Source organism: Actinoplanes sp. NPDC000266 (assembly GCF_042899005.1).
Classification (GTDB): domain Bacteria; phylum Actinomycetota; class Actinomycetes; order Mycobacteriales; family Micromonosporaceae; genus Actinoplanes.
In genome coordinates this window covers 629,795-1,091,167 of record NZ_JBIAZI010000001.1, presented here as the reverse complement: position 1 = coordinate 1,091,167, position 461,373 = coordinate 629,795, and the positions used below count along the sequence as shown (strand labels likewise).

Annotated in this window: 380 protein-coding genes and 6 pseudogenes (2 of these 386 only partly in view); 176 read left to right on the top strand and 210 right to left on the bottom strand. The window is 70.7% G+C overall.

The window, feature by feature from the left end:
- From ACFY36_RS04470 to ACFY36_RS04440, 7 genes are all read left to right on the top strand, one after another.
- Positions 1 to 555, top strand: partial view of an amidohydrolase gene (locus ACFY36_RS04470; RefSeq protein WP_499744473.1) — the end only. The gene continues 1,122 nt to the left of window position 1, outside the view; 555 of the gene's 1,677 nt are visible here — the last part of the coding sequence; its start codon lies off the left edge, out of view; the stop codon is at positions 553 to 555.
- 9 nt (positions 556 to 564) lie between these two features.
- A complete protein-coding gene (locus tag ACFY36_RS04465; RefSeq protein WP_499744472.1) occupies positions 565 to 2,067 on the top strand; it encodes an APC family permease in 1,503 nt (500 codons plus the stop codon).
- A 359-nt stretch (positions 2,068 to 2,426) separates the two neighbouring features.
- Positions 2,427 to 4,337, top strand: a complete 1,911-nt coding sequence (locus tag ACFY36_RS04460; protein WP_499744858.1) for a primary-amine oxidase — start codon at positions 2,427 to 2,429, stop codon at positions 4,335 to 4,337.
- A gap of 85 nt (positions 4,338 to 4,422) precedes the next feature.
- The gene (locus tag ACFY36_RS04455) at positions 4,423 to 5,658 is read left to right on the top strand and encodes a flavin-containing monooxygenase (protein WP_499744471.1); all 1,236 of its coding nucleotides are present in this window, start codon (positions 4,423 to 4,425) and stop codon (positions 5,656 to 5,658) included.
- Positions 5,655 to 6,086 carry a RidA family protein gene (locus ACFY36_RS04450; RefSeq protein WP_499744470.1) on the top strand — a complete coding sequence of 144 codons (432 nt, stop codon included), beginning with the start codon at positions 5,655 to 5,657 and terminating at the stop codon, positions 6,084 to 6,086. Before ACFY36_RS04455 ends, ACFY36_RS04450 begins: the two co-directional genes overlap by 4 nt.
- Positions 6,083 to 6,772: a DUF1028 domain-containing protein gene (locus ACFY36_RS04445; RefSeq protein ID WP_499744469.1), complete on the top strand. Its 690-nt coding sequence runs from the start codon at positions 6,083 to 6,085 to the stop codon at positions 6,770 to 6,772. Before ACFY36_RS04450 ends, ACFY36_RS04445 begins: the two co-directional genes overlap by 4 nt.
- The gene (locus ACFY36_RS04440) at positions 6,765 to 7,907 is read left to right on the top strand and encodes an amidohydrolase (RefSeq protein ID WP_499744468.1); all 1,143 of its coding nucleotides are present in this window, start codon (positions 6,765 to 6,767) and stop codon (positions 7,905 to 7,907) included. The genes ACFY36_RS04445 and ACFY36_RS04440 overlap by 8 nt, the downstream gene beginning before the upstream one ends.
- Here the strand turns inward: ACFY36_RS04440 and ACFY36_RS04435 are convergent.
- The 4 genes from ACFY36_RS04435 to ACFY36_RS04420 form a co-directional block, all read right to left on the bottom strand.
- A complete protein-coding gene (locus tag ACFY36_RS04435) occupies positions 7,889 to 8,338 on the bottom strand; it encodes a SitI3 family protein (protein ID WP_499744467.1) in 450 nt (149 codons plus the stop codon). The genes ACFY36_RS04440 and ACFY36_RS04435 overlap by 19 nt on opposite strands.
- Positions 8,339 to 9,001: 663 nt before the next feature.
- The gene (locus ACFY36_RS04430) at positions 9,002 to 9,412 is read right to left on the bottom strand and encodes a type II toxin-antitoxin system VapC family toxin (protein WP_499744466.1); all 411 of its coding nucleotides are present in this window, start codon (positions 9,410 to 9,412) and stop codon (positions 9,002 to 9,004) included.
- Positions 9,409 to 9,687, bottom strand: coding sequence for a type II toxin-antitoxin system Phd/YefM family antitoxin (locus ACFY36_RS04425; RefSeq protein WP_499744465.1), 279 nt, complete (start codon positions 9,685 to 9,687; stop codon positions 9,409 to 9,411). Before ACFY36_RS04425 ends, ACFY36_RS04430 begins: the two co-directional genes overlap by 4 nt.
- 32 nt (positions 9,688 to 9,719) lie before the next feature.
- A complete protein-coding gene (locus ACFY36_RS04420; protein ID WP_499744464.1) occupies positions 9,720 to 11,660 on the bottom strand; it encodes a galactose oxidase-like domain-containing protein in 1,941 nt (646 codons plus the stop codon).
- A gap of 387 nt (positions 11,661 to 12,047) precedes the next feature.
- Here ACFY36_RS04420 and ACFY36_RS04415 point away from each other — a divergent pair, with 387 nt between their 5' ends.
- On the top strand, positions 12,048 to 14,984 hold the full coding sequence (locus ACFY36_RS04415; RefSeq protein ID WP_499744463.1) for a 3-keto-alpha-glucoside-1,2-lyase-like domain-containing protein: 2,937 nt from the start codon (positions 12,048 to 12,050) through the stop codon (positions 14,982 to 14,984).
- A 336-nt stretch (positions 14,985 to 15,320) separates the two neighbouring features.
- Entirely contained in the window at positions 15,321 to 16,307 is a 987-nt protein-coding gene (locus ACFY36_RS04410) for a TerC/Alx family metal homeostasis membrane protein (RefSeq protein ID WP_499744462.1), read from the top strand.
- Here the strand turns inward: ACFY36_RS04410 and ACFY36_RS04405 are convergent.
- The 10 genes from ACFY36_RS04405 to ACFY36_RS04360 all read right to left on the bottom strand — a co-directional run bounded on the left by ACFY36_RS04405 (position 16,300) and on the right by ACFY36_RS04360 (position 32,751).
- Entirely contained in the window at positions 16,300 to 17,778 is a 1,479-nt protein-coding gene (locus ACFY36_RS04405; RefSeq protein WP_499744461.1) for a right-handed parallel beta-helix repeat-containing protein, read from the bottom strand. The two genes, ACFY36_RS04410 and ACFY36_RS04405, sit on opposite strands and share 8 nt — an antisense overlap.
- Before the next feature lie 4 nt (positions 17,779 to 17,782).
- A complete protein-coding gene (locus ACFY36_RS04400) occupies positions 17,783 to 20,476 on the bottom strand; it encodes a glycoside hydrolase family 2 TIM barrel-domain containing protein (protein WP_499744460.1) in 2,694 nt (897 codons plus the stop codon).
- Complete coding sequence (locus ACFY36_RS04395; protein WP_499744459.1) at positions 20,473 to 22,683, bottom strand: glycosyl hydrolase family 95 catalytic domain-containing protein; 2,211 nt, start codon at positions 22,681 to 22,683, stop codon at positions 20,473 to 20,475. Before ACFY36_RS04395 ends, ACFY36_RS04400 begins: the two co-directional genes overlap by 4 nt.
- Before the next feature lie 9 nt (positions 22,684 to 22,692).
- Positions 22,693 to 25,536 (bottom strand): glycoside hydrolase family 38 N-terminal domain-containing protein, encoded by a 2,844-nt coding sequence (locus ACFY36_RS04390; RefSeq protein ID WP_499744458.1) that lies wholly within the window; start codon positions 25,534 to 25,536, stop codon positions 22,693 to 22,695.
- Entirely contained in the window at positions 25,533 to 27,221 is a 1,689-nt protein-coding gene (locus ACFY36_RS04385; protein ID WP_499744457.1) for a glycoside hydrolase family 36 protein, read from the bottom strand. The genes ACFY36_RS04390 and ACFY36_RS04385 overlap by 4 nt, the downstream gene beginning before the upstream one ends.
- Positions 27,218 to 28,054, bottom strand: a complete 837-nt coding sequence (locus tag ACFY36_RS04380) for a carbohydrate ABC transporter permease (protein ID WP_499744456.1) — start codon at positions 28,052 to 28,054, stop codon at positions 27,218 to 27,220. Before ACFY36_RS04380 ends, ACFY36_RS04385 begins: the two co-directional genes overlap by 4 nt.
- A complete protein-coding gene (locus ACFY36_RS04375) occupies positions 28,035 to 29,102 on the bottom strand; it encodes a carbohydrate ABC transporter permease (RefSeq protein WP_499744455.1) in 1,068 nt (355 codons plus the stop codon). Before ACFY36_RS04375 ends, ACFY36_RS04380 begins: the two co-directional genes overlap by 20 nt.
- A gap of 7 nt (positions 29,103 to 29,109) precedes the next feature.
- Entirely contained in the window at positions 29,110 to 30,345 is a 1,236-nt protein-coding gene (locus ACFY36_RS04370; RefSeq protein WP_499744454.1) for an ABC transporter substrate-binding protein, read from the bottom strand.
- Entirely contained in the window at positions 30,342 to 31,610 is a 1,269-nt protein-coding gene (locus tag ACFY36_RS04365; RefSeq protein WP_499744453.1) for a hypothetical protein, read from the bottom strand. The genes ACFY36_RS04370 and ACFY36_RS04365 overlap by 4 nt, the downstream gene beginning before the upstream one ends.
- A 145-nt stretch (positions 31,611 to 31,755) precedes the next feature.
- On the bottom strand, positions 31,756 to 32,751 hold the full coding sequence (locus tag ACFY36_RS04360; protein ID WP_499744452.1) for a LacI family DNA-binding transcriptional regulator: 996 nt from the start codon (positions 32,749 to 32,751) through the stop codon (positions 31,756 to 31,758).
- 67 nt (positions 32,752 to 32,818) lie between these two features.
- Between ACFY36_RS04360 and ACFY36_RS04355 the strand changes: the two genes are divergently transcribed.
- On the top strand, positions 32,819 to 34,417 hold the full coding sequence (locus tag ACFY36_RS04355; protein WP_499744451.1) for a CocE/NonD family hydrolase: 1,599 nt from the start codon (positions 32,819 to 32,821) through the stop codon (positions 34,415 to 34,417).
- A gap of 5 nt (positions 34,418 to 34,422) precedes the next feature.
- On the top strand, positions 34,423 to 34,950 hold the full coding sequence (locus ACFY36_RS04350; RefSeq protein ID WP_499744450.1) for a GNAT family N-acetyltransferase: 528 nt from the start codon (positions 34,423 to 34,425) through the stop codon (positions 34,948 to 34,950).
- Between the two features lie 155 nt (positions 34,951 to 35,105).
- Here the strand turns inward: ACFY36_RS04350 and ACFY36_RS04345 are convergent, their stop codons facing one another.
- Together ACFY36_RS04345 and ACFY36_RS04340 are read right to left on the bottom strand one after the other, a co-directional pair.
- The gene (locus tag ACFY36_RS04345) at positions 35,106 to 35,717 is read right to left on the bottom strand and encodes a hypothetical protein (RefSeq protein WP_499744449.1); all 612 of its coding nucleotides are present in this window, start codon (positions 35,715 to 35,717) and stop codon (positions 35,106 to 35,108) included.
- 272 nt (positions 35,718 to 35,989) lie between these two features.
- Positions 35,990 to 37,057, bottom strand: a complete 1,068-nt coding sequence (locus tag ACFY36_RS04340) for a DUF2855 family protein (RefSeq protein ID WP_499744448.1) — start codon at positions 37,055 to 37,057, stop codon at positions 35,990 to 35,992.
- Between the two features lie 134 nt (positions 37,058 to 37,191).
- Between ACFY36_RS04340 and ACFY36_RS04335 the strand changes: the two genes are divergently transcribed.
- Both ACFY36_RS04335 and ACFY36_RS04330 read left to right on the top strand, forming a co-directional pair.
- Positions 37,192 to 38,604, top strand: a complete 1,413-nt coding sequence (locus ACFY36_RS04335; RefSeq protein ID WP_499744447.1) for a lipase/acyltransferase domain-containing protein — start codon at positions 37,192 to 37,194, stop codon at positions 38,602 to 38,604.
- Entirely contained in the window at positions 38,591 to 40,426 is a 1,836-nt protein-coding gene (locus tag ACFY36_RS04330; protein ID WP_499744446.1) for an AAA family ATPase, read from the top strand. Before ACFY36_RS04335 ends, ACFY36_RS04330 begins: the two co-directional genes overlap by 14 nt.
- Before the next feature lie 10 nt (positions 40,427 to 40,436).
- Here the strand turns inward: ACFY36_RS04330 and ACFY36_RS04325 are convergent, their stop codons facing one another.
- From ACFY36_RS04325 to ACFY36_RS04310, 4 genes are all read right to left on the bottom strand, one after another.
- Positions 40,437 to 43,040, bottom strand: a complete 2,604-nt coding sequence (locus tag ACFY36_RS04325) for a hypothetical protein (protein WP_499744445.1) — start codon at positions 43,038 to 43,040, stop codon at positions 40,437 to 40,439.
- Positions 43,041 to 43,048: 8 nt separating this feature from the next.
- Entirely contained in the window at positions 43,049 to 43,783 is a 735-nt protein-coding gene (locus ACFY36_RS04320; protein WP_499744444.1) for a hypothetical protein, read from the bottom strand.
- Positions 43,780 to 44,481, bottom strand: a complete 702-nt coding sequence (locus ACFY36_RS04315) for a hypothetical protein (RefSeq protein ID WP_499744443.1) — start codon at positions 44,479 to 44,481, stop codon at positions 43,780 to 43,782. The genes ACFY36_RS04320 and ACFY36_RS04315 overlap by 4 nt, the downstream gene beginning before the upstream one ends.
- Before the next feature lie 146 nt (positions 44,482 to 44,627).
- A complete protein-coding gene (locus ACFY36_RS04310; protein ID WP_499744442.1) occupies positions 44,628 to 45,731 on the bottom strand; it encodes a glycoside hydrolase family 12 protein in 1,104 nt (367 codons plus the stop codon).
- A gap of 145 nt (positions 45,732 to 45,876) precedes the next feature.
- Between ACFY36_RS04310 and ACFY36_RS04305 the strand changes: the two genes are divergently transcribed.
- The 3 genes from ACFY36_RS04305 to ACFY36_RS04295 all read left to right on the top strand — a co-directional run bounded on the left by ACFY36_RS04305 (position 45,877) and on the right by ACFY36_RS04295 (position 52,015).
- Positions 45,877 to 46,704: a phytanoyl-CoA dioxygenase family protein gene (locus tag ACFY36_RS04305; protein WP_499744441.1), complete on the top strand. Its 828-nt coding sequence runs from the start codon at positions 45,877 to 45,879 to the stop codon at positions 46,702 to 46,704.
- Between the two features lie 134 nt (positions 46,705 to 46,838).
- Positions 46,839 to 50,705, top strand: a complete 3,867-nt coding sequence (locus tag ACFY36_RS04300; RefSeq protein WP_499744440.1) for a Pls/PosA family non-ribosomal peptide synthetase — start codon at positions 46,839 to 46,841, stop codon at positions 50,703 to 50,705.
- A complete protein-coding gene (locus tag ACFY36_RS04295) occupies positions 50,702 to 52,015 on the top strand; it encodes a M1 family metallopeptidase (protein WP_499744439.1) in 1,314 nt (437 codons plus the stop codon). Before ACFY36_RS04300 ends, ACFY36_RS04295 begins: the two co-directional genes overlap by 4 nt.
- A gap of 47 nt (positions 52,016 to 52,062) precedes the next feature.
- Here ACFY36_RS04295 and ACFY36_RS04290 read toward each other — a convergent pair whose 3' ends face one another.
- The 6 genes from ACFY36_RS04290 to ACFY36_RS04265 form a co-directional block, all read right to left on the bottom strand.
- Positions 52,063 to 52,404: an 8-oxoguanine DNA glycosylase OGG fold protein gene (locus ACFY36_RS04290; protein WP_499744857.1), complete on the bottom strand. Its 342-nt coding sequence runs from the start codon at positions 52,402 to 52,404 to the stop codon at positions 52,063 to 52,065.
- A gap of 151 nt (positions 52,405 to 52,555) precedes the next feature.
- Positions 52,556 to 53,497, bottom strand: a complete 942-nt coding sequence (locus ACFY36_RS04285) for a hypothetical protein (protein WP_499744438.1) — start codon at positions 53,495 to 53,497, stop codon at positions 52,556 to 52,558.
- A 364-nt stretch (positions 53,498 to 53,861) separates the two neighbouring features.
- A complete protein-coding gene (locus tag ACFY36_RS04280; RefSeq protein ID WP_499744437.1) occupies positions 53,862 to 55,379 on the bottom strand; it encodes a flotillin family protein in 1,518 nt (505 codons plus the stop codon).
- Positions 55,380 to 55,910 carry an NfeD C-terminal domain-containing protein gene (locus tag ACFY36_RS04275; RefSeq protein ID WP_499744436.1) on the bottom strand — a complete coding sequence of 177 codons (531 nt, stop codon included), beginning with the start codon at positions 55,908 to 55,910 and terminating at the stop codon, positions 55,380 to 55,382. It abuts the gene before it with no gap.
- A gap of 51 nt (positions 55,911 to 55,961) precedes the next feature.
- Positions 55,962 to 56,183: a hypothetical protein gene (locus ACFY36_RS04270; RefSeq protein ID WP_499744435.1), complete on the bottom strand. Its 222-nt coding sequence runs from the start codon at positions 56,181 to 56,183 to the stop codon at positions 55,962 to 55,964.
- 40 nt (positions 56,184 to 56,223) lie between these two features.
- Positions 56,224 to 57,000, bottom strand: a complete 777-nt coding sequence (locus ACFY36_RS04265; protein WP_499744434.1) for a hypothetical protein — start codon at positions 56,998 to 57,000, stop codon at positions 56,224 to 56,226.
- Positions 57,001 to 57,115: 115 nt separating this feature from the next.
- On the opposite strand from ACFY36_RS04265, the gene ACFY36_RS04260 reads away from it, so the two are divergent.
- Entirely contained in the window at positions 57,116 to 58,852 is a 1,737-nt protein-coding gene (locus ACFY36_RS04260) for a hypothetical protein (RefSeq protein WP_499744433.1), read from the top strand.
- Positions 58,853 to 58,856: 4 nt separating this feature from the next.
- Here ACFY36_RS04260 and ACFY36_RS04255 read toward each other — a convergent pair whose 3' ends face one another.
- Both ACFY36_RS04255 and ACFY36_RS04250 read right to left on the bottom strand, forming a co-directional pair.
- On the bottom strand, positions 58,857 to 60,176 hold the full coding sequence (locus ACFY36_RS04255) for a radical SAM protein (protein WP_499744432.1): 1,320 nt from the start codon (positions 60,174 to 60,176) through the stop codon (positions 58,857 to 58,859).
- Positions 60,177 to 60,217: 41 nt separating this feature from the next.
- Positions 60,218 to 60,625 carry a DUF488 domain-containing protein gene (locus ACFY36_RS04250; RefSeq protein ID WP_499744431.1) on the bottom strand — a complete coding sequence of 136 codons (408 nt, stop codon included), beginning with the start codon at positions 60,623 to 60,625 and terminating at the stop codon, positions 60,218 to 60,220.
- A 69-nt stretch (positions 60,626 to 60,694) separates the two neighbouring features.
- On the opposite strand from ACFY36_RS04250, the gene ACFY36_RS04245 reads away from it, so the two are divergent.
- Positions 60,695 to 61,270 (top strand): TetR/AcrR family transcriptional regulator, encoded by a 576-nt coding sequence (locus ACFY36_RS04245; RefSeq protein WP_499744430.1) that lies wholly within the window; start codon positions 60,695 to 60,697, stop codon positions 61,268 to 61,270.
- Positions 61,257 to 62,033 carry an alpha/beta fold hydrolase gene (locus ACFY36_RS04240; protein ID WP_499744429.1) on the top strand — a complete coding sequence of 259 codons (777 nt, stop codon included), beginning with the start codon at positions 61,257 to 61,259 and terminating at the stop codon, positions 62,031 to 62,033. The genes ACFY36_RS04245 and ACFY36_RS04240 overlap by 14 nt, the downstream gene beginning before the upstream one ends.
- A 220-nt stretch (positions 62,034 to 62,253) precedes the next feature.
- On the opposite strand, the pseudogene ACFY36_RS04235 reads toward ACFY36_RS04240, so the two are convergent.
- From ACFY36_RS04235 to ACFY36_RS04220, 4 genes and pseudogenes are all read right to left on the bottom strand, one after another.
- Positions 62,254 to 63,377, bottom strand: a pseudogene (locus ACFY36_RS04235) (IS256 family transposase).
- A gap of 311 nt (positions 63,378 to 63,688) precedes the next feature.
- On the bottom strand, positions 63,689 to 65,182 hold the full coding sequence (locus tag ACFY36_RS04230; RefSeq protein ID WP_499744428.1) for an amidohydrolase family protein: 1,494 nt from the start codon (positions 65,180 to 65,182) through the stop codon (positions 63,689 to 63,691).
- 135 nt (positions 65,183 to 65,317) lie between these two features.
- Complete coding sequence (locus ACFY36_RS04225) at positions 65,318 to 66,310, bottom strand: molybdopterin-dependent oxidoreductase (RefSeq protein WP_499744427.1); 993 nt, start codon at positions 66,308 to 66,310, stop codon at positions 65,318 to 65,320.
- 32 nt (positions 66,311 to 66,342) lie between these two features.
- A complete protein-coding gene (locus tag ACFY36_RS04220) occupies positions 66,343 to 66,924 on the bottom strand; it encodes a biotin transporter BioY (protein ID WP_499744426.1) in 582 nt (193 codons plus the stop codon).
- Between the two features lie 48 nt (positions 66,925 to 66,972).
- Here ACFY36_RS04220 and ACFY36_RS04215 point away from each other — a divergent pair, with 48 nt between their 5' ends.
- Entirely contained in the window at positions 66,973 to 67,374 is a 402-nt protein-coding gene (locus ACFY36_RS04215) for a DUF6314 family protein (protein WP_499744425.1), read from the top strand.
- Here the strand turns inward: ACFY36_RS04215 and ACFY36_RS04210 are convergent.
- From ACFY36_RS04210 to ACFY36_RS04195, 4 genes are read right to left on the bottom strand one after another with little or no spacing between them, the layout of a single operon-like run.
- The gene (locus ACFY36_RS04210; RefSeq protein WP_499744424.1) at positions 67,356 to 68,099 is read right to left on the bottom strand and encodes a hypothetical protein; all 744 of its coding nucleotides are present in this window, start codon (positions 68,097 to 68,099) and stop codon (positions 67,356 to 67,358) included. The two genes, ACFY36_RS04215 and ACFY36_RS04210, sit on opposite strands and share 19 nt — an antisense overlap.
- Positions 68,096 to 68,725, bottom strand: coding sequence for an SDR family NAD(P)-dependent oxidoreductase (locus ACFY36_RS04205; protein WP_499744423.1), 630 nt, complete (start codon positions 68,723 to 68,725; stop codon positions 68,096 to 68,098). The genes ACFY36_RS04210 and ACFY36_RS04205 overlap by 4 nt, the downstream gene beginning before the upstream one ends.
- The gene (locus ACFY36_RS04200) at positions 68,722 to 69,768 is read right to left on the bottom strand and encodes an NAD(P)-dependent alcohol dehydrogenase (protein WP_499744856.1); all 1,047 of its coding nucleotides are present in this window, start codon (positions 69,766 to 69,768) and stop codon (positions 68,722 to 68,724) included. Before ACFY36_RS04200 ends, ACFY36_RS04205 begins: the two co-directional genes overlap by 4 nt.
- A gap of 42 nt (positions 69,769 to 69,810) precedes the next feature.
- Positions 69,811 to 70,833: a zinc-dependent alcohol dehydrogenase family protein gene (locus ACFY36_RS04195; protein ID WP_499744422.1), complete on the bottom strand. Its 1,023-nt coding sequence runs from the start codon at positions 70,831 to 70,833 to the stop codon at positions 69,811 to 69,813.
- Positions 70,834 to 70,933: 100 nt separating this feature from the next.
- Here ACFY36_RS04195 and ACFY36_RS04190 point away from each other — a divergent pair, with 100 nt between their 5' ends.
- From ACFY36_RS04190 to ACFY36_RS04175, 4 genes are all read left to right on the top strand, one after another.
- Positions 70,934 to 71,797: a helix-turn-helix transcriptional regulator gene (locus ACFY36_RS04190; RefSeq protein WP_499744421.1), complete on the top strand. Its 864-nt coding sequence runs from the start codon at positions 70,934 to 70,936 to the stop codon at positions 71,795 to 71,797.
- Positions 71,798 to 72,082: 285 nt separating this feature from the next.
- The gene (locus tag ACFY36_RS04185) at positions 72,083 to 73,270 is read left to right on the top strand and encodes a chymotrypsin family serine protease (RefSeq protein ID WP_499744420.1); all 1,188 of its coding nucleotides are present in this window, start codon (positions 72,083 to 72,085) and stop codon (positions 73,268 to 73,270) included.
- 64 nt (positions 73,271 to 73,334) lie between these two features.
- On the top strand, positions 73,335 to 73,721 hold the full coding sequence (locus tag ACFY36_RS04180; RefSeq protein WP_499744419.1) for a hypothetical protein: 387 nt from the start codon (positions 73,335 to 73,337) through the stop codon (positions 73,719 to 73,721).
- 524 nt (positions 73,722 to 74,245) lie between these two features.
- On the top strand, positions 74,246 to 75,166 hold the full coding sequence (locus ACFY36_RS04175; protein ID WP_499744418.1) for a hypothetical protein: 921 nt from the start codon (positions 74,246 to 74,248) through the stop codon (positions 75,164 to 75,166).
- Between the two features lie 555 nt (positions 75,167 to 75,721).
- Here the strand turns inward: ACFY36_RS04175 and ACFY36_RS04170 are convergent.
- Complete coding sequence (locus ACFY36_RS04170) at positions 75,722 to 76,573, bottom strand: RNA polymerase sigma factor SigF (protein ID WP_499744417.1); 852 nt, start codon at positions 76,571 to 76,573, stop codon at positions 75,722 to 75,724.
- Positions 76,574 to 76,775: 202 nt separating this feature from the next.
- Between ACFY36_RS04170 and ACFY36_RS04165 the strand changes: the two genes are divergently transcribed.
- Complete coding sequence (locus ACFY36_RS04165; RefSeq protein WP_499744416.1) at positions 76,776 to 80,783, top strand: SpoIIE family protein phosphatase; 4,008 nt, start codon at positions 76,776 to 76,778, stop codon at positions 80,781 to 80,783.
- A complete protein-coding gene (locus tag ACFY36_RS04160) occupies positions 80,780 to 81,079 on the top strand; it encodes an STAS domain-containing protein (protein ID WP_499744415.1) in 300 nt (99 codons plus the stop codon). Before ACFY36_RS04165 ends, ACFY36_RS04160 begins: the two co-directional genes overlap by 4 nt.
- Here ACFY36_RS04160 and ACFY36_RS04155 read toward each other — a convergent pair.
- Together ACFY36_RS04155 and ACFY36_RS04150 are read right to left on the bottom strand one after the other, a co-directional pair.
- A complete protein-coding gene (locus tag ACFY36_RS04155) occupies positions 81,060 to 81,437 on the bottom strand; it encodes an ATP-binding protein (protein ID WP_499744414.1) in 378 nt (125 codons plus the stop codon). The two genes, ACFY36_RS04160 and ACFY36_RS04155, sit on opposite strands and share 20 nt — an antisense overlap.
- A gap of 58 nt (positions 81,438 to 81,495) precedes the next feature.
- The gene (locus ACFY36_RS04150) at positions 81,496 to 81,843 is read right to left on the bottom strand and encodes an STAS domain-containing protein (RefSeq protein ID WP_499744413.1); all 348 of its coding nucleotides are present in this window, start codon (positions 81,841 to 81,843) and stop codon (positions 81,496 to 81,498) included.
- Between the two features lie 232 nt (positions 81,844 to 82,075).
- Here ACFY36_RS04150 and ACFY36_RS04145 point away from each other — a divergent pair, with 232 nt between their 5' ends.
- Together ACFY36_RS04145 and ACFY36_RS04140 are read left to right on the top strand one after the other, a co-directional pair.
- The gene (locus ACFY36_RS04145) at positions 82,076 to 83,014 is read left to right on the top strand and encodes a DUF808 domain-containing protein (RefSeq protein ID WP_499744412.1); all 939 of its coding nucleotides are present in this window, start codon (positions 82,076 to 82,078) and stop codon (positions 83,012 to 83,014) included.
- Positions 83,015 to 83,031: 17 nt separating this feature from the next.
- Complete coding sequence (locus ACFY36_RS04140) at positions 83,032 to 83,835, top strand: SAM-dependent methyltransferase (RefSeq protein ID WP_499744411.1); 804 nt, start codon at positions 83,032 to 83,034, stop codon at positions 83,833 to 83,835.
- Here the strand turns inward: ACFY36_RS04140 and ACFY36_RS04135 are convergent.
- Positions 83,828 to 84,466, bottom strand: coding sequence for an HAD family hydrolase (locus ACFY36_RS04135; RefSeq protein ID WP_499744410.1), 639 nt, complete (start codon positions 84,464 to 84,466; stop codon positions 83,828 to 83,830). The genes ACFY36_RS04140 and ACFY36_RS04135 overlap by 8 nt on opposite strands.
- Positions 84,467 to 86,374 (bottom strand): potassium transporter Kup, encoded by a 1,908-nt coding sequence (locus tag ACFY36_RS04130; RefSeq protein WP_499744409.1) that lies wholly within the window; start codon positions 86,372 to 86,374, stop codon positions 84,467 to 84,469.
- A gap of 173 nt (positions 86,375 to 86,547) precedes the next feature.
- On the opposite strand from ACFY36_RS04130, the pseudogene ACFY36_RS04125 reads away from it, so the two are divergent.
- Together ACFY36_RS04125 and ACFY36_RS04120 are read left to right on the top strand one after the other, a co-directional pair.
- Positions 86,548 to 86,868, top strand: a pseudogene (locus ACFY36_RS04125) (DNA topoisomerase IB-related protein); the annotation flags it as partial.
- Complete coding sequence (locus tag ACFY36_RS04120; protein ID WP_499744855.1) at positions 86,869 to 87,726, top strand: DNA topoisomerase IB; 858 nt, start codon at positions 86,869 to 86,871, stop codon at positions 87,724 to 87,726.
- 37 nt (positions 87,727 to 87,763) lie between these two features.
- Here the strand turns inward: ACFY36_RS04120 and ACFY36_RS04115 are convergent, their stop codons facing one another.
- Complete coding sequence (locus ACFY36_RS04115) at positions 87,764 to 88,273, bottom strand: DUF6114 domain-containing protein (RefSeq protein WP_499744408.1); 510 nt, start codon at positions 88,271 to 88,273, stop codon at positions 87,764 to 87,766.
- A 2-nt stretch (positions 88,274 to 88,275) separates the two neighbouring features.
- A complete protein-coding gene (locus tag ACFY36_RS04110; protein ID WP_499744407.1) occupies positions 88,276 to 88,893 on the bottom strand; it encodes a DUF6230 family protein in 618 nt (205 codons plus the stop codon).
- A gap of 230 nt (positions 88,894 to 89,123) precedes the next feature.
- Here ACFY36_RS04110 and ACFY36_RS04105 point away from each other — a divergent pair, with 230 nt between their 5' ends.
- Complete coding sequence (locus tag ACFY36_RS04105; RefSeq protein WP_499744406.1) at positions 89,124 to 89,792, top strand: Tat pathway signal sequence domain protein; 669 nt, start codon at positions 89,124 to 89,126, stop codon at positions 89,790 to 89,792.
- A gap of 60 nt (positions 89,793 to 89,852) precedes the next feature.
- Positions 89,853 to 90,647: a hypothetical protein gene (locus tag ACFY36_RS04100; protein ID WP_499744405.1), complete on the top strand. Its 795-nt coding sequence runs from the start codon at positions 89,853 to 89,855 to the stop codon at positions 90,645 to 90,647.
- Here ACFY36_RS04100 and ACFY36_RS04095 read toward each other — a convergent pair.
- From ACFY36_RS04095 to ACFY36_RS04070, 6 genes are read right to left on the bottom strand one after another with little or no spacing between them, the layout of a single operon-like run.
- On the bottom strand, positions 90,632 to 92,782 hold the full coding sequence (locus ACFY36_RS04095; protein ID WP_499744404.1) for a helix-turn-helix domain-containing protein: 2,151 nt from the start codon (positions 92,780 to 92,782) through the stop codon (positions 90,632 to 90,634). The two genes, ACFY36_RS04100 and ACFY36_RS04095, sit on opposite strands and share 16 nt — an antisense overlap.
- A 9-nt stretch (positions 92,783 to 92,791) precedes the next feature.
- Positions 92,792 to 95,005, bottom strand: coding sequence for a transglycosylase domain-containing protein (locus ACFY36_RS04090; RefSeq protein ID WP_499744403.1), 2,214 nt, complete (start codon positions 95,003 to 95,005; stop codon positions 92,792 to 92,794).
- Positions 95,006 to 95,046: 41 nt separating this feature from the next.
- Positions 95,047 to 95,877 (bottom strand): hypothetical protein, encoded by an 831-nt coding sequence (locus ACFY36_RS04085; RefSeq protein WP_499744402.1) that lies wholly within the window; start codon positions 95,875 to 95,877, stop codon positions 95,047 to 95,049.
- On the bottom strand, positions 95,874 to 96,335 hold the full coding sequence (locus tag ACFY36_RS04080) for a sigma factor-like helix-turn-helix DNA-binding protein (RefSeq protein ID WP_499744401.1): 462 nt from the start codon (positions 96,333 to 96,335) through the stop codon (positions 95,874 to 95,876). Before ACFY36_RS04080 ends, ACFY36_RS04085 begins: the two co-directional genes overlap by 4 nt.
- Before the next feature lie 40 nt (positions 96,336 to 96,375).
- Complete coding sequence (locus ACFY36_RS04075) at positions 96,376 to 97,371, bottom strand: WxL protein peptidoglycan domain-containing protein (RefSeq protein WP_499744400.1); 996 nt, start codon at positions 97,369 to 97,371, stop codon at positions 96,376 to 96,378.
- Between the two features lies 1 nt (position 97,372).
- The gene (locus ACFY36_RS04070; RefSeq protein ID WP_499744399.1) at positions 97,373 to 100,222 is read right to left on the bottom strand and encodes a hypothetical protein; all 2,850 of its coding nucleotides are present in this window, start codon (positions 100,220 to 100,222) and stop codon (positions 97,373 to 97,375) included.
- A gap of 217 nt (positions 100,223 to 100,439) precedes the next feature.
- Here ACFY36_RS04070 and ACFY36_RS04065 point away from each other — a divergent pair, with 217 nt between their 5' ends.
- Positions 100,440 to 103,490, top strand: a complete 3,051-nt coding sequence (locus tag ACFY36_RS04065) for an NACHT domain-containing protein (RefSeq protein ID WP_499744398.1) — start codon at positions 100,440 to 100,442, stop codon at positions 103,488 to 103,490.
- Entirely contained in the window at positions 103,487 to 103,930 is a 444-nt protein-coding gene (locus ACFY36_RS04060; RefSeq protein WP_499744397.1) for a hypothetical protein, read from the top strand. Before ACFY36_RS04065 ends, ACFY36_RS04060 begins: the two co-directional genes overlap by 4 nt.
- A gap of 9 nt (positions 103,931 to 103,939) precedes the next feature.
- Here ACFY36_RS04060 and ACFY36_RS04055 read toward each other — a convergent pair whose 3' ends face one another.
- Genes ACFY36_RS04055 through ACFY36_RS04025 form a run of 7 tightly spaced genes read right to left on the bottom strand, consistent with a single transcriptional unit; the run spans position 103,940 to position 109,345 of the window.
- Complete coding sequence (locus tag ACFY36_RS04055) at positions 103,940 to 104,962, bottom strand: sensor histidine kinase (RefSeq protein WP_499744396.1); 1,023 nt, start codon at positions 104,960 to 104,962, stop codon at positions 103,940 to 103,942.
- On the bottom strand, positions 104,955 to 105,650 hold the full coding sequence (locus ACFY36_RS04050; protein WP_499744395.1) for a response regulator transcription factor: 696 nt from the start codon (positions 105,648 to 105,650) through the stop codon (positions 104,955 to 104,957). Before ACFY36_RS04050 ends, ACFY36_RS04055 begins: the two co-directional genes overlap by 8 nt.
- 9 nt (positions 105,651 to 105,659) lie before the next feature.
- Positions 105,660 to 106,034 carry a hypothetical protein gene (locus ACFY36_RS04045; RefSeq protein ID WP_499744394.1) on the bottom strand — a complete coding sequence of 125 codons (375 nt, stop codon included), beginning with the start codon at positions 106,032 to 106,034 and terminating at the stop codon, positions 105,660 to 105,662.
- Positions 106,031 to 107,254, bottom strand: coding sequence for a molybdopterin-dependent oxidoreductase (locus tag ACFY36_RS04040; protein ID WP_499744393.1), 1,224 nt, complete (start codon positions 107,252 to 107,254; stop codon positions 106,031 to 106,033). The genes ACFY36_RS04045 and ACFY36_RS04040 overlap by 4 nt, the downstream gene beginning before the upstream one ends.
- A complete protein-coding gene (locus ACFY36_RS04035) occupies positions 107,227 to 107,907 on the bottom strand; it encodes a class I SAM-dependent methyltransferase (RefSeq protein ID WP_499744392.1) in 681 nt (226 codons plus the stop codon). The genes ACFY36_RS04040 and ACFY36_RS04035 overlap by 28 nt, the downstream gene beginning before the upstream one ends.
- Positions 107,904 to 108,689: a TIGR04282 family arsenosugar biosynthesis glycosyltransferase gene (locus tag ACFY36_RS04030; protein ID WP_499744391.1), complete on the bottom strand. Its 786-nt coding sequence runs from the start codon at positions 108,687 to 108,689 to the stop codon at positions 107,904 to 107,906. The genes ACFY36_RS04035 and ACFY36_RS04030 overlap by 4 nt, the downstream gene beginning before the upstream one ends.
- A complete protein-coding gene (locus ACFY36_RS04025; protein ID WP_499744390.1) occupies positions 108,686 to 109,345 on the bottom strand; it encodes a glycosyltransferase family 2 protein in 660 nt (219 codons plus the stop codon). The genes ACFY36_RS04030 and ACFY36_RS04025 overlap by 4 nt, the downstream gene beginning before the upstream one ends.
- Positions 109,346 to 109,477: 132 nt before the next feature.
- Between ACFY36_RS04025 and ACFY36_RS04020 the strand changes: the two genes are divergently transcribed.
- The gene (locus ACFY36_RS04020) at positions 109,478 to 110,521 is read left to right on the top strand and encodes an NAD-dependent epimerase/dehydratase family protein (RefSeq protein WP_499744389.1); all 1,044 of its coding nucleotides are present in this window, start codon (positions 109,478 to 109,480) and stop codon (positions 110,519 to 110,521) included.
- A gap of 71 nt (positions 110,522 to 110,592) precedes the next feature.
- Positions 110,593 to 111,819 (top strand): hypothetical protein, encoded by a 1,227-nt coding sequence (locus tag ACFY36_RS04015; protein ID WP_499744854.1) that lies wholly within the window; start codon positions 110,593 to 110,595, stop codon positions 111,817 to 111,819.
- 4 nt (positions 111,820 to 111,823) lie between these two features.
- Here the strand turns inward: ACFY36_RS04015 and ACFY36_RS04010 are convergent, their stop codons facing one another.
- Complete coding sequence (locus ACFY36_RS04010; RefSeq protein WP_499744388.1) at positions 111,824 to 113,077, bottom strand: YbiU family protein; 1,254 nt, start codon at positions 113,075 to 113,077, stop codon at positions 111,824 to 111,826.
- Between the two features lie 89 nt (positions 113,078 to 113,166).
- Between ACFY36_RS04010 and ACFY36_RS04005 the strand changes: the two genes are divergently transcribed.
- Positions 113,167 to 114,228 carry an ROK family transcriptional regulator gene (locus tag ACFY36_RS04005; RefSeq protein WP_499744387.1) on the top strand — a complete coding sequence of 354 codons (1,062 nt, stop codon included), beginning with the start codon at positions 113,167 to 113,169 and terminating at the stop codon, positions 114,226 to 114,228.
- 6 nt (positions 114,229 to 114,234) lie between these two features.
- On the opposite strand, the gene ACFY36_RS04000 is transcribed toward ACFY36_RS04005, so the two are convergent.
- From ACFY36_RS04000 to ACFY36_RS03990, 3 genes are read right to left on the bottom strand one after another with little or no spacing between them, the layout of a single operon-like run.
- Positions 114,235 to 115,578 (bottom strand): flavin monoamine oxidase family protein, encoded by a 1,344-nt coding sequence (locus ACFY36_RS04000; protein WP_499744386.1) that lies wholly within the window; start codon positions 115,576 to 115,578, stop codon positions 114,235 to 114,237.
- Positions 115,575 to 116,576: an agmatine deiminase family protein gene (locus ACFY36_RS03995; protein ID WP_499744385.1), complete on the bottom strand. Its 1,002-nt coding sequence runs from the start codon at positions 116,574 to 116,576 to the stop codon at positions 115,575 to 115,577. Before ACFY36_RS03995 ends, ACFY36_RS04000 begins: the two co-directional genes overlap by 4 nt.
- Complete coding sequence (locus ACFY36_RS03990) at positions 116,573 to 117,484, bottom strand: nitrilase-related carbon-nitrogen hydrolase (RefSeq protein WP_499744384.1); 912 nt, start codon at positions 117,482 to 117,484, stop codon at positions 116,573 to 116,575. The genes ACFY36_RS03995 and ACFY36_RS03990 overlap by 4 nt, the downstream gene beginning before the upstream one ends.
- A gap of 81 nt (positions 117,485 to 117,565) precedes the next feature.
- Between ACFY36_RS03990 and ACFY36_RS03985 the strand changes: the two genes are divergently transcribed.
- Positions 117,566 to 118,165, top strand: coding sequence for a TetR/AcrR family transcriptional regulator (locus tag ACFY36_RS03985; RefSeq protein ID WP_499744383.1), 600 nt, complete (start codon positions 117,566 to 117,568; stop codon positions 118,163 to 118,165).
- Here ACFY36_RS03985 and ACFY36_RS03980 read toward each other — a convergent pair.
- On the bottom strand, positions 118,146 to 121,886 hold the full coding sequence (locus tag ACFY36_RS03980) for a hypothetical protein (protein ID WP_499744382.1): 3,741 nt from the start codon (positions 121,884 to 121,886) through the stop codon (positions 118,146 to 118,148). The genes ACFY36_RS03985 and ACFY36_RS03980 overlap by 20 nt on opposite strands.
- A gap of 171 nt (positions 121,887 to 122,057) precedes the next feature.
- On the opposite strand from ACFY36_RS03980, the gene ACFY36_RS03975 reads away from it, so the two are divergent.
- A complete protein-coding gene (locus ACFY36_RS03975; RefSeq protein WP_499744381.1) occupies positions 122,058 to 122,234 on the top strand; it encodes a hypothetical protein in 177 nt (58 codons plus the stop codon).
- Positions 122,235 to 122,308: 74 nt separating this feature from the next.
- The gene (locus tag ACFY36_RS03970) at positions 122,309 to 123,103 is read left to right on the top strand and encodes a phosphotransferase (protein ID WP_499744380.1); all 795 of its coding nucleotides are present in this window, start codon (positions 122,309 to 122,311) and stop codon (positions 123,101 to 123,103) included.
- Between the two features lie 15 nt (positions 123,104 to 123,118).
- Here the strand turns inward: ACFY36_RS03970 and ACFY36_RS03965 are convergent, their stop codons facing one another.
- From ACFY36_RS03965 to ACFY36_RS03955, 3 genes are all read right to left on the bottom strand, one after another.
- The gene (locus ACFY36_RS03965) at positions 123,119 to 123,589 is read right to left on the bottom strand and encodes a TetR/AcrR family transcriptional regulator C-terminal domain-containing protein (protein ID WP_499744379.1); all 471 of its coding nucleotides are present in this window, start codon (positions 123,587 to 123,589) and stop codon (positions 123,119 to 123,121) included.
- Between the two features lie 110 nt (positions 123,590 to 123,699).
- Positions 123,700 to 125,274 carry an amidohydrolase gene (locus tag ACFY36_RS03960; RefSeq protein WP_499744378.1) on the bottom strand — a complete coding sequence of 525 codons (1,575 nt, stop codon included), beginning with the start codon at positions 125,272 to 125,274 and terminating at the stop codon, positions 123,700 to 123,702.
- Between the two features lie 292 nt (positions 125,275 to 125,566).
- On the bottom strand, positions 125,567 to 126,361 hold the full coding sequence (locus ACFY36_RS03955; RefSeq protein ID WP_499744377.1) for a hypothetical protein: 795 nt from the start codon (positions 126,359 to 126,361) through the stop codon (positions 125,567 to 125,569).
- A gap of 799 nt (positions 126,362 to 127,160) precedes the next feature.
- Here ACFY36_RS03955 and ACFY36_RS03950 point away from each other — a divergent pair.
- On the top strand, positions 127,161 to 127,673 hold the full coding sequence (locus ACFY36_RS03950; RefSeq protein ID WP_499744376.1) for an Ltp family lipoprotein: 513 nt from the start codon (positions 127,161 to 127,163) through the stop codon (positions 127,671 to 127,673).
- A 231-nt stretch (positions 127,674 to 127,904) separates the two neighbouring features.
- Positions 127,905 to 131,261, top strand: coding sequence for a 3-keto-alpha-glucoside-1,2-lyase-like domain-containing protein (locus ACFY36_RS03945; protein WP_499744375.1), 3,357 nt, complete (start codon positions 127,905 to 127,907; stop codon positions 131,259 to 131,261).
- On the opposite strand, the gene ACFY36_RS03940 is transcribed toward ACFY36_RS03945, so the two are convergent.
- The 3 genes from ACFY36_RS03940 to ACFY36_RS03930 are packed head-to-tail and all read right to left on the bottom strand — an operon-like array spanning position 131,231 to position 133,100.
- On the bottom strand, positions 131,231 to 132,199 hold the full coding sequence (locus ACFY36_RS03940; protein WP_499744374.1) for an endonuclease/exonuclease/phosphatase family protein: 969 nt from the start codon (positions 132,197 to 132,199) through the stop codon (positions 131,231 to 131,233). The genes ACFY36_RS03945 and ACFY36_RS03940 overlap by 31 nt on opposite strands.
- 22 nt (positions 132,200 to 132,221) lie before the next feature.
- Complete coding sequence (locus ACFY36_RS03935; RefSeq protein WP_499744373.1) at positions 132,222 to 132,581, bottom strand: hypothetical protein; 360 nt, start codon at positions 132,579 to 132,581, stop codon at positions 132,222 to 132,224.
- 42 nt (positions 132,582 to 132,623) lie between these two features.
- Positions 132,624 to 133,100: a MarR family winged helix-turn-helix transcriptional regulator gene (locus tag ACFY36_RS03930; protein ID WP_499744372.1), complete on the bottom strand. Its 477-nt coding sequence runs from the start codon at positions 133,098 to 133,100 to the stop codon at positions 132,624 to 132,626.
- Positions 133,101 to 133,185: 85 nt separating this feature from the next.
- Between ACFY36_RS03930 and ACFY36_RS03925 the strand changes: the two genes are divergently transcribed.
- From ACFY36_RS03925 to ACFY36_RS03915, 3 genes are read left to right on the top strand one after another with little or no spacing between them, the layout of a single operon-like run.
- Positions 133,186 to 134,040: an alpha/beta fold hydrolase gene (locus tag ACFY36_RS03925; RefSeq protein WP_499744371.1), complete on the top strand. Its 855-nt coding sequence runs from the start codon at positions 133,186 to 133,188 to the stop codon at positions 134,038 to 134,040.
- Between the two features lie 11 nt (positions 134,041 to 134,051).
- A complete protein-coding gene (locus tag ACFY36_RS03920) occupies positions 134,052 to 134,591 on the top strand; it encodes a TetR/AcrR family transcriptional regulator (RefSeq protein WP_499744370.1) in 540 nt (179 codons plus the stop codon).
- A gap of 39 nt (positions 134,592 to 134,630) precedes the next feature.
- The gene (locus tag ACFY36_RS03915; protein WP_499744369.1) at positions 134,631 to 135,620 is read left to right on the top strand and encodes an SDR family oxidoreductase; all 990 of its coding nucleotides are present in this window, start codon (positions 134,631 to 134,633) and stop codon (positions 135,618 to 135,620) included.
- Here the strand turns inward: ACFY36_RS03915 and ACFY36_RS03910 are convergent.
- Both ACFY36_RS03910 and ACFY36_RS03905 read right to left on the bottom strand, forming a co-directional pair.
- Entirely contained in the window at positions 135,610 to 135,921 is a 312-nt protein-coding gene (locus ACFY36_RS03910; protein ID WP_499744368.1) for a hypothetical protein, read from the bottom strand. The genes ACFY36_RS03915 and ACFY36_RS03910 overlap by 11 nt on opposite strands.
- A 2-nt stretch (positions 135,922 to 135,923) precedes the next feature.
- Entirely contained in the window at positions 135,924 to 136,589 is a 666-nt protein-coding gene (locus ACFY36_RS03905) for a TetR/AcrR family transcriptional regulator (RefSeq protein ID WP_499744367.1), read from the bottom strand.
- Positions 136,590 to 136,681: 92 nt separating this feature from the next.
- Between ACFY36_RS03905 and ACFY36_RS03900 the strand changes: the two genes are divergently transcribed.
- From ACFY36_RS03900 to ACFY36_RS03890, 3 genes are all read left to right on the top strand, one after another.
- Complete coding sequence (locus ACFY36_RS03900; RefSeq protein WP_499744366.1) at positions 136,682 to 137,542, top strand: NmrA/HSCARG family protein; 861 nt, start codon at positions 136,682 to 136,684, stop codon at positions 137,540 to 137,542.
- A gap of 119 nt (positions 137,543 to 137,661) precedes the next feature.
- Positions 137,662 to 138,699 (top strand): FAD-dependent oxidoreductase, encoded by a 1,038-nt coding sequence (locus tag ACFY36_RS03895; protein ID WP_499744365.1) that lies wholly within the window; start codon positions 137,662 to 137,664, stop codon positions 138,697 to 138,699.
- Positions 138,692 to 139,117 (top strand): PPOX class F420-dependent oxidoreductase, encoded by a 426-nt coding sequence (locus tag ACFY36_RS03890; RefSeq protein WP_499744364.1) that lies wholly within the window; start codon positions 138,692 to 138,694, stop codon positions 139,115 to 139,117. The genes ACFY36_RS03895 and ACFY36_RS03890 overlap by 8 nt, the downstream gene beginning before the upstream one ends.
- On the opposite strand, the gene ACFY36_RS03885 is transcribed toward ACFY36_RS03890, so the two are convergent.
- From ACFY36_RS03885 to ACFY36_RS03870, 4 genes are all read right to left on the bottom strand, one after another.
- Complete coding sequence (locus ACFY36_RS03885) at positions 139,080 to 140,879, bottom strand: diguanylate cyclase (protein ID WP_499744363.1); 1,800 nt, start codon at positions 140,877 to 140,879, stop codon at positions 139,080 to 139,082. The two genes, ACFY36_RS03890 and ACFY36_RS03885, sit on opposite strands and share 38 nt — an antisense overlap.
- Positions 140,880 to 140,933: 54 nt before the next feature.
- The gene (locus ACFY36_RS03880; protein WP_499744362.1) at positions 140,934 to 141,170 is read right to left on the bottom strand and encodes a hypothetical protein; all 237 of its coding nucleotides are present in this window, start codon (positions 141,168 to 141,170) and stop codon (positions 140,934 to 140,936) included.
- Between the two features lie 24 nt (positions 141,171 to 141,194).
- On the bottom strand, positions 141,195 to 142,370 hold the full coding sequence (locus tag ACFY36_RS03875) for a sigma-54-dependent transcriptional regulator family protein (protein ID WP_499744361.1): 1,176 nt from the start codon (positions 142,368 to 142,370) through the stop codon (positions 141,195 to 141,197).
- A gap of 94 nt (positions 142,371 to 142,464) precedes the next feature.
- Positions 142,465 to 143,307, bottom strand: coding sequence for an RpnC/YadD family protein (locus tag ACFY36_RS03870; protein WP_499744360.1), 843 nt, complete (start codon positions 143,305 to 143,307; stop codon positions 142,465 to 142,467).
- A gap of 155 nt (positions 143,308 to 143,462) precedes the next feature.
- Between ACFY36_RS03870 and ACFY36_RS03865 the strand changes: the two genes are divergently transcribed.
- Positions 143,463 to 145,220: an NAD(P)-binding domain-containing protein gene (locus tag ACFY36_RS03865; protein WP_499744359.1), complete on the top strand. Its 1,758-nt coding sequence runs from the start codon at positions 143,463 to 143,465 to the stop codon at positions 145,218 to 145,220.
- On the opposite strand, the gene ACFY36_RS03860 is transcribed toward ACFY36_RS03865, so the two are convergent.
- On the bottom strand, positions 145,203 to 145,907 hold the full coding sequence (locus tag ACFY36_RS03860; RefSeq protein WP_499744358.1) for an alpha/beta fold hydrolase: 705 nt from the start codon (positions 145,905 to 145,907) through the stop codon (positions 145,203 to 145,205). The genes ACFY36_RS03865 and ACFY36_RS03860 overlap by 18 nt on opposite strands.
- A gap of 140 nt (positions 145,908 to 146,047) precedes the next feature.
- On the opposite strand from ACFY36_RS03860, the gene ACFY36_RS03855 reads away from it, so the two are divergent.
- Complete coding sequence (locus tag ACFY36_RS03855) at positions 146,048 to 146,902, top strand: substrate-binding domain-containing protein (protein ID WP_499744357.1); 855 nt, start codon at positions 146,048 to 146,050, stop codon at positions 146,900 to 146,902.
- On the opposite strand, the gene araA is transcribed toward ACFY36_RS03855, so the two are convergent.
- From araA to ACFY36_RS03820, 7 genes are read right to left on the bottom strand one after another with little or no spacing between them, the layout of a single operon-like run.
- Positions 146,850 to 148,331, bottom strand: coding sequence for an L-arabinose isomerase (araA, locus tag ACFY36_RS03850; RefSeq protein ID WP_499744356.1), 1,482 nt, complete (start codon positions 148,329 to 148,331; stop codon positions 146,850 to 146,852). The two genes, ACFY36_RS03855 and araA, sit on opposite strands and share 53 nt — an antisense overlap.
- A 15-nt stretch (positions 148,332 to 148,346) precedes the next feature.
- Positions 148,347 to 149,003: an L-ribulose-5-phosphate 4-epimerase gene (locus ACFY36_RS03845; protein ID WP_499744355.1), complete on the bottom strand. Its 657-nt coding sequence runs from the start codon at positions 149,001 to 149,003 to the stop codon at positions 148,347 to 148,349.
- A complete protein-coding gene (gene araB / locus ACFY36_RS03840; protein WP_499744354.1) occupies positions 149,000 to 150,646 on the bottom strand; it encodes a ribulokinase in 1,647 nt (548 codons plus the stop codon). Before araB ends, ACFY36_RS03845 begins: the two co-directional genes overlap by 4 nt.
- Positions 150,646 to 151,659 carry an ABC transporter permease family protein gene (gene yjfF, locus ACFY36_RS03835; RefSeq protein ID WP_498697494.1) on the bottom strand — a complete coding sequence of 338 codons (1,014 nt, stop codon included), beginning with the start codon at positions 151,657 to 151,659 and terminating at the stop codon, positions 150,646 to 150,648. Before yjfF ends, araB begins: the two co-directional genes overlap by 1 nt.
- A complete protein-coding gene (locus tag ACFY36_RS03830) occupies positions 151,656 to 152,681 on the bottom strand; it encodes an ABC transporter permease (RefSeq protein WP_499744353.1) in 1,026 nt (341 codons plus the stop codon). Before ACFY36_RS03830 ends, yjfF begins: the two co-directional genes overlap by 4 nt.
- Entirely contained in the window at positions 152,678 to 154,204 is a 1,527-nt protein-coding gene (locus ACFY36_RS03825; protein ID WP_499744352.1) for a sugar ABC transporter ATP-binding protein, read from the bottom strand. The genes ACFY36_RS03830 and ACFY36_RS03825 overlap by 4 nt, the downstream gene beginning before the upstream one ends.
- Positions 154,205 to 154,261: 57 nt before the next feature.
- Positions 154,262 to 155,221: an ABC transporter substrate-binding protein gene (locus tag ACFY36_RS03820; RefSeq protein WP_499744853.1), complete on the bottom strand. Its 960-nt coding sequence runs from the start codon at positions 155,219 to 155,221 to the stop codon at positions 154,262 to 154,264.
- A gap of 336 nt (positions 155,222 to 155,557) precedes the next feature.
- Here ACFY36_RS03820 and ACFY36_RS03815 point away from each other — a divergent pair, with 336 nt between their 5' ends.
- A complete protein-coding gene (locus ACFY36_RS03815; protein WP_499744852.1) occupies positions 155,558 to 156,547 on the top strand; it encodes a LacI family DNA-binding transcriptional regulator in 990 nt (329 codons plus the stop codon).
- Positions 156,548 to 157,458: 911 nt separating this feature from the next.
- The gene (locus tag ACFY36_RS03810) at positions 157,459 to 158,466 is read left to right on the top strand and encodes a LacI family DNA-binding transcriptional regulator (protein ID WP_499744851.1); all 1,008 of its coding nucleotides are present in this window, start codon (positions 157,459 to 157,461) and stop codon (positions 158,464 to 158,466) included.
- A 1,308-nt stretch (positions 158,467 to 159,774) separates the two neighbouring features.
- Here the strand turns inward: ACFY36_RS03810 and ACFY36_RS03805 are convergent.
- Positions 159,775 to 160,323 carry a GNAT family N-acetyltransferase gene (locus ACFY36_RS03805; RefSeq protein WP_499744351.1) on the bottom strand — a complete coding sequence of 183 codons (549 nt, stop codon included), beginning with the start codon at positions 160,321 to 160,323 and terminating at the stop codon, positions 159,775 to 159,777.
- Positions 160,324 to 160,364: 41 nt separating this feature from the next.
- Positions 160,365 to 160,718, bottom strand: coding sequence for a DUF4267 domain-containing protein (locus ACFY36_RS03800; protein WP_499744350.1), 354 nt, complete (start codon positions 160,716 to 160,718; stop codon positions 160,365 to 160,367).
- A 91-nt stretch (positions 160,719 to 160,809) separates the two neighbouring features.
- Between ACFY36_RS03800 and ACFY36_RS03795 the strand changes: the two genes are divergently transcribed.
- From ACFY36_RS03795 to ACFY36_RS03780, 4 genes are all read left to right on the top strand, one after another.
- Entirely contained in the window at positions 160,810 to 161,373 is a 564-nt protein-coding gene (locus ACFY36_RS03795; protein ID WP_499744349.1) for a TetR/AcrR family transcriptional regulator, read from the top strand.
- A 95-nt stretch (positions 161,374 to 161,468) separates the two neighbouring features.
- Positions 161,469 to 161,810 carry a hypothetical protein gene (locus ACFY36_RS03790; protein WP_499744348.1) on the top strand — a complete coding sequence of 114 codons (342 nt, stop codon included), beginning with the start codon at positions 161,469 to 161,471 and terminating at the stop codon, positions 161,808 to 161,810.
- Positions 161,807 to 166,177, top strand: coding sequence for a hypothetical protein (locus ACFY36_RS03785; protein WP_499744347.1), 4,371 nt, complete (start codon positions 161,807 to 161,809; stop codon positions 166,175 to 166,177). The genes ACFY36_RS03790 and ACFY36_RS03785 overlap by 4 nt, the downstream gene beginning before the upstream one ends.
- 2 nt (positions 166,178 to 166,179) lie before the next feature.
- Positions 166,180 to 166,689, top strand: coding sequence for a peptidoglycan-binding domain-containing protein (locus ACFY36_RS03780; RefSeq protein ID WP_499744346.1), 510 nt, complete (start codon positions 166,180 to 166,182; stop codon positions 166,687 to 166,689).
- A 40-nt stretch (positions 166,690 to 166,729) separates the two neighbouring features.
- On the opposite strand, the gene ACFY36_RS03775 is transcribed toward ACFY36_RS03780, so the two are convergent.
- Positions 166,730 to 167,938, bottom strand: coding sequence for a fatty acid desaturase family protein (locus ACFY36_RS03775; RefSeq protein ID WP_499744345.1), 1,209 nt, complete (start codon positions 167,936 to 167,938; stop codon positions 166,730 to 166,732).
- A gap of 11 nt (positions 167,939 to 167,949) precedes the next feature.
- Positions 167,950 to 169,014 (bottom strand): ferredoxin reductase, encoded by a 1,065-nt coding sequence (locus tag ACFY36_RS03770; protein ID WP_499744344.1) that lies wholly within the window; start codon positions 169,012 to 169,014, stop codon positions 167,950 to 167,952.
- Between the two features lie 105 nt (positions 169,015 to 169,119).
- Between ACFY36_RS03770 and ACFY36_RS03765 the strand changes: the two genes are divergently transcribed.
- Genes ACFY36_RS03765 through ACFY36_RS03755 form a run of 3 tightly spaced genes read left to right on the top strand, consistent with a single transcriptional unit; the run spans position 169,120 to position 171,890 of the window.
- Positions 169,120 to 170,268, top strand: coding sequence for a PucR family transcriptional regulator (locus ACFY36_RS03765; RefSeq protein ID WP_499744343.1), 1,149 nt, complete (start codon positions 169,120 to 169,122; stop codon positions 170,266 to 170,268).
- A 49-nt stretch (positions 170,269 to 170,317) separates the two neighbouring features.
- Entirely contained in the window at positions 170,318 to 171,163 is an 846-nt protein-coding gene (locus ACFY36_RS03760; RefSeq protein WP_499744342.1) for a helix-turn-helix transcriptional regulator, read from the top strand.
- A 10-nt stretch (positions 171,164 to 171,173) separates the two neighbouring features.
- Positions 171,174 to 171,890, top strand: a complete 717-nt coding sequence (locus ACFY36_RS03755) for a maleylpyruvate isomerase family mycothiol-dependent enzyme (RefSeq protein WP_499744341.1) — start codon at positions 171,174 to 171,176, stop codon at positions 171,888 to 171,890.
- 229 nt (positions 171,891 to 172,119) lie between these two features.
- Here ACFY36_RS03755 and ACFY36_RS03750 read toward each other — a convergent pair whose 3' ends face one another.
- Entirely contained in the window at positions 172,120 to 172,782 is a 663-nt protein-coding gene (locus ACFY36_RS03750) for a helix-turn-helix transcriptional regulator (protein WP_499744340.1), read from the bottom strand.
- Between the two features lie 91 nt (positions 172,783 to 172,873).
- Between ACFY36_RS03750 and ACFY36_RS03745 the strand changes: the two genes are divergently transcribed.
- Positions 172,874 to 173,248 carry a DoxX family membrane protein gene (locus tag ACFY36_RS03745; protein ID WP_499744339.1) on the top strand — a complete coding sequence of 125 codons (375 nt, stop codon included), beginning with the start codon at positions 172,874 to 172,876 and terminating at the stop codon, positions 173,246 to 173,248.
- 138 nt (positions 173,249 to 173,386) lie between these two features.
- Here ACFY36_RS03745 and ACFY36_RS03740 read toward each other — a convergent pair whose 3' ends face one another.
- Positions 173,387 to 174,139 carry a hypothetical protein gene (locus ACFY36_RS03740; RefSeq protein WP_499744338.1) on the bottom strand — a complete coding sequence of 251 codons (753 nt, stop codon included), beginning with the start codon at positions 174,137 to 174,139 and terminating at the stop codon, positions 173,387 to 173,389.
- 167 nt (positions 174,140 to 174,306) lie between these two features.
- On the opposite strand from ACFY36_RS03740, the gene ACFY36_RS03735 reads away from it, so the two are divergent.
- Both ACFY36_RS03735 and ACFY36_RS03730 read left to right on the top strand, forming a co-directional pair.
- On the top strand, positions 174,307 to 174,642 hold the full coding sequence (locus ACFY36_RS03735) for a Pepco domain-containing protein (protein WP_499744337.1): 336 nt from the start codon (positions 174,307 to 174,309) through the stop codon (positions 174,640 to 174,642).
- A gap of 6 nt (positions 174,643 to 174,648) precedes the next feature.
- Complete coding sequence (locus ACFY36_RS03730; protein WP_499744336.1) at positions 174,649 to 179,868, top strand: wHTH domain-containing protein; 5,220 nt, start codon at positions 174,649 to 174,651, stop codon at positions 179,866 to 179,868.
- Here ACFY36_RS03730 and ACFY36_RS03725 read toward each other — a convergent pair whose 3' ends face one another.
- Genes ACFY36_RS03725 through ACFY36_RS03710 form a run of 4 tightly spaced genes read right to left on the bottom strand, consistent with a single transcriptional unit; the run spans position 179,869 to position 182,387 of the window.
- Entirely contained in the window at positions 179,869 to 180,492 is a 624-nt protein-coding gene (locus ACFY36_RS03725) for a pyridoxine/pyridoxamine 5'-phosphate oxidase (protein ID WP_499744335.1), read from the bottom strand.
- Positions 180,489 to 181,247: a class I SAM-dependent methyltransferase gene (locus ACFY36_RS03720; RefSeq protein WP_499744334.1), complete on the bottom strand. Its 759-nt coding sequence runs from the start codon at positions 181,245 to 181,247 to the stop codon at positions 180,489 to 180,491. The genes ACFY36_RS03725 and ACFY36_RS03720 overlap by 4 nt, the downstream gene beginning before the upstream one ends.
- Positions 181,248 to 181,282: 35 nt before the next feature.
- On the bottom strand, positions 181,283 to 182,155 hold the full coding sequence (locus ACFY36_RS03715) for a MerR family transcriptional regulator (protein ID WP_499744333.1): 873 nt from the start codon (positions 182,153 to 182,155) through the stop codon (positions 181,283 to 181,285).
- Positions 182,156 to 182,189: 34 nt separating this feature from the next.
- On the bottom strand, positions 182,190 to 182,387 hold the full coding sequence (locus tag ACFY36_RS03710) for a hypothetical protein (RefSeq protein WP_499744332.1): 198 nt from the start codon (positions 182,385 to 182,387) through the stop codon (positions 182,190 to 182,192).
- A gap of 108 nt (positions 182,388 to 182,495) precedes the next feature.
- Between ACFY36_RS03710 and ACFY36_RS03705 the strand changes: the two genes are divergently transcribed.
- On the top strand, positions 182,496 to 183,092 hold the full coding sequence (locus tag ACFY36_RS03705) for a TetR/AcrR family transcriptional regulator (protein ID WP_499744331.1): 597 nt from the start codon (positions 182,496 to 182,498) through the stop codon (positions 183,090 to 183,092).
- Here the strand turns inward: ACFY36_RS03705 and ACFY36_RS03700 are convergent.
- Positions 183,059 to 184,531: a CocE/NonD family hydrolase gene (locus tag ACFY36_RS03700; RefSeq protein WP_499744330.1), complete on the bottom strand. Its 1,473-nt coding sequence runs from the start codon at positions 184,529 to 184,531 to the stop codon at positions 183,059 to 183,061. The two genes, ACFY36_RS03705 and ACFY36_RS03700, sit on opposite strands and share 34 nt — an antisense overlap.
- A gap of 154 nt (positions 184,532 to 184,685) precedes the next feature.
- Between ACFY36_RS03700 and ACFY36_RS03695 the strand changes: the two genes are divergently transcribed.
- The gene (locus tag ACFY36_RS03695) at positions 184,686 to 185,504 is read left to right on the top strand and encodes a CPBP family intramembrane glutamic endopeptidase (protein ID WP_499744329.1); all 819 of its coding nucleotides are present in this window, start codon (positions 184,686 to 184,688) and stop codon (positions 185,502 to 185,504) included.
- Between the two features lie 111 nt (positions 185,505 to 185,615).
- On the opposite strand, the gene ACFY36_RS03690 is transcribed toward ACFY36_RS03695, so the two are convergent.
- Positions 185,616 to 186,656, bottom strand: a complete 1,041-nt coding sequence (locus tag ACFY36_RS03690; RefSeq protein WP_499744328.1) for a hypothetical protein — start codon at positions 186,654 to 186,656, stop codon at positions 185,616 to 185,618.
- Positions 186,657 to 186,830: 174 nt separating this feature from the next.
- Here ACFY36_RS03690 and ACFY36_RS03685 point away from each other — a divergent pair, with 174 nt between their 5' ends.
- The 3 genes and pseudogenes from ACFY36_RS03685 to rpoD form a co-directional block, all read left to right on the top strand.
- Positions 186,831 to 187,964 (top strand): sensor histidine kinase, encoded by a 1,134-nt coding sequence (locus ACFY36_RS03685; RefSeq protein WP_499744327.1) that lies wholly within the window; start codon positions 186,831 to 186,833, stop codon positions 187,962 to 187,964.
- Complete coding sequence (locus ACFY36_RS03680) at positions 187,961 to 188,623, top strand: response regulator (protein ID WP_499744326.1); 663 nt, start codon at positions 187,961 to 187,963, stop codon at positions 188,621 to 188,623. The genes ACFY36_RS03685 and ACFY36_RS03680 overlap by 4 nt, the downstream gene beginning before the upstream one ends.
- Before the next feature lie 92 nt (positions 188,624 to 188,715).
- Positions 188,716 to 189,963: pseudogene (rpoD, locus tag ACFY36_RS03675) on the top strand (RNA polymerase sigma factor RpoD); the annotation flags it as partial.
- On the opposite strand, the gene ACFY36_RS03670 reads toward rpoD, so the two are convergent.
- A complete protein-coding gene (locus ACFY36_RS03670) occupies positions 189,951 to 192,212 on the bottom strand; it encodes an FdhF/YdeP family oxidoreductase (protein WP_499744325.1) in 2,262 nt (753 codons plus the stop codon). The pseudogene rpoD and the gene ACFY36_RS03670 overlap by 13 nt on opposite strands.
- 34 nt (positions 192,213 to 192,246) lie before the next feature.
- Between ACFY36_RS03670 and ACFY36_RS03665 the strand changes: the two genes are divergently transcribed.
- The 3 genes from ACFY36_RS03665 to ACFY36_RS03655 are packed head-to-tail and all read left to right on the top strand — an operon-like array spanning position 192,247 to position 193,657.
- Positions 192,247 to 192,576 carry an ArsR/SmtB family transcription factor gene (locus ACFY36_RS03665; RefSeq protein ID WP_499744324.1) on the top strand — a complete coding sequence of 110 codons (330 nt, stop codon included), beginning with the start codon at positions 192,247 to 192,249 and terminating at the stop codon, positions 192,574 to 192,576.
- On the top strand, positions 192,573 to 193,037 hold the full coding sequence (locus tag ACFY36_RS03660) for an SRPBCC domain-containing protein (RefSeq protein ID WP_499744323.1): 465 nt from the start codon (positions 192,573 to 192,575) through the stop codon (positions 193,035 to 193,037). The genes ACFY36_RS03665 and ACFY36_RS03660 overlap by 4 nt, the downstream gene beginning before the upstream one ends.
- On the top strand, positions 193,034 to 193,657 hold the full coding sequence (locus ACFY36_RS03655) for a dihydrofolate reductase family protein (RefSeq protein ID WP_499744322.1): 624 nt from the start codon (positions 193,034 to 193,036) through the stop codon (positions 193,655 to 193,657). The genes ACFY36_RS03660 and ACFY36_RS03655 overlap by 4 nt, the downstream gene beginning before the upstream one ends.
- Here ACFY36_RS03655 and ACFY36_RS03650 read toward each other — a convergent pair.
- On the bottom strand, positions 193,654 to 194,268 hold the full coding sequence (locus ACFY36_RS03650) for a tetratricopeptide repeat protein (RefSeq protein ID WP_499744321.1): 615 nt from the start codon (positions 194,266 to 194,268) through the stop codon (positions 193,654 to 193,656). The genes ACFY36_RS03655 and ACFY36_RS03650 overlap by 4 nt on opposite strands.
- A gap of 170 nt (positions 194,269 to 194,438) precedes the next feature.
- On the opposite strand from ACFY36_RS03650, the gene ACFY36_RS03645 reads away from it, so the two are divergent.
- The 3 genes from ACFY36_RS03645 to ACFY36_RS03635 are packed head-to-tail and all read left to right on the top strand — an operon-like array spanning position 194,439 to position 197,058.
- On the top strand, positions 194,439 to 195,008 hold the full coding sequence (locus ACFY36_RS03645) for a TetR family transcriptional regulator (RefSeq protein ID WP_499744320.1): 570 nt from the start codon (positions 194,439 to 194,441) through the stop codon (positions 195,006 to 195,008).
- A gap of 14 nt (positions 195,009 to 195,022) precedes the next feature.
- Positions 195,023 to 196,093: an oxidoreductase gene (locus tag ACFY36_RS03640; protein WP_499744319.1), complete on the top strand. Its 1,071-nt coding sequence runs from the start codon at positions 195,023 to 195,025 to the stop codon at positions 196,091 to 196,093.
- The gene (locus tag ACFY36_RS03635; protein ID WP_499744318.1) at positions 196,090 to 197,058 is read left to right on the top strand and encodes a quinone oxidoreductase family protein; all 969 of its coding nucleotides are present in this window, start codon (positions 196,090 to 196,092) and stop codon (positions 197,056 to 197,058) included. Before ACFY36_RS03640 ends, ACFY36_RS03635 begins: the two co-directional genes overlap by 4 nt.
- Here ACFY36_RS03635 and ACFY36_RS03630 read toward each other — a convergent pair.
- Positions 197,048 to 197,257, bottom strand: a complete 210-nt coding sequence (locus tag ACFY36_RS03630) for a hypothetical protein (RefSeq protein ID WP_499744317.1) — start codon at positions 197,255 to 197,257, stop codon at positions 197,048 to 197,050. The genes ACFY36_RS03635 and ACFY36_RS03630 overlap by 11 nt on opposite strands.
- 237 nt (positions 197,258 to 197,494) lie before the next feature.
- Between ACFY36_RS03630 and ACFY36_RS03625 the strand changes: the two genes are divergently transcribed.
- From ACFY36_RS03625 to ACFY36_RS03605, 5 genes are read left to right on the top strand one after another with little or no spacing between them, the layout of a single operon-like run.
- Positions 197,495 to 198,115: a TetR/AcrR family transcriptional regulator gene (locus ACFY36_RS03625; RefSeq protein WP_499744316.1), complete on the top strand. Its 621-nt coding sequence runs from the start codon at positions 197,495 to 197,497 to the stop codon at positions 198,113 to 198,115.
- A 20-nt stretch (positions 198,116 to 198,135) separates the two neighbouring features.
- Positions 198,136 to 200,511 (top strand): MMPL family transporter, encoded by a 2,376-nt coding sequence (locus ACFY36_RS03620; RefSeq protein WP_499744315.1) that lies wholly within the window; start codon positions 198,136 to 198,138, stop codon positions 200,509 to 200,511.
- Positions 200,508 to 201,230, top strand: a complete 723-nt coding sequence (locus tag ACFY36_RS03615) for an enoyl-CoA hydratase/isomerase family protein (RefSeq protein ID WP_499744314.1) — start codon at positions 200,508 to 200,510, stop codon at positions 201,228 to 201,230. The genes ACFY36_RS03620 and ACFY36_RS03615 overlap by 4 nt, the downstream gene beginning before the upstream one ends.
- A gap of 22 nt (positions 201,231 to 201,252) precedes the next feature.
- Positions 201,253 to 201,555, top strand: a complete 303-nt coding sequence (locus tag ACFY36_RS03610) for a PadR family transcriptional regulator (RefSeq protein WP_499744313.1) — start codon at positions 201,253 to 201,255, stop codon at positions 201,553 to 201,555.
- Positions 201,552 to 202,301 carry a hypothetical protein gene (locus ACFY36_RS03605; protein ID WP_499744312.1) on the top strand — a complete coding sequence of 250 codons (750 nt, stop codon included), beginning with the start codon at positions 201,552 to 201,554 and terminating at the stop codon, positions 202,299 to 202,301. Before ACFY36_RS03610 ends, ACFY36_RS03605 begins: the two co-directional genes overlap by 4 nt.
- A gap of 498 nt (positions 202,302 to 202,799) precedes the next feature.
- Here ACFY36_RS03605 and ACFY36_RS03600 read toward each other — a convergent pair whose 3' ends face one another.
- Entirely contained in the window at positions 202,800 to 205,835 is a 3,036-nt protein-coding gene (locus tag ACFY36_RS03600; RefSeq protein ID WP_499744311.1) for a PAS domain S-box protein, read from the bottom strand.
- Between the two features lie 4 nt (positions 205,836 to 205,839).
- On the bottom strand, positions 205,840 to 207,288 hold the full coding sequence (locus ACFY36_RS03595; protein WP_499744310.1) for a GGDEF domain-containing protein: 1,449 nt from the start codon (positions 207,286 to 207,288) through the stop codon (positions 205,840 to 205,842).
- Positions 207,289 to 207,451: 163 nt separating this feature from the next.
- On the opposite strand from ACFY36_RS03595, the gene ACFY36_RS03590 reads away from it, so the two are divergent.
- On the top strand, positions 207,452 to 207,658 hold the full coding sequence (locus ACFY36_RS03590; protein WP_499744309.1) for a hypothetical protein: 207 nt from the start codon (positions 207,452 to 207,454) through the stop codon (positions 207,656 to 207,658).
- A 4-nt stretch (positions 207,659 to 207,662) separates the two neighbouring features.
- Here ACFY36_RS03590 and ACFY36_RS03585 read toward each other — a convergent pair whose 3' ends face one another.
- Positions 207,663 to 208,466: a LysR family transcriptional regulator gene (locus ACFY36_RS03585; protein WP_499744850.1), complete on the bottom strand. Its 804-nt coding sequence runs from the start codon at positions 208,464 to 208,466 to the stop codon at positions 207,663 to 207,665.
- 91 nt (positions 208,467 to 208,557) lie between these two features.
- Here ACFY36_RS03585 and ACFY36_RS03580 point away from each other — a divergent pair, with 91 nt between their 5' ends.
- Complete coding sequence (locus ACFY36_RS03580) at positions 208,558 to 209,259, top strand: SDR family oxidoreductase (RefSeq protein ID WP_499744308.1); 702 nt, start codon at positions 208,558 to 208,560, stop codon at positions 209,257 to 209,259.
- Here the strand turns inward: ACFY36_RS03580 and ACFY36_RS03575 are convergent.
- Positions 209,256 to 210,632 (bottom strand): alkaline phosphatase PhoX, encoded by a 1,377-nt coding sequence (locus tag ACFY36_RS03575; RefSeq protein ID WP_499744307.1) that lies wholly within the window; start codon positions 210,630 to 210,632, stop codon positions 209,256 to 209,258. The two genes, ACFY36_RS03580 and ACFY36_RS03575, sit on opposite strands and share 4 nt — an antisense overlap.
- Positions 210,633 to 210,738: 106 nt before the next feature.
- Here ACFY36_RS03575 and ACFY36_RS03570 point away from each other — a divergent pair, with 106 nt between their 5' ends.
- Complete coding sequence (locus ACFY36_RS03570) at positions 210,739 to 211,830, top strand: FAD-dependent oxidoreductase (RefSeq protein ID WP_499744306.1); 1,092 nt, start codon at positions 210,739 to 210,741, stop codon at positions 211,828 to 211,830.
- On the opposite strand, the gene ACFY36_RS03565 is transcribed toward ACFY36_RS03570, so the two are convergent.
- Positions 211,785 to 212,198 carry an AraC family transcriptional regulator N-terminal domain-containing protein gene (locus ACFY36_RS03565; RefSeq protein ID WP_499744305.1) on the bottom strand — a complete coding sequence of 138 codons (414 nt, stop codon included), beginning with the start codon at positions 212,196 to 212,198 and terminating at the stop codon, positions 211,785 to 211,787. The two genes, ACFY36_RS03570 and ACFY36_RS03565, sit on opposite strands and share 46 nt — an antisense overlap.
- Before the next feature lie 380 nt (positions 212,199 to 212,578).
- Here ACFY36_RS03565 and ACFY36_RS03560 point away from each other — a divergent pair.
- Positions 212,579 to 212,922: pseudogene (locus ACFY36_RS03560) on the top strand (alpha/beta hydrolase fold domain-containing protein).
- Between the two features lie 106 nt (positions 212,923 to 213,028).
- On the opposite strand, the gene ACFY36_RS03555 reads toward ACFY36_RS03560, so the two are convergent.
- On the bottom strand, positions 213,029 to 214,693 hold the full coding sequence (locus ACFY36_RS03555) for a DEAD/DEAH box helicase (protein WP_499744304.1): 1,665 nt from the start codon (positions 214,691 to 214,693) through the stop codon (positions 213,029 to 213,031).
- Positions 214,694 to 214,771: 78 nt separating this feature from the next.
- On the opposite strand from ACFY36_RS03555, the gene ACFY36_RS03550 reads away from it, so the two are divergent.
- The 4 genes from ACFY36_RS03550 (at position 214,772) to ACFY36_RS03535 (ending at position 218,789) form a co-directional block, all read left to right on the top strand.
- Positions 214,772 to 216,139 carry an APC family permease gene (locus ACFY36_RS03550; protein ID WP_499744303.1) on the top strand — a complete coding sequence of 456 codons (1,368 nt, stop codon included), beginning with the start codon at positions 214,772 to 214,774 and terminating at the stop codon, positions 216,137 to 216,139.
- Positions 216,136 to 217,125 (top strand): acetamidase/formamidase family protein, encoded by a 990-nt coding sequence (locus tag ACFY36_RS03545; RefSeq protein ID WP_499744302.1) that lies wholly within the window; start codon positions 216,136 to 216,138, stop codon positions 217,123 to 217,125. Before ACFY36_RS03550 ends, ACFY36_RS03545 begins: the two co-directional genes overlap by 4 nt.
- Positions 217,122 to 217,862 carry an SDR family NAD(P)-dependent oxidoreductase gene (locus ACFY36_RS03540; RefSeq protein ID WP_499744301.1) on the top strand — a complete coding sequence of 247 codons (741 nt, stop codon included), beginning with the start codon at positions 217,122 to 217,124 and terminating at the stop codon, positions 217,860 to 217,862. The genes ACFY36_RS03545 and ACFY36_RS03540 overlap by 4 nt, the downstream gene beginning before the upstream one ends.
- Positions 217,863 to 218,072: 210 nt before the next feature.
- The gene (locus ACFY36_RS03535; protein WP_499744300.1) at positions 218,073 to 218,789 is read left to right on the top strand and encodes a serine/threonine protein phosphatase; all 717 of its coding nucleotides are present in this window, start codon (positions 218,073 to 218,075) and stop codon (positions 218,787 to 218,789) included.
- 49 nt (positions 218,790 to 218,838) lie between these two features.
- Here the strand turns inward: ACFY36_RS03535 and ACFY36_RS03530 are convergent, their stop codons facing one another.
- Positions 218,839 to 219,978: a hypothetical protein gene (locus tag ACFY36_RS03530; protein WP_499744299.1), complete on the bottom strand. Its 1,140-nt coding sequence runs from the start codon at positions 219,976 to 219,978 to the stop codon at positions 218,839 to 218,841.
- Between the two features lie 68 nt (positions 219,979 to 220,046).
- Here ACFY36_RS03530 and ACFY36_RS03525 point away from each other — a divergent pair, with 68 nt between their 5' ends.
- Positions 220,047 to 220,949, top strand: a complete 903-nt coding sequence (locus ACFY36_RS03525) for an S-4TM family putative pore-forming effector (RefSeq protein ID WP_499744298.1) — start codon at positions 220,047 to 220,049, stop codon at positions 220,947 to 220,949.
- Positions 220,950 to 221,139: 190 nt separating this feature from the next.
- A complete protein-coding gene (locus ACFY36_RS03520; protein WP_499744297.1) occupies positions 221,140 to 221,865 on the top strand; it encodes an Ltp family lipoprotein in 726 nt (241 codons plus the stop codon).
- Here the strand turns inward: ACFY36_RS03520 and ACFY36_RS03515 are convergent.
- The gene (locus tag ACFY36_RS03515; RefSeq protein WP_499744296.1) at positions 221,862 to 222,497 is read right to left on the bottom strand and encodes a hypothetical protein; all 636 of its coding nucleotides are present in this window, start codon (positions 222,495 to 222,497) and stop codon (positions 221,862 to 221,864) included. The genes ACFY36_RS03520 and ACFY36_RS03515 overlap by 4 nt on opposite strands.
- 11 nt (positions 222,498 to 222,508) lie before the next feature.
- Positions 222,509 to 223,324, bottom strand: a complete 816-nt coding sequence (locus ACFY36_RS03510) for a DMT family transporter (RefSeq protein ID WP_499744295.1) — start codon at positions 223,322 to 223,324, stop codon at positions 222,509 to 222,511.
- A 146-nt stretch (positions 223,325 to 223,470) separates the two neighbouring features.
- On the opposite strand from ACFY36_RS03510, the gene ACFY36_RS03505 reads away from it, so the two are divergent.
- Positions 223,471 to 224,409, top strand: a complete 939-nt coding sequence (locus ACFY36_RS03505; protein WP_499744294.1) for a quinone oxidoreductase family protein — start codon at positions 223,471 to 223,473, stop codon at positions 224,407 to 224,409.
- Here ACFY36_RS03505 and ACFY36_RS03500 read toward each other — a convergent pair.
- From ACFY36_RS03500 to ACFY36_RS03475, 6 genes are all read right to left on the bottom strand, one after another.
- The gene (locus tag ACFY36_RS03500; protein WP_499744293.1) at positions 224,406 to 224,987 is read right to left on the bottom strand and encodes a dihydrofolate reductase family protein; all 582 of its coding nucleotides are present in this window, start codon (positions 224,985 to 224,987) and stop codon (positions 224,406 to 224,408) included. The genes ACFY36_RS03505 and ACFY36_RS03500 overlap by 4 nt on opposite strands.
- Positions 224,988 to 225,004: 17 nt before the next feature.
- Positions 225,005 to 225,457, bottom strand: a complete 453-nt coding sequence (locus tag ACFY36_RS03495; protein WP_499744292.1) for a MarR family winged helix-turn-helix transcriptional regulator — start codon at positions 225,455 to 225,457, stop codon at positions 225,005 to 225,007.
- The gene (locus ACFY36_RS03490; protein ID WP_499744291.1) at positions 225,450 to 226,484 is read right to left on the bottom strand and encodes an alpha/beta hydrolase; all 1,035 of its coding nucleotides are present in this window, start codon (positions 226,482 to 226,484) and stop codon (positions 225,450 to 225,452) included. Before ACFY36_RS03490 ends, ACFY36_RS03495 begins: the two co-directional genes overlap by 8 nt.
- A 26-nt stretch (positions 226,485 to 226,510) precedes the next feature.
- Positions 226,511 to 228,043 (bottom strand): peroxidase family protein, encoded by a 1,533-nt coding sequence (locus tag ACFY36_RS03485; protein ID WP_499744290.1) that lies wholly within the window; start codon positions 228,041 to 228,043, stop codon positions 226,511 to 226,513.
- A 128-nt stretch (positions 228,044 to 228,171) separates the two neighbouring features.
- Complete coding sequence (locus ACFY36_RS03480; protein ID WP_499744289.1) at positions 228,172 to 228,696, bottom strand: DUF6985 domain-containing protein; 525 nt, start codon at positions 228,694 to 228,696, stop codon at positions 228,172 to 228,174.
- 18 nt (positions 228,697 to 228,714) lie between these two features.
- Positions 228,715 to 232,005, bottom strand: a complete 3,291-nt coding sequence (locus ACFY36_RS03475; protein ID WP_499744288.1) for a beta-L-arabinofuranosidase domain-containing protein — start codon at positions 232,003 to 232,005, stop codon at positions 228,715 to 228,717.
- Positions 232,006 to 232,168: 163 nt separating this feature from the next.
- On the opposite strand from ACFY36_RS03475, the gene ACFY36_RS03470 reads away from it, so the two are divergent.
- Both ACFY36_RS03470 and ACFY36_RS03465 read left to right on the top strand, forming a co-directional pair.
- Positions 232,169 to 233,392, top strand: a complete 1,224-nt coding sequence (locus ACFY36_RS03470) for a VWA domain-containing protein (RefSeq protein ID WP_499744287.1) — start codon at positions 232,169 to 232,171, stop codon at positions 233,390 to 233,392.
- Positions 233,392 to 234,120 (top strand): peptidase, encoded by a 729-nt coding sequence (locus ACFY36_RS03465; protein ID WP_499744286.1) that lies wholly within the window; start codon positions 233,392 to 233,394, stop codon positions 234,118 to 234,120. Before ACFY36_RS03470 ends, ACFY36_RS03465 begins: the two co-directional genes overlap by 1 nt.
- 25 nt (positions 234,121 to 234,145) lie before the next feature.
- Here ACFY36_RS03465 and ACFY36_RS03460 read toward each other — a convergent pair whose 3' ends face one another.
- From ACFY36_RS03460 to ACFY36_RS03425, 8 genes are all read right to left on the bottom strand, one after another.
- Positions 234,146 to 236,878 (bottom strand): helix-turn-helix transcriptional regulator, encoded by a 2,733-nt coding sequence (locus ACFY36_RS03460; protein ID WP_499744285.1) that lies wholly within the window; start codon positions 236,876 to 236,878, stop codon positions 234,146 to 234,148.
- 734 nt (positions 236,879 to 237,612) lie between these two features.
- Complete coding sequence (locus tag ACFY36_RS03455; protein ID WP_499744284.1) at positions 237,613 to 237,981, bottom strand: hypothetical protein; 369 nt, start codon at positions 237,979 to 237,981, stop codon at positions 237,613 to 237,615.
- A gap of 717 nt (positions 237,982 to 238,698) precedes the next feature.
- On the bottom strand, positions 238,699 to 239,697 hold the full coding sequence (locus ACFY36_RS03450; protein WP_499744283.1) for a maleylpyruvate isomerase family mycothiol-dependent enzyme: 999 nt from the start codon (positions 239,695 to 239,697) through the stop codon (positions 238,699 to 238,701).
- The gene (locus ACFY36_RS03445) at positions 239,694 to 240,278 is read right to left on the bottom strand and encodes an RNA polymerase sigma factor (protein ID WP_499744282.1); all 585 of its coding nucleotides are present in this window, start codon (positions 240,276 to 240,278) and stop codon (positions 239,694 to 239,696) included. Before ACFY36_RS03445 ends, ACFY36_RS03450 begins: the two co-directional genes overlap by 4 nt.
- A gap of 23 nt (positions 240,279 to 240,301) precedes the next feature.
- Positions 240,302 to 243,124 (bottom strand): beta-galactosidase, encoded by a 2,823-nt coding sequence (locus tag ACFY36_RS03440; RefSeq protein WP_499744281.1) that lies wholly within the window; start codon positions 243,122 to 243,124, stop codon positions 240,302 to 240,304.
- A gap of 267 nt (positions 243,125 to 243,391) precedes the next feature.
- Positions 243,392 to 244,873: a HoxN/HupN/NixA family nickel/cobalt transporter gene (locus tag ACFY36_RS03435; protein WP_499744280.1), complete on the bottom strand. Its 1,482-nt coding sequence runs from the start codon at positions 244,871 to 244,873 to the stop codon at positions 243,392 to 243,394.
- On the bottom strand, positions 244,870 to 246,159 hold the full coding sequence (locus tag ACFY36_RS03430) for a tetratricopeptide repeat protein (protein ID WP_499744279.1): 1,290 nt from the start codon (positions 246,157 to 246,159) through the stop codon (positions 244,870 to 244,872). The genes ACFY36_RS03435 and ACFY36_RS03430 overlap by 4 nt, the downstream gene beginning before the upstream one ends.
- 17 nt (positions 246,160 to 246,176) lie before the next feature.
- Positions 246,177 to 247,826, bottom strand: a complete 1,650-nt coding sequence (locus ACFY36_RS03425) for a DUF4331 domain-containing protein (RefSeq protein ID WP_499744278.1) — start codon at positions 247,824 to 247,826, stop codon at positions 246,177 to 246,179.
- A 94-nt stretch (positions 247,827 to 247,920) separates the two neighbouring features.
- Between ACFY36_RS03425 and ACFY36_RS03420 the strand changes: the two genes are divergently transcribed.
- Positions 247,921 to 249,558: a methyl-accepting chemotaxis protein gene (locus ACFY36_RS03420; protein WP_499744277.1), complete on the top strand. Its 1,638-nt coding sequence runs from the start codon at positions 247,921 to 247,923 to the stop codon at positions 249,556 to 249,558.
- Here the strand turns inward: ACFY36_RS03420 and ACFY36_RS03415 are convergent.
- Positions 249,496 to 250,107, bottom strand: a complete 612-nt coding sequence (locus ACFY36_RS03415) for a TetR/AcrR family transcriptional regulator (RefSeq protein ID WP_499744276.1) — start codon at positions 250,105 to 250,107, stop codon at positions 249,496 to 249,498. The genes ACFY36_RS03420 and ACFY36_RS03415 overlap by 63 nt on opposite strands.
- 60 nt (positions 250,108 to 250,167) lie before the next feature.
- Between ACFY36_RS03415 and ACFY36_RS03410 the strand changes: the two genes are divergently transcribed.
- Positions 250,168 to 251,319, top strand: coding sequence for an FAD-dependent oxidoreductase (locus tag ACFY36_RS03410; protein WP_499744275.1), 1,152 nt, complete (start codon positions 250,168 to 250,170; stop codon positions 251,317 to 251,319).
- Positions 251,320 to 251,903: 584 nt separating this feature from the next.
- On the opposite strand, the gene ACFY36_RS03405 is transcribed toward ACFY36_RS03410, so the two are convergent.
- From ACFY36_RS03405 to ACFY36_RS03385, 5 genes are all read right to left on the bottom strand, one after another.
- Positions 251,904 to 252,302 carry a hypothetical protein gene (locus tag ACFY36_RS03405; protein WP_499744274.1) on the bottom strand — a complete coding sequence of 133 codons (399 nt, stop codon included), beginning with the start codon at positions 252,300 to 252,302 and terminating at the stop codon, positions 251,904 to 251,906.
- A 129-nt stretch (positions 252,303 to 252,431) separates the two neighbouring features.
- Entirely contained in the window at positions 252,432 to 254,507 is a 2,076-nt protein-coding gene (locus ACFY36_RS03400) for a M1 family metallopeptidase (RefSeq protein ID WP_499744273.1), read from the bottom strand.
- 64 nt (positions 254,508 to 254,571) lie between these two features.
- On the bottom strand, positions 254,572 to 255,282 hold the full coding sequence (locus ACFY36_RS03395; protein ID WP_499744272.1) for an ABC transporter permease: 711 nt from the start codon (positions 255,280 to 255,282) through the stop codon (positions 254,572 to 254,574).
- On the bottom strand, positions 255,279 to 256,763 hold the full coding sequence (locus ACFY36_RS03390; RefSeq protein WP_499744271.1) for a hypothetical protein: 1,485 nt from the start codon (positions 256,761 to 256,763) through the stop codon (positions 255,279 to 255,281). Before ACFY36_RS03390 ends, ACFY36_RS03395 begins: the two co-directional genes overlap by 4 nt.
- Positions 256,760 to 257,476, bottom strand: coding sequence for an ABC transporter ATP-binding protein (locus ACFY36_RS03385; RefSeq protein ID WP_499744270.1), 717 nt, complete (start codon positions 257,474 to 257,476; stop codon positions 256,760 to 256,762). Before ACFY36_RS03385 ends, ACFY36_RS03390 begins: the two co-directional genes overlap by 4 nt.
- 87 nt (positions 257,477 to 257,563) lie before the next feature.
- On the opposite strand from ACFY36_RS03385, the gene ACFY36_RS03380 reads away from it, so the two are divergent.
- Both ACFY36_RS03380 and ACFY36_RS03375 read left to right on the top strand, forming a co-directional pair.
- On the top strand, positions 257,564 to 258,589 hold the full coding sequence (locus ACFY36_RS03380) for a sensor histidine kinase (protein ID WP_499744269.1): 1,026 nt from the start codon (positions 257,564 to 257,566) through the stop codon (positions 258,587 to 258,589).
- Complete coding sequence (locus ACFY36_RS03375; protein ID WP_499744268.1) at positions 258,586 to 259,248, top strand: response regulator transcription factor; 663 nt, start codon at positions 258,586 to 258,588, stop codon at positions 259,246 to 259,248. The genes ACFY36_RS03380 and ACFY36_RS03375 overlap by 4 nt, the downstream gene beginning before the upstream one ends.
- Positions 259,249 to 259,272: 24 nt before the next feature.
- Here ACFY36_RS03375 and ACFY36_RS03370 read toward each other — a convergent pair whose 3' ends face one another.
- Both ACFY36_RS03370 and ACFY36_RS03365 read right to left on the bottom strand, forming a co-directional pair.
- Positions 259,273 to 259,635 (bottom strand): response regulator, encoded by a 363-nt coding sequence (locus tag ACFY36_RS03370; RefSeq protein WP_499744267.1) that lies wholly within the window; start codon positions 259,633 to 259,635, stop codon positions 259,273 to 259,275.
- Between the two features lies 1 nt (position 259,636).
- A complete protein-coding gene (locus ACFY36_RS03365) occupies positions 259,637 to 261,250 on the bottom strand; it encodes a sensor histidine kinase (RefSeq protein ID WP_499744266.1) in 1,614 nt (537 codons plus the stop codon).
- Between the two features lie 102 nt (positions 261,251 to 261,352).
- On the opposite strand from ACFY36_RS03365, the gene ACFY36_RS03360 reads away from it, so the two are divergent.
- Positions 261,353 to 262,393: an alcohol dehydrogenase catalytic domain-containing protein gene (locus tag ACFY36_RS03360; RefSeq protein ID WP_499744265.1), complete on the top strand. Its 1,041-nt coding sequence runs from the start codon at positions 261,353 to 261,355 to the stop codon at positions 262,391 to 262,393.
- Here the strand turns inward: ACFY36_RS03360 and ACFY36_RS03355 are convergent.
- Both ACFY36_RS03355 and ACFY36_RS03350 read right to left on the bottom strand, forming a co-directional pair.
- Positions 262,380 to 263,012, bottom strand: a complete 633-nt coding sequence (locus ACFY36_RS03355) for a phosphate signaling complex PhoU family protein (RefSeq protein WP_499744264.1) — start codon at positions 263,010 to 263,012, stop codon at positions 262,380 to 262,382. The genes ACFY36_RS03360 and ACFY36_RS03355 overlap by 14 nt on opposite strands.
- Before the next feature lie 52 nt (positions 263,013 to 263,064).
- Entirely contained in the window at positions 263,065 to 264,249 is a 1,185-nt protein-coding gene (locus ACFY36_RS03350) for a helix-turn-helix domain-containing protein (protein WP_499744263.1), read from the bottom strand.
- A gap of 110 nt (positions 264,250 to 264,359) precedes the next feature.
- Between ACFY36_RS03350 and ACFY36_RS03345 the strand changes: the two genes are divergently transcribed.
- The gene (locus ACFY36_RS03345; protein WP_499744262.1) at positions 264,360 to 265,673 is read left to right on the top strand and encodes an SGNH/GDSL hydrolase family protein; all 1,314 of its coding nucleotides are present in this window, start codon (positions 264,360 to 264,362) and stop codon (positions 265,671 to 265,673) included.
- Here the strand turns inward: ACFY36_RS03345 and ACFY36_RS03340 are convergent.
- Entirely contained in the window at positions 265,652 to 266,056 is a 405-nt protein-coding gene (locus ACFY36_RS03340) for a hypothetical protein (RefSeq protein WP_499744261.1), read from the bottom strand. The genes ACFY36_RS03345 and ACFY36_RS03340 overlap by 22 nt on opposite strands.
- Before the next feature lie 5 nt (positions 266,057 to 266,061).
- Positions 266,062 to 266,493 (bottom strand): hypothetical protein, encoded by a 432-nt coding sequence (locus tag ACFY36_RS03335; RefSeq protein WP_499744260.1) that lies wholly within the window; start codon positions 266,491 to 266,493, stop codon positions 266,062 to 266,064.
- Positions 266,494 to 266,619: 126 nt separating this feature from the next.
- Here ACFY36_RS03335 and ACFY36_RS03330 point away from each other — a divergent pair, with 126 nt between their 5' ends.
- From ACFY36_RS03330 to ACFY36_RS03315, 4 genes and pseudogenes are all read left to right on the top strand, one after another.
- Positions 266,620 to 268,023 (top strand): serine/threonine-protein kinase, encoded by a 1,404-nt coding sequence (locus tag ACFY36_RS03330; RefSeq protein WP_499744259.1) that lies wholly within the window; start codon positions 266,620 to 266,622, stop codon positions 268,021 to 268,023.
- Positions 267,915 to 268,292 (top strand): annotated as a pseudogene (locus ACFY36_RS03325) (FHA domain-containing protein); the annotation flags it as partial. The gene ACFY36_RS03330 and the pseudogene ACFY36_RS03325, both read left to right, overlap by 109 nt.
- Before the next feature lie 40 nt (positions 268,293 to 268,332).
- On the top strand, positions 268,333 to 268,617 hold the full coding sequence (locus ACFY36_RS03320) for a LexA family protein (RefSeq protein WP_499744258.1): 285 nt from the start codon (positions 268,333 to 268,335) through the stop codon (positions 268,615 to 268,617).
- 5 nt (positions 268,618 to 268,622) lie between these two features.
- Positions 268,623 to 269,075 (top strand): hypothetical protein, encoded by a 453-nt coding sequence (locus ACFY36_RS03315; protein WP_499744257.1) that lies wholly within the window; start codon positions 268,623 to 268,625, stop codon positions 269,073 to 269,075.
- On the opposite strand, the gene ACFY36_RS03310 is transcribed toward ACFY36_RS03315, so the two are convergent.
- On the bottom strand, positions 269,072 to 269,380 hold the full coding sequence (locus ACFY36_RS03310) for a LysR family transcriptional regulator (RefSeq protein WP_499744256.1): 309 nt from the start codon (positions 269,378 to 269,380) through the stop codon (positions 269,072 to 269,074). The two genes, ACFY36_RS03315 and ACFY36_RS03310, sit on opposite strands and share 4 nt — an antisense overlap.
- 178 nt (positions 269,381 to 269,558) lie before the next feature.
- Between ACFY36_RS03310 and ACFY36_RS03305 the strand changes: the two genes are divergently transcribed.
- Complete coding sequence (locus tag ACFY36_RS03305; RefSeq protein ID WP_499744255.1) at positions 269,559 to 272,327, top strand: glycosyl hydrolase; 2,769 nt, start codon at positions 269,559 to 269,561, stop codon at positions 272,325 to 272,327.
- Here ACFY36_RS03305 and ACFY36_RS03300 read toward each other — a convergent pair whose 3' ends face one another.
- On the bottom strand, positions 272,328 to 273,002 hold the full coding sequence (locus ACFY36_RS03300) for a type 1 glutamine amidotransferase domain-containing protein (RefSeq protein ID WP_499744254.1): 675 nt from the start codon (positions 273,000 to 273,002) through the stop codon (positions 272,328 to 272,330).
- 260 nt (positions 273,003 to 273,262) lie between these two features.
- Here ACFY36_RS03300 and ACFY36_RS03295 point away from each other — a divergent pair, with 260 nt between their 5' ends.
- Positions 273,263 to 275,053: a hypothetical protein gene (locus tag ACFY36_RS03295; protein WP_499744253.1), complete on the top strand. Its 1,791-nt coding sequence runs from the start codon at positions 273,263 to 273,265 to the stop codon at positions 275,051 to 275,053.
- A 482-nt stretch (positions 275,054 to 275,535) separates the two neighbouring features.
- On the top strand, positions 275,536 to 276,213 hold the full coding sequence (locus ACFY36_RS03290) for a hypothetical protein (RefSeq protein WP_499744252.1): 678 nt from the start codon (positions 275,536 to 275,538) through the stop codon (positions 276,211 to 276,213).
- Here ACFY36_RS03290 and ACFY36_RS03285 read toward each other — a convergent pair.
- Complete coding sequence (locus ACFY36_RS03285; RefSeq protein ID WP_499744251.1) at positions 276,210 to 277,451, bottom strand: peptidoglycan DD-metalloendopeptidase family protein; 1,242 nt, start codon at positions 277,449 to 277,451, stop codon at positions 276,210 to 276,212. The genes ACFY36_RS03290 and ACFY36_RS03285 overlap by 4 nt on opposite strands.
- 170 nt (positions 277,452 to 277,621) lie before the next feature.
- On the opposite strand from ACFY36_RS03285, the gene ACFY36_RS03280 reads away from it, so the two are divergent.
- Positions 277,622 to 278,812, top strand: coding sequence for a PP2C family protein-serine/threonine phosphatase (locus ACFY36_RS03280; protein WP_499744250.1), 1,191 nt, complete (start codon positions 277,622 to 277,624; stop codon positions 278,810 to 278,812).
- Between the two features lie 225 nt (positions 278,813 to 279,037).
- Here the strand turns inward: ACFY36_RS03280 and ACFY36_RS03275 are convergent, their stop codons facing one another.
- Entirely contained in the window at positions 279,038 to 280,333 is a 1,296-nt protein-coding gene (locus tag ACFY36_RS03275; protein ID WP_499744249.1) for a hemolysin family protein, read from the bottom strand.
- Positions 280,334 to 280,450: 117 nt separating this feature from the next.
- Between ACFY36_RS03275 and ACFY36_RS03270 the strand changes: the two genes are divergently transcribed.
- The gene (locus tag ACFY36_RS03270) at positions 280,451 to 280,714 is read left to right on the top strand and encodes a GlsB/YeaQ/YmgE family stress response membrane protein (protein ID WP_499744248.1); all 264 of its coding nucleotides are present in this window, start codon (positions 280,451 to 280,453) and stop codon (positions 280,712 to 280,714) included.
- Here ACFY36_RS03270 and ACFY36_RS03265 read toward each other — a convergent pair.
- Together ACFY36_RS03265 and ACFY36_RS03260 are read right to left on the bottom strand one after the other, a co-directional pair.
- Positions 280,680 to 281,999: a sensor histidine kinase gene (locus ACFY36_RS03265; RefSeq protein WP_499744247.1), complete on the bottom strand. Its 1,320-nt coding sequence runs from the start codon at positions 281,997 to 281,999 to the stop codon at positions 280,680 to 280,682. The two genes, ACFY36_RS03270 and ACFY36_RS03265, sit on opposite strands and share 35 nt — an antisense overlap.
- On the bottom strand, positions 281,996 to 282,658 hold the full coding sequence (locus ACFY36_RS03260; RefSeq protein ID WP_499744246.1) for a response regulator transcription factor: 663 nt from the start codon (positions 282,656 to 282,658) through the stop codon (positions 281,996 to 281,998). Before ACFY36_RS03260 ends, ACFY36_RS03265 begins: the two co-directional genes overlap by 4 nt.
- Before the next feature lie 141 nt (positions 282,659 to 282,799).
- Here ACFY36_RS03260 and ACFY36_RS03255 point away from each other — a divergent pair, with 141 nt between their 5' ends.
- From ACFY36_RS03255 to ACFY36_RS03245, 3 genes are read left to right on the top strand one after another with little or no spacing between them, the layout of a single operon-like run.
- Positions 282,800 to 284,137, top strand: a complete 1,338-nt coding sequence (locus ACFY36_RS03255; RefSeq protein ID WP_499744245.1) for a TrkH family potassium uptake protein — start codon at positions 282,800 to 282,802, stop codon at positions 284,135 to 284,137.
- Positions 284,130 to 284,792: a potassium channel family protein gene (locus ACFY36_RS03250; RefSeq protein WP_499744244.1), complete on the top strand. Its 663-nt coding sequence runs from the start codon at positions 284,130 to 284,132 to the stop codon at positions 284,790 to 284,792. The genes ACFY36_RS03255 and ACFY36_RS03250 overlap by 8 nt, the downstream gene beginning before the upstream one ends.
- A gap of 50 nt (positions 284,793 to 284,842) precedes the next feature.
- On the top strand, positions 284,843 to 285,499 hold the full coding sequence (locus tag ACFY36_RS03245; protein WP_499744243.1) for a DUF4386 domain-containing protein: 657 nt from the start codon (positions 284,843 to 284,845) through the stop codon (positions 285,497 to 285,499).
- On the opposite strand, the gene ACFY36_RS03240 is transcribed toward ACFY36_RS03245, so the two are convergent.
- Positions 285,462 to 285,920, bottom strand: coding sequence for a VOC family protein (locus ACFY36_RS03240; protein ID WP_499744242.1), 459 nt, complete (start codon positions 285,918 to 285,920; stop codon positions 285,462 to 285,464). The genes ACFY36_RS03245 and ACFY36_RS03240 overlap by 38 nt on opposite strands.
- A 42-nt stretch (positions 285,921 to 285,962) precedes the next feature.
- Between ACFY36_RS03240 and ACFY36_RS03235 the strand changes: the two genes are divergently transcribed.
- Entirely contained in the window at positions 285,963 to 286,877 is a 915-nt protein-coding gene (locus ACFY36_RS03235; protein WP_499744241.1) for a helix-turn-helix transcriptional regulator, read from the top strand.
- Here ACFY36_RS03235 and ACFY36_RS03230 read toward each other — a convergent pair.
- Entirely contained in the window at positions 286,864 to 287,400 is a 537-nt protein-coding gene (locus ACFY36_RS03230) for a TetR/AcrR family transcriptional regulator (RefSeq protein WP_499744240.1), read from the bottom strand. The two genes, ACFY36_RS03235 and ACFY36_RS03230, sit on opposite strands and share 14 nt — an antisense overlap.
- A gap of 84 nt (positions 287,401 to 287,484) precedes the next feature.
- Here ACFY36_RS03230 and ACFY36_RS03225 point away from each other — a divergent pair, with 84 nt between their 5' ends.
- Entirely contained in the window at positions 287,485 to 288,420 is a 936-nt protein-coding gene (locus ACFY36_RS03225; RefSeq protein ID WP_499744239.1) for an NAD(P)-dependent alcohol dehydrogenase, read from the top strand.
- Here ACFY36_RS03225 and ACFY36_RS03220 read toward each other — a convergent pair.
- From ACFY36_RS03220 to ACFY36_RS03190, 7 genes are all read right to left on the bottom strand, one after another.
- Positions 288,417 to 289,754, bottom strand: coding sequence for a BNR repeat-containing protein (locus ACFY36_RS03220; protein WP_499744238.1), 1,338 nt, complete (start codon positions 289,752 to 289,754; stop codon positions 288,417 to 288,419). The genes ACFY36_RS03225 and ACFY36_RS03220 overlap by 4 nt on opposite strands.
- Positions 289,755 to 289,787: 33 nt before the next feature.
- Entirely contained in the window at positions 289,788 to 290,894 is a 1,107-nt protein-coding gene (gene menC / locus ACFY36_RS03215) for an o-succinylbenzoate synthase (RefSeq protein ID WP_499744237.1), read from the bottom strand.
- On the bottom strand, positions 290,891 to 291,727 hold the full coding sequence (locus ACFY36_RS03210; RefSeq protein ID WP_499744236.1) for a GNAT family N-acetyltransferase: 837 nt from the start codon (positions 291,725 to 291,727) through the stop codon (positions 290,891 to 290,893). The genes menC and ACFY36_RS03210 overlap by 4 nt, the downstream gene beginning before the upstream one ends.
- Positions 291,724 to 292,809 carry a M20 family metallopeptidase gene (locus ACFY36_RS03205; protein ID WP_499744235.1) on the bottom strand — a complete coding sequence of 362 codons (1,086 nt, stop codon included), beginning with the start codon at positions 292,807 to 292,809 and terminating at the stop codon, positions 291,724 to 291,726. Before ACFY36_RS03205 ends, ACFY36_RS03210 begins: the two co-directional genes overlap by 4 nt.
- Positions 292,809 to 296,063 (bottom strand): serine hydrolase, encoded by a 3,255-nt coding sequence (locus tag ACFY36_RS03200; protein WP_499744234.1) that lies wholly within the window; start codon positions 296,061 to 296,063, stop codon positions 292,809 to 292,811. Before ACFY36_RS03200 ends, ACFY36_RS03205 begins: the two co-directional genes overlap by 1 nt.
- 112 nt (positions 296,064 to 296,175) lie before the next feature.
- The gene (locus tag ACFY36_RS03195) at positions 296,176 to 296,895 is read right to left on the bottom strand and encodes a hypothetical protein (protein ID WP_499744233.1); all 720 of its coding nucleotides are present in this window, start codon (positions 296,893 to 296,895) and stop codon (positions 296,176 to 296,178) included.
- A gap of 10 nt (positions 296,896 to 296,905) precedes the next feature.
- Positions 296,906 to 297,787, bottom strand: a complete 882-nt coding sequence (locus ACFY36_RS03190) for an ABC transporter ATP-binding protein (protein ID WP_499744232.1) — start codon at positions 297,785 to 297,787, stop codon at positions 296,906 to 296,908.
- Positions 297,788 to 297,897: 110 nt separating this feature from the next.
- On the opposite strand from ACFY36_RS03190, the gene ACFY36_RS03185 reads away from it, so the two are divergent.
- From ACFY36_RS03185 to ACFY36_RS03175, 3 genes are read left to right on the top strand one after another with little or no spacing between them, the layout of a single operon-like run.
- Complete coding sequence (locus ACFY36_RS03185; RefSeq protein WP_499744231.1) at positions 297,898 to 299,013, top strand: sensor histidine kinase; 1,116 nt, start codon at positions 297,898 to 297,900, stop codon at positions 299,011 to 299,013.
- Entirely contained in the window at positions 299,010 to 299,612 is a 603-nt protein-coding gene (locus ACFY36_RS03180; RefSeq protein WP_499744230.1) for a response regulator, read from the top strand. Before ACFY36_RS03185 ends, ACFY36_RS03180 begins: the two co-directional genes overlap by 4 nt.
- A 3-nt stretch (positions 299,613 to 299,615) precedes the next feature.
- Positions 299,616 to 300,269 carry a GOLPH3/VPS74 family protein gene (locus tag ACFY36_RS03175; protein WP_499744229.1) on the top strand — a complete coding sequence of 218 codons (654 nt, stop codon included), beginning with the start codon at positions 299,616 to 299,618 and terminating at the stop codon, positions 300,267 to 300,269.
- Here ACFY36_RS03175 and ACFY36_RS03170 read toward each other — a convergent pair.
- Positions 300,253 to 300,786: a YbhB/YbcL family Raf kinase inhibitor-like protein gene (locus ACFY36_RS03170; protein ID WP_499744228.1), complete on the bottom strand. Its 534-nt coding sequence runs from the start codon at positions 300,784 to 300,786 to the stop codon at positions 300,253 to 300,255. The genes ACFY36_RS03175 and ACFY36_RS03170 overlap by 17 nt on opposite strands.
- A 113-nt stretch (positions 300,787 to 300,899) precedes the next feature.
- On the opposite strand from ACFY36_RS03170, the gene ACFY36_RS03165 reads away from it, so the two are divergent.
- Entirely contained in the window at positions 300,900 to 301,733 is an 834-nt protein-coding gene (locus tag ACFY36_RS03165; protein ID WP_499744227.1) for a helix-turn-helix transcriptional regulator, read from the top strand.
- On the opposite strand, the gene ACFY36_RS03160 is transcribed toward ACFY36_RS03165, so the two are convergent.
- Entirely contained in the window at positions 301,692 to 305,096 is a 3,405-nt protein-coding gene (locus tag ACFY36_RS03160; RefSeq protein ID WP_499744226.1) for a tetratricopeptide repeat protein, read from the bottom strand. The two genes, ACFY36_RS03165 and ACFY36_RS03160, sit on opposite strands and share 42 nt — an antisense overlap.
- An 18-nt stretch (positions 305,097 to 305,114) precedes the next feature.
- On the bottom strand, positions 305,115 to 305,501 hold the full coding sequence (locus tag ACFY36_RS03155; protein ID WP_499744225.1) for a Het-E N-terminal domain-containing protein: 387 nt from the start codon (positions 305,499 to 305,501) through the stop codon (positions 305,115 to 305,117).
- Positions 305,502 to 305,756: 255 nt separating this feature from the next.
- Here ACFY36_RS03155 and ACFY36_RS03150 point away from each other — a divergent pair, with 255 nt between their 5' ends.
- The 4 genes from ACFY36_RS03150 (at position 305,757) to ACFY36_RS03135 (ending at position 309,719) form a co-directional block, all read left to right on the top strand.
- Positions 305,757 to 306,047, top strand: a complete 291-nt coding sequence (locus tag ACFY36_RS03150) for a hypothetical protein (RefSeq protein WP_499744224.1) — start codon at positions 305,757 to 305,759, stop codon at positions 306,045 to 306,047.
- 152 nt (positions 306,048 to 306,199) lie between these two features.
- The gene (locus ACFY36_RS03145) at positions 306,200 to 306,592 is read left to right on the top strand and encodes an HIT family protein (RefSeq protein ID WP_499744223.1); all 393 of its coding nucleotides are present in this window, start codon (positions 306,200 to 306,202) and stop codon (positions 306,590 to 306,592) included.
- A gap of 79 nt (positions 306,593 to 306,671) precedes the next feature.
- The gene (locus ACFY36_RS03140; RefSeq protein WP_499744222.1) at positions 306,672 to 309,254 is read left to right on the top strand and encodes a penicillin acylase family protein; all 2,583 of its coding nucleotides are present in this window, start codon (positions 306,672 to 306,674) and stop codon (positions 309,252 to 309,254) included.
- A 15-nt stretch (positions 309,255 to 309,269) separates the two neighbouring features.
- Positions 309,270 to 309,719: a hypothetical protein gene (locus tag ACFY36_RS03135; protein WP_499744221.1), complete on the top strand. Its 450-nt coding sequence runs from the start codon at positions 309,270 to 309,272 to the stop codon at positions 309,717 to 309,719.
- Here ACFY36_RS03135 and ACFY36_RS03130 read toward each other — a convergent pair.
- The 5 genes from ACFY36_RS03130 to ACFY36_RS03110 form a co-directional block, all read right to left on the bottom strand.
- Positions 309,706 to 311,181, bottom strand: coding sequence for a molybdopterin-dependent oxidoreductase (locus tag ACFY36_RS03130; RefSeq protein WP_499744220.1), 1,476 nt, complete (start codon positions 311,179 to 311,181; stop codon positions 309,706 to 309,708). The genes ACFY36_RS03135 and ACFY36_RS03130 overlap by 14 nt on opposite strands.
- Positions 311,181 to 311,789, bottom strand: coding sequence for a fasciclin domain-containing protein (locus tag ACFY36_RS03125; protein WP_499744219.1), 609 nt, complete (start codon positions 311,787 to 311,789; stop codon positions 311,181 to 311,183). Before ACFY36_RS03125 ends, ACFY36_RS03130 begins: the two co-directional genes overlap by 1 nt.
- A 72-nt stretch (positions 311,790 to 311,861) precedes the next feature.
- A complete protein-coding gene (locus ACFY36_RS03120) occupies positions 311,862 to 312,578 on the bottom strand; it encodes an anti-sigma factor (RefSeq protein WP_499744218.1) in 717 nt (238 codons plus the stop codon).
- Positions 312,575 to 313,189 (bottom strand): ECF RNA polymerase sigma factor SigK, encoded by a 615-nt coding sequence (gene sigK, locus ACFY36_RS03115; RefSeq protein WP_499744217.1) that lies wholly within the window; start codon positions 313,187 to 313,189, stop codon positions 312,575 to 312,577. Before sigK ends, ACFY36_RS03120 begins: the two co-directional genes overlap by 4 nt.
- A 70-nt stretch (positions 313,190 to 313,259) precedes the next feature.
- The gene (locus tag ACFY36_RS03110; protein WP_499744216.1) at positions 313,260 to 314,450 is read right to left on the bottom strand and encodes an EAL domain-containing protein; all 1,191 of its coding nucleotides are present in this window, start codon (positions 314,448 to 314,450) and stop codon (positions 313,260 to 313,262) included.
- Positions 314,451 to 314,597: 147 nt separating this feature from the next.
- Between ACFY36_RS03110 and ACFY36_RS03105 the strand changes: the two genes are divergently transcribed.
- The 6 genes from ACFY36_RS03105 to ACFY36_RS03080 are packed head-to-tail and all read left to right on the top strand — an operon-like array spanning position 314,598 to position 322,489.
- Positions 314,598 to 316,112, top strand: a complete 1,515-nt coding sequence (locus ACFY36_RS03105; RefSeq protein WP_499744215.1) for an ABC transporter substrate-binding protein — start codon at positions 314,598 to 314,600, stop codon at positions 316,110 to 316,112.
- Positions 316,113 to 316,116: 4 nt separating this feature from the next.
- A complete protein-coding gene (locus ACFY36_RS03100) occupies positions 316,117 to 317,061 on the top strand; it encodes an ABC transporter permease (RefSeq protein WP_499744214.1) in 945 nt (314 codons plus the stop codon).
- Positions 317,061 to 318,884, top strand: coding sequence for a dipeptide/oligopeptide/nickel ABC transporter permease/ATP-binding protein (locus ACFY36_RS03095; protein ID WP_499744213.1), 1,824 nt, complete (start codon positions 317,061 to 317,063; stop codon positions 318,882 to 318,884). Before ACFY36_RS03100 ends, ACFY36_RS03095 begins: the two co-directional genes overlap by 1 nt.
- The gene (locus tag ACFY36_RS03090) at positions 318,881 to 320,179 is read left to right on the top strand and encodes a serine hydrolase domain-containing protein (protein WP_499744212.1); all 1,299 of its coding nucleotides are present in this window, start codon (positions 318,881 to 318,883) and stop codon (positions 320,177 to 320,179) included. Before ACFY36_RS03095 ends, ACFY36_RS03090 begins: the two co-directional genes overlap by 4 nt.
- Positions 320,167 to 320,862, top strand: coding sequence for an ABC transporter ATP-binding protein (locus tag ACFY36_RS03085; protein ID WP_499744211.1), 696 nt, complete (start codon positions 320,167 to 320,169; stop codon positions 320,860 to 320,862). Before ACFY36_RS03090 ends, ACFY36_RS03085 begins: the two co-directional genes overlap by 13 nt.
- A gap of 10 nt (positions 320,863 to 320,872) precedes the next feature.
- Positions 320,873 to 322,489, top strand: a complete 1,617-nt coding sequence (locus ACFY36_RS03080) for a PucR family transcriptional regulator (protein WP_499744210.1) — start codon at positions 320,873 to 320,875, stop codon at positions 322,487 to 322,489.
- Positions 322,490 to 322,671: 182 nt separating this feature from the next.
- Here ACFY36_RS03080 and ACFY36_RS03075 read toward each other — a convergent pair whose 3' ends face one another.
- From ACFY36_RS03075 to ACFY36_RS03040, 8 genes are all read right to left on the bottom strand, one after another.
- The gene (locus ACFY36_RS03075; protein ID WP_499744209.1) at positions 322,672 to 322,941 is read right to left on the bottom strand and encodes a hypothetical protein; all 270 of its coding nucleotides are present in this window, start codon (positions 322,939 to 322,941) and stop codon (positions 322,672 to 322,674) included.
- 113 nt (positions 322,942 to 323,054) lie between these two features.
- Positions 323,055 to 323,336: a hypothetical protein gene (locus ACFY36_RS03070; RefSeq protein ID WP_499744208.1), complete on the bottom strand. Its 282-nt coding sequence runs from the start codon at positions 323,334 to 323,336 to the stop codon at positions 323,055 to 323,057.
- 143 nt (positions 323,337 to 323,479) lie between these two features.
- The gene (locus ACFY36_RS03065; RefSeq protein WP_499744207.1) at positions 323,480 to 324,256 is read right to left on the bottom strand and encodes an amino acid ABC transporter ATP-binding protein; all 777 of its coding nucleotides are present in this window, start codon (positions 324,254 to 324,256) and stop codon (positions 323,480 to 323,482) included.
- Positions 324,257 to 324,262: 6 nt separating this feature from the next.
- Positions 324,263 to 325,057: an amino acid ABC transporter permease gene (locus ACFY36_RS03060; RefSeq protein WP_498697195.1), complete on the bottom strand. Its 795-nt coding sequence runs from the start codon at positions 325,055 to 325,057 to the stop codon at positions 324,263 to 324,265.
- Positions 325,057 to 325,875 (bottom strand): basic amino acid ABC transporter substrate-binding protein, encoded by an 819-nt coding sequence (locus ACFY36_RS03055; protein ID WP_499744206.1) that lies wholly within the window; start codon positions 325,873 to 325,875, stop codon positions 325,057 to 325,059. The genes ACFY36_RS03060 and ACFY36_RS03055 overlap by 1 nt, the downstream gene beginning before the upstream one ends.
- Before the next feature lie 88 nt (positions 325,876 to 325,963).
- A complete protein-coding gene (locus tag ACFY36_RS03050; RefSeq protein WP_499744205.1) occupies positions 325,964 to 326,935 on the bottom strand; it encodes an AfsR/SARP family transcriptional regulator in 972 nt (323 codons plus the stop codon).
- A gap of 10 nt (positions 326,936 to 326,945) precedes the next feature.
- Positions 326,946 to 328,298 carry an MFS transporter gene (locus ACFY36_RS03045; RefSeq protein WP_499744204.1) on the bottom strand — a complete coding sequence of 451 codons (1,353 nt, stop codon included), beginning with the start codon at positions 328,296 to 328,298 and terminating at the stop codon, positions 326,946 to 326,948.
- A 33-nt stretch (positions 328,299 to 328,331) separates the two neighbouring features.
- Positions 328,332 to 329,471: a PP2C family protein-serine/threonine phosphatase gene (locus ACFY36_RS03040; protein ID WP_499744203.1), complete on the bottom strand. Its 1,140-nt coding sequence runs from the start codon at positions 329,469 to 329,471 to the stop codon at positions 328,332 to 328,334.
- Between the two features lie 91 nt (positions 329,472 to 329,562).
- Here ACFY36_RS03040 and ACFY36_RS03035 point away from each other — a divergent pair, with 91 nt between their 5' ends.
- The 6 genes and pseudogenes from ACFY36_RS03035 (at position 329,563) to dhaK (ending at position 333,815) form a co-directional block, all read left to right on the top strand.
- Positions 329,563 to 330,285, top strand: a complete 723-nt coding sequence (locus tag ACFY36_RS03035; protein ID WP_499744202.1) for a helix-turn-helix transcriptional regulator — start codon at positions 329,563 to 329,565, stop codon at positions 330,283 to 330,285.
- Positions 330,286 to 330,305: 20 nt separating this feature from the next.
- Positions 330,306 to 331,166, top strand: coding sequence for a class II fructose-bisphosphate aldolase (locus ACFY36_RS03030; protein ID WP_499744201.1), 861 nt, complete (start codon positions 330,306 to 330,308; stop codon positions 331,164 to 331,166).
- A complete protein-coding gene (locus ACFY36_RS03025) occupies positions 331,160 to 331,930 on the top strand; it encodes an HAD-IA family hydrolase (protein WP_499744200.1) in 771 nt (256 codons plus the stop codon). Before ACFY36_RS03030 ends, ACFY36_RS03025 begins: the two co-directional genes overlap by 7 nt.
- A pseudogene (locus ACFY36_RS03020) lies at positions 331,927 to 332,226 on the top strand (dihydroxyacetone kinase family protein); the annotation flags it as partial. The gene ACFY36_RS03025 and the pseudogene ACFY36_RS03020, both read left to right, overlap by 4 nt.
- Before the next feature lie 252 nt (positions 332,227 to 332,478).
- Positions 332,479 to 332,823 (top strand): DAK2 domain-containing protein, encoded by a 345-nt coding sequence (locus ACFY36_RS03015; protein WP_499744849.1) that lies wholly within the window; start codon positions 332,479 to 332,481, stop codon positions 332,821 to 332,823.
- Positions 332,820 to 333,815, top strand: coding sequence for a dihydroxyacetone kinase subunit DhaK (gene dhaK / locus ACFY36_RS03010; protein WP_499744199.1), 996 nt, complete (start codon positions 332,820 to 332,822; stop codon positions 333,813 to 333,815). The genes ACFY36_RS03015 and dhaK overlap by 4 nt, the downstream gene beginning before the upstream one ends.
- Before the next feature lie 209 nt (positions 333,816 to 334,024).
- Here the strand turns inward: dhaK and ACFY36_RS03005 are convergent, their stop codons facing one another.
- Positions 334,025 to 334,627 carry a LuxR C-terminal-related transcriptional regulator gene (locus ACFY36_RS03005; RefSeq protein ID WP_499744848.1) on the bottom strand — a complete coding sequence of 201 codons (603 nt, stop codon included), beginning with the start codon at positions 334,625 to 334,627 and terminating at the stop codon, positions 334,025 to 334,027.
- Between the two features lie 47 nt (positions 334,628 to 334,674).
- Complete coding sequence (locus tag ACFY36_RS03000) at positions 334,675 to 336,009, bottom strand: sensor histidine kinase (protein ID WP_499744198.1); 1,335 nt, start codon at positions 336,007 to 336,009, stop codon at positions 334,675 to 334,677.
- A gap of 109 nt (positions 336,010 to 336,118) precedes the next feature.
- On the opposite strand from ACFY36_RS03000, the gene ACFY36_RS02995 reads away from it, so the two are divergent.
- The 4 genes from ACFY36_RS02995 (at position 336,119) to ACFY36_RS02980 (ending at position 340,931) form a co-directional block, all read left to right on the top strand.
- Positions 336,119 to 336,844 carry a hypothetical protein gene (locus ACFY36_RS02995; protein WP_499744197.1) on the top strand — a complete coding sequence of 242 codons (726 nt, stop codon included), beginning with the start codon at positions 336,119 to 336,121 and terminating at the stop codon, positions 336,842 to 336,844.
- The gene (locus ACFY36_RS02990; RefSeq protein ID WP_499744196.1) at positions 336,844 to 337,722 is read left to right on the top strand and encodes an ABC transporter ATP-binding protein; all 879 of its coding nucleotides are present in this window, start codon (positions 336,844 to 336,846) and stop codon (positions 337,720 to 337,722) included. The genes ACFY36_RS02995 and ACFY36_RS02990 overlap by 1 nt, the downstream gene beginning before the upstream one ends.
- A gap of 8 nt (positions 337,723 to 337,730) precedes the next feature.
- Positions 337,731 to 339,335 (top strand): hypothetical protein, encoded by a 1,605-nt coding sequence (locus ACFY36_RS02985; RefSeq protein ID WP_499744195.1) that lies wholly within the window; start codon positions 337,731 to 337,733, stop codon positions 339,333 to 339,335.
- Between the two features lie 204 nt (positions 339,336 to 339,539).
- A complete protein-coding gene (locus tag ACFY36_RS02980; protein ID WP_499744194.1) occupies positions 339,540 to 340,931 on the top strand; it encodes a glycoside hydrolase family 43 protein in 1,392 nt (463 codons plus the stop codon).
- A 342-nt stretch (positions 340,932 to 341,273) separates the two neighbouring features.
- On the opposite strand, the gene ACFY36_RS02975 is transcribed toward ACFY36_RS02980, so the two are convergent.
- Together ACFY36_RS02975 and ACFY36_RS02970 are read right to left on the bottom strand one after the other, a co-directional pair.
- Positions 341,274 to 342,062 carry a maleylpyruvate isomerase N-terminal domain-containing protein gene (locus ACFY36_RS02975; RefSeq protein WP_499744193.1) on the bottom strand — a complete coding sequence of 263 codons (789 nt, stop codon included), beginning with the start codon at positions 342,060 to 342,062 and terminating at the stop codon, positions 341,274 to 341,276.
- 82 nt (positions 342,063 to 342,144) lie between these two features.
- Positions 342,145 to 342,825, bottom strand: coding sequence for a hypothetical protein (locus ACFY36_RS02970; RefSeq protein WP_499744192.1), 681 nt, complete (start codon positions 342,823 to 342,825; stop codon positions 342,145 to 342,147).
- 170 nt (positions 342,826 to 342,995) lie between these two features.
- On the opposite strand from ACFY36_RS02970, the gene ACFY36_RS02965 reads away from it, so the two are divergent.
- From ACFY36_RS02965 to pepN, 3 genes are read left to right on the top strand one after another with little or no spacing between them, the layout of a single operon-like run.
- Complete coding sequence (locus ACFY36_RS02965; protein WP_499744191.1) at positions 342,996 to 344,018, top strand: anti-sigma factor RsbA family regulatory protein; 1,023 nt, start codon at positions 342,996 to 342,998, stop codon at positions 344,016 to 344,018.
- Between the two features lie 19 nt (positions 344,019 to 344,037).
- Positions 344,038 to 344,844, top strand: a complete 807-nt coding sequence (locus ACFY36_RS02960; RefSeq protein WP_499744190.1) for an MEDS domain-containing protein — start codon at positions 344,038 to 344,040, stop codon at positions 344,842 to 344,844.
- A gap of 44 nt (positions 344,845 to 344,888) precedes the next feature.
- Positions 344,889 to 347,318 carry an aminopeptidase N gene (gene pepN / locus ACFY36_RS02955; RefSeq protein ID WP_499744189.1) on the top strand — a complete coding sequence of 810 codons (2,430 nt, stop codon included), beginning with the start codon at positions 344,889 to 344,891 and terminating at the stop codon, positions 347,316 to 347,318.
- Here the strand turns inward: pepN and ACFY36_RS02950 are convergent.
- Complete coding sequence (locus ACFY36_RS02950; protein WP_499744847.1) at positions 347,303 to 347,623, bottom strand: ArsR/SmtB family transcription factor; 321 nt, start codon at positions 347,621 to 347,623, stop codon at positions 347,303 to 347,305. The two genes, pepN and ACFY36_RS02950, sit on opposite strands and share 16 nt — an antisense overlap.
- 214 nt (positions 347,624 to 347,837) lie before the next feature.
- On the opposite strand from ACFY36_RS02950, the gene ACFY36_RS02945 reads away from it, so the two are divergent.
- Together ACFY36_RS02945 and ACFY36_RS02940 are read left to right on the top strand one after the other, a co-directional pair.
- Complete coding sequence (locus ACFY36_RS02945) at positions 347,838 to 350,963, top strand: N,N-dimethylformamidase beta subunit family domain-containing protein (protein WP_499744188.1); 3,126 nt, start codon at positions 347,838 to 347,840, stop codon at positions 350,961 to 350,963.
- 3 nt (positions 350,964 to 350,966) lie between these two features.
- Positions 350,967 to 355,088, top strand: coding sequence for a DUF4082 domain-containing protein (locus tag ACFY36_RS02940; RefSeq protein WP_499744187.1), 4,122 nt, complete (start codon positions 350,967 to 350,969; stop codon positions 355,086 to 355,088).
- On the opposite strand, the gene ACFY36_RS02935 is transcribed toward ACFY36_RS02940, so the two are convergent.
- Positions 355,039 to 355,911 (bottom strand): DUF1295 domain-containing protein, encoded by an 873-nt coding sequence (locus ACFY36_RS02935; RefSeq protein WP_499744186.1) that lies wholly within the window; start codon positions 355,909 to 355,911, stop codon positions 355,039 to 355,041. The genes ACFY36_RS02940 and ACFY36_RS02935 overlap by 50 nt on opposite strands.
- 44 nt (positions 355,912 to 355,955) lie before the next feature.
- Complete coding sequence (locus ACFY36_RS02930) at positions 355,956 to 356,480, bottom strand: adenylyl-sulfate kinase (protein WP_499744185.1); 525 nt, start codon at positions 356,478 to 356,480, stop codon at positions 355,956 to 355,958.
- 107 nt (positions 356,481 to 356,587) lie between these two features.
- On the opposite strand from ACFY36_RS02930, the gene ACFY36_RS02925 reads away from it, so the two are divergent.
- The 3 genes from ACFY36_RS02925 to gad are packed head-to-tail and all read left to right on the top strand — an operon-like array spanning position 356,588 to position 358,959.
- Entirely contained in the window at positions 356,588 to 356,944 is a 357-nt protein-coding gene (locus tag ACFY36_RS02925) for a nuclear transport factor 2 family protein (protein ID WP_499744184.1), read from the top strand.
- Positions 356,945 to 357,002: 58 nt separating this feature from the next.
- The gene (locus ACFY36_RS02920; protein WP_499744183.1) at positions 357,003 to 357,740 is read left to right on the top strand and encodes a hypothetical protein; all 738 of its coding nucleotides are present in this window, start codon (positions 357,003 to 357,005) and stop codon (positions 357,738 to 357,740) included.
- Complete coding sequence (gad, locus tag ACFY36_RS02915; protein ID WP_499744846.1) at positions 357,655 to 358,959, top strand: glutamate decarboxylase; 1,305 nt, start codon at positions 357,655 to 357,657, stop codon at positions 358,957 to 358,959. The genes ACFY36_RS02920 and gad overlap by 86 nt, the downstream gene beginning before the upstream one ends.
- Here gad and ACFY36_RS02910 read toward each other — a convergent pair whose 3' ends face one another.
- Positions 358,960 to 359,601, bottom strand: a complete 642-nt coding sequence (locus tag ACFY36_RS02910; protein ID WP_499744182.1) for a hypothetical protein — start codon at positions 359,599 to 359,601, stop codon at positions 358,960 to 358,962.
- Positions 359,602 to 359,616: 15 nt separating this feature from the next.
- Positions 359,617 to 371,499 carry a hemopexin repeat-containing protein gene (locus tag ACFY36_RS02905; protein ID WP_499744181.1) on the bottom strand — a complete coding sequence of 3,961 codons (11,883 nt, stop codon included), beginning with the start codon at positions 371,497 to 371,499 and terminating at the stop codon, positions 359,617 to 359,619.
- A gap of 315 nt (positions 371,500 to 371,814) precedes the next feature.
- On the opposite strand from ACFY36_RS02905, the gene ACFY36_RS02900 reads away from it, so the two are divergent.
- Positions 371,815 to 372,807 carry a carboxypeptidase-like regulatory domain-containing protein gene (locus ACFY36_RS02900; protein WP_499744180.1) on the top strand — a complete coding sequence of 331 codons (993 nt, stop codon included), beginning with the start codon at positions 371,815 to 371,817 and terminating at the stop codon, positions 372,805 to 372,807.
- Position 372,808: 1 nt separating this feature from the next.
- Here ACFY36_RS02900 and ACFY36_RS02895 read toward each other — a convergent pair whose 3' ends face one another.
- Genes ACFY36_RS02895 through tnpB form a run of 3 tightly spaced genes read right to left on the bottom strand, consistent with a single transcriptional unit; the run spans position 372,809 to position 377,792 of the window.
- Complete coding sequence (locus ACFY36_RS02895) at positions 372,809 to 374,329, bottom strand: hypothetical protein (RefSeq protein ID WP_499744179.1); 1,521 nt, start codon at positions 374,327 to 374,329, stop codon at positions 372,809 to 372,811.
- Between the two features lies 1 nt (position 374,330).
- A complete protein-coding gene (locus ACFY36_RS02890; protein WP_499744178.1) occupies positions 374,331 to 376,400 on the bottom strand; it encodes a hypothetical protein in 2,070 nt (689 codons plus the stop codon).
- A 12-nt stretch (positions 376,401 to 376,412) separates the two neighbouring features.
- Positions 376,413 to 377,792 (bottom strand): IS607 family element RNA-guided endonuclease TnpB, encoded by a 1,380-nt coding sequence (tnpB, locus tag ACFY36_RS02885; RefSeq protein WP_499744177.1) that lies wholly within the window; start codon positions 377,790 to 377,792, stop codon positions 376,413 to 376,415.
- Positions 377,793 to 378,433: 641 nt separating this feature from the next.
- Between tnpB and ligD the strand changes: the two genes are divergently transcribed.
- A complete protein-coding gene (gene ligD / locus ACFY36_RS02880; RefSeq protein ID WP_499744176.1) occupies positions 378,434 to 379,363 on the top strand; it encodes a non-homologous end-joining DNA ligase in 930 nt (309 codons plus the stop codon).
- 4 nt (positions 379,364 to 379,367) lie between these two features.
- Here ligD and ACFY36_RS02875 read toward each other — a convergent pair whose 3' ends face one another.
- From ACFY36_RS02875 to ACFY36_RS02850, 6 genes are all read right to left on the bottom strand, one after another.
- The gene (locus tag ACFY36_RS02875; protein ID WP_499744175.1) at positions 379,368 to 380,669 is read right to left on the bottom strand and encodes a lipase family protein; all 1,302 of its coding nucleotides are present in this window, start codon (positions 380,667 to 380,669) and stop codon (positions 379,368 to 379,370) included.
- Positions 380,670 to 380,747: 78 nt separating this feature from the next.
- On the bottom strand, positions 380,748 to 381,902 hold the full coding sequence (locus ACFY36_RS02870) for a cellulose-binding domain-containing protein (RefSeq protein ID WP_499744174.1): 1,155 nt from the start codon (positions 381,900 to 381,902) through the stop codon (positions 380,748 to 380,750).
- A 77-nt stretch (positions 381,903 to 381,979) separates the two neighbouring features.
- Positions 381,980 to 382,870 carry an alpha/beta fold hydrolase gene (locus ACFY36_RS02865; RefSeq protein WP_499744173.1) on the bottom strand — a complete coding sequence of 297 codons (891 nt, stop codon included), beginning with the start codon at positions 382,868 to 382,870 and terminating at the stop codon, positions 381,980 to 381,982.
- Positions 382,871 to 383,016: 146 nt separating this feature from the next.
- Positions 383,017 to 383,973 carry an ABC transporter substrate-binding protein gene (locus ACFY36_RS02860; RefSeq protein WP_499744172.1) on the bottom strand — a complete coding sequence of 319 codons (957 nt, stop codon included), beginning with the start codon at positions 383,971 to 383,973 and terminating at the stop codon, positions 383,017 to 383,019.
- Positions 383,974 to 384,023: 50 nt separating this feature from the next.
- Positions 384,024 to 384,929, bottom strand: coding sequence for an N-acetylmuramic acid 6-phosphate etherase (murQ, locus tag ACFY36_RS02855; protein ID WP_499744171.1), 906 nt, complete (start codon positions 384,927 to 384,929; stop codon positions 384,024 to 384,026).
- Complete coding sequence (locus ACFY36_RS02850) at positions 384,926 to 385,822, bottom strand: MurR/RpiR family transcriptional regulator (RefSeq protein ID WP_499744170.1); 897 nt, start codon at positions 385,820 to 385,822, stop codon at positions 384,926 to 384,928. The genes murQ and ACFY36_RS02850 overlap by 4 nt, the downstream gene beginning before the upstream one ends.
- A 69-nt stretch (positions 385,823 to 385,891) precedes the next feature.
- On the opposite strand from ACFY36_RS02850, the gene ACFY36_RS02845 reads away from it, so the two are divergent.
- Positions 385,892 to 386,890 carry a BadF/BadG/BcrA/BcrD ATPase family protein gene (locus tag ACFY36_RS02845; protein ID WP_499744169.1) on the top strand — a complete coding sequence of 333 codons (999 nt, stop codon included), beginning with the start codon at positions 385,892 to 385,894 and terminating at the stop codon, positions 386,888 to 386,890.
- On the opposite strand, the gene ACFY36_RS02840 is transcribed toward ACFY36_RS02845, so the two are convergent.
- Together ACFY36_RS02840 and ACFY36_RS02835 are read right to left on the bottom strand one after the other, a co-directional pair.
- Positions 386,860 to 388,116 (bottom strand): exo-beta-N-acetylmuramidase NamZ family protein, encoded by a 1,257-nt coding sequence (locus ACFY36_RS02840; protein WP_499744168.1) that lies wholly within the window; start codon positions 388,114 to 388,116, stop codon positions 386,860 to 386,862. The two genes, ACFY36_RS02845 and ACFY36_RS02840, sit on opposite strands and share 31 nt — an antisense overlap.
- Positions 388,113 to 389,834 carry a glycoside hydrolase family 3 protein gene (locus ACFY36_RS02835; protein ID WP_499744167.1) on the bottom strand — a complete coding sequence of 574 codons (1,722 nt, stop codon included), beginning with the start codon at positions 389,832 to 389,834 and terminating at the stop codon, positions 388,113 to 388,115. Before ACFY36_RS02835 ends, ACFY36_RS02840 begins: the two co-directional genes overlap by 4 nt.
- 109 nt (positions 389,835 to 389,943) lie before the next feature.
- On the opposite strand from ACFY36_RS02835, the gene ACFY36_RS02830 reads away from it, so the two are divergent.
- The 5 genes from ACFY36_RS02830 to ACFY36_RS02810 all read left to right on the top strand — a co-directional run bounded on the left by ACFY36_RS02830 (position 389,944) and on the right by ACFY36_RS02810 (position 397,163).
- Positions 389,944 to 391,575, top strand: a complete 1,632-nt coding sequence (locus tag ACFY36_RS02830; protein WP_499744166.1) for a serine hydrolase domain-containing protein — start codon at positions 389,944 to 389,946, stop codon at positions 391,573 to 391,575.
- A gap of 9 nt (positions 391,576 to 391,584) precedes the next feature.
- The gene (gene ngcE, locus ACFY36_RS02825; RefSeq protein ID WP_499744165.1) at positions 391,585 to 392,988 is read left to right on the top strand and encodes an N-acetylglucosamine/diacetylchitobiose ABC transporter substrate-binding protein; all 1,404 of its coding nucleotides are present in this window, start codon (positions 391,585 to 391,587) and stop codon (positions 392,986 to 392,988) included.
- 1 nt (position 392,989) lies between these two features.
- The gene (locus ACFY36_RS02820; protein WP_499744164.1) at positions 392,990 to 393,895 is read left to right on the top strand and encodes a carbohydrate ABC transporter permease; all 906 of its coding nucleotides are present in this window, start codon (positions 392,990 to 392,992) and stop codon (positions 393,893 to 393,895) included.
- Complete coding sequence (locus tag ACFY36_RS02815) at positions 393,896 to 394,732, top strand: carbohydrate ABC transporter permease (protein ID WP_499744163.1); 837 nt, start codon at positions 393,896 to 393,898, stop codon at positions 394,730 to 394,732. It abuts the gene before it with no gap.
- Positions 394,733 to 394,868: 136 nt separating this feature from the next.
- The gene (locus ACFY36_RS02810; RefSeq protein WP_499744162.1) at positions 394,869 to 397,163 is read left to right on the top strand and encodes a hypothetical protein; all 2,295 of its coding nucleotides are present in this window, start codon (positions 394,869 to 394,871) and stop codon (positions 397,161 to 397,163) included.
- Here ACFY36_RS02810 and ACFY36_RS02805 read toward each other — a convergent pair.
- Together ACFY36_RS02805 and ACFY36_RS02800 are read right to left on the bottom strand one after the other, a co-directional pair.
- Positions 397,160 to 397,855, bottom strand: coding sequence for a DDE-type integrase/transposase/recombinase (locus ACFY36_RS02805; RefSeq protein WP_499744161.1), 696 nt, complete (start codon positions 397,853 to 397,855; stop codon positions 397,160 to 397,162). The two genes, ACFY36_RS02810 and ACFY36_RS02805, sit on opposite strands and share 4 nt — an antisense overlap.
- A 72-nt stretch (positions 397,856 to 397,927) precedes the next feature.
- Entirely contained in the window at positions 397,928 to 398,248 is a 321-nt protein-coding gene (locus tag ACFY36_RS02800; protein WP_499744160.1) for a nuclear transport factor 2 family protein, read from the bottom strand.
- A gap of 54 nt (positions 398,249 to 398,302) precedes the next feature.
- On the opposite strand from ACFY36_RS02800, the gene ACFY36_RS02795 reads away from it, so the two are divergent.
- Positions 398,303 to 399,115, top strand: coding sequence for a MerR family transcriptional regulator (locus ACFY36_RS02795; protein WP_499744159.1), 813 nt, complete (start codon positions 398,303 to 398,305; stop codon positions 399,113 to 399,115).
- Here ACFY36_RS02795 and ACFY36_RS02790 read toward each other — a convergent pair.
- On the bottom strand, positions 399,093 to 399,968 hold the full coding sequence (locus ACFY36_RS02790; RefSeq protein WP_499744158.1) for a pyridoxamine 5'-phosphate oxidase family protein: 876 nt from the start codon (positions 399,966 to 399,968) through the stop codon (positions 399,093 to 399,095). The two genes, ACFY36_RS02795 and ACFY36_RS02790, sit on opposite strands and share 23 nt — an antisense overlap.
- A gap of 100 nt (positions 399,969 to 400,068) precedes the next feature.
- Here ACFY36_RS02790 and ACFY36_RS02785 point away from each other — a divergent pair, with 100 nt between their 5' ends.
- A complete protein-coding gene (locus ACFY36_RS02785) occupies positions 400,069 to 400,581 on the top strand; it encodes a CGNR zinc finger domain-containing protein (RefSeq protein WP_499744157.1) in 513 nt (170 codons plus the stop codon).
- On the opposite strand, the gene ACFY36_RS02780 is transcribed toward ACFY36_RS02785, so the two are convergent.
- From ACFY36_RS02780 to ACFY36_RS02770, 3 genes are read right to left on the bottom strand one after another with little or no spacing between them, the layout of a single operon-like run.
- The gene (locus ACFY36_RS02780) at positions 400,572 to 402,335 is read right to left on the bottom strand and encodes a flavin-containing monooxygenase (RefSeq protein WP_499744156.1); all 1,764 of its coding nucleotides are present in this window, start codon (positions 402,333 to 402,335) and stop codon (positions 400,572 to 400,574) included. The genes ACFY36_RS02785 and ACFY36_RS02780 overlap by 10 nt on opposite strands.
- Positions 402,336 to 402,388: 53 nt before the next feature.
- The gene (locus ACFY36_RS02775; RefSeq protein ID WP_499744155.1) at positions 402,389 to 403,003 is read right to left on the bottom strand and encodes a TetR/AcrR family transcriptional regulator; all 615 of its coding nucleotides are present in this window, start codon (positions 403,001 to 403,003) and stop codon (positions 402,389 to 402,391) included.
- A gap of 3 nt (positions 403,004 to 403,006) precedes the next feature.
- Positions 403,007 to 404,194: an FAD-dependent monooxygenase gene (locus tag ACFY36_RS02770; protein ID WP_499744154.1), complete on the bottom strand. Its 1,188-nt coding sequence runs from the start codon at positions 404,192 to 404,194 to the stop codon at positions 403,007 to 403,009.
- Between the two features lie 71 nt (positions 404,195 to 404,265).
- Between ACFY36_RS02770 and ACFY36_RS02765 the strand changes: the two genes are divergently transcribed.
- Together ACFY36_RS02765 and ACFY36_RS02760 are read left to right on the top strand one after the other, a co-directional pair.
- A complete protein-coding gene (locus ACFY36_RS02765; protein ID WP_499744153.1) occupies positions 404,266 to 404,643 on the top strand; it encodes a hypothetical protein in 378 nt (125 codons plus the stop codon).
- Between the two features lie 84 nt (positions 404,644 to 404,727).
- The gene (locus tag ACFY36_RS02760) at positions 404,728 to 406,308 is read left to right on the top strand and encodes a peptide chain release factor 3 (RefSeq protein ID WP_499744152.1); all 1,581 of its coding nucleotides are present in this window, start codon (positions 404,728 to 404,730) and stop codon (positions 406,306 to 406,308) included.
- Here the strand turns inward: ACFY36_RS02760 and ACFY36_RS02755 are convergent.
- Together ACFY36_RS02755 and ACFY36_RS02750 are read right to left on the bottom strand one after the other, a co-directional pair.
- A complete protein-coding gene (locus tag ACFY36_RS02755; protein WP_499744151.1) occupies positions 406,295 to 407,488 on the bottom strand; it encodes a cytochrome P450 in 1,194 nt (397 codons plus the stop codon). The genes ACFY36_RS02760 and ACFY36_RS02755 overlap by 14 nt on opposite strands.
- A 154-nt stretch (positions 407,489 to 407,642) precedes the next feature.
- A complete protein-coding gene (locus ACFY36_RS02750) occupies positions 407,643 to 410,261 on the bottom strand; it encodes a PQQ-dependent sugar dehydrogenase (RefSeq protein ID WP_499744150.1) in 2,619 nt (872 codons plus the stop codon).
- Positions 410,262 to 410,636: 375 nt separating this feature from the next.
- Here ACFY36_RS02750 and ACFY36_RS02745 point away from each other — a divergent pair, with 375 nt between their 5' ends.
- Positions 410,637 to 411,788, top strand: a complete 1,152-nt coding sequence (locus ACFY36_RS02745) for an amidohydrolase family protein (protein WP_499744149.1) — start codon at positions 410,637 to 410,639, stop codon at positions 411,786 to 411,788.
- Positions 411,789 to 411,849: 61 nt separating this feature from the next.
- Here ACFY36_RS02745 and ACFY36_RS02740 read toward each other — a convergent pair whose 3' ends face one another.
- From ACFY36_RS02740 to ACFY36_RS02715, 6 genes are all read right to left on the bottom strand, one after another.
- Positions 411,850 to 417,894 (bottom strand): S8 family serine peptidase, encoded by a 6,045-nt coding sequence (locus ACFY36_RS02740; RefSeq protein ID WP_499744148.1) that lies wholly within the window; start codon positions 417,892 to 417,894, stop codon positions 411,850 to 411,852.
- A gap of 191 nt (positions 417,895 to 418,085) precedes the next feature.
- A complete protein-coding gene (locus tag ACFY36_RS02735; protein WP_499744147.1) occupies positions 418,086 to 420,983 on the bottom strand; it encodes a helix-turn-helix transcriptional regulator in 2,898 nt (965 codons plus the stop codon).
- 40 nt (positions 420,984 to 421,023) lie between these two features.
- Positions 421,024 to 421,500, bottom strand: a complete 477-nt coding sequence (locus tag ACFY36_RS02730; protein ID WP_499744146.1) for a MarR family transcriptional regulator — start codon at positions 421,498 to 421,500, stop codon at positions 421,024 to 421,026.
- 8 nt (positions 421,501 to 421,508) lie between these two features.
- Entirely contained in the window at positions 421,509 to 422,756 is a 1,248-nt protein-coding gene (locus ACFY36_RS02725) for an FAD-dependent oxidoreductase (protein ID WP_499744145.1), read from the bottom strand.
- A 16-nt stretch (positions 422,757 to 422,772) separates the two neighbouring features.
- Complete coding sequence (locus ACFY36_RS02720; RefSeq protein WP_499744144.1) at positions 422,773 to 423,435, bottom strand: response regulator; 663 nt, start codon at positions 423,433 to 423,435, stop codon at positions 422,773 to 422,775.
- Complete coding sequence (locus ACFY36_RS02715; protein WP_499744143.1) at positions 423,432 to 424,490, bottom strand: sensor histidine kinase; 1,059 nt, start codon at positions 424,488 to 424,490, stop codon at positions 423,432 to 423,434. Before ACFY36_RS02715 ends, ACFY36_RS02720 begins: the two co-directional genes overlap by 4 nt.
- Positions 424,491 to 424,601: 111 nt before the next feature.
- On the opposite strand from ACFY36_RS02715, the gene ACFY36_RS02710 reads away from it, so the two are divergent.
- Positions 424,602 to 425,024 (top strand): DUF6326 family protein, encoded by a 423-nt coding sequence (locus ACFY36_RS02710; RefSeq protein ID WP_499744142.1) that lies wholly within the window; start codon positions 424,602 to 424,604, stop codon positions 425,022 to 425,024.
- On the opposite strand, the gene ACFY36_RS02705 is transcribed toward ACFY36_RS02710, so the two are convergent.
- Positions 425,015 to 425,236 carry a DUF7662 domain-containing protein gene (locus tag ACFY36_RS02705; RefSeq protein ID WP_499744845.1) on the bottom strand — a complete coding sequence of 74 codons (222 nt, stop codon included), beginning with the start codon at positions 425,234 to 425,236 and terminating at the stop codon, positions 425,015 to 425,017. The genes ACFY36_RS02710 and ACFY36_RS02705 overlap by 10 nt on opposite strands.
- Before the next feature lie 273 nt (positions 425,237 to 425,509).
- Entirely contained in the window at positions 425,510 to 425,908 is a 399-nt protein-coding gene (locus ACFY36_RS02700) for a PIN-like domain-containing protein (protein WP_499744141.1), read from the bottom strand.
- A 330-nt stretch (positions 425,909 to 426,238) separates the two neighbouring features.
- Here ACFY36_RS02700 and ACFY36_RS02695 point away from each other — a divergent pair, with 330 nt between their 5' ends.
- The gene (locus ACFY36_RS02695; RefSeq protein ID WP_499744140.1) at positions 426,239 to 430,057 is read left to right on the top strand and encodes a P-loop NTPase fold protein; all 3,819 of its coding nucleotides are present in this window, start codon (positions 426,239 to 426,241) and stop codon (positions 430,055 to 430,057) included.
- On the opposite strand, the gene ACFY36_RS02690 is transcribed toward ACFY36_RS02695, so the two are convergent.
- Positions 430,058 to 430,357 (bottom strand): hypothetical protein, encoded by a 300-nt coding sequence (locus ACFY36_RS02690; protein WP_499744139.1) that lies wholly within the window; start codon positions 430,355 to 430,357, stop codon positions 430,058 to 430,060.
- Positions 430,350 to 431,180, bottom strand: a complete 831-nt coding sequence (locus tag ACFY36_RS02685) for a GAF domain-containing protein (protein ID WP_499744138.1) — start codon at positions 431,178 to 431,180, stop codon at positions 430,350 to 430,352. The genes ACFY36_RS02690 and ACFY36_RS02685 overlap by 8 nt, the downstream gene beginning before the upstream one ends.
- Positions 431,181 to 431,378: 198 nt before the next feature.
- Between ACFY36_RS02685 and ACFY36_RS02680 the strand changes: the two genes are divergently transcribed.
- A complete protein-coding gene (locus ACFY36_RS02680) occupies positions 431,379 to 432,287 on the top strand; it encodes a TIGR03619 family F420-dependent LLM class oxidoreductase (protein WP_499744137.1) in 909 nt (302 codons plus the stop codon).
- Between the two features lie 10 nt (positions 432,288 to 432,297).
- Here the strand turns inward: ACFY36_RS02680 and ACFY36_RS02675 are convergent, their stop codons facing one another.
- The 3 genes from ACFY36_RS02675 to ACFY36_RS02665 are packed head-to-tail and all read right to left on the bottom strand — an operon-like array spanning position 432,298 to position 433,927.
- Positions 432,298 to 432,723: a type II toxin-antitoxin system VapC family toxin gene (locus ACFY36_RS02675; protein ID WP_499744136.1), complete on the bottom strand. Its 426-nt coding sequence runs from the start codon at positions 432,721 to 432,723 to the stop codon at positions 432,298 to 432,300.
- On the bottom strand, positions 432,723 to 432,971 hold the full coding sequence (locus ACFY36_RS02670; RefSeq protein ID WP_499744135.1) for a FitA-like ribbon-helix-helix domain-containing protein: 249 nt from the start codon (positions 432,969 to 432,971) through the stop codon (positions 432,723 to 432,725). Before ACFY36_RS02670 ends, ACFY36_RS02675 begins: the two co-directional genes overlap by 1 nt.
- A 56-nt stretch (positions 432,972 to 433,027) precedes the next feature.
- Positions 433,028 to 433,927: an N-acetylglucosamine kinase gene (locus tag ACFY36_RS02665; protein WP_499744134.1), complete on the bottom strand. Its 900-nt coding sequence runs from the start codon at positions 433,925 to 433,927 to the stop codon at positions 433,028 to 433,030.
- An 86-nt stretch (positions 433,928 to 434,013) separates the two neighbouring features.
- Here ACFY36_RS02665 and ACFY36_RS02660 point away from each other — a divergent pair, with 86 nt between their 5' ends.
- From ACFY36_RS02660 to ACFY36_RS02620, 9 genes are all read left to right on the top strand, one after another.
- On the top strand, positions 434,014 to 434,934 hold the full coding sequence (locus ACFY36_RS02660) for a MurR/RpiR family transcriptional regulator (RefSeq protein WP_498697036.1): 921 nt from the start codon (positions 434,014 to 434,016) through the stop codon (positions 434,932 to 434,934).
- A 14-nt stretch (positions 434,935 to 434,948) separates the two neighbouring features.
- Entirely contained in the window at positions 434,949 to 436,280 is a 1,332-nt protein-coding gene (locus ACFY36_RS02655) for an extracellular solute-binding protein (RefSeq protein WP_499744133.1), read from the top strand.
- Positions 436,277 to 437,242, top strand: a complete 966-nt coding sequence (locus ACFY36_RS02650; protein ID WP_499744132.1) for a carbohydrate ABC transporter permease — start codon at positions 436,277 to 436,279, stop codon at positions 437,240 to 437,242. The genes ACFY36_RS02655 and ACFY36_RS02650 overlap by 4 nt, the downstream gene beginning before the upstream one ends.
- Positions 437,239 to 438,057 (top strand): carbohydrate ABC transporter permease, encoded by an 819-nt coding sequence (locus ACFY36_RS02645; protein WP_499744131.1) that lies wholly within the window; start codon positions 437,239 to 437,241, stop codon positions 438,055 to 438,057. Before ACFY36_RS02650 ends, ACFY36_RS02645 begins: the two co-directional genes overlap by 4 nt.
- Before the next feature lie 3 nt (positions 438,058 to 438,060).
- Positions 438,061 to 439,659 carry a beta-N-acetylhexosaminidase gene (locus ACFY36_RS02640; protein ID WP_499744130.1) on the top strand — a complete coding sequence of 533 codons (1,599 nt, stop codon included), beginning with the start codon at positions 438,061 to 438,063 and terminating at the stop codon, positions 439,657 to 439,659.
- 9 nt (positions 439,660 to 439,668) lie between these two features.
- Positions 439,669 to 440,862 carry a hypothetical protein gene (locus ACFY36_RS02635; RefSeq protein WP_499744129.1) on the top strand — a complete coding sequence of 398 codons (1,194 nt, stop codon included), beginning with the start codon at positions 439,669 to 439,671 and terminating at the stop codon, positions 440,860 to 440,862.
- A 61-nt stretch (positions 440,863 to 440,923) separates the two neighbouring features.
- A complete protein-coding gene (locus ACFY36_RS02630; RefSeq protein WP_499744128.1) occupies positions 440,924 to 441,187 on the top strand; it encodes a hypothetical protein in 264 nt (87 codons plus the stop codon).
- Positions 441,188 to 441,342: 155 nt separating this feature from the next.
- A complete protein-coding gene (locus ACFY36_RS02625; RefSeq protein WP_499744127.1) occupies positions 441,343 to 442,236 on the top strand; it encodes a plasmid pRiA4b ORF-3 family protein in 894 nt (297 codons plus the stop codon).
- A 44-nt stretch (positions 442,237 to 442,280) separates the two neighbouring features.
- Positions 442,281 to 443,732, top strand: a complete 1,452-nt coding sequence (locus tag ACFY36_RS02620; RefSeq protein WP_499744126.1) for an ATP-binding protein — start codon at positions 442,281 to 442,283, stop codon at positions 443,730 to 443,732.
- Positions 443,733 to 443,742: 10 nt separating this feature from the next.
- Here ACFY36_RS02620 and gntF read toward each other — a convergent pair whose 3' ends face one another.
- The gene (gntF, locus tag ACFY36_RS02615) at positions 443,743 to 445,068 is read right to left on the bottom strand and encodes a guanitoxin biosynthesis pre-guanitoxin forming N-methyltransferase GntF (RefSeq protein ID WP_499744125.1); all 1,326 of its coding nucleotides are present in this window, start codon (positions 445,066 to 445,068) and stop codon (positions 443,743 to 443,745) included.
- A 366-nt stretch (positions 445,069 to 445,434) separates the two neighbouring features.
- Between gntF and ACFY36_RS02610 the strand changes: the two genes are divergently transcribed.
- Complete coding sequence (locus ACFY36_RS02610; RefSeq protein ID WP_499744124.1) at positions 445,435 to 445,632, top strand: DUF397 domain-containing protein; 198 nt, start codon at positions 445,435 to 445,437, stop codon at positions 445,630 to 445,632.
- On the opposite strand, the gene ACFY36_RS02605 is transcribed toward ACFY36_RS02610, so the two are convergent.
- Complete coding sequence (locus ACFY36_RS02605) at positions 445,604 to 446,371, bottom strand: DUF6082 family protein (protein WP_499744123.1); 768 nt, start codon at positions 446,369 to 446,371, stop codon at positions 445,604 to 445,606. The two genes, ACFY36_RS02610 and ACFY36_RS02605, sit on opposite strands and share 29 nt — an antisense overlap.
- A gap of 300 nt (positions 446,372 to 446,671) precedes the next feature.
- Positions 446,672 to 447,835 carry a spore photoproduct lyase family protein gene (locus ACFY36_RS02600; RefSeq protein WP_499744122.1) on the bottom strand — a complete coding sequence of 388 codons (1,164 nt, stop codon included), beginning with the start codon at positions 447,833 to 447,835 and terminating at the stop codon, positions 446,672 to 446,674.
- A gap of 231 nt (positions 447,836 to 448,066) precedes the next feature.
- Between ACFY36_RS02600 and ACFY36_RS02595 the strand changes: the two genes are divergently transcribed.
- Entirely contained in the window at positions 448,067 to 450,910 is a 2,844-nt protein-coding gene (locus tag ACFY36_RS02595) for an AfsR/SARP family transcriptional regulator (protein WP_499744121.1), read from the top strand.
- Here ACFY36_RS02595 and ACFY36_RS02590 read toward each other — a convergent pair whose 3' ends face one another.
- Positions 450,911 to 451,384, bottom strand: a complete 474-nt coding sequence (locus tag ACFY36_RS02590; RefSeq protein ID WP_499744120.1) for a hypothetical protein — start codon at positions 451,382 to 451,384, stop codon at positions 450,911 to 450,913.
- A gap of 122 nt (positions 451,385 to 451,506) precedes the next feature.
- Here ACFY36_RS02590 and ACFY36_RS02585 point away from each other — a divergent pair, with 122 nt between their 5' ends.
- Together ACFY36_RS02585 and ACFY36_RS02580 are read left to right on the top strand one after the other, a co-directional pair.
- On the top strand, positions 451,507 to 454,803 hold the full coding sequence (locus ACFY36_RS02585) for a TIR domain-containing protein (protein WP_499744119.1): 3,297 nt from the start codon (positions 451,507 to 451,509) through the stop codon (positions 454,801 to 454,803).
- Positions 454,804 to 454,866: 63 nt separating this feature from the next.
- Positions 454,867 to 455,100, top strand: a complete 234-nt coding sequence (locus ACFY36_RS02580) for a sigma factor-like helix-turn-helix DNA-binding protein (RefSeq protein WP_499744118.1) — start codon at positions 454,867 to 454,869, stop codon at positions 455,098 to 455,100.
- On the opposite strand, the gene ACFY36_RS02575 is transcribed toward ACFY36_RS02580, so the two are convergent.
- The gene (locus ACFY36_RS02575) at positions 455,078 to 455,395 is read right to left on the bottom strand and encodes a hypothetical protein (RefSeq protein WP_499744117.1); all 318 of its coding nucleotides are present in this window, start codon (positions 455,393 to 455,395) and stop codon (positions 455,078 to 455,080) included. The two genes, ACFY36_RS02580 and ACFY36_RS02575, sit on opposite strands and share 23 nt — an antisense overlap.
- Before the next feature lie 186 nt (positions 455,396 to 455,581).
- On the opposite strand from ACFY36_RS02575, the gene ACFY36_RS02570 reads away from it, so the two are divergent.
- The 3 genes from ACFY36_RS02570 (at position 455,582) to ACFY36_RS02560 (ending at position 457,453) form a co-directional block, all read left to right on the top strand.
- The gene (locus ACFY36_RS02570) at positions 455,582 to 456,700 is read left to right on the top strand and encodes an endonuclease (protein WP_499744116.1); all 1,119 of its coding nucleotides are present in this window, start codon (positions 455,582 to 455,584) and stop codon (positions 456,698 to 456,700) included.
- 23 nt (positions 456,701 to 456,723) lie between these two features.
- Positions 456,724 to 456,951 (top strand): hypothetical protein, encoded by a 228-nt coding sequence (locus ACFY36_RS02565; protein WP_499744115.1) that lies wholly within the window; start codon positions 456,724 to 456,726, stop codon positions 456,949 to 456,951.
- 250 nt (positions 456,952 to 457,201) lie between these two features.
- Positions 457,202 to 457,453, top strand: coding sequence for a hypothetical protein (locus ACFY36_RS02560; protein ID WP_499744114.1), 252 nt, complete (start codon positions 457,202 to 457,204; stop codon positions 457,451 to 457,453).
- 9 nt (positions 457,454 to 457,462) lie between these two features.
- Here ACFY36_RS02560 and ACFY36_RS02555 read toward each other — a convergent pair whose 3' ends face one another.
- A complete protein-coding gene (locus tag ACFY36_RS02555; RefSeq protein ID WP_499744113.1) occupies positions 457,463 to 457,780 on the bottom strand; it encodes a MerR family transcriptional regulator in 318 nt (105 codons plus the stop codon).
- 722 nt (positions 457,781 to 458,502) lie between these two features.
- Positions 458,503 to 459,876, bottom strand: coding sequence for an alpha/beta hydrolase family protein (locus ACFY36_RS02550; RefSeq protein ID WP_499744112.1), 1,374 nt, complete (start codon positions 459,874 to 459,876; stop codon positions 458,503 to 458,505).
- Positions 459,877 to 460,002: 126 nt separating this feature from the next.
- On the opposite strand from ACFY36_RS02550, the gene ACFY36_RS02545 reads away from it, so the two are divergent.
- Positions 460,003 to 461,373: the 5' portion of a long-chain-fatty-acid--CoA ligase gene (locus tag ACFY36_RS02545; RefSeq protein ID WP_499744111.1), read on the top strand. The gene runs 321 nt beyond the window's last position; 1,371 of the gene's 1,692 nt are visible here — the first part of the coding sequence; the start codon lies at positions 460,003 to 460,005; its stop codon lies beyond the right edge, outside the window.

Sequence of the window (461,373 nt, the reverse complement as noted above, 5' to 3'; positions counted from 1 at the left end):
GACCACCGGCACCAGATCGCGCACATCGACCTCATCGACCCGGCCGATGTAGTCCGTTTCAGCCTCCTGAAAGTGATCGCCAACCTTCAGCCGCTGTGGGCCCGGCGCGATCCGGTGCTGGTCGAGACGAAGCTGCCCTACCTGACAGCGGCCCAGCAGGAGATGCACTTCGCTTTCGGCACCCTGGCCGCGGCCGGCGCGCCGATCGCGCTGGGCTCGGACTGGCCCGTCTCCAGCCCCGACCCGCTGTGGGGCCTGCACACCGCGGTCAACCGGACCGCGCCGGCGGCCGACCCGCACGCCCAGGACGTACGGGCTCAGACCGAACCGCTCCTGTCCGGCGAACGCCTTGCTCTTTCAGCGGCCTTGCAGGCGTACACGATCGGCGCGGCCCGGGCGAGTCGCCGCGACGACACCACCGGCTCCATCGAGTTCGGCAAGGCCGCCGACCTCGTCGTGCTCGACGCCGACCCGTACGCGGTCCCGGCGTCGTCCCTCTCCGCGATCCGCGTCCGCAGCACCTTCGCCGACGGCGTTGCCGTCCACCACATATAGGGGCCACTCATGGACACGTCCACCAGCCTGGCGCGGGAGCAGACCAGTCTGCTGCACCGCAGCCTCGGCACCTTCGACATCATCTTCCTGATGATCGCCGCGGTCGTCGGCCTGGAAACCCTCGGGCAGGTCTCGACGTACGGGGCGGAGGCGTTCACCTGGGCGCTCGTGCTCGCGGTGACGTTCCTGATCCCGTACGGCCTGATCTTCGCCGAGGTCGGCTCGACCTTCCGGGAGGAGGGCGGGGCGTACATCTGGGTCCGTATGGCCTTCGGGCGTGGCGCCGCCGCGATCGCGGCCCTGCTCACCTGGGTCACCCAGCCGGTCTGGGTGGGCGGGTCGATGGCGTTCCTGGCCGCCGAGACGTTCAGCGGGCACCTGGCCGAACTGAAGTCCGGATCGTTCGCGGACTACGCCTTCAAGCTGATCTTCATCTGGATCACGGTGGCGGCCGCGATCATCAGCCTCCGGCGCGGCAAGTGGCTGCCGACGATCGGGGCCATCGCCAAGGTGGCGCTGCTGGTCTTCTTCGTCTTCACGACGATCGTCTACGCGGTGAAGAACGGCGTCGCCGGCCTCTCGGCCGGCGACTTCAACCCCACGCTGGCCGGCCTGTTCGGCTCGGTGCCGGTGCTGTTGTTCGCGTTCCTGGGCTTCGAATCGTCGAGCAGCGCGGCCGGCGAGATGAAGAACCCGGCCCGCGACGTCCCGATCTCGATCTTCCGCTCGTCCGCGATCGCCGCCGCCTGCTACCTGATCCCGATCCTGGCCATCCTGCTGGTCATCCCGGCCGACCAGATCACCGGCATCGGCGGCCTGCTCGACGCGGTGGGCACGGTCTACTCGGTGTACGGCGGCGCCGCCGACACCATGCTCACCCTGACGTCGATCGTGCTCATCTTCATCCTGGCCAGCCAGGGCGCCGCCTGGATGATCGTCTCCGACCGCATGCAGGCAATGGCGGCCGCCGACGGGTCATTCTTCGGCGGCTTCTTCGGCAAGTTCTCCGCTTCATTGGGTACGCCGGTACGCGTCAACATGCTCTCCGGCGTGGTGGCCACGGTCTTCCTGCTGGCCTCGATGCAGATCACCGGCGACAACGCGGCCGTCTTCGGCGTGGTCCTGACCATCTCGATCTCGACGTTCCTGCTGAGCTACCTGTTGGTCATTCCCGCCGCCATCAAGCTCCGCAAGGTGGACGCCCCACGCCCGTACCGCGTCCCGGTCTCCGACCGCGGCTTCGCCGTGCTGGGCGCCCTGTGCTTCGCCTGGATCCTGCTCGGCTCGTGGGTGGCGGTCTTCCCGGGCACCTTGGAGTCCCTCTTCAACATCGACTATTCGTTCACCGACATCTGGGGCGTGAGCCAGACCCGCTTCGAGGTCTTCACCTTGGGCACCCTGATCGTCCTCCTGATCCTCGGCGTAGTCGGCTACCTGCGAGGCGCCCGCGTCCGCTCCGCCTCCTCAGCCGCCGCACCCACCCCGGCCGACAAAGAAGGAACCCCCGCATGACCTCCCTCCCCTCGACTTCACCGTCCCCCGACCGCCCGGCCTCACCCGCCCCGGCCCCGCAACCACCCTTCCCACCCGCCTCACAATCCGCCGGCTCCCCCACTCCCGGAACGCAATCCGAAGCGCCAGCCGCTTCACATTGCGCCAGCTCCCCCATTCCCAGAACGCAATCCTCGGCGCCACCCGCCCCGGCCCCACGCTCGCCCGCGAGCGCCTCGCCATCTCTGCAGCCTTTGGCGGCCCCCACCCTCTCGCCTCACCTCCGAACGGCGGCAGGAACGGGAGCGGGGAGAGGAGTGGAACCGGCGACCGGGACAGCAACGAGAACCGGAACGGCGGCGGAGCCGGATTCGGCGCGGATCGCCGCGCCGGCGAGCGCCACCCACCCGCTTGATCGGCTCACCGCTGAGGAGATCTCCCTCAACCGCGCCATCCTCGACAAAAACGGATTTGTCACGGCGAGCACCCGCTTTCCTCTTGTCATGCTGGCGGAGCCGTCCAAGAGCGCGGTGCTGGCCGGGACGGTTGACGACCGGCGGGTCAGCACGGTTCTGCTCGACCGGGCCACCGGTGAAGTGCGGGACGTTCTCGTCTCCCTTGTCAGTGAGAGCGTTCTCAGCGAGCGCGTCGTCGACGTCGTCGCCGAGGGGCAGCCGCCGATCATGGGTGAGGAGTTCCAACTCGTCGAGGAGATCCTCTGGAGGAACGCTCTGTGGAACTCGGCCATGGCCCGGCGCGGGCTCACCGAGCCACGGCGGGTGCGGATCTCCGCGCTCAGCGCCGGCGTCTTCGACATCCCCGGCGAACAGGGGCGGCGCCTTGTCCGGTGCCTGGCCTTCCAACAACTCGACGACGACGACAATGTCTGGGCTCATCCCATCGACGGCGTCGTCGCCTACGTCGATCTGATCACCGGTGAGGTGGTCGAGCTCATCGACGACGGCGTCTTCCCGATCCCCTCCGAGGCCGCCGACTTCCACCTGCCCCAGGCCGAGCGCACCACCCAGAAACCCTTGCACATCACGCAGCCCGACGGCGCCAGCTTCACCGTCGACGGCAACGTCGTCACCTGGGAGAAGTGGCAGTTCCGGATCGGCTTCGACCAGGTCGAAGGCCTTACTCTGCACCAGATCGGCTTCGAGGACGGCGGCCGCGTCCGGCCCATCATCTACCGGGCTTCCGTGGCCGAGATGGTCGTTCCCTACGGCGATCCCTCGCCCGTCCGGTTCTGGCAGAACTACTTCGACGCCGGCGAGTACTCCCTCGGCAAGGAGGCCAACGCTCTCACGCTCGGCTGCGACTGCCTCGGCGAGATCTTCTACTTCGACGCCACGATCGCGGACGACCACGGGCATCCCCGGCGGCTGCCGAACGCGATCTGCATGCACGAGGAGGACTACGGCCTGCTCTGGAAGCACACCGACATGTACAACCGGTCGTCGTCGGTGCGCCGCCAGCGGCGGCTGGTCATCTCGTTCTTCATCACTGTCGGCAACTATGACTACGGCTTCTACTGGTACCTCTACCTCGACGGCACGATCGAGCTGGAGTGCAAGGCGACCGGCGTGGTCTTCGCCTCGGCGTACCCGGGTGAGGGCTATCCGTGGGCCAGCGAGGTCGCCCCGGGGGTCGGCGCGCCGTACCACCAGCATCTTTTCTCGGCCCGGCTGGACATGATGGTCGACGGGGCCGGCAACGCGGTCGACGAGGTGGATGCCGTCCGTGTGCCCGTGTCGGACGTCAACCCGTACGGCAATGCCTTCACCCGCCGCTCGACCAGGCTGACCACCGAGCGCACCGCCGCCCGGCTGGCCGACGGGAGTGTGGGCCGCACCTGGCACATATCCAATCCGTCGGTCCGCAACGGGCTGGGGCAGCCGGTCGCCTACGCGCTGCATCCGGAGGGGCAGCCGACGCTGCTCGCCGATCCCTCGTCGTCGATCGCGCGCCGTGCCGCCTTCACGACCAAGCATCTGTGGGTGACGGCGCAGGACGACACCGAGCGTTATCCGTCGGGCCGCTTCGTCAACCAGAACGCGGGCACGACCGGCATCGACACGTGGATGAAGCAGGATCGCGACATCGACGGCCGGGACATCGTCGTGTGGCACACGTTCGGGCTGACGCACTTCCCGCGGCCCGAGGACTGGCCGATCATGCCGGTCGACTATGCCGGGTTCGTACTGAAGCCCGCAGGATTTTTCGACCGCAATCCCGCCCTCGACACGCCGGCGCCGCGCGCCGCCCAGGACTCCTGCTGCCATAACTAAATCAGATGCAATGGAGCAACAACATCTGTTGGACAGAATCAGCGACGCGGGCGACGATTTCCGCAGCACGAAATGGGGAGGTCGGATGCAAGAGGTAGAAGTCCTCGTCGTCGGGGCGGGGCAGGCCGGCGTGGCGATCAGCGAGCACCTGGGCGACCGCGGCGTGCCGCACCTCGTCCTCGAGCGGCACCGCATCGCCGAGCGCTGGCGCTCGGAGCGGTGGGACTCGCTGGTGGCCAACGGCCCGGCCTGGCACGACCGCTTCCCCGGCCTCGAGTTCGCCGACATCTCGCCCGACGGATTCGCCGGCAAGGATCAGGTCGCCGACTACTTCACGGCATACGCGGAGAAGATCAACGCCCCGATCAAAACCGGGGTGGAAGTTCTTTCAGTACGCCGTCACGCCAACCGCCCGGGTTTCCGTGTCGACACGTCCGACGGCCCCGTCGACGCGCGCTATGTCGTCGCCGCCACCGGGCCGTTCCAGCGCCCGGTGATCCCGCCGATCGTGCCCGACGCGGCCGGGCCGGTGCAGATCCACTCGAACGCCTACCGCAACCCGGCCCAGCTGCCGGAGGGCGCCGTGCTCGTGGTCGGCGCCGGCTCGTCGGGCGTGCAGATCGCCGACGAGCTGCGCCGTTCGGGCCGCGCCGTCCACCTCTCGGTCGGCCCGCACGACCGGCCGCCGCGCAGCTACCGCGGCCGCGATTTCTGCTGGTGGCTCGGCGTGTTGCAGAAGTGGGACGCCGAAACGCCGCCGCAGGGCGCCGAGCACGTCACCATCGCGGTGAGCGGGGCCCGGGGCGGGCACACCGTCGACTTCCGCGAGCTCGCCGCGAGCGGCATCACCCTCGTGGGCATGACGCAGTCGTACGCCGACGGGAAGTTGACTTTCGCGGACGACCTCGAGCGGAACATCGCCCACGGCGACGCGAACTATCTGGCGCTTCTGGACGAGGCCGACGCGTACGTCGTACGCAATGGTCTCGATCTGCCGGAAGAGCCGGAGGCCCGGGTCCTGGGGCCGGCGCCCGAGGCCACAGTGGACGAACTCGATCTGACCGGAATCGCCGCCATCGTCTGGGCGACCGGCTACGCCGCCGACTACGGCTGGCTCCAGGTCGGCGCCTTCGACGAGAACGGCAAACCGCGGCACCGGCGCGGCGTGTCGTCCGAGCCGGGGGTGTACTTCCTCGGCCTGCCGTGGCTGTCGCGGCGCGGCTCCAGCTTCATCTGGGGCGTCTGGCACGACGCCCGGCACGTGGCCGACCACATCATGACCCAGCGCGGTTACCTCGCCTATTCGGAGACAGCACAGTGAATCCTCCTATCGTCGCCGGCGGGCACACCCGGATCCGCCCGTTCAACACGCGCGACACGTACCCGGAGCAGAAGCTCGACAACGACCTGTGCCAGGCCGTCGTCGCCGGCAACACGGTCTACGTGCGCGGCCAGATCGGCCAGAACCTCGACACGAGCGAGTCGGTCGGCGTCGGCGACGTCGAAGCACAGACCGAGCAGGCCATGACGAACATCGCCATGCTCCTGCAAGAATCCGGCGCGAAAATGGAACACCTGGTCAAGCTGACGATCTACATCGTGGACCCGCGCTACCGGGAGACGGTGTACCGGACGATCGGCCGCTGGACCAGGGGCGTGCACCCCATCTCCACCGGCCTGGTCGTCTCCGGCCTGGCCCGCCCCGAGTGGCTGGTCGAGATCGACGCGATCGCGGTCATCCCGTCATGACGTTCTCGATCCTGGCCACCGACGGCGCCGGCGCGATCGGCATGGCCGTCACGTCGTCGAGCCCCGCCGTGGCCGCGCGGTGTGTCCACCTGCGCCCCGGCGTCGGCGGCGCCGCGTCCCAGAACGTGACCGATCCGCGCCTGGGCGCCGCGCTGCTCGATGCCTTGTCAGCTGGTTCCAGCGCTTGCGAAGCCCTGAACAAGATCACGCGCCCGCGCGTGTCGCCCTCGGGCCCGGCCGACCTGATCGAGTTCCGTCAGCTCACGGTCCTCACACCCGACGGTAAGGGAGCGGCCTTCTCCGGCGCCGACACGCTCGGCGTTCATCACCACCGCGTCGGCCCCGGCGTCGTGGCCGCGGGCAACATGCTCGCCGGCACCGACGTCATCGACGCGGTGGTCGAGGGCTTCGCCGCCGCGCCGGGCCAGCTGGAGGAGCGCCTCCTGGCGGCACTGAAGGCCGGCCTGTCGGCCGGAGGCGAGGCCGGGCCGCTGCATTCGGCCGGGCTCGCGGTGGTACGCCAGGTGGCGTGGCGCGAGACGGACCTGCGGGTCGACTGGTCCGGCTCCCCCGTCGACGACCTGGCCGCGCTCCTCGATCTGTGGCTCCCGCAGCGCGACGACTACGTGACGCGCGGCCTCGATCCGACCGCGGCTCCCTCGTACGGCGTACCCGGCGATGAGTAAGCAAACGGCGGCCGCGACCATCGCGGACCTGGCGCCCACCCTCATCGACCTGTCGGAGCGCCTGCACGCCAACCCGGAGACCGCCTGGGAGGAGCATCGGGCGGCCCGCTGGGTGCCGGCCCCGTTGGAGGAGCACGGTTTCACCGTCACCCCCGCCTACCTCGGCCTGGAGACGGCTTTTCTGGCGACGTACGGAAATGGCCCGTTCCGCCTTGGCCTGTGCGCCGAATACGACGCCCTGCCCGGCTTGGGCCACGCCTGCGGCCACAACCTCATCTCGGCCATCACGGTGGGCGCCGCGCTGGCCCTGGCCCCGCTGGCCGACGAGTACGGCCTCACGATCGAGGTCTACGGCACCCCGGCCGAGGAGGGCGGCGGCGGCAAGATCGAGCTTCTGGAGCGGGGCGCCTTCGCCGGCCTGGACCTGGCGATGATGGCCCATCCCGCTCCGGTCGACGTGGCCGAGGCCGAGCCGTTCGCCGTGTCCCACTCCCACGTGGCGTACCACGGCAAAGCAGCACACGCCGCCGCCTACCCCGCGCAGGGCGTGAACGCGGCCGACGCTTTCACCATCGCCCAGGTGGCGATCGGCCTGCTACGCCAGCAACTTCCCCACTCGGTCCGGGTCCACGGCATCATGACGAACGGCGGCGAGGCCCCCAACGCCATTCCCGCCAAGACCGAGGGCCGGTGGTACGTCCGAGCCTCCACCCTGGCCGAGTTGGCCGACACCGAGGAGAAGGTCTGGCGCTGCTTCGAGGCGGGTGCCTTGGCCACCGGCGCCACTTTGGACATCACCCCGGAGAGCAAGCCGTACGCGGAGTTCCGCACTTTCGAGCCCGCGCTGGCCGCCTACCGCCGGAACGCCACCGCCGTGGGCCGCGTCTTCGATACGAATTCCCCGGCCCGCCACATGAACCGGGCCTCCACCGACATGGGCAACGTCTCGCAGGTGGTTCCGGCCATTCACCCCTACATAGGAATCAACTCCCTGCCGGCCCTCAACCACCAGCCGGAGTTTGCCGCCGCCTGCACAGGCCCCCACGCCGAGAAGGCCTTGCTCGACGCGGCCACCGCCCTCGCCTGGACCGCCCTCGACACCGTTGGAGGTCGCGGTCAAGCTGAGATCAGTTGATCGGCGGCCGGATAGCGCTTCCACCACGAGTCGCGGCGGTGTTTCACGATTTCGCCGTCGCGGCGGGCGAACAGGAGGACGTCGCCGTTGAAGTCGAATGTCGCGTCTTCGGTCCCGGTCTCCAGCAGTCGGCGCACCACGATCAGCACTTTGGTCACCGTGTCACGGGAGTCCGCGAACTTGTCCATGCGGAAGCTCACGCGGACGTACGAATCCGGCTCCCACTCCCACGACCCGTCGTCGGTCTGGAGGTCGAGGTAGCCGTGTCGGCCGGCGAGGATCGATACCCCAAATCCGTACTTCTCCAGGTGATCCCTGGCCAGTAGCGGAGCAACCCCGGTGGGGCGCTCGTCTGCCTCAGGGAAGGCGCGAGCCGCCACCTGATTGACGGGCGTATCCCCAGCGAGGGTCAGTCGGTATTCGAGGGCCATGGCAGCACTTCCATAGGTCGGTAGGGCGGAAGATCGACCTGCACTCGGTCCAGATGCCGCGCACGGCCTTGTCGGGATTGACGGGCGAATAGCAGTCGAACACGCGCCCCTCGACGAGGTAATCCGGATCCTTGTTGGAGTTTCCGACGTCGCCGGTCTCGCGACGGGACAGTGCGACGTCGGCCTTCGACGGGTTCTGGCGAATTCGGTAACCCCGATCGGCGAGGATCACGGCCGCCGAATTCTCCATCTCCAGAGACCGGCGAACCGTGGCGTCCTGATCCGGATCGATCGGAGTGCGGTTGCCCTCGGGAACGCCGTGCCGCAAGCCGGCCTGAGCGGTGCGCAGATCTTCGGTCAGCGACCCAGGTGCGGCGGCCCCTTCCTCGGGGCGACGTCCGCCCGTGCCGCCATCGGCTGTCGAGCGACCCGCCAGCAAGATCTCCGCGACAAGGTCTTCCTCACCGAGAACGCTATCGGTGTGCGACCCGCCGTGCGGCCTCGCCCGCGCTTCATCCGGCCGGCCGCCGTCTCGGCCGTGTCCTCTGCTCCTGGGGGGCATCCCACCCGACCGCCCATCACTGGTCCGCCGTCTGCTGCCCGACGGCCGCCATCGTACGAAGCGGTCACCACGCCACCCTGGAAGCCGCTTGGGGACGAAGGTCAGTCCTGCCCGGGGCTGGCCACAGGCAGGCCGGCAGTCTTGGCGCTGTCAAGAAGCCGCCGGTCATACGACACGAAGGCCGTGAGCGTCACCCCAGCCTCGTTGGTGAGAATTTGAGCCGTTGCCAGGTGGATCGCATCGAGACTGCGCAGCATGGGCTCCGCAAACGCCGCAGCGGTGGCACGGACAGTGCTGTCGATCTCCATGCGGAAGAGCCGCCCGACAGCGGCGGGCACGCCGATCAGGGCCTGCGGGGCCGACCGGCGGAGAGCTCTCGGCACCTCGACTTCAACCAGGGCGGAAGAGACCAGTGGGACATCCTGATGCTCGTTGAGCCAAGAAACCAGGTCGGCGCTGCATGCCTCCTGCCGTACCAACTTGACCACGGCAGCGGAGTCGAGGTAGATCACCAGCGCTCCTCGTCGCGCATCGAAGCCAGGTCTGCCGCCACGTCCACGTCGGCGTCGCCGAGCTGGGGCGGAAGCGGAACAGGCCCTGTGCTCACCGGCGCCGTAGCTCTTCCCGCCGAGACCAGCTTGGCCAGCGTCGACATCTCGTCGCTCACAGGGACCAGCCGGGCGACCGGGCGACCACGATCGGTGATTTCGATGCTCTCACCACCGCTTACCCGGGCCAGGACCTGGCTCGTGTTCTGATTCAGTTCGCGAACGCCGATGCTGTCCATGCGACGATTGTAGAACATAGTGTTCTACCTAGCTACCACGTCCACTTCTGCAGGGTGGCTCCCGTGCACGTGACTATCTGGATCTGGGCTCGCTCGGCCGATGAGCCCGCGGCCAGGCACAGGGTGGTCTTGGCGACCGGGCGGATCGTCTTGTCGGCGTTGAACTGCCAGGTCTGGGCCGGGGTGCCGTTGCAGGTGTAGATGAAGATGCGCTGGCCCGTCACGAACTGCTGGCCGGGTACGTCCAGGCAGTTGCCCAGGACCCTCAGGGACCTGTCGTTCGGGAGGCGGGTCATCGCCTGTGCCCTGGTGCCGTTGCAGGTGTAGGTCTGCATGTACGTCTTGAGGGTCAGCGATGAGCCCGGCAGGTCGAGGCAGCGGCCGGTGTCGTTCTTCACCTGGCTCATCAACGGGTTGGGGCCCTTGGCCACCTGGACCATCTTCGCCACCGACGGGACGCCGTTGGCGTCGACTATGAAGAGCATGTAGTAGCCGGGTGGGGCCACGCCTCCGTTCGGTGGACCGGTCACCGTCAAGGACGTACCGGAAACCGTGTATTTCAACGGGATGTAGCGCTGGCCCTGGTCGACGCTGTGGGTCACGTCGCCCAGGCCGACCAGGCCCACCTTGCGGATGGCGGCCGCCTGCGGGGTCGTGACCGTGAAGGCGGCGCCGATGCCCACGGTGGCCGGCGCGGCCGAGATGGCCGGGCGTGATGCCAGCTCGCCGGAGCCGTCCTTCTTGTAGAGGTAGGGCGGCGTGAAGTATTCGATGTTCTTCTCGAGATATCCGGCGGCCATGCAGGCTCCGCAGACGCCGCCGCCGCCCGTCATGACACGGCCGTCGGGGAGCAGGGCGGCCGTCGAGTGGTACTGGCGGATGCGGCTCGCGGCGGCCAGCACCGACCACTGGCCGGTCGCCGGGTCCCAGCGTTCGGCCGTCGTCACCGCGTTGGGCAGGTCGACGTTGAGGTTCGTCCCGGCGCTCGTCATGCCGCCCGTGGCCAGGACCGAGCCGTCGGCGAGCAGGGTGGCGTTCAGCTGGCGGCGGCCGGTGGACAGGGAACCGGTCGGCGTGGTCGCCGGGAACATGGTAGCGCCGGTGCTCATCACCACCGCCGTCTTCGTGGGGACGTTGGCCTGGCCGCCCTCGGTCATGTTGCCGCCGCCGACGACGACGGTCTTGCCGATGTCGTACGTCGCGAAGCTCGCGTAGTCGCGGAACATGCCGTCGCGGTTGCCGGTGGCCGTGACGATGCCGATGCCGGCCGTGTTGACCGTCCAGCCCGTCGTGTATGGGCCGATGATCCCGAGTTGTGTGTCGGGGCGTGAACCCATGAAGGGGTAGAGACGGGAACTGTACTTGGTGAATCCGGAAAGGGCGCGAATGGTGCCGTTCGCCTGATAGACCTCACTCACCGTGGGGCCGCCTCCGACGATGACGTGCTCACCGTTGGCGGTCTCGGCCAGTGACGGGTACCACCGGGCCCCGGCCATGTCTTTGCCGCGGGTCCACGTTTCGTTCTGCCAGTCGAAGACATAGGTGTGCACGGTGCCGTCCAACTGCGCGTTCGCATTTCCGCCGGCGACGAGGATATTGCCGTTCGCGAGATGGGCGAAACCGGCGCAGAAGATGTTCGAGCCCTGCAGATCGACGCGTTTGTACGTGTCGTCGGCCGGATTCCAGACCATCGCGCGGGTGAAGCTGTGGTCGGGGTACGACTCGCTCGAGTTGTCGCCGACCGAGTCCCAGACCAGCAACTTCCCGTTCGGCAGCACGGCCGTGAACACCGGCACGACGGCCGTCTCGAGCACCGCGCCCCACGACCCGGACAGTCCGGGGTCGGCCGCGACGTTCGCCTTTCTGGTCGCCGTTCCGGGCCGCACCCCGGTCGACCGCTGGATGCGGGCCGCGTTTTCGGCGGTCTGCCGCTCGATGACGCTCATCGGCGTTCCGGCCAGATCCTCGGCCATATGTTCCGTCGAATCGTCATGGGCGTGCGCATGCGAATGCACATCGGCACGGACGTGTCCAGAAGCGGGTGTCACGTGAAATGTGAATGTACCCAAGAGGACCAACACGGAGAAAACAGCGAGACGCCCACGCATGACATAAGCCCCTTCCCCGAAGAGTGGCTCACCTTAACCCCCCGTTAAGACACTCTTCAATGTCTCAGCCCCCGAGATTTGGTTGCATCGCACAGCCTGTCCGGCTATCGCGCGCCAGCCGATCATCCGAGGAGGGGCTTTTGGCTCGAACGAGGAAAGTTCGGGCAGGATCTTCGAAAGCTATGGACGTCCCGGCGAAAGTGACCCACGATATTCACCATCCTGAATCACGGCCGTAATCGGGGAGCGCCGATGAAACGACTGCTCGTGGGTGCCCTGCTAGTTGGAACTTTCGCCGCCGCGCCGGCCTACGCCGCCGCCGATCCGCCGCAAGAACCCGGGGTCACGCTCCGGACGTACGACATCGGCACGGCGATGAGCCGGGTCTGTGAGCTCAAGCCGGGCCAGACCCCCAACGTGGACAAGCTGATGCCCACAGTGGACTGGTCGAGCACCGACCAGTTCGGGCTGAACGACAACTTCGTCACCCACGCGCTGGCCAACCTCACGGTGCCGGCCACCGGGCCGTACACGTTCCGGCTCGTCAGCGACGACGGCTCGAAGCTGTTCATCGGCGACACGCTGCTGATCGACCACGACGGCCTGCATGACGTCGAGCCGCCCGGCGAGGGCACGATCGAGCTGACCGCCGGCGTCTACCCGATCCGCGTCGAGCACTTCGACCGCGAGGGCGGCCAGCGCCTCACCCTTTCGTGGAAGACGCCCGGCGCCAACGACTTCGCCGTGGTGCCGACGAGCGCGCTCAGCACCGACGCCGGCGTGGTGCGGGTGACCGCGCCCGGCCGCAAGGAGTGCACCTCCGGCACCGACACGCCGGGTGACGGCCTGCCGCTGACCGCCGTGAACCCCGGATACGACCTCACGAACCTGCGCCCGCCGGGCTTCGAGCCGCAAGTGACGGGCATCGCCTGGCGGCCGGACGGCAAGATGGTCCTGTCCACCTGGGGCGGGTCGGACAAGGTGGCCGGCGAGGTCTATCTGGTCACCGGCGCGACCGGGCCGGGCCCGGTGACGTACAAGAAAATCGCCGAAGGCCTGAAAGAGCCGATGGGCATCGCCGTCGTCGATGGCCTCGTCTACGTCACGCAGAAGCACGAGCTGACCGAGCTGCGCGACACGAACGGCGACCAGGTGCTCGACACGCGGCGCACGGTGGCGGTCTGGCCGTTCGGCGGCAACTTCCACGAGTTCGCGTTCGGCTTGCTTTACAAAGACGGCAACTTCTTTCTGAACCTCTCCGTATCGATCAACCTGGGCGGCGCCACCACCGACCCGCAGCCGGTCGGCGGGCGCGGCACGAGCATCGTCGTGAACCGCAAGACGGGCAAGGTCACCACGGTCGCCGGCGGCCTGCGCACGCCGAACGGCATCGGCTGGGGCGACAACGGCAGCATCTACGTCACCGACAACCAGGGCGGCTGGCTGCCGTCGTCCAAGCTCGTCAAGATCGAGCAGGGCGCGTTCTACAACCACTACACCAACCCGGACGGGCCGTACGACGCTCAGCCCGTGACCCGCCCCGTGCTGTGGCTGCCGCAGAACCAGATCGCCAACTCGCCCAGCACGCCCGTCCTGCTCAAGTCGGGGCCGTACAAGGGCCAGTTCGTCATCGGCGACGTGACCTACGGCGGACTGCAGCGGGCGTACCTGGAGAAGGTGAACGGCCAGGAGCAGGGCGCGGTCTTCCGGCACACGCAGGGCCTCGAGGCCGGCGTCAACCGCGTGTCGCTCGGCCCGGACGGCTCGCTCTACGTGGGCGGTCTCGGCGCCGACGGCAACTGGGGCCAGGAGGGCAAGCTCCGGTTCGGCTTGCAGAAGCTGACGCCGAACGGCAAGAACGTCTTCGACATGAAGACCCTGAAGGCGACGCCGACCGGGTTCGCCATCGAGTACACCAAGCCGCTGTCGGACGAGACGATCGCGAAACTGCCGACGGCGTACGGCATCGAGCAGTGGCGCTACGTCCCGACCGCGCAGTACGGCGGTCCGGAGGTCGACAAGGAGACGCTGAAGGTGACCGGGGCCAAGGTCTCGGGCGACCGCAGGACGGTCACGCTGACCGTGGAGGGACTGCGCCGCGACCGCGTCGTGCACCTGCGCTCGCCGCGCCCGTTCGCGGCCCGCGACGGTGAGACGCTGTGGAGCACCGAGGCCTGGTACACGATGAACGAGAAGCCCGGCCCGCAACAGCAGGAGGTCTTCTACGAGGCCGAGGAGGGATATCGCGAGGGCAGCGCGTCGCTCGCGACCGACCACCGCGGCTACTCCGGCGTCGGCTTCGTGGCCGGCTTCGGCAACCTGAACGCCTCGACCACCACCCACGTCACGGTCGGGAAGAGCGGCGATTACGCGGTCGGGTTGCGCTACTCCAACGGCCCCAACCCGTTCAGCGGCGCCAAGACGATCAGCGTGCACGTCAACGACCGCAAGGTGAAGCAGATCTCGCTGCCGTCCACGGTCACCTGGGACGAGTGGGCGACCGCCGTCGAGACGCTGCGGCTGAACAAGGGCGTCAACAAGATCCAATATCGGGTCGACGCCCTCGACACCGGGCACGTCAACCTCGATCTGATCAGCGTGCGCGAGCCCGGCAAGCGGATCGTCCTGTTCGACGGCAACGGCCTCGACAACTGGCAGCACACCGACGGGCGGCGGCCGCAATGGCCGATCCTCGACAAGACCACCGAGGTCTGCTGCGGCGACCTGCGCACCAAGGAGGCCTTCGGCGACTACAAGCTGCACGTCGAGTTCAAGGTGCCGCTGCTCCCGCCGGACGTGACCGGGCAGAACCGCGGCAACAGCGGCGTCTACCAGCAGGAGCGTTACGAGATTCAGATCCTCGACTCGTACGGCGACACGACGCTCGACAACAACGAGGCCGGCGCGATCTACACGGTCAAGGCGCCGGACGTGAACATGGCGACGGCTCCCGAGACCTGGCAGAAGTACGACATCACGTTCCGGGCCGCCCGCTACGACGCGTCCGGCGCCAAGACGGAGAACGCCCGCGTCACCCTGGTCTGGAACGGCCGGACGGTGCACAACAACGTCGAGATCCCCAACGGCACCGGCGGCAACATCCCCGAGGGCCCGGCCACCGGCTCGATCCGGCTGCAGGACCACGGGAACAAGGTCCAGTACCGCAACGTCTGGATCGAGCCTCAGTGACGGTGATGGTGGTGACCGGAGCCTGACAACGCCAGCATGGAGATGAGAGCGCTCGCGACCAGGAGCACGCCCAACAGGATGTCGATCAGCACGGCGACCTCCTCACGGTCGGCTGACCTGGGAAAACGGGCCTCTCATCACCATGCGGCGGCCCGGGCGGATCGTCAAGCCGTTCGGGCTTTCAGTTTCGTACGCTATGGTGCGCGGCGAGGGGAGTACCTCGCTCAGAGCGTTGCGGTCATCACGGACGTCCCGGTACGTCCCCGTGCGTTCGCCCGTGCCGTCGCGGGTGAGGGAGACCTCGGACGATGACTCATGTCCGAGGAGGTTTCCCCGATGCTCGAATCCATCGCGTCGCCCCAGCTGTGGGCGATCAGCATTCTGGTGCTGCTCGCTTTGCTGGCGGCCGATTTCTTCGTCACCCGGCGACCGCATGACGTGCCGATGCGCGAGGCGGTCGGCTGGTCGGTCTTCTACCTGACCCTGCCGGCCGTGTTCGGCCTGGTCCTGTGGTGGGTGTACGGCAGCCGGCCGGCGATCGAGTTCTACACCGGCTTCGTCGTCGAGAAATCCCTGTCGGTCGACAACCTGTTCGTCTTCATGCTGCTGCTCGGCGCCTTCGCGGTGCCGCCGGCCCTGGCCCAGCGGGTGCTGCTGTACGGCATCGCCGGCGCCCTGGTCCTGCGCGGCGTCTTCATCGCGGCCGGCGCGGCCGTGCTCCAGGCCGGCACGTGGGCGTTCCTGCTGTTCGGGGCGGTGCTGCTGCTGACCGCGGTGAAGGTGATGCGCGACGCGGCGCGCGGCGAGGAACATCAGATCGACATCGATCAGATGCGCAGCGTACGGCTGATGCGCCGCTTCTTCCCGGTGACGAAGGAGTACCACGGGGCCAAGATGGTCGTCCGGCAGGCCGGCCGCCGGGCCCTGACCCCGCTCGCCGTGGTGGTGGTCGCGGTCTTCATGACCGACATCGTGTTCGCTGTCGACTCGGTCCCGGCCGTGTACGGCGTGACCGAGGACCCGTACCTGGTCTTCGCCACCAACGCGTTCGCCCTGATGGGCCTGCGGGCGCTGTACTTCGTGCTCCGCAACGTCCTCGACAAGCTGCGCCACCTCGACTACGGCCTGGCCATCATCCTGGCCTTCATCGGGGTGAAGCTGGTGCTGCACTGGGCCCACGGCATCTGGCCGTCGCTGCCCGAGGTGCCGACCCTGGCCTCGCTCGGCGTCATCGCCCTCACCTTGATCACGGTCACCATCACCAGCCTGGTGGCGAACCGCCGCGACGCCGCCGCGGTGGCCGAGAAGGAGCTCGTCAGATAACCGCGTTCTCCTCGATGACGATCCCGCTGTGCACCGGCTCGCCGGGGCGCGGGTCGAAGAGCACGGCCGGGCCGCCGGGCTCGACGAACTCGTTGCCCCGGATCGTGAGGTCGCGGACCGGGCCGGACTCCCACCACTCCCGCGCGTCGCCGGACACGTAGATCGCGGCCATTCCGGTGCGCTCGAACCGGTTTCCCTCGATGAGCGCCGGGCGCCGGGTGGTCACGAGCACGGCCCGGGTCGGCGTGTTGCGGAAGACGTTTCGCACGATCTCGACTTCGGGCGTACGGGTGGTGTTCTCCACCGCCGCAACGCCGGCGAGGCCGCCGGGGAGCGGGCCGTCGGCCGTCAGCAGGATGCTGGTGAGCGGCCCGTCGTGGTCGCGGCCGCTGGGCTGGAGCACGTGCCGTACGCGGGCTCCAGCCAGCGGCAGCAGCGTCTCCCGGTCGACGATCTCGATCTCGTCGCCGGGCCCGAACAGGGGCAGGCCGGCGGTCTCCGGGTGCGCGAACTGGAGGAGCAGGGTGTCCGGTCGCGGCTGGGCGGCGACGCGCAGATAGGTGCCGTGGACGTTGATCGGGTCGTCGTGCGAGCCGTCGAAGTGGCAGCCCCGCACGGCGACGCGGCCCCAGCAGCCGGAGACCTGGAGGAAGTCGGCGAAGCCGGCCGTGTGCCGCCCGGCGCCGGGCGGGGTGCGGAACTCGCAGTCCTCGACCGTGAGGCCGGAGCTGTTCTGCGCGACCACTCCGAAGCCGTGCAGATAGCGGAAGCGCAGCGCGGAGAGGGTGATGTCGGCGCTGCCGTCGATCAGGGCGCCGGGGTGGTCACGCGTGGTCCGGCGCATCGCGTAGACCAGCCCCGTGTCTGAAGGGCGCATGTCATGGACGTACTCGATCCGAATCTCTCGTGGTCCCACCCGGCGCATGGCCCGGACGCCCTCGAACAGCGGGTTGGGACCGCGCCAGGTGCGGCCGGTGGCGGGGTCGAAGATCTGGGTGTAGTCGAGCCCGTCCCGGCCCCACCAGGTGTAGCCACCGGCCGGAGTGCGCTCGCCGTGCCAGTGCACGGATGTGCCGGCGATGGTGAAGGGGGTGACCGCGGGAACCTGGATCACCCGGTGGCCGGGGCCGGCCTCGATCACCGTGGCGTCGACGACGGTCGGCACCGCGAAGTCGAATTCGAGGCCCTCCACCCGGACGCGCTTCGAGTCGAGGACGGCGAACGTCGTCTGGAGCCCGTGCAGGACGATCCGCGCGCCCTCCCCCGCGATGACGAGGTCGTCGGCCCCCTCGACGAGCAGGCCGATCGTCTTGGTGCGATAGCGCGGATCGGCGCCCACGGTGTTGGAGACGTACAACTCCCGCCGGTTCTCCTCCCGCGGCCACAGGTGGTGCTCCCCCGGCGGGATCCGCACCGTCACCGGTCCCCGGGTCGCCGCCGCCGCCCGCACCGCCGCCTGGATGTCCTCCACCCGGTCAGCCCGTGAAGGTGAAGGCCAGGCGGGCCCGGGCGGCCCGGTACTCAGCGGCCGAGCGCACGGCCGGTCCGCAGCTGGCCGAGCCCAGGCCGGTCACGCCGGCCGCCAGGTGGACCCAGAGCAGATCGCTCTCGACCAGGTCGGACGCGTGCCGGGCCTCTTCGAGCCGGCGGGTCGGCCACGGGCGTACGGCCAGCTCGAACGGCTGATCGCCGGCGATGCTCACGCCACCGTCGGGATTGGACAGTGTCAACCGGCTCACCGCCGAACGATTGCCGTTCTCCTGCGGCACCACGTACGGCGTCTGGAACTCCCGGACCGTCATGCCGTACTGCCCGTGCCGCACGGCGGCGCGGGAGTCGGGATAGCTCTCGCCGGGGCCCAGGCCGAGCCAGTCGATCCAGGCCGAGCCCGGCTCGGCGGTCCGCAGGGCGAGAGCCACCCCGAGCCGCGGCAGGGGCAGCCGCCACTCGCCGCGCCGGTCGATGTCCACCTCGAGCCGCCACGCCTCACCCATGGCGGCCCAGCGATATTCCACCTCGAAACCGCTGTCCAGTCCTGGTGCGCCGTAGTGGACCCGGCGGCGCCACCACGTCTCGTCCTGTCCCTCCTCCACGGTCCGCTCGACGAGCTGGTGCAGCCCGGCCGCGCGCCACCGCTCCTCCAGCGAGAACCGGTCGTTCTCGGTCGGCGCCCGCCAGGCGTCCAGCGTGAGCGCCGCGATCGGGAACGGGCCCAGCTTCGCCGGCCGTCCGGGGCGCAACGGCCCGGTGGCGGCGGGCGCCTTGGCCGTGGCCCGGCGCTGGACGAAGGACACGGGACCGCCGTCGACGGTCGCCGTGACGGTCAGGTCGGCGCCCTCCGGCAGCGGGATCCGCTCGGAGGAGAGCGGGGCGACGGCCGGCACGTCGAGCACACCCTCGTCGACGACCATGTCGTCGGCCTCGGCCGTCCAGCTGAAGGTCACCTTGTCGGTGGTGGTGAAACTCCACCGGTTCTCCACGACGAGGTCGCCGCCGTCGATCCGCAGGCGCACGGGAGCGATCACCGCCGCGAACTCGGCCAGGCCGGGCGACGGCGTCCGGTCGGGCAGGACGAGCCCGTCGATGACGAAGGACCCGTCGTGCACGGTCTCACCGAAGTCGCCGCCGTACAGGCCCTCCTCGCCGAGGCCGTGGTCGATCCACTCCCAGATGAAGCCGCCGGCCAGCCGCGGATGGGCGTCGATGACGGTCTCGTAGTCGGCCAGCCCGCCCGGCCCGTTGCCCATCGCGTGCCCGTACTCGCACATGATCATCGGCAGGCCGCGGCGGCGCCGGTCCCGGTCGGGGTCGGCCAGGGCCGGCTCCTCGCCCCGGCCGATCGCCTCCAGTTCGTCGTAGTCCGGGTACATCCGGCTGTAGACGTCGACGCTCTCGCACTCGGCGTCCTGCTCGTAGTGGATCGGCCGGCCCGGGTCACGCTCGGCCGTCCAGCGGGCGTTGGCGGCCAGGTTGCGGCCCCAGCCCGCCTCGTTGCCGAGCGACCACATGACCACGCTCGTCGCGTTCTTGTCACGCTCCACCATGCGCCGCATCCGGTCGAGGTAGACGCCGGCCCAGGCCGGGTCGTCGGACGGGTTGCCGCGCCAGTCGACCAGCGAGAAGCCGTGCGTCTCGATGTCGCACTCGTCGATCACGTAGAGGCCGTGCCGGCCGCACAGTTCCAGGAAGTACGGGTCGGGCGGGTAGTGGCTCGTGCGTACGGCGTTGATGTGGTGTTGCTTCATCAGCGCGACGTCGCGCTCCATCACCTCGCGTGAGACCGCCCGCCCGCAGTGCGGGTCGAAGTCGTGCCGGTTGACGCCGCGGAACACCAGCGGCGCGCCGTTGAGCAGCAGGCGGCCACCCTCGACGCTCACGGTCCGGAAGCCGACGTCGAGCGTGACGGTCTCGGCGCCGGTGCTCACCACCAGCCGGTACAGCTGCGGATTCTCGGCCGACCACGGTTGAACGTCGGCCAGGGGCGAGGACAGCTCCCACCGCACGGGCCGGGTGCTCGTCGCCTCGACCGTCAGCGTGCCGCTGCCCTCGATGTGGTCGTAGCCGGCGACGACCCGTACATCGTCGATGCCTCCCTCGGGCCGATGCAGCAGCGCCACCGACCGGAAGATGCCGGACAGCCACCACTGGTCCTGGTCCTCGACGTAGCTGCCGAAGCTCCACTGGTGCACCCGCACCGCGAGAACGTCGTCGCCACCGGTCAGCGCCTCGGTCACGTCGAACTCGACGGTCAGCCGGCTGCCCGAGGAGCTCCCGATGGAGACGCCGTTCAGCCACACCTCGAACCACGAGTCGACCCCGTCGAACCGCAGCAGCACGCGCCCGCCGTCCCAGTCCTCCGGCCGGTGCACGATCCGCCGATATTCGCCGGTCGGGTTCGCCTCCGGCACCCGGGGCGGGTCGATGGGAAAGGGATAACGCACATTGGTGTACGCCGGTGAGCCGTACCCGTAGAGCTGCCAATGCCCGGGAACCGGGATCTCGTCCCAGTCCTCCCCCGGATCGCCCGGCCGCTTCCCGGTCTCCGCCGTCGGCGACCACGCGAACCGCCAGAGCCCGTCGAGCGACAGGACACCGGCGTCGGTGGCCACCCGGGCCCGCGGGGGCGCCGCGCCGGTGGGTGGCGCGATGGTCTCGTACGCAGCGGTCATAGCAACCTCACACGCTCACCGGAGGACAGGTCCACCTTCGTTTGTACGCCGTCCACGGCGACGATGACGGTCGTGCGCCCGGCCTTGTTCTTCCCTTGCAGGCTCACCTCGGTGGGCCGGACCCGGCCGTCGGCCGTTTCCCAGGCCAGATCGACCGCGACACCGGGCCGCGCGACCAGCCCGGTCACCCGCCCCCGCGGCCACTGGGCGGGCACGGCCGGCAGCAGGTCGATGACCCCGGTGTGGCTCTGCACGAGCATCTCGGCCACCGCGGCGACGTAGCCGAGGTTGCCGTCGATCTGGAACGGCGGGTGCGCCGAGAACAGGTTCGGATAGAGACCGCCGCGCTCACCCGTGCGCTCCGCCGGCGCCGGCCGCAGCACCAGGTCGAGCAGCCGTGACACGTTCTCCGGCTGGCGGAGCCTTGCCCGCAGGGCCAGTTTCCAGGCGAGGGACCAGCCGGTGGACTCGTCACCCCGCGCGTCCAGGCTGCGGGACACCGCCGCCCGGATCGCGGGATCGTCCGGGGTGTCACCGGGGTAGGCGAAGACCAGGTGACTGACATGCCGGTGACCGGGCTCGGCCTGCGGTGGATCGCTGAGCCACTCGGAGATCAGCCCGTCGGCGCCGACCGCCGGGGCCGGCATCCGCTTCCGTGCCGCGATCACCTCGGCCACGAGCGGGTCCCCCTCATCACCGCGCGCGATGACCGTGTCGAACAGCCCGGCGATCAGCGTCAGATCCATCGTGGACGACTGGCCGGCCGCTACCGGCCGCCCGCCGGCGCTCAGGTAGTGGTTCTCGGGCGACGTGGAGGGCGAGGTGCCCAGGGTGCCGTCCGGGTTCGACACCAGCCAGTCGAGGCAGAACTCGGCGGCGCCGCGCAGCACCGGCCAGGCGCGGGGTTCGTCCCGCAGCAGCCAGCACAGCCACACCCCGCCCATCGGCCAGAACGCCCACGACGGGTCCGCCCGGCCCCGGCCGGCCGGCGACGTGAAGGCCCACGCGTCGGTGTTGTGGTGCGTCACCCAGCCGCGCGCCCGGTAGAGGTCGCGGGCGGTGGCGCGGCCCCTGTCGGCCAGGGCTTCCAGCAGATCCACCACCGGGTCCAGGCAGTCGTCGAGATCGGCCGTCCGCGCCGCCCAGTAGTTCATCTGGGTGTTGACGTTGACGGTGTAGTTGGAGCTCCACGGCGGCCGCATCTCGTTGTTCCACAGGCCTTGCAGCGTCGAGGGCAGCCCGCCCGGAGCGGACGAGCAGAGGGCCAGATAGCGGCCGTACTGGAAGAGCAGGGCCGCCGTCTTCTGCTCCACCGCCAGCGTGGTGCGGCCGAAACGCTTGGCGTACGCCGCCACGTGCCGCGCCTTGTCTCCGGCCCGGGACACCCGGTCCTCGGCCTTCGTCTTCGCCGACGCCTCATCGCCCTCCGGCCGCCGACCGATGCCGGCGAAGGTCGTCGCGGTCGCCAGCACCAGCTCCAGCCGCCGGATCCCGTGCGCGCCACCGGCCCGCGCCCGGCCGTCGTGCACCGCACGCAGCACCACGGCCCCGCGCAGCGCCGCCTCACCCCAGACCGGCTCCCGGTCGGGCTCATGCGGCGGCGGCATGTCACTGGGCATCCGCACCGTGAGCCAACCGCCGCCGCGGCCGAGCACCATCAGCGGGGAGTCGAGCGCCCACTCGACGTCGACGGCTTCGGCCGCGTCCAGCGTCAGCACGAGCACACCATCAGCGTGCGAGACGAAACATTCCCAGACCAGCTCGACCCCACCGAGCCGATAGCTCACCCGGTGCGTCGCCGTCAGAAGATCGAGTTCCCGGCGGTACGCCTCGACGCCCTCCCCGGTTCCGGCCGGCGTCACGGTGACGTACAGGTCGGCGAAGGGCAGGTAGGCCTGTGACCAGCCGCCCTGAAGGTCCTTGAGGTGCCGCTCGGCCTCGGCCGGTTCGCCCCGGTCGAGAGCCGCGCGGGCGGCTTCCAGAGCCGCCGCGGCCCGGTCCGGGTCGATGTGGCTGTTGGCCGGCTCGTTGGCGGGGCTGCCGGACCAGGCCGTACCGTCGTTGATCTGCAGGTGCTCCCGGCCCGGGGTGCCGTAGACCATGGCGCCCAGGCGGCCGTCGCCCAGCGGATAGGCCTCCAGCCACTCGGCGGCCGGTGTGGCCGACCAGAGCAGCCGCTCGGGCTCGAGGGTGTTCTTCTCCGGCATCGGCTTCTCCTATTTCAGGCGCAACGTGCGGATCTCCCACGGCCGCATCGGCAGTTCACCGGCGTCCACCGGCGAATCGACCGGACGCCCAAGAAGATCGACTTCAACGGCCGCTCGCGTCACCGAGGCCACGGTGTCGACCGGCGTCATGGCAACGAGGCGCAGCTCCACGCCGTCGCTGGTACGGCGCACCGCGGACACGGACACACCGCTCCCGCCAACCTCGATACCGGTGACCTCCGCGGGAAGCGGCCCACCGGCCGCTGCCCCACCCCGCTGCCAGAGCCCGGGCGACCGGAACGCCTCACCTTGGCGCACCGCGTCCCCGGCCTCCCAGGCCGCCGGCAGCACGGCAAGGTGGACGGTGAAGTCGTTGCCGAGCTCCTGACCCCCGGGGATGGGAATCTCGGAAGCGGCCGGCTCGTCACGCAGCGGGTGAAGGTTGACGCTGATGGACCCGACGGTGCGCACCAGGGTCAGGGCCAGCTCGGTGCCGTCGGCGACCACCTCGTACTCGGTGGGACCGGCCAGCAGAACCGTGGCGTCACCGGCCGAGACGAAGCCCGAGGCGGGATAGGTGGGAAGGGGGAACTCGCCCCAGCCGCCCTCAGCGTCGAGACCACGTGTGGTCACCGAGAACTGGCCCTCGGCGGCTGACCCGGTCACGGACCGTCCCAGCGGGACGTGGAAGCGCAGCCGATGATCGGCGACGACGTTGACAAAGGAGAGGGCCAACCGGACAAATGGCTCACCGGACCGAAGCTCGACCCGCGTCCTGATTGTCATCTCGAGCGTCTCGTGACGACGCCGATCGGGAGTGTTGCCGCTCAACGCGGCGGGCAAGTGATAGACCCGCTCGATCTCGACGGCGGCACGAACGGGGCCGGTCTCCACGACACGCACATCAACCGACGAAGGAACCTCGACCAAGGTGTCAGCGGCCGGCGGTCCGTAGTTGTAGCTGTCGCCACGGTCGCCGCCGTCGACGAGCCGCCCGACGCCGTGCAGGACGGTGTCGTCAGCGCCACGGACCGACAGTGTGCCGTCGGGCAGCACTTCCACCGCGATCAGCCCGTTGCCCAGCGAGGACGTGGTCGCGAAGAGCGCCGGCTTGTCCACAGGGCTCGCGGTTGTCCACAGCCCCGCACTTGATGTTGGCCGATTTTGAGATAATGGGCCAGGACGGGGGCCCCCTTGGGAGGGCGGGGTCGGCGTCGGCTCGGCCGGGGCCGGAGCTTTCGGCACGGTCGGCGCGGTCGGCGCGCTCGGGCTCGGGCTCGGTGACGCGACCGCCGGAACGAAGCGAACGGCCACACGCCCGGACGGCCCGACCGGCACGGCCGTCAAGACGTGCCGGCGGGGCTCGGCAAACGTCCGCACCCGCCACGACCCGCCATGCTCGGCCACCGCCCGCCTCAACCCGCCCCGCAACGCCATCAGGTCGAACTCGGTCGCGCCCGGCACCTCCGCCACCCGGAACGTCAGACGACCCGGCTCGATCTCATAACCGTCGATCTCCTGCCCGAACAACTCGCGGCGGTGGATGCGGCGCAACACCCGCTCCACCTCCTCCGCCTTCCACGTCTCGTCGGCCAGCAGTTCCGGCGTACGACCCAATTCCTGCACCGGCAACCGCCGCCCGTCGGCCGTCACCGCCTCCAGCGGGCCCTCCCCCGCCGCCACCGTCGCCTCCACCACGACCGTGCTCGCGGTCGTTCGCGTGTTGACCGCCAGGTACGCGTCGGACGGGACCTCCTTCGCGAGCGCCACCAGCGCGCTGTCCCGCACCGCGCGGGCCAGCTGGGCCGCCTCCGCGAGCCGGGCCGCCACCTGCTCCACCGTCTCGTCTGTTCCCGAGCCGACCACGGAGTCGTGGGCCGACGACTCGATGACGCGCCGCCAGCCCCGTTCGAGGAAGGGTTCCGTCCGGTCGAGCGGCTCGTCCAGCGACACCCTTTCCGCCTCGTCCAGCAGACGTTCCGCCGTGGCCATCGCGTCCTTCAGGCCTCGCCGGATCGACAGCACGCCGGGCAGGATGTTGGCGCGGGCGTGGCTTCGGAGTTCTCCTCGCACCTCGGGCAGGCCGGCGTCCGGCGGGAGCCGTTCGACGTATTCGGCCAGCGTGGCCACGGCTATCGGCAGCACCGGCGAGTCGAAGCGGCGCACCAGGTCCATCAGGTCGGGCCGGGGCGCCGAGTGGTCGGTGCCGACCATGCCCAGGATCGGGTCGTCACCCCAGCGGTCCGCCGTCAGGGTCCGGTATTCGCGCAGCGCCTGCGGGATCCGGTCCCGCACGAGCAGCACGTCCAGGCCGTTGCCGTAGCCGTCGAAGAGATATTCCGTGCGCACGCTCGACCCGTCGGGCGCGACCCAGCGGAACGCGTGCCCGCCCACCGAAGCCGGCACACCCCGCCAGAGTGCGGCGTGCCTGATCCCGGCCCGGGCCAGGATCTGCGGCATCTGGGCCACGTGACCGAACATGTCGGGCAGATAGCCGATCGGCATGGCCGCGCCGAGTTTGCGCGCGCCGGTCCAGCCGAGCTGGAGGTTGCGCACGATCGTCTCGCCGGAGCAGAGGAACTCGTCGAGCAGGATCAGCCACGGGCCGAGCGCGAGCTGCCCTCGGCTCACGGCGGCCCGCACGCGTTCGGTGTTCTCGGGCCGGATCTCCAGGTAGTCCTCGATGGCGGCGGTCTGGCCGTCCAGAGTGAACCGGAATCCGGGTTCGCTCTCGGCCATGTCCAGCACCCGGTCGAGCGCGTCGACGAGGCGGTGCCGGAACACCTGGAACGGCTCGTACCATTCGCGGTCCCAGTGGGTGTGCGGGACGAGCACGATGCCGGCGTCGGTCATCGCGGTTCCTCCTGTCGCAGCCGGGCCAGCCCACCGGCAGGCACGTCGATGACGACCGGCCCGGCGGCCAGCCGGCGATGTTCGTCGAGGATCAGCCGTCCGCGCGCGTCGCGAATCTCCAGTATGACCTCACGTTCGACGGCGTTGAGAACGACCGCGGGGCTGTCGTCGGCGTTGGCTATCAACAGTTCCCGGCAATCGGCGAGATTGATGGGGTACGGCGCGTATCGCGCCACAAGATGAACCTCGCCGGCCGACACTGTCACTTGTGGATAGAGCAGATCGGGCCGGTGCGGCGTCAACCGGCCGTGCAGCAACAGATCGCGATGCTCCCGCCAGAAACCGAGCCAGAAAGCGAGTGCCTCCGCCTGCGGAGCGGGCAGGTGCAAAAGGTCAACGGACACTTGCGGTACGCCCAGGAGCGCGTTGATGAGGTGATAAGCGACCCGTTCCGCGGTGTCGTCCGGCGCCCACATGATGGGGTCGCTGTGGATCGGCACGCCGGGGCGGGCCAGGCGCAGGTCGAGGATGCCGACCCGGTTCTGCGCCGCGCTCAACGGGCAGTCACCGACCCTGATCATCGAGGCGTAGCGGCCGACCGCGGGGTGGATGTAGGGCTCGCGGAACTCGATCAGCGGTTCCGGGCCGAGTTCCCGCAGCGACGTGACCACGTCGTCCATCAGCTGGACGACGGCGTCGGTGTGCGTGCCGAAGCGCTCGAAGAAGTCGAGCTTGACGCCGTCGGCGCCCGTCCCGGCCACCAGGTCCCGGATCCGGGAGACCAGATGGGCGCGCGCGGCGGCGTCGCGGGGGTCCAGGATTTGGGCCTCCAGCGCGGGATCGTCGGCCAGGACGGCGAGGCCGAGATCGCGAGCCTGCGAGCGATGGCCGATGAACGGCGTGCCGATCCACCACATCGTGCGCAGGCCGGCCTCGCGCAGCTTGGTGACCAGCCCGGCCGGGTCGGGGAACTTCTCCTCGGCCACGGTCCAGTCGCCGGCCGAGGAGTAGCCGCGGCCGTGGTCGGTGGTCTGCCAGCCGTCGTCGATGATGACGGTGCCGAAGCCTAGTTCGGCGGCCCGGGTGGCCGGGTCGAGCACGGCGTCGGCCGTCACGTGCTGATGGGCGAAGTACCAGGTGCACAGGACCGGGTCCTCGGCGCCGGGCGCCCCGAGATGACCGGCCGCGCCTTGGAGCCATCGACCGGCGCCGGTCACCGCCTCGGAGAATGAAGCCGAGGACGAGTCCAGGTAGAGCCGCACCTCGTCGGCGCCGGTGGCCGTCACCATGATGACGAACTCGGCCGTCTCCTCGACCAGGCCGGCCCGCACGTGGACCGAGCCGGTGCCGGCGTCCACGGCGTAGGCGAGCAGGGCGCGGTCGCGACCGGCCAGCAGGGCGCCCAAAGGCAGACCCTGCAACGGCGACGAGTCGACGGCATCAGCCCACGACGGCGGGATGGTCGCGTGCGGCAGCGTGCTTCCGGGCCGCCACCACGCGACCGCGTCGGTCGCCGGGACCGTGACGGTGAACGTGAGTTCGTCGCGGCCGGGGCGGAAGGTCGCCTCAGTGATCGCCGGCCCCACATGACGTACCTCGGCCGGGGTGTTGGCGCGCAAGCCCGGCGCGACCGGAGTCTCCCGCCGGGGTGTGGTTTCGCCGGGCACCCATACGACGTCGGTCATTTGCTTCCCGTAAATGAGATGCCCCCGATGATCTGGCGCTGAGCAAGGAAGAACAGCACGACGCAGGGGATGGTGACCACGAGCGTGGTGGCCATCAGCAGCGGCGTGTCGGTGCCGTTGACGGACTGGAAGCCGGCCAGGGCGAGCGGCAGCGTCTTCCACTTGTCGGTGGTCAGGAAGATCGCCGCCTGGAAGAAGTTGTTCCAGTACGACATGAACTGGAGCACGCCGACCGCGACCAGGATCGGGCGCGACAGCGGAAGGTAGATGGAGTACCAGATCCGGAACCAGCCGGCGCCGTCGATGAGGGCGGCGTCGGTGAGCGACTCGGGCAGCCGCAGGTAGAACTGGCGGAACAGGAAGATGAAGAACGCCGACCCGAAGAACGTGGGCAGGATGATGGGATAGAGCGTGTTCAGCATGTCCAGGTTCTTGAACAGGATGAACTGCGGCACGATCGTCACCTCCTGCGGCAGGAGCAGGGTCGACAGCACGAGCGCGAACAGGATGCCCGCGCCGCGCGCCTTGATGCGCGCGAAGGCGAAGCCGATCAGCGACGACGACAGGGCGACCGCCACGACCGGGATCAGCGTGCTCAGCAACGAATTGGTGAGGTAGCGCCAGAACGGGAACGAGCCCAGCGCGTCCGAGAAGTTCGACCACTGCCACTGGATCGGCCAGATGGCGATGCCCGCGTCCGAGACGCCGGCGGGAGTGCGCAGGGCGGTCGCGATCATCCACAGGAACGGGTAGATGAAGATGACCGAGCCGACCAGGAGGAGCGCGACCGTGGCGATCCGACCGCCCTTGCTGTCACGACTGGTGGCTGACACGACGCCTCCTTCGTTTCTGTGGGCGCTGTGATTCGTAGTAGACCCAGAACGCGCTGCCGCGGAACACCAGCGCCGTGAGCAGCATGATCATCACGAAGAGGATCCAGGCCAGGGCCGAGGCGTATCCGGTGCGGAAGAACGAGAACGCGTTCTGGTAGAGGTAGAGGACGTAGAAGAGCAGTGAGTCCTTGGGGCCGCCGCCGTTCTGCGTGACGACGTACCCCTGGGTGAAGGTCTGCATGGCGTAGATGAGCCCGGTCACCGCGTTGAAGAAGATGACGGGACTCAGCTGCGGCACGGTGATGTTCCAGAGCTTGCGCCACCGGCCGGCCCCGTCGAGTTCGGCCGCCTCGTAGAGCTCGGTCGGGATGTCCTGTAGGCCGGCCAGATAGATGACCATGTTGCCGCCGACGGTCCACAGGCTGGTCAGGATGACCGCGGGCAGCGCCCAGTGTGTGTCGAAGAGCCAGTTCGGCCCGTCGATGCCCACCAGGCCCAGCACGCCGTTGACGAGGCCGTGGTTGGGGTTGAACACCCAGATGAAGAGCACCGTCTGCGCCACCCCGGTGACCAGGGACGGCAGATACCAGACGGTACGCAGGAGGTGGATGCCCCGCACCTTCACGTTCATCAGCAGCGCGACGGCCAGCGACAGCACCGTCTGCAGCGGGACGCTGACCACGGCGTACACCAGAGTGACCTTGATGGCCTGGCCGAGGCGCGGGTCGCTGACCGCCTCGCGGTAGTTGTCGAGCCCGACGAACTTCGCCGGATCGATGAGATCCCAGTCCAGAAAGGACAGGATCAGCGAGTACACCATGGGGCCGGCCGTGAAGAGCAGGAAGCCGACCACCCAGGGCGACACGAAGGCCCAGAACGCCGCCGTGGTGCGGCTCATCCAGCGCGCACGCACGGCGACCCACAATCCCGCTCCCACGACCGCGAAGACCGCGGCGAGCAAGATGACGAACGAGAGAATCGGCCGCAGCTCCTCGACGACATTCAGCCGGGCCAGGAACTCCTCGAGCGCCGTCACGATCTGCGACATGCGTGGCCTACTTCGAGGCGTCCAGCTGCTTCTGGCACTCGGCCTGAAGCTGCGGGAGGACGACCGCCGGGTCCTCCTTGCCGGTGCCGATGGCGGTCCGGGAGTTCAGCGCGGTCGAGAAGGTGCTCTCGATCTTCACCTTGTCCTTGACGTACGGCGTCTTGACCGCGTTCTTCACCGCGTCCACGAAGGCCTGGAGGTTCACCTTGGGGGCGACGCCCTTGAAGGACTCGATCGAGCCCTCGATGACCGGCACGCCGAGCGCCGAGGTCGTCGACGCCAGCAGGCTCTGCGCCTCGGGGTTCGAGCTCATGTAGGTGGTGAACGTCTTGGCCGCGGCCGCCTCGTCGTCGGTCGCGTCGCGTGAGACGCCCAGGCTGTCGACCTCCATGGGCTCGCCCTTGCCGGGCATCGGCACGATCTGGAACTTGGCCGGGTCGAGGGCGGCGATCTTCGCGATGTTCCACGGGCCGAAGTCGGGCAGCATGGCCACCTTGCCGTCGGCGAACCACTGGAACATGTCCTGGCCCTGCGCCTCGATCGGGTTCGGGGCGAAGCCGCCGGGCTTGACCGAGTCGACCACGACCTGGGCCGCCCGGATGCCGTCGGCGTTGCCCATGGTGCAGCTCTGGCCGTCGGCGCTGTAGTAGGAGCCGCCCTCGGCGATGAGCCAGCCGTCGTACCAGAGCGGCGCCGACCCGTACACCTTCTTGCCGTTCGTCAGTTTCTTGGCGTCGGTGACGAAGTCGGCGGTCGAGGTGGGCGCGGCCTTGACGCCGGCCGCGTCGAGCAGCGCCTTGTTGACCGCCATCACCTTGCTCTTGGCCACGAACGGGACGGCCCGGTCGGAGCCGTTCACGGTGCCGGCCTCGGCCACCGCGTCCGAGTAGTAGATGCCCTTGTCGACCTTCACCTCGCGGAAGGCGTTGGCGAAGCTGGGCAGGGCGGTGTTGGAGATCTGGGCGACCGTGGGCGCGTCACCGCCGGCGATGGAGGTCTGGAGCTTCTGCTCGTAATCGCTCTGGATCCAGTTCGGCTCCACCTTGATGGTGGGGTTCGCCGCCTCGAACTTGGCGATCATCGCCTTGATCGTGGCCGCCTCGTCGTTGCTGCCCCAGAAGGCGTACGAGATGGTGGCGTTCTTCGTCTCGCCATCGGCGGAGGAGCCGCTGCTGCTGCACCCGGTGAGGGCCAGCGATCCGGCGACGGCGGCGGCTATGAGGACTCTTCTGCGCACAGTCACTTGCCTTTCTTGACGCGGCCGTCGGCGTACGCGCGGGCGCGCGAGCCGCTCGGCACGTGGACGGTGGTTCCTTCGAATGCGGTCCAGGTGACTCCGGGGCCGTCGGTGACCCAGAGTTCGGAGCTCTCCCGGCCCTCATGGCGTACGCCCAGCACGGACCCGGCGAGCGGGATGCCGTTGGCCTCCAGCCAGTCGCCGCCGGGAAGGTGCGAACGGGTGCGCACCTCGCCCGCGGCGTCGCCGGGCTCGAGCCCGGTGAGACCGACGGCCACGTGGGCGACGTGGGTGAACGAGACCTCGGGATAGTCGGAGCGGGAGGCGGCCAGGTGGCGGATCCAGCGCAGCGCCTGGGCGTCCCAGCCGTAGCGGAGAAAGGCTTCGGGCAGATAGGTGTACGCCTCGATGTTGTGCGGCGGGTCGTCGCGAAGGCCGTCGCTGAGGAACTCGAGGTGCGCGTCGGCGTTCTCGCGGATCAGGCCCTTCACCGCGGGGAACCAGGAGCTCTCCTTGCGGAAACCGGTGACCGGGCCGTCGGCGGTGAAGCCGGCCGCGTAGTGGCGCTCGGCGGGCAGCCACCAGTCGCGCTCGAACTGCTCGCTGAGGTCGTTCTTGATGCCGAGGGCCTCGTACGCGGCCCACTGGCTGGCGATGCCGTCCCCGGCCACCTGGAGGTAGGGCGGCTCCTCGACCTCGTTGTAGGTGGCGATCCCGGCGAAGAAGTCCTTGTTCGAGGCGGTTCCGGCGACGCCGGTGCCGAGCGGGTCGTGCGTCTCGACGAAAACGGTGGTGGTGCTGCGGATGAAGGCGGCGATCTCCGGCGTACGGAGGAAGCGGTCGTCGCCCGTCCAGCGGAACTGCTCGACGGCCTTCTCGACCAGTTCGAAAGGAGCGGGGGTCTCCCGTACGAAGTCGTCGTCCGAGCGGTAGTCGATGGCGGCCGGTTCGCCGGTGAACTCGAAGGCCCACAGCGGGTACCAGCCCCGGCGCTCGGTGGCCGAGGCGGCGAAGTGGCGCAGCATCGCGAGGTTCTCGGTGTCGAGGCCGAGCAGGTGGGCGCCGAGCATCTGGTGGGCCAGGTCGCGGGAGTAGAACATCGGCCGCTCGGGCAGGCCGGCCCAGTAGCTCGGCAGGTACGCGGCGTCGCGGCCGGTCTGCACCCAGGACCGGGCCCGCGATGACGCCCAAATGAAAGACTCGACAAGGTCTTTCATGCTGCTGTTCACGGTGAGACCGGCGTTGCCGCCGCCGCGTAACGTGCTCGACATGAAAGTCACTGTTGCATGTACGTCATGGACCCGTCAATGGGCGTCACGCCATAAGATCATGATGTCGCTTCCGAGGGGATGTTCGCGCCCGTGACTCACCCTGGGTACGACACTGGTCGTACCCCTTTCGGGGAGTTGCCGCAGGTCAGGCGCGCGGCGCGGAGGTGGAGCTGCGGATGATCAGCTCCGGGTCGAACAGCAGCTCGCCCGGGGGCACCGGACGGCGGTTGACCAGATGGACCATGGCGGTCGAGATCGACTGCGCGATGCGCTCGATCGGCTGGCGCACGGTGGTCAGCGGCGGATCGACGAACTCCATCACCTGCGAGTCGTCGTAGCCGACCACCGACAGGTCACCCGGCACGCTCAGGCCGCGCCGGCCCGCCGCGCGGATCGCACCCAGCGCCATGTAGTCGCTGGCCGCCACGATGGCGCTCACGCCCTGGTCGAGCAGGGCCTCGGCGGCCGACATGCCGCCCTCGATGGTGTAGACCTGATGGGCCACGAGACGCTTCGGATCGCCCGCGCCGCGCGCGCTCATGGCCTCGAGGAAGCCCTCGAGGCGGCGCTCGCTCGGCCGGTTGCCGACCGGGCCGACGATCATGCCGATGTCGCGGTGGCCAAGGCCCCACAGATGGTCGACGGCGACCTCGGCCGCCACCTTGTCGTTCGTCGAGAAGCTCGGCGCCGGGAAGCCGTCGACGGTGCCGTTCATCGTGACGAATGGGATCTGCCGCTCGTGCAGCAGCCGGTAGGCCGCCGTGTCGACCCCGATCAGGGTGTTGCTGGCCGAGGCGAAGACGGCCCCGGCAATGCCCAGATCCATGGTCGAGCTGATGAAGTCGGTCTCCTGGAGCCCGCCCACGGTCGTCGAGCAGACGATCGCCTTGAAGCCCTGCGGCGCCAGGGCCGACTCGACGAGCTCGCACAGCCGCCCGAAGAACGGCGTGGCCAGCCCCGGGGTCAGGACGATGACGAGCTGGCTCTGCGCGCCCCGGTCGTAGCCGAGGTCACGAATTGCCTCCTCCACGGCCATACGGGTGCGGGGCGCGACGACACCGCGCTTGTTCAGCACCCGGCTCACGGTCGCCTCACTGACGCCCGCCCGAGCGGCGACGTCACTGATACCGACCCTGGCCATGGCGCCACCATACGGGAGCGGCGGTTCGGCGATGACGGCACCTTGCCGGATGTGCGACATTGCAGTGATGGGAAGACTCACGCGGGTGGCTGGGCTTGCTGCGGACGTCGCGCTCGGACTGCCGATCAGAGCGGTGCCGTACGACGTACGCCGCGACGTTGCGGTGCCGATGCCGGACGGCGTCACGCTGCTGGCCGACCACTACCGGCCGGCCGGGCGTGCCGGGCCCATGCCGGTGGTTCTGATCCGGCTGCCGTACGGCCGGGCGGGCGCGTTCGGCCAGCTGTTCCCGGCGCCGCTGGCCCGTCGCGGCTTCCAGGTGTTCGTGCAGGCGACACGCGGAACGTTCGGCTCGGGCGGCCAGTTCCGCCCGTTCACCACCGAACGCGACGACGGCCTGGCCACTGTGGACTGGCTCCGCGAGCAGCCGTGGTGCGACGGGCGGATCGCGATGGTCGGCGGAAGCTACTTCGGGCACACGCAGTGGGCGGTGGCACCGTACGCAGAACCGCCGCTTACGTGCGTGTCGCCCCATATCACCTCGGCGAACGTGACGAACCGACTCTTCTACGTCGACGGCGCGCCGCAGATCCACACGGCGCTGACCTGGTCGGCGCAGATCGGGCGGCAGGAGCGGTCGTTCCCGTTCCCCGACCCGCGGGTCAAGGGCCGGGTCCACCGTGCTTTGCAGCGGTTGCCGTTGCAGGCGGTGGACGTGCCGGTGGCCGGCGCGCCGGTGCCGTTCTGGCGCGACTTCGTGGCCGGTTCCTGGTCCCAGGCCGACCACGACAAGGCCGACCTGAGCCGGATGCCGCCGGTCAGCATGGTCACCGGCTGGTGGGACCTGTTCCTGGGCGGCAACCTGGCCGACTACACCGCCCTGCGCGCGGCCGGCGTCCCGGCCCGCCTGGTCGTCGGCCCCTGGCTGCACGGCGAGCCCGGAGAGTGGCGCACCATGGTCCGTACGGACGTGGCCTGGCTCGAACACCATCTCCACGGCGGCCCGGCCCCGTCGGGCCCGCCGGTCCGGGTCTATCTCCAGCAGGCCCGCAAATGGCTCTCGTTCGAGGAGTGGCCACCGCCCGCCTCCGTGGAAAACCTCTATCTGCAAGGTTCAGGCGGGCTGGGCCCCCTTCCAACGGGCGACGGGCCGAGCCGTTTCACCTACGATCCGGCCGACCCCACCCCCACCGTAGGCGGCCCACTGTTGCAGCCGCCCGGCAAGCAGGCCGACAACGCCTCCGTCGAGTCCCGCCCCGACGTGCTCGTCTTCACCGGCCTGGTCCTGTCGACACCTCTCGACGTCGTGGGCCCGGTCAACGCCACCATTCACGTGCGCACGTCACTCCCGTACGCCGACGTGTTCGTCCGCCTGTGCGACGTCGACGAGAAGGGCGTCTCCCGCAACGTCGTCGACGGCATCCGCCGCCTGCGCCCACCTTCTGCCGGCCCGGTCGAGGTCGAGCTGTTCCCCACCGCCTACCGGTTCCACGCCGGCCATCGCCTGCGCGTCCAGGTCAGCGGCGGCGCGTTCCCCCGATACGCCCGTAACATGGGCACGGACGAGCCGTTCGGCACCGCCGTCGAAGGTCGCGCCAACCACTTCGAGGTCTTCCACGACGAAGCACACCCGTCCCACATCACCCTGCCCACCTTGACCCGGTGATAGCGATGGAGCTGAAGCGGTTACCCGAGGCCGAGATCGGCCCCGAGCTGCACCTCGCTCTGCAAGGCCTGCTCGAAGCCTGCTTCCCGGGCTATCCGGAGCGAAGCTACTTCAAAATCCCACCCCATTTCCGGTACGTCGTCACGGACGGCCCCACGGTGCAAGCGCAACTCGGCGTCGAGCTCCGCGTGATCCGAGTAGGCGACCAGGTACTCCGCACGTTCGGAGTGGTCGACCTGTGCGTCCGCGAGGACAGCCGCGGTCAGGGACTGGCGAGCCGCCTGCTGGATGAGCTGAACGGCTACGCCGCCGACTGCGGAATGAACTTCGTCATCCTCTTCGCCGACGACGACAGCCTTTATCACCGCAACGGTTTCGTGCGGGTGGACAACCCACTGACCTGGGTGAAGATCAACGACCATCGCGTGATCGGCCTGGCGCAGGCGGTAGCACCGCACGAGCTGATGGTCCGGTCAGTGACCGGCGCAATCTGGCCGACCGGCGATATCGACCTGCTCGGTCACGTCTTCTGAACCCCGAACCGCGAATCTATGTAAGCCGGTACTCCTCCTGGGTACGGTCCTGTTCGGTGCGGACCATGGCGAGATGCCAGACGCGGATGTGGTCATCGGTGGCCTCCTGCGCCCGGACCAGATCGGCCACATCTTTCTGAGCTGCCCGCTCCGGATCACGCCTTCTTCTCGATCTCGGCACGCAGCTGCGGGAACTCGCCTGCCGCCGCGGATGCGGTCTTGGCGTAGAAGACGATCAGGCCGATGCTGCCCTCGTCGGCCCAGGCGCAGACCGCGGCCTTCTGTCCCTCGACGAGGGTGTTGCCACAGGTGGCGTCGCCGCCCAGGGAACCGGTGGCGGCGTTGGTGATGCCTGAGACGCCGACGGTGCTGTTGCCGAAGCTCGAGAGCGTGCTGGCGACGTGCCGTTGGGGAAAGGCGATGGATGATGTGGTGGCCGCCATCAACACGGTGTTCTTTGTACCGGGCTTGCCGTAGACGCCGCTGATGAAGTTCGGGTCGGCGGAATCCGCGATTCGCGTTCTCAGCAGGTCAGCGGTTGCTTGGAGATCGGCGTCGCGGACCTGGGAGCGGCCGCCCAGCGTCCGTGGTTTCACGATCTTCACGGTCTTGGTGGGTGCCGGGGCCGGTTCGGTCGTCGGGCCGGGAACCGTCTCGGTGGTGATGGGCTCAGCGTCCTGGTTCCGCAGAAGGAGAGCGACGGCGGCGGTGCCACCACCCACACAGAGCACCAGGAGCACCGCGACCGCCGAAAGCACCAACGGCATGGTCCGGTCCTTCTTCCGGGGCGGCTCGGCCGGAGGTGGAAAGCCGGGCATGGGCGCGCCGAAGCGGGGTTCTCCCGAAGACGGCGGCTGAGGGGGTAGGGACATTCACGCTCCATCGATCAATTGCCGATGAAGACTAACGAGCCGCCGTGGAGTGGGTGGAACGCGACGTGCAACGGCGCCGGATTCAGAGCCGCTGGGAGCACACGCCGGAGCAGACCTTCCCCATGGCCGAGGCAGAGCTCGACCCGCCCAGAGCTTGGACGGGCGAGCTAGAACCGGATGATGTGGCCGGCGCGCGGCGGCGTACGGCCGTGGTAGACGTCCAGCCAGAAACTCTGGAGGTCATCCCGGCCGTCACCGGCACGCACCTCCAGCCACGCACCCACCACGTCGGCAAATCGACGCCAAGCATCGGCGAAGCGCTGGTCCAGGCCGTCACGGCCCCAGTCCTGGCGCCGCTTGCGCATCTGCACCGGAGCGAAGAAGACCTCGCCCGCCGCGTCCGCGTTCGGGATCTGGTTGGTCAGGCCGACGGCGATGTCGCGCACGAGGAGGTCGCCGAGGATCTCCCGCAGCGCACCGCGTGTCGCCGGCGCACCGGACAGGTCGAGATAGGCCGTCGGCACTGCCGGCAGTCCGGCGGTCTCGTCGTACGACAGGACTTCGTCGTAGCAGCCGAGGGACCGGGTGAAGGCCACGTTGCCCGGCGACGTGAGGCCGATCAGCCGGGGTCCGCGGCCATGCAGCTCGAAGGCGGCAGCGTAGGCGGTCTTGCTGGAAGCCGACGAGACGACCATCTGCCGCGCCCCGTAGAAGTCGTTGTCGGCAACCTGGTCGGCCAGCATGAAGGACGTGAAGAACAACGGCCGGTACAGGACCAGCAGGTCTTCCTGGTCCTCGCGGTACGCGGCGTCGTCCGCGGTCGAGCGGTAGGCGTTGTACGGCGACGGCAGGGCGGCTCGATGGGCGCTGCCATCGCGGAACCCGGACGAGCCGGCCCGCTCCGGCCGCACCACCAGATGACCGGCCGGCGGAAGGTAGCCGTAGACCCGCGTTCCCACCTCGACGCCGGCCACCGTTGATTCGACCACCTCGGCGAAGCCCCACAGCGGCGGAAGGCCCCATTCCGGGCCGAGGCCACGGGGCTCGGCGGGAAAGAACTGCCAGTACCGCATCGACTCACCGAGAACCGCGTACGTCACGTTGTTGCTGGTCAGGCCCACCCGATCCACACGCAGCAGCGCCTCACCGGATCGGATCGACGGTATCGCGCCGCTGACGACGGCAGTCCGGCCGAGATCCTCACGGGCAACGGCGAACGTCCATGAATCAGCCATGGCGTGACGCTAGATTCCCCGGCCCACACCACACAAGTGCACTGACAGTGCAAAATCCCACTGCGCTCAGCGGTGTCGTGTCCGGGTTCCGACTGAGGCACGCCGGTCCGGCGGCGCCGCGGAACCATGGCGGGATGGCGAAGAAGCCGCTGCGTGATCTCGTCGTGGTGCTGCCGGGCATCACCGGCAGCGTGCTGAGCGCGGGCGGGAGCGAGGTGTGGGCGCCGAGCGGGCGGGCGCTGCTGTCGTACGCGATGAGCCGCGGCGCTTCACTGGACGGCCTCCGCCTGCACGGCGGTGATCCCGGCAATGTCGTGGCCGACCGGCTGGTGCCCACGGTCCACCTGGTTCCGGGCCTGGTCAAGATCGACGGTTACACCGGTCTCGTGCGGCTGATCAGCGAGACCTTCGAGATCGTTCCCCAGGGCAACTTCATCGAGTTCCCGTACGACTGGCGTCTCGACAACCGCATCGCGGCCCGGCGGCTGACACAGGTCGTCCGGCGGGCGCTGCACGACTGGCGCCGGCGCACCGGCAACCCCGCCGCCAAGACGGTCTTCCTGGCGCACAGCATGGGCGGCCTGGTCGCGCGGTACCACCTCGAGGTCCTCGAAGGCTGGCGGGACTGCCGGGCCCTGGTCACCTTCGGCACGCCGTACCGAGGTTCCCTCGACGCGCTCGGCTATCTGGCCAACGGCTACAAGAAGGCGTTCCTCGACCTCACCGAGGTGATGCGGTCGTTCCCGTCGGTGCACCAGCTGCTGCCGATCTACCGGGCGCTGCGGTCCGGCGCCGACTACGTGCGGGTGGCCGAGGCCGGCGCCCTGCCCGGTGTCGATCCGGCCCTGGCCGCCGACGCGCTGGCGTTCCACCGCGAGATCGAGGCCAAGGTGGACGAGCATCGGGACGACGACGACTACCGTCGCGCCGGTTACACGATCGTCCCGATCGTCGGCACCCGTCAGCCGACGAGCCAGTCGGCGGTCCTGGCCGGCGGCCGGGTGGTGGTCGGCCGTGACCTGCCGGACTGGATCGACCCGCTGCTGGCCGACGGCGACGGCACCGTGCCGCGCGCGTCGGCGATCCCGATCGAGCTCTCCGGCGCCTACCGGGACACCTTCGTCCCCGAGCGGCACGGCTCCCTGCAATGCAACGCCTCCGTCCTCGCCGATCTGCGGGGACGGCTGGAACAGTCCCAGGTTCGCGGCCTCGGCGCGATCCGGGGGCCGGGAGAAAGCCCGGTCGCCGCCGACCGGCCCGCCGTGGCGCTCGACGTCGACGACCTTTATCTGCCCGGTGAGCCGGTGACGATCCACGCCGAACTGCTCAACATCACCTCGGCCGTGGCGTTGCGGGCCCGGGTGGAACCGGCCGAGCCCGCTACCGGCCCGGCAACGACCACCGCCGAGGTGACACCCGGCAAACCGCTGGAGCTGACCGGTCTGCCCGCCGGCGTCTACCGGCTGACCGTCGAGCCGCTCCTGGCCGGACCCGGGGCGCCGCCACCGGTCCACGACTTTTTTGCCGTCGCTGATGAACCCGGATAGCGCCGCCCTCGCCTGGCCGGCCTGGCCGCGCGCCGACGAGCGGGGGCTGGTCCGCTTCATCACGCCACGGGCGAGCCGTTGGCAGCCACTCGAGGTCAGCCGTTTCGACCTGTCCGGCGGGGCGGACCGCTACCGGCCGGTTGCCGCCGCGATCTACGACGCCCTCCGCGAGCGGCAGATCCGGTACGCGCTGGAGGAGTACCACCCGTCGAGCGCCCTCCAGACGACCCGTACACCGGCCGAGGTTCTCGTCGCGCCGCGCGAGGGCACCTGCCTGGACCTGGCGGCCCTGTTCTGCGGCCTGTGCCTGGCCTACGAGCTGCTGCCGGTCGTGGTCGTGATCGACGGGCATGCCCTGGCCCTGTTCTGCGCCACCCACGGCCTGCGGGAGTGGAACGGCTACGACCGGCCCGGACGGGAGCTGTTCGCGGCCGGCCCGGTCGAGGACGCGGCGCGGCTGGCCGAGCTGGTGGACAGCGGCGCCTATCTGGCCGTCGAGTGCACCGGATTCGCCCACAGCGAGGCCGCCGGCGGCCCGCTCACCTTCGATCAGGCGGTCGCGGCCGGACGGGAGCAACTGAACCGCCCGCTGCGCTTCGCCCTCGACGTGGCGATCGCCCACTACGAGTGGCGGATCGAACCGCTCCCGGTCGAGGCGCTGCCCGGCGCCCACGCCACCGACATCTTCCGCCTGCTCGCCGAGGCGCCCGCGGCTCTCACCGGCGGCCTGGAGGTCCTCGGCATCGAGAAGACCGTCGCCGAGCGCACCCGCGACTTCGTCGGCCGCGAGTTCGCCTTCCGGGCTATCGACCGCACGATCGCCGACCCGGGCTTCCCGTCCGGATACGTCCTCGTGCGGGGCGAGCCCGGCATCGGCAAGACCTCGCTGATGAGCATGCTGGTCAAGACCCGCGGCTACGTCCACCACTTCAACGTCGCGCAGACGAACGTCACCAGCGCCCGCCGGTTCCTCGCCAACGTCTGCTCCCAGCTGATCGTCCGCTACCGGCTCGGCCACACCACGCTGCCCGCGGACGCCACCACTGACAGTGCTTTCCTGAGCCGCCTGCTCGAGGAGGCCGCCGAGAAGGCGGACGGCGAGCCGGTCGTCGTGGTGGTCGACGCGCTCGACGAGGCCGAGGACTACGGCCCGTCCTCCGCGGCGAACCGGCTCCTCCTGCCCCGGGTGCTGCCGCCGGGGGTGTTCTTCGTGGTCAGCTCGCGCGAGGAGTTCGACTACCGGCTGGTCGTCGACCGGCGCGAGGACGTCCATCTGGAAGACTCCGGAGCGGAGAACATGGCGGATGTACACACGTACGTCGCGGCCCGGCTGCCGGAGCACCCGGAGCTCATCGAGACCCTCACCACCAAGAGCCAGGGCAATTTCATGTACGTCGTCTACGTGCTCGCCGACATCGCGGCCGGAAAGATCTCGGTGGACACGATGGACGACGTCAACCGGCTTCCGCTCGGCCTGCGCGCCTACTACGAGCAGCACTGGAAGGCCATGAAGGCCCGCGACCGGGACCGTTTCGAGCGCTTCTACGAGCCGGTGCTGCGCATCCTGGCCACCGTGCGGGAGCCGGTCGAGCCCGCGCAGATCGAGGAGTGGACAGGGGTCGCGCCGCGGCGGATCCGGGAGGTGATCCGTGAGTGGCGGCAGTTCCTGAACGAGACGCCGTCGGACACCGGTGAGCCGCTGTACCGCGTCTACCACACCAGCTTCCAGGACTTCCTGGCCGTGGAGGGCGTCGGGCTGCGGCCGTCGCACAACCGGATCGCCACGACCGCGCTTTCCAAGATCACCGGCTTCCTGGACTGAGGCCTCGCCCTCAGGGCCACCACCGGACCACGCGGAGCAGTTCGGCGGCGAGATCACCAGGGGCGTCCTCGCCGGCCACCCGGCGGATCAGCGGGCTCAGCGAGGCCAGGCCGCCGGCCAGGTCATCGCGGCTCCCCCGGGTCAGGACGTCGAGACCGGCGGTGAGATGGTCGCGAACGGCCGGCCGGGGCAGTTCCTCGATGTAGGCGAGGAGGCCGTCGAGCTCGATCCACCGGCCGGTCACGGCCCGCCGCAACGACTCGTCCGGGCCGGCTGCCGGCGGTGGCGGTGGCGGTCCGGCGCCTTCCGCCGTCGCGGGGAGGGTGGCGGCGCCCTCGATCATCTCCTCGCTCAGGAACGGGGCCAGCCTCTCCAGCAGCGAGCCGCGCCAGCCGGGCGGGAAGTCACCGGCCCGCCCGAGCACGTAGGCGGCGAGGCGGTCGCGTTCGGCGACGCCGTCGAGCAGGCCGAGCACGCCGATGTGCAGATCGATCCACGGCCCCACCTCGTCGATCATGCCGGCGACCTCCCAGAAGCGGTCGGCGCCGGCGACCGGGCGCTTCTCGGCGAAGGCGAGCAGGGCGCGGGCGCGGTCCTGGTGCCGGCGGACCTCGGCGATGAGGTCGAACGCCGCGGCCGCGTGCTCTCGTGCCAGGTAGCCGTAGAGCGGATCCAGCGCCCGATCGGGATGGAACTCCGACGGCGCCCACCCGAACGGCTCGGGCGGGTTCGCCTTCAGCCACTCCCGGAACGGCTGCTGTTCCTTCACGGCCCGGGCCGCCAGCGCGAGCACGGCCTCGACGAGGCTTTGCGGATCCGGGTGCACCGGCAGCAGGCAAGCGTAGGCCGCGGCCTGCCGTTGCGCGTCGCTCACCGCGGCCAGCGCCTCCTCGATGACGTCGGTCCCGCAGGCGGTGATCGGCACGCCCGTCGCGGCCACGGCAGCGGCCCAGTGGATCCGCGCGGCTGGATCGGGCACCGTCCAGGCGAGCGCCAGGACCCCGGCGTCGAGGCCGGTGGGAGTGAGCGCCAGCCGGGCTGCGACCCGGCTCGCCGGGTCGGCGACCTGGTCGAGAAGAACGAGCCGATCACTCGTCACCCGGTCGGCCAGGGCCCGCCAGACGTCGCGGGCGTCCTCCTGATCCTCGAAACCCACAGCCGCGCGGGCCACGCGGGCGAACTGGTCGTCGTTGAAGACCTCGGCCAGCAGCGTGAGGTACGACGCCCGGCCGGACTCCAGGGCCAGCCGCAGGGCGTCCTCAACCACGTCCGGGCGGGCACCGCCGGCGGCCAGGAGCTTCACGGTGGCGCCGAGAACCCCGTAGAGATCGTCGATCCGCTCGGATTCGCGGATCGCCGTGACGGTCTGTTCCCGGGACAGCCGGGGAGCGAGGGCCGCCATCGCCCGGCCCCACTCCGAACCGCTCAACGTCCCCGCCTGGCGCAGGGCCGGTTCGACACAGTCGTCCGGCAGGACGGGACCGAGGAACCGCAGAAGGTACGACTTCGCCTCGTCACCGGCGCCGTCCGCCGCCGCCAGTGCGTCCCGGAGGGCGCCGGCCTCGTCGGGCAGCAAGGGGGCGAGCGCCGTCAGCGCGCGGCTGCGCTCGACCGGGTCCTCCGCTACGGCGAGCGCCGTCTCCCGCACCCGGGTCCGGCGCTCCGGCCCGGGCAGGTGAGGAGCGAGAATCGCCAGAGCCTCGGCCCGTACGGGCACGTCCGGCACCGTTTCCAGAGCCTGCCGGGCCTCGTCGGTGAGCTCGGGCCGGCGACCACAGCAGCCGGCCAGGAGGATGGCCCGGTGCGCCGGCTCGCCGGCCGACCGCGCCGCCTCGACCATGGCGTCCAGCAGCCGGTCCGGCGCGGCCGGGGCCAGGGCGGCCATCCGCCGGGCGCCGTGGGTCCACGGCTGGAGCCGCTGCCCCAGGTTGTCGCTTCCCGGCCGGACCGGTTTGTCAGCGGTCAGCCCGGCCGGGTCCGGCCAGCGCGCCGACGGGATCGCCTGGAGAAGGGCGGCGAGGTTCTCGTCGGCCTCCCATCGGCCGATCTCCGCGAGAGTCGCGGTCGCGCCGGCGAGAACGGCTTCCCGCAGATCGTCCGGCGCGGCCGGGTAGATCTGCGCGTACGCCCGCAGCCGCCAGTCGGGGCGCGCCTCGATGGACTCGGCCGCCTCCACGGCCCGGTGGACGGCATCGCGGCGGTTCCGGCCGTCCACACGGCCGGCCAGCAGGGCGAACGCTTCGGCGCGCAGCGGGCCGTACGGAATCTGCGCGGCGTAGCGGAGGGCCTGGGCCGCCGGCCACAGGCCGTGGTCGACGGCCCGGGCCAGCAACGCGGGCGGCAGGTTGCGCGCGAGGCTGTTCAGCGAGGCGGTCATGAGGCCGTAGCGAACCTCGTGGGCCAGGCCCGACGGGTCGGCGACGGCCACCCGCCGGGCGGCGCCGAGGTCGTCGGCGTAGTCGCCGATCGCGCCGGCTTCCCGTTTCGCCGCGAACCACGCGTTGCCGGCGCCGTCCGGCAGGCTGAGCAGACGGTGGAGGTGGTCCTCGTCCCCACCGGCGACGAGGTGCCCGACCAGGTGCCGGAGCTCGTAGTCGGTCAGGGCCGCGAACATCCCGGCCGTCAGGTGATCAGCAGGCTGGTGAGCACCGCGGCCAGGAACGCGACCACGCCGGCCACCAGGATCATGGTCTTCAGAGCGCGGTCCGAGGACCTGATCTCCTGTAGGGCCGCCGCCACCTCCCGATCGCCGCGCTCGCGTGCGGCGTCCATCCGGGCAAGCCTGTCTTGCACTTCCCGGTCGATCTCCGTCAGGCGTGCCGTCACCTGTCCGTCGAGCTCGGCCAGCCGGCCGTTCCCGGCTGCGGCGATCTGGTCGACCGCCGACCGGGCGGCGCCGGCGAACTCGGCCAGGGCCGCCGACGAGCGCTGCCGGTTGCCGTCCAGCTCCGTCCGCAGACGGGCCAGGCCCGCGTCGGACTTCGCCGTGAACTCCGCGGTGGCGTCGTCGAACGAGAGGGCCACCTCCTTCAGGGCCAGTCCGAGGGCGTACACCTCGGCCTTGGTCGCCGTGGCGCCTGACGCCTCCTCGAGCACCATGTCGTACTCCTTCTTCATCACGGTCAGATAGTGGTCGCACGCCCGGCGGAGCTTCCGGCGGCCGGCCTTCGCGTCGATCACCACGCCCAGGTGGGCGTCGCAGATGAGCGTGGCCACCTCGAACCGCTTCAGGCCTTCGTAGTGCGCGACCGCGGGTGTCTCACCGAGCCTGGTGAGCTCCTCGATCCTCGATTCGATCTGCTTCTTCTGGTGCACTCCGCGGACCAGCCGGACCCCGGCGCCGAGACCCGGGATCATGCGGCGGCCCTCATCTCGGAGACCGCGCCGGGCACCAGCGGAAGCTGCTCCCGGACCGCCTTGGGCAACGCACCGGCGGCCAGCATCACGTGCAGCGCCTGCACGGGCCGAGTTCGGGACTCCAGCTCCTGGAGCCGCCGCCGCGGTTCCGCGTTCAGCCACTTCACGAAGCCCCAGGCCAGCACGGAGAAGCCGATGCTGAGGCCGCCGGTGATCAGGGCGTCGGCCAGGTCGGCCTTGACCGCCGCGAGCTCGGCCCCGACGCCGAGGGCGTTGGCCAGGCCCTGCATCTCCTCGGAGTGCTCAAGGAGGAAGGCGGCGATCGGGATGCTGTGTGTCGCCGTGACGATGACCAGGTCGGCGGTCGTGTCCCAGCCGATCGTGTCGGCCACGGAGTAGGCGAGCTTGATGGCGTCCCAGTTCTCGACGATCAGCGACAGCCCGGACAGCGTCTGCTGATATCGGTGCACCGCCAAGCCGAACGCCACCACGTTGGCGGTCTGGAAGACGGCGGCCGAGGCGATCAGGCCGACCCGGTGTTTCCGGACGGACCGGTCGATCCGGTCGAGCTGCTCCGGCGTGAAACCGAGCGCGGTCAGGGCCTCGTCGCAGCGCCTGCCGGGTGGGCTGTGCGCGCCGAGGCGCTCGTCGTCGCAACCGGCCTGTGCGAGGTAGTAGCGGAGCCGGTTGTTGTTCATGAGCTGTCGCCGGCAGCGCGTGTGCGAGATGGCCGGTTGGCGTCGTGATTTGTCATGTCGGTCAGTGTCCGCCCGCACCGGGTCCGCAGCCATCGACGTGTCCCCGTTCGGACAGGCGGGGCCGCCGGGGCGGCCCCGCCCAGGGGTCAGCTGTAGCTGAGCGAGAAGCTGTTGGTGGTGAAGGCGGACTGGCCGGCCGTGCCGGTCACCTCGAAGCCGAACTGGAGCTCGCCGACGGTGACGTCGCCCCACCAGTTGTTCGTGCGCAGCCAGTTCATGATGGCCAGGACGTCGATCGTGCCGGCGTTGGTGTTGGTGCGCACGAAGGAGAAGACGGCGTTGGCGCCGTTCGAGCCGCGGTAGACGTTCCACGTGTGGCCGCCGACCGACAGGTTGCGGACAGTGGGCACGGCGCCGTTGGCGTCGTACGACTCGGCGATCGGGCCGACCGCGCCGTGCTGGTTGGTCCAGAGCATGACCTCGTAGGCGTGGTTGTTGGCCCAGATGTCGTACGCCGTCGTGTAGTCGCCGTCGGACGGCACCGAGACGTTGAACGAGCTGGTCACCGAGGACAGCGAACTCAGCGTGCGGTTCAGGGTCTTGCCGGTGTTCGGGTACGACTTGACGCCGCTCGTGCGCGGGTGGTTGGCCAGGACACCCCAGTTGGTGCCGCTGCGGGCCCAGATCGTCTGCGAGCCGGCGCCGGAGCCCCAGATGTTGTTGTAGAGCGTGTAGCCGTTGTTGGTCCACGACGCCCACTGACCCGAGTCGACCCAGGCCGCGTCGGCGGGCACGCCGGTGGTGGGCGGCGGCGTGGTCGTGGGCGGGGTGGTGGTCGGCGTGGTCGGGGTGACGCTGCCCGTGCAGGACGTGCCGTTGAGGGTGAACGCCGTCGGCACCGAGTTGGTGCCGGTCGCGGAGCCGTTGAAGCCGAACGACACGGTCCCGTTCGTGGCGACGCTGCCGTTGTAGCCGGCGTTGCGCGCGGTCACCTGCGAGCCCGACTGGGTCAGGGCGGTGTTCCAGGCCTGGGTGACGGTCTGCCCGTTGGCGTACGACCACACGAGCGCCCACGAGGTGAGCGGGTCGCCGAGGTTGGTGATCGTGACGTTGGCCCCGAAGCCGCCGGGCCACTGGCTGCTGACGGCGTACGAGACCCGGCATCCGGCCGCGGCCGAGGCGGGCAGCGCGACCGCGGCGGTGATCGCCGTGGCCGCCGCCAGGGAGAGCGCGAGTGTGCGTTTCCGCATGTCAATCCAATCCGCACATCGTCGAAGCGCTTCGACCGGTGGCGGCGAGTACTTCGACAGTTATCGATGGGTTGAGGGGATGGTAGGCCGTTGGGAGCGCTCCCGTCGAGTTGCAACGTTGGAAACGCGGCGGTAAGCACGAGGAATGACGACTTCTATCGATGCGACAGCCGGCGAGCGGGCCCGGGCCGCGATCTACGACGAGGGCATCACGGCGCTGCGCGGCGCGTTCGGCGTGGCCTGGACCGACGTCATGCGCGAGGACATCGAGACAGCGTTCGCCGAGGCCCGGTCCCGGGAGGGCGGCGCCGTCGGCCGCGGCCCCAAGCGCTGGTACGTGGAGATCCACCCGGAGCAGCTGCGCGGCTTCGTCGAGCTGGTCAGCCACCCGTGGGTCGACGCCGTGTGCACCGCCGTGCTCGGCCCGGACTACCGGATCGTGGAGCTCGGCTTCGACATCCCGTTCCCGGGCGCGGTCAACCAGCCGTGGCACCGTGACTTCCCGATGCCCGAGGTGACCCGCCGGGAGGGCCGCCTGGACTCGCTGGCCTTCAACCTCACCGCCGTGGACACCACCGACGAGATGGGGCCGTTCGAGATCGCGCCCGGCACCCAGTTCGACGACGAGCCCGCCTTCGGCCACGGGATGTTCCCGCCGAAGTCCCACTACGCCCGCTACGACGAGCGGGCCGTCCGCAAGTATCCCCAGCGTGGCGACATCTCGGCCCGGTCGGCGCTGACCATCCACCGGGGCACGAAGAACCGCTCGCGGCTGTCGCGCCCGGTGCTGGTGCTCGGCGTGGACGCGCCGGACGCCACCAACAGCGACAAGCACGATCTGGCCGTGACGGAGGGCTACTGGGCGGGGCTGCCCGAAGGCGTACGAAGGCATCTGCACTGCCCGGTCGTCGACCGGCTCACGCCCATCACGCAGAAGCACACCATCGAAGGGCTGGTCATGGGCGACGCCTGAGCAGCGCCTGTCACGTTGGACACATCGCCGTCACTTCCCGTTTCCCGCCTGTAACGTTGAATGTCGCCCCGGGCGGGTGTCGTGCGCCTGGCCGACAAACAAGCCCGATGTGGTGGAGATGGAGCACACGCCCGGTGACTGTGACGACCGATCTGCGTCTGATCGACCTTCCCGAGATCGAGTTCGCGCCGGAGGCTCCGGCGCTGTTCCACTCCCGCTCCACCCCGGTGCGGCGCACTCTCATCGACATCTTCGACGCGACCGTGCAGGCGCACGGCGGGGCTGACGCGATCGACGCCGACGGCTCGGTGCTCACCTATCGTGAGCTGGCCGAATTGGTCGAGGCGGTGCGGATCGACCTCGAGGGGCACGGGATCGGGGCCGGCGACCGGGTCGGCATCCGGGTCTCCTCCGGCACGGCGGAGCTCTACCTCGCCATCCTGGGCGTGCTGGCCGCCGGTGCGGCCTACGTGCCGGTCGACGCCGACGACCCCGACGAGCGGGCCGAGCTGGTCTGGGCCGAGGCGGGCGTGGCCGCGGTGCTCGGCGACGGGTTGAGCGTCTCGATGAGGCGTACCCCCAAGCAAGCCGTCGCCCGACGGCCCGGGCCGAACGACGACGCCTGGATCATCTTCACCTCCGGCTCCACCGGCACGCCGAAAGGCGTCGCCGTCTCGCACGCCTCGGCCGCCGCGTTCGTCGACGCCGAGGCCCAGCTGTTCCTGGCCGGCGACGACGCTGAGGCGATCGGCCCGCACGACCGCGTCCTGGCCGGGCTGTCGGTGGCCTTCGACGCCTCCTGCGAGGAGATGTGGCTCGCCTGGCGCCACGGCGCCTGCCTGGTGCCGGCCGCCCGCTCGCTCGTGCGCAGCGGCGTCGACCTCGGCCCGTGGCTGGCCGAGCAGCGCATCACCATCGTCTCCACCGTGCCCACCCTGGCCGCGCTCTGGCCGGCCGAGGCGCTCGACGAGGTCCGGCTGCTGATCTTCGGTGGCGAGGCGTGCCCGCCCGAGCTGGCCGAGCGGCTGGCCGTCGAGGGGCGCGAGGTCTGGAACACGTACGGCCCGACCGAGGCCACCGTCGTCGCCTGCGCGGCGCCGCTGACCGGCGAGGGCCCGGTGCGCATCGGGCTGCCGCTCGACGGCTGGGAGCTGGCCGTCGTCGACGCCGAGGGCCGGCCGGTCGAGATGGGCGAGACCGGCGAGCTGGTCATCGGCGGTGTGGGCCTGGCCCGCTATCTCGACGAGGCCAAGGACGCCGAGAAGTTCGCGCCGCTGCTGTCGCTGGGCTGGTCCCGGGCCTATCGCAGCGGTGACATCGTGCGGGCCGAGCCCGAGGGCCTGATCTTCCTGGGCCGCGGCGACGAGCAGGTCAAGCTCGGCGGCCGCCGGATCGAGCTGGGCGAGGTCGACGCGGCCCTGCAGGCGCTGCCCGCCGTGGCCGGCGCGGCCGCCGCGATCAAGAAGACCGCCGCCGGCAACCAGCTGCTGGTCGGCTACGTGGTGCCGCGCGAGGGCTTCGACCTCGCGGCCGCGACCGCGCGCATCCGTGAGCAGCTGCCGGCCGCGCTCGTGCCGCTGCTCGCCGTCGTCGAGGACCTGCCCACCCGTACCTCCGGAAAGGTCGACCGCGCCGCCCTGCCGTGGCCGTTGGCCGGCTCCTCGGCCGACGACGTCTCGCTGTCGCCCACCGAGACGTGGCTGGCCGAGGGCTGGGAGCAGATTCTCGGACTGCGGCCCACCGCGGCCGACGCCGACTTCTTCAGCAGCGGCGGCAGCAGCCTCGGCGCGGCCCAGCTGGTGGCCTGGATCCGGCTCCGGCACCCGCGGATCGCGGTGGCCGACGTCTATCAGAACCCGCGCCTGTCGGAGATGGCGGCGGTGCTCGACGCGCTCGTCGCCACCCAGACCGTGCGCCGCGACGTCAAGCCGACCCCGCGCCGGACCGGGCTGTTCCAGGCCCTGCTGATGGTGCCGATGCTGGCCCTGGTCGGCCTGCGCTGGCTCACCGTGGCGGCCACCCTGCTCGCGCTGACCTCGTGGGGCCCGGCGATCCACTGGTGGTGGATCGCGGCCGGGTGGCTGCTGCTGTTCAGCCCGGGCGGGCGCATCGCCATCGCGGCCGGCGGGGCGCGGCTGCTGCTGCGCGGCGTCGGCAAGGGCACCTATCCGCGCGGCGGCGGCGTTCACCTGCGGCTGTGGGCGGCCGAGCGGCTGGCCGAGCTCACCGGGGCGACCGGTGTGGCCGGGGCGGGCTGGATGATCACGTACGCCAAGGCGCTCGGCAACCAGATCGGCCGCGACGTCGACCTGCACTCGGCGCCGCCCGTGACCGGCCTGCTCAAGCTGGGCCGGGGCGCGGCCGTGGAGCCCGAGGTCGACCTGTCCGGCTATTGGGTCGACGGCGACGTCGTACGCGTCGGCAAGGTCCGCATCGGCGCCGGCGCCCGCGTCGGCGGCCGCAGCACCCTGATGCCGGGCGCCCGGATCGGCAAGGGCGCGCACATCGAGGCCGGTTCGACCGTCACCGGCGCCGTGCCGGCGAACAAGCGCTGGGCCGGATCGCCCGCCGCGCCCGCCCCGGCCAAGGACGGCGCGTCCTGGCCGTCGCAGCGTCCCCCGCGCCGTTCGCGGATGTGGGTCGGCGTGTACAGCGTGACCGCCCAGCTGCTCGGCCTGCTCCCGGTGGTCGCGGTGCTGCCCGCGCTGGCGCTGCTCGGCTGGACCGTCCGGGACGGGTTCGACCTGGGCCCGGCGTTGCTGATGGCCCCCGTGGCGGCGGTGGCGTACTTCTTGACGTACGCCATCCTCGTGCTCTTGACCGTCCGGGTCCTGAGCGTGGGGATCCGGGAGGGATATCACCCGGTGCGGGGCCGCGTGGCCTGGCAGGTGTGGACGACCGAGCGGCTCATGGGCATGGCCCGGATCGCGCTGTTCCCGATCTACGCGAGCCTGTTCACGCCGGTGTGGCTGCGGCTGCTCGGCGCGAAGATCGGCCGCAACGCGGAGCTGTCCACGGTGCTGGCGCTGCCGAAGATGACGACCGTCGAGGACGGGGCGTTCCTGGCCGACGACACGATGGTGGCGACGTACGAGCTGAGCCACGGCTGGCTGCGGGTGGCGCCGGCCCGCATCGGCAAGCAGGCGTTCCTCGGCAACTCGGGCATGGCCGCGCCGGGACGGTCCGTGCCCAAGCGCGGCCTGGTCGGTGTGCTGTCGTCGGCGCCGCGCAAGGCGAAGAAGGGCTCGTCGTGGCTCGGGGCCCCGCCGATGCCGCTGCGCCGCACGGTCGAGTCGGGTGATTCGAGCCGGACGTACGCCCCGCCGCTGCGCCTGAAGGTGGCCCGCGCGACGATCGAGCTGTGCCGCGTCATCCCGGTCATGCTGGCCGGTGTGCTGGCCGTGCTGGTGCTGGCCGGCCTCGATGAGATCTGGCGCGCCACGAACGGCTGGGTGACGGCGGCCGCCGCCGGCCCGGTGCTGTTCGCCGCGGTGATCACCGGTGCGCTGATCGCGACCCTGGCCAAGTGGCTGCTGGTCGGCCGGTTCAAGGTCACCGAGCACGCGCTGTGGACGTCGTTCGTCTGGCGCAACGAGCTGGCCGACACGTTCGTCGAGGTGCTGGTCGCGCCGTGGCTGTTCCGTTTCGGCGCCGGAACCCCGCTGCTGAACATCTGGCTGCGCACCGTCGGCGCCAAGATCGGCCGGGGTTCGTGGCTCGAGACGTACTGGCTTCCGGAGTACGATCTGGTGCGCCTGGGCGAGGGTGCGACGGTCAACCGGGGGTGCGTCGTGCAGACCCACCTGTTCCATGATCGGATCATGGCCATGGACGAGGTCACTCTGGACGCGGGCGCCACACTCGGCCCGCACGGCATCGTGCTGCCCGGCGCGAGCATCGGCGCGCGCACCACGGTCGGTCCCGGCTCGCTGGTCACCCGCGGCGACGCGGTGCCCGACGACAGCCGCTGGCTGGGCAACCCGATCGCGACCTGGGCATGACGCCTCCGGGCGCTGATCGTTCGACCGACTCGTACCTTCCCGGGCACGGCAACGGCGGTTACCGGGTGCTGCACTACGACCTGGAGCTCGATTACCGGGTCGTCTCGAACCGTCTCGCCGGGAAGGCGACGATCACGGCGCAGGCCGTGCAGTCGCTTTCCCGGTTCAGCCTCGACCTGGGCGTGTTCCGGGTTTCCGACGTCCGCGTGGACGGTCACCGGGTCGGTTATACGCACCGTGCGGGAAAACTCCGCATCAAACCGGATAAAACGGTCGGATACGGCGCGGTTTTCAAGATCGAGGTCAGGTACGCCGGTTCGCCCGTCCCGATCTCGGGACGCTGGGGCGACATCGGCTGGGACGAGCTCACCGACGGCGCCCTGGTGGCCAGCCAGCCCAACGGGGCGCCGTCGTGGTTCCCGTGCAACGACCGCCTCGAGAAGGCCACCTTCCTGGTCACGTTGACCGCGCCGACCCCGTACACGGTGGTGGCGACCGGCGACCTGGTCTCCCGCCGCCGGGGCGCCGGCAACACCACGTGGGTGTACGAGCGGACCGAGCCCACGGCGCCGTACCTGATGAGCGTGCAGGTGGGCCGCTACGAGCTGCTGGAGATGGCCGCGGGCGAGGTGGTGCAGAGGGCAGCGATCCCGCCGCGTCTGCGCAACGTCTTCCGGCACGACTTCGGCCGCCACGGCGAGATCATGAACGTGCTCACCGACCTGTTCGGCCCGTACCCCTTCCGCGAGTACGTCGTGGTGGTGGCCGACGACGACCTGGACGACCCGATCGAGGCCCAGGGCATGGCGGTCTTCGGCCGCAACCACGTCGACGGCTGGCGCACGCACGAGCGACTGGTGGCCCACGAACTGGCCCACCAGTGGTTCGGCAACAGCTTGACGGTGGCGGACTGGAAGCACATCTGGCTGAACGAGGGCTTCGCGACATACGCCGAATGGCTGTGGTCGGACGTCTCGGGCGGCCCGTCGGTGGAGGCGCTGGCCGCCCAATGGCACGCGACGCTGGCCGCCCGCCCCTTCGACGTGCTGGTATCGGACCCGGGAGTGACCCGAATGTTCGACCCGATCGTCTACAAGCGCGGCGCCCTCACCTTGCACGCCCTGCGCTTGAAGGCCGGCGATGCCGCTTTCTTCGGCCTGCTGCGCTCGTGGGTCGCCGAGCACCGCCACGGGACGGTGTCGACGGCCCAGTTCCGCTCCCACGCCCAGCGCTTCACGACCGAGCCCCTGGGCCCGCTGTTCACGGCGTGGCTGGATCAGCGCCCGCTGCCCCCGCTACCCACCCGCTGAGCACTCCGTTCACGCCGGAGAGGTGCTTCGGCGAACGGCGTGAACGTCTACGCGCTTCGGGTAAACAAGATCCGTTTCAGTTGCCGGATGCCTCGCTCGAAGTCGTCCACATCGACGGGGCTGACATCGGTCAGGGCGGCGAAGGCTGCCGCGGCGTCCTCGATGGCCTCCAGGACCGAGGCGGTTCCGTCGTTGTCTGCCGCCCATGTGCTGACCATATGGAGGTAACGGGTGTAGTCGCCGGCATGCCAGTCGAGTCGGAGGTGACAGTCCGTGTGCTGGCGTAGCCACCGCTGCACCAGACTGTCGAGGATCAGTGCCGGCGCCGATCCCGGCGCGTTGCAGAAGTACAGGTACTTGGTGGCGAAGGCGACCCCGAGGTGCCGCAGGCGGTCCCTGCTGCCTCGCCGTCCACAGCGCCGGATGCTTGTTCCGCTACGGCCGCCCGGTCGACGTGGTCCGGTAACGAAGCCAGTAGGTCATGATGCTCTGGCAGCGTTGCCTGCCAGGTGGACCTCTTCCACCTCATGGCCGGCTGGCTCAGCCGCCCACGGTCTTCCCACCGAGACCGCGCGTACCGCAGCCGATGAGGGACCTCCGGTATCGCGTCGCTCGACATGGACGCCATGCTGCCATCTCACGAACCTCACCGCCGGTCACTTCATGTACCCAAGATCCCGGTATTCCGTTGAGCCGCGGGGGCTGCAAAGTGCGCATCAGCGGCACGAGAATGCATTCCTCACTGGCCGGGAATTGTGTTGTCACGCTCGCCTTGCTTGGGATGGTCAAGCCATTTGCAATTGGCATGATCCATCCTTTGTTTTCGATCTTCGGGGTGCGGAATAATGGTGCATGACGCAGCTGGGGTTCTTTTCGAGGTCGGTAATAGCGGCGATTCGGGATTGGAGTGGCGTGCCTTCTCATTCGCCGGAGATGCTGGAGTTCCGGCGTGATGGTGATGAGCGGCGGCGGTGGGGACTTCAGCGGCGCCACGCGTTGAAACTGTGCCGGTTGCATGGCTGTTCGCGTGTGTGCGGGGAGCTCGGGTTGCATGATCCGGTCGAGCGGATACCCCCACTCATCTGGGATGACGACGTCGAGTGGGTGCGGCAGCGGCCGGGTTCGGGTGGGCCTGCGGCCGGATCGGCAGCCGCTGGTCGGCGTCAAGGCGTGCCGCAGGCTGCGCCTTCTCGTGGTGCGGATGAGCCCGTTGAGGTCGAGACGGCGGTGCGCGTCGATATGACGGCGCGGGCTGAGGCGTCGACGAAGGTCGAGCCGGCGGTCCAGGCTGAGGCGGTGATCCAGCTTGAGGCGGTAGTGCAGCCCGAGCCGGCGGTGGCCGAGGCGGTAGTGCGAGCGGAGCCGGCGGTCCAGGCTGAGATGGTGGTGCAGGCTGAGCTGGCGGTCCAGGCGAAGGTCGCCGCACGGGTCGAGTCCACCGGGCAGCGTGCAACCCGGCGGCCCGGCTTGGATCTCGGCCATGGCGGGCGGCCGGACCTTTCAGGATCTACCAGTTCCGTGTGGCCCAGGTCGACCGGGCGCGCTTTTCGTGTCACGTGTGCCGGCGGCATGACGGAATCATCGGCGACTCCAGAAATGCGACCGCGGCGATCTCAACCCCGCCTGAAACGAGCCGTAAGGCGCTTCAACAGAAGAACGCCATTGGAGGAGTCTCTGGATCATTCGAGAAGGCCGGCAGTAGCGACGGAGGATCCGCTTCTGGGCGAAGGGGTGGATTCTGTCAACGCTTTCTCATCGGCATGACAGTAAGAGTGGCGTTTCGGCGTAGTCGATCCGCGCCGCACCGCGCCCGTGAGGGGCCGCGTGTGCGGCCCCTCAGCGGACATCAGCGGTCGGCTTCGAGTTCGGCCGGCTTGCCGTTTGCGGCCGAGGGGGTGCTGTGGGTGGCGCCCAGCTTGGACAGCAGGCCGGCCAGGTCGATGCCGGTCAGGTCGGTGCCCAGCTGGAGGCCCTGAGCGACGTTGTTGGCGACCGACTTGGTCAGCGACGAGGCGCCGTCGGTGGAGATGACGGTCATCTTGTCGATCGAGCCCATCGGGGCCGCGGCCGCCTCGACGACCTGGGGCAGGACACGGACGAGCAGGTCGAGGACGGCCGCCTCGCCGTACGCCGCGAACGCCTCGGCCTTTTTCGCCATGGCCTCGGCCTCGGCGCCGCCCTTGGCCAGAATGGCCGCCGCCTCGGCGGCGCCCTCACGCTCGATGGCCTCTGCGATCGCGGAGCGCCGGCGCTGTTCCGCCTCACCCTCCTTGGCGCCCTCGATCGCGTTCGCCTCGGCCAGCGCGGCCCGGCGGGCCCGCTCGCCCTCACCGGTCAGGCGGGCCTGCTCGGCCGACGCCTGCGCGGCCGCGATGACCGACTGCCGCTGCGCGTCGGCGTGCAGCACGGCCGCGGCCCGGTTGGCCTCGGCCTCCTGCTCCACCTTGTAGCGCTGGGCGTCGGCCGGCTTGCGGACCTCGGTGTCGAGCTGGCGCTGCTTGAGCTCGGCGTTGCGCTCGGCCACCTTCTGCTGCTCGGCCAGCACCGCCTGGTCGCGCTCGGCCTGGGCCAGCGGGCCGGCCGCGGCCGACTTGGCCTTGGCCGCGTCGATCTCGGCCTGGATGCCGGCCTGCTTGAGCGACAGGTTGCGCTGCGCCTCGGCGATGGCCTCCTCGGCCAGCAGGCGCTCCTGCTCGGCCTGCTGCCGGGCGCGGGCCTCGGCGATGGCGGCGTCCTTGAGCACGCGGGCCGCCTCGGGACGGCCCAGGTCCTGCAGGTACGAGCCCTCGGCCAGGATGTCCTGGAGCTGGAACGTGTCGAGCACCAGACCCTGGTTGGTCATCGAGTGCTCGGCCTCCTCGGCCACGGCGCTGGCGAACGCGGCCCGGTCGCGGATGATCTCCTCGACCGTGAGCCGGCCGACGATCGAGCGCAGCGCGCCCGCGAGCACCTCGCGGGTGAACTCCTCGATCTCGGCCTGCTGGTGCAGGAAGCGCTGCGCGGCGGCCCGGATGGCGCCCTCGTTGCCGCCCACCTTGACGATCGCCACGCCGTGCAGGTCGGCCCGGATGCCCTGCTTGGAGACGGCGCCCTTGATGCCGACGTCGATGCGGCGGCTGGACAGGTCGAGCGACTGGAGTTTCTGCACGACCGGCAGGACGAACACCGAGGCGCCCATGACGACCTTCTGCCCGGACAGGTCGGTGGTGTTGGTGCCGTCCGCGGACTGGGTCACGCGGCCCTTGCGGCCGGTGATGATGAACGCCTCGTTCGGCCCGGCCACCTTGATCCGTGACAGCACGAACAGAATCACGAGGATGATGAGCAGCACGGCACCGCCGATGGCGATGAGCAGAGGTGACATCTAGGCCTTTCCAGGGGTGTGAGGGTCGATCTGAAGGGTCTGTTCCACGACGACGCTGGTGTCGGACGGCGCCTCGACCACGAAGACCTGGGCGCCGGCGGCGATCGGGTGCTCCGCGCGGGCGTACAGCTTGACGGGTTGCCCGCCCAGCAGGATCCGCACCTCGCCGTAACCGCTCCCGCTGGGCACGGCCGTGACGATCACGCCGAGCGTGCCCACCAGGTCCTGCCGGCGCGGTGTGGCGTCGGTCGGCATGGTGCGGGCGGCGCGGCCGAGGCGAAGGGCCAGCCAGGCGGTGGGCACGGCGGCGACGAGGCCGATGAGCGGGGCCAGCACAGCCGTACCGGAAAGCTCCGCGGTGATCGCGCTCGCGAAGCCGAACGCACCGACGAAACCGGCGACGACCTCGAGTGACACCGGGCCGTCGCCGACATGAAGGAAGCTGAGCAACTCGCCGCCGAGCAGGGACAGCGCCAGCACGCCGACGCCGACAGCACCGATCACCAGATAGATCGCCGTGGCCGTCGCCATGTTGCCGCCTCCCCCACCGAACGCCAGGTCAGGGTAGTGCAACCCCGCCAGTCACGCCGTGGCGCCTCCGTCGATCCACCGGCGCAGCAGCAGCGTCTGCTCCTCGGCCCAGGCGCCGTCGCACGGCATGCGGCCGCGGACCACGGCGCCGTAGATGCTCTCCGCGTGCTCGCGCACGTCGTCGGCCGACCACAGGTCGAACATGAAGAGCATGGAGTTGCGGTCCTTCTCGCGGAACAGGGGACGGATGTCGGTCTCGAAAGTGGGTTCCATGCCTGCTAGGACCGCACGGCCGAGTCGATCGTGACACCGCTCAGATGTCGGTGATGCCGCTGACGTAGTCGGTCATGTAGGCCCGCACCTTCTTGCGGATGTCGGGTCCGAGGTCCTCGATGGCGCCGAGGTTGATCGAGGCCTTGGCGCTGTTACCGAGGAAGCGGGCCCGCTCGGCCCGATATTTGAAGAACAGCACCTGGGTGACCGATTTCTCGCCCTCGATCAGGCAGGCCAGCATCGTCACGAAGACCTCGTCGGCCGCGCCCGGCTCGACCAGGCCGACCTGGAAGCGGGCGATGCGCGCGTGTTGCGTCTCGCGGCTGAAGATGGTCAGCCACGACGTGTCGGGCTCCATGTTCTTCAGCACGTCGATCGCCGACTGGATCAGCTTGAGCGCGGTCACCGACGGGCCGAGCGCCACCGACAGCACCTCGATGATCTTCTCGTGCACCTCGGCCGCCTTGCCCTCGGCCGTGTAGTCGGCCCAGCCCCGGTCCTGCACGACCCAGCCGATGTTCTGCAGCACCTGGGAGTACTCGGCGTACCAGGCGGTGGGGTCCTGGTCGGCCGAGGCGCGCTTGTTGGCCACGAGCTGGGCCAGCAGCGCCGAGTTGGAGATCGCCTCGCGGACCTCCGGGGTGACGCCGTGCGCGAACGACAGCAGGCCGGAGCCGACGACCTGGGCCTGGTCCTTGGCGGCGTCGAAGACCTCCTGCGCCTCGCCGGCCGCGCCCTGTGCGACGATGCCGCGAGGGGTGCCGGACAAGTCGATCGATCTGACGTATTCCCGTTCCTTTTCGCGGTCCGCCAACATCAATTTCTCCCAGCATCGAGGCCCCGGAAATTTGAGTCTTCCGCGCATTTCCGAAGCGCTTCATCGGCCGAACGGTGGAATGCCTCCGGTATCGCCGGCGCGGGATCCTGATGCCATGTCTGCACGACGGGCGGCCGTCGCCATCGGGGTGAGCGAAGCGCCCCCGCTGCCATATCTGGGCGGCGCCGTGAACGGCGCCCGCGAGTTCGACGCCTGGGCCCGGGGCTTCGGCTACGAGTCACGGCTGGTCACCGACGACGGCGAGCCGGTGACGGCGGCCCGGCTGCGCGGCGAGTTCGAGGCGCTGCTGTCCGGCGGCCCCTTCCATCGCCTGATCATCTATTTCGCCGGGCACGGCGTCATCCGCGAGCTCGATCAGGGCCTGTGGCTGCTCTCCGACTGGAACGCCGAGCTGCGGGCGGTGGCGGTCGAGGTGCTACGGCGCCGGCTGGCCCTCTACCGCGTCAACCAGGTCGCCATCTTCGCCGACGCCTGCCGCTCGCTGCCGGCCGATGTGGACACCGCCGACCTGACCCCGGACGGGCTCCTCGGCCGCGGCCCGGGTCCCCGCTCGGCCACGATGTCGGTCGACAAATTCATCGCGGCCCAGGACGGCACCGAGGCTTTCATGATCCCCGGCGCCGATCCCGATGACGATCGTTGCCTTTTCTCCGGGGTGGCGCTTTCCGCGTTGTGGGGCACGCAGCAGGACGCCTTTTCCAAAGTCGTGCCGGGAATGGTGACCAGCCGCAGCCTGGGCGCCTATCTCCAGGCCGAGGTGCCGCGCCTGGCCGAGACCTATCGGCTGAAACTCGTGCCGAGCGTCAGCCCGACGTTCCCCGACCTCGACGACGTCTACTACGGCGACGGCCCGGCCGTCGAGGCGCCGGTCTTCCCGCCGTGGCCACCGGCCGAGGCGCTGCGGATCGGCGGCCGCGTGACACGGCAGCTCGAGGACGACGGCTACGAAACCGTCGCCGACGACGCTCTCGAACGCCGCATGCGGACGCAGAACCGGCCCGATCATTTCGAGACCGGTGCCGGGTTCGCGGTCGACGGAGGCCAGGTCACCGGGGTCTGGACGGCGGACGGCGTGCACGCGGGCGCGGCCGGACGTCCCGACTGGTGGCATGTCGGCCTGCCAGGGGTGGTGCCGCTGCGGCATCCGGCGCCGGCCCTCATCCACCTGGCCGCCGGCTGTTTCGTGGCGGTCACCGCTCTTCCCGGCTTCATCGGCTCGGTGGTGGCGACCAGCACCGGCGCGGCGGCGCTCATCTACCACGACATCTACGCCCCGCCCGGCGAGGCCCGGGCCACCGAGGCCGCGATCGGCGAGCTCGAACGCGGGGGCCTGCGCGCCGGCGACGCCCTCGACCTCGCCGCCGAGCTGCGCCTCGGCAAACACATGGACCCCGTCCGGGGTGTGCTCGGCGCCTATCTCTACGACTCGGTGGCCGACGTGGAGAGCATCCGCCGGATGGCGTACGGCTACATCGCCCATGACCAGCCGATTCCGTACGACATCGCCCTGCTGGCCGATCTGCCGGCCGCGCCGGACGATCGCGGACTGCTGCGGGTCACCGTCCCCGCCGTGGCCGCACGCTCAGCCCGTACGGAAAGGGAAAGCTCTTTGCCCTGGACCCACGCCGCCACGCCGGAGGCCGCCGGTGTCGTGGCCGGCCACTGGCCGATGTTGCGCCAGGGCTGGGCCTATCTCGACGACGACCCCGGATCGGCGCTCGTGCGCCCCGGCCTGGCCGAGCTGGCGCCGGAGCTGACGGCGGCGAGATTTTCCACGTTCCCGCAGGCCGCCGGGCTCCGGCTGGCCAAACTCTTCGCGCTGAGGCCTTAGCGCCTCACTCCTCGATGGGCGTCTCGGCCGGCAGCGTGTCCATGAACGAGCTCACCGAGAAGACGGCGTTGCCGGCTCCGGGCGGACCGTATCCGGGCGGGCTCGACAGGCCGTTCGACTCCATGGTCGCGCGGTACGCCTCGAGCAGCCGGATGTGGTACTCCAACGGCGCACCCTGCGGGTTCGTCTTGCCGAGCGGCGTGGTCGGCTCGGGGCACCAGGTGGTGAAGCGCGGCGTGATGCCCCTGGACATGAAGTATTGGAGGCCTTCGGTGGTCGACTCGATCGCCTCGTCGACGGTCGTGAAGCCGAACGGCTCGGCCATCTCGACGCCGGCCACGAAGTTCGGGATGACGTTGCGCGGGCCGAACACCTCGGCCGACTCCAGGATCCGCTTGTGCCACTCGGCGCGGCCCACGTAGCGCTCCTTGCCCGGGCAGTACAGCTCGAACAGGCGCTTGTCCCACACCTCGTAGTTGGGGTGGTAGATCTGGATGCCGTAGTCCTTGAAGCGCTGCACGTCGGCGCGCGGCAGCGCCTGGGCGACGACCTTGCCGATCCAGCGGCCCGGGAAACGCTCCTCGATCGCCTGGGCGTATTGGCCGTAGAAGTCGGCCTCGGCCAGCCCGGCGACCTGCCGCGTGATGCTGCCGCCGGTCAGCGTGTACGCGGTCGACGTCTGCGCGGTGTCGTACTTGTTGATGATCTCGAGCGCCTCGAGGATCTCCTCGACCGGCTTCACACCCGTGTACGGCCGCCCGGCCGCCTTGTGCTGGCGGAAGTTGTGGTTGATGTCGCAGTACTGACATTCCTCGGTCGCGCCGAAGTACTGACAGAGGCGATAGGCGGTCAGATAGATCAGGTAGCCCCACTGGATCGTCGGCGCCACCTCCATGACCTGCTTGCCGTTGGCCAGCGTGTGCCGGTAGTAGTCCGGCATGGGCGGCACACCGACGTCGGCGATCGGCTTGCCGTCGAGGAAGAGCTGAAGCTTCCCGTCCTCGCCGGCCCGCACTTTGTACGGCGAGTCGGGATTGGTGCGGACCGAAACAACAGTGCGGCGAAGCCCGTACGGCCCACCGGTCAGCACGATCTCCTCAGGAGGCCGCCGCAGGGCCGCGGTGCCGAGCTCCGGCAGCGTCCGGTGGTCGAACGAGAAGATGAAGTACGACTTCGGCTTGACGTCGCCGCCCTCGTTGTCGGTCAGCGCGGAGTCGTCGAAGGCGAGCCCGCCACGCAGCAGGTCTTCCTTGATGACCGCTTCGCGCGGGATGTGCGGGAAACGGCCCATCAGATCTTCGACGAGATCCGTCCGTGACGACATGCGCCCTCCTGCCATTGCTGAGTTGACCTCATTCCATGTCATCACGTCTGAGCGCCGCCGCCGGGTCCCGGGACAGAGACGTTTGCGACACCTCGCCCGCCTCCCAGCAGTTTTTCGAGCACGGCGGCCTCGCTGATCGCGACGTCCTTGCTGGCGGTGAGCAGCAGCAGGGGCCTACTCTGCGCGAGCTCACGGAGATGCGCCAGGGCCTGAGCCTGCTCGCCGCCGGCCAGCTCGGCCTCGTAGCGCCGCCGGAATTCGGGGAACTTCGCGGGGTCGTGGCCGTACCACTTGCGCAGCTCAGGGGTGGGCGCGACCTGCTTGCACCACTCGTCGAGGGCGGCCCGTTCCTTGCTGACCCCACGCGGCCAGAGCCGGTCGACGAGCACGCGCGCCGCCCCCTGACCGGCGGCCACGTCGTCGTAGACGCGCCCGACATCCGTTTTCATCGTTCCCATTCTTACTCGCCCGCGTATCCTAGGGGTCCTAGGTTTATCCGATGCACCCAAGGATGACTGATGCCACGGCAGGGCTTGACCACCGAGCGCGTCGCCACGGCGGCGGCCGAGCTGGCCGACACGCTCGGCCTGGACCGCTTGACGGTCGCGGCGGTGGCGAGGCATTTCGGGGTGGCCGACGCCAGCCTGTACGGCCACGTCCGCAACCGGGAGGCGCTGCTGCATCAGGTGGCCGTCCGGGCCGCGGCCCTGTTCGCCGACGGTTTGTCGCTGGCGGTGGCCGGCCGGTCGGGCCGAGAGGCTTTGGCCGGTCTCGCGGGCGCGTACCGGGCGTTCGCGGTGAATCATCCGGGCCAGTACGCGGCGACAAACCTGCAGCTGCCGCCGGACATCGGCCTAAACTCGCCCGGCCACATCCGCCTGATCGAGCTCAGCTACGCCACGCTGCGCGGCTACGGCCTGACCGAGCCGGCCTTGACCGACAGGATCCGCCTGGTCCGAAGCACCCTGCACGGCTTCGCCACGCTGGAGGCCTCAGGCGGTTTCGGCCACCCACGAGACCTGGACACGTCGTTCCGAAGCATCGTCGACGACTTGCACGCCTTGCTGGAGAGGAAAACCCATGACCCTTCTTGACGTACGGTCGTCCGACGGCACCCGCTTGACCGTCCGCCACGAGGGTGCGGGCGCCCCGATAGTCCTCCTGCACGGCTCAGGCGGCGGCCTGCACAGCTGGAACCCGCTGGTGACCGAGCTGACCGGCGCGTACGAGCTGTGGATCCCGGCCCGGCGGGGCTACGCCCCGAGCGACGCCCCACAGTCCCGCAAGTCTTTCAAGGACGAGGTAGCCGACGTGGCAGCGCTGCTGACCGCGGTAGGCCGCCCAGCCCACCTGGTCGGCGCTTCCTACGGCGCCATCCTCGCCTTGCACACGGCAGCCGCAACGCCCGAGCTGCGCTCGCTGACCGTTTTCGAGCCGCCGCTGTTCGCCACCGGCCCGCGGCTCGCTCCGCTGCTCGACCGCTACCGGAACTGCTTCGAACGCGACGACCACGCCGGCATGTTCGCCGTGCTGAACGAGGTGACCCAGGTGCCGCGCCGGATCGCCGCCGCGTTCGGCCCGCCGTCGCGAAACCCGGCCGCCGAGATCGGCTGGCTGCACGACCTGGAGGCCCTGACCGACGACGACCCGCACTTCCCGGACCTGACCGTGCCCACCCTGATCCTTCAGGGCGCCGACACCTGGGACCCGATGCCGGCCTCCATGGACGCCCTGGCCGCCGAGCTCCCCCACGCCCACCGGATCAGCTGGCCCGGCCAGTCCCACTTCGCCCCAAGCCTGGCCCCCGAACTGATGGCCGCCGCCCTCCACGACTTCTTCCAGGCCCAGGAGATGTAGGCGCAAGCAGCTGGCGGCCGTGGTGCCCCGAGCCTGCATGACAGCGGCCGTGCCCGGGAGCAGGACACGGGCCGCAGGCCGTCGCCTTCTCGCAGAATGGCCTCCGCCTGCCTTCCGCCACCTCGAGCTGGAGCCTTTGAAGCCGTGGACGCGAGCGTTCGGCACGAGCACATCGCGAAGGGCCGGGTCCTTACCAAGATCGGCGTTTCCGGCTCTTCGGTCAGTGGGTTTCGGCGGCCGGCCAACGGTCACCGAAGGTGATGGCGAAGGCGTTCAGCACGGGCTTCCAGCGCATCGTCCATCGGGCCCGGCCTGCTCCGGTCGGGTCCAGGCTGCGGGTCACAAGGTACAGGCATTTCAGCGCGGCCTGCTCACTCGGGAAATGCCCACGGGCCCGAATAGCACGCCGGTAACGGGCGCTCAACGACTCGATCGCGTTGGTCGAGCAGATCACCCGGCGGATTTCGACGTCGTAGTCGAGGAACGGGATGAACTCATTCCACGCATTGCGCCACAGCCGGATCATAGCCCGGTATTTACCACCCCATTTCTCGTCGAGCTCGTCCAAAGCGGCGAGGGCGGCGTCGGCGTTGACCGAACCACGAAGAACACATCACGCACCCAACGGTTCTTCAGCTTGATCAGGACACTCATCCAGAACTTGGCGCCCTCGCCGCCGGAGCCCACCCACAAGCCCAGACCGTCCTTGCGGCCGTCCACGGTGATCCCGATGGTCGCGTAGACCGGCCGGTTGGCGACCTGCCCCTCACGAACCTTGACCATGATCGCGTCGATGAACACGGCCACGTAAACGCTGTCGAGGGGCCGGGTCGACCATTCGGTCATCTCCGCGACGACTTTGCCGGTGATCCGGGAGATCGTTTCTTCCGACACCGACGCCCCGTAGATTTCCGCGAAATGCGCGGAGATCTCCCCGGTCGTCATCCCTTTCGCATACAACGACAAAACAATCTCGTCGACCTCGATCAGCCGGCGTTACCGTTTCTTCACGATCTGCGGCTCGAACGTCGCATCCCGATCCCGCGGCACGTCAATGCGCACCTCGCCCGCCGCATCGGAGATCACCGTCTTACCCCGGCTGCCGTTACGCACATTCGTCGACTCGCGAGCCGGCTCGGCCTGGTTCTTCTCGTGACCGAGATGCTCGGTCATCTCCTCGTTCAACGCGGTCTCGAGAACATTCTTGGTGAACAGCTTCAACAGCCCGTTCGGGCCGGTCAGTTCCAGTCCGCGGGCCTTGACCTCGGCCACCATCGCCGCCGCGACGGCCTGCTCAGGCGACAGCTGCCGCCCGTCACCCTCGGTCTTCTTCCGTGGACTCATAACGTTCGATGTCATCACTCACGGTGCCCATCCCGCCAGGTCTTCAGCCCGGCGTGTCGGGCCGGAAACACCACTCCAGGCACAGTCCCGAAGCGCCCGGGTCAACGCGCTCTGGGCGGTCGCGGTTTCCGATCGTGTCACGTCTCGGCGTCCTCGCGGTGTGGTTCGCGCAGGGGCAGGGCGAGGCAAGAGTGCGGCAGGAACCGGGCGGCAAAAGCGCGGCGAGGACCGGGCGGCACGAAAGAAGGGCATGGCGACCTGCGGCTCGACGAGATGGCGGGCGCGGCGCCCGAGGCCGGCCAGGACGGGACTCAGCAGGGGCATGGCCGGTGGGCTACGGTGACGGGCTCCTTGGGCTGTTTCACGGCTGCTTCTATGGCGGTCAGCATCTGGTGGCGGCGGGGTGGGCCGATGAGGTCGCCTCGGAGGATGACGCTGTGGATGCGGGTCGTGTTGCGGATGTCGTGCAGCGGGTCGGCGTCGAGGAGCACCAGGTCGGCTACCGCGCCGGCGGTGACTACGCCGAGGTCGCGGCGGCCCAGGTAGCGGGCCGGGTTCAGGGTGGCCGCGGCCAGGGCCTGCATCGGTTTCAGGCCGGCTCGGACCAGCAGTTCCAGTTCGTCGTGGAGGCTGAAGCCTGGCATGAGGTACGTGGTGCCCAGGTCGGTGCCGGCCATCAACGGCACCCCGGCCGCGGCCAGGGCAGTGGTCAGGCGCAAGCGGCGGCGGAACAGCTCGGCCGACTCGGTCACCCGCTGGGGTGTGCGGCCCGGCAGGTAGTGGGTTTCCAAGGTCCAGTCCCAGTAGCCGATCGTGTCGGCGCTGACGTAGCGGAAACGCGGGTCGTGCCGGTCGATCGCCTCCGGCATGTCGTTGGTCTCGTGCAGCACCAGCGTCGGGGTGACATACGTGCCGTTGGTGGCCAAGCGGTGGAACACCCGCGCCGCCTTGCCGCGGTCGTAGGTGTGCGCGGCCGCGTACTCCCACGGGTGCATGCGGTTGAACCAGCCGTTGTAGTCGCCGGGGCCGATCGGCACGGCGGCCACCGCCCGGCGCAGCCGCTCCTCGTCGGATGATGTGTCGTACCAGATCGTGAACAGATGCTCGACGGTCCGCAGGCCGCGGTCGCTGGCCTCGGAGAGCGGCACGACGTCGGGCACATGGCCGAGGAACGGCAGGCCGAGCTTGCGGCACTCGTCGGCGACGGCCAGGAACGACTCGCGGGACAGCCGGGAGTACGTCTTGATGAACGCCGCCCCGGCCGCGTGCTCCCGCCGGACGGCGGCCCGCGCCTGATCGGGGGTGGCGACCGTGACGTGCACGCCGCCGTCGGGGTCCAGGCCGTCCCACAGCGACGGCGACCCGTCGACGATGCGGCTGCCGATCACCCAGCGCGGGCCGAGGCGCTCGCCGTCGGCGATCTGCCGCCGCCAGACGCGCGCCTGCTCACCGCCCGACATCTGCCGTGTCGTCGTGATGCCGTTGACCACGTACAGCTCGGGGTCGGTGTCGTCGATGCCCGTGGCGTGGGTGTGCATGTCGGCCAGCCCGGGGATGAGGAACTTGCCCCGCCCGTCGACGACCGTGGCCCCGGCCGGCACGGGCACCCGCTCGGCCGGCGCGACGTCGAGGATGCGGTCGCCCCGGATGAGCACGGTATGGCCTCGCCGCGCGCCCCCACGCGCGTCGATCACCGTCACGTTCTTCACGGCCAGCAAGGCCCGGGGCCGGGCTTGGGCCGGCTGGGGAAGACCGAGAGCGGCCACGCCGAGTGCCGTTCCGGTGAGAATGGTCCGCCGCTGCATCGTCGTCTCCTTCACGGATCCGCTGCTGCTGTCGGGGACAAGCCTTCCGGTTGGGGCCGGGCGGGGCACTGGTGTTAGGCCCCGTTCAAAGGTAGGGCTAGGCATACCCCGGGACCCGGAAAGGAAGGGGAGGGCTCAGCTGACGGGGAAGACCGGCTGGGTCCAGGGTGGGCGGGACGACGGCTGGATCGAGGTCACCCACTTCACCCACCAGAAGCCCCGGCGGCTGGGGGCCACGATCCGGGCGGGAAAGCCATGCCCGTACGACAAAGGCCGTCCTCCGACCGCCGTCACCAGCCAGACCTCGTCCAGCGTGTCGGCGCCGAACCATCGCGAGAAACCGGTGGTGGAAAGCACCTCGATGCTGCGCCAGGCACCCCCGGTGACGCCGGCCCGGTCGAGGAGGGTGCTGAGGCGGACGCCCTCCCACTCCTGGGTGCTGTACCAGCCGCTCGTGCAGTCCAAGGTTGCCGTGAAACGCTCGTGGGGCAGGGCCAGGACATCGGCCAGGGTCAGCGAGGAGTCACCCACCCGCAGACGCCACCGCTCCGGGTCGACGCGCTGGATGCCGTCGTTGATCCACGACGTGACCAGCAGCGACGAGCGGGGCACCGAACCCGTGAAACGGCGCGCCGTGGCTCCCCACGCGTCCCAGGCCGCCGTCGCCACCGCGGCGCCCGCGCCCAGGGCGGCCAGCCGCAGGAGGGCTCGGCGGTCGACGTCGGCGCGCCGCGGGCGTACCCAATGACCGAAGAAATGCGCCACCACCGCGAGCACCGCACCGACCGCGGCGCCCACGTGGATCTGCATCAGGGTGAGCGGGCCGACGTCCTCGACCCGGCCCGTCGAGTGCAGCAGGCCGCTGCCGATCGTGACCAGCACGAAGAACAGCAGGGCCAGGGACAGTGCCTTGGTGGGCCGCCGCTGCCGCGGGTTGCGCAGGCCGCGGCGGATCACCACGTACTTCCAGGGCGCCAGGAGCAGGATGGCCAGGGCCCCGGCGGCGTGCAGCTGGATCAGGTTCAGCGGCCATCTCACGCCGATGGTGTTGGCCGCGATCCCGGTCAGCACGCCGGCGATCAGGAGCAGGCCGAGGACGAGATCGACCCGCCGCCCACCCTGTCTCATGCCTATCTTCTACGCGCCGAAGGGCCGCGGGTTCAACGCCGGACGAGCTTCCAGACGGCCGGGAGCAGGCCCGCCGCCAGCGCCGCCTTGATGGCGTCGCCCAGCAGGAACGGGGTCAGGCCCTGGCTGATCGTCTGGCTCAGGGTCAGGTCGGCCGCCACGGCCAGCCACGCCATGCCGATGCCGTAGATGAGCACCTCGCCGGCGAGCATGGCCGGGATCGCGCGCCACACCGAGCGGTCCGCTCCGCGCTCGGCGAGGAAGCCGCACAGCGTCGCGGCGGCCAGGAAGCCGACGACGTAGCCGAACGACGCCGTCGAGTAGCCGCTGCTGTGGTCGGCGAACCACGGCACGCCGAGGACGCCGGCCACCGCGTACAGGGCGATCGTGGCCGCGGCCCGGCGCATGCCGAACGCGGTGCCCACCAGCAGGACGCCGAGGGTCTGCCCGGTGATCGGGACCGGGGTGCCCGGAATGTGCACGGCGATCTGGGCCAGCACGCCGATGAGGCCGGCGCCGCCGGCGACCAGCGCGACGTCGCGGGCCAGGGCGCCCGGGACCAGGTCGGCCAGGACGAGCGGCCGGGGCCGGGTGAGCGCGACGGACTGCGTCATGAGAACCTCCGAGGGGTGACGGATCCTGAAGATCATAGGGACGGCCCGGTGGCGTCGTTCCTCCGCGGCCACTGGCGGGTGCGCCGGCGCATCGTCGATCACCGGGCGGGCGTCGAGGGCGCGTTCGTGGGCACGGCCGAGTTCAGTGACGATCTGTCATATTTCGAGCAGGGCGAGCTGTCGTACGGGGATCATCGCGGCCCGGCCACGAGGTCGCTCCGCTACCACGACCGCGGCGGCCACCGCCTCGACGTCACCTTCGCCGACGGCCGCCCCTTCTACCTGCTCGACCTCAGCGAGGACGCCTGGTCGGCCGAGCATCCGTGCGCGGCCGACACGTACGTCGTGGCCGGCCGCATCACCGGCCCGGACAGCTACACCGAGCATTGGCACGCGACCGGCCCCGCCAAGGACTACGAGCTCCTGACGTCCTACGAGAGATCCGGGTGAATCATCCAGACGTTCGGTTCCCAGTACGACCCGTGATCCTCGCCAAGGTCGACACGAAGTAGAGCCAACCCTTCCGGGAACACATAGTCACCGCTGTCCGGAAACACCAGCCCGGTCCAGCTCTCCCACTCCCCGACCGTGCCGGTGATCAGCATCGACTCGGGCAGCGGCGCTCCCACCCGCGCCCCGAGCCGCTCGTGCACCCGCATCCACGGGTCGAGCAGCTGCCCGTCGGCCCGCCGCCACCCGACGTACCTCTCGATCGGGGTCAGCGGATAGCGCTCCTTCCACGAGGGCCGCACCGGCGCGACGAGGTGCGTGAGCCCTTGCCGCCCGGCGATCACCCGCATGGCTCCGAGCAACTCCGCGGCCATGCCGCGCCGCCGCCCGTCACGCGGAGTCTCGGCGGCCAGCGCACAGAGCGTGTTCACCGGCTGGCCGGCCCGGGTCCGTACGAAGCTCTGCTCGATCGCCGCGTCGATCCCGCCCGGCAGGGTCGCGTCGTCACCGTCCCACCACAGCGGCCCGGTGTGCCCCTCCGCGACGACGTCGTCGTTCTCGTCGACCAGGAAGAACTGGTAGTCGGCCAGCTCGGGGTCGAGGTGCCCCCACCACTGGTTGAGCCGGTCGCCGTGCAGGTTGTACTCCGGCCACACCTCGGCCGACGGAATGCCCTTCTCGGCCAGCTCGGGCCGTTCGGCCACGGTGTAGATCTCGTACGTCATGACGCGAAAACCCGGAACTCGCCGCGGTCGGTGTGCATCCGCCAAAGCTTGTCCGCGAGCCCGTCCGCCTGGCCCGGCTCGATCGCCCCCGGGATGATCAGCTGCCCGACGTGCACGCCTTCGGCGCTGAGGGTCTCATGGAGCATTTGCCCGTACGCCCCCTCGCCCGCGAATGCGATCGACGTGCCGCCGACCCTCGGGTTGGGGCGGGCGCCGCTGCCGCCGTTGACGAACAGGATCGAGCCGCGGCCCAGCTCCCGCATCCCCGGCAGCACCTGGTTCACCGCGGTCATCGGGCCGGCGACGGAGAACTCGACCGCCTCCCGCATCTCCTCCACGGATGTCTCCAGCACCGGTTTCAGGAACTGCCGCTGCGGCAGCGGGCTGTACTGCAGCACCTCGATCGGCCCGAGGTCGGTGGCCGCCCGTTCCAGAGCCCAGGCCAGCGCTTCCGCGTTGAGCACGTCGGCTGCGTACCCCCGGGAACCTGGCAGTTCCGCCGTCAGCTTGTCGAGCCGGTCCTGGCGGCGGGCGAGGAGCGCGACGCTGAAGCCCTCGGCGCCGAAGCGCCGGGCGACGGCCGCGCCGAGCCCCTCCCCCGCGCCGACGATGGCAAGTGTGGTCATGCCCTAAGAGTGTCGATGTCGATGACGAAGCGGTAGCGCACGTCGGACTTCAGCACCCGCTCGTACGCCTCGTTGACGTCGTCGGCTCCGATGATCTCCACCTCGGGCGCGATGCCGTGCTCGGCGCAGAAGTCGAGCATCTCCTGCGTCTCGGCGATGCTGCCGATGCTGGATCCGGCGAACGAACGCCGGTTGTTGAACAGGCTGAACACCTGCACCGGCAAAGGCTCCGGCGGGGCGCCGACGCTGACCAGCGTGCCGCCCAGGCGCAGCAGGCCCAGGTGGGCGGCCATGTCGATCGGGGCGCTGACCGTGTTCACGATCAGGTCGAAGCTGTTGGCCAGGGCCTCGAACGTGGCCGGGTCGCTGGTCGCGTGATACGCGGTGGCGCCGAACGCGAGCCCGTCGTCCTTCTTGCTCAGGGTCTGCGACAGCACGGTGACGTCGGCGCCCATCGCGGCCGCGATCTTCACGGCCATGTGGCCCAGGCCGCCGAGGCCGACCACGGCGACCTTCTTGCCGGGCCCGGCGTTCCAGTGCGCCAGCGGCGAGTACGTGGTGATGCCGGCGCAGAGCAGGGGCGCGGCCTTCTCGTACGGAATCGACTCGGGGACCCGCAGCACGAAGTCCTCGTCGACCACGACGTGCGTCGAGTATCCGCCCTGGGTGATCGTGCCGTCGCGGTCGACGCTGGCGTACGTGCCGGTGTTGCCGCCGAGGCAGTACTGCTCCTGCCCGGCCCGGCAGTTGTCGCAGTCCCGGCACGAGTTGACCATGCAGCCGACGCCGACGCGGTCGCCCTCCTGGAAGCGCGTCACTTCGGCCCCGGCCCGGGCCACGACACCGACGATCTCGTGGCCGACGGTCAGCGGGTACGCCACCTCGCCCCACTCGCCGCGCACGGTGTGGATGTCCGAGTGGCAGATGCCGGCGTACCGGATCTCGATCAGAATGTCCTTCGGCCCCAGGTCACGCCGTTCGATGATGGTGCGCACGAGCGGCTCGGTGGCGGACGGGGCGGCGATGGCGTTGACGGTGAGGATGACGTACTCCTTAATATTTTTTTGCTTCTGCAAGCAATCTTGTCAGGGACGCAGCAGAGCCTTGACGGCCCGGCGTTCGTCCATGGCCTGATACCCCTCCGAGGCCCGCTCCAACGGAAGATCGAGGTCGAAAACCTTGCCCGGGTCGATGGTGCGGTCGCCGATCAGCTCCATCAGGTGGGGCAGGAAGCGGCGTACGGGCGCCGGCCCACCCTGAAGCTTCACCAGCGACCAGAACATCTCCATGCCGTCGAGGCTCACGTCGTGGCTGACCCCGACGAAGCCGACGTTGCCGCCGGGCCGGGTGGAGTGGATCGCCTGCGTCATCGACTCCTGCGTGCCGACCGCCTCGACCACCGAGTGCGCCCCCAGCCCGCCGGTCATCTCCTTGATCCGCGCGATGCCCTCGTCCCCGCGCTCGGCCACGATGTCGGTCGCCCCGAACTCCAGCGCCAGCTTCTGCCGGTCCGCGTGCCGGCTCATCGCGATGATCCGCTCCGCCCCGAGCTGCTTGGCCGCGAGCACGGCCAGCAGCCCGACCGCGCCGTCACCGACGACAGCGACGGTCTTACCCGGCCCGGCTTCGGCCGCCACCGCCGCGAACCAGCCGGTCCCCAGCACATCGGAAGCCGCCAGATAGCTCGGGATCAGATCATCCGACGGCATCTCCGGCGTCGCCACGAGCGTCCCGTCGGCCAGCGGCACCCGCAGGTATTCGGCCTGCGCGCCCAGCGACCCCATCGGCACGCGGTGCACGCAGGCGCTCTGATAACCGGCCCGGCAGATCTCGCAGGTGTTGTCCGAGGCCCAGAACGACCCGACCACGAACTGCCCCTTCTTGAGGCTGGTCACCGCGCCGCCGACCTCTTCGACGACGCCCACATATTCGTGTCCCATCGGCGACGGTCCGCCGACCGGCTGAATTCCCCGGTACGGCCACAGATCCGACCCACAGACGCAGGCCGCGCCGACCCGGATGACCGCGTCGGTCGGCAGCTCGATCCGCGGATCGGGCCGCTGCTCCACCCGGACGTCGCCCGGGGCGTACAAAATCGCTCCTCGCATGTTTCCAGGCAACCAGCCCAGCCGGGCGCGCGGGAGTTCCTGACAAAGGGTGTACCGCCAGTACATCCCACCCGGGCACGTCTCGCCCTACCGTCGAGGTGTGAACAACCGAGTCGAAGTGCACGAGTTCCTCACCTCGCGCCGCGCGAACATCACGCCGGAGGCGGCGGGCATCCCCTCGGCCGGCCGGCGGCGCGTGCCGGGCCTGCGGCGCAGCGAGGTGGCGGCGCTGGCCGGGATGAGCGTCGAGTACTACGCGAAACTCGAACGCGGTTCACTGGCCGGCGTCTCGGCCGGCGTGCTCGAGGCGATAGCCCGCGCGCTGCGCCTGGACGACGCCGAGCGCGCCCACCTGATGCACCTGGCCCAGGAGGCCAACGGCAGCGGCGCCCTGCTGCGCCCGAGCCGCCGCCCTCGCCCAGCGACGGTCCGCCCCAGCCTGCAGTGGTCGCTCGACACCATCAACGCCCCGGCGATCGTCGTCAACCACCGCTCCGACCTGATCGCCGCCAACCACTTGGGCAAGGCCATGCACAGCGACCTGTACGCCGACGCGTCCGCCCCACCGAACTTCGCCCGCTTCACGTTCCTGGACAGCGCGGCCCGCCGTTTCTACCCCGACTGGGCGTTGTTCGCCGACATGACGGTCGCGAACCTGCGCACCGCCGCCGGCGTGGACCCCCACGACAAGGGCATGCACGACCTGGTGGGCGAGCTGTCCACCCGAAGCGACGAGTTCCGCCGCCGCTGGGGCTCCCACAACGTCCGCCTGCACGGCACCGGCGTCAAACACTTCCACCACCACGTCGTCGGCGACCTGGACCTGGCCTACGAGACCATGGCCCTGGTAGCCGACCCCACGCTGCGCATGACCATCTACGCCGCCGAGCCCGACTCCCCCACAGCACACGCCTTGACACTGCTGGCGTCATGGGCCGCCACCACGTCCCTGCAGCCCCGCTAGCTCGCGTTTTTCGGGCATTCACCGCCGTAAGTCCACATCGGACACGTTCCGTGACCATCGGCCGGACTTAGCGGCCTTGTCGGTTGTCCCGCTGGACGGCGACGGAATGTCGAGGGAGTAGCGAAGCGTCACCGCGCCACGTTTACTCCTAGGCAATTGAGGTCGGTCAATGCCTTTGATCTGGCGATACAGACGGCCTCGCACCCATGGACATTATTTACGGGAGGAGTGTCTGTGGAGAATCGTCGGACTTTTGGACGTCCCACCTTCGTAGCCGCCGTCGGCATGACGATGACGCTTTTCGTCACGTCGGCACCGGCCTCGGCCGTACCGAACACGCCGGTCAAGGGTACTTCGTGCGCGTCGAGCAAAATCGTCATGCCATCGGCGAGCTGGAATTCGCAACGCGCGTCTCTGCCCTCATCCGCCACCGAGGACATCACGCAGCTGGCCACGCAGAAAGGCATCTCCGTAGCGCAGGCCATCGATGATTACGGCTGGCATGAGTCGCTCTCACAGGTAGTGGGCCAAGTGCAGGAAGCGTTCCCCGGCGAGTACGGCGGAGCACGGATAGTCGACGACGGCCAGAGCCGGGCCTGGGTCGCATTCGCCGACGACGCTCCGGCATCGGCGCTCGACATGCTCCGCGCCTCTCCGGTTCCGGTCGCGGTTCGCACGGGCTGCGGGTTCAGCGAGGCGGAACTGAAGCAGCGCTTGGAACAGGTCCATTACTCGGTACTCGGCCGCACCGACGTGGTGGCCGACGCGTCCTCGGGTTACGACATCGAGACCGGCGCGATAACCGTGATGGTGCAGCCCTCGGCAGTGGCCCGGGGCCGCCTGGCCGACCTCCGCTCGAACCTCACGGCGGGCCTGCCCGCCGGGAACACCGATCTTCCGGTCGAGGTCCAGATCGTGAGCGACGTCGTCGGCGGCGACGACATCACGGTGTACGGCGGCCGAGGGCTCAGCGGAGGATGCACAACCGGGTTCAACGTGATCTGGTCGATGTATCGCGGCACCACGACGGCCGCGCACTGCGGCAACGCCCAGTCATATGCCGGCGTCGCTCTCACCTTCGTCAGCGAACACTCGGGCAACTACGGCGACGTCCAGGTTCACCGGGCCGTCGGGCACAGCTTTCCCAACCAGTTCTACGCCAACACCGGTTATCGCGCGGTCACCGGCACCGGAGCGGCGATCACGGGCCAGCAGATGTGCCTGCAGGGCAACGCGTCCGGCTATCACTGCGACACGGTTTATCAACTCGCCCACTGCAACGGCAGCCGGTGCGGCCTGGTCGCGATGAACACCCGGTCGGCGGCCGGCGGAGACAGCGGAGGCGCGTGGTTCTCCAACAATCGCGCCTACGGCATCCACCAAGGTTACAAATACTGGTTCGGCAACCGCGATCTCTACACCCCGGTCGTATACTTGCCGACGTCGCTAGGAGTGACAGTTGCCCTTTATTAGGACGCGGACGGTCGGCGTCGTTCTCGCGGCCCTGGCGTGCGCGAGCTGCGGGTCGGGATCAGACGTGTCGGTCGCACAGACCGATCCCACACTGTTCGTCCACGACGTGCGGGATCGCTCCGACGACGCCAAGGTCGACGGCTACGTGCGCTACCTCGGCGACGCCGACTGTTTCGTTCTCGACGCGACCGCCGACGGCGCCAGCGGCACCCGCAACGTCGCCGTCTGGCCACCGGGCACCAAGGTCTGGAAGAAAGGCACGGAGGTCGCCGGCGTCGAGGTGCCGGACCGCGACCCCATAGCGGTCGGCAGCCGGGTCACCGGCGCCGGCGGCTACGCGAACCCCACAACCAGCGACACGGAACTGCCCAAGGTCGCCGCGGACTGCCTCAGCACCGGCGGCGAGTTCGCCATGATCCACGTGATCTCGGCCGTCGCCCCACCGCCCTGACCAGCCAAGCAACCACAGGATCGCCCACCCTGCCCCCGCCGTAGATCGTCTCCGGCAGCAGGGTGGGCATCTCTGTGGCCAGCGCCGCAGCCGACATGTGCTCGATGCACGATCTGGCCGTCACCACGACACCAGTACCGAACGCCGGCCCGATCGACGTCATCTGGGTCCGCCCACAGCCCGGCCGACGACCCTGGCACTCAGGACGTGCTCATCGAGCATTGGGCTCCGACCGGGTGGGATGAACGGATCGTGCGGCCCGCTCCCGCAGCCGTGTCACTTTTCTGGCGTTTCGCTCGTGAGAAGTGGGGCATCACGCCCTGACCCGCGTAGGCCCGCTGCAGTCGCAGGGATCCTTGGCGTAAGTGCGCACCGAACGTAGGGTGTCGGTCCAAGCGGATGCCGCACACGATCAGCGGCGTGAGAATGCGCATCTCGCGGGCTGGAAACGTGCTTCCCCACATTATTTTGGTTGGCGTGATCGTTTCTTTGCTGTCGATCTTCGGGGTGCGGGATAATGGTTCATGGCGCAGCTGGGGTTCTTTTCCAGGTCGGGTATTGCGGCGATGCGGGATTGGTCGGGGGTGCCGAGTCATTCGCCGGAGATGGTGGAGTTCCGGCGCGGTCAGGACGAGCGGCGGAAATGGGGTCTTCAACGACGCCACGCGTTGAAGCTGTGCCGGTTGCATGGGTGTTCGCGGTTGTGCGGTGAGTTGGGTCTGCATGATTCGACCGAGCGGATACCGCCGTTGATCTGGGATGACGAGGTCAGCTGGGTGCGGCGCCCGTGTCGGCCCGTTGAGCAGGCGGTGGCCGCTTCCGTCCCCGACGGTGTGCCGGTCAGTTGTACAGAGAGGCCGGCGGTGGCCGACCCGGTAGTGCGGGCCGAACCGGCCACCCCAGCCGAGCAGGCAGCCCGGGACGAATCGGTTATCGAGGCAGAGCAGGCAGTCCGGGCCGAGTCGACCGCCAGTGCTGAGCAGGCAGCCCGGGCCGAGTCGACCGCCAAGGCTGAGCAGGCAGCCCGGGCCGAGTCGACCGCCAAGGCTGAGCAGGCAGTCGGAGTCGAGTCGGCCGCCGACACCGAGCGAGCAGTCCGGGCCGAGCAGGCAGCGCGGGCCGAGCCGACTGTCCATGCCGAGGCGGATGCGCGGGCCGAGCCGGCCGTTGCAGCCGAGACGGCAACGCGGCCCGGATCGACGGCTCGGGCTGAGGTGGTGGAGCGGGTTGAGGCGGTGACGCCGGACCGGCCCGAGGACCAAGCGAAAGCCACCGCCCGGGCCGAGCCCACCCACCCGGGCGGATCCTCACGCACCGCGCGTAGGCGCCGGCCGGGCCATCTGAAAATCAAAAGCTCGCATGACTCTGGCCGGCGGCCCGCAATTGCGGCAATACACGTAGGCGACACCAGAATGGCGACCGGGGCGATCTCCGCAGTCGGCTGAAGAGTGCCGCTGACGCTACATCGGCGAGCGCCTTCGAAGGGCATGCAAAACGATTACTTCTATAAGCCTTCATCGGCAGATCCGCTGCTGTAGGCAAGCGTGGCGAGCCGCCCTCGCCGTGCCGTTGCCACCAAATTGCTGGCCGAGAGACTCGGCACGAGACCCGGCGACGGCTTCTCTGGAGGAGCACTCCAACGGCGTTATGTGCCCTGTTCCCACCCACCCGCGCGACCGGCCTGGAATTGCCGACCAGCCCACCACCCAGCCGGGCCCGCCCGACCTACTCCCTCACCCGGACCACAGCGCGGCAGCGAACCCCGGCCCACGCCTCCGCAAGGTGACCGCCCAGCCCTCGTACACCCAAGCGACCCCCGACCCCCACCTGGCCGTCACCGGCCCCCACGCGAGGTGGAGGGCCGGGTGTGGCCGACCATGGCGTAAAGCGCTCCTCAGCCAGCCGTGGTCGGCCACACCCGGCCCTCCACCGTCCCAGCGCAAGCAAGCCAAGCAAATGGCCCGCACCCACCAACCGGGGGCGCGGGCCATCAAGAAACCTCAGAGAACGTCAGCCGACAACTGCTTACGGAGCTTGGCCAGCGCCTTCGTCAGCAGCCGCGAAACGTGCATCTGGGAAATACCCACCTGGTCCGCGATCTGCGACTGGGTCAGGTTTCCGTAGAAGCGCAGCGTCAGGATCTTCTGCTCCCTCGCGTCCAGCGTGGCCAGCGCTGGCCCCAGGGCCGCCCTCGTCTCGGCCAGCTCGAACTCGCTGTCCTCGCCGCCCAGCGTGTCGCCCAGCTCCGTCGTGCCGTCGGCCGAGACCGGGGTCGACAGCGACGTCGCGTTGTACGCCCGTGCCCCTTCCAGGCCTTCGAGCACGTCCTCCTCGGTCACCCCCAGGTGCACCGCGATGTCCGCCACCGTCGGCGCGCGGCCCAGCGAGTGGGTCAGCGTGTTGTTCGCCTCCGTGATGGCCAGGCGCAGCTCCTGCAGGCGGCGCGGCACCCGCACCGACCACGTGCGGTCGCGGAAGTGGCGCTTGATCTCGCCGATGATGGTCGGGATCGCGTAGCCGGCGAAGTCGACGCCGCGGTCGGCGTCGAAACGGTCGACCGCCTTGATCAGGCCGACCGTCGCCGTCTGGATCAGGTCGTCGGTGGGCTCGCCGCGGCCGCTGTAGCGCTGCGCGAGGTGGCGGGCCAGCGGCAGCCAGGCCTCGATCGCCCGGTCGCGCATGGCCGCGCGGGACGGGTGGCCGGCCGGCATCGCGGCCATCGCCGTGATCAGCTCGCTGGCGCCGTCCGCGTTGGGCTCCGACACCGTGCCGGCGTCGACAGGGGCCGTGCCGGCGTCGACAGGGGCCGTGCCGGCGTCGGTGGTGCGGGCCGATGCGGTGATGACTGCCATGAACCGAGCTCCTCTCCTGCGTGGCCGGCCCTTCCTCGAACCGGCGCCGGCCCACCAATTCCCTCGATCACCATTCGGCCAAACTCATCTTTTCAGGTGACAACCGCCGACGAACGGGTAGGACGGGTCGGCCGGACGGTGGATAAGACGGCGTGGGTATCTTTGCTGAGCTGCAAGTACGGACCGGGGAGACTTCGAGGCGATGAGCAACGCGTCGGCGGCGGAGGTGTTCGCCGGTGGGGGTGAGGTCGGCCACGACCTGGCCGCCGTGGAGTGGGAGTCGACTCCGCTGGGCGCGCCGGGGCAGTGGCCGCAGAGTCTGCGCACCGCGGTCAGCATCCTGCTGTCCTCGCGTTTTCCGATGTGGATGGCGTGGGGTCCCGAGCTGACCTTCTTCTGCAACGCCGCCTATCGGCGCGACACGCTGGGGCGTAAGTATCCGTGGGCGCTCGGCCGCCCGGCCGGCGAGGTGTGGGCCGAGATCTGGGACGACATCGGCCCGCGCATCGAGACCGTGCTCTCCACCGGCCAGGCGACCTGGGACGAGGCGCTGCTGCTGCTCGTGGAGCGCTCCGGATATCCGGAGGAGAGCTACCACACCTTCTCCTACAGCCCGCTGCGCGACGACGACGGCGCCCGGGTAGGCATGCTCTGCGTGGTCAGCGAGGAGACCGAGCGGGTCCTGGGCGAGCGCCGGATGGCGACGCTGCGCGACCTCGGCTCCGACCCGAGCGCGATCCGCACCGAGCAGCAGATGCTGACCTTCGCGGCGGCTCAGCTCGACCGCAACCGGCTGGATCTGCCGTTCACGCTGACCTACCTCTTCGATGAGCACGGCAGCGCGCGGCTTGTCGCCTCGACGGGTGAACTTCCGACGGACACCACGGTGTGGCCGACCGAAGCCGTGTCCCGCGGCGAGACCGAGCAGGTCGGCCAGGCCCTGCTCGTGCCGCTGCTGCAACAGGGCGGTTCGCCGTACGGCTTCATGGTCGCCGGACTCAACCAGTTCCGCGCCCTCGACGACAGCTACCGCGGCTTCATCGAGCTCGCGGCCGGCCACGTGGCGGCGGGGATCGCCAGCGCCCGCAGCTACGAGGCGCAGCAGCGCCGGGCCGAGGAGCTGGCCGAGCTCGACCGGGCCAAGACGGCCTTCTTCTCCAACATCAGCCACGAGTTCCGGACCCCGCTCACGCTGATCATGGGACCGGTCGAGGATCTGCTCGACCGGTCGGGCCCGGGCGAGGAGATCCGAGCCGAGCTCGACGTCATCCAGCGCAACGCGCTGCGCCTGGGCAAACTGGTCAACACGCTGCTCGACTTCTCGCGCATCGAGGCCGGCCGCATGCAGGCCCGCTTCGAGCCGGTCGACCTGGCCACGGCCACGGCCGAGCTGGCCAGCGTCTTCCAGTCGGCGGTGGAGCGGGCCGGGCTGGCCTACCGGGTGGACTGCCCGCCGCTGTCCCAGCCGGTCTACCTCGACCGGGGCATGTGGGAGAAGGTCGTCCTCAACCTGCTCAGCAACGCCCTGAAGTTCACCTTCACCGGCGGCATCAGCGTCGCCGTGCGCGCCGAGGGCCGCGCGGCCGTCGTCACCGTCGCCGACACCGGCGCCGGGGTGCCCGAGGCCGAGATCCCGCGGCTGTTCGAGCGTTTCCACCGCATCGAGAACGCGCAGTCGCGCTCCAACGAGGGCAGCGGCATCGGCCTGGCCCTGGTCAAGGAGCTGGTCGAGCAGCACGGCGGCACGATCACCGCGGACAGCGTCCTGGGCCGGGGCACCACGTTCACCATCCGGCTGCGTTTCGGCGCCGAGCATCTGCCGGCCGACGCCCTCGTGCCCGCCGGCACGAACGCCGGCGTCTCGGCCGCCACCACCGACCCGTACGTGCGGGAGGCGCTGCGCTGGCTGCCCGGCGAGAAGGCCGAGGCCGTCCCGGCGAAGCAGGCCGGGTCGAATCTGCTGGTCGCCGACGACAACGCGGACATGCGCGACTATCTGACCCGGTTGCTGCGCTCGGCCGGGCACGCGGTGCAGGCCGTCGGCGACGGGCAGGCCGCGCTCGAGGCGGCCCGGGTGCGCCAGCCCGACCTGATCGTCAGCGACGTCATGATGCCGCGGCTGGACGGTCTTCAGCTTGTGGCGGCCCTGCGGTCCGATCCGCGGACGGCCGGCACCCCCGTCCTGCTGCTGTCGGCCCGGGCCGGCCAGGAGGCCTCGATCGAGGGTCTGGAGGCCGGCGCCGACGACTATCTCGTGAAGCCTTTCTCGTCGGCGGAGCTGCTCGCCCGCGTACGGGCGAATGTCGAACTGGCCCGTCTGCGTAACCATCACGCCCGCTGGCGCACCGCACTGATCGACTCGTTGCAGGAGGCGTTCTTCGTCTGCGACGAGGACGGCGCCGTCATCGAGATCAACTCCACGTTCACCGACATTCTGGGGTACGGCCCGGAGGGGCTGCCCTATCCGCCGGTGCACCCGTGGTGGCCCGACCGGGAGTCCGATCCCGACGGCTACCAGCTGGTGGAGGACGCGTTCGCCCTGCTGGTGGATCAGACGCGCGGCTCGTACACGATCCCGGTCTCGCACCGCGACGGGCACGTGCTGTGGGTGGCGGCCTCGTTCAACCAGGTCCGCGACCCGGATTCGGGCCGGCGTGTCATCGTCGGCACGTTCCGCGACGTCACGGCCGAGCACTACGCGGTGCAGCGGGAGAACGCCCTGGCCGCGCTCAGCGTGCGCCTCACCCAGGCCGAGAGCCTGCCCGGCGCGCTGCGCAGCGTGCTTCAGGAACTGCGTGAGCTGTGGCAGGCGACGGAGGTCTACGCGGCCGTCTTCACCGGCGACAGCGTGCCGGCGGTGACCACCACCGGCGCCGGCCCGCGCTGGGACGAACTGCCGGAGAGCCAACGTCAAATTCTTGCTTCCGTACGGGACAAAGCGCTGCTCACACCCGTCGCGGAGCGCACCGGGGGCGCCGGCATCTCCCTGGAGCACCCGAACGGCACGATGGCCCTGTGGGTGGAGCTGGCCGAGAACCGGCCGTTCACCGAACAGGACCAGACCCTGCTGGCCCTGCTGGCCGGCCACCTCGGCCAGGGCCTGCACCGGCTGCACCAGATCGACCAGCAGCGCGAGACCGCCCTCGCCCTGCAACGGGCCATCCTCGGCCCGGCCCAGCTGCCCGCCGGTTTCGCCGTGCGCTACTCCCCCGCCACGCGGCCGCTGAAGGTCGGCGGCGACTGGTACGACACCATCGCCCTGCCCGGCGAGCGGATCGGCATCGTGGTCGGCGACTGCGTCGGTCACGGCCTGGGGGCGGCCACCGTCATGGGGCAGCTGCGCAGCGCCTGCCGCGCGCTGCTGCTGCAGAACACCGATCCCGCGCAGACGCTGACGGCCCTCGACCGTTTCGCCGTGCAGCTGCCCGGCGCCATGTGCGCCACAGTCTTCTGCGGGGTTCTCGACCCCGTCACCGGCGATTTGGCGTACGCCAGCGCGGGGCACCCGCCCGCGGTGGTCACCCACCCGGACGGCACGATCGACCTGCTCGACCAGGGCCGCTCCCGGCCGCTCGGGGTGCACAACCCGTCCGGGCGCCCCGAGGCGCACTACACCGTGCCCAGCCGGGCCACCCTGCTGCTCTACACCGACGGCCTGGTCGAGCGCCGCCGCCGGCCGCTGACCGAGGGCATCGACCAGGTCGCCGGCACCGTCCAGCGGGGACGCGGGGCCTCGATCGAGGACCTGGCCACCGAGGTGATGGAGAGCATGGCCCCCGAAGGCGGATACGACGACGACGTGGCCCTGCTGCTCTACCGCCAGCCCGGCCCGCTGGAGCTGGACTTCCCGGCCGAGTCGGCCCGTCTGGCCCCGGTGCGCTCGGCGCTGCGGGGCTGGCTGTCCCGGGCCGGCATCGACCCCACCACCGCCCAGAACGTCCTGGTGGCGGCGGGTGAGGCCTGCGCCAACGCGATCGAGCACGGCCACCGGCACGGCCCGGCCGGCCGGATCCGGCTGATCGCCACCGCGACCGCCGACTATCTGCGGCTGACCGTCACCGACAGCGGCCGCTGGAAGACACCGCAGCCCGCCGAGAACCCGCACCGGGGACGAGGCCTGAGCCTGATGCGGGCGCTGATGACCGAAGTGACCGTCACGACCGGCGCGGCCGGCACCGTGGTCGGACTGCGAGCGAGGATCCCGCGATGAGCACCGTACTGAGCTTCGCCACCGCGCCGGGCCCGGACGGCGCGACCGTCCTGACCGCCGCCGGCGAGATCGACATGAGCAACGCCGCCGAGTTCGCGGCCGCGCTGGACGCCGCCCTGGCCCAGGCCGCCGGCGGCACGGTGGTCGTCGACCTGACGAAGATCGACTACATCGACAGCGCCGGCCTGGCCGTGGTCTTCCCGCACGTCGAACGGGTCCGCCTGATCGCCTCGGAGCTGCTGGCCCCGGTCCTGACCGTGGTCGGCCTGGACGACGTCACGACGGTCCGGGCTTGACCGGCAGCCGGGCCCAGACCACCGTGCCGCCGTCGGTGAGCCGGCTGCCCCAGTCGTCGCTGACCGCGTCGACCAGCAGCATCCCCCGCCCACCGAGGCGCCGCGGGTCGGGCCCGAGCAGCCGGGGCAGTTCACGGCTGCTGTCGAAGACCTCCACGAGCACGTCGCCGTTGCGGGTCAACGCCACCTCCCCACCGTCACCGGTGTGCTGCACGACGTTCTGCACCAGCTCGGTCATCACCAGCAGGGTGTCCTCGACCAGCTCGTCCGCCTGCCGCGAGGCCAGCCACCCGGACGCGGCGAGCCGCAGTGTCGCGCTGTCGGTCCGGTGATCAAACGGTAACCGCAACGCCTGCATGACCGCCTTCTGTACCCCTTGTATCTCGGGGCACACCAGCGGGAGCCGTCGAAAGCCGCTACACCGCCATGTTGAACATGTCGGTGATGCCGCAGATCTCGAGAACGTGGCGGACCTGGGGGCGGGCGTGGTGGATCTCCACGCGGCTGCCGAGCCGGTCGGCGTCGGTGTGGCAGTGCACCAGGGCGTGAATGCCGGCCGAGCCGAGGAAGGTCACCTCACCCATGTCGATGACCAGGTTGCGCGGCCGCTCGCGCTCGAGCACACCGTCGAGGAACTGCCGCACCTGAGCGGAGTTGTCCATGTCGATATCGCCGGCGAGCGCGACGACGGTGTCGACGCTGTCGCCGCCCCGCACCGTCATCACCAGCTGGGACAAGTTGTCCTGGGCATGGATGAAAGACATGGCTGACCTTCCGCTGGGCTCTCGGTTCGCTTCGTGCTGACCGTCATCGAACGACGGTGCCGAGAGGAGAGCCTGGCGAAACGGCCGCAGAACCCGACGCGGTGCTGAAGGCTGACTCTACTCCCCGCCGGTGCCCGGAACCATCACCTCGAGGGCCGTGACATGACTCGCAGCTTTCTGGGGAACAATGAGCGCGCACTCACTCAGCCCTCGTTGTGGAAGGACTGTTTCCTTGGCCGGAGGACTCGTAGCCCTGCTGGACGACGTGGCGGTGCTGGCCCGTGCCGCCGCCGCCTCCATCGACGACGTCGGCGCCGCCGCCGCGAAAGCCGGCGCCAAGGCGGCCGGTGTCGTCATCGACGACGCCGCCGTCACCCCGCAATACGTGCGGGGCCTGGCCGCCGAACGCGAGATCCCGATCATCAAGCGGATCGCGCTGGGATCGCTGCGCAACAAGTTCCTCTTCATCCTGCCCGCCATCCTGGTGCTCAGCCAGTTCGTGCCGTGGCTGCTCACCCCGATCCTCATGCTCGGCGGGGCCTACCTCTGCTTCGAGGGCGCCGAAAAGGTCTGGGCGAAACTGGCCCACCACGGCGCCCACGGCGACGACGAGGGGGCCAAGGACGAGAAGTCGCTGATCTCCGGGGCCGTGCGCACCGACCTGATCCTGTCGGCCGAGATCATGGTCATCACCCTGAACGAGGTCATCGACGAGCCGTTCTGGAGCCGCCTGGCCATCCTGGCCGTGGTCGCCCTGGTCATGACCGTGCTCGTGTACGGCGCGGTCGGCCTCATCGTGAAGATGGACGACGCCGGCCTGCGCCTCTCGCAGCTGCCCGGCGCCATCGCCGGCTTCGGCCGCGGCCTGGTGAACGCCATGCCCAAGGTCCTCACCGCGCTCACCGTCATCGGCACGGCCGCCATGCTCTGGGTCGGCGGCCACATCATCCTGGTCGGCACCGACGAGCTCGGCATGCACTTCCTCTACGAGTGGGTCCACCACCTCGAGGAGGCGGCGCACGACGCCACCGGCGCCCTCGGCGGCGTCGTCGGCTGGCTCGTCAACACCGTGGCCAGCGCGATCCTCGGCCTCATCGTCGGCGCCCTGATCGTGGTGGTGGTCACCTTCACCCTGCACCGCCGCAAGCGGGGCACCGCGGCGGCACATTGACCACTTAAGGTGTGTCCATGTCGGAGACGCCGGATATCGCCGGACTCAACACCTCACGGCGCTACAACGAGTGGGTCGGCGGCAAGGACCACACCGCCGTCGAGCGCGAGTCCACCCGGACCGTCCTGACCGTGCTGCCGAACATGATCGACGCAGCCCGCGAGGGACGGTCCGTGATCATGCGGGCCGTCGCCCACCTGGTCGCCGACCGCGGCATCCGGCAGATCCTCGACATCGGCGCCGGGCAGCCCCTGTCCCCCAACGTCCACGAGGTCGCCCAGCGCATCGACCCGGCGTGCCGGGTGGTCTATGTCGACAACGACCCGATAGTGGCCGTCCACCACCGGGGCACGGTGATGAGCACCCCGCAGGGCCGCGCCGACTTCCAGCCCGGCGACCTGCTCGACGCCGAGAAGATCCTGACCGGCGACGTGGTCACCGGCACGCTCGACCTGAACCGCCCGGTCGCGGTGCTGCTGGCCAGCGTGCTCCACCTCGTCGAGGACGACGAGCAGGCGTACGAGTCCGTGCGCCGCCTGCGGCAGTCCCTCGCCCCCGGCAGCTACATGGTGATCGTCCACGGCACCTTCGACACCCTGCCCGAGCAGACCCGCCGCCAGGTGACGGAGATGCTCGCCACCGGAAAACACGGCACCTACCGGGCCCGGTCACGGCCCGAGGTCGTACGTCTCCTCGAAGATCTGGAAATCGAGGACCCGGGCGTGGTCTCCAGCGTCGAATGGCGCCCCGACCCCGGCCATCCGCCGAAGACCAGCGTGGCCGACGCGATGTGCTACGCCGCCGTCGCCAGGATCACCTGAGGGATCTCCGGGAAAGCGTCCACCGCCGCCGTGACGTACCGGAATCGAACTCGTCGAGACGCCGCACCCCACTCTGCAGACAGGCGACGAACCGGATCCCCGCCCCGCCGGCGGCCACCGCGTCCCCCGGCGAGTCACCGACGTAGACACACTCCCCCGGCCGGAAGCCCGTCTCGGCCAGGAGCTCGTCGAACACCCGCGGATCCGGCTTACGAAACCGCGTGTTCCCCTGGTGGTAGGCCCCGGTGACCCGCCCCGCGAGCACATGGTCGGGCTCCAGCAGATGGCGCACCTCGACCTCCGTACGAGAGGTCAGAAGCAGAACCGTACGCCCGGCCTCGACCAGCCGGTCCAGAGCGGCCAGGTTCTCGGCCGGAATGACATCGAGCCGCCCCTCGGCCAGATAACGCTGATGCAGCACATGGAAAAGCTCCGCGAACCGCCCCAGATCAACCCCCGGCGACCGCCGCGGCATGGCGTCCAGCAGCGTCTCCCCCCAGGTGGCCAGATGAACCGCCCGCGACATGGGCGCCCGCCCCATCGCCGCCAGGGCTTCGTTCTCCAACTCGAACGACGCCGCCTCGGTCAGGCACAGCGTGTCGTCCACGTCCACGATCACCGCTCTGATCATTCACACCTCGATGTGGGAGCCCATGATGACCGTGCGGTCGCGGGGCAGGCTGAAATACTCGGCCGCGTCGGCCGTGATGTACGACGTGGCCACGAACAGGCGCTTACGCCACGTCGCCATCGTCGGGGTGCGGCCTATGCGCAGCTCGATCTTCGACAGGAAGTACGAGGCCTGGTCGAGCTGGAGGTCACCCTCGGTGGTGCCGGGCTCCAGCAGGCGCAGCGCGGCCGGCACGTCCGGGGTCTCCATGTAGCCGAAGCGGGCGATCACGTGCACGATGCCGTCGTCGGCGTAGCCGAGGTCGTCGATGGTGATCCGGTTCTCCGGGGCCACCCGCGGGATCGGCTGGGTCTCCAGCGACATGATGATGACGTGCTCGTGGCGTACGTGGTTGTGCTCGACGTTCGCCCGCATGGCCAGCGGCGCGGTCAGCTTGCCCCGGTTGAGGAAGACCGCCGTGCCGGGAACCCGCTGCGTGTTCGAGCGGTTCTCGTGCAGGTCGGCGATGAACTCCCGCAGCGAACCCTCACGCCGGTTGCGCTCGGCCGTGACGATGCGGCGGCCGGCCTGCCAGGTGGTCATCAGCGTGAACGCGGTCAGCGCGATCAGCAGCGGCAGCCACGCGCCGTGCGCCAGCTTGGTCAGGTTCGCCGCCACGAAGAGCAGATCCACGGCCAGCAGTACGCCGGCGCCGGCGCCGATCAGCCACAGTGGGGCCGCCCGCCGGGTGCCGGCCACGTAGAAGAACAGCAGCGTCGTGATGGTGATCGTGCCGGTGGCGGCCATGCCGTACGCGTAGGCCAGAGCCGCCGAGCTGCGGAACGCGAAGACCAGGGTGAGCACGGTGACCATCAGCAGCCAGTTGATCCACGGCACGTAGATCTGGCCGACCGACGACTCCGACGTGTGCGCGATCCGCAGCCGCGGCAGATAGCCGAGCTGCGCCGCCTGCGAGGCCACCGAATACGCCCCGGTGATCACCGCCTGCGAGGCGATGACGGTCGCCGCCGTGGCCAGCAGCACCAGGGGAAGCCGGCCCCACTCGGGCACGAGCAGGAAGAACGGGCTGCTGATGTTCGCCTGGTCCTTCAGCACCAGGGCGCCCTGCCCGAGGTAGCTGAGGGTGAGGGCGGGCAGCACGAGGAACAGCCAGCCCCGCGTGATGGCCTTGCGCCCGAAGTGGCCCATGTCCGCGTACAGGGCCTCGGCCCCGGTCACCGCGAGCACGATCGCGGCCAGCGCGAAGAAGGCGATGTGGAAATGCCCGGAGAGAAAGCCCATGGCGTACGTCGGTGACAGCGCCTTGAGGATCTCGGGGTTCTCGACGACGCCGCTCACCCCGAACCCGCCGATCACGGTGAACCAGATGATCATGACGGGCCCGAACACGCGGCCGACCGCGGCCGTGCCCCGCCGCTGCACCAGAAAGAGCGCGACGATGATGACCGCGGTGATCGGGACGACGGCCTCCCCCAGCGAAGGCTCGACGGTCTTGAGCCCCTCGACCGCGGACAGCACCGAGATAGCGGGCGTGATCATGCTGTCGCCGAAGAACAGGGAAGCACCGAAGACACCCAGCCCGGCCAGGATCAGAGCGGCCTTGCCGCCCCGCTGCGCGCCGCCGCGGCGCAGCAACGCGATGAGGGCCAGGATGCCGCCCTCGCCGTCGTTGTCGACGCGCAGCGCCAGCAGCACGTAGGTGACGGTCACGATGATCATCACCGACCAGAAGATCAGCGACACCACGCCGTACACGTTGTCCGGGCTCACCGGCACCGGATGCGGATCCTCGGGATTGAAGACGGTCTGCAGGGTGTAGATCGGGCTCGTGCCGATGTCGCCGAAAACCACGCCGAGCGCCCCGACCACGATGGCGAGCCGCGCGCTGTCATGGGACTTAGCGGACAAGGGTCGCTCCTCAGGACCGGTGATACCGAGCGCGACGATACCGGTCGCCACCGCCCGCCCGACCCGAATCGTGATCGCCCTCGCACCCCGTTGGGCATCCTAGGAACCTGGGTTACTTGGGATCAGTCAATCGCCGTAAGCGGCTCGGTGCCGGCGCGAGCAACACTTCCCGGGTGAGTGACGACCATCCCCGCCCGCCCGGCTACCGCCGCGTCCCATCCGCGACGGCCGAGGAAGGCGGCTCGGCGCGAGCAGAAGGCACGGCGCGGGCAGAAGGCACGGCGCGGGCAGAAGGCACGGCGCGGGCAGAAGGCACGGCGCGGGCAGAAGGCACGGCGCGGGCAGAAGGCACGGCGCGAGCGGCTGGATATGTGGACGACGCGGGGCGGCCGGTGACAGATCGCGACACGCTGGCGCGGATCCGGGCTCTGAAGCTGCCTCCCGGGTGGCGCGACGTATGGGTCGACGCCGATCCCGGAGCCAAGGTTCAAGCCGTGGGTGTCGACGCCGCCGGCCGCACCCAGTACCGCTACAGCACGGCCTGGACCGAGGCCCGCTCCACCGACAAGTTCGCCCACCTGCCGGATTTCGCCGGCGCCCTGCCCCAGCTGCGCGACCATGTCGGCGCCGAGCTGGGCGCGGGCCCACACGGCCGGCGGGCGCTCGACCGCGACCGGGTGCTGAGCATCGCCGCGCGGCTGCTCGACCTCGGCTTCTTCCGGGTCGGTTCGGAGCGCTACGCCCGCGACAACGAGACGTACGGCCTGACGACCCTGCACCGCGACCACGTCCGGGTCACGAGGGACGCCGTGCACTTCGACTACATCGCCAAGGAACACCGGCACCGCGTCGTCGAAGTCACCGATCCCGCCGTCGCCGCCTGGGTGCGCCGCCTGATCGCCCGCGACGACAGCGGCGCCGCGTTCCTGGCCTGGCGGCGCGCCGACGGCGCCTGGCAGCCGGTGCACAGCACGCACGTCAACGCCTACATCCACACGCACACCGGCATCGACGCCACCGCCAAGCAATTCCGCACGTGGGCCGGCACCGTCCTCGCCGCGGCGGCCCTGGGCGGCGCCCACCACGACCAAAAGGCAACATCGACGACCTTGGCTGCCGTACGGGCTGCGAGCGCCCTTCTCGGCAACACCCCGGCCGTGGCCCGTGCCTCGTACATCCATCCAGCGGTGCTGACCGCCTACGAGCAGGGCCGCACCATCGCCCCCGCCATCGCCGAGGCCGCCGCCCGCCTGAACGACGACCGCCTCCCGGTGGTGTGGCGCGACCCGGCCGTGCAGACTGCGGCCGCCCGGCTGATCAGCGACGAGACCCGCCACCGCGGCCTTCCCTGATCGGCGGCGACCCCCGCGGCCTCCCCTGATCGGCGGGTCAGCGGGCCGACGCCTCGGGCGGCCGGGTCGAGGAGCCTTCGGCCGGGACTTGGAATGGCGAGGGTTCAGCCTCGGATGGCGAGACCCGGGCTTCGGCTGGCGGGTTCTGGGCTTCGGCTGGCGGGCCCTGGGCTTCGGAGGGCGGGTCCTGGGCTTCGGCTGGCGGGTCCTGGGCTTCGGAGGGTGGATGCCAGGCGAAGGCCAGGGCGCTGCCGACCAGGCCCAGGAGCATTCCCACGATGAAGCCGCCCAGGTTCGAGGTCAGCCAGGAACCCAGGCTCAAGCCGGCGGCCACCAGCGAGTAGAACAGGCGCTGGGCCGGGCTGAAGAGCAGCAGCAGGCCGCAGAGCAGCAGGACCATCGGCACCAGGAAGCCGGCCAGGCCCTGCATGCCGACGTGGATGATCACCGGCAGCGGGGCCTTGACCGACACCAGGATCTCGGCGCCGGCCAAGGTGACCAGCAACCCGCCCCAGAAGGGGCGGGTGTGCCGCCATCGGGAGAACATCGTCAGCAGCCGTCGCCGGTGAAGGCCATCCGCAGATGCGGCAGCGTGAACCGGGCCGCCGTGGTGGCGTAGTTGTTCTGCCGCAGGTTCGCGATGGACACGGTGTCGGCCTGTTGTCCGAAAACGCCCTCGCCGCCGGTGATCTTTCCGCCGTTGCGCCGGTCGTTCACCTTGTCGAAGGTGCTCGCGTCCTGACCGATATCGATGTTCTTGAAGTCGGCCTCGCCGGAGATCTGGTCGGAGTCGACGACCAGACTGTCGGCCTTGACCGGTGTGCCGTTGTCGCCGGCGGTGATTTTCAGATGCATGCCGCCGAGCGAGACGCTCTGGCACAGTTTCGTCAGTTCGGCCTTGTCGATGGCCGAGACGATGACGACGACCTGGCCGCCGGTGTCACCGGCGTTGGGGCTGTCCTCGATCATGTTGTCCAGCGCCGCGAACTGCTCGAACCCGGTCCCCTGGAGCTGGGTGGCGGTGACCGTGAACGGCATTCCGGAGATCGAGAAGTTCGCCGCCAGCACGCCCTGCGCGGTCATCGCCACCAGACCGGCGGCCATCGCCGCGGTGATGCCGAACATCGCGCCGAAACGCTTCCAGTTTGTTTCTCTCCTGCTTCTCATCGGCAACTCCTAGATCGACAAATCGCGATTTAACATCGTCGAGCGTCAATGTCGATTGGCCGAAGTTACTCCCGGGTAGCGGACCGGTCAAGTCGTACGGCCGCGGATCGCAGGTCGTGCTTTGTTACGTCCCGGTTGCCTTGACGTCACGTACGCCCGGGTCTATAAACCGACAAGTCGAGCGTCAACGTCGGTACCTGCGCCAATCCGAATCTTTGAGGAGAGAAGCCATGCGCGCGTACCGGACCATCATCGTGATCACCGCGGTCGCGGCCTCGGTCGGGCTGGGCGTCACCCCGGCCCTGGCCGACGCCTCCGCCGTGCTCACCGTCGGGGAGGCCGGCGGCACCGCGGTCGCCGTCGGTGACGTACTGACCGCCTCGGTCGCCACCGGCACCACGGCCGACTTCACCACGACCGCCGGCGGGACCACCGGCATCAAGTGCGCCGAGTCGGCCTTCACGGCAACGGTCGTTGACAACCCGGAGGCGCCCGGCGTCGCCACCGAGTCGGTCACGTCGCACACGTTCGCCACCTGCACGGCGAACATCTTCGGCGTCACGCGGGTGAACAGCGTGACGGTGAACAACACGCCGTTCGCCACCACCGTCGACAGCGCCACCGGCGCCGTCACCGTGAGCGGCGGCGACACCGCCCCGATCCAGACGACGCTGAGCCTGGGCACCATCCTCGGCTCGGTCACCTGCGTCTACCGCGCCGACGGGAACGCCATCACCGGCGTGTCGGCCAACGAGGACAACTCGATCACGTTCACCCAGCAGGCCTTCACGAAGTCGTCGGGCCCGGTCACCTGCCCCGGCGCCGGCTTCTTCACCGCCCGCTACGCCCCGGTCCTGGACAGCACCGTCGAGGGCACCCCGGCCGTCTTCACCAACTGACGACGGGAGCTCGCCGGGCACCCGAAATGCGCCCGGCGAGCCGCCGTCTACTGTGACCGCGTGTCAACGCGAGATCACCTCAGACCGTCCCGCGCCGCCTGGCTCGCCGCCGCCCTGGCGGCGGCCACGATCGCCGGCTGCAGCGGCCCCGAAGCCACCGCCGCTCCGGCGCCGGCCTCCTCCCCCGCGGCCGCCGCGCCCTCGCCGACCGAGCTGCCGCCGGCCGACGCGGTGAAGACCGGTTTGCAACGCCTCGCCGCCTCGGCCCACACCTATACGGTGGCCGGGACCTACTGGGACAAGCAGAAGTACCGCGCCTCCGGCACGTACGACCCCAAGGCCCACAAGGACAGCCGGACGTCCGTCATCTCGGGCGGCGACAAACCGAAGACCCGCAAGATCATCGTCATCGCCGGCAAGAGCTACGTGCAGGCCACCGGCATGCAGGGCTGGCGAAGGGCCGATCTGAGCCGCCTGACGCCGGCCAGCGACTACTGGGTGGCCGACCCGAAGGACCCCGGCGGCCTGACCCGTTTCATCGCCGCCATCCACTCGGCGCGGCGGATCGGCCCGAACAAGTACGAGGGCGAGGCGAACCTCGACGACAAGTCCGGGGCGCTCACCTACCTCCCGCTGGGCGCACCCGTCCTCCGCTTCGGCGGCGGCGGTTCGCTGGTGAGCTATCAGGTGACCACCACCGTGAAGGGCGATGTCACCTCGATCAGAACGGTCTTCGACACCGTCGAGGGCACCATGGACCACACCACCACCTACGGCAACCTCGGCCGGCCGGTGAAGATCACCGCGCCTTCGCCGGTGGTCGACGTGCCGTCCTCCGCCTACAGCGCCCGGTAGACCTCGTCGATGCGGTCGCGGACCGGGCCGGGCTCGGTCACCTGCTCGCCCGCGCGGTCGCGGAGCTTCTCGAAGGCTGCCATGTCGGCCCGGGCCGCTTCGAGGTCGCCCAGCTCCACGTGGATGGCGGCGCGGCGGGTCAGGGCCCGGACCATGGCGCCCACGTTCTCCACCTGTCCGGCGCGGAGCTCGATCTCACGGGTGGCCGCCCGCAGGGCCTGGGGCCAGCGCCGGGCGGACGCCTCGATGTCCGACAGGACCTGCTGGGCGGTGGCCTCGGCGAAGCCGGCGATGGGGGCCGGCGGGGCGGTGGCCGGGTCGGCCACCGTGGTGATGATCTCGCGGTAGATGGCCGCCGCTTCCGCGGGGCGGCCCATGTCGGCCAGGACGTTCGCCCACATGAGCAGGCCGTTCGGAACGCCCTCGCGGTCACCGGCGGCGCGGAAGTCGGCCACCGCCTGGCTGATCAGCTCGACTGCCTCCGGACGGCGCTTGTGGAGCTGGAGTGACCAGGCCACGTAGTACCGGGCCCACGCGGTCTGCCGGAGGTCGCCCGCCCGAAGGGCCGCTTCCAGGCCGCGCCGCGCGTGCTCGAGCGCCTCGTCGATCCGGTGCTGCACGACGACGTACACCCAGACCAGATAGCCCTCGTGGATGGCGCGCAGGCGGTCGTCGCCGAGCCTCTCGGCGGCCGCGCACGACAGGCTGAAGACGTCCTCCCAGCCGGGCCAGGCGAACCAGCTGTCGGAGTACCAGTGCAGGGACCCGGCCACCTCGATGACCCGCTCGCCGGCGGCCGTACGCAGGGCGGCCAGCCAGTTCTCCGCCTCGGCCCGCAGCCAGTCGCTCGCGCTCGCCGCCGAGGTGAACGTGACGATCTCGGCCGTCCCGGCCCGGTCCGGGCCGAAGTCGGGCTCGAAGTGCCGCCCGGCCACCACCGCGGTGGTCAGCAGCCATTCGTCGCGGCGCGCGACCAGGGCCGCCCGGGCGGCCGGGCCCTCCTCGCGGTCGAGGGCCTGGAAGGCGTACGACCGGAGAAGGTCGTGGAACTCCAAGCGCCCGTCGGGACGCTGTTGCAGCAGGCTGAGGTCGACCAGGTCGTCGAGGGCGTCCTCGGTGTCGAGCAGCGGCTCCCCGGCCAGCACGGCGGCCAGCTCCGGGCCGGTCGACGCCCCTGGCACGAGGGCGAGCCGACGGAACAGGCGCCGGGCTCCGGCCGACAGCTGCTGGTACGACAGGTCGATCGCGGCCGTGACCTGCGGATCGGCGGTGGCGAGGCGGGCGATCAGGTCGTCCGCGGTCCAGTCGGGGCGGCTGGCGAGCCGGTTGCCGGCGATGCGCAGTGCCAGTGGGAAGTGCACACAGAGCTCGGCGATGCGCCCGAGTTGATTTTGTGACGCGGCGATGATGCCGCCGAGCAGAGCCACCGACTCGGCCGACGGCAGGGGGCCGAGCCGGATCCGGTGAACGTCCTCGAGGCCGCCCAGCGATCGGCGGCTGGTCACCAGGACGGCCGCCGGGCCGTCGTGCGACGGCAGCACCGGGCGCACCTGGCCCTCGCTGATGGCGTTGTCGAGCACGACGACCAGGCTCCGGCCCCGGATCAGCGTCTGCCACAGGGCCGCGGCTTCGTCGGCGTCGGACGGGATCGACCGCCGGCCGGGGTCGAGCGCCCGGATCAGCTGGCCCAGCACGGCCGCGGCGGTCAGCGGCTCGGCGTCGAGGCCGCGCAGGTCGGCGAAGAGGCGCTGATCGGCCGGGCGGGCGGCGGCGGCCCGGACCGCGAACGTCGTCTTGCCGACCCCGGCCTCGCCGCTGACGACCACGACCGGCCGGCCCTCGATCTGGGCGAGCTCACGGGCGCGCCCCGTGAAGTCGGCCACCGGCGGCGGGAACTGGCCCACGGCCCCGCCGCGACCGGCCCGGGCCGCGGCCAGCAGCGTCTCGAGCTCGTCGCCGGCCAGGCCGAGCCCGTCGGCCAGGGCGCTGACCGTGCGGGCCCGGGGACGCAGGCTGACCCCGCGTTCCATGTCGCTGATGGCCCGGTCGGTGACCCCGGACGCCTCGGCCAGCTGCTCCAGGGTCAGGCCGGCGCCGGTGCGCAGCCGGCGTAGCAGCGCACCGAACGACTCCATGATCCATTTCTACCGGGCCGGCACCGGTTTCGTGCCCGGCGGGACCGAAGGAGCCTTCTTCGGGGCGACCGGGCGCTGCACACCGATGACCTTGCGGCTGACCGGGGTCTTGAACTGGACCTTCGGCTTGCCCTTCATGTAGTCGCGCATCGTGTCGATGACGGCGGCGTTGACCAGGGCGTGCGACATCCGGTCGCTGTGGTTCTGCCAGTCCGGGTCGACCATGTATCCGGCCACCACCATCGACGTGGTGCCGACGATCAGCGAGGCCGTCTTGTCGGCGTCGGTGGTGCCGGTCTTGCCGAAGATCGGGTGGCCGATCTCGGAGCGGGCGCCCGGCGCCGTGCCCGAGGTGTCGCACCGTCCCATCTGGGCCGAGTCGCCGACCGGGCAGCGGGCCGCGTCGAGCGCCGCCCGGGCCACGTCGGGCGTGGTGGCGCGGGTGCACGACGGCTTGCCGACGTCGAGCTTCTCGTTGTGCCGGGTGGTGATCTGCTCGACCGGGGTCGGCGCGCAGTACATGCCGTCGCCGGCCAGGGTGGCGTACGCGTTGGCCATGTCCAGCGGCGTGGACGACGAGACGCCCAGCGTGAAGGCGCCCCAGGTGCGGGCCGAGGAGGGCTGGGCGTACGAGGCGTCCTGCGCGTTGCGGAACTGCACGCCGAAGCGCTTGGCCGCCGCGACCACCTTGTCCGCGCCGACCCGCTCCTCCAGCGGCACGAAGTACGTGTTCACCGACTTGCCGAAGCCGGACCACATGTCGAACACGCCCTTCTCGCTGGCCGAGGCGTTACGCGGGCACCAGTCGCTGGTGCCGGCGCAGGCCGACGGCGAACCCTTGGCGACCGGGTAGTGCGAGTGATATTGCGCCGGCGAGTTGATCGGATAGCTGAGCGTGTAGCCCCGCTCCAGGGCGGCCACCATGGTGAACATCTTGAAGACCGAGCCCGCCTGGTAGCCCTCGATGTCGCCGCCGCCGCTGATCAGCGGGTTGGTGGTGTTCGGGTAGGAGGCGTGCACGCCCTTGGCCCGCAGCGCCGGGTTCGGCGACAGCGGGTTGGCGCCGGTCGTGTCCAGCTTGTAGCGGCGGTTGGCGGCCAGCACGCGCACCTCGCCGGTGCCGGGCTGGACGCCGGCCAGCAGGATCGCGTTGCGGCTGTTGTCGGCGACGTTCTGGCCGACCCGGCGGCGGGCGGCGTCCTGCGCCTTGACGTCGAGGGAAGTGACGACGCGGTAGCCGCCGCTCTTGAGGCGCCGCTCCCGTTCGTACGTCGTCGCCCCGAACGCCTGCTGCTCCATCCACCAGCGGTAGAAGTAGTCGCAGAAGAAGCCCCAGCTGTTCTTCGCGACCGAGACGCAGCCGTTGCCGACCGGCTTGATCGTACGCGGGATGGCCTCCTTGACCGCCTTGGCCGCCTCGGCCGCGGTGATCGAGCCGAGCGACACCATGCCGGGCAGGATGTAGTTGTTCCGGCGGTCCTTGATCTGCGTGTAGCCGCTCGGTACGGCCGGGTTGAAGCTGGTCGGCGCCTTGACCATGCCGGCCAGCATCGCGGCCTGGCCGATCGTCAGGTCCTTGGGCCGCTTGTTGAAGTAGATCTGGCTGGCCGCGTAGATGCCGTACGCCTGGTTGCCGAACGGCGCGATGTTCAGGTAGCGCTCCAGGATCTGGTCCTTGGTGAGCTCTTTCTCCACCTCGAGCGCGTACTTCATCTCGGTCAGCTTGCGCTTCGGGGTGTCCTTGGTCGCGTCGACGACCTCCTGCGGGCTGGTCGCCGAGTAGGCCAGCGACAGCCGGACGTACTGCATGGTCAGGGTCGAGGCGCCCTGCTGGGAGTTGCCGCCGGAGTTGCTGACGGCGGCCCGGGCCACGCCTTTGAGGTCGACGCCGTGGTGGTGGTAGAAGTTCCGGTCCTCGGCGGCGACGATCGCGTCGAGCATGTGCTTCGAGATGTCCTTGATCGGCACATCGCTGCGGAACTCGTCGTAGAACTGCGCGATCGCGGTCTTGCCGTCGTTCGCGTAGATGCGGGTGATCTGCGGGGAGCTGAAGTCGCGAAGCTCACTGGGCAGGCTGGCGAAGGTCTCCTCGCCGGCCTTGGCGGCCAGGCCCGACACGGCCGCGGCGGGGAAAGCCGCCGCGGCCAGCACCAGGCCACCGAGCAGGCCGCAGATGAGCAGGGTCGCGGCATTCGCGACAGGATGGTGGTCGCGTTTGCGCACGGGGTGTCTCCTTGCTGCGCCCAGGGGCGGTCTCGCTCGAACTAGAGGGCCGGCAGGGTTTCTCCGGCCAGCAGCTTCTTGCCGGCTGCGATCTTGGCATCGTACGGGGTCTTCAAATGCCACAGCTCGGCGAGCTTGGCCGCGTCCTCGCCGTCGTAGCCCTTCTTGAAGAAGGCCTCGACCTGAGCGATCTCGGCCTTCTGCTTCTGCGCGGCCTTGACGTTGGCCGGCTTCGGCGTGACCGGCACGTCCTGCCCGGCCAGCAGCCGCTTGCCGGCCTCCAGCTTCGCGGCCGGCGCGTCCTTGAGGTTCCAGAGGCCGGCCAGCTTCTCGGCGTCGGCCCACACGTAGCCGGCGTCGAAGAACGCCTGGAACTGCTTGGCCTGCTCGGGCGTGGTGTCGTCCTCGGGGACCACGTCCGGGTGCGGCGTGACCGGGAGGGTCTCGCCGAGCAGCAGGCGACGGCCGGCCTCGGCCTTGACCGCGCCCGGGTTGTTGACGTTCAGGTGCCAGAGCTTGGCCAGCTTCTCGGCGTCGCCGAGGCCGTAGCCGGCGTTCGCGTAAGCCTCCCAGCGCTGCTGGAGCTCGGCGTCGGTGGGCCCGGTCGAGGCCGAGGCGACCGGGGCGGCGGCGGCCGGGATGCCGGCCGCGGTGCCGCTGGAGCTGCCGGGCAGGAAGGCGGGCAGGTTCACCGCGCCGGCGATCAGGCCGGCGCCGAGGACGCCGCCCGCCGCGATCTGGGCGCCCCGCCGGCGGCGCTTGTAGCGGCCGGAGAGCTCGACCACACGGGCGTAGACGGCGGAGGGGTCGGGGGTGTTGTGCTCGTGCTCCGCGAATACCTCACGCAGCTGGTCGGGGTGCTGCTCAGTCACGACTTCTCCTCGGCGGGAATGCGTTCCACAAGCTCCGGCTCCAGCCGGAGCGTCTTCAGCGACTTCGACGCGAGTCCCCGCACGGCCGGCCGGGTGCTGCCCAGCCAGTCGGCGATCTGGCCGTCGTCCAGCTGCTCGTAGTAGCGCAGCACCAGCACGGCCCGCTGCTTACGGCCGAGGCCGGCCAGGCGCTCCCAGAGGCCGTCGGGCACACCGCCCTGGATGTCACGGAGGCGGCGGACCGCCCAGAAGCGCCGCCAGGACAGGTACTCGTTGAGCACCATGCGCCGGACGTGCGCCTCCAGGTCTTCCGACTCGCTGATCCGTCGCCAGCGGGCCTGCACCCGGGCCAGAACCTCCTGGACTATGTCCTGGGCGAGATCGCGGTCGCCGGTGAGGACGACCGCGAAACGCAGGAGGCTGGGCAGCCGGGCCATCGCGAATTGCTCGAAGGTCACGCCACTAGGACGGGCCTCGTGGCGCCGCTGTGCAGTCCGATCAAGAAGTTTTTTCGAGCAGCGCGGCCCGCACCGCCTCCTCGATCTGCCGGTCCACCGACGAACGCCGGCTGCGCCGTCGCCACAGGACGAAGACCAGGGTGAGTACGCCGATGAGCACCACCGCCAGCTGCGGGAACGGCAATGTCCAGGCGCTGGCGTCCACGGCCACCACGGGCACGTCGAAGACATCACCCTGTCTGGTCGGCACCATTTTCAAGCGGACTTCGGCTTTTGTACGGAAGGTGGGCCACACCCCGTCGACGTCGGCGCTGAACGTCAGCTTGTCGCCGGGGAGCAGCTCCGGCATCGGCGGCAACGAGGTCTCCCCGCCCGGGAAGGACGTGGCGACGACCTGCTCGGCCCCCATGCGGACGTTGCCGGTGTTGGTGACCGTGTAGGTGACATGCAGCTTGCCCGGCCCGAACGGGTTGAGGTTCCCGGCATAGGACAGCTTCGGGGCGGAGACGTCCAGCTGCGGCATCAGCGGGCCGCTGACCCGGACGTACATCCTCGTGCCCAGCCGGCGATCGACGGTGACGGCCCGGTCGTGGTTGTCGAGCGAGACGTACGAGGTGACGAGGCCGCCGGTGTGGTCGCCGCTCTCCGCCTTGTCCGGCACGGTCATCGTGAACGGGACGTCGACGAACTTCTGGGCGGGCACCTCGATCTTCTGCTGCTTCAGGACGACCCATTTACCGACGTCGGTGGGCTTCGTCCCGGCCGGCAGCAGGTCGAGCGCGCCGCTTGAGGTGGTGAGCGCGTCACTGGCGTACACACTCAGGGAAAGGGGTTTGTCGCCGTAGTTGCGGACCCGGATGCTGTCGCTGATCGTCTGGCCGGGCTTCAGGTCGTAGACGAAGTTGGGCCGATCGGGTTTGCCGGTGGCCGGCGTCGGGCGCACCGACCAGGTCAGCGTGTCGGCGGACGCCGCCGCGCCCGGCACGAGACCGGACGCGACGGCGAGCACCACTACCAAGATGCGGAACAGGCGCATGTCAGGACAGCGCGGTCAGGGTGAGCGTGGTCGCGTACGTGCCGGGCGCGGTGGTCACGGGCAGCCGCAGATCGACGCCGGCGCCCAGCACCGCTGTGCCCTTCGAGTGCCCGTCCGAGGCGTACCCCAAAGTCGCCGAAGCACCCAGGCCGTCGCCGTCGGCGGCCGTGACCGGCGCGCCGGCCTGCGCCCCGGCGCCCGCGGTGACCACCGACGGGCTCCAGCCGAGGTAACTCGCCGGCAGGCCGCCGGTGAACGCGCCCGCCACGCCGGAGACCGACCAGGCCGGGCCGCCGGCGCGGGTGTCGGTCACCTTGACCGGCTTGAGCTCGCCGGTCGACTGGAGATAGTCGCCCCTGTTCTGCGCGGTCGATAGGGTGACGGTGCGGTCACTGGCGTCGATGGTCCAGATGAACTCGCCCGGCTCCCCGGTCTGCTCCGGGACGTCGACGATGATCTCCTGCGAGCCGTCGGGCTGCGCGCCGGTCAGCTTCACCGGCGCCCACGCGTCGAGCGAGCGGTTGTCGAACGTGTCGGTCCAGGACGAGATGTCGGTGAGGCGCAGGAACGAGCCGACGCCGTACGAGTGACCGGCCTGGAGCTTCCCGGCCGGCACCTTGAGGCCGACCGTGAAGGTGCCGCCGCTGGTGACCATCGGGTCGTGGTAGATCTGGCCGCTGGACGTGTCCGGCGACGTGGCGATCCAGCTCCGGGTGCCGGTCTTTCCGGGCTGCCAGGTCCCGGCGTCGAAAAGACCCAGGTCCAGCGAGTACGTCAAGGTCGCGCCGGCCCAGTCGGGTACGGCGAAGCCGGCGCCGACGATGGTCAGGGTGGTGTCCTTGCCGGGGTCGATCGGGGCCTCGGGCAGGACCACCAGCTGCGGCTTGCCGGTCGAGGCGACCACGCGGAAGGTGAACGCCTCGGACGCTGATCTGGCGCCCTCGACGTTGACCGCGACGACACGGCCCTTCACCCCGTTGGCGTCGGCGGGGACGGCGGGGACGGTGATGCCACTGGAGGTGGCGGACACGCCCGGCCACGCCTTCCAGGTGGCGCCCCCGTCGTCGCTGCGCTCCAGCGTGATGGTGTCGACGGCCGGGTTGCCGGTGACCTCGTACGAGACGAAGGCCTGGTTGCCGGCCACGGCGGCGACGTTGCCGGGCTGCCGGGTGAAGGTGGGCACGGTGTACGGGGCGGTGGTGAGCCGCAGCGCGGTCGAGACGGCCTGGCCGTCGCCGTTGGTGGCCACGACGCGGACGTACCGGCCGTTCCACTCATTCGTCAGGGCGGGGATGGTGAGAGTCTCGCCGGTGGCGCCGTCGATGGCGGTCCACGGGCCGGCGGCCGAGGACGCCTGCTCCCAGCGGATGCCGGCGTCGCCGTCGATGTCGGCGGTGACGGTCAGGTCGCGGCCCTCGACGTACGGCTGGGCCGCGGCCGTCGACGGGTTGGCCAGGATGACCGGGACGTCCTTGACGTCCGGGGCGGCGTCGAAGCCGACGGTCAGGTCCAGTGGCGGCTTGTCGGCGTCGCCGGCCAGGCCGCTGCTGAGCCAGTAGGTGGACAGGCCGGTCTCGTACTGGAAGTCGACGAACGACTCGGGCCACGAACCCCAGCCCGGCTCGGCCTTCTTGACGGCGTCGGAGATGGCCGAGGTGCTGGAGCGCTTGCCGTCGACGATCGGGAAGTAGTCGACGCCGGCGTACTTCGGCGAGATCTGCACCCCGCCCTCGGTGAGCCGCACCTGGTCGAAGGTGGCGACGGTGACCGTGCGGGCGGCGATCGGCTCCTTCTCCCCCGGGTTGTCCCGGCTCGAGCCCATGCCGCCGCTGGTCGCGGTGAGGGTGCCGGTGCCGTCGGCGGCGATGGTCAGGGTGGGGTCCTTGACGTACCAGGTGACCATGCCGGCGTACGCGTTGGCGGTGAACGAACCGGTCCAGCGGATGGTGGCCTCACCGGTGACAGGGTTGGCCGTGCCGGAACCCTCGGTGAACAGAGCCCGCTGGTTGAGCTGGGTGCCCGAGCCCGGGATGCACTTGGTGGCGTCGGAGATGCCCTGCGCGGTGCCGTCGGGCCTGCGGTGGATGATCCGCACGTTGCCCAGCCGCGCCTCGAATTCGTCCTGCGTGCCGGCCGAGAAGAAGTTGCAGCCGGTGTTGGCCGGGTTGCCGCCCTGGTAGATGTTGTTGACACCCCACTCGAAGCTGGCATGCGCGACCGGGTCGAGGCTCCCCCCGCCGGTGGTCACGCTGAGCGTCGCGGTGGCGCTGGCGGTCTGTGGGCCGTACGCGTTGCCGACGAGCACCCGGAAGCGCGCGCCGTCGTCGGCCGGGGTGGTCTTGAACTCGTAGTCCGGGCCGGTCGCGTTCTTCACGTCGGCCCACGTCGTCGCATCGGCTCGCTGCCACTGGTACGTCTGCGGCGCGGTGCCGCCGGCGGTCACGGTGAACTTCGCGTTCTGGTACGCCTGCGCGCTCGCGTCGTGCGGGGCCTCGGCCACGGTGGCGGCGACCGGGGTGACGGTCAGCTTCGCTTCATCGGAGCGGTGCTGCACGTACGTCGAGTCGAAGATCCGCACCGAGTAGGTGGCGCCGTTGTCGGCATAGTTCGCGGTGAACGTGACCGACGCGGCATTGCCGGCGGGCATGGCCCGGGTGCCGCTCGAATCGGTGCGGTACCAGGTGTAGAGCACCGCGCCCGGATAGGCGGCGGTGAAGGTGACCGAGCTGCCGTCGAGCGCGGTCTGCGGTTGTGGTTGAACAGTGAAGCCGGCATCAGCGGCCGCCACGGTCGCCGGGACTGCTTCGGCCGGTGACGTGGCCGCGGCCGCGCCCATCAGCACAGCGGTCACCGTCGCAAGGGCGTATGCCGCCCTGTATAGGGAACGCACTATCGAGTCCGCTCATCTTAGGAGATATCGGGGGGTAAGCAGACGGATCCTAAACGGCTTTCACTTAGGTTAGCCTTACCTATGATCAAGGCAACAGCCGGAGCCTGAAGAAGGACCACCCTGGTGCCCGCGGAGCCCTTCGTCCACGATGGGAACGACCCCGTGGGAAGGGCCGGGAATGACCAATCTGATCCTGGGACTGATCGTCGGCAGTGTCGCCACGATCGTCGGCTGGCTGTCGGTGCTCGGCCTCCGGGATCGCCTCGAACGCGCGCGACTCGTGTTGATGTCGCGCTCCCGTGCCGGTGACCGGCGTCAGGTCCGGCGGCGGCAGCTTTTCGCCGACCATCTGGAGTCGAGGCTGCGCCGCTGGGACGAACAGAGCCTCTGGCGCGACAGCCGATACGTGGATCTCGAGGCCGAGGTCGAGGAGATGACGCGCGTCCCGGGATTCTCCGGGCGCCGCCATCTCGGTCTCCGGCGGGTCAACTCGGTGTCCCGGGCCCTCATCGAGGCCGGCTCACGCGTCGTCTACCTGGAGGGCCACCCCGGATCCGGCAAGACCGTCGCCCTCCGCCATGTCGCCCACATGATGCTGTGGCGGGCCATGTCGCACGCGACGGTCATCCCTCTCTACGTCAACCTTCAGCAGCTGGCCGTCGGCGACGGTGACCCCGTCGACGCGGCACTCATCCGGCGATACGTCCTGGAGCAACTCAACCCGGCACGGAGCCGAGAGGTCGACGAGTACCTCGACGAGGAGTTCGACGCCGGTGTGGCCAAAGGGACCTGGTACTTCCTGTTCGACTCCTTCGACGAGATCCCCGCGGTCCTGGCCGCGGGCGGCGAGTTCGAGACCACCGTCGAACGCTACGCCGCGGCGATCTTCGGCTTTCTCGACGAGGTGGCGCCGTGCCGGGCCGTTGTCGCCTCACGCTTCTTCAAGGGACCACGGAGATTCGGTCTGGCGCGCATGACGATCGTCCCGCTGACCGTGCGCGGCCGGGCCGAGCTGATCCGCCGCGCCGCCCTCGACCGGGACCTCGAAAAGATCACGCTCGACGAGTTCGTGCATTCCACCCGCCGGACCTCCGACCACCTTTCGAGCAATCCGCTGGCCCTCGGCCTGATCTGCGAGCACGTGCGCCTCAACCGGGCCGTGCCCCGAAGTGCCTACCAGATGTACGAGGCCTATGTGCGTGAGCATCTCCACCGCAACGGCGACGCCGTCGAGCGGGCCAGCGGCCTGTCACTCGTCGAGGTGCGCGCCATCGCGGAGGAGCTGGCCTTCCTCATGGCCCATGAGCTTCACGAGCTGGCTCCCACCCGCGTCGAGGCGACGGAGGCCCTGGGCCGGCACGGCTTCGAGCCCGTCCATGTCGCCGCCGCGTTCCAGGCGCTGCAAACGGCGCACCTGGCGACCGACCCCGGTTCGCCCGACGAGGACCGGGTCTCCTTCTCCCATCGCCGGATCCAGGAGTACTTCGCCACCTGTGCCGTCATCACCCGGCCCGAGCGCGTCGACTATCCGGTCCTCGTGACCGATCCCCTGTGGCACGAGGTCGCCGTCGCGCTCCTCCAGACTCAGGAGCCGGATCGGCTCGACCCGGCGCTGACCGCCATGCGGCAGGTTCTCGACGGGCCGGCCGCCGAGTTGGCCGCCGAGGCGGAGAGCCGGCCGCCCGACGAGGTCCGTCCACCATTCCGGTGGCCCTCGGAAACCGAGCGTCTGCTCCTCATCGCCGATACGGGGTTCAAGGTCAGGGCCGACGGCACCTCGTCCCCCGAGATGGACGCGCTCCGGCGGCTGATCGGTGAGGTCCTGCGATCAGCGTGGCAGATCGGGCGGCGCCACGACCGCAAGGCCGTCCTGGGCCTGGTGGCCGGCGCCGACCGGGCGACCGCCGCCGAAGTCGTCGGAAGTGGCCTGGGCGAGCCGGGTGACTGGGTTCCGTCGGCCGCACTGGCTCGGGTCCATCACGCCGGCGAGCTGTCCGAGCACATCGCGGGCTATGTCAAGCGCTCGCTGGTGGGGCGTTCGCGCCGCTTCGGGTTCACCGCTCGGCGGGCCGCGCTGCGGGCGGACCTGCGGCGGCTCGACCGGCCCGAGCCGTTCCTGCGGGTCCTCGACCTGCTCCTCTGGCTGCCGCTGACCGACCTGCTGCTCAGCGCGTCGGTCGTGCTGCTCTGGCGTCTCGTTCTCGTACCGCCGGACGGCGTCGTCCTCGCCGGGAACAGGTACTCACCCGCCGAGCTCACGATTGCCGCCCTCCTGCTGACGGCTCTGACCGTGCCGCTGTCCGGTGCTCTCGCCAAGCGGGCACGGTTCTTCGCCCGTACACCCTCCGAGGAGGAGGGAAAACCGGGCCGGCACTCCGTATCACTTCCGACCGGCCCGATGGCGATCGCGTTCAGCCTCGCGCTCCGAGCGGTGGCGCCGGCCGCGATGGTGGCCGTGACCGGCGGCGCCGGTGCACCAGGGACGGCGCTGCTGTTCTGGCCGGCCGTGATCTGGATGGCGACGTGGCTCTACGCCTCCCTGTACCTCATCTCCTACGACGCGCCGGCCCGGCCGGAGCTGTGGTGGGGTCACCCGGTCAAGGCGGTGAGGTTCGCGGCCCAGGAGGCGATGCGGTTCGGCCGGAAGAAGCTGTCGGCCGCCCGAGCGCTCGCCGGGCTGATGTTCGTCCTGACGGCCGCGTTCGTCGTCAGCTTGAGTGTGGCTTTCGCCCTCGGAGCGCTGTTGATGATCGGCCGCACCGTGCGGTGGGCCATGGCCGGGCAGGACCGGCACACCGGTCTCAACGACCTGACGCTGGCCCTGGTCACCTTGACGCTCACGGCTGCGGCCCTGGCCCTGATCGCCGCGACCGGCCGGATCCTGGCCCATCGGCGGCGGCGCCGCGCCGTACTCCAGGCGGCCGACGAGTACGGTCTGCTCGATCCCATGGTCGCCCGCGAGTGGCTCGGCTCGGACGCGGGCACCGCCATGGCGGTGGTGATCACCGAACTGGGCCTGGCCGGCCGGATCGACCTGGCCGACGACACCCTCGGCCTCCTGGCCGACCTGGCCGCGGAGAGCGAACGCGACTGGATCGCGGCATATCGGAAACAGGAGCCCGTGCACGGGCTCCGCACCGCCCTGAGCGAGCAGGCCATGGACGACGTGGCCCGTCTGCTCGACCGGACGCCGCACACGAGCCGCAGGCCGGCGGGAGTGCGGGTGTGAACACGACCGCCGCCGGCACGACGGCCCAGGTTCTCGCCGGTCTGCTCCTGGCCGTGCTGCTCGAGGGCCGCTGGCTTCTCGACAACAAGGACAAGGTTCCGTTCTTCGTCCTGTCCCTGTTCAACGCGCTGATCGGCATCGCCGGGACGACGCTGGCCCTGACGCTCTCGCTCAGCATCCTCGTCAACAACAGGAGTTCCGGTCCCCTGGTCACCTCGATGATCGTGGCCGGCAGCGCGGCGGCGGTGTTCTCGGTGATACTGCCGCCGTTCCTCTTCGTCCTCCTGGCCTTCGTGCAGAACACCAATCAGGTCACCACCAACCGGACGGCCCGGCATGCTCTCGCGGCGACTGCCGTGGCCATCATGCTGATTGCCTTCGCCGGCCTGGCCTACCTGGTCTTCCTGGGGATCCGCCTCGAGATGAAGGCCGTGACGTGAGCGGTCAGGTCAGATCAGGCCGGAGCCGGCGGCCGGAAGGCGCACCTCGAAGCGGCAGCCTCCCGTGACGTTGTCGGCGCGGACATGACCGCCGTGTGCCTCGACCAGGCCGCGCACGATGGCCAGGCCGAGCCCGCCGCCGCCGGTGGTCTCCGGGGTGCGGGCCCGGGTGCCACGGAAGGCGACGTCGAAGACCCGCGGCAGGTCGGCCTCCGGGATGCCGCCGCAGCTGTCCGACACCGCGAACCAGACGACGCCGCCGTCCCGGCCGGCGTCGATGTGGATGGTGCCGTCGGCCGGGGTGTACCGCACCGAGTTGGTGAGCAGGTTGTCGAGGATCCGGTTGAGCTCGGCCGCCCCGGCGGTGACGACGGGCCACTCGTTGCCGGCCGCCACCACCCGGATCCCGCGGCTGCCGGCCAGCGGGGCGACCGCGGCCACCGCGTCCGACACGACGTCGGCCAGCGGCAGGTCGGCCGGGGTGAGCCGCAGCGCGCCGGCGTGGATGCGGGAGAGCTCGAACAGATCGTCGACCAGGCCGCTCATCCGGTCGGTCTCGGCCCCGATCCGCCGGTGATATTCGGCGACCGTCACCGGGTCGGCCACGACCCCGTCCTGCAGGGCCTCGGTCATGGCCCGCAGCCCGGCGAGGGGGGTCCGCAGGTCGTGCGACACCCAGGCGACCAGGTCGCGGCGGCCCGCCTCCATCCGCCGTTCCCGCTCGCGGGCCTGGGCCGCCCACACCGCGGCGGCCGCGAGCCGTCGCCCGAAGACGGCGCCCAGGGCCAGGCTGACCACCGCCGACGCGACCACGGTGACCAGGACGACCTGCATGTCGTGGGCGGACAGGAACATGGCCCGGGCCACCGTGACCACCCCGGCGACCACGGCGGCCACCGTGATGGCGAGCAGCACGCACACGTGCACGGCGATCGACCGCCCGCGCAGCGCGCGCAGTGCCGCGGCGCCCAGCAGGCCGACGACGGCGCCCGCGGCCAGCGAGTAGAGGCCGATCAGCAGGATGTCACGCATGGCCGGCCGGCTCGTACCGGTAGCCCACGCCCCAGACGGTCAGCAGCCGCGCCGGCGCCGCCGGATCCGCCTCGATCTTCTCGCGCAGCCGGCGCACGTGCACGGTGACCGTCGACTGGTCGCCGAACTGCCAGCCCCACACCCGGTCGAGCAGCTCGGCCCGGGAGAAGGCCTTCGCCGGATGCCGCAGCAGGAACTCCAGCAGGTCGAACTCGCGCACGGTCAGCGCGAGCGGCCGCCCGCCCAGCTCGGCCGTGCGCCGCCCGGTGTCGGCGACCAGATCGCCGTCCCGCAGCAGCGCCGGGCGCGGCGGGGCCTGCGGCGAGGTGCGCCGCAGCACCGAGCGCACGCGCAGCACCAGCTCACGCGGGCTGAACGGCTTGGTCACGTAGTCGTCGGCGCCCACCTCGAGGCCGAGCACCCGGTCGCTCTCCTCCCCCAGCGCGGTCAGCATCACCACCGGCAGCCCCGGCTGCTCGGCCCGCAGCCGCCGGCACACGTCGAGCCCGTCGATGCCACCGAGCATCAGATCGAGGACGACCAGGTCGGGCCGCTCGGCGTCGACGGCGGCCAGCGCGGACAGCCCGTCGGCGGCCAGCCGCACCCGGCAGCCGTCCTGCTCGAGATAGCGGCGCACGACATCGCTGACGGTCGGGTCGTCGTCCACGACGAGTACCTGGTGGGTCACGTTCGGAGGCTACCCACGCGGGCGCCCGCGGCGCCGCTTCCGCGACCTTTCGATTCCCTTACGGCCGACGGCGATCACCGCGAGGATCACGAGCAGACCCCAGAGGTACGGCCCGTCGAGCGGCCCGATCACGAGAGGCACGGCGACGACGCTGACGGCCAGACCGGCCACGGCGGCCACCCGTGCGCCGGGCTGCCCGGCGGAGGGGACGACCCGGCCGATCAGAGCGCCGGTGGCCAGCACAAGAGGCAGGAAGAGCGCGTCGTGCAGAACCAGCACGGCGACCAGGAACACCAGGATGCCGAGCCGGTCCGGGTCGCGGGCGGCGCCGATGAGCCCGTACGCCATGACGAGCACCCCCGAGACGACCAGCGCGCGCCTCACCGGGACCGCCGCAGGGTGATCCGGGCGACCCACTTGGTCTGCAGGACGCCGGGCCGGTTCGGCGCGATCAGCCGGGCCGGGAAGCCGTGATCGAGGTCGAGGGGCTCCCGGCCGAGGCGCAGGGCGATCAGCGTGCGGTCGTCGGCCAGGTGCGGCCCGGCCACCACCGACGCCCGATAGCGCCCGGACGCCTGCAGCGACTCGACAACGGCCTCGACCCCCGCCAGGTCTGCGGTCTCGGCCCCCGCCAGGCCGGCGCTCAGCAGGGCGGCCAGGTCGCGCAGCCGTACGCCGGACCAGGTGGCGGACGAGCTCCAGCCCTCGACGCAGGCGATCGGCAGCACGGCGGTGTGCTGCGGCATCGCCGCCAGGTCGGCCACGCTCAGCGAGACCTCACGGCCGAAGCCGGCCACGGTGAGGCGGAAGGCCGGATCGAGGGCGGCGTCACGGACCCCGGCCGCCGCGGCGGTCCGGTTGACCGGCAGACCCTGCGGCCCGTTACCGGGACGGCGAGGAGCGAGAACGCTGACAACGGCGAGCGGCCGAACGGTCTGCCCGACGGTGGCGACGGTGATGACACCCGCGGCCACGGCCGCGGCGGTCAGGACCTCCCGCCGCCCGATCGCCGCACCGTCCGCGGCCGGCGAACGGCGAAGGGCGGCACGGACGACGGGAAGCTGAACGCCGATGTGGGTGAGAAGGCCGCCGACGGCCAGCCAGGCCACCCAGTAGTGGGCGGTGGTGAAGAAGAAGGGCATCGGCGTGTACCAGTGGGCGACGTTGAGCACGCCGCTGACCACTTGGAACAGCGAGGCGGCGACCAGCACGGCGACACTCGCGCGCTCGGCCGCGTGGGCGAGCCCGCGTATCGGCGGCCAGGTGAAGAGCCGGGGGTAGACCGACCAGAGTTTCGCGCCGAGCAGGGGCACGGTGGCCAGTCCGGTGGCCACGTGAAGGCCCTGGGTGAACCGGTAGAGCCCGGCCGGCCGCGAAGGCCACCAGAACCAGCCGGGCGGATGCTGGATGAGATGGCTGAGAACGCCGGTGACGAAGCAGACGGCGAAGGCGACACCCAGCGCGACCCCCAGCAGGCTGGTCAGCCGGGTCGACCGCAGCTCCCCCGGCGTCGGCGTCCACCGGGGCGGGGTGGTGGGCCAGGTGAGGAGGCGCCTCAACCGGCCGTTCGCGTCCCTCAGGCCGCCGTCAGCGTCGCGAACCATCGGCCCGCCTCCGTCCAGCTCGTCCGGATCCTGAAGCCGGCCGCCCGGGCCGGTGGGGCGAGGTCGCCGGCGGCGATCTGCGCCCAGCGCAGCGGCGCGCCCGGCCCGCCGCTCCGGTCGTGCAGGGTGGCCGCCCCCGACCAGCTGCCGGCGCCGGGCGCCGCCAGCTCGGCGTGCAGTTGACCGTGCGGCGCGAGCAGCTCGCGGCAGCGGCGCAGCAGCGCCACCGGATCGCCGCCGATGCCGACATTCCCGTCGGCGAGCAGCAGATGCTCCCAGCGGCCGTGGCCGGGCACGTCCGCGAAGACGTCCCGGCGCAGAACGAGCGCTCCCCGGGCCCGGGCCAGGCGGACCGCCGCCACGCTGACGTCGATGCCCAGCGCCGCACGCCCCCGCGACAGCAGGGCGCTGGTCAGCCGTCCCGGCCCACACCCGACGTCGAGCGTGGCCCCCTGACACCGGTCGAGCAGTCCTCGGTCACCGTCCCGGTCCGGACCACACCACCCAGCGGCATCGACCCGATGCTCCCGCCCATGAACATCACGCAGAGCCAGCGTCGCGTCCTGCCCGGCCGCGGCCCGAGCCAGCGCCCGCTCGTAGAGCCCAAGAGCGGCCCGCTCCCCCGGCACGCAGTCAGCCAGCGCCGCCTTCACCCCAGCCTCCCCGCGCCACTCACGCCCGCGTCGATCCGGCCTCCAACGACCGGCACCTCCACGCCGACCCCGCCGTCCGCAACCAGCGCACGCACACCGTCACCACCACCCGTGACCGGCGCCCCGGAACTGGCTCCACCATCCGTGGCTGGAGCCGGCGCGGTTAAGAAACGCCTGACCGCGGACGGGAAACGGGCCGTGGTGGGGCAGGCGGATGCCACCGCTACGGCGTCGGCGGCGGTGTCCACGTCGCGCAGGGTCGGCAGCAGGAGCGGGTCGACGCCGCGCGCGTGCAGGGCGGCCAAAGTCAGTGCTCCGGTGTCCGGTGTGGACATCGGCACGTGCGGCAACATCTGTGCGTCGTCCGGGTTTCGCAGACCCAGTGCCCACCATCCGCCGTCGATGGCCGGGCCGAGCACGGATCCGGAACGACTCAGCGCCTCGGCCGCCCTGGCCAGCAGCGCGGGGGTGATCTGTGGGGTGTCCATGCCGATCAGCAGGGCCGGGACGCCGGGCAGGGCGGTGTCCGCGAAGGCGTACGCGAGCCTCTCCCCCAAGCCCTCGCCGCGCTGCGCCACCCGGCGCCACGCGGCGGGGGCGGGGTAGTTGCCCTCGAGGACTGCCACCCGGCGTACAACCGGAACCTGATCGGCGATTGCCAGCGTGTCGGCGAGCGAAGCCTCGGCGATCGCGGCCGCCTCCGCCGGTGTGCACGGTGGGCAGAGGCGGGTCTTCACGCGGCCCGGCACCGGCGCCTTCGCCATCACGAGCAGCTGGATCATCGGGCCAGCACCGCCCGCATGTCGATGATCGTCCGTACGGTGCCGCGCACCGTTCCCGTCACCTTCGAGCGGGTTCCGGCCGCGCGCGGGTGGTACGCGACGTCGAGCTCCCGCACCCGCCAGCCGGCCCGGGCCGCGGTCAGGAGCAACTCCAGCGGATAGCCGCAGCGGCGGTCCCGCAGGCCGAGCGCGAGCAGCGCGTCCCGGCGGGCGGCCCGGATCGGGGCGATGTCGTGCACCGGCAGCCCGGTGGCCCGGCGCACCCGGCGCGAGACGACCAGATTGCCGAGACGCGCGTGCACGGGCCAGGCCCGCAACCCGGTCGGGCGGCGGCGGCCACACACGAGGTCGGCGTCGCCGTCGAGCACCGGGCGAGCGAGCCGGGGCAGGTCGGCCGGGTCGAACGAGCCGTCCGCGTCGAGCACGCAGACGACGCCGTCGTCCGGGTCGGCGGCGAGGATCCCGGCGTGCACCGCGGCGCCGTATCCCCGCTCCGGTACTTCGATCACCCGCGCGCCGAGGCGGCGGGCCACCGCCCGGGAACCGTCGGTCGAGCCGTTGTCGGCCAGGATCGGCCGGAAGCCGGCCGGCATGCGGGCCAGCAGCCCCGGCAGGGCGGCGGCCTCATTGAGGCAGGGCAACACCACATCGGTCATGACCTGGAAGTTATGCCTGGTCAAGGTCGCAGAATCTTACGGAACGGGAACGTCGCGGACAGTCCTTACGAACCGCTGACGGATCGGCTCGCAACGCCGCGTAGGCCCGCCGGCGGGCCTACGGTCGCCGGCATGACCCACATTCTCGTGACCGGCGGCGCCGGGTTCATCGGCTCCGCGGTGACCGCCGCCCTGACAGCCGCCGACTACGACGTGTCGATCCTGGACAGCTTCCACCCGGCGGCGCACACCGGCGCGCCGGACGTGCCGGAAGGCGTGCCACTGCGTCGAGCCGACCTGCGCAACCGGGCGGCGGTCGGCGAGGCGCTGAAGGGCGTCGACGTGGTCGTACACCAGGCGGCGCTCGTCGGACTCGGGGCCGGGCCGGGCGACCTCCCCGAATACGTGGGATGCAACGACCTCGGTACGGCGGTGCTGCTGGCGGCGATGAGCGAGGCCGGGATCGGGCGGCTGGTGCTGGCCAGTTCGATGGTGGTGTACGGGGAAGGGGCCTACCGCTGCGACCGGCACGGGCCTGTGCGGCCCGCGCCGCGAGAGGCCACCGACCTGCTGGCGGGACGGTTCGAGCCGCTGTGCCCGGGCTGCGGGGCCGCATTGGTCGCGGGGCGGGTGGACGAGGACACGCCGGTGGATCCGCGCAGCGTCTACGCGGCGACGAAGGTGGCGCAGGAGCACCTGTGCGCGGTGTGGGCCCGGGAGAGCGGCGGGACGGTGGGGGCGCTGCGCTACCACAACGCGTACGGGCCGGGGATGCCGCGCGATACGCCGTACAGCGGGGTGGCGGCGATCTTCCGGTCGTCCCTGGAGCGGGGTGAGGCGCCGCAGGTGTACGAGGACGGCGGTCAGCTGCGGGATTTCGTGCACGTGGCGGATGTGGCCGAGGCCAATGTGGCCGCTTTGAGGGCTCGCTCCCGGAGTGGTTTTCGGGCGTACAACATCGCCTCGGGGTCTCCGGCGACCATCGGTGAGATGGCCGGGGCGCTCTCGGACGCCTTCGGCGGCCCCCGCCCCGAAGTGACCGGCCGGTTCCGGCTCGGCGACGTTCGCCACGTCGTGGCCTCCCCCGATCGCGCCGCCACCGAGCTCGGCTTCCGGGCCGCTGTGAAGCCCGCCGACGGCCTCCAGGAGTTCGCGTGCGCCCCTCTGCGCGGCTGAGCCTTTGGCCATCCTCGCGGGGTGACCGGTGGGCTCTCCTGGTGGTCGCTGTGCTGATCCTGGCCGCGGTGATGGCCGGAGCGCTCCTGGGAGGGGCCGGCCGTCCCGTTCACGCCTCCGCCGCTCCTCTGTTCGGCCACGTCCTCCCCCACGTCGGGCCGGGCACCCCGGCCGCCATCGCCATCGCCCTCGCCGTGATCCGGTGGGGTCCGCCCCTGACGGAACGTCTCCCCTGGCGGCCTCTGCTGGCGGCGACCTGGGCCGCCGCGATCGCCTGGACGTTCGCGCTCGCCCTCGTGGACGGCTGGCAGCGCGGCCTCGCGGGCCGCCTGACCACGCCGTACGAATATCTCGCCGAAGTTCCCGGCGTGACCAGCATTCCGGCCCTGTTGCGGGATTTCGCCGGCCGGATCGTCGACGGCGGACCCGACCCCTGGACCACGCACGTGGCCGGGCATCCGCCGGGTGCCCTGCTCGCCTTCGTCGGCCTGGACCGGCTAGGACTGGGCGGTGGCGCCTGGGCGGCGATCGTCTGCGTCGTCGCCGGATGCCTGGCCACAGCCGCGATCATGGTCACCCTGCGGGCCCTGGCCGACGAGCGGGCGGCCCGGGTCGCCGCACCCTTCCTGGTGCTCTTCCCCGGCGCGATATGGATCGGCGCCTCCGCCGACGGCCTCTTCGCCGGAGCGGCGGCATGCGCTGTGGCTCTGCTGGCCGTCGGATTGTCCCGGCCCTCACGGTGGGCCGTCGCCGCCTCGGGCGTGGGGTTCGCCGTCTGCGCGTACCTGTCGTACGGCCTGATCCTGCTGGCCCTGCCCGCCCTCGCCGTGATCGCGCGGCGGCGCACCCGATGGGCGCTGCTCCTCTGGGCCGTGCTGGGCGCAGCCGCCGTAGTCGCAACCATGACCCTGCTCGGCTTCTCCTGGTGGGAGGGCTTCCATTTGGTACGCCGGCGCTACTACCAGGGCCTGGCTTCCGACCGCCCGTACGCCTATTGGGTGTGGGCCAACCTGGCGGCGCTCGCCCTCTGCGCCGGCCCGGTCGCGGCCGCCGTCCTGCGCCGCGCCTCCCGCCTGGGTTCCCCGGTGGCGCTGCTCGTCATGGCCTGGGCCGCCGCCGTGCTGGCGGCGGGCCTGTCCGGCATGAGCAAGGCCGAGACCGAGCGGATCTGGCTGCCGTTCGCGATCTGGCTGCCGGCCGCGGCCGTCCTGCTGCCCCGGGCCGACCGGCGGTGGTGGCTGGCCGCGCAGGCCGGCACGGCGCTGCTCGTCAACCACCTGGTGCTGACCGCCTGGTGAGCCGTCAGGCGAGGCCGAGCCCGCGGCGGCCGATCGCGTTGAGGTCAGCCGGCTGGAAGCGGTCGGGCCACTCGCGCTCGTAGTGCTCGGCCGGGAAGTCGGACGGGCTCTCGCCCTTGGTGAAGGCGTCGCGGACGTTCGCGGCGTACCTCTCGTTGCGGGGGCACCACGGGGCGGCCGGGATGTACATGACGTTGCCCCAGCCCTTCTGGGCCTCGACCGGGGCCACGCTGTGGATCATGTCGCAGTGCCACCAGACGGAGTCGCCGGCCCGGACGTCGGGGATGCCGGACAGGGCCTCCATGAGCGGGGCGTGCCACTTGTGGCCGGCCGGGAAGACCTGGTTGACGGTGACCCCGCACATGTCGTCGTCGGGGACGTCGGACAGCAGCGGGCGCAGCATCAGATAGGCCATCGCCTCGGGGATCGGGACGGTGTGCAGCACGCCCTGGTCGTGGTCCATGTCGGACAGCGCGGTCCAGCCCTGGAAGGTGCGGAACGCCGAGCACATCGTGGACCCGGGATATTGCGGGCCGTCGGTGCGGTGGGCGGCGTCCCACGGGTCGTACTGCTCGACGCTGCCGTCGAAGAGGTGGCGGAACGCCTGCTGGTAGGCCTGGGTCATCCAAAGGTCGAGGGTGCCCGGGTCGAGGTGGGTGCCCAGACCGGCCGAGTCGGCGCCCTCGGGGCGGCGGCGGATGCGGTCGGGATAGAGCGAGTCGCGGTTCGGGTCGAACCACTGGGTGCCGTCGTCCGACGTGTGCTTCCACTGACTGTTGAGGAAGGCCTGCACCGTGGCCATGCGCTCGCTCTGCCGGGCCTGCATCTGCGCGTGCGACCAGTAGATCGGGTAGATCTCGGGCTTGGAGCCGACGCTGCCGAAGAAGTCGTCGCCGGGGCCGCGGTAGTTCTCGAAGAAGCGGTTGCCCTCGACGTAGTCGACGATGCCGGAGTCCCAGCGCAGCGCCTGCTCGCGCTCGAAGTGGCCGCGCACGACGAGGCAGCCCCGCTTCTTGATGAGCTCGGTGGGCGCGGTGCCGGCCTCGATGTCGGCGTAGTCGACGACCGGCCAGACCTGCTCGCCGCGGCGCCGGGCGGCGACGATGTCGTCGACGGCGGCCTGCACGCGCTTTTCGACAACGGCGAAGACCTCGTCCACGGTACGCCCGGACGACTCGATGCGGGCGCGCAGCGCGACCTTGATCTCGCGCGTCGCGGCACCGAGGTCGGCCGGGGTTTCCTCCCAGTGCGGCAGCACGATGGGCCTCCTTCTAGTCAGGGCTCCTTACTTGAATGACGGTACGTGTCGCTCGCGTTCTGGGCAACCCCCCTTACTAGAATCGTCCCGTGGAAAGCAGCGACGAACAGGTGGTGCGCACGCTCATGCGCCACCGCCGCCTGACCCGGGCCGAGCTGGCCACCGAGATCGGCATCTCCAAGCCGACCGCGGGCGAGAGCGTGCGCCGCCTGACCGAACGCGGCCTGGTCGCCGACACCGGCGAGCGCACTCCCGGCGGCCGGGGCCGGGGCCGGGTGGGCTCGTACTACGCCCTCTCCCCCACGGTCGGCGTCGCCCTGGCGGTGACGATCGCCCCCGAGGGCGTGGTGGCCGAGTGCCTGGACATCTACGGCGACACCGTCGGCCGCGCCGTCCACCCCGCCGACCCCACCGACCTGGCCGCCGCGGTCACCGCCGCCACGGCCCAGGCACGGGGTGAAGGGGGGCCGCCGGTTCGGCTGGCTGTCGTCGGCGCCGCCGATCCTGTCGACCGCGCGACCGGGCGGCTGGTTCATCTGCCCGACGCGCCCTTCCTCGTCGGCGAGCTCGACCCGGTCGCGGTTCTCGGCCCCTACGTGGACGGCCCGATCGTCGTCGACAACGACGTGAACTGGGCGGCCCGGGCCGAGCGGCCGGCGGACGGCGCCGGCGACTTCGCGTACCTCTACCTGGGCGAGGGACTGGGCTGCGCCATCGTCAGCGACGGCGAGGTCCGCCGCGGGCACACCGGCCTGGCCGGCGAGATCGCCCATCTGCTGACCGCCGGCCCCGGCGGCCGGGCCGTCCGTTTCATCGAGGTCTTCGGTGAGTTGGGTCTTCGCCGCGAAGGAGGAAGCGGCACCGCGATCGACGTCGGCCGGCTTCTCGCGAGCGGCACCGCCACCCACGAGGTCATCGGCGCCGCCGTGGGCGGGGTCGTGGCCGCCGTGATCGCCCTGGCCGACCCCCGCGAAGTGGTGGTCGGCGGCCCGTGGGGGCCCGCCCTCGCCGGCGTCATCCGCGCCGCCACCGAGCGGATGCCCCGGCACGTGCCCGTCCGCGCCGCCACCGTGACCGGCGAACCGGTGCTGGGCGGCGTACGCGCCGAGGCCCTCGACCGCTTGCGCGCGCTGGTGGCGGCGGGCGGCTGAGGACGTCTACCCCTGCTCGATGATGGCCGCCGCGGCGGCCTCGCCCATGCGGATCGCGCCGTCGACGTGCTGGAAGCCCAGGCCGGCGACGTCGCTGCTCACGAACGACAGGGGGCCGACCGGGGTGCGCAGGTGGCGGCCGTACCTGGTCAGTGAGCCGATGTCGAAGCTCGTGCCGAACGCGCCGGCCGTCCACTCGTCGGCCTGCCACGGGCTCTCGTAGTACGCGACCGGCTCCAGCGCCGCCGGGCCGTAGTAGGCGGCGAGCGACTCCAGCACCTTCGCCCGGCGGGCGCCGGGGTCCAGGCCGAGCAGGGCGTCGGCGCGCACGTCGGACACGAAGCCGACCAGGATGCCGCGGTCGTCGCCGGCCACGTCCTCGTTGCTGTTGTCGTACGCCTCGTGCACCAGGGCGTACGGGCTGAAGGCCGTTCCCGACAGTCCGTCCGCACGCCAGAACGGGGTCTCGTACGTGATGTGCAGCTTGATGACCAGCCCGAAGGACTGATGCTGCCGCATCTGCGCCTGCACCGGCGGCAGAGCCGGCGCGAACCGGATCCGGTTGACCAGGGTCGGCGGCACCGCCAGCACCACGTGCCGGGCGCGGTAGTCGCCGACCACCGCCGACGGGCCGTCCCACGCGATCTCGCCGACCGGTGTGGACAGGTGGACCAGGCCCTCGAGGCGGGCCGCCAGCCGCAGCGGCACCTCCTGCAGACCGCCGGCGATGCGGCGGTCGAGGATGAAGTCGGCGTCGAGCAGGTGGGCGAAGCCGCCCGCGCTGGCCGCCATCAGCACCGCCGACAGGGCCGAGAACGAGTGCGCCGGCTTCGTCAGCATGGCCGGGCCGACGTACAGGCCGATGTTGTCCCGCGCCTCCACGTCGCCGGTCTGACCGGCCAGCCACGCGGCGAACGACATCTGGTCGAGCTCGGCCGCGTCCGGATGCTCCCACGGCACCAGCGGATCCATCCGCGAGGCCAGCCGGTCGAGTTCCGCGGCCACCCGCTTGATCTCCGCCGCGGTGTCCGGGGGCACCGGGAAGGAGTCGCCCTGGAACGTCTTGCGGACGCCGTCACGGCCGATGTAGATCGAGTCCCCCGACCGGTACCGCGGGTACGTCGTCAGACCCAGCTCGCCGATCATCCCGAGCAGCGCCGTCTGGTCCGGCGAGACCCATTGACCGCCGATCTCCAGGCGTACGCCGTCGACGGTCTCCGTGAGCAGGCGCCCACCGACCCGGTCCCGCGCCTCGAGGACGGCCACCTTCAAGCCGGCCTCGCGCAGGCGTACGGCCGCGGTCAAGCCGGTCACGCCGGCCCCGACCACCACCACATCCACGTCGTTCACGGTTCCACCTTCGGTTGCTGCTGGGTGATGCAGTGAATACCCCCGCCACGCGCGAAGATCACACGCGCGTCGACACCGGCCACCGTCCGGCCCGGATAGGCCGAGGCGAGCACCTCGAGCGCGGCCGCGTCCCGGGGGTCGCCGAACGTGCACGCCACGACCCCGCCGTTGCAGACGAGGTGGTTGACGTAGCTGTGGTCGACCGGCCCGTCCTCGTCCTCGAGCCGTTCCGGCGCCGGCAGCTCCATGACCCGCCACTCGGCCGGCAGAGCTTCGCGGAGCGCCGGCCCGATCTCGTGGTCGGGATGGTCCGGTGAGGGTTGGACGTGCAACAGCACCGTTCCCGGTGACGGCATCGTGGCCACGATGTCGACGTGCCCACGCGTCCCGAACTCCCCGTAGTCCCTGGTCAGGCCCCGAGGCAACCACACCACATCCCGTACGCCCAAGGTCCGCCGAAGTTCTTTCTCGACGTCCTCCTTACGCCAGCCGGGATTGCGGCCGGGGTCGAGCTGCACGGTCTCCGTGACGAGCACGGTCCCGGCCCCGTCGACGTGGATGCCGCCGCCCTCGTTGACCATCGCCGAGTCGACGAGCGTCGCACCGGCCCATTCCGCGACCTGCCGGGCGACCCGCGCGTCCTTCTCCCAGCGGGCCCAGCTCTGCCGGCCCCAGCCGTTGAACACCCAGTCCACCGCGCCGAGGCCCTCGGGCCCGACCACGAACGTCGGCCCCATGTCGCGCATCCAGGCGTCGTCGAGCGGCGCCTCGAGCAGCTCCACGTCCGACCCGAGCCACTTGCGGGCGTGCGGCACCGCGTCCGGGTCGACCACCATCCGTACCGGCTCGAACTCGGCCACCGCGAGCGCGACCGAGGCCCAGGCGCGCCGGGCGTCGTCGGCGTTCTCGCCCAGCGTGTAGCCGCTCGACGGCCAGGCCATCCAGGTGCAGTCGTGCGGTTCGGTCTCGGCGGGCATCCGCCATTGCGGCCGGGTCACGCGAGTCCTCCGTACGTCTCCGGTCGCCTGGTCCTGAAGAACGGGAAAAGCGTGAGCCAGTCGCGGCGCTGATCGAGGTCGAGGTCGGCGACGAGTACGGCCTCCTCGTCGCGAGGGGCCTGGGCGAGGATCCGGCCGTACGGGTCGGCGATGAACGAGGAGCCGTAGAAGCTGATCCGCCCCTCGTCGCCGGTGCGGTTGGGCACGGCGATGAACAGCCCGTTGGCGATGGCGTGACCGACGATCACCTGCTGCCACAGCGGCTGCGTGTCGAAACCGGGGTGGTCGGGCTCGGAGCCGATGGCGGTCGGGTACGCCAGCAGGTCGGCCCCGCCGAGCCCGTAGAGCCGCGCCACCTCAGGGAACCACTCGTCCCAACAGGTCGGCAGCCCGATGCCGACATCATTGAGGCGATGCACGGGGTACGCCTCCTCGGACGGCCCGGGCCGGAAGTACTTGTCCTCCACATACCCCTCGGTGACGGGAATGTGGGTCTTGCGGGTACGCCCCACGAGCTTGCCGTCCGCGTCGACGAGCACGGCGGTGTTGTAGCCGAGCTCGTCCCCGTCGTTCTTCTCGTACAGCGACGCGTGGACCGGGACGCCGTATTTGCGGGCGGCCTCGGCCGCGAAGGACATGGTCGGGCCGGCCAGCAGGTCTTCCGCGGCGTCGGAGGGCACACCCGCGGGCTCCTCGAAGGCCGGGTAGCGCGACAGCGTCAGCTCCGGCAGGAAGACGACCTGCGCGCCCTCGGCGGCGGCCTGCCCGATCCCTCCGAGCAGCGCGTCCTTGAGCTCTCCGGCGCCGGCGCGCCACCGGTGCTGCACGACGCCGATCCGCAGGGGCGGCCGGGCCGGGCCGTCCACGCGGGCGGGCGAGCCGAGCCGCCCGGAGCTGATGAGGCGCATGACGCCTTCCCTTCGACGGGGCAAACGAATGTCGTTCGTTTTAGTATGGTGGGGATTCGAGCAGTTGTCGAGGGGAGCTCCGTGGGACGGCCGGCAACGCCGAAGCTGTCGGTCAGCAAGATCGCCACGGCGGCGCTGAAACTGGTCGACGCCCAGGGCGAGTTCACGATGGGCGAGATCGCCGCCGCCCTGTCCGTGCGCCCGTCCTCGCTCTACAACCACGTCACCGGCAAGACCGAGATCATCGAGGCCATGCGGGCCCGCGTCTTCGCCGAGCAGCCGTTCACCCGCCCGCTTCCCCCGCGCCCCTGGGACGAGGCGCTGCGCGCCCTGCTCCGGCACTATCGCGACGCGTTCGCCCGCCACCCGCGCCTGATCCCGATGCTCACCGCGCACACGGTCTCCTCCCCCGACGTCGTGCGCATGTACGACGACATCGCCACGGTCCTCAGCGACGCCGGCATCCCCACCGACCGCCTGCTCGACGTCATCACGGTCCTGGACAGCTTCGTGATCGGCTCGGCCCTGGACGTAGCGGCCCCGGCCGAGGTCTGGGACAAGTCGAAGGCCCGCACCCCCGTCCTGGTCGCCGCCATCGAGGCCGCCGGCCAGGGCCGCCCCCGAGCCGACCGGGCCTTCGAGCTGGGCCTCGACCTGCTGCTCACCGCCCTGCGCCGTTGAGCCCCACGTCGTCGGCGAGTGCCATCAGAGTGCTCGGCGCCTTTCGGGCTGTGATGTCGATGGCGCTGTGCCAGTTGTGGAACCGGACCATCCGGCCGATGAAACGGTGCGTCAAAGGCGGATCGACTCGGGCGGCGCAGGCCCCGAAGGCCTTCGCCGCCTGCGAGGGATCCTTGATGCGGAGCGCGATGGCCTCGGCCCTCTTCCAGTCGGTGGCCACAGCCGCGATGACCACGCTCTCGAACGCGTCGGCCTGATGCTCGGGATGGGGTAACGCCTGAGCCAGTTCCTCCGCCCATTCGAGTCGACCGCGCTGGGCGGCGGCCCGCACCACCGCCGCGAATGCTCGGCCCCGCTGGTACGGATGGTCGATCCCGGCCGCCATGGCTTGCGCGCCCTCGAGGTCGCCCCCGTCCGCGACGGCGGCACAGATGCTCGCTGTCGCCCTCGACCGGTAGTCGTGATTGGTGATGCTCCGCGCCAACTCCTCGGCGCGCACCAGGTCACCCGCGTTCGCGATCGCGGTCACGAGATCGGCCCGGACGTCCGCCAAAGTGGACAAGTAGTTGTCGCGGGGCGGCGTCGCCAGGACATCGGCGGCCTCATCGAGCCGGCCCCGTGCGACCAGGACGGCGGCAACGGACCCGATGGCCTCGATGCGCTGGGCTGTCTCCTCGATGCCCTCCGCTATCGCCAGCGCCCGGGTGAACTGCCCGGCCGTAGCGGCGGCCGTGACGACGGCGACGAGCGTTCGCTCGTCACCGTCGCCTCGCACCTCGTCGATGAGCTGCTCGGAGAACGCGATCTGCCCGGCAGCGGCCTGGGCGATGAGGATCGACGTCCTCGCTCGTCGTCGCTCAGCGGCCCCGGTGATGCGGTCTGCTATCGGCACGGCCGGTGCCCAGTCGTTCTTCGAGGCGATCAACCGCACTACATCGGCGTACACGGCATCATCACCGGGCAGCGCCGCCAACACCCGGAGAGCGCGCTGGACCTCCCCGGACACCGCCATCGTCCGGGCGATCCACCCCGTCTGCCAGCGCCGGCGCTCGGGCCGGACGCGGGACAACAAAAGTTCGGCTTCACGGTGATGACCGTTGCCGGCGAGCGCCTCGGCCATCGTCAGCACATGACGTGTGTGGTCTGACGGCACCGTACGGGCAGTGGCTTCCGCAAGCCGGGCGATGCGGAGCGCATCGTCCGGGTGGCCGTCCTTGAGCAGGACGTGGCCAAGGTCGGTCAGTACCGTCGCGCGTTTGCCCACCGCGCCGATGAGGCCCGCGTAACGCTCGGCGTCGGCGTAGTGGCGTACCCGGCCGGCGCTGGTGCAGAGATCGGCGAGCGCGTTGTCCCGGTACTCACCCGTCATGATCCTCTGTGCGGCCTCCAGCGCCCGGTCGTAGTCACCCAGCGCGGCCAGGATGCGAGGCGCGTGCTGGGCCCCATCGGCCGACCGGTTACCGGGTGGCGGGTCGCGGAGCATCGTCTCGACCTGCTCACGGTGCCCGAGCATGCCGAGGAGCTGCGCGGCGCCGGCCCATGCCAGCACTCCACCGTCGTCTTCGACGATGTGGCGCCGCGGGATGCTCCGCCGCATCCTCTCCGCGATCGTTCGCGCCTCGCCGGGATGACCGCCGTCGATCAGTGCCATGCCCAGGCGGGTGAGCGACCCGTCGGGATACCAGCTGTGCTCGATCCGCGGCACCAGTTCCAGCGCCTCGGCCGCGCGGCCGGCCGCCGCGAGTGCGGACGCGATGTCGGCTGAAGCAGCTGCCCCTAGCTCCACGCTGCCGATCCGGCCGGCCAGCGCCATGGCGCCGTCGAGATCACCGGCCGCCACCAGGACCTTCACCTCACCGGATCGAAGACTGGCGGTCGCGGAGGGATCCTTCAGCCCTTCCGCGAGCCGGCCCGCGAGTGCGGGGTCGACGGGGAGCACCGCCTGCACCACCGCGGCCAGCAGAAAATCGGCCGACCGGGGCTCGAGCGCGGCCATGTCCACGGCCTCGGCGATCAGGGACCGGAACACATCGGGGCGTTGTCCCGACACGGCTGACGCCACATCGATCAACGCGAACACTCGGGCTGACGGCGTCTCCAGCGATCGGGCCAGGCTTGTGCCGCGCGCGGTGATCCCGAGCGCGGCATAGAGGCCAGGCAATCGCGACGGCGTGTTCGCGGTGCCCTCGGTAAGGCGATCGCGATATCGGGCGAGCCGGAGCATGGCCAGGAGGTCGGGGTCGGACGACTCGGCGAGGGCGTCGAGCAGGTCGTGAATCTCGGCGAGGGCGTGGCTGTCGCTGCCGGTGAGCTCGGCAAGCCAATCCCCCCGTCCGGGATCGACGGCGAGGGACACCTGCCGTGCGGTGTCGCCGGCGTCCCGCAGCAGCGCGAAGTAGCCGGTCGCGAGGTATTCCGGCGTGTCTTCGGGCCAGCCCCGGGCCGCGAAGGCCTCGGCCCAGCCGCGCAGCCGTTGCCGGAACCCGTCCATCGCCCTCGGGCTGAGCGCGGCCAGCGCGTCCGCCTGCAACGCCTCATGACCGATGACGTATGTCGGCGGCGCGTCCTCCGGCCGCCATCGACTCGGGCGCGGAAGAAAGGTCCGGCCTGACACCGCCCGGAGCCGCTGCCCCACGGTCCAAGCGGATTCGGCGGTCAACGCGGCCACATCGGCCAGGGTCAGACCGCCGCGGGCCACGGTGATCAGTCCGACGATGTCGCGATCGAGCCGTGTGCCGCCGAGCAGCCGGGCCAGCTCGCGTTCGGCGCCGGTCCGTACCACGCCGGCGAGCGGTGACGCCGCGAGCTGACGAACGGCGCCAGAGGTCCTGAGCGGATGATCGGCCGGCACGTCCGGCGGCACCGGCGGATGCGGGCGCCCGGCCACGATGATCCGGACGCCGGCCGGCGGGTGCTTGGGCAGCAGAGCGGCGATGCTGTGAGCGTCGGCTCCGCCCGCGGCGCCCCGGTCCTCGTCGAGGCCGTCCACGATCAATGTCAGCCGTTCACCCCGGGTCCGGCAGGAATGCGCGGCGAGGTCGAGCAGATCGAGGAAGGTGGGCAGCTGACCGGCCTCGGACGGCCGCACGGAGTTGCCGCCGCCGGCCAGAACAGCAAGCTGATCGATCATGATCTCCAGGAAGCCGCGCTGATCGTCGTGACCGGCCACCTGGGAGGTCACGAAGAACGCCGCCACCCGGATCCCCGGTGGTGGGCGAAGCGCGAACCAGGCCATCAGCGCCGACTTGCCCGCCCACGCCGGCGCCTGCCACCACAGATACGGTTCGGTGCCCTCCCCCATGATGGCCAACTCCGCCGACCGGTCGTCGAGCACCGACGGAGCCAGTTGCTCGATCAACCGCCAATACCCGGACCGGCGGGGTGGCACGGCCCGCACGGCCCGTACGGCGGAGGGCCGGCCACCCCGGTTGGTGTGCTTCTCGGCCCACGCCTGACGCCGGCGGGCTTCCCACCACTCACCAGGCCGGCGGGAGTGATCAGGGGCTGCCCCCTGCAGGTACCGCACCAGGAACCGCAGCCCGGCGCCGCCGCGCGGGACCGTCTTGCCGTTGATCCAGTCGCTGATCCCGGAGACCGTCAATTTGACCGGCGGCACCTGGGCCGCGGCCTGCCGCACCAGCGTCTGAAGCGTGGGCGACCCGGCCGCTTCGTACAGCGCCTTCAGGTCGGTGGCGAACTCCTCGGCCGCTGAGCCGGTCACCGTCGCCGCGCCGGCGTCCGGGCGCCGGATCCGGACCGGAATGCCACCGGAAACCTGGTCGCCGCGGCATGTGACCTGCGCATCCCGGCAGCGTAGCGGGGACGGCCGATCGCCGGAAACTGACCGGACAGCCACAAACAAGGGCACAACGAACAGCGAAAGGTGCCCGCCATGACCGGCCTGCCCGCCCTCCTCCACGACGGTGCCATCGCCGCCGGAACCGCGACCCTGCTCTACAGCTCGACCGTCACGGTCACGGCACTCGTCGCGGCTCTGTCCCGGAATCCGCAGCGTCGCCGGGCCGCGCGCGATGTTCTCAGCCTGCTCCTCCGCCGCCCACCTCGATGACGGCCGGCCCGCCCTCGAGCTCGAAGCGGGATAACCGCTTGTGGTCCGGCTCCTTCGTGATGACGCTGGCGTTCGTGGAGCCTCCGGAACAACTCGGCACGTGGGGAGCGGGCGCGCATCTCGCGGACGCCGTTCTGGCCGACGGTGTGGTGCGCAAGACGGCCGGCCCCTGGACGCCCGCCGTGTTCGCTCTGCTGCGGCACCTGGAAAACGCCGGTTTCGCCGGGGCGCCGCATGTGGTCGGTGACGGCTACAGCTTCGTGCCCGGCGAGTCCCCGCACCCGCACGCTTGGCCGGACGACACCGTCGGTGAGGTCGGGGCGCTGCTGCGTGGCCTGCATGACGCGACCGCGACCTTCAGCCCGCCCCCCGGCGCCGTGTGGCAGGCGAACTGGCTGCGCGACCTCGGCGGCGACGACGTCGTGATCGGGCACTGCGACACCGGGCCGTGGAACATCGTGGGCGCGGGCGGGCGGCCGGGCGCGTTCATCGACTGGGAGTTCGCCGGCCCGGTCGACCGGCTGTGGGAGCTCGCGCAGACGGTGTGGCTCAACGCGCAGCTCATGGACGACGACGTCGCCGAGACGCAGGGGCTGCCCGGCGCGCCGGCCCGGGCCCGTCAGGCCCGGGCCATCGTCGACGGCTACGGCCTGCCCCGGGCCGCGCGCGACGACCTGGTCGACCGCCTGGCCGACGTCGCCATTCACAGCGCGCGCCACGAGGCCGTCGCCGAGGGCGTGACGATCGACAGCACCGAGGCGGTCAGCGCCGGCGGCTACCCGATCCTGTGGGGCGTCACCTGGCGCGCCCGCAGCGCCTCGTGGATCGCCCGACACCGGCCCCTGCTCCGCCGTGTGATCACTGGATGAGCTCGCCCAGGCCGGTCAGGACGATGCGCGGGCCGATCTCGAAGGAGCGCTGCGAACGGTCGCCCGGGTCGGCCCGGGTGGCGCGGATCGCGGTGCCCAGGGCCGAATCCGGGTCGGGTGAGGCGGCCAGACGTCCAGTGGGGCGCCCGCGTCGAGGGCCGATCCCAGGACCAGGCAGTCCAGGATGGTCACGGCGTGCAGCAGATCCTCGTCGCGGAAACCGCCCGCGCGCGGCACCTGGGCCAGGGTCTCGTAGGCGGACAGGGTCAGCGGGTCGCTGACGGTCTGCGCGGTCAGGAACGGCACCACCTCAGGGTGCCGGGCGAACGACGCGCGGTAGGCGCGGGCCCACCGGTCGGCGAAGGTACGCCAGTCGCCGTCGCCCGGCTCCAGCGGCAGGTTCTCGCCGGCCAGCAGGCCGCGGATGGCCTCGACGATCGCCTCGCGGCCGCCGGGGAAGTGGTGGTGGATCGAGGAGGCGCTCACCCCGAGGTCCTTGGCCAGACCGGGCAGGGTGAACGTGCCGGTCTGGTCGATCAGGGCCAGCGCGGACGCGGCGATCTGGTCGCGGGAGAGCAGCGGGGCAAGCGGAACTCCTACGGGCGATGGACTACCGATCCGCCGACCACCGTAATCGTCACCGGCGACTCCGCGAACTCGTCGGGGTCCGCGGTCAGCGGATCCAGGGCGAACGCGGTCAGGTCGGCCCGGTATCCGGGGCGCAGCCTCCCGGCCGAGGCGGCCAGGCCGGCGGCCGCGGCGGCCTGCGTCGTGTAGCCCTCCAGGGCCATCCGGGCCGTCAGCGCCTGGCCCGGCAGCACCGGGTCGACGCCGGGGGCGCCGGCCGGGCGGCGCAGCCGGGCCGCCGCGATGATGCCGCGCGGGTCGTACGGCGCGATCGGCCAGTCCGAGCCCAGGGCCAGGCGGGCGCCGCTGTCGCGCAGGTCGCGGGCCCGGAAGGCGCGGTCGGCGCGGACCTTGCCGAGTCGCCGCGACCAGTTGTCGCTGTGGTCGGCCCGCGTGTAGTGGGTGCAGTGCGTCGGCTGCATGCTCGCCGTGACGTCGAGCGCGCGGAACCGTCCGACCAGGCCGGACGGCATGGTTTCGAGATGCTCGATCCGATGGGGTACGCCGGAGACGCGCGGCAGCCGTTCGAGGGTGTCCAGCACGTACCGGATGCCGGCGTCGCCGATCGCGTGCGTGACGATCGGAACGCCGGCCGCGGCCAGCACGCGTACGGCCTCGGCGTAATCCGCCGGGTCGGGCCAGAAGCAGGCGGTCGACTCGCCGTGCGTGTCGGGCTCGTCGAGCCAGGCCGTGCCGCCGTCCACCGTGCCGTCGATCATGAACTTGGCGCCCTCGACCCGCCAGCGGCGCCCGGCGAGCCGCTGCTTCTCCAGCACCTCGCGAACGACGGTGCCGGGCATGACGAACGGCGCGCACCGCCACCGCATGGGCAGGTCACCGTCGGCCTCGAGGGCCTGGAAGAGCGCGAGCGAGTCGTCCTCGAAGTCCATGGCGTTGGCCGCGGTGAGCCCGGTCGCGGCCATCCGCCGCATCAGGTCGAGCAGCCGCTGCCGCCGCGAGGCGGGCTCGTCGTCCGGCAGCAGCTTGTGTACGAGGTTGAGCGCGTCCATCTCCAGCAGATGCCCGGTGGGCCGGCCGCCGGCGTCGCACACGATGCTGGCGCCGGACGGGAACTCGCGGGGCCCGGTGACGCCGGCCAGAGCGAGGGCCCGCTGGTTGACCAGGGCCGAGTGCGCGTCGAAGAGCCGCAGGAACACGGGCACGTCCTCGGGCAGCGGCGCCGACGTGATCGGCCTGGTGCCGAAGACGTTCGGGTCGAGCCGCCAGCCTTCGATCCAGCCGGCCCTCGACGCCGCGGCCAGGACAGCGCGCAGCCCGTCGAGGTCGGTGACGCCGGACAGGTCGAGGCCGCGCGTCATGCCGATGCCCAGCACCGGATGGGCGTGCCCGTCAACCAGCCCCGGCGTGACCGTGGCCGTCCCGAGGTCGATCACCTCGGTGCGCGGGCCACGCCAGTCGCGGGCTTCGGCGCGGTCCCCGAGCGCGGTGACGACGCCACCGGCGACGGCGACGGCGGTCACCGGCCGGGAGTCGTCCATGGTGTGGACGCGGTCGGCCATGACGATCAGATCCGCGGTGCTCATGCCAATCCCTCCGCGATGACGGGACGCGCCGGGGTGGTCAGGCGCCTGACTTCGTCTCCCCCGATCCGTTCTGACCTTGATGATCAGCGCCCAGACGACGCCGGCCGCGAGCACGAGCGGGACGAGCCACACCAGCATGGCATTGGTGGTCGAGGGCGCCCGTGAGCAGCGCGAGCGCCGGCGGTCGAGGTCAGGACTTTGGCGAACGACGACAGCTGCCGCACTCTTCCCAGCGCGTGATCGAAGACGACGTGAATTCACACTTTGCATGCCCGCGCTCATCAATAAAGCATCAGCGGCACGCTTCAGCCGGCGGCCGCGATTGCCCTGCCGGTACATGCGCTGCCGCAATCGCGCGCCGCCGGCGAGAAATATGCGAGACGCCCGACCCCGAATGGCACCCAAGAGCGACGTGTGAGGACCCACTCAGCCCAGTGGACTCGGCCCGCGTGATGACGTTCGCCTGACCCACCGGCCGGGCCGACGTCACCGCCGCAACCCGCATCACCGCCGCACCCCCGCCCGCCGATCCGGGCCGCGTTGCCGCCTCGGCCTCAACGGTCGCCTCGGCCCGCTCACCCGCCTCGGCCCGCTCACCAGCCTCGGCCCGCTCACCCGCCTCGGCCCGCTCACCCGCGTCGGCCCGTGCTGCCTGCTCGGCCTGGGTGGCCGACTCGGCCTGAACTGCCTGCTCAGCTAGAGTGGCCGGCTCGGCCCGCACCGTCGTGTCGCCCTCGACCGGCCTCTCTGCACAACTGGCCCGCGCAGCCTGCGACACACCGCCCGGGCCGGAAGCCGCCACCGCCCGCTCAACGGGCCGGCCCGGGCGCCGCACCCAGCTGACCCCCTCATCCCAGACCAACGGCGGTATCCGCTCGGTCGAATCATGCAGACCCACCTCACCGCACAACCGCGAACAACCATGCAACCGACACAGTTTCAACGCATGACGCCGTTGAAGACCCCATTGCCGCCGCTCATCCTGACCACGCCGGAACTCCACCATCTCCGGCGAATGACTCGGCACGCCCGACCAATCCCGCATCGCCGCAATAACCGACCTCGAAAAGAACCCCAGCTGCGCCATGAACCATTATCCCGCACCCCGAAGATCGACAGCAAAGAAACGATCACGCCAATCAAGATAAGGCGTTTCCCGCCAACGAGGAGCGCATTCTCACGCCGCCTTCGGCCAGCTTCGGAACCACCACCGGCGCGGTCTCCAACCACAACGGACCGGCGGCAGAGGCACGTCGGCGACTGCTCGGGGTTCTGGGCGAATTCGTCGCTGCGGCTGGGAGCATGCCCGGCACTTTCCCGGCGTCCTGGATGGCAACGGTGGCGGCTGAGCCCGATTCGCTCGGTGGTCGCGTGGCGGACAGCCAGTGACCTGCGGCGGTTCCTACGGACGGTCAGAAGTGGACGCTCTCCGTATTAGACGGCGTTGACCTGCGCATTCGCGCATGCCAACATCAACTCGAAAGTTGATCTTGATTGAAACGCGTTCCAGGAGCCACCCCTTGACACATCAGCCGCCCTTCGACCCGCAGCAGCAGCCCGGAGCGCCAGTTCCGCCGCAGCAGCCGTACCCAGCCGCGCCGGGTCAGCCGCCGCACCCGGGCGCAGCGCCCGGACAACAGCCATACCCGAGCGCAGCACCCGGACAACAGCCGCACCCGAGCGCAGCACCCGGACAACAGCCATACCCGAGCGCAGCACCCGGACAGCAGCCGTACCCCGGTACCGCGCCGGGAACGCCATACCCCGCCGCCGGTCAGACGCCCTACCCCGGCGCCATCCCGGGCGCGCCGTTCCCGCCCCAGGAGCAGCCGAAGAAGAAGAGCAAGACGAAGCTGATCATCGGCGGTGTCGTCGGTGGCGTTCTGGTGATCTGCCTCGGCGCGGCCCTCGCCGGCGGCGGTGACGACGACACGTCCAGCGCCTCGGCCACGGCGACCGGAGCCACGGCGACCACCACCGCGGCGGCCGGAGCCGCGAAGGCCGACGAGGCCAAGACGGAGGCCCCGAAGACCGAGGCAGCCAAGACCGAGGCGGCCAAGACGGAGAAGCCGAAAGCCGAGGAGCCGAAGCTGTCCGTCGAGGAGCAGAACGCCGTCCGCGCCGCCAAGAACTACCTCGACCTCACGGCGTTCTCCCGCAAGGGCCTGATCCGGCAGCTGTCGTCCAGCGCCGGTGACGGCTACCCGGTCAGCGTCGCGACCAAGGCCGTCGACTCGCTCCACATCAACTACAACGAGCAGGCCGCCCGGGCCGCGAAGAACTATCTCGAGCTCACCTCGTTCTCCCGGAGCGGCCTCATCCGGCAGCTCGAGTCGTCCGCCGGCGACCAGTACACCCACGAGCAGGCCGTCTACGGCGCCAAGGCCGCCGGCCTCTGACGTCGACCACCCGGCTGCGGACGCGCCCCCAGCGAGAGTCGGGGCGCGTCCGCGTAATTGGCAAGCCGGTGAACAGTAGTCAGGCTCATATGGCCTGGCCAGGGGCGGGATGCGTAAGAGGCGATAATCGGAAACAAGACTTTTCGATAAACGTGCCAAAGTTGTTTACTCGCGTGCAGAAGTCGGCCTACCGTGTCGGCCATCGATATTCATCGAGGTCTGGACGGTGCTATGAAGAAGAAGCCGTTAGCCCTGCTCGCCGTCGTCACTCTTGCGGGCCTCCTGCCCGCCCTGCCCGCCTCCGCCGCCGCCGTGCCGCCTCAGGAGCCCGGCGTCACTCTGCGCACGTTCGATCTGCAGACCTCGCGTGACTCGATCTGCACGCTCAAGGCCGGGCAGACGCCCAACGTCGACAAGAAGATGTCGACCGTCAACTGGACCACCTCGGCCGACTTCGGCCTCGAGGACCGGTTCCAGTCCGAAGTGATCGGTAATGTCAACGTCACCACCGCCGGCACCCATGGGTTCCGGTTGACCAGTGACGACGGGTCACGGCTGCTGATCGACGGGGCCACCGTGATCAACAACGATGGGGCGCACGGGCCCGTCGCCGTCGAGGGCTCCGTCAACCTCACCACCGGCTATCACGGGCTGCACGTCGACTTCTTCGAACGCGACGGCGGCCAGCAGCTCACCCTCGAATGGCGGCCGCCCGGCGCCACCGCCTACACCGTCATCCCCAACAGCGCGCTCAGCACCGACGCCGGCGTCGTTCGGGTGACCGCGCCCGGCAAGAAGGAATGCGAAACCGCCGGGGACAGCCCCGGCGATGGCTTGCCCCTGACCGGCGTTCACCCCGGCTACACGCTGACCAACCTGCGGCCCACCGGATTCCAGCCTCAGGTCAGCGCCATGGACTGGTTCCCCGACGGCCGCCTCGCGATCGCCACCTGGGGTGGCAGCGACACCGTGGCCGGCGAGGTCTACGTCCTCAGCGGGGTCACCGGCACGACTTCGCCGAGCCAGGTGACGTACAAGAAGATCGCCGAAGGCCTGAGGGAGCCGATGGGGCTGAAGATCGTCGACGGGAAGATCTATGTGTCGCAGAAGCACGAGCTGACCGAGCTCAACGACACCACCGGCGACGGCGTCATCGACCAGTACCGGCGGGTCGCCACCTGGCCGTTCGACGGCAACTTCCACGAATTCGCGTTCGGGCTGCTCTATCAGGACGGCTTCTTCTATCTGAACCTGTCCGTGTCGATCAACCTGGGCGGCGCGACCACCGATCCGCAGGGCTCACCCAACCGCGGCACCACGCTGAAGATCAACCGTTCGACGGGGGCCGTGCAATATGTGGCGGGCGGTCTCCGTACACCTAATGGTCTTAATTTCGGGCCCGAGGGTGACATCTTCGTCCTGGACAACCAGGGTGGCTGGCTGCCCGCCTCCAAACTGGTGCAGATCAAGCAGGACCGCTTCTTCAACCACTACACCAACCCGGACGGGCCGTTCGACCTCCAGCCGGTCACCCAGCCGGTGCTGTGGCTGCCGCAGAACGAGATCGCCAACTCGCCGAGCACACCGGTCATGCTCAACTCGGGGCCGTACTCGGGTCAGATGCTCTTCGGCGACGTCACCTACGGCGGCTTGCAACGGGCGTACCTGGAGAAGGTCAACGGCCAATATCAGGGCGCGGTCTTCCGGCTCACCCAGGGCCTCGAGATGGGCGTGCTGCGGCTGAGCCAGGGACCGGACGGCGCGCTCTATGTGGGCGGGCTCGGCGCCGGCGGAAACTGGGGCCAGGAAGGCAAATTGACGTACGGCCTGCAGAAGCTCACCGCCAACGGCGCCGCCGTCTTCGACATCAAGGCCATGCGGGCCGTCGCCGACGGCTTCGAGCTCGAATACACCCAGCCGGTCTCGGACGCGACCGCCGCGCAGCTGGCCAGCCGCTACAAGGCCGAGCAGTGGCGGTACGTCCCCACCCCCGACTACGGCGGCCCGAAGGTCGACGAGGAGGCGCTGCCGGTCACCTCGGCCACCCTGTCGGCCGACCGGCTCAAGGTGACGCTCAAGCTGTCCGGCCTCAAGCCGGGCCGGGTCGTGCACGTCCGCTCGCCGCGGCCGTTCACCTCGGCCTCGAACGCGTCCCTGTGGAGCACCGAGGCCTGGTACACGCTGAACAGCCTGGCCGACGGCACCACCCTGAAGTCGGACCGGGTCGAGGCCGAGTGGTCGGGCCTGACCGGCAGCACGTCGGTGGCCAAGGACCACACCGGCTACACCGGCTCGGGCTTCTCGGCCGGGCACGGCGCGGTGGGCTCGGCGACCACCTTCACGGTCAACGTGCCGTCGGCCGGGGCGTACCCGGTCTCGCTGCGCTACAGCAACGGCCCGAACCCGGCGGCCGGAACCAAGACGATGAGCCTGTACGTCAACGGGACGCGGGTCAAACAGGTCAGCCTGGCCGACACCGGCAACTGGGACACGTGGGCCGCCCTGACCGACTCGGTGACCCTGCGGGCGGGCCCCAACGCCGTCTCCTACCGCGTCGACACCGGGGACAGCGGCCACATCAACCTGGACAGCCTGACGGTGGGGTCGACCGCCGCCGGCACCTCGAAGACGGGCACGATCACCGGGATCGCCGGCAAGTGCCTGGACGTGGACAACGCGACGATCACCGACGGCGCCAAGGTGCAGCTGTGGACCTGCAACAGCTCGACCGCGCAAAGCTGGACCCGTGAGGGCGACACACTGCGGGCTCTCGGCAAGTGCCTGGACGTCGACAACGGCGGCACCGCCAACGGCACGAAGGTGCGGCTGTGGACGTGCAACAACAGCGCCGCCCAGGCCTGGCAGCCGCAGGCCAACGGCTCGCTGCTGAATCCGCAGTCGGGCAAGGTCCTCGACGCGGCCGGCGGGGCCAGCACGGACGGCACGGCGGTGCAGCTGTGGGAGTGGGCGAACGTGGCCCAGCAACGCTGGACCCTCAACGGCCCGAGCCGGGTCAACCTGTTCACCGGCACCAGCCTCAACGCGTTCCGCAACGGCGACGGCAGCGCGGCGACGTGGCCGATCTCGGGCGGTTCGGCCGAGGTGCTGGGCGGAGACCTGAGGACCAAGCAGTCGTACGGCGACTTCAAGCTCCACGTCGAGTTCTGGCTCCCCAACCTCCCGGCCGACGTGACCGGCCAGCAGAGGGCCAACAGCGGCATCTACCTGCAGGACCGCTATGAGGTGCAGGTCCTCGACACGTACGGCAAACCGGTGCTGGCCAACGACGACAGCGCCGCCATCTATCTGAAGCGCGCACCCACGTCCAACGCGGGCACGGCCCCGGAAACCTGGCAGACGTACGACATCACGTTCCGGGCCGCCCGCTGGAACGGCACCACGAAGACCGAGGACGCCCGGGTCACCGTCGTCTGGAACGGCGTGACCGTCCACAACAACGTCACCATCGACGGCCCCACCGGCAACGGCGCCGCCGAATCCCCGGCCGCCCTGCCCATCCGCCTCCAGGACCACGGCGACCCGGGCGCCAACGTCCGCTACCGCAACATCTGGATCGAACCCGTCTGACCGGCCGGCAGGACCACCGCGGCCAGGATCATGCGGTGGTCGCTGCCCGGCAAGCCGTAACCGGCGTACCGGCTGATCCCGATCGTCCGGTCGACCAGGACGTGGTCGATCGTGATGGGCGGGATCGGCCTGTCGCCGTACGGGCCCCAGCTCGGCACCAAGCCCTTGCCCATCGTCGCCGCCGCGTCCCGATAACCGCGGCCGATCAGATCCCGCAGTTCTTTGTGGTCGAGGGTGGCGTTGAAGTCGCCGGCCAGGATGCGGCCCGGGCCGGGCTGGTCCTTCAGATCACGCCGCCAGTCGCCGAGCACGTCGAGCGAGTGCGGCGCCGCCGGATGCACGGACTCGACGACGACCGGCTTCGCGCCGGGCACGGTCACCGTGGCGTACGCCTGCTGGAAGCCTCCGTAGTTGAGGCGGAAGCCGCTGCCGGTGAGCGGAAAGCGCGAGTAGACGGCCGACCCGGTGGTTCCGAACGGATCCGAGGCACGTTGGGGCGCGATCGAGGCGTACGGCATCAGCTCGCCGAGCCCCGCCTTCGCCAGCGCCGCCTGCCCCGCCGCGGTGAATTCCTGCAGCGCCAGCACGCCGGCGTCCTCGTCCCGCACCCGCCGCACGATGGCCTCGGGATCGGCGCCGCCCTTGAGCATGTTCGCGCTGAGCACGGTCAGCGCCACACCGTCCCGGGGCCCCCGGTCACGATCGGGCAGGACGCGCCCCACCACACATCCCGCCAGCAGCGCGGTCGCCACTCCCGCCACCACGGCCGCCCGCCACTGCCTCATCACCGAGATCACGACCAGGACGATCAAAGACCCGATGGCGGCGTACGGCGTGAAGGGCAGCACGACCGCCACAGGCCCCGGGCTCCACCCGCTGATCCGCAGCAGGGCCCAGACGAGCCCCGGCACGGCCAGCACCCAAGCCAAGATCCTCACGGGCACACCGTAGGGCTCCCGTTCAAGCCGCCCCGAGACGCGCCAGCGCGGCCACCCCCAGGAGCGACCCGAAGCACAGGAACGCCGCCACCTCGGCCTTCAGATCCGCGCGGTATTCGGCCGCGCTGATCGGGGTGAGCGCCCCTTGCGCGTTGAGGAAGAACCCACCGTCCACGATGGCCGGTTGCCCCGCCGGCCAGGGGCCGGGCCCGGTGACGGAGACGACGGCCACCAGAACGACCAGCACCACGGCCAGCGCGCCGGCCACGACGAGGACCGGCCGCCGCGGCACTTCGACGCGCCGCCGTACTCCCTGCTCAACCGCAGCATCGAGGCCGAGGTCCGCCCGCCGGCCGACGAGGCCGGCCTTCCCCTGATCCACCTGGCCATGGCGTTCGTGACCGCCTTGCTGGCCGGCGGCGTCTCACGACTCGCCCAGGCCGGTGGACATCCAGCCGGGCGTGTCGAAGCGGACGGGGGCCGGGCCGACGAGGGCGACCAGGTGTTTCTCGAGCCTCTCGAGCTCGCCGGGCCCGATCCGGCTCGCCCATCGCTCGCGCAGGCCGTCGAAGATGGCCTCACCGGCCCGCATCACCTCGAAGCCGAGCGCGGTCACCTCGAGGCGCTTGCGGCGGGCGTCGCGCGGGTCGGGCTCGATGGTGACGTAGCCGCGCTCGCGCAGCACCCCGATCGTGCGGGCCGCCGACTGCTTGGTGATGGAGAGCCGCCGCCCGAGCTCGGAGGCGCTGTCGGCCCCGTCGGCGATGGCACGCATCGCGAAGTCGTGGATCGGGCGCACATCCTCGTAGCCCTGGGCGGCCAGGTCGGTGATGGCCGCGTCGACCAGGGTGCGGAAGCCGCCGATGAGCAGCAGGGCCAGGTCGGCGCCGGAACGGGACATGAGCAGAAGGCTACGGCAGCCCCTGGACGAAAGACAGTCTGGGTGTCTATTGTTTCGACACCTAGACTGTCGAATTGGAGTGACCATGACTCTCACCCATCACCGCGCCCCGGTCAACGGCACCACCCTGCACTACGTCGCCGCCGGATCCGGCGGCTCACCGATCCTGCTCGTCCACGGCTTCCCCGAGACCTGGTGGGCCTTCCACAAGCTGATCCCGCTGCTGGCCGAGCGTCACCGCGTCTTCGCCGTGGACCTGCGCGGCTTCGGCGATTCGGGCAACGGCCCCGGCGAGTACGACAGCGCCACCGCCGCCGAGGACCTGCACCAGCTCATCGACCGTCTCGGCGCCGGTCCGGTGCACCTGACCGGCCAGGACATCAGCGGGGCGACCGTGTTCCGGCTGGCCACCACCCACCCCGGGGACGTACGCAGCCTGACCGCGATCGAGATGGGCCTGCCCGGCTTCGGCCTCGAGGCGCTGGCCGACGTCACCCACGGCGGCGCCTGGCACCTCGGCGTGCTGGCCGCGCCCGGCATTCCCGAGATGCTGCTGGCCGGCCGCGAACGCGAGTTCCTCGGCGGCTACGCCTTCCCGTCGATGACGGCCGACCCGGCCGCGGTCTCCGGAGCCGACATCGACGAGCTCGTACGCACGTACTCCCGCCCCGGCGGCTGGCGCGGCGCCGCCGGCCTCTACCGCTCGATGCTGCGCGAGGGCGCCGAGATCAGGGCCCTGGCCGAGGATCCTGGCCTGACCGTGCCGGTGCTGGCGATCGGCGCCGGCGGCGGACCGTTCACCGCCGCGACCATGTCCCAGGCGGCGCGCACCGAGATCACCTCGGTGCAGCTGGACGGCGTGGGCCACTACGCCGTCCTCGAGGCGCCCGGGCCGGTCGCGAAGGCGGTGCTGGATTTCACGGGCACCCTCGACGGGTAATTTATCGAGTCATGGTTCGCTCAGACGCTCGCGAGAACCGGGCCCGGATCCTGGCCGCCGCCCGGGAGGCGTTCGCCGAGGACGGTGACACCTCGATGAATCAGATCGCGCAGCGGGCCGGCGTGGGGCCGGGCACCCTCTACCGCAACTACCCGTCGCGCGAGGCGCTCATCCTGGAGATCTACCAGGAGGAGGTCGACCGGCTCATCGGCTCGGCGCCCGAGCTGCTCGCCACCCTGACGCCGGTCGAGGCGCTGCGGCAGTGGACGACCGATCTGGTGGAGGCGATGCGCGCCAAGCACGCGTTCGGCGCCGCCCTCAGCCCCGGCGCTCACGCGTCGATCACCGAGCAGACGTACCGGCCGGTGATCGCCGCCATCACTCAGCTGCTCGACGCCGGCCAGCGGAGCGGGAGCATCCGCGCCGACGCCGATCCCGGCGACTTCCTGCAGTTCACGGGCGCCCTGTGGCGGGCCGCGCCGGAGCGTACGCAGCCGATGCTGGCCCTGCTCCTCGACGGCCTCACTTGTAATGGAGACCTCTCCGTTTAGTCTTGCGCAAGCGGAGAGGTCTCCATTAACGTTGCCGGCATGACAAACGTTCTGGTAACCGGCGGCTCGGGCTACATCGGCGGCTATTGCGTGCTGGCCCTGCTCGACGCCGGGCACACCGTGCGCACAACGGTGCGAGATCTGGCCCGCGAGCCGCAGGTGCGGGCGACGCTCGGCGCGGACGTCGAAGTGGTGCGGGCCGACCTGGGAAGCGACGAGGGCTGGCCCGAGGCCGCGGCCGGCTGCGACTTCGTGCTGCACGTCGCGTCGCCCACCCTGACCGGCGTGCCGCGCGACGACGACGAGATGGTCCGCCCGGCCGTCGACGGCACCTTGCGCGTGCTTCGCGCTTCCCAGCGGGCGGGTGTACGGCGGGTGGTGCTCACCTCCGCGATCGGCGCCATCGCCTACGGCCACCCGCCGCGCGACACCCCGTTCACCGAACAGGACTGGACGAACGTCTTCGCCGACATCGCCCCGTACCAGAAGTCGAAAACCTTGGCCGAGCGCGCGGCCTGGGATTTCGCCGGGCGCGAGGGCCTCGAACTGGCCACCGTCAACCCGACAGCGGTGCTCGGCCCGGTGCTGGGCCCCGACTACTCCCCGTCGCTCAACTCCCTCGCCGCCATGCTCGACGGCTCACAACCGGCCCTGTTGAAGTTCGCCACCGGTTACGTCGACGTCCGCGACGTGGCCACCCTGCACCTGCTGGCGATGACCGACCCGGCGGCCGCCGGCGAGCGCTTCATCGCCACCGCCGGCCACAGCCTGTGGCAGCGCGACCTGGCCGCCGTCCTGCGTTCCCGCCTGGGCGACCGCGCCGCCAAGGTGCCCACCCGCGAGATGCCCCTGGCCGCGGCCCGCGCCCTGGCCCGGGTCAACCCCCGGATGCGCGCCCTGAAAGCCATCCTGGGCCGCGACCTCGACGCCACCGCGGCCAAGGCCGAACGCCTGCTCGGCTGGAAGCCCCGCCCCATCGAGGACACGATCACCGACACCGCGGAAAGCCTCCTCGCACTCACCGCATAGCCGTCAGCAGCCCTGGCGCCCGGTGACCCACAAGGCCGGCCACCTCCGCGCGGGCCGGAGGAACCAGCCGTTCGAAGACGGCGCGGTCGACAGCTCCCCGAGCGATCCACAGCTCCGCGAGCGACTCCCCCGCCGAGGCCGCCACCAACTCACTCTCGGCCGCATCGGTGGCGACCCGCGCCAGCGCGGCATGCACCTCTGGCTCGTCGAAAGCCGAAAGATCCTGCGCGGCGTCGTCCCGCTCGTCCTCCCGGGCGTCACCGTCCAGCAGAACCGAGATGAGCGCCGCAACCGAAGACACGATCACGCGCCCCGGGCGGCCGGGCCGGCGCCGACTTCGGCCGTGCCGACGCCGACGGTGGCCGGGATGGCGCCGGTGGCGGCCGTGCCGACGCCGACGGTGGCCGGGATGGCGCCGACGGTGGCCGGGCTGACGCCGGTGATGGTCAGGTCGAGCAGGCGCGTCGCCTCGGTGGCGGGGTCGGGGTGGTGCTCGGTGGCCAAGGCAATGCCGGTGACCAGGGTGAGCAGGTCGGAGATGGTCACGCCGGGAGTCAGGACCGGGGCGGCCCGCTCGACCAAGGGAGCGCCGGCCTCGGTGAGGCGAGCCGTGGCGCAATGACCGTGGGCCTCGCCGGGGCCGGCCGCGCGGTCGCGATTAAGTGCCTCGGCCACGCCACGGACCGTGGCGGCGAAGGAAATCACGGCGGCCAGCCACTCCAGCAGCGCCGCGCGCGGGTCCGCGTGGTCGGCCAGATCGGCGGCCCGATCGGCCAAGGCGTCGGTCTGCCGGCGGAAGACGGCCTCCAGCAGGGCGTGCCGGGTGGGGAAATGGCGGCGGACGGTGCCCGAGCCGACTCCGGCCGTGCGGGCGATCTGCTCCAGGGAAGCGTCGGCGCCCTCCCGGGCGATCGCCTCGGCCGCCACGCCCAGCAGCAGCTCGTAGTTACGGCGGGCGTCGGCGCGCATGACGTCATCTCCCGGTTGATAAGTGGCGGGGTCCGCCGTATCTTACTCCCAACGAAACGGCGTGGTCCGCCGCTTAAGGGGAGGAGTGTGTCATGACCGTCTTGGTGGTCGGAGCTACAGGGCAACAGGGAGGTGCGGTCACCCGCGCTCTGCGGGCGGCCGGCATTCCCGTACGGGCTCTGGTCCGCGATCCGGCGAAAACCGTGGACGGCGCCGACGTCGTCGTCGGCGACCTGGAGGACCGCGACTCGCTGCGGAAGGCGGCCGGGGGCGCCGGCGCCGTCTTCTCCATGCAGATGCCGCCGCTGAAGGACGGGTCGTTCGACTTCGACGGTGAGCTGCGGCAGGCCGTCAACCTGATCGAGGCCGCCCGCGAGGCGGGCGTGCCGCACTTCGTGCACTCGTCCGTCTCCGGCTCCCGGCGGCTGCCCGGCGACGAGCGGTGGGCGCCGATGCGGCCGTACTACGCGGCCAAGGCCGGCATCGAGGACCGGGTCAAGGAGGCCGGCTTCCCGTTCTGGACGCTGATCCGGCCGGGCTTCTTCATGGAGAACTTCCTGCCGTCGCAGGCCTACCTGCTGCCGCGCGGCCTCGAGGGCGGGATCGTCACGACCCTGAAACCGCGGACACGGCTCTCGCTCGTGGCGGTGGACGACATCGGGACGACCGTGGCGGCGGCCGTCGCCGACCCGTACGCCTGGAACGAAGTTGAACTGGAACTGGCGAGCGACCACCTCACGCTCACCGAGATCGCCGCCGCGATGGGCATGACCGCGCCCGAGATGAGCGAGCAGGAGGCGCTGGCCGGCGGCATGCCGCCCTACGCCGTCCTGTCGAACCAGCTCATGAACGAGGTGCCGCAGCCGGCCCGCCCCGAGTTCGCGCGGGCCCTCGGCGTGCCGGTGACGAGCTTCGCCCGGTGGGCCTCAGAAAAGGCCGTTGTTGTGCGGTAGCTCGGCCGGGATGGGCCGTGCGACCTGCCGGACGCCGCGGGAAAGCGCGGCGTTCCCGGAGGGGCACTCCGCGATGGCCGCAGGGGAATACGGGAACGATCTCGCGGGTTGGCCCGGTCGTGCGACAGGTGACGGTGGTGGTCATCGGGGGTGGTCAGGCCGGGCTGTCGGCCGCCTACCACCTGAAGCGGCGCGGCGTGGACTTCGTGGTCCTCGACGCGGCGCCCGCGCCCGGCGGGGCGTGGCGGAACCGGTGGGAGTCGCTGCGGATCGCCACCGTCAACGGCATCTTCGACCTTCCCGGGTTTCCCAAGCCGCCGCTCGACCCGGCCGAGGCCAGTCGCGTGGCCGTGCCGCGGTACTTCGCCGACTTCGAGGCGGCCAGTGAGCTGCCCATTCTGCGCCCGGTGCGCGTGACCGCCGTACGGCCCGGGCCCGAAGAGACTTTGATCGTCGAATCGGATCACGGCTCGTGGAGCGCGCGGGCGATCATCAACGCGACCGGCACGTGGACCAACCCGGTACGGCCGCGCTATCCGGGGCAGGAGAGCTTCGCCGGAATTCAACTGCACACCCAGGAGTACGTCTCGGCGGACGCGTTCGCGGGCCGGCGCGTGGCCGTCGTCGGCGGCGGGATCTCGGCCGTACAGCAGCTCGAAGAGATCTCCCGGGTCGCCACGACGTTCTGGTACACGCGCCGCGAGCCGGTCTTCAAGGACCTCGGCGAGTTCGACGGCTCGGGCATCATCGCCAAGGTGGTCGCCGACGTCGAGGCGGGCAATCCGACCGGGAGCGTCGTCTCGTACACCGATCTGGCCTGGACCCCGTACGCCCGCGCGGCCAAGGAACGCGGCGCGCTGGAGCGCCGCCCGATGTTCACCGCGATCGAGCCGCACGGCGTGCGCGAGGCCGACGGCTCGTTCACCCCGGTCGACGCCATCCTGTGGGCGACCGGTTTCAAGGCCGACCTGGCCCACCTCGACCCGCTGCATCTGCGCAACGAGCGCGGCGGCATCCGCATGATCGGCACCCAGGTGGCCGCCGACCCGCGGATCCACCTGATCGGCTTCGGCCCGTCCCAGTCCACGGTCGGCGCCAACCGGGCCGGCCGCGAAGCGGTCAACACCCTTCTCCGAAAGGTGCTCACCCATGTCTGACTACGACCCGCGCGACCTGCTGGCCGAGAGCAAGCTCGGTGTGCTCGCCACCATCAAGGCGAACGGCCTGCCGCAGCTCTCCCCGGTGACCCCGTACTACGACCGGGACGCCGAGCGCGTCTACGTGTCGATCACCGACAGCCGGGCCAAGACGGCCAACCTGCGCCGCGATCCGCGGGCCGCGCTGGAGGTCACCCGGGGTGACGGCTGGGCGTGGGCGACCGCCGAGGGTGAGGTGGAGCTGATCGGGCCGGGCACCGACCCGAACGGGCCCGAGGTGGAGGCGCTGGTCGACTACTACCGCAAGGCGGCCGGCGAACATCCGGACTGGGACGAGTACCGGTCGGTGATGGTGTCCGACAAGCGCGTGCTCATGGTGCTCAAGGTCGCCCACGTCTACGGGCAGCGGATGGGCTGAGCGCCTTCGCCCGGTACATCGCGGCGTCGGCGTCGCGCAGGAGCCGGCCGCCCTCGCTGGGCGAGCCGGTGGCGACGCCGACGCTGGCGCCGACCGTGACCTGCTGGGTGGCGGTGATCCAGATCGGCTCGGCGATCGTGGCGCTGATGTCCGCTTCACGCGAAAAATGCCCATAAGTGAGTACGGCGAATTCGTCGCCCCCCAGGCGGGCGGCCAACACCCCGAACGCGCTGAGCCGATCCGCGACGGCGGCCAGCACCTGATCACCGGCGTGATGACCATAGTTGTCGTTGACGGGCTTGAAGCCGTCCAGGTCGACCAGCACCACGCTCACGGTCTCGTCCGGCGGCAGCTCGTCGAGGCGCTGTTCGAGCAGGCTCCGGTTGGCCAGCCCGGTCAGCGCGTCGTGTGTCGCCCGGTGGCTCAGCTCGTCGTGCAGCCGCCGCGCCTCGGTGACGTCCCGGGCGTTGAAGACGAGCGCGCCCACGCTGGGATTGGCGGTCAGGTCAACCCCGACGACCTGGAGCCAGCGGTACGACCCGTCGGTGTGCCGCAGCCGCAATTCGGCGTCGGCGTCGGCGCCGCGCTCGGCCGCGAGCCGGGCCACGAGCTCGGTCAGCAGATGCCGGTCGTCGGGCATTATCCGGTCGGTCAGCGCCGTACCGACCAGCTCGTCCGGGCCGATGCCCAGGAACCGGCGCGCGGCCGGGGTGGCGAAGCGGACCAGCCCGTCGGCCCCGACCACCAGCGTCAGGTCGGACGAGTGCTGCACCACCGACTGGAACCACTCCCGCATCCGCTCGTTGTCGGTGAACGCCGCCATCTGCCGGCTCAGCACCAGCACCGTGATCAGAACCGCGCCGACCGAGACGCCCCACACCTGCGGGTCGGCGCTGCGCGTGGTCAGCGCGGCCACCAGCAGCAACTGGACGGCGACGACGGCCAGATAGGGCAGCCGGCTGCCGTGCCGCCGCCGGTCGGGCCCGGCCACGCCGCCGCGGCGGCGCATCCGCAGCTCCTGCCAGCGCATCGCCACCGGCATGAGCAGACACGGCAACAGCTGCGACACGTAGATCACGCCGGGGTCGTCGGTGCCGGTCAGCAGCGTGACGGTCGAGGCCGCGATCGCCGTGCCGGCCACTCCCGCCGTGGCCACCAGCCCGGGGCCCTTGGCGAACGGAGCGGTCCCGCTGAGCAGCAGCTTCAGCAGCCCGACACTGAGCAGCAGCATGATCGCCGAGGCGGCCGCCGCACCCGCCACCTCGGCCCGGTTGCCCTCGGCGACCACGTCGGCCAGAACGAAATACCAGAGAAAAACGGCGACAGCGGCCAGTACGGTCACCGCGTCGAGCCACAACCGCAGACGTTGCCGTCCCGCGCCGCCGAGCGGGTGGCAGACCATGGCCACCATCGCGACGAGCATGCCGGCCACGACAAAACCGGTCTGCACGGGACTGGGCTGATGCCCGGAGAGGTGCATGACGGCCAGCGCGGTCTGATAGCCGTCCCCCACCGCACAGGCGACACCGGTGACCATGACCGCCCGCCAGAACCGGCGGGCATGCCGCTGCCCGGCCGTGGCCCGGGTCAGCCGCCACGCGAACACCGCGATCGCCACATCCAGCCCGGTCTGCACGGCCCAGGAGACGGTAGCCCCACCGGGCCCAGCCAGAAACCACAGGACGACGGCCACACCAGCAACCGCCAGCGCGAGCAGGCCCGGATCCGCGCGAAACCGCCGAGCCGCACCAATGACGTCCATGGCATCACCCATCGGCGGCCCGATCCGCAACGTAAGTGAAACGTGGTTCCAGGCTCAGGAACGCAGCTCCGCCAAGGTCGCACCGGCGACGATGCGGGCGACGTTCCCTTCAAAGTCGCCGTATCTCGCCCAGAGAAGCGCACGCATCTCGTCGAGGTCGGCCTGCCAGGGAGCCTCCAATTCCTCCACCGTCGTCTGGTCGTCGATGTGTATGCCGCACAACAGCTGCAACGCCTCGCGGGGATAGGCCTTGATGAGCGCCTTGTACAGGTTCTCCAATTCGAGAGACATGTTGCTTTGCGCCTGGAACGCGACTCAGCGGCGGACCTCAAGCGTCACGCCCGCCGCCAGGCGGTACGGGTTGGTGGTGACCAGGGCACCGACCGCGCGGCGGAGGCGGCTGATCTCGGCGCGGACGGTGACGACGTGGGCGGTGTCGCCGTACAGGAAATGGCTCAGCTGGCTTGCGGTCAGCCCGGCCGGGCCACAGCCGTGCAGCAGGGACAGGATGTCGGCGTGGCGGCGGGTGAGCGGTGTGCGCCAGGGCTCGGCGTCACCGCGTACCTCCAGAAGCGGCGGCGAACCGGCCGGATCGAGCGTCGCGGTGATCGCCGCGTGCGGCCCGGCCGGGCGGATCAGCCAGCCTTCGGGCAGGCGTTCGGCCCGGCAGAGGCCCATTCCCGGTACGGCCACAGGTGCGCCCGCCGAGGGAGCGCCGATGCGTTCTCGCGCGGACACCCCACTGGCGTGGGCCACCCAGCCGTGGTCATCGACGATCAGCAGCGGACCGCGGGCGGTACCGGCCACATGCGCGGCCGAGCGCCGCAGCCGTTCCAGCCGGTCCGCGTGATGCCGCCACAGCCGCGCCTCGGCCAGCCGCACCCCGGTCTCGACCAGCACCCGGATCGCCGGATGCAGGGTGAGCGCGGGCCCACTGACGTCGACGATGCCGAGCAGGTCTCCGGTGCGGGGATCGTGCACGGGATGGGCCGAGCAGTACCAGGCGTGCTGGGCCTGCTCAAAATGCTCAGCCGAGAACAATTGAACAGGAGCGGCCTCGACAAGCGCGGTCCCGATGGCGTTGGTGCCGACGGCGGCCTCGGTCCAGAGCGCCCCTTCCCCGAACCCGAGCCGATCGGCCCGCCGCCGCAACGCCGTGGGCCCGGCCCGCCACAGAATCGTCCCGTCGGCCCCAGTGACGACAAGCAGAAAGGCCGCATCCTCGGCCATCCGGAGCAGGTCACCGATGACCGGCGCGAGCCCGGAGTCGCGCCGCCGCCGCTCGACCTCCCCGGCCGGCAACGGATCGCGGGCGTTGGCCTGGCTGGGATCGAGCCCGAGCCCGAGCACCCGCGACCAGGACCTCTCGACGAGTGCCCGCGGCCGATGAGGAGGCCGATCCCCGGCCAGCACAGCGTCATGCACCCGCAGCAGATCACGCGCATACCGCGACAGATCAGTTCCCGGCCGCACCGCGCTGTAGTCGCCCACGCCACCTCCCCGCGGTCACCCCTCCCGAGGCTCCCACGCCCGCCCGGACGAGGTCCAGAAGCGAGCAGGACAAGTGCGCAGCTGACGCCGCAGCTCAGGAACGCAGATCGTCCAAGCTCGCACCGGCCACGATGCGAGCGATGTTCCCATCGTGGTCGCCGACAGCCAGCCGCCGGGCCAGGGCTTCCAGGTCGGCGAAGTCGCCGTACTTCGCCCGTAGCAGCGCGCGCATCCCATTGACCTCGCCCTGCTCCAGGTTTCGGCGGGCGATCTCGCGGCCGGACTCCGATTGCTCCAGGACGTCGTTCATGCCTCTCCTCCGCAAAGCTTCCAGAAACAGCAGCGCCAAGGAACTTTCCCCGAGCATACCCAGCTCGACCAGGACCAACTTCTCCTCGGGCGAGCTCGTCGCGGCGATCCGGTCGGCGACCCGTTCGGCGACGTCGGGCGGCGCATTCCTCGATGCCAACGCGAGTGGCGCCAACGCGCTGGTCAGCAGCATGCCCGGGTCCAGGTCGCCGGTGACGTCGACCGACAGATAGTCCAGCCGGACCCGGTCGCGCGTGAATCGGCCCGGGTAACCGCCGCCCCGCGGCCAGAACACCACCTGATGGATCCGGTGCGTCGAGGGGCGGTGCTTGAGCGCCAGGCCCGCAAAGTAGGCCAGCATCCGCTCCTGGAAGTCCACGGTGCGCTTCAGTTGGATCTCGACGTGGTAGACGTCGGCGGACCCGTCGCTGGCGCGCTGAATCGCGAACACCCTGTCGCACTGGAGGCTGCGTTGCCGCGGCACCTCGGTCGGCAACTCCACCACCACGTCCCCGTCGTCGAGCCGCGCTCCGCACAACAGTTGCAGCGCCTCGCGGGGATAGGCGCTCAACAACGCCTTGTACGGGCCGTCGTAATCACGGGAAGGCGCCGGCTCTTCTTGACTCATTGCTCCCCCTCCGGCACCGGCCATCCCAGCGCACGAGATAGCCTCGCATTCCTGCGACTAGTAGTCAAGAGACTCGCTGCTTCACGACTAGGCTTTACGGATGCAATGTGTTGCAACTCTGTTGCGGACAGTGGGCACGCCGGTTTCGTGGAGGCATGGACACCTCCCCCAAGCAACGTGTCGAAGAATGGCTGGGCTCGCTCGAGGCCGCGCTGCGGACCCGTGACGTACGGGCCGCGGCGGCTCTCTTCGCGCCGGAGAGCTTCTGGCGTGACCTCGTCGCCTTCACCTGGAACATCACCACCGTCGAAGGGCGTGATGGGATCGCCGACATGCTCGGCGAGACGCTGGATCACGTCGATCCGAGCGGCTTCGCGCTGACCGAGGAACCGGCGGAAGCGGACGGCGTGATCGACGCCTGGATCCGGTTCGAGACCGCTACCGGGCGGGGCACCGGGCACCTGCGGCTCAAGGCCGAGGGTGCCTGGACCCTGTTGACCACGCTGCGGGAGCTCAAGGGCTTCGAGGAGCGCCAGGGCGACCGGCGGCCTCTCGGCGCGGAACACACCCTGGCCAAGGGCCGGGAGTATGTGAAAGCGGCGGAGGAGCACGACCCGTACGTCGTGGTGATCGGTGGCGGGCAGGGTGGGATCGCCCTCGGTGCGCGGCTGCGGCAGCTCGGGGTTCCGGCGCTGGTGCTCGACAAGCATGCGCGGCCCGGTGATCAGTGGCGTGGGCGGTACAAGAGCCTGTGCCTGCACGATCCGGTCTGGTACGACCACCTTCCCTACCTGCCGTTCCCGGCCAACTGGCCGGTCTTCTCGCCCAAGGACAAGATCGGCGACTGGCTGGAGATGTACACCCGGGTCATGGAGGTGCCGTACTGGTCGTCCTCGACCGTCAGGTCTGCGACATATAAGGCGAAACGATGGAGCGTCATCGTCGACCGGGAAGGCGAATCGGTCGAGCTCACCCCGGCCCACGTCGTCTTCGCGACCGGCATGTCGGGAAAACCCAATAAGCCGGTCATCCCCGGGCAGGACGTCTTCCGCGGCGATCAGCAACATTCCAGCGAGCATCCCGGCCCCGAGGCGTACCGGGGAAAGAAGGTCGTCGTCATCGGGTCGAACAACTCGGCGTTCGACATCTGCGGGGCGCTCTGGGAGCACGACGCCGATGTGACCATGGTGCAGCGGTCGTCGACGCACATCGTCAAGTCGGCCACGCTCATGGATGTGGGGCTGGGCGACCTCTATTCGGAGCGGGCCGTCGCGGCCGGTTTCACCACCGACAAGGCCGACATGATCTTCGCGTCGATCCCGTACCGGATCATGCACGAGTTCCAGATCCCGCTGTACGAGCGGATGGCGGAGCGGGACGCCGACTTCTACGCGCGGCTGGAGAAGGCCGGCTTCCGGCACGACTGGGGCGCCGACGGTTCCGGCCTGTTCATGAAGTACCTGCGACGGGGCTCCGGCTACTACATCGACGTGGGCGCGGCCGACCTGGTCGCCGGCGGTCAGGTCAAGCTGGCGCAGGGCCAGGTCGTCCGGCTCACCGAGGACGCGGTGGTCCTCGACGACGGCACCGAGCTGCCGGCCGACCTGGTCGTCTACGCCACCGGCTACGGCTCGATGAACGGCTGGGTGGCCGACCTCGTCGACGCCGAGACGGCCGGCCGGGTCGGCAAGGTGTGGGGCCTGGGCTCGGACACCCCGAAGGACCCGGGCCCGTGGGAGGGCGAGCAGCGGAACATGTGGAAGCCCACCTTGCAGGAGAACCTGTGGTTCCACGGCGGCAACCTGCACCAGTCGCGGCACTACTCGCTCTACCTGGCGTTGCAGCTCAAGGCCCGCTATGAAGGGCTGCCGACGCCCGTCTACCGCCTGGCCGAATCACACCACCGCAGCTGACGACGGCAGGAAGCCGGCCACCGAAGCGAAGAAGGCGTCCGGGGCGAGGCTGTGCACGCGGTGGCCGACCGGGATCGTCGCCAGCCGGGCGTCCGGCAGGGCGGCGGTCACGGCGGCCAGCCGCCGCGGCGGGATGCAGCTGGACGGGCCGCCCGAGACGACCAGGGACGGCTGGGCGACCGCGGACAGGCGGCCCCACCAGCCCGGGTCGGCGCAGGCCACCTGGAGCAGGATCGCCGGCACCGGGCGGCCGGCCATCAAGCGGCTCAGCCGCCGGGGCAGGCCGCCCCAGCGGGGCGGGGCCGCGATGTCCTCGAGAACGAGCCGGGAGACGAGGTCCGGCGAGTGCTGGGCCGCGGCCAGGGCGGCGTACGCCCCGACGGAGTGCCCGACCACGACGGCCGGGCCTCCGAAGAACGCGGCGAGACAGCCGAGGAGGTCGTCTCGCAGGGAGCGCAGCAGGTACGAACCGGTGCGTTCGCTCGTCGCGTGCCCGCGCAGGTCGACCGCCACCGCCTGGTAGCCGAGCGGGACCAGCCGGGCCGCGAAGCGGTCCCACGTGCTCGCGCTGCTGCCGGTGCCGTGCACGAGCAACGCCGGCGCGCCCGCCGGGTCGCCCGCCGCGCGGTAGCCGAGGCGGACACCGTTGACCGGGACGGTGCCGACCGTCGACCACGCGAAAGACATCCCCGTTGTTTACCAGACGTTCCCCGGACCGTGGGAGGAAAGAAACCACGTAACAAGCGCGTAACAGGGAATTGACTCGCCGCGGTGAGCCCGACATGTTGGCGTTAACAGGCCCGGCGTTAACAGACGAGGGAGCCCGGATGACGGTCATCGGCGTGGTGGCGCAGAACTCCATGTTGTACGGACCGGCCAGCATGGTGCACGCGATCGGCGACGCCGCCTTCGACGCCGGCCTGGCGGTGGCGGTCGGTCACGTCGCGGAGTACGACGCGGAGGCCCACGAGGTGGTCCGGCGCCTGGCCGGCCAGGACGTGGCCGGGCTGATCGTCGTCGCCCCGGTGGCCGCGGCGGCCGATTTGCTCGCGGCCGTGCCGGACGGCCTGCCCGTCGTGACCGTCGACGGCCTTCCGCAGTGGCGCACGGCCAACGTGGCCGTCGATCAGTACGCGGGCGGGCTGCTGGCCACCCGTCATCTGCTGGCGCACGGGCACCGCACGGTCTGGCACGTGGCCGGCCCCGAGCAGTGGCACGGCAGCCGGGCCCGGGAGGCGGGCTGGCGGGCCGCCCTGGCCGCCGCCGGCATCGAGGCGCCGCCCGTGGTGCGGGCCGCCTGGTCGGCCGAGTCGGGCTACCGGTGCGGGCTCGCGCTGGCCGCCGACCCCGGGGTCACCGCCGTCTTCGCCGCCAACGACGACATCGCGATCGGGCTGATCCGGGCGCTGGCCGAGCACGGCCGCGGCGTGCCCGACGACGTCAGCGTGGTCGGTTTCGACGACGTGCCCGAGGCCGGCTTCACCCATCCCGGGCTGACCACCGTGCGGCAGGAGTTCGCCGAGGTCGGCCGAGAGAGCGTGCGCCTCCTGCTGGGCGCACGCCGTCCCGAGTCCGTGCAGCTGCGGCCGACCCTGGTGCCGCGGGGCACCGTTCGGCACCGGGTGAAGGTCAGAAGCCGCGGGCCAGCCGGTAGTACGCCTGGTTCCAGCGGACCTCTTTGACGAACTCCCGGATCGTGGTGTCCGAGTCGATCACCAAGAGCTCACAGGAGAGCATCTCGGCCAGGTCGTTCAGCTCCTCCACGCCGATCGCCGACGACAGCACCGTGTGGTGCGGTCCGCCCGCGGTCAGCCACGCCTCGGCCGACGTGGACAGGTCGGGCGCCGGCTTCCACACCGCGCGGGCCACCGGCAGCTTGGGCAGGGCCTCGGTCGGCGGCACGACCTCGATGACGTTGGCGGTCAGCCGGAACCGCTCCCCCATGTCCGACATGCCGACGACCACGGCCGGGCCGGGCGCCGCGTCGAACACCATGCGGACCGGGTCCTCGCGCCCTCCGATGCCCAGCGGGTGGATCTCGAGCCGGGGCCGGGCGGCCGCGATCGACGGGCACACCTCGAGCATGTGGGCGCCGAGGATGCGCTCCTGGCCGGGCGTCAGGTCGTACGTGTAATCCTCCATGAAGGACGTGCCGCCCGGCGCCATCGCCTTGATCGTGTGCAGCAGGACCGAGGTCTTCCAGTCGCCCTCGCCGCCGAAGCCGTAACCGTCGGCCATCAGCCGCTGCACCGCGAGGCCGGGCAGCTGGCGCAGGCCGCCGAGGTCCTCGAAGTTCGTGGTGAACGCGCCGAAGCCGCCGGCGTCGAGGAACTGCCGCAGGCCGAGCTCGATCCGGGCCGCGTACCGCAGCGACTCGTGACGTTCGCCGCCGTCGCGCAGCTCGGGCGCGACCTCGTACAGCTCGTCGTACTCGCCGACCAGCTTGTCGACCTCGGTGTCCAGAGCGTCGTCGACGACCTTGACCAGATCATTGACGCCGTACGTGTTCACGGACACCCCGAAGCGCAGCTGCGCCTCGACCTTGTCGCCCTCGGTGACCGCGACGTCCCGCATGTTGTCGCCGAAGCGGGCCAGCTTGAGCGACCGGATCGCCGCGTGCCCCCGGGCCGCCCGCACCCAGGCCGCGACGCGGTCGACCACCCGCGGATTGCTGACGTGCCCGGCCACGGTCTTGCGGGCCACGCCGAGGCGGGCCTCGATATATCCGAACTCGCGGTCGCCGTGCGCGGCCTGGTTGAGGTTCATGAAGTCCATGTCGATCTCGGACCAGGGCAGCGCCACGTTGGCCTGTGTGTGCAGGTGCAGCAGCGGGGTGCGCAGCGCGTCCAGGCCGGCGATCCACATCTTGGCCGGCGAGAACGTGTGCATCCAGGCGATCACGCCGATCACGTTGTCGTCGTCGTTGGCCCGCCGTACCGCCGCCAGAATGTCGCCGGCGCTGGTCAGCACCGGCTTCCAGACCAGCCGGACGTCCAGCGACGAGCCCAGCGCCGCGGCGATCTCCCGCGACTGCGCCGCGACCTGGTCCAAAGTCTCCGGTCCGTAGAGCCCCTGACTGCCGGTCAGGAACCAGACCTCGTGCTCACTCATTGTCTCCCCCAAAAACTAGCGCTGGCCGTAGACGTTCTGGTAGCGGTCGTACAGGCTGTCCACGGCGTCGCCGGGCAGTCGATCGATCGCTCCGAGCTGCCGGGCCAGGAGCATGGTGCGGGCGACGTCCTCGCACATGACCGCGGCCTTGACCGCGGCCTTGGCGGTGGCGCCGATGGTGAACGGGCCGTGCTGGCGCATGAGCACGGCCGGCGAGCGGCTGGCGCGCAGCGTCTCGACGATGCCGCGGCCGATGTCGTCGCTGCCGATCAGCGCGAACGGCCCGATCGGGATGTCGCCGCCGAACTCGTCGGCCATCGCGGTCAGCGAGCACGGGATCGGCTCCCCGCGGGCGGCCCACGCCGTGGCGTACGGGCTGTGGGTGTGCACGACGCCGTTGACCTCGGGCATGTGCCGGTAGACGTAGGCGTGCGACTCGGTGTCGCTGGACGGGCTGTGCTCGCCCTCGACCAGCTTGCCGTCAAGGTCGCAGACGACCATGGCGGCCGGGGTCAGGTCGTCGTACGACACGCCCGAGGGTTTGATGACCAGCAGGTCCTCGCCGGGCACCCGGGCCGAGACGTTGCCGGCGGTCCAGGTGACCAGGCCCCATCGGGTCAAATGCGAATGCAGAGAACAGACTTCTTGGCGTACGTCATCAAGCACGCTCATCCCAGCGCCTCGTTCCGCAGATCGCGCAACCGGTGCAGCACCTTGTTCTCGCCACGCCCGAAGTAGTCGTGGAGAAGCGAGTACTCCGCGTAGAGCCGGTCGTAGACGTCGGCCGCGGCCGGGTCGGGCTCGTAGACCGCCTTCTCGACGCGGCCCATCGTCGCCGCCGCGGTCGCCACGTCGGGGTACGCCCCGGCGGCCACCGCGGCGTGGATGGCCGACCCGAGGGCGGGCGCCTGATCGGAGGTGGCCACGCTGATCGGCCGGCGCAGCACGTCGGCGTAGATCCGCATGACCAGGGTGTTGCGCTTGAGCCCGCCCGCGGCCACGAACTCGGTGACCGGCACACCCGCCCGCTCGAAGGACTCGATGATCGTGCGGGTGCCGAAGGCGGTGGCCTCGATCAGCGCCTTGTAGATCTCGAACGGCCGGGTGGCCAGCGTCTGCCCCACGATCACGCCGGACAGGTGGTGGTCGACCAGCACCGAGCGGTTGCCGTTGTGCCAGTCGAGCGCGATCAGCCCGTGCCCGCCGGCCGGCTGCTCGGCCGCCTGCTCCGACAGGTAGTCGTGCACGCCCAGGCCGGCCGCGCGGGCCCGATCGTGCACCTCGGGCGGCACGCCCTGCTCGACGAACCAGCCGAAGATGTCGCCGACGCCGCTCTGCCCGGCCTCGTAGCCGTACAGACCGGCCAGGATGCCACCGTCGACCACGCCGCAGATGCCGGGCACCGGCGCGATGGCCTCGCCGTTCATGATGTGGCAGGTCGAGGTGCCCATCACGGCCAGCATCTGCCCGGGCGTGATGGCCTGCGCGGCGGGCGAGGTGACGTGCGCGTCGACGTTGCCGACGGCGACCGCGATGCCGGCCGGCAGCCCGGTCCAGGCCGCGGCCTGCTCGGTCAGGTCGCCCGCCCGCTCGCCGAGCGCGGACAGCGGATGGGCCAGCCGGGTCTCGGCGAAGTCGGCGAAGGCCGGGTTCAGCGCCTCCAGGTAGGCCTTATCGGGGTAGTGGCCGTCCTGGAAGATCCCCTTGTAGCCGGCCGTGCAGGCGTTGCGGGTCTCGCGCCCGCACAGCTGCCAGATGATCCAGTCGGCCGCCTCGATCCAGCGCTCGGTCCGCGCGTAGACCTCCGGGTCCTCCTCCAGCACCTGCAGGGCCTTGGCGAACTGCCACTCCGAGGAGATCCGCCCGCCGTAGCGCGCGATCCAGGGCTCACCCCGCTCGTGCGCGAGGTCGGTGATGCGGTCGGCCTGCGGCTGCGCCGCATGATGCTTCCAGAGCTTGGGGTACGCGTGTGGGCGCTCCGGGAGCAACTCGCACAGTGGCGTTCCGTCGGTCAGGGCCGGCAGCACCGTGCACGCCGTGAAGTCCGTGGCAATACCGATCACCTCGGACGGGTCGATCTTGGCGGCGGCCAACGCTGACGGCACGGCCGTCTTCAGCACGTCGATGTAATCGGCCGGGTCCTGCAGCGCCCAGTCCGGGCGCAACTGCTCGCCGGTGTACGGCAGCGTGCGCTCGATGACGCCGTGCGCGTATTCGTGCACGGCCGCGCCGACCTCGGCCCCGTCGGAGACCCGCACGACCACGGCGCGGCCCGACAGCGTCCCGAAGTCGACCCCGATGGTGTAGCTGGACATCACTTCGCCTTTCTGGTGACGAGGCGCTGGAGGACGATGAAGGCGAACAGCAGCACGCCGATCGCCATCCGGGCCCACCACGAGTTGAGGCTCGCGAAGTTCACGATCGTGTTGATCATGCCGAGCACCAGGACGCCCAGGACCGTGCCGAGCACGTAGCCGGAACCGCCGGTCAGCAGCACGCCGCCGATGACCACGGCCGCGATCGCGTCGAGCTCAGTGCCGGTGCCGTGCCCGGCGTAGCCCGACGTGGTCGTGATGCTGTAGATCAGGCCGCCGAGGGCGGCGCAGAAACCGCTGAGCGTGTAGACGCCGATCCGCGTACGGCCGACCGGAAGGCCCATCAGCAGGGCCGAGTCGGCGTTGCCGCCGATCGCGTAGACGTTGCGGCCGAACCGGCTCCAGGCCAGCACGACCGCGGCCACGGCCACCACGGCCAGCGCGACCAGGGCCATCCCGGAGATGTAGACGCCCGGCTCGAAGACGATGCGCGTCTCGGCGATGCTGGTCCAGAACTCGTTCGTGATCGGGATCGAGTTCTGGTTGATCAGCAGGGCGATGCCGCGGGCCAGGAACATGCCGGCCAGCGTGGCGATGAACGGCTCCACCTTGAAGAAGTGGATGACCGCGCCCATGCCGAGCCCGAGCACGCCACCGACCAGCAGCACGACCGGGATGACGACCCCGGCCGGCCAGCCCGCCTGCAGCAGCGTGGCGGCCACGGTCGAGGTCATCGCGATCACCGCGCCCACCGACAGGTCGATGCCGCCGGTCAGGATCACGAAGGTCATGCCGACCGCGACGACCAGCAGGAAGGCGTTGTTGGTGAACAGGTTGAGGATCACCGAGGGGTGGGTGAAGTTCTCGTAGTTCACCGCGCCCACGGTGTACATGACGATCAGCAGCGACAGCGTCGCCAGGACCGGGATGTACTGCGCGTTCGGCCGGTACGTGCGCCGCCGGCTGGCCGGGCCGCTCTTGTTCGTGGCCGGGGTCGTGCTGACGTCGATCATGCCGGGACCTCCGCCCGTGCGGCCGGCCGAGGAGTCGACCGGCGGAACAACATGGCCCGGAAGGTCGCCGACTGGGCGAGGCAGAGCACCACGACCACCACGGCCTTGAAGACCAGGGTGGCCTCGGGCGGGATGCCCACCGACTGGGCGGTCGTGTCGAGGGTGGCGATCAGCAGTGCGCCCAGCGTGGTACCGGCCAGCGAGAACCGGCCGCCGGTGAGCGCGGTGCCGCCGATGACCACGGCCAGGATGGCGTCGAGCTCGATCAGGTTGCCGGCGTTGTTGCCGTCGGCGCTGGACACGTTCGAGCTGTAGATCAGCCCGGCGATGCCGGCGCAGGCGGCCGAGACGACGTACACCATCACGGTGAACCGGCGGGCCTGGATGCCCGCGAGCCGGCTCGCCACCGGGCTTCCGCCGACGGATTCCAGGAGCAGTCCCAGCGCCGTACGCCGGGTGAGCAGCACCGTGATCACGAGAACGACCGCCGCGATCAGCACCGACACCGGCAACCCGAGCACGTAGCCGGCGCCGATCACCTTGTACGGGCTCGACTGCACGTTGATGATCTGCCCCGACGTGATCAGCTGGGCCAGCCCGCGGCCGGCCACCATGAGGATCAGCGTCGCGATGATCGGCTGGATGCCCAACACCGCCACCAGGAAGCCGTTCCACAGGCCGAGCACGAGCGAGAGGGCGATCGCCGCGACCACCGCGACCGCGACGCCGCCGACGCTGTTCTGGTTGGACAGGTCGCCGATGATCAGGCAGGCCATGGCGCCGGAGACGGCCATCACCGAGCCGACCGACAGGTCGATGCCGCCGGTCGAGATGACCAGCGTCATGCCGATGGCCACCAGCACCAGGGGCGCGCTGGCCCGCAGGATGTTCACCGGCGTCCCGAACAGGTGCCCGTCCTGGATCCGGATGTCGAAGAAACCGTCGGAGAAGATCAGCGCGCAGAGCAGCAGCACCACGAGCATGGCGACCGGCCACATCAGCCGGCTCTTGAGGAATGTCATGAGGTCGCTCCGCTGGCGATGGTCCGCATGATGCGGTCGGCGTCGACGTCGCCGGTGTTGTCGAGCTCTTCGACCAGGCGCCGGTCCCGCAGCACCTCGATCTTGTGGCTGAGCCGGAGCACCTCCTCGAGCTCGGCGCTGACGAACAGCACGGCCATGCCCCCGGTGGACAGCTCGGCGACCAGGCGCTGGATCTCGGCCTTGGCGCCGACGTCGATGCCGCGGGTGGGCTCGTCGATGATCAGCAGCTTGGGCTCGGTGATCAGCCAGCGGGCCAGGAGCACCTTCTGCTGGTTGCCGCCGCTCAGATTCCGTACGGGAATCTCGGGGTTGTCCGGCCTGATCTGCAGGGCCTTGATGTATTTGCCGACCAGCTCGTCCTGGCGGCGCTTGGCGATCGGGCGGGTCCAGCCGCGGGCCGCCTGCAGGGCCAGGATGATGTTCTCGCGGACGGTGAGCTCGCCGATCACGCCCTCGGTGCGGCGGTTCTCCGACGAGAAGGCGATGCCGCGGGACATCGCGGTCCGCGGCGACTTCATGGCGACCGGCTTGCCGTCGAGCTCGAGCTTGCCGCTGTCGGCCTTGTCGGCGCCGAACAGGAGCCGGGCCAGTTCCGTACGCCCGGAGCCCAGCAACCCGGCCAGGCCGACCACCTCGCCGGCGTGGATGGTGAGGTTGAACGGAGCGATGGCGCCCTCACGGCCCAGCTCCTCGGCGCGCAGGATCGGCTCGCCGCGCTCGATCTGCTCGGCCGACTCGCGCGGGCGGCTCTCCAGCTGCTCGAGCGTGGCCAGCTCCTTGCCGATCATCTTGCGGACCAGCTCGACCTGGGGCAGCTCGGCCGTGCGGTACTCGCCGATAAGGGCGCCGTTGCGCAGCACCGTGATCCGGTCGGCGACCTCGTAGATCTGGTCGAGGAAGTGCGAGACGAACAGGATGGCCACCCCGGAGTCGCGCAGCCGCCGCATGATCGCGAAGAGCTGGGCCACCTCGGAGGCGTCGAGGCTGGACGTCGGCTCGTCGAGGATCAGCACCTTGGCGTCGATGTCCACCGCGCGGGCGATCGCGACCATCTGCTGCACGGCCAGGGAGTACGTGTTCAGCGGGGCCGAGACGTCGAGGTCGAGGTCGAGGCTCTTGAGCAGATCGGCCGAGCGCTTGCGCATCTCGGACCACTGGATGCGGCCGAAGCGGCGCGGCTGGCGGCCGATGAAGATGTTCTCCGCGACCGAGAGGTTGGCGCAGAGGTTGACCTCTTGATAGACGGTGCTGATGCCGGCTTCCTGCGCCTGCAGCGGGCCGGTGAACAGCACGTCCTTCCCGCTCAGCTTGATGTCGCCGCCGTCGATCCCGTACACGCCGGTGAGCACCTTGATCAAAGTCGACTTGCCGGCGCCGTTCTCGCCCATGAGGGCGTGGATCTCGCCGGGCAACAGCCGGAAATCGACGCCGTCGAGCGCGACGACGCCGGGGAATATCTTCTGGATTCCGGTCATCTCGAGGACCGCGGGCGGCTCACCCATTCATCCCACTCCGTTTGTTGCGGGGCGCCCCGGTGGCGGCCGGGGCGCCCCTGATCGTCAGTACTTGCGGTCGGGAAGAGCGGCCTTGGCCTGCTCCGGGGTGAAGGTGGTCTCCTCGGTGAGGATCCGGGCCGGAACCTCTTCCTTGTTCTTGACCTTCTTGACCAGCTCCATCAGCTGTGGGCCGAGCAGCGGGCTGCACTCGACGATGAAGTTGATCTTGTTCTCGGACAGCGCCGTCATGCCGTCCTTGACCGCGTCGACGGTGATGATCTTGATGTCGGTGCCGGGCTTCTTGCCGGCCGCCTCGATCGCCTCGATGGCGCCCAGGCCCATGTCGTCGTTGTGCGCGTAGAGCACGTCGATGTCCTTGACGGACTGCAGGAACGTCTCCATCGTCTGCTTGCCGCTGGTGCGCTCGAACTTGCCGGTCTGCGAGGCGACGATCTTGAACTTGGGGTCGCTCTTGATGACGTCCTCGAAGCCGGTCTTGCGGTCGATCGCGGGCGCCGCGCCCGGCGTACCCTGAAGCTCGACGATGTTGACCGGCTCGGTCTTGCCGTCGTACTCCTTGGCCAGCCACTCGCCGGCCTTCTTGCCCTCCTCGACGAAGTCGGAGCCGAGGAAGGTCTTGTAGAGCGACGTGTCCTTGGAGTCGACCGCGCGGTCGGTCAGGATCACCGGGATGCCGGCGTCCTTGGCCTCCTTGAGCACCGGGTCCCAGCCCGACTCGACGACGGGCGAGAACGCGATGACGTCGACCCGCTGGGTGATGAAGGAGCGGATCGCCTCGATCTGCTTCTCCTGCTTGCCCTGGGCGTCGGAGAACTTCAGGTCGATGCCGGCCGAGGCCGCCGACTCCTGGATGGACTTGGTGTTCGCGGTACGCCAGCCGCTCTCCGCGCCGACCTGCGAGAAGCCGAGGGTGATCTTGTCACCGCCGCCGCCCGAGCCGGAGCCACCGTCGTCGCCGCCACAACCGGCCAGGGTCGAGGCGAGCAGGAGCCCACCGACCATCGCCGCGGAAATCTTCTTGAGCACAGGGCCCTCCAAATTGTTAACGTTCACGCATTCAGAGATGGTCGTCACCGCGACCGCGAACACCGAGCGGAGCATCGAGAGGAGAGTCGCGGCCGATCCGGGCACCGCGTTTCAGCAGTGTTACCGTTCTCAAACGCTCCGTCAAGGTTTCGCGCTCGGTTTGTTACCGACCGATTGCCGATGGTGGTGGCGGGCAGGTCGGCTATGGACATCCGGGCAAACCGTGTGCGATGTTCACGCTCACAAATCGGCGCTCGGAGGTTGTTCTTGCCATCGACCGACGGTGATCGGGCCCGCCCCCGGCTCACGGTCATGCGCGACGTCGCCAAGCTGGCCGGCGTCTCGCACCAGACCGTGTCGCGGGTCCTGAACAACCACCCCAACGTGCGGCAGGAGACCAGGCTGCGCGTGCTGGAGGCCATGCAGTCCCTGAACTACCGCCGCAACCTGGCCGCCCGCACGCTGGTCACCCGCCAGTCCGACACGCTGGGCATCATCGGCTTCGAGACCACACTGTTCGGCCCGGCGTCGATGCTGTACGCCATAGAGAGCGCCGCCCGCGACGCGGGCTACATGGTCAGCATCGCCTCGGTCCGCGACCTGGAACGCCGCCACGTGGTCGAGGCGGTCGACCGCCTGACCCAGCACGCGGTGGACGGCGTGATAGCGATCGCCCCGAAATTGACGGTCACAAGCGCCCTGGCCCAGGCCCCGCCATCGTTACGCTGCGTGGCGGTGGGCACGGCCGGCGAATCGGACGAGGCCCCCACGGTGGGCATAGACAACGCGGCCGGCGCCCACCTGGCCACCCAGCACCTGCTGGACCTGGGCCACCGAACGGTCCACCACGTGGCCGGCCCCGCCGACTGGCCGGAGGCACAGGAGAGAGTGGAGGGCTGGCGAAGCACCCTGTACGCGGCCGGCGCCGTGGTACCCCCGGCCGACCCGGGCTGGTGGGACGCGGAATCGGGCTACGCGAGGGGCCGCCTGCTGGCCGCGGATCCGCAGGTGACGGCCATCTTCTGCGCGAACGACCGCATAGCCTTGGGCGTCCTGAGAGCACTGCACGAGACAGGCCGCCGGGTCCCCGACGACGTGAGCATCGTCGGCTTCGACGACATGCCCGACGCCGGCTACTTCCTGCCCCCATTGACAACGGTCCGCCAGGATTTCAGCGAGTTGGGCCGGCGAGCCTTGACCCTCTTGCTGCAACACATGTCCGGCGACTCCACCACCGACCGGGTGTTGGTGACCCCGCACTTGGTGCGCCGCGAAAGCACAGGCCCTCCCCCGTTCCATTAAGCCCACCTCCACCTCACACCGCCCGCCGACCGCCTCCGCTGCGCACCGCCCCTGCACACCGCCCGCCTTCACCCCGCGCCGCACGCCTCCACCTCACACCGCCCGCCTCCACCCCGCGCCGCACGCCTCCACCTCACACCGCCCGCCTCCGCTGCGCACCGCCCCTGCACACCGCCCACCCTCCGCTGCGGACCGCCCCCTCGCTGCGCACCGCCCGCACCTCCGCGCCAATTCCGGCGCGGCCCTCCCCCTCAGCCTCACGTCAGGGCTTCAGCGTGCCGCCGCACACCTCCTCCGAGCTCACTCCCGGTCACGCGCCGCCGCCCCTGGATATGTCGGTTAAATCCGGCACCAGCAGCGGGCTCCCGTTCACCGCGGCCTCGGCGTCCCGAAAGGTTCGGCGGGTAACGCTTGCCCTCGGCCTTTCCGCGCAAATTTCACGTCGTTGCTTCAGCGGCCGTCCGCTTGGCCTCGTGGCTGCAGTCCTCCCGCCCGGACATGGTGTCGAGGCCTCGGCCCTTCGGCGGCACCCTCCGGACTCCGTGTCACGGCTTCGGCACCACCGGGGCATCGCGGCGCGGCGCGGGCCCACCCGGGACATCGCCTCGCGCCGCCCGCCCCACCCGGGACGTCGCCTCGCAGTGCCCGCCCCACCCGGGACATCGCCGCGCGCCGCCCGCCCACCCGGGACATCGCCTCGCGCCGCCCGCCCCACCCGGGACATCACGTCGCAGCGCCCGCCCCACCCCGGCATCGCGGCGTGGCTTCCGCCCCTCGGTGGGTTCGTCTGGGTGTGTGCTGCGTTTCCCTGGCGCGTCTTCTCGCGGGGCCCGGCCCTGGACGGGACTATTGTTCCCGCAGAGACGAGATGCGGGGTGCTGGTGAGTGTGAAGCGCGGGCGGCCTCCGGGCATGATGGATGTCGCCCGGCTGGCCGGGGTGTCGCATCAGACCGTGTCGCGCGTGCTGCACGAACACCCGAACGTCAGCGAACCGACCCGCCTCAAGGTGCGGGCCGCCATCGCCGAGCTCGGCTACCGGCCCGACCGGACGGCCCGCGCCCTGGTCACCGGCACCTCCGGTGTGATCGGTGTCGTCGCGCCGAACACCGCCCTCTACGGGCCCGCCTCCATGCTGAACGCTTTCGAGCAGGCCGCCCAGGACAGCGGCTTCGCCGTGAACGTCGGCAACGTCCGCACCCTTGATGAACGCTCCATCGCCCGCGCCGTCGAACGGCACCTTGACCAGCGTGTCGCCGGCCTCGTCGTCATCGCCCCGGTGACCAGCGCCGAGTCGGCCTTGGCGGCCCTGCCCGCCGATGTCCCACTCGTCACCGTCGACGGCGATCCCCACCGGCCCAGCACGCGGGTGACCGTCGATCAGGTGGCCGGCGGCCGCGCCGCCACCGAGCATCTGCTGGCCGCGGGCCATTCCGCGGTCTGGCACATCTCCGGTCCGCAGGACTGGTTCGACGCCAACGGCCGGGTGCGCGGCTGGGAGGAGGCCCTGCGTGACGCCGGCGTGGAACCGCCCCCTCTGCTGATCGGTGACTGGAGCGCCGAGTCCGGATATCGCAACGGCAAGCTCCTGGCCCGCCTGCCCGAGGTGACCGCCGTCTTCACCGGCAACGACCACATGGCGCTGGGCCTGCTGCGCGCCCTCAACGAGCAGGGCCGCCGCGTCCCCGCCGAGATCAGCATCGTCGGCTTCGACGACGTTCCGCAGGCGGCCTTCTACACTCCCCCGCTGACCACCGTCCGCCCCGATTTCGAGGCTGTGGCCCGGGCCGGCGTCGACATGCTCCTGGCCCAGATCGAGTCGGGCAGCCCACCGGCGACGGGCCGCCGCGTCATCGCCCCCAGCTTGGTCCCGCGCGCCAGCGTCGCCCCTCCTCCGGCCGCTCAGCGCTTCAGTTCGTAGGTCGTTCGGACGGGGACTCACCTCTTCGAACAGGGGCCTGGCATCCGCGGTGCGAAACGCCGGACGCGCCGACAGAGTTGAGTGTCCAGCTGCCATCACCGCGGATGCCCGGTCAAGGCGCAGTCCGCTGCTGCCCGGCCGGCGCCGATCGAACCGGCCCGCCCTGACATCGGCGACAAGCATGATCCCGCATGAGAATGCCTGTCCCACTGCCCGTTAAATGTGTTCGCCCGCCCACCCTTTGTTATTTCCGGTTGGCATGTTTTTTCCTTTGCAGTCGATCTTCGGGGTGCGGGATAATGGTTCATGGCGCAGCTGGGGTTCTTTTCAAGGTCGGTCATTTCTGCGATACGGATTGGAGTGTGGTGCCGAGTCATTCGCCGGAGATGCTCGCGTTTTGGCGTGATCATGCGAACCGGCGGCGGTGGGGTTTAAAGCGACGTTATGCCGGTTGCATGGTTGTTCGCGGTTATGCGGGGAGTTGGGTTTGCATGATCCGACCGAGCGGATACCGCCGTTGGTCTGGGATGACGAGGTCACCTGTGTGCGGCCGCCGCGTCCGGGTAGGCCCGTCGCCCAGGCGGAAGTCGCCGGCCGCCCGGAGAGCATGCCGCAGGCTGCATCCGCCTGCCGCGCGGACAAGCCAGTTGAGGCCGAGGTAGTAGTACGGCCCGAGCCCACAGCAGACGCCGAGGCTTACGCGGTAGCCCAGTCGGAGCCGGCAGTCCAGGCCAAGGCAACACCGCGGACAAAGCAGACGGTTCACACCGCGGCGACAGCCCAACCCAAGCCGACAGCCCAACCCAAGCCGACAGCCCAACCCAAGCCGACAGCCCAGCCCGGGACGACAGCGCGGACAAAGCAGACGGCTCACACCACGGCGATAGCGCAGCCCAAGCCGGCAGTCCCCGCTGAGGCGGCGGCGCGGACCGAGTCGATGGTTCCGGCTGAGGCGGTAGTGGGCGCCGAGACGGCGGCATCCGGCTCGGCGAGCGGCGTCGGCGAAGATCACCGCGCGGGCTGGAACCATCAGGCTAGGCGATCATCGTGCCCCGCCGTGGATCTCGACCGCGGGCGGCGGTCGCGCCGTTCAGGATCCCGCGCCGGTGGCGTCACAGAATCGTCGGCGATGACATTGTTGGCGGCAGCGGATTCGCGGCGGGGTGGTTCTGCCGCCGTCCGAAGCGAGCCGACGGCGCTTTATGAACGGGTCGCGGAAAAATCAAAGGCATGGGTAGTGACGACAATACGCCGGCAATGGAGGCCGGGTCGAGCGACACGAACAGAAAGCGCACAACCCCGGAAACCTTACGAACTGGAGCGCTTACCCCACATCTCGCGGGTCATCTCGTATTCGACCTCGCCCAGCTCCGATCCAGGCAGGGGGTCGTCCCATGTCGGGAAGAACGTGCGCACGTACCGCATGCCGACCTTTTCCATGACGCCCCGGGAGCCCGCGTTCACGGCCATCGTCTGCGCGATCACCCGGCTCTGCCCGGTGTCGAAGGCGTACCCGAGGAGGGCACGGGACGCCTCGGCGGCGAAGCCCTGCCGCCAGAAGCGCCGGGCCAGGCGATAGCCGAGTTCGCAATCCGATGTTCCGTGGACCGGCGGAAGCATCATGAGCCCGACCAACGCGTCGTCGGTCTTCCGGAACGCCATCCAGTAGCCCAGGCCGTCTCTGGTCAGGGCCATCCTCTCCGCGTGGCTGGCCACGACCTCGTCGCGGGTCCGGGCCCTGCCCCACAGGAAACGCAGCACCTCGGGGTCGGCGTCGAGCTCGACCTCGAGGTCGAGATGCCGGTCGTCCAGCGGAACCATCAGGAGACGCTCGGTGTGAAGAACGGGCTGAGCCACCCGCCGACGATCACACGGCGGGCGCCGGCCGCGCGACGAATTTACGCGGCGAACAGCAGCGCCGCGCTGATCAGCACCACCACCGCCGTGGCGAAGTGGACGCCGAAGGCGGTCGCCCGGCTGCCGCCGTTGCGCAGCACGATCACGGTGTCGCCGAACGGGGCGATCGCCACCACGAGCATGAACCACGCCGCCGCCTCGGCGCCGGCGAAGGCCAGCAGACACAGACCGAGGACGCCGTACGTCAGATCACGCACGCCCTTGACACTCAGGTAGGCCCCGCGCGGGGACGGCACGCCGTATCCGGCCGCCGCGGCCTCCGGCTGGAGCAGGAAACGCACGCCGATGAAGACGATGAACAGGTCGAGGGCGATGGCCAGGCCGTACGCGAGCATGCTTCCTCCACGATGGAACTAGCGGTGCTAGAACTTCTTTCGACGCTAGCAGAGCGGCGACAGAAGTTCTAGCGGTGCTAGCATGAGCGGCATGACGTCCCAGACACGCCGGCAGCGGGAGCGGGCCGAGCGCGAGCAGCTGATCGTCACGGCCGCCCGCGAACTGGCCGAGGCCGAGGGCTGGGAGGTCGTCACCACCCGGCGCCTGGCCGCGCGGGTGGAATACAGCCAGCCCGTCCTCTACAGCCACTTCGCCGGCAAGGAGGCCATCATGGCCGCGGTCGCCGTCGAGGGCTTCACCGAGATGGCGGCGCAGCTGCGTGCGGCCCGCGAACGATCCGAGGACCCGTTGGCCGGCGTCTCCGCGGCGTACATCGACTTCGCCGAGCAGCGACCGGCCCTCTACGACGCCATGTTCAACCGCTCGAGCACCCTGCCGTTCGCCACCCCCGAGGCTCCCGAGGCCCTGCACGCGTGCTTCGATCAAATTCTCGCGGTCGTACGCCCGATCGCCGCCGGCGCCGACGAGGGCCTTCTCGCCGAGGTGCTCTGGAGCGCCCTGCACGGCCTGGTCACCCTGACCCGCGGCGGCCGCCTGCCGCGCGAGTTCCACGACCGCAGACTGGCCCTCCTCCTGGGCCGCCTGTCGGCGTAGGGCCTGTTTTGACAGGGGGGTCGGAGCGAGGTGAGGTCCAGGCGCCGCAGCCCGTCTCCCCTGTCAAAACAGGCCCTGGGGTCCATGATGGTCGGATGGGTCGCGCAGCGAAGGTCATCGTCGCCGTCGTTCTCGTCGTGGGCGGCTTGACCGGCATCGTCGTCGTCCTGGCGGGTGAGGGACTCGACCGGGCCGAGAAGTGGACGTCCCTGATCGGCATGTTCGTCTCCGTGGCCATCGGCCTGGCCGGTCTTCTGGTGGCCTGGCGGCAGACCGGCGGGGCCCGCGTCAGCCGTACGGGAAACGCCACCGCGACCGGCCCCGGCAGCGTTGCCGTCAGCGGCTCGGCCGGCGCGGGGCCGGCGACCGCCGTCGACCGCACGGGTGACGCGATCGCCCGGGACGGCGGGCGCGCCGTCTCCGGAGAGGACCGGTGACCGCCGTACGCCGGACCGGCAACGCCGAGGCCCACGACGGCGGCATCGCCGTCACCGGTTACGTCGGGACGCTCAACTACACCGCGGTGGCCAAGCCTCGCTCGCACTATCTGGAGCGGGTCCGCCAGATCGCGCCCGAGCGGCTGCTGGGCCGTGAGGCCGAGCGCGCGGCGCTGGCCGCCTTCTGCACGGCCGGCGACCCGGGCCCGGCCTATCTCCAGTGGCGGGCTCCGGCCTGGGCCGGCAAGTCGGCGCTGATGTCCTGGCTCGTGCTGGAGCCGCCGGCCGGCGCCCGCGTGGTGTCGTTCTTCGTCACCGCGCGCTGGGCCGGGCAGAACGACCGGGTCGCCTTCGCCGAGGTGCTGATCGAGCAGCTGGCCGAGCTTCTCGACGAGCCGCTGCCGCCGCTGCTGAGCGAGTCCACCCGCGAGTCGCACCTGCTCGGCATGCTGGGCCGGGCCGCCGAGATGTGCCGTACTCGGGGTGAGCGCCTGATCCTCGTGGTGGACGGCCTCGACGAGGACCGGGGTGTCACGGCCGGCGACGACGCGCACAGCATCGCCGCGCTCCTGCCCGCGCGCCCGCCGGCCGGCATGCGGATCGTCGTCTCCGGCCGCCCTCATCCGCCGGTTCCCGCCGACGTGCCCGAGGACCATCCACTTCAAGACCCTTCCGTCGTACGGGTCCTGACCGCGTCCCCGCACGCGGTTGTGCTCCGGCACGACGCCCAGCGCGAACTCAAACGCCTCCTCAACGGCTCCGGCACCGAGCGTGACCTTCTCGGCCTGCTCGCCGCGGCCGGCGGTGGCCTGTCCGCCCGCGACCTGGCCGAGCTCACCGGCTCCACCACCTACGACGTCGACGACCTGCTGACCGCCGTCTCGGCCCGCACCTTCGCCGCCGCCACCGCCCGCTGGCGCCGCGGGACGACCGTCTACGTGCTGGGCCACGAGGAACTCCAGCAGCAGGCCGTGGCCCGCCTGGGCGACGGCCTGCTGGCCGCCTACCGCGAGCGCCTGCACGCCTGGGCCGACGGCTACCGCGACCGGGGCTGGCCCGAGCACACCCCCGAATATCTGCTGCGCGGCTACTTCGCCCTGGTCCAGGCGACCGGCGACACGTCACGCATGGTGTCCCTGGCCTCCGACACCGGCCGTCACGACCGCATGCTCGACATCACCGGCGGCGACGCCGAGGCGGTCCTGGAGGTGGCCGCCGCCGTCCACACCGTCACCACTCAGGACAGCGTCGGCGCGCCCGACCTTGCCCGTCTTCTCGTGCTGTCCCACCACCGGAGCCGCCTGGAGGACCGGAACAGCCGCATGCCCACCGAATTGCCGGCCCTGTGGACGACCCTCGGCCAGCCGGTCCGCGGGGAGGCGCTCGCCCTCGGCATCCCCGGCCCGGAGGACCGGGTGCGCGCGCTCGCCGCCCTGGTGGACGTGGTGGCCGGCCGGCCGGATCGGTCGCAGGCGCGGGCCCTGACCGACGTCGTCGTACAGACCTCGCCGTCAGTGCGAGACGGCGAGCGGCGGGTGGTGTTGAGCGCGATGACACTGTCCCTCGTCCGGGCCGGCCTCCTGGACGAGGCCGAGGCCACCGCCCGGGCCGTGGCCGGCGAGGACACCGGACCCCTGGCCACCGTCGTCTCCGCGCTGGTGGAAGCGGGCGAGGTGGCCCGGGCCGGGGAGCTGGCCCACGCCGCCGGGGAACCGTGGTCGCTCGTCGGCCTGGTGAGGTCGCTCGGCGAGGCCGGCGACCTGATCGAGGCCGGGCGCGTCACCGAGACCATCGCCGACCCCGAGTCGCGACTGCACGCCTGGGCGGTCCTGGTGGAGGCGCTCGGGGCCGCCGGTGACCGCACCGGCGTGCGTGCCCTCGCCGACCGTGCCGAGCACATCGCCCGGACGGGACTCGAAGGGCGACGGCGGAGTTCCGCGCTGGAGACCCTGGCGGTCGCCCTGTGCCGGGCCGGCGATCCGGCCCGGGCGGCGGAGGTGGCCGGCGCCGTCGCCGAGCCGGACTCCGGCAGCGTGCGGGCCCGGATGGCCGAGGTCCTGTGCGAGGCCGGCGAGCTGTCCTGGGCGCAGCGGGTCATCGACGACCTGCCGAGCGGGAACGTCCAGCTCACGGCCCGGATGGCGCTGTCACGGGCCTACCGCGAACGCGACGATCTTCCCCGCGCGCTGGCGGCGCTTCAGGACGCCGGCGACCACCCGAGCGAGCACACGATCCCCGCGCTGGCCGTGTGCTGGATGCGGGCCGGGGACTTCCGCCGGGCCATGCGCATCGCCCTCGCGGCCGCCGAGCCCGCCGAGGCTCTCTTCCGCCTGGCGCGGGTGGCGTTGTCCACCGGCGACCACCCCCGCGCCCGCGCGCTGGCCACACGGGCGGAGCACCTCGCCGGATCCGGCGACGAGCGGGCCTTCACGCTGGTGAGGCTGGCCCGGGTCCAGCTCGACGCGGGCGACGCTCCGGCCGCACGCGCGCTGGCCGCCCGTGCCGCCGAGGCGATCCCCGAGGTGACCGGCGACGAGGAATGGGGAGGGACAGCCGCCGAGTCGATCAGGGTTTGCGCCGACGCGGGCGATTTCGACCTTGCCGTACGGCTCGTCGACGGCTTCACGCGCGGACGCCTCAAGTGGGAGGCGAGGAGGGCCCTGATCGAGAAGCTGGTCCAGGCCGGTGACATCGCGCGGATCGAGCGGCTGGCCCAGGCCGCCACCGATCGGTACGACCGGGCGCGCATCCGCGCGGAGCTGGTGACGGCCGTGGTGAAGGCGGGCGACCTGAGCCGGGCGCGCGAGGTGGCGGCCGACATCGGTGATCCGTTCCTCCGGGCACAGTCCCTGACCGAGGTGGGCCGGGCGTTCGTGACGGCCGGCCACCCGTCCGAGGCTCAGCTCCTGGCCGTCCAGGCGGAGCAGGCCGCCCGCGCGATCACCAGCCCGGAGACCTTGGGACCCGAACTGGTCATTCTCTCGGACGCGCTGATCGAGGCCGGCGAATCACCACGGGCCGTTCTCGAGGCGGCCCTGCGCGTGGCTCAGGAGATCGACGACCACGACCTGCGAACCGAGGTGATGACGTCCGTCGTGACGGCGCTGGGCCGGGGCGGCCACTCGGCGCGCGCCCAGGAGGTCGCCGCCGCCCTGGGCGCCACGGCTCTGCTGGCGCTGGCCGAAACCCTCGTGGCGGCGGGCGACCTGCCGGCCGCCGAACAGGTCGCCCGCGCCATCGTCCCGGCTTCCGAGCGGGCCCGGGCGCTCAGCGCGGTGGCCGCCGCCGCGCCCACCCGGGCCCGTGAGCTGGCCAGGGAGGCGGCTGACCGCGCTCTCGAGGTCACCGGAGCCAAGGCCCGCGCCGCCACCCTCGTTCGCTGCGCGGAGACTCTGCTCGCGGTGGGCGACCAGGCCCGCGTACGGGCGCTCGGGGAAGCTCTGGTGGCGGCGGCGAGCGCGATCACCTCGCAATACCGCCAGGCGGTGACCCTGATGAGGGTGGCGCGAATCCTCGTCGAGGCAGGTGATCTGTCCCGGGCCGAGTCGGCGACCCGGCTCATCGCCGACCGCAACGCCCATCCCGCCGCCCAGTTGCACCTGGCCCGGGCGGCCGCCGAGGCCGGTCACCTCGCCGAGGCGGAACGGATGGCTCGTGCCGTCGCCGATCCGGGCTTCCGGGCCGAGGCGCTGGGCGCGCTGGCGACCGCGATGGCCGCGGCCGGCCGGCTTCCGGTGCTGCCCGACAGCGCACCCGTCCTGATCGCCGCGGCCCGGGCCGCCGCCACGGCCGGCGACCGCGCCGAAGTGCTCGTGCTGGCCCAGCGGGCCGCCCCCGACGCCGGGGCCGAGGAACAGGTCGAGATCGTCGAGATCCTGGCCGGGGCCGGTCATCCGGACGCGGCCGTCGCCGTGGCCGAGCAGGGAATCCGGGAGGCCGCCACCATCAGCAGCGCAGCGTTCCGGGCGCGGCAGCTGTGCTCCTTCATCCCGGCCCTGTCCCGCCTCGGCCAGGCCCATCTCGTGCACGAGGCGGCCGGCCACATCCCCGCGGCCGAAGCTCGCCTTCAGGTGCTCATCGCGCTGATCGAGCACGGCGAGCTCTCCCCCACCCGCCGCGCCGAGGTGGCCCGTCTGGCCCGGGCCTCCGGCGACCCGGCCGCGCTGCTCGCGCTCGCCGCCGCCGTGGGGCCGCCCGGCGCCGGGCCGCTGCTGGCCACCGCCCTGGCCATGACCCCGTGGCGAATCGCGCTTCCCGAAGTGGCGAGCCTCTATCCGGCCGCGGTGACGCCGCTGGCCGGCGCCGTGCTGTGCCGGCCCGATGTCGGGAGCGCGACCGAGAGCACAGTGGATCGCCGGGCGGAGTGACGATGAGGTGCCGGGCGGCCCGGGTGCGGCCGCCGGCCCTGGGGATGATCGCGATGGCGTTGCAGCCGTGGCCGCTCGTGCGGCAGGGGGACAAGGCTCACCCCGTACCCAGCCTTCAATATCACCTGCGGGCCCGTGGGCACACGGTGACCGTGGACGGGGACTTCGGGCCCAGGACCGACGCCGCCGTGCGGGCCTTCCAGCAGTCCAAGGGCCTGTCCGTGGACGGCATCGCCGGGCCGCTGACCTGGAAGGCGCTGGTGACCACCGTGCGGTCCGGCGATCAGGGCGACGCGGTGAAGTCCGTGCAGGAGGAGTTCCAATATCGCAACCTGTCCGAGGACCCGGACAACGCGCCCCTCGTCGACGGCGTCTTCGGGCCGATCACCGAGGCGGCCGTCCGCGACTGGCAGCAGTTCCTGCACGACCACGACGAGCCCGCCATGGCGGTCGACGGCATCGCCGGCCCCATGACGTTCCAGTCGCTGATCAGCGGGATGTACGCGGGCTGACGGACCCGGCCGTGGCGGCCGGGCCCGAGCTCAGGCAGGGTCAGGAGGCAGCGGTTTCGGCGGCCACCACGGCCGGGACCACGGTGGGGACCTCGGCCCGGCGCCAGCGGGTGGCGACCGCGGGAGCCTTCTTCTCGACGGGGCGGCGGACGGCCGCCTCGCCGCGGTTCGGCAGCGACAAGCGGAAGACCTTGTACCAGGCCGACGCCACCTGCTTGGGGAGCGGCCCGGCGGTGTACGTGAGGCCGTACCTCTGGAAGAGGTCCTGGATCTTCGGGGCGATCTCCTTGTAGCGGTTGCTCGGCATGTCCGGGAACAGGTGGTGCTCGATCTGGTGGGACAGATTGCCGGTCATCAGGTGCATGGCCTTGCTGCCGCTGATGTTGGCCGAGCCGAGCATCTGGCGCAGGTACCACTCGCCGCGGGTCTCGCCCTCGATCGACGTCTTCTCGAAGGTCTCGACACCGTTCGGGAAGTGGCCGCACATGATGACCGAGTGGCTCCACAGGTTGCGGATCAGGTTGGCCGTGGCGTTGGCGGCGATCGTGTGCAGGAACGACGGCCCGGACAGGGCCGGGTGGACCACGTAGTCCTTCAGAACCTGCTTGCCGATCTTCTTGCGGACCGCCTTCAGCGCGGCGCGGAACTTCGGGTCCTGCCGGCGTTCCTTGGTGGCCATGTTCTTGCCGAGCTCGAGGTCGTACGCCGCGATGCCGTACTCGAAGAAGCAGGCGTTGATGAAGTTGTAGAGCGGCTGGCCCAGGTGCGCCGGGTGCCACTTCTGGTCCTCGTCGACGCGCATGATGCCGTAGCCGAGGTCGTTGTCGCGGCCGACCACGTTCGTGTATGTGTGGTGCAGCTCGTTGTGCGAGTGCTTCCACTGCTCAGCCGGGGAGGCGTGGTCCCATTCCCACTTCGTCGAGTGGATCTTCGGGTCGCGCATCCAGTCCCACTGGCCGTGCAGGATGTTGTGGCCGATCTCCATGTTCTCGAGGATCTTGGCGATCGACAGGCCGGCCGTGCCGACCAGCCAGGCCGGCGGGAAGAGCGAGAAGAGCAGGACCCCGCGACTGCCGATCTCCAGCCCGCGCTGCCAGGCGATCACCCGTCGGATGTACGCGGCGTCGCGCTCGCCCCGGCTCCCCATGACCTCGTCACGGATGGCGTCGAGCTCGACGCCGATCTGCTCGATGTCCTCGGGGCTCAGGTGGGCGATCGGGTTGGATTCCTTGCGCTGGATCGTGGTCATGCGTTCCTCTTCTAAATCTCGATGGTGCAGGGGCCGGCGGCGGCCGAGATGCAGGTCTGTACGGGGATGCTGTCGCCTGGCTCGGCGACGGTGAGCTGCCCGTCGCGCAGGTCGCGCACGGCGCCCTCACGCAGCGGGACGACGCAGCTGAAGCAGATGCCCATCCGGCAGCCGGACGGCATGAGCACGCCGGCCGCCTCGCCCGAGTCGAGCAGCGGCTCGGAGCCGTCGGTCTCGACGACCGTGCCCGATTGACTGAAGGTGACCGTGCCGCCGCCGTCCCCGCTGACCAGGGTGGGCCGGAAACGCTCGGTGCGCAGCAGATCGGCGGCATCGGCGTCGGCCCAGTGGGTCTCCAGGTCGTCGAGCATCTCGTTCGGCCCGCAGGCCCAGGCCCGGCGCTCGAAGAGATCGGGCACCAGCTCGTCCAGGTCGGCCGGCTTGAGGCGGCCGTCGGCGCGGGTGTGCCGCTCGATCAGGCGGATCCGGCCGTCGGCGGCCATGGCGCGCAGCTCGGCGCCGAAGACCACGGCCTCGCTGGTGCCGGCCGAGTGCACGACGACGACGTCGGAGAGCTCGTTCAGGGCGCTGCGCAGCATGCCCATGACCGGGGTGATGCCGCTGCCGGCGGTGACGAACAGGGCCTTGGCCGGCCGGGGCGCGCACAGCTGGAACTCGCCGGTCGGCGGGTCGAGGTGCAGGATCAAACCCCGTTTGGCATGCCGTACGAGGTGGTTGCTGACCACACCCTCAGGGACGGCGTTGACCGTGATGGTGATCCGCCCGTCCGTCCGCCGGGGCGAACTGGTGATCGAGTAGGAGCGCCACAGGCGTACACCGTCGACGTCGACGCCGACCCGGACGTACTGACCCGGCTCGTGCCGCACCCAGCCGCGGCCCGGCCGCAGGAGCAGGGTGACGCTGTTCGCCGTCTCGGGGCGCACCGCGTCGACCTTCGCCCGGAGCACGTTGGCGTTCCGCAGCGGAGCGATCACGTCGAGATAGTCGGCCGGCACCACCGGCGTGGTGATCAGCTCGACCACCCGCCAGGCGCCGCTGCGTATGTTCCGTGTCACAGCCACATAACAAGCTTCCTGCGTTCAGGAGGTAGATTCCTGACCAACGGAAGTGAACTCGACCGTGTTTTTTGTTCGGGGGAGACAAGACGGAGCGATTAAACGATGAGTGACGCTCTCCCAGACGTCAGAGCTTTCCGGTTGTCGCCGGAAGTCGCGGCCCCGCTGAAGAAGCGGCTGCCGCACGTCGCCACGCAGACCATCGATGCCATCATCTCCGAGGTTCCGGCCTACGCCGTGCCTTTCGCGGGTGATCTCGGACCCAAGATCGAGCGGGCCGTACGGGCCGCGCTCGGCACCTTCCTCGAGCTGGTCTCCCGCGCCGACGGCCCCGAACCGCAGTCCCCGCTCGGCCCGGCGCTCGAGGCGGCGTACGCGCTGGGAAGGGGTGAAGCCCGTAATGGCCGCAGCCTGGACGCGCTGCTGGGCGCCTATCGGGTGGGCGCTCGGGTGTCGTGGCACGAGCTGGCCAAGATCAGCGTGAGCAGCGGGCAGCCGGCCGCGACCATCGCGCACTTCGCCGAGCTGGTCTTCGCCTACATCGACGAGCTGTCGGCGGCCAGCGTGGCCGGGCACGCCGACCAGCTCGCCTCCTCGGGCCGGGCCCGCATCCGCGACCTCGAACAGCTGGCCCAGGCCCTGCTGGCCGGCGAGCCCGAGCACGTGATCGTCGCGGCCGCCGAGCGGGCCGACTGGTCGCCGCCGCGCACGCTGACCGCCGTGCTGGTGCCCGAACACGCCGCCCGCATGGTCATCGACCTGCTCGACCGGAGAACCCTCCAGCTCAGCGAGGTGCTGCTGGTCCCGGACGTGGACGGCACCTCACGCGCCGCCGTGCTCGGCCTGCTGCGGGGCCAGAGCGCGGTGGTCGGGCCGGCCCGGCCCTGGCTTCAGGCCAAGGCGTCGTACGACCGGGCGCGGCGCACATCGGAGCTGGCCGGCCCGGCCGCCACGAAAACGGTGGTCGACACCGAGGACCACCTGGCCGAACTGGTGCTCACGGCCGATCCGCAGGCGCTGGCCGACCTGCGGGCCCGGGTCCTGGCGCCGCTCTCCCCCGACGCCGACCCCAAGCTGGTCGAGACGCTCCGCAGCTGGCTGCGTCACCAGGGCCGGCGCGAGGACGTGGCCGCCGAGCTGTTCATCCATCCCCAGACGGTCCGCTACCGCATGACCAGACTGCGCGAGTTGTACGGCGACAAGCTGCGCGACCCCGAGTGGACATCGGCCCTGACGATCGCCCTTTTCAGGTAGGACTACCAGGGCCACCACAACATGCGACGGGCCGGGCAGACTCGATGACATGGACACGTGGGAGTTCGGGCAGGCCGTACGCCGGTGGCGTGACCGGCTGGTCCCGGCCGAGGTGGGCGTGCCGGCCGGTGGCCGCCGCCGGGCCGCCGGGCTGCGCCGCGAGGAGCTGGCCGCCCTGACCGGCATCTCGGTCGACTATCTGACCCGCCTCGAACAGGGACGCTCGACCTCACCGTCGGCCCAGGTCGTCGAGGCCCTGGCCCGCGCACTGCGGCTCTCCGGCACCGAACGTGAGCTGCTGTTCCGCCTGGCCGCCCTGACCCCGCCCGGGCGCGACGTCGTGCCCACCCGCATAGCGCCGAGCGTGCAGCGCATGCTCGACCGGCTGGCGCACACCCCGGTCGTCGTGCAGGACGCGGCGTTCAACCTGGTCATGGCCAACCGGCCGTACGACGCCCTGATGGGCGACACCACCACCTGGCGCGGCCTGCGGCGCAACGGCGTCTGGCGCAACTTCGCCGGACCGCCCGGCCGCGCGGTGCACACCCCCGAGGAGCTGGCCCACTTCCGGGCCCTGCTCGCGGCCGACCTGCGCCTGACCGCGGCCCGCTACCCGGCCGACCACGACCTGAAGCGCCTGATCGCCGAACTGACCGCGCACAGCCCCGAATTCGCCGAGCTGTGGACCTCCGCCGAGCCGGTCGAGATCACCGAGTTCTCCCGCCGCAAGATCGTCGACCACCCCGACGTGGGCCGCCTGACCCTGGATTGCGACACCCTGACGGTGGCCGGCGACGACCTGCGCATCACGGTCTACACGGCCGAGCCCGGCACCGACGACGCGGCCCGGCTGGAGCTGGCCATCACGCTGGGAACGCAATCGCTGGTCCCCTAAGGTGAGGGGCGTGCCCGACGTCATCGACGATCTGGAAGCAGAGCAGGACCGGCTGGAGTACGTCCTGGGCGGTCTCACACCGGCCGACTGGCTCTCGCCGTCGGCGGCCACCGGCTGGACGGTCACCGACGTCGTCCTGCATCTGGCCCAGACCGAGGAGGCGGTGTCGGGTGTTCCCGACTGGCGCCGGTACGGGGCCACGGTGGACGAGGCGATGGACGCCATGGTCCGCGCCGAACGGTCCGAGCCCACCAAGGTCTTCGAGCGCTGGCGGGCGGCCCGCCGCGAGTCGGTGCGAACGCTCCGCGCGGCCGACCCGAAACAGCCGATCCCCTGGGTGGCGGCCGCGCTGAAGCCGCGCACGCTGGCAACGACCAGGCTGGCCGAGCATTGGGCGCACGCGCTCGACATCGCGACCCCGCTGGCGATCGACTATCCCGACACGGACCGCCTGAGGCACATCGCCTGGCTGGGTCACAGCACCCTGCCGTACGCGTTCCGCCTGGCCGGCCTGCCACCGGCCGAGGTCCGATGCGAGCTGACCGCCCCTGACGGCACCACATGGCAGTTCGGCCCACCGGGCGCCGAGTCGGTCGTCACGGGTCCGGCCGGCGCGTTCTGCCGCGTCGGCGCCCGCCGCCTCACCCCGGCGGATTCAGGCCTGCGAACACAGGGCCCACACGCCGACACGGCCGTGCGCCTGCTACGCAACTACGCCGACGTCTGACGTCCCGCCCGCCGGCCTCCGCTTTCTTTCGCGCCCCGCTCCTCTTTCCGTGCCCCCGCTTTGCCGTCCGCGCCCCGCCCCACCTTCGCCCAGCGCTCCACCTACCGCGGCCGGCCCCGCTCTCCGCGCAGCGCTCCGCCTTTCCCCCGCCCCACTCTTCGCACGGCGCTCCGCCCACCGCGGCCCGGCCCGTCCATCCGCGCCCCCGGCTCTTCTTCACGCGCTCTGGTCAGGCCGGGAGAAGGCGGACGCAGCAATGGCCCGGCCGCGGAGCCAAGATGGGGTGGAGAGTGGAATCGCCGGTGCCGTCGGTGACGCCCCGGAGCAGGTCGAGGTTCACGCCGCAGACCAGGTCGGTGTACTGCCGGGCCAAGCGGTGGAACGGGCAGTTGTGCAGGTCGACGGCGCCGGAAGGGTCGCGGCGGGGCTCGTAGCCGACCGACTCCAAGGCCGACTCCACGTCGGTGGCGTGGGCGCCGGTGTCGCGGCCGTAGTCGTACGCCTTGCGGTGCAGCACCTCCTGGACGGCGGTGCCGGTGGTGATCGACTCGGAGACGGCGGCGGCCAGCAGTTCGCCGACCACGTCGTAGTGGCGTTCCGGCACCGAGACGGTCACCTCGTCGCCGGCGCGGCGGTACAGCTTGGCCGGGCGGCCGGCTCCGGGGCCTCCGCGGCCCGGTGGGCGGCGGAACTCGAACTCCAGCAGGCCCTGCTCGGCCAGGCGGTCCAGGTGCAGGGCGGCGACGCGGCGGCTTATGCCGAGCGCCTCGGCCGTCGCGTCCCGGCCCATCGGCTCGCCGGAACGCGCGATCAGGTCGAAGACGGCCCGGCGGACCGGGTCGTCGAGGGCGGCGACGGCGGCCAGGCGGTCGGGCAGCGAGCGGGAGGCCATATCCCGAGTGTAAAACACGTGTGCCTTGACTTTAGACGGGTGCGCTTTCTAACGTACGGGAAAGAGGGTTTTAGAAGAAGGGAGAACACCCATGGTCACCGACGTCCGCACCCGCAGCACCGGCCAGGCCTTCCTGCTGCTGCGCACGGTCTTCACGGTCGCGCCGATCCTGTTCGGACTGGACAAGTTCTTCAACCTGCTGACCGACTGGCCCGGCTATCTGGCCCCGTGGGCCGACGACATCCTGCCCGGCACCGCGCAGCAGTTCATGTACGTGGTCGGCGCCGTCGAGATCGTGGCCGGCCTGCTCGTCGCCCTCCGTCCGCGGATCGGCTCGCTGGTGGTCGCCGCCTGGCTGGCCGGCATCATCGTCAACCTGCTGATCCTGGGCTCGTACTACGACGTGGCCCTGCGCGATTTCGGCCTGCTGGCCGGCGCGCTCGCCCTCAATCGCCTGTCCCCGTGAACGTTCAACACGACATCGAGGCAGCCTGGCGGAGCCGTACTCCCCTTGACGGCTCCGCCAGGCCTTCTCTCACTCGATGTCCACGGCGCCGAACTCTCGTCGGGACGTGTGAACGCTAACACACCATGGTGATCGATACTAGGCTTGCCGATCGGGCATGCCCGCGTTCGCGCGGATCAGGGCTTTGACGTTCTCGTACGCCTGGTCGAGGTCACTGTCCGGCCTGAACTCGATCTTCTCCACGTTGAAGTTCCGCAGCAGGGCCGTGAGATCGGGGAACTCCTTCGGATCGCGCAGCAACCGCGCGACGCCCATCGGCTCGAACAGTGCGGACATGTCCTTCCGCCGCTTGTCGAGCCGGCCGTCGAGGATCTTCTCGTCGAGCCGTCCCTGGCGAGTGATACGCAGGTGCTGCCGCTCGTACTCCTTGATCGCCGGCTTGAGACAGTCCCGCATCCGGTGGATCTGCAGCCGCAGTTCGCTCGTGTAGTCGTACGCCTCGGGCAAAGCCATGACCCGCCGGAGCATCGCCCGGACGTCACGGCACTTCTCGACCAGCTCGCCGTAGCTCTGCGCGTCCGGGTCCGAGATCAGCCGCATCGTCGCCGCCTCAAGGGCGTCCTGCCCGACGACCAGATCCTGCAAGGTCGCCGTCCACGCCTCCCGCTGGGCCCGCGTGACCTCGGCCTGCCGGAGAACGGCCGTGACGAAGCCGGCCCCCGCGAACACGGTTCCCACTTGAAGAAGCCACTTGCCGACCTCGAACGAGACCCCGCCCGCCGGCGCCCCGGCAAGAACGATGACGCCGGCCACCCAGACCGCGACCGCCAGAAGAAGAAGCCCGCCCGCGATGCGCGTCAGACCGGGAGACCGCCAGTTGCCACTTCTCATATCGACGAGCCTGCCATCACATGGCCACCGAGGACCCGGACGAGGCCGTACGTCCGTCGCCTTTCGGGTCCTCCGATCGGGCCGTACCGGCGCCGGCCATTGAGTGGCGATCGGGCGGTGCGTTCTACTGGGACCCCATTTCGGCTCCGTGATGACAAGGCGGTTCCATGAAGGACGATCTCGCGGGCGACGGCGCCACGCTGAATTTCCTGGTCGCCGCCGACGAAGAGACGGGCAGCGGAACCAAGGGCATCTTCAGCCGGGGCGACCGCGATGTCGTGCTGCGGGACATCAGCGTGGAAACGGTTCAGCGCAACCTCGCGTCGACGATCGGCAAGCTGCGGGAGGCCTTCTCCGGCCTGCGCGACGCCGGAGGCGACCTGCCGCTCAAGAGCGTCGAGGTGTCGTTCGAGATCAGTGCCACGGGCACGATCACGATCCTGGGTACGGGGGTCGAGACGAGCGGAACGGGCGGCATCACGCTGACGTTCGAGCGCGGATAGCCGGCCGTGCCCCGGCAACCACGGCGCGCCCTGCTCATCGGTGTGGCCGAGTACGACGACACCTCGATCGACTCGCTGCCCTTCATCGCCGACGACCTGGACGATCTGGACAAGGCGCTGACCTCGATCGGCTACCAGGTCGACCGGCACCCACCGCAGCACGGCGACCGGGACCGGATCGACACGGCGATCGAACAGTTCTGCCGCCGGGCCGAGCCAGGCCAGCAACTGCTGATCTTCCTGAGCGGCCACGGCATCCACCGCGACGGCAACGACTACCTCTTGCCGTCGAGCGCGGACACGACGAGCCGGAAGTTCACTGAGCGTTGCCTGGAGATCGAGTTCAACGGGCACATCGAGGACAGCCGGTGCGGCGACGTGCTGGTGGTGGTCGACGCCTGCCGTGAGGGCGTACGGCTCCGCGAGAAGAGCGGCTACAGCTACGTGCACCGCTGGAGCCAGCAGCAGCGGGCGCGGTCCGCCGACCGTACGATCGCCTATCTCTATGCCTGTTCCAGCGGCGAGCTCGCGCATTGGAAGGACACCCCCGACGGGACGTTCAGCCTGTTCACGCGGGCTTTCAGCCGAGCGCTGACGGACCCTTCGGTGGCGGGAACGCTGAGCGCGGTCCGCGAGGCGACCCGGGTACGTCTGGAGACCATGAGCGCCGAACTCGGCGTACCACTGCAGAAGCCGCACCTGGACGGCGACGGTGACCAATGCGCCCGCCTGGTGCTCGTGGACCGGCCCGGGCACGTGGCGGCGTCCCGGGGCGCGCCGGGCTGGGCCGACCGCGCCAAGAGTCACGCCGTCTGGGATCTGGTCCGTTCGGTGCCCGACAATCCGGCGCTCCCCGAGTCGGCCGCCGCGATGCGCGACGCCACGGCCGACTGCGCCGAGACCTGGTCGCGGGAGTACCGGCAGCTGCAGGCATCGCTCGGCGACGACCCGTGGTGGGACGAGGAGCTCGCCATCCGGATGCAGGATCGGCTGTCCTGGATCGTCAAGCACGTGCTCAACCCCGGAAAGCTGGCCGAGGGCGACAAGCCGCCGCTGAGTCCGGCCGAGGCCGCGCTGCTGGTCCTGCTGCCGTTCGCGCAGCAACTGCACCGCGCGTCGGCGGCCGTCGCATCCCGCTCGGTGCTGGACACGCCCGATCCGGCGAAAGATCAAGATGCGGAGTTCGCGCGGTACGTCGAGGGGCGGCGCCGCATCCTGCGGAGGTTGCGCCGTCTCGACGCGAGCGGCGACCACGCGCACGCCAGTGCCGTCCGATGGGCGGCCTATCACCGGTGGCTCGCCCAGCGACCGCAGCTGTACCGGACCGAGGCGGTCGCGGGCGTCCTGCTGAGCCCGCTCGATCCGCCGGACAGCGCGGCCGCGCTCCTGCTGCGTGAAGTGATCTCCGCCGACCGGCTGTCCCGCCTGCTGCGGGCGCTGCGCAGCGATCCCGAGGACGCGGCCTCCGGCGACCAGGCGACCGACATCCCGGCCGGCGCTCAGACGGTGGCCGGCGGCTCGCCGGACGAGCAGACCGTACGGAACCGGCTCCTCGCGCTGATCCTGCTGGTGGCCGAGGAGTTCACGATCGACGTGACGTCCCTGCCGAGCATCGTGACCGACCACATCGGCCTGCACGACGGCGTGGAACCGGGCGAGGTGCTGCGAGCGGTTCAGCGGGCCCGATGGTCGGCCCGCGGCCGCACGAGGGTGCTGGAGGCGGACTGCCCACACCAGTCGGTGCAGCTGGCGCTGGCCGAGCACACGAACGGCATCGCCGAGGTGCTGCGCCGCATCGACACGGCGGCCGAGTCCGACCGCACGTTGGAGGCCTTGCGAGACCTGCCCACACACGTGGCGGCGGACGGCCTGCGCCCCCTGCCGGGACCGGACGGCCTGCCGCGTTACGACATGGTGGGTTTCCGCTTCCGCCTGGACGACGACCGGGTCCAGGAACTGCTGATGGGCGAGCAGTTGTACGGCGATCCGGCGCTGGCCATCCGTGAGCTGTACCAGAACGCGCTGGACGCCTGCCGCTACCGCCGGGCCAGAACCCTGCACCTGCGGAAGCAGGGACGATGGACGGCCGAGTGGGAGGGCCGGATCACCCTCACCCAGGGCGTGGACGAGGACGGCCGGATGTGGCTGGAGTGCCAGGACAACGGCATCGGCATGTCCGAGCGGGAGCTGAGCAGCGTCTTCTCGAACGCCGGCGCGAGGTTCGCCGACCTGCCCGAGTTCCTGGAGGAACAGGCCACCTGGGCCAAGGAGGAAATCGACTTCTACCCGAACAGCCGGTTCGGCATCGGCGTCCTGAGCTACTTCATGCTGGGCGACGAGATCGAGGTGTCGACGGCCCGGTTCTCCCGTGACGGAACCATCGCGTCCCGTTTGCAGGTCGAGATCGACGGGCCGGGCTCGTTGTGCCGGATCCGCACGGCCGGCGAGGGCGCGGAGTCGGGCACGACCATCCGCGTCTACCTGCGACCGGACGTCTCGGTGTCCTGCACGGCACTGTTGTCCAACCTTCTCTGGGTCGCCGAGTTCCCGGTGACGGCCTCGGACGGCGCGACCAGCTTCGACTGGCAGCCGGGAGTGCTGTCCCCGCACGCGCTGGTCCGCGGCGGCAGCCCGGCCGACGATGACGACTTCGTCAACGACTCAAATAAAATCGTGGATCGGGTTCTGCCCTCCACCGCCCCGCACGTCTGGTGGTGCTCCGGTCGCGGCGGAATCCTCGCTGACGGGCTGTGGGCCGGCGAGGCCTCCTTCGGGTACGTCGTCAACCTCGTGGGCCCGATGGTTCCGAGGCTGACGGTGGACCGCCGCCGCATCCTGTCGATGAACCGTGACCACATCAGGGGATTGCTCCGCTCCGCGCTACCCGACTTGTTCGCCGAGGAGGGTCGGCTGCTCAGACTGAGCTGGATCAGAAGAGTGGCGGCAGAGGATCTCGTCATGGCCGACGAGATGGCCGACCTGATGATCGACAGCGGTTCGACTCTCGTCGCCGCGGAAGGCAGCGTCACCGTCGAGACAGCTCGGGTCGGTGTCTTTCCGCCCGATGACTCGATTTTTCATTTAGATGAGGAGGAAATGTCCTATTTGACATCTTTCGAACGAAACTTCACTCAAGGCGCCTACCTTTCGCTGGCCGCGTGGCGGCTCTACCGATACCTGCGAGCCGAATGCGTTCCCGGCGTACGGCTCACCGTGCAGCCACCTGCCACACCGCTGGCACGGCCATCGGACGCATTCCTACTGTCGATCGAGGTAGATGGGAAAGCCCCCTGGTTAGTCCTGTCCGAGCCGGTGCCTGTCGAGCACGTCATGAGGGCGGGCGCGGCGATGGGCTGGTCGCCCCATCGGACCGCGGAACGTCTGATCGACCTGGGCCTGGAGGTCACCGAGTTTCCCTGGCCGGCTGTTCCGGTGAGCGGTGACGACGTCCGACTCCTGTCGAGAGATCTCGACGGCAAAGCGCCTTGGCTCGACCCCTCCGAACCGGTCTCCGCCGCCCACGTGGTCGTGGCCACCGTTGTCCTCCGGTGGTCTCCCGCCCACGTGGTGCAGCGATTGACCGACCTCGGCCTGCCGGTGGCCGGACAGGCGGAAACACTCCGGCCGGCCGACCTGGAAAGCGACCGCACACTTCTGTCTCTCCGTGCGGATCGCCAGGAGCCCTGGCTGGCTCGCTCGCAGGAGGTGACGGGCGAGAACGTGCTGGCCGCCGCCGTGGCACTGAACTGGTCGCCCCGGCGCGTCGCCGACCGGCTCGCCGTTCTCGGCCTCTCGGTCGCCGGCGCCGATTGGCCGGACGACCTCATCAGCGACGAGGACCACCGGCTGATCACTCGTGACTTTGACGGCCAGACTCCTTGGCTGCCGCACTCTCAGCAGGTCTCCACCGAGCACGTGCTGTTGGCCGCCGCGAGGCTGAGGTGGTCGCCGAGGGACACCGCGAAGCGGCTGGCCGTGCTCGGCCTGCCGATCGCCGGCACCGACTGGCCGGACGACGTCATCAGCGACGAAGACCGCGCCCTGCTGTACGCCGACCCGGAAGACGAGAACTCGTGGCTCTCGCCGGCTTGGCCGGTTCCGGCTGGTCATGTGCTCGCCGTCGCCTCCAGGCTCGGGGTGTCCCCGAGGACGGTGGCCGGCCGGATCGATGAACTCGGCTTCTTGACGGACGATGCCGCGTGGAAGGACGTGACCGTCACGACCGACGATCGGGTGCTCGTTTCTCAGGATCTTGACGGCATCGCACCCTGGCTCGACGCGTCGCTGCCCGTTTCGGACTCGCACATCCTGACCGCCGCCTCGAAGCTCGGACGGACCTGGAAGTGGACAGCCGAACGCCTGGCGGCGCTGGGCCTGCCGGTGGACCACTTCCCCTGGCCGGACGTCGATCTCTCCGAGGACGACGTCCGGCTTCTGTCCCGGGTCACGGACGCCACGAGACCTTCGCTCATTCCGCAGCCGGCGCCCAGGGCGTACGTGGCTGTGGCCGCCGCGGCGCTGGGTTGGCCGGCGTCACGGGTGACGGAACGACTCGGGGAGCTGGGCCTGAGCGTCGCCGCGGACGCCCGCCCGGACATCCCGCTGACTGACGACGATCACCGTCTGCTGTCGGTGAACGTGGATGGCCGGGCGCCCTGGCTGGAACCAACCCACGAGGTGACCGCCCACCAGTTGTTCACGGCCACCGCCGTGATGCGCTGGCCCACCCGGGCGGTGGCAGCTCGGTTGACCGAGTTGGGCATGTCGGTGCCCGACCGTATCTGGCCGGACACCCCCATCAGCGGCGACGACCAGGAGCTGCTCTCTCGTGACCTGGACCGGCAGAAGCCTTGGCTCGACCCCGACAAGCCGGTTCCGATCCGGCACGTGTTCGAGGCCGCCGAGACCCTACGGCGTCCGCTTCTCCGGGTGGCGGAGCGGCTGATCGAGCTTGGTTTCCAGGTCCCGGAAAGCAGCTGGCCGGACATCGAGGTGACCGAGGAGGATCTCGGATTCGTCAGGCACTCTGCCGCCAAGACCCCGCGGTTCACCATTCGGGAGCCGCAAATCGACCCCGGCGTCCTGACACCGGGCGTCAACGACAACTCCTGGTCGATCGGGCAGGCTGTCCTGCGCGTGCGACAGCTGGGGTTCGAACTTCCCGCCGAGATCGAGGTCCTTCCGGACGAGCTGCCGAACCCCAAGCGTTTCCGGCAGCGGCTCTAGTCAGGGCCAGAGCAACCCGCGGGACCAGCCTGAAGGTGTCCGGGTGTAGCGGAGGCGGGTGTGTTTGCGCTCCTCGTCGGCCTGCCAGAACTCGACCTGGTCAGGGGCCAGCGTGTAGAGCGTCCACTGCGGCTCCACGTAACCGTCGATCCGCTGCCGGGCCTCTCGCAGGGCGGCGTCGAGGGTGGCTCGATCGGCCAATGGCTGGCTCTGGCGGCCCAGCGAGGCCTCGGCCCGCGAGCCCGGTGGCCGGGCCAGGAAATCGGCCGCGCTCTCCTCCGGTGGGCACGGGTGTACGGGGCCGCGCACCCGGATCTGGCGGCCCAGCGGCGACCAGTAGAACGTGAGCGCGGCGCGCGGGTCCCGGGCCAGCTCCTGGCCCTTGGGGCTGGCCGCGTGCGCGGCGAACTGCCAGCCGTGCTCGTCGACGTTCTTGAGGATCAGGATCCGGGCGTTGGCGCCGGCCGTCGACAGGGTCATGGCGTGCGGCTCGCGGACGCCGGCCTCGACCGCTGCCCTGAGCCACTCCGTGAACAACTCCGATGGCGAGCAAGGCGCCGATGACGGGTCGAAAGTCGGCAACTCCCCCGCGAAGACGGGCAGCGCCCGCAGGTAGTCCCTCATGAGCCCACGATGAGACGCAGGGAACCTTCGAACTGCGGCTGGGTGCGCCAATGGCCGTACGTCTCGTCCCACGCTCCCGAATCGAGGTCGGCTCGCAGGCGTTCGACCGCTCGGTCCGTCACCGCCGGGTCGACGAAGCCCCAAGCGGACTGGGCGGCTCGCACCTTCGGGTCGAGGAAGGCCGACGGTCGGGCGTAGAAGGCCTCGGTGAACCCGTCGGTGCAGTCGATCGGCACGGGCACCTCGCGCACCTCCGAGCGAGGGCCGATGGCCTGGGCGATGACGTCGACGGCGGGATAGCGGCGGCGTTCGGCGGCGATGAGCTCCGGCACGTACGACGCCAGCCAGAACCGGTCCAGGGCATCGCCGTCGAAGGTCAGCACCAGCACCGGGCCGCGGGCCACACGGCGCAGCTCGGCCAGGCCGCGCGCGGTGTCCGCCCACTGGTGGACTGTGACGGTGGCCATCACCGCGTCGAACGAATCGTCGTCGAACGGCAGGTGCTCGGCCACCGCGTCCACCGCGGGCACGTTGGGACCGCGCTGAGCGCGCATCCGGGCCGACGGCTCGACCGCGACCACGTACCGGTCGGTGGGCTCGTAGGAGCCGGCGCCCGCGCCGACGTTCAGTACCGTCCGGGCGTCGCCCATGGCCGCGTGGAGGGTCGCGGCGATCCTGCGGTCGGGGCGCCGCTGGGCCGCGTACCCCCGGCCGTGGGTCTCGTAATCGACGTCGCCGCTCATGGTTCTCGTCATGCGGCGAACGCTAAACCCGCACCCCGGGGTCCGGGTCAAGCGCGATTGAGCCAGCGCATGACCTCGAGCGCGTGTGAGGCCGGATCGGGAATCGGGTGGAAGACGTGCTCCACCCGATCGCCGGTGACGACCAGGGTCAGCCGCTCGTAGAGGGTCAGATCGCCGGCGGCGAGGGTGGGCAGGCCGAGAGCGGCGGCCAGACCGAGGCGCGGGTCCGGGATCAGGGGGTACGGGAGACGGAGCCGATGCACGAGCTCACGCTGGTAGCCCGTGGATTGCGCGGAGAGGCCGTAGACCCGCGCGGCGCCGGCGGCCAGGATCTCGGCGTGGTGGTCGCGCAGCCAGATGGCCTGGTCGGTGCTGCCCCGGGCGCCGTGGATCTCGAGCAGGCCGCGCGGGAGGTCGACGCCGGGGCGGCCGGTCAGCGGGTAGACGAAGATCACGCTGCGGCCGGGGCCGAGGGCGCGCAGATCGACCAGGCGGCCGTCGGTGGCGTAGAAGGTCAGCTCGGGCAGCTGTTTACCGGCGAGGTCGGTCCCGGTGTGGGGCGGCGCGGCCGTCACGACCAGGCGGGCCGCCTCGTCGATGCGGGCGTCGAGGGCCTCCCGCTGGGCGGTCAGCTCGCCGATGCGCTTCTGAAGGCTTGTCACCGTGCTGCGGAAGGTCGCGACGGCCGCCGCGCAGACGTCGTCGCCGTTCGCGATGGACTCGATGAACGGCCTGGTCTCCTCGACGGACAGGCCCAGCGCCATGAGCTCGCGGATCTGGGCGACCTGGCGCACCGCCACCGGCTCGTACTCCCGGTAGCCGTTGCTCAGCCGCCGCGGCACGACCAGCCCGGCCGCCTCGTAGTAGCGCAGGGCCCGCACGGTCGTCCCGGTGCGGCGCGCCAGCTCTCCGACCCTCACGCGGAGACCTTAAACCCGCACCCTGGGGTACGGGTCAACGCTGTTCCGGCCGGCGACGGCGCAGACGGGGCCAGCGTTTTCCGAGCACAAGATAGGCGGCGTACGCCGCCGCGGCCACGGCGACCGGCACACCGGCCCAGCCCTCGTGGATGACCAGCGGCGGCCCGGCCGACACGAGCGCCACCGCGAGGGCCAGCCGGTGCGAGCTGAGCCGCCGGGGACCTTGTGGCACGCGATCCCCCTACCGTCACAACCGTCCTGATCTGTGAAGTATCCCAGCCGCCCCGATCAGCTCCGACGACGGGAAGGGCGGGCACCGGCCGATCGGTAAGATCGCGCCATGGTGGCCGAGGCGGGCAAGAAGCGGGGGCGCCGGCCCGGTGCGAGCGTGACACGGCAGAAGGTGCTCGGCGCGGCGCGTGCCTGCTTCGCTCGTGAGGGCTATGCGGCGGCGACCATCCGGAAGATCGCGGGCGAGGCCGGGGTGGACGCGGCGCTGGTCATGCAGTTCTTCGGGTCCAAGGAGGAGCTGTTCGCGGCGGTGATGTCGATCTCACCGGAGGCGCTGGCCCGGTTCGGCGCGGCGTTCGGCGGGCCCGCCGACGGCATCGGTGAGCGGGTGACCAGGGCCTATCTGGAGCTGTGGGAGGGCGATCCGGCCGACTCGGAGCCGCTGCTGGCCATGCTGCGCTCGGCCATCACGAACGAGCGGGCGGCGGAACAGCTGCGCGAGTTCGTCCAGGCGCGGCTGTGGGAGGCTTCGGGCGACCAGACCGCGGTCGTACGGGCCGGGATCGCGTCGACCATGCTCATCGGGGTCGTCCTCGGCCGCCGCGTCATCCAGGTCCCGGCCCTCGTCGCCGAGGACCGGGAATCGATCGTCGAGGCGGTCGCACCGGCGATTCAGATGGTTCTGGCGCCGAGGACCGGCAGCTGAAGGTACGAGGCGTGGTCGCCGCCGGTGTGCACGACGTGCCGCCCGCTGTTGGCCGGGACGTATTCGGCCAGCCGGGGCATCATCGGGCCGAGCAGGCTGCGGCCGCTGACGACCAGGCGGATCTGCTCGCCGGGGTGGAAGGCCAGGCCGACCGGGAGCAGGTCGATCTCGACGTCGACGATCTCGCCCGGTGAGAGCTTCTCGACCCGGTCGAAGGTGTGCGCGGGCACGTCACCGGTCGACAGCTTCTCGTCCAGCCGGCGCAGGGAGACCCGCAGGCGGCCGTCCGAGCCCTTGTAGCGCAGGATCGACGCGCCGCGCTCGGTGAGGTCCTGCGCCATCGCCCCCTGGTTGGGCACGGTGAACTGCTGCAACGGCGTCCCGTAGGCGTCGAGCTTCTGCACCAGCACGAACAGGTCCATGTCGTCCGGGTTCGAGCCGATGTCGTACGCCGCCTCGGCCGCCCCGGCCGGAGCCGTGGTGACCAGGGTGCGGGTGCGGCCGTCGAGGTAGTACCTGGTCGAGACGGCCCCGGCCAGCGGGAACTCGTCGGCGGGGACGTTCACCTCGTCGCCGCCCCGCAGGTCGAGGACGGAGTAGCGCACGCGGGGCGTCCGCTCCCATCCGTTGTCCTCGCCCTTGAGGAAGTGGTCGAAGAACCGGCGCAGGTCTTCGACGTTGGCCTCGTCGTAGTAGTCGGGCCATTCCTGGCTGTTGTGGACGCGAAGCCATTTGTGCTCGGAGGCCATCCGGCGCCACGCGCGGAACGTGCCGGCGGTGTGCAGGGTGTTGGAGTAACTCGCGACGACGTACGCCGGAACCTGAATTTGATCGAAATCGGGGATCTTCCCGGCCCAGAGCTCGTCCATGAGCGGATGCTGCTCGGCCTCGGCGAGGATGTCCTCCTTGCGGCTCTTGCCCCAGAAGCTGACGTCGCGGAGCTGCTGGGCGAAGCCGGTGTCCGGCATGCCGCCGCGCAGGACCAGGTCGCGGTAGACGTCGCTGACGCCCTCCCACGGGTTGATGGCGGCGAGGTGCGGTGGCTGCTCGGCCGCGGTGAACCACTGGGCGACGGCCAGATAGGAGGTGCCGCTCATGGCGACCTTGCCGGTGCACCACGGCTGGACGGCCAGCCACTCGATGAGGTCGTGGCAGTCGCGGCCCTCCTGGCGGTCCCACAGGACGCTGTCGCCCTCGGAGTCGGCCACGCCCCGGACATCGGGATTACAGATCGCATAACCCCGGGCGCACCAGTACGCCGGGTCGGGCCCCTCGAACTTCTCCAGCCCCGAGACGATCGCGTTGTCCAGGCCGACCAGGCCGAAGACGCCCATCACGCTGGCCGAGGTGCCCTGGCCTTTGCCGTACGGGCTCCAGGCCACGATGACCGGCACCTGTTCCGCCCCGGCGGGCCGGAAGACGTCGACGTGGATCGTCACGCCGTCGCGCAGACCGGTCGCCGGGCTCGAGGGGCCGGGACTTCGAAAATATCAACACGCGTTGAGATTAACTCCTGATCCCCCGTGAGAGCTACCCCCGATTGCCCACCACACGGTGACGATCGACAGGGGTCAGTTTTCATAGCGTCTTCCCATGCCTCAGTTCCGCGGGAGAAACGCACTCATCCTGATCGTCACGTTCGTCGTGGCCGACCTGCTGCTGGCGCCGCTGCTCGCGGCGGCGGCCGGCCACTGGTTCACCGGCCTGCTCACCGGGTTCGCGGTGGCCGCCCTGGTGCTGGTGGTCTACCGCTTTCTGGTGCGGCGCCTGGAACACGAGGAACCGCCCCTGGCCCGGGCCCGGCCTCTGGCGCTGCGCGGCTTCACGATCGGCGTGGGCGTGTTCTCGCTGGTCATCGGCGTCATCGCGATCTTCGGCGGTTACCGGATCGCCGGCTGGGGCTCGGTCGGCGACATGGTGGCCACGTTCGGGATGATGACGGGCATCGCCGTGCTCGAGGAGGTGCTGTTCCGCGGGGTGCTGTTCCGCCTGCTGGAGAGGTGGGGCGGCACGGTGGTGGCGCTGGCCGGCTCGGGCCTGTTGTTCGGCGCGCTGCATCTGCTGAACCCGAACGCCACGATCTGGGGCGCACTGGCCATCGCGGCCGAGGCCGGCCTGATGCTGGGCGCCGCCTACGCGCTGACCCGCTCACTGTGGCTGCCGATCGGCCTGCACCTGGGCTGGAACTTCGCCGAGTCAGGCATCTTCGGCGCAACAGTATCCGGCTCCGACGGCACGGTAGGCGGGCTGCTGCGCGGCACAGCACACGGCCCAGCCGCCATCAGCGGCGGCGAGTTCGGCCCGGAGGCGAGCGTCTTCGCCATCTTGGCCGGCCTGATCCTGACCTACCTGTTCCTGCGCCGAACCCACTTCACCCCGGCCAACTTCCGCCATGCGCCGGCGGACCACTAAGAGCCACCCCACGATCCGGCGCCCGCACATTCTTTCCCCGAAGGGCACCCATCAATGAAGCATCAGCGACACGCTTCAGCCCACGGCAGAAATCGCCCCGGCCATTTCGCGTTACCATTTCCAGGACGTGTGCTTCCACAATTGCACGCTACCGTTATAACCATGCGAGCCGTCCGATCTCGAACGGCCCGACCGACACCTACGAGCGACACGGAAGAATCCACCCAGCCCAGAGGATTCGGCCCGCGCGGCGACCTCCGCCTGGCCCTCCGGCCGGTTCGACGTCACCGCATCAACCCGCACCACCTCAGCCCGAACCGTGGATCCGAACCACGCTGCCGCCTCGGCCTCATCGGTCGGCTCGGCCCGCACACCCACCTCGGCACGGATAGCCGGCTCGGCACGGGCCGCCTGCCGGGCCTCAGCGACCAGCTCGCCCCGGACTGCCTGCTCGGCCCGGATGACCGGCTCGTACCGGACCGCCTGCTGGGCCTCGGCGGCCGGCTCGAGCCGGACTATCTGCTCGGTCTCGGCGGCTGGCTCCACCAGAACTGCTCGCTCAGCCCGGATGGCCAGCTCGACCCGGGCCGCCTGCTGAGCCTCAGCGACCAGCTCGCCCCGGACTGCCTGCTCGGCCTCCGCGACCAGCTCCACCCGAACTGCCTGCTCGGCCTCCGCGACCAGCTCCACCCGAACTGCCTGCTCGGCCTCCGCGACCAGCTCCACCCGAACTGTTTGCTCGGCCTCCGCGACCAGCTCCACCCGAACTGCCTGCTCAGCCCGGGTGGTCACCTGAGCTACCGGGTCGGCCTCGACCGGCCCCTCTGGCGCAGCCTGCGGCACACCGCCCGAGCCGGAAGCGGCCATCGCCTGCTCAACGGGCCGACACGGACGCCGCACCCAGCTGACCTCCTCATCCCAGACCAACGGCGGTATCCGCTCGGTCGAATCATGCAGGCCCAACTCCCCGCACAACCGCGAACAACCATGCAACCGACACAACTTCAACGCATGACGCCGTTTAAGACCCCATCGCCGCCGCTCATCCTGACCACGCCGGAACTCCACCATCTCCGGCGAATGACTCGGCACCCCCGACCAATCCCGCATCGAAGCAATAACCGACCTCGAAAAGAACCCCAGCTGCGCCATGAACCATTATCCCGCACCCCGAAGATCGACAGCAAAGAAACGATCACGCCGATTAAAATATGGAGATGAGAATTCTCGTGCCGCTATCCCGGCGCGCCAGGCGGGTACTCAGCGTGAGTGGGCCGGCCGCTGTAGCGGAGTCCCGAGTCCCTGTTTTGTCCCGGAGGACGCGAAATGATCTACCGCTACTCTGCGGCGATGAACTGGTGGCGGGCGCGGCCGGCGTGGGTTCGCGACGGGGCCGGCGGGCTTCTTCTGCTGGCGCTGGCCTTCGTGCCGCCGCTGGCCGCGGCCGGCACCCGGCTCGGCGAGCTGCCCCGCCGGCCCGTCGACGTCCTGGCGGTGGTGGCCGCGGTCGCCATGACGGTGCCGCTGGCCGCTCGGCGGCGATGGCCGGCGGCCGTGCTGGGCGTGGTCGGGCTCGGATTCGCCGTTCAGGAGCTGCGGGGCTACCAGAGCGCCGCCGGGGCCGCTCTGCTGGTCGCCCTCTACAGCGCTGGGGTCTACCAGGAACGTTTCCGCCGCGAGGTGGGAGCCGCCGCCGTCGTCGCCTATGCGGGGTTGTGCGCCGGGCTGCACGCGGCCGGGTCGGCGGCGCGGGTGCAGGACTATGTCATCTTCTTCGCGCTCATCGCGCTGGCGGCGGTGGGCGGGGCCGTGGTGCGCCGGCGACGGGCCCTCGATCGGGAGCAGGCGCGGGCGGCCGAGCGGGCGCGCATCGCTCGCGAGCTGCACGACGTCGTCACCCATCATGTGACGGCGATGGTGGTGCAGGCCAACGCGACCCGGTTTGTGGCCGGGCCCGGGCCGGCCGCTGACAGCCTCCGAGTGATCGGCGACACCGGGAAACGGGCGCTCACCGAGCTGCGTGACCTGCTCGGCGTGCTCGATCCGGAACGGCCGGCGCCGCGCGACCGGCTGCCGGGGCTCGATCAGGTGGGCGAGCTGGTCGAGTCGACGCGGGCGGCCGGGCAACCGGTGACCCTGGTCGAGGACGGCACGGCGCCCGACATGGGCGCGGGACGTGAGCTGGCCGCCTACCGGGTGGTGCAGGAGGCGCTGACCAACGCCATGAAATACGCGGCCGGGCAGCCCACCGCCATCGAGCTCGACTACCAGCCCGACGGGGTGACCGTCACCGTCGTCACCGAGAGCGCGGCGAGCGGTGGGGCCGGTGGCGGGTCCGGGCACGGGCTGGCCGGGCTGCGCGAACGGGTCGAGCTGTTCGGCGGCGAGATGACCGCCGGTCCGCGCCCGGGTGGCGGGTTCGCCGTCCGGGCCCACGTGCCTCTCGAAGGAGCGCCATGACGATCGAGGTGGTGGTCTGCGACGACCAGGCCATCATCCGTACCGGGTTCACCACCATCTTCGACTCGCAGCCCGATCTGGCGGTGGTCGGCGAGGCCTCCGACGGCAGGACCGCCGTCGAGCTCGCACGGCGGTTGCGGCCTGCCGTGGTGGTGATGGACGTGCGGATGCCGGTGATGGACGGCATCGAGGCGACCCGGCTGCTGGCCGGGCCGGACGTGGCCGATCCGGTCAAGGTGCTGGTGGTGACGACATTCAACATCGACGAGTACGTCTTCCAGGCGCTGCGCGCGGGGGCCAGCGGTTTCCTGCTCAAGGACGCTTCGCCCGAACAGCTGATCGCGGCCGTGCACACGGTGGCCCAGGGCGAGGCGCTGGTCGACCCGGCCATGACCCGCCATCTGATCGGACGGCACGGGTCGCGGCTGCGGCCCTCCGATCCGGACGACGTGGCCGCGGCCAAGCAGCTCACCCCGCGCGAGCGGGAGGTGCTCAAGCTGATCGCCGAGGGGCTGTCCAACAGCGAGATCGCGACCCGGCTGACGATCGGGCCCGAGACCGTCAAGACGTACGTGTCGCGGATCCTCACCAAACTCACGCTGCGCGACCGTGTGCAGGCGGTCGTCTACGCGTATCGCACCGGGCTGGTCAGCCCTTGACCGCGTCAGGGGCGGCGATCGGGGCCCGCGCCCGGTTATAATTCCCTGACCTCGCGGTTCGCGAGGACCAGATGGCCTCTCCGCGGTGCGACCCTGCGGCCCGCGATGCCACGAGCCATCCCGGGAGCCTGGGCATGACATCCAGCACCGCCCGTTCCGCCACCGCCCGCCCCGCCGCGGCTCGTTCCGGCGCGGCCCGCTCCGCTGCGGCCCGTTCTGAAGCGGCCCGTCCCGACGCGGCCCGTTCGGGAGCGGCCCGTCCTGACGCGGCCCGTTCGGGAGCGGCCCGTTCTGACGCGGCCGGTTCTGGAGCGGCCCGTCCTGACGCGGCACGGTCTGACGCGGGCCCGTCCGACTTCGAGTGGGACACCGACGAGTCCGAGGCTGTGCGCCAGGCCGCGGCCGAGGCGCAGACGGTCGCCACCACCGACACCGTCCGGGCCTACCTGCGCGAGATCGGGCGTGTCCCGCTGCTCACCGCGGAGCAGGAAGTGACCATCGCCAAGCGGATCGAGGCGGGGCTCTACGCGTCCGAGCTGCTGCGCGCGGCCGACGCCGACGGCAGCGAGATGGACGGCGTGCTCCGGCGCGACCTGCGGTGGATCGTCCGCGACGGCGACCGGGCCAAGAACCACCTGCTCGAGGCCAACCTGCGGCTCGTCGTGTCGCTGGCCAAGCGCTACACCGGGCGTGGCATGGCGTTCCTCGACCTCATCCAGGAGGGCAACGTCGGCCTGATCCGCGCCGTCGAAAAGTTCGATTACGCGAAGGGCTTCAAGTTCTCCACGTACGCCACGTGGTGGATCCGCCAGGCCATCACCCGCTCGATGGCCGACCAGAGCCGCACCATCCGCATACCGGTCCACATGGCCGAGATCATCAACAAGCTCGGGCACATCCAGCGCGACCTGCTCCACCGCAACGGCCGCGACGCCACGCCCGAGGAACTGGCGGCCGAGATGGACATGCCGGTCGAGAAGATCCACGAGATTCAGCAGTACGCCCGCGAGCCGATCTCCCTCGACCAGACGTTCGGCTCCGAGGGCGATTCCCAGATCGGCGACTTCATCGAGGACAGCGAGGCCGTCGTCGCGCTCGACGCGGTCAGCTTCGCCATGCTCCAGGACGAGATCGAGGCCGTGCTGTCCACCCTCACCGAGCGCGAGGCCGGCGTGGTCCGGCTCCGGTTCGGCATCCGCGACGGCAACCCGCGCACCCTCGACGAGATCGGCCAGGTGTACGGCGTCACCCGCGAGCGGATCCGCCAGATCGAATCCAAGACGATGGCCAAGCTGCGCCACCCGGCCCGCTCGCGGGCGCTCTCCGACTACCTGTTCTGACCGGCCGCCTCCAAGCGCACGATCACCCATTTCGAGGTGGGGGTGCCGCTTTCGGCCGCCTGCGAGTCGAGCGGGACCAGCGGGTTCGTCTCCGGGTAGTAGGCGGCCACACAGCCCTTGGGCGTCGAATATTCGACCAGCCGGAACCGGTCGGCCCGCCGCACGCGACCGTCGGGCCACTCCGAGATGAGATCGACGACGTCGCCGTCGGCGTACCCCAGCTCCTCGAGGTCCTCGCCGTTGATGAAGACGACCCGCCGGCCGGAGTGGATGCCGCGGTAACGGTCGTCGAGGCCGTAGATCGTCGTGTTGAACTGGTCGTGGCTGCGCAGCGTCTGCAACACCAGCCGGCCCGGCGGGACCGTCAGCACCTCGAGTGGGCTGACCGAGAAGACCGCTTTGCCCTCCGGCGTCGGGAAGGTACGTGAGTCGCGCGGCGGGTGCGGCATGGTGAAGCCACCGCTGTGGATCTTCTCGGTGTAGCCCTCACAGCCGGGCACGACCCGCCCGATCCGATCCCGGATCCGGTCGTAGTCCTCGGTGAAGCCGGCCCAGTCGATGCTCCCGTCCAGCGCCGACCGAGCCATCCCGCAGACGATGTCGACCTCCGAGCGCAGCAGCGGACCGGCCGGCGCCGACCGGCCCCGCGAGGCGTGCACGGCCGACATCGAATCCTCCACGGTGACCCGCTGGACCCGGCCGCCGGTCAGGTCACGCTCGGTACGCCCGAGCGTGGGCAGGATCAGCGCCGTCCGGCCGGCCTCGACGTGGCTGCGGTTGAGCTTGGTCGAGATCTGCACGGTCAGCTCGGCGTTCTTCAACGCCGCGGCGGTGACGTCGGTGTCGGACATCGCGGCCACGAAGTTGCCGCCCAGCGCCACGAACACCTTGGCCCTGCCGTCGCGGAACGCCCGGACCGCGGCGGCCGCGTCGTAGCCGTGCTCCCGCGGCGGTTCGAAGCCGAACTCGTCGCGCAGCCGGTCGAGGAAGACAGCAGGCGGACGCTCCCAGATGCCCATCGTCCGGTCGCCCTGCACGTTGGAGTGCCCGCGCACCGGGCACAGCCCCGCCCCCGGCTTGCCGATCATGCCTTGGAGCAGGGCGATGTTGACGATCTCCTTGATCGTGGCGACCGCGTTGTGATGTTGGGTGATGCCCATGGCCCAGCAGTGCACGATCCGCTTCGAGCCGGCCAGCATCCCCGCCGCCGTCTCGATCTGCTCCCAGGTCAGCCCGGTCGCGGCCAGCACCGCCTCGCGGTCGAGCTGCCGGATGTGCTGCTCCCACGCCTCGAACCCGACCGTGTGCTCCGCGATGAAGTCACGGTCGGCCACCCCGGCCTCCAGCAGCAGATAAGCAACCGCCTGCCACAGGGCGAGGTCGCCGTTGGAGCGGATCTGCAGGAGCTCGTCGGCCAGCGCGGTGCCGTGCCCGGCCAGCCCGCGCGCCTTCTGCGGGTTGTCGAAGCGCAGCAGCCCCGCTTCGGGCAGCGGGTTGATGGCCAGGATCTTCGCCCCGTCGCGCTTCGCGATCTCCAGCGCGGTCAGCATGCGCGGGTGGTTGGTGCCCGGGTTCTGCCCCGACACGATGATCAGATCCGCCTGGTGCAGGTCGTCGAGGGACACCGAGCCCTTGCCGACGCCGATCGTGCGGGCCAGCCCGACCGACGTCGACTCGTGGCACATGTTGGAGCAGTCGGGCAGGTTGTTGGTGCCGTACGACCGGGCAAGCAGTTGATAGAGGAAAGCGGCCTCGTTGCTGGCCCGGCCGGACGTGTAGAACACGGCCTCGTCCGGGTCGCTCAGGCCTCGCAGGTGGGCGCCGACCAGTGCGAACGCGTCGTCCCAGGAGATCGGCCCGTAATGCGAAGCCCCGTCCCGCCGGACCATCGGATGGGTGAGCCGGCCCTGCTTCTCGAGCCAGTGATCCGTACGGCCGGAAAGATCCTCGATCGAATGGGCCGCGAAGAACGAAGGCCCGACGGTGTCCCGTACGCCCTCCCACGAAACCGCCTTGGCGCCGTTCTCGCAGAACTCGGCGGTGTGCCGGTGCCCCTGCGGATCGGGCCAGGCGCAGCTCATGCAGTCGAAACCGCCGGCCTGATTGAGGGCGAGCAGGTTACGGGCCGTCTTCACCGGCCCCATCTGCCCGAGCGCCTTGGCCATGCTGACCTTGACAGCCTTCAGCCCCGCCGCGTGATCGGCCGGACGGCCGACCCGGAGACCCGCTTCTTCGGGATCGATCACCATGACAGTGGACCTTACACAAGCTATAGTTAGCCTCGTGGCTAACTATTCGGCGCAGCTGGACGACGTCTTCGTCGCCCTGTCCGACCCCACCCGGCGCGGCGTCGTCCGCCGGCTCGGCGAGGGCCCGGCGACGGTGGGCGAGCTCGCCCGGGCGTACCCCATGGCGTTGCCCTCGTTCATGAAGCACGTGCGCACGCTGGAGAACGCCGGCCTGATCCACACGGCCAAGACCGGCCGGATCCGCACCTGCGTGCTCAACCGTGAACGCCTCGCCGTCGTCGACGACTGGCTCGCCGAACAGCGCGACATCTGGTCGCAGCGCACCGACCGCCTGGAACGACTCGTCACTGAGGAGCCGCAATGAACCCCGATCTCGACCTGACCTTGCAACGTGTCATCCGCGCTCCGCGCGCCGCCGTCTGGAACGCGTGGACCGACCCGTCCCGCTTCGCGAAGTGGTGGATCCCGGCCCCGGCGGTGTGCCGCGTCGACCGACTCGAGCCGCATTCCGGCGGTGCCCTCCTGACCAGCATGAGCGACGACGGCCAGGCTTTCGTCCCGCACGTCGACGCGACCTTCCTGGTCGTCGACGCGCTCTCCAAGCTCGTCTTCACCAACGCGATCGACAGCACTTGGCGCCCCGCCGCCCCGGAGCCGGTCGCGATGACGGCCGAGATCACCTTCGCCGACCATCCCGACGGCACCGACTACCGCGTCCTGGTCCGCCACGGCGATCCGGCGGCCCGGGCCCGCCACGAGGAGCTCGGTTTCATCGACGGCTGGGGCACGGTCACCACCCAACTGGCCAAGGAGGCCGAACAGTGAAGCTCACCCTGACCGAGTTCGTGACCCTGGACGGCGTCAGCCAGGGCCCGGGCTCCCCCGACGAGGACACGACCGGCGGCTTCACCCGGGGCGGCTGGCTCGTGCCGCACCTGGACAAGCTCTTCGTGCGGCGCACCTCGGAATGGCTCGACGAGGCGGACGCCCTGCTGCTGGGCCGCCGCACCTACGAGGCGTTCGCCCGGGACTGGCCGCAGATCAAGGGCGACGACCCTTTCACCGTACGGATGAACGCCCTGCCCAAGTACGTGGTCTCCAACTCCCTCACCACGGGCGCCTGGAACCCGACAACGGTCCTGGCCGGCGACCCGCTGAAGACCGTCGCCGATCTGAAGGCCAAATCGGGCCGCGAGCTCCAGATCCACGGAAGCGCCCGCTTGGGCGCGGCACTGCTGCAGGCCGGCCTGGTCGACACGCTGCGCCTGGTCGTGGCCCCCACGATCCTCGGCGAGGGCCGCCGCCTGCTGGAACACCCGGCGCCTCCGGCCGGCTTGCGACTGACCCACCACGAGGTCACCCCGTCCGGCCTGGCCCTCCTGCAGTACGACCACGCCGGCAACGCCCCGACCGGCTCCTACGAGGGGGTGGCCGCTTTCGCTTAGGAACCGCGAACCGCTGTTCGCGCCTGTTCGATGTGCCGCATGATGGCGTGGGCCCCATGTGCGCGGGCTATGGCCCGCGCCTCGTCGAGGGTCGCGATCGCGTCCGCGCGCCGGTCCTGGGCGGCGGCGATGTAGGCCAAGCCGACCATGTTGGAAGCCACGCCCGGCAGGTTCCCGGTCTCCCGGCGCAAGCGAGATGACTCTTCGAGCTGGTCGCGAGCCGTGTCGAGCCGGCCGGCGGCGTGGGATGCGATGCCCAGGTGCCGCAGCGCCTCGGACTGTGTCGCCTTGTCACCGCTCTCGGCCGCCAGCCGGTATGACCGCTCCAGGTGGGGCACGGCGGTGTCGTTGTCACGCCGGATGAACTGGTGCAGGCAGCCGATCCAGAACAGGGCCTCGGCCTCACCCCGCGTGTCACCCACCGCCCGGTACAACTCGAGAGCGCGTTCGAACAACCGCAGCTCGGCGGGATCCTCAGCGGCGGCCGGGGAATCGGACGCGCTCTGAAATCGTGCGTGGGCGATCTTCCCGCGGGCCAGCGCCGTATCGGCCTCGACCATGGTCAAGACCTGTTCGGCTTCGGCCAGCAGGCTCGTATCGCCCGTGTACACCGCTCGCTCGTACGCTTTTCCGGCTCTTTCGATCCGGTCTTCGGTGATCATCGCCGCCCCCGCTGGCATGGTCTCTACGCGTCAGAGGCGCAGTCTACGGCGGGCGAGCGGTGGCAGGCGCTGGCAAAGTGCCGGTCACTGCCACATCGGCAGGTGATAGCATGTTGCAGGTGACCGCCACCCATGACCTGCGTGAACGCCGCCGGCTCGCCACCCAGGCCGAGATCGAGGCGGTGGCTCTCGAGCTCTTCAGTGAGCGCGGGTCGGACCGCACCACGGTCGAGGACATCGCGGCCGCGGCCGGGGTGTCGCAGCGGACCTTCTTCCGGTACTTCGCTACCAAGGAGGACGCGGCGCTCGGGGTCAACCGGGCGTTTCAGGAAGCCTTCGGAGCCGAGCTCGCCCAAGGCCGCAACGTTTTCGAGGCCGTCGAGGCCACCCTGGCCGGGCTTCGGACGCGTGACGGCGCCGTCGACCGGCTCCTGCGGGTGCGCTGCCTGCTCGCGCGGGACGACAACCTCAACCAGGCCGCGATCGCCTTCGACAGCCGGTCCTGCCATGCCAACCAGGAGCTGATGGGCGGCACCCTGAAGGCCCGCGTCGTCATGGAGACCGTCAGTGTCGCCCTGCGGGCCGCCCTCGACGACTGGGCATTACGCCGGCACGGCGGCGAGGATGCCGACCTGCTGGAGATCTTCCGCGAGGCCTGCCGCTACACCAGCCTCACCGACAACCCCTGAGCGAGCCAAGCACAATGTCACTGTTCACTCCCCTGGAGCTGGGCTCCATCAAGCTGCGCAACCGCCTGGTGATGGCGCCGCTGACCCGCATCCGCGCCGGTCAGGACGACGGCGTGCCGGGTGATCTGCTCGTCGAGCACTACCGGCAGCGGGCGTCGATGGGCCTCATCGTCACCGAGGGCACCTGGCCCGTCCGTGAGGGCCGCACCTGGATCGGCCAGCCGGGCATCGAGACCGCCGCGCAGGTGGCGGGCTGGCGCCGGGTCGCCGACGCCGTGCACGAGGCCGGCGGCTCCATCGTCATGCAGATCATGCACGGCGGGCGCATCTCGCATCCGGCGGTCGGTGGCACCGGCCGTACGGTCGCTCCCAGCCCGATCGCCGCCCCCGGCGAGATCCGGACCCCGGACGGCAAGGCCGCCCTGCCCGTGCCGCACGCGCTGACCACCGGCGAGATCGCGGCGGTGGTGGCCACGTTCGCCGCCGGCGCCCGCAACGCGATCGCGGCCGGCATGGACGGCGTCGAGATCCACGGCGCCAACGGCTATCTGATCCACCAGTTCCTGTCGCCCGCCGCCAACGTCCGCACCGACGAATATTCGGACCGGACCCGCCTGGCCGTCGAGGTCGTCAGCGCGGTGGCCGCCGCCGTCGGCGCCGACCGCACCGGCCTCCGGCTGTCACCCGAGCACAACATCCAGGGCGCGCTCGAGACCGACCCGGCCGACGTCGTCCGGACGTACACCGGCCTGGCCGAAGCTCTTGCCCCTCTCGGTATTGCTTTTGTGGACATCCTGCACGCCGACCCGGCCGGCGAGCTCGTGCAGAAACTGCGGCACGCCATCGCCGCCCCGGCCGTCGTCAACACCGGCTTCGGCACGCCGACCACCCGCGCCGAGGCGACGCGGCTGCTCTCCGACGGTCTCGGTGACGCCGTCGCGGTCGGGCGGGCCGTCATCGCCAACCCTGACCTGGCCGACCGCTGGCGTCAGGACACCCCCGAGAACACGCCGGATCCCGCCACCTTCTACGTCGGCGGCGCCACCGGATACACCGACTACCCCACCCTGAAGGAGCTGGCATGAAAGCGGCCGTCTACTACGAGAACGGCGGACCCGAGGTCCTGCGCTACGAGGAGGTGCCCGACCCGGCGCCCCAGGCCGGCGAGGTGCTGCTGCGCATCGCCGCGGTCGGCGTGCAGGGTGGCGACCTGCTGCACCGGCAGGTCAGCCCGTTCCCGTCGGCGCCGCACGTCGGCGGATATCAGGCGGCCGGCACCATCGCCGCCGTCGGTGAGGGCGTCACGTCGGTCCGCGAGGGTCAGCGTGCCGTCGCCTTCATGATGGCCGGCTCGCACGCCGAACTGGCCGCGGTGCCGCTGCACAACGTGTACGTGGTGCCCGACGACATGGACCCGCGGATCGCGGCCGGCATCCCGGTCGAGTTCGGCACCGCCGACGACTGCCTGTTCGAATTCGGACGCCTGCGCGCCGGCGAGACGGTCCTGATCCAGGCCGCCGCGAGTGGGGTCGGCCTGGCCGCCGTGCAGCTGGCCAAGGCGGCCGGCGCCACGGTGATCGGCACCGCGTCCAGCGACGAGAAGCTGACCCGCCTCGCCGGCTACGGCCTCGACCACGCCATCAACTACAAGGACCAGGACGTCGTCGAGCGCGTACGGGCCCTGACCGGCGGCCGCGGCGTCGACCTGGTGGTCGACCCGGTCGGCGGCCACACCCTGGAGGACAGCATCAACGCCCTGGCCTATCGCGGCCGGATCAGCTGGGTCGGCCAGGCCAGCCGTGACACGTACTCGCCGCAGCTCGGCCCGCTGATGGGCAAGAGCGCCTCCCTGAACGGCGTCTACTTCGGCGCCGAGATGTCACACGACCCGGCCCGTACCCGCGCCCTGATCGAGAAGCTGATCGGCCGCGTCGCGAGCGGCGAGCTCACCGTCGTCGTCGACCGCGAGTTCCCACTGTCCGACGCCGCCGAGGCCCACCGGTACATCGAGAGCCGCGCCGCTTTCGGACGGGTCCTGCTCATTCCCTGACCTTCCAGTCAGCGCGCAACCGACGGAACGCGCTCCGGACCTCGTCCGGCACGTCGACGTGGGCGATGAAGTCACGCCCCGAGGGACCGTAATCGGTCATCCGCGGAATCTCGCCCATCAGCAGCAGGGTGTAGTGCTCCATGGACCACATGCCCAGCGGCGGGTCCACGAACGACAGCCGCCCATCGGACTCCCGCACGAGAGTCCGGTGGGCGGCGTCACGTTGTTCCCCCAGTTCGTCGACTCCTCCTCCAGCAGGTCCACCGCGAGCGCGGACCTCCCGCAGTGCGCTCGTCGTGTGCCCTCGCCGCCGAAGAGAATCGCCACATCGGCCGTGCCGGCCGTCAGCTCGGGTACGTCGCGGCGGGAGCAGACAGTGACGCCCGCGCGCGCCCCACTTTGCGCTCAGTGCAACGATGCACTTAATGTAAGCACTGTGACGACCCATCCGCTGGACCGGCGGGCGGCGCTCAAGGCGCGGCATCGGCGGGCCATCCTCGACGCGGCCAAGGAACTCATCTCCGAGGGCGGCGACGCCCGGCTCAGCGTCGATCTGCTGGCCGAACGCGCGGACGTCTCGCGCCGCACGATCTTCAACCACTTCGCGTCGATCGACGACGTCGTGACGACCGTGTGCACCGAGGTCCTCGGCGTGGTCATCGAGAACGTGCTCGAGCTGATCAGCAAGGCGCCGGTCGCGTCGACCTTCGAAACCGTCGCGGCGGCGTTGCGGTCCACCGACGTACCCTCGCTGATCGCTTTTCTCTATCGCGCCCTCGGCGGCTTCGGCGCCGGCGATCCCCGGCCCCAGCAGATCTTTCAGGCGACGTTCTCCCGTACGACGCTCGACCTGGCCCGCCTGCTCGCCGACCGGCACGCCGATCTGGACGCGCTCGAGGCGGAGATCCTGGTCAGCTCGATGATGCACGGCACCGAGGTGATCGCCCACCACTGGCTGGCCGAGACCGGCGCCGTGGTCGACGAGAACGCCCGCCTGCTGTGGAAGCACCTGCTCGACCGGCTCATCGACAGCATCCGTACCGGTTATCCCACCTGATATCAGAGAGGCACTCCCCCGTGGCCGAGTTGCTCTACCGTCTGGGGCGTTTCAGCGCCAGGCGGGCCTGGACCGTCCTGATCGCCTGGGTGGTGATCCTGGGGCTGTCCGTCACCGCGTACTTCGCCTTCGGCGGCACCCTGTCGTCTCAGGTCACCATTCCCGGCACGAAGACCGATCAGGTCACGCAGCAGCTGGCGCAGAGGTTCCCGAGCGCCAGCGGCGGCTCCGGCACGATCGTGTTCCACACCGCGAACGGCGCCGCTTTCACCGGCGAGCAGAAGGCCGGCGTGGCCGCGCTGCTCAAGAGCACCGGCGAGCTGGACGGGGTCGCGTCCACGACCGACCCGTTCGCCACCCAGCAGCAGGCCACCGAGCAGGCCGCGCAGGTCACCGGGGGTCTGGAGAAGGTCACCGCCGGACTGGCCCAGCTAGAGGCGACGAACGCGCCGCCCGGCTCCCAACAAGACGCCGCCAAGGTCCAACTCGAAGCGCAGGCCGCCAAGCTGAAGCTGTCGCAGCAGTTGCTCGCCATGTCGGCCGAGATCCGGCTCGTCTCCGAGGACGGCAGCGCCGCCACCGCGCCCGTCGTCTTCGACAAGCCGCGCATGGAGGTCACCCAGGAGACCAAGGACGGCGTGGTCGACCACGTCTCGGCCGGCGTCCCGGCCGGGGTCGAGGCCGCCTTCTCCAACGACATCACCCAGGGCGTCCCCGAGGTGCTCGGCGTCGGTGAGGTCGTCGGCGTCGTGGTGGCCGCGATCGTGCTGCTGGTCATGCTGGGCTCGCTCATCGCGGCCGCCCTGCCCCTGGTCGGCGCCCTGGTCGGCGTCGGTGTGGGCGTCACCGCCTCGCTGGCCATGTCCGGCGCCGTCGACATGCTGTCGATCACCCCGGTGCTCGGCGTCATGCTGGGCCTGGCCGTCGGCATCGACTACAGCCTGTTCATCCTCAACCGGCACCGCCGCCAGCTGCTGGCCGGTGTGGACATCCACGAGTCGATCGGCCTGGCCAACGGCACGTCGGGCAACGCCGTCGTCTTCGCGGGCGCCACCGTGCTGGTCGCGCTGCTCGCCCTCAACGTGACCGGCATCGGCTTCCTCGGCATGATGGGCACTGTCGGCGCCATCTGCGTCGCGGTCGCGGTGGTCGTCGCGGTCACTTTGACGCCCGCCCTGCTCTCCCTGCTCGGCCTGCGCGTGCTGGGCCGCAAGGCCCGCGCCGCGATCGGCCAGCCGCACGCCGACACCACACCATCGCAGCCGATGAGCACAAGCCGGGCCCTGCTGACCGCGTTCGCCGGTCTGGCCGCGCTGATCGTCATCGCCATCCCGGCGCTCTCGATCCGGCTCGGGCTGCCCGACGGCTCGTCGGAGGCGCAGGACTCGTCGCAGTACCAGGCGTACAAGCTGACCGAGCAGAAGTTCGGCGCCGGCGTCAACGGCCCGCTGCTGGTGGTGGCCGAACTGCCGGCCGCCGTGACCGGCGACGAGGTGCTGGCCGAGCAGGTGCGCGTCGGCAACGCCCTGATGGCAGCGGACGATGTCACCGCGGTCGCCCCGATCGGCCAGTCCAAGGACGGCGCGCTGCTGGCCTTCCAGGTCGTTCCGGGCGAGGGCCCGTCCAGCGAGTCGACCGAGCAGCTCGTCCGCGACCTGCGCGACCTCTCCCCGTTGGACGGCGGCGTCACGCTCGGCGTGGCCGGCAGCGCCAGCGGCAACATCGACATCTCGGAGCAGCTCTCCGACGTACTGCCGCTCTATCTCGGTGTCGTTCTCGGCCTGTCGCTCATCATCCTGATCTTCGTCTTCCGGTCGCTGCTGGTCCCGCTCACCGCCACCCTCGGCTTCGTGCTGTCGCTGTTCGCCACGTTCGGCGCGATCACCGCGATCTTCCAGTGGGGCTGGCTGGGCTCGGTCTTCGGCGTGCACGACCCGGGCCCGATCCTGAGCTTCCTGCCGACCATCCTGATCGGCATCCTGTTCGGCCTGGCCATGGACTACCAGCTGTTCCTGGTCTCGGGCATGCGGGAGGCGTACGCCCATGGCGCCCCGGCCCGGCTGGCCGTCCGGCAGGGCGTGCACGCCGGCCGTACGGTCGTGACCGCCGCCGCGATCATCATGATCTCGGTGTTCGGCGGCTTCATCTTCTCGCACACCGCGATGATCAGATCCCTCGGTTTCGGTCTCGCCTTCGGCGTGCTGGCCGACGCCTTCCTGGTCCGCATGCTGGTCATCCCGGCCGTGATGCACCTGCTGGGCCGCTCGGCGTGGTGGATCCCGCGCTGGCTCGACCGCATCCTGCCCAACGTGGACGTCGAGGGCGCCGCCCTGGAACGCAGCCACCCTGTCACCCACTCCCCTTCGCCCGCGGAACGCGCAACCATAGGGGCATGACGACTGGATCGATCCAGATCGATGACCTCGACGGCGTCGCGCTCGTCCGGATGACCCAGGGCAAGGTCAACGCCTTGGACCTCGACCTGCTGTACGACCTGACGACCACCTTCGGAGAACTCGACCACAACGATGCGACCGCCGCCGTGCTCACGGGCGGCGGTCGCGCCTTTTCCGCCGGCGTCGACCTCTGGCGCATCCTCGACGGCGGCGCCGCCTACGTCCGCGAGTTCCTGCCCGCGCTCGAGGACGCGTTCGACGCCGTCTTCTCCCTGGGCAAACCGACCGTCGCCGCCGTCAACGGCCACGCCATCGCCGGCGGCGCCATCCTGGCCGCCGCGTGCGACCAGCGGGTCATGAGCGGCGGCACGCTCGGCGTGACCGAGCTACTGGTCGGCGTGCCGTTCCCCGCCCTGGCCCTGGACATCCTCAACCACGCCCTGGGCCCGCGCGCGGCCCACCGCGCGGTCCTCACCGGCGAGACCCTGACCCCCGAGCAGGCCCTCGCCGCCGGCCACATCGACGAGATCGGCCCCCCGGAGGCCGCCGTCGCCCGTGCCCGCAAGCTGGCCGAGATCGCTCCCGACACCTTCCGGATGACGAAGACCCAACTGCATTCCGGCGTACGCCGCAACCCCGACCCGCGAGTAACAAAGCTCTGGATCCGCGCGGTCGAGGACGGCAGGATCGAGCGCTACATGACCGGTTTACATATGTAGGCCAACGACATATGGTGTCCGCATGAGAGAGCCGACGTACTACATCCTCGCGGCGCTCCAGGACGAGCCCCGCCACGGCTATGCGATCATCACGCGCGCCGCCGAGCTGTCCCAGCGGCGCGTCACGCTGGCCACCGGCACGCTCTATCAGGCCCTCGACCGCCTGACGCGAGACGGCCTGATCGAGGTGGTCCGCGACGAGGTGGTGAACGGCCGGGCCCGCCGCCACTACGCGCTGACCCCCGACGGCCGCGCCGCGCTCGAGGCGGAGGCGACCCGGATGGCCGAGGCGGCCCGGATCGTCCTGCGGGTGAGGCCGGCATGACCCCGTACGAGGCGATGGTCCGCCTCTATCCCTCCGACCACCCCCGCGACGAGATGCTGGGCGTGCTCGAGGAGAGCGGCCGCCGATGGCACCGCGAGGCGCCCGCCCTCCTGCTCGGCGCGTTGCGGGCGCGCAGCGGCGGCGGCCATCCGGCCGGCCTGCGCTGGCTGTACGCGACCCGGGCGGCCGCCCTGATGCTCCTGGTCGCCGGGGCCACGGCGCCGGTCCTCGACCTGAGATACGGCGTGGTGCTCCTCAACAGCCTCATGGTCGCCACCTGGATCTGCGCCGGCCTGGCCGCGGCCGCCGTCATGCTGGGCGCCCGGGTGCCGGCCCTGGGCCTGTCCTTGTCGGCCTTGTTGCTGAGCGGCACCGACCAGACGAGCACGGCCGCGATCGCCGCCTACACCCTGGCGTCGGTCCTGCTGCTGATCCCCGGCCGTCCACTAGCGGTCCGCAACCCCCTGCCGATCCTGCTGGCCATCGCCTGGGCCGTCGACTACACGATGCCCCCGTGGTCCCAGTCGGCCTTGATGATCGCCTTGCTGCTCTGGACCCTGATCGACGAACGAATCCTGCTGGCCGCCGGCCTGGCCCTCTCAGCCGGCTTGATCACCGCCACCGAGGAGGTAGCCGCCGCCAGCGACCCCCGAAGCCTGATGATCGTCGCCGCTTGGCGAGTCGGCGTCCCCGCCGCCTTGATCGTGGCCGGCGCTGCCCTTATCCACCGCCGAGTCAAGACCTGACCACCCCCGAACCTGACGCGCGCGGCCGGGGTCGCTGAGACGACCCAGCGCCACCCACGTGGCAGTAACCCGAACGGGTTACAGGCTGGCCGAAGGCGCTCTTGGTCGGCGTAGCTCTGCGCGCGGTCCGATATGGAGCCACAATCGTGAAAGTCGTCGATGGGCTCTTGACGGTGGTCGACGCGGCAGCGCCGGAATCGTCGTCAGCGGCCGCCGCTGTCTCGAGTCTAGATGTGGCCCGACCGGCCGAACTTCCGCCGGGGATCCGGCCGGTGCCGGGCCAAGTGACGTACCGCGTCGAGATTGCGCCGGGTCACTCGTACGCCCTTGGACCTCCGGGCCGCCGAGACCCTGAGGATCGCAAATTTGCCGATCTGGTGCGGATGGACCCCGGCGGCCGGATGGACCTTCTGGTGGTGGTCGCGACCGGCTGGCCGTGTTCCACCCAGCCATCGGAGCGCAGGCGGAGTGAGTGTGACCGTCGGCCCCTGCCTGACGTCAGTGGTTGACTGTGGATTGCCGGGCGAGGGCGTCTCGTACTCGGTGGAGCAGTTCGCGGCTGGTGAACGGCTTTTCGACCATGACGAAGCCGTCGGGGAGGGTGCCGTTGTCGGTCAGGACCGGCTCGGCGTAGCCGGACATGTAGAGCACGGGCAGGCCGGGGCGAACGGCCGTCACCCGTACCGCCACCTCGTTGCCCATCATCTTCGGCATGATGACGTCGGTCAGGAGCAGGTCTATTCCGCCGGTGTGGGTCTGTGCCAAGTGGATCGCCTGGGCGCCGCCGTCGGCGACCAGCACCTCGTAGCCCGCTCGGGTCAGGATGCGGGCCGTCGTCTGCCTCAGGGCGTCCTCGTCCTCCACCATCAGGATCGTCTCGTGGGCCGCTTCCATCGGGGCGGACTCCCCCGTGGGCTCGGCCGCGCCGTTGCCCGTGGGCACCGGCTGGTCCGTGGCCGGCAGCATGATGGTGACCGTGGTGCCGATGTCGACCTCTGAGTACAGGTGGACGTCGCCGCCGGCCGCCGTTGCGATGCCGTAGACCGTGGCCAGGCCCAAGCCCGTGCCGGCGCCTCTTGGCTTTGTCGTGTAGAACGGCTCGAACGCTCTCTCCTGCACCTCTCGGGGCATGCCGGCGCCCGTGTCGCTCACTCTCAGCCGTACGTACGGGCCTGGTCGCAGGTTGTAACTGCCGGCGTCGTCCGGGCCCAGGTCGGTGTTGCCCGTGTCTATCGACAGCGTGCCACCGCCGGGCATCGCGTCCCGGGCGTTCACGGCCAGGTTCACCAGGATCTGCTCCAGCTGGCCGGGGTCGGCGTGCACCGTTCGCAGCTGCCGGTCCAGGTGGGTGATCAGGTGGATGTGCTCGCCCAGTGTTCGGCGCAGCATCTGCTCGACGTCGCCGACCACGTGGTTCAGGCTCAGCACCTGGGCCTGCGTGACGTCACGGCGGCCGAACGCCAGCAGCTGCTTCGTCAGCTGGGCCGCCCGCTCGGCGGCGTGCCTGATCTGGCCCAGGTCGTCGCGGGCCGCGGCCAGGTCGGCCGGCGCCGGGTCCTCGGCGTCCAGCGTGTCCAGCACCAGCTCCGTGTAGTTGCCGATGATGGCCAGAATGTTGTTGAAGTCGTGGGCCACCCCGCCGGCCAGCTGGCCCAGGCTCTCCAGGCGGCGGGTATGCTGGAGGCGCCTCTCCGCCGCGTCGCGTTCGGCCTGGGTGATCAGGCGCTCCCGCTCCGCCTGGGCCGCCACGCGCTCGGTGACGTCGCGGATCGCGGCCGACACGATGATGCCCTGGTCCGTCTCCAGCGCGGACAGGCTGATCTCGGCTGGGAACTCGGATCCGTCCTTGCGGACCGCCGCCAGTGACTTGCCTCCGCCCAGTTGCCGGGTCCTCGGCTCGGCGAAATAGCGGGCGCGCTGCCCGGGGTGGGCCGCGCGGACCCGCTCGGGGACCAGGATGTCGACGTTGCGCCCGATCAGCTCCTTGCGGGCGTACCCGAAAAGCTTCTCGGTCTGCGCGTTGGCCAGGGTTATCGTGCCGTCCCGGGTGACGCCGAGCATGGCGTCGGGCGCGGCCTCGAGCAGGCCCTGGAACATGAGCTCGGCCCGGCGGCGCTCGCTGATGTCGCGCGAGATGCCGGCCACGCCGGTGACCTGACCGGCCGGGTCGCAGATCGCCGACAGGGTCAGCGCGACGGTGACGATCCGGCCGTCCTTGTGACGGCGCCGCACCTGGTCCTGCTCGACGCGTTCGCCGGCCGCGGCCCGGGCCAGCAGGTGCCGCTCGGCCTCCTCCTGGCCGTCCAGGAACATCAGGGCCATGTCGCGGCCCAGGGCCTCGGGCGCCGACCAGCCGTAGAGGCGTTCCGCGCCCGCGTTCCAGCTGGTGATCACGCCGTCGAGGGACCGGCCGATGACGGCGTTGGGCGACGACTCGACGATGACCGCCAGGCGCTGCCTCTCGGCCAGCACCTCGGCCCGCTGGGCGAGCGCGGCCGCCTGGTCGGCGAGCTCGGTGAACAGGGCGATGTCGTCGTCGGCGAACAGGCTCCGATAGCGGCTGAGCATCACCAGCGCGCCCCGCCCGGCCACGGTCTTTATCGGCGTGGCGGTGACGTAGCGGGTGCCGGTGGCCTGGGCCAGCTCGACCGCCACCGCGGGCGGATCCGTCCAGCCGGCGAGCGCGTCGATGGTGAAGCCGGCCGCCAGCAGCTCACCGACGTCCTCGTCGCCCGCTTCGCGGGAGAGCAGGGCCCGATTGTCGTACGCCATGACCCGCAGCCGCCCGGGCGTGGTGGGCAGGAGCACCGCGGCCACGTCGGCGCCCAGGACCTGGCTGGCCCCGCGGCAGAAGTGCCGCCACGTCTCGGCCGCGTCCGCGTCCGGCGCCACGGTCAGCAGGCGCTGGGTCATCGCGTACGCGGCGCCGGTGGACCAGATCCTCCGCAGCCGCCGCGGCGGAACGAAAGCCAGCAGGTAGAGCAGGCCGGCCACCAGGGCGAGCACCCGGGAATGCACGGCCGCCGACCGGCCGGCGGCCGAGGTCAGCACCGCGACGCCGAACAGGGCGGTGGCGGCCGCGGCACTCCAGAACCGCACCCGGGCGGCGCGGCCGCGGCAGCGCGCCTGGGCCGCCAGCAGCACGGCGGCCAGCACCTCGAGGCAGAAGAAGACACCCGCGGCGAGCAGGACCATCCGGCGGGACAGCATCCCGGCGGTCGCGACGACCAGCGGGGCCGCGCTGATCGCCCAGGCGGCGGTCGCGGCCGCCATCAGCCACGGGCTGACCGGCCGCAGCCGGGCCACCAGGCGCAGGGTGAACACCGGCTTGGCCAGCAGCACCGCCACGAGCACACCCATCACCACGGGCGACGCGGACCCGCCGAACACCTCGACCAGGCCGAGCACGAACAGCATCGCCACCGACGCGAACATCACCATGACGTCGCGCAGCAGAGGGTCGCGCCGCCGCAGATAGCGGTAGCCCATCCAGGCGAAGATCAGCGCGTACGCGGAGGTCACCGCGAGCAGCATGATCTCAGTCTAGGAATTTGAGGGCGAGTTCGTGGGCCGCCTCGTGAACCCGGTCGCGTCCGGCGTCCTTGGCCGCGTAGAGGGCGGCGTCGGCCCGGGCGACCAGGCCGTCGGCGGTCTCGGCGCCGTCCCAGACGGCGACGCCGGCCGAGAAGCTCTGCCCGCGCGGGGTGGCCAGGCGCATGCGGTCGACGATGTCGCGGGCCTGGGCCGACGAGGCCGCGGGCAGCATCACGACGAACTCCTCGCCGCCGAAGCGGGCCATGTGGTCGGCCGTGCGCAGCTGCTCCTGCCAGGCCGCGGCGGCCTCCTTCAGCAGGCGGTCGCCGGCCAGGTGGCCGTACGCGTCGTTGAACCTCTTGAAATGGTCGATGTCGATGATGGCCACGGCCAGCGGGTCGCCGGTGCGGCGGACCCGCTCGATCGTGCGGGGAAGCTCGATGTTCCAGGCCCGGCGGTTCGGCAGGCCGGTCAGCTCGTCGGTGACGGCCAGCTCGCGGACCTTCTCGGTCTGCACGTCGAGCTGGGTGATGAGCTGCGACATCCGGGTCACGACGAGCAGGAACAGCAGGACGCAGCCGAGCGCGATGGACAGGGCGTCGGTGACCTCGTGCCGCGCCGCCTGCACCATCAGCAGGGCGGGCGCGATGAGCGAGACGACGGTCAGCACGAGCAGCAGGCCGCGGCTGGGGCGGGCCGAGCGCGGCGCCACGGCACGGGTCAGCGAGCGGACGCTGGGATGCAGGGCGGCGGCCGCGAAGAGCAGGTAGCCGGAGAGGAACACGTCGGCCATGATCTTGGTGGCCAGCGGGCCGGCCTCCCAGACCATCTGGTTGATCACGGCCCACGCGCCGTCACCGGCCAGGAAGCAGAGCAGGGCCGCGCCCAGCAGCCGGAACGAGGTGTTGCGGGCCCCGCCGCTCAGCAGCAGCCGGGCGGTCATGGCCAGCAGGGCGATGTCGCCCACGGGATAGGCCACGCTGACGATGTGCCCGAACAGCCCGATCGACGGGTCGGAGGCCGCCGGTTTGATCAGGAAGACCCAGGACAGCAGCCCGGCGCCGGTGGTCAGGATGGCCGTGTCGACCAGGCTGGACAGGTCGCGGTGGGCGGTGCGCCGCCGGATGAGCAGCAGCAGCCCGACGGCGGCGGTGGGATAGAGCGACAGATAGGCGGAGTCGGCCCACGAGGGGAAGGGCGGATATTCCGCGGAGCGGGTCAGCAGATATTCGACCAGGATGCCGCCGGCGTTGCCGGCCACTCCGGCCGCGAGCAGCCACCACATGACCGGCAGCCCCGGCCGGTGGCGACGGACCCCGACGATGATCATGGCGGCCGCGAACCAGCCGCAGGCCACCTGCCACAGCACCTGCGCCAGGCCGCCGTCGGGCACCACGAGGAAGCCACCCAGCGCGACGGCGACGACCGCGGCCCACCCGCGACGAGAACTCACGTCGCCTGCATCGGCATCCGGGGCCCGGACATGACAGGTTCCACGCGCGAGTGTGATGAATGAACCGGGTTCGCGGTTAGCCGATCAGCCGGACCGGGCACGCAGCGGCAGAACAGCCGCGGCGCCTCCCCGCGCCGCGGTCGGCTCGAGAGCTAGGAGCGCCATGAGCATCGAGAAGACCGCCGACAGCACCCTGACCGACCCGGAGGTTGTCACCGCCGAGACGCCCCGCCGGCGGTTGGCGTCCAAGGCGCCCGCGGCCGGCGCGCTGGCCGCGGTGGGTGGGGTGATCGCGCTCCTGCTCGTGCGCCGCCGGGCCGCCCGCGCGAAGTCGCGCAACCGCTGGGTTCCGGCGCGCTTCCAGCGCTGACGGGTCAGAGCGCGAGGGCCGCGTACTCGTCGAGAAGCGGATCACGGCGCTCGGCCAGCCAGGCCAGCACGACCTGGTTGTCCGGGATGTCGGCGACGCGGGACGAGGTGACGTCCGGCCGGGTGTAGTAGGTGGCGGCCGACAGCGGCAGCACCACCACTCCCCGGCCGGCCGCCACGTTCTCCAGCTTCTCCTCGACCACCTGGGCGGGCACCGGCTCGGCCGGGACCGTCGCCACCTCGCGCCACTCGGGAACCGCGTCCGGGCTCTGGAGCAGCCGTTCGGCGGCCAGGTCGGCGATGGCCACCGACTCCTGGCCGGCCAGGCGGTGACCCGCGGGCAGCACCACGACGCGGGGCTCGCTGGTCAGTGGGCGCACGGTCAGGCCGCGCCGGTCGGCCGGCAACCGCAGGTAGCTCACGTCGGCCCGGCCGTCGCGCAGCACCTCGACCTGGTCGCTCCAGGTCGTGCGCAGCACCTCCACGGTCAGGCCGGGGTGGCGGTCGCGCAGCCGCCGCACCGGGTCGGTGACGATCAGGCCGGGCATGAAGGCGACCACGAACCGGTCCGGCGACGCCACCCGGCGGCGCAGGGCCTCGGCCGCGTCCAGCAGCGGCCCGGCGCCGGCCAGCAGGCGGTGGCCGGCCCCGGTCAGCTCGGTCGTGCGCCGGTCGCGCCGGAACAGTTCCACCCTCAGCTCGGCCTCGAGCGCCCGGATCTGCCGGGACAGCACCGGCTGGGCGATGTGCAGCTCGGCGGCGGCCCGCCCGAAGTGCAGATGCCGGGCGACGGCCACGAAGTAGCGCAGTTTCCGCAGGTCGACGTCGATGCCCTGAGGGTATTACAGACGCCGGAACAGGTCTTGGACGCGGGCCGCCGGCCGGGCGCAGCGTAGAGGCATGAACATTGCGAAACAGCGGGTGGTCATCGTCGGCGGCACGTCCGGCATCGGGTACGCCACCGCCGGGGCCGCCGTCGAGCAGGGCGCCGAGGTCGTCGTCGTCTCCCGTAGCGAGCGGCGCGTCCGCGACGCCGCCGAGCGGCTCGGCGCCACCGGGCTGACCGCCGACCTCAGCGACCCGCCGGCCGGTCTCTTCGACGAGATCGGCCCCTTCGACCACCTCGTCTACACCGCCGGGGAGCAGCTCTCGCTCACCCCCATCGCGTCCATGGAGGTCGCGCGGGCCCGGGAATTCTTCGGCCTGCGGTATTTCGGCGCGCTCGCCGCCGTCCGGGCCGCCCTCCCCCACCTGCGGGAGGGCGGCTCCATCACGCTGACCACCGGCACCGCCGCCGACCGTCCCTTGCCGGGATGGGCGGTCGCGTCGAGCATCTGCGGCGCCGTCGAGGGGCTGACCCGGGCCCTCGCCGTCGAGTTGGCCCCGCTGCGGGTCAACGCGGTCAAACCCGGCGTCACCCGATCGCCGATGTGGGGTTCCGGTGAGGGCGCCGACCGGTTGTACGCCGACACGGCCGCCGCCGTGCCACTGCGCCGGGTCGGTGAGGTGGCCGACGTGGCCGACGCGTATCTCTATCTGATCGGCCAGTCGTTCACCACCGGCACCATCCTCACCGTCGACGGCGGCGCCCTGCTCGCCTAGAAAGGCCCGGTGATCACGCAGGTCACCCCCGGGTACTGGACGTTGATGAACAGGTGGCGGCCGTCGGCCGTGAACGAGGCGCCGGCCAGCTCGCTGGCCCCGGCCGGCCCGGGCTCCGGGAAGTCCTCCGGGTTCCAGTGATGCAGGTCGAGCGGCTCGATCACCTGGGCCAGGTTGACCACGCCGCCGGACGGGGTGAGCACCCGCAGCCAGTTGTCGCCGCCGTCCTCGTCCTCGCCGTCGCCGTCCTCGGCCAGCAGCAGCGTGCCGTCGGGGGCGACGCCGACCGTGTCGGGCTGGTTGAGCGTCTTGGGGTTGGGCGATTCGAAGAGCAGCCGCAGGGTGCCCCGGTCGTGCCCGCTCGGCTCGTACCGCCAGACCTGCCCGTTCTCGCCGTCGCCGGCCTCGCTGGCCACGAAGGTGACGCCGCCGCGGGTCCAGGCCGAGCCCTCGAGGCCGAGGAACCGGCAGCCGCCCTTGGCCCGGCCCTGCGAGTAGACCGAGCCCGGGTTGTCCTCGGCGTCGGACGGGTCGGGCTCGTCGATGTCGACCCAGTGGGTGTCGAGCACCTGGCCGACCCGCTGGCCGGTCGCCGTGTCGTACTCGCGGTCGCCGGTGACCGCGAGCATCTGCAGGTGCCCGCCGGCCGCGAGGTGCCCGGGCCGGCGCGGCACGAAGCGGTAGAAGCCGTCGCCGGGGTCGCCGTTGTCCTCGGTCATGTAGACGATCCCGGTGCGCGGGTCGACCGGCGCGGTCTCGTGCTCGAAGCGGCCCATCGCCTTCAACGGCGCCGCCTCGACCGGCCCGCGCGCGGCGGCCGGCACCTCGAAGACGTACCCGTGCGGCTTCTCGAAGCCGGCGCCGACGCCGTCCGTGGTCTCCTCGCACGAGAGCCAGGAGCCCCACGGTGTCGGCGCGCCGCTGCAGTTGGCGAGCGTGCCGTTGAGCACGAGGAAGCTCTCCAGCAGCCGCCCCGACCCGATGTCGTAGAGCGACGACGTGCACCCGGCCGGCGCCGCACGGTCGTACGCCGTCCTGGGCCCGATGGCCTTTGCCGTGGCACCGGGGATGTCGAGGTCGATCTCGTGGTTGCGGATCACCCGGGCCCGTCCCCGGCCACCGTCGAAGACCGCCTGCCCATCGTGGCAGCCCGGTGTGGCGAGGCCGTCGCTCATCCGGCTGCCGACCCGCCCGAAGGTGCGGTAGGAGAACCCGGCCGGCAGCGCCAGCTCCTTGCCCGCCGGTTTCAGCGGACCCCATCCGTCGACCGGCCGGCGGACCGGGGCCGCCGAGGCCATCGTCTCCGGCACGACCAGGCCGCCGACCAGGCCGAGCCCGGTCGCGGCCAGCACTTCACGCCTCTTCATCGTCATGACGACACGGTGGACCTCATGGGTGAACCCACGGAAGCCCTTTCCTGTCAGCGCCGTGTGCGGCCCGTGTCAGAGCCCTGCAAGCGGCGCGCGCCAGCCTTCACCCATGAACACACCAGTCACCATCGTCGGCGCCGGACTCGGCGGCCTGACCCTCGCCCGTGTCCTTCAGGTCAACGGCATCGAGGCCGTCGTGTACGAGTCGGAACGCTCCCCGGACGCCCGGGCGCAGGGCGGCATGCTCGACATCCACGACTACAACGGCCAGCCCGCGCTGGAGGCGGCCGGCCTGATGAAGGAGTTCCGGGCCGCGGTCCTGCCCGGCCGCGAGGCGTACCGGGGTCTCGCCACCGACGGCACCCCGCTGTTCGACAAGGCCGACGACGGCACCGGCGGCCGGCCCGAGGTGCAGCGCGGCGACCTGCGGCGGATCCTGCTCGACGCGCTGCCGGCCGGCACCGTGCGCTGGGGACACAAGCTCGACGGCGTGCGGACCCGGGGCGGCGGCCGCCACGAGCTGAGCTTCGCCGGGCGCGGCAGCGTCACCACGAGCCTGCTGGTCGGCGCGGACGGGGCCTGGTCGCGGGTCCGGCTCCTGCTCACCGGCGCGGTTCCGGTCTACGCCGGAACGTCTTTCATCGAGACTTTCCTGTACGACCTGGAGCACCGTCACCCGGGCGTCGCCCAGGTGGCCGGCCCGGGCACGACGATCGCCTCCGACTTCGCGGGCCGGCAGATCAACGCGCACCGCGAGGCCGGCGGCACCCTGCACGTCTACACCGAGCTGACCGAGCCGCTGGAGTTCTTCGACCGCCTCGACCTCACCGATCCGGCCGCGGTGGCCCGCGAGTTCGCCGGCTGGGCGCCCGAGCTGCTGGCCTTCATCACCGAGAGCGACACCGCGCCGGTCCACCGTCCGCACTACGCGCTCCCGCCCGAGGCCCTCCGCTGGGACCGCACACCGGGCGTGACCCTGATCGGCGACGCCGCCCACCTGGCGGCCCCGGACGGCGAGGGCGCCAACCTGGCCATGCAGGACGCGGCCGAGCTGGGCACGGCCCTCGCCGCCCACGGCGGCGACGTGGAGGCCGCGCTCACCTCGTACGAGAAAGCGCTCTTCCCGCGCAGCGCGGACCACGCCGAGGCCGCCGCCTACAAGCCGACCCGCGAGGACATGATCGAGTTTTTCGCCCTCTGATCGACGGCCGGGCGAGCGGCGTCCCGGCTGGGCGGCACGCCGAACTGCCGGCGGTACTCCCGGCTGAACTGCGACAGGCTGCGGTGGAAGGCCGACGCGCTCATGCCGGCCAGCCGGGCCAGCTCCTCCACCTGGAAGGCCCGCGCGTAGTGCTCGCGGACCCACTGGACCACGCGGGCGATGTGGGTGAGGCCGCTGTCGGCCAGACCGAGTTGGCGTACGGCCGCGCCCTGCTCCCCCGTGACCAGCCGCCACAGAATCTCCTTCTTGACGAGCGGGGCCAGCATGGCGACGTCGCGGGGCCGCAGGATGAGCCCGAAGCCGAGCGCGGGCTGATGCGGGCTGGCCCGGGTGAACTGCCCGATCACCGGCAGATCGCGAAGTTCGTCCAGCGCCGTTTCCGAGCCACGATGACCGCGCGGCCGGGCCGGGGAGACGAGGTGGTCGCGCTGCTGCTGGGCGCGCCGCCTCGAACCGTTGCTGACCGGCGAGCCCCAGTACAGCGACGAGATCCCCGTCGGCGGGAAGGCGGCCTTCTGATGCGTCCCGCCATCGACCCCACACTGCGCGAACTGCTGGCCGCGATGCCTCAGATGCCACCACTCAACGCCGAAGCCTTGACCCGGATCCGCCCTTTCGCCGCCAGACCCGCTCCTGCTGACCGGAACGAGATCACCATTCCGGGGCCGGACGGCGACCCGCTACCGCTGGCGATTCCGCGGCCGGTCGCCGCGGCGCCCGCGGCGCCGTGCGTCTACTGGATCCACGGCGGCGGGATGATCATGGAAACCGCTACTCGCAGATCGACATCCCGCTGGAGTGGCTGGAGGCGTTCGGCGCCGTCGTGGTGTCGGTCGACGATCGGCTGGCGCCGGAGGCCCGGGGCAGCGCGCCGGTCGACGACTGTTGTCAGGGCCTGGCCTGGGTCTTCGAACACGCCGCGGAACTGGGCATGACCCCCGGCGTGTCGTCGTGGCGGGCGCGAGCGCCGGTGGTGGGCTCGCGGCCGGGGTCACGCTGATGGCCCGCGACCGCGGTGGCCGACGACCTCGCCGGGCTGCCGCCCGCCTATCTCGACGCGGGTTCGGCTGAGGTGTTCCGGGATGAGGTCGTTCGACGCCCTCTTCCCGGAGGTTCCCCTGTCCATGGCCGCCCGTCAGGCCCGTACGGCATGGGTGGGAAGGCTCTTGAAAAGGACCTAGCGGTTGTAGCGCTCCCGTCGGACCGTGGGGCGCTTGCCCCGGATCGTGGCTCGGGACAGGGCCTTGATGACCCGGTCGGCGGCGGACTCCGGGATCTCGACCAGGGAGAAGCGGTCGGTGATCTGGATGGCGCCGATGTCGCGGGCGGGCAGGCCCGCCTCGCCGGCGATGGCGCCGACCAGGTCCTGCGGGCGCAGGCCGGAGCGGCGGCCGATGCCGACGAACAGGCGGGTCACGTCGTCGTCGGTCGGTCGGTGGCGGCGGTCGGGGCGGGGGCCCCGGTTGTCCGGCTGTTCGCGGCGCGGTGGCAGCGGGGACGGGATCTCCTGCTCGTCGATGTCGCCGCCGGCCGCCTCGTGGAGCAGCTTCACCGCGGCCAGGGCCACCTGTTCGAGGTCGTGCTCGTCGGTCAGGGAGTCGATCACCACGCGGAAGCGGTCGAGGTCGTCGGCGTCCATCGCCTCCTGCAACGAGGCCCTGGTCAGCTCGAGGCGCCGGGCCCGCAGGTCGGTCACCGTGGGGAGCTTCTCGAGCGGGATGCGGCGGCCGGTCAGGCGCTCGATCGCCTTGAGCATGCGCTGCTCGCGAGGCTCGGCCAGGCTGATCGCCACGCCCTCGCGACCGGCGCGGCCCACGCGGCCGATGCGGTGGACGTACGCCTCGGGGGCGGCCGGCACATTGAAGTTGATCACGTGGGTGAGTTGTTCGACGTCGAGGCCGCGGGCGGCCACGTCGGTGGCGACCAGCAGCTCGGTGCTGCCGCCGCGCAGCCGGCCCATGACCCGGTCGCGCTGGTCCTGGCTCATGCCGCCGTGCAGGGCCTCGGCCCGGTAGCCGCGGCCGTTCAGCGTCTCGGTGACCTGGTCGACCTCTTCGCGGGTGCGGCAGAAGACGATGGCCGCGGTCGGCGCCTCGACGTCGAGGATGCGGCCCAGGGCGGCCGCCTTGTAGGCGCGGGCCACGATGTACGCGCTCTGGCGCACCAGCGGCAGCTCGCCGGGGGTGGGCTCCTCACGGCCCATCGTGACCCGGACCGGCTCGCGCAGGTGGCGGCGGGCGATCGCGTCGATGCGGGGCGGCATGGTCGCCGAGAACAGCACGGTCTGCCGTTCGGCCGGCGTCTCGGCCAGGATGGCCTCGATGTCCTCGGCGAAGCCCATGTCGAGCATCTCGTCGGCCTCGTCGAGGACCACGGTCCGTACGTCACCCAGATGAAGCGTGCCGCGGTTGATGTGGTCGAGGACACGGCCGGGCGTGCCCACGACCACGTCGACGCCGCGCGACAGGGCCTGGAGCTGCCGGCCGATGGGCTGGCCGCCGTAGACCGGCAGCACCCGCACGCCCAGCTCACGGCCGTACCGGTGCACGGCCTGGGAGACCTGCTCGGCCAGCTCACGGGTCGGCACGAGAGCCAGCGCGTGCGGCCCCTCGCTCTCGCCGCGGGTCAGCGACTGCAGCAGCGGCAGCGCGAAGGCGGCGGTCTTGCCGGTACCGGTGGCGGCCTGGCCGACCAGGTCCTCACCGGCGATCAGGGGCGGGATGGCCCCGCGCTGAATGGGGGTGGGTTCCTCGTAGCCGAGGCTGACCAGCGCGCGCAGTAGCTCCGGCCGAAGCCCCAGCCCCGCGAAGCCTGCCTCGGGCTCGAACAGGTCTTCGTCCATGCCAGCCAGGATACGAGCCCCGGATTTCCCGCTGCGCGGCGGCGCGTTTCATCGGCGCTTTTCGATTAATCTTCGGGCATGGCTCAGGACGACCTCGGGCAGTTCGGATATCGCCAGGAGCTCAGCCGTTCGCTGAGCTTCACCGACCTGCTCATCTACGGGCTCATCTTCATGGTGCCGATCGCCCCGTTCGGGATCTTCGGCAGCGTCTACAGCGGCTCGGGCGGGATGGTCGCGCTGGCGTACGTCATCGGCATGGTGGCGATGATGTTCACCGCGCTGTCGTACGCCCAGATGGTCAAGGCCTTTCCGATGGCCGGCTCGGTCTACAGCTATGCGGGGCGCGGCATCGCCCCGCCGGTCGGGTTCCTCGCCGGTTGGGTGATCCTGCTCGATTACGTACTCGTGCCCGGCCTGCTTTATCTCGTGGCCAGCGTGGCCATGCACTCGCTCGTGCCCGGGGTGCCCGTGTGGCTCTGGCTGGTGGCGTTCGTGCTGCTCAACACGGTGGTCAACTATCTCGGCATCAAGATGACGGCCCGGGTCAACCGGATCATGCTGGTGGCCGAGCTGATCATTCTGGCCATCTTCCTGGCCGTCGGCGTGGCCCACCTGGACCGGTTCTCGTTCAGCCCGCTGTTCAACGCCGACACGTTCTCCTGGTCGGTGGTCTTCGGCGCGGTGTCGATCGCCGTGCTGTCGTTCCTGGGCTTCGACGGCATCTCGATGCTGGCCGAGGAGAGCCGCGAGGAGGCACGCCAGATCGGCCGGGCCATGGTCGGCGCGCTGCTGGTGGCGGGCACCCTGTTCGTCGTGCAGACCTGGGTGGCCGCGCTGCTCGTGCCGGACGCGCCGGGCCTGCTGGCCGACGGCGACCCCGAGGGCACGGCCTTCTACGACGCGGCGCGAGCGGCCGGCGGCGCCTGGCTGGCCAATCTGACCGCGCTGGCCACGGCCATCGCCTGGGGTTTCGCCAATTCTCTGGTGGCACAGGCGGCGACAAGCCGATTGCTGTACGCCATGGCACGCGACCGCCAGATGCCGCGTTTCCTGGCCCGGATCAACGAGCGGCACAAGGTGCCGGCCAACGCCACCCTGCTGGTCGCGGTCGTCTCGCTGACCCTGGGCCTGTACATGGCGAGCCGCGACGACGGCATCTCGCTGCTGTCGACGCTGGTGAACTTCGGCGCGATGACCGCTTTCCTGGCGCTGCACGTGGCCGTGGTGGTCCACTACGTCGTGCGCCAGGGCAGTCGGGACTGGTGGCGGCATCTGATCGTGCCCGTGGTGGGCTTCCTGATCCTGCTCTACGTGGTGATCAACGCCGACATCGCGGCCCAGATGCTCGGCTTCGCCTGGCTGGGCATCGGCGTGATCGTGCTCATCGTGTTCTATCTGTCCGGCCGGCGCCCGACGCTCGCCGGCCTCTCCGAGGGGAATCCGTGACCGTTCGTTTCCATCCCACGCCCGACCAGCTGTCCTACACCTTCGGTGGCCGCGAGCCTCTTTTGACCGTGGCGCCCGGCACCGCGGTCGAGCTCTACACCGAGGACTGCTTCGGCGGCCGCGTCCAGAGCGTCGACGACCTGCCGTCGGTGGTGTGCGAGTTCCCCTATCTGAACCCGGTCACCGGCCCCATCTTCGTCGAGGGAGCGGAACCCGGTGACACCCTCGCGGTGCACTTCGTGTCGATCACGCCGGCCCGCGACTGGGCCGTCTCGTCGACGTTCCCGCACTTCGGGGCGCTGACCGGCACCCACACGACGGCCACGCTGCACCCGCCGCTGGACGAGGTGGTGTGGCGCTACGACGTGGACGCCGAGGCGGGCACGGTCACCTATCACGCGCGCCGCGGCGACTACAGCGTGTCGCTGCCGCTGGATCCGATGCACGGCACGGCCGGCGTGGCCCCCGCGGCCTTCGAGAGCCGGATGACCATCGTGCCCGACGTGCACGGCGGCAACATGGACACGCCCGAGCTGAGGGCCGGGGTCACCGCCTACTTCGGGGTCAACGTGCCCGGCGCCCTCTTCGCGCTCGGCGACGGTCACTGCCGTCAGGGCGACGGCGAGGTCTGCGGTACGGGCGTCGAGGCGGCCATGAACACGACGGTGATCCTCGATCTCGTCAAGGGCGTCGCCACCCCGACGCCGCGCTTCGAGACCGACGACGCGCTGATGTCGGCCGGCTCGGCGAGACCGCTGGAGGACGCGTACCGGATGAGCCAGCACGACCTGGTCACCTGGACGGCCGAGATGACCGGCCTGGACGTGCTCGACGCCTACCAGCTGATCAGCCAGGCCGGGCAGGCCCCGGTCGGCAACGTTTGCGACCCGAACTACACGATGCTGGCCAAGGTCGACAAGCGCTACCTGAACCACCCCACCGCGTACGACGGGATCCACGCCCGCCTGCGTAGTCTTCGATCATGAGACGCATCCTGGTCACCGGCGCCTCGCGCGGCATCGGCCGAGCCATCGCGATCGCCTTCGCCGCGCGGGGCGACCGGGTCGCGGTCCACTACGGCTCCGCCCGCGACGAGGCGGCAAAGACGTTGGAGAGGCTTGCCGGTACGGGTCATGCCCTCGTCGGCGGCAACCTGGCCGATCCGGGCGAATCGCGTGAGGTGGTCGCCGCCGCCGTGCGCGAGCTCGGCGCCCTGGACGTGCTGGTGAACAACGCCGCCGTGGCCCCCGGCCCCGGCAACCGCCATGCGATAGCGACGACGTCGTACGAGGACTGGCAGCACCAGTGGCGCCACACGATCGACGTGGATCTGCTGGGCGCGGCCAACGTGACGTACACCTTCGCCCATCACCTCATCGACCGGAAGGCCCCCGGCAGCATCGTCAACGTGGGTTCCCGGGGCGCCTACCGGGGCGAGCCGGACTATCCGGCGTACGGCGCGGCCAAGGCGGCCCTGCAGGCCTTCGGCCAGTCCATGGCGATCGCCTTGGCGCCGCACGACATCGCGGTGACCTCGGTGGCCCCCGGCTTCATCGCCACCGAGCGCCAGCAGGTGGGCGACGCCGTACGGCAGCAAAGTCCTTTCGGCCGTGCCGGCACTCCCGAGGAGGTCGCGGCGGCGGTGCTGCACCTGAGCTCACCCGAGGCCCTGTGGTCCTCCGGCGCCGTCCTGGACCTCAACGGCGCCTCGTACCTGCGGTGATCGATCTTGCCTCTCTCGACGACCACGAGCTGACGGAGCTGCTCCGGTCCGCGCCCGCCGCCTCGGTGGGCGTGGGCGGCGGCTCATCGGTGCTCGACGTGGACGGGGTGCCGGTGTTCGCCAAGCGCATCCCGATCACCGACCGGGAGCTGGCCCACCCGCACAGCACGGCGAACCTGTTCGATCTGCCGCACTACTGCCCAGTACGGCATGTACCGCCTTGCCGGCCCCGGCTTCAACGCCTGGCGCGAGCTGGCCAGCTCCCCCTTGCTCCGCGACTGGCGTGTGCTGCCCGGCCGTCCACCGGTCGCACCCGAGCACCGGGACATCGACGCGGTGGTCAGGCAGTTCGGCGACGACCCGGCCGTACGCGCCCGCTTCGAGGAACTGGCCGCGGCGACCCACAGCCTGGTGCTGTTCTTCGAATACCTGCCCCATCCGGTGTCGGCGCTGATGACCGACCCCGTCGCCCAGGCCGAGACGGTCGAACGGCAGCTGTTCGAGATCGTGGCATCCTTGCGAGCCCGCGACCTGCTCCACATGGACGCCCACTTCGGCAACATGAGAACCGACGGCACCCGCATCCACCTGGTCGACTTCGGCCTGGCCACATCACCCCGCTTCGACCTGTCGGACGAGGAGCGCGAATTCGTCACCCGAAACACCAACCACGACGCCGACTACATGTCCATGCGCCTGACAAATTGGCTGGTCACCACGGTGTGCGGCATCCCGGTGCCACTTTCGGCCCCACCCACCGCCCGAGACGGTTACGTGCGCCGCTGCGCAACCGGCGACATCCCGCCCACGGTGCCCCCACCCGTCGCGGAGATCCTGGCCCGCCACGCCCCGGCCGCCGCCCGAATGAACGCCTTCTGCCACCGCTTGTTCGACGGCGACATCCACGCCGAGTATCCGGGCGTGTAGTCCTTCGCCCGCACTGGAGATCGTCATACCAGCACCGAATCGCTCACGCTCATAGGCCACCGGCATTCGTGGAGGAGCGATAAGCCTCGGCCGCCGTCGCCCCTAACCAGAGATACGATCGCCGCCCGCTCTCGCCAGCATTGTCGTATGACGTGTAAGTGATCGACTGGGCAATCAATGACAATAGGTATTGTCGATGAAAAATCCCGTGCAGCCGATTTTCAATCTGCCCGATCGCCTCACTGCGAACTGAGATCAATAAGCGCTCCAGAGCGGTACCGTGATCGGCTGACAATGGAGCCTCTGACGTAAGCGCGTCGGCAAGGGATGGGTCTTGCGACGGTAAGGCGCCGCCCCGCACAGCGGGAAATATCAGGGACAAAAGCAGCGCTGCGATATCGCGGGACAACGGCGCCATCGGGTCGAAAGCCGACAGATCGATGAGCCTGATGTCATCGAAGTCGAACGCACCACCAGGTGACACGGGGACGATGACGTTATCGACGTGCAGGTCGCCGTGAGAACGACCGGCCAAGAACTCAACCTTCGTCGACAGTTCCTCGTCTAACTGGAAGCGATGAGCCATGCTATCCAGCCCGTCATGCACATCAGGTATGAATCCGGCGCCTCGCGCCCAAGTGTAAGCGGATCGATCACGGTTCAAGACGCCCCGCAACTCCCCTGTCAGAAATTGCCGCACGGTCGATGACCGTGGCTGGCGGGTGGCCGCTGAGTTCCATTCGTCGAGGACCATACGGATCGTGGCACGGCACCCGTTCGAAAGCGCGGCGGACGGTAGCTGCCCTAGCGTCACGGCGCTGGTGAGGGATTCCGACGAATTGAGGAACATCAGAACCCTTCCGTCGTCCATGACGGCCGGCGGGTAGAGCTGGCGGAAAAGGTGACGATCGGCGAAGTCGGGAGAATCCCGCCACGCCAGCTGGTGATTCGCCGGCTCCCGCGCCGGGCTGCCGGCGGAGCAAGCCTTAAGCAGCACGTCGGTCGGCTTCTGTCCAGGGGTCGAACGAGCGATACGAAGCCTTGCGAGCAGGGCACCACTTCCACCTCGCCGACGCCAAGGCGCCGCCGGCACCTCCGCGAGCAAATTCTGATCACGCGCCCATGTTCGAACTGCTCGGGTCACTTGCGGGTCGTCAAGATAGCGATCAAGGTCGCCGGTCCGGCTCATCAATATCAACTCTAGCGGCTGGTCGCACGGTATGGGATGTCACCGCTTACGTACCCTAGAATGCCGCCATGTCTTCGGTCGCGCCGCCCACCAAGAAGATTTCGGTCAGCCGCGAAGGTCAAACCGCCCTACGTGCGATGTCGATCTCGCATCGACGGGTACGCATGCTAGCGGGGGCGCGACTGCTCATTTCAGCGATCATTGCCGTGACGGGCGCCGTTTTGACGATAAGGTCAATGCCGGCCGCATGGGTCGCTCTGGTCGGCGCATTATGGGCGGCCGTCAACTCCATTGGTTTGACATGGTGGGCTGACGCTGAGCTGCAACGGGCGGCCAAGCTGCAAGAGAAGTTCGAGGTGGAGGTATTCGGCCTGCCCTGGAACGATGTGGCCGCCGGGCCGGAGGTGAGATCGGCCGACCGGAGCGCGCTCAGCGAAAAGTTCAAAAATGGACGCGTGGACGACGACTGGGACGAGATGCCGGACCTTCTTCCGCCCTTCGACGTCCTGGCCCGCCAATTGGAGAACCTCGGATGGGGAGCCCGCGTCAGACGTCGGTACGCAACTTTCGTTGCCGTGATAATTGCCGCGTGGACCGTTGCGGGCGCCGTTGTCGGCGTAGCAGGCGGCTTCACGGTAGCCGAAATCTTCACCGGCTGGTATGTACCTTCGCTCGGCGGCCTCTTGTTCGGCATCGAGTCAATCCGGCAACAATTGGCGGTCGCCAAGGAGCGGGAACGCGTCGGTGACTATGCGGAAAAGCGGATATTAGAGGCCGCCCGTCAGCGCACCGACCCTTCCTTCACTGCATCACTGCCGACGCTTTCCCGGCAGTTGCAGGACGTCTTGTTCAGAACGCGGAGCAGGGCGCCTCGGGTTCCGAAATTCCCTTTCTACAAGCTTACCTACAAACGCGACAAATTGAACTGCAACGAGTGCACGCGCAGCGTGGCGGATGCGCTGGCCACTTGAGCTCCCCAGGGACGTGGTGGTCCGCTCGCACAGACGGGGTCATCCCAACGGCTTGCCGGGCCGCTTGAACGTCTGCGGTGAACGGGTCGTGAAGACACCGTCCATGTACGACTGACGGATCTCGCCGTCACCGATGACATTTAGCCTGATGGCGGCCTGTTCAAAAGGCGCACGCCGAGGAGAAATGTTCATGAGCATTCCTGAGTACGTTCCCGCCGATCCCGCTCCGCGGAAGAAAATGAGCCGGAGCAAAAAGGCCGGTCTCGTCGGCGGTGGCGTCCTCGCCGGTCTGGTCGTCATCGGCGTCGCCGGCGGTGGAGGAGGCGACGAGACGGCCGCCTCGGCACCGGTCGCGGTTGTCACCACCACAGCCACCGGTCAGCCGGACCAGAACGCGCTTGCCAAGCTCCAGGGCTGCATCGACATGACCACCGGCGCTCAGGCCTATGACCAGGCGCTCTGGGACACCACCTTGTGCGGCGAGTACAAGGGCAGCCTCGGCTCCACGGTCCAGCCCACCACCGAGCCGGTCGTGGCCACGACTGAGCCCGCCCCGGCAACCACCCAGCCCGCCCCGGCAACCACCGAGCCCGTTGCCGAGCCCTCTGTCGAGCCCACCAAAGAGTTGACCGTCTCGCAGGAGAATGCCGTCGAGAAGGCGGCCGACTATCTGTCGTACACCGCCTTCTCCCGCTCCGGCTTGATCAAGCAGCTCAAGTTCGAAGGATTCTCGGCCAAGGACGCCACCTTCGGCGTGGACGCGCAAAAAGCCAACTGGAACGAACAGGCCGCCAAGACAGCGGAGGACTATCTGTCCTATTCCTCGTTCTCCCGGTCCGGGCTGATCAAGCAGCTCAAATTCGAGGGCTTCACCGCCAAGCAGGCCGCCTACGGCGTCAAGAAAGCCGGACTTTAGCCGGCCCGCCATTCGCCGATGAGGGCTACGGCGTGGCCGTTGTCCCCGGCGCACCACCAGACGGCGGCCTCGTCGTGGGCTCGGGCGTGGACGCCCAGCCGATGGGCCGGGCAGACCGGCCACGCCGACCAGAGCGAGTGCATCACCGCGTCCTGCGCGTCCTCGGCTACTGCTACCAGCGCCGACACCGGGTCAACGCCTGAACGAGGAAAGACGCCCTGCGCTGTGCCGGTGTGGCCGTCCCAGCTCTGGGCGTAGGCGTTGCCGGTGAGGCCGGGCTCGTCGGGGCGTACGCGCAGGCGGCAGGTGTGGGCCAGGCCGGTCGCCACCACGTCCCGGTTCACCGCCCGCATGGCGTCCTCCAGGCGCGCCAGCAACTCCGGCTCCTCGGCGAAACCCGGCTCGAAGTCGATGGCCGCGAGCACGGCGATGGCGAGTTCGGCCATGCGGGGCCGGGCCGTTTCGGGGCCGTCGAGACTCCGCGAAGCCAGCTCCACGGCGGCCGGGTCCGCTGGGTTCGACTCCAGGACCGCGGCGGCCAGGTCGAACGCGTCCGTGCGGTTCACCTCGCCGGACCGGGCCGCGACGTACACCGTACGGCAGAGCCGGTCGAAGGCTGCGAGATCGTCCATGGCTCCATGATTCAGCTGTGGGCGAGCGCGGCCGGTTCGGGGAGGGGCTGAAGCGCCGTGTCCTGCGCGCGGGCCAGCAACCAGACGCCGGCCGTCACGGCGGCGGCGCACGCCAGCACCACGATGACGCCCGCGGTGCCGCCGCGGAAGGTCTGGTCGAGCAGGAGGACGCCGATCAGGGCGGCCGCCGCCGGGTTGGCCACGGTGCCGGTGGCCAGCGGAGCGGCCAGGCCGGCCCGGTAGGAGCGCTGGGTGAACCAGATGGCGGCGGCGTTGAGCAGGGCGATCGCGGCCACCCCGAGCGGCAGGCCGTTCAGGTTCGCCAGCGTCGTCTGGGTGATCGCCGAGGCGACGCCGAAGGCCATGCCGCCGACGGCGGCGGAAGCCAGGGCGGGCAGGTGGGTACGGGTCGCGGCCCAGGCCATGATCGCGGCGGCGGCCAGGGTGACGGCTACCGCCTCGCGGAGGGTCAGGGCCTGGCTCGAGGAGCCGGTGAAGGTCATGGCGACGGTGAGCGCGACCGTGGTCAGCGCCGTGCCGGCCAGTTCGGTGCGGGTGATCCGGCGGCGGCCGATGAGCGCGGCCGCGACCAGGGTGAGCACGCCGAGGGACTGCACCAGGGTCAGCGGGCCGTACCGCAGGGCCACCACGTGCAGGACGGCGCCCGCTCCGTTGCCGGCCATCGCCAGCCACCAGCGGCGGGTGCGGAGCAGGGTTCGTACGGGCTTGTCGCCCACCTGGTGCTGCGCCATCGCGCCGAAGGCGTACGCCACCGCCGACAGCAGGCACAGCACCACCGCGAAGGCCACGGACCAGGTCGGGATCATGAGAAGAAGTCTGGTCGGCGCACGGCCCGGTGTCGTCGGCCCATGGTGGTAACCCGTGTACCGCGTTCGCGGTACAGGCACACCTTGCGAAGGTTCGTGTCACGAACTACTTTAGTTTGTGACACGTACTAAATGAGGGAGTCAGCATGAAGATCCAGGCCGCCGTCGTCAGTTCGTTCGACCGACCGCCGCGCTACGAGCCGTATGAGCTGCCCTCGCCCCGCGGCGAGGACCAGGCCGTGGTCGATGTGCTGGCCGTGGGATTGCACCCGCGGGTGCGGTCCGGCGCGTCGGGCGGCCACTACACGAGCACCGGAAAGCTGCCGCTGGTCCCCGGCGTCGACGGTGTGGGGCGGCTCGCCGACGGGCGGCTGATGTATTTCGTGGCCGACGACGACCTGACCGGCCCGATGGCCACCCGGACCGTGGTCGACCGGCGCCGCACGGTCGAGCTGCCGCCCGGCGCCGACGTCGTGAGGATCGCGGCGGCGATGAACCCGGCCATGTCGTCCTGGGTGGCGCTGCGCCGCCGCGTCCCGATCCGGCCCGGCCAGTCGGTGCTGATCCTCGGTGCCACCGGCAACGCCGGCCGGATGGCGATCCAGGTCGCCCGCCGCCTCGGCGCGGGCCACGTCGTCGCCGCCGGCCGCGACGAGAGCCGCCTGCCCGGTCTCGGCGCCGACGTGGCGGTCCCGCTGGACGAGGAGGCGCTGGCCGGAGCGGCGAGCGAGGTCGACCTGGTCGTCGACTACCTGTGGGGCAAGCCGGCCGCCGCGACCATGATGGCCGTGCTGAAGGCACGCTCCGACCGGAGCCGCGAGCTCAACTGGATCCAGATCGGCTCGGTCGCCGGCCCGACCATCGAGCTGCCGTCGGTGGCGCTGCGCTCGGCCAACTTCCGCCTGCAGGGCAACGGCCAGGGTGCCGTCTCCACCCGCGGCTACCTGGCCGAGCTGCCGTCCCTGATCGACGAGATCACCACCGGCGGCCTGACCGTCGACGCCCACACCGCCCCACTGGCCGACGTGGAAGCGGTCTGGACACAGCCGGAACAGCCCGGAGTCCGTACGGTGCTGGTGCCTTAAGGCCGGGCCGTGGGGCGGTAGACCAGCTCCATGGTCCGGCCGTCGAGGGTTCGGCTCTCGAGGAGTTCGAGGTCGAAGTCGCCCGCTCCCCCGAGGATCGGGCTGGTGCCAGTCCGGCCCGAGATGACCGGGAAGACGGTCACCTGGAGGCGGTCGACCAGGCCGGCGGCCATCAGCGCCCAGTTCAGCGACAGGCTGGCCTGCGAGCGCAGCGGCACGTCCGATTCCTTCTTGAGCCGGGTCACGATGTCCACCGCGTCGCCGCTCGCGATGGTCGCGTCGGGCCAGCCGAGCGTGCCGGTCAGCGTCGACGAGATCACCGTCGCCGGTGAGCGCATCGTCCGGAGGTTCCACTCGTCGAGCGCGTTCGGGTCGATGCCGGACGACATGATCTGCGCCATCTCCCGGAACGTGGTCGCCCCGTAGACCATCCGCTGCTCCGTGTCGAAGATCGCCGCCCGGTGCGCGAGCAGCTCCGGGCCCTGCTTGCTCCAGTAGCCGCCCCAATCGGCCCCCTCGGCGTACGAGCCGTAGCCGTCGAGCGTGGAGAACACGTCCCAGGTGTAACTGGCGGTCATGGCAGTTCCCTTCTCGCTTAGTGGTCACCTGCACCACGAACGGCGGCGGGGCTTTCCGACAGGCCGGACACGACGCGATTGGCCAAGGCGGTCAGCAGGCGCCGCTCCTCGGCGGACAACCCGGCGGTCAGGTCGTCGACGCGGCCGGCGAACTCGTCCGCGACGCGGGTGGCCAGAGCACGCGCGGCGCCGGTCATGGCGACGTGCTGGGAGCGGCGGTCGGTGGGGCTCGGGGTCCGGGTGATCAGGCCCCGGCGCTGGGCACGGTCGACCAAACCGCTGACCGAGGACTTGTCGAGGCCGAGGTGGCGGCCCAGAGCGCTCATCGACGGCTCGCGGTCGCGCAGGACGCCCAGCAGGCGGACCTGCACAACCGACATGTCGTAGCGGCCGGCCACCTCGGTGAGGGCGGCCGTCACGGCGAACGAAAGCTGGGCCAGGGCGTCGACCAGCTCGTCCGTCTCAGTCATCCGCTGATGATAGGCGGTGGGCCAGCCAGGACACGGCTTGCGGATAGCGGTAGTCGATGCCGCCGTGACCGGCGGGGAACAGCTCGAAGTGGATCCGGTCGTCCGGGACGCCGATGCGCTCCAGGCCGGCCCGGAACGCCTCGGCGCCCAGGTCCAGGAACCACTCGTCGCGGGTTCCGGCGTCGATCCAGATCGCCTTCTGCGAGCGCAGGGCGTCGGCGTACCGGTCGATCATGCGGATCGGGTCCCAGGCCAGCCACTTCTCCCACAGCGCCGGGATCAGCTGGCCGGTGCGCGGATCGAACGGCAGCTGCGGGGTGCCGTCCTCGGCCGGCGAGAACGCGGCCGCGCAGCCGAGGATCAGCGTCAGCAGGGTGTCGTGTTCGGCGGTGAAGGCCGTGCGGCCACGGAAGTCCGCCCACCACCGCTGGATGTCGTGGTCGTAGTCGCGCAGCGCGCGGGTCGCCTTGGCGAACTCGTTCAGATAGCAGTACTCGTACAGCGCGTCGCCCGCGTGGGTGGCCAGCGCGCCGAACAGGTCGGGCCGCAGCATCGGGGTGATCATCGCGCCGAAGCCGCCGGACGACTTGCCGCTGATCGCGCGGGACCCGGGCGCCGGGATGGTCCGATAGCGGGCGTCGACCCAGGGCACGACTTCGTCGCAGAGATAGGAGTGGTACGCCCCGGTGCCCACCGAATCGACGAACTGCGAGCCGCCGTACGCCGTCCAGGCGTCCACGTAGACCAGGATGCACCCGGGGGCCTCGCCCCGGGCGAACACCTGGTCGGCGGTCTCGATGAACGGCTGCCGGAACGGCGTACGGTTGGCCCACATCGCGACGTGCCCGCTGTAGCCCTGGATCACATAGATGACCGGATGGCGCGACGACCCCGACTCATAGCCGGGCGGCGTATAGACCCACAGCGGCCGCTCATGCGGATCACCCAGCGGGTTTCCCCGCAGCAGCGCCGAGTCGATCGTCTCCCGATGCAACCGGCCGGACAGCTCGTGATTCCAAGGCAGCATTCACCGAGTAGATCACGGCCGGCCGGTTACGCCACCCCAGCGAACGTGAGCAGATCGGTCATCGTGAACGGCCCGCCACGCGTTCCGTTGCGGCGCGGCAGGTCCGGTGTCCAGCCGCCGCGCACGTTGCGGTACGACTGCGGATCGGCCTCCAGCAATCCGAAGAACACCTCGGCCACGATACGGCTGCCGACCTGGCCGAGCCGCTGGCCATGGTGCTGGATCAGCGCCTCCTTGAGCACGTAGTACCAGAGCGGGGTGCTGTCACGGAAACCCAGCGGGTGCAGCTCGGCCGTCTCCGCCGCCGTGAGCGCGGTGTAGTGGAACCGCGCTGCGATGTCCTGGCCGGAGGCGATGCCGTGCTGGAGGTGCCGTTCGAGGTTGCGGCCGGCCAGCGACTTGAGGTCGTCGTCCGGCTCGATCAGCCCGGGGCCCACCGGCAGGTCGAACAGGGGCGAGGACAGGTACGGGTCGATGCGCTTGTTCTGCTTGACCTTGTCGACGACGTTCCCGGTGTCCTGGTCGATCTCCTTGGTGCCGAAGTCGAAGAAGTTGTCCCACTCGACGAATCGGCGCGGGGCCCGGCGCCCGCCGCGCAGGTCGTTCGGGTCGCCCTCCCGCGGGTCGACCCGGCGGTCGAAGATCGGCGCGCCGAAGCCGACGTTGAGCTTGTAGCCGGGCCGGATCTGGCTGTGCCCGAACCGGTAGGCGGCGACCTGGAACTCGCGCGGGATCTTCTCGGTCATCTCCTCCCGGTACACCTCCGGGCCGTTGCTCTCGACGGCGGCGAAGACGACCGGGTCGAGGGTCGCGGTCAGGAACTGGTTGACCACGATCCACTGGTAGTGGCGGCGGACCGAGCACTGGGCCCACTCGAACAGCTTGCGCGGCCGCTCCGTGGGTTCCAGAAGGGCCAGGTCGGCCGCGCGGGTCACGGCCAGGTGGTCGGTGACCTCGTTGTGGAAGCGCAGGAAGGCCAGGTGCAGCTGCGAGATGATGACGTTCTCGTCGTTGCGCGGGTCGGCGATGATGGCCCGCTGCTGGCTGGTCCTCGGCAGGTCACGGGGCGCGTCGAAGTCGATGAGGAACTTGATCGGCGCCGCCCGGTCCAGCTCGGACGCCCGGTCGTAGAGGTGACGGTCCTTGTCCGGGCCCCGGCCGTAGACGCTGTCCAGGTCGAAGAAGCGGCTGCGCAGGTTCGGGCTCTTCGTCTGCCCACGCCGGATCGGCATCGGGTCGAAGGTCAGGTCGTGGTCGATGAACTGCCCGAGGAAGGTGAACCCGACGGTCATGTCCGGATTCGGATTGTCGGGGTTGCGGATCGGGTTGGCCCCGATCGGGTTGGTGACGGTGACCCGGGGGTCCCGCGCGTCCATCAACCCGTCACGCCGGCCGAGCTCGCGGACGTTGTGGATGACCGCGTCGGTGTCGGGGGCGAAGGGGTCGAGCTCGGGGAACATCTTGGTGAAGTCGTCCGGCTCCTCCGCGGCGACCTGGCAGTGGAGCGCGTCCTGCAACATGTGAGCGTCTTGGAGTGGCGGCCGTTCGATCAGATCCATCAGGGCTCCAGCGAGTGGGTTCGAATCGGGCGAAAGTTGCAAATCGCACCCGGCTGAGGCCAGCGTAGGTCCGGCCGCCACCCGCGGGAGGGGCGATGCTCTGACTCCCGAGTCGGAAAGCCGACTCTCTAGCGATAGACGACGTTCGTCAGGGAGGGGTCGCCGTAGGCGGAGGCGTTTGTCAGGTGGCCGTCGTACGGGCCCACCTTGCTCACCGTGCGGCCGTCGCGGAAGACCAGCTGCAGGCCGTGTTCGGGCTCCCAGGCGCACTCGCATTCCAGCGAGACGTAGACGTGGTGGTCGGTGTACGTATCCCGGGACACTGTGGGCTCTCGGCCCAGCGTTATGTGGTCCAGGACGTCGCCGGGGCCTGCGATCTCGACGTCGACGGCGTCGGTGGACTCGGCCACGTCCCGGTAGTAGGCGAAGATCGCTGGGACGGCCGCCTCCAAGGCCGCGCGGTTCAGCGCCACGAACGCCCGCACCGCCTCATGGAAGTCCTCCGGCGCCTCGTCGTCGCTGTAACCGTCGAGGATGACGGGCACCGGTGGCCCGCCGAGCAGGGGAATCTCGACGGGGCCGACCGTGTGCCACTCCTCGTCCGGCACCTCGGTCACGGCGCCGATCCCGGTTATCTCCGCCTTTTTCACCACCGGCCGATCATAAGGGCGTCAGCTGTAGGCCGCCTCGAACGAAGCTGTCACCTGCCCTCCGCTCACTGTGCCGGTGGCCTTCACCGTGGCCGTGCCGGACGGGATCGCGGTGGAGCGGGTGTTGAAGGACTGGTAGGCGGACTGGCCCGGGGCGACCGCGGTGACCGTTCTGGAGCCGTACGGGGTGGTCAGCTCCAGGGTCAGCGGGACGCTGTCGGTGTTGCGGGCGGTGACCGCCACGTAGACGGTCGTGCCGATGCGCTGGGTGCGGGCCTGCACGTCGACGCTGAGGGCGGCGCCCGGTGACAGCTCGCGGTCGGCGGCCGTCGCACGGGCCACGATCGTGTTCCGCTCGGCCGCGGTGAAGACGCCGGCTGTCACGAAGGCGTCCGCGGTCTGGGTGACGGTGGCTACGAACTGGGCGTGGGTGGCGAAGGGCGCCTTGTCCCAGACCAGGTCGAGGAAGGTCGGCCCGTCGGTGCCGGGCGAGGTGATGCCGGTGACCGGGACGTCGTAGGTGGGCAGGCCGTCGTTGCGCTTGCGGTTGGGGACGCCGGTGTCGATCGAGCCGAAGACGATGGACGGCTCGACGCGGCGGAAGTACGACGAAGCGGCCTGGTTGTCGCTGATGTAGTACGGGCGCAGCGAGTAGCCGCCCGTGGTGAACGTCGGGTCGCCGGCCGCCGTCACCGCGCCGGCCGTGATCGCGGCCCGGGCGTAGTCGCCGTCGCGCTTGAGGTGGCGGTAGAGGGTGAGCTCGCGCCACTGCGTGCCGCTGCCCATGATCTGGAGCAGGATCGGGCCCCAGAAGATCGCCTGGGTGTCGGGACGGTCGAGGGCCCGCTCGATCCGGATGCTGAACGGCATCGTGATGTCGACGACGTCGCCGGGCTTCCAGGTGCGGCTCACCGTGGCGTACGAACCCGGAACGGCTTGGATGTTCTGCCCGACGCCGTTGACGGCGACCGTGAAACCGCGCTTGGCCCACGCGGGAACGCGCAGTTTGAGGGTCAGCGGGCCGGTTCCGTCGATGGTGAGCCGGGTCCGGTCCGTACGAGGGAATGAAGTCTCCTGTTTGACGGTGAAATCCCACGTCAGGGTGGAGGGCACGTAGAGGTTGACCCAGAGCGTGCCGCCGTCGGCCGATTTGAAGTAGACGGTCTCCTGATATTTGGTGTGGTTCTCCAGGCCCGTTCCGCCGCAACAGGTGCCCGTGTTTCCGTAGCTGCGGACCGTGCCCGATCCGGCCGGCTGGAAATAGGTCACCTGGGGATCGCTGGTCGACGTGGTGTCGGCGCGCGAGCCGAGGATCATGTTGTAGAGGCCGCGCTCGTAATAGTCCAGATAGGCCGGATCGTGCTCGTGCAGGAAGAGATTACGGGCCAACTTCATCAGGTTGTACGTCGTGCAGGTCTCGGCGCCGCTGGTGGGCACCGAGTTGGCGATGTTCCCGCGGTTCTGGAAGAGCTCGAGGTTGTTGTTGGAGCCCGGGTAATTGCCCCCGGCGCCGCCGTGGGCGAACGTCCGGTGCGGCACCACCATGCCGTAGAAATTCTTGGCCGCCGTGAAGTAGTCCTGGCCGCCGCCCTGCTCGAAGACGCGCAGATAGCCGATGAACTGCGGCACGTGGGTGTTGGCGTGCAGCCGTTCGGGACGGCGGCGGCCGGGACGGTTCTGCGGCGTGACCACGAGAATGTCGCGGTTCTCGACGGTGGCGCCGAACAGCGATTCGCGATTGTCGAAGGCCTTGGCCGTCTCGAGGTGCTTGTCGTCGCCGGTGAGCGCGGCGATCTCGGGGAAGACCTCGTTGGCGCCGCCGAATTCGCCGCCGATGTAGAGGTCCCACATGTAGTTGAGGTCGTCGCGGGTGAGCGGGCCCTCGTAGTCGGGGTGGTTCTTGTCGCCGACGGTCAGCGCGAGATGGGCCCAGTCGGCCATTTTCGTGACGACCTCGAGGGCTTGGGCGTTGCCGGCGTTGTAGTACGCGTCGAGCAGGCCCCGCATGATCTTGTGCTGGGTGTACCAGGGCGCCCAGGTGTTGGTCTGCGCGTTGCCGCCGTAGACGGCCCAGCGCGGCGGGCCCAGGCGCAGCACCGCGTCCTCGGGGATGGCGCCGAGATAGCCCGGGAAGGTGGGCACCCAGTCGGCCGGCCCCTCGGTCGAGGCGGCCACCACGCCGGCGTCGCGGCCGTTGGGCGAGGAGTCCTTCAGCGCGGTGCCGCCGGCCTCCTCGAACCGGTACCAGGCGATGTTGCCGCCGCCCGTGGTCGCGGTCTGCAGGGCGGTCAGCTCGGCCTGGCTCAGCGCCCGGTCGAAGATGTGGAATTCGTCGATGGTGGCGTCGAGGAACGGGTCGCCGTACTGCGACCGGCCGATCCACCGGTTGCCGGGGTTGCCGAGGTTGGACGGGTTCAGGGTCATGTTCGTGTTGGTGCCGGCCGGCTGCCCGTTGACGTAGAGCGTGCCGACGCGGCCGGCGAGCGTCACCGCGATGTGCACCCACTGTCCGACCGGCAGCGCGGTGGTGCCGTTGATCTGCTGCTCGCCGCCGGAGCCACCGACGGTGATGGCGAAGCGCGGCACGTTGCCGGTGACGCCGGCCCGCGGGGTCAGGAACATGTTGATCGCGGTGGACTGCCCGAAGTCGAACAGGCGGGTCCAGCTCGCGGTGGAGCCGAGGTTGATCCAGGTGGCGATGGTGAAGTCGGTGAGCTGGTTGATCGCCTCCTGGGGCAGGGTGCAGTACTGCGCCGGGGTGCCCCCGTTGAGCCGCAGGCCGTTGCCGATCCGGCCCGGCACCCGGCCGATCGTGGCCGCCGGCTCCTCTCCCCCGCCGCCACCGCCGGTCTCCATCCGGGCTGTGATGGCGGCCTGGCAGGCGGCCAGCTCGCCGACCATCCAGTCCAGCTTGGTCTTGTAGACGGCTTCGCCCTGATCGGCGTACGCCTGGGCCAGAGCCGTCAGGTAATGCCCGGCCCAGTGCCCACTGAGCAGCCCGCCGTCCTCCCAGCCGCCGGGCACCGCGACGCCGGCCGGGTTGGGGCGGCCGGCCTGGTTGTTGAAGAGGACCACGAAGCGGCGCTCGTCGAAGACGCGCAGCCAGGCCTTGGTGCGGTCGCGCTTCTCCTGGAGCAGCCCGGTGCCGAGGCGCACGTCGCCGAGCGGGAACGGCCGAACCGGGGCGGTCGCGCCGGGGCCCTCCGTAGCGGCGAGCGCGGGCACGGACGCCGACGAGAACTCCAAGCCGGCGAAGGCGGCGGTGCTGAGCGTTGAGACTTGCAGGAACTGACGACGGTTGACCGGTGCCATCCAGCTGTCCTTCCGGCGCGGATTACGAAAACCTTTTCGGGATCGTGTCAGCGTGTTTCTTTCATGTCAACGGGTCGTTTCGCGCCGCTCACCGAAACGTTTTCGGTGAGGGCGGAACACCCCGGCGCCGCGCCGGTGCGAACACGCTTTATGATCTTGCCGCGTGATCCATAAAAGACTGTCCATATTGGTATTAGTCGGGTTGATCGCCACATCATGGGTTCTGGGGGCCTCCCCGGCCCGGGCCGACGAGACCGAGGTCGCGCCCCAGGTGGAGCTGGTCCTCGACGTCAGCGGCTCCATGCGCGCCAAGGACATCGACGGCCAGACGAGGATCGCGGTCGCCAAACGGGCCTTCGGCCAGGTCGTCGACGCGCTGCCGGAAACCACCCAGCTCGGCATCCGGGTGCTCGGCGCCACCTATCCGGGCGACGACAAGAAGAAGGGCTGCCTCGACACCCAGCAGATCGTCCCGGTCGGCCCGGTCGACCCGGCCGTGGCCAAGGCGGCCATCGCCGCGCTCAAGCCCACCGGATACACCCCCATCGGCCTGGCCCTGCGGGCCGCCGCGAAGGACCTCGGCACCGGCGAGGGCGCCCGGCGCATCGTGCTGATCACCGACGGCGAGGACACCTGCACGCCGCCCGACCCGTGCACGGTGGCCCGTGAGCTGGCCGCGCAGGGCACCAAGCTGGTGGTCGACACCCTCGGCCTCACCCCCGACGAGAAGACCCGCAAGCAGTTGGTCTGCATCTCCACGGCGACCGGCGGCACGTACGCGTCGGCCCAGAGCGAGCAGGAGCTGACCGACCGGGTGCAGCAGCTGGTCGACCGGGCGGCGCTGCCGCCGCCGGTGACGCCCGCGGCGGTCACCGGCACCGAGTCGTGCGACAAGGCGCCCGTGCTCTCCCCCGGCGTCTTCAGCGACCGGGAGCGGATCGGCGAGCACCGCTACTACCGGGTCTCCCTGCAGGCCGACCAGGAGCTGCGGGCCTCGGTCAGTGTGGCTCTGGACCGCCCGGTGAACCGGGATTACGGCGTACTGCTGAAAGCAGTGACCGAAAACGGCCGTGAGCTGGTCCGGGGTCTGGACGCGGCCAGCGGGCGGGCCGACGTCATCTCGGCCGGCCTGCGCTGGTCCGCCCCCGAGCCGACGGACGTCTGCGTGATCGTCAGCAACTCGTTCGCGTCCACCACGTCGGCCGCCGCCCCCGGCATGCCGCTCGAGCTGAGCATCGACACCGTGGCCGCCTCGACCGCCCCGGACGCGCCCGGACTGGGCCGCGGCTGGCTGCTCCTGCTGGTCCTGGCCGTGGCCGGACTCATCGCCGGCGTCCTGGCCGGCTGGCTGACCCGCTGGTGGGTCGCCACCTGGAGGGAGAACTGATGTCCATTTTCCTGGCCGCCCTGCTGCTGGCGCCGACCGGCGCGGGAAGCGCGGGCACTTCCTATCTGACGGCGACCCCGATCGACGCCACCCGCCCGGCTCAGGTCTCGGCCGTCACCGGCGACTACCTCTACTGGTCGTTCCCGGCCACGGCCGGCCAGCAACCCGATCTGAACGCCAAGGTCACATTGCCACCGGTGGCCGACCGGCACGGCTACCAGGCGTGGACGATCGAGGTCTTCGACGGCCTGCGCCGCCGCCAGCCGTGCGTGGCCGGCGAACAGAGCCCGATCGTCACCAACGACGCCACCGAGGTCGCCCTGGGCTGCAGGCTGAGGCAGGTGCGCTCGTGGGCCGAGCCGTCGGATCAGGACCCTCTCCCGGGTACGTACTACGTGCGCCTCTCCTCGACGGCCCTGCCCGAGCAGGACCTGGGCCTGCCGGTGAAGGTAGACCTGACCCTGACCGCCGAGAAGGGCGACACGGGAGCCGACCAGGGCAAACTGGCCGCCCCGCTGAACCCGGTCAACCGCCCCGGCACGGTCACGACGGACACGCCCACCCCGGCCCCGTCCGCGTCCGCCGCCGCCGGCGATTCGTCGTGGGCCTCAGACCTCGTCCCCGAGTTCTCGTCCCGCTGGGTGTGGACCGCCGGCGGCGGCATCCTGGCCGCGATCGCCGGCCTGGTCGGCTTCTCCTTCACCCGCAGGCGCGCCCGCCGTCCATGACAAGCGCTCGCCCGGGCCGCTGCTCTCACGGCCCGGGCGTGCTCGCCGGATCGCGGGGCAGGGCCTCCCGTAGCTGGCGGCGGGAAGTCACGCCGAGCTTGGTGAAGACCTTGCGCAAGTGCCACTCGACCGTGCGCGGGCTCAGGAACAGGCGCTCGCCCACCTCCGGGTTGGAGAAGCCGTCGCGGGCCAGCACCGCTATCTGCCTCTCCTGGGCGGTGAGCTCGTCACTGACCAAGACCTCGGCCGTACGCCGGCGGACCGCCTCGCCCGTGCCGAGCAGTTCCCGGCGCGCGCGTTCGGCGAACGCCTCCAGGCCCATCGCGGCGAACATCTCGTGAGCCGTCCGCAGGTGTTCGCGGGCCTCGGCCGGCTGGTGCGCGGCCCGCAGCCATTCGCCGTAGAGCAGCTCGGCGCGCGCCAGCTCGGCCCGCAGGCCGGTGCGCCCGAGGCGCTCGATCGCCGTACGGAAAAGGGCTGGCGCCTCGTCGCTCAGAAGGGCCTGGCAGCGAGCCAGCGTGCCCTGTCCCCAGTCCGTGTCGCACGGGCCCACGACCTCCGTGAGGCGGTCCAGCGCCTCCTTGGCCACCTCGAGCTCGCCGACCCTCGCCGCCGCCTCGACCAGCTCGGGCAGCGCCCACTCGGCCACCCAGATCACCGAGATGCCCGAGGCGACCCGGGCCGCCGCCATCGCCTCGGCGAAGCGGCCCAGACCGTTGTTCAGCACCGCCGACGACCACTGGGAGATGGCCACGCCCAGCGCCTCGCCCTTCGCCTCGGCCCGGGCCACCGTCTCGGCCAGCAGCGCCGACGCCTGCGGCTCCCGGCCGCGCAGGGCGGTCAGGCGCAGGCGTACGAACGGGGAGATGGGCAGGCCCAGCGCGCCCGCCACCGTCTCCGCCTCGGCGGCGAGCGCGGCCGCCCGGTCGAGGTCGCCGGTGAACGAGGTCGCCATGCCGGCCGCGGTCAGGTCGAACGGCAGATGGGCGAGCGCTCCGCCGGCCCGGACGACCTCGACCTGACGGTCGGAGAGCTCGCGCATGGCGGCGTCGTCCCAGATCGACGGCGGCACCGCGTTGGCCACCCAGCCCCACAGCAGGGCGTCGGCGAGCGGCAGGTCGATCACCAGGGGCGTGGCCCGGCGCAGCAGCCGCACCGCCTCGGAGCGGCGGCCGGTCAGCAGCTCGGCGTAGCCGTCGAGGACCAGGTCGAGCGCGTGCGGGCCACCTTCGCGCGGCGGCAGCGCGGCCGTCGACCGGGCGGTCGCCTCCAGCGTGGGCCGGTCGCCCGCCATCAACGCCGCGCCCCAGGCCAGCATGTAGGTCTCGCGGGCCAGGTCCATGTCGTACGGCTCGAGCCGCTGGGCCGCGGCGAGCAGCGCACCGGGCGCCTCGCCGGTGCGGCCGGCCGCGAACGCGATGTGGCCACGGATCAGCTCGGCCCGCGCCCGCGGGAACTCGTCGCCGGCGCCGCGCCGGGCCAGGCCGGCGAAGCGGCTCGCGGCCTCGATGTCACCGGCCTGCAGGGTGGCCTCGGCCGCGGCCAGGGCCCGCCGCACGCGCTGCTGAGCGTCGAGGGTCAGCCGCACCGAGCGCTGGAGGAACGCCGCCGCGGCGGCCAGCCCGCCGCGGGCCTGTGCCCGCCCGGCCGACCTCTCCAGCTCGGCCGCCACCTCCTCGTCGGGGCCGGCCGCGGCCGCCGCCCGATGCCACGCGCGGCGGTCGGGGTCGGTGGTCTCGTCGGTGACCTCGGCCAGGGCCAGGTGCACGGCCCGGCGCTGTCCCGGATCGCCCGCCTGATAGACGGCCGAGCGCACCAGCGGATGACGGAAGGTCACCCGCTCGTCGATGGAGAGCAGCCCGTCGGTGCCCTCGGCCAGCGCGGCCGCCGGGTCGATGCCGAGCCGCTCGGCCGCCGCCCACACCAGCACCGGGTCACCGAGGGGCTCGGCCGCCGCGATCAGCAGCAGCGTGCGGGTCGGCGCCGGGAAGCCGCCGACACGGTTGAGGAAGCTCTGCTCGATGTGGCCGGGCAGCGAGTCGCCGCTGCGCAGCAGGCCCAGCCCGTCGGCGATCTCGGTCAGCGACAGCCCGCGCGGCAGCTCGACCAGCGCCAGCGGGTTGCCGCGGGTCTCGGCCACGATCCGGTCGCGGATCGACCGGTCGAGCCCGGCGTGGGTCAGCGAGCTCAGCAGGGCGTGGGCGTCGTCGTCGCGCAGCCCGGTGACCTCCAGCTCGGGCAGGCCGATCAGCGCCGGATCCCGCTCACGGCTGGCGAACAGCAGCGCCACCGACTCGGCCAGCAGCCGCCGGGCGACGAAGCTGAGCGTCTGGGCCGAGGACCGGTCGAGCCACTGCGCGTCGTCGACGACACAGAGCAGCGGGGACTCCTCGGAGGCTTCGGAGAGCAGGCTCAGCACGGCCAGGCCGACCAGGAACCGGTCGGGCGGGTTGCCGCTGCGCAGCCCGAGCACGGTCTCGAGCGCGTGGCGCTGCACCTCGGGCAGCCGGGGCAGCAGGTCGAGCAGCGGCCCGCACAGCTGGTGCAGGGCGGCGAAGGCCAGCTCCATCTCCGACTCGACACCGGACGCCCGCAGCACCCGCAGCCCGCCGGGCCGCCCACGGGCGTAGTCGAGCAGCGCGGTCTTGCCGACGCCGGCCCCGCCGTGCAGGGCCAGGACGCGGCTCTCACCGCTGCGGACGGCAGCGATCATCCGATCGATCGCGGCGCATTCCTGGCGCCGTCCCAGCAGCTCCACCACGTCATCCTCGCCGAACCCGGACGGGATGAGAATCGTGCGTAAGTGGGATCACACGGCTTTCCCTCCGCGCCGAAGGACGGAGCCTCGTGCGGGAACTGGCTGGTCGACGTACATGACATCGAAGCGTTCCGGGCGGACCCATCCGAAGTCCCCGGCTTCAGCCGTCAGAGGGCCACCGCCCTCCGATTCCCGCCTCAACGACCACCGGCCCGCCGCCACGTGGCGGCCCCAGCGACAGTGCCGACTGCGGAGCGGCGATCAGAGCTACGGATGGTGACGGTCGCCTCGGCGACGGCCCTGCCATGACCGCGGCAAAGAGTAACGTCTCGCGCCGCTGATCTCGCCATCTCCGCCAGTGGTGACGTCTCCGACGCCCAAGAAGCGACGACCTGAGCGGGCGGCGGACAGCGGCATGAGAATGTGCTTCTCGGTGGCTGGAAACGCTTTATTTTGATTGGCGTGATCGTTTCTTTGCTGTCGATCTTCGGGGTGCGGGATAATGGTTTATGGCGCAGCTGGGGTTCTTTTCCAGGTCAGTTATTGCTGGCATGCGGGATTGGTCGGGGGTGCCGAGTCATTCGCCGGAGATGGTGGAGTTCCGGCGTGGTCATGACCAGCGGCGGCAATGGGGTCTTAAACGACGCCATGCGTTGAAGCTGTGCCGGTTACATGGGTGTTCGCGGTTGTGCGGGGAGTTGGGTCTGCATGATTCGACCGAGCGGATACCGCCGTTAATCTGGGACGACGAGATCAGCTGGGCGCGGCGCCCATGTCGGCCCGTTGAGCAGGCGGTGGCCGTTTCTGTCCCCGACGGTGTGCCGGTCAGTTGTACAGACAGGCCGGCCGAGGCCGACCCGGTAGTGCGGGCCGAACCGGCCACCCAAGCCGAGCCGGCAGCCCGGGACGAATCGGCTATCGAGGCTGAGCAGGCAGTCCGGGCCGAGCAGGCAGTCCGAGTCGAGCCGGCCGCCGACGCTGAGCAGGCAGTCCGAGTCGAGCCGGCCGCCGACGCTGAGCAGGCAGTCCGAGTCGAGTCGACCGCCGACGCTGAGCAGGCAGTCCGGGCCGAGCGGGCAGCGTGGGCCGAACCGACTGTCCATGCCGAGGCGGATGCGCGGGCCGAGCCGGCCGTTGAAGCCGGGACGGCAACGTGGTCCGGATCGACGGCTCGGGCTGAGGTGGTGGAACGGGTTGAAGCGGTGACGCCGGACCGGCCGGAGGATCAAGCGAAAATCACCGCCCGGGCCGAGCCCACCGGACCGGGCGGATCCTCACGCACCACGCGTAGCCGCCGGCCGGGCCATCTAAGAATCAAGAGCTCGCATGACTCTGGCCGCCGGCGCCCAATTGCGGGCAATACACGTATCGGCAGTGACGTCACCAAATTATCAGCGACACCAGAATGGCGACCGAGGCGATCTCCGCAGTCGGCTGAAACGCACCGCCGACGCTTCAACGGCGGGCGCCTTCGAAGGGCATGCAAAACGATTACTTCCATAAGCTTCATCGGCAGATCCGCGCGCTCGTATCGAGGTTGCGTCATGGTCGCCGGCAGGGAGGGTGAAGCTGGCACCCACGATGGTAAAGATCGAGGAGGGGTGTCGATTCTCGCGAGCATCTCGGCACGCGGCGGTTCAGAGGTGGGACGGTGCGCGGGGTTGCCGGGGCGAGCAGGGCCGGCCTCGGCGACCGGCCTTTCGGACGCGGTTCCGGATCAGGGCACTTGAAGGCGCCGGGCCGCGGCTTCGTGGCCCGGGTGACTTTTGCGCGGACGATCAGGGGCGGAGGGTCAGGGGCGGAGGGTCAGGGGCGGAGGGTCAGGGGACCGGGGCCATCGACGGCACGGCGGCCAGGAAAGCGCCGGCCAGAGCGGTGTCGCCCTCGGTGGTGATGGCCAGCTGGGACGGGGTGCGGCGGGCGCCGGCCAGGCGGCAGAACTCGATCACGTCCAGGGTCACGGTGGCGGCCGGCTCGACTGCGGCTGATGCCACGGTGGCCGGGTCCAGAGGCACCGTCCAGGTGCCGCCGCCGGGGCCGGTCAGGTGCAGGTGGATGACCTCGGTGGACGACAGCCGGCGGGACACCACCCTCGGCAGCAGGCGGGCGGCCAGGTCGGCCATCGGGTGGATGTGGCCGGGCAGCGGGGGCAGGGGCGGGCGGCCGGTCGCGGCGGCTATGTCCTCGCCGTGGATCCACGTCTCGTAGGCCCGGGCCGTCAGCGCGTCGGCCAGCGGGAACGGGCGGCTCAACGTCACCGTCACCGTCGACGGGGCGGGGTGGCTCGTCGCCGCCCGGCACAGCGAGTCGGCCTGGGAACGCCACGACTGGTGGGTCTGCTCCGGGGAGCGTTCGCTCTCGAAGCTCAGCACCACCTCCGTACGGGCGGCGGGGCTCAGCGGCGACGAGATCGGCGGGGACGCCGGCAGACCCAGAGCGTCCGCGACCAGGCTGTCCGTGGCCGCCAGATGGGCCACCACGTCCTTCACCGTCAGCGAATCGAACGCCGGGCGGCGCCACTCGTCCGGTGTCAGGTCGGACAGCAACAGGTCCAGGGCCGCTGTCTGCGCCGCGTACGGCAGGTCCTGCGCCGCCGGGCGGCGCCGGGCCGGTGCCGCCGCCAGCAGGCGGGACAGGGACGTCGCCGGTGGGCGCAGGTATGCGCCGCCCAGGTCGGCCGCCGCCTCGCGCAGGGCGCCGGCCTCGGTGGCGCAGGTGTCGCACGTGCCGAGGTGGGCCTCGACCAGCTCCGTCTCGTCGGGTGGGCAGGCGTCCAGCGCCCATGCCCCGATGAGCTCGGCCACGGCGTCGTGGGTCATTTTCCCTCCACCTCGCCAGTGTGCGTCTCGCGCAGCGCCTTCGCCAATCGGCGCAGGCCGTCGCGGAGCTGGGATTTCGCGGTCCCCTCGGGTATGCCCAAAACCACCGCCACCTCGCGGTAGGTGTGGCCTTCCAGATAGGCCAGGGTGATCGCCCGGCACAATCGCTCGGGCAGGGCCTTCAGCGCCTCCGTCAGGCGGGCCGCCGCGTCGGCGTCCGACACCTGCTCGCCCACCGGGTCACCACGGCTGAACGTGGCGTCGTACAGGCGGACCGACAATGAGGTACGGCGATGGGCTTCCTCCCGGCGTACGAAATCAACCGCCCTCCGATGTGCCATCATGGCCAGCCATCCGCGCAGGCTGCCCTTGGACGGCTCGAAGGCGTGCGGGCGCTGCCAGACGGCCAGGAACACCTCCTGGGTGACGTCCTCCGCGGCCGTGCTGTCGCGGGTGACGCGGACGGCGATCGTGTAGACCAGCGAGCTGAACCGTTCGTGCAGATCGATGAGGGCGGTCTCGTCCCCGTAGACGAGCCGGTCGCGCAGGTTTGCGTCATCGGTGGCACGTTGCTGGAACAAGGCGCTCACCTCCACCTCGGGCCCTACTCTAACCCCCATTTCGCCCGGTTCCAGGCCGGCGCTCGCACTGTCGGGACATCGACGCCCCCGCGTACCGTGCCCAGGTCGGTCAGGGCGACCTTCTCCAGTCCGTTGCCGGGTCCGCCGTCGCTGGTGACCGCGATGGCCAGCGTGTTGACGCCGTGCGGATCCAAAATCCCGTTGGGGAGGACGTACGTGTTCTGGGGCCCCACGTTCGCGATGTACTGCCCCATGTTCCAGCCGTTCACGTAGATCAGCGCCCGGTAGTTCGCCGCCGACCTCAATGTGGACGGGTCGCCGATCGTCAGCCCGAGCGAGGCGTCGTGGCCGTCCGGGACGGACAGTTCGAACGTCGAGCGGTACCAGGTGGTGCCGGGCCGGGCCGTCGCCGCGGGCACGGAGGCGGTCGCCCAGGTGCCGTCCGGATATCCGGGCAGGTGATAGCCGCCGAGCTCACCCGCGTTCATGATCCCGCGCACCGGGTCGGCCAGATACTCACCGCCCCGGTTGCCCTGGATCTTCCAGGTGGCCGCGCGGCCGAGCGAGGTCGAGATCAGTCCCCGCCCCTCCTTGTGCGCCTCGTCGGCGGCCATGTCCTGGGTGTGCCCGTTGTTGCGCACCATGACGGTCACGACGTGCTCGCCGCCTGAGGCCGGGGCCTCGAAGGTGGCCGTCGCCAGCCGCTGCGGCGCCGGCACACCGCTGGGCACCACGTTCTGTCCCAGATAGACGCCGTCCACCCAGGCTTGTAACAGCCCGGCGCCCCCACCGCCGTACCGGAAGCTCAGCGACTTCACCGCGCCCGTGTAGCGGCCCCGGTACCAGATGTCGCCCTGGTGGAAGCCGTAGTCGTCCGCGGTCAGCACCGGATCTCCGGCCGGCGGCTTGGTGGTGGCGGTGGTCGTGGCATGGTCGGCGACCTGCCAGCCGGTGTCGTCGGGAAGGGGCGGGGCGAATGATCGCCAGGCCAGCTCGGGCAGGGTCACCTTCGACGGCCCGTCGATCCGCCCGGCGTACGGCTCCCCGTTCCAGCGCACCCGCGAAACCCGCGCCGGCCCCCAGATCCGCAACGACGCCGGCGCGTCCGTGTCACCGGTCAAAGTCAACAAAGACCCTTCAATTGCGGCCGTACGGACCAGTGCCGGCCCACTCACCAGAACGGGCCCCGCCGTCGTGTCGTACCGCCAGAGGGAACTGATGTCATCGGTCAACAGCAGAGTCAGCGGCGGCCGCCCGCCCCCGCTGATCTTCACCTCGCGAAGACCGCCGTGGACATAGCGGAGCCGGAGATCGCCCGTGGCCGCGTCGTACGAGCTCCGCACATCGCCCGAGACGGTGGGCGCCGAGGCGTACCGCAGAACCGTTTCCCCGCTCTCGCCTTTACGCCCGGTGAACAGGGCGGTCCCTTCGAAATGGGTCACCATCTCGGACGTCGAGTAGACCAGGTGCTGCCCGTCCATGTCGTAGTCGGCGACGATGAACTTCGCGTCCTGCCCGTTCAGGCGTACGGCAAGCCGGTAATCGCCGAAGGGAAACGTGAATGAGTCGTCCGTCGTCGCGCGCGACGGATTGTGCATGGCCACGAAGAGGTGGGCGCCGGAGTCGGGATTGACGTCGTGATAGACCTTGACGTTCGGCGAGGAGGGCGTGACCGCGGGCCCGCGAACCAGCTTGGTGATGGGCGTGAAACTCTGCACGAAAAGGCCGAGCTGCTTCATCACCGTCGTTTTCGGCCGCAGCTGCCGGGCCTCGCTGATCGCCGCACCGTAATCGTAGGAGGTGTAGACGATCGGCGACGGCAGCCATCCCCACGACGTCCCGCCGAAGGTCATGTAGAAGTTCTGGATGCTGAGCCCGTTGGCGATGTTCGTGCCGTAGAACACCCGCTCGTATCCGGGCCCCGCGCCGTCGGCCGCGAGGCATTCGTACGCGTCCGGCCCGCCCCAGTAATCGAACCAGCCGCCGCCGAACTCGGCCGTGAATCCGGGCGTGTGCGGTGAGGCCGCCGCCCCCACCGAACCCCAGATCCCGAAGTCGGGCGCGTCCTTGGCCGCTCCGCCGCAGCGCTGCGGTCCCACGTAGGCGTCGAAGGCGTACAGGTCGACCGGCCCTTTCAAGGGCCCGGCCCCGCCCGGCGGCACCCAGTAGCCGTTCCGGGCCACGTCATTGTGGAAGATCGGCACCGTGATGCCGTCGGCCCGTACCCGCGAAGCCAGATGGTCCATGTACCGCTGCTGCGGCGGCCCGGTCGCGAAAAGCTCGTTCTCGATCTGCTGGAGGATGACGGTTCCGGTGCCGTTCGTGTATTGATGCCGCCGGATGATCGCGTCGATCCGCGTCATCCATTCGTCGGCCGCGGCGAGATAGCTCGGGGCGTCGCTGCGGGCCTTGCCCGGATCGTTGTTGAGCCAGCCCGGAAAGCCCCCGCTGCTGGTCTCGGCGTTGATGTACGGCCCGGGGCGCGCGATGACGTACAGCCCGATCTCCTCGGCCATGTCGAGAAGCTGGTCGACGTCGCGGATGCCGCTGAAGTCGTACACACCTTTCTTGGGCGAGTGGTACGCCCAGTTGAAGTAGATGGACACCGCGTTGAAGCCGTTGGCCTTCATCTTCTGCAGCACGTCACGCCAGAGCCCCGGGCTCGGCAGCCGCCAATAGGCGAATTCACCCGACCAGATGTACGTCCGCTTGCCGTCCAGCATGAGCGAGTACTTGTCGTACGTCACCGAATGCTTCTCCGCGACGCCGCGGGGAACGTCCGCGGTGAGCACGGCAGCCAGAACGACGAGCACCGTGACAAGCGCGGCTCTGCGGACCAAGGTCATCCGGACACGCTATCGGGACACGCCCGGCGCTCCGACCCGCAACGTCCGTTGCGGCACCGCACGAGACAGCGCGCACCGCCGGTTCGGCAGCGCGACGACCTGCTCACGGTCTCCGCTTCCACGGCCGTGACCGCGTCCCCGACCGCTTCCGGCACGTCGTCGGCGCCCGGCCCTCGGGCCACTCTGTCCAAGACCCTCGCGGCGTACAGCACCACGCCGGTCATCGCCGCGGATCCTGGACGGTCGGCGCACCGCTCCCCGAATGAGCTAAGCCAAGCTGAACAGGGCCCGGCCGGCCAAACCCAGGCCGACCAGGACGATCAGGGCCGCGGTCAGTGGCTGGGCCACCGAGCGCCAGCGGGTGAAGAGGGACGAGTGGCGTTCCAGGCGGTCGCGGAGGCGGAGCAGCAGGAGGCCGGCCGCGGTCAAGGTCGCGGCCATGCCGAGGCCGTAGGCGATGACCAGCAGGACGCCGAAGATTGTCCGGCCCAGGGCGGCCGCGCCCAGCAGGACGATCAGCGCTGATGGGCTGGGGACGAGGCCGCCGGCCACGCCCAGGCCCGCGATGCTCCACTTTCCGGGGCGGTGGAGGTCATGACTGTGGCTGTGCCCGTCGGGCGCGGGACGGTCGGCGAGCGCCAAGCCATGGCCGCGGCTGCTTTCAGCGGGCTCGGCGTGGTGGCCGTGCGAGTGGGGCCGTCCTGAGTCATGGGAGTGGCTGTGGACGACGGCGTGGGAGTGGTCATGGGAATGGGCGTGGTGATGGTGGTGGGCTGTGCGGCGGCGCAGGGCCGGGATCAGCGTGGCCAGGCCCACCACCATGACCAGGATGCCGCTCGTCAGGCCCAGCCATGAGAGGACCGTCTCCCCGGCTATGCCGGAGGCGGTGGTCAGGAGCAGGCCCAAGGCCAGCACGCCCGCCGTGTGCGTGAACGTGACGGTCGCTCCCACCAGGACGGCGTCGCGGGGGCGGCCTCGGCTCCCCGCCAGGTAGGCGGCCATCACCGTCTTGCCGTGGCCGGGCAGGGCGGCGTGGGCGGCGCCCAGCAGCAACGACAGCAGGACGGCCAGGAAGCCCACCAAAGGGGTTATGCGGTTGCCGATCAAGGCTTCCAGACGGCGTTCGGCGGCGGTCAGGAAGGAAGGGGATCCCGTGTTCGCCGATGATGCCGTGGGACCGGTGGCCGAGGAGACCCCCGGCTCGGCGGTGAAGGAGGCGGACCGGACGTCCGACGGGGACGCCAGCAGGTCGCGCGGATAGTCCCGGAGCTCGTTGCTGGGGCTGGTCGTGGGCAGCGGGGAACCGGTCAGGTGAATGCCGACGCCGGCCGCCGACAGTTCGCGCCAGCCGATGCGGTCGTCCCGGAAGCGGTTCGCCACCTCGATGCGGGTGGCCGCGTCGAGGGTGACCCGCGTGGTCAGGCGGCACGTCAAGCGGCTCGTCTGCAAGCCACCGGCGCCCTTGGTGAAGGTCAAGGACGATGCGGTGATCGCCCAGCGGGCCTGGGCTCCGCCCACCGTCACCGTCAACGCCTGGGCCGCCTCGTCGCAGGTGGCGGGCTGGTCCTGGAGGGTGGGCAGCTCGGCCAGGTCGGCCACCGCCACGGCGTCTATCCGGTCGGGGTGCAGGGTCAGGCCGGCGTACCGGTTCACCGAGAAGTTGCCCAACGGGTGGGCGGCCGCGGGAGCCGACGGCAGGGCCGCGAAGGCCACCGCGCACAGGGCCGCGATCAGGAGCGTACGTTTCACCGCTGGGCCTCCAAAGCGGACAAGGCGCGGGTGGCGTTCGGGCCGTCCACCGGCGAGAAGTACGGGTTGAGCGAGCGGGTGCGGCGCAGCTCGGCCAGCGCCGTGGCTCGGTCGCCCAGGGCCAGGGACACAAGGGCTTTGTGGTACGCGTAGGAGGCGTTGTGCGGGCTCGCGATGGTGGCCCTCGTCGCGTACGGCAGGGCCTCCTTGTCGCGGCCGGCCGCGTGCAACGACTGGGCCAGCACGTCGGCCACCTCGGCGAAGGGGCGGTGGCGCCATTCGGACTGGGCGGCGGTCACGGCCCGGCGCGGATCATTTGAGGCCAGGGCCAGCTGGGCGGCGGTCAGGTCGTCGCGGCCGCCGTTGGCCACGAAGATGCGGTGGGCCGCTTGGGCCAGGGTCAGCTGGCGTGCCGCCTCGCCGGGGTGGCCGGCCAGGCGGAGGACCTCGGCGTACTCCATCAGGGTGTCGGGGGTCGGGGTGCGGGTGGCTATGACGCGCAGGCCGGCCGCGGCCTCGTCCAGCTCGCCGGTGGCGGCGGCGACGCGGGCCCGGCCGCGCAGCAGGGGCTGATAGGTGGGGGCGGCGGCCAGGCCCGCGGCGTATTCGGCGGTGGCGGTGTCAAGGTCGCCCTGTGACCAGGCCAGGTCGCCGAGATGGGTGCGGCAGAAAGCGATGTCGGCCGGGTCGACGGCGGCGTCCAGGGCCCGGCGCATCAGGTCGGTGGCCTCGGCTAGGCGGCCCCGCTGCTCCAGGTCGTACGAGGCCCGGGCGTACGCGGCCAGGCCGGGGCGCAGGTCCAGCATGCGCTGGATCGCCGCGGTGGCCTCGGCGGGGCGGCCCAGCTGCGTCTCGGCGTCGGCCAGAACCCCGTACGCGTCGGCCGAAAAGGTGTTGATCTTCAGGGCGTCCCGGGCGAAGGAGCGGGCGGCGGTGAAGTCGTGGCGGGCGTTGGCGAGGGCGCCGAGGCCGATCAGCGCCTGCGGGTTCTCCTTCGGGCGTACCGAAAGAGACCGGCGCAACGCGGCCTCGGCCATCGGATAGCGGCTCGGGTCGGCGCTGACCCGGGCCTGCTCGACGTAGGCCAGGCCCAGCTCCGCCCACGTACGGTAGTCACGCGGGAGCGTGCGGAGTTTCTGCTGGGCCTGGGTGACGGTCTGCGCCAGCCGGTCGACGTGAACAAGCGCGGCCGGCGCGGGAGGTGCGGGTGTCCCCCGCAGTCCGAAGATCGCGCCCACGGCGAGCAGGGCGATCGCGGCCAGAGCGATGGTGACGGCTCTTCTCATGGGGAACACCCGCGTCCTCAGAACATCACGGTGTCGTCGTTGGACGACGGCCGGGCCAGCCGCCTCCGCCGCATCAGCCACCACACCGCCAGCATCGTGACCAGGGCGACCGCGCCCAGGACCGCGCCCAGCACGGCGGACGAATTGCTCAGCCCGCTGGAGGCCGCGGCCGGCGTGAGATCAGGTTCCGGCTCCTGGCTTTCATTTGCCGAAGGCTCCTGGCTTTCATTTGTCGAAGGAGCGGCGGCCGGAGCCGCCTTGCGGTCGGCGTTCACCGCGCCCTGGTTCGGCAGCGCCAGATACGGGAACGTGTTGCCGAAGGCGTTGTCGTTGGCGTCCACCTTGTCGCCGTCGGCGAGCGCGTCGACCAGCTTGCCGCTCTGCGCCGCGCCCTCGACCGCCTGCAACGAGATGTCCAGGACGTCGTCGGTCAGCCGGCGGCCGTTCGGGAAGCCCTGAAGGTCCTTGGCCAGCACACCGAGCCGTTCCGGTTGCGTGCTGACCGGCACGCCCAGGTTGAGCCGCAGCATCTCGGACGGGCGGAACTTCTTGGCGTTGACGTCCATGTTGTTGAGCTGCGAGTTCAGGTCCGCCTTGATCGGGCCGCCGGCCTTGGTCGTGATGCCGGTCAGATAGATCTCGACGAGGTCGTTGCGCGGTGTCGGCGGCGCCTTCACCTTGTAGATGCCCTCGATGAGTTTCGGCAGCTCCGGATCGGTGACCCGCTTGACCACCTGCGGAATCCCGGCGTCCTTGTCCGGCGAGATCGAGTTGAAGGCGTCCTTGAGGCCGGCCGGCACCACCACCTCGTTGACCAGCGGGTTGCCGAGCCGGGACACCTGCACCCGGTCGTCGCCGACGGAGGCGTCACCCGAGGCCATGCGGTAGCGGTTGCGCTCGGTGGTCGTCCAGACGCCGATCACCGGGTTGCGCTTGGCGTCGCCCTTGAGGGCCACGTCCTTGAACGGCACCTGAATGGCCAGGCTGTTCACGTTGTAGCCGGCCAGCGTGTCGTTGCCACGCTCGCTGAGGTCACCCCCGTACAGCAGGTCGAAGACCTCGAGGTCGAGGAAGAACGGGTCGTCCGCCTGGCCGGCGAACAACTTCCAACCCCCTTTCAGCTGTACGGTCGACTGGTCGCGCAGCTTCTTGTAGTCCGGCATCGAGGCCGCGCCGATCCGGGAGGGCGCCACCGGAGCGTCGGTGATCCGCGTCTTGAACGGCTCGCCGTTGAAGGACGACTCGAGGGTGTACGTCTGCTTGAAGAGCAGGTTCTTGTCGTCGAGCGACGTGACCGGCCCGTTGTTGTAGAGGAACGTGTTGTTGCCGCGCTTGTCGACGTTCTTGAAGGTCCACCGGAAGATGGCGTCGGGTTTGGCGTCGCCGTCGCTGTCGACGTTGATCCGATAGGCGGCGTCGGTGGCGAACGGGTAGAAGTTGGGCCCGCCGTCGGGCTCCTCGAACGGGATCCAGTTGGCGATCATCGTCACGTAGCCCGGACGGTCCGGGCTGACGAAGGCGTACAGGTCGGTGTTGTCGGCCGCCGGGTCGCTGGCGATCAGCGGCGCCTCCCGGTGGCTGGACGCCGTCGAGGCCCCCGGGCCGAGGGCCGTGAGCGACACAACGAGTACGGCGGCGCCGGTCGCCGCCAGAGATCGTTTGATCATTGTTCCCCCTCCAGTGTCAGGAGAGGTTCGGCGCGCCCCGGCCGCCGGATGGGTGCTGTCGGCAAAGTGGCACGATCGGCACCGCCGTACGCCGATGTCTGATTATTTGTGTTCCCCTCAGCAAGACCTGACGGGTGCCGACCGGAATAGTGTGTTTCAGAACCTGCGGGTGGCTCAAAAGCTGATCGTCGCCTTCGGCGTGGTGTGCGCCCTGACCGTCGTGGTGGGCGTCGTCGGCGTCCTGAGACTGCGCGAGACGAACGAGCACACCGAGCAGATGTACCAGAACAACCTGCTGGCCATCGCGTACGCCGGTGAGACCAAGGCCGATCTGGTCCTCATCCGCTTCAGTCTGACCAATCTGCTGATCTCGGCCACCGCCGCGTCCAAGGCCACGGTGCAGGAGCAGATGAAGCAGTACGACGACGCCCTCGACGAACAGTGGGCGGCGTATCAGGCCACCGGGATCGCCGGCCGCGAGTCGCAGGTCAAGGCCTTCACCGACAGCCTGGCGACCTATCGCGACGTCCGCGACGACCAGCTGCTGCCGCTGGCCCTGGCCGGCGAGACCGCCCAGTTCGTGAAGGTGCGGGCGGCCAGCGCCGACGCCGCGATCAGCACGATGATGGACGCGCTCGACGAGATCGGCGACATCGAGAAGGCCGTGGCGGCCACGTCGATGGCCGATTCGCAGAAGTCCAGCGACCGGGCCGAGTTGCTGATGATCGGCCTGATCATCGCCGCCGTGCTGCTCTCCGGGCTGATCGTCTTCGTGGTCAGCCGGGCCATCGCGGGACCGGCCCAGCGCACGGTCGCGGTGCTGGCCGAGCTGGCCAAGGGAGTCCTCGATCAGCGCCTGGAGGTGCGCGGCCGGGACGAGATGGGCCAGATGGGCGCATCGCTCAACACAGCCATGGAACGGCTGTCGACCTCCATGCGGGAGATCGGCGTCAACGTGGAGACGCTCGCGTCGTCCTCGGAGGAACTGTCGGCCGTGGCCACGTCGGTCAACGACTCGGCCCGGCTGTCGGCGGCGCAGGCGCAGGGCGCGTCGTCGGCGTCCGAGCAGATCAGCGTGAACATCTCGACCATCGCGGCCGGTTCGGAGGAGATCGGCGCCTCGATCGCCGAGATCGCCCGGTCGACCTCGAGCGCGGCGGCGGTGGCGGCGGGCGCGGTCACCACGACGGCCGACGCCCGCGGGATCCTCGACAAGCTCGGAGCGTCGTCGGCCGAGATCGACGACGTGGTCAAGCTGATCACCAGCATCGCCGAGCAGACGAACCTGCTCGCCCTGAACGCCACGATCGAGGCGGCACGGGCCGGCGAGATGGGCAAGGGCTTCGCGGTGGTGGCCTCCGAGGTCAAGGACCTGGCTCAGGAGACGGCCCGGGCCACCGAGGACATCTCGACCCGGGTCTCGGCCATCCAGGCCGACTCGCATTCGGCGGTCGTCGCGATCAACGCGATCAGCGAGGTCATCCAGCAGATCAACGACACACAGACCGCGATCGCGGCCGCCGTCGAGGAGCAGACCGCGACCACGGCCGAGATGAGCCGCAACGTGGCCGAGGTCGCCGCGGGCTCGGCCGAGATCAGCGCCAACGTCACCGGCGTGGCCCAGGCGGCCTCCGAGACCACGGGCGCCGCCGCCAACGCCGAACAGACCTCAGCCGACCTGGCCCGCGTCGCCGCCGACCTCCAGGCCAACCTGGGCCGTTTCCGCTACTGATCCGGTCAGATAGTGCTGCACGGCGGGCGCGGTCCAGGCGACGACGTCGGCCCGCTCCATGGCCACGATCGGCGGGAGCCGCAGCACGTAGCGGCACAGGGCGAGGCCGAGGATCTGCGATGCCACGAGCCCGGCGCGCACGTGCGGCCGGTCGGGTGAGAGTCGCTCGGCCACCGGCACGAGCTGAGCCGCGAAGATCTCCCGCATGCGCTCGGCGGCGGCCGGATTGGTCACGCCGGCCCGCAGCAGCGCCATCAGCGTCTCGTCGCCCTCCCAGCGCTCGAGGAAGTGCCCGACCAGGAGGGTCGAGGCTTGATTCGGCCGTACGCCGGTGAGCGCGGGCAGGCGCAGATCGAATTCCGCCGCGGCCGCGAAGAGCCGTTCCTTGTTCCCGTAGTAGCGCATGACCATCGACGGGTCGATGTTCGCGTCGGCCGCGATGGCCCGAATGGTGGCCCGCTCGTACCCGTCGGCCGCGAACCGCTCCCGGGCCGCACGCAGGATCGCGGCCCGGGTGCCGTCGGACCGGCGTGGTCGTTCCTCACTCATGCCTACAAGTGTAGGCCAACACTTGTTGACTCTTTGCTCCGGCCGGACTACTTTGCCAACATGCGTTGGCAAACAGATGTTGGCAAACTTCCTTCCCTCACAGACGTCCTGATCGTCGGCGCCGGGCCCGTCGGGCTGGCCACCGCGACCGCCCTCACACGCAACGGGATCGGCGTCACCGTCGTCGACCGCGCGGCCACCGCCACCCACACCAGCCGGGCGGCGGTCGTGCACGCCCGCACGCTCGAGGCCCTCGACCGCATCGGCGCGGCGGCCCCGCTGGTCGAGGCCGGCATTCCCGCGCCGCGTTTCACCATCCGCGACCGCGACCGGGTCCTCGTGCCGGTGGCCTTCGACGGCTTGCCGACGCCCTATCCGTACGCGCTGATGGTCCCGCAGTCGACCACGGAGGCCGTGCTGAACGAGCGCCTGACGGCCGCCGGCGGAACCGTCCGGCGCGGCCAGGAGCTGGTCGGCCTCGACGGCGCCACCGCCACTTTCGCCACGGGTGAGGTGATCACGGCCCGCTGGGTGGTGGCCGCCGACGGCATGAACAGCACCGTCCGCCGCCTGGCCGGCATAGGTTTCGGCAACACCGCCGCCGAGGGCGAGTCCTTCACGCTGGCCGACGTCAAAGTAGAAGGCGGTCCACCCCGCGACGAGGTCGTCCTGTACTTCTCCCGCTCCGGCATGCTGGTCTGGGCGCCCCTGCCGGACGGCACGGTCCGCATCGTGGCGGCCGTCGACGACGCCCCCGGGGAGCCGACCGAGGCGTACGTGCAGGCGCTCCTCTCCAGCCGGGGCCCCGCCCGCGAGCCGGCGCGGGTCACCGGGGTCGTGTGGGGCTCCCGCTTCCGGGTCCACCACCGCGTGGCCGACACGTTCCGCGCCGGCCCGGTCCTGCTGGCGGGCGACGCCGGCCACGTGCACAGCCCCGCCGGCGGCCAGGGCATGAACTTGGGCCTGCGCGACGCCCTGGCCCTGGCCGACGCACTGACCGACGGCTCCGAGGCCGCCCTCACCCGCTACGCGGCCGACCGCCGCCCGGCCGCCGAGGAGGTGGTCCACTTCGCCGCCCGCCTGACCCGCCTGGCCACCGTCCCGGCCGCCGCCCGCCCTTTGCGCAACGCCGCCCTGTCGGCCCTGTCCCGGGTGCCGGCGTTTCGCTCGAACCTGGCCCTGCGCCTGGCCGGCCTGACCGACCGCGCCTGACACTCCCCTGGACTTCGTAACCGATCTCGCGCCAGCTCGGTATGTCGGGAATTTCCAGGTCCTGGCGCATCGCGGCCCGCAAGCGCTGAGCGAATCACGATACTTGTCGAGCGCATTCTGATACTCCGAATCATCGACGCCGATTCCGCCTGCCACCAGATCCCTCAAATGCCGGACACGGTAGAAGGCAGAACGCGCCGCCGAAGCAAGGTCCTTTGTGGCCAGCAATACGACATCTTCCCGGGCTGCGTAAATGCCGGCGTTCCGGAAACCAGCGCCGACCGCTACCTCTCTGGTCGATCCCGCGGGATGCTCGCCGAGCACGACGGCACGGATGGACTCGCTTGTCCTCGCGACGCGCCGCCCAGATCTGGGTGAAAACAGTCGCAGCCAGGGTGCCCGCTACCGCTATAGCCGATGCCAAGATCGCGCTGACGTCGACGTCATAACGACATCGTCGCACCTGGAAGAACTAGTTCCTCAGTCGTTGCATGCCTGCGCACGAGGCATCTGATCGAGGCACATGGATACCCTGCCGGAACACTTCACCGGCGCGCTGCGCCGTCGGTCCTGGGGCCGGTCCGTCACATCGTGAAGGCGGCGGCCGCGCGGTAGCCGGCCAGCCATCGTGCGGCGGCGTCCGCGAGCTGAAGGCCGACCGATTCGTCGTCGCCCTTGTGCCTGATCATCCTTGCGGGCATCTCCGCGGCGGAGCCGACGTCCCGAAGCCAAGCTCCAACCAGCCGGGTCTCGTTCTCGGCCTGGAAGACGAGGATCACCCGGCGCGCGGCGGCCAGACGCGAAGCGATCCGGCGCAGCTCGTCATCGGTGCCGGTGAGCCAGGTTCGGTACTGCACGACCGACTCGGCGCCGGCCACGAAAGCCGTCAGCAGCTCGCCCAGCACCGCCTCACAAAGCCGAGCGTCCGCCGACGGCGTCGCCCCGGTCGAGTCCGCAGTGCGTTCTCTGCTCGCGTCAGCCATCGCTCGACGGTAACCGGCACTGGGCAACGAGCCGAAGCGGGCGAGGAGCCAGTTCTGGCCGTGTCGCCCCAGGTCAGATAGGCCGGCAGAAGGACCGCGTTCTGGAAGAGCCAGTGCACACAGCGCCCCTCATTCGTGATTGCCGGGTGACGGCCTCCGTGACGGCGCGGGTGCCGTTGCTTTCGTGGCGGTCGCGGCTGTCGGGGCGGGCTTGGACGGGGTGTAGAGCCACGCGGTGAACAAGTCGTCGAGCTGGTGGCCGGACAGGCGTTCGGCCAAAGCTGTGAACTGCGGTGTCGTCACGTTGCCGCCGGCGTGGGTCGTGGCCCACTGCTTCAGCAGGCGGAAGAACGTGGGATCTCCTATGCGCTGGCGCAAGGCGTGCAAAGTCATGGCGCCCCGGTCGTAGACGGCGCCGTCGAACAGGTTGCCGGGGCCTGGATCGCCTATGCGCAGCGTCCAGAACGGGTCGTCGGCCGGGATGCCGTTGTAGGTGGCGTCGAAGATCTGCTGGACGGTGTCGCGGCCCTCGTGTTCGCTCCACAGCCACTCGGCGTAGGTGGCGAAGCCCTCGTTCAGCCAGATGTCGCGCCAGTTCGCCAGGGCCAGGCTGTCGCCGTACCACTGGTGGGCCAGCTCGTGGACGACGACGCTGTCGCCGCTCTCGGGGTCGGTGAAGAACTCGCGGGCGTAGATCGGGCGGGTCTGGTTCTCCAGGGCGAAGCCCAGGCCGGCCACGTCGTCGACGATGCCGCCGGCGGAGGTGAAGGGGTACGGCCCGAAGAGCGCCGACTCGAAACGGATGATCTCGGGTCCGCGGGCCAGGGAGCGCGCGGCCAGCTCGCCCGTGGTGGTGGGCTCGTCGGTCACGGTTCCGGCCGTCCACTGGCTGGGGTTGGGCTCGCTGCCGGGCGGCGGGCCGGCCGGGGTCCAGCCGTCGAACTGGTTGCCGTCGGGCTCGAAGGAGGTGGTGCCCTGGCCGTTCGGCCCGACGATGTCGTCGACGAAGACGCCGGGCGGTGAGTACGACGGGTCGTTCTCGTACGACAGGGAGATCTCGACGCTCGTGCCGGCGTACCTCGACAGGTCGATCGACCACTGCTCGTAGCCGTCGCTGACGCCGGTGGCGCCGTTCCAGGCCGCGGTGCCGGTCGACGAGCAGTTCAGATAACGGGCGAGGAACGGGTGCACGTCGGGGGCGTAGTCGCAGAGGTTGCCGGTGTCGGTGCTGGTGTGACCGTTGGCGTCGGGCAGGGTGGTCCAGTCGTCGCCGCCGGCCGTGCGGGCTTCGACGAAGAAGTAGTCCCAGTCGGATTCGGTCTCGCGGCTGACCCAGAACGTCATCCGGCCGCCGCCCGCGGGCACGTCGATGGTGCGGGTGAGGCGTTTGTACGCCGGTTCGCCCACCCCGGCGATGGCCAGGTGGGTGCCGGTGCGGGCGGGCGGGCGGACGAACAGATCCGGGTCGATCGCGTCGAAGAACTTCACGCCCTTGTCGGCGTACGAGCTGGTGCGGAACTCGCCGACGGTGGCCGTGGCCAGGTAGGACGCCATGGGCGCGCGCTCGTCCCACAGCCAGGTGGTCCAGGGTCCTTTGGTGGTACGGCTGATCAGCTTGCCGTTGGAGACAGCCTCCAGACCCTGGGGCACGGTCACCCGCACGGTGTAGGAGGCCTTGTCACGCGGGTGGTCGTTGACCGGGAACCAGGTCGACGCGGCGAACGGCTGCCCGACGATCACCATGCCGTCGTCGGTGTGGAAGACACCGCCGTCGCCGAGGCTCTCGTTGGAGATGAGGCCGGGCACGCCGTCGTAGCGGGCCACCACGGTGAACGTGTGGCCGTCGCGCAGGCCCCGGGCCGGGGTCACGGTGAGTTCGTCACCGGCCCGGGTCCATCGCGCCGTGCGGCCGTCGACGGTTACCGCCCGTACGGAAAGGCCGTGGAAGTCGAGGTTGAACCGCGACAGGTCCTGCGTGGCCCGGGCCGTGATCACCGCGACCCCGGACAGACGGTCGTCACCCGGCGTGTAGCGAAGGTCGAGACCATAGTGCTTGACGTCGTAGCCGCCGTTGCCGGAGAGCGGGAAGTACGGATCGCCGATGCCGGGGGCACCGGGACGGAACCTGGTGTCCGCGCTCGCGGGCACGCCGTAGACGAGCAGGGCGAGCACGGCAACGGCGACGATCGCGAATCTGCGGGCCATTTCGTCACGCTAGGCCGCCGCCGCGCAGCACCCATCCGCCGAACGGCCATCGGCGAACACTGATCTATTGAGGCACCGTCCAAGCGCTCCGGCGTTGCAGGAGCACCGCGCCGAGGGCCAGCGCGGCCGCCGCCCACGCCGCGACGACGCCGAGGGCGGCCCACGGGCCCAGCGGCAGCGTCGCGTTGTCGACCGTGGTGGTCAGGGCCTGCACGGCCGTGGCCGGGGTCAGGCGGTAGAGGACGCGTGCCCAGTCCGGGTCGGGCAGCATCCACAGCAGCATCGGCGCCAGGTAGAGCAGCGCCAGGACGACCCCGATGGCGGCCGCGGAGCTGCGCACGGCGGCCGCCACCCCGAGGCCTAGCAGTCCGATCAGGATCAGATGAAGGACCGACTCGGCGGCGGCCCGCACGAGGGCCCCGCCGGGCGACAGGCCCACCACCGCGACCCCGACACCGAGCACGGCGGCGGGCGCCACTCCGGCCGTGAGCAGGACGCCCTTGGCCGCGAACACGTGCAGGCGGCGCGGTACCGCGAGCAGCGTGGCCCGGATCAGCCCGGTGCCGTATTCGCCGGCGAGGATGTGCACCCCGGCCGCGGCCATGGCGGCCTGACCGACGCGGACACCGGTCAGGCGCAGCTGCACCGGGTCGATCGAGCCGCGGCCGAGCGCCACACCGGCGGCGGTGAGCAGAACGCCGAGAATCAGCGGCACCGCGAGCCCGAGCCCTCCGTTACGGAGCTTGCCGACCTCGGCCGCCCACGCCGCTCTCACGCGACGTCCCGGCGGAGCCGCCACGTCGCGGCGGCCACCGCGACCAGCGCGTAAAGAGCCAGGACGCCCAGGCCGGCCCACGGCGGCAGTGGGTAGTAGCCGTCCACAACCGTCTGCGGGCGGGACACCTGCGGATAGGACGGGAGGCTCTGCTGGATCGCGAAGGCGGCGCCCGGTGTCAGCCGCAGAAGCCAGACGCCGGCGTCGGGCGGCACGACGGACGTCACGGCCAGGATCGGAGGCGCCAGCAGGAGGGTGGTGGCGGTGACGACGGCGGGCACGGCTCTTCGCAGGAGAGATCCGAGGCCGTATGCGAGCAGCGCCGCCAACGACAGCAAGAGGGCCGTGCCGACCGCCACGCGCGCGAGGGTCGGCCAGGGAACGGCCAGGATCACGACGGCGTGCGCCTGCAACATCCGCGCCGTCACCGGCAGGGTGACCCCGGCCGCCACCAAGCCGGTCACCAGGGCCGCCCCGCCGATGACGGCGGCCTTCGCGGCCGACACCTTCAGCGGGCGGGGCATCGCGGCCAGCGTCGTGCGGATCATGCCGTGCCGGAACTCGGCCGTGCCGCACAGGGCCGCCACCACGATCAGCGGCAGCAGCGCCGCGAACACCCCGGTCAGGGTCCGCTCGATCGCCAGGCCGCCCTCGCTGTCCGGGCCGATCTCCCCGGCGCCGGCCACGGTGATCACCCCGCCGGACTCGCTGTGGCCGGGTGGGTGGGTCTGCTCCCACGTGGTGCGGTAGTCGGTGTAGCCGACCAGCGAGTCGGTCCAGGCTCCACCGGCGCTGATCTGGCTGAACTCGGCCGTCGCCTGCGTCCAGCGAGCCGCGACGGCATGACCGCCCTGCGCGCGCTCCTCGACCGTGAAGCCGCTCGGCGAGGTGACGAAAAGGCCGATGCGGGCCGTGGCGGGCAGGCCGTCGAGGCGTACGGAATCAAGCTCCTGCCAGGTGTTGCCGTTGTCCGAGACATAGCCGGTGATCTCGTCGCCGTCGCGGGTGAGGCGCAGCCATGCCTCTCTCAGCGGTGGCCCGGCCGTGTCGCGGGTGAAGGCGGACTGCATGCGCACGCCGTGATCGCCGGTGAGCATCACCGCCGCGTAGTCGGCGCCCGGCTCCGTCCCATTCTTGATCATGAGGCCGGCCTTGGCCCACGTGACCACGCCGCGCACGATCTCGTCGTGGTTCGGCGGCGGATAGGTGATGGTCCCGTCGAGGCCGCCCACCTTCGCGGTGATCGAGCCGTCGCCGTCGAGCGGGCGGTTGACGAAGGTGAACTTGTCCTGCACCGAACGGCCCGACGAGTCGGTCGGCGGAGGCGGGCAGTCGACCTCGCGCGTGCCGTCCATGCACGACATGCTCGATCCGGACGCGAACAGGACGCCCAGCGCCACCATGATCAGCACGGCCGCCGCGAGGCCGGCCGTCCAGCCGCGGACGGTGCGGAACTTGAGCCACTCGGCACGCAGGATCATCGGATGCCTCCCACGCCCGCGGTGAGCTCCAGGTAGGCCGCCTCGAGCGACGTGTAGGCGCCGATCAGGTCGTCCACCCCGGCATCGGCGATCACCCGGCCGTGCCCGGCCACCACCACGTGGCCGGCCATGTCCTGCAACTCGCTCATCAGGTGGCTGGAGACCAGCACCGACCGGCCCTCGGCGGCCAGGTCGCGCAGCAGGCCGCGCATCCACACGATGCCGGCCGGGTCTAGCCCGTTGAACGGCTCGTCGAGCAGAAGCACCGGCGGGTCGCCGAGCAGCGCCGCGGCCACCCCCAGCCGCTGGCGCATGCCGAGCGAATAGCCGCCGGCCGCGCGCCGGCCGGCCGCGGCCAGGCCGGTCAGCTCCAGCACCTCGTCGACCCGCTGGGCCGGAAGGTCCTGCGAGGCGGCCAGCCAGCGCAGATGGTTGCGGCCGGAGCGCGCCGGGTGCAGGGCGTGCGGATCGAGCAGGGCCCCGCAATGCCGCATCGGGTGGGTCAGCTCGGCGTAGCGGCGGCCGCCGATCGTCGCGGTCCCGGCGTCCGGCCGGTCGAGGCCCACGATCGTGCGCAGCGTGGTCGATTTGCCGGCGCCGTTCGGGCCGACGAATCCGGTCACCCGCCCGGGCCGGACGACGAAGGTCATCCCGTCCAGGGCGACCGACGCGCCGAACCGCTTACGCAATCCGTTCACTTCGATGGTTGTCATGGGCAGCTTTTCTACGGAGACGGGCCTAACTCCGGCGCGACGAGCGCTGTCATATCGCTGTTAGACCCGAAGGGGCATGCTGAGCGGATGGGAGTCCGGCTGCGTTTCACCCTGTTGTACGGCGTGCTGTTCGTGATCTCCGGCGCCGGTCTGCTCGCGATCACGGCGGCGATCAGCGTCGGATCGAGCCAGCCCGTGGGCAGTCCCCTGGGCCCGATGGTGGCCCAGCAGATGGAGATCGCGGCCGAGGCGCAGAACCGCCGCCTGCTGTTCGGCGCGATGGTGGCCATGGCCGTCATGCTGCTGCTAGCGCTGCTGCTTGGCCGGGCGGCGGCGGGCACGGTGCTGCGGCCGCTGCGCCGGATCACCGCGGCCACCCGCCGGATCACCGCCGACAGCCTGCACTCGAGACTCGCCGTGACCGGGCCGGCCGACGAGGTCAAGGCCCTGGCCGACACCATCGACGACCTGCTGGGGCGGCTCGAGGAGTCGTTCGCGGCACAGCGCCGGTTCGTGGCCGACGCCTCACATGAACTGCGCACACCGCTGGCCACCATGCGAGCCGCGGTCGACGTGGCCGAGGCCAAACCGGTGGCGGGCGCCGAGGTGACCCGGCTGGCGGGCCGGGTCAGGACCGAGCTCGACCAGCTCGAACGGCTGCTGGAGGGCCTGCTGGTGCTGGCCCGGGCGCAGCACGGCGCGCTCGACGGGCGGACCCCGCTGCCGATCCGGTCGCTGATCCCGGCCGGAACGCCGGTGGACGGGGACGACTTCGTGACCGTGGGAAATCCGGTGCTGCTGGCCCGGATGGTGTCCAACGTGGTCGACAACGCCGCCCGGCACGGCGAGCCCGGCGGCCGGCGGCAGGTGACCCTTTCCCCCGGCGCCCTGGTCGTCGAGAACGACGGGCCGGTGCTCGACCCGGGCGAGGTGGCGACGCTGGGCCGCCCGTTCCGCCGCCTCGGCACCGCCCGCACCGGCTCCGGAACGGGGCTCGGCCTGGCGATCGCCTCGGCGGTGGCGTCGGCCCATGGCGGATCGCTGGTCACCCGGGCCCGGCCGGAAGGTGGGCTCCGCGTGGAGATCCGGCTGCCCGTGGAGGGATCGCGGTGAGGGTTCTGGTCGTGGAAGACGCGGTCGCGCTGGCCGAGGTGGTGGCCGAAGGGCTGCGTGATCAGGGGATGGCCGTGGACGTGGCGCTCGATGGGCTGGCCGCGGCGGCGAAGCTGGACCTCACGCCGTACGACGTCGTGGTCCTCGATCGTGATCTGCCGGGGCTCAGCGGGGACACCCTGTGCGAGATGATCACGGGGCGGGACGGGCGGGCCATGGTACTCATGCTGACCGCGGCCGGCTCGGCCGACGATCGCGTGCGCGGGCTGACGCTCGGGGCCGATGACTATCTGGCCAAGCCGTTCCATTTTCCCGAGCTGGTGCTGCGGGTGCAGTCGCTGGCCCGGCGCCGGCCGGCGGCCCATCCCCGTGTGCTCGTTGTGGGCGACCTCGAGCTTGAGCCGATACGACGGGCGGCCACCCGGTCCGGCGTACGGCTGAATTTGTCGGTGAAGGAATTCGCCCTTCTCCAGGCGCTCATGCGGGCGGCGCCCGGCTATCTGAGCGCCGAGGCGCTGCTGGAGCAGGTGTGGGACGAGAACGCCGACCCGTTCACCAACACGGTCACCGTGACCGTCGGGCGGCTGCGCCGCAAGCTCGGCGAGCCGGCCGCGATCGTCACCCTGCCGGGCGTCGGCTACCGGATGGTGACGGGGTGAAGATGGTGACCGGGTGAAAGGAGGTCAGCGGGTCAGCGTGGTGATGGTGTCGAGCAGCTGGGACAGCGGCTGCCTCTTGGTCAGATAGGCGTCGGCCAGGACGGTTCCCTCGGCGGCGGCCTCGGCCGACCAGCGCGCCGTGTAGAAGACCAGCGGCAGGTGGCGGGTGGCGTCCAGGTCCCGCAGGGTCTTGACCAGGGCCACGCCGTCGGTGCCGGGCAGCTCGACGTCGACGACGGCTATGTCGAAGCCGGCGCCGGTCGTCGCCGCGGTCAGGGCCGTCTCGGCGTCGGGGACGGCGGTGACCTCGTGCCCCTCGAGTTCGAGGCGCAGTGTCGTGGTGTCGCGGATGTCGGCGTCGTCGTCGACGAGCAGGACCCGGGCCATGTCAGTGACTCCTCTCGGTGACCGCGCGCGGTTCAGTCTTCTCGACCGGCTCGGGGCGGGCCGGCAACGTCAGCACGAAGCAGGCGCCGTCCGGACGCGGCTCGTACCAGGCCCGGCCGTGGTGGGCCTCGGCGAGGGTGGCCGCGATGGAGAGGCCCAGGCCCGCTCCGGCCGTCGAGCCGGTCTTCGCCTTCTCGGAGCGGGTGAACCGGTCGAACAACCGCGGGACGAACTCCTCGGGCACGCCCTCGCCGTGGTCGCGGACCCGGATGTCGACCTCCGCGCGGCCGGCGTCCGCCGAGAGGATCACCGGAGCCTTGCCGTACTTGACGGCGTTGCGCACGAAGTTCGCCAGGATCTGCTGCAGGCGCAGCGGATCGGCGTCGACCCGCACGCCGTCGGGACACTCGACCCGCACGTCGGTGTTCGGGAACATGGCCGCGCATTCCCGCAACGCCTCCCGCACGTCGAGCGGCAGGGGCGAGACGTGCAGCTGGCCGTGGCCGATGGTGGAGACCGCTAGCAGGTCCTCGGTCAACATGCTGAGCCGGCGGGTGAGGGCGTCGGCCCGCATGAGCATGTCGTCGACCTTCGCCGGCGGCAACACGTCGCGTCCCTCCCGGAGGATCTCCACGACGCCGGTCAGCGCGGTCAGCGGCGTCCGCAACTCGTGCGAGACGACGGCCACGAGGTGGTCGCGGACGGCGTTGGCCGCCGTCAACTCCTCGTTGTTGCGGGCGAGTTCCTCGGCGCTGGCCCGGACCCGCCGGTAGAGCAGCGTCACCTCCCGCAGCAGCGAGGTCAGCACGACCAGCGCCGCCACCAGCGCCAGGACCCGGGCGCCGTACCAGCCCAGCGTGAAACGCGACCGGGAGTAGAGCACCAGCACGGCGTCGCCGCACGACGCGGACACCGCCACGAACGCCCACGCCTCCAGACCTCGGCCGGCGCCCGCCCGGAACCTGGTCGCCGCCGACAGCAGCGCCACCACGTTCACCGCGACGATCCACGGCCCGAACCGGTGGGTCAGCACCGAATAGTCGCCGGCCTCGATGATCGTCGGCAGGTGCGCGCTGCCGGCGGTGACCAGCCACGCCACCGCCGTCACGCCCAGCACCGCCAGCGCGCAGACGCCGCCGATCGCGGTGGCCCGCCACCGGATCGACCGCCGGGGCTCGGCCCACGACTCCCACGTTTTCGGCCAGGGCGCCATGGCCAGTCCGATCAGCGCCGGGAACCCCACGTGCCAGGCCGTCCACAGCCACGGCGCGCTGCTGGGCACCGCGCCGAGAAGCCCGGCCGGGCTGAACAGGCCGGGAAAGACCAGCGCGTGCGGCACGACGACCGCCGACGACCACAGATAGGCGCCGCCGAGGGTGAGCAGCCGGGCCGAACCGCCCGCCGCGTACTGGGTGAACAGGAGGAAGGCGGTGAGGGCGTCGAGAACCCACACCACCGCCAGGAAGCTCGGCATGAACGCCGGCACCGACCCGAACTGCCGGTCGGGCAGCAGGTAGAGCATCGTCGCCGCGGCCGCCACCACCGCGGCGGCGGCCAGCGGCGCCCGGCCGATCCGCACCGTCGTGGCCGGCACCTGGTCCGGTGGAGCACTCACCTTCTTCCGATCGGCGGGTCCCGGCCCGGCCAAAGCGTCTAGCGGCCGGGCCGTCGCATATTGCGACGGCCACCCGGATACGCCGCCGATAACGTCACGCCCATGAAGGCACTCGTCTATCACGGCCCCGGGCGAAAGGCCTGGGAGGACGTCCCCGACGCGACGGTTCAGGAGCCGGCCGACGTCGTGGTATGGGTCGACACCACCACCATCTGCGGCACCGACCTGCACATCCTGCACGGGGACGTGGCCGCGGTGACCGACGGGCGCATCCTCGGGCACGAGGCCGTCGGCACCATCACCGCCGCCGGTGACGCGGTCAAAGGCTTCGCCGTCGGCGACCGGGTGCTGGTTCCGGCGATCACCAAGTGCGGGCGGTGCTCGTACTGCCAGCGGGGCATGCCGTCGCACTGCCAGACCGTCGGCGGGATCGGCTGGATCTTCGGGCATCTGATCGACGGGACTCAGGCCGAGATGGTCCGGGTGCCGTACGCCGACACGTCTCTCCACGCCGTGCCGGACGGCGTCACCGATCAGCAGGCGATCTTCCTGGCCGACGCCCTGCCCACCGGGTACGAGGTCGGCGTGCTGGCCGGCGAGGTGCGGCCCGGCGCCACCGTGGCCGTGGTCGGCGCGGGCGCGGTCGGGCTGGCCGCCATCCTCACCACCGGGCTGTGGGGCGCGTCCCGGGTCATCGCCGTCGACTCGAACAAGTTCCGCCTGGAGAAGGCGATCGAGTTCGGCGCCACCGACGCCTTCGAAGCCGGGCCGGGCACGGTCGACGAGGTCCTCGCGCTGACCGGCGGGGTCGACGTGGCCATCGAGGCCGTCGGCTATCCCGAGACGCTGCTGACCGCCTGTTCACTGGTGCGGCCGGGCGGCACCATCGCCAACATCGGCGTGCACGGGGTGCCGGTCGAGCTGCCCATGCAGGACATGTGGATCAAGAACGTGCGGCTGACCATGGGGCTGGTCGACACCGTCTCGATCCCGACGCTGCTGAAGATGGTGGCGAGCGGGCGGATCCCGGCCGAGAAGATGGGCACCCACGCGTTCAGCTTCGATCAGATCGACGAGGCGTACAGCGTCTTCGGCAACGCGGCCGCCCACGCGGCCCTGAAGGTCGTCATCACGCCGGCGTGAGCTCCATGACGTGGTGGCCGACGTTGACGGCGCGGTCGGCGAACCGCTCGTAGTAGCGGCCGAGCAGCGCGCCGTCGATGGCGGCCTCCACGCCCAGCGGCCACTCGGGGCTGAGCATGACCGCGAACAGCCGGGTGTGCAGCCGGTCCATCTCGTCGTCGTCGCCGTCGAGCTGGGCCGCCAGCACCGCGTCGTGACCGGCCAGCGCGGCCACGATCTTGCCGGCCAGCTCGTCGGCCACCGCGTTCATGGCCCGGAAGAGATCGGCCAGCTCGGGCGCGACCGCCGGGGCCGGGTTGCGGCGCAGCGTCGACCGGGCGACGTGCACGGCCAGCTCGCCCATGCGTTTGAGGTCGGCCGCCACGTTCACCGCGGTCAGCACCATGCGCAGGTCGGCCGGGGCCGGGTGTTTCGCGGCGACCAGGTCGTACGCCCTGTCCTCGGCCACGCGGTGCAGCACGCCGATCTCGATGCCGCGGTCGACCGCCTGCTGGGCCAGCGTGGGGTCGGCGGCCAGCAGCGCGGCCCCGGCCTGCCGCATCGTCTCGCGGACGGCCTTGGCCATCGTGACGAGGGTGCCGCTCACCCGGGCGAACTCGTCGTGAAGATCCTCGCGCACAGCCCGCTCCCGCCCGTTCCGTTTCGGGTGACTCTACGGTGGTGGCCGGGACTCAGGCGACCTGCATGCGGGCGCTCAGTCCGCGCAACTCGCTCCCGCCGGACTGGCGGCGGGAACGGTCGAGCAGCTCCTGCACGGTCTGGAAGATCTCGGCCGAGCGGTGCACATGCTGCGGGGCGATCCGCTCGGCGGTCAGCAGCAGCCTGATCGCCTCGCGGTCCCGGTTGCCCAGCGCGGCCAGCGCCCGCGCCGTGTCGGCGTAGTAGTAGACCTGCCGCAGGCCGATCGGCAGGACACCCGGGGTGATCCGCCGGGCGATCTCCAGGGCGTGCCCGGGGTCGCCGTCCTCGGCCTCGATGCTGATCCGCCACAGGCCCACGTTGGTCGGGCCGAAGTACAGGCCCAGCGTCGTCGTCTCGCCCGTACGCCGGGCCAGCTCGGCCGCCTCGGCCGACCAGGCCCGGCTCTCGTCCAGCCTCTTGCCACCCTGGCTGGCCAGCGCGCACAGCAGCTGGAGGCAGCCCAGCACCTCAGCCGCGCCGGGCCGGGCCAGATGCCGCTGCAACTCGCCGGCCGCCCTCTCGGCCAGGGTGAGCCCTCGCTGGTAGGACCCGGCCATCGTGGCCGCGCTGGCCCGCGTGTAGGCGGCGTACCCCTGAAGAACCGGATCGCCGCAGGCGTCCGCGGCTTCCTGGCAACGTTCGGCGGCCAGCCAGGCGTCGGCCGGCAACTCCAGCTCCCGCAGCACCGACGAAGCCGTTGAGGCGACCGTCGACAGCAGCGCCAGCGCCCTCAGCGCGTCCGGCCCGGCCGTCTCCACGTGCAGGTCGCGCAGAAGCCCCGGCAGGACCCGCGTCACCCCCGCGTAGTCGCACGCCTGCAACAACGACTCGGCCAGATCGGCCGTCCGGGCCAGCAGCTCGATCGGCGGCGCCTCGCGCTCGCTCGGCTCGGTCAGATCAACGTCGATGAGGGCCCGCCGTACGGCCTGAGCCCCGGCCAGCGCCGCCGAAAGCTCCCGGTCCTCGGTCGAGACGGGCGCGCCCACCAGATCAGCCGGCGAACATTCGAGGGCGGCCGCGATGGCACCGAGCGTGATCCGGTTGTCGGCCGACTGGAGCCCCCGCTCGATCCGGCTCCACGTCGCGTGCGAGATCCCGGCCCGGCTCGCCGCGAACCGGACGCTCCACCCGCGCATCAGGCGCCGCGCCCGGATCCGCCCCCCAACGTCGTCCATGCGCCGACCGTAGCCCGCCCCGCGATCGGGGCGGTACAACCCCGTACCACTTGTATCGCCCGGGCAAGGCTGCGCATGATAGCGACGACTGTCGATGAATGGGGAGTGCCATGCTCCGGAGAACCGTTGTCGCCTCGATCGCCCTCGTCCTGCTCACGCCGGTGGCGGCGAGCGCACATGAACCACGGTCCACGGTCAGCGCCTGGACCGCCTCGGCCCAGGGTGCCTATCCCGACGGCTACACGGTCGGCCAGCCCGACCTCACCCCGGCCCTGCCCGGCAACCAGGCCGTCGACCAGACCCTGCGCATGATCGTGCCGGCGAACTCGGCCGGCTCCAGCTGGCGGGTGCGGCTGACCAACGAGTACGGCACCGGCCCGGTCACCTTCCGCAACGTGTACGCCGGCCTCCAGTCGAGCGGCGCCAACCTCGCGCCCGGAACGAACCGCCCGCTGGCCTTCTCCGGCCGGCGCTCGGTGACGGTGCCGGCGGGACGCACGGTGCTGAGCGACCCGGTGCCGGTGCGGATCTCCGACGCGCGGTCGCAGCGCCTCGCGGTGAGCATGCACGTCGCCGGCGCCAGCGGCCCCATGACCTGGCACGCGGCCTCGTTCACCACGTCGTATCTGACCGACCCGAAAGCCGGCGACCACACCGCCGACGTCGCCGACCTGGCCTTCCCACACAGCACGACCTCGTGGTTCTTCCTCTCCGAGGTGCTGGCCGAGCGCCGGGGCACCGGCACCGTCGTCGCCTTCGGCGACTCCATCACCGACGGCTTCTTCTCCACGATCAACGGCAGCGACCGCTGGCCCGACGTCCTGCAACGCCGCCTCGACCAGGCCGGCAGCCGGCTCGACGTCGTCACCGAGGCGATCGGCGGCAACATGGTCACCCGCATCGGCCGTACGCCCGGTGGCTGCACCCCCTGCGACGGCCCGCCCGCGCTCGACCGGCTCGACCGCGACGTCATCGACCGCCCCGGCGTCCGCGTCGTCATCCTGCTCGAAGGCATCAACGACCTCGGCGGCGGAGGGGCCACCGCGGAACAGGTGATCGCCGGCTACAAGGAGATCATCCGCCGCGTCCACGCCCGCGGCATCAAGATCGTCGGTGCCACGCTGACCCCGTCCGCCGGCACCGAGTTCGGCCTCTACGGCACACCCGAGACCGACGCCAAGCGCCGCGCCATCAACGACTTCATCCGCACCAGCGGCCAGTTCGACGGGGTGGCCGACTTCTCCGCGGTCACCGAGGACCCGGCCCGGCCGGGCCACCTGCTGCCGGCGTACGACACCAACAGCAGCGTCGGCGGCCCCGGCGACCACCTGCACCCCAACCGCGCCGGCTTCCTGGCGATGGCCGGCGCGGTCGACCTGGCCCAGCTCGAACGCCTCGCCGGTCAGATGGGATTGCTGGTGTAGATCTCGATGCTCGCCTCATTGCCGACGTACGGGTTGTTGGCCGCCCACAGGAGGCCCTCCTCGTACTCCGGCACGTCGAAGTTGCACCTCACCCACCCGCCGTCGGCGCCCGCGGAGTTGACGCACTCACGGGCCCAGCCCGGCCCCTGGATCTTGCCGGCGGCGGGGGCGCCGTTCGCCTTGGTGTCCTTCACCCAGACCAGGTCACCGTAGGCGGCGAAGCACGCCCGGGCCCCGGTCGTCGACACGCACCAGACGTTGACGTTGTCGGCGGCCGGCGGCGCCCCGCTCGGCACGCCAGTGGCGGCCGACGCCGCGGTCGCCGTACCGGCCACGGCGAGCGTCACGGCCGCGGCCGTCGTCGCGAACAACTTGCGCAGCACGGCGGTCAGCAGACCGTGCTCGTGGAGCCGCCGGTCGAGTTCAGATAACCGGTGACGTGGGTGCAGTGGGCGGCGGTGTTGGCCGGGGCGCCCCACAGCTCGGCCCGGGTCGTGTTGTTGAGCTCGCCGACGCCGTAGTCGCTGCCGCTGTCGCTGTGGTCGATCACGTGCACGTACAGGTCCCAGTTGGAGTGGGTGTCCCGGTACTGCTGCCAGACGTAGATGTAGGCGTAGTTGTACCCGCAGCCGTAGTACTGCTTGACCGAGGCCGCCTCCATGCCGCCGACGGTCAGCACCCGCGTGGTGCCGATCTGCCGGACACTGCCGCAGCTGGCGGGCGTGCTGGCGAGCGCGGCGACGGGGTTGATCAGGGTGGCGCCCGCGGTGGCGGCGGCCATCACGGCCGCACCGGCGAGGCTTCTGCGAAGAATCGACATGCCGGTCAGTCGACCAGCTCCCGCACCCCCGCGACAGGTGCCGAAACGGCCACCATTCCCTCCCCCACGGGCCATGGAGGACGTGTGGCTATCATCGACAGCCGCCAACTTTCCGAAAGGGACGACTTGCGACTCATTCCGGGCTGCGAGGACGCCACCGAGATCGGCCGCGGCGGTTTCGGCACGGTCTACCGCGCCTGGCAGCCGGAGTTCCAGCGCACGGTCGCGGTGAAGGTCCTGGACGCCGGCCGGGTGGACGAGGCGCGCTTCGAGCGCGAGGTGCGGGCGCTCGGCCGCCTCTCCGGTCACCCGCACATCGTCACGGTTCATCACGCCGGCCGTACGGCTTCGGGAGCTCCGTACATCCTGATGGCCTACGAGGAGGGCGGCTCGCCGCGCGGCCCGGCGAAGTGGGCGGAGGTGCTCGCCGGCGGGGTCGCCGTGGCGGGCGCCCTGGAGGCGGCCCATCGCGCCGGCCTGCTGCACAGGGACGTCAAACCCGAGAACATCCTGATCTCCCGGTACGGGGTCCCGAAGCTCGCCGATTTCGGCCTGGCGCGACCAGGGACGCCGTTCCCGGAGCAGAAGGTCACGGCCAGCCTTCTGTACGCCTCGCCGGAGGTCCTGCGGGGTGAACCGGCAACGGAAGCGTCCGATGTGTACTCGCTCGCGGCGACGCTGTACCACTGGCTCTGCGGCCGCGCCCCGTTCGTGCCGCTGCCCGGCGAGAGCGTGGCGGGCCTGACCGCCCGGATCGGCGCCGATCCCGTCCCCGACCCGCGCCCCGGCGTTCCCGGCCCGGTCTTCGCGGCCCTCCAGCCGGCCCTGGCCAAGAACCCGGCGGACCGGCCGGCGTCCGCCGCCGCCTTCGCCGAGCAGCTGCGGGCGGCCCAGCGCGCCTGCGGGGTGCCGGTCACCCCGCTGGTCGCTCCGGAGCCGGACGAGGAGCCCGATGAACCGGTGATGGCGCCCTTGTCGCTGGCCGAGCGGGCGCGGGCCGCGCAGGACCTCTCGGCCACCGTCGCCGCCGTGCCGGTGTCGCGCCGGTCCTGGTGGAAGGGCCTGCCGGTGCTGGCCGGGGCGGCGCTGGCGCTGGCGGTCGGCGGCTCCCAGGCGCCGGACCCGTCGAACCCCGTCACCGCCCCGGTGGAACGGCGCTACGCGAGCCAGGACGATCCGCCGCCCGGTCCCTGCTACGCCGACGCCTATCAGGTGGCCACCTCGGCCTTCGGCTACGTGAGGGGCTTCAAGGCCGTGTCGGTGAAGCTGTACTGGTCGCCCGGCTGCAACGCCGTCATGGCGTACACCTGGGTCTGGAAGCAGTATCGCGACACCGCCGGCCCCACCGGGCAATGGCGCCTGCGGGTGGCCGCCGCCCCGTCCGGCCCGCCCGCCGTCACCGCCGGCCAGCCGCTCGAGCAGTGGACCGAGCCGGCGCCCTTGACCGCCTGCGCCCGGGCCGCCCTGACGATGACCGGCACCGGCCTGACCACTCCCCTGACCGTCGCCACCGGCGAGCACTGCCCGTGACCGGCCACCTGGAGGTCCACGAGGACGGCGGCGTCCGGCTCGTCCCCCTGGAGGGCTCCCTGCTCTCGATCGGCCGCGCCCCGGCAAACGAGGTCACGATCGCCGGCGGCAAGGTGTCGCGCCTGCACGCCGCCCTGGAACGTTTCCCGTCGGGCTGGTCGATCCGCGACCTGGGCAGCACGAACGGCACCACGGTCAACGGCGTGCCGCTGCGCCAGGCCCGCCCCTTGCACGACGGCGACCGCATCGACATCGGCCCGGCCCGGCTGCTGTTCCGCTCCCCCCACCGCCGAGCCGGCCACCGACACGGTGACCGTGGACCCGGCCCCGCCGCCGCCCGCTCTGACCCGCCGCGAACGCGACGTGCTGGCCGCACTGTGCCGCCCGCTGACCGCCGGCGGCCGGGCGTTCCCCGAGCCCCCGTCGGTCCGCGCGCTGGCGTCGGAGCTCGGCCTCTCGGACAGCGCGGTCAAGAAACACCTGACCAACCTGTACGACAAGTTCGCCCTGACCACCAACGACGACCGTCGCCGGCCCCGCCTGGCCGGCGAGGCTCTGCGCCGGGGAGCCATTACCGCTGAGCAGAAGGGCTGACCTTCATGGGATTCTCGGGCCGGATCATCGTCGCGCGCACCGGCGGGCCGTACAAGGCCGGCGCCGTTCCCGTGGTGTGGGAGGAGGACCGGGGCGACGGCTGGTGGTGGATCCAGCTCGACGGCGACGAGCCGGGCGCCCTGGCCGGCCTGGTCGCCGAGACCGGGTTGCCGGCCCTCTGGGCGTACGTCCTTGACAGCGACGTGGCCGACGTCGAAGGCCTGACTCCGGCCGGGCGGCGCTGGCGCACCTACCTGCACGCCGAGGTCGCCGAGCAGTTCGGCGCGCCGCCGCTGGAGCAGTCGCCGGGCGAGGTGCTCGCCGCGGCTCTCGAGTGGGCGGCACAGGCCGGGCTGACCGCCGATCCGGCCGCGATCAGCGAGGCGCTCGGCGCGCACAACGTCGAGGCCGAGGAGACGCTCGGCGCGCTGGTCACCGCGCTCGGCGTGAAGGCCTAGATCGCCGGCTTCTCCTTGCCGTCGTGGGGGCAGCGGACGCAGTCGCCGGCGTCGCCCGCGGTCAGGCGGACCGTGTCGACGGCGGCCAGGGCTGTGCGGGCCGAGTCGAGGGTGGCGTGGCCGGCCTGGGTGAGGGCCACGTGGTGGGTGCTGCGGTCGAAGAGCTGCTTGCCGAGATCGCGCTCGAGGTCGCGGATCGTGCGGGAGACCGCGGACTGGGCTATGCGCAGCCGGGTGGCCGCGCCGGAGAAGCTGCCCTCCTCGGCGACGGCCACGAAGGTGCTCAGATGGCGCAGGTCGACCACCGGGCGAGCGTACCCCCGGCGTGACTTCAGGCGTGGGACAAGGCGCCGGGCCGAGCCCGAGGTCTGCCCGAAGTTACATAGACGCCGCTCTCTGTAATGGATATCCTTCCGAGACTCGGAGAGCGCTCTCTCCCCGTTCGCGCCTCCGGGAATCCCCCATCCCCAGGAGGCCCGTCCCATGACTCGTCCTCGTACCCCCAGACGCCTCGCCGGCCTGGTCGCGGTTCTGACCGCGATCACCGCCGGCGGCCTGGCCGTGATGACCGGCAGCGCGTCGGCCGCCCCGGTCGGCGCCGGCAGCTACACCGAGACCCTGCCGGCCGGGCGCAGCCTGCCCACCGGCTGCGGCTCGATCTCCACCAACCCCCGGCAGTACGTCACCGGCAACGCACCGGCCGGCGCCGTGCCCACCAACGACTGGTGGTCGTCGCTGCTGTTCAAGCGGGTCGACTGCCAGTTCTCGACGCCGCTGTTCGCCGGACCGGCCGCCTACAAGCCGGGCGCCGGCGGGATGGGCCTGTCCTATCAGACCGACGCCGCGATCAGCGGTTCGGCCACCGGCACCGGCGAATACCACTTCCCGTACGCGGAACACGTGCGCGTCGGCGTCGACGGCCTCACCGCCACCCAGGCCCTGGTCGACGGCTGGAGCGACTGGACGGTCAGCACCCTGCTCTCCGGCGGCGGCCGCACCCTGCGGGCCACCATCGGCCGCGGCCTGCCGCTGTCGTACTACCAGGTGACCGGTGGCGACGCCGTGCTGACCATCACCGGGCCGCCCACCGCCTGGTCGAACAGCGGCAACCGGATCGGCTTCTCGATCGGCGGCCACGACTACGTCGCCTGGGCCCCCACCGGCGCCACCTGGTCGCTGAGCGGCACCACCATCCGCTCCAGCCTGGCCGGTCGCGGCTACCTCTCGGTCGCCGTCCTGCCGACCACGAGCGGGACCAGCACGGCCGACAAGATCGCGCTGGCCGACCGCTTCACCCCGTACGCGCACAACCACGTCACCGGCAGCCGCCTTTCGTACAGCTACAACCAGAACAACGGCACGGTCTCCACGACGTACGCCTTGACGACCACCGCCCGCGAGGGCAGCGGCACCGGCACGGTCATCGCGCTCTATCCGCACCAATGGCGCAACCTGACCGGCTCGTCGCCGCTCGCGCAGACGTACGTCTCGCCCCGGGGCGCCATGCGCATCGTCACCGGCACCCAGTTCAGCACCTCCATGACGTACACCGGGGTGCTCCCGGAGATCCCCGCCGCCGGCGACTCGTCCGGCGCCGACCTCAGCACGATCACGGCCTATCTCACGAACGAGCTGAACAACCCGGCCGACTTCCGCGGCGACGATACGTACTGGACGGGAAAGGGTCTTGGCCGTGCCGCGCGGATCGCGGAGATCGCCGACCAGCTGAACCTGACCGCCGTGCGTGACTCGGCGCTGAACGTCATCCGCACCCGGCTGACCGACTGGTTCACCGCGTCGTCCGGCAAGACCTCGCGCGTCTTCTACTACGACCGCAACTGGGGCACGCTGATCGGCTACCCGGCGTCCTACGGCTCCGACCAGGAGCTCAACGACCACCACTTCCACTACGGCTACTTCGTGGCCGCCGCGGCCACCCTGGCCAAGTTCGATCCCACATGGGCCTCCAGCGGGCGGTACGGCGGCATGGTCGACCTGCTGATCCGCGACGCCAACAACTACGACCGCTCCGACACCCGCTTCCCGTACCTGCGCGACTTCGACATCTACGAGGGGCACGACTGGGCGTCCGGGCACGGCTCGTTCGGCGCCGGCAACAACCAGGAGTCGTCGTCGGAGGGGCAGAACTTCGCCAACGCGCTGATCCAGTGGGGCCAGGCCACCGGCAACACCGCGGTCCGCGACGCCGGCGTCTGGATCTACACGACCCAGGCCGCGGCCATCAACGAATACTGGTTCGACGTCCGCAACGAGAACTTCCCGGCGAGCTGGGGCCACAACTACTCGGCGATCGTGTGGGGCTCGGGCGGCGCGTACGCGACCTGGTTCTCCGGCGAGCACGAGATGATCGTCGGCATCAACATGCTGCCGATCACGGGCGGCCAGTTCTACCTGGGCGACCATCCGGCGGCGGTCCGCGGCACGTACGCCGAACTGGTCCGCAACAACGGCGGCGAGCCCACCCTCTGGCGCGACATGCTCTGGCAGTACCTGGCCCTGGGCGACCCCGACGGCGCGCTCGCCCGGTTCCGGGCCGACACCTCGTACACCCCGGAGGAGGGCGAGAGCAAGGCGCACACCTTCCACTGGATCCGCAACCTGGCCGCGCTCGGCCAGGTCGACACCACCGTGACGGCCAACCACCCCCTGGCCAAGGTCTTCGTCAAGAACGGGGTTCGGACGTACGTGGCCTCGAACATCACCAGCGCGGCGCAGACCGTGACCTTCTCCGACGGGCGGACGTTGTCGCTGCCCGCCGGACGCACGGTGGCCAGTGGCGCGGTGAACTGGTCGGGCGGAAACGCGAACGGCGGCGGCACCCCGCCGACGGGTTGCGGCAGCGGCACCCTCGTCTCCCAGGGCCGCCCGGTCACCACGTCGTCGACCGAGTCGGCCGCCTTCCCCGGCGGCAACGCGGTCGACGGCGACGCCGGCACCCGCTGGTCGTCCGCCTTCGCCGACCCGCAGTGGATCCAGGTCGACCTGGGCTCCTCGCGGGCGCTGAGCCGGGCCGAGCTGAACTGGGAGGCCGCCTACGGCCGCTCCTACCGCGTCGAGACCTCGCCCGACGGCAGCACCTGGACGACGGCCGCCACGGTGACCGGCACCGGGGCCGGCGGCCAGGTGACCCACGCGCTCAGCGGCAACGCCCGCTATGTGCGCGTCTACGGCACGGAGCGCGGAACCCCGTACGGCTATTCGCTGTGGGAGTTCCGCGTCTACGCCTGCTGATCAGCCGATCGCCTTGAGCAGAGCCTCGCCGGCCGCCGCGGCGGAGGCGGGGTTCTGCCCGGTGATCAGGTTGCCGTCCACGACCACGTGCGACGCCCAGGCCGGCCCGCCCTCGAAGACGGCGCCGGCCTGGCGCAGCCGCGTCTCCAGCAGCCACGGCGCGTGGTCGGCGAGCTGGGCCTGCCGCTCCTCGTCGTCGATGAACGAGGTCATCCGCCGCCCCCGGAACAGCCAGCTGCCGTCGGGCGCCCCGGCCGGCAGGAACGCCGCCAGCCCGTGACACAGCGCCGCCACTGTCTTGCCCGGATCCGGCAGCATGGCCGCCAGCACGCGGGCGATGTCGGCGTTCACGGCCAGGTCCTGCATGGGCCCGTGCCCACCCGGAATGAGCACGGCGTCGAAGTCGGCCGGGTCGACATCCTCCAGCCGCACCGGCTTCTCCAGCACGCCCGCGAGGCTCTCCAGACAACCGCGGATCTCGTCACTGTCGATGCTCTTCTCATCGGCCAGCGGCACCAGACCCCCAGGGGTGGCGACGGTCACCTCGGCGCCGGCTTCGACCAGCATTTTGTACGGCGTGACGAACTCCTCGGCCCAGAACCCGGTCGGATGCTGCGTGCCGTCGGTCCAGGTCCACACGCGGGCCGACGACAACACGACGAGTACAGATGCCATTTCTTCCTCCACTTGGTTGCTGATCCGACCGTATGGAGTCCGCCGCCACCCGGTTATGCCGTCTGGAGATAACCGCCGGGCGGCTTCGATCGCGCGGCCGAGATCGTCGACCAGCCACTGACCGGCCTCGGCGCGCGGTGCGGCACCGACGAGGGCTCACAGCAGGCACGGCGGTCGGATCGGTGACACCGCCGCTTGGCCGACAGGCCCCGGCCGGACGGGCGGCTACGGTCCGCCATGGACCGGGGGGATGCGCGAACGTGGCCGAGAATCGACGGGGGCGCCGCGAGGGCGCCCTGGACGCTGCCCAGCCCGAACATCGGAGGGGCTTCGCCGCCCGCTTGCGCGCCCTGAGGCGGGAGTGTGGCCAGCCGCCGTACCGGGAGTTGAGCGCCCTGGCCCACACCAGTTACAACAGCCTGTCCGAGGCGGCATCAGGCCGCCGCCTGCCGACATGGCCGACCACCCGCGGTTACGTCACCGCCTGCCTGAGCCACGCCGGCCGCGAGGCCGACATCGACCGCCTACTGCCACAGTGGCGCCGGGCCTGGGAGGACGCCGGCGTGCTGGAGCGCGCCCAGCAGTTGAGCCCAGCACCCGCCACGGGGTCGGCGGCGACGCCGGCATCCACGGGCGCAGCACTGACGGGACCGGCGGCCACGGAGCCGGCGGCTGCGAGATCAGCGACTGCGGGGCCGGGGCTAGCGGGGCCGGGGCTAGCGGTGGCTCCGGGTTCGGTGACCGCTGGGGCGGCGGGGTGGCGCGTGCCCGGGCGGCCGGTTGTGGTGGTGCTGGCTGTGGTCATGCTGATGGCGACCATGGCGGCGGCCGGTGTCGCGGATCGGGCGCCCGCTCCCATGAACGGCCTCTACAACATTCTCGTCGCGCCGTTCGACGGGCTGCCGGCGTTGCAGCAGACCGTGCTGCGTGAGGTTCGGGGGTGGGCGGCGGCGGATGCGGCCATCGGCGTACGGGAGGTGGGCGCCCGGCCCGAAGGACCCCGGCTGGGCGCGCTCGCCGCGGACCACCATGCCGATGTCGTCCTCAGTGGACGAGCTGAGCCGGACGGCGTGGTGATCGAGCTGCTGCTGACCGACCGGGTCTTCGCCGAGACGCCGGAGTTCGCCGGACGGCACGAGCTGCGCCTCACCGAACCGGCCGACCTCGTCCACGGCAACATCGTGGTCGGGCGGCGGCTGGCCGACGACGCCGTCCGCTACGTGAAGGCGGTCGTCGCCTTCGTCCGTGGACTGGGCCACTACGCCCTCGACGACTACCCGCGCGCCGAACAGGAGTTCCGCGCCGCCGACCGCGGCCTGGCCACCGCCCCGCACGCCGAGGTGGTCCTGCTGATGCTGGGAAACACCCAGGGGCGCCAGGGCCGGTACGGCGAGGCCGCCACCACGTATCGGCGCGCGTTGACGATCGCGCCCGGCCACGTCCGCGCCACCCTGGGCCTCGCCGAGGCACTACGCGCCGAGTCGGGATGCCGGAGGGCCGCGTTGCTCCGCGAGGCCCTCGGCCTCTACCGGACCGTGCTGTCCGCGGGCGACACCACCCTGCTGCGCATGAAGACCCATCTAGGACTCGGCCTCACCTACCAATGCCTGGGCGACACGAGGTCCGGCGCCGAGTTCGCCACCGTCCTGCGCCTGCACGGGACCGCCAGTCCGCCGGCCGGGGAACAGGCGGGTCCGCCGGGCGGGAAGGGCCGAAAGGCGGGTCCGCTGAGCGGGGAAGCGGGGCGGCAGTCGTTGCGGCTGGCGGCGGAGGCCCGGGCCGGGCAGGCACTCACCGCCCGAAGTGCTGCCCTCGCCGCGGTCACCGTGGGCGGGCCGTTCACCGTACGGTCGCGAGGGCTCGCCGAGGCCGCGCGGGGCTACGAGGAAGCCCTGGCCCTTCTGGCGAGCATCGGCGTCGACCGGCCGGTGATTCGTGAGCGTGAGCTGGTCTTCCTGCGCAACCTTCGTGAGGTGTACGCGGCGATGGGCGCCACCGCCGAAACCCGCGCCGTCGAGGAACGGATCCGCCAGGCCGGAGGGCAACGATGAGGCCGGGAAACCCGAGAGGATTCCTTCACCGGCAGAAGCGGCGCGGGGTCGGCGTGTCGGTGGCGGCCGCCGCTGTGGTCTCCGGCGTTGTCGTGTGGCAAGCGAGCGCCGTGCCGTGGCCCGGGGCGGAGAGCGCAGCCCCGCCAGGCCACTCCGCCACGAAGAGCGCCGCCCCGCCAGATCGATCCGCCACGAAGAGCGCCGCCCCGCCGGGTCAATCCGCCACGAAGAGCGCCGCCCCGCCGGGTCAATCCGCCACGACTTCCCGCGCCGTGCCACCCGGCCGTCCGGCAGCAGCCCCACCGGAAGCACCCTCGCCGGCCGGCTCATCAGCGATCATGCCGTCGGCCGGCAACGCACACACCGGGCGGCAGAACGGCTCGTCGCACACCACCCCGCCGGCCCCCTCGAAACCGCAAGCACCAGGACCGCGAGCGCCGGAGGCGAAAGGCCCGGAACCACAGCATGCCTCCCTCGACGCGATGATGGAGAGCGACGCGCTCCTCCCGCCGGGTGTCGCCAATCAGGTCAACTTCTTCCTGGGCGGCGGCGGAGACTGCGGCGAGGAAGCGACCGGCGAAGAGGGCACCGGCAAGCCGCGCATCGACGGCCCCAGCCTGGTCGAAATTCCCGACATGCCGGTCTTCTGCCTCGCGGGCTTCAGGGAGACAGGCACGATCACCGTCACCGTGACCAGCCCCACCGCCCGGCAAATGAGAAATGTCCAGCTGCAACAACTCGTGGGCGTCCCCTGGCTCATCCCCACGGGCAGCCCGGCCGGACGCTACCGGATCCGCGTGGTCCAGGGCGGCCGCGCCGCCACCAGCGAGTTCGACGTGCGCCGGGCCGCCCGGCCCCGCATGTGGATCGCGCCGCGGCATGTTCGCGCCGGGGAGACGGTCGATGTCCATATCGGCGGGTTCCCGCCCCGGCGTACCACCGACCTGCATCTCTATGTCTCCGACGCCCTGACCTATCGCGCGTCGACGACCGTGGCCGTCGACGGGAACGGCGAAGCCCTTCTCACTCTTCGGACCTCGCCGGGCAGCAAGCCGGACGCGTACGCCGTCAACAGTCCCTTGATCTATGTTCCGCCCGATCACTTCGAACCCGGCGAGCTCGGGGGCCCGCCGGGTTCGGTGTTCTGGATCGGCTTCTAGGCGAAGTCCTGCCAGCCGCTGCCGATCACCGTGCCGGTTCCGTACGGCGCCGTGACCGAGCCGCTGTGCCTGTACAGCAGGAGCGTTCCGTTCGGCTGCGTGGCCACCACGTCGGTGTTCCCGTCGCCGGTGACGTCGGCCGCCGTGATCCGGTTGATCGCCGCCCAGCCCTCGCCGATCGTGTCCGGCGTGCTGTACGGCGCCGTGTCCGAGCCGCTGTTCCGGTAGAGGAACAGGCCGCCGGCCGGGTTCGTGGTCAGCAGGTCGGCCCGCTTGTCGCCGGTGATGTCGGCGACCACGATCCGGTCCATGATCGTGAAGCCCTGGCCGATGACCGAGGCTTGGTTGTACGGCTGATCGGGTGACCCGGTGTTGGCGTACAACAGCAGTTCGCCGTTCGGGCGGCTGACCACGATGTCGGCCCGCCCGTCGCCGGTCACGTCGCCCACCATGAACCGGTTGAACTGGTGCCACGAGCTGCCGACAACCTCTCCCGACGCGTACGGCTGGTTGTCGTCACCGGTGTTCCTGTAGAGCAGCAGGACGCCGTCCGAGGCCCGTACGGCCAGGACGTCCGCCCTTTTGCCGCCGGTCACCGGGCCCGCGGCGAACCAGGTGAACTGCTGCCAGGCGCTGCCGACCACCTTGCCGGTGCCGTACGGCGCGTCGGTGCCGCTGTTCGTGTAGAGCCACAGTGATCCGTCCGGCTTGCGGGCCAGCAGGTCGGCGTGGCCGTCGCCGGTCACGTCGGCCGCGACCACCCCGCTCGTCGAGACCGGCCCGGCGCCGCCGTTGTAGCTGGTCAGGACCTGACTGCGGCCGATCTGGACCTGCACCGCCTCGCCGTTGAAGAACGAACGGACCGTCTCGCCGTCCGCCATCTGCTCGAAGTGCAGGTGCGGGGCGCCGCTGTCGCCGGTGCTGCCGACCCGGCCGATCCGCTGGCCCTGCGTCACCCGCTGGCCCTCGGAGACGGCCGGCTGCTCGATCATGTGCAGGTAGCGGCTCTGCCAGCCGCCGCCGTGGTCGATCCGCACGAACCATCCGCCGCCGCCCTCGAAGCGGGCCCGCACGACCTGGCCGGCCGCCGCGGCCAGGATGGGGCGCCCGTTGGAGTCGCCGCCCTGCCGGGTCAGGTCGAGGCTGTTCGGGTTCGGTTTGTGGTCGGCCCGTGTCTGGGCGAGCCACTTCTCCCCGTACGGGAAAGGAAGTTGGAAGTTGGGTCTTGTCGAAGCCATCGCTGTTCCCCCGTTGTGGTGAAAGTGCCGTGCCACCACGCTGCCCACGCCGCCGGTCCGGGCGGAACAGCTCGGGCACGACCCCGAACATCGGCGATGTCATCGCAGGTCAGCGCTTTGTTCGAGCCCGAGGGTGAACATTGCGGCCCGGCGATGGAAGATGGGGGACGATGCTCTCGTCGATGGAGGCCGTGCGCCGGCTCATGGATCTGCGGCACCGCGGGCGGGCTGAGGACCTTCCGGCGGTGCTGGCCGAGGCCGCGCCGCTGCTCGATGCCGAGGCGGCCGTCGTTCTGCTCGTCGACTACGGGCAGGTGGCGCTGCATCCGCTGCGCGGGACCACGGACGGCGTGACGACCACCCAGGCCGTGGAGGACACGCCCGCCGGGCGCGCCTTCACCACCGCCGAGCAGCAGTGGCTCGAGGCCGACGACGGCGGCCGGCTGTGGCTGCCGCTGCTGCACGGCGCCGAACGGCTCGGCGTGCTGGAGTTCCGGGTCAAGGCCTATCCCCCGGCCTCCACCCGGCACGACCTCGAGGTGATCGCGGCGCTGGTGGCCGAGCTGATCGCCAGCCGGCGCTTCTACGGCGACGCGGTCGAGCACACCCGGCGGCGAATGCCCATGCAGCTGCCGGCCGAGATCGTCTGGAACCAGTTGCCGCCGCTGACCTTCGCGGTGGACGGCACGATGGTCACGGCCGTGCTCGAGCCCTGCTACGAGGTGGGCGGCGACGCGTTCGACTACGCGGCCAACGGCGATCTGCTGCACGTCGCGCTGTTCGACACGGTCGGGCACGGCATCAGCGCGAGCGCGCTCACCACGCTGACCTTGAACACGTACCGCAACGCCCGCCGGTCCGGTCTGTCGCTGGCCGACACGTGCCGCTCGATCGACAAGTGGGTCCACGCGCAATATCCGGGCGCCTTCGTCACCGCGCTGCTGTCCGAGCTGGACATCCCGACCGGCGCCTACCGCCGGATCAGCGCCGGTCACCCGGCCGAGATCTTCCTGCGGGACGGCCGGGCGCTGCCGCCGCTGCCCACCCCGAACGCGCTGCCGCTCGGCCTCGGCCACATGCTCGGGCGCCCGCCCCAGGTCATCGAGGAGCAGCTGCGGCCGGGCGACGCGCTGGTCTTCTACACCGACGGCATCACGGAGGCGCGGGACGCGTCGGGCGCTCTCTTCGGCGTCGAACGGCTGGGCGATTTCATGCTGGGCGCGCTGCGCGACGGGCATCCCGCGCCGGAGACGATGCGCCGGTTGATTCAGACCATCGTGTCGTACGAGGATGGCGAGCTCCGCGACGACGCCACGGCGGCCATGCTCCAATGGCGCCGCCACGAGCACAAACCTGGGTAGGGTAGGCGCCCGGATGCCGGCGCCGTGGTCAAACCCTCGTCCAAAAGGATTCGGCGCCGGCATCCGTGCGCTGAGATCAGTATTCCGGTGGTCCCGCCCGCGACGGCAGAGCCACATGTCTCGATCCGCCCCGACCAAGATCGGCGATCGGGTGGCGATCGGCTAGTCGGTCAAAGCCGACAGATCAGAAAAATCGGATTTTTCAGCGCAGCGGCCCCGTACCGCCTAAGATGCCGGCGCGGTCTCCGGTTCGGGCTCGCGCACCGGGCGCAGCCGGATCTGGGTGATGGCGCGGCCGGCGACCTGCGTGATCTCCGCCGTGTGGCCGTCGACCGTCACGATCTCGCCGGGGGCGGTCGGGATGTGCCCGAGCTTCGCGAGCACCAGGCCGGCGACGGTGGTGTAGTCGTTGTCGGACAGGTGCTCGTTGTCGACGCCGATGTCGGGCAGGTCGTGGATCGGGAAGGTGCCGGGCAGCAGCATGGCGCCGTCGTCCTCGCGCACCACCGACTGCACGTCGCGGTCGGTCTCGTCGTAGATCTCGCCGACGACCTCCTCGACCAGATCCTCCATCGTCACGATGCCGTCGATCGCGCCCCGCTCGTCGACCACCAGGGCCAGCTGCTGACGGCGGCCCCGCATCTGCATCATCGCGTCGGAGACCTTGAGGCTCTCGGGCAGGAACTGGGCGTCGAACATGTGGTCGCGCACCGGGCCGGTCGCGTCGATCAGGTCGCGCAGGTGCACGACGCCGAGGACGTCGTCGAGGCCCATCGGGCCGGTCACCGGGGCCCGGGAGTGCCCGCCCGCGGCCAGCCGGGCCAGCGCTTCGCGTGCGGGCAGGTCGGCCGGGACGACCAGGACGTCGCGGCGGGGAACGAGGATCTCGCGCAGCACCCGGTCGGCGATCTCGAACGCGCCGCTGATGATCGTGCGTTGCTCCGGGGTGAACTCCTGCTGCTGGGTCACCAGATCGCGGATCTCCTCGGTCGTGACCTCCTCCCGCGCGGCGTTCGGGTCGTTGCCGGTGGCCCGGACGAGCAGATCCGTCGACTTGCCGAGCAGCCACACCACGGGGCGGGACAGGGCCGAGAGCATGTCGAGCGGCCGGGCCACCGCCAGCGCCCAGCCCTCGGCCCGCTGCATGGCGATCCGCTTCGGGGCCAGCTCGCCGACGACCAGCGTGAAGAAGGTCAGCACGATCGTGACCAGCACGATCGACACCGGCTCGGCGCCGCCGCCGAGGAAGCTCAGCGGCCCGGTCAGCGGCTTGGCCAGCGACACCGCGGCCGACGCCGAGGCCAGGAAACCGGCCAGGGTGATGCCGATCTGGATGGTGGCCAGGAACCGGTTCGGGTCGCGGGCCAGCTTGGCCAGTGTGGCCCCGGTGCGCGACTGCCGTTCGAGGCGCTGCAACTGGCTGTCGCGCAGCGAGATGAGGGCCATCTCACTGCCCGAGAAAGCCGCGTTCAGCAGAACCAGAATCACCACGAGGATGATTTGCCATCCGTAGCCGCCCATGCAGGGCTCACTCCTTCACCAATTGCGGAATCGAGGCTCCGACTGTAGCCGATGAATGTTTCACGAATGGCCGCCGATGGTAATTGCCGGATCGACACCCCCGAGCAAGGAGCGAACGTGGAAATCTCCGGAATCATCACCGCCATCATCATCGGCCTCATCGTGGGCGCGCTGGGACGGCTGGTGGTACCCGGCAAGCAGAACATTCCGATCTGGCTGACCATCCTGATCGGCATCGTCGCCGCCATCATCGGCACGTTCATCGCGGCCGCGATCGGCGTGGACGACACCCGGGGCATCGACTGGATCGAGCTGATCATCCAGGTCGTGCTGGCCGCGGTCGGCGTCAGCCTGGTGGCCGGCCTGCGCGGACGGCGCTGAACGTCACCACGGCGTCCACTCCCGTGGGGTCCGCGGCGTCCAGCCGGACGCCGCCGCCACCGGCCTCGGCCAGCTTCGCCACCAGCGCGAGGCCGAGGCCGGTGCCCCCGCGAGGCGCGCCCGGCGCGCGCCAGAACGGTTCCAGGGCCTTCTCCCGCTGATCGGCCGGAAGGCCGGGGCCGGCGTCGATGACATGAACCACCACTTCGCCGTCCCGGTCGGCCCGGGCCGCCGTCAGCCGGACGCCGGTGCCGTCGGGCGCGGCGTTCAGCGCGTTCGAGATCAGGTTGTCGAGGATCTGCTCGATCGCTCCCGGCATGGCCGTCGCCGGCAGCGGCCCGCGGGCCTCGGCGCTCAGGATGATCCCGCGCTCGGCCGCGAGGGGCTGCCAGATCTCCGCCCGCTGGGCCACCTCGGCGGCCACGTCGACCACCTCCGGCGTCTCGTCCCGCCGCTCGACCAGGGTGAGGTCGAGGAGCGTGTTGACCAGCTTGTCCAGGCGCTCGGTCTCCCCGATGGCGGCCTCCAGGCTCTCCACGCCGGCCGGGCCGACGTCCGGCTCCAGGTTCTCCAGGCGCAGCCGCAGCGCGGCCAAGGGCCCCTTGAGCTGGTGTGAGGCGTGGTCGGCGAACGATCCCCGCGCCGCCAGGACGCTGTGCAGGCGCTCGGCGGTCCGGTTGAACGTCTCGGCGAGCCGCCGCAGCTCCGGCGGTCCCCCGGTGATCGGCACCGGAGCCGGCCCGGTGTCGCCGGCCAGCCGGTGCGTGGCCTCCTCCAGGGCCTTCACCGGGCGGGCGATCCAGCGGGCCAGGGCCAGGGCGATCGCGGCACCGACGGCGAGCACGAGAAGGCAGGCGACCAGGAGCAGGGCCCAGACCCGGTGCACCTGGTCGTTGACCGTGTCGGCCGGCACGGTCAGGCGCACCGAGCTGGAGGCGGGCAGCGAGACCGAGACGTCCATCATGCCGCCCACGAAGCCGTGGTGGATGCCCTCGGCCATCGGGCCCGGCGTGGTGCCGTACGTCAATCGGCCCTTGGCGTCGAAGACCGCGATCCGCCCGTTCCAGCGCCGGGCCACGGCCGAGGCGATGTCCGCGATCTGGTCGCCGTCGTTCTCGCCGAGCTCGGCGTCGACGTAGGCGGCGACGATCTCGGCCTCGCGCTCCAGCTGCCGGAACGTCTGCTCCCGCTCGCTGCGCTGGTAGAGGTAGCCGAGCGGCACGGCCAGGCCGGTCAGCACGGCCAGGACCAGCGACAGGTACGTGACGACCAGGCGCCGGGTCACGGGACGACGAGCCGGAAGCCGACGCCCCGGCGGGTCTCGATCCAGGACGGGTCGCCGAGCTTGCGGCGCAGGGCCGCGATGTGGAAGTCGAGGGTCTTGCTGCGCGCGTCGGCCGTCGCCCAGATGGCCTCCAGCAGCTTCTGCCGCGGGATCATGGTGCCGGGCCGGGCCGCGAGCATCTCCAGCAGGTCGAACTCCTTGGGCGCGAGGGCGACCGGCAGGCCGTCGAGGGTCACTTCCCGGCTCGTACGGTCGATGACCAGCGGCCCGAGGACGCGGGTGTCGGGCTCGGGCGGCACGGCCCGGGCGGCCCGGGAACGCCGGTCGACGGCACGGATGCGGGCGACCAGCTCGCGCAGGCTGAACGGCTTGGACAGGTAGTCGTCGGCCCCGCCCTCCAGGCCCCGCACCAGGTCGGCCTCGCTGCGGCGGGAGGTCAGCATGATGATCGGCACGCCCTGGGACCGGCTCAGCGCCCAGCAGACGTCGACCCCGTCGATGTCGGGCAGGCCGAGATCGAGCAGCACCAGGTCGGCCGGCGGCGCGGCCAGGGCGGCCGAGCCGGTCGCGACATGCTGGGCCTCGATGCCGAAACGGGCCAGCCCTTGCACGAGAGGAATCGCGATCGAATCGTCGTCCTCGACCAGAAGAACCCGCATGCCCCATGATTATCACGTCGCGGTCCCTGGCGGAAAACTTTCCGTTTCCTTCAATTGTCCTCGACCTATTCTCAGAATCGCGCCGATTGTTTCGAGAGGGCCGGTGACAATCGGTGACGGGCGGTGCGGTATAAAATTCAGATGCGCCCGGCCCGTCCGCACCCGGCGCGGACCGTGTCGGTGGCCTTCCTGGCCGCCATCGCGGCCGGAGCCGCGCTTCTCATGCTTCCCGTCTCCCGGGCCGGTGACGGCTCGGCGCCGCTGCCGACCGCGCTGTTCACCTCGACCTCGGCCATCACCACGTCCGGCATGACCACGGTCGACACCGCCACGTACTGGTCGGGCTTCGGCCACGTCCTCATCGCCGTGCTCACCCAGGCCGGCGGGTTCGGCATCACCACGTTCGCCACCCTGCTGGGCCTGCTGGTCTCGCAACGGCTGGGGCTGCGCGGCCGGATGATGGCCGGGGTGGAGACCAGCACCGGGCTGGCCCACGGCGACTTCCGCCGGGTGCTCGTCCTGGCCGCGGCGGTGATGTTCGCCTGCGAGACCGTGATCGCCGCCGTCGTCACGGCCCGGCTCTGGCTGACCTACGACGTGGCCTTCGGCCCGGCCCTGGCCGAGGGCGCGTTCAACGCCGTGCAGGCGTTCAACAACTGCGGGTTCTCGCTGCGCAGCGACGGCCTGACCGGCTTCGCCGGCGACTGGTGGATGTGCGTGCCGCTGACCCTCGGGGTCATCGCCGGCGGCATCGGCGTGCCGGTGCTCTACGAGATCGGCCGCCAGCGGCGCGGACCGGCCGCCTGGTCGACGCACACCCGGCTCACCGTGTGGGGCTCGCTCGTGCTGCTCGCGGTGGGCTTCGCCGCGGTGCTGGCCCTGGAGTGGCGCAACCCGGGCACGCTCGGGCCGCTCGGGGTGCCGGGCAAGATCCTGGCCTCCTTCGTCCAGGGCACGATCCCCCGCTCGGGCGGGTTCAACACGGTCGACTACGGCGCCATGAACGAGGACACCTCGGCCATCGTGGTCGGGCTGATGTTCATCGGCGGCGGCAGCGCGAGCACCGCCGGCGGCATCAAGGTGACGACGTTCTTCCTGCTGGCGTACGTCATCTGGACCGAGGTCCGCGGCGAGCGCGACGTCGTCATCGGCCGCCGCCGCATCGCCGAGTCGACACAGCGCCAGGCCACCGCGGTCGCCCTGCTCGGCGTGGCCACGGTGGCCGGTGGCACCCTGACCCTGCTCGGGGTCACCGGCGGCGTGCCCTTCGACCGGGCGCTGTTCGAGGTCATGTCGGCGTTCAGCACGGCCGGCCTGACCAACGGGCTCACCGCCGAGCTGTCCGAGTCCCGCCAGCTGATCCTCAGTGTGATGATGTTCATCGGCCGCGTCGGCACGATCGCGGTGGCGTCGGCGCTGGCCCTCAAGACCCGCCATCGGCTGTACCGGTACCCGGAGGAGCGACCCATCGTTGGCTGAGAACACTGATGAGAACGTCGTCGTGATCGGACTGGGCCGCTTCGGCGGCCAGGTGGCCGAGTCGCTGCTCAAGCTCGGCCACGAGGTGCTCGGCGTCGACGAGAACGTCGAGCTCGTGCAGCAGTGGTCGGACCGGCTCACCCACGTGGTGCAGGCCGACTCGACCGACGGCGACGCCATGGAGCAGGTCGGCATCCGGGAGTTCACCCGCGCCGTGGTCGGCATCGGCAGCGACATCGAGGCGAGCGTGCTGACCGTCCTCACGCTCAGCGAGCTCGGCCTGCGCGACATCTGGGCCAAGGCGGTCTCGGCCAAGCACGGCAAGATCCTGCGCTCGGTCGGCGCCCACCACGTCATCTATCCCGAGGCCACGATGGGCGACCGGGTGGCGCACCTGATCGCCGGCCGCATGCTCGACGTCATCGAGTTCGACGACGGCTTCGCCGTGGCCCGCACCCGGACCCCGCGCGACGCCGGCGAGCGCACCCTGGCCGACCTGGGCCTGCGTACGAAATACGGCGTCACGGTCATCGGTTTCAAGACCCACGGCGCCGGCTTCGTGCACGCCACACCGGACGCCGTCGTCCCCGACGGCGCCGAGCTGATCGTCACCGGGCCCATCGACCAGGTCCAGCGCTTCACCGCCGCCACCTGAGACCCGATCGGCCGATGTGGACGATCTTCGATGGGAGGAGCCTGTCCGGTGTGACCCCGCTGCGACGGACCGCGCTGGCCGGTGGTGTGGCCTACCTTCTGACGTTCGTCTCGATACCCACCCTCGGCCTCTACGCCCCGGTGCGCGACGCCGATTTCGTGCTCGGCCCGGGCCCCGACACCGGCGTGATCTGGGGCGGCGTCCTGGAGATGATCGTCGCCCTCGCCTGCATAGCCACCGCGGTCATCCTCTATCCGGTGGTCAGGCGGCAGGACGAGGCGGCGGCTCTGGGCTTCGCCGGGGTACGGGTCCTGGAGGCGGCCACCATCGTCGCCGGTGTCGTGCTGGTGATGTCGATGGTCACGCTCCGGCAGTCGGGAACGGACTCCCTGGCCGCGGGCGAGACGCTGGCCGCCCTGCGGGAGTGGACGTTCCTGCTCGGGCAGGGCTTCCTGCCGGCCGTGAACGCGCTGCTGATCGGCTCCCTGCTCTACCGCTCCCGCCTGGTCCCCCGCGCCCTGCCCGTGCTCGGCTTCGTGGGGGCGCCCCTGCTGACCGTCTCGGCCGTGGCCACGATGTTCGGCGCGTGGGACCAGGTGTCCACCGCGTCCGGTCTGCTGTCGCTGCCGATCGCGGTGTGGGAGTTCTCGCTCGGTGTCTACCTGACCGTCAGGGGGTTCCGGCCGGCACCTGAACGATCCAGGTGACGCCGAAACGGTCGGTGAGCATGCCGAAGCCCGGGCTGAAGGGTGACGGGCCGAACTTCTCGACGATGACCGCGCCGTCGGCGAGCTTGTCCCACAGAGGGCCGGCCTCCTCGGCGGTCTCTCCGGCGACGGAGACGAAGAAGCGCTCGCCGGTCAGCGTCATGCCGTTCTCGCGGGTGGTGGCCGCCGGCGGGGCGGCCGGGCCGGCGGAGCTGGGTACGTCGTACGCCATGATCCGGAATCCGCTCTCGGCGGTGACCTGGCCGAAGACGACCTTGTCGCTGTCGGGCAGCCCCTCGGGCAGGCCGAAGTCGCGGTAGGCGACGACGGTGAGGTGGCCGCCGAAGACCGACTGGTAGAACTCCAGGGCCGCCCGGGCGTCGCCGCGGAAGTTCAGGTGTGTGGTGGTGGTGAGTGCCATGCGTCCAAGGCTGGCAGGGGTAGGTGACAGGATGTGTCACCTATGCCGACCACCTCCGCGCGACTACTCGCGTTGCTCTCCCTGCTCCAGTCACGGCGGGACTGGCCCGGCGCGCTGCTGGCCGACCGCCTCGAGGTCAGCCTGCGCACCGTGCGCCGCGACGTCGACCGGCTCCGCGAGCTCGGCTATCCGATCGCCGCGGTCAAAGGCCCCGACGGCGGATATCGGCTCGGCGCCGGCACCGAGCTGCCGCCGCTGCTGTTCGACGACGAGCAGGCGGTCGCCCTCACCATCGCCCTCCAGGTCGCCGCCTCCGCCTCGGACGACGCCTTGGCCGACGCGGCCGGCCGGGCCCTGACGACCATCCGGCAGGTGATGCCGGCCCGGCTCCGGAACCGCGTCGAGGCCCTGCGGGTCACCGCCGTGGCGCCACCCGCCACCCCGGTCGACGGCGATGTGCTGCTGGCGCTCAGCGCGGCCGTCCACGCCCGCGAGGTGCTGCGTTTCGACTACGGCTCCGGGACGCGCCGGGCCGAGCCCCACCACGTCGTCACCCGGGGCGGGCGCTGGTATCTCGTGGCCTGGGACCTCGACCGCGCGGACTGGAGGATCTTCAGAGCAGACCGCATTGCCGTACGCACACCGAACGGCCCCCGCTTCACTCCCCGCGACCTGCCCGGCGGCGACGTCGCCGCCTACGTGACCGGCAAGTTCCAGGGCGCCACCTGCCAGGGCACGGTCATTCTCGACCTGCCCGCGGCCACCGTGTCCCTCTACACCCGCGACGGCGTCGTCGAGGAGGCCGGCCCCGGCCGCTGCCGCCTCACCCTCGGCTCCTGGTCCTGGCCCGCCCTGGCCGCCGCCATCGCCCGCTTCGACGCCGACTTCGAGGTCGTCGGCCCACCCGAACTGTCCGAGGCCTTCACCCACCTGGCCGAACGGTTCACCCGCCGCTGAACGAGCGCAGCACGTGCTCCACGAACCGGCCCGAGGCAGCCGCGGCGCCCGGCCCCGCCGCCGCGATCACGCCCGCGTTCCCGGCCAGCAGCAGCCACAGATCGCCCACCCCGATCCCCGGCCGCAGCGCACCGGCCTCCCGGGCGCGGTCGAGCAGCGTCGTGAGCGCCCGGTCGTACTCGGCCCGCTCCGCGGCCATCCCGTGCCCGGCGAGAACCGCCGTGGTGTAGCCACGATCGACCACCTGGGTCGCGCACAGGCGCCGGATCGTCTCGCGGAACGCCCGCGCCGGATCGGGGTCCCGGGCCGCCTCGAGCCACGACGCGGAGCATTCGGCGTGCTGATCGGCGTACGCCTCGGCGACCAGGTCGTCACGGGTCGGGAACCGCCGGTACAGCGTCGCCACCCCGACCCCGGCCCGGCGGGCGACCCGCGCCATCGGCACTCCGGGCCCGGACTCGGCGATCAGGTCCCGGGCGGCGGCGATCATCCGCACCCGGTTCTCCTCGGCGTCGATCCGCATGACGGCCAGCTTAATGATCGATTCGCGGGCCGCCGCTTCTCACTTGCTGGCCCGGCCGGCGGCGTGGGCGCGATCGTCGTGATCATGATGCGAGCCGCCCTCCACGACCGTTACGGATCACCCTCGGTGCTGCACGAGGCCCTCCTCCCGGTGCCCACTCCGGGACCGGGCGAGGTCCGGGTCCGCGTGCACGCCGCGGGCGTCAACGCGATCGACACCGTCCTGCGAGCCGGCAAGCTGCGGCTGGTCACCGGCCGCCGCTTCCCCCGGGGCACCGGCCTGGACTTCGCCGGAGTGGTCGACACCAGCGACTCACCCGGCTACGCGCCCGGTGACCGGGTGTGGGGCACGATCCCGAACCACCCGCGCAACCCGGCCGGCGCCGCGGCCGAGTACGTCGTGACCACCCCGGACCGCCTGGCGGCCGCCCCACCCGGCGTGGACCTCGCGGACCTGGCCGCCCTGCCGGGCGTCGGCGTGACCGCGCTGATCGCGCTCCGCGACCACGCCCGCCTGCGGGCCGGCCAGACCGTCCTGATCCGGGGCGCGGCCGGCGGGTTCGGCACCGCCGCACTCCAGCTGGCCCACGCCGCCGGCGCCCGGGTGACCGCCCTGGCCTCGGCCCGCCACCTGCCGGCCTTGCGGGACCTCGGCGCCGGCGCCGTCCTCGACCGCGCCACGACCGACCCGGCCGGCCTGGGACATTTCGACATCGTCCTGGACGCCGCCGGCACCGAACTGCCCGCCTACCGCCGCCACGCCGGCCGCACCGTCACCATCGCCTGGGGCTCGATACCCACCCTGCTCACGATCGCCGCCTCGGCGGTGCACGGCCCGCGCCGGATCCGCTCGTTCAGCGCCACCCCGGCCCACGCCGACCTGGCCCTGCTCACCGACCACGTCACCCGCGGCGACCTGCGCCCGGTCGTCGCCGGCCGCTTTCCCCTGACCGAGGCGGCCGCCGCCCACGCCGCGTTCGAGCGCGGCGGAGCACTCGGCAAGTGGTTGATCGTGCCCTAGCCGGACACCTGCCAGTCCTGGACGTCGATCTGGCTGCCTCCGTAGCGCGGGGTGAAGATGCTCAGCACGCCGAGCGCCTTCAGGCGCTGGTGGTCGATGAGCGGGTCGGAGTAGTAGATGGCCGGTGATGTGTAACGGATGGTCCAGTCGGTCCATCCGGAGGCCTTCGAGGCGGTCTCGATGTGCAGCTTCTTGGTGCTTGAGTCGCCGCTCGCCACGTACAGGTTGTCCTTGGCGTCGACCGCTATGTCGCCTCGGGACGAGCGCTCCAGGAACGGCGTGTACGTCTGGTGCCAGACCTTGCTGGCCTTGTCGCGCCAGTAGTGGACCAGGACCGCCGTCTCGCGGGCCGCCGTGAAGTTGCTGTTGCTCGGGGCCGCGGCCGGCAGGTGGGAGGCGAGCACGTGCACGATGCCGGCCGCGTCCACCACCTGGGACTCCTGGTTGATCAGGCCTCGGTTCTGGCCGATGCTCCAGACCTTCAGGGTGGCCGCGTTCGAGGCCAGCGGGGTGCTGCCGGTGGTGGCCACGACCGTGCCCGCGTTGTTGCGCCAGGTGCGGCCCTTGTCCTTGCTGTACGCGTAGTAGATGTCGTGGTTCGTGCTCGCGTCCGACGTCTCCCGCACGGTCCACGTGACGTGCAGCAGGGGGTCGGTGTTGTCGTACTCGATGCCGAACAGGTAGGCGTTGTTGTTGTACGTCGTGCCGTCGATGAACTCGCCCAGATAGGTCCAGGCGCCCGAGCGATATTCGTAAAGCACTTCGTCGCCGGTTCCGCTGACGCCGGTGCGGATGGCCAGCTGGAGCGTGCCGTCCGGATGGGCAAAGAATTGGGGGTACGTCACCACGGCCATGCTGGTGCTGGTCAGGCTCGTCTGTACGGCGCCGAAACCCGACGCCGCCCACGTGCCCGAGGTGGCGAGCCCGGCGATCGACTTGCGGTAGCGGAAGGCCGACGAGTGGGTGTCGAAGGCCAGGTGGATCGTGCCGTCGGCCGGCGCGATGCCGATGCTGATGACGTTGTGCGAGTCGGTGGAGGTGGTCTGATAGTCGGTCAGCCGCAGGTTCGCCCAGGCGCCGGAGGGCAGCTGCCGGCGCGCGATGTTGACGTAGCCGCTCTGGTCCCAGAAGGCCGCGTACTGCCGCCCGCCGAAGGTGACGATCCCGTCCTGCTGGAAGGACTCACCATTCATGTAACCGGTGTACGTCAATGCGGTGCGCCCGTTCGTGGTCAGCACCGTCGTGGACACCGGAGTCACCCCCGGCGCAGCGGCGATCACCGGACCAGCGATCAGCAGCGCCGTCGCCGCGCTCATGAAACGTTTCACAGCCATCGCTCCCATCCATCGATGTACGTGGATGGGAGCCTACAGGGGGAGCCACTCCGAACCCGTGGTGATCTCGGCCAGGATCTCCGGGATCGGCTCGACGCCGAGGCCCGGCCCGTCCGGAACCGGCAGATGGCCGTCCTCCAGCACGAAGGGTGCGGTCACGTCCGTACGGAAATAGCGGTCCGAAGCCGAAGTGTCCCCCGGCAGCGTGAAGCCGGGCAGGGCGGCCAGCGCGACGTTCGCGGCCCGGCCCAGGCCCGTCTCGAGCATGCCCCCGCACCAGACCGGGATCCCGTTGGCGGCGCACACGTCGTGGATGCGGCGGGCCTCCAGATAGCCGCCGACCCGGCCCGGCTTCACGTTGACGATGCTGCACGCGCCCAGCCGGATGGCGTCGGCGGCGGACCGGGCCGAGACGATCGACTCGTCCAGGCAGATCGGCGTGCGCACCCGCCGGGACAGCTCCACGTGACCGAGCACGTCCTCCTCGTCCAGGGGCTGCTCGATCAGCAGCAGGCCGAACGGGTCCAGCGCGGCCAGCAGCGGCGCGTCCCCCACGGTGTACGCCGTGTTGGCGTCGACCTGGAGCAGCACGTCGTCGCCGAAGCGCTCGCGGACCGCGCGGACCGGCGCCACGTCCCAGCCCGGCTCGATCTTCAGCTTGATCCGCACGTAGCCCTGCGCGAGATAGCCGCCGACCGCGTCCAGCAGGGCCGGGATCGAGTCCATGATGCCGACCGACACCCCGCACGGCACGCGCTCGCGGGTCGCGCCCAGCTCCCGCGCGAAGCTGCGGCCCGAGCCGCGCAGCTCGGCGTCGAGCACGGCCGTCTCCAGCGCCGCCTTGGCCATCCGGTGGCCCTTGAACTGCCGCAGCGCCGGCGCCACCGCGGTGGCCGCGGCCGGCGGCTGGGCGGCCAGCGCCGGCACCAGGTAGCGGCGCAGCACGTCGGCCGCCGCCTCCACGTATTCGCTGGAGTAGAGCGGGTCGCTCATGGCGACGCACTCCCCCCAGCCCTCGGCCTCGTCGGTGACGGCCCGCAGCAGCAGGACGTCGCGTTCGGTCTCGGTGCCGAACGACGTGCGGAACGGCGCCACCAGCGGCATCCGGATCCGGCGCATCTCGATCCCGGTGAGTTTCATCGGCCCTCCCTGTCCAGCACGTACCAGCCCGCGCGGTCGAAACCCCGCACGCGGGCGCCGTCGTCGATCAGCGGGGCCAGCGCCTCGCGCACCGCGACGCGCCAGCGGCGGGCGCGGGCCGGGTCGGCCTGGCGCAGCGCTTCGATGTCGTCGGGGACGGCGACGAGCACCGTACGGCCGTCGGCGTCTCCTTTCACGGGTTCGTTCCCCGGCGTACGGCCGAGGGCCGCGACCGCACCCGAATCACGCAGCGCGCCCACGTCGCATCCCGGCCGCCGCTCGCCCCGGGCGGCCCGCTCGACGTGGGGCGCGGTCAGATCCCAGTGCAGCAGCAGCCGATCGGTGTCGTCGTCGCCGTTGATGGCGTCGCCCATCGGGCCGTAGAAGTCCGGCAGGTACTGCGCCGGATCGGCGCCCAGCTTCATCACGTTGAAGTACGCGTTGCGGCCGATCAGCGGGTCGAAGGTCCAGCTGATCCTCCGCACGCCGTGTCCCAGCGCCCAGGCCCGCTGGTGCAGCTTCATGGCCCGGCCCACGTCGCGGCCACGGGCCGACGGCACCACCCCGGCGACGTGGCTGTGCAGCTCGCGGCGTTCCGGCGCGGCGAAGAAGCCCACACAGGCCCCGATCATGCCGGTTCCGTTGTAGGCGCCGGCCACATAGTTGCCGGCCTTGCTCATCGCGCGCAGCATCTCGCGGCTGACCGGCGCGTGGCCCGTGCCGGAGTGCCAGATGCTCTCGAAGAGCTCATAGACGTCGTTCAGGTCGGGCAGCTCGGCGAGCAGCCGGATCCGGACGCCGGCGACCGCCGCCGGAGTAAGCAGGTCGCTCATCGCCCGAGCGCCGTCTCGCAGAGAGCCGTTACCAGGGCGGTCCGCCGGGGCAGCTCGGCTATCACGACATGCTCGTCGGCCGCGTGGGCGCCGCCGCCGACCGCGCCCAGCCCGTCCAGGGTGGGCGTGCCGACCCCGGCGGTGAAGTTGCCGTCCGAGGCGCCACCGACCGCGGCCCGTCCCAGCGGCGGCAGCCCCAGCCGATCGGCCGCCGCCACCGCCCGTACATAAAGCTCTTCCGAAGGTTCCATCGGCGGGCGGTTGGGCCCGCCCTCGATCGTGATGCGCGCGCCCGGGAGGACCGGCGTGAGCGCGCGCAGGGCGGCGTCCACGCGCAGCTGCTCGGCCGCCGTCCGGCAGCGGACGTCGACCGCGAACTCCCCCGCCGCCGGCACCGTGTTGGTGGTCGTGCCCGCGGTCATCCGGGTCGGCACCACGGTCGTGCCGAGCGCCGGATCGGCCAGGGCCTGAACGGCGAGCACCTGATGCGCGACCTCCACTGTGGAGTTGACTCCCGACGACGGGGCGAGGCCGGCGTGGGAGGCGCGGCCGGTGATCCGCACGCGGTAGAGGGAAACGCCCTTGCGCTCGGTCTTGAGCGCGCCGCCGTCGGCCGACCCCTCCAGGACCAGGGCGGCCGCGCAGCCGTCGGCCTCCTGCTCGATGAGCTCGCGCGAGGACGGCGAGCCGAGCTCCTCGTCGCCGGTGATCAGCAGGGTCACGCCCGACCGGCCGGGCAGCGCGGCCACCGCGTGCAGGGCCTGCACGACGCCCGCCTTCATGTCGAAGCAGCCGGGACCTCGCAGGATCTCCCCGCTCGTCTCGTACGGATGGTGGGCCAGCGTCCCGATCGGCCACACCGTGTCGTGGTGCCCCAGCAGCAGCACCCGGGCCGGCCCGTCGCCGAAGCGCCAGCGCAGGTGGGTGCGGCCGTCGAGGACGATCCGCTCGGGACGCGCGCCGAGCCGCCGGTGCCCGATGCCGGCGAGGACCTCGGCGCAGCGGGCCACCGCGGCCCGGTCGTCGGAGGGCGACTCGCAGGTCACCAGCTCGGCGATGTCGGCGAGCATGTCGGCGAGCATCAGGCCACCTTCGGGGTGGCCCGCACGCCCAGGTGCAGATAGCGCTCGCCGGTGGGCAGCCGGTAGAAGAAGGCCGGGATCCAGGCGACGCTCTCCGGCAGGCGCACCAGGTAGAGGTCGTCGTTCACGGCCACCATCGGCAGCTCGTGGACCGGCTCGGGGCTGAGCTCGGCGATCGGCCCGGTCGTGGTCATCCGCAACGTCTTCGAGGGCAGGACCTCGAGCCGGGCGCTGGCCCGCTCGTACGTGCCCACGTGCGGCGTGATGTCGGCCTCCACCGGCGGCTGGGGCGGGGTGAGCGGTTCCGGCACGGCCACGCCGGCCACCTCGGCCAGGATCTCGGTGAACAGGTCCTGGTAGAGGTCGCGGGCGCCCTCGCCGTTGGTCAGCAGCGTGACCGCGAGCCCCTGGGCGGGCAGCAACCGCAGGAACGCCGACTGGCCGATGGTGTTGCCGTCGTGCCCGATGAGCCGCTGCCCGTCCCAGCCGAACCGGATCCAGCCCAGGCCCCACGAGTCGCCCAGCGTGTGCTTCTCGGGCAGCTCGACCTGCTCGGCCGCCATCGCGGCGGCGCCGGCCTCGCTGATCAGCCGGGTGCCGTCGGGGGCGAGCCCGCCGGACAGGTGCAGGCGGGCGAAGGCCAGCAGGTCGGCCGCGGTCGAGGTGATCAGGCCGGCTGGACCGAGCGCGCGGGGCAGGGTCCACACCGGAGCGACCTTCGGCCCGGGCACATGCCCGGCGGCGGCCCGGTGCAGCAGCGCCTCCTCGGGTAGCGTGCCGGTGCGCCGCAGGCCCAGCGGTGTGATGACGCGGTCGCGGACGGCCTGGTCCCAGGTGCCGCCGGTGAGCTTCTCGACGACCCGGCCGGCCAGGACGAAACCGGAGTTGCAGTACGACCAGGTGGCGCCCAGCGGGTGGTTCTGGGCCACGTCGCGGAGCCCGTCGACGTACTTCTCGAGGCAGTCGTCGCCGCGCCCGGTGTCGGTGAAGACGTCGCCGTCGATGCCGCTGGTGTGTGTCAGCAGGTGGCGCATGGTGAGCTTGGCCGTGACACCGGGGTCGGCCAGGGCCAGCTCGGGCAGCACGTCGGTGATCGGGGCGTCGAGTTCCAGCTTGCCCTCGTCGACGAGCTGCTGGACCAGGGTGGCCGTCCAGACCTTGCTGATCGAGCCGATCTGGAACACCGCATCGGTGGTGGTCTCGACGCCGGTGTCCACGTTGACGACGCCGTACGCCGCCTCGATCTGTTCGTCGCCCCGGGAGATGCCGAGGACGGCGCCCGGAACGCCGTGGCGCGCGGCCAGGACGTTCAGCCGCCGCTGCCAATGCTGCTGGTTGATCTCCTTGATGCCGCGGACCCACGTGGCGATCCGGGTGTTGAAGTCGATGCGCTGCGAGGGCGGGCCCTCGACGATCAGCAGGTGCGAGCCGCCCGGATAGAGCACCAGCTCACTCGGGACGCCGCGCTCGCGCAGCGCCGTGTGCCACTGCTGGGCCTGCCCGACCGGGCAGCGCAGGTCGGCGTCGCCCTGTATGACCAGCGTCGGGGTGGTGACCTGGGCGACCCGGGTCAGCGGGGACATGGCGGCGTAGCGCTCGGGCTGCTCCCAGGGCCGGCCGCCGAGCTCGATCGCGGCCAGCAGGTGCCCGTCGTCCGAGCTGCCGGCCATGCTGGTCAGGTCGCTGACCACGCCACCGGCGACCGCGGCGGCGAACCGGCCGTCAATTGCCGTGAGATAGCAGGTCATATATCCGCCGTAGCTGTAACCGGCCACCGCGAGCCGGCTCGGGTCGGCCGTGCCGTCGGCGACGAGCTGGTCGAGCGGTTCGAGGAAGTCGCGGGCGTCGGCCTCACCCCAGGCGCCGAGGGCGGCCGTGAAGAACCGCTCGCCGTATCCGTCGCTGCCCCGGGGATTGAGCAGCAGCACGGTCCAGCCCGCGGCGGCCAGCTCCTGGTGGTAGAGATGCACGTCGTCGGCGGCGCCGTTCCAGGCGTTGTGCGGCCCGCCGTGGATGTCGAGCAGCAGCGGCCCCGGCCCGGACGCCTTCGGATCGCGGATCAGCCAGCCGTGCACCACAGTGCCGTCGGAGACGGTGAATTCGCGCTCCACCCGGGGGAAGAGCTCGACGTCCTTGAAGACCTCACCGTGCGTGGTGCGTACGGTCTCCGTGCCCGAGGCCACGTCGACCGTGACCACTTCCCCGTACGAGGTGGGTGTGGCCAGCACGATCGCGGCGGTGTCACCGGCGGTCGACAACCCGGAGACGACCCGTCCGGCGCCGGCCACGATCGGCCGGGGTTCCCCGCCGTCCAGGGAAACGGCATAGAGATGGGAACAACCTCTTTCCCGTACGCAGAAGAGCACCGTCCGCCCGTCAGCGGCGAACCGTGGGATCGCGCCGGGATAGGCCGGCCCGCCCGGCATGACGTTCCGGTCGAGGCTCTCGGCGAGATCGCGCACCGGGCCGCCGTCGAGCGGCATGTGGAGCAGCCGCGCGTGCCCGACCGGCGCCCCCGGATAGCCGACGACCAGCAGCGCGTCCCCGTCCGGGGTCCACACGGCCGGCCCGGCGCAGCCCTCGGCCAGCCCGGCCACCCGGGGCCGCGCCTTGGGGTCGGTGACGTCGAGAACGTGCACGGGCGCCCGCAGCGCCAGGTCGGCGTCCTTGGCCGTGGCGGCCGCGAAGGCGAGCCGGGCCGAGTCGGGCGACCATTCGGGATCGCCGGCGTGCCAGTCGCCCTCGGTCACCTGCCGGCAGTCCCGCGTCGCCACGTCGAGCACGAACAGATGCCGGCGGCGGTCACGCAGCAGGCCCGCCCCGTCGGCCCGGTAGTCGAGGCGCTCGGTGACGATCGGCGCGCTCTCGGCCGCGCCGTCGATGGCGACCGGCGCCGCGAAGGCGATCCTCGTGCCGTCCGGGCTCCACCGCGGCGCCCCCGCCCCGAGCGGCAGGCCGGTGATCGCCTCGGCCTCGCCACCGTCGGCGGGAAGGAGCCACACCTGCGCGGCGCCGTCACCGCCGCGCAGGAACGCCAGCCACCGGCCGTCCGGCGACCAGGCCGGCGCCGTGTCCCCCGGCCCGCGGGTGAACCGCTTGGTCCCCACCCAGATCTCGCGGGTGACCCGGTCGCCGTCGCGGTCGGCGGCCCGCAGCACGTACGCCACGCGGCTGCCGTCCGGGCTCAGGGCGGGCTGCTCCGGCGTTGCCACCGACAGCAGATCCTCGATCAGCGCACGACGTGTCACGGTCATCCCCCTCGGCTCGCGGCTCCCTGCGCGAAGCCTGCCCGCCGGGCCCCGCCCCTGTCATGGTGCGCCACGACGAGACGAGGCCCCCCGACTCGTCCGTTCCACCGAGGGCCGGTCAGCGGCGGGGCTCCCAGCGGAACATGCGGCGGGCGAACGAGACGGCGATGACGACCCAGGCAAAGGTGGGCGCCAGCAGGAGCAGGGAGTCGGACAGGGCGGCGCCGCCGTTCCACGCGTTGAGCATGAGCTCGGTGGCGGCGCCGCCGGGGAGCAGGCGCTTGACGAGCTCCTGGCTCTCGGTGCCGGTGATGCCGACCCAGCTCGCCACGGCGATCACGCCCAGGCTGACCGGCAGCGTGGTGACCTGGGCGTGTTCGGGTGAGTTGGTGACGCCGGCGGTGGCCAGGGCCAGGCCGATCATCATGGCGACCGTGGCCAGGACGGCCAGGACCAGCAGCGCGATGTTGTCGGGGCGGCCGGCCACCACGCCGAAGGCGATCAGGATGCCGGCCAGCTGGACCAGGGCGATGACCGTGGCCGGGGCGACCAGGCCGGCCAGGATGCCGGCGTCGCCGGCCGCGGTGGACCGCAGGCGCTTGAGGAACAGGTTCTGCCGGCGGGAGGCCAGCGTCGTCACGGTCGAGGTGTAGAGGCCGAAGGCGCCGACCGTGAACATGACGATCGCGGCGATGTAACCGAGGGTGGCGAGCTGCGCGAACTCCTCGTGCCGGTAGATGAAGAACACGCTGACCGCGACCGGGATGATGAAACTGGTGACCAGCACCAGGCGGTTGCGGAAGATCTGGATGAGTTCGGCGCGGGCGATGGCGTACACGGAAAGCTCCTTAAGCTTCGATGGCGCGGAAGACGTCGTCGAGCCGGGTCGGACCGGCCGACAGGTCGCGCAGCTCGACGGTGTGGTCCTGGGCCCAGGCCAGCAGCGTGTGCAGGTCCTTCTGCAGGTCGAACGTCTCGACGCGCACCGGCCCGGCGCCGGTGGTCGCGACCGGCAGCGGCAGCGCGGGCGCGGGGGCGCCCAGGGTGAAGCTGATGACGGCGGGCAACGTGCGGGTCAGCTCCGAGACCGTGCCCTCGCGGCGCAGGACGCCCTGGTGCATCAGCCCGATCCGGTCGGCGCGCTGCTGCGCCTCCTCCAGATAGTGCGTGGTCAGCACGACGGTCGAGCCGTTCTCGCGCAGCCGGTCGACCGCCTTCCACAGGTCGTCGCGGGACTGGATGTCCAGGCCGGTGGTCGGCTCGTCCAGGAAGATCAGCTCGGGGGTGCCCCAGACGGCCGTGGCGAAGTCGAGGCGGCGCTTCTCGCCACCGGAGAGCTGACCGACCAGCGTGCCGGCCTTGCCGGTCAGCTCGACGATGTCGACGACCCGGTCCACGTCGTCGGCGCGCCGGGTCAGCCGGCCGATCAGAGCGACCGACTCGCGGACGGTGAGGTCCGGGGAGAAGCCGCTCTCCTGCAGCATGACGCCCATCCGGGGCCGGACGGCGGCGCGGTCGCGGGGGCTGTGCCCGAACACCCGGACGGTGCCCGAGGTCGGCGCCCGGTGCCCCTCGACGATCTCCAGGGTCGAGGTCTTCCCGGCGCCGTTGGTGCCCAGCAGCGCGTACAGCTCACCCGGGCGGATCTCGAACGAGAGGTCGCGGACGGCGTGGAAGTCGCCGTACGTCAGGTTGAGATGGTCGACTTCGATGACTGGCGTTGTCGGCATGACTCGATGACACCAGCGACCCCACCCGCCCGGTCAGTGTCGCCGTGTCACGACCGGGACATGACGTGGTGTCACTACTGGCCGCCCCGATCGGCACGAATACTGGTGGGGTGAAGGCAAGATCACTGCGCATCACCGAGGCGACCCAGGGACGCCTGCGCCGCCTCAACCTCTACACCGCGATGCCGCCGATCGTGCTGGCCGCGGTGGTCGTGGTGGCGGTCGACATCCGCTCCTGGTGGCACGCGCTCGTGCTGGCGCCGGCGGTGATCGCGGCGCTGGTGGCCTTCGAACGGTGGACGGCCAACGACATCGGCCGGGTGGCCTGGCCGTGCCTGATCGTCGCGGCCGCCGGGTGGCCGGCCGGCGCGCTGCTGATAGGCAGTCCCAACGCCTACTGGGGTGTCATCAGCGTGGCCTCGCTGGCCCTTCCGCGCCTGCCGCGCCACAAGTACACGGCGGCGGCCGCCCTGCTGGCCTTCGTCGCCGCGGTCGGCGCGTCCCGCCTGCTGGTGGAGACCGGCGACGTGCTCGTCGACTACGTGCTCGTCCCGTCCGCCCTGACCGTGCTGGTCATGGTGCTCTCCTTCGTCGGCGAACGGTTCTACGACATCGTGCAGGAGCTGGAGGTGTCGCGGGAACGCGAGGCCGAGCTGGCCGTCATCCGTGAACGGGTGCGTTTCGCCGGCGACCTGCACGACATCCAGGGCCACACGCTGCACGTGGTGAAGCTCAAGGCCGCGCTCGCGGGCAAGCTCGTGCGGAACGACCCGGCCCGGGCCGAGGAGGAGCTGCGCGAGATCTACGGCCTGGTCAGCGACACCATTCAGCAGACCAAGGAGCTGGCGTACGCCCAGCGGCGGCTGAACCTGTCGGCCGAGCTCGAGAACGCGAAGAACCTGTTCGAGGCGGCCGGGATCCGGGTACGTGTCACGCGCGAGTCGGAGGCCGACGCGCGCGTCAGCGAGATGCTCGGCCAGGTGCTCCGGGAGACGACGACCAACATCCTGCGGCACGCGCAGGCCACACGGGTGCGGATCACGCTGGCGGCGTCGGGCATCACGATCGTCAACGACGGCGCCGGGAACGGGCCGCTCGAGCTGCGCGGGCTCTCGGCCCTGCGGCAACGGATAGCGAGCGACGGAGGAGAGCTGACCGTGGCGGTCGACGCCGGCGAGTTCAGAACGTCCGCGGACTTCCCGGCGACGGCGGGTGGTGTCCGATGACTTCAGTGGTGCTGGCCGACGACGAGGCCCTGCTGCGCAAGGCGCTGGCCGCCCTGCTGCCGCTCGAAGGGGACATCACGGTGCTGGCCGAGGCCGCGGACGGGCAGGAGGCCGTCGCGGCCACGGGCCGCCACGAGCCGGACGTGCTGGTGATCGACCTGGAGATGCCGAACGTGGACGGGCTCGGCGCGGTGGCCGAGATCCGCCGGGCCCGCCCCGGCCAGGTGATCCTCATGCTGACCAGGCACGCCCGTCCGGGCGTACTGCGGAAGGCTCTGAAATTGGGTGTGCAGGGCTTCGTGAGCAAGTCGGCCGAGCCGGCCCACATCGCGTCGGTCATCGCCACCCTGCACTCGGGCAAACGCTGGATCGACCCGGACGTGTCGGCCCTGGCCGTCATCGACGACTGCCCGCTCACCGAACGCGAGCTGGACGTGCTGCGGGTGACCGGCGAGGGCTACTCGGTGGCCGACATCGCCGCCCGGCTCCACCTGGCGTCCGGAACGGTCCGCAACTACCTGTCCAGCGCCATGCAGAAGACCCAGACACAGACCCGCCACGAGGCGGCCCGCTACGCCCGCGAACACGATTGGCTGTGAGAGATGCTTCTGGTCGAGGATCTGATGCTGCTGTTGCTCGACGACGAGACCGGGACGCCGGCCGCGGCCGGCACCCTGCCGTACGCGCTGGGCGGGGCCGTGCTGGTCGAGCTGGCCCTGCTGGGCCGGGTCGGTACCGACGGGCGGAAGGTGTACGCCACCGGCGAGGGCCCGCTCGGCGATCCGCTGCTGCAGGAGGCGTACGACAAGGTGGCCGAGAAGCCACGCGGCGCGCAGACGCTACTGCTCTCGATCGGCGGGAAACTCTGGGACCCGGTCGTCGATCGCCTGATCGGGCACGGCCTGATCCGCCGGGAGAAGAAGCGCGTGCTGGGCCTGTTCAAGATGACGATGCTGCCGGCCACGGAGTCCGGCCACGAGCCTGCCGTGCGCGACCGGATCCGCGGCGTCCTGGTCGACGGCGCGCAGCCCGACGCCCGGACGGCGGCGCTGATCGCCCTCCTGTCGTCGAGCGGCGCGTTGCCCATGCTGCGCCCTCAGCTGGCCTGGTCGTCCCCGGTCATCAAGCGGGCCAAGGAACTGGAGCAGGGCCACTGGGGCGCCGAGGCGGTGAACACCGCCGTGACCCGGACGGCGGCCGCGATCGCCGCGTCGACCGCCGCGGCCGCCGTCACGGTCGTCACGACGAACAATTAGCCGTGGCCACGATGGTGGCCCGGCCGAGGATGTGGCCGGTCATGGTGAAGCCGAGCAGGGCCGGGGTGGCCCCGGCGGGCACGCCGATGTCCTCGACGTCGAGCGCGTGCACGGTGATGAAGTAGCGGTGCTCACCGTGCCCGGCGGGCGGGGCCGCGCCGATGTACTGCGGCAGCCCGGCGTCGTTGGCCAGCTGGAAGGCCCCCGCCGGCAGTCCCGGGCCCGTGCTGTCGCCGGCCCCCGCGGGCAGCGAGGTCACCGTGGCCGGGATGTTGGCCACGGCCCAGTGCCAGAAGCCCGACATGGTCGGCGCGTCCGGGTCGAAGACGGTCACCGCGAAGCTCCGGGTGCCCTCGGGGGCGCCGCTCCAGGTGAGGTCGGGCGAGACGTCCTGGCCGCCGATCGCGGCGGAGGTCTGGGCCGGCGGAAGGGCCTGGCCGTCGACGGCGGCGGCGCTCTTGACATCGAAGCTCGGCACCTGCGGGAGACGGTTGAACGGGTTGTTGATGGCAGTCATGTGGCCAAGCCTGCGGCCGACGGTCACAACCAGGAAGATCGTCCCCATGCTGGTGTCCGGAGTGCCACCTTCAACAGATGACGCACGGCCGGAGCGCGGAGCAGACTGGAACGATGCCGCCCGCCCGACCCGAACTGTCCGCCTTCCTGCGAGCGATGCGATCGCGCGTACGACCGGCCGACGTGGGCCTGCCGGACACGAGCCGCCGCCGGACGCCGGGCCTGAGGCGCCAGGAGGTCGCCCAGCTGGCCGCGGTCAGCATCGACTGGTACATCCGCCTGGAGCAGGGCCGGGTCGGCGTTCCCGGCGCCGCCGTCCTGGACGCGGTGGCCCAGGCCCTGCAGCTGACGGAGGCGGAACGTCACCACCTGCACCTGATCGCCCGGGGCGAGGCCCCACCGTCGCGCCACGTGCCGGCCCCGGCCAGTGAGTCACTGCGAGCGTTGCTGCACAGCATGCCGACGACCCCGGCCTGGATCCTGGACTTCAGATTCGACGTGCTGGCCCACAACGCGGCCGCGGTGACCCTGTTCGGCCCGGGTTTCGCGGTCGGCACGAACACGGCGGAGCCGCTCTTCCTGGACCAAGGAGCCCGCGACTTCCAGCTCGACTGGACCCGGATAGCCCGCGAACACGTGGGAAACCTGCGAGCAAACTTGGCGAGGCACCCGGACGATCCGAGGCTCAGGGCCCTGATCGACGGCCTGCGCAGGCACAGCACCGACTTCGCCACGTGGTGGGACGACCAGACGGTGCAGGAGAGAACAAACGGCACCAAGAGAGTCCTGCACCCCACCGGCGGCGTCATGACATTGCGCTACGACGTGCTGGCCGTCCAGGACGGCTCCGACCAGCGCCTGTCGGTCATCACCCCGGCCGACGCCCATGCCGAGAACACGTTGCGCTCACTCATCTACCCCCAGAACGGCCTGCGCGCGGTGAATTGAGAGTTCGATGGTGGTGGCGAGGACGTGGGCGCTGGTGGCTTCATGGAGCCGGCCGAGGATTTCCAGTGAGCGGGCATAGTCGCGCAGGTCGGTAACGACGTCGGGTTGTTCGCTGCCGTACTGGTCGTGCAGGTGGACAAGCCGCTCGCGGGTGGTCAGGGCGGCAGCGTGATCACCTAGGAGAGCTTGGGCGTCAGCCAGCTCTCGCAAGGCGCCGGTGAGGGCGTACGCATCGGCGCCGTGAATACGTTCGTGGCTGTCGAGGATGCGCTGTCGATGACGAACAGCGGCCTGGTGATCCCCGGCATCCCGGCACAGGCCGGCCAAAGCGGAGAGGTCGGTCAGCACTTCGGAGTGGTGGGGGCCGTAGGCGGCTTCGTCAATGGCGACGGCGCGTTCGAGTGCGGCGATCGCGGCAGTCGTGTCGACGTCGCGGATTGCCTGGGCGAGCCGGTACATGCGCACAGCAACACGCGCGTGGTCGGGACCATCGGTGGCCTCGACGATGGCCACAGCGCGTTCAAACAGCGGGCGAGCGGCGGCCGGGTCACCCAACTGGTGCAAGGCGTTGGCAAGGTTGTTGATCGGATGGAGGAGCTGGGGGTGATCGGGGCCGTATGCGGCCTCTCCGATGGCCACAGCGCGTTCGAACAGCGGGCGGGCAGCGGCCGGGTCGCCTAACTGGCGGAGGTTTTCGCCAAGGTTATTGATCGGGAGTAGCAGTTGGGGATGGTCAGGACCGTAGGCCACCTCACCGATAGCCACAGCACGCTCAAACAACGGGCGCGCAGCGGCCGGATCACCCAACTGGTGCAAGGCGTTGGCGAGGTTGGTGATCGGATGGAGGAGCTGGGGATGGTCAGGACCGTAGGCCACCTCACCGATAGCCACAGCACGCTCAAACAACGGGCGCGCAGCGGCCGGATCACCCAACTCGTGCAAGGCGTTGGCGAGATTGTTGATCGGAGGGAGGAGTTGGGGATGGTCAGGACCGTAGGCGGCCTCTCCGATGGCCACGGCACGTTCAAGCAACGGGCGGGCAGCGGCCGGGTCACCCAACTGGCGGACGTTTTCACCGAGGTTGTTGATCGGGAGTAGGAGGTGGGGATGGTCAGGACCGTAGGCCACCTCACCGATAGCCACAGCGCGTTCGAACAGCGGGCGGGCAGCCGCCGGGTCACCCAACTGGCGGAGGTTTTCGCCAAGGTTATTGATCGGGAGTAGGAGGTGGGGATGGTCAGGACCGTAGGCCACCTCACCGATAGCCACAGCACGCTCAAGCAACGGGCGCGCAGCAGCCGGATCACCCAACTGGTGCAAGGCGCTGGCGAGGTTATTGATCGGGTGGAGGAGTTGGGGGTAGTCAGGACCGTAAGCGGCCTCACCGATAGCCACAGCGCGTTCAAATAGCGGACGGGCGGCGCCTGGGTCGCCCAACTCGTGCAAAGCGTTGGCGAGATTGTTGATCGAGACGAAGAGTTGGGGGTGGTCAGGACCGTATGCGGCCTCACCGATGGCCAGAGCGCGTTCAAGCAGCGGAAGGGCAGCGGCCGGATCACCCAACTGGTGCAAGGCGTTGGCGAGATTGTTGATCGGGCCGAGAAGCTGGGGGTGGCCAGGACCGTATGCGGCCTCACCGATGGCCAGAGCGCGTTCAAGCAGCGGAAGGGCAGCGGCCGGATCACCCAACTGACGGAGGCTTTCGCCGAGGTTGTTGATCGGGCCGAGAAGCTGGGGATGGTCAGGACCGTAGGCCGCCTCACCGATAGCCACGGCACGTTCGAACAGCGGAAGGGCAGCGGCCGGATCACCCAACTGACGGAGGCTTTCGCCGAGGTTGTTGATCGGGCCGAGAAGCTGGTGGCGGTCGGGACCGTTGGCGGCACCGGTTATGGCGACGTCGCGTCGATACATGGCGACGGCATCGGCGTAACGGCCCTGTTCATGAAGGTAGGACGCCGTACGGCTCAGCAGGGCATCGACGCCGTAGTCCGCCATCTCGGCGGTGTCGGGTAGGTAGGAAAGCAGTTGTTCGATATGCGGTAGCAAGGCCCGCCAGGCAGCCCAGCTTTCGACATCTTCATCCGGATCGGTCCGCGGAGCGGCCTCCAGGAGCCACCACAACGCGACGTCCTGACCCGCCAAGAACGGTGTCGTCAGAGCCTTGGAGGCATCCTCGTCGCCATGACCGGCGCCGGGCGAGGTCGGGGTTGCACCCGCGCGCAAGGTGACTTGCAGGAGCCGGTGAACGCTGACATGCGTTGAGGTGAGGGTGACAAGGCTGTAAGACGCCAGCACGGCAACGGCGTCGTCGATCTCATCGTCCTCGTCCGACAGCGGGGTGAGGACGTGCCGAGGCAGATTGTCGGGGGCGAGCCACGCGAGAGCATGGAGGATGTCGAGAGCGGTGGGAGCTTCCCGGATGAGGGCGGCGAGAGTGAGGTCCCACGTGCGGGCGACCGCGCGATCAGCAGCGTGGCCGGGCGCGACCTTGCTGAGCAGCTTGGGCATGTTGGCCCGCAGCCGGGTCAGGTACTTGCCGATCGGAACGTGCTGCTGGGCGATGTAAGCGCCGGCCTGCTGGAGGGCGAGCGGAAGATCCCCCAGCTCAGCGGCCAGCTGGTCAGCGCGGTCAAGGTCGAACAGGTCGTCCATGACGATGGTTCGCAGGAGCGTGATCGAGGCGTCGCGTTCCAGCAGGCCCAGGTGCAACGGGGTCAAGCCCAGGCGGTGCCAGCCGACGTTGCAGCGGGTGGTGATGAGGACGTCGCCGGTGTCGACCTGCCCGAGCAGTTGTTCGATGTCGGCGGGGTCGTCGGCGTTGTCCAGAACCAGGAGCCACCCCGAGTGCGCCTGCAACCACGCGGTCGCCCATTCGGCCGCCTCGTCGGTGCTCCAGCCCGCGGTGGTGGCGGCGGGCTGCAGCCGATAGGCCAGGGCGGCCAGGCCGGCGCTGAGGTGGTCGTATGTATCGGCGGTGACCCACCAGACCAGCAGACCGGGGCCGCGGCGGGTGGCGGCGTATTGCAACGCGAGTTCGCTCTTGCCGATGCCGCCCATGCCCTGCACCGCTTGACCGACCACGCTCCGCCCCGGTCGAGTGGACGCGGACAAGAGCTCGGTCAGCCGCCGCAGGTGGTCGTCACGCCCGACGAACGCGCGCGTGGGCGGCCGCGGCAGATTGGACATCCCGCCGGCCGGCACATCGACCTCGCCGGGGGCCTGAAGTACTCCGGGCGCGAGGGTGACAGCCCGGGCGTAGTCACCCGTCAGCACCGGCCCGGCGATCAGGTCAGCCGCAACCGCACCCGGCCCGGACGCCTCGATACGGACGCGGGCGGGCTCTCGCTCACCGTCAACCACCGTCTCGGGCTCGCCGCGTCACTTGTCGCCGGTCGACGCGCCGCCGTAGATCGTGTGGGCGGCGATGGACCGCTCTCCGGACGCGGTGATGTTGAGGGTGTACTTCCCCTCCCGGGCGCCGCCCGGATCAACCTGCTCCAGAAGCTTGCGCGCGGCGGCGAGCACCTCCTCGTCGTGGTCGGCGCCGGAGGTCGCGATCGCGTCCTTGACCGGGCCGTCCCAGACCTGCGGATTCTTGGCGTGCTGCTCGACCGCCGTGGTGCCGGCCTCCACAGTCGCGACCTTACGCAGCACGAGCGTCTTCAGCCCGCCGTAAGCATCCTTGACCAGCGAACTGATCGCATCCTGACCACCTGCCGCGGCACCGGCCACCAGCGCCGTCACGATCAACGTCAGCGGGTCCATGTCGACACCATCCTGGATAGACACAGCGAATATTCAGAGACAGGGTGGCACACGAACACCACAGCGTGACCAAACTGTCGCCGATTGGTGGGACGGACCGTTGACAACAACGGCTCTGGACGCTGTGTGCTTTGATCGGTTGCTCATCCGGGGCGATTCAGGGAGTACACGATCTTCTTCTTCGAAGGTGAGCGTGCCGGCCTGTCGGAGCCCCGGTCGCCGCTGGCCGGTTTCTGGGCGTTGCTGGTCGGCGGTATGCTGCTCGTGGTGCTGACGGTGGTGCTGCAGCCGATCACCGATGTGCGTGACTGCCGGAACTATCGTGCGTCCGGCAACGCCAGCGCTTTCCCGAACGAGATCTGGGATCTCTACTACCCGGTGTTGCTGCTTTTCTGGCTGTGGGTGGTCATTGTGGAACAGTTGCTCCCGGTCACCTGGAACGGCCGTAGAACCATTCTGGTCGTCGCTCGTGCCTTCCTCGCCGTCCTGGCGTGCCTGGCCGCTTCGTGCGGTGTGGGAATCAAGATCCTTGGGCTCTGCCATTAGCCGGGCCTTGGCGACGCTGTGATGCCCAGCCGTCGCGGCTATGCCAATCTGTTGACCTTTGCTCTGCGGCGGCCGCCGCGCGCCACGCCGGAGGAGAGTAGGGAACTGCTCATGGCCGACGGGATGTGTCGTACCGCAAGGGGGATCTTCGCGTGTCTACGCTCTTTACGCAGATCATCAACCGGGAGCTTCCTGGGCGGATCGTTTGGGAAGGGGAGCGGGTGGTGGCGTTTCTGACCATTGCTCCGCTCGGGCCCGGGCACACGCTCGTGGTTCCGCGGGAAGAAGTTGATGACTGGACCGAACTGGCGCCTGAACTGCTGGGTGAGGTCATGAGCGTGGCCCGGACGGTCGGGGCGGCGATCAAACGGGCCTTCGGCGCGCCCCGGGTGGGGCTTGTCGTGGCCGGGTTCGAAGTGCCGCACGCTCATGTGCATGTCTTTCCGGCCTGGGCCATGGCTGATTTCGACTTCGCGCGGGTCGATTCGGGGATCGGCGCTGACGAGCTGGACGACAACCACCGGCGGCTTCTCGCCGAACTGTGACTCGCGTCACTGTATTCGTCTGGATGGATGGTCACCCCCGAACGAGGTCTGATGTCGGCGATTCAAGGGGGAGTCGTTCATGCTCAGGCCGTATCTTGCTCTGGTCGCGCTCGTCGGCGGGCTGCTCAGTGGAGTTCCGCCGGCAGGCAAGGGAACTGTGGAGAAGGACGCCTACGGGGTGTCCCATGTGCGGGCCGGTAGTCAGCGGGAACTGTTCTATCTGCAAGGCATGGTGCACGCCGAGGACCGGATGTTCCAGATGGACGTCTCGCGGCGGCGGGCGTCGGGGACCCTCGCCGAACTGATCGGCAGTGGTGCTCTGGCCAGTGATGTTCAGATGCGGACTCTCGGGCTGCGCCGGTCCGCCGAGGGCGGGCTCGGACTGCTGTCCAAGGAGACCCGGGCCGCGCTCAAAGCGTACGCGGATGGGGTCAACCATTGGCTCGCCCGCGGGAAGCTGCCCGGTCAATACGGGGCCGTGAAGGTCACCAAAGTGGCGCCCTGGACCGAGGTGGACAGTCTCGTCGTCATCAAGGCGCTGGCTTTCAGCCTGTCGTTCGATCTGGACATCGATCGGACCACCGCCGTACGGGCTTTCGACGCCGCCGGCAAGGATGGCCAGAAGGCTGTCTTCGGGGATCTGATGCCGTTCGCGCCTTTCTCGACCGCCTCGCCCGTCGTCGATTCCACTACGCGGCCCGGTAAGTCGCCGCAGGTCGGTGGCGCGGACGTTTCCGCGGCCGTGGCGACGATGGCGGCCGGCTATCTGGAGAAGGCCGAGCAGGCCCCGCTGATCGCGGCGGCGCTCAACCGGTCCGGGGATCGCGGCTCCAACTCGTGGGTCATCGGCGGGAAGCACACCGCCAACGGGCGGCCCATTCTGGCCAGCGATCCGCATCTGAGCATCGACGCGCCGTCCGTCTTCCATCCGATCGATCTGCGTGGTGGTGGCTTCGACGTGCAGGGCGACAGCCTGCCGGGGACGCCGTTCGTCATTCTGGGGCAGAACCGGGACATCGCCTACGGTGCGACCCAGCATTTCATGGACGTCACCGACACGTACATCGAGAAGGTCGAAGCCGACGCCTCCTCGCCCAGCGGGCTTTCCACGGTTCACCAAGGGCGGCGGGAAGCCGTCACGGCCATTCCGGAGACGTTCCGGGTCAATCCGCGAACCGCCCTGAATACGCTCGAGGTCGTTCCTCCGGGCGGATCCGTCCCGGCTCGGACGCTCATCGTGCCGCGGCGCAACAACGGGCCTCTTCTGACGTACGACCGGACGGCCGGCACGGGGATCTCGGTTCAGTACACCGGGTTCGCGCCGACCGCCGAACTGGAGACGTTCCGGCTGTTCAACCTGGCGCGTGACGTCGGTGACTTCCGTGAGGCGATCCAGTATTTCGATGTCGGCGGGCAGCATTTCGTCTACGCCGACCGCAAGGGCACGATCGCCTACTTCACCAACGCCGAGGTGCCCATCCGTGAGGATCTGCAGGCCGGGAAGGTTCAGGGCAACCCGCCCTATCTGCTGCGGGACGGCACGGGCGGCAACGAATGGCTGCCGGTCCGTCATCGGCAACCGCATCAGGCCCTGCCGTACGAGATCGTGCCGTTCGCGGAAATGCCCAAGGTGGTCGATCCGCCGGCCGGGTTCATCGTGTCGGCCAACAACGATCCGACGACCAACACGTTCGACAACGACATGTTCAACCAGTTGCGGCCGGGCGGTGGCATCTCGTATCTCAGCTTCTTCCACAACGGTTTCCGCGGCGGCCGCATCACCGACATGGTGCGGGCGGCGGTTCGCAAGGGCGGCATCACCGCCGGAGACGTCGTCGCCATGCAGGCCGACACGACCGCGCTGGACGCGCAGTATTTCGTGCCGTTGGTGAAGGCCGCGTTCGGCCGCTCGAAGAGCAAGGACGCACGGCTCGCCGAGGCCGTGGGCCGGCTGGGCCGGTGGAACCACACCTTCCCGACCGGTGTTCCCACGGATTACGACGGGGCACCCACCGCGCGCGAGATCGAGGACAGCGTGGCCGCCACGATCTACATCCTGTGGCGGGGCCGGTTCATCACCGAGGTCTTCGACCGGCACCTCGAAGGGCTGCCGACGACCAGCGACTTCCACGCCGTGCAGGCGCTGAAGCGGCTGGTGGAGCGGGGCGGGGTGGGTGAGTCGGGTATCGACTTCTTCGCCGTGCCCGGCATCACCGATCCCACCGCGCGGCTCGACCACCTGATGCTGAAGAGCCTCGGCGACGCGCTGACGCTGGCCGCGAGCGACAACTTCAAGGGCGCCTTCGGCAACTCGGCCGACCAGCGCGACTACCGGTGGGGCAAGCTGCACCGGATCACGCTGGCGTCGCCGCTCGGCGCGCCGTACTCGGTTCCGTCGTCCGGTCCGGGCATTCCGATCGACGGCGCCGGCAACGTGCCGGACGTGGCGGGTCATCCGCTGCGCGCCGACACGCCGGAGAAGTTCGTTCTCAGCCTGGTGCCGGCCCGCCGGTTCGTGGCCCAGGCCGAGGCGCCGGGCTGGCGGTCGGTGAGCTCCCTGCCCGGCGGGACCAGCGAGGATCTGGGCGACCGGTTCGCGCTGAACCTGTTGCCGGGCTGGCTGGCCAATGAGACGTACCCGGTCGGAACCTGGACCGGATAGGCGATAATTGCGGCCATGTTCGCGAAGCGGATCGTCACCGTCCTGGCCACGCTGCTGGCCATCCCCGGTCTGGGCGCCTGCGGCAGCGTCACCGCGGCCGAGGCGCGCCGCAACGAGCCGGCCGCGATCGCCCCGATTCCCGCTTCCCCCGGCGTCCGCACGGTCGCCCACGAGGTCAAGGCGGCCGCGCCGCGCAACGTGCCGGCCGCCTTCCCGCTGCCGCCCGGCAGCCGGGTGACCAGCCTGTCCGACCCCGAGTCCGGCGCCTCGTTCGTGCTGAGCGCGCCGGACCCGGAGGCGGTGCTGTCGTTCTACCGCCGTGAGCTCGCCCGCGGCGCCTTCACCCTGGTCGCCGACCGCGCCGCCGCCGAGACGACAAGCCTGGCCTTCAATGAGGCACAGGGCTGGGCCGGTACGGTCTTCGCCACCACCCACCGCGTGACGGTCGCCGTCAAGCGGGCGTGACGGTGACCGTGATGGTGTGCCATCCGGTGGCTCCGCTGGGGAACGGCGTGGCCCGGTCCCGGGTCTGGACGGCGCCGTCGCCGTCGACGGCGCGGACCGCCAGCGAGTGCGGCCCGCTCGGGGCACGCCAGCGGTAACGCCACTGCACCCACGTGTCGACGGAGGGCGCCGGGAGCAGTTCCGCCTCCTGCCACGGGCCGCCGTCGACGCTGACCTCGACCTTCGTGATGCCCCGGCGCTGGGCCCAGGCCACACCGGCCACGGTGACCGTTCCCGCGGCCAGGCGGGCGAACGGGCGCGGCTTGTCGATGCGGGAGGCCGTGCGGACCGTCCCGGCCCGGGCCCAGCCGCGCTCGACCCAGTAGGCGTCGAACGCGGCGAACGTGGTCAGCTCCAGCTCGCTCACCCACTTGCAGGCGCCGGCGTAGCCGTACAGCCCGGGGGTCAGCATGCGCACCGGGAAGCCGTGCTCGGGCAGCAGCGGCGCGCCGTTCATGGCGACCGCCAGCATCGTGTCGCGGCCGTCCAGCGCCGTGGCGACCGGTGTGCCGATGGTCATCCCCTCGGCCGAGCGGGCCACGATCTGGTCGGCGCCGGCGAGCAGGCCCACCTCCCGCAGCAGCGGGCCCAAGGGAACGCCGAGCCAGCGCGCGGTGCCGATGTACGGACCGCCGACTTCGTTCGAGACGCAGTTGAGGGTGATGTCCCGCTCGATCAGCGGGCGGCGCAGCAGATCGTCGAGGGTGAGCCGCAGCTCGCGGCCGACCATGCCGTGCACCCGCAGCGACCAGCCGCCCGGGTCGATCCGGGGCACGGTGAGGGCCGTGTCGACGCGATAGAACTCTCGGGCCGGGGTGGTCAGGCCGGGGTCCGACGGCTTGGCCGCCGACGCCGGCGCCGGGAGCCGGAGGTCCGTGCGGACCCGGCCGACGGTACGCCGGACGAGTTGGGCGCCGCCCTCGGCGAGCACCGCCGCGCCGGCCACCAGCACCGCACCCCGCAGAAAGGCCCGGCGGCCGCTGCTGGGTCCAGCGGCCGCGGCCGCCCGGCCCAGCAGCCACCACAGGGTGACGCCGGCGATCGTGGCCGCCAGCAGCGACGGCCCCGCGTCGAGGAGCGTGCCGGCGGGCCGCGACAGGGCCGCGGCCGCGCCGGCCACCCCGAGCACCGCCGCGCCGGCCGCCACCAGGACGCGGCGGCGCTGCCCGAGGACGCCGATCAGAGCGGCGAGAAGAGCCAGGACCAGCCCGACCGAGGCGAGCAGGACCGGCTTGTCGTGGGTGCCGAGCTGCCGTACGGCGAATTCCTTGACCGCCGTGGGAGTCGCGTCGATGACCGCGCCGCCGACCGCCACGAGCGGCCCCGCCCCGGGCCGGGCCGCGGCCGCGAAGAACTCCGCGACCGCGACGCCGAGACCCGCCGACAGCACCCCGGCGGCGGCGCCGCGCAGGAGTCCGCGCATCAGCTCTGCGGCATCAGGACGGAGTCGACGATGTAGACGTTGGCGTTGGCGGTCTGTACGTTGCCGCAGATCACCGAGGCCGCGCCGTTCACCTTGAAGTCGGTGCCGGAACCGGCCACCATCAGGTCCTTGCCCTCCAGGGTCTTGTGGTCGCCGGACAGGTCGGCCGGGGTGAGCTTTCCGGGCACCACGTGATAGGTGAGGATGTCGGTCAGGGTCTTCTTGTCGGCCAGCACCTTCTTCAGATCGGCCGGCGGAATCTTGCCGAAGGCGTCGTTCGTGGGCGCGAAGACGGTGATGCCGTCGGCCGAGTTGAGCGAGTCGACCAGCCCGGCCTGCTTGACCGCCGAGACCAGCGTGGACAGCAGCGGGTTGCCGGACGCCGCGGTCGCGACCGGCACCTGCGCCATCGCCTGGAAGCTGCCCTTGTTCGAGGGGTCGGCCGGCACCGCGGAGCAGCCCGCCCCGAAGTTGAGGCCGGCGGACATGCTCGGCGCGGCGGCCGGTGCGCCGTCGGTGGAGTCGTCGGTCGAGTCGTTGCCGCAGGCCGCGAGCGAGATGGTGAACAGGGTCGCCGCGGTGAGGGCTACGAGCTTCGGTGCACGCATGAGTTTTACTCCTCCGAATCGGGTTCGTACACCTTTGATTCGGAACGAGTCATGCGTCGGCTTGGTCAGATCTCAGGTTATTTTCACGAGTGCCTCCGTCGGCGTCGTCGGAGTCCGCGAACCCGGCGCGGGCTCGACCGTCACGCCCACGGCGGACGAGCCGGACAGGCCTTCGACGATGCGCACCGTGGCCGACTGGCCCACACCGAGCGCGCCGGCCGACGCCGCCCCGCCCGAGCGGATCGTCCAGAGCTGAAAGACCCTCTCGCCGGAGGGCGCCGACGCCGCTGCCAGCATGATCACGCCCGCGTCGTTCAGCTTCGAGGTGGCCACGGTGACCCGGCCGCCACTGCTCAGCGACTCCTCGCGGACCACCAGGTCGGGAGAGGTGAGGATCGCCCGTACCCGCTCCTCGCCGGCCCGGGCCGCCACGGCGGCCGCGCGCTCCTCGCCGACCCGATGCTCCTGCACCTGAAAGACGGCGCCTCCCGCCACGAGCACCGCGGCCGCCGCCGCGACCACCGGCCACAGGCGGCGTGTGGTCCGCATTTTCGCGGGCGGCCCGAGCTGGCGGGTCCGCCGGATCTCGGCCCGCACCGAGTCCCGCAGGCGGGGCGGCGGGACCGACCAGGCGCCGTCGGCCAGCCGCGCCCCGGCCTCGCGCAGCTCGCCGGCCTCGGCCCGGCAGGCCTCGCATTCGCGCAGGTGCCGCTCGAAGGTGGCCCGCTCGATGTCGTCGAGCGCGTCCAGGACGTAGGGCCCGATCAGGGTGTGCGTGTCCGTGCTCACGCCGCCGCCCCCGCCGAGAGGCAGTCCCGCAGGCGGATCAGCCCGTCCCGCATCCGGGTCTTCACGGTCGCCAGCGGCGCCCCGACCAGCTCCGCCACCTGCGGATAGCTGTGCCCGTGGTAGTAGGCCAGGGTGACCACCTGCCGTTGCAGCTCGGTGAGGCCGTCCAGGCAGTGGCGCACCTGGCGGCGTTCCAGCCGCACGGCCACCTCGTCCACCACCTCGTCGAAGGGCGTGTCGATCGAAGCGGCGCCGACCTTGAGCGTGCGGTCGGCCGACGCCTGCTCCGACCGGATCCGGTCCACGGCGCGCCGGTGGGCGATGGTGAAGATCCAGGCGGTCGCCGATCCCTGCCCGGGGTCGTAGCGGGCCGCCGATCGCCACACCTCGACCAGCACCTCCTGCGCGACCTCCTCGGCCTGTGCCGGATCGCGCAGCACCCGGCGGATCAGCCCGTAGACGCGGGCCGCCACCAGCTCGTAGAGCCGGTCGAACGCCTTCTCGTCGCCGCGGGCCACCGCCCGGAGCAGGGTGCCCGCGTCCGGCTGCGGTTCCGGCCCGGGCACCGTTGTCAGGTGCTCCAGGCGGCGGGTGATGCCGCGCTCTGCCATGGTGTCGCCTCTCCGCGGATCGAATCCTCCGGAAGGCGATTCGGAGCCGTGTGCTCCGCGGATTGGTCGCTCAGACCGGGACCATCAGGCCGTACGTCTCCCGAAGCTCCTCCGGGGTGACCGCGCGGCCGAAGTGCCAGCCCTGCCCCAGGCTCACGCCGATGCCGGCCAGCGTGGTGGCGTCCTCGGCGGTCTCCACGCCCTCGGCCACCACGACGGCGCCGACCGCGGCGGCCAGGTCGGCCAGCGACCGGACCACCACCGGCAGCACGGTGTCGGCGTGCAGGCCGGTGACGATGCTCCGGTCGAGTTTGATGACGTCGGGGCGGGTCGCCACGATGTGGCGCAGCGAGGAGTAGCCGGAGCCGACGTCGTCGATGGCCAGGCGCATGCCCTGGGCCCGCAGCGGCGCCAGCACGACGTGCAGCGCGTCGTAGTCCTCGACCGGGTCGTGCTCGGAGAGCTCCAGCACCACACGGCTCAGCGGCATCGCGCCCAGCGCCTCCCGGCACTCGCGGGTCATCAGCGTGGCCGGTGAGACGTTCATCGCGACGTATCCGGAGACCCCGTCCAGGTGGGCCGCGGCCGAGCGCAGGGCCTGGATCTCGAGCCGGTCCCGTTCGCCGATCAGCCCGGCGTCGGCGAAGCACTCGTCCGGCGGCTGGTTCCACTGCCGCGGGAAGCGGCTCAGCGCCTCGGCGCCCACCCGGTGGCCCGTGGCCAGGTCGACGATGGGCTGGAGCAGGACGGCCGGGCCGCCGGCCTCGATCAGCGGGAGGTAGCGCTCCTCGAGCTCGGCCTTGCGGCGGCGCCGGTGCACGTCCGGCTCGATGATGACCGCGGCCGCCTGGGCGAGGACCGCCATCAGCGCCTCGTCGCGGCCGGAGAGCTCGGCGTCGGCGGTGAACCCGCCCGCGCAGAACGTGCCGTAGACGGTGCCGTCGCTGAGCACCACCGGCACCGAGATGAAGCTGCGGATGCGGGGCATCCGCGCGGCGGGCAGCCTCATCGCCTCGGGGAAGTCCTTGACGTTCGGCATGACCGACGGGAGCCGCCCGTCCCTGATCGCCTGGCAGAACGACGTGTCCTGGGGCCGCTCGGCGCCGTCCCGGAACAGGAAGGGCAGCGGCGACTCCACCACTTCGAGGTGCTGGGTGGTGCCGTCCATGCGGCTCAGGAACGCGAAGCCGAGGCCCAGCGACCGCCGCGCGGTCCGCAGGAGGCCGGCCAACTGCTGCGCCGTCACGTCACGCTGTCTCATCACGCTGCCCATCGGTCGCCGGCCCGGCCACCTGAGGACAAGTCGTTGGGCGCGACAAATCGATCGTCTTCATGTTGTCGGGTGGGCCAAAGACAAGCGGGGCGGGTGATCGGCAGTCTTTCGGCACACGCAGCACGTGGAGGCACTATGAAGGCTTTGCGATGCGCGGCCGCGGCGGGAGCTGTGGTGCTCCTGGCCGCCTGCGGTGATGACGGCGGCGGCGGGGCGAGCGGGGGCCGCCCGGTCGACGGCAAGACGTTCACGATGGCGGTGGCCGGCGACCCCGGCAACCTTGATCCGCATTTCACCTCCCTGTCGGTCACCGGGCAGGTCGACCGGTTCCTCTACGACTCGCTGCTCGGCTTCGAGCCGGACGGCAAGACCCGGCCGGGGCTGGCCGAGAAGTGGGAATCGACCAGCACGACCGCCACGTTCACCCTGCGCAAGGGCGTCACCTGTGCCGACGGGACGCCGCTGACGGCGGCCACGGTCGCCGCGAACATCGCTTTCGTGGGCGACCCCAAGAACTCTTCGACCCGGATCGGCCTGTACGTCCCGGCGGGAGCCAAGGCCACCGCCGACGACGCGGCGGGCACGGTCAGCGTCACCTCGCCCACCCCGGACGCCTTCCTGGAGCGCAACCTCGGGGCTCTGCCGATCGTCTGCGCCAAGGGCATGGCCGACCGCACCAAGCTCAAGCAGTCGGCCGACGGCACGGGCCTCTACACGGTCACCGAGGCCGTTCCCGACGACCACTACACCTTCACCCGGCGCAAGGACGTGACCGGCCCGGTCGGCCTGCCCGAGAAGGTGGTCGTCCGGGTCATCACCAACGAGACCACCACGGCCAACCTGGTGCTGTCGGGCGAGGTGACCGCGGCCCGCTTCACCGGGCCGGACGTTCAGCGGTTGCAGGGCGACGGCTTCCTCAAGCGCGACGTGCTCGCCCCGACCGGTGAGATCTGGTTCAACCAGAAGGACGGGCTGCCCACCGCCGACCCGGCCGTGCGCACGGCGCTGATGCAGTCGCTCGACCTGAAGCAGATGCAGCAGGTCTTCACCAGCGGCCGCGGGACCGTGCCGACCGGTCTGGTCGCGCCGGCCAACACCCCGTGCAAGGGCGACAACGTGACCGGCAACCTGCCGGCCCTCGACGCCGCCGCGGGCAAGGCGGCCCTGACCGGCAAGGGCGTCAAGCTCACCGTGGTCTGGGGCAACACCGGGGCGGCGGGCGCGCAGGCCGCCGCCGAGTTGCTGCAACAGCAATGGCAGGCCGCCGGCGTGCGGATCGAGCTCAAGTCGGTCACCACCACCCAGGTCGGGCAGGTCGCGGCCGGGCAGCTCGCCTGGGACGTGGCGATGTTCCCGATCGGCGTGACGCTGCCGAGCCAGCTGGTGCCGTTCCTGTCCGGGCCGACCCCGCCGGGCGGCGCCAACTTCGCGGCGTTCGACAACAAGGCGTACGCCGAAGCGGTCTCCGCCGCCCAGAAACTCACCGGCGACAGCGGCTGTCCACAGTGGGACGCGGCCGAGAAGGCCGTCATCAAGAACCTCGATCTGGTGCCGTTCGCCAACTCCAACCTGCCGGTCGTGGCCCGCGGAGCCGAGCTCGAGCTGACCGAGGGCGACATCGATCCGGCCTCGATCCGCATGCTGGGCTGAGACGGTGAACGCCACCTGGGTGCGATTCGGCGCCCGCCGGGCCGGGCGGCTGATGCTGTCGGTCTGGGTGCTGGTGACCGCGGCCTTCCTGATGATCCACGTGCTGCCGGGCGATCCGGTCCGCACGTCGCTCGGCCCCACCGCCCCGCTCTCGCTGATCGAGCAGCGGCGCGAGGCGATGGGGCTGAACGACCCGCTGTGGCTTCAGTACGCGCACTATCTGGGCCACCTGGTGACCGGCGACCTCGGCGTGTCGATGACCTCGGGTCTGCCGGTGGACGAGGTGATCTCGTCGCGGCTCGGCTCCACGGTCGAGATGGCGCTGCTGGCGTTCGCGGTGGCGGTGCTGATCTCGGTGCCGCTCGGTCTGCTCATGGCCGTGCTGGCCCGCGGCCACAGCAACCGCGACTGGTTCCTCACCTCGGCCGGCGTGGTCGTCGCGACCATCCCCGAGTTCCTGATGGCGGTCGGGCTGGTCTTCGTCTTCAGCGTCCAGCTCGGATGGACACCGGTCGCCGGGCGGTCGGGCCCGTCCTCGTACATCCTGCCGGTCCTGGCCCTGGCCATCGGCCCGGCCTTCATGCTGGCCCGGATCATCCGGGTGGAACTGCTTTCGGTGCTGCAGGCCGATTACATCCGTACGGCCCGGGCCAAGCGCCTGCGGCCGGCGGCGATCTACCTGCGGCACGCGCTGCCGAACGCCCTCACGGCCACCCTGACCGTCGGCGGGCTGCTGCTCGGGGCGCTGGTGGCCGGCACCGTGCTGATCGAGAACATCTTCGCCTGGCCCGGCCTGGGCGGCACGATCGTCCAGTCGATCCTGGCCAAGGACTATCCGACCGTGCAGGGCGTGGTGCTGGTGTACGGGATCGGCGTGCTCCTGATCAACCTGGTGGTGGACGTGGCCCTGGCCGTGCTCGACCCGCGCTCGGCGATCCGGGAGAGCTGATGGCGATGCTGAGGAAGCCGCTCGGCGTGAGCGCGGCGGTCCTGGTGGTCCTGGTACTGGGGCTGGCCGTGGTGGCGCCTCTGCTGTGGCAGGAGCGGGCTGACGCCGTACACCCGAATGAGATCCTGCAAGGTCCCTCGGCGGCGCACTGGGTGGGAACCGACCTGCTGGGGCGCGACATCATGGCCCGCGTGCTGGTGGCGACGCGGCTGTCGGTGGGGCTGGCGCTGCTGGCGACCGGGATCGGGGTAGGCACGGGCCTGCTGCTCGGCACGGCGCCGGCGCTGCTCGGGCGGCGGGCCGGTCGGTGGATCGGCGCGCTCATCAACATCGCGGTGGCCTTTCCGACGCTGCTGCTGGCGCTCTTCTTCGCGGTGATCTTCGGAGTCGGCGCGAGGGGTGCGGTGCTGGCGATCGGCTTCGCGACCGCGCCCGCCTTCGCCCGGCTCACGCAGACGCTGGCCGCGACCATCTCGGGGCGTGACTTCATCGCGGCGGCCCGGGTGGCCGGGGTGGGCCGCGTCCACATCCTGCTGCGGCACGTGCTGCCGAACATCGCCGAGCCGCTCGTCGTGTCGGCGACGACGGCGGCCGGGAGCGCGCTGCTGGCCTTCGCGAGCCTGTCGTTCCTCGGGCTGGGGGTGCAGGCGCCCAGCTACGACTGGGGGCGGTTGCTCGGTGAAGGGCTGGCGCAGATCTACATTCATCCGGCGGGGGCGCTGGCCGCCGGAGTCGCCGTCGTCATCGCCGCCATGGCGTTCAGCCTGACCGGCGAGGCGGTGGCCCGGTCGATTGTCTCGATAAATATGGACAAATCGCGCACGCCGATAGTGGCGGCGCCCGATCTGCCGGCCGAGGAGGCATTGCTTCGCGTGGCCAACCTCCGGGTGAGCTACGGCGACGTGACCCCGGTCCGGGGTGTGAGCCTCACCGTGGGCGCCGGCGAAGCGGTCGGCATCGTGGGCGAGTCCGGCTCGGGCAAGAGCCTGACCGCCCTCGCCATCGCCCAGCTGATCGAGTCGCCGGGTCGGGTCCAGGCCGACCGGCTCGACTTCCTCGGCGAGGACCTGCGCCACGGCGACCACCGGAAACTGCTCGGCACCGCGCTGGCCATGGTCTTCCAGGACCCGATGACCTCACTCAACCCCACCCACAAGGTGGGCCGGCAACTGGCCGAGGTCGTCCGCGAACACCAGGGCGCGACCCGGGCGGCGGCCTGGCGCCGGGCCGTCGACCGGCTTGCGGCCGTACGGATCCCGGACGCGGCCCGCCGCGCCCGTCAGCTCCCGCACGAGTTCTCCGGTGGCATGCGGCAACGGGCGATGATCGGCATGGGCGTGATGGCGAGCCCGCGGCTGATCATCGCCGACGAGCCGACCACCGCCCTCGACGTCACCGTGCAGCGCCAGGTGCTGCAGCTGCTGGCCGATGTCCGCGCCGCCGAGGGGGCCGCGCTGCTGTTCATCAGCCACGACGTCACCGTGGTGGGCCAGGTCTGCGACCGGGTGCTCGTCATGTACGCCGGCCGGGTGGTCGAGGACCTGCCCACCTCCTCGCTCGCCGGGGGCGCGCTCCATCCGTACACCCAAGCTCTGGTCTCCGCCGTTCCTGACATGACCACCGACCGGGACCGTCCGCTCGCGGTGATCCCCGGGCGCCCGCCGGATCCCCACGCGCTGCCGCCCGGATGTGCCTACGCCCCGCGCTGCCCCCTCGCGACCGACCGCTGTCGCGCCGAGGACCCGACATTGACCGCTTACGAGGACGGGCGCCGCGTCGCCTGCTGGCACGCCGAAGCCCATCTGGAAGGAGCAGCATCGTGACACAGTGGACCGACCGTCTGGCCGAGCTCGCCGAGCGCCACAAGGTGCCGGGCGCGACCCTCGGCATCGTTTCCCCCGAGGAGCAGGTCGAGGCCGCGTACGGGGTTCTCAGCCTCCGCACCGGCGTGGAGGTGACCACCGACTCGCTGTTCCAGATCGGCTCGATCACCAAGGTCTGGACGGCCACCCTGGTCATGCAGCTCGTCCAGGAGGGCAAACTTCAGCTCGACGCCCCGCTCGTCGAGGTCATGCCCGAGCTGCGCCTGAGCGACCCCGGCGTCACCGCCAAGGTGACCATGCGGCACCTGCTCACCCACACCAGCGGCATCGACGGCGACGTCTTCACCGACACCGGCCGCGGCGACGACTGCCTGGAGAAGTACGCGGCCGAGCTGGCCGGCGCGGCCCAGAACCATCCGCTCGAGGCCACCTGGTCGTACTGCAACTCGGGTTTCTCCCTGGCCGGCCGCGTGATCGAGAAGCTCACCGGCGGCACCTGGGACGCCGCCCTGCGCGAGCGCATCATCGGCCCGCTCGGGCTCGAGCACACCGTGACCCTGCCCGAGGAGGCGCTCATGCACCGCGCCGCCGTCGGCCACGTCACCAATGACGGCGAGCAGGCCGTGGCCCCGGTCTGGGGCATCCCGCGCTCGGCCGGCCCGGCCGGCGCCATCGTGTCCACAGTGGGCGACGTGCTGCGGTTCGCGCTCTCGGACAAGCATCCCGAGATGGCCGAGCATCAGGTCGACCTGCCGGACACGCACCTGCTGGGCGACTCGTGGGGCCTCGGCTGGGAGCGCCTCAACTGGGGTGGGCACCGCCTGATCGGGCACGACGGCAACACCATCGGCCAGGCCGCCTATCTGCGCGTCCTGCCCTCGCACGGCCTGGCGGTCACGCTGCTGACCAACGGCGGCAACGGGGCCAAGCTGTACGAGGAGCTGTTCCGGGAGATCTTCGACTCGTTGGCCGGAGTTCCGGTGCCGCATCCGCTCGGGCCGCCGGCCACACCGGCCGAGGTCGACATCACCCCGTACGTGGGCGTCTACGAGCGGGCCAGCATCCGCCAGGAGGTGCTGCCCTCGCGGGTGCTGCGGGTGAGCGTGACCGGGCCGATGGCCGAAGTCCTGCAGGAGAAGCCGGTCGACTACCAGATGGTCTCCGTCGAACCGGACCTGTTCGTCTGCCGTGACCCGGAGACCGGCAACTGGATCCCGGCCACCTTCTACCGGCTGCCCACCGGCGAGCCGTACCTGCACTTCGGCGCCCGGGCCACCCCGCGATGCGCGAGCTGACCTTCGAGAACGTGACCGTGCGTTTCGGCTCCCGCCGGCACGGCACGGTCGCGGTCGACGGCGTCGACCTGGTGGTGCCGGCCGGCCAGGTCGTCGGCCTGGTCGGCGAGTCCGGCTCGGGCAAGTCGACGCTGGCCCGGGCCGCCGTCGGCCTCGTCCCGCTGACCAGCGGCCGGATCCATCCCCTCCCGCGCGGGGGCGGCCCGGTGCAGATGGTCTTCCAGGACCCGTACTCGGCCCTCGACCCCCGCATGACCATCGGGGCCTCGATCGCCGAGGTCGCCCGCGGCCGTACGGACGTGGCCCACTACCTCGACCTGGTCGGCCTCCCGCCGGAACGGGCCGGGGTCCGGCCGGGCGCGCTCTCCGGCGGCCAGCGGCAGCGGGTGGCGCTGGCCCGCGCCCTGGCCGGCCGCCCCGAGGTGATCGTGGCCGACGAGATCACCTCGGCCCTGGACGTCTCCATCCAGGGCGCGGTCCTCAACATGGTCCGCGACCTGCAACGCCGGATGGGCCTCACGATGCTGTTCATCTCGCACAACCTGGCCGTGGTCCGCTACGTCAGCGACATCGTCGCCGTCATGCGCCAGGGCCGGATCGTCGAGTACGGCCCGGTCGCCCTCCTGGACGAGCCGAAGCACGAGTACACGCGAGAGCTGCTGGATGCGGTCCCGCGCCCCTAGGCTGACCGGCATGAGCCAGCAGCCGCGCGCCAGCCTGGGCCGGGTCCTCGACGACCTGGGCGCCACGCTGCTCGACCTGGTGCACGGCGACGTGAGCTCGCCCGAGCCGATCGCCGGCATCGCCATCCACGACCCGTTCGACGAGCCCCATCTGCCCACACCGGCGCTGGTGCTGGGGGTGGGCCTGCGGTCGCCGGCGGAGATCGCGGCGCTGCTGCGCACGCTGGGCGGTCACGCGGCGGCTGCTTTGGTCGTACGGGCTCCGGTCGCGGCCACCGACGAGGTCCGCGCCGCCGCCGACGAGTCCGGGGTGGCGCTGCTGGCCCTGACCCGCGGCGCTTCCTGGGCGCAGCTGGCGGCCCTGCTGCGCTCGATGCTCAGCCAGGGCGACGTGGGCGGCCCCGAAACCCTCGGCGGCCTGCCCTCGGGCGACTTGTTCGCCCTGGCCAACGCGGTGGCGGCCCTGGTCGACGCGCCGGTGACGATCGAAGACCCCGACTCGCGGGTGCTGGCCTTCTCGGGCCGCCAGGAGGAGGCCGACGAGTCGAGGGTCGAAACCATCCTGGGCCGCCAGGTCCCGGAGCGCTTCGCCCGCCTGCTGACCGTCGCCGGCGTACACCGGGACCTGCACCGAAGCTCAGAACCGGTGTACGTGCCCCCACCGGCCAGCGGCCCCGGCGACTTCTCGGTGCCCCGGACGGCGGTAGCGGTCCGGGCCGGGGACGAGTTCCTGGGCTCGATCTGGGCGGCGGTGCGCGAGCCGTTGACCCCCGACCGCGCACGGGCGTTCAGCGACGCGGCGAAGCTGGTCGCCCTGCACCTGTTGCGCCTTCGCGCCGGCGCGGATGTCGAGCGCCGCCTGCGCACGGAACTGGTCGGGACGGCGCTGGAAGGAGGGGCGGGCGCCCGGGAGTCCCTGTCCCGCCTGGGCCTGGCCGACCAGCCGCTGGTGGTGCTGGCCCTGGTCCCATCAGCGCCGGAGGGAGCGGCCGACCGTTCCGGCCTGGCCGCCGACCGCCAGCGCCTGGCCGACGCGCTGGCCATGCACTTGAGCGCGGTCCACGCGGGAAGCGCGGTGGCGTTGCTGGGCGACGTGGCGTACGGCCTCCTGCCGGCGGTGACGGAGGAGAGGGCGGTCCGGGTCGCGACGGAGTTCCTGGACCGCGTGGGAGACCGGGTGCCGGCCCTGGTCGGGGTGAGCCCAGCGGCCCTTTCCGTGGCCACGTTACCGGCCGCCCGCGCCAGCGCCGACCGGGCGCTGAGGGTGCTGCGCTCCGACTGCGGCCGCCGGGTGGCCCGCCTGAGCGACGTCTACACGGCGGCGATGGTCCTGGAGATGCGAGATTCGGTGGCGGCACGGGGCGACATGCCCACGGGTCCGCTGGCCAAGCTGAAGGCCTACGACACCGAACACAACGCCGACTTGGTCGAGACTTTGGCCGCGTGGCTGAACGCCTTCGGCGACGCGGTGGCGGCCGCGGCCGCCCTGCACGTACACCCGAACACGTTCCGCTACCGACTGCGCCGCCTGTCCGAGGTGGGCGACCTGGACCTGACCGACCCGGAGGCCCGCTTCGGCGCCATGCTCCAGCTACGCCTGTTCCCCGACCCGCCACGAACGCCATGACGAACAGCCACCGCCGGACGCGGCCGCGCTGCTCCACTTCGCCGCTCGCGAGCCCGGTGTAGCCCTGGGCCAGAAGATGACTGCCATCTCTCGCTCAGAGCAAAGGTCAGCAGATTGGCAGAGCCGCGACGACTGGGCATCACAACGTCGCCAAGGCCCAGCGACGAGCCGGAGGCCACGCCTCAACCCCACAAAGCCAGTCCACCGAAGTCGACCGAGGTTCGAACGCTCACCCGAATCAGCAGTTTGACGTGCGAAGGATTCGCGGGCGCGAGCAAGCGGTCGGTGCGCACGTTGACTGCCTTGATCAGGCTGTCGTCGTCCAGAAGGCGGATCAGGGGATCCTGATCGGACTCCGGTACCCAGGTGGACGGAAATTCCTGCGCGTGGTGCGGCCGCGTAAGTCCGTCGAACAAGGTCTTCAGGCGATTGTCGATATCGCCCTTGATCATCACACCTCCGGGATCGGCGCACTTGGAGCAAGCCACCAGGGATTCGAACCCAGAGCCTGAGGATTGACGGCGAACGCCGCCGGCGAGGAAGTCGAGCAGCGGTTGCGGACCGGCTAATGGCAGAGCAGGAGGAGCTTGGCGCCCGCGAAACATGAAGCGGCCAGGCACGCCAGGACGGCGAGGAAGGCACGGGCGACGACCAGAATGGTTCTACGGCCGTTCCAGGTGACCGGGAGCAACTGTTCCACGATGACCACCCACAGCCAGAAAAGCAGCAACACCGGGTAGTACAGATCCCAGATCTCGTTCGGGAAAGCGCTGGCGTTGCCGGACGCACGATAGTTCCGGCAGTCGCGCACATCGGTGATCGGCTGCAGCACCACCGTCAGCACCACGAGCAGGACCCCGCCGACCAACAACGCCCAGAAACCGGCCAGCGGCGACCGGGGCTCCGACAGGCCGGCACGCTCACCTTCGAAGAAGAAGATCGTGTACTCCCTGAATCGCCCCGGATGAGCAACCGATCAAAGCACACGGGCTAATCCGTCAGATGAGCGCCTATTTCCGTCTCACTGACTCGGGTGGGCTCCAGGACCCGGTGGAGGAACTCTCGTGTGCGCGGCTCCCGGGGCTTGTTGAAGACCTCCGCCGGTGGGCCCTCCTCGACGATCACTCCGGCGTCCATGAAGACGACTCGGGAGGCGACCTCCCGGGCGAACGCCATCTCGTGCGTCACCACCAGCATCGTCATGCCCTCGGCGGCCAAGCCTCGCATGACGGCCAGGACCTCGCCCACCAGTTCGGGGTCCAGGGCGCTTGTCGGCTCGTCGAACAGCATCAGTTTCGGGTCCATGGCCAAGGCCCGGGCTATCGCCACCCGCTGCTGCTGGCCGCCCGACAGCTGGGCCGGGTAGGACGCCGCCTTGTCGCTCAGGCCCACCCGGTCCAGGTTCGCCGTGGCTACCCTGTTGGCTTCCGTGCGGCCCCTCTTGAGGACCCGGCGCTGGGCGATCGTCACGTTCTCGCGGACCGTCAGGTGGCCGAAGAGGTTGAACTGCTGGAAGACCATGCCGATGCCGCGGCGTACCTCGTCGATGTCGGTGTCGGGGTCGGTGACCTCGACGCCGGCCACCTTGATCGAGCCGGAGGTGGGCTCCTCCAGCAGGTTCACGCAGCGCAGCAGGGTGGACTTGCCCGAGCCGGACGGGCCGATCACGCAGACGACCTCGCCCGGCTCGACCCTCAGGTCGATGCCGCGGAGCACCTCCAGCGGGCCGAACGACTTGTGCAGCTCAGTGATCTCGATGGTGGACATCGTCGGTCACCTCTCCCTCGCGGCCCGGCGCTCCAGCACGCGGACGACCTGTGACAGCGGCAGGGTGATCACCAGGTACAGCAGGCCGGCCACGACCAGCGGGGTCGGGTTGACCTTGGTGTTGAGGGTGTCGCCCGCGAACTTGGTCAGTTCGATCGTGGCCGGGGTGACGCCCAGGACGTACACCAATGAGGTGTCCTTGGTCAGCAGGATGATCTCGTTGGTGAGGGGTGGTATGACGATGCGGAAGGCCTGCGGCAGCACGATGGAGATCATCGCGCGGGTGTGCGACATTCCCAGGGTCCGTGCCGCCTCGAGCTGACCTTTGGGTACGGCTTGAATGCCGGCCCGGATCGTCTCGGCCATGTACGCGGCGGCGGTCAGCCCGAGGCCGACGGTGACCGATCCGTACACCCCGCCCGGAATCTCCCGATCGGGGAAGGCCAGCGGCACGCCGTAGCCGACCATGAAGAGGACGAGCAAGGCGGGCAAACCACGGAACAATTCGATGTACGCCGTCGCGGCCCACCGGTACGGCAGGATCGACGAGAGGCGCATCAGGGCGAGCACGAGCCCCACTGACAGGCCGAAGACGAACGCCAGCAGCGTGTAGAGAATGGTGTTCCGGAGGGCGACGGTGATCGCCTCGGGGAACATGCTGCGGGCGACATCGCCGCGGAAGAACGCGTCGGCCAGGCGGTCCCAGTCGGCCGCGGCCACCACGATCAGGATGGCCGCGGCGAAGACGACGTAGCCGGCGACGCGGACGAGCCGCTGTCGCCGGCGGCGGCTGAGTTTCATCAACTGGCCGGCTTCTCGCCGATCCATTCCTTATAGATCTTGTCGTACGACCCGTCGCTGCGAGCAGCCGCAAGCGCCTCGTTCACGGTCTTGAGCAGCTCGGCGTTGCCCTTCTTGACGGCGAAGCCGTACTGCTCCCCGGTGTCGAAGCCGGCCGCGACGACCACCTTGCCCGGGTTGGCCTTGATGTACTCGTTCCAGACCGGCAGGTCGTTGACGGCGGCCGCGACCTGATTGGTGGCCAGCGCCTGCTGCAACGCGGCCAGGTCCTTGTAGGAGACCACCTCGATCTTGAGGCTCTTCTCCTTGACCTGGGCGTTGATGTATTCCTCACCGGTGGTGCCGCCCTGCACACCGAGCCGCTTGCCGACGAGCTCCTCCAGCGTCTTGACCTCTTTGCCGGTCTGCACGGCCAGCGCCTGGGTGGCGTCGAAGTACGGGTCGGAGAAGTCGATGACCTTCTTGCGCTCGTCGGTGATGGTCATGCCGGCCGCGGCCACGTCACACTTGCCGGAATTCAGGTCGGCGCCGGACTTGATGCCCTCGAACGGCGTGTCCACGATCTCCTGCTTGACGGAGAGCTTCGTGGCGACCAGATCGATCAGCGCGACGTCGAAGCCGACCACTTTGCCGGTGTCGTCCTTCGACTGGAACGGCGCGTAGGGAAGGTGCGTGCACGTGGTCAGCACGCCGGATTTCACCAGCGCCACGCCGCTCTCGGTGGTGCTCCCGGTGTCCTTCTTGGCGCAGCCGGTGGCTGCGATCATCGTGGCGGCCACCAGCGCGACCGCCGCACGGGCATGTCCCAGCTTCTTCATGGGAGTCAGAGTAATTCATCTCGATCAATAACGATGACCACCCATGGAACTCGGGTTGACAACGATGTCGAGTGGATCCCGCACTACATCAGATGATCCGGCCCGGATCAGGCGGGAAGAGATCGTGCCCGTCCCAGGGATCGACCGGCTCGCCGTAGTGGGATTCGCCGTCCTCGGCCTCACCGGCCGCTCGGATGTGCGAAGGCTCGACCCGCGTGCGATCGACACGCGGGGGCGCGGGATCCGCACGGGCGGGATCCACCGGCCAAGGCCCGGACTCAACACGAGTGCGGCCAACGTGCGGGGACGCGGGCTCGACACGCGTGCGATCGACACGCGGGGGCGCGGACTCGACGCGCGTGCGATCGACACGCGGGCGCGCGGGATCCGCGCGAGCGGGATCCACCGGCCAAGGCCCCGACTCGACGCGGGAGCGGCCGACATGCGGGGACGCGGGCTCCACACGCGTGCGATCAACGCGCGGGGGCGCCGCACGGGCAGGGTCCACCGGCGGAGGGGCGGGCTCGGCGCGGGCCGGTGGAAGGGCGGGCTCGGTGCGAGCCGGTGAAGGGGCGGGCTCGGTGCGAGCCGGTGAAGGGGCGGGCTCGGCTCGGGTGGGGTCGAGGGGGAGGCGGGCGCGCTCCTCGACGAGGCGGGTGCGGGCGGCCTGGAAGAACGGGCCGGTCAGGCCGGCCAGCGGGTCGCCCCGCCAGAAGGACAGGGCTCGGCTCGTGTCGCCCGTCGTGGCGGCGGCCCGGAACGCGTGGGCGTCGACCGCGCCCTCGTCGGGATGCAGGACGTAGCCGGCGTCGGTCCGGACGATCAGGGCGGGGCCCAGCGCGCGGCGCAGGTTGCCGATGAACCGGTAGACGGTTTCCGTCGCGTTCGGGGGTGGGTCGCCGCTCCACAGGGTGGTCACGATGTCCGGCACCGGCACCGGGCGGCCCTCGCGCAGAAGCAGGAGGGCCAGCAGCGCCTGCTGCTTGACCGGTCCGAGATCCACCGGAGCGGCGTCCCGGTAGGCGCGGACCGGGCCGAGGATCTCGAACCGTACGCCCATGGGCCTGACTTTATCTGTCTCCTGGTGGGGCGCCGAGGGCGGCGGCCGCATCCTCCCCGTAAGTGCGCTGGCCGCGCAGCACGATCAGGCTTCCGACGATCAAGGGCAACAGCACCACGGTGTACGCCCATCGCAGCGACCCGGTCGCGTCGGAGGCCATGCCGATGAGCCATGGCCCCAGCGCGCCACCCAGCGTGACCAGCAGTTGCAGCACCGCGAAGCCCAGGCCCCGGCGGTGCGCCGCGACCACGTCGGCGTTGGCCGCGGTCAGGTTGGCGATGGCCCCCGCGAAACCCGCGTTGGCCAGCGTGAAGCAGATCGCCTGCGGCACCAGCACCGGCACGCTGACCGCCCCGGCCAGGAAGACCGTGCCGACCAGCAGCGACCAGCCGCCGATCGCCACCCGCCGCTCGTGGTGGCGGTCGCCGAACCAGCTGCCGGCCAGGATGCCGGCGACGATGCCGACCAGGCCGGCCCCTCCCCCGACGGCCGCGGCCGACGCCTCGGGCAGGTCGAACTCGCGGGCGTAGAACGACGGCATCCAGAAGAACAGGCCGCCGAGCCCGAAGAACAGGATGCTCAGGCCGGTGATCACCGAGCGCAGGGTGCGGATGCGGAGCAGGGTGACCAGTTGCTGCCGCATTCCGACCGTCGCCGCCGGCTTTTCGCGATCGACGGCGGCCGTGTCGCCGTACCACCGGGAGAGATCGTCGCCGACGCCCCGGACCGGCTCGCGGACCGTGAGCACCAGAAGCGCGATGATCACGCCCGGGACGGCGATCAGGAAAAATCCGGTGCGCCAGCCGACGGTCTGCGCGAGGGCGCCGCCGGCGATGACGCCGATCGGGAGCCCGGCGAAGTACGCCATCCGCTCGTAGCCGTACGCCCGCGCCCGCCCCGGACCGGGGTAGAGGTCGCCGAGCAGGCTGGACGACGGCGGGTTGTAGAGCTGACCGGCCGCGCCGAGCAGGACCCGGACGGCGAACAGCGTCGCGTACGAGCCGGCGAGCCCGGTCCCGACGGTGAGCAGCGCCCAGACGGCGACGATGGCGGCGATGGTCCACGTGCGCTTGCCGGTGTCGGCGAGTTTGCCGGCCGGCAGCAGCAGGACGATCGCGGCCAGCGCCCCGGCGGTGGCGATGGCGCCGCCCGCGCTGTCGCTGAAGCCGAACTCCTCCTGGATCGTCGGCAGGGCGCCGGCCAGCAGGTTGTATTCGATCCGGTCGATGGCGGCGACGAGCGCCACGCAGATCGCCGGCCACCATCCGAAGGGCGCGCCGCTGCCGCGCCGGACGGTGACCGGTGGCCGGCCGGCGTGGACGGTGACCTGTCTGATCTGCTCGGACTCGCCGGTGACCGCCATCCCGGCACCCTACCGTTAGGAAACGCCGTTTCGCTAGGGGACACAAAGCTGGGGCATGCCGATCGCCATGACGGCGGTGTCGTCCTCGAGCCCGTCCCCGAAATCGTCGAGCAGGCCGACGAACGCCTCGACCACCTTGACGGCGCCGGCCGGGGCCAGGCCCTCGGCGAACCGGGTCACGGCGCCCACCCCGAAGCGGTGATCGGGCGTCCGGGCCTCGGTGATGCCGTCGGTGTAGAGCACGAGGGTGTCGCCGGGCCACAGGGTCAGCGCGGTGTTGGTGTACGCCGAGTCGGGGAACACGCCGACCAGCCGGCCCCGGGTGGGGTGGCTGTGCGCCGTCCCGTCCGCGCGCAGCAACAGCGGCTCGGGGTGGCCGCCGCTGGCGATCACCAGGTCACAGCCGTCCCCGGCCGGTCGCGGGGTGAGGATGCCGAAGACGACGGTGCAATATCGGGCGTCCTCCCGATATTCCTGGTAGAGGACCTGGTTGAGGTTGTGCAGCACGGCGGCCGGGTCCGGGTCGTAGACCGCGGCCGCCCGCAGCGTGTACCGGGCCAGGGCCGTCACCGCGGCCGCGCCGATCCCCTTGCCGCTGACGTCGCCCAGGAAGAACCCCCACCGGCCGTCACGCAGCGGGAACAGATCGTAGAAGTCGCCGCCGACCTCGTCGGTCGAGGCCATCCGGTAGTGGGCCGCCGTCCGCAGGCCGGGCGGCGTCGGCAGCACCGCCGGGAGCAGGCTGCGCTGGAGGTCGGCGACCAGGTGGCGCAGGCGCTCGCTCTCGCGTTCGGCCGTCCTGCGGGCGTACAGCAGCTCCTGCTCGTAGGCGTTGCGCTCCCGGCCGTCGAAGACGATCGTACGGACGCTGCCGTCCTTGACCAGCGAGCTGACCAGCACCGGGAACCGAGTGCCGTCCTTCGCCAGCAGATCCAGCGCGATGCCGCTGATCTCACCCTGCATGAGCAGCAGCGGGGCGAAGTGGGTCTCGTAGTAGATCCGGGCCCCGACGGTGAGCAGCTCCCCGAACCGCCGGACACCGAGCAACTCGTCCCGCGTGTAGCCGAGCCAGCCGAGCAGGGTCGCGTTGACCTTGATGATCGTGCCGTCCGGCCGGGTCGAGAGGTTGCCGCAGGGCGCGTTCTCGTACAGGTCGGCGTTGTCTTCGAGCAAAGCGGGGAACCTTCGACTTGAGGGGGCTGTTCCACGTTATCCGGCCGCTCGGGCCCTTTTGATCCGGGCGCGCGGAACATACGTTCGGTAGGTGGCTCCCGGCGAGGGGTTCCGGCTTGCGGAGGCGGTGGCCGATGTCTACGGCGACCTGCGGCTCGAGGCTGTGCTGCGGCGGCTGTTGCGGCACACCGCACGGCTCACCGGGTCGGCCGCGGGCAGCATCTCGCTGATCGACGCCGGCTCCGGGCATTACACCAAGGCGGCGGAGTACGGCGCGTTCTGCCGCCTGGGCGACAGGTTCCCGCTGGACGAGGGGGCCACCGGCCGAGCGTTCGCCCGGCGGCGGCCGGTGGTGATCGCCGAGTACGGGCAGTTGCGCTCCGGCCATCTGGTCTCGGCCGACCGGGTCCGGCGCGGCTCGGCGGCGGCCGTGCCGATCTGGTGGCGCGACGACGTGATCGCGGTGAGCGTGACCTTCGCACCGGCCTTCACCACCCGGGAGGTGGACGATCTGGAGACGCTCACCCAGGCGGCGGCCGCGGCCATCGTCCGTACGGCCCGCTTGGGAAGCCCCGGCCTTCCCCTGCCCGCTCCGGCCCCTTTCACCACGCGCGAGCTGGGCGTTCTCGAGCTGATGCGGCAGGGCCTGACCTACCGCGAGATCGCGTCGCGGCTCGGCCTCTCCCCCAAGACAGTCGAGAAGCACGTCGGCGCGGTCATCCGCAAGACCGGGACCCGCAACCGTACGGCCGCGGTGGTCACCGCCCTGGAGAGCGGCTGGGTGGGGGATTCACCCCATACCGCGACCGGGTGATCGGTGGCTTGACTGGGCTCATGCCCGTCGTGCCGATGAAAGAGATCCTCGATCGCGCGCTGGCCGGCCGTTACGGGGTCGGCGCCTTCAACATCGTCAACGATCTGAGCATCGAGGCGGTGCTCGCGGCGGCCGTCGAGGAGCGCGCGCCGGTCATCCTGCAAACCTCGGTCAAGACCGTTCTGATGTACGGCCGGAGGCAGCTCCACGAGATCTTCCACACGCTCGCCCGCGACGTCGACGTGCCGGTGACGCTGCACCTGGACCACTGTCCCGACCGTACGGTCATCTCGGATTGCCTGGCCGGAGGCTGGAACTCGGTGCTGTTCGACGCACACGAGCTTGACGTCGCGGAGAACCTGAGGCAGACCACGGAGGTGGTCGCGGAGGCGAGGCGTACAGGAGCGCACGTCGAGGGCGAAATAGAAGGAATCCAGGGCGTCGAGGACGACATCGGCTCGGACGAGGCGTCCCGCGTCCAGTCGCTGGAGGTGGCGGTCGACTTCATCAAGAACACCGGCGTCGACTGTTTCGCCCCGGCCATCGGAAACGCGCACGGCCAGTACAAGAAGGCGCCGAAGCTGGACGCGCAACGGGTCAGCGACCTGGTGGCGGCGACGGGCGTGCCGATGGCCCTGCACGGCGGAACGGGCCTGTCCGACGACCAGTTCACCGACCTGATCGCCCGGGGCTGCGCGAAGGTGAACATCTCGACGGCGCTGAAGGAGAGCTACATGCAGTCGTCGCTGGCGCACCTTCGCACAGCCGAGGAATCGGGGAAATGGGATCCGCCCGCGTTGTTCCGCCATCAGCGGTCGGCGGTGCTGGAGATGGCGAGGCACCACATCCGGCTCTTCGGAGGGGCGGGCCGGGCGTGGTGACGGCATTGGTCTTCGACTGCGACGGGGTGCTGGCCGACACGGAGCGCTACGGCCATCTGCCGGCGTTCAACGCCACGTTCGAGAGGTTCGGCCTGCCCGCCCATTGGAGCGAAGAAGAGTACGGGGAGAAGCTGAGAATAGGCGGCGGCAAGGAAAGAATGGCCAGCCTGTTCGACGATCCGGCGTTCGCGGCGGCGGTGGGCGACGCCCACCGTACCGAAAAGCTGACGACCTGGCACAAGGCGAAGACGGCGGCTTTCAAGCAGTTGGTGGCCGAGGGCCACATTCCACCCCGCCCCGGCATAGCCCGGGTCATCCGAGAGGCCCTAGCCGAGGGCTGGACGGTAGCGGTGGCATCGACGTCGGCCGAGGAGTCGGTGCGGGCGGTCCTGGAGAACGCGATAGGCGGCCTGGTCACCAAGGTACCGGTCTTCGCCGGCGACATAGTGTCGGCGAAGAAGCCGGATCCCGCGATCTACGAGTTGACGGTGAAGAGCCTGGGCTTGTCGCCAGACGACACATTGGTGGTCGAGGACTCCCGAAACGGTTTGCTGGCCGCAACCGCGGCCGGCCTGAGATGCCTGGTGACAGTGAACGGATACACCCGGGACGAGGACTTCACGGAGGCCACGCTGGTGGTCTCGGAGCTGGGCGACCCGGGCCGCCCGCCGATAGAGGTGCTGGCCAACAGGGGCGGGGCCCACCCAGGCGACTTCGTAACCCTGGACGACCTGAGAGCCTGCCTTCCCGGAGGACCAGAATGAGCATCACCGAAACAGAGTGGGTGGTCCGAACAATCGCCCAGACAGCAATCGAAAACGAAAAATACTTCGGCGACCTGGACTCGGTAGTAGGCGACGGCGACTTCGGCTATTCACTGGCCCGAGGTTTCGAAAAGCTCCTGGAAACTTGGGACGACTTGGACCGTTCATCATCCGGGGCTTTCCTCAAGCGCACAGGAATGACGATAGCCTCCCGCATTGGCGGCACATCAGGCCCGATATGGGGCACAGCTTTCATCCGAGCAGGCGCCGCAGCAGCCACCGCAGCCCCTGACAACACGACCAGCGCGGCCGGGACGGCAGGCGCCACCAGCACCACAGCCCCCGACACATTGGCCGGCGCGGCGGAAACGACGGGCGCCCCGGACACGCCAAGCCCGCCCGGCGCAGCTAGCGCACCGGACACGCCAAGCCCGCCAGGCGCAGCTAACGCACCGGACACGCCAAGCCCGCCCGGCGCAGCTAGCGCACCGGACACGCCAAGCCCGCCGGGCGCAGCTAGCGCGGCGGACACGGCGGACCGCCCGGATGTGACCGGTCCGGTCGTGGTGGCGATGCTGCGGGCGGCCGTCGAGGGGATCAAGGCACGCGGCCAGTCCGATGTAGGCGACAAGACGCTCCTGGACGCCTTGGTGCCGTTGACGGACAGCCTCGCCCGTTCCGTGAGCGAGGGCGCCCCGGCCGAGGAGGCGGTCCGGGCCGCCGCGGCCGCGGCCCGGGAGGCGGCCGACGCCACGAGCGGCATGGTCGCGAAGCGGGGCCGCGCTGCGTACACCGGCGAACGCAGCAGGGGCTCGGTCGACGCCGGCGCCATGGCGGTGGCGGTCATCGCCGAACGAATCAGCGAGACCTGGAAGCAAGGAGCGCCGTCGTGAAGAAGTTCGTGAACGATCCGAAGAGCTACGTCCCCGAAATGCTGGAGGGCGTGGCCCTGGCCAACCCCGGCACCCTCAGATACATCCCCGCCTACAACCTGATCATGCGCTCCGACGCCCCCACGGAGTCGAAGGTATCGATCGTCCAGGGCTCCGGCTCCGGCCACGAGCCGGCCCACGTGATGGCGGTAGGCAAGGGCATGCTCGACGCGGCCTGCCCCGGCGACGTCTTCGCCGCCCCGCCGATGGACTACGTCTACGAGACCGCCAAACTGCTCGCCTCTCCCAAGGGCGTCCTCCTCCTGGTCAACAATTACACCGGCGACCGCATGGCCTTCGACATGGGCAAGGAGATGGCCGAGGCCGACGGCGTACGCTGCGAAATCCTCACGATCAACGACGACGTAGCAGTCCAGGACTCCCTCTACACGGTCGGCCGCCGGGGCGTAGCCGGCAACTTCTTCGTCATCAAGGCCGTAGGCGCCGCCGCCGAACAGGGCGCCTCCATAGACGACCTCCTCCGCATAGGCCGCAAGGTCAACGACGTCACCCGCACCATGGGCGTCGCCTTGACCGCCTGCACCCCACCCGCCAAGGGCTCACCCCTCTTCGAACTCGGCGCCGACGAAATCGAGTTCGGCGTGGGCATCCACGGCGAACCAGGCCGCGAACGCCGCAAACTGACCTCAGCCGACCAGATAGTCGACGACATGCTGGACGCCGTGGTCCCCGACCTCCCCTACGAGTCCGGCGACCGCGTAGCCCTAATGATCAACGGCCTGGGCGGCACCCCGATAAGCGAGCTCTACATCCTCTACCGCCGAGCCCACCAGCGCCTGGCCGACAGAGGCATAACCATCGGCCGAAGCTACGTCAACGAATACTGCACCTCCCTCGACATGGCCGGAGCCTCCCTGACCTTGGTACGCCTCGACGACGAGATCGAGCCCTTACTCACCGCCCCCGCCGAGGCCGCCGTCCGCATCTTCTGACCACCCCACCTCCACCGCGCCGTCTTTCGCCACCCCGCCCGCCTGCCCTCCATCGCACCGCCCGCCTGCCCTCCATCGCACCGCCCGCCTGCCCTCCATCGCACCGCCCGTCCTGCCCTGCCCTGCCCTCCACCGCACCGCCCGCCCTGCCTCCGGCGCTCACGGCTCCGCCGCACCCGAGTGTCACGGCCCTCGGGTGCGGTTGCGGTCTACGTGCCGGAGGTGGAATCGCTGCGGAGGTAGGCCAGGACGGCGAGGACGCGGCGGTTCGTGTCGTCGGTGGGCGGTAGATCGAGTTTGGCGAGGATGTTCCCGACATGCTTGCCGACGGCCGGATCGGACAGGACCAGCGTGCGGGCGATAGCGGCATTCGACTGCCCCTCGGCGATCAGAGCGAGCACCTCGCGTTCCCGTGGAGACAGCTGAACAACCGGATCGCGATGGCGGCGCAGCAACTGCCGAACCACCTGCGGATCGACGACAGTGCCCCCGCCGACCACCTGCCGCACGGCGGCCACGAACTCCTCGACGTCGACGACCCGGTCCTTCAGGAGATATCCCACGCCGCGCCCACCGTGCGAGTCGAGCAGGTCGGCCGCGTAGCCCTGCTGCACGAACTGGCTCAACGCGATCACCGCCAGCCCGGGGTGCTCACGTCGCAGCTCGACCGCCGCCCGCAGCCCCTCGTCGGTGAAGGACGGCGGCATCCGGATGTCGGTCAGCACCAGGTCGGGCCGATGCTCCCAAACGGCGGCACGCAGCGCGTCCGCGTCGCCGACGGCCGCCACCACATCGAAGCCGAACCGGCCCATGAGCCCGGTCAGCCCTTCACGCAGGAGCACACCGTCCTCGGCGAGGACTACTCGAATCGGTCGGTCGGTCGACAAGGGATCTCCACCCGTATCAGGGTCGGCCCGCCCAGCGGGCTCGACAGCAACATGCGCCCATCCGCTACCGCCACTCGGTCGGCCAGGCCGGTCAGCCCGGTGCCGCGTGCTGGCTCGGCCCCGCCCTGGCCGTCGTCGAGAACCTCGACAATCAGGACACCGTCCTCCGCTACTGCCGTCACGGCGGCCGACGTGGCCCGGCTGTGCTTGAACACATTCGTGAGCGCCTCCGCGGCCACGAAGTAGGCCACCGACTCGACGCCGGGTGGCGGCCGCGCGGGCACGTCGGCACGGACCCGCACCGGGATCGGCGCCTGATCGGCCAGCTCCCGCAACGCTCCGGGTAGGCCGAGCTCGGTCAGTGTCTGCGGCCTGATGCCATGTATGAGTTCACGAAGCTCGGCCATGAGCAGCTTGGCCTGCTCGTGAGCGCCCGCGACGGCCTGACCGGCAGGCGAGTCGTCAGACAGGTCAACGCGAGCCAGCCCAAGTTGCAGGGTCAGGCTGACCAGCCGTTGCTGAGCGCCGTCATGCAGATCGCGCTCGATACGGCGGCGCTCTGCCTCGAACGCGTCGACGAGCCGCACCCGGGACCGCGCCACTTCGGTCAGCTCGGCCCGCAGATCGGTGTCGGCGGGCGCGGACAGCAGCAGTCGCGCCGCGGCGGCGTGCGCGCCGGCGGTGGCCGCCAGCAGGTAGGGCACGGCGGGCAGCAGCGCGACGCCGAACAGCGCCCAGGGGAGAGCCTCGCTGACCGTCGTCACCGTGCCGAGGCCGAGTGAGACCGCGTCGTGGCCGTCGACCAGGAGCGGGCCGGCCACCGCGACCGCGATGACGACCAGCAGGATCAGCACCGTGCCGTACCAGATCGGTACGGCGCCGACCAGCAGGATCGCGTAGCAGAGGGCGCGCCAGGTGGCGGCCTCGGTGTAGCGGGTCCGCAGCCATACGAGGGGCTGTGAGGTCGGCACGGGTCGATGGCCCGACCGGGTGAGCCGGGTGTCGATCAAAGCCAGGCGTCGACGCTCCACCTCGGCCGTGGGCACGGCCACCAGCGGGCCGAGCCCGGCGATCAGCAGACAGCCACCCAGTAGTAAGAAGGCCAGCTCGACGAGCGAAGGATCGTTCCAGGTCACGACCCGCCGCAGCAGGATCGCCCACGGCAGGCCGAGCAGCACCATCGGAACCGCGACCACGGCCACTACCGGGCCGGTGGTCAACAGGTAGGCAACGGCTCGCCACGGCCACGCGGACGCCAGGAATCGGCGGCGGGTGACCGCTTCCAGCGCGGTGTGTGGCGTCGACATTTGGCCCACGCTAGTTCTCGGCCGCCCGCCGCGCGGTATGGCTAGGCATACTCTTTTACGGTGCCTGGCCGTAGTGCCCGGCATGCCCGCCCGATGATCGGGTGAGCACATGCGACTCACGCCTCTGATCCCACTGCTCCTGCTGGCGTTCCTCGCCGGGTGCACCGACCTGAGTGCCGTCGACGAGACGAGTGAAGACCGCCACGAGTTCGCGCTGTCCGGCGAGCGGCTGGCCATCGACAACGACGGCGGCGATCTGCGGCTGGTCGCCGGCACCGGCGACGCCGTCGTAGTGCAACGGTCATTGACCGGCAAGGCGACCGTCGAGGGCAATGCCTCGTGGTCTCTCAGCGTCGACACCCTCCGGCTGCGCGTCACCTGCAGCGGCTTCGTGCCCGATTGCGGCGGCCGGCATGTCGTGGCGGTGCCGTCCGGGGTCGCCGTCACGGTGACCAGCGACTCTCCTGTCCGGGCCGTTGGCCTGGGCGCCGCGCTCACCGCGACGGTGTCCGACTCCTGGCTGCGGGTCGAGAGCCCGGCCGGTCCGCTCCGGCTCGACGCGGGACTGAACGCCGACGTCACCGACGCCCGTTCGCCTGACGTGGAGGTCTCGTCCCGTGACGGCGGGGTCCACCTGGGTTTTGCCAGCCCGCCCCGCCGGGTGAAGGCCCGTGCCGGCGGCTCGGTCGACATCGTGCTGCCCGCCGGTCCCGAGACCTATCGGGTCACCGCCGCGCCCGGCCGTACGGACTTGCGCAGCGACCCGGCCAGCAAGCGCGCCGTCGAGGCGACCGCAGGAGACGGCCGCACGGCTCAAGTACGGAAGGCACACTGATGTTCGAGCTGATCGATGTCACCAAGGTGTATCGAGGCGGCAAGCGCGCCGTCGACGGTGTGTCCATGAGCCTCGGCCCTGGTGTGGTCGGTCTGCTGGGACCGAACGGCGCCGGGAAGTCCTCACCGATGCGGGTGGCTGCCACGGTGACGAGACCGACCACCGGACAGGTTCTGTTCGAGGGCGCGGACGTCGTCGCCCGGCCCGACGTGCTCCGCCGACGCCTCGGCTACCTCCCGCAGGACTTCGGTGTCTATCCCCACCTGACCGCCCGCGAGTTCCTGTCCTACCTCGCCGCGGTCAAGGGTCTGCCCGCCCGGCCGGCTCGCGCCCGCATCGACGAGCTGCTGACACTGATGCACCTCACCGAGGCGGCCAAGCGCCCGCTCGGTGGCTACTCCGGCGGCATGCTTCGCCGGGTGGGCATCGCGCAGACGCTGCTGGCCGATCCCCGAGTACTGATCATCGATGAACCCACCGCCGGCCTCGATCCGGAGGAGCGCGTGAGGTTCCGCAACCTGCTCGCCGAGCTGGCCGTCGACCGGCTCGTGCTGCTGTCCACCCACATCGTCTCCGACATCGAATCAGTAGCCGGTGACATCGCCATCGTGGCGGGCGGCCGTGTTCTCCGCCGAGGAAGTCCCGATGATCTGCTGCGGGCCGTGAACGGCCAGGTGTGGGAGCTGACCGTCCCGCCCTCGGCGCTCGCCGCCGTGCAAGCACGGCACACTGTCAGCCGGATGGTGCGCACGGCGGAGGGCGTACGCCTGCGGCTGCTCTCCCCTGATCCGCCCGCGCCCGACGCTGTGGCTATCCGGCCCGACCTCGAGGACGCTTACCTGGCAGTGATCGGCGATCTCCGGCAGGTGGCCAAATGAGGCCGGGGATGTGGGCCGCGCTGGCCGCTGCCGACTTCCGCGAGCGGGTGCGCCGCCCGGCTTACGCCGTCGTCCTCCTGGCGGCCGTCGGACTCGGCTACCTCGCCGTACCGGCCACCGGTGACCACTGGACGATCGTCAACGCGGGCGCCTACCGCGGCGTCTACGACAGTGCCTATGTCGGCACGGTCACCGCGCTCGCCGGAGCGCTGTGGCTCTCCGCCGGAGGCTTCTTCGTTATACGTACGGCCATCGCACGCGACCGGCAGACCGGTGTAGGCGAGCTTCTGGCCGCCACGCCGATGCGAACCGGCGACTATCTGCTCGGCAAGTTTCTCAGCAATCTATTGGTGCTCGGTTCGATGTCCGCCGCGCTGGCCGTGGCGGCGCTGGTCATGCAGCTGGCTCGCGGCGAGTCCCGCTCCGTCGACATTGCCGACCTGCTGACACCGTTCGCACTCTTCACGCTCCCCGTGCTCGCGGTGTCCGCGGCCGCGGCTGTCGTCTTCGAGACCACGCCCGTGCTGCGTGGCGGGCTCGGCAACATCATCTGGCTCTTCGTTTCATTGGTCGCCCTGATCGCCGGGCAGTCGGCGAACGCTCCCCTGGGCGGTCTGGGTGTCAACGCCTTCGCGGAGTCCTTACGCGACGGCCTGGCGGCCCAAGGCTTCAAGGTCACCGACCTGGCGCTCGGCTTGATGTACATGGACGTCCCGCCGCACCCTGTCCCCTGGCCCGGCGTCGATTTCTCGTCGGCCTTCGCCGCCCAGCGCTTATTGCTGATGGCCTTGGCCGCTGCCGCCGCGCTCCTGCCTGTGTTCTGGTTCGACCGCTTCGACCGAGAAGGAGCGAGTGCTCGGCGAGGGAAGCCGGCGACGGCAGAAGCGATCGACGAGGCGGCGCCGGTGCTCACATTCCAGCCCACGTACCCCGAGCGTCCGGATCACGGGCGGAAGCACCAGGCTGCTCACCCGGAGCGGGTACATCGGGGGCGCCGGGCTTCGCACGAGGTGGCCGGCCGCCGGCCACGGGGTGGATGGGGCTTCGGCCGGATGGTGATCGGTGAGGTGCGCATTCTCGTCGGCGGCGTCTCGCGGTGGTGGTGGCTGGGGGCGGCGGCGCTCGTGGTGGCGGGCCTTGCTCTGCCCGCCGGTGCTTCGGGGCTGCTCGCGGCGGCGTGGATCTGGCCGGTGCTGGTCTGGTCGCGGCTTGGCTGCCAAGCCCGTGAGCAGGGCGCCGAAGCGTTACTCGGAGCCTGTCCGGGTCCAGTGCTGCGCGTGCTGGCGCAGTGGCTGAGCGGCGTCGCGCTGACGGCGGCGGTGGGGATCGGGCCGGGCCTGGTCATGGCAGTGGAGGGTCGCTTGGCGGACTGGCTCGCGGGAGCGGTCTTCGTTCCGGCACTGGCGCTGGCCCTGGGTGTCATCGGCAGGACGCAGCGCTTCTTTCAAGCCGTCTATCCGCTGCTCTGGTACCTCGTGGTCAACGATGTCGCGGGCCTCGACTACATGGGTGTCCTGCCCGGCGGCCCCTCACCGGTCACGGTTGCTGCCGCGGCGATGCTCCTGCTGGTCTCGGCGCTCACCGCCGCGGGTGTGCGGCAACGCTTCCGCTGAACGGCACAACTCATCGATTGACAGCAGGTCTGTGATCGTTAACATTCTCGATACGCGCTCGCCATTTAGATCTTACGTACGTCGATGTCAGGGAAGTGATCTTCCAGTTCAGCGTGACGGCCCGGACCGACATACACGATAGTGAACGTTCACCAAAATCACGGCGCGCGCGAACGCTGTCCCCTCCGAGAAAGGCGAATCCCCGTGAGCCTGACCCGCAGAGACTTCACCCGGCTGGCGGCCATGAGCGCGCTCACCGCCGCCACCAGCGGCGCCGTGGTGCTCGGTGCGCCGTCGGCGGCGCTGGCCGCGAACACGGCGTACGTGTTCGCGTACTTCACCGAGACACCGAACATGAGCGGCGCCAACTACGGGCTGCACCTGGCGGTCAGCACCGACGGGCTGAACTGGCGGCCGCTGAACCAGAACAACCCGGTGGTGACCCCGACCGCCGGGACGCTCGGGCTGCGCGACCCGTTCATCCTGCGCAAACAGGACGGCACGTTCGTCGTGCTGGCCACCGATCTCAACGGCACCGACTTCGGCCAGAACAACCAGTACCTGCACGTCTGGGACTCGGTCGACCTGCGCAGCTTCACCGGATATCGCCGTGTCCGGATGCACGGCCTGGCCACGCACACCTGGGCGCCGACGGCGTTCTGGGTGGCCTCCCGCAACCAGTACGCGATCGTCTACTCGGCGAACAACGGCACCGACGTCTTCATGGTCAACTACACGTCGGACTTCCGGACGGTCAGTGCCAACGAGGTCTACTTCAGCCCCGGGTTCCCGGTGCTCGACGGCGATGTCGTGGTCGACGGCTCGACGTTCTACCTGTACTACAAGAACCTCTCGAACGGCCTGATCTACGGGGCTCGGTCGTCCACCGGCGCGGCCAACAGTTACACCACCTACACGAGTGGGCTGCGGCAGGGCAGCCAGATGGAGGCGCCGCTGCTGATCAAGAACAACAGCGGCAGCGACTGGCGGCTGTGGGGCGACTCGTTCAGTCCGGTCAACAACGACTTCTACGCGTGGACGACGTCCAACGTTGGGGCGAACTCGTGGACGGCACTGAACCAGCGCGACTTCACGCCGCCGCTCAACGCCAAGCACGGCTCCATCGTGGGCATCACCGGGGCCGAGTACGACGGGCTGGTCGCTCGCTGGGGACTGCCCGCCTGGGTGCGGCTGAAGTCGTACAACTTCCCCGATCGGTACGTTCGGCACGCCGACAACATCGGGCGGATCGACGCTTACCCCTTCGACCCGCATCAGGACCAGCTGTGGCGGATGGTCGCCGGGCTGGCCGACAGCGCCGGCGTGTCCTTCGAGTCGGTCAATTATCCGGGCCGCTATCTGCGGCACAGCAACTACGCGGTACGGCTTGACGCCAACGACGGCACGGCGACGTTCCGAGCGGACGCCACGTTCACCCGTGTCGCGGGCCTCGGTAACTCGGGATGGTCGTCGTTCCGGTCCTACAACTTCCCCGACCGCTACCTGCGCCACGCCAACTACCTGCTCCGCATCGACCCACTCAGCTCCAGTTCGAGCGCGACCGACCGGGAGGACGCCACGTTCCGAGTGTCCTGAACGGCTGAAGCCGCTGCCCCCATACGCCCGGCCCCACCACCCGCCGGCCGCCGCCACAAGCCGGGCGGCGGACGGCGCTGGTGATGGCCGCCCGCGGCGCTCACCGCGGGCGGCGCGGGCATCCGCGGGCGGCGCGGGCATCCGCGGGCGGCGCGGGCATCCGCGGGCGGCGCGGGCATCCGCGGGCGGCGCGGGCATCCGCGGGCGTCGCGGGCATCCGCGGGCGTCGCGGGCATCCGCGGGCGGCGCGGGCGTCCGCGGGTGGCGCGGCAGGAACCGACCGACGCCAGCCGACAGAGCCGAGCGGCCGCTGGAGGTGAGCGGCGCCGGTCGCGGGACGGGTCAGAAGCCGGGGAAGGTGGCGCGCAAGTCGTCGAGGGTGATGTTGCCTGTGACCTTGACGTCGGTGGGGGTGTGTGGCGGGGTCAAGCGGCCGGCGAGCAGGCGCAGCGCGGCCTCGAGCGGGCCCTCGAACGTTGCCGTGGGGGTGCCGGCTTCTCTAGTGAAGTGGGCGCCCTCGTTCAGGACGATGCTGTACGGGGTCTCGGCGATCGTTACTACGGCCGGCTCCCGTACCGCGTCGGGCTTGGCGATGAAGCCCAGGAAGAAGCTCAAGCCGCCGGCCAAATGCTCGGCCAGCAGGTCAGCGGGGCCCGCGGCCAGGGCTGCGGCGGGGTCGGCGGCTACGCGGATGTCCCAGCCGTGGTGGACCACCTCGCTCAGGCGCATGCCGGCGAACGAAGCCAGGGGGATGGGCTGCGGGAGGAAGCCTGGGTTGATCGCGAGCTTGTCGTGCTGGTCGGGGGTCAGGGCCTCGAAGGCGGCCACCAGCTTGGCGTTCGACTCGATCGAGCCGGTGGCCTGCGCCTCGGGGGTCAAGGCGTTCCAGCGGTCCCACACGCTCTCGTTGAAGCCGGGGCCCGGGACCTCGCCCTCGCCGGTGCCTCCGCGCAGGACGGCCAGGTTGATCTCGGCGCCGCTGCCCAGGTGCGACAGCACCTGCGCGACGGTCCAGTCCGAGGCGCCCGACGGGCCCTCGATCTGCGCGGGCGAGAAAGCGGAGACGGCCGCCGCGAGGTCGTCGTGCTCGGAACGGAGGGCCGCGATGGTGCGGGCAGCAAACGATGTCATGCCCGAAGCCTAGATCGGCCTCAGCCGGGCCGATCACGCTTGCCGCGCCAGGCAGTAGGACGGGCGAGAGGAGAAGGGGCGGTCACGCTGGTGGGGATGGATCTGCTGTGCCTGTCTGGAAAAGCGTGCGGGCGTTCAGGGTGACGGCCATGGTGCCGTTCGCTCTCAAGCGCAGGACGGCTCCCGGGTTGCCGGCTGTTCCGCTGCTCCACGCTGTGCCGTTCGTGGCGTCGTAGAGGACCAGGTGGCCGTCGTTCTGCATGACCAGCTTGACGCCGGTTGTCGTGGCTGTGTGCCAGACGGTTCGGCCCTGGTCGCGGAGCGTCAAGTCGCCGCCCGTGGTCACGGTGAGGGTCAAGCGGTTCGTGGACCAGCTCTGGCCCGCGGTGAGGACGCTCGTGCCGGCGATGATCCGCTCGGTCCAGGCGGAAGGCGCGGTTGGCCCGGCGGGCAACGGCGAGGTGGGCGACGGCGAGGCGGCCCACGGCGAGGCGGGCGACGACAGGGCGGGCGACGACAGGGCGGGCGACGAAAACGCGGGCGACGGCGGGGCGGAGGACGACGGCGCGGGGGCCACCGACACCGGGATCGCCCCTCCGGCAGGGCCGTTGATCGCGGGCGGTGCGGGGCGGGCGGCGCTGGGCGGGCGGTCCTCGTCGTGGCCCAGCTGGAAGCCCGCGTACGCCGCGGCGGCGAAGCTGAAGACGATGGCGGCCACCAGCAGGATCACCGGCCAGTCGATGTCCGGGGCTCTGCGAACCATGAGATCCTCTCGCGTCTTGGCCGTGCGCAGCCTACGGTGCCTCGTGACGTCAGCCCTCCGCCGTTCGGATGATGCCGTTCGTGTGACTCCGTTGCGTGGGCCGCTGCTATCGGGCAGCGTGGCCGCATGGACGTCGCCGAGAGGGCGGCACGACCATCGGACGAAATCACATGAGATCGGGCGCAGCCGCAGGGCACCTAGGCTGTTTTCACGAAGCTGCCTTCTACGACTCCGATCAGGCCTTCCTCGACGTCGTCGTCCCGTTCCTCACCGGCGGGCTCGAAGCCGGGGAGCCGGTCGTCGCCGCATTCACCCGTCACCACCAGGGGCTGGTCACCGAGGTACTCGGCACCGGCCACGGGATCAAATACATCGACGCCGGCCTGCAGTACGCGCGGCCGGCCTCGGCCATCGACCGCTATCGGCGGATGCTCCGGGAGTACGGGACCACTCGCCCCGCCCAGGTGCGCCTCACCGGTGAGGTGCCGCACCCGGGCACCGGCGCGCCCTGGGACTGGTGGGCCCGCTACGAGGCCGCCGTGAACCGGGCCTTCGAGGACTTCCCGGTCTGGGGTCTGTGCCCGTACGACACCCGCCTGCTTCCGGCCGACGTGATGGCCGACGTGCGGAGCACGCATCCCTTCATCGCCGACGGCGCCACCCACGCCGCCAATTCCGGCTTCGTCGTCCCTGAAACGTTTCTGGCCGGTCGCCGGGCCGCCTGGCGTGACCCGCTCGAGGACGGGCCGCCGGCGGCGACGTTCCACGATCCGTTTCCCGCGCCGGTGCGCACCGCGATCACCCGGGCCGGCCACTCGACCTCGCTGCCGGAGAACGACGTCCGAGGGCTCGTGCTCGGCGCCTCGGAGGCCGTGTCCAACGCCATCCTGCACGGCAAGCCGCCGGTGACCGTACGCCTGTGGAGCTCCGCCGAGCGGATCGTCGTCGCCGTGACCGACGCCGGTGAAGGTCCCCGCGAGCCCTTCGCCGGCCTCTTCCCCACGTCGGCCACGGCCGCCCGCGGCGGCCTCGGCCTGTGGCTGGCCTTCCAGGCCTGCGGCTTCGTCACCTTCGACCACGGCCCCGACGGCTTCACCATCCGCCTGGTCGCCGGGAAGGCCGAAACAGGACAGCCGGAGGCCGGAACAGGACAACCGGAGGCCGAAACAGGACAGCCGGAGGCCGGAACATGACAGCCGGACGGGCCGGAACGTGACACCGGCATTGCGCGTCGAGCCCGGGGACCACGCCGGCGCCGCCTTCTCGTCGCCCGCGGCGTTCGCCGAGACCTCCGTCGCCTTCGCCGAGCGGGCGATCGCCGCGTCGGCGCGGGTGCTGATCTTCCCGGGAGGCGAGCACCGGGACGGTCTCGGCGCCTTCCGGCGGCTCTGCGACCGGCGGAGCCGCGCCGTCGCCGAGGCCGGCGACCAGGTTCAGGTGGGCGACAGCCGGCAGGTTCAGTGGGCGCTCGGCCGGTTCGACCCCGGCTATCTGCATCAGGCGTACGAGGCCGCGACCCGCCAGGCCGTGGCCGACGGCTTCACGGGACTGTGGGTCAGCGTCGACATGAGCTGGGCGGCCTCGGCCGACCCGGGCGCCCTGGCCGATTTCGAGGCCGCCTCGTCGCGGCTGTTCAGCGACGGCGAGCTTACTGCCGTCTGCCAGTACGACACCCGGGTCTTCGCCCGTCCGCATCTCGCCGCCGCCTGCCGCGCCCATCCGGCCAACCTCGCGGCCGGCTCGCCGCTGCGGCACCGGTCGTTCGACGATGACCGGCTGCTTGTCCTGTCCGGCGAGACCGACATGGGCAACGCGACCGCCTTCACCGCCCTGCTCGGCCGGCTCCGGCCGGGCGCCACCCTCGACATCACCGCCATGACCTTTCTGGACGTCCGGGCCCTGGCCGCCGTCGCCCGCACCGCGGCCGAGGTGGCCGGGCTGACCCTGCGCGCCACCGCCGCTCAGGAGGCCACGCTGGACCTGATCCAGGACGCGCTGCCCCGTCGCCGAGAGTGGTGAAACCGGGCAGCGCCGCCCGCGCCCGAGGTCCTACTATCGGGCGGATGAGCCCCCGGAGTCTCACCCAGGCCGAGGCGGAGCAGCGGGCCGCGCTGATCGCCGTGGACCGCTACGACATCGCGTTCGATTTCACCGAGCTGCCCACCGGGCCCGCCGTGACCTGCGTGTCGACCGTGACCTTCACCTGCCGCGAGCCCGGCGCGTCCACCTTCGCCGACTGCGTGGCGCCGGTCGTCTCGGCCACCCTCAACGGCGAACCGCTGCCCGCGGCCGAGGAGGGCCGGATCGCCCTGACCGATCTGGCCCAGCACAACACGCTGCGCGTCGAGACCCGGCAGACCGACACGTCCGACGGGCCCGGCGTTCACAAGTCGGTCGACCCGGCCGATGGCGAGGTCTACGTCTGGACGTCCTTCGCGCCGGACGAGGCCCGCCATCTGTTCGCCTGTTTCGACCAGCCCGATCTCAAGGCGCCGCACGCCTTCACCGTGACCGCTCCCGATCAGTGGACGGTGACCTCCAACTCCGGCCACCCCGAGATTCAGGAGCTTGCGGGTGTACGCCGGTGGGCCTTCCCCGACACTCCGACACTGGCCACCTACAACACGGTCGTCAACGCCGGCCCGCTTCACGAGATCCGGCGTGAGGCCGGCGGCCACGACCTCGGGTTGTTCTGCCGGCGCTCGCTGGCGCCCGTGCTCGACCGCGACGCCGATCAGATCTTCACCGTCACCGAGCAGGGCCTGGCCTTCTTCGCCGGCGTCTTCGGCATGCCGTTCCCCCAGCGCAAGTACGACCAGGTGTTCATGCCCGACTTCGGCGGGGCCATGGAGAACTGGGGCTGCGTCACCTGGGACGACACCTTCCTGCGGCGCTCCGAGCCGACCCCGGCCGAGCAGGAGGTCCTGGCCGTGGTGCTGCTGCACGAGCTGTCGCACATGTGGTTCGGCAACATCGTGACCATGCGCTGGTGGGACGACCTGTGGCTGAACGAGGCGTTCGCCGAGTTCGCCTGCTACTGGGCGGCCGAGCGGGCCACCCGCCACACCGACGCCCGGGTGGGCATGCTGGCCAGCGGCAAGCTGATCGCCTATCTGGCCGACCAGGGCCCGATGTCCCATCCGATCCGGCAGCCGATGCGCGACGTGGCCGAGGCCGCGTCCATCTTCGACGCGATCACCTATCCCAAGGGCGCCGCGGTCCTCCATCAGCTGATGACGTACGTCGGTGAGGAGCAGTTCGTCGCCGGCATGAAGAAGTACTTCGCCCGGCACGCCTGGGGCAGCACCACGCTGCGGGACCTGACCGACGCCCTGGCCGAGACGTCCGGGCGCGACCTCGACGCGTGGCGGGCCGGCTGGCTGGAGACGGCCGGCACCGACCGTTTCACGTTCGACGGCCGGACGCTGACCGGTAGCGGTCCCGCCGGTCCCCCGCGACCCCAGGTGCTGGCCGTCGGGGCGTACGACCGCGGTCCGAAGGGCTTGACCCGAAGGGCGGTGATCCGGGTCGAGGTCCACCAGGAGGAGACGCCGGTGGAGCTGCCGGCCGGCGCCGCCCTTTATCTGGTCAACGACGACGATCTGACGTTCGCCACCACCCGCCCGTCCGCCGCCGACCGGCCGACCCTGATGGACGACGCCGGGGCGCTGCCGACGGCAGTGTCGCGGGGCGTCGCGGTGGCCACCGTCTGGGACATGCTGACCAACGGCGAGGCGACCCCGGCCGAGACGGTCCACTGCGTGGCCTCGGTCCTGGCCGTCGAGACGGCCGACACGGTGATCGAGCCGTACCTGCGCCTGGCCGGCGACGCGGCCGAACTGTGGGCCGGCGACACCGGCCGCCCCGAGTTGATGGCCGAGTTCTTCGCCCTCTGCGCCCGGCTGGCCGAGCAGCCGTCCCGCCGCCAGGTGGCGCTGCGCGGCCTGGCCCGCTCGGCCCCCGACCTCGACGCCGTGGCGATGCTGCAGTCGGGCGCCGACGTCGACCTCCGGTGGCGCCTGCTGACCCGCAAGGCCGAGCTCGGCGGCGACACCCGGGCCGAGGTCGCCGAACTGCTGAAGAACGACCCCGACCCGGACGCCTCACACCGCGCCCTGGCCGTGCGGGCGGCCCGCCCCGACGAGGCCGAGAAGTCCGCGATGTGGCAGATGCTGGCCGTCGACCGGGCCGTCCCGATGAGTGCCATGCGCATGGTGACGACGGCTTTCTGGCGCCCGGGCCAGGAGGAGCTCCTGTCCGGCTACGGCGACAGCTACCTGTCCTTGCTGCCGGGCTTCGCCCGGGGCGGCATGATCCCGTCCATGGTCTACGCGGGACGGCTGCTCCCCCGCTTCGGCGTCACCGCCGACTTCCTGACGAGGGCCGGTGAGGTCGCCGCCACCACGGCCCCGGTCGTACGCCAGACGGTCCTGGAATACGCCGACGAGGTGCGCCGCATGCTCCGCACCCGGGGCGGTCAGCAGCAGCCCTGATCGGCCGCGTCGGGGCAGGCGGCCGGGTCGACGGCCAGGACCAGGCCGAGCAGGTCGCCCAGGGCGTGGGCCAGGCGGGGGTCGGCCAGCTCGTAGCGGAGGCGCCGGCCCTCGGGGACGGCCGCCACGAGGCCACAGCCACGCAGGCAGGAGAGGTGGTTGGACAGGTTCTGCCGGGTGGTGCCGATCAGCTCGGCGAGGTCGGCCGGATAACCCGGGCCGTCGCGCAGCGCCAGCAGCAGCCGGGCCCGCGTCGGGTCCGACAGGGCGTGCCCGAAGCGCGCCAGCACCTGCCCGTGCGTCATCGTCTCCACGGCCGAACAGTACACCTGCCAATGAACTATCCGGTTCGGAATCCTCTGATCGGCGGGAATTGCGTCCGGTCCGGTCAGCGCCGTGGCCCTGACCGGGCCGACTAGTTGCGCACTTCGCCCACGCCGGACACGGGTGTCGGCGACCCGACAGATCAGGGGTCGACGCATTCGCATGCTTTGCGTCTGCGTTTGGGAGGCGATACGCGTGCGTACACTCAGGACGTTTCTCGTTCTTGCCCTTGCCGTCACGGGGTTGTCCGTGGCCGGGGCCGAGCCGGCGGCCGCCGATGCCTGCGCGCCGCTGGTCAATCCGATCGCTTGTGAGAACAGCAAAGCCGGGACGCCGAAGAGCACCTGGGACATCTCCGGGTACGGCAGTTCGGCCCTTCAGGGCTTCCCTACGCAGATCAGCGTGAACGTGGGCGAGACCGTCCAGTTCAAGATCGACTCGTCGGCCTCCTCCTACCGGGTCGACATCTACCGGATGGGGTATTACGGCGGGAACGGGGCGCGCCTCATCACGTCGGTCAACCCGGCCGGGGCGCAGAGCCAGCCGGGGTGCATGAGCCAGGCCGCCACCGGGCTGGTCGACTGTGGCAACTGGGCCGTCTCGGCCTCCTGGCCCGTGCCCACCACCGCCGTGTCCGGCATCTACTTCGCCCGGCTCGTGCGGACCGACGGGACCTCGGGGGCCAGCCACATCCACTTCGTGGTGCGCGACGACTCCAGCCACTCCGGGATCGTCTTCCAGACCTCGGACTCGACCTGGCAGGCGTACAACCAATATGGGGGTAACAGTCTTTATGTCGGCTCGCCGGTGGGGCGTGCCTACAAGGTGAGCTACAACCGGCCCATCACCACCCGTGGGACCGGGGCCGAGGACTACGTCTACAACGCCGAATATCCGATGGTGCGGTGGCTCGAGGCCAACGGGTACGACGTCAGCTACATCGCCGGGGTCGACGCCGACCGCAACGGCGCGCTGCTGCGCAACCACCGGGCTTTCCTTTCCGTGGGCCACGACGAGTACTGGTCGGGGCAGCAGCGGGCCAACGTGGAGGCGGCCCGGGACGCCGGGGTCAACCTGGCGTTCTTCAGCGGCAACGAGGTGTTCTGGAAGACGCGGTGGGAGAACTCGTACCGGACGATGGTCACCTATAAGGAGACCCACGCGAACGGGAAGATCGACCCCGATCCGGCCTGGACCGGCACGTGGCGTGATCCGCGGTTCAGCCCGCCGGCCGACGGCAACCGGCCGGAGAACGCGCTGACCGGCACGGTCTTCAAGGTGAACGCGGGCACGGTGAACCTTCAGGTGCCGGCCGCGGACGGCAAGATGCGGCTGTGGCGCGGCACGACCGTGGCCACGCAGGCCGCCGGGGCCACGGCCACGCTGGGCACCGGGACCGTCGGCTACGAGTGGGACGAGGACGCCGACAACGGGTTCCGGCCGCGCGGGCTGATCAAGCTGTCCACGACCACGGCGTCCGGCCTCGATGTGTTGCAGGACTACGGTTCGACGTACGCCACGGGCAGCGCCACCCACAACCTGACGCTCTACCGCGCGCCCAGCGGCGCCCTGGTCTTCGGCGCCGGCACCGTGCAGTGGTCGTGGGGCCTGGACAGCAACCACGACCGCGGCTCCGGGGCCGCCAGCACGCCGATGAGGCAGGCCACCGTCAACCTGCTGGCCGACATGGGCGTGCAGCCCGGCACCATCCAGTCCGGCCTGACCGCGGCCACCGCCTCGGCCGACACCACCGGGCCGGCCGCGACCATCACCGCGCCGGCCGCCGGCGCGACCGTGCCCGTGGGTTCGCCGACCGTCATCTCGGGCACCGCGGCCGACACCGGCGGCGGGGTGGCCGGCGGCGTCGAGGTCTCCACCGACGGGGCGACCTGGCATCCGGCCTCGGGCCGGGCCACCTGGACGTACACATGGCGTCCGGGCACCACCGGGGCGGCCACCATCCGGGTCCGGGCCACCGACGACAGCGGCAACGTCGGCGCCGACGCGACCCGCGCCGTCACCGTCGGCTCGCGGACCTGCCCGTGCAGCATCTGGAACGCCAACGTCACCCCGGCCACGCCGGCCGACCCGGACAGCACCGGCACCGAGATCGGCACCCGGTTCCGCACCGACGTGGCCGGTCAGGTGACGGCGATCCGGTTCTACAAGAGCAGCGCCAACACCGGCACGCACGTCGGGCGCCTGTGGTCGAACACGGGCACCCAGCTGGCGTCGGTCACCTTCACCGGCGAGTCGGCCTCGGGCTGGCAGCAGGCCAACCTGTCGACACCGGTGACGCTGAGCCCGAACACGACGTACGTCGTCTCGTACTACGCGCCGAACGGCCGCTACGCCGCCGACACCGACTACTTCGCGAGCCAGGCGTACGACAACGCGCCGCTGCACGCGCTGCGGGACGGCACCGACGGGGTCAACGGCGTCTACCGCTTCGGCACCGGCTTCCCGACCCTGGCCTGGCGCAGCGCGAACTATTACGTGGACGTGGCCTTCACCCCGGGCACCGCCGCACCCGACACCACCCCGCCGACGGTGGCCACCCGCAGTCCCGCGTCCGGGGCGACCGGCGTGGCGATTTCCACCAATGCGAGCGCCACCTTCAGCGAGCCGGTGTCCGGCGTGGTGATGACGATGGCGGGAGTCACCGGCGCAACCGCCTACAACGATGGCGTGGCAACTTTCACGCCGGCGGCACCCCTAGCCGCAAATACGACATATACGATATCGGTCAGCGGTGCCAAGGATCTCGCCGGTAACACCATGGCCCCCGTGAGCTGGTCGTTCACCACCACCGCGGCCCCCACGACCACCACGTACTCGGTCTGGCCCTCGACGGCCGTCCCCGGCACCCCGGCCGATCCGGAGACAGCCGCGGTCGAGCTCGGCATGCGCTTCCGCTCCGACGTCGCCGGCCGGGTCACCGGCGTCCGCTTCTACAAGGGCAGCGGCAACACGGGCACCCACCTGGGCCGCCTGTGGTCCAACACCGGCACCCCACTGGCCACGGTCACCTTCACCGGCGAATCGGCGACCGGCTGGCAGACCGCCACCTTCTCCTCGCCGGTGACCATCACCGCGAACACCACGTACGTCGTCTCCTACTACGCGCCCGCCGGCCACTACGCCGCCGACACCGGCTTCTTCGCGAACAACGGCGTCGACAACGGCCCGCTGCACGCCCTGGCCAACGGCGTCGACGGCGCCAACGGCGTCTACCGGTACGGCACGGGCGGAGGCTTCCCCACGAACACCTGGCAGTCGGCCAACTACTGGGTCGACGTCCTTTTCCAAAGCGAGGGGTAGACGTTGAGAAAACTGGTGATGGTCCTGGCCCTCGTGGCCGCCCTGCTCGTCGTGCCGCAGGCGGCCCAGGCCGCCACCTGCCCCTGCTCGATCTGGCCCACCACCGCGGTGCCGGCCAACCCCTCGGAGGCCGACACCGCCGCAGTCGAGGTCGGCGTGAAGTTCCGCTCGGACGCCGACGGCTTCGTGACCGGCGTGCGCTTCTACAAGGGCAGCGCCAACACCGGCACCCACGTCGGCCACTTGTGGAGCGCCACCGGCACGAATCTGGGGACCGTCACCTTCACCGGGGAGTCCGCGTCCGGCTGGCAGACCGCCACGTTCGCCGCCCCGGTCGCGATCAGCGCCAACACCACCTATGTCGCGTCGTACTACGCACCGAACGGCCGCTACGCCAGCGACGACGGCGCGTTCGCCACGGCCGGCGTCGGCAACTCCCCGCTGCGGGCGCTGCGCGACGGCGAGGACGGCGCCAACGGCGTCTACCGGTACGGCACCGGCGGCGGCTTCCCGACCAACACCTATCAGTCGGCCAACTACTGGGTCGACGTCGTCTTCGAGACCAGCGCGGCCGACACCACCCCGCCCACGGTCACCGCCACCAGCCCCGCCTCGGGCGACTCGGGCGTGGCCACCACGGCCACGATCAGCGCCACCCTCAACGAGCCACTCCAGGCCGGCACGGTGGCCCTCGCGCTGCGGACCGGCACGACGACGGTCAACGGCACGACGACGTACGACTCCGCGACGCGCACGGTCAGTCTCGCGCCGGCGAGCGCCCTGACGGCGTCCACGTCCTACACCGCCACGGTCAGCGGGGCGCGGGACACCGCCGGCAACACGATGGCCCCCGTGAGCTGGTCGTTCACCACCGGGAGCGCGGGCTCGGCCTGCCCCTGCTCGATCTGGCCGTCCACCGCCACCCCGGCCGTGGCCGCGGCCGCCGACAACAGCGCCGTCGAGCTCGGCGTCCGGTTCCGGGCCAACGCGGCCGGCTTCATCACCGGCCTGAAGTTCTACAAGGGCGCCGGGAACACCGGCACGCACACCGGCTCGCTCTGGAGCACCGCCGGCACCCGCCTGTCCACGGTCACCTTCACCGGCGAGACGGCCACCGGCTGGCAGACGGCCACGCTGCCCAACCCGGTCGCGGTCACCGCCAACACGACCTATGTGGCGTCGTACCACACCGACACGGGCTTCTACTCCACCACGGTCAACGGCCTCGCCTCGGCCGTCACCCGGGGCCCGCTGAGCACGATCGCCGGGAACAACGGCGTCTACCGGTACGGCGCGAGCGCGTACCCGACCGCGAGCTACCAGAACACCAACTACTGGGTCGACGTCGTCTACAACACCGCGGCCACCGACACCGTGGCGCCCGGCCTGGCCGCCCGCTCCCCCGCCGCCGGCGCCTCGGGCGTGGCCGCCACCACGGCGGTCACCGCCACCTTCAACGAGCCGGTCTCGGCCGTCGCCATGTCGCTGACCGGGCCGTCGGGCGCGGTCACCGGCACCACCGCCTACGACGCCGGCAGCACCACGGCCACGTTCACCCCGTCGGCCACGCTGGCCTACTCCACCTCGTACACCGTCTCGGTCAGCGACGCCCGCGATGCCGCGGGCAACGTGATGACACCGGTGACCTGGACCTTCACCACCGGGGCGGCCCCACCGCCGCCGCCCGACCAGGGTCCCGGCGGCCCGATCCTGCTCGTCCGCCCGCCGAGCGGCTTCACACCCTTCCTGGCCGAGGTGCTGCGCACCGAGGGCCTCAACGAGTTCACCACGGCCGACCTGTCCGCGGTCACCGCGACCACGCTGAGCCAGTACGACGTGGTGCTGCTCGGATCGACCGCGCTCACCGCGGCCCAGGTCGCCATGTTCACCACCTGGGTCGACGGCGGCGGCAACCTGATCGCCATGCGCCCCGACAAGCAGCTGGCCGGGCTGCTCGGCCTCACCTCGACGACGGGCACCCTGGCCGAGGGCTACCTGAAGGCCGACACCAGCGGCATCACCACGCAGACGATCCAGTACCACGGCACGGCCGACCGGTACACGCTCAACGGCGCCCAGGCCGTGGCCACCCTCTATTCGAACGCGACGACGGCCACCACCAACCCGGCCGTCTCGCTGACGAACGTCGGCGCCAACGGCGGGCAGGCCGCGGCGTTCACGTACGACCTGCCGCAGTCGCTGGTCCACACCCGGCAGGGCAACCCGGCCTGGGACGGCCAGGAACGCGACGGCTCCTCGCCGCGGCGCTCGGACGACCTGTTCTTCGGCGGCAGCTCCACCGACTGGGTCAACCTGTCCAAGGCGGCCATCCCGCAGGCCGACGAGCAGCAGCGGCTGCTGGCCAACCTGATCGGCCGGATGAACCTCGACCGCAAGCCGCTGCCCAGGTTCTGGTACTTCCCGCGCGGCCTCAAGGCGGTCGTGGTGGCCACCGGCGACGACCACGGCGTCGGCGGCACGGCCGGCCGCTTCGACCAGTACACGGCCAACAGCCCGGCCAACTGCGTGGTCGACGACTGGCAGTGCGCGCGCTTCACGTCGTACGTCTATCCCGCCTCGCCCTTGACCGGAGGTCAGGCTTCGACGTACCAATCGCGGGGCTTCGAGGTGGGCCTGCACGTCACCACCAACTGCGGTGACTACACGGCGAGCACGCTGAGCGGCTTCTACACCAGCCAGCTGAGCTCGTGGCGCGGCCGCTACCCGGGCGTGAGCGGGCCGGTCACCAACCGGACGCACTGCATCGTCTGGTCGGACTGGTCGTCGCAGGCCACGATCGAGGCGGCCAACGGGATCCGGCTCGACACCAACTACTACTACTGGCCCGGCTCGTGGGTGGCCGACCGGCCCGGCTTCATGACCGGATCCGGCATGCCGATGCGCTTCTCCCCCAAGACGGGCGGGCTCATCGACGTCTACCAGGCGGCGACCCAGATGACCGACGAGTCCGGGCAGAGCTATCCGTTCACCGTGGACACGCTGCTGGACCGGGCGCTCGGGGCGGAGGGCTACTACGGCGCGTTCACGGCCAACATGCACACCGACAACGCCACCACGTACGACAGCGATCAGGTGCTCGCCTCGGCCCGCGAACGCGGCGTGCCGCTCATCACGGCCAAGCAGATGCTCGCCTGGCTCGACGGGCGCAACGCGTCGTCGTACTCCGCAATCGCCTGGTCCGGAAACGAGCTCTCGTTCACGGTCAACGTCGGGACGGGCGCCAACGGCCTGACCGGCATGGTGCCGGTGCTCGGCCCGGACGGACGATCGCTGACCACCCTGACCCGGGCCGGCTCCCCGGTCCCGTTCACCAGAACCACGATCAAGGGAATTGAGTACGGGATGTACGCCGCCTCCCCGGGCGCGTACGTCGCCACCTACGGATCCACCGCGGCGGCGATCGCGCCGGCGCCCCGGCGACAGGTGACCGCGGCGCCGGACAAGGCCGCCCCGGCCATCACGGACATCGCGGTCCAGCCCCGGCCGGACGGGACGGCGACGGTGTCGTGGCGCACGAGCGAGCCGGCCGAGACGACGCTCGAGGTGGACGGCCAGGACTGGCCGGCCGGCCGCGAGCACACCGCGACGGTGACCGGCTTGAAACCGCTGACCACGTACCGGTACCGGATCCGCAGCGCCGACCCGGCCGGGAACGTGACGGTGTCACCGGCGGCCACCTTCGTCTCGAGCGCGGCCGGCGTGGCCGACTGGACGGAGGCCGGGCTGCGTACCGGGAAGGCCAGCGGGGTCACGGTCACCACCGAGGGCGTACGGCTGAACGGAAACGCACGGAAGGGGTCGATGGTGTCGCGGGTGCTCGACGCCAAGCAGATGGTGACCTGGGACCGGCTGTCGTACCAGGCGTCGGTGCCGGTCGGTGCTTCGGTGCGGCTGTACGTGCGTACGGGAAGCACCTCAAGCCCTGGAGGCAGTGGCTGGACCGGCTGGAAGGCCGTGGGCGAGGGTGACCGGGTCGTGGGCGGATCGCGCTACGCGCAGTACCGGGTGGAGCTGACCCGAGGCGGGGCCTCACCGGTGCTGCACGGCGTCGGCATCACGAGCGACGCGAAGCCGGTGGCCGACCCGACCGAAACCGGAAGGTAGGCAGCAGGGCCGGGGTGCGCCGCATGTAGTCGGCGTACCCCGGCCGCCGCCCGAGCGACCGGCGATCCATCAGAGGCACGCTGACGAAGACGAACAGCAGAACCATGGCGACGGGACCGGCCGCCGTCCACCACGGCGCCGGCGCGAACAGCCACATGGCGAACCAGAACAGGATCTCGCCGAGATAGTTGGGGTGCCGCGACCAGCGCCACAGACCGCGGTCGAGCACCTTGCCCCGGTTGCCCGGATCGGCGGTGAAGCGGCGCACCTGCCGGTCGGCGACCGCCTCGACCACGACGGCACCGCAACCGACGACCACGGCGACGCTGTCGAGCAGACCCCACGGCTCCTCGTTCGTCAGCGCAACCCAGACCGGCAGCATCCCGGCGAACACCACAAGCGTCGGCACCAGCTGAATACCGACCAGGCTGACCAGCCAGAACGGCACCCGCGCCTGCTCACGGAGCCGGACATAGCGCCAGTCCTCGTGCCCGAGGCCACGCCAGGAGACGGCCCAGTTGGCGGTCAGCCGAATTGCCCAGACCCCCATCACGACCAGCAGGGCCAGTTGCGGAGCATCGACCGGCCCGGCCCAGACCAGAGCGACAACCGGAGGGGCGACACTCCAGTACGGGTCGTAGAGGCTGGCGTTCCCCACAACCAGACTCCCCAGAAACACGGCAACGGTGGCCACCAGATCAGCGACCAGCGTCACCACGAGCGGAGGCGCCCCGCCGACCGCTTCCACCGCACCCCAAGCGACACCCCCGGCCGGGGCATACACCGCCACCACGACCGCGAACCCCGTCCCCCGGTCCCTCATCCGAGCAATCCTCGCATCGACGAGCTCGAGTCCTGCCGCGCCGGCTACCAGTTGATCACGGCGATGACGGCTTCGGCGGTTTCACGGATGGATGTCGTCGTGGCATCGACGACGACATCCTCGGTCCCCGCCCGCCGGAGGATCTGATCCAGTTCGCCGGACCGCTCGAGGTGCCAGCGCAGTACATCGTCGTCGTCATGGCGCCGGATGAGGCGTTGCCGGACCGTGGGGAGCTCGACGCGAAGGCGGCAGACCGTGAGCGGAACCGTCACCGCGGCCTGATAGGCATCCCGTTCCGCCCGGCTTTCGATGACGCCGGCGAGCACAAGCCGCGCGGCGCCCGCTTGGAGGTAGTTGTGGGCGACAGCGGTCAGGTTGCGCAAGGCCATCCCACCGTTGAACCGATCCTCCGGAGGGTGAGGCCACGACCGGCGCAGCCAGTCGACGTCGACGACCGCGTTGGCGACGCCGGCCCGAGTGAGCAGGTCCCCGATCGCCTCGGCGACCGACGTCTTGCCCGAGCCGACGGTGCCATTGAGCAATAACGCCCGGCCCGGCGAGACAGACAATCGATCCACTCCGGCAACATACGGCAGCCCCGGGCCTGGTCATTGCCGACCAATGAGCTTTGGCCGGTCAGGGCCGCTTTCGGCCGTGGCGGCGTACTGTTGCGCCCATGTCTGAGGCCAAGATCGAACTTGCTCGCCGGAACCTGCTCGAAGTCTTCGGGGAGCGTGACCCGGAGAAGAGGGCGGCGGCCATTCGGGAGACGTACGCCGAGGATGTCACCTTCGCCGATCCGGATGAGGTGGTCGTGGGGTGGGACGCGCTCGGCCGTAAGGCGCAAGGCCTGCTCGACAAGGCGCCCGGGTTCGTGTTCGCGCCCGTGGGGGACGTTCGCGTCGTGCAGGATCTCACCATGCTCGCCTGGCAGTTCGGGCCCGAAGGGGCGGCGCCTGTGGTCAGCGGCGTTGACATCTGCATCGTCGAGGGTGGGCTGATCAAGAGCCTTTACACGGTTCTGGACGCCTGACCGACGGTCATCCGCCTCGGATGATGTGCCGGGCGGACGTCCGGCATTGCATGGGCCAATGCGCCCGGATCGACTCAACGCCGCGATCGGCGGGCTGTTCGTGGTGGGGTCGGCCTGTTTCGTCGTGGGGTCGGTGCCCGCCTATGCGGACGCCGTCGGGGCCGACGCGGACGCCTTGACGTACTTCGCCGGCTCGATCTTCTTCACCTCGGCGTCGTTTCTCCAGCTGATGCAGGCGCGGGCCACGGGACGGCGTGACCGGAACTGGCTGGCCGCGGTCTTCCAGTTTCCGGGGACGATCCTGTTCAACGTCAGCACGCTGGTCGCGCTCGTCCACAACCTCTCGGTTCAGCAGCAGGACCGGCATGTCTGGCGGCCCGACCTGGTCGGGTCGACGCTGTTCATCGTGGCCAGTGTGTTCGGCGTGCTCGCCGTCGGCGGCGCCGGGGCCAGCGCCCGGGACCGGTGGATCGCCTGGCTCAACATGGCCGGCTCGGCCTTCTTCATGACCGCGGCGCTGGCCGCGTATGTGCTTCCCGGCTCCGGTGAGGTGCTCGACATCCGCGTCGATCTCGCCGGGACGCTGCTCGGCGCCGTCTGCTTCCTGGTCGGCGCCGCTCTGCTGATACCCGTCCACCCGTTGCGAAGGAGATCTCATGACCGGCCCGGCCGACGCCGCCCTGTACGGCAATCGATTCGCCACGCACGAAGTGCCGACCCGGGCGTTCCCGGCGGACGGCATGACGGCCCAGGACGCGTTCCGCCTCGTCGCCGAGGACCTGGCCCTGGAGGGTGACCCGGCCCGCAACCTGGCCACCTTCGTGACGACCTGGATGGAACCCGAGGCGCAGCGGATCATCGCGGGGAACCTGCACCGGAACTTCATCGACCACGCGGAATATCCGCGGACGGCCGAGATCGAGCAGCGGTGCATCCGGATGCTGGCCGACCTGTTCCACGCGCCGGGCGAGACGACAGGGGCGCGGACCCAGGGGTCGTCCGAGGCGATCATGCTGGGTGGGCTCTCGCTGAAGTGGAATTGGCGCAAACGCCGGGGCGGCTCACCCACCGCCGTACCCAATCTGGTCTTCGGGGGCGACGTGCATGTCGTCTGGGAGAAGTTCTGCCGCTACTTCGACGTCGAGCCGCGGATCGTGCCGTTGCGGCCCGGGAAGTACACGATCGGGCCGGACGACGTGGAGCCGTTCGTCGACGAGAACACGATCGGCGTGGCGGCCGTGCTGGGCACGACGTTCACCGGGCACAAGGACGACATCGAGGGCATCAACGAGCTCCTGGTGCGGATCAAGAGCGAGCGCGGGCTGGACGTTCCGCTGCACGTGGACGGGGCCAGCGGCGGCTTCGTGTGGCCTTTCCTCTATCCGGGCACGGCCTGGGACTTCCGGCTCGAACAGGTCCGCTCGATCAACGTGTCGGGGCACAAGTTCGGGCTCGTCTACCCCGGCATCGGGTGGCTGATCTTCCGGGAGAGCGCCGACCTGGCCGACGAGCTGGTCTTCAAGGAGAACTACCTCGGCAAGACGGACTCGACCTTCACGCTGAACTTCTCCACCGGCTCGGCCATGGTGCTGGCCCAGTACTACAACCTGGTCCGCTACGGCCGGGCCGGCTACGCCTACATCATGAAGAACATGCAGACCAATGCCCGTACGCTCGGCGAGAAGCTGGCCAAGATGGGCCTGTTCGAGCTGATCGGGCCGGACGAGGAACAGCTGCCGCTGGTGGCGTTCCGGCTCGCCGCCGACAACGGGTTCGACGAGTTCGACCTGGCCTGGCAGCTGGCGGCCGAGCGGGGCTGGATGGTGCCGGCCTACACGCTGCCGCCGGACGCGCAGAACGTGACGATCATGCGCGCCCTGGTCAAGGAGACGATGAGCCGCGAGCACGTCGACACGCTGGCCCGCGACATCGAGGAGGCGTGCGCGACGCTGGCCAGGAAGGGCGGCGCGCACGAGACCGAACGGAACCGGATGATCACCGGGCCCGGTCACTGATCAGCCGATGGAGCGGGGACCCGTACGGTCGTCGGTGAGGCCGTCGGCCATGGCCCTCAAGGTGTCCACGATGTCCTGGTCGGTCATCGTGGACCAGTTGGCCAGCATGTCGGCCAGGGCGGCCCGCAGCGTTTCGAACCGGCTCGGCGGTGGCGGGGCCGGCTCGGCCAGCTGGATCGACTCGAGGGCGGTGCGGACGCCCATGACGACGAACTCGGCCGCCTGGTGGCGGCCCTGTGACACCAGGTCGAGCACCGCGTGCGGCACGTCCATGGCGTCGGCCATGAGCTGGGCCACGGCCGGGGTGAGAACGGTGTCGGACGAGGTGGTCAGGGCCGGCTCGGCGCGCTTGGCCGGCGGCAGCGAATCGTCCGCGTCCGTCACCGGGTCGACCGTGGGACCGGCCAGGGCGGGGGCGGGAGCGAGGGCCGGGGCGGCGCTCTTGGTCGGGGGCAGTCCGACCTGCGTCTGCGCGCGCATGCCGATCACCGGGGTGGTCCGCTTGGTGGGGGCGGGCGGCCCCGACTTGCGCCCGACCGGCGTCCACTTCACCGCACTCACCGGAGTGGTTGCCGGCAGGGTGGGTGCGGGGGTCACCGTCTTGGGGTCCTTGGGACGGCGGGTCCCGGAGATGTTCGGCATGACTGCTCCCGTCTGTCAGAGGGCTTGGTACGTCAGCACCAGGCCGACGTTGTGGAGGGCGGCGGGGTCGCCGTCGAGGGTGAAAGACCAGACGGCGCCGTCGCGGACGCTCAGGCCGGGTGGGGTCAGCAGGGCGCCCGCGGTCAGGGGCTCGCCGTCGAGCAGGAGGCGGGCCGGGACGCCGTCGGTCAGGTCGTAGGCGGTCAGGACGCCGGTGATGCGGCGGCCGGCCATGCCGGGGAACATGTCGGTGGTGAACGGCAGCTCCAGTGAGCCGCCGGCCGTGAACGACTCCCACGCGGCCGGGAAGTCGCGGGCCACGTCGAACAGCCGGGCCGCCGGATGCGGTTTCAGCATCGCCTTCACCGCCTCGGCGAAGGCCGCCCCGCCCGTCTCCGCGGTGTAGCGGACGGTCAGGAGCACGTCGTACGGCGCAGCGCCGGCCGCCGACCGGGACAGCCGCCACGCCGACACCGCGCCCGTTCCCTCGAACGGCAGGTAGCGCTCGTCGTCGTACCTCAGCTCGAAGAGCCCGTTGTTCGGCTGGCCGGCGTCCACCTCGGACAGGACGATCTCCTGGCCGCCCCGCCAGTCCCCGCGCACCGTGGACGGCGCCACGCCCTGGGGATCGAGCAGATGACGTACGGCCGAAGGGTCTGTCGACAGGACCGTCTGGTGTGCGAGCTGGGTGAGCGTGGCGTTGAGGGCGAGCACCTGCCCCTCGGCGTCCATGAAGGTCACCGCGATCGTGCGCAGCTGACGGCGGTAGTGGCCCGGGAAGTCACGGTCGAACAGGTTCTCGGTGAGCGCGAACTCCCCCTCCCCGCTGTCCTTCAGGCTCAGCAGGGCCACCGGGTCGAGCTCGCTCAGCCACACCTGCCGGGTGATCTCCAGGCCGCGGCCGCCGTCGTCGAGGTGGGCCCGGCCCAGGCGGTCGAGGTCGACGCTCAGCGCGGCCCCGGCCAGCAGGCCGTTGCGCCGGCTGTCCCAGTACGCGGGCGCGATGAAGCGCTCCTCCGAGCCGTGCTCGAACTGGAAGGCCCGTTCCGCGGCCGAGGCCGTGTCGTAGGCGAGCTGGTACGCCTGGAAGTACAGGCTCGACATGCGCCCGGCCATCCACGTGTACAGCTCGGTGTTGGCGAACTTGGCGCGCAGGAACGCGGCCACCTCGTCCAGGCCGGCGATCTCCCGCTCGGCGATCTCGGCCTCGCGCCGGGCCACCGCCACCTCCTCGCTGGCGGCCGCGATCTGATGGTCGAGCTGGAGGACGTCGCTGCGGGCGGTGGCCGCCTGCAGCGTCCAGTCCTGGGTGAGGCGTTCGTGCTGGGCCTGCCGCCCGAGCGCCTCGCCCATCATGCTGAACGCCTCGCCGAGCGATTCGCTGGTCTCGGCGAACTTGTCCAGCGACGAGCCGGCCTGCTCGCCGCCGGTCTCCGAGCCGAGGATGAACGGGCCGAGGGAGAACTGCGGGACGACGTGCGCGAGCGCGGAGGCGCCCTTGAGCACGCCGGCCGACAGGTGCAGGTTCCCGGCGTGCCGCATGGCCTCGAGCTCGGCCGTCTCCAGCACGGTGAGCCCGGTCGCGAGCAGGGTCTCGTAGTGGGTGATCCGTCCGGCCGCGGCCGTGCGGTTCACGGTGAGCTGGGCCAGGTTCTGCTCGGCGGCGCGCACGTGGGCCAGCCGGATGTCGCGGCCCATGGCCCGGATCGCCTGCTCCTGACGGCTCTGCAGGAGCGACAGCTCCTCGGCGCTCCCGCGTTCGAGCACGCCGAGCAGTTCGCCGCCGAACTGGGTGAGCCGGTCGGCCAGCTCGCGGGCCTGGCGGTGGACGGCCGCGAAGCGCAGATGCGGCACGGCCGCGGCCGAGGCGGCGGCGATCTCGGCCGGCGCCGCGCCGTCGGCCACGCCGGCCACCAGGGCCGCGGCGTCCAGGGGCGGCGCGAACAGCGGCAGGGAGCGGGCGACGCCGAGGATGTCCTGCGAGGCCCTGATCTTGGCGAGCCGGTCGTCGACCCGGTCCCAGTAGGCGGCGAACATCCGGTTCTCGCCGATGGTGAAGTACGGATCGGTCAGCCCGGCGTGCGCCTCGCCGGCCCCGGCCAGCAGGGTGCCGCCGCCGGTGAGGAAGCCGAGCACGTCCTGCTCGGTCAGCCCGGCCGCCGTGCGGGCCGGCAGCAGCCGGGTGGCCAGGCGTTCCGGCCGTTCGCCGAGCAGGTCGTGGGCGAGCACGTAGAGCATCCGGGCCTCGTCCACCGTCTCCGCGGTGAACTGCCGGAACAGCATGTCACCCCAATCGAGGAGATTGTCGATGTACGCCATCACGACCGCCCGGCGATAGGCGACCGGCCGGAGCCCGGCCACCGCGTGCGGGTCGAACGGGTCGTCCTGGTACGCCCGCAGCAGGCTCTCCCGGTCGCCCACGGCGTCGAACAGCGTGCCGGTCTCGACGGCGAGCAGGGTTGCCTCGCGGAACCGCTCGATCGCCTCGCGGCGGGCCGGGGTGACCGTCTTGACGGCGAGCATGGCCCGTACGGCGTCGGCGATGTCCCGGTGTTTCGCCGGGTCGGTGATGGTGACCAGGGCGGCCTGCTCGGCCGGGGTCCGCGGGTCGCGGCTCTGCGCCACCGCCGGGGCCAGGTCGCGCAGGGCGGTCAGCACCGGGTCGAGGGCGGTCTGCGTCCTGGTGGTCGACGACCCGGCCTTGCGGACGCGGGTGAGCAGCTCGGCCAGGCCGTCGGCCAGCTCGCCCGGGTCGACCGCGAGGAACGGCAGGAAGCGCCAGCAGGAGCGCGGATCGGTGGGGTCGAAGACGTACTCGAACCAGCGGCGGGCGTCCTCGAAGCGCTGGGCCTGGTTGAGCGCCTGCGCGATGAGCACCGGCGCGTGGAAGAAGATCTCCCAGTAGTAGAGGCCGTTGGCGCTGCGGAAGTCGAGGTGCGAGCCGCTGGGCAGGCGGTCGTCGTCGACCAGGTCGTCGTTGACCCGGATGGCGGTGACGTCGGCCGGGTCGACGCTGAGCGGGACCTCGTCGGTCTCCTGGGTGCTCAGGTCGAGCAGGGCGCCCACCCCGCCGGAGAGCAGCTTGCGGTTGAGTTCGGAGGCGGTGCCGGTGGTCAGCCGGACGATCTCGAAGGGCAGGCGGGACAGCTCGTACGGGCGGGGCACGTCCAGGGTGACGTCGTGTTTGATGTAGGCGTTCGGGCCGAGGAAGAAGATGCCGGGCAGGGCCGCCCTGAAGGGCGTCAGCTCGGCCCACGCCCCCGCCACCGGCGAACCATCGGGCAGCCGGTCCGGCTCGGTGGTGGCGGCGATCCGGCAGTAGTCGGCGCCGCTGAAGAGGTAGATGTCGGTGCCGCGCGGCAGGACGGTGTCGATGGCGCGGGGCAGCTTCGCGGGATATCCGTCGTCGACCAGCGGGGGCACGGTGTCGCCGTCGAGCGTGTAGCGGACGTACTCGTCGCCGCGGGTCAGGTAGAGCTTCCCGCCGCCCACCCAGGCCGCGTCGACGGCCTGCGCGGTGACGATGGCGCTGGGCACGTGGATCGGCCGGGTGACGTCCCGGCGGCGTGGGACGCTCTGCACGTACTCGTTGTTCTCGTTCTCGAAGTAGTACGTGGTCTGGCCGCGCCGGGCGACGACGTCGAATCGCGCGTTGACGGAGATGCCGTCGCCGCTCGGCTCGCCGAAGGGCGCGCCGCGGTCGCGCCGCCCGGGATGCGGGAAGCGCAGCGAGCGCCCGCCGCCGATGAAGAAGGTCGCGTCGTCGGTCACCAGCACCGTCCGCAGCGTGAACGGCTCGGTGCCGTGCCGCCACAGCTCGGCGAGGGGCCGGCTGGTGCCCGGCGCCTCGGAGGTGACCCAGTTGGCGCCGGAGACGAAGTACTCCACGCCGTCCGGGGTCGCGAAGGCGACGTCGATCCGGTCCAGATCGGGGATCTGGTCGGGGTTGCCGACGATGTCGCGCGGATAGCCGGGCTCGGGGCGCTCGAACGGGGTGCCGGTGAACGCGACGTACTGGGCGTCGCTGAAGACGAAGGTGCGGTCGCCACGGACCAGGACGGTGTCGACCGGGCCGGGCATGGGCAGCACCTGACGGGCCGTTCCCCAGCGGGGCGCGATGGCGTCGATCGCGCCTCCCACGGAGTAGCGACGGCCGGCGTTGTCGAAGAACAGCCGGGTGCCACCGGGCAGCGCGACCGCGGCGTCGACCGCGGTCCACTCGGGACCGGGGGCGGGAAGGCCGTCCTCGTTGCCGGCCAGGGGCAGCTCCGGGGCGGTCTCCGGCGTCACGGTCATGGGACGGCACAGGAAGCTGCCACCCTTGTGATCGACGCTGAACCAGGGCCACACGTCGGTGCCGGCGGGCGCGTCGAGGCGGACCACGGCGGCCGGGTCCACGGGGTCGAGGAAGATCTCGGCGACCCGGTCGGCCGTGACGGCGTCGAGATTGTCCGCGGTGTCCGCGGGCAGCTGGTCCGCGTACAGCTCGGGATTGAGGTCGTAGAGCAGCCGGGCATCCACGGCCGCGCCCTCCGGGGGCGTCACGGTGTACGCGCAGGAGGCGAGGACGGACATCCGTCCGGTGTCGGCTTTCATGCGGGGCAGGACCAGCAGCCGTACGCCGGAGATCGCACCCTCGTGCAGCGGGCTGTCGCCGAGCGTCTGCTCCGGCACCCACCCGCCGGTCAGATCCTGGAACGAGTAGCGGATCCGGACCCGTTGAGTGGCCTTGACGTCGACGACGGTCTCGATGATGGTCCAGAAGACGAAGACCCGCCCGAACGCGTGCACCGGATGAACCCGGTCGGCGTCGATGCGCACCCCGACCGGCTGCCACGGCTCCCAGGTCGCGGCCTGACGGCCGAACTCGGCCCGCCGGTGGTAGTAGCGGCGCGGGTCGGTCTTGGTGCGGCCGAACAGGATGAGCCGGCGCGGCCCGTCGGCGAGCTGGTCCTTGGTGTAGACGTAGCCGCCGGCGATGGTCAGCCGGGACACCTCGGTGTACTCGTCCAGATAGCGGCGATAGGCCCGGTCCACCGTCTCGGCCGTGATCTCCCCTTGCAGCAGGTCGCTTTCCAGGGTCTTGAAGGCGGGCGTACGGGTGGTGCGCAGCTCCGGGCGCACGTAGTTCTCCGGATAGAGGAAGACGGCCCGGTTGGCCTCCCACAGCCGGTAGGCGCGCATCCACGACCACCACTGCCGGATCCGTTCGCGGGTGGCGTCGTCCCCCTCCTCCAGGCTCAGCAGGAAGCGGTGCAGGTAGAGCTGGGCCGCCCCGATGCCCTCACGGATGCGGGAGGTGACCTGCCCGCCGCCGGCCCGCACGTCGAGCAGGAACCGGGCGAACAGCTCGCCGGGGGTGCCGCCGCTCGCCGCCACCAGCGCGTCGCGGACGGCCTCGTTCAGCTCGTCGTGGATACGCTCGGTCAGCTCGGCGGTCAGGAACGCGCCGTCGCGCAGCTTCGAGGGCGCGACCCCGGTCCGGGCGGCCAGCGCGAAGATCTCGGCCGCGCGGGCCAGGAACTCCAGCTCCAGGCGATCGGTGTCGTCGGCGAAGCGGGAGATCCGGCGGAGCCGGCGCAGCTCGGCCGCGTCCCAGCCGAGCACGCCGGCCACGTACCCGTACGGGTCCTCCAGGGGCGGGGCATCGGGGGCGAAGGCCGGGCCGAGCCCGAGCGCGCGGTAGGCGGCGATCAGCCGCAGGTCGCTCAGGCGGTAGTCGGCGGTGTCGGCGAAGCGGTCGGCCACGCGCCGCGGGAACGTGCGGTCCATGGCGGCGTAGCCGTCGCTGTAGCGCGCGTAGCGGTCGCCCCGGAGCAGATAGGTGCGGCCACGCAGGGTGAACGCGCCGTCGACGCGGTCGCCGAAGCCCCAGTCGCCGGCGATCGGCCGGGGATAGCCGTCCTCGGCGACGTCGAACGTGTCGAGCGGGTAGCGGACGTACTGGGTGCCGCTGAAGGCGTACAGCTCGCCGGTCGGCGCGACGAAGGCGGCCTGGAGCCCGGCCTCGCGGAAGTCGTCGCGGGGCACACCCCAGGCACCGGCCAGCGGGGCCACGGCGCCGTTGCGGGCGTACTGGTCGCCCGCGAACAGGTAGGTGTCGCCGCCACCGGGAGCCTGGAAGGCGGCGTCGATCCCGTTCCGGAAGCCGGGTGGCAGGCCGGGCAGGGCGGCGGCCAGCGTCAGCGGGAAGCCCTCGTCGGCCCGCGAGTAGTCGTCGCCGGTGTAGCGGATCGCCTGGTCCCCGCTGAACAGGTACGTGTGCTCGGCGGTGACCAGGGCCGAGTCCACGCGCCCGCGCTCGGTGACGTTGTTCCTGGCCCGCCCGAGACGGCGTACATCAAAGGTCGTGGTCTGGTCTTGGGAAAGCACGTGGCAGGTGTCGTCGGCGAACAGGTAGACGTTGCGGTCGTTGCCCACCACCGCGTCGACTCCACCGGTCAGCGCCTCCGCCGGAAGCGCCGCGAAGGCGTCCTCATCGCTCAGATTGCCGGCGATCGGCCGTGGATAGCCGGGGTCGGTCCAGCGGTAGTCGCTGGTGCTGTAGCGGGCGTACTGGCCGCCCGAGAACAGATAGGTGATCCCGTCGTGGGCGAAGGCGGCGTCGATCCGGGCGAAGGCGTCCGGGGTCAGGCCCCAGTGGTCGCGCACCGGGCGGCGCTCGGCGAAGACCCCGCCGGAGAAGCGGGTGAAGTCCCGGCCGAAGAAGAAGTACGTCGCCCCGTCGCGCCCGGCGAACGCGGCGCGCAGATCGCCGGTCGCGCCGATGCCGCGCCACAGGCGGGCCAGCGGCCGCGGCGCCGCCCACGTGCCGCTCGCCTCCTCGTAGGTGAGGCACGTGTCGCCGATGAGCACCAGCAGATGCTCGCCGTTGGCCAGCACGGCGTCGGGCAGGGTGAAGCCCTCCGGCAGATATTCGGGCGGGATGCCCCAGAAATCGGATCCGGCCGTCTGCGGGAAGCCCTCGTCCGGCTCGTCGAGCTGCTTGCCGGAGTAGACGAGGTAGCGCCCGGACGGCTCGAACAGATAGGTGACACCGTCGTAGACGTAGGCGAGGGCGACCTCGGTCAGCCCGGCGAAGTGCTCGGCGACCGGGAACGGGCCTTTGACGTACGCGTCGGCGTAGTCCAGCCCCTCGTAGACGACGAACTGGTCGCCGCTGAAGACGAACGTGCGCCCGTCGGCCGCCACGAACCCGGCGTCGGCCACGCTCTCGTGCCACAGGTTGTTGCGCGCCCGCCCCCACTCCTCGGCCAGCGGATAGGCGGCCTTGGCGGCGCTGTTCCAGCAATTGGCGCCCTTGAAGACGTACATGTTCCCGTCTGTGCCGTGCAGGACGGCGTCGATGTCCTTGCGGTACTCGGCCGGCATCCCCCGCAGTTGCCGCGGTTCCCGCTCGACCGACTCGACGAGGGTGCCCTCGATCGAGGTGTAGCGGCGCCAGCCGTAGTGGCCGAGCGAGAACAGCGCCCCGTCGTCGATGACGGCGCACGCCGGCGTCTCGAACACGGCGTTGTCGTAGCGCCGGTGCGACGCGGCCGAGACCGCGTGGCAGTCGCCGCCGCTGATCAGATAGACGGTCCCCCGGTCGGCGAAGGCGGCGTCGATCGTCTCCGGCACCTCGGTCAGGGCGCCGAGACGCGGCTCCTCCGGCAGGTCGGCCAGCAGCCGCGGATAGCCGAGGTCGACGATCCGCGCGTCGCCGGTGTAGCGGACGAACTGGTCGCCCGAGAAGAGGTAGGTGTGCTCGCCCGCGACCAGCGTCGCGTCGACCCGGCCGGTGCGCGCGATGTGGTTGACCACGGTGCCCCAGAAGCCGGTGGTGGGGGCCGGGTAGCGGTCGTCGAGCCGGTCGGAGGAATACCGTGCGTAGTCGCTTCCCGAGAAGAAATAGGTGCGGCCGTCCATCCCGGTGAACGCGGCGCTCAGGGTCTCGAAGGGCAGGCCGTCCCACTGCTCGGCCGGCGGCCGCGGCGGCGTCCACCAGCGGCGGCGGCCGTCGAAGGTGGTGACCTGGCCGCCGGCCGCCAGGTGGACGCGGCCGTCGCCGGTGGTGAAGACGGCGGCGCCGCGCGACGGCAGCGGCGGGTTCCACCAGGCCTCGTCGAGCGGGCGCGGGTAGCCGAAGTCGGGTTCGCTGTATTCGCGGCGCTCGCTGAACCGCACGTGGAAGCCGTCGGCGCCGGGCTCGCAGCTCACCTCGAGGTGCTTCTCGGCGCGGGTGACCGTGAGCCGCGCTCCCCCGGTCGTCGTCAGTTGCCAGGGTGCGCTCGCCGTCGTACCGGCCAGGCCATGGTCCTCCAGAAGGCCGGCCAGTGTGCCCGGCAAGCGCCCGGCCTCCAGCTCCGCCTCCACGTCCGGGTCCCTGGGGGCCCGGAACAGCAGGCCGCCCTCGCCGAACAGGTGGGTGGCGCCGTCCATCGTGAAGGCGGCGGTGACCCGGCGCAGCCCGAAATCGGCCACGGACCGCGGATAACCGGAGTCGACCGCGGTGTAATCGCCGGCCGAGTAGCGCACGTAGTGGTCGCCGCTGAACAGGTACGTGCGCCCGTCCAGCCCGGTCAGCGCCGCGTCGACCCGGCCGCCGGGCAGCGCCGGGACGAGCACGCCCCAGCGTTCGGCGGTCGGCGCCGCGCTCGGCCCGTCCGGCTCCAGGGCGATGGTGCGGCCCTGCTTGAACAGGTGCACCACGCCCGCGGCGTCGGCGAAGGCGGCCTCGACGCCGCTCTCGAACCCGCCCGGCAGCTCGGTCGTGATCCGGCGCGGATATCCGTCGTCGGCGCCCAGGCCGTCGTTCTCCACGCAGTTGCTCTGCCGGATCACCTGGTCACCGGAGAGGAGATAAAGCGACGAGCCTTTGACGTACGCGGCGTCGAAGCGCTCCGGCCACGGCACGCGGCCCCAGAACTCGGCGATCGGCCGCGGCTCCCCGCCGACGGCCAGGAAGCTGTCGCCGGCGAACAGATAGGTGACGCCGTCGTGGCCGCGGAACGCGGCGTCCAGCGTGCCCCGGAACCGGGGCGGCAGCGACGTGCCGTGCACGTCGCCCTCCCACCATTCGCCGAGCAGGCGCGGATAGCCGGGATCGACCTGCGCATAGTCCGGTCCGGAGTAGCGGACGTAGTGCTCGCCGCAGAACAGGTGGACGCGCCCGGCCTCGTCGACGAAGGCGGCGTCGATGCGGGCGGCCGGCCCGGCGAAGACGTTGCGGACCCGGCCCCACTCCTGGGTGCGGTGCGACCAGCGGGTGTGCTCCGGAGCCCGGGTCCAGGTGGACGAGACGCCGTCGCGGTTGCGGCCGGCGATCCAGCTCGTGCCGGCCGGGTCGGTGAAGGCGGCGTCCACCGAGACGAGCGGGCCGATCAGCTCGGACAGGGGACGGGCGATTCTTGAGGGGTAGGCCCAGTAGCGGTCACCGCGGAACAGCAGGGTGGGCTCGCCGTCCCGCTCGAGGACGGCGTCGATGCCGTCCGCGCCGGGCGGCAGGGCCAGTGGTTCGGCGTACGACTCCCGCAGATCCTGATCGTGGAAGGCGACGGCGATGTCGGCCGGTCGCAGGCCGAGGCGGGCGGCCAGCACGGCGAAGCCGCGGAACCGGCGCATGGTGACCGGATCGCCCAGATCGCCCGCGATGCCGGTCCAGATCGCCTCGGCGGAGGCGGCCGAGATGCCGTACGCGTCCTGCAAAGCCGTGAAAAGCGTGTCCCGCTGCGCCCGCTCCCAGGCCGCGAAGGTCGCGGTGATCTCGTCGACGGCGGCGGTCGTCTGGACGGCGGCCGCGTGCAGCGTCAGGAAGACCTCGCGGCTGAAGTCGCCGAGCTCGGGCACCACGAAGTCGTTGACGTGGTGGGCGCGGCCGAACCAGTCGAGCAGCTCCTCCGGGACCATCAGCTGCTCGGTCAGATAGCCGGCGTCGATCAGCACCTGGGCCGGCACGATCTCCGGGTCCGCCCGGTAGGGGGCGCCGTCGGCGGCCACGGTGGCCAGCCGCAGGGTGATCTGCGCGTTCTCAGCGTCGGTGAACCGCCCGCCGTCCATTGCTCGGCGGGCCGCCTCGGCGTCGGCCAGATCGCGGAAGTCGTCGACGGTCAGCGCGGACATCTCGGCCCGGGCCCGGATCAGCTGGCCCTGGACGGCGTCGAGCAGTTGCCGCCGCAGCGGATGGAAACGGACGTCCACGGTGAACTCGGCCGGGGTGAGCCGCAGCAGCCCGGCCGGGTCCCGATAGGCGTACCCGTCGTCCAGGTGCCCGTTGAACCGCATGCTGCGCAGCAGCGTGTCCCAGCCCTCGGCGTCGTCGATCAGCGGGGCGAACTCGACCGGGTCGAGCGGGATCACGGCTTGGGCGAAGGCCTCCGACCGCTCCCGCAGAATCTCGTGCACATGCCCGGCCAGGCCGGAGAGGTCGGCGTTGGCGTCCTCCAGGTCGGCCCGCAGCATCCGGCCGTCCGTGTCGACGTACCCGTTGAAGATCAGATTGTCGTAGAGCTCGGCCCGGCCGGCGTCGTCCAGCCCGTCCAGGGCCCGCAGATCCGACAGGAAGCACATCGGCAGGTCGTCCTGCTCCCAGAGATCGGCCAGCAGCCAGGACAGGCTGTGCTGCCACGCGGTGAAGTCCCCGGCGAGCACAGGCTCCTCGCCCGTCAGCGGAATGCCGTCGGGATCGAGATAGCCGCGCAGCACCAGGTTCGTGTAGATCTTCGTGGCGAGCCGGTCGTCCAGGCCCAGGCCGAGCAGGTCGTCGGCCACCACCACGGGCAGCTCGCCGAGAACCTCGTACGCGCTGAGCTCGGGCAGCAGGTCGTGGATGACCTGGGCGGCCCGTGGCCCGAACCGCTCGGACACGAAGATCTCCGCCTCGGGCCAGGCCTGGCCGGGCGCCTCGAACGCCGCCACGTCGTCGCGGTGGCGGCCGGCGCCGAGCACCATGAGCAGGTCGTCGGTCGTCAGCCCGGTCTCACCCAGCCATCGGGCCAGGCGGACGACATCCGCGACATCGGTGCCCCCGGCCTCGAACAGGTCGAACAGCTCGTCGACGCCGATGCCGAGCGCGTCGGTGAGCACACCGACCCGCTCGGCTTCCGTCGGCTCCACTGTGCCTTCCGCGCCGACCAGTGACACCACGGTTTCCAGGGGGCGGTCGAGGTCGCGCCGAAGATCGAGCACGCCGGCGATGGTCCTGATGGCGGCGGCGTCGATCCGGTTGGCGCAGCAGGAGCGGAGCACGAGGTCGAGCTCGGCCAGGGACAGACCGGTCCCCCGGGCCAGCCGCACGAAACGGTGCGCCCGCTCGAACCACGCGGCCGTGCGCGGCGTCCCGCCGATCACGCTGATCAGGGTCTCGGTCTCGGCCTGGGTCACGCTCAGCGCGGCGCGTTCGTCCAGTTCGGCGTACGGATCGCCGTCCACCGCCTCCACACCCAGGCACTCACGCAGCCGCGCGCCGTCGGCCAGCTCGGTCGTGATGAGCGCGGCCTGCTCCTCGGTGAGCCCGAGAGCGGCCCGGGCCGCGACATCCGCGTCGGGCTCGTCGGTGAAGGCCCGGTAGACCTCGGCCCGATCGGTTCCCAGCCGCCGCAGCGCGATGCCCTCCCGGACATGCCCCACGTCGAACGGCAGCACCGGCGGATGCACCATCTCGGCCAAGGCCTTCTTCCGGGCGACCAGATCACCGGCCAGCACCTCGTTGACGATGTCCAGATAGGGCACCTCGGCATTGGTGTGCTCGGCGTCCAGCGGCACCCCGCGCAGATCGGGCCGCCGCCGCGCGAGCCCTTCCCCGCCGAGCCGCAGAAGATCGGCCAGATAGGCCGCCGGCGAGCAGACCGACCGGGCGTCGTCGCCGGCCCGGAAATCGAGGTCACCGAACAACTGCTGATAGCTGGGCAGAGAACTCATGCGCGCGCTCCCCCTGTGACAACCAGGCAGGCCTTGCGCGCCAATATCGTTCCGGCGCCCCGCGCCCGGTCGAGGAATGGCCAGGAATCAGCCGCAGTCTAACCGTCCATTGTGATCCATCGATTCCTCCGATCAAGCGACCCGGCCCGGCCCGTCCGCCCCGATCCCCGCCATTCCCGATCCCGCACGAAATAGCCCCCAGTCACTGACATATGACCCCACGACCCGGCGGATCGCGCGGGCTGTGCGGGACAGGGCATAGTGTGCTGCGGCGTCATCGACCGGTGTCGCTTGCCGTGGAGAAGGTGGTTGGAAGTGACGACGCGTTCCCCTGCCCGATGGGCCCGGGCCGCCGCATGGGTCGCGCTGATCGGGGGGACACTCGCCGTGTCCGCGACACCCGCGATGGGCGCCCCGGCGCCCGTCAGCATCCTCAGCGTGTCGGCCGAGAACGTGAAGCCCGGCGACAAGGTCCGGGTCAAGTTCCGCGTCACCAACACTGGCGGCGGGGCCGGGACGGCCATCGTCGTGGTCGGCGGCGGCCTGCCCTGCGCCGCCGGCTGCCGGGCCGAGCCCACCCTCAAGCCCGGCAAGAGCCAGGACTTCCAGGCCACCGTCGTCGCGCCCGCGGTCGGCCCGGGCGAGACCCTCGGTCTCAACATCTCGATCGGCGTACGGCTCGGCGGGCAGAACAGCTACGACTTCAAGATGATCACCATCCACGGCTCGGGCGTCACCCAGCCCAAGCCGTCGACCAAGCCGTCGACCAAGGCGGCGGGGGTGTCGGGCCGGGTCCGCGACACCGGCGGCAAGGCGCTCGGTGGCGTGGCCCTGACCGTCCGGGACAGCGCCGGGCGCGACTATCGCGCGACCAGCGACCGGAACGGCCGGTTCTCCGTCAAGTCGGTCGCCGAGGGGCGCCTCACGGTCGTCGCCGCCCTCGACGGCTATCGCACCGCCCGCACGACCGCCAAGGCCACCGCCGGCGGCACCGCGAGCGTCCGGCTGGCCCTGGTCGCCGTGGCCACGCCCACCACGACCTCGCCGTCGCCCGCCGCGTCCTCCCCCGCCGCGTCCTCCCCCTCCTCGCCCGAGACCGTCGTCTCGTCGGCCGCGCCCGCCGCCTTGAAAACGGTCAGCGACGAGGGCAGCGGCCCGGTGCCGTTCGTCCTGGGCGGCCTGCTGATCGGCGCCGGGCTGACCGCGCTGGCCGTGGTGGTGGTCCGCCGCCGGAACAAGCCGGTCCCGGCCGGCATGGGCGACGCCCCGACCGCGCTGCTGCCCACGCTGCCGCGGGCCGACCGATAGGTCAGGTCGAGATGCCGGCGTAGTTGAGCCAGCGCTCGCGCGGGGACAGCCGCAGGCGGATCTTGCTGGGGTCGACGCAGCCGAGGAGCGGGAGGCGCTCGCGGATGCGGAACTGCGCGGCCTCGGTGGCGTCCGTGAGCAGGCGCTGCACGGCGGCGTGGTCCCGGTGCTCCTCCGACAGCATCACGACCAGCTTGGCCCGGCCCCGCACCACGTCGCCCCGGCACAGGCGGGACTGGGCGTAGGCGATCTCGCACCGGCGGGTGTGCGGGCGCAGGGCCGCCTGGACCTCGGACAGCAACGCCGGCGTGTCGACCGTGCGGTGCGGTAGCTGCCACCACAGCCAGATCGGGTAGGGGACGCGGCCGGTGATGGTGGCGCCGGTCTGCTGGCTCGACGGTGGATACGTGCAGCGCATGGCCGGGCTGACCGCGACCTTCCAGTCGTCGATGAGGCTGTCGTCGGTCTCCTCGGTGGCGCCGGGCGGATGGCCGGTGACCGCGCTCAGGTGGGGCAGCGCCTCGAGCCAGCCGCCCGACCACTGCGGGAGCGGGCGGGGGACGTCGGCCGCGACCGGCAGCATCAGGTTGATGAACGTGGTCTTGCGCATGCTGGAGATGGAGGCGGCCAGCACGCCGATGCCGCGCGCCCGCAGGGCCGCCACCGCCGCGGCCGTCGTGCCCGTGCGGGACGGGCCGACCACACTCGCGATGACCGCGCGGCGGGGCGTCAGGGCCGGGGCGTCCGGGAACAGGCGGTTGCGGGCCTGGCGATAACGCTCCCGGTCGAACCCGCGGATCGTGAACCACTCACCCCGTACCCGGTTGAATCTCTGATCGCTGAGTTTGAGGCCGAAGCCGTACTCCTCGGCCAGCGCCGCCAGCTCCGTCTCGAAGTCGAGGCGGGTGCCGGACAGGGCCGGGTCGACGCCGACCGAGAAGCGCAGGCAGGGGCCGATCGCGTCGCGCAGCCGCTCGCTGGAGCCGTCGCCGCGCTCGGCCTTGCTGGTCTGCGGGACCGGGGCCACCGGAGTGTGCAGATGCAGCACGGGGGCGTCGCGTTCGGCGGCCAGGCCGGTGAGCTTCTCGATGATGAGGGCCTGCATGAGGGCTTCGCGGTACGTCGGCGACCAGTGCGTGGTGCCCAGGGTGATGATGACCTCGACCTTGCGGGTGGACTGGTTGAGGAAGCCGGGGTTGGGCACGGCGTAACCCGAATAGGCGTACGTGTCCCGCTGTCCCGTCCCTTCTTCGAGACCGATCTGCACCCGGCCGCTGAACGCGGTCATGGCCGACGGCCACGTCGACGTGGACACCGACAGGCCAGCCGCCGAGAAGTGGCAGAAGTCGGTGGGCCAGCCGTTCGGGTCCTCCTTGTCGGGGTCGATGGCGGGCGCCGGGACCGAGCCGTTCGCGGCCCGGTGGGTGAGGGTGAACTGCACCGACGAGAAGTGGGTGCCGGCCGCCTCGGCCGCGATCCGGGCCAGCTCGGACGACTTGGTGGAGCTCGCGGGCTGGGTCATCTCACACCTCGCCGCGGGCGTCGAAGAAGTCGTCGGGTTCGACCGTGTGCCGGGCCGAGCGGCGGGCGTCGCGCAGCCAACGGGGCACCTTCGTCGAGCGGGGCACCGAGCTGCCCCGGTGGATCCGGCGGGCGTAGAACTCGCACAGGCAGCAGACCAGGATGCCGAGCAGGACGGCCAGCGCCAGCTGGAACATCCGGGTCATCTCCTCGTCGGACTGCACGGTGCCGACCACGATGGCCAGCGCGGTGGTCACCACGACCGAGGCCGCGGCCAGGGTCCGCTGGAACTTGTGGAGCTGCCCCAGCACCGATTTCGTGCTGGGCAGGTCGAGCCGGGCCAGCAGCAGGCCGGGCACCAGCAGCAGCACGGCGACGACGGCGTCGGCCTGCTCGGGCGCGAAATGCTCGGACACCTCGGACGAGTAGAGCCACTGGACGCCGCCCGACAGCAGCGTCCCGATGCCCAGGACGACCAGGGCCAGGCCGGCCACCATCCGGGTGATGCTCTCGATCAGGGCCGGCGCCTCGTCGGCCAGGGCCATGTACGCGAAGACCCGCACCGGCTCGGTCGACTGGGGGCTGAGCTCGACCGACGGGCGGCGCCAGTGCGCGTGGGCGCCGTGCTCGCGGGGATCGTTGTCGGTGGTGACGTCCCGGCCCACCTGTGACGCGCGCAGGCCGGCCGCGATGTTGAGCAGGGCCGGCCCGGCCAGCAGGCTCTTGGCCAGATGTTGCATGCCGTCGGCCGCGTAGTGGGCGCAGAACGCGGCCAGCACCTCGAGCGAGCAGTCGCCGCGGGACAGCGCCTCGATGACGTGGGCCGAGCTGAGCCGCACGGGCGGCGGCGCCGAGCCGGGACCGACCGGGATCGGCAGCCGGGCCAGATAGGCCTCGTAGCCGGCCAGGTCGACCAGGCGCCGGCGGCCCAGCTCGGCCAGTCGCGACGCGATGCCCTGCATCTCCAGTTCGAGCAGCTTGTGGTGACCGCCGAGCCGCTCCGCGCGCCGGGCCACCGACTCCAGGTCCTGGGCCAGCACCTCGACGAACTCCTCGTCGACGTCGCTCGACATCAGGAACCGGCGCACGCTGATCTCCTGACGGACCTCCAGGGTCAGGTGGTACGCCTTGACGGAGCGCGGGATCTCCGTCTCGTACTCGACCACGAACTCGCGGTTGACCGGCAGCACGTTCTTGGCCAGCGTCTGCAGCGGCGCCGGCCGGTGCTGAGCCGGAAGCAGGGGCGCCTCCCAGGTGAGAAACCGGCGGGGCCGGTCCAGCCCGAGCTGAGCGACCAGGATGTACTGCCGTACGGCCAATTGCAGAAGCCGCGCGAAAGGCACCTGCTGGTCCCCCGGGAAAAGAGCGTCAAGACCGACGAGCGCGAGGTCCCGTACGGAGTGGGAGCCGCCCCCACGAGCAACCGGCGCCGCCAGCTCGGCGTGGTCGAGCGGCGTGTGCAGCCGCTGCCCGGCCGGCGCCCCCACCATGATCAGCTCGGTGATCGCGGCTTCGATCAGCCACCGCGACCGCTGATGGGTGTGCCGCAGCTGATGGATCGGGCTGGCCGGGGCCGACACGTCCTCGTGCGCGTTGATCAGCATGAAGAGCAGCTTGACGAAGGCGGCGGCGGTGACCCGGTTGGCGTCACGGTGCGAAAGCCGCGGCACGACTTCGCCGTTCGACTCCCGGATGACCACCGGCGCCAGATCACGCCGGCTGTAGCGGGACACCGGCACCCACAGCGACGGCCGCTCGCCCGGCATCACCTCACCCGGCACGACGAGCGTGTCGCGCAGCCGCCCCGAGATGAGATCGAGGTCGACGTCCACGCTGATGGTCCGGCTCATGTGCCCCCGGTCCATGAGAGTCAGATGCTCCGACAGCCGCGGCAGATGGTCGAGCCGGAACGACAGATCCATCAGGGCCAGCCCGAGAGCCGCCTCACGGCTGGGAAACGTCACCGGCGAGGTAGGCACCGGCAACGCCCGGATCATCGTGCGCAGATGATCGAGCGGTCCGTCCCCGGCCCGGTCGGCGATCGCGGTGCGCCCCCGGAGATTGACAGTCATACCCGTTACCTTTCAGTGTGCTTCAGCAAGCTCACGTTCGGCAGTCCTACCTTGCGGTGGGACGGTCCCGGTCTGACCGACTGATGACGTGCCGGGTTCACGCTTCACAGCCGCCTGCCCGCATGGGCGGGTCTTCTGGTCGGCTCGACGTGCTGCCACCGGGCCACTCCCGGCGATGTCGAACTCAGCCGCGAGGGCGGCGAGGTTGAGCGAGGCGTTGAAGTCACGGTCGATGACCAGACCGCATGCCTCGCAGGTGTATTCACGTTCGGCCAGGGCCAGCTTGGTTTTCACTGTGCCGCATGCCGAGCAGGTCTTGCTGGACGGATACCAGCGGTCGGCCACGATGAGCCGGCCACCATTCCATGAGGTCTTGTATGCCAACTGGCGGCGGATTTCGCCGAATCCGGCGTCCGCGATATGCCGTGCGAGCCGCCGGTTACCCAGCATGCCGGTGACGTTGAGGTCTTCCACCACGACCGTGCCATGCTGGCGGGCGAGCCGAGTGGTGAGTTTGTGCAGGCCGTCTCGGCGCAGATTGCTCACGCGGGCATGCGCACGGCCGAGCCTGGCCGCGGCGCGTTCCCATCGTTTCGACGGGTGGCGGCCGGTGCGCAGGTCCGGGCCGGACTTACGAGACAGCGCCCGGCCCAGCGCGCGCATGCGCTGCTGGGCGACGGCCAGGTGCCGCGGGTTGGGCACGACCTCGCCGGTCGACAGCACCGCGAGGTGCTTGATCCCAACATCGACCCCTACCGTCGAGGACGGTTGAGGCCGTGCTCGATCGGCGCGTTCGATCTCCACGGTGAACGACACGAACCAGCGTCCGCCGTTGCGGCGCATCGTGGCCGACATGATCCGGGCGGTGCCCGCTTCGAGGCGGCGCACGAGTTTGCGGGCCGACTCGTACAGCTTCAACCGGCCCAGCCTCGGCAGCACCACATGCATGCGGTCCGGCTCGACCCGGATCGCGCCGGTGGTGAACCGCAACGACGGGGTGGTACGGCGGCGAGACTTGAACCGGGGGAAGCCGCTCGGCCGCCCGGCCCGTGTGCCCTTGCGGGCATCGGCCCAGTTCTTCAGGCCGCGCGCCAACGCGTCGAGCCCGGTGTTGAACGCTTCTTTCGACACCTGACGCCACCAGGGAGCGGCGTTGGATTTCGCGCCGTTCCACGCCTTGCGCAGGGAGGCGAGCGACCACGACAGCGACGGCGTCAGCTGTTCGTCCGGCACACCGTAGGAACGTTCCGCCGCCCGCTGCTCCATGACCGCTTTGACATGGGCCAGCGCCCAGTTATGTGCGAATCGCGCGGCCCCAGCATGCGCGAGAACGTCGCGCTCCTGCCCGGGTGTCAGATCGAGGGCGAACCGGTACGCCTGAATCGTCTTCACACCGTCCCACCCCCCATGGCCGCTTCAGCTGCCCGACGGGCACGGCTCGCACCGCCGCGACGCCCGCACAACAGCGCCAAGATCTCGGTCACATGCGCCGGAGGTAGCCGTGATAACCGTGCACGGAGCCCCACTCATTGAGATTCACGTAAATACCGCAGCCTCTCAACGAGCACTGAAGATTCCGACATGCCAACAGTGGCCATCCCCATTCGTCATCTTTGCCCCGTCGCGGCGATCGACGCTTGATCTGTCGCCATCACGACTACACCGATCGACACGCCACCATTCCGCTCGCCCAAGAGCCGCGCGCCGCTCCGCGAGGGATGGCATCTCGGCCGGCGGCGGCAGGCGTGGTCATGGCCAGCTAGATCTAGAAGCCTGGCCGCCGACAAGCCGCAGTCTCCGCACCGTCCGCCCTGTCCACTCAAGGCGAGCGTTCCCCGCGAAAACGCGGTGGTGTGCCTACTGCACCCGCAGTTCGCCGAGCTTGTTCAGAACCGAGATGCACGTCAGCGGCGCGGACCGCCCGGCCTACGCGAGACGGCTGGTTTTGAGTGGTTTGCCTGCGCCGGGGCGCTCGGCCGCATGACGATCGCGGGGTGTGTGCGGACACGGGGGTGCCGCCCGCCATTGCTCCCATGCTGGCCACGCCGGGGCCGGTGCCGGTGGGTGCGGGCTGGGCGGCGGAGATCAAGCACGACGGGATGCGGGCCGGGGTGACCGCGAGCGGCGGCCGGTGGCGGGTGCACAGCCGCACCGGGCGCGACGTGACAGACCACTTTCCCGAGGTGGCCGTGCTGCCGGAGTTGCTCGGCGGGCGGCGGGCCGCGCTCGACGGTGAGCTGGTGGCCCTGGACGCGGCCGGTGTCTCCGACTTCTCCCGCCTGCAGCAGCGGATCGGCGTGCGGGATCCTGGCCCTCGGCTGCTGCGGGCGGCGCCGGTCACCCTGTACCTGTTCGACCTGCTGGTGCTCGGCGACCGGGAGCTGCTGGCCACGCCGTACGGGGAACGCCGCTCTTTGCTGGAAGAACTCGACCTTCGGGGCGCCGGTGTGGAGACGCCGCCCTCCTTCCCCGGCGCCGCGGCCGAGGTCTACGCCGCCGCCCGGGAGCACGGGCTGGAGGGTGTCGTCTGCAAGCGGCTGGCCTCGCCGTACACGCCGGGCCTGCGCTCGAAGACCTGGGTCAAGACGGTCATCCCGCACACCGCGGACGTGGTGGTGTGCGGGTGGCTGCCCGGACGAGGGCGGTTGCGCGACACCATCGGCGCGCTGATCGTGGGCGCCTACGACGGGGCCGGGCGGCTGCATCTGGTCGGCCGGGTCGGCAGTGGACTCTCCGGCGCCTCCCGGCAGCAGCTCGAGCAGCGGCTCACGCCGCTGCGCCGGTCCCGCCCGCCCGCGAGCCACGCCGAGATCGCGGCGATGGCCGAGGCCACCTGGGTCGAGCCCGAGGTGGTGGCCCGCATCGCGTATCGCTCGTGGACGGGCGGAACCCAGCTGCGGCATCCGGTCTACCGAGGTGTGCTCGACGACCGGGATCCGTCGTGCGCTCGCTTACCGGAGTGAGCGCTTATGGCTGTATGGGCAGAATCGAGCATGTGGACAGCGCCGGCAGGCCGGCCAGGCGGTGGGTGAGCCAGTCGACGGCCGTGCCCTGGTCGCTCAGCAGCGGCCCGAAGTGGTTCAGCAGCGCGCTGCCGGACTCGAGCTGCCCGATCGGCGCGTAGACCACATTGCCGCCGAGACGGCACCAGTCGGCGGCCATCGTGCGGGCCTGCCCGTGCGGCACCAGGTTGTCGCGCACGCCGGTGGCCACCCGGACGACGCCCGTGGGCTTGCGGTCGCCGATCCGCTGTTCGCCGATGAAGGCCCGCAGCACGGGCTCGGCCGCGGTGACCTGGGCCAGCGTCTGACCGGACGTGGTCCACGACGAGCTCTTGCGCCCGGCGTAGCCGAAGATCCCGTCACCGACACACATCGTCGACATGGCCTTCAGCGCGGCCCGGCCGGCGTCGCTCAGATATTTGTCGACCAGCGGCCGCAGAGCCGGCTCGGACTGCACGAACCCGTTCACCGACCAGCCGAGCGCGGCCGCCAGCTCACTGCCGTCGATCGCCGCCGTCACCGCGGCCAGGTCGGCCGGGGGCGCACCCGAGTAGGTCGCTTTCAGGCGGACATCCGGCGCGTACGCCGACTGGAGCTCCGCCGCCGAGGCCACGGCGCCGCCGCCCTGGCTGTATCCGTACAGGCCCACGCCGGACGCCGCCGTGATGGAGGTGTCCGGTAGCTGCCGGGCCGCGCGGGCGGCGTCCAGCACGGCGTGCCCCTGGTCGACCCGGTTGACGTACGTGTGCAGCCGATCGGTCGTCCCCAGCCCGAGATAGTCGGTCTGCACGACGGCGATGCCCTTGGCGAGAAGCCGGTACAGGGCCAGCACCTCGTACCCGATGGAAATGGTCGTCTGCCCCTGCTCCGACCCGAGAACCAGGCCCTTCTCCAGCGCCAGGGAGGTGGAGCACTGATCGCCCTGCCCCATGGTGCCGGGCGCGAGGACCACCAGCGGCCGCGCGCCCGGCCCCCGCCAGGCCGCGGCCGGCTCGACGTAGGCGCCGGTCACGGCGATGGCCTGCCCGGACGCGTCGGTGGACTTGTACATGATCCGGGTCGCGGTACCCGGCAACGTCCCGGTGATCCCCGGCAGCGACAGCGCGAGCGGCAGCGGCTCGGTGCGGACGAGCGCCCCGTCGGCCGCCGGCAGCGTCGCCGGCGGCGTGTAGAACGCGGGAATCGTGACCGCGGCGGCCGCCGCGGGCGTGGGAACAGCGATCGCGACAGTGAGCAGAACGGTGGCGAGAAGTGTGCGTTTGAGCATGTCCGGCCTCCACAGGGGCTCTGGTTACCGGAAGGTAACTAGGCCACCCGAGACAAACCAGAAGGCCGGACTATCACTTCAGCAGCCGTTGCGCGCCCCGCTGACGGCGACGTCGTCGTACCAGAGGGTGTCGGCGCCCTCGCCGTAGCTCTCCCAGCCCAGGCGCAGGTCGGTCAGGGCCGGGCGCCAGGTGCGGTTGAGCCACTGGCTGTCGATGTCGTGGGTGGGCACGCCGTCCTCCAGGAGGCCGGGCACCGAGGTGCCGTTCAGCCACGTCTCGATGGTGCCGTTGGCGCCGTCGACCTTGTATTCGACGCAGTTCCACGTGTTCACCGGCAGCGGGGTGGACAGGGCCACGCCGGCCGGGCTCTGCTCGGGCAGGGTCGCGTCGTCGGAGGCGCGGTTGAACTGCAGGGCACCGTTCTGGCCGCCGAAGCGCAGATCCCGTCCACCGTCGGCCGAGTCGCGCATGGCGACGGCGGTGACATGCGCGGCCGGAAGGGCCGTGGTGTGCCGCACCCAGAACCGGACGTACCAGGCCGTGCCCGCGCCGGCGAGCAGCTGGGTGTTGCGGACGAAGACGTGGTTGCAGTAACCGGCCGCCCCGTTGACGCGCAGCGAGGCCGAGCCGCTGTGCGCGACCGTGCGGTCGATGGCCGCGGTCCCGGCGCCGGAGCAGTCGGGATAGGTGACGGCCCAGTCGCCGGACGGGACGGCACCCGTCTGGTTCTCGAACCCGTCGCCGGGCCCGGCCGAGGTCGGAGGCGGCGTCGTCGGCGGCGGCGTTGTGGGAGGCGGCGTTGTGGGAGGCGGCGTGGTCGGTGGCGGCGTGGTCGGTGCGTCGTCGCCGCACGGGACGCCGTTGAAGGTGAAGGTGGCCGGTGCGGTGTTGGTGCCCGAATACGTGGCCTGGAAGCCGAAACGCGCGGAGGCGCCGGTCGCGAGCGGGCCGTTCCAGCCGACGCTGGCCGCGGTCACCACGCGGCCGGACTGGGTGACGGTGGCGTTCCAGCCGTTGGTGATTTGTTGGTCGCCCGGGAAGGTCCACGACAGCGTCCACGAGGTGACCGGCGCGCCGCCGTTGGTGACCTGGACGTCGGCGGTGAAGCCGGTGGACCACTGGTTGGCGGTCCACCCGACCGTGCACGCGGGCGCCGCCGAAGCGGCCGGCGCCCGCACCACGACCAGTCCCGCCGCCACCAGCACCACCGCTGTCGCGATCCGACCCTTCACGGCTTCCTCCTCGCGTCATCTTGGGAGCGCTCCCATATATCGATGACTGTAATTGGAAGCGGCGGCGCTGGGAAGCGTCAGCCCGCCATCCGCTCGATCTCCTCGAGGACCAGCTCGGGCTTGTCCTTCGGGATGTCGTGCGAGCTGCCGGCCGCCGTGACGAGGGTCCGCCCGGGCCCCGCCTTCACGAACGACGCGGCCGCGTCGCGCCAGCGCTGGGCGTCCTCGGGCGAGCCCTCGAACGGCGTCTTCTCCGAGACGATCACGATGGCCGGGACACTGCCGGGCCAGGAGACCTTGTGGTACGCCTGATGCAGCGGCCCGTAGTTCGCCGCGGTGGCGATCAGCTGCCGCGTCTGCTTCGTCGACGGCTGCTTCTTCAGCGCCTCGATCTGCGGCGTGTTGGCCGCCACCACCCGCGCGATCTCCTGATCGGTGTAGAACTCCGGCAGGCTCGCGTCGACCAGCACCGCACCGGAGACCAGCCCCGGGTTGTCCCGCACGAAGTAGGTCGCCACCTCGCCGGCCTGCGAGTGCGACACGAGGACCACGTCCCGCGTGACCTCGAGCTGCCGCAGTCCCGCTTCCAGATCGGAGACGGCGGCGTGCACGTCCCACGGCCCCTTCACCTCGTCGCTGTCACCGAGACCGGCCCGGTCGTACGTGATGATCTCCGACCCGGTCGACTGCGACAGCCGCGGAACCAGATCGTTCCAGTAGGACGAGTCCTCACCGCCACCCGCGTCCAGCACGATGGCGGGAAGATGCCCGGCCGTCACATGAAAAGCCAGCCGATGCCCGCCGTTGGAGATCATGTGCAGGACGGAAGCGGAGGTGGAAGCTGGGGCGGAGGCGGGCGCGGCGGAAGAACTGGGCGCCGGGCTGTCACCGCACGCGGCCAGCGCGCCCACGGTGATCGCGGGCAGGGCGAAAGCGAGCACGGCCTGGCGAAGCCTGGTTGATCTCATGAGGTTCCTCGGGACGAGTGGTGGCGCCGTCGAACGAAGGCGAGATCGATCCTTCGCGCACGGCGGCCCCCCATCGATCCTGCTGGCCGGTCGATCGCCGGTCAGGCCAGCCCCATGATCATTGGGGGGTCTGCCCTACCTCAGGGTCACGGCAGCAGGGCCGCCAGGTCCGGTGGGGCGGTCAGCAGACCGTCCGTCTGGGCCAGGCCGGCCAGGGTCTCGACCGAGGCCCGGTTCACCTCGGACGGCCAGCGGGGCAGGATCAGGGCGTCCCGGGTCTCGGGTGGGATCTTGGTGTACGAGCCCAGGGCTTCGCGCACCTCGGCCGGGTTGGCGTCGGCGTACGCCAAGGACTCCTTCATCGCCTCGGTGAAGCGTTTGACCAGGTCGGGGTCGCGGGCCAGGAGGTCCTGGGAGGTGAAGTACATCGCCACGGTCAGGTCGGGCGCGGCGTCGACGTAGCTGGACGCGATCTTCCGCGCGCCCGCCGCGATGGCCGCCTGCTGGAACGGCTCGACCACGAAGATGGCGTCGACCTGCCCATTCTGCAACGCCGGCACCTGGTCGGGGAAGGCCAGCTCGGCGAAGGTGACCTTCGTGGGGTCGCCGCCGGCCTTGCGGACCGACGCGTGCACGCTCGTCTCGACGATGTTCTTCAGGGTGTTGGCGGCCACCTTGCGGCCGGCCAGGTCCTTGGGCGTACGGATCGGGCTGTCGGCCTTGACGAACAGCCCCGCGAAGTCCTTGCCGTCGACGCCGGTGGAGTTGTTGCCGTTCGCGATCGCCTTGATCGGCACCTTGCGGTTCTGCGCGAGCAGCAGCGAGATGGTGTTGCTGAATCCGAACTGGAACTCGCCGCTGAGCACCGCCGGCACGATGGCCGAGCCACCCTGGGCGGTGGTCAGGCTGAGGTCGATGTCGCGGTTGCTGAAGAAGCCCTTCGCCTTGCCCAGATAGATGGGCGCGACGTCGACGATGGCGATGACCCCGACGTTGACCTTGTCGGGGCCGGCGTCGCTGTCGGGTTCGTCGCCTGAACCGCCGCACGCGGTGACCAGCAGGACCATGGCGGCCAGGGCCGCGAGGAAAGGTGAGCGTCGCATCGGAACTCCCGTCCGTCCGAAGGCAACTTAGATCGACGCGCACCGATCGGTCAATGGAGCCGGCGCACCGCCAGGTGAATGTGGCCGCCCGTCTCGGTCAGGGCGTGGGCCGCCGCGTCGGCCGTGGCCCCGGCGATCAGCGTCACCACGGCCACCTTGGCGTCGCCGCCGGCGTCGCGCAGCGCCCGCCGGCAGGCCTCGACGTCGGCGCCGGTCGCCTCGGCCAGGATGCGCAGCTGCCGGTCGCGCAGCTTGGCGTTGCTGGCCAGCATGTCGGTCATCAGGTTGGAGTACGTGCGGCCGAGCCGCACCATGGTCGCCGTCGAGAAGGCGTTCAGCACCAGCTTCTGCGCGGTGCCGGCCTTCATCCGGGTCGAGCCGGTCAGCACCTCGGGGCCGGTGTCGGGCGCCACGTGCACGTCCACGCCGGAGGCGATCGGCGACGCCGGGTTGGCCGACACGAGCACGGTGTGCGCCCCGCAGGCGCGCGCCGCGGCCAGGGCGGCGCGGACATAGGGCGTACGGCCGCTGGCCGTGACCCCGACGACCAGGTCTCCCCGGACGATCTCGCCGGCCACCGCCGCCCCGGCGATCTCGTCGTCCTCGGCGCCCTCGGCCGGTCGGGTGAGCGCGTGCGCCCCGCCCGCGATGTGCGCCACGACCCGGCCCGGCTCCAGCCCGAAGGTCGGTATCAGCTCGGCCGCGTCGAGCACGGCCATCCGCCCGGACGTGCCGGCGCCGACGTAGTGCACGCGTTTCCCGGCGGCGAGCGCGGTCACGGCCAGCTCGACCGCGGCCGCCAGCTCGGGCAGCACCTCGGCCACGGCGGCCGGCACCCGCCGGTCCTCGTCGTTGATCAGGGCCAGCAGGTCGAGGGTGGACATCCGGTCGATGGCGGCGCTGTGCGGGTTGCGCTGCTCGGTGCGCGACAGCGGCACCTCGTCCACGGGCCTCACCCGCGGCTCCGCTCGGCGCCGGTCCGCCGGCCGCGCACCGCCGCGTACGTGGCGTCGAGCGCGGTGCGGGTCTCGGCGTACGTCCGCTGGGCGACCCCGACGAACACGCAGTCGATGACGGTGAGCTGGGCCAGTCGGCTGGCCATGGCGCCCGAGCGGAACGTGGTCTCGCGGGCGGCGGTGGTCAGCACCAGGTCGGCGACCCGGGTGATGGGCGCCTTGGGGAAGTTCGTCAGGGCGACCGTGTGGGCGCCGCGCCGGCCGGCCTCGGTGAAGGCGTCGATGGTGTCGGTGGTCGTGCCGGTGTGCGAGATGCCGAACGCCACGTCCCGCTCGTCGAGCAGGGCGGCGCTGGTCAGGGCCAGGTGGGTGTCACTCCAGGCGTACGCGATCCGGCCGATCCGGTACAGCTTCTGCTGGAAGTCGGTGGCCACGAAGGCGCTGGCCCCGACGCCGTAGATGTCCACCCGCCGGGCGCCGGCGACCAGGTCGACGACCTGCTCCAGCACGGCGATGTCGATCTGGGAGGCGGTCTCCTCGACCGCCCGGGCGTCGGCGAAGGCGATCTTCTTGACCACCTGGGCCAGGTCGTCGCTCTCGCTGATGTCGCTGCCGACCGGCTCCTCGTCGGTGACCGTGCGCCCGGCCTCGGCGGCCAGCGTCAGCCGCAGCTGCGAATAGCCGGCGAAGCCCATGGCCCGGCAGAACCGGATCACCGTGGTCTCGCTGGAGCCGGCCCGCTCGGCCAGGTCGGTGATGGTGAGCCCGGCTGCGGTGGCCGCCTCGTCGATGACCACCCGGGCCACCCGCTGCTCGGCCGGCGACAGCGACGGCAGCAGCCCGCGCGCCCGGACGATCGTTTCCGCTCCTGGTGCCTGCTTCCGGCCCGTCATGAAGAAAAGTTTCCTTTGGTAGCCATCGATCGTCAATTCTCTCCACGGGCAAGGTACGGTCACCGGACCATGAGCGCAACGATGGTCGCCGGCGTCGACGCGGGCGCCACGACGACGAGGTGCGTGATAGCGACTCTCGACGGCGTGGTGCTGGGCCGGGGCACGTCCGGCGGCGCGAACCGCAACAGCAGCGGGGCTTCGGTGAGCGCGACCTTGGCGGCAGCGCTCACCGAGGCGTCGGCCGAAGTCGACCGAGCGGAGGTACGCCTCGGCGTGCTGGGCGGGGCGGGGTCGGCCGGCGCGGGCCGGGAGGCGTTCCGGGCCGCCGCGATCCAGGCCTGGCGCGCCGCCGGTCTGACCGGCGAGGTGGTCACGGTGACAGACCTCGAGGTGGCGTACGCGGCGGGGACCACCGCTGCGGAAGGCGTGCTCCTGCTCGCCGGCACCGGGGCCCTGGCCGCCCGCTTCACCGACGGCGCCCTGCATCGCCGCTGCGACGGCTACGGATGGCTCCTGGGCGACGAGGGCTCCGCGGTCTGGATCGGCATACAGGCCCTGCGCGCGGCTCTGGCCGCCCTGGACGGCCGTGGCGAATGGACGCGGCTGGTGGAAGCCGCCCGGATCCACTTCGGCCTGCGAACGGACGGCGCTGAGACTGAAGGGCTGGCGCAGGCGCTGTTGGCCGCGGCGTTCGCGGTCGCGCCGGCGGCGCTTGGTGGGCTGGCGCCGGCGGCCGGCGCGGCGGCTGAGGCCGGGGACGCCGTGGCCGGGCGGATCTGTGCGGAGGCGGCACGGCGGTTGCTGCACACCTACGACAGCGTCGGGCCGCCACCCGGCGCTGCCGTGGTGCTGGCCGGGTCCGTGCTGCTCGGGCCCGGCCCGGTGGGCCGCGCTGTGCGCGACGGCCTGAGGGACCGTGGTGTTCCGCGGCCCCGCCCGGCGCTCGACGGCGCCGGCGGGGCCGCGGCCCTGGCCGTCGGCCGCCTCACCGGCATCCCCGTGCCGCCGGTGGTGCACCGCCGACTGACCGGCAGCCGTCACGAGCCGCCACCGGAGAATCGTGGGTAGAGCAGGTACGGACGGCGCTGCCTCTCGAAGGCGGCCAGCTCCCCCGCCCAGGCGCCGGTCACCTCCGCGGTGGTCGCTCCGGCGTCGATCATGGTGCGCAGGCGCGGGGAACCGGTCAGCAGATCGATCCAGTGACGCGTGCTGTCCAGGCGCCAGGTGAAGGCCGTCTCCTTCCGGGCCTCGACCAGCATGGCCACCGCGGTGCGGATCGGGTCGTACCTGGACCGGTCCGTCACCTTCACCTCCACGCCCGCGCACAGGACGCCGGTGAACTTGTTGAACGTCGGGGTGAAGTAGGCCTCCCGGAACTCGACTCCTGGCAGTCCCTGTGCGGCCACCCGGTCACCCCAGTGGTAGTCGAAGCCGGGCCCGCCGATCAGCTCGAACGGCCGGGTGGTGCCCCGCCCCTCGGACAGGGACGACACGCCCTCGAACATCCCCGTTCCCGGATAGACCTCGGCCGTGTCCGGGGTGGGCATGTTCGGGCTGGGCAGCACCCACGGCACGTCGGTGTCGGCGGCGTGCCGGCGGCCGTGCCAGCCCTTGCACGCGATCACCTCGAGGTCGACCGCGCCGGACAGGAACTCGCCGTTGTAGAAGCGGGCCAGCTCCCCGACCGTCATGCCGTGCTGCTGGACGATCTTCAGGCGGCCCACGCCGGAGGTGTAGCCGTCGGTCATCATCGGGCCGTAGGCGCGCCCGCCGATCGGGTTGGGCCGGTCCAGCACCACGTAGCGGAGGCCGAGCCGGGCGGCCGCGGCCATCGAGTCGTACAGCGTGTAGATGTAGGTGTAGAACCTGACCCCGACGTCCTGGATGTCGAAGACGACGGTCCGCACCGCCGAGGCGGTGACCATCGAGATCCACTTGTCGAGCGAGGCCAGATAGGCGTCGTAGACGGTCAGCCCGGTACGCGCGTCCACGCCCGTGCCCTCGCTGCCACCGGCCTGGGCCGAGCCGCGGAAGCCGTGCTCGGGCCCGAAGACACCCCCGATGGTGACGCCGTCCTCGTGCATCCGGTCGACCAGGTGGCGGAAGGAACGGTCCACCGCCGTCGGGTTGGAGACCACACCGACCCGCTGACCGCGGAGCGTCTCCCAGCCCGTCGCGGCGAGCCGGTCCATGCCGGTCCGCACCCGCGCGGCGGCGGCGGGGGAAGCGGCGGCGGCGGTCGGAATAGACACCGCCGCGACCCCGGCCGCGGTCAACACCGACCGGCGTCTCATCGCACGCTCCAGGTCAGGCCGTGCCCGAACGGATAGGCGCCCGGGATCTCGACCGGCAGTTTGCCGCGCGGCGGCACCTTGCCGAGCAGCACCTTGGCCAGGGACTCCATGGAAACGACGGAATAGCTGTACGTCGCCAGGGACGTGCGGACCTCGGGCAGGGCGGCCACGTCGTACGGATCGCGGACCGCGACCAGAACGACCGGCTTGCCCGTCGCCACCAGGGCCCGGACCAGCGCCTGCTGCCGCCCACCGGGATCGGCCGTCGTGGTGTCCCAGGCCCGGCTGGTGAGCACCACCGTCAGATCGTGCGTCCCGGCCGCCGCGACCGCCTCGGCGATCTTCGCGTCGTTCGGGACGCCGGTGACCAGCGGGGTGCCGCCGAGCGCGCCGGCGAGGACCCCGATGTTGTTGGTGGCGCTGGAGTTCCACCCCGTCACCAGCACCGACCTGCCGCCGGCGAGGGGCAGCAGGCCGTCGTCGTTGCGGACCGCGGTGATCGTGCGGTCGGTGACCGACTGCGCGACCCGGAGATGCGCCGCCGATCCGACGGCGCGCTCGGCGGAGGACGGGTCGACCGGCTTCCACGGTGACAGCAGGCCGCGCTTCTGCTTGAGCTTGAGGATCCGGCGCACGGATTCGTCGATCCGGGCCTCGGTCAGCTCCCCCGACGCCACCGCGGCCAGCACCGCGTCGTACGCCACCTGCATGTTCGGCGGCATCAGCAGCATGTCCACGCCGGCCTTCAGCGCCAGCACCGGCACCCGCTCGTCGCCGTACTTCTGCCGGACCCCGGCCATCTCCAGCGAGTCGGTCACGACCACCCCGCGATAGCCCAGCTCGCCCCGCAGCAGCCCGGTGATGATCGGCTTGGACAGGGTGGCCGGATCGCCGGACTCATCGAGCGCCGGCACCACGATGTGCGCGCTCATGATCGCGTCGGCGCCGGCCGCGACCGCCGCCTTGAACGGCGGCGCGTCGATCCGGTCCCACTCGGCGCGGGTGTGGCTGATCACCGGCAGGCCGGTGTGGCTGTCGGTGGCCGTGTCGCCGTGGCCCGGGAAGTGCTTGGCCGCGGCCGACGTGTTCGCCCCCGTCTGCAGTCCCAGCACCTGACTCGCGGTGAGCGTGGCGGCCAGCCGCGGATCGCTGCTGAACGAGCGCACCCCGATCACCGGGTTGGCCGGGTTGACGTTGACGTCGGCGTCCGGGGCCCAGGCCTGCGTGATGCCCACCGCGCGCAGCTCGGCCCCCGTGACCTGCCCGGTGCGATAGGCGTCGGCCGGGTTGCGCCCGGCCCCGAGCGCCATGCCGCCCGGGAACTGGGTGGCCGGCGCCGGCATCCGGGTGACCACGCCGTGTTCCTGGTCGGTCGAGATGGACAGCGGCACGCCGGTGGCGGCCGCCTGGAGCCCGTTGCTGAGCGTGGCGATCTGCCGCGGGTTCTGCAGGCTGTTCGTCCAGGCGAAGTAGATGACCCCGCCGAGGTGGTACTTGGCGACGACCTCGGCCGGCGTGCTCACGCCGTACAACCGCTGGTTTTCGCTTGACGATGTTGCGGCGTCGCCGCCGTAGACGTACGTCGTGAAGAGCTGCCCGACCTTCTCCGGCAGCGTCATGCGGGCCAGCGCGGCCTCGACCGGCGAGGCCGCCGGCACTCCGGCGGCCGGCACCCCGAGGGCGGCAACAGCGAGAAAAGCGACCGTACGCGTTCGCATGTTGTCGGAAGGTAGCCGGGTCACGGTGCGATGGCAATAACCTTCGCCCCTCTTGCAAGTCACGAAGGAAACATCCATCCTCGACGAATCGACGTATTGAGGAGCGTTGATGATCACTGCTCTCGTCGCACCCCTGTGCCTGGTGGCGTGCCTGGTCACACCGGCCGACATCCACTTCCGGCACGACGTGCTGCGCCCCGGAACGGCCCGCCAGGCCGGCCTGCTGGCCGGCCCGATCGCCGCCCTGCCCGGCATCGCCGAGTCATATTTGCGACCCACGGCCGACCACCCCGATCACCCCACGTACGCGGGCGCCACCGTGCTGGCCGCCCACCACGGCGTCGTGGTGTCACGCTTCGCGGTCGGTGACGCGGTCCGCTACACCGCGGGCCCCGCCGAGCTTCCCCCGGAGCAGCGTGTGCCGGCCCGCACCGACACGCTGTGGGATCTCGCCTCGATCTCCAAGCTGTTCACCACGATCGTCGTCCTCCAGCAGGTCGAGCGCGGAAAAGTGGGCCTGGACGCGCCGGTCGCGAGCTACGTCCCGGAGTTCGCGGCCGGCGGCAAAGAGGCCGTGACGGTCCGGCAACTGCTCACGCATACGTCCGGGCTGCCGGCTTTCCTGCCGTTCTATTCGCTCTACAAGACTCCCGAGGAGCGATTCGCGGCCGCGCTGGCCACGCCGATCACGCCCGGCCGGAAATACGTCTACTCCGACATCGGGCTCATCGCGCTCGGCGTTCTGGTGCAACGGGTCACCGGCAAAACCCTCGACCGGGCCGTACGGGAGGGAGTCACCGGCCCGCTGCGCATGCGCGACACGGGATACAACCCGGGCGCCGGCCGCAAACCCCGTATCGCGGCCACCGAATATCAGCCGTACGTCGATCGTGGTCTGGTGTGGGGTGAGGTCCATGACGAGAACGCCTGGTCGCTGGGTGGCGTAGCCGGTCACGCCGGAGTCTTCTCGACCGTGGACGATCTCGCCATTCTGTGCCAGACGCTGCTCAACGGCGGCGCGTACAAGGGCAAGCGGATCCTCTCCGAGCAAATGGCCCGGCGGGCCCTGGTCAACTACAACGCCGACCTGCTGGAGCAGAATCCGGAAAGCTCGCGCGGCCTCGGCTTCGAGCTCTCCAAGTACTGGTACATGGACGGGATGACCTCGCCGGTCACCTTCGGGCACACCGGGTTCACCGGCACGTCGGTGGTCATCGACCCGCTCGACCAGTCGTTCCTCATTCTGCTCAGCAATCGCGTCCACCCGGACCGCGCCTGGGGAAGCAACAATGTGGCCCGGCGCGCTCTCGCCCGCGCCTTCGCCGCCTCTCATCCCCTCAAGGCGGATTGGCGGACCGAGACCAGAGACAACGCCGTCATGACGTTGACCGCGCCCCTGCGGCAAGCGGCGGGCGAGCGGGCGCGAGCTTCATTCCATTTGTGGTACGACACGGAGCCGCTCTCCGACACTCTGACGGTCGAATCGTCGGCGGACGGCGTGGTTTGGACGCCCTTGAACGACATGACCTTCACCGGCTTCGGCGGCCGCCGATGGTGGCCGGTCACCGCCGCCGTTCCGGCCGGCACGACGCAATTGCGCTTCACCTATCGCACCGACGCCGACTCGCAGGGCCGCGGCGTCCTTCTCGACAGGCTCCGGGTGGCTTCGCCGGGAGCGATCCTCGTCGACCGCCGGACCCACCTGATCGCCGACGGCTGGAACCCGTCACCGAACGCATAGGAGCCGAGCATGGAACACACGATCAGCCGGCGCGGGCTTCTCCGGGGCACGGCGGGCGTCACCGCCGCCGGCGCGCTGGGCGGATGCGCGATGGGCGGCGGCGACGACTCCGAGGACGACGCCAAGGGTTCGGTGAGCGCGAACAACCCGCTCGGGGTGAAGGACGACGCGCCACTCGAGGTGGTCATCTTCAACGGCGGCTTCGGCGAGGAGTACGCCAAGGCGCACGAGGCCATGTACAAGGAGCTCCACCCCAAGGCGGAGATCAAGCACTCGGCCACCCAGCAGATCGCCGAGACGCTGCAACCCCGGTTCGTGGCCGGCGATCCGCCCGACGTGGTGAACAACTCGGGCGGCAGCCAGATCGACTTCAACGGGCTGGTGTCACAGGGTGCCCTGGCCGATCTGGGTGAGTTGCTGGACGCGCCCAGCCTCGACGACCCGAACAAGAAGGTGCGGGACACCCTGCTTCCGGGCATCGTCGACGTCGGCTCGTACGACGGGAAGTTCCTGTCCCTGAATTACGCCTATTCGGCGTACGGCATCTGGTATTCGCAGAAGCTCTTCGACGCCAAGGGCTGGGCGTATCCGAAGACCTGGGACGACATGATCGCCCTGTGCAAGCAGATCAAGGCGGCCGGCATCGCGCCCTGGACCTATCCGGGCAAGCATTCGCGCTACATGAGCTGGCCGATCATCGCGGCGGCCGGGAAGATGGGCGGCATCGAGGTCATCAAGGCCATCGACAACCTCGAGCCGAACGCCTGGAAGCACGAGGCGGTCAGGGCGGCGGCCGAGGCGTACTACCAATTGGCCGTCGACGGTTTCCTGCAGCCGGGCGCCGAGGGCATGGACCACGTCCAGTCGCAGACCGAATGGTGCCGGGGCAAGGCCGCCTTCGTCTCCTGCGGATCGTGGCTGGAGAACGAGCAGAAAGCCGTCACCCCGCCCGATTTCCGGATGGCGGTGGCGCCGACGCCTTCGCTCACCACGGGCGACAAAATGCCGTACGAGGCGTTCCGCGGCACCGGCAGCGAGCCGTTCGTCGTGCCGGCCAAGGGCAAGAACGTCCGCGGCGGCCTCGACTATCTGCGCGTCATGCTGTCGCAGAAGGGCGCCTCCGATTTCACCCGCAAGGTCAGCAGCCTCACCGCCGTTCAGGGCTCCAGCGCCGGAATCGAGCTCGGCCCCGGCCTCACGTCGGTGACCAAGCTGATCGACGCGTCCAAGGGAACGGCCTTCACGTGGCTCTACTCGTCGTATTACCGCAAACTCGAACGGGAACGGGTCGACGCGGCCAGCGCCGAGCTGTACGCCAAGCGGATCACCGCCGCGCAGTGGTGCGACAAAATCCAGAAGTCGGCCGACGAGTTCGCCCAGGACCCCGCGATCAAGAAATACAAGCGGTCCTGAGGTGCCCGGCAAGCGCCTGTTCATCGCCGTCTTCCTGATTCCACCCCTTCTGCTGTACGGGATTTTCGTCGTGTCCCCGTACGCGCAGGCGTTCCAGATCGCGGGCACGAACTGGAGTGGCCTGTCCCCCACGTACGACTTCGTGGGCCTCGAAAATTTCGAGCGGCTGCTCAGCGACGGGTATTTCTGGAACGCGTTGCGGCACAACGGTCTGCTGCTCGTCCTGCTGCCGGTCATCACGATCCTGCTCGGCCTCTTCTTCGCCTCGATGATCAGCGTGGGCGGCCGGGCCGGCCGGGTGGGCGTGCACGGCGTACGAGGGGCCGGCTTCTATCGCATCGTCTATTTCTTTCCGCAGGTGCTGTCGGTGGCGATCGTGGGCGTGCTGTGGAAGGAGATGTACGCCCCGCACACCGGAATGGTGAACGGTCTCCTCCGCGCGGTCGGCCTGGACGGGCTGGCCGTGGCCTGGCTCGGCGATCCGCGCTTCTCGTTCTGGTGCGTGATGGCCGTGATGATCTGGATGAACGTCGGTTTCTACGTCGTCCTGTTCAGCGCGGCCATGCAGTCCATCCCCCGCGACCTGTACGAGGCGGCGCTGCTGGACGGCGCGGGCCGGCTCACCACGCTGGTGCGGCTGACCGTGCCGCTGGTGTGGGACACCATCCAGGTCGCCTGGGTCTATCTGGCCATCATCGCCATCGACGGTTTCGCCATCGTCCAGATCATCACCGACGGCGGCCCGTCGTCATCGTCGGACGTGGTGGGGCTGCGCCTCTACAAGACCGCCTTCGCCGACGGCCAGTTCGGCTACGCGTCGGCCATCGGGGTCGCGATGTTCTTCCTGACCCTCACCGTGGCGGCCATGTTCCTGCGGGTGACCCGGCGTGAGCGGGTGGAGTTGTAGATGGCCCGACCCGCCACACCCCTTTTTTCACATTTGTTTCTGGCGGGCTGGGCCCTGCTCACCACCCTGCCGCTGCTGTGGGCGGTGGTGAGCTCGTTCAAGAGCGACGAGGAGATCCTCACCGACCCGTGGAGCCTGCCGTCGCGGCTGCGCTGGGAGAACTGGGCGCGGGCCTGGAACGAGGCCCACATCGGCCGCTACTTCCTGAACAGCGCGATCGTGGTCACCGGCGCCCTCACCCTGACCATGCTGTTCGGGGCCATGGCGGCGTACGTGCTGGCCCGCTACCAGTTCCGCGGGCGCCGGATCGTCTACTTCGCCTTCGTCGGCGGCATGATGTTCCCGGTCTTCCTGGCGCTGGTGCCGCTGTTCTTCGTCGTACGAAATCTGGGAATGCTCGGCACCTTGCCCGGCCTGACGCTGGTGTACGCGGCGTACTCGCTGCCCTTCACGGTCTTCTTCCTGACCGCCTTCTTCCGGACCCTGCCGACCACGGTGGCCGAGGCCGCCATGGTCGACGGTTGCGGCCACTTCGGCCTGTTCTTCCGCGTCATGCTGCCGATGGCCCGCCCCGGCCTGGTCAGCGTCGGCATCTTCAACTTCCTGTTCCAGTGGAACCAGTACGTCCTGCCCATCGTCCTCATGCAGGGCGAGGGCGCCGAGAGGAAGTGGGTGCTGGCCCAGGGCCTGACCGCGCTGGCCGTGAACGAGGGCTACCGGGGCGACTTCAGCGGCTTGTTCGCCGGCATGACCATAGCCATGCTCCCGGTCATAGCCGGCTACCTCCTGTTCCACCGCCAGGTCCAGAGCGGCCTGGCCGCGGGCCAGCTCCGCTGAGGCCGCGGGCGCTGGTCACCCTCAGCGGGTCGGTCGAACGACTCCGGCCACCGGCCGTCCTTCCGCTGTGTTTCCGCTTCCGCTCTCGCGATGCTTGACCTGCGCGGATCCGGTGCCGGCCGCCGGAAGGGAACTCATGTTTCGCCTGCTCGCCCTGCTGCCCGTGCTGGCGGCCGGGCTCACCGTGGCCGGGGACGACAGCGCCGATCGAGCCTCGGTGGCTTTCCAGCTCGGGGAGGAAGCGCGCGCCGGGGACCAGGTCTGCGATCGGACCATGGGACCGGCCAGCGAACCGGCGACCGACCACTGGACGTACCGGGCGATCGTGAGCCGGTCGTCGGGGCTGGTGCTGACCGGCGTCCGGCTGGGGCCGCGGCTGATGGCGGACGCGGCCGGGGTGGCGTACGTCCGGGTCCGCACCGCCGACGGCGTGATCCACAACGGATTTCTGACTCCCACTCCCGTGACCCAGCCGGACTCCGCCGTCACCAGCCGGCTGCGCGGGGCCGTCGACTGCGCGCCCGTCGAGGGTGACGACGCCGTCACCGCCTCCTACGCGGTGACGGTCCGGGACGTCACCGTGCTCTTCGAGCAGCAGTACCGGTTCTCCAACGAGCTGGACGACCGGTGTGAGCCCACCCTGAAGTCCCGCTGCAAACGCTTCTGGCCAACCACCCGCTGGGCGGTGTCACCGGCCGACAGCAAGAAGATCCGGTCGGTGTCGGTGGTGCAGCGCTTCGCCTGGAACCCGGACGACGGCGTCGGCCAGGACAGCGCCGGCGGGGCGGAACTGATCAAGGATGAGCTTGACGTACGGTCGTCGTATATCGACCTCAAACTGAAGGTGACGGCCCTCAGCGGCGGCAGTGGTCATCTCCAGCTCGCCGGAGCGAAGAAGGTCATCGACGGCGGCGAGGTCGGTGGCGAGGGCTGGGAGAACTACCACCAGACCAGCCGGCACTGGGTCGGGTTGCCGTCGCCGGTCAGCGCCGGGTGCTCCGAGTGCGTGCACGTCCACTGGGCCTGGTTCGCCGATCCCCTGTCGTCCCTGGTCCGCCTGCCCCGGGACGTCGAGACGCACGAGTGGTTCACCAAGGCGGGCAAGCCGGCCGCGCGCCTCGCGGCGAGCCAAGTCGCCTGTGGTGGATGCGTCGACGGCGCTTTCTCGGACGGCCGGCCGCAGATCCCGGACGGCTCCCGGCAGACCGCCTGTGTCGGCTGGACGACCCACGAGCCGACCTACCCGGTCGATTGGTGCCAGTACGGCGACGAGCCCAAGCTCGATCCGGAAAAACCGCCGGTGATGTACTGGGACGTCACGTCCGAGGCCGCCGACGAGCTCAAGCATGGGGTGTCCATCGGCAAGGCCGACTACGCCACCGGTGACGCCTACTGGCAGAAGCTGCCCGACCGGCGGCACGGCGGCGACGGTTCCTTCTTCTTCGTCCCGGCCCGGCGCCTGGCCACCCCGGAGGAGGACGCGGGCGGGGCCACGACCGCGACCATCGAACCGGTGTGGCCCGCCAAGAGGGGCGGACCCTGGCTGCTGCCCGTTCGGATCACCTTGGACCGCGAGGACGACCAGGGCCCCTACTACTTACGCGTCAAATCTCGCGAGGCGCTACTGCTCAAGGCCGATTCGAGCGGCTCGGCCAACCCGGGCGATCCGGTCTGGGTGACGATCCGCGACGGTTCCACCGGCGGAGGCGGCCAGTACAGCTCGAGCCCGATCGTCGCGGGCCGCACCCGGTCGATGGCCGCGACCCTGATTTTCGACCGCGAGCCGAAACCGGAGGATCTCTCGTTCCGGCTGGACGCCGCGCCGGACGGAGTCCCTGGCTACGTGCCCTCGGACGGCACCTGGCCTGACCCGCCGGACGCCGCGCCGGACGGAATCTCCGCGTTCGTGCCGTCCGACGGCACCTCGGCCGACCCGTCGATCGTCGGCGACGCGCCGGAGACGATCGACTGGCTCGCCGTCGTCCGGCGCCATCTCACCGACTGCAACGCCGACAAGGACACCTCCGAGGTGGCCCTGGCCGAGGACTTCCCGCCGCGCGTGGAGGACGTCAACGACGACGGCCAGGACGACGTCTTCGTCGGCGCGAAGTGCTACGAGTCGACGTCCGCCGCGTTGCTCTACCTCTTCGACGGCGCCTCGGACCGCCGCGACCCTCAGCTGCTCGACGTCGTGGACGGCCGAAGCCATCCCGTCTTCGACCTGGACGGGGCCACTCTCGGCACGACCGACGACACGGTCAAGATCTACGCCACGAATCCTCGCGACCCGGACGGCGAGTTGCCGTACCGCGACATCGAACTGACCTTGGAGTGGCAGGACCGCCTGCGGATGACGCGGATCGACACCGAGGACTGCGCCTGGCCGGCCTTCTACTACGGCGACGACGACCCGGCCATCGTCTGCCACTAGGTGTTCTGCCCTGAGAGGTTGGGCACGCGGCTGGCGGGTGGTCCGCCGATCGCGGTGTGGTGGCGATGGTGATTGCGGGTGTGCAGGAAGGCGGGTAGGGCTTTGCGTCGGGCGTTTTCGCTGGTGTAGGGCTTGGCGTAGGCCCATTCGTCGGCGAGGGTGCGGTGAAAGCGTTCAACCTTGCCGTTGGTTTGTGGCCGGTAGGGGCGGGTCTTTTTCACCGTGACGCCGAGCTGGGTGCAGGTGTCGGACCAGAGCCTGGATTTGTAGCAGGAGCCGTTGTCCGTCAGCACCCGGGAGATCGTGATGCCCTGGGCGTTGAACCAGGCATGCGCGCGTCGCCAGAAGCCGGTGGCGGTTTCCTTGGTCTCGTCGGTCAGGATTTCGGTGTGGGCCAGCCTCGAGTGGTCGTCGAGGGCGGTGTGCAGATAGGCGTAACCGAGCCGGGCGCCGCCGAACTTGTCGGTGGCATGTCCGGGTGTGGCGGTGAGGTTGAGTTTGCCCTGAGCTCTGCCTTGGGTGCGCCAGCCGGGCGGCGCCGGCGCGGCGTAGCGGTCGGCCCACCGTTTCGCGGTCGTCACGGCAACCTGGAACCGTTCCGCGGCCCGGCGCAGCGGCCAGCCGTCATCCACGACACAACGCGCCAGCCGCAATCGGCCGAGTTCGGTCAACGGGGCATTGGCGTGGGGCACGAGGACCTCCTGGGTGGTGCGGAACCTTCGACAAGCTCCACCTCACCCGGAGGTCCTCCGTGGACAGAACAACTAGGGCCGGATCTCCAGGTGGGTGATCGCGCCGTCCCGCAGCTCGAACAGGTAGTGCAGGTCGGCCACGCCGCCGGGGAAGTCGCCCTCCAGGTGCTGGAGCACGTCGTAGACGACCGTGGCGCCCTTCATCTCGGTGGTGTACGTGTACTGGCTGCCGGCCTTGCTGAGAAACGACCGGATCTCGTCGGCGCCGCGGTAGGTGTGGCCGTCGTCGACGACCACCGCGTCCGGGGCGAAGGCGCTCGCCGCGGCGGTCGTGTCGCGGGCCTCGTGTGCGGTCAGGTAGCCGGTGATGACTTCGGGAAGTGTCTCGCTCATGAACCCAGGCTCGACCCTCCCGCCGGGAGAGAGTCAACGTGGCAAGGTGGTGAGGTGCGTCAAGGTCTCACCATCGGCGAGTTCGCCACGCTGACCCACCTCAGCGTGCGCACGTTGCGGCGCTACCACGAGGCCGGCCTGCTCGAGCCGCGGACGGTCGACCCGTCCAGCGGCTACCGCTACTACGCGCCCGAGCAGATCCCGGCCGCGCAGGTCATCCACCGGCTGCGCGAGCTCGACGTGCCCCTGGCCGAAGTGCGGTCGATCCTGGCCACCGACGACCCGCAGGAGCGGGCCGGCCTGGTGCAGGCCCACTTGCGCCGCCTGGAGGAGGAGCTGGACCGGACCCGCCGGGCCGTCGTCTCGCTGCGCCGCCTGCTCACCCCGGACGCCGGCGACCTGGAGGTCACGCTCCGCTCCGAGCCGCCCCGCACGGTCGCCGCCGTCGAAGGCCTGGTCGAGTCGCATCGGGTGCTTCCCTGGTACGACGAGGCGATGCGCAAGCTCGACGCGGCGTATCCGCCCGGGGTGCGCACCGGCCCACCCGGCGGCCGCTACGCCAATGAGCTTTTCACCAAGGGAAAGGGCCGGATGACGGTCTTCCGGCCGGTGCGCGAGCCGTTCCCCGGCGACCTCCTGGAGCTGCCCCCGGCCGAGCTGGCGGTGACCGTGCACGAGGGCTCGCACGACGACATCGACATCACGTACGGCCGGCTGGGCGCCTGGGCCGTCGATCACGCCCTGACCGTCGACGGCCCGGTCCACGAAACCTATCTGGTGGGCCCGCGCGACACCCCGGTCACGTCCCGGTGGCGCACCGAGATCGGCTGGCCGGTCTTCCGCCTCAGCGGGCCACGGGCGGGTTGAACCGGGAGAGCTCGGGGGCGGTCCAGCGCAGCGCCGAAGCCTGGTCGACACGGATGACGTGTTCCACAGTGAAGTCGACGGAGCGCTGGGCGGGGTCCCAGTCGACCACCGCGGTGCCCGAGAGATGGAGCACGGTGCCTGTGGGCCAGTCCGGCAGGAGGAGGCCGGCCCGGGGGTTGAGCTCCAGGTTGCCGAACGTGTTGAACATCGAGTTGCCCGTGTAGTCGGGCCAGCGCAGGTGGGTGGGGCTCAACGCCTGCAGGAAGCCGGGGTTGCCGCCGCGGTGGGAGGCGTCGGTGTTGCCGTCCGGGTCGGCGGTGGCCACGAAGAACGTGTCGGCTCTGCCGATGAAGGCGCTCTCGTCGGCCGTCAGCGCGACGCCGGTACGGGACACGCTCGCGGTCGCCGGCGCTGCCATCGGCTGGCGTTTCTGGATGTACTTCGGGCAGTTGCCGTAGATCTGCGCCAGGTCGACGCTCAGGCCGGCGGCCGTCGGGTGGGCCGTGCCGTTCATGCGGAGGCGGCGGCGGGTGCCGGGCTCGATGGCGATCAGGCCGACCGGGGCCTCGGCGGACAGGGTCTCGTGCAGCGGGTCGCCGGGGGCCGGGCTCGCGGCGATCTCGATCGTCGACAGGCCGGTGGCCTTGATGAAGCCGGGGGTGCCGGTCAGCATCGTGGCCCAGACGTCGCCCCGGGAGTCGGTGGCGCCGAGGACGATCATCGGCTGGGCGGCCAGGAAGGCGGCGGCCGCCCAGGGGATCTGGGTGTTGAACATTCCGGTGAGGCGCGCGGCCTCGTCCAGCACGCCGGCCCGCTGCTGCGCGATCAGCTCGCCACGGTGATATCGGGTCACGGTGTCCCCCTGAGGTCGCCCAACCGGTGAAAACCAATTTAGCGGTTAGGAGAGACAGCGTCAACCGGAGAACTTCATTTCAAGGGTTACGATGGAGCCGATGAGCATGAAAGCTGACCCTCGGCCCTTGATCGGCGAGCCCCTGCCGCTCGATCTGCTGAACACGCGGTGGACCGACGACGACGGCGCACACGATCTGCTGGAGCGCCCGGACGGGCTGGACATCTGGCTGTCGTCGAACGGGCTGACCGCGCCCGCGACGGCCGAGACGCTCGACGCGCTGCTGGCCACCAGGGAAGCGCTGGAGGATCCGGTACGAGGCCGAGACCTGCTCAACGAGACGCTGGGACACGGTCGTTTCCGGCGCCGGCTCGGCGCCGACGGGCCGGAGACCGTGATCGAGACGGACACGCCCGGCTGGCGAGCGGCCTGGCAGGCCGCCGAGCACTACCTCCGGCTGTTGGAGGAGCACCCGGCGCGCCTGCGCAAGTGCGCCAACCCCGAGTGCCGGCTCCGGTTCTACGACGTGTCGAAAGCCGGCGCCCGGCGGTGGTGCTCGATGGCGACCTGCGGCAACCGGGCCAAGTACGCCCGGCACAAAGGTCAGCCCTGAGGGTGCATGACCTCGTCCATGCCGCCGGAGGCTCGCCAGGTGCGGAGCAGGTCGTGGAAGACGACCGGGCCCGGGCCGAACGAATTGTTCACCGGGCGGGGCTTGCCCTCGCCGTTGTAGTAGCCGGGCGTGCACTCCGACTGGAAGTCGAAATTGTTCGGGGCCGTCTCGCGGATCGTGGCCACCCACGCCTCCTCGGCCTCGGCCGTCGGCTCGACCCGGTGGGCGCCCCGGCGGGACGCCTCGGCCACCAGCTCGCCGATGTGGGTGGCCTGCTCCTGCAACACGTGGGTGAAGTTGACCGCGGCCGCGTTCTGCAACGAGCCCATGTGGAAGAGGTTGGGGAAGCCGTGGCTGGCGAAACCGTGCAGGGTGCGGGGGCCGTTGCGCCAGTGGCCCAGCAGCGGCAGGCCGCCCCGGCCGTACACCGGTAGCGTTCCGGACAGCACGCCGGAGATGCCTGTTTCGAAGCCGGTGGCCAGCACCACGCAGTCGACCTCGTACTCCTGCTCGCCGGCCACCACCGCCGACGGGGTCATCGCCGTGATGCCGCCCGAGTCGGCCGTGTCGATCAGGGTGACGTTCGGGCGGTTGAACGTCGGCAGGTAGTTGTCGCTGAACGTCGGGCGCTTGCACATGTAGCGGTACCACGGCTTGAGCTTCTCCGCGGTCTCCGGATCCTCGACCACCGAAGCGACGCGGGCCCGGATCTCGTCCATCTTGCGGAAGTCGGCCCGCTCGTCCAGGAACGCGCGGTCCTCGTCGGAGATCGTCGGGTCGACCGTGCCGGTCAGCATCTGGCGTTGCAGGGCCGCGGTGGCCGTCCAGCCGTCGTTGATCAGGTCCTCCCCCACGTGGCCGCCGGTGACCAGGGTCAGGAAGTTCTCCATCCGCTCCCGCTGCCAGCCCGGCTTCAGCTCGGCCGCCCACGCGGGGTCGGTCGGGCGGTTGTCGCGGACGTCCACCGACGACGGGGTGCGCTGGAAGACGTACAGCTGGGAAGCCCGCTCGGCGATCTGGGGTATGACCTGGATGCCACTGGCGCCGGTGCCGACCACGGCCACCCGCTTGCCGGTCAGGTCGTACGACTCGTCCCAGCGGCTGGTGTGCATGATGTGGCCGCCGAACTCGTCGACACCCGGGATGCCGGGAAGTTTCGGCTGGGTGAGGGTGCCGGAGGAGATGACCACGTAGCGCGTGCGGAAGACGTCGCCGCGGTCGGTCGTCACCGTCCACTCGGCCGTGTCGTCGTCCCAGCGCAGCTCGGTGACCTTGGTGTGGAACAGCGCGTCGGCGTACAACTCGAACTGCTTGGCGATGGCGACGGCATGGCCGCGGATCTCGTCGCCGGGGGCGTAGCGCCACTTGGGGACGTAGCCGACCTCCTCCAGCAACGGCATGTAGACGGTGGACTCGATGTCGCACTGGACGCCGGGGTAGCGGTTCCAGTACCACGTGCCGCCGAAGTCGCCGGCCTCGTCGATCATCCGCAGGTCGCGCACGCCGGCCTGGCGCAGCCGGGCGCCGGCCAGCAGCCCGCCGAAGCCGCCACCGATGACCAGGGCCTCGACCCGGTCGGTCAGCGGGGAACGCTCGGTCCGCTCGGTGTACGGGTCGGTGGCGATCTCGCCGGACGCCCGCCGATATTGGGCGTTGCCCTCGTCGCGGATGCGGCGATCCCGCTCCCGCCGATAGCGGGAGCGCAGCCACTCCAGCTCCTCGGGCTTGTAACGGTGGGGGGAGGAGGGGAACATGCGGGGCCCTTTCGCGGAGACCGTCCGGAGTGGAGACCAGCCGGGGCCCAAGATTAAACCAACTGATTGACTTCCAGGGAGGTGTACGGCGCCCGATAGAGCCCTTGAATCGCATCAATCAGACCACTCGCGGCGGACGGCCACTCCGGGGTCACGGAACGTTCACGTTGCGCGCAGAAATGGACGATCAGGGTGTGCGCCATGTCGTCGCGCTCCCGGCGCACCCGGTCGGGCAGCCCGGGAAGGCAGGCGTGCAGGGCGCCGGTGGCCGCGCGCAGCGTCGGCGCCTCACCCACCTCGGCCGCGGCCAGCTCCCGCAGCTTCGGCTCGGTCATCAGCTGGGCGGCGAACCGGCCGTACCAGCTGGGGGTCCCGAGAGAGGCCAGATGCCGGGTGTACGGCAGGACGAGGCACGCGACCCGCTCGCGCAGCACGGTGCTGCCGTCGAAGCGGGTCAGCAGCGCGGCACGGATCTTCTCGGTCGGCACCGAGTGGTGGCGCACGATGGCCCGTACCAAATCCGATTTTGACCCGAAATGATAGCCGACGGCGGCGGTGTTGCCCTGACCCGCGGCTTCGCTGATCTGCCGGTTGGAGATCGTGAAGACCCCGTGCTCGGCGAAGAGCCGCTCGGCCACGGTGAGAAGGTGCGCTCTGGTCCCGCTCATCCCTCATCCCTGGTCGACGGCCTTTCCCGGGGAGCCTACCGACGCGTCGTGTTCATAGAGCCAATCGAGGGCGTTGAACGACCAGGACCGCGAACCGGCCGCCATCTGAGCGTCCCGCTCCCGCTGAGCCGCACCGTCCGGCAGGTGGAAGCGGGTCTTGTTCCCGGCCGACATCTCCTGAAGCCGCGTGGTCCGCGGCAGCCGGGCCTTCTCGTACGCCGAGAGAGCCTCCGCGGCCGGCGCCGACCGCAGCCACGCGGCCAGCGCGGCGCCGTCCTCGACGGCCTGCGCGGCGCCCTGCGCCATGAACGGCAGCATCGCGTGGGCGGCGTCACCGAGCAGTGTCACCCGCCCTACCGACCAGGTGGGCCGGGGCGGCCGGTCGAACAACGCCCACACGTACATCGCGCCGGCCGCCCCGATGATCTCCTGGACCTGCGGATGCCACCCGGCGAAGGCCTCGCGCACGTCAGCCTTCTCCGCCCGGTCGGTCCACGACTCGCGTGTCCAGCGGTCCTGCTCGACCACGGCCACGAAGTTGACCGACCGCCGGCCGCTGATGAAGTAGTGCACGAAGTGCCGGCCCGGGCCCATCCAGATCTGCGCGGTCACCTCGAGGTTCAGATGGCGCAGTCGCTCGGCCGGCACGACGGCCCGGTACGCGACACAGCCGGTGAACCGGGCCTCGCCGGGACCGAACAGCAGCCGGCGCACCGCGGAGTGGATGCCGTCCGCGCCCACCAGCACGTCGAAGCGGGCCCGCTCGCCACCGGCGAACCGGGCCTGGACGCCGTCATCGTCCTGGGCGAAGCCGGTCAGACGCCGACCGAGATGAACGCGGCCGGCCGGCAGCGCTGCGGCCAGCGCGCCGAGCAGGTCGGCCCGGTGCATCTGATAGTGCGGAAAACAAGCCTCGGCCAGCGGGGCCCGCAGCAGTGTCCGCCCGTCGTCCCACCGGCGCTGATGCCAGGCCAGCGGCCGCACGCCGGTCGCGGCCAGCGCCCCGGCCAGCCCCAGCCCGTGCAGCACCCGCGACGCGTTCGGGCTGACCTGCACGCCCGCTCCCACCTCGGACAGCCGGGCCGCCTGCTCGTACACATGCACGTCCAGCCCGGCCCGGAGCAGACTCAGCGCGGCCGACAGCCCGCCGATGCCCCCACCGACGACGCCCACCGACAACGGAACCGCCACGCTCCCGATGATTCATGGCCGGCGACGGTGTCACTGCCGCCTGGCGGACAGTTCGCTAAGCTCGCCGGTCGATGAGCCTCGACGTGCGCGCCTACTTCCGGGACACCGGCGGCAACCTCTGCCTCCCGGATCTTCCCGACGGCCTCAGCACGCTGGCCGGCGGCGAGGACACCCGGCGCAGCCTGTGGTCCGCTCCGGTGGTGCGTGCGCTGGGCGCGACCTACCTTCCCCGCCTCGCCGACGACAACCTCTTCATCCCGTACGAGGAGACCGGCCCCTTCCTGCGCGAATGCGCCCTTCTGCTGATGAACCTGCCCGCTGTCGCCGCCGGCGTGCGGCTCCAGCCGACCGCCGAGGCGAACGAGTGGTACGTCGAGCGGAACATCGTCAACGTCATCGCGGTGACCCACTGGGCCCGCGGCAACGACTACGGCGTTCTCATCTGGTGAGCGCGATCACGCCCGGGTTGCGCTCGGAACGACGCCCGGCGAGATAACGTCGTCAGGTTGTACACCGGGTCATAGGGAGCGAACGTGGTTCAGAACGCGCTGGCGTCGTCGGCAGTCGCCGTGGAGGCGGGCCGGAGGCGGACGTTCGCGGTGATCTCGCACCCGGACGCCGGCAAGTCGACCATGACCGAGGCGCTGGCCCTGCACGCGCGGGTGATCGGGTCGGCCGGCGCCGTGCACGGCAAGGGCGACCGTAAGGGCGTCGTCTCCGACTGGATGGAGATGGAGCAGCAGCGAGGGATCTCGGTCACCTCGGCCGCGCTCCAGTTCTCCTACCGCGACGTCGTGATCAACCTGCTCGACACGCCCGGGCACGCCGACTTCTCCGAGGACACGTACCGGGTGCTGACCGCGGTCGACAGCGCCGTGATGCTGCTCGACGCGGCCAAGGGCCTGGAGCCGCAGACGCTCAAGCTGTTCGAGGTGTGCCGCCAGCGCGGCATCCCGGTGATGACCTTCATCAACAAGTGGGACCGGCCCGGCAACGACGCGCTGGCCCTGATGGACGAGATCGAGCAGCGGATCGGCCTCAAGCCGACCCCGCTGACCTGGCCGGTCGGCATCGCCGGGCACTTCCAGGGCGTGATCGACCGCCGCACCGGTGTCTTCATCCGGATGGAGCGCTCCCCCGGCGGCGCCGAGCTGGCCATCGAGGAGGAGATGAGCCCGGAGGAGGCGGCCGAGCGCTTCGGCGCCGACTGGGCCACCGCCACCGAGGAGCTCGAGCTGCTCGCGATGACCGAGGCCGACCACGACCAGAAGACGTTCCTGGCCGCGACCAGCACGCCGGTGCTGTTCGGGGCGGCGGTGGCCAACCTCGGCGTACGGCAGCTGCTCGACATCCTGGTCGAGCTGGCCCCGCCGCCGGCGGCGCGGCCCACCGCCGACGGCGGCGAGCAGCCGGTCGACGGCACCTTCTCCGGCTTCGTGTTCAAGATGCAGGCCAACATGAACCGGGCCCACCGCGACCAGGTGGCCTTCATGCGGATCTGCTCGGGCCGCTTCGAGCGCGGCATGGTGGTCACGCACGCCGGCACCGGCAAGCCGTTCGCCACCAAGTACGCCCAGCAGATCTTCGGCCGGGGCCGGGAGACGATCGACGAGGCCTTCCCGGGCGACGTGGTGGGCCTGGTGAACGCGACCGCGCTCGGCATCGGCGACACGCTCTACACGGGCGAGCAGGTGCGATATCCGCAGCTGCCTTCTTTCCCGCCGGAGCATTTCGCGGTCGTACGGACCAATGACACTTCCGCCTTCAAACGCTTCCGCCGTGGCATCGAGCAACTCGACGGCGAGGGCGTCGTGCAGGTGCTCCGCTCCGAGCAGCGCGGCGACCAGGCCCCCGTACTGGCCGCCGTCGGTCCCATGCAGTTCGAGGTGGCCACCCACCGCCTGGAGGCCGAGTTCGGGGTCAAGGTCCAACTCGACCATCTGCCGTACGAGGTGGCCGCGCTCACCGACGCGGCCGGCCAGGAGATCCTCAAGTCCGAGTCGAACGTCGAGGTCATGACCCGCGTGCGCGACGGCGCCCTGCTCGCGGTCTTCCCGCACAAGTGGCGCATGCGCACGGTGGCCGGCCGCCACCCCGACCTCAAGCTGGACTGAGAGCCACCGGGAGCGCTTCGAGGCCGAAGACGATCGAGGCCCGGCGCGCCGCCGCGTCCATCACCGGGCGCATCCGGGGGAAGCGGCGAACCAGCGCCGGATAGGCGATGCGCAGCTCCATCCGGGCCAGCTCGGCCCCGACGCAGCGGTGCAGGCCGTGCCCGAACGCCAGATGCGACCGGCTGGTGGCCCGGCCCGCGTCGATGCGGTCCATGCCGGGGCCGAGCACGCCGTCCCGGTCGGCCGCGACGAGCGAGCACATGACGATGTCGCCCTCCTTGATCGACGCGCCGTCCAGTTCGAGATCACGGACGGCGAACCGTGGGAAGCCGACCTGCACCACCGTCAGATAGCGCAGCAGCTCCTCGACCAGGGCATCGGCCGGCTCGCCGGCGCGCAGCGGCGCGGCCAGCTCGGGCTGGGTCATCAGGACCAGGGCGCCCAGCGCGAGCATGCTGGCGCTGGTCTCCAGGCCGCCGGTGAGCACGCCGTCGGCCAGACCGGCCAGCTCCTGGTCGCTCAACTCGTCGCCGTGTGCGGCGATCAGCGACCCGATCAGCCCGTCCCCCGGCCGGCGGCGCTGGTCGGCGACCAGGTCGCGCAGGTAGGCCCGCGACTCGTTGATGGCGTCGAGCGGCGCGTACGCCCCGTCGCCGAGGTCGAAGCGGGCCGCGCTGAACTTCTGGACCAGGTCCCGGTCCTCGTACGGGACGCCGAGCAGCTCGCAGATGGTCAGGGCGGGCACCGGCAGCGCGAACTCCTGCAACAGATCGACCGGGCCACCGGCCGCGGCCATGGCGTCGAGACGATCGTTCACGATGGCCTCGATGCGCGGCTGGAGCCGGGCCAGCCGGTGCATGGTGAACTCGGGCATGACCATGCGCCGCAACCGCGTGTGCATCGGCGGGTCGATCATGCCGAGGCCGCCGGGCTGCTCACCCGCGGTGAGCCCGACCTTCGCCGCGAACTGGCCGAAGTCGTTGCTGAAGCGGCCGGAGTCACCGAGAACGGCCCGCACCGGCTCGTAGCCGGTCACCAGCCAGGCCCGGATGCCCAGCGGCAGCGGGAGGCGGCTCACCGGCGGTTTCTCCCGCAGCTCGGCCACGGGATCGAGCCCGTCCCGAAAGAGCGGGAACAGCGAGCTGTCGGGCAGCATCGCCAAGGTGCCTTCGAGATTCATCGCGCGGGGCTTGTTACTCCCGAATCGACGGGCCATCCAGCCCAGCAAACGCAGGCGGGTTTGCACGTCGCCCTCCAGTCAGCCGTTGTTCATCCCCCGTGGGAACGGCTGATCTGATAGTCGTCGCGAGATCTTGCTACCGCAGTGAGCGCCGTCACGGTCGCGGTTTGAGAAGGGTGATGCGGGAGGCGCCGAGCTCCGTGACGTACAGGAAACCGGTCGTCAGATCCTGGGTCAGATCGAGCGGCTGGCTGAACCCGGTGAAGCCGGTGATCCCGACGGTCCGGTTGGAGAGGGTGCCGTTCGCGGCGACGTCGAAGGTCTCGATGTCCTGGCCGGCCGAATAGCGCACGACGAGCAGTTTGCCGTCGAGGGCGCCGCCACGATATTCGATGACGCCGTTGGCCGAGGCGTGCAGCCCGGCGTCGTAGATGCCGGCGAGATGCAGATTGGGGTCGGGCTGTGTGCCGACGGGATAGGCGCCGACCTGGAACGGATCGGTGCCACCGGTGGGATTGCCGCCGGCGAGAACCCATTCACAGCGGACCGGATTGGGGTGGCCGTAGTAGCGGCCCGGGTGGACGTCGAAGACGTAGTCGGTCTCGGCGGTGGGCACATTGGACAACGCGGGAACTGCCGGGCCGGTGTAGCCCCGCCGCGCACACGACGCGGGCAAAGTGGCCGGAGTCGCGGGCGTGTTTCCGCCGGCGGCCGAGCCGTTGGTGGGCGCGTAAAGGTGGCCGTTGCGGTGCCAGACCAGATCGAAGGCATTGCGTACGCCAGTGGCGTGAATCGTCAGAGGGGCGTTGGCGGCGTACGGGTCGTACGTGCCGCCCTCCTCGGTCTTGACGTTCAAAGTGCCGGTGAGCTTGGCCGGATCGAGGCGCAGGACAGCCGCGCTGAGAAGGCGCTCGGGACGGTTGCCCCAGGTGGAATCGGCGGCGCCCATGGCGTTGTTGGCGCCCTGGCTCACGTAGAGGGCGCCGTCCGGCCCGAAGGCCAGCGAATTGGTCTCGTGGTCCTTCACGCTTCTCGGCAGATTGACGACCATGGGCGTGTAGGTGGTCCCGCTGAGGCGGCCTATCCGCCCGGACCAGTCGGGAACGTTGAGCGGGCCGACGTACTCGTAGTTGTCGGTGACCCACAGGATCGGGTTGGCAGCGGTGGAAGCCGGGTCGAAGGCCATGCCGATCACGGTGCGGGTGGTACCGGCGTTGTCCCGTACGGAATTGATGACGGTCGGGGTGCCGAGCGTGCCGCCCGCGTTGATGGGGAACCGGAAGATGCGCCCGTCGAGAGTGCCGGCGTAAAGCCGGCCGTCGGGCCCTTTCACGACGGTGGTGAAAGGCGCGCCGGTGGCGACGCCGACGGTTTTGTCGAAGGCGATCGGGCCGCCGGTCGTGCCGCCGCTGCCGGTGGTGAAGACGATGGAGTACGGGGCGAAAGGCTTGCCGGTCACGTCGGTGACGCCGCTGGTGACGGTGAAGCGGTATCGCGTGAGCGGCGCGAGAGGAGCGGTCGGCGAGAGGTTGATGACGTCTCCCCCGCCGCTGGTGATGGTGGTGGCGGGTACGGCGGCGCCGTCGCTGAGCCGGGTCAGGGTGACGGTGGAGGAGGTGAGGGTCTCCGCTTTGACGCCGCCGTTGGGAAGCACGAGGTCTTCGACGACGCTGGTCGTGACGGGGACGTTCGTCGCGTTGTTGGCCGGGGTGCTGGCCCGCACGGCGGGCATGGCCGCTACGGAGGCGATGTCGGCGTACGCGAACTTGGTGTTGACCCCGCCGATCGGGCTGATCGTGAGAGCGCCGTCGGTCACCCGTACCGTCCGCGTGGCCGTGGCGAACTTGGTGCCTGCGGTGGGCACGAAGCCGGCGATGGCGTTCTGGTCCTCGACCGACACCCAGTGCGTGCTGTCGACGGCCGTGCCGGCGTCTCCGACGGCCACTGTCACGGTGTAGAGCCCGGCCGGGACGGCCGCTTCCCACGCGCCCGGGGTGGCCACGCCGGCCGACCCGGCGGGAAGTTGGGCGTGCATGAAGGTGGCGAGCCGCGCGTCGGCCTGCCCGGCGGCGGGGTTCCGATTGCGGCCGTTGCCGGTGAGGTCGACCGGCGTACGTTCTCCGAGATCCACCCAGCCGTAGCCGCGGGCGGCCGTGAAGGCCCCGCCGGAGTCGCGGACATACCCGGCCGCGGGCGTGGTGGCGGCGTCGGAGAAGTCCACCTTGAGGGCGAAGTCGTGGTTGATGTCCACATAGTTCAGCTTGGTGTTGCTCCCGCCGACGGCGTCGACGGTGATCCGCCCGTCGGTGACTGTCACGGTCGCGGTCCCCTGCCGATATTCGGCCGAGGAGGTGGAGACGAAGCCGTCGACGGCGAGGACGCCTTCGACCCGGACGGTGTGGCGGCTGTCGTACGGCGGCTGATCCCCCACGGAGACGGTGACCTGATAGGTGCCGTTGGGGACGGCGTACTCCCAGGCGCCCTCGGTGGTTCCGCTGTACTGAAGATGCACAAGCGTGTTGAGCCGCGGGTCGACACCGGCCCGTCCTCGATCCCGGGTGTTCCGGGTCAGATCGAGGGCTTCACTGCTCCCCCGCCGCACCCAGCCATAGCCCCGCCCGGCGTCGAACGCCGCCCCGGTGTCAGCGACATACCCGGCCGGCACCGCGGACCCGGCCGGCTGAAAGTTCACCTTGGCCACGGCCGCAACCGCCGCCGTGGCCGGCATCCCCGGCACGACAAGCCCGGCCAGCACAAGAGTCGCAGCAACCATCCACGATCGACCACGCATGCCAGCCAACGTCGCACATCGATCCAGGCCCGCAGCAGTCAGAAATCAGCGCCCCCACCCTTTTCCACCCAGCCGAAAATAGCGACAGTCCCCGATAACCGATCGATACACCACCGAACCCCTCGTCCGCCGCGACGCACAGTCCGTCTCCGCTGTCGTCGAGGGACCGCTTCACGAAGCAGGGTTCTGACTCGTGCACCGGGTTCGGACAACCGGCCTGAGCAGCATTCTAATGATCGTCTCAGATTCGCCAGGTACGAAGTCGGCGTGGATGCGGCGCCGTCGCGGAAGCGCCGCCCGGGCCATCAAGGTCCGGGGCGGCCACCACACCACACAAAAACCTGAGGAGAGACTGATATGAAGCCCATGGGACGCCGCAGTTTCCTGGCCACCGCCACGGCACTCGGTATCGGCGCCGGCGTGTCCTCGCATGCCATTGTCTCGACAGCGAGCGACGCCAAGAAGACTCCGGACCAGGCTCCAGACCAGACCGCGGAAATTTACCAGCGAGACCGGGACCTGCACTTCATCGGCACCGAGGAGACCTTCTCGACTCCCACGTTGTTGAAGCTGAACTCCATCAATGAGGATCACATAGCGTTCCTCGAGGAAATCGGTCTTGCGGATCTAGGCCAACGCCGCATCGGCGATATGGACGCGGGGGGACTCGACGTCCAGATCCTCTCTGCCCATACACCGTCCGTACAAAATATCCCGGGTCGAAGGGGCATCGACCTTGCCTATCGTCTCAACCGGCAACTTGTAGACGGGCCGATCGCCAAATATCCGGGCCGCTTCAAGGCTTTCGCCACCTTGCCCTTGCAGAGCCCGGAGGCGGCGGCGGACGAACTGGAACGCTCGGTTCGGGAAGATGGCTTCTTGGGCGCACTGACCAACGGGCACATCACGAAGAAGTATCTCGATCATCCCGATTTCGAGCCCGTGCTGGCACGTGCCGTTGCTCTCGATGTGCCGATCTATCTGCATCCCGGCTATCCAGCTGACGAGATCTTCAAGATTCTTTACAGCACCACTCGGTCTCAATACACAAAAGAGTTCCAACCCTACATCTTCAGCGGGTCCGGATATGGCTGGCACCAAGAGGTGCTGACCCAGTGCATCCGGATGATCACATACGGGGTTTTCGACCGATTCCCCAAACTGAAGATCATCATCGGCCACATGGGTGAAGGTCTTCCCTTCTACTACGATCGGATCGTCAATGACATGGGCGAGCCGACCGAAAACTCGCTCAAGAAGCCCTTCGGGCGATATTTCCAGGACAACTTCTGGTTCACCACCAGCGCATTTCCCCAGACCGAACTGCTCGATCTCCTGCTGAAGCACATAAGTGTGGATCGAGTGATGTTCGCAACCGACTACCCGTTCGCGGACATCAAGGCGCAGACCGACTGGTTCCGCGGCGTCGATCTGCCACGGGAGGACAAGGAGAAGATTGCGTTCCGAAATGCAGAGAAACTGTTCAGAATGAAAGTGCCCGTGAGGTGAAGCGGTTGGCCAGGGCCTCCCCGGCGACGCTGCCGGGGAGGCCCTGCCCTTGGTTGTCACCTCAGAGGCGCGGGTCCTCCTGGACCTTCAGGGCGTTGAGGATCGGGTCGTCCTCGCCCTTCTCCCGGGTGAACTGGATTGTCAGGTCGCCGCCTGCGTGTTTGACGGTGACGGTGTTCCGGTCGGCGGTCAGGGTGCCCGCCTTCGCCTGCACGTCGTGGTCGTACAGGGCGATCTTCCGGTCAACCAGCACGTCGAAGGCTCGCTTGCCCGGCTTGACCTTCTCGAACTCGGCGAAGTCCAGGCCGATCCGGTACGTGCCGGCCGGAGCGTTCCTGAACACGTAGCTGAACGTCTCGCCCGTCCGCTGGGTGCGGAACAACGCGTCGTCCTCCGTTCCGGCGATACCCGCCCTTGTGGTCTGGACCTTGCCGCCGACGTAGCCCCACGTGCGCGAGCCGAGTGCCTGGTCCGGGGACCAGAAGAAGCCGCTCGGGTCGACGTAGCCCGAACCGCCGGCGTCCACGCCCTTCCAGTAGGCCGATGTCGCCATGCGGACCGGCTTGGTCTGGGTGCCGGCCTTGGCGGCGTTCGATGCCACCAGCAGGTTTCCCGTGAGCACGCCGGGCTTCAGGCCGGCGTTCTTCGCCGTCACCGTCACCGTGGTGGCCGCGCCGGCTGCCAGCTTGACCGTGCCGGTTGCCGCCGCGCCCGTCAGCGACAGCCACGGAAGGTCCGCCGCCTCGCTGATCCGCACGTCGAGCGGCGCGGAACCGCTGTTGGTGAACGTCACCTTGGCCGTCGCCGACGAGCCCTTGTCGAGGAGCCAGTCGAGATCGCCTCCGGTGACGGTGACGATGCCCGTGGTCAGCGCCGTGTTCATCACCTCGGCCTGGTCCTTCTTGGCGATGGTCACCGGCTTGCTGACGGTGACGTAGTTCGGCGCCGAGACCTGCACGGTGTTCTCGCCTATCAGCGCCTGGGCCTTCCACCGGCCCTTCACGTCGGTCGTGAGGACCCGTCCGTTGATCGTGACGACCGCGCCCTCGATCGGCTTGCCGTCGTTCTTGTCGGTGACCGTGCCCTCGATCGTGCCCGCGGCCGGGAGGCTGTACTCCAGGCCCAGGCCGGCCTTCAGGACCGGCTGGTCGACGGAGTATTGGCTCACCGGGTTGCGGTTCAGGCTCTCCACACCGACTGTCGCCGACGACCCCTGGGTGAGCGGGTTGTCGCCGCCGACACCGTCGCCGTATCCGATCTGGATCCGGCCGTCGGCGATCAGGGTGACCGAGAAGCTCACGCGCGCCGCCGGGTCGTTGAAGAACGTGACGTTGCGCCATTCGACGACCTGCGCCGCCAGGCCGTCCACCTCGGTCTGGCCGAAGTAGATGCCCGCCTCGTCGTCGACCACCAGGTCGTCCCAGAACGGGTAGATCGCGTCGATCGGGTACGGCGACGGGAGCGCCGTGTTGCTTCCCGACGTGCTGGCGCGGTCGAACACCAGCGTGCCGTTCGTCGTCACGCACACGCCGTCCCAGGCGGTGTCGTAGAACGGCTGGAGGTAGCCGGCGTCGAAGAACAGCGGGCCGCAGAGGTCGTCGCCGTGCCAGCCCGATTCCTGCGTGCCCTGGCGGTAGAGCCCCTCGGTCACCTTCATCGTGTACGAGCGGCCGGCGGGAGCCACCGGCACGGGGCCCGGGTCCGGCTGCTCGGGCTGCTCCTCCGGCGGAGCCGCATCAGCGCGCGGGTCGAGCGTCACCCGCAGCGCGGCGATGCTCGGGGCCTTCAAGCCCTTGGAACCCCGCAGCTCCACGGTCAGCGGACCACCCTCGTGCTTCACCACAGCCGTACGCCAGTCGGCGGCGTTCGGCGGTTCATACGCGTAGTCGGTCAGCTCTCCGTCGACGACGACGTCGAACACCCGCTTGCCCTTGGCCGCCTTGTCGATCTCGGCAAATCCCAGGTCGATCGCATACGTGCCCTTGGGCGCGTCCGGGAAGCGGTAGAACAAGGACTTGTCGGCCGTGGTGCGCTGCGACTGGAAAAGGGGAGCGATCGGGGCCCGCGTAGAGACGACCTTCGTCCTGCCCTCATAACCCCACGAATTCTTGCCGGCGGGCTGGTCGGCCGACCAGGTGTAGCCGGACCCGTCGGTGAGCTTCGCCCCGCCGGCGTTGACGCCGACCTGATATTTCGTGGTCGTGAGGGTCACCGGGACGTACGTCTTGGACTGGCGCCCCGAGTCGGACCGGACCACGATGTTCGCGCCCCGCACTCCCGGCTTGGCGTCCTTCGACGAGATCGAGACCTTGACGGTCTTCGACTGGCCGGGGGCGAGGGTGCCGCCGGTCGAGGAGAGCGACAGCCACGGCAGGTCGGTCAGCAGGTCGTCCTCGACGTCGACGAGCACGACGTCGTCGGCGATCTGGTCGGCCGCCCACAGCGCGCCGGTGGCGTCGGTCTCGAGGCCGCCGCCCTGGCCCGCCTTCTGGCCGGGGAACCACCACGCGTTCACCAGCGAGCAGTCGTCCGGGTCGACCTGGAGCAGGCGGGTGGGCCGGTTCGAGGTCAGGTCGGTGTACCAGATCGTGTCCGACGCCTGGTTGTAGGCCAGGCCCATCACCTCGGGCAGCGGCGGGGCGCAGAACGACAGGAGCGCGCCCGGGTTGTCGTGCGAGGTGCCGGCGACGGTTCCGATCATGCCGTTCGCACGGCCGCCGACGTAGAAGACGTCCTGGGCCGGGTTGTAGGCGAGACCGGTCAGCTGGAGCGTGGACCAGTCACCCTTGATCTGCCTCGTCTCCTTGCCGGTGTCCCGGTTGAAGCAGTGGATGTAGCTGGCCGGGCTGTCCTCCATCTGGCACATGTCACCGGTCTTGGTGTCCAGGGCCATGTCGAACGCCCGGTAGTCGGGGTTCCACGACGCGTCGAAGACCTTGCCGGTCTTCTTCCCGGCCACCGTGTACGCGGTGTTGGTGCGCGCGATGTAGTCGTGGACCCAGACGTCGCCGTCGTACCCGATGCCGGAGGGCTCCTTCTCCGCGATGGTGCCGGGGATGGAGATCCGAGAGATGACGTCGCCGCCGGAGGTGGCGCCGACCGCGGCCGCCGCGTTCGCCGGCTTCATGCCGCTCGCGCCGGCCTTCCACGCGGCGAGGTCGATCGTGCTGGCCGCGCCGGCGCCGGTACGCGCGGTGGTCCCGGCGGTGTCCAGCTCGGGGTGACGTGCGGCTTCACCCAGGTTGTACGTCAACGGGGCGGACCCGTTGTTGGTCAGCGTGAGCGAGCCCACGCCGTTCTGGCCGGTGCCGAGCAGCGCGTCGAGCCCGTCGGCCTTCAGGCCGGCGGCGCCCGTCGTCAGACGTACGTCGATCTGGGCCTTGGCGTAAAGCTCTTTCAGCGAGAAGGGGTACGTCGCGGTCGTGTAGTTCGGCGCCTCGACCGTCATCGTGTAATCGCCGACCGGAAGCTGGCGGTGCACGATGCCGGTCCCGTTGGTGGTGACGGCCTCGACGAGCCCGTTCCTGGTGGTGAAGGAGACCTTCGCACCGGCCACCGGCTGTCCGTCGTTCTGGTCGGCGACCGTCGCGTCCAGATAGCCGAAGTCGGGCAGGTCGTACGTGACGATCGTGCCGTCGCGCAACACCGGGGAGTGGTCGGAGAACCGGATGCCGTCGACGCCGGCCCAGCCCTGGATGCCCGTGACGGCGTGCGCGCCGGCGGTCACCGGGTCGTCGGTCCCGACGCCGTCGCCGTACCCGTAGATCACGCTGCCCGAGCGGGTGAACGTGGCCGAGAAGTTGACCGGCTCCGTGTACTCCGAGCGGGTGGGATAGGCCCAGAGCTTGGCGTCGCGGTACTCGACGACGAACGCGTCCTCGCCGTTGACCTTGGTGGCGGCGGTGAAGACACCGCCGCCGGGCGCGAACTCGACGGGGCTCTCGACGTAGAACGGGAAGGCACCCGCACCGCCGTAGCCGGGTCCGGTGGCGCCGTCCGGGGCGATGACGCCGCGCAGGCCGATGCCGAGGGTGTCGTGAGTGCCGTTGTAGAGCGCGATCGGGAACGGCAGCTTCACCGTGGCCCACACTCCGCTGCCGAAGGTGACCGGCTCGGTGCCGCGCAGATAGTCGCCCTCGGTGACGGCGCAGCTGTATCCGCCCTCGTCGACGATGAGCCCGACCGGGATCTCGGACGGCTCGTTCTGAGCGCCGACGGTCAGCGGGACCGTCGTGGGCGAGAAGCAGGCGTTGGGCTCGACGGCGAGGCCGTACGCGCCCTCGGGGACAGCGGTGATGGTGAACGCGCCGTCGGCGTCCGTGCGGACCGGCTTCAGCGGCGTGTCCTTGAGGGAGACACCGGCGTTCGGGACGGGCCGTTTCTGGTCGTCGACGACCCGGCCGCTGATGTCGTGCTTCGCGGCGGCGGTGAGCGGAAGCGTGACCGAGGTTTCCTGGCCGAGGGTGATCGTGACGTCGGCCGTCGCGGTCAGGTAGCCGAAGACCTTGGTGCTGAGCTTGTAGTCGCCGACCGGCAGGTTCGTCGTGAACTTGCCGTCCTTGCCGGTGCCGATCGACCGGCTGAACGGCCCGCTGATCGTCACGTTCGCGGCCGGAACCGGGGCGCCGCCGGCGGTGACGACACCGGTGAGGGTGCCGCCTTTGCGGGGCGCGAGCTCCAGCAGACGTACGAGGTCGAGCCGCCCCTCGCCGTATTTGTTGTTGATTTCGGCGGTGCCGCCGCACTCGGTGTCGTCGACATCGGCGGCCGACTCGCCGAGCAGCCGGCGGGTCTGTTCGACCTGCCCGATGAGGGTCGGGTCGTAGCTCCAGAGGTCGGCGACGGCGCCGGCGACGTGTGGTGCCGCCATCGACGTACCGGACATCTCGACGTAGCTGTTGCCCGGATAGGCGGAACGGACGCCGTCGCCCGGCGCGGAGATCTCGGGCTTGATCCGGCCGCCCTCGCCCTCGCCCTTGCGGGAGAACGACGCGAGCGTGCCGTCCGGGGAGAGGGCGCCGACGGAGTAGGCGCTCTCGGCCGAGCCCGGCGAGGAGACGGTGTCGCAGGCCGCGTACGGCGAGGTGTTGCCCGACGACCAGGTGCTGAAGATGCCCGCGGCGGTCCACGCCTCGTCGATGGCCTGGAAGAAGTCGTCGAAGTTGTGTTCGACGGTCTGACCCCACGAGTTGTTGACGACGTGGGGGCGCTTGGACGGGTCGGGGTTGTTCCCCTGGAGGTCGGTCGGCGCGAGCAGCCACCAGCCGGACTTCAGCAGCGACTCGACGCCGGAACTGTCGCAGCAGCCGTTCGTGGCGATCCACTGCGCGTCCGGTGCGACGCCGACGTGGTCGGCGCCGTCCTGGCCGACCATGGTGCCCATGGTGTGCGTGCCGTGCCCGTTGTCGTCGCACGGCGCGGCCGCGCACGATCCCCGGCTGGCCATCCAGTTGTAGTTGTGGTCGACCGTGCCGTCGGCCTTCGTGCCGCGGTACTGCTTCACCAGGGCGGGGTGGTCGAACTGCACGCCCGAGTCGAGATTGGACACGGTGATCCCGGCGCCGGTGGCGCCCATGGCCCAGGCCTGCGGGGCGTGGATGGCCTCCAGGCCCCACGTGACGGTGTCGTCCTCAGCACGGACGGCCGCGGGCGTCTTCTCGTCCACCGGATCGACGAGCGCGACCTGCGGCGTCGCGTGGATCTCGGCGACCTGTACCCGCGCCGCCACGTCGAGGGCAAGCTTCTCGGTGCCGCCCTTGACCAGGACGGCGTTGGCGATCGGGTAGGAGGTGTACTTGACGCCGGCCCGGTCGAGCTCGGGCGCGACGGACGCCACGGACTTCTTCGCGGCCACGGTCAGAGCGTCGTAGACGAATCGGCCGCGGGCGGCCCAGTCGGCGATCTTCTTCGCCGGCCCGAGGTCGGCCCCGGTCTCGAAGGTGATCCAGAAGTCGGAGGACGGCTGCGTACGGAACCGGTCCTTCAGGGTCGACGCGATCTTGGCGGACGGCGCAGGATCGGGTTCCGCCGCCGACGCCGGTAGTTGCTGGAGCATGCTCAGGCCGACAACTGCGGCCAGCGAAGCCGCCAGGGCTTTGAGTCTCATGGGGGTCCTTCCGCCTACACGGGTTCGTAGGGGTCGTCGTCGGCGTCGTCCTGCGGCTCCTGCGGTGGTTCCACAGGAGGCAGTTGCTCGTCACGCACGACGGGCTGCTCAGACATGCATCGGCCACGGGCTATGGATCATGGAGCCCATGCTCAGGCGGAAGGAGGGGCCTTAGCTATTAAGCAGATACGTCAATCTTCTTCGGCGAACACGCCGGCCTCGACCGCCTTGACCGCGAGAGCGGTGCGGGAGCTCACCTTCAGCTTGCGCATCGCCGCCCGCAGCTGCTGGTCCACGGTGGCCGGTGACTTGGCCAGGATCCGGCTGATCTGCCGGTTGGTCTTGCCCGCGACGACCAGTTGGACCACGTCGAGCTCGCGCGGCGAGAGCTGGTCCCCGTAGCCGCGCCGGCCGCCGCGCCAGAGTCGCGGTACCTCGGCGCCGTGCTCGCGGAGCCGCTGGGCGACGCGGTCGGCGTCGCCGCGGGCGCCCAGCCGGAACAGCTGCTCGTACTGCGCCGCCAAAAGCTCGCGGCCCTGTTCGATCTGGCCCTGCGCCACGAGCGCCCCGGCCTGGCGCTCGCGGGCGCGCATGACGTCGTACGGCCGCGGCAATGCGCTCCAGGCCCGCGCCGCCCGGTCGAAGGCCGTGGCCGCCCGCGAGTGGTCTCCGGCCGCGGCGAGCAACAGGGCACGGCACAGGGTGAGCGCGGCGCGAGGTGCGGGTGCCGTACGGCCGCGCAGGCCCCGGGCGAACTGATCGGCCAGGCGCGTCGCGGCCGCCGGGTCGCCGGCGGCGAGGAGCGCCTCGATCCGGGCCGGGACGAGGTCGGTCGCCCAGACCCAGATGCCCTTGCGCCGTACGGTGTCCATCGGCTCGTCGGTGATCCGCAGCGCCCGGCGGCTGTCCCCGTCCGTCAGCCACAGCCGGGCCAGCGCGGCGGCCGCCTCCATCGTGTCGTCGGCCGCGCCGAGACGGGCCGACTCCTCGAGGACCAGCCGGAACTGCTCTTCCGCGACGCGCCGCCGCCCGGCCGCGGCCGCCAGCCGGGCCGCGAGGCGGATGCTGCCGAGGTAATGCGCCGGCCGGTCCCGGTCGGCGTCGGCGAGGGCCGCGCTCGTCTCGGCCAGGCCTTCCCACCGGCCGGTGTGCCACGCCAGGTTGGCCTGTTCGAGCCGGACGTTGTGCTGCAACCGGGACGCCTGCTCGGCCTCGGCGAGGCGCATGGCCACCGCGAGGTGGTCCCCCGCGTCGGCGTACCGGCCCCAGATCAGCGCCCCGGTGCCGACGTTGACGTGGATGCGGGCCACGTCGAGACGTTCCGCCGCCGTCGTGCCGTCGACGGGCAGGCCGGCCACGACGTCCCAGGCCTCCTCCTCGCCCAGCATGAGCAACGCCGCCGCCCGGTTCCCGGCCAGGTTCAGCCGCTGCGCGGGCGAGTCGATCCGGCCGGTCAGCTCGGCCGCGCGGTCCAGCCAGCGCCGATGGGTCGAAGCGGGCCAGGGTCCGGCGTACGCCCAGCCGAGGTACGTCATCGCCCGGGCCGCCTCGACCGGGTCGTGGCCGAGGTTGGCCACCGCCTGCTCCAGCTCGCCGAGCGCGGCCTGGGCCTCGCCCACGGTGATCAGGAGCCGGCCCAGCGGGTTGCGGATCTCGGCCTGCTCGCGGGCGGAGAGGCCGGGGGTCTCCAGCACCGAGCGCAGGGTACGGATCACCCGGTGGTAGACCTCGTCGACCGGCTCACGACGGCGCAGCGCGGCGACGCCGGCGATCCGCGCGACACGCGCCCGGTCGACCGGCGGCAGCACGGTCCACGACAGCAGATCGACCAGCAGGTCGACCGCCTTGGTGTGGTCACCCGAGGCCATCGCCAGCTCGGCGCCCTGCTCGGCGTACCGCGCCCAGGACCGCGTCTCGCGGGCCTCGCGGAAGTGGTGGGCCAGGCGCGCCACGGGCGGCGGATGGAGGTGCTCCAGCGCCCGGCCGGCCAGCAGGTGGAAGTGCCGGCGGTCGGTCAACGGGATCGCCTCGTAGACCGCGGTGGCGGCCAGCACGTGCCGGAACCGCCACCGGCCACGGTCGTCCCCGTCCAGGAAACCGGCGGCGGCCGCCTCCGCGATGGCGCTCCGGCACTCGGCCGGCGACAGTTCGGCGGTCATCGCGATCGTCGCCACCGGGGAACGCTCGGCCAGCGTGGCCGCCGCGCGCAACGCCTGCTGCGCCGTCGGCGACAGGCGGCTCACCCGCTCCCGGGTGGAATCGCGCACGGTCGGCGGAACCTGGAGCTCGCGCAGCTTCAGCCGTACCCACTGTCCATCGCGGAAGACGAGGTCGGCGCGGTCGCACATGAGCCGGACCGACTCCTCCACGGCGAGTGGGACGCCGCCGGTCCGGTCGTGCATGAAGGTCGTGAACTCCGGCGAGATCGGGTTGCCGTCCAGCATGGACGACACGAGCTCCGCCGTGTCGCCGGGCGGCATGGCGGCCAGGGCGATCCTCAGCTGGGTCACGCCGGCCGGCAACCGGGACGTCAGCCGCAGCAGCAGCGATCCGTCGTCCACCTCCTCGGGCCGGTAGGAGACCACGAGGCTGAGCCCGTCCGGCCGCTGCCGGGACATGACGAACAGCAGGAACTCCAGGGTCACCTCGTCGGCCCAGTGCGCGTCCTCGAGCACGAGTACGTCGACACGCAGCGCCCGCAGCAACTCGTCGAGGGCACGGAACAGGCGGTGCCGGGCCGCCTTCGCGTCGTCCAGGGGTGGTAAAGCGGGCGGCAGATCGGAGGACCATTCCGGGAACAGGGGCCGCAGAGCTCCCGCGAGCTCGGTGAGCCGTGCTCTCGGCACCGGGCCGTCGATCCCGAGGAACGCGTCGACGATCGGGCCCAGGGTCAGCGACTCACGAAGCGGTGGACACACCGACACCAGGGCGGTGCGCCGGTCCGGCGCGGCCAGCCACTCGCGCAGCAGCCGGCTCTTGCCGATACCGGCCTCGCCCTCGACGAGCACGATCGCCGGAGGCCGGGTCAGGGCGCCGCGCAGCGCCGCCATCTCCCGATCGCGACCGACGAATCGCGGCGTATCGAGCATGCGTGATGATCTCGCTTTTCGGCGCCCGGGCACAAGACCATCAGGCGGGGTCACTGCCGCGGAGGCGGTCCAGCTCTTCGAGGTACGACTCCTGCATGCGGCCGTAATGGCGAACCAGAAAAGTGATCTCGTCGGTGCTGTAGCCCTCGATGAGCCGTTCGGCCCGGCCGGCGAACCGCTCGTACGGCCGGTCCACCTCGGCCGCGCGCTCCGGGCGCAGGGTGACGATCACGCGCCGGCGGTCGGCCGGATCGCGGTCGGCCGTGACATAGCCGGCCTGCTGGAGCCGGCGGAGCATGCTGGTCACGGCCCCGGTCGTGAGGTTGGTCCGCTCGGCCACCTGCCCGGCGGTGGCGGATCCGGCGTCGGACAGGAAGTCCAGGCATTCCAGGTCGCTCACGGTCAGGCCCAGCCGGTCCGCGATGGCGTACCGGAAGACCATGGACAGCCGCGAGGTCTCGCGTCCGGCGCGCATGAGGTCGGCGATCGCGGACGTACGGGCCGGCTCGTGGGACATGCCGGCAATCATGCCTCCGGGACGGTGACCCGGTGCAGGCGAGGTAGCAGGCGGGTCAGCACCCAGTGCGGCGCGGCCGCGCCCCCGGTGAGGCGGCGCATCAGCCGGGCGGCGGTGTCGACGGCACGGAAGGCGTAGGGCACCATCTCGGACTGGTAGGCGGCGATCGCCTCCTCGACCGGCGTGCCGTTGGCCCGGGCCTCGACCAGCTTGGAGCCGAGCAGGGCGGCGTCGCGGAGCGCGGTGTTGCCGCCGTGCGCGCCGAACGGCGGCATGGCATGCACGGCGTCACCCATCATCGTGGCTCGCGGCAAGGCCCAGCTCGTCGGGCGGCGGCCGGTGGCGAAGAGATTGAGCACGGTGGCGTCCAGCTCGGCGGTCTCGACCAGCCGGCGTACGAGCGGGTGGAAGTCCGTGCTCAACCGTGCGGCCAGATCCCGCAGCGCCAGCAGGTCGCCGCGGACGCCGGTGGGCACTTCCTCGCGCCGCAGGAGCAGCGCCCACATGACGTAGTCGTCGCCGAAGGGCGCGTAGCTGCCCGGGGCCAGGCGGGCGAACGCCTCCCGCGGGTCCTCGCCGAATCGCATGGGGGTGAAGAAGAAGGCGCGGCCCGGCTGGTCGGCGATGGACAAGACCCCGCTGGTGCGCAGTACGTCCGGGATGACACTCCGCCCGTCGGCATGCAGCCGCGACCGGCCGTAGACGCCGGCCATCGGAGTGTTCGCCGGCTCCGCGCCCGGCGCGATCCGCGCGCGCAGCGACGAGCCGACGCCGTCGGCGCCCACGACGACACTGGCCGCGACCGCTCCCCCGTCGGCGAACCGGAGCCGCAGCCCGGCCGGCCCGTCGTCGTCCACGGCGACGGCGGCCTTGCCGTAGTGGATGCGGCGGTCCAGACCGGCCATCAGGATCGACCGCAGGGTCAGCCGGTCGACCTGGCGGGTCGCGTGCGCTTCGTCCTTGAAGGTGATGGTGAAGGCGTCCCGGAGCCCGCTGTCGGTGAAGCGCAGGTGCCCGCCGGGCTGGTCGCCGGTGACCAGCGCCAGGCGGTACAGGGGGCGCGGCAGGCTTTCGCGGAGCGCGCGGAGCCCGTACCGGTCGAGGATGATCCGGTAGCCCTGTTGCCGTACGAAGGGACCTGGATCTCGCTCGTAGACGTGCACGTCGACGCCGGCGCGCATCAGATATTGGGCGAGGCAGAGGCCGGAGAGCCCGGCGCCGGAGATGGCCACAGAGAAGCCGGTCGATACGCTCATCCAGTTATCTTAATGACTAAGATGATTTGGGCAAGCGGTTCGTCTGATAGGCCCAGAGGGCCAGCTCGACGCGGTTGCGGGCGGCGAGCTTGGTCATCAGGCCGGCCAGGTGGAACTTGACCGTGCTCATGCTGATGTACAGGTCCCGCGCGATCTCGGCGTTCGTCCAGCCCCGGGCGACCCTGACCAGCACGTCCTCCTCCCGGCCGGTCAGCGCGTGCACGGGCTCGGGCGGTCTGGTGGCGGGACCGCCGGCGGCGAACGTGGCCAGCAGCCGCCCGGTGACGGCCGGGTCGATGAGCGCGTCGCCCTGGACGGCGGCGTGGACGGCCTGGGCCAGCTGGTCCGGATCGGCGCCCTTGAGCAGGAAGCCCCGGGCGCCCGCCTTCAGGGCCTCGTAGACGTACTCGTCGGTGTCGAACGTGGTGATCACGACGACGGCGATCGGGTCGGCCACCTCCGGCCCGGCGAGCAGCCGGGTGGCCTCGATGCCGTCCAGGACGGGCATCCGGATGTCGAAAAGGCACACGTCCGGCCGCAGGTCGCGGGCCATGGCGACCGCCTCACGCCCGTCGGCCGCCAGCCCGGCCACCTCGATGCCCGGCCGGCCGTCGAGGATGGTCGACAGCCCGGCCCGGACGATGTCCTGGTCGTCGGCGATGAGGACGCGGACCGTCATGTCGCCGCACCTCGCCGGGGCAGGACGGCCCGCACGGTCCAGCCGCGATCCGGGCCCGGGCCGGCGGTCAGCGTGCCGCCCAGCAGCGTGACCCGCTCGGTCATGCCGGCCAGCCCGAATCCGGCCGGACCGGGGGCGGCCGCGACGCGGGCGCCGTCGTCACTGACCGTCAGCTGAACGTCCGTGGCGTTGCCGGTCACCTCCACCCGGACCCGGGTCGCCTGCCGGGCGTGGCGGTGCGCATTGGTGATCGACTCCTGCGTCACGCGATAGAGGGCGCCCTCGACGGCGGGCGGCAGGTTCGTCAGGTCACCGCGGAACTCGACGTCGGCGGCCAGCTCTTCGATGTCGGCGATCCGATGCCCGGGGTCGCGCAGGGCGCTGACCATCGTGCGCATCTCCGCGAGCGTCCGGGCCGCCTCGCGGTCGATGGTCTCCAAGGCTTCCGTCGCGCCGCTCAGCGACGACGACCGGGCCAGGAACAGGCCCGCCTGCGCCTGGATCGCGATGGCGGAGACGTGGTGAGCCACGGTGTCGTGCAACTCCCGGGCCAGCTGTTCGCGTTCCTGGAGCTTGGCCCGCGCGATCAGTTGTTCGCGGGCGACGGCCCGGTAGCGCACCGAGGCCCCGAGGGCGCCGGCCAGCAACACCATGGCGACCCCGGCGACCGTCTCGGCGACCCCGGGAAAGTCGACGCCGACGATGGCGGCCATGCTCACCGTCACGACGGCGGTCCCGATGGCCACGTCGCGGCCGGAACGCCGGCGCAGCAGCGAGTAGACCAGCGGTAACACCACCCATCCGCTGTTCAGGACCACGGGTTCGGCGTCCAGGACGAAGGCGGCGACGTCGAGGACCGCGAAACCGCCGAACGCGTACGCCACGGCGGGCAGCGGATGGGCATTCCGGACCAGGACGGCGACCGCCAGGCCGCATCCGAAGGCGACGGCCAGCGGCCGCCAGGCCAGGTCGGTGAAGACCGCGTCGACCGCGAGCACCGCCAGAGCCAGCGCTGCGAGGATCCGGTCGGGCCATGGGTGTCGTGCGCTCAGCACGACTTCCACAGTAGCGATCCGGCACCGCCGGCGGCCCTGGCCGATGGGCCAGGGAAGCACCGGCCTCAAGACCCGGGCGCCCCGCCGCTTGCGCGTCTGACACTGGAATCCATGAAGGAAGTTGACACCAGGGTCGCGCTCAGCGGCTTGTGGACCACCACGCTGCTCGTGTTCGCCTACGTCGACATCTTCGGTTTCTACCGCGCCGACGTGATCAACGGGGTGCTCGCCGGCGAGCTGTCCGGCACCGGCCTGGCGGTCAGCCAGACGTTCCTCACGCTGACGACGCTGTACGTAGCGGCCGCGGCGTCGATGGTCGTCGTCTCACTGCTGGCCCCGCCCCGGGTCAACCGGCTCGCCAACATCGTGGCCAGCCTGTTCTACGCGGTGACCGTGGCGGCCACCCTCATCGGAGAGAGCTGGGTCTACTACATCGTCGGCACCCTGATCGAGATCACCCTCCTGCTGGCCATCACCCGGATCGCCTGGACCTGGCCGAAGAGCGCGGAACCGAAGCGGCTACTTCAGGAGTGACGGACGAACTCGACCGCCTCGGTCTCGATCCGTACGCCCCGAGCCTTGAACCCGGCGGCCGCGATGGCCTTGCCGAGCGAGTTCTGGGACGAGTACCAGTACGGCAGGTGCTTCCGGGCGGACGGTGCGAGCGTATCCCCGAGGACGTCCTCGATCTCGCTGAACTTCATGGAAGTCGCGTCGGCGTCCAGCGCCGCCAGGTATTCGGTCAGAGAACGGTCCGGTGCTCCCCGAGAAAATGTCCACGACTTCGGGCGGTACCCGTATCGCCGTCAGCTGACCGGCGTCGACATAAACCGACTTCATCATCGGCGCGACGGAAGAGGACAGAACCCCGGCCGCCGCCGCTTTGATGACATCGGCGAGATCCCGGCGCCCTTCGCCTCGCAACCGTTGGAGCAATATCTCCACGGCCTCGGCCGTCCACTGCCCGATCTCGCCGATCACGGGACGGCTGGTGTCCGCGTCCTTGGCCGACTCGGGATTCACCACGACGTCGAGGGCCACCACCAATCCTCCTTCTCATCGTTCGTGACGATGATCAGGTCCATCTGGCGCGTCTTCGCCTCATGACATGCCTGGGTGTAGACGAGGAAATCGCCGGCCGCGCCCTCCGGGTATTGGTCCCCCTTCTCGGCGTCGAGATATCCGGGAGGCACCAGATCGTCCACGCGCTTGCTGCCCTCGGCGATCAGCGCGTTCCAGGTCTTCTCCGCTTCGGCATGCAGGCGCTGAAGATCGGCTTCGTCAATCGCCAACTGCCTGGACCAGACATCGAGAGCAGGATCGGCGCCGGCCCGGTTCTTCCCGAGGGCGAGGCGGGCCTCGCTCGTCGCCTGGTCCGGGTTGCCGATCGCCTTCAGTCGATTTCGATCGGAATTCACGCATGGCCTGGTACGGAACAACCAGGCGGCGCAACTCGGTCTCGCTTACCACCCGGTAACCTTCGAAGCCGTCGAACAGCCCGGTCATCCTGGACGTCGTTCAACGAGCGTCCATTGTGCTTACCCGAGCGGCCACTACCCCATGGGCCGAGCGTATGAACGATTCCGGGAATGCCTCGGCGCCTCAGCTTGTCCCCCGCTTGACGGCGTGGGTCCCGACGTTAGGTCCTTTTCGGCTTTGGCCGCGTTGTTCGGACCGTGGGTGTGGCGCCCATGGGGTGAGAGGCGGTTAACTCGCTCTCCAAGGTCGACAGCTCCGGAGGCGTGCTCATGCCGGATCAGATCAGGGCTCTGACGTCGCTGACCCTGCACGACGGAAGCTTTGCCCTGGCCGCTCTCACCGGGTCGGAAATCGTCTTCTACGACATCGAAGGTGCCCGGTCACGGAAACCACCCGTGCCCGTCGGGCCGGTCAACGCCATGGCTCGTGTCGCCGGCGCCGATGGCGACCTTCTCGCCACCGGTGCCAACGGCGGCGAGGTGACGTTGTGGGATCCGCGAACCTCGCTGCGCATTTCGGTTCCGTTCGCCGCCGAGAACGTCGGCGACCTGAACTCGATGGCGACCTTGGCGCTGGCGGACGGGCGCCGGCTCGTCGTCGCCGGCTTCTCCGACGGCTTTCTGCTGCGCTGCGACGTCGACTCCCGGACGTGGCGGGAGTCGCTCAACGCGGGTCTCCAGGCCGTGTGGGCGCTCGAGCCGATGCCGCTGGCGGACGGCCGGAGATTGCTCGTTTCCGGGAACGAGAACGGGAGCCTGCGCGTCTGGGATCCCGACTCGGGCGAGCTGCTGCACGAAGTGAACAACGCTCACGAATTCGCCGTGCGCGCGCTCGTCGTCATCCCCGGCGCCTCCGGAGCCGCGGAGCGCTTGGCCTCGGCCGACAGCAGCGGCGTCATCAAGCTCTGGTACGCCGGTGAGAAGCTCACCTTGCTGAGAACGCTGGACCACCGCCACCACCAGCCGGTCAGGACGCTGGCCGTGATGCCCGCGCGCGGCAGCGACCCGGCCACGCTGATCTCCGCCGGCAAGGACGAGTTCATCCGCCGATGGACGATCGACGGCGATCCGATCGAGCCGGCGTCGCTCGGGCACATCGGATCGGTGACCGCTGTCGTCGCCACCGTCACCTCCGGCGGCGACCGGGTTCTGGCCTCGGCCGGCCGCGACGCCAAGGTGTGGATCTGGAACGTCGACTCCGGCGAGCCGCGGTTCGCGCCGCCCTCGCTGGGACGGATCCACTCGATGGTCGCGGCGACCATCGAGGACACGCCGATGCTGGTCACCTCCGGCGACGACGGCCGGATCCAGCTTCACGACCCGGCCAACCCGCTGGGCACGCCCGAGGTGCTCCGGGGCGGCCATCAGAAGAACGCGTACCGGGTGGCATGGCTGCCCGACCGGCTGCCCGGCCTCGGGCTGGTCTCGGCCGGAGTCGACGGCCGGTTGCTGCACTGGGCCGACCGCGGCACGGCGCCGGTCGAGCTGGCGCGGGACCTGGGCCGGCTCTGGACGGTGTGCGACATCGAGCTTCCCGGCGGCCGGCCCGGCGTCGCCTGCGCCGGCGACAACGGGGTCTTCACCTTCGATCCGGACACGAAGGAGATCCGGAAGATCTTCGGTGAGCCGACCTACGCTCTGGTCAGCGGCGAGCTCACCGACCGCAGTCAGGGTGTGGCCGCGGCCAGCCACGACGGCGTCATCCGGCTGCTGAACCCGGCCGTGAGGGATCCGGTGCACATCTGGTACGGGCACGAGGGCCCCGTGCGCTGCCTGGCCAAGGTCCTGCGGCCCGGCGAACGGAACAGCCTGCTCTCGGCCGGCGCGGACGGCACCGTGCGGATCTGGGACACCCGCACCGGGAGCAAGACTCTCGTCGAGCACGACGGTCTCGTCCTGGAGCTCATGGTGCTGGACATGCCCGACGGCCGGCAGCTCATGGTCTCCACCGGCGAGGACGGCTGCGTCAATTACCTCGACCTGAACGCGATCGAGGTGTCCGGCCAGATCGACAGCGACCTCACGGCCGTGTCGGCTCTGTGTGCTGTGAAGTCGGATGGAGTGGTGCACGCCGCGATGGGTGGTAGCGATGGGGGCATCCGCCTGGCCGACATCACCGCGCGGTACGGCGATCTGCGCTTCCACGGAGCATCCGACCGGGCCGTCCGCAAGGACCTCCTGCGCCGCCGGAGCCTCATCGAAGAAATGGTGAACCTGCTGAGCCACGCGGCCGACAACGCCGACGACGCCGGGCCGACCGTGCTGTCGGCCGAGGGTGCCTGGGGCTCGGGAAAGAGCAGCATGCTGGAGGTGGTGCGGGGCCAGCTCGACGACGCCGCCTCCGAGCCGTTCCGGCCGCGGCGCCGGGGGCGGCTGACCGCGGCCCGCGCCGACGTCCTCCTGGGACGCCCCTCGCCGTGGAAGAGCCTCAAGACCATGGCCGGCGATCTGCGGGGCCGGAAGCCGCCGGAGCCGCCGGCGCGGCGGTGGGTGACGGCCTGGTTCAATCCGTGGGCCCACCAGACCAGCGACCAGGTCTGGGCGGGACTCACCAGAGCGATCCTGGACGCGGCGGGCAAGGCGCTCTATCCGGCCGAGCCCGCGATCCAGGAGACGACGCCCGCCGCGAGCCGCCGCGAACGTTTCCGCGAACGCCGGCGGAACCGCCGCAATGAGCGTTTGGGCGCGGACGCCAAGGAGTGGTACTGGCTGGAGCGCAATCAACGGCACACCCGGACCAGGCAACTGCGCTGGACGTTGCGAAAGCGCGCGGCGTCGCCGCTGCTGGCCGTCGCCGTGGTCGCCCTTCTGGTGCCGCTCTCGGCCCGGCTGCTCGATCCGGCCGTGGAATATTCCGTGTTCGGGCGCGAACTCCGTGGCGTACAGGTGGCAATGGCTCTTCCGGTTGTTCTCCTGCTCCTCGGGCTGCTGCATTCGGCCGTCCGGTACTACGTCGGCCGGGCGTCGCGATGGCTGCCCGCCGAGCTTTTCACCGGGCCGTTGGCCAGCGGCGGGCAGAGCTCGGCGGCGGCGGCCCTGCCGGAACCGATCCGCGATCCTTTCTACAATGCCCGGGCGGGATATCTCTATCTCGTTCAGCATGACGTCGAAGCGGTTCTCAAAGATCTGAAACGGGAGCGCGTCGAAGTCATCGTCTTCGTCGACGACCTCGACCGGTGCGGCCCCAAAGTCACCGCCGAGGTGCTGGAGGCGATCAACCTGTTCCTGTCCGAGCGGCTGACCGGCGCCCGGTTCGTCCTCGGTCTCGACCCGGCCATCGTCGCGGCCCACCTGGACGACGTCTACGCCAGCCTGGCGTCACGGCGAAGCGCGATCAGCACCGAGGATCCCTCCTTCGGCTGGACCTTCCTGCGCAAGCTCATCCAGCTGCCGGTGGTCCTGCCGCGCCTGTGGGACGCCACGGTCGACCTGCTGACATCCGAGCTGCTGCGGCAACCGATGACCGAAGCTCGACGGGCCGCACCTCCGCAGGTTGCCGACGGTGAACCGGCGAAACCGCCCGAGGCCGTCGCCCCGGCCGCCGAGGCCGAGGCGGAGACGGCGTCCGGCGCCGACGGCGGGCCCGGGCAGCCCATAAAGGTCGTGATGACCGTCGCCCGCGAACGGCATCCTCACGTGCGGAGCCTTCTGGCCGAACGCGTCAAGGACCTTCCCGACCGGTCGCCTCGTGAGATCAAACGCATGCTGACCGTGTGGCAGTACTACGTGCGGGTCCTCGACCGGACCGACAGCAGGAACAGCTCCGACAGCACCGACCTGATGGTCAGGGCTCGTCATCTGGTGGTCTTCGCCGAGGTGATCACCCGCTGGCCGGCGCTGCGCAGCCGCCTTCAGGCGTCGACGACGCCGCCGCCGGACCGGTTCGGCCGCGAGGGCACGCCCGCGACGGGATGGCGGGTGTTGGACGAGCTGGCGCTGGTCGCGGCCGACGACACCGAGTGGAACAGCGCTCTGTTCCGGCTGAAGTTCACCGACGACGCCGATCGGAAGGCGATGCGGAACCTGCGGAAGCTGCTGCGGGATTACGACGGCCCGGCCGTGGCCGAAATGGCCCGGCGCATCTGGTGATCAGTCGCGCCGGAGATATCGGGTCACGGAGATGATCGCGACCCCGAGGGCGCCGCCGATGCTGAACAGGGACGGCAGAATCTTGTCTCCGTCCCATAGATAGACGGCCAGGACCGCGTAGGAGACGGTGACGAAGATGCCGATGATGGCCGCGATGGTGCGGGCCTGGGTGACGCGCACGGGCAGGTCGCGAGAGGACTGGCCTCGGCCGGACTGGTCGAGGAAGTCGGCCGGATCGAGCTCGCCTTCCATGTAACGCTTGCCGAGCTCCCACGGCTGAGGGTGCGGGGCCTCAGTCATGATCGGATCCCCCATCGCGAGTCTCAGAACCCGAATCTCGAGTGTATTTCAGCAAAGCCTCAGGGTCATCGTCCAGCAGGGTGAGAGATTGTGCCAACCCGGTGGCCACCAGAGTCAGATAAATCCGGTCGGCGTCGGTGAAAGCGCTCTTTTCCGTCGACTCCACTCGCAGGACGCCCCAAGCTACATCGTCTTGACGGACCGGAACCGTCAAGCAGGCGACATAGGCGTCGTCACCTTTCGGCCCGCGGTCCAGCAACGGCCCGGCGCCGGCACTGAAGGCAAGATCGATCATCTGGGTCGCGTAGTCCGACTGGCCGGCCGCGAAGTGGTCCTCGGGCTCCTCGTTGTTGAGGTAGCCGCGCCACTGGTAACGCTGCAACCGCGGAACCGGACCCTTGGCGTCCGCGGTGATCAGCAGGTAGAAGGCGGCGCGGAGCGGACCGGCGCCCGCCCGGTGACGCCGGACGCCGGCCCGCTGAACGGTCGCCAGCGCGATGCCGTTGAGCTTTTTGTGCAGGTCGGCCCGCTCCTTGGAGTCGTGGACCCGGGCGATCAGCGCGAGGATCGTCATGAAGGCCTGCAGCGCGTTCCACATGTCCTCCTGGCGGCGGCGCTGGCCGATGAACTTCGCGTCCCGGCTCAGGACACTGCTGGCCGCCTGAAATGCGGCGAGCAATGCGAACAAAGCCGCGTACAAGCGGATCGGGCTGGCCGGAACGGCCAATACACACGAGATGAAAAGCGGCGCGAAGGGAACAAGACGGCGCCAGAACGGAGTCAGACCCTCTTGCATGATCGCCCGCACCTCCGCTCCGCGCATCGCGGACCGATGATACTCAACGGGCGCTCTCTTCTCCCGAACAGGCCTTTCATGATCGTAAATGTTCCCCATTCCGCCATGGCGAATCCGCCGAACGGGCCATCCGATCTGACATCGATGCCAGCCTCTTCTCAGCTCCGGCGTTCTAAGGTGGCAATCGGGGGGCGCGGAGGCCGCCCGGGAGACCGAGGAGCGAGTGTGGAACTGGGAATGGCATTGCCGACGTCCGGGCCGCTGGCCTCCAAGGCCAACATCCTGCGGGTGGCGCGGGAGGCGGAACAGCTCGGCTACGCGGCATTGTGGACGTACGAGCGGCTGCTGCGCCCGCTGGCGCCGCTGTTCCCCGGCCCGGACGGGGAGCTCCAGCGCATCCCGGAGGACTACCGGCTGACGTACGACCCGATCGAGACGCTCAGCTTCGTCGCGGCCGTGACCGAGCGGATCAGGCTGGGCACCAGCATCATCGACGCGCTGTTCCACCCGCCCGTGGTGCTGGCGAGGCGGTTCGCCACGCTCGACCAGTTCAGCGAGGGGCGGGTCGTCGCGGGCCTCGGCCAGGGGTGGATGCCGCAGGAGTTCGCCACCGCCAACGTCCCCCTCAAGCGCCGCGGCGCCGGGCTCGACGAGGTCATCGAGGCCATGCGGGCCTGCTGGGGGCCCGACCCGGTGGAGTACGAGGGACGGTTCTACCAGATCGAGGCGTCCGAGGTGAACCCGAAGCCGGTGCAGGCCCACGTGCCGATCATCGTGGGCGCCGCCACCCCGGCCGGCCAGGCGCGGGCGGCGCGGATCGCCGACGGCGTCAACCCCAACGCTTTCTCGTACGATCAACTCACCGAGGCCGCCCGTACGTTCCGCGAGACGGCCCGCGAGCTCGGCCGCGACGCCGACACCTTGACCGTGACGGCCCGGGCCAACGTGCCGATCACCGCCGACCCGCTCGGCGACGCCCGCCCGTTCCTGGGCGGCTCCCCCCACGAGATCGCCGGCGACCTGAAGCGCCTCGAAGGCTCCGGAGTCGACCACGTGCTGTTCTACAACGTCGCCCCGGACGGCATCGACAGCCACTTGCGCCTGATCGCCGAACTGAAGACCCTGGCCGGCTGAGAGGACCACCTCAAGCGGTCATCTCCTGCCACGGATCAACCAGGCTGATCCCGGTGCCGGTGAAGTCTTTCGTGTTCCGAGTGGCAAGCGTCGCTGCGCGGGACCGGCAGATCGCAGCGATCTGACCGTCGAATCCACTGATCGGATGGGCAGCTTTCTCGCGGTCGGAGACCAGGTCGGCATACGCAGTCGCCGCAGCCAGGTCGAACGGAAGAACCTGACGCGGGAACGCCGCGAAGATCTCGTTGGCGGCCTGATGCAATGTCTCGCGGCGTCGACCCTCCGGCAGCCGTGCAATGCCGTAACGGACTTCGGCCACGGTCACTGCCGTGGTGTAAAGCCCTGTGCCGGACGTTTGCTGGAGCCATGCAAGCACGGCTCGATCCGGCGCGGCACGCATGAGCTCGGACACGACGTTGGTGTCGAGGACGATCATTACTCGCCGAATTCCGCCGCCCGGGGCGGAGTGGTCCGGGCCGGTGGGTCGAGGTCAACGCCACCGAGCTGCGTGAACCGCGCGGTGAGAGCACTGAAGAGGTCGTTTTGCGGACGCTCGTCCTCGGTGGCGGCCGCCGTGAGGATCAGGCGGATCTCTGCCTCCATGGAACGGCCGTGCCGGGCGGCGCGCAGACGCAGCTTCTCTTTGACAGAGTCGTCAAGGTCTCTGATGCTCAGGGCCGCCATCCGCTCATCTCCTAGTCAAGCCGACTGATAGCAATGCTAGCGCAGGGGCAAGGCTTCTATGCCTGGCCGAGGAGCGCCTCATGCAAGGCGGCGGATGTCAGTGGGCTCAGGGGGCGGGCGGCCAGCCAGGCGGCGCCGGCGGCGGGGTCTCGGCCTGTGCGCGGGTGCAAGCCTCGGGAACGCAAGACCTTCAGGAGCCCTTCTCGTACGGGGGTGTCGCCGGCCAGTAGGCCGCCGCCCAGGACCACCGGGCCGTCGGCGCCCAGGTCGTCCAAGGTTGCCACCAAGTGGGCCACCGCCTCCTCGACTATGGCTGAGGCTTGGGGGTCTCCGGCGCGGGCCGCCGCGCAGACCAGTGGGGCGAGGTCGCCTATCTCGTCCCACGGAAGCGCCTGCGCCCAATAGACCATCTCGTCGGCGGTGGTGACGCCCGCCTGGGCCGCGACCTGGGCCGCGAACGGGGTGGACCAGGTTCGCACGGCCGTGCGGACGGCGCGCAGGCCCAGCCAGCGGCCGGAACCCTCGTCGCCCAGCAGCCAGCCCAGGCCGTCCGAGGTGCGTTCCACCGCGTCGTCGCGGACCGATGCCGCTATGGCCCCGGTGCCGGCTATCAGGGCCGCGCCCCACGGGGCCGGCGTGCCCGAGGCGAACGTCGTCACCACGTCGCCGACGACCGTGACCGGGGCGTTCACGCCCAGGGCGGCCAGCGCCGGCGCGAACTGCGCGGCCGTCGCGGGGCCGGCTATGCCCAAGGTGGCCGCGCCGACCAGCCCCGGCGCGTGATCGCCCAGTGCCGCGCGCACGGCGGTGGCCACGGCCTCGGCGGCGCGGTCGGCGCCGGCCGTCAGCGGGTTGCCGGGGCCGGCCAGGCCGCGCCCGATCAGGGTGCCGCCGGTCGTGGCGACCACGGCGCGGGAGGACGTGCCGCCCGCGTCGACTCCGACCACCAAGTTCATGAGCCTGATAGAAGCACAGACAAAAGTTGTTGACTAGTTCACTCTTCGGTCGTAATTTTCATCGGCAACAGCGAACGATGAAAAGGATGACCGACGTGACCGGTGAGAGCGGAGGCCTTCTCGGCCGCCTGCGGATCGAGGGGCCCGGCATGCCGGAGGCCCTGGCCCGGATCGCCGAGACGATCCTGGCCGACCCCGAGGCGGCCGCCAACGCGAGCATCGTCGACCTGGCCGAGCGATCGGGCACGTCGACCGCGACGGTCACCCGGTTCAGCCGGACGCTGGGTTTCAAGGGCTACGCCAATCTGCGCGTGGCCGTCGCGACCGAGACCGGCCGGGCCGAGCAGGCCCGGTGGGAGACCGACATCAGCGGGGACATCGCGCCCAGCGATCCGCTGACCGACGTGCTGGGTGTTGTCACCGCCGCCGACACCCGGGCCATCCACGACACCGCGGCCGCCCTCGACATGGCCGCCATCGACCGGGTCGCGGCCGAGATCGCCGGCGCGAAGCGGGTCGAGCTGTTCGGCCTGGGCAGCAGCGGCACCTCGGCGCGCGAGATGGCGTTCCGCCTCGAGCGCATCCGGGTGCCGGTGTGGCACCGGCTCGACAGCCACACCGCGCTCACCAACGCTGCCCTTCTGCTCCCCGGTGACGTGGCGATCGGGCTGTCCCACTCGGGGCGCACCCGTGAGGTCATCGAGACCCTGGCCGAGGCGGCCGACCACGGCGCGCTCACGGTCGCGGTCACCAGTTACAGCCGTTCCCCGCTGGCCGAGGTCGCCGACGTCGTCTTCACGACGGCGGTGCAGGAGACCACGTTCCGGCTGGCGGCGCTCGCGGCTCTCCACTCGCAGCTGCTCGTGCTCGACATGATCTACGTCGCCGTCGCTCAGCGCACGTACGAGCGTACGGCCGAAGCCCTGGAACTGACCGTTCGCGCGGTCGACGCCCATCGCCTCCCCGAGAAGAACCCCACCCGCAATCGCGGGAGAAGCAAGTCCTGACATGAGGAGTCATCATGCGGTCCCACCGCTATATCGCGGCCGTCGCCCTGAGCGCCGCCGCCCTTCTGACAGTGAGCGCCTGCAGCAGCGACGGGAACGGCGGTGACAGCGGCGGCGGAACGCCGGGCGCCGTGCCCACCGCCCGCGGGGAGGGCAAGACCCTCACCGTCTGGGTCATGACCGACGACTACACCGACGAGACCCTCAACGCCATCAACGCCAAGTTCACCGAGGCCACGGGGGCCAAGGTCGACCTGCAGATCCAGCAGTGGGAGGGCATCACCACGAAGATAAGCACGGCGCTGTCCACCTCGGGCACGCCGGACGTGCTCGACCTCGGCAACACCCAGGTGCCCGGCTTCGCCGCCAACGGCGGACTGCTCGACTTGAGCCAGTACAAGGACGACCTCAAGCAGGGCCGCACCTGGCTGGCCGGCCTCGAGGAGCCGGCCACTGTGGACGGCGCGCTCTACGCCGTGCCCGGCTTCGCCGGCGCCCGCGCGGTCATCTACAACAAGAAGACCTGGGCCGCCGCCGGTGTCACGGCCGCTCCCACCACGTACACCGAATTGACCGCCGCTCTTGACAAGATCAAGGCAAAGAACCCGGCCGCCGACTTCTCGCCGTTCTACATGCCGGGCCAGTACTGGTACGCGGGCCTGCAGTTCCTCTGGGACGCGGGCGGCGAGATCGCCACCAACGAGGGCGGGAACTGGAAGGGCGGCTTCTCCTCCCCGGCCGGCCAGAAGGGCCTGACCGAGTTCAAGACCTTCCAGAACACGTACTCCACCGAGGCCTCCCGCACCCTCGACACCGACTCGCCCGACCAGGTCCAGCTGTTCGCCGACGGCAAGACCTCGGCCATCCTGGCCTCCGGCGGCGCGGTCGGCCTGATCCAGAAGACCAACCCGAACATCAAGTCCGAGGACATCGGCACGTTCCCGCTGCCCGGCGTCTCGGGCAAGAACCAGCCGGTGATGCTGGGCGGCTCGGTCTGGGGCATCGCCACCAAGAGCGACGCCCAGGACCTGGCGCTGCAGTGGGCGAAGATCGCCGGCAGCCCGGAGATGCAGGACAAGTGGGTCTTCGGCAAGGACGGCTGGATCCCGAACAGCACCGAGGCCATCCAGGCCGCCGAGCCGGCCCTGAAGGAGCAGCAGAAGGCGTTCTTCACCGCCGCCCTGTCGTCCAAGGCGACCCCGGCCGCCGCGCAGTGGCCGACCCTGGAGGGCGACAAGAGCGTCAACCAGGTCTTCTCGGCGGTCGCCTCCGGCGCCAAGACCCCCGAGGTGGCCGGCAAGGAATTCGACGCCCACCTCGGCGAGACTCTCGCCGGCGGTAAGTGACCACCGTGATCACCGACGCGGCCGGCGCTCCGCCGGCCGCGCCGGCCCCACCCGCCTCCCGCCCGCGTGGAAAGAGGCGCGAACTCGCCCCGCTGTTCCTGCTGAGCCCGGCCGGCCTCGTGCTGGCCGTGGTGACGCTGGCGCCGATCGGCTTCCTGGTCTTCACGTCGTTCACCGACTACAACCAGCGGAGCCTGTTCACCGGCGCCTACCGCTCGGTCGGCCTCGACCAGTACGCGGACCTGCTGAGCAGCGGCGCCTTCTGGGCCTCGCTGGTCCGCACGGTGCTGTTCACCTCGGCCATGGTGGCCGGCAGCGTGCTGATCGGGATGGGCGTCTCGCACCTGCTGACCCGGCTCGGCCGACGGTGGCGCTACACGGTCACGGTGGTGCTCATCGTCGCCTGGGCCATGCCCAACGTGGCCTCGTCGCTGGTGTGGAACTGGCTCTTCCAGCCCGGGTACGGGGTGGTCAACTGGGGTCTCGACCAGCTGAGGGTCTTCGGTGACACGACCAGCCTCGACTGGACGCAGGACCCCGCGAGGGCGTACGTCGTCATCTGGCTCCTGATCGTCTGGCAGGCCGTGCCGTTCATCGCGCTGACCCTGAACGCGGCCGAGACGCAGGTCCCGCGCGAATATCTCGAGGCGGCCCGGATGGACGGCGCCACCGAGCTCACCGTCTACCGGATGATCACGCTCAACCACCTGCGCCCGACGCTGCTGCTGGTCACGATCCTGTCGGTGATCTGGGACTACAACGTGTTCAACCAGATCTGGCTGATCTCGCGCGGCGGGCCGGGCGACGCCACCAGCACGCTCGGCGTCTACACGTACAAGACCGCGTTCGTCGGCTTCCACATCGGGCAGGGCGCGGCCATCTCGGTGGTCACGACGCTGCTGCTGCTCGGGCTGACCGCGCTCTACATCCGCAGACTGCTCAAGTCGGGAGAGGACCTGTGAAGCACAAGGTAGCCAACACGCTCGCGGCGATCTTCTGCCTGATCTGGGCCTTCCCGGTCTACTGGATGGTCAACACGGCGTTCAAGCCGCGCTCGGAGGTGATGACCCCGACGCCGCACTTCGTGCCGCGGCACCCGACGTTCGACAACTTCGTCAACGCGGTCAGCCAGGAGCACTTCCTCACCAACCTGCGGAACAGCGTCATCGTGGTCGTCGCGACGGTGCTGGTCTCGATCGTGCTGGGCATCTTCGCGGCGGCCGCGCTGTCCCGCTTCCGCTTCCGGGGGCGCCGGCTGCTCATGGTGGTCATCCTGGCCGTGCAGATGCTGCCGGGCACGGCCCTGCTCATCCCGATGTTCGTCATGTTCAACCAGCTCGACCTTCTGGGGACGTACGCGGCACTGGTGTTGGCGTACGTGGCGACCGTCCTTCCGTTCTCGATCTGGGTGATGCGCGGCTTCTTCGTGACCATCCCGGCCGAGATCGAGGAGGCGGCCCGGATGGACGGCGCGAGCACCTGGCGCGTGCTCACCAGCGTCCTGTTCCCGCTGGTCGCGCCGGGTGTCATCTCGACCGGCATCTTCGCGTTCATCGCGGCCTGGAACGACTATCTGTTCGCCTACACGTTCATGCAGGACCAGAGCCACTACACCCTGCCGGTCTGGCTGGCCTCGTTCACCAACCCGCACACCGGCACCGACTTCGGCGGTCAGATGGCGGCCTCCGTCCTCTTCTCCGTTCCCGTCGTCGTGTTCTTCCTGATCATCCAGCGCAATCTGGTGGCCGGTATGTCCGCCGGCGCCGTGAAGGGCTAGACCTTGTTGATCCCCGCTCCACTCTCGTTCGTCCCCGGTCAGGGTTCGCTCGCCCTCGACCACAGCTCCACCATCTCCTCCCCGGCCGAATTGTCCGGAGTCCTCGCCTGGCTGCGGCAGGCGCTGCGGCTCCCCCTCCGGGAGACGAAGGCCGGCACCATCGCGCTCGGCCTGGACGACGATCTCGCCACGGAAGAGTTCCGGATGGACGTCACCACCGATCGCGCGACGATCATCGGCGGCGGGTCGGCCGGGGTGTTCTACGGCTGTCAGGCGCTCTTGCAGCTGCTGCCGCCGACGATCTATCGGCGCGCCCCTTTTGACCGGAAAGTCTGGACAATTCCGGCGGCCCGCGTGCACGACAAGCCCCGTTTCGCCTGGCGAGGGGCGATGCTTGATGTCGTACGTCATTTCATGCCCAAGCACGACGTCATGCGCTTCATCGACCTGATGGCGATGCACCGGCTCAACACCCTGCACTGGCACCTGACCGACGACCAGGGCTGGCGGCTGGAGATCACGCGCTATCCGCGCCTCACCGAGGTCGGCGCGTGGCGGCGGGAGAGCCAGGTCGGCGCGGGCAAGGACGCGCCCGGCGACGGCCGTCCGCACGGCGGGTTCTACACGCAGGAGGACGTACGGGAGATCGTCGCCTACGCCGCGGAACGGTTCATCACGGTCGTGCCGGAGGTGGAGTCTCCCGGGCACGTGCGGGCGGCCGTGGCGGCGTACCCCCAATTGGGTGTGACAGGTCAGCCGGTGGAGGTCTGGACGCGCTGGGGCATCAGCGAGGACATCCTGAACGTCGAGGAGTCCACCGTGGACTTCTTCCGCGGGGTGCTCGACGAGGTGCTCGAGCTGTTCCCGTCACGCTACATCGGCGTGGGCGGCGACGAATGCCCGAAGACCCAGTGGCGCTCCGACCCGCGCACCCAGCAGCGGATGGCTGAGCTGGGCGTGGCGACCGAGGAGGGCCTCCAGGCCTGGTTCATCGGACGTCTGGGCGAGCACCTGAACGCGGCCGGCCGCCGCCTGTTCGGCTGGGACGAGATCCTCGAGGGCAACCTCGCCCCCGGCGCGGTCATCGCCTCGTGGCGGGGCCTGACCGGCGCCCTCGCGGCGGCCCGGCGCGGATACGACGTGGTGGCCTGCCCCGACGACCTGGCCTACCTCGACTACCGCCAGTCCGAGCTGCCGGACGAGCCCATCCCGGTCTCGATCCCGCTGACCCTGCGCGACGTGTACGCCCTCGACCCGGTGCCGCCGGGCCTGACCGAGGACGAGGCGAAGCACGTGCTGGGCGGGCAGGCCAACATCTGGACGGAGCACGCGGACTCCCCCCGTACGGTCGACTATCTGGTCTTCCCGCGTCTCTGCGCGATCGCGGAGGCGCTGTGGGGCCCGGCCGACCGCGACTTCGACGACTTCGAACGCCGCCTTCAGCACCACCTGCTGAGGCTGGACGCCCTGGGCGTCGAATATCGCCGGGCCGACGGCCCGCGCCCCTGGCAGCGCCGGCCCGGCATCCCCGGCCGTCCCGACACGCGCGAGCAGCGGGCCGCACACATCGCGCAACTGGTAGCCAACATCAGCGTCTCCTGAGGAGCACCCGTGTACGCCTCCCGTCGCAACGTCCTGGGCACTCTCACCGCCGTACTGACCGGTTCCCTCATCCCGTCCCCGGCCTCGGCGTCGGCTTCGGCCTCGTCGTGGACCGCGGGCGCCACCCCGTCGTCGGTCAAGGCGGCGTTCGCCTTCCTCACCAGCAAATTCGACGAGTACGGCTCGGGGAGCGCCCTCCGGGTGCCACGCAGCTACACGGGCGGCTTCCTCGGGAACTTCGTGTCGTCCTTCGCGTACGACGACGCCCTGGTCATCATGGCGTGGCTGGCGCACGGGGACGTCCGCCGCGCCACGATCCTCGGCGACACCCTGCTCCACGTGCAGAAGAACGACCCGATCGGCGACGGCCGCACCCGGGCCTCGTACCAGCCGGAGACCTTCGAGATCGGCTCGCCGGCGGCGTACACCGGCAACCAGGCCTGGGTCGGCATGGCTTTCGCCCAGCTGTACGCCCGGACCCGCCACCAGCGTTTCCTCGACGGCGCCCTGCGCGAGGCGACGTGGATCCAGGACAGGACATGGGACGGCGGGCGGGCGCCTTTCGGTTACACCGGCGGTCGTACGGCCGACGACCAGCCCAACACGTTCAAAGCGACCGAGCACAACATCGACGTGGGCGCTTTCTTCACGATGCTGGCGCGCTTGACCGGAAAGCGAGTCTGGACCACCCGAGCCCAGGCGGCGTTCGCTTTCGTGGCGGCCATGCAGGACCGGGCGACCGGCCACGTGTGGACGGGAACCGACCCGGACGGCACGACGACGAACAGGATCCCGATCCCGGAGGACGTGCAGACGTGGGCCCGCCTGGCCACGGGCGACCGCCGCTACGACCGCTCGGTGACGTGGGTGCTGGACCGGCTGGCCGCCTTCGACGCCAACGTCTACGGCGTGAGCTACAGCGACACGGACACGAGCAAGGTGTGGCTGGAGGGCACGGCACACACGGCCTTGGCTCTGCAGGCCCGGGGCAGCCGGGGCGACGCTTTGCTGAGCCGCAAACTGCTGTGGAACATAGGCCGGGCTCAAGCGACCACCCCGAACGGCGACGGTCGGGGAATCCCGGCCGCTTCCAGCGACGGCCTGGACACAGGCTTCGGCGACCTGTACTACGCGAGCCTGCACACCGGAGCCACAGCCTGGTATTTGCTGGCCGCTCTGGGCCGCAACCCGTTCCGCTTGTGACCCGGTATCGGACGGGTGAAGGCCCACGACGCCGGCGATGATCTATTGGCAGGATGGCCGGATGAGTCCCGTGAGCCGCCGCCGGAAGAAAGCGAAGCCCCGCCGCTCGGGTCAGCGTGTCCTCAGAGCGGTGCCGGAGGCTGGGCAGGAGTGCGACTGCCCGGACTGTTCGGGCGCCGAGCTCGATCCACAGGCGTTCGCCGGCGATCTGACCGCCGCCGCTGCGCCTCTCCTGGCCGTCGACGATCCGCTGGAGGCGGAATTGCTCGGCGCGAGCTTCGTGGGCCTCGTGGAGACGTTGTCCGAGGAGATCGTTCCGCGATAGCGGAACTGTCCACGCCCGCCGCGCCGGCCCTGCTGCTCGCCAGCGCGGCGGTCGAGCCCCGGACGGGAGCCGCCGAGCAGGCCCGGCGTCTGCTGGCGGCCGGAATTCCCGCGCCGGCCTGGGCCGACGAGTTGTCCCGGCCGTTGAAGGCGACGATGCTCCGGCGCTACGGCGACGCGACCGCCGAGTCGTCGCTGCTGTGCTCATTCGAACGGTCCGGCCGCTCACACGGCTTCGTCGTCCACGTCAACCACACCGACTGTGACGCGGCCGAGGAAATGAGCTTGTTTCCGGGCGAGACGCTCGGCGAAGTCATCACCATGCTCGAGGCGGACGGCACGGCGCACACCGTCGAAGACCTCGACCCGGCCGAGTTCCGGTGGCAGGTCGAGCGGGCCCTTAACGCCCGCGCCGTCCACGATCGGGAGGACGATGAGGCGGCGTCGGACGCCCGCGACGGCCATCACTCGCTGGCCGTGCTGCTGCGCGCCCGGATGGGCACCCTGCCCGAACCGTCGCGGCCGCCGATCTGGCGCCGTTTGGAAGTCACCGCCGACACCAGCCTGTCCGACCTGCACCGCACCATCCAGACAGCGTTCGGCTGGGAAGACTCGCATCTGCACGTCTTCGACACCTCGTACGGCGCTTTCGGTATCGCCGACCGGGAGCTCGGCCATCGTGCCGAGAAACCCGTGACCCTGGAGCAGGTCGCGCCGACAGCCGGCCAGAAACTGCGATACCTGTACGACTTCGGCGACAACTGGGAACACGACATCGTGGTCGAGAAGATCCTCGACCGCCAACCGGTCGCCTACCCGCGCTCCACCGGACGACTGCGGCGGCGTCTGGGGCTACACCGAGCTCATCGAGATCCTCGCCGACCCCAGCCACCCCGAACACAAGGACCGCCTGGAGTGGCTCGACCTGACAACCGCCGACGACTTCGACCCGTCCCGATTCGACACCGCCGAAGTGAACCGCCTGCTGACCGAACAAGACTGACACGTCAAGCAAAAGTGCAGGTCAAGGCTAATGTAACTCAAATGTAACTAGAAGGCTTGAAATGTAACTACAGGCTGGTTACATTTACTTCGTGCCTCAGGATCTGGACGGTTTGGTTCGTACCTTGCGCGCCTCGGGCGGCGATTCCACGGCCATCGAGGTCAAGTCCGCGGCCGGCGGCCTTCCACTTTCGCTGACCTCCTCGTTGAGCGCTCTCGCCAACCTTCCGGGCGGCGGCACCATCATCCTCGGACTGGACGAGCGTGCGGGATTCCGCCCCGTGACACTGACCGATCCTCAAGCACTCAAACAGGGCCTCGCCGCGAAGGCGCGCGCGTTCACGCCCCCGGTGCAGCTGACCATCGACGACGGCCTGATCGACGGGCAGCCGGTAGTCGTAGCTCGCGTCCATGAGTGCGACCCGTCAGCCAAGCCATGCCGGGTCACCGCCTCCGGCACCGCGTACCTGCGCGGTTACGACGGCGACTTCCCTCTCTCCGACCTGGAGACGCAAGGATTCCTCGCCGCCCGCCGGCCGCCGTTGTTCGACCGTCGGCCCGTCGAAGGAGCAGGTCCGGACGACCTCGACCCGCAACTGGTCGCCGCCTATCTCGCAACCGTGCGGGAGCGGGATGCCACCGGTCTCGGCCGTTTCCCGGACGACACGGAACTGCTACGCCGGGCCGGAGTGATCGTCGACGGAGGGCAGCCCACCGTGGCCGGCCTCCTGACACTAGGCGTACACCCACAGCAGTTCTTTCCCCGTTATGTCATCCAAGCTGCCGCCGAACCGCTTCCCCAGGATCCGCCGTCGGTGCGCGCCCGCAATCAGGTCACCATCACCGGCCCCACTCCCCGCATGCTGGACGCCGCCCTGGACTGGGCTCGACGCACTTTCGACACGAAGATCGTCGAGAATCCCGATGGCAGCGTCAGCGACCAGCCCGCGTATCCCCTACTCGCGTTCCGCGAAGTCATCGCCAACGCCCTCATCCACCGCGACCTCGACGATTGGTCGCAGGCCTTCGCCGTCGAGGTGCGCCTGCGCCGGGACCGGCTCGTCGTCACCAATCCAGGCGGTCTTTACGGCATCACCGTCGACCGCCTGGGCCGTGATGCCGTGACGTCCGCCCGCAACGCACGCCTCGTGGCAATCTGCCAGCACGTACGCTCCGCCGGCACCGGCGGCCGTGTCATCGAGGCGCTGGCCAGTGGCATCCCCACGATCGCCCACGAGCTGTCGAGTCATGCGCTGCCGCCGGCCCAGTACATCGACGCCAACATCAGGTTCACCGTCATTTTGCGTTCCACCGCCGTCCCAGCCGACCCGCTGGCGGCCCTGACCGCAACTGAGCTGAGCGTCTACGCAGCCCTCGACTCGGGCCCGAAAACCGTCGCCGAACTCGGAACGGCGCTCCGACTGACCGCACCGAACATCCGCAAAGCGCTGCGCAATTTGCGTGCCGAGGGCCTCGTGCACCAAGAAGGCGGCAAAGGCCGCCTGACCACCTACCGGCAGGCGGACGCCAGGGGCCGCAGATAGCGCAAGGTGCTCACGCCGTGGCCCGGACGACCCCGCCGAGAGCGGGGGTCATCTGCGTGCCGGCCTTGTTCGGCTCGATAGGTCTCCGGGCCTGGCAGAGAAGGATCGCCGAGTATCCGTGGGTGGCGTCCTGGGACGTCGTTTGGACCTCGATCGCGCCGTTCAGCGGCTCGAACTCGGGGCGTAGCGCCTCGCGGAGGTCGTGTTCGTCCACGTCGGCGCCGGGGAAGGTCTTTCCGGCCACCGTGTAGCCGCGGCAGCGGCGCAAGGCCGCCGTGATGAACAGGCCTCCCGGCTGGACCAGGCCGGTTATGTGGCGCATGAACAGCAACCATGTCGTGCGGTCGGCGGTGGCCGAGTCCGCGCAGTACGGGCTTATCACTGTCGCGTAGTGACGATCCACCGGTCGGGGGTGGTGGGCGTCGACCTGGACCAGCTTGGTGATTTTCGTTCTGGTCAGGTCCTCCCGTGCGGCGATCTGCTCGTCGGTCGGGTGGGTTACGCCCTCGCACTGCAGGGTGTAGCGGACAAACGGGCGCCAGTCGTGGGCTCCCGGCTCGCGGTGGATCCACCGCTGGATCTCGGCCAGGTTCGCCGGCAGGTAGTCGCCCAGGTGGATCTCGGATGCTGTTTCGGCCGCGGCGAAGACGTGGTGCAGCGTGGGGCCGACGCCGAAGAACAACACCGGCCGGCCCGCTTCGGCGTGTCTCAGCGCGTCGACCAGGAAGGCCACGGTGGCCACCTCGTCCGGTTCCACGGCGCGGTAGTAGCCCGCGAGGTACTCGGCCGGTTCCCAGTCGGTGTCGAACGACGCGTACCGGCGTCGGCGGCGCAGCACGCCCGTGATGATGCGGGCGAGCCCGTACTCGTACAGTGCGGCGGCCAGATTGGCCCCGGCCAGGAAGGCGAGCGCCTCGGCCGTGGTGACCGCGTCGCTGAAGGCCGCGGCGCTGAAGGCACCGGCGTAGTAGATCCCCTCCCCGGCGAGCTGCGTGCCGACGTAGCCGGTGGCCGCGGCCAGTCGTGACACGGCGGGGCGGGTCGAGGTGCGACGGGCTATGTCGTACGCCGCTTTGGAGAGCACGTTGGTGCTGGTTCCGGTGAGCAGCAGCAGGGTCCAGTTCGCCCGCAGGCCGGCTCGCAGCCCGACGGCCCAGGCCGCGTAGCTGGCCACGAGGAGCACCAGCAGCCACGGCTGGCTGAAGCCGGCGATGAGTCCCGACGCGACCAGCGCGACCCCGGCCGCCGCCGCGCAGGCGTCCAACGCGTAGTTGGACGCCGCGGTGGCAGCGACGCTGACCGTCCAGTTCCTGAGCTCGACCGCCCGTCGGTTCATGTTCGGATCCCCGCTTGGCTCGTGGAAGCGATGTGGAAGCGATGTGGCCCGAGGATCGGTCGGCCGGGTGCTCACTGTCCAGGTCAGAAAGTGGTCAGTAGCTGTCCAACCACACCGCGAGGGCTAGGAGGTGGCTGCTGGGAGGACATGGTCGGCGACCTTGTCGGTAGAGAGACACAGCGAGCAGACGTGGCAGGTGAGCTCTTCGCCCGACGGGTTGCCGTCCCGACAGCCGAGTCAGTCCCGCCCCGCGCGCCCAGAGACACCTGAACGGGTGAGCGGGAAGCACGATCTTTCCCATCAGCGTATGTTCGAATCCGAATCCGCTGCGCTTCATAGGGCTAATCCAGTATCGGAGTATTTGCCATGCCCAGAACCTGGTTCAAGAGTTCTTATTCCGTTGCCAATAGCGCATGCGTGGAGGTGGCCGTCGGCGAAAACCCGGGTGAGCAGGTATTCATGAGGGATTCCAAGGACCCGGCCGGCGCGGTACTCACTTTCAGCGAGGCCGCGTGGAAAACTTTTGTCGAGGAGGTCAAATCCGATCGTCTCCGCCGGCCTTGACTCTATGGACGGCAACGGCTGACAGACCGGCGAACGCAGCCGCGAGGACAATTATCGCGACGTCTCGGCGGTGCGACATCGGTGCGCTGTGAGTGCTCCCGGTACGCTCGATCGACGGCGAAACGGCCGGTCTCATCCGGGCCTTGGCGAGTTCCTCAATGACAATCGAGACGAACCGACGGCGTTCCGGTCTACCGTTCGTGCCGATCCATACGGCCCCCACCCGTGACCACCAGCGTCGTGTGATGTCGCTGCGGAACATGTCGGCAGCCATGTTCCGCAGCTCGAAATCGTCGATTTCCCTTAATTCCCAGAGCGTAAGCCAATACATCATCATGGAGTTCGCGAACAGCTCTTTCTTCACGTGCGGGCTGTCAGCGATTCTTGCGTCCAGAACCTCGACGAGCTCAGGATTCTCGAGGACCATGCCCATCAGTTCGAGATGTTGCTGACGATCCATTTCCGCGAGCTGCTGACGAACCTGTCGACGTTGATACAACAGAGATGCGACGATGCCGCACAGTGCGGCCGCAGACAACAACGCCGAAGCGCCTCCATAGGCTTGCCCGATATCGGCGAGATGCCGCCAGGGCAAGCCTTCTTCCGACGGAAGCCGGATCATCAGGAGCGGCGACGCCATCACCGTCACCACTACCGTGATGAGCCCGCACGCCAACAGCCAGTTCTCGGTCCGCTCGCTCTTGAGGACTCTCCGGGGTTTCGCCGGGCTGATTCCCATGGGGCCACCTGCGCTCGCGGGGATAGACACATAGCAACAGGACGCTCGCTCAGAGTGACAGTCGTGTTTCATTCAGGAGTTCAAGCCCCGGTCGATCTCCGCCGCGGCAGAACAGCCTCGGCCCATAGGACCCGATCGCTCGAAAGCACAATGGACGGTTGTTCGAGGGGAGGTCGACGATGACCGGGTGCGCGAGGCCGAATCGCGCGAGGCGCTGACGAACGCGCTCGTCGCGGCTACAAGGCCCGGACGACAGCGGACTACGCCACAAACGAGGCCCTACGGCCGTTGGAAGAGAAGTCACGTCCAGTAGAGGATGCGGCAGGCCGGCAGCCGGGTGGCGATCTCCCCGTGGAACCACGAACGGAGCTCGGTCATCGTCTCCGCTGGGTAGACGTATTTCACCGCGCCGAACTTGCCGTGCTTCCGGCTTCGGGACTCCTCGTCCATCTCCAGCTTCGTCCGCGGATACCAGCTCAGCAGCACCTCTTTGCTGCCGGGCGTGAACCGGTGCGTGATGAGCTCCGCCGTCAGATCCAGGCCCGGCACGTCACCTACCGCCGCCGCGATGCCGTCCAGCAGCTCACCGTAGTGCGTTCGCCAATCGGGGACGGCGATGATCGGCGCGATGGTGACACCCACCGGATAGCCGTCGAGGGCCAGGCGGCGCAGCGCGGCCAGCCTGTCCTCCAAGCGGCTCGTGCCGCCCTCGACCCGCGTGGTGACCGGGCGGCAGTTGACGCTCAGCCGCACCCTCGTACGGCCCTGATGCGCAAGCCCCACGAAGCTGCCCACGTCGTCGAACTTCGTGGTCCAGCGCAACTGGACCGGCGCCTCCCAGGCGCCGAAATGCTCGACGGCTCGGCGCCAACTGCCGGTGAGGTGCTCCAGGGCGAGCGGATCGGTGTAACAGGACGCCTCGAACGTCGTCCCCTCGTCGCGCCGGGCCTGGCGGCGGCTGGTGATCGTGCCCCGGCCGGCATAGTCGGCGAGCCCGGCCAGGATGTCGTCGAGGTCGGCGTAGACGCGGGTCACCGGCGGCCCGGAGAGCGAGCCGGCCAGATAGCAGTACTGACAGTGCGCGGGGCAGCCCTCGGCCAGGTCGAACCGCCAGTCCGCGCTGGGCGCGATCGGCTGAAGCTTACGGCGCGAGGGCGGGCTCACCACGAGCGCCATGGTGGCTTTGGCCCGGGCGTACGTCTCGCGGTCGCTCTCCCCGCGCAGTCCGGTGAGCCGGTTGCCTTTCAGCCGCTCGACCTCGATGCCCCGCGCCTCGACCAGCGACATGATCCGCAGTCCGTGCGCGTGGTCGTACGCGGCCGGCGTGGCCACGACCCGCTTCGGCGTCCACCGGCGGGCCGGGCTCGCGGGTGGCGCCACGGCGCCGAGGTCATGGGTGGCGACCGCCTCGCCGCTGGCGCTGTGCGGCGCCGCCGGCGTCTCCGGCGCCAGTGGCCGGGTCACGTCAACCGAGTCGAAGGACACCGTCCGTACGTACCCTGAGCTGGTCGTTCGAAGCACGCGAGGCAGGTCGCCCGTCCCGTCCCGATTCCCCCGTACGCTTGCGCGCCGTCGGGCCAGGGCGGGCGACCTGCTTCCCCCGTACTGGATCCATGGTCGTGGCTGGACCTTGTATGAAGCGTGCAAGACTTGTCGCTCACCTTGTAGATGTCTTGAATCCCCAGCGGAGGGCAGTTGACGGCGGAGTTCGGCGTGCTCGGCGTGGTGGAGGCCCGTGTCGCCGGGCAGCCGGTCGGGCTGGGGCATGCCCGGCAGCGCAGCGTGCTCGCCGCGCTGCTGGTGGAGGTGGGGCGGCCGGTCACGGTCGACCAGCTCATCGACCGGGTCTGGGGCGACGATGCGCCGCAGCGGGCCGCCGGCGCGCTCTACAGCTATCTCTCCCGCCTGCGGACCGCCCTCGCCGATTCCGGCGTCGGGATCGAGAGACGACCGGGTGGGTACGCCCTGACGGCCGACCCGGAAGCGGTCGATCTGCACCGTTTCCGCCGGCTTGTGGCGCTGGCCCGGGGCGCCGACTCGGACCGGTCGGCCGCCGAGCAGATCACCAGGGCGCTCGAGCTGTGGCGGGGTGAGCCGTTCGCCGGTCTCGACACCCCCTGGCTCTCCTCGACGCGCGAGCTGCTGCTGGGCGAGCGGTTCGCGGCCGAGCTCGACCACAACGACGTGCTGCTGCGGCTGGGCCGGCACGGTGAGCTGCTGCCCTCGCTGTCCGCCGCCGCGGCCGAGCACCCGCTCGACGAGCGCCTGGCCGAGCAGCTCATGCTCGCCCTCTACCGGTGCGGGCGGCAGGCCGACGCCGACGAGCAGTACCGGCGGATCCGGCACAGCCTGGCCGAGGAGCTGGGCAGCGACCCCGGCCCCGGCCTGCGCCGGCTGCACGAGCGGATCATCGCCGCCGATCCGACCCTGACCGCCTCCGCCGTGGTCCAGGTCGCCGCGGCCCGGGCGGTGCCGGCGCAGTTGCCGGCCGATGTGCGGGCCTTCATCGGGCGTACGACCGAATTGAAAGCTCTTGACCAGGTCTTGACCGACGGCGACGAGCCGCCGCTGACCGTCGTGCTGCTCTCCGGCACGGCTGGGGTGGGCAAGTCCGCCCTGGCCGTCCGCTGGGCCCACCGGGTCCGGGAGGCTTTCCCCGACGGCCAGCTCTACGTGAACCTGCGCGGCTACGACTGCGAGCAACCCGTCGCCGTCGGTGACGCTCTGTCCGGGTTTCTCACTGCTTTGGGTGTACGGGGTACCGAGATCCCGCCCGGCGTCGAGGAACGGGCCGGCCGCTACCGCTCCGAGCTGACCGGCCGCCGGATGCTCGTGCTGCTCGACAACGCCTCCTCGGTCGAGCAGGTACGGCCGTTGCTGCCCGGTACGGGGTCGTGTCTGGTGCTGATCACCAGCCGGGACGCGCTGCCGGGCATGGTGGCCATCCACGGCGCCGAGCGGATCAACCTGGATCTGCTGCCCCCGGCCGACGCGGTCGGGCTGCTGCGGCGGCTGATCGGCGACCGGGTCGACCGTGAGGCGACGGTCGCCGGGGATCTGGCCGCCGCCTGCTGCCGGCTGCCGCTGGCGCTGCGGATCGCGGCCGAGCTGGCCGCCGCCCGGCCCGACGTCTCGCTGGAGGAGCTGGTCGGCGAGCTCAGCGACCACCGGATGCGGCTCGACCTGCTCGACGCGGGCGACCCGCGGGCCGAGGTCCGGGCCGTGTTCTCCTGGTCGTACCAGAACCTGCCGGCCGACGCGGCCCGGGTGTTCCGGCTGCTCGGCCTTCATCCGGGCGAGACCGTGCACGTCGAGGCCGTGGCCGCGCTGACCGGAACCGAGGTGGGCGAGGCCCGGCGGCTGCTCGGCGTGCTGGTCCGGGCCAGTCTGGCCCAGGCCGCCCGCGGTGGCCGCTACGGCATGCACGACCTGCTGCGGGCGTACGCGGCCGAGCTCGCCGCCGGACACGACCCGGCCGAGGAGCGGGAGGCCGCGCTGACCCGGCTCTTCGATCACTACCTGGCCAGCTCGGTGTCCGCGATGGCCACGCTCTATCCGGCCGGGCCGGTCGTGTCCGGCGATCCGGAGACGGCCCGGGGCTGGATCGAGGCCGAGCGGCCCAACCTCGCCGCCGTCTGCACGTACGCGGCCGCCCACGGACGGCACCGCCTCGCCGTCGACCTCGCGGGCACGCTGTTCCGCTATCTCGACGCCGGCGGCCCGGTGGCCGAGGCCGTCACCGTCACCTCGTCGGCCGTGTCGGCCGCGCTGGCCCTCGGCGACCGCAGCGCCCAGGCGCGGGCGCTGTCCGATCTGGGGCGGCTGCACCGGCGGCAGGGCCGTCTGGGCGAGTCGGCCGGCACGTACGGGCAGGCCCTGGCGCTCTACTCCGGCCTCGACGACCCGGCGGCCGAGGCGGTGGTGCTGCGCAACCTGGGCAGCGTCCACTGGCGGCTCGGCGACTATCGCCGGGCGGCCGACCACTACGAGCGGGCCTGGGCGCTCTACCAGCGGCTGGGCGACGACGCCGGGCAGGCCGACGCGTCGGTGCGGCTCGGCCTGGTCGACGCCCGGCTCGGCGACGAGGCCCAGGCCACCAAGCGGTTCCAGTCGGCCCTCGAGCTGGCCGGCCGGACCGGCGACCGGTTCAGCGAGGCGTACGTGCTGTCGCTGCTGGCCCGGCTCTCCGGCGAGCCCGCCGAGCTCGAGCGGGCCGCCACCCATCTGGAGCGGAGCCTGGCCGTGGCCCGGCAGAACGGTGACCGGACGGCCGAGGCGTACGTGCTGACCGACCTGGCGGCGGTCTACGCCCGCGGCGGCCGGCACGCCGAGGCGGCGGTCCACCTGCGCCGCGCCCTGGTGCTGCACCGGCGGATCGGCGACCGGGCCAGCGAGGCCGAGGCCCTCAACGACCTCGGTCAGGCGCTGCGGGCCACCGGCGACACGGCCGGGGCCCGGGCCCACCACGAGCAGGCGCTGATCCTGGCCCGGGAGATCGGCGACCGCTACGAGCAGGCACGCGCCACCGAGGGCCTCTAGTCAGACCCGGACCACGCCCTCGATCCAGAGCACGGTGACCGGGCGGCCCTGGGCCCGGGCGTACGTGACGATGTCGGCTGTGCCGCCCATCCCCCGGGCCGGCTCGCCGTCCCAGACGGCGAACAGGTGGTCGCAGCGGTCGACCAGGGCCAGGCCGGCGGCGAGGTAGGCCCGCTCGCTGGGCTCCGGATAGGGCAGCGTGGTCACCTTCGCCGCCGCGGCGCACAGCTCACGCAGGCGGGCCCGGCTGTCGTCGGCGATGAGGGAGGCCGCGTAGCCCTCGCAGGGAAGCACCGCCTCGAGGGTGCCGCCGGCCGCCAGGACGTGGCTCGCGAACAGCTGGTCGGCCCCGTCGGCCAGGCTCGACACCCCGTACGGCGAAGAGCCCTCGGGCAGCACCCGGCGCCAATGGCACACCGCGCGCTCGGCGATGGCCGGAGGCAGGACGCGATGGCCCGTCACACCGAACCGCACATCGGCCTCCGTCCCGCCCCGCTGGTGAATCCCGAACGATACGGCCTCCCGCCTTTGCTCATGGGGCCGGTGCCAGGCAGAATCTGTCGCCGCAGCACGTGCCGATCACCGGAGGACCCCCCATGACCTTCGATGGGTTCATCTCATACAGCCATTCCGGCGACGGACGGCTGGCTCCGGCTGTGCAGCGTGGCCTGCACCGGCTGGCCAAGCCCTGGCATCGGCGGCGCGCGCTGTGGATCTTCCGGGACCAGACCGGCCTGGCGGTGACGCCCGGCCTGTGGTCCTCCATCCAGACCGCCCTCGACGGCTCGCAGCACTTCCTGCTGATGGCCTCGCCCGAGGCGGCCCAGTCGCCGTGGGTGAACAAGGAGATCGAGCACTGGATCGCCACCAAGTCGGCCGACCGGATCCTGCCGGTGGTCACCGACGGCGAATGGGAGTGGGACGAGGCGCGCGGCGACTTCACCGAGGGCTCGACCGCGGTGCCGCCGGCGCTGCGGGGCGTCTTCAGCGAGGAGCCGTTCTTCCTCGACCTGCGGTGGGCCCGCGGCAACGAGCACCTGAGCCTGCGGCACTCCCGCTTCCGCGACGCGATCGCCCAGCTCGCCGCCCCGATGCACGGCGTGAGCAAGGACGAGCTGGAGGGCGAGGACGTACGCCAGCACCGCCGGGCCCGGCGGCTGCTCTCCGGGGCCGCGGTGACCCTGGTCGTGCTGGCCGTGCTGGCCTCGGTCACCGGGCTGTCGGCGGTGCGCAACGGCGAGCGGGCGCGGGCGGCGGCGGCCGAGTCGCTGCGGCAGCAGCAGCTGGCCGGCGACCAGCGCACCCTGGCCGAGCGGTCGGCGGCCGAGGCCCGGCGCCAGCAGGGCCTGGCCCAGGAGCAGCAGAGCCGGGCGGCCCGCGCCAGCGCGGCCGCCGAGGCGTCCGAGCGGATGGCCGAGGAGCAGCAGGCGCTGGCCGACGAGGCGGCCGCCCTGGCCCGGCGCCAGCGGCAGCTGGCCGACCAGGCCGCGGTCCGCACCGAGCAGCAGCAGCGGCTGGCGGCCCAGGCGTCCGAGCTGGCCCAGCAGCTCCAGTTGGAGGCGCGAGGGCTCAAGGAGGAAGCCCAGCGGCAGGCGACGATCGCGGCCGAGCAGCAGCGGCTGGCCCGGCAGGCGGCCACCGAGGCCAAGGCGCAGCAGGCCAAGGCCGCGGAGCAGCAGCGCATCGCGGTCAGCCGGCGGCTGATGAACCAGGCCACCACGACGATCGTCGACGATCCGCGGACGGCCCTGATGCTGGGCGCGGCGGCCCAGCGGCTCAACCCCGACACGGCGACCCGCCGGCAGCTGACCGGCCTCGTCACGTCGACCACGTACGCGGGCGCGATCGGCGGGTCGGTGGTCTCGGCGTACGGACCGGACGGGATTTTGGTTTCTCTCGGCAACGACGGCCGGGTGACGCTGTGGAACGTGACCGACCCGCGCAAACCGGCCCGCGTCGCCACGCTGCCGGGAACCGCGACCGGCCGGGTCCTGAGCCTCAGCCCGGACGGGCGCACCCTGGCCGTGCTGAACGCGCAGGGCCGGGCGGTCCTGTGGGACGTCACCAAGCGATCGAAGCCGGTGCGGCGGGCCACGCTGCCGACCGGCCGTGCGGTCACCGCCCTGGCGTTCGGCGGCGACGTCGTGATCACGGGCGACAACGCCGGCGGCACGGCCGTCTGGGACACCACCGACCCGGCCAAGCCCGCGCTGCTGTCCGAGCCGACCGGCCAGGACTCCTATCCGGTGCTGCACCTGGCGCTCAGCCCGAACGGGCGCCTGCTGATCGTGGACAAGGCGCGGTCCGTGCCGGTCTTCGACCTGAGCGACCCGGCCGCGCCGGACAGCCTGCCCGGATTCCTCAGCTTCGGCGCGTCGCCGATGGCGTTCAGCCCGGACGGATCCACATTGGCCGTCGGCCTCAGCGAGGGTTCGGTGGCGCTGTGGAACATGACGAACCGGACCCCGAGGGCGACCGTCCAGGGGGTCCCGCCGGGCGGGGAGGACGATCCGGCCGACGATCCGGCCGACGGTGGCCCTCCCCCGGACTTCCCGGACATGCCGGACGAGGACGACGACCCGTTCGACACCCGGACCGGCCTGTCCGGCCAGGTCACCTCGCTCGTCTACAGCCCCGACGGCCGCCTGCTGGCCGCCGGCGACCAGAACGGCACGGCGGCGCTGTACGACGAGTCGGCCACCCGCAGCCCCGGCGCCATCGCCACGGTGAAGGCGCACGGCCCGATCACGACGCTGTCGCTCGCCCCGGGCGCCGGCACGCTGGTCACCGCCGACGGCTCGGCCACGACCACCCTGTGGAAGGTGACGCCGTCCGGCCAGCCCAGCTCGCTGGCCACCCTGGCCGTACCGGGCGGCAACGCCGAGGCGACGGTCTTCGGCCCGGACGGGCGCTCGCTGGTCGCGGCCGGCTCGAACGGCACGGCCAGCACGTGGAACACGGCCAATCCGAGCCGCCCGGTCCGCGGCGCCGACCGGACCCTGCGCGACGAGGCGGTCCGGTCGGTGGCCTTCGGGCCCGACCGCCGCACGGTCGCGACCGTCACCGCCGAGAGCGGGACGCTGCGGGTGGGCACCACGACGCTCGCCACCCTGCCGGGTGAGGTGCGGGGCACGAACGCGATGGCCTTCAGCCCCGACGGTCGCACCCTGGCCGTGGTCGCCGACTCCACCTCGATGATGCTGTGGGATGTCTCCAACCGGGCCCGCCCGGTGCTGCGGGCCCGGCTCACCGGCAGCTTCGGCACGGCCGTGGCCTTCAGCCCCGACGGGCGCGCCCTGGCCACCGGCGGCGACGAGGACCCGGCGGTCACGCTGTGGAACCTGACCACCCGCGCCGCGCCGGCCCGGCTGGCCACGCTGACCGGGCACAGCGACGCGGTCGAGTCGATCGCCTTCGCCCCCGACGGCCGCACCCTGGCCAGCGGCGGCTTCGACCGCACGACGCTGCTGTGGGACGTCGCCGACCGGTCACGCCCGCAGCGGCTCGCCTCCCTGCCCAGCCAGGGCCGGTGGGTGCGTTCGGTGGCCTTCAGCCCCGACGGGCGCACCCTGGCCACCGGCGACGCCGGATATACGGCGACCCTGTGGGACACCGCCGTGCCGGCCGCGCCGATCCGGCTGGCCACGGTCCGCACCAGCAAGGGGGCCGAGGTGCGGGAGGTGACGTTCGGGGGCGACGGCCGCACGCTGGCGGTGACCAGCCAGTCCGCCCGCGAGCCGGCGACGGTCACGCTGTGGGGCTACGCCAAGCTCAACGGCCTGCGCGCCGACCCGGCCCAGTACGCCTGCGCGACCACCGGGCGGGGCCTGAACGCGGCCGAGTGGTCGCGTTTCGTCCCCGAGCTCAAATACCGGCGTACCTGCGGCGGGTGACGGGACCACTACGCCGCATCTGCGCACTGGAGTCGGCCGCCGGGGTTGAGCAGAGTACCGGTCATGCCGACCACCAAGGCCGACGCGACCCGGCGGCCCCCCATGGAGTCGCTGTTGCGGGATCTCCCGGAGCCCCACCGGGAGATCCTCGTCGCGACGTACTTCCGCCGCCGCACGCCACGCGAGGCGGCGGAGGCGCTGGGCCTGCCTCAGGCCGAGGTCAAGGCCAGGTTGTACGAGGCCATGCGCACCCTGTCGGCGGTGGTCTCCGGGCCTAGTAACCGCCCGAGGGGTTGAAGCCCAGCCCGTGCACGATGCCCGACAGCACGAGGGCGACACCCATGGCCGTGCCGATGAGCACGGCGCCGAAGACCAGCATGATCAGCACGGCCTTGCTCATCCCGCCGAGCCCCTCGGCGAGCACCTGGCCGACGGTGGGCTTGGGCCAGGTGAGCGGCGGATAGACGCGGGCTTCGACCTTTTCCAGCTCTGGCCCGGCTGTCGACTCGGCCTTCTCCGGCTCGACCGGAGTGACGATGACGCCGGTGGTGCGCTGCGGCCGCTCGGTCGCTTTCGTTCCCTGGAGCAACATGATCCGACTCCTTTGCCTCTTACCCGAAGCATGATCCTCGGAGAACCCGCTGGTCACGGTCGATCGGCTAGTCTTTTTGCCCGAATTACGGTCATATCCGGATTATGGCGAAGCTGATATGGCCGCCCGGCGCCGATCGCTCCATATGCTGATCGGCATCGATATCAGCTGCTGATCGGAGCGCCCATGTTCAGGACGGCACGCGTCGTGACGGCCCTGCTGGCCCTGGGAATCACCCTGCTCTGGGCGCCGGCCGCGATGTCGGCCGCCACCCTGACCGTCGCCCAGGCGATCAGCGGCCAGAGCGGCACCGGGACGGTCCGCGGCTACATCGTCGGCGAGCCGACGGCCACGTCGACCGTACGGACGAGCGGCTTCACCGGCGACACGGCGCTCGCCCTGGCCGACAGCAGCGGCGAGACCAACACCGCCAACATGCTGTACGTCCAGATCACCACCTCGTACCGAAGCGCCTTCGGCCTGCGCACCAACCCCGGCCTGATGCGGACCGCCATCACCGTCACCGGGACGCTGACCGCGTACTTCTCCCACCCCGGCCTGAAGTCGCCGACCGCGATGACGGCCTCCCCGACCACGCCGCCGACCACTCCCCCAGCCGACTCCTACTACGCGGCCGCGGCCGGCAAGACGGGCGAGGCGCTGAAGTCGTCCCTGCACAGCATCATCTCCAGCGGGATGACCAAGCTGTCGTACGACGCGGTCTGGAACGCCCTGAAAGTCACCGACCAGGACCCGGCGAACTCGGCCAACGTGATCCTGCTCTACTCCGGGACCAGCCGCGCCAAGACCCTGAACGGCGGCAACGCCGGCAACTGGAACCGGGAACACGTCTGGGCCAAGTCACACGGCGACTTCGGCACGGCCACCGGCCCCGGAACCGACCTGCACCACTTGCGCCCCGAGGACGTGGCGGTCAACGCGCTGCGCGACAACAAAGACTTCGACACGGGCGGAAGCGCGGCCACGGGAGCCCCCGGCAACTACACGGACGCCGACTCGTGGGAACCCCGCAACGCCGTCAAGGGCGACGTGGCCCGCATGATCTTCTACATGGCCGTCCGCTACGAGGGCGACGACTCGTGGCCCGACCTGGAGGTCGACAACGCCACGAGCGGCGGCAGCGCCCCGCGCCTGGGCAAGCTCTCGGCCCTGCTCCAGTGGAACACGCAGGACCCGCCGGACGCCGCCGAGCGCAACCGCAACCAGATCATCTACACCACGTACCAGCACAACCGAAACCCGTTCATCGACCACCCCGAGTGGGCAGCCTCAGTCTTCAGCTGACGCGCTGCTGCCACCGTCGTAGCGTGCGGGAGCCCTCCGGCACCGGCGACGAGCACTGGGACGTTTTCCTGGCCGCGCTGGCCGCCCAGGACGGGCACGCTCCCCCGCCCTGGGCCGAGTCACGCGCGTTGCGCCGCTTCTGGTTTCCCTTCGTCACGCGTTCCGCGAGAGTCGAAGCGGTGGTCCACGCCCCGGCCGCATTCCGGCGCCGCGGGGTCTTCGTCGCCGCCCAGGAACTGAAGGTGGCATGAGCGCCGACGCGCCCCGGGTTTCGGCCGGCCCGCCTCTGAGTTCGGCCGCCTCGCCGGAGCACGAGGTGGCCGTGAAGGCGCGGACCGCGCGTCGTCGTGACGCGGAAGACATTCGCCTCCCGCCAACCACCATGAATCATGGCAATACGGATGACCCTCGGCGTGGTGGGGCCTCGGGGCTCGCCTTTCCCCGAGCTGGGGCGATCCGCCGGTGGGCGGGGGGCTCGGGGCCGTTCGTATGATGGCGGGCATGACTGATCAAGCGACGCCCGAGCAGCTGCGGCAGGAACTCAAGGACATCGACGCCGAGCTGGCCGAGCTGCGGCGGGTGGCCGGCGACGCGCAGTCGCGGCGCGGTGAGGACGGCGACAACTCCGAGGGCTTTCAGGAGCCGGAGGACATCGCGACCGAGCTGACCGGCATCAACGAGACCGAGGCCGTCATCGACGTGCTGGTGCAGCGCCGCGAGCGGGTCGAGGCTCAGCTCAAGAACCTGGGCTGAGCGAGCGGTTCAGGCGCCGGCCTCCTGCTGGCGCCGGTACTGGTCGTTCTGCCTGAGCGCCTCCTCGAGCTGATCCTCGAGGATGATGATGCGGCAGGCGGCCTCGAGGGCGGTGCCCTGCTCGACCATCTCCCGGGCCCGCACGGCCAGGCGCAGCTGGTAGCGGGAGTAACGGCGGTGGCCACCGGCCGACCGCAACGGGGTGATCAGTTTCGCCTCGCCGAGGCGGCGCAGGAAGTCCTGCGAGGCGCCGGTGATCTCCGCGGCGCGGCCCATCGTATAGGCGGGGTAATCCTCGTCGCCGAACATGTCGTCGGGTTGGGCCATAAACACCTCTGATCCATGACGAGGGCCCCGGCGTTACGCCGGGGCCCAGGGTTACGGGTTCAAACACCATCTACCGGCAGGTTCGCCGAATTCTCGTATGCGCACCACTGGGGTGCGAGGATCGCAAATGCGTGACCGGAGACCACCTCTCGTTCGATGGAAACTGCGGTGACCGCCCAGGGCCGTACTGCGTCCTGGAAGCGGGCGATCCAACGGTGTTCAGCCCTCCCTTTCCTCTGTTTCCCGATCTGTCGTGCGTGTTGCTGTCGTGCTGCCCGCCGGTGCCGGAGCCCCACGCGAATCCCATGGCCCCCACACGTGCGACGAGCTGTTACTCGTGCGGCGTTGCCGCTTATGCCGAGCGAGCCCACGACATGGGTCCGGGCCCTGCTTGACGCTCGGTCATTTCGTCGGCGTCTTCCACGATCTCTTCGTTCAACACCAGGAACACTAACCGAGGTTGCCAAGAAAATCTAGTCACCACATCATAGATTTTCTCGGCGTGTCGACGAGGCCAGCACCTTCGCGCCGGTCGGCGCGTGACCCCACCACGCGGCGATCAGCTCGGTTGGGCCGCCGAGGCGCGGCCGATCGGCGGCGTGGTCGAGTGCGGCCGCGGTCCCGCATTGCCCAGCCGGCGACGCGACGACGTCGGCTCGATCGCTCCGCCGAGGGGTGCGGTGGCCGGGAGGTGAGCAGGTCGTGGGCGGCGGGCGCGCGTCCTAAGGGCAGGGCGGAGCTGTGAAGCCGGGGTGGGTTCCCCGGGTCCAGCGGCAGCCGAACGTCGGGGCGGCTACCGCCCGGCGGTCGAGGATGGCGTCGCCTGCGGGGCGGTGGCCTGTGCGGAGCCACGTGGTCAGGTCGTCGAAGCCCTCGGTCAGCTCGGGAACGGTGAAGTCGCAATGGCCCACGCCCCGGATGGCGCGGGAGACGAAGAGCTTTGATTTGCCGTTGCGGGCCGCTCGGGAGGCGTACACCTGCTCCATCGAGAACGGGACGAAAAGGTCGCCTATGTCGTGCAGGGAAAGGACCGGGACCCGGGGGTTTCCGTCGACCCGGGGAATGCCGGCCAGGCCGGGGTCGGCGGTCGCGGTGCGGCGTACCCGCAGCACGTCGCGGTTGAGGCGCAACTCCTCGGCGGTGGGCCACAGGCGGTCGGTGCTCCGGTAGAAGGTGCGCCGGTTGTCGGTGACGTTGCCGGGAGCGATTCCTCCCGTGCCGCCCTGCAAGCCCGGATAGAGACCGAAGAGGAACGGCAGGTCGGCCAGCGGGGGCAGGGAGGAGGCGGAGTTCCAGTACGCGAACGCGCCGTCGAAGCCAGGTCTGTCCCCGCCGCTGCGACGTTCCAGGACGGCCGACCAGGCGCGACCGGCCGGCGTGGATCCCGTGGGGAGGCCGAGCTTCGGCACGATCTGGCCCACTTGTGAGCGCCACACCTGCTGGTAGTCGGCACCCGGCTGGAGCGGGAACTCGATGTCGGCGCCGGTGAGGGCGGCCGCCGTGACGTTCGCGTCGAGGAAGTAGTCGTAGAGGGCGGTGTCGCCCAGGACCCCGCAGTACGGCATGGCGCCGGCGAAGGCGCGCGGATGTTCCTCGATCGCCACCGCGGTGATGTGGCCGCCCATCGACGCCCCGGACATGATGACCTGCCGGGGACGGTTGCCCGTGGCCCTGCGGAACACGTCGATCAGGGCGACCGAGTCGCGTACGCCCTGGCCCACGTCGTAGCCGTTGGTGGCGTAGCTGGAGGCGGCCCACGCGTAGCCGCGGGACACGTAGTGCTCGCGCAGGTCGGGATCGTTGACGTACACCGTCGTGCCGGTTCCGCGGTAGCCGTGGGCCCAGACGACGAGCCCGCCGTTCCACTTGCGCGGCACCTCGATGCGATAGGCGGCGCCGCCGGTGACCCCGGTGCGCACCCGGGCTCCGGGCAGGGCGGTGAACGGCGAGCCGTCGAGGTCGCAGTCGGGGTCGGCCACGAGGTAGCCGGGTTGGGTCGTGCTCGGCGCCGGCGCGGTGCAGGCGGCAGCCGGCGCCCCGGGCGAGGGCGCCAGGGGCACCAGCAGGGCGAGGGCGAGAGCGGCGTGACCGAGCATGGCGTTACCTCCCGGTAACACTTCACGCCGTCCATCGACGAGTGTCAAGGTCGCGGGGCAGATGATCTTGCATGGGGCCGAGGGGTAGCCTCGATGAGGTTACGCAACCGTAGGTTTGGAGACCCGATGGTGGACGAGCGGCCCTGGCTGGCGGCCTATCCGGAAGGCGTGCCGGCCGACATCGCCGAGCCCCAGCGGGCGCTGACCGCGAACCTGGACGGGGCCGTCGAGCGCTTCCCGGACCGGATCGCCCTCGACTTCCTCGGCGCCACCACCACGTACGCCCAGCTCGGCGACCAGGTCGCCCGGGCCGCCGAGGCGCTGCGGCAGTCGGGGGTCGGTCCCGGGGACCGGGTGGCGCTGATCCTGCCCAACTGCCCGCAGCACGTGGTCGCCTTCTACGCGGTGCTGCGCCTCGGCGCGGTCGTCGTCGAGCACAACCCGCTCTACACCGCCGACGAGCTGGCCCACCAGCTCGCCGACCACGGCGCCACCGTCGCCATCTGCTGGGAGAAGGTCGCGGCCACGGTGGCCGCCACCGCCGAACGCACCTCGATCACCACCATCATCGGCGTCGACCTGACCGCGGCGCTGCCGTTGATCAAGAGGCTCGCGCTCAAACTGCCCCTCCCGGCCGCGCGCAGGATGCGGGACGAGATGCGCGGGACGCTGCCGGGCGGCACCCTGCTGTGGGAGACGATGATCGCCGAGGCGCCGCCGATCGACCCGTCGATTCCCGGGCCCGGCGTCGACGACACCGCCCTGCTGCAATACACCGGCGGCACCAGCGGCACCCCCAAGGGCGCCGTCCTCAGCCACCGGAACCTGGTGGCCAACGCCGAGCAGAGCCGTGTCTGGGTGCCCGGCCTGCGCGACGGCGGGGAGACTTTCTACGCGGTTCTGCCGCTCTTCCACGCGTACGGCCTGACCCTGTGCCTGACCACGGCCGTGCGGATCGCGGCGACGATCGTCCTGTTGCCGCGCTTCGACGCTGGCATGGTGCTCGACGCCGTGAAGCGGCGGCCGCCGACGTTCTTCCCGGGCGTTCCGCCGATGTACGACCGGCTGGGCGCGGCCGCGCGGGAACGCGGCGCCGACCTGAGCTCGATCAAGTTCTCCTTCAGCGGGGCCATGCCGCTGCCGGCCGCGACCGTCCGGGCTTGGGAGGCGCTGACCGGAGGGCTTTTGATCGAGGGGTACGGCATGACGGAGACCTCACCGATCACGGTGGGCAACCCGATGTCCGAGCGGAGACGGGCGGGCTCGATCGGTGTCCCGTACCCGTCGACGTACGTCCGGATCGCCGACCGGGACGACCCGGCGCGCGACATGCCGCCCGGTGAGCCGGGCGAGCTGCTGCTGAAGGGCCCGCAGGTCTTCTCGGGCTATTGGAACCTGCCCGAGGAGACCGAGGCGGTCCTGCTGCCGGGCGGGTGGATCCGCACCGGCGACGTGGCCGTGATGAGCGACGACGGCTTCCTGTCGATCGTCGACCGG

Coding starts and splice junctions, on each gene's coding strand:
- ACFY36_RS04465 (WP_499744472.1), top strand. CDS start 565: ATGGACACGTCCACCAGCCTGGCGCGGGAGCAGACCAGTCTGCTGCAC.
- ACFY36_RS04455 (WP_499744471.1), top strand. CDS start 4,423: ATGCAAGAGGTAGAAGTCCTCGTCGTCGGGGCGGGGCAGGCCGGCGTG.
- ACFY36_RS04445 (WP_499744469.1), top strand. CDS start 6,083: ATGACGTTCTCGATCCTGGCCACCGACGGCGCCGGCGCGATCGGCATG.
- ACFY36_RS04440 (WP_499744468.1), top strand. CDS start 6,765: ATGAGTAAGCAAACGGCGGCCGCGACCATCGCGGACCTGGCGCCCACC.
- ACFY36_RS04435 (WP_499744467.1), bottom strand. CDS start 8,338: ATGGCCCTCGAATACCGACTGACCCTCGCTGGGGATACGCCCGTCAAT.
- ACFY36_RS04425 (WP_499744465.1), bottom strand. CDS start 9,687: ATGGACAGCATCGGCGTTCGCGAACTGAATCAGAACACGAGCCAGGTC.
- ACFY36_RS04420 (WP_499744464.1), bottom strand. CDS start 11,660: ATGGCCGAGGATCTGGCCGGAACGCCGATGAGCGTCATCGAGCGGCAG.
- ACFY36_RS04415 (WP_499744463.1), top strand. CDS start 12,048: ATGAAACGACTGCTCGTGGGTGCCCTGCTAGTTGGAACTTTCGCCGCC.
- ACFY36_RS04410 (WP_499744462.1), top strand. CDS start 15,321: ATGCTCGAATCCATCGCGTCGCCCCAGCTGTGGGCGATCAGCATTCTG.
- ACFY36_RS04400 (WP_499744460.1), bottom strand. CDS start 20,476: ATGACCGCTGCGTACGAGACCATCGCGCCACCCACCGGCGCGGCGCCC.
- ACFY36_RS04395 (WP_499744459.1), bottom strand. CDS start 22,683: ATGCCGGAGAAGAACACCCTCGAGCCCGAGCGGCTGCTCTGGTCGGCC.
- ACFY36_RS04390 (WP_499744458.1), bottom strand. CDS start 25,536: ATGACCGACGCCGGCATCGTGCTCGTCCCGCACACCCACTGGGACCGC.
- ACFY36_RS04385 (WP_499744457.1), bottom strand. CDS start 27,221: ATGACCGACGTCGTATGGGTGCCCGGCGAAACCACACCCCGGCGGGAG.
- ACFY36_RS04375 (WP_499744455.1), bottom strand. CDS start 29,102: ATGTCGCAGATCGTGACGGCGCTCGAGGAGTTCCTGGCCCGGCTGAAT.
- ACFY36_RS04365 (WP_499744453.1), bottom strand. CDS start 31,610: ATGTCGAGCACGTTACGCGGCGGCGGCAACGCCGGTCTCACCGTGAAC.
- ACFY36_RS04360 (WP_499744452.1), bottom strand. CDS start 32,751: ATGGCCAGGGTCGGTATCAGTGACGTCGCCGCTCGGGCGGGCGTCAGT.
- ACFY36_RS04355 (WP_499744451.1), top strand. CDS start 32,819: ATGGGAAGACTCACGCGGGTGGCTGGGCTTGCTGCGGACGTCGCGCTC.
- ACFY36_RS04350 (WP_499744450.1), top strand. CDS start 34,423: ATGGAGCTGAAGCGGTTACCCGAGGCCGAGATCGGCCCCGAGCTGCAC.
- ACFY36_RS04345 (WP_499744449.1), bottom strand. CDS start 35,717: ATGCCGTTGGTGCTTTCGGCGGTCGCGGTGCTCCTGGTGCTCTGTGTG.
- ACFY36_RS04340 (WP_499744448.1), bottom strand. CDS start 37,057: ATGGCTGATTCATGGACGTTCGCCGTTGCCCGTGAGGATCTCGGCCGG.
- ACFY36_RS04335 (WP_499744447.1), top strand. CDS start 37,192: ATGGCGAAGAAGCCGCTGCGTGATCTCGTCGTGGTGCTGCCGGGCATC.
- ACFY36_RS04330 (WP_499744446.1), top strand. CDS start 38,591: ATGAACCCGGATAGCGCCGCCCTCGCCTGGCCGGCCTGGCCGCGCGCC.
- ACFY36_RS04325 (WP_499744445.1), bottom strand. CDS start 43,040: ATGTTCGCGGCCCTGACCGACTACGAGCTCCGGCACCTGGTCGGGCAC.
- ACFY36_RS04320 (WP_499744444.1), bottom strand. CDS start 43,783: ATGATCCCGGGTCTCGGCGCCGGGGTCCGGCTGGTCCGCGGAGTGCAC.
- ACFY36_RS04315 (WP_499744443.1), bottom strand. CDS start 44,481: ATGAACAACAACCGGCTCCGCTACTACCTCGCACAGGCCGGTTGCGAC.
- ACFY36_RS04310 (WP_499744442.1), bottom strand. CDS start 45,731: ATGCGGAAACGCACACTCGCGCTCTCCCTGGCGGCGGCCACGGCGATC.
- ACFY36_RS04305 (WP_499744441.1), top strand. CDS start 45,877: ATGACGACTTCTATCGATGCGACAGCCGGCGAGCGGGCCCGGGCCGCG.
- ACFY36_RS04295 (WP_499744439.1), top strand. CDS start 50,702: ATGACGCCTCCGGGCGCTGATCGTTCGACCGACTCGTACCTTCCCGGG.
- ACFY36_RS04285 (WP_499744438.1), bottom strand. CDS start 53,497: ATGGCCGAGATCCAAGCCGGGCCGCCGGGTTGCACGCTGCCCGGTGGA.
- ACFY36_RS04280 (WP_499744437.1), bottom strand. CDS start 55,379: ATGTCACCTCTGCTCATCGCCATCGGCGGTGCCGTGCTGCTCATCATC.
- ACFY36_RS04275 (WP_499744436.1), bottom strand. CDS start 55,910: ATGGCGACGGCCACGGCGATCTATCTGGTGATCGGTGCTGTCGGCGTC.
- ACFY36_RS04270 (WP_499744435.1), bottom strand. CDS start 56,183: ATGGAACCCACTTTCGAGACCGACATCCGTCCCCTGTTCCGCGAGAAG.
- ACFY36_RS04265 (WP_499744434.1), bottom strand. CDS start 57,000: ATGTTGGCGGACCGCGAAAAGGAACGGGAATACGTCAGATCGATCGAC.
- ACFY36_RS04260 (WP_499744433.1), top strand. CDS start 57,116: ATGTCTGCACGACGGGCGGCCGTCGCCATCGGGGTGAGCGAAGCGCCC.
- ACFY36_RS04255 (WP_499744432.1), bottom strand. CDS start 60,176: ATGTCGTCACGGACGGATCTCGTCGAAGATCTGATGGGCCGTTTCCCG.
- ACFY36_RS04250 (WP_499744431.1), bottom strand. CDS start 60,625: ATGAAAACGGATGTCGGGCGCGTCTACGACGACGTGGCCGCCGGTCAG.
- ACFY36_RS04245 (WP_499744430.1), top strand. CDS start 60,695: ATGCCACGGCAGGGCTTGACCACCGAGCGCGTCGCCACGGCGGCGGCC.
- ACFY36_RS04240 (WP_499744429.1), top strand. CDS start 61,257: ATGACCCTTCTTGACGTACGGTCGTCCGACGGCACCCGCTTGACCGTC.
- ACFY36_RS04230 (WP_499744428.1), bottom strand. CDS start 65,182: ATGCAGCGGCGGACCATTCTCACCGGAACGGCACTCGGCGTGGCCGCT.
- ACFY36_RS04225 (WP_499744427.1), bottom strand. CDS start 66,310: ATGAGACAGGGTGGGCGGCGGGTCGATCTCGTCCTCGGCCTGCTCCTG.
- ACFY36_RS04220 (WP_499744426.1), bottom strand. CDS start 66,924: ATGACGCAGTCCGTCGCGCTCACCCGGCCCCGGCCGCTCGTCCTGGCC.
- ACFY36_RS04210 (WP_499744424.1), bottom strand. CDS start 68,099: ATGACGTACGAGATCTACACCGTGGCCGAACGGCCCGAGCTGGCCGAG.
- ACFY36_RS04205 (WP_499744423.1), bottom strand. CDS start 68,725: ATGACCACACTTGCCATCGTCGGCGCGGGGGAGGGGCTCGGCGCGGCC.
- ACFY36_RS04195 (WP_499744422.1), bottom strand. CDS start 70,833: ATGCGAGGAGCGATTTTGTACGCCCCGGGCGACGTCCGGGTGGAGCAG.
- ACFY36_RS04185 (WP_499744420.1), top strand. CDS start 72,083: ATGACGATGACGCTTTTCGTCACGTCGGCACCGGCCTCGGCCGTACCG.
- ACFY36_RS04175 (WP_499744418.1), top strand. CDS start 74,246: ATGGCGCAGCTGGGGTTCTTTTCCAGGTCGGGTATTGCGGCGATGCGG.
- ACFY36_RS04170 (WP_499744417.1), bottom strand. CDS start 76,573: ATGGCAGTCATCACCGCATCGGCCCGCACCACCGACGCCGGCACGGCC.
- ACFY36_RS04165 (WP_499744416.1), top strand. CDS start 76,776: ATGAGCAACGCGTCGGCGGCGGAGGTGTTCGCCGGTGGGGGTGAGGTC.
- ACFY36_RS04160 (WP_499744415.1), top strand. CDS start 80,780: ATGAGCACCGTACTGAGCTTCGCCACCGCGCCGGGCCCGGACGGCGCG.
- ACFY36_RS04155 (WP_499744414.1), bottom strand. CDS start 81,437: ATGCAGGCGTTGCGGTTACCGTTTGATCACCGGACCGACAGCGCGACA.
- ACFY36_RS04150 (WP_499744413.1), bottom strand. CDS start 81,843: ATGTCTTTCATCCATGCCCAGGACAACTTGTCCCAGCTGGTGATGACG.
- ACFY36_RS04140 (WP_499744411.1), top strand. CDS start 83,032: ATGTCGGAGACGCCGGATATCGCCGGACTCAACACCTCACGGCGCTAC.
- ACFY36_RS04135 (WP_499744410.1), bottom strand. CDS start 84,466: ATGATCAGAGCGGTGATCGTGGACGTGGACGACACGCTGTGCCTGACC.
- ACFY36_RS04115 (WP_499744408.1), bottom strand. CDS start 88,273: ATGTTCTCCCGATGGCGGCACACCCGCCCCTTCTGGGGCGGGTTGCTG.
- ACFY36_RS04110 (WP_499744407.1), bottom strand. CDS start 88,893: ATGAGAAGCAGGAGAGAAACAAACTGGAAGCGTTTCGGCGCGATGTTC.
- ACFY36_RS04105 (WP_499744406.1), top strand. CDS start 89,124: ATGCGCGCGTACCGGACCATCATCGTGATCACCGCGGTCGCGGCCTCG.
- ACFY36_RS04095 (WP_499744404.1), bottom strand. CDS start 92,782: ATGGAGTCGTTCGGTGCGCTGCTACGCCGGCTGCGCACCGGCGCCGGC.
- ACFY36_RS04075 (WP_499744400.1), bottom strand. CDS start 97,371: ATGCGCCTGTTCCGCATCTTGGTAGTGGTGCTCGCCGTCGCGTCCGGT.
- ACFY36_RS04065 (WP_499744398.1), top strand. CDS start 100,440: ATGACCAATCTGATCCTGGGACTGATCGTCGGCAGTGTCGCCACGATC.
- ACFY36_RS04055 (WP_499744396.1), bottom strand. CDS start 104,962: ATGCGTGACATCCTGCTGATCGGCCTCTACTCGCTGGCCGCGGGCGCC.
- ACFY36_RS04040 (WP_499744393.1), bottom strand. CDS start 107,254: ATGGTTCGCGACGCTGACGGCGGCCTGAGGGACGCGAACGGCCGGTTG.
- ACFY36_RS04030 (WP_499744391.1), bottom strand. CDS start 108,689: ATGATCCAGCTGCTCGTGATGGCGAAGGCGCCGGTGCCGGGCCGCGTG.
- ACFY36_RS04025 (WP_499744390.1), bottom strand. CDS start 109,345: ATGACCGATGTGGTGTTGCCCTGCCTCAATGAGGCCGCCGCCCTGCCG.
- ACFY36_RS04020 (WP_499744389.1), top strand. CDS start 109,478: ATGACCCACATTCTCGTGACCGGCGGCGCCGGGTTCATCGGCTCCGCG.
- ACFY36_RS04015 (WP_499744854.1), top strand. CDS start 110,593: ATGGCCGGAGCGCTCCTGGGAGGGGCCGGCCGTCCCGTTCACGCCTCC.
- ACFY36_RS03990 (WP_499744384.1), bottom strand. CDS start 117,484: ATGCGCCTCATCAGCTCCGGGCGGCTCGGCTCGCCCGCCCGCGTGGAC.
- ACFY36_RS03975 (WP_499744381.1), top strand. CDS start 122,058: ATGACCGGCCTGCCCGCCCTCCTCCACGACGGTGCCATCGCCGCCGGA.
- ACFY36_RS03960 (WP_499744378.1), bottom strand. CDS start 125,274: ATGAGCACCGCGGATCTGATCGTCATGGCCGACCGCGTCCACACCATG.
- ACFY36_RS03955 (WP_499744377.1), bottom strand. CDS start 126,361: ATGGCGCAGCTGGGGTTCTTTTCGAGGTCGGTTATTGCGGCGATGCGG.
- ACFY36_RS03945 (WP_499744375.1), top strand. CDS start 127,905: ATGAAGAAGAAGCCGTTAGCCCTGCTCGCCGTCGTCACTCTTGCGGGC.
- ACFY36_RS03930 (WP_499744372.1), bottom strand. CDS start 133,100: ATGTCCCGTTCCGGCGCCGACCTGGCCCTGCTGCTCATCGGCGGCTTC.
- ACFY36_RS03925 (WP_499744371.1), top strand. CDS start 133,186: ATGACTCTCACCCATCACCGCGCCCCGGTCAACGGCACCACCCTGCAC.
- ACFY36_RS03920 (WP_499744370.1), top strand. CDS start 134,052: ATGGTTCGCTCAGACGCTCGCGAGAACCGGGCCCGGATCCTGGCCGCC.
- ACFY36_RS03915 (WP_499744369.1), top strand. CDS start 134,631: ATGACAAACGTTCTGGTAACCGGCGGCTCGGGCTACATCGGCGGCTAT.
- ACFY36_RS03905 (WP_499744367.1), bottom strand. CDS start 136,589: ATGCGCGCCGACGCCCGCCGTAACTACGAGCTGCTGCTGGGCGTGGCG.
- ACFY36_RS03900 (WP_499744366.1), top strand. CDS start 136,682: ATGACCGTCTTGGTGGTCGGAGCTACAGGGCAACAGGGAGGTGCGGTC.
- ACFY36_RS03890 (WP_499744364.1), top strand. CDS start 138,692: ATGTCTGACTACGACCCGCGCGACCTGCTGGCCGAGAGCAAGCTCGGT.
- ACFY36_RS03885 (WP_499744363.1), bottom strand. CDS start 140,879: ATGGACGTCATTGGTGCGGCTCGGCGGTTTCGCGCGGATCCGGGCCTG.
- ACFY36_RS03880 (WP_499744362.1), bottom strand. CDS start 141,170: ATGTCTCTCGAATTGGAGAACCTGTACAAGGCGCTCATCAAGGCCTAT.
- ACFY36_RS03870 (WP_499744360.1), bottom strand. CDS start 143,307: ATGAGTCAAGAAGAGCCGGCGCCTTCCCGTGATTACGACGGCCCGTAC.
- ACFY36_RS03865 (WP_499744359.1), top strand. CDS start 143,463: ATGGACACCTCCCCCAAGCAACGTGTCGAAGAATGGCTGGGCTCGCTC.
- ACFY36_RS03860 (WP_499744358.1), bottom strand. CDS start 145,907: ATGTCTTTCGCGTGGTCGACGGTCGGCACCGTCCCGGTCAACGGTGTC.
- ACFY36_RS03855 (WP_499744357.1), top strand. CDS start 146,048: ATGACGGTCATCGGCGTGGTGGCGCAGAACTCCATGTTGTACGGACCG.
- araA (WP_499744356.1), bottom strand. CDS start 148,331: ATGAGTGAGCACGAGGTCTGGTTCCTGACCGGCAGTCAGGGGCTCTAC.
- ACFY36_RS03845 (WP_499744355.1), bottom strand. CDS start 149,003: ATGAGCGTGCTTGATGACGTACGCCAAGAAGTCTGTTCTCTGCATTCG.
- araB (WP_499744354.1), bottom strand. CDS start 150,646: ATGTCCAGCTACACCATCGGGGTCGACTTCGGGACGCTGTCGGGCCGC.
- yjfF (WP_498697494.1), bottom strand. CDS start 151,659: ATGATCGACGTCAGCACGACCCCGGCCACGAACAAGAGCGGCCCGGCC.
- ACFY36_RS03830 (WP_499744353.1), bottom strand. CDS start 152,681: ATGACATTCCTCAAGAGCCGGCTGATGTGGCCGGTCGCCATGCTCGTG.
- ACFY36_RS03825 (WP_499744352.1), bottom strand. CDS start 154,204: ATGGGTGAGCCGCCCGCGGTCCTCGAGATGACCGGAATCCAGAAGATA.
- ACFY36_RS03820 (WP_499744853.1), bottom strand. CDS start 155,221: ATGGTCGGTGGGCTCCTGCTCGCCTCGACCCTGGCCGGTTGTGGCGGC.
- ACFY36_RS03815 (WP_499744852.1), top strand. CDS start 155,558: ATGCGCGACGTCGCCAAGCTGGCCGGCGTCTCGCACCAGACCGTGTCG.
- ACFY36_RS03810 (WP_499744851.1), top strand. CDS start 157,459: ATGATGGATGTCGCCCGGCTGGCCGGGGTGTCGCATCAGACCGTGTCG.
- ACFY36_RS03800 (WP_499744350.1), bottom strand. CDS start 160,718: ATGCTCGCGTACGGCCTGGCCATCGCCCTCGACCTGTTCATCGTCTTC.
- ACFY36_RS03795 (WP_499744349.1), top strand. CDS start 160,810: ATGACGTCCCAGACACGCCGGCAGCGGGAGCGGGCCGAGCGCGAGCAG.
- ACFY36_RS03790 (WP_499744348.1), top strand. CDS start 161,469: ATGGGTCGCGCAGCGAAGGTCATCGTCGCCGTCGTTCTCGTCGTGGGC.
- ACFY36_RS03780 (WP_499744346.1), top strand. CDS start 166,180: ATGAGGTGCCGGGCGGCCCGGGTGCGGCCGCCGGCCCTGGGGATGATC.
- ACFY36_RS03775 (WP_499744345.1), bottom strand. CDS start 167,938: ATGACCACGATCCAGCGCAAGGAATCCAACCCGATCGCCCACCTGAGC.
- ACFY36_RS03765 (WP_499744343.1), top strand. CDS start 169,120: ATGAGTGACGCTCTCCCAGACGTCAGAGCTTTCCGGTTGTCGCCGGAA.
- ACFY36_RS03760 (WP_499744342.1), top strand. CDS start 170,318: ATGGACACGTGGGAGTTCGGGCAGGCCGTACGCCGGTGGCGTGACCGG.
- ACFY36_RS03750 (WP_499744340.1), bottom strand. CDS start 172,782: ATGGCCTCCCGCTCGCTGCCCGACCGCCTGGCCGCCGTCGCCGCCCTC.
- ACFY36_RS03745 (WP_499744339.1), top strand. CDS start 172,874: ATGGTCACCGACGTCCGCACCCGCAGCACCGGCCAGGCCTTCCTGCTG.
- ACFY36_RS03740 (WP_499744338.1), bottom strand. CDS start 174,139: ATGAGAAGTGGCAACTGGCGGTCTCCCGGTCTGACGCGCATCGCGGGC.
- ACFY36_RS03735 (WP_499744337.1), top strand. CDS start 174,307: ATGAAGGACGATCTCGCGGGCGACGGCGCCACGCTGAATTTCCTGGTC.
- ACFY36_RS03725 (WP_499744335.1), bottom strand. CDS start 180,492: ATGAGGGACTACCTGCGGGCGCTGCCCGTCTTCGCGGGGGAGTTGCCG.
- ACFY36_RS03720 (WP_499744334.1), bottom strand. CDS start 181,247: ATGACGAGAACCATGAGCGGCGACGTCGATTACGAGACCCACGGCCGG.
- ACFY36_RS03705 (WP_499744331.1), top strand. CDS start 182,496: ATGGTGGCCGAGGCGGGCAAGAAGCGGGGGCGCCGGCCCGGTGCGAGC.
- ACFY36_RS03695 (WP_499744329.1), top strand. CDS start 184,686: ATGCCTCAGTTCCGCGGGAGAAACGCACTCATCCTGATCGTCACGTTC.
- ACFY36_RS03690 (WP_499744328.1), bottom strand. CDS start 186,656: ATGGCGCAGCTGGGGTTCTTTTCGAGGTCGGTTATTGCTTCGATGCGG.
- ACFY36_RS03685 (WP_499744327.1), top strand. CDS start 186,831: ATGATCTACCGCTACTCTGCGGCGATGAACTGGTGGCGGGCGCGGCCG.
- ACFY36_RS03680 (WP_499744326.1), top strand. CDS start 187,961: ATGACGATCGAGGTGGTGGTCTGCGACGACCAGGCCATCATCCGTACC.
- ACFY36_RS03670 (WP_499744325.1), bottom strand. CDS start 192,212: ATGGTGATCGATCCCGAAGAAGCGGGTCTCCGGGTCGGCCGTCCGGCC.
- ACFY36_RS03660 (WP_499744323.1), top strand. CDS start 192,573: ATGAACCCCGATCTCGACCTGACCTTGCAACGTGTCATCCGCGCTCCG.
- ACFY36_RS03640 (WP_499744319.1), top strand. CDS start 195,023: ATGTCACTGTTCACTCCCCTGGAGCTGGGCTCCATCAAGCTGCGCAAC.
- ACFY36_RS03635 (WP_499744318.1), top strand. CDS start 196,090: ATGAAAGCGGCCGTCTACTACGAGAACGGCGGACCCGAGGTCCTGCGC.
- ACFY36_RS03615 (WP_499744314.1), top strand. CDS start 200,508: ATGACGACTGGATCGATCCAGATCGATGACCTCGACGGCGTCGCGCTC.
- ACFY36_RS03610 (WP_499744313.1), top strand. CDS start 201,253: ATGAGAGAGCCGACGTACTACATCCTCGCGGCGCTCCAGGACGAGCCC.
- ACFY36_RS03605 (WP_499744312.1), top strand. CDS start 201,552: ATGACCCCGTACGAGGCGATGGTCCGCCTCTATCCCTCCGACCACCCC.
- ACFY36_RS03600 (WP_499744311.1), bottom strand. CDS start 205,835: ATGCTGCTCGCGGTGACCTCCGCGTACGCGCTGATCTTCGCCTGGATG.
- ACFY36_RS03590 (WP_499744309.1), top strand. CDS start 207,452: ATGAGCATCGAGAAGACCGCCGACAGCACCCTGACCGACCCGGAGGTT.
- ACFY36_RS03580 (WP_499744308.1), top strand. CDS start 208,558: ATGAACATTGCGAAACAGCGGGTGGTCATCGTCGGCGGCACGTCCGGC.
- ACFY36_RS03575 (WP_499744307.1), bottom strand. CDS start 210,632: ATGACGATGAAGAGGCGTGAAGTGCTGGCCGCGACCGGGCTCGGCCTG.
- ACFY36_RS03570 (WP_499744306.1), top strand. CDS start 210,739: ATGAACACACCAGTCACCATCGTCGGCGCCGGACTCGGCGGCCTGACC.
- ACFY36_RS03555 (WP_499744304.1), bottom strand. CDS start 214,693: ATGGACGAAGACCTGTTCGAGCCCGAGGCAGGCTTCGCGGGGCTGGGG.
- ACFY36_RS03550 (WP_499744303.1), top strand. CDS start 214,772: ATGGCTCAGGACGACCTCGGGCAGTTCGGATATCGCCAGGAGCTCAGC.
- ACFY36_RS03540 (WP_499744301.1), top strand. CDS start 217,122: ATGAGACGCATCCTGGTCACCGGCGCCTCGCGCGGCATCGGCCGAGCC.
- ACFY36_RS03535 (WP_499744300.1), top strand. CDS start 218,073: ATGTACCGCCTTGCCGGCCCCGGCTTCAACGCCTGGCGCGAGCTGGCC.
- ACFY36_RS03530 (WP_499744299.1), bottom strand. CDS start 219,978: ATGAGCCGGACCGGCGACCTTGATCGCTATCTTGACGACCCGCAAGTG.
- ACFY36_RS03525 (WP_499744298.1), top strand. CDS start 220,047: ATGTCTTCGGTCGCGCCGCCCACCAAGAAGATTTCGGTCAGCCGCGAA.
- ACFY36_RS03520 (WP_499744297.1), top strand. CDS start 221,140: ATGAGCATTCCTGAGTACGTTCCCGCCGATCCCGCTCCGCGGAAGAAA.
- ACFY36_RS03515 (WP_499744296.1), bottom strand. CDS start 222,497: ATGGACGATCTCGCAGCCTTCGACCGGCTCTGCCGTACGGTGTACGTC.
- ACFY36_RS03510 (WP_499744295.1), bottom strand. CDS start 223,324: ATGATCCCGACCTGGTCCGTGGCCTTCGCGGTGGTGCTGTGCCTGCTG.
- ACFY36_RS03505 (WP_499744294.1), top strand. CDS start 223,471: ATGAAGATCCAGGCCGCCGTCGTCAGTTCGTTCGACCGACCGCCGCGC.
- ACFY36_RS03500 (WP_499744293.1), bottom strand. CDS start 224,987: ATGACCGCCAGTTACACCTGGGACGTGTTCTCCACGCTCGACGGCTAC.
- ACFY36_RS03495 (WP_499744292.1), bottom strand. CDS start 225,457: ATGACTGAGACGGACGAGCTGGTCGACGCCCTGGCCCAGCTTTCGTTC.
- ACFY36_RS03490 (WP_499744291.1), bottom strand. CDS start 226,484: ATGCTGCCTTGGAATCACGAGCTGTCCGGCCGGTTGCATCGGGAGACG.
- ACFY36_RS03485 (WP_499744290.1), bottom strand. CDS start 228,043: ATGGATCTGATCGAACGGCCGCCACTCCAAGACGCTCACATGTTGCAG.
- ACFY36_RS03475 (WP_499744288.1), bottom strand. CDS start 232,005: ATGGCACCGGTCAACCGTCGTCAGTTCCTGCAAGTCTCAACGCTCAGC.
- ACFY36_RS03465 (WP_499744286.1), top strand. CDS start 233,392: ATGTCCATTTTCCTGGCCGCCCTGCTGCTGGCGCCGACCGGCGCGGGA.
- ACFY36_RS03455 (WP_499744284.1), bottom strand. CDS start 237,981: ATGGACAGTCGGTTCGGCCCACGCTGCCCGCTCGGCCCGGACTGCCTG.
- ACFY36_RS03450 (WP_499744283.1), bottom strand. CDS start 239,697: ATGACCCACGACGCCGTGGCCGAGCTCATCGGGGCATGGGCGCTGGAC.
- ACFY36_RS03440 (WP_499744281.1), bottom strand. CDS start 243,124: ATGACCTTGGTCCGCAGAGCCGCGCTTGTCACGGTGCTCGTCGTTCTG.
- ACFY36_RS03430 (WP_499744279.1), bottom strand. CDS start 246,159: ATGAGAAGAGCCGTCACCATCGCTCTGGCCGCGATCGCCCTGCTCGCC.
- ACFY36_RS03425 (WP_499744278.1), bottom strand. CDS start 247,826: ATGATCAAACGATCTCTGGCGGCGACCGGCGCCGCCGTACTCGTTGTG.
- ACFY36_RS03420 (WP_499744277.1), top strand. CDS start 247,921: ATGTCTGATTATTTGTGTTCCCCTCAGCAAGACCTGACGGGTGCCGAC.
- ACFY36_RS03415 (WP_499744276.1), bottom strand. CDS start 250,107: ATGAGTGAGGAACGACCACGCCGGTCCGACGGCACCCGGGCCGCGATC.
- ACFY36_RS03410 (WP_499744275.1), top strand. CDS start 250,168: ATGCGTTGGCAAACAGATGTTGGCAAACTTCCTTCCCTCACAGACGTC.
- ACFY36_RS03405 (WP_499744274.1), bottom strand. CDS start 252,302: ATGGCTGACGCGAGCAGAGAACGCACTGCGGACTCGACCGGGGCGACG.
- ACFY36_RS03400 (WP_499744273.1), bottom strand. CDS start 254,507: ATGGCCCGCAGATTCGCGATCGTCGCCGTTGCCGTGCTCGCCCTGCTC.
- ACFY36_RS03390 (WP_499744271.1), bottom strand. CDS start 256,763: ATGATCCTGCGTGCCGAGTGGCTCAAGTTCCGCACCGTCCGCGGCTGG.
- ACFY36_RS03385 (WP_499744270.1), bottom strand. CDS start 257,476: ATGACAACCATCGAAGTGAACGGATTGCGTAAGCGGTTCGGCGCGTCG.
- ACFY36_RS03380 (WP_499744269.1), top strand. CDS start 257,564: ATGGGAGTCCGGCTGCGTTTCACCCTGTTGTACGGCGTGCTGTTCGTG.
- ACFY36_RS03370 (WP_499744267.1), bottom strand. CDS start 259,635: ATGGCCCGGGTCCTGCTCGTCGACGACGACGCCGACATCCGCGACACC.
- ACFY36_RS03360 (WP_499744265.1), top strand. CDS start 261,353: ATGAAGGCACTCGTCTATCACGGCCCCGGGCGAAAGGCCTGGGAGGAC.
- ACFY36_RS03350 (WP_499744263.1), bottom strand. CDS start 264,249: ATGGACGACGTTGGGGGGCGGATCCGGGCGCGGCGCCTGATGCGCGGG.
- ACFY36_RS03345 (WP_499744262.1), top strand. CDS start 264,360: ATGCTCCGGAGAACCGTTGTCGCCTCGATCGCCCTCGTCCTGCTCACG.
- ACFY36_RS03335 (WP_499744260.1), bottom strand. CDS start 266,493: ATGTCGATTCTTCGCAGAAGCCTCGCCGGTGCGGCCGTGATGGCCGCC.
- ACFY36_RS03315 (WP_499744257.1), top strand. CDS start 268,623: ATGGGATTCTCGGGCCGGATCATCGTCGCGCGCACCGGCGGGCCGTAC.
- ACFY36_RS03305 (WP_499744255.1), top strand. CDS start 269,559: ATGACTCGTCCTCGTACCCCCAGACGCCTCGCCGGCCTGGTCGCGGTT.
- ACFY36_RS03300 (WP_499744254.1), bottom strand. CDS start 273,002: ATGGCATCTGTACTCGTCGTGTTGTCGTCGGCCCGCGTGTGGACCTGG.
- ACFY36_RS03290 (WP_499744252.1), top strand. CDS start 275,536: ATGATGGAGAGCGACGCGCTCCTCCCGCCGGGTGTCGCCAATCAGGTC.
- ACFY36_RS03285 (WP_499744251.1), bottom strand. CDS start 277,451: ATGGCTTCGACAAGACCCAACTTCCAACTTCCTTTCCCGTACGGGGAG.
- ACFY36_RS03280 (WP_499744250.1), top strand. CDS start 277,622: ATGCTCTCGTCGATGGAGGCCGTGCGCCGGCTCATGGATCTGCGGCAC.
- ACFY36_RS03275 (WP_499744249.1), bottom strand. CDS start 280,333: ATGGGCGGCTACGGATGGCAAATCATCCTCGTGGTGATTCTGGTTCTG.
- ACFY36_RS03260 (WP_499744246.1), bottom strand. CDS start 282,658: ATGCGGGTTCTTCTGGTCGAGGACGACGATTCGATCGCGATTCCTCTC.
- ACFY36_RS03255 (WP_499744245.1), top strand. CDS start 282,800: ATGCGCCCGGCCCGTCCGCACCCGGCGCGGACCGTGTCGGTGGCCTTC.
- ACFY36_RS03240 (WP_499744242.1), bottom strand. CDS start 285,920: ATGGCACTCACCACCACCACACACCTGAACTTCCGCGGCGACGCCCGG.
- ACFY36_RS03235 (WP_499744241.1), top strand. CDS start 285,963: ATGCCGACCACCTCCGCGCGACTACTCGCGTTGCTCTCCCTGCTCCAG.
- ACFY36_RS03230 (WP_499744240.1), bottom strand. CDS start 287,400: ATGCGGATCGACGCCGAGGAGAACCGGGTGCGGATGATCGCCGCCGCC.
- ACFY36_RS03225 (WP_499744239.1), top strand. CDS start 287,485: ATGATGCGAGCCGCCCTCCACGACCGTTACGGATCACCCTCGGTGCTG.
- ACFY36_RS03220 (WP_499744238.1), bottom strand. CDS start 289,754: ATGGCTGTGAAACGTTTCATGAGCGCGGCGACGGCGCTGCTGATCGCT.
- menC (WP_499744237.1), bottom strand. CDS start 290,894: ATGAAACTCACCGGGATCGAGATGCGCCGGATCCGGATGCCGCTGGTG.
- ACFY36_RS03210 (WP_499744236.1), bottom strand. CDS start 291,727: ATGAGCGACCTGCTTACTCCGGCGGCGGTCGCCGGCGTCCGGATCCGG.
- ACFY36_RS03205 (WP_499744235.1), bottom strand. CDS start 292,809: ATGCTCGCCGACATGCTCGCCGACATCGCCGAGCTGGTGACCTGCGAG.
- ACFY36_RS03200 (WP_499744234.1), bottom strand. CDS start 296,063: ATGACCGTGACACGTCGTGCGCTGATCGAGGATCTGCTGTCGGTGGCA.
- ACFY36_RS03190 (WP_499744232.1), bottom strand. CDS start 297,787: ATGCCGACAACGCCAGTCATCGAAGTCGACCATCTCAACCTGACGTAC.
- ACFY36_RS03180 (WP_499744230.1), top strand. CDS start 299,010: ATGACTTCAGTGGTGCTGGCCGACGACGAGGCCCTGCTGCGCAAGGCG.
- ACFY36_RS03175 (WP_499744229.1), top strand. CDS start 299,616: ATGCTTCTGGTCGAGGATCTGATGCTGCTGTTGCTCGACGACGAGACC.
- ACFY36_RS03170 (WP_499744228.1), bottom strand. CDS start 300,786: ATGACTGCCATCAACAACCCGTTCAACCGTCTCCCGCAGGTGCCGAGC.
- ACFY36_RS03165 (WP_499744227.1), top strand. CDS start 300,900: ATGCCGCCCGCCCGACCCGAACTGTCCGCCTTCCTGCGAGCGATGCGA.
- ACFY36_RS03155 (WP_499744225.1), bottom strand. CDS start 305,501: ATGGACCCGCTGACGTTGATCGTGACGGCGCTGGTGGCCGGTGCCGCG.
- ACFY36_RS03150 (WP_499744224.1), top strand. CDS start 305,757: ATGCTGCTCGTGGTGCTGACGGTGGTGCTGCAGCCGATCACCGATGTG.
- ACFY36_RS03140 (WP_499744222.1), top strand. CDS start 306,672: ATGCTCAGGCCGTATCTTGCTCTGGTCGCGCTCGTCGGCGGGCTGCTC.
- ACFY36_RS03135 (WP_499744221.1), top strand. CDS start 309,270: ATGTTCGCGAAGCGGATCGTCACCGTCCTGGCCACGCTGCTGGCCATC.
- ACFY36_RS03130 (WP_499744220.1), bottom strand. CDS start 311,181: ATGCGCGGACTCCTGCGCGGCGCCGCCGCCGGGGTGCTGTCGGCGGGT.
- ACFY36_RS03125 (WP_499744219.1), bottom strand. CDS start 311,789: ATGCGTGCACCGAAGCTCGTAGCCCTCACCGCGGCGACCCTGTTCACC.
- sigK (WP_499744217.1), bottom strand. CDS start 313,189: ATGGCAGAGCGCGGCATCACCCGCCGCCTGGAGCACCTGACAACGGTG.
- ACFY36_RS03110 (WP_499744216.1), bottom strand. CDS start 314,450: ATGAGACAGCGTGACGTGACGGCGCAGCAGTTGGCCGGCCTCCTGCGG.
- ACFY36_RS03105 (WP_499744215.1), top strand. CDS start 314,598: ATGAAGGCTTTGCGATGCGCGGCCGCGGCGGGAGCTGTGGTGCTCCTG.
- ACFY36_RS03095 (WP_499744213.1), top strand. CDS start 317,061: ATGGCGATGCTGAGGAAGCCGCTCGGCGTGAGCGCGGCGGTCCTGGTG.
- ACFY36_RS03085 (WP_499744211.1), top strand. CDS start 320,167: ATGCGCGAGCTGACCTTCGAGAACGTGACCGTGCGTTTCGGCTCCCGC.
- ACFY36_RS03080 (WP_499744210.1), top strand. CDS start 320,873: ATGAGCCAGCAGCCGCGCGCCAGCCTGGGCCGGGTCCTCGACGACCTG.
- ACFY36_RS03075 (WP_499744209.1), bottom strand. CDS start 322,941: ATGATCAAGGGCGATATCGACAATCGCCTGAAGACCTTGTTCGACGGA.
- ACFY36_RS03065 (WP_499744207.1), bottom strand. CDS start 324,256: ATGTCCACCATCGAGATCACTGAGCTGCACAAGTCGTTCGGCCCGCTG.
- ACFY36_RS03060 (WP_498697195.1), bottom strand. CDS start 325,057: ATGAAACTCAGCCGCCGCCGGCGACAGCGGCTCGTCCGCGTCGCCGGC.
- ACFY36_RS03055 (WP_499744206.1), bottom strand. CDS start 325,875: ATGAAGAAGCTGGGACATGCCCGTGCGGCGGTCGCGCTGGTGGCCGCC.
- ACFY36_RS03050 (WP_499744205.1), bottom strand. CDS start 326,935: ATGGGCGTACGGTTCGAGATCCTCGGCCCGGTCCGCGCCTACCGGGAC.
- ACFY36_RS03045 (WP_499744204.1), bottom strand. CDS start 328,298: ATGGCGGTCACCGGCGAGTCCGAGCAGATCAGACAGGTCACCGTCCAC.
- ACFY36_RS03030 (WP_499744201.1), top strand. CDS start 330,306: ATGCCCGTCGTGCCGATGAAAGAGATCCTCGATCGCGCGCTGGCCGGC.
- ACFY36_RS03005 (WP_499744848.1), bottom strand. CDS start 334,627: ATGGGCCGGTTCGGCTTCGATGTGGTGGCGGCCGTCGGCGACGCGGAC.
- ACFY36_RS03000 (WP_499744198.1), bottom strand. CDS start 336,009: ATGTCGACGCCACACACCGCGCTGGAAGCGGTCACCCGCCGCCGATTC.
- ACFY36_RS02995 (WP_499744197.1), top strand. CDS start 336,119: ATGCGACTCACGCCTCTGATCCCACTGCTCCTGCTGGCGTTCCTCGCC.
- ACFY36_RS02990 (WP_499744196.1), top strand. CDS start 336,844: ATGTTCGAGCTGATCGATGTCACCAAGGTGTATCGAGGCGGCAAGCGC.
- ACFY36_RS02985 (WP_499744195.1), top strand. CDS start 337,731: ATGTGGGCCGCGCTGGCCGCTGCCGACTTCCGCGAGCGGGTGCGCCGC.
- ACFY36_RS02975 (WP_499744193.1), bottom strand. CDS start 342,062: ATGACATCGTTTGCTGCCCGCACCATCGCGGCCCTCCGTTCCGAGCAC.
- ACFY36_RS02970 (WP_499744192.1), bottom strand. CDS start 342,825: ATGGTTCGCAGAGCCCCGGACATCGACTGGCCGGTGATCCTGCTGGTG.
- ACFY36_RS02965 (WP_499744191.1), top strand. CDS start 342,996: ATGAGATCGGGCGCAGCCGCAGGGCACCTAGGCTGTTTTCACGAAGCT.
- pepN (WP_499744189.1), top strand. CDS start 344,889: ATGAGCCCCCGGAGTCTCACCCAGGCCGAGGCGGAGCAGCGGGCCGCG.
- ACFY36_RS02950 (WP_499744847.1), bottom strand. CDS start 347,623: ATGACGCACGGGCAGGTGCTGGCGCGCTTCGGGCACGCCCTGTCGGAC.
- ACFY36_RS02935 (WP_499744186.1), bottom strand. CDS start 355,911: ATGAGGGACCGGGGGACGGGGTTCGCGGTCGTGGTGGCGGTGTATGCC.
- ACFY36_RS02925 (WP_499744184.1), top strand. CDS start 356,588: ATGTCTGAGGCCAAGATCGAACTTGCTCGCCGGAACCTGCTCGAAGTC.
- ACFY36_RS02920 (WP_499744183.1), top strand. CDS start 357,003: ATGCGCCCGGATCGACTCAACGCCGCGATCGGCGGGCTGTTCGTGGTG.
- ACFY36_RS02910 (WP_499744182.1), bottom strand. CDS start 359,601: ATGCCGAACATCTCCGGGACCCGCCGTCCCAAGGACCCCAAGACGGTG.
- ACFY36_RS02905 (WP_499744181.1), bottom strand. CDS start 371,499: ATGAGTTCTCTGCCCAGCTATCAGCAGTTGTTCGGTGACCTCGATTTC.
- ACFY36_RS02895 (WP_499744179.1), bottom strand. CDS start 374,329: ATGACCCAGCCCGCGAGCTCCACCAAGTCGTCCGAGCTGGCCCGGATC.
- ACFY36_RS02890 (WP_499744178.1), bottom strand. CDS start 376,400: ATGACTGTCAATCTCCGGGGGCGCACCGCGATCGCCGACCGGGCCGGG.
- ligD (WP_499744176.1), top strand. CDS start 378,434: ATGCTGGCCACGCCGGGGCCGGTGCCGGTGGGTGCGGGCTGGGCGGCG.
- ACFY36_RS02875 (WP_499744175.1), bottom strand. CDS start 380,669: ATGCTCAAACGCACACTTCTCGCCACCGTTCTGCTCACTGTCGCGATC.
- ACFY36_RS02865 (WP_499744173.1), bottom strand. CDS start 382,870: ATGAGATCAACCAGGCTTCGCCAGGCCGTGCTCGCTTTCGCCCTGCCC.
- ACFY36_RS02860 (WP_499744172.1), bottom strand. CDS start 383,973: ATGCGACGCTCACCTTTCCTCGCGGCCCTGGCCGCCATGGTCCTGCTG.
- ACFY36_RS02850 (WP_499744170.1), bottom strand. CDS start 385,822: ATGACGGGCCGGAAGCAGGCACCAGGAGCGGAAACGATCGTCCGGGCG.
- ACFY36_RS02845 (WP_499744169.1), top strand. CDS start 385,892: ATGAGCGCAACGATGGTCGCCGGCGTCGACGCGGGCGCCACGACGACG.
- ACFY36_RS02840 (WP_499744168.1), bottom strand. CDS start 388,116: ATGAGACGCCGGTCGGTGTTGACCGCGGCCGGGGTCGCGGCGGTGTCT.
- ACFY36_RS02835 (WP_499744167.1), bottom strand. CDS start 389,834: ATGCGAACGCGTACGGTCGCTTTTCTCGCTGTTGCCGCCCTCGGGGTG.
- ACFY36_RS02830 (WP_499744166.1), top strand. CDS start 389,944: ATGATCACTGCTCTCGTCGCACCCCTGTGCCTGGTGGCGTGCCTGGTC.
- ngcE (WP_499744165.1), top strand. CDS start 391,585: ATGGAACACACGATCAGCCGGCGCGGGCTTCTCCGGGGCACGGCGGGC.
- ACFY36_RS02815 (WP_499744163.1), top strand. CDS start 393,896: ATGGCCCGACCCGCCACACCCCTTTTTTCACATTTGTTTCTGGCGGGC.
- ACFY36_RS02810 (WP_499744162.1), top strand. CDS start 394,869: ATGTTTCGCCTGCTCGCCCTGCTGCCCGTGCTGGCGGCCGGGCTCACC.
- ACFY36_RS02800 (WP_499744160.1), bottom strand. CDS start 398,248: ATGAGCGAGACACTTCCCGAAGTCATCACCGGCTACCTGACCGCACAC.
- ACFY36_RS02785 (WP_499744157.1), top strand. CDS start 400,069: ATGAGCATGAAAGCTGACCCTCGGCCCTTGATCGGCGAGCCCCTGCCG.
- ACFY36_RS02780 (WP_499744156.1), bottom strand. CDS start 402,335: ATGTTCCCCTCCTCCCCCCACCGTTACAAGCCCGAGGAGCTGGAGTGG.
- ACFY36_RS02775 (WP_499744155.1), bottom strand. CDS start 403,003: ATGAGCGGGACCAGAGCGCACCTTCTCACCGTGGCCGAGCGGCTCTTC.
- ACFY36_RS02765 (WP_499744153.1), top strand. CDS start 404,266: ATGAGCCTCGACGTGCGCGCCTACTTCCGGGACACCGGCGGCAACCTC.
- ACFY36_RS02755 (WP_499744151.1), bottom strand. CDS start 407,488: ATGAATCTCGAAGGCACCTTGGCGATGCTGCCCGACAGCTCGCTGTTC.
- ACFY36_RS02750 (WP_499744150.1), bottom strand. CDS start 410,261: ATGGTTGCTGCGACTCTTGTGCTGGCCGGGCTTGTCGTGCCGGGGATG.
- ACFY36_RS02745 (WP_499744149.1), top strand. CDS start 410,637: ATGAAGCCCATGGGACGCCGCAGTTTCCTGGCCACCGCCACGGCACTC.
- ACFY36_RS02740 (WP_499744148.1), bottom strand. CDS start 417,894: ATGAGACTCAAAGCCCTGGCGGCTTCGCTGGCCGCAGTTGTCGGCCTG.
- ACFY36_RS02735 (WP_499744147.1), bottom strand. CDS start 420,983: ATGCTCGATACGCCGCGATTCGTCGGTCGCGATCGGGAGATGGCGGCG.
- ACFY36_RS02730 (WP_499744146.1), bottom strand. CDS start 421,500: ATGTCCCACGAGCCGGCCCGTACGTCCGCGATCGCCGACCTCATGCGC.
- ACFY36_RS02725 (WP_499744145.1), bottom strand. CDS start 422,756: ATGAGCGTATCGACCGGCTTCTCTGTGGCCATCTCCGGCGCCGGGCTC.
- ACFY36_RS02720 (WP_499744144.1), bottom strand. CDS start 423,435: ATGACGGTCCGCGTCCTCATCGCCGACGACCAGGACATCGTCCGGGCC.
- ACFY36_RS02710 (WP_499744142.1), top strand. CDS start 424,602: ATGAAGGAAGTTGACACCAGGGTCGCGCTCAGCGGCTTGTGGACCACC.
- ACFY36_RS02695 (WP_499744140.1), top strand. CDS start 426,239: ATGCCGGATCAGATCAGGGCTCTGACGTCGCTGACCCTGCACGACGGA.
- ACFY36_RS02690 (WP_499744139.1), bottom strand. CDS start 430,357: ATGACTGAGGCCCCGCACCCTCAGCCGTGGGAGCTCGGCAAGCGTTAC.
- ACFY36_RS02685 (WP_499744138.1), bottom strand. CDS start 431,180: ATGCGCGGAGCGGAGGTGCGGGCGATCATGCAAGAGGGTCTGACTCCG.
- ACFY36_RS02675 (WP_499744136.1), bottom strand. CDS start 432,723: ATGATCGTCCTCGACACCAACGTCGTGTCCGAGCTCATGCGTGCCGCG.
- ACFY36_RS02670 (WP_499744135.1), bottom strand. CDS start 432,971: ATGGCGGCCCTGAGCATCAGAGACCTTGACGACTCTGTCAAAGAGAAG.
- ACFY36_RS02665 (WP_499744134.1), bottom strand. CDS start 433,927: ATGAACTTGGTGGTCGGAGTCGACGCGGGCGGCACGTCCTCCCGCGCC.
- ACFY36_RS02660 (WP_498697036.1), top strand. CDS start 434,014: ATGACCGACGTGACCGGTGAGAGCGGAGGCCTTCTCGGCCGCCTGCGG.
- ACFY36_RS02655 (WP_499744133.1), top strand. CDS start 434,949: ATGCGGTCCCACCGCTATATCGCGGCCGTCGCCCTGAGCGCCGCCGCC.
- ACFY36_RS02630 (WP_499744128.1), top strand. CDS start 440,924: ATGAGTCCCGTGAGCCGCCGCCGGAAGAAAGCGAAGCCCCGCCGCTCG.
- ACFY36_RS02625 (WP_499744127.1), top strand. CDS start 441,343: ATGCTCCGGCGCTACGGCGACGCGACCGCCGAGTCGTCGCTGCTGTGC.
- gntF (WP_499744125.1), bottom strand. CDS start 445,068: ATGAACCGACGGGCGGTCGAGCTCAGGAACTGGACGGTCAGCGTCGCT.
- ACFY36_RS02610 (WP_499744124.1), top strand. CDS start 445,435: ATGCCCAGAACCTGGTTCAAGAGTTCTTATTCCGTTGCCAATAGCGCA.
- ACFY36_RS02605 (WP_499744123.1), bottom strand. CDS start 446,371: ATGGGAATCAGCCCGGCGAAACCCCGGAGAGTCCTCAAGAGCGAGCGG.
- ACFY36_RS02585 (WP_499744119.1), top strand. CDS start 451,507: ATGACCTTCGATGGGTTCATCTCATACAGCCATTCCGGCGACGGACGG.
- ACFY36_RS02580 (WP_499744118.1), top strand. CDS start 454,867: ATGCCGACCACCAAGGCCGACGCGACCCGGCGGCCCCCCATGGAGTCG.
- ACFY36_RS02575 (WP_499744117.1), bottom strand. CDS start 455,395: ATGTTGCTCCAGGGAACGAAAGCGACCGAGCGGCCGCAGCGCACCACC.
- ACFY36_RS02570 (WP_499744116.1), top strand. CDS start 455,582: ATGTTCAGGACGGCACGCGTCGTGACGGCCCTGCTGGCCCTGGGAATC.
- ACFY36_RS02560 (WP_499744114.1), top strand. CDS start 457,202: ATGACTGATCAAGCGACGCCCGAGCAGCTGCGGCAGGAACTCAAGGAC.
- ACFY36_RS02555 (WP_499744113.1), bottom strand. CDS start 457,780: ATGGCCCAACCCGACGACATGTTCGGCGACGAGGATTACCCCGCCTAT.
- ACFY36_RS02550 (WP_499744112.1), bottom strand. CDS start 459,876: ATGCTCGGTCACGCCGCTCTCGCCCTCGCCCTGCTGGTGCCCCTGGCG.